Origin of the sequence: Allobosea sp. 2RAB26 (assembly GCF_052115465.1) — a bacterium.
Lineage (GTDB): Bacteria > Pseudomonadota > Alphaproteobacteria > Rhizobiales > Beijerinckiaceae > Allobosea.
In genome coordinates this window covers 113,231-485,923 of record NZ_JBFRGS010000004.1, presented here as the reverse complement: position 1 = coordinate 485,923, position 372,693 = coordinate 113,231, and the positions used below count along the sequence as shown (strand labels likewise).

At 64.1% G+C, this 372,693-nt stretch carries 369 protein-coding genes, 2 tRNA genes, 7 pseudogenes and 1 riboswitch (1 of these 379 running past the window's edge); of the genes and pseudogenes, 196 read left to right on the top strand and 182 right to left on the bottom strand.

Features of this window, described 5'->3' with window-relative positions; all coding sequences use genetic code 11:
* Positions 1-1,121 (bottom strand): acyltransferase family protein (locus AB4118_RS10430; RefSeq protein WP_441489644.1); only part of this gene is annotated, 1,121 nt, incomplete at its 3' end.
* A 45-nt stretch (positions 1,122-1,166) separates the two neighbouring features.
* Between AB4118_RS10430 and AB4118_RS10425 the strand changes: the two genes are divergently transcribed.
* The 13 genes and pseudogenes from AB4118_RS10425 to AB4118_RS10365 form a co-directional block, all read left to right on the top strand.
* Positions 1,167-1,655, top strand: coding sequence for a peptidoglycan-binding protein (locus AB4118_RS10425; protein ID WP_441489643.1), 489 nt, complete (start codon positions 1,167-1,169; stop codon positions 1,653-1,655).
* A 229-nt stretch (positions 1,656-1,884) separates the two neighbouring features.
* Positions 1,885-2,250: a hypothetical protein gene (locus AB4118_RS10420; RefSeq protein ID WP_441489642.1), complete on the top strand. Its 366-nt coding sequence runs from the start codon at positions 1,885-1,887 to the stop codon at positions 2,248-2,250.
* Between the two features lie 446 nt (positions 2,251-2,696).
* On the top strand, positions 2,697-3,524 hold the full coding sequence (locus tag AB4118_RS10415; RefSeq protein WP_441489641.1) for an ABC transporter permease: 828 nt from the start codon (positions 2,697-2,699) through the stop codon (positions 3,522-3,524).
* 4 nt (positions 3,525-3,528) lie between these two features.
* On the top strand, positions 3,529-4,977 hold the full coding sequence (locus tag AB4118_RS10410) for an ABC transporter ATP-binding protein (protein ID WP_441489640.1): 1,449 nt from the start codon (positions 3,529-3,531) through the stop codon (positions 4,975-4,977).
* 215 nt (positions 4,978-5,192) lie between these two features.
* Entirely contained in the window at positions 5,193-5,879 is a 687-nt protein-coding gene (locus AB4118_RS10405) for an FkbM family methyltransferase (RefSeq protein ID WP_441489639.1), read from the top strand.
* 72 nt (positions 5,880-5,951) lie between these two features.
* Positions 5,952-6,944, top strand: coding sequence for a class I SAM-dependent methyltransferase (locus AB4118_RS10400; RefSeq protein ID WP_441489638.1), 993 nt, complete (start codon positions 5,952-5,954; stop codon positions 6,942-6,944).
* A 46-nt stretch (positions 6,945-6,990) separates the two neighbouring features.
* Positions 6,991-7,911 carry a DUF268 domain-containing protein gene (locus tag AB4118_RS10395; protein ID WP_441489637.1) on the top strand — a complete coding sequence of 307 codons (921 nt, stop codon included), beginning with the start codon at positions 6,991-6,993 and terminating at the stop codon, positions 7,909-7,911.
* A 36-nt stretch (positions 7,912-7,947) separates the two neighbouring features.
* A complete protein-coding gene (locus AB4118_RS10390; RefSeq protein ID WP_441489636.1) occupies positions 7,948-8,859 on the top strand; it encodes an alpha-1,2-fucosyltransferase in 912 nt (303 codons plus the stop codon).
* Entirely contained in the window at positions 8,844-9,920 is a 1,077-nt protein-coding gene (locus tag AB4118_RS10385) for a glycosyltransferase family 2 protein (RefSeq protein ID WP_441489635.1), read from the top strand. Before AB4118_RS10390 ends, AB4118_RS10385 begins: the two co-directional genes overlap by 16 nt.
* A 3-nt stretch (positions 9,921-9,923) precedes the next feature.
* Positions 9,924-10,874, top strand: a complete 951-nt coding sequence (locus AB4118_RS10380; RefSeq protein ID WP_441489634.1) for a glycosyltransferase family 2 protein — start codon at positions 9,924-9,926, stop codon at positions 10,872-10,874.
* Positions 10,871-11,902, top strand: a complete 1,032-nt coding sequence (locus AB4118_RS10375; protein ID WP_441489633.1) for a glycosyltransferase family 2 protein — start codon at positions 10,871-10,873, stop codon at positions 11,900-11,902. Before AB4118_RS10380 ends, AB4118_RS10375 begins: the two co-directional genes overlap by 4 nt.
* A 130-nt stretch (positions 11,903-12,032) precedes the next feature.
* Positions 12,033-13,088 carry a dTDP-glucose 4,6-dehydratase gene (gene rfbB, locus AB4118_RS10370; RefSeq protein ID WP_441489632.1) on the top strand — a complete coding sequence of 352 codons (1,056 nt, stop codon included), beginning with the start codon at positions 12,033-12,035 and terminating at the stop codon, positions 13,086-13,088.
* Positions 13,089-13,109: 21 nt separating this feature from the next.
* A pseudogene (locus AB4118_RS10365) lies at positions 13,110-13,460 on the top strand (dTDP-4-dehydrorhamnose 3,5-epimerase family protein); the annotation flags it as partial.
* Here the strand turns inward: AB4118_RS10365 and AB4118_RS10360 are convergent.
* The 5 genes and pseudogenes from AB4118_RS10360 to AB4118_RS10340 all read right to left on the bottom strand — a co-directional run.
* Positions 13,423-13,689 (bottom strand): annotated as a pseudogene (locus AB4118_RS10360) (IS66 family transposase); the annotation flags it as partial. The pseudogenes AB4118_RS10365 and AB4118_RS10360 sit on opposite strands and share 38 nt — an antisense overlap.
* Before the next feature lie 14 nt (positions 13,690-13,703).
* Positions 13,704-14,729: an NAD-dependent epimerase gene (locus AB4118_RS10355; protein ID WP_441489656.1), complete on the bottom strand. Its 1,026-nt coding sequence runs from the start codon at positions 14,727-14,729 to the stop codon at positions 13,704-13,706.
* Between the two features lie 466 nt (positions 14,730-15,195).
* On the bottom strand, positions 15,196-16,593 hold the full coding sequence (locus tag AB4118_RS10350; protein ID WP_441489631.1) for a hypothetical protein: 1,398 nt from the start codon (positions 16,591-16,593) through the stop codon (positions 15,196-15,198).
* Between the two features lie 51 nt (positions 16,594-16,644).
* A complete protein-coding gene (locus AB4118_RS10345; protein ID WP_441489630.1) occupies positions 16,645-17,415 on the bottom strand; it encodes an FkbM family methyltransferase in 771 nt (256 codons plus the stop codon).
* A gap of 66 nt (positions 17,416-17,481) precedes the next feature.
* On the bottom strand, positions 17,482-19,929 hold the full coding sequence (locus AB4118_RS10340) for a flippase-like domain-containing protein (RefSeq protein WP_441489629.1): 2,448 nt from the start codon (positions 19,927-19,929) through the stop codon (positions 17,482-17,484).
* A gap of 780 nt (positions 19,930-20,709) precedes the next feature.
* Between AB4118_RS10340 and AB4118_RS10335 the strand changes: the two genes are divergently transcribed.
* The 4 genes and pseudogenes from AB4118_RS10335 to AB4118_RS10320 all read left to right on the top strand — a co-directional run bounded on the left by AB4118_RS10335 (position 20,710) and on the right by AB4118_RS10320 (position 22,032).
* Positions 20,710-20,943: a hypothetical protein gene (locus AB4118_RS10335; protein WP_441489628.1), complete on the top strand. Its 234-nt coding sequence runs from the start codon at positions 20,710-20,712 to the stop codon at positions 20,941-20,943.
* The gene (locus AB4118_RS10330; RefSeq protein WP_441489627.1) at positions 20,940-21,092 is read left to right on the top strand and encodes a hypothetical protein; all 153 of its coding nucleotides are present in this window, start codon (positions 20,940-20,942) and stop codon (positions 21,090-21,092) included. Before AB4118_RS10335 ends, AB4118_RS10330 begins: the two co-directional genes overlap by 4 nt.
* Positions 21,093-21,389: 297 nt before the next feature.
* Positions 21,390-21,626, top strand: a pseudogene (locus tag AB4118_RS10325) (recombinase family protein); the annotation flags it as partial.
* 22 nt (positions 21,627-21,648) lie between these two features.
* Positions 21,649-22,032 carry a hypothetical protein gene (locus AB4118_RS10320; RefSeq protein WP_441489658.1) on the top strand — a complete coding sequence of 128 codons (384 nt, stop codon included), beginning with the start codon at positions 21,649-21,651 and terminating at the stop codon, positions 22,030-22,032.
* A 446-nt stretch (positions 22,033-22,478) separates the two neighbouring features.
* On the opposite strand, the gene AB4118_RS10315 is transcribed toward AB4118_RS10320, so the two are convergent.
* Complete coding sequence (locus AB4118_RS10315) at positions 22,479-23,669, bottom strand: tyrosine-type recombinase/integrase (RefSeq protein ID WP_441489626.1); 1,191 nt, start codon at positions 23,667-23,669, stop codon at positions 22,479-22,481.
* Positions 23,670-23,903: 234 nt separating this feature from the next.
* Between AB4118_RS10315 and AB4118_RS10310 the strand changes: the two genes are divergently transcribed.
* The 17 genes and pseudogenes from AB4118_RS10310 to AB4118_RS10230 form a co-directional block, all read left to right on the top strand.
* Positions 23,904-24,125 (top strand): DNA-binding protein, encoded by a 222-nt coding sequence (locus AB4118_RS10310; protein WP_441489625.1) that lies wholly within the window; start codon positions 23,904-23,906, stop codon positions 24,123-24,125.
* Between the two features lie 340 nt (positions 24,126-24,465).
* Positions 24,466-25,989 (top strand): DUF3987 domain-containing protein, encoded by a 1,524-nt coding sequence (locus AB4118_RS10305; protein ID WP_441489624.1) that lies wholly within the window; start codon positions 24,466-24,468, stop codon positions 25,987-25,989.
* A 281-nt stretch (positions 25,990-26,270) separates the two neighbouring features.
* The gene (locus AB4118_RS10300) at positions 26,271-26,462 is read left to right on the top strand and encodes a hypothetical protein (protein ID WP_441489623.1); all 192 of its coding nucleotides are present in this window, start codon (positions 26,271-26,273) and stop codon (positions 26,460-26,462) included.
* 628 nt (positions 26,463-27,090) lie between these two features.
* Positions 27,091-27,903 carry a hypothetical protein gene (locus AB4118_RS10295; protein ID WP_441489622.1) on the top strand — a complete coding sequence of 271 codons (813 nt, stop codon included), beginning with the start codon at positions 27,091-27,093 and terminating at the stop codon, positions 27,901-27,903.
* A 142-nt stretch (positions 27,904-28,045) separates the two neighbouring features.
* Complete coding sequence (locus AB4118_RS10290) at positions 28,046-28,435, top strand: hypothetical protein (RefSeq protein ID WP_441489621.1); 390 nt, start codon at positions 28,046-28,048, stop codon at positions 28,433-28,435.
* 150 nt (positions 28,436-28,585) lie between these two features.
* On the top strand, positions 28,586-28,981 hold the full coding sequence (locus AB4118_RS10285; protein WP_441489620.1) for a hypothetical protein: 396 nt from the start codon (positions 28,586-28,588) through the stop codon (positions 28,979-28,981).
* Positions 28,965-30,914: a hypothetical protein gene (locus tag AB4118_RS10280; protein ID WP_441489619.1), complete on the top strand. Its 1,950-nt coding sequence runs from the start codon at positions 28,965-28,967 to the stop codon at positions 30,912-30,914. Before AB4118_RS10285 ends, AB4118_RS10280 begins: the two co-directional genes overlap by 17 nt.
* A gap of 1 nt (position 30,915) precedes the next feature.
* A complete protein-coding gene (locus tag AB4118_RS10275) occupies positions 30,916-31,359 on the top strand; it encodes a hypothetical protein (RefSeq protein WP_441489618.1) in 444 nt (147 codons plus the stop codon).
* Positions 31,360-31,570: 211 nt separating this feature from the next.
* Entirely contained in the window at positions 31,571-31,729 is a 159-nt protein-coding gene (locus AB4118_RS10270) for a hypothetical protein (RefSeq protein WP_441489617.1), read from the top strand.
* A gap of 137 nt (positions 31,730-31,866) precedes the next feature.
* Positions 31,867-32,121 (top strand): hypothetical protein, encoded by a 255-nt coding sequence (locus AB4118_RS10265; RefSeq protein ID WP_441489616.1) that lies wholly within the window; start codon positions 31,867-31,869, stop codon positions 32,119-32,121.
* Positions 32,122-32,303: 182 nt separating this feature from the next.
* On the top strand, positions 32,304-34,061 hold the full coding sequence (locus AB4118_RS10260) for a tape measure protein (protein WP_441489615.1): 1,758 nt from the start codon (positions 32,304-32,306) through the stop codon (positions 34,059-34,061).
* Positions 34,058-34,720 (top strand): hypothetical protein, encoded by a 663-nt coding sequence (locus AB4118_RS10255; protein WP_441489614.1) that lies wholly within the window; start codon positions 34,058-34,060, stop codon positions 34,718-34,720. Before AB4118_RS10260 ends, AB4118_RS10255 begins: the two co-directional genes overlap by 4 nt.
* Positions 34,721-35,028: 308 nt before the next feature.
* Complete coding sequence (locus AB4118_RS10250; RefSeq protein WP_441489613.1) at positions 35,029-35,529, top strand: Wzt carbohydrate-binding domain-containing protein; 501 nt, start codon at positions 35,029-35,031, stop codon at positions 35,527-35,529.
* 26 nt (positions 35,530-35,555) lie between these two features.
* Positions 35,556-36,929 carry an ABC transporter ATP-binding protein gene (locus AB4118_RS10245; protein WP_441489612.1) on the top strand — a complete coding sequence of 458 codons (1,374 nt, stop codon included), beginning with the start codon at positions 35,556-35,558 and terminating at the stop codon, positions 36,927-36,929.
* A 6-nt stretch (positions 36,930-36,935) separates the two neighbouring features.
* The gene (locus AB4118_RS10240) at positions 36,936-37,721 is read left to right on the top strand and encodes an ABC transporter permease (RefSeq protein WP_441489611.1); all 786 of its coding nucleotides are present in this window, start codon (positions 36,936-36,938) and stop codon (positions 37,719-37,721) included.
* Between the two features lie 42 nt (positions 37,722-37,763).
* Positions 37,764-38,027 carry a transposase gene (locus AB4118_RS10235; protein WP_441489657.1) on the top strand — a complete coding sequence of 88 codons (264 nt, stop codon included), beginning with the start codon at positions 37,764-37,766 and terminating at the stop codon, positions 38,025-38,027.
* A pseudogene (locus AB4118_RS10230) lies at positions 37,994-38,407 on the top strand (transposase); the annotation flags it as partial. The gene AB4118_RS10235 and the pseudogene AB4118_RS10230, both read left to right, overlap by 34 nt.
* 61 nt (positions 38,408-38,468) lie before the next feature.
* Here the strand turns inward: AB4118_RS10230 and AB4118_RS10225 are convergent.
* Complete coding sequence (locus AB4118_RS10225; RefSeq protein WP_441489610.1) at positions 38,469-39,191, bottom strand: class I SAM-dependent methyltransferase; 723 nt, start codon at positions 39,189-39,191, stop codon at positions 38,469-38,471.
* 131 nt (positions 39,192-39,322) lie between these two features.
* Here AB4118_RS10225 and AB4118_RS10220 point away from each other — a divergent pair, with 131 nt between their 5' ends.
* The gene (locus AB4118_RS10220; RefSeq protein WP_441489609.1) at positions 39,323-40,633 is read left to right on the top strand and encodes a glycosyltransferase family 2 protein; all 1,311 of its coding nucleotides are present in this window, start codon (positions 39,323-39,325) and stop codon (positions 40,631-40,633) included.
* Here the strand turns inward: AB4118_RS10220 and AB4118_RS10215 are convergent.
* The 6 genes from AB4118_RS10215 to AB4118_RS10190 form a co-directional block, all read right to left on the bottom strand.
* Positions 40,623-41,285, bottom strand: a complete 663-nt coding sequence (locus AB4118_RS10215) for a TylF/MycF/NovP-related O-methyltransferase (protein WP_441489608.1) — start codon at positions 41,283-41,285, stop codon at positions 40,623-40,625. The two genes, AB4118_RS10220 and AB4118_RS10215, sit on opposite strands and share 11 nt — an antisense overlap.
* On the bottom strand, positions 41,285-42,151 hold the full coding sequence (locus AB4118_RS10210) for a glycosyltransferase family 2 protein (RefSeq protein ID WP_441489607.1): 867 nt from the start codon (positions 42,149-42,151) through the stop codon (positions 41,285-41,287). The genes AB4118_RS10215 and AB4118_RS10210 overlap by 1 nt, the downstream gene beginning before the upstream one ends.
* Positions 42,151-44,280, bottom strand: coding sequence for a glycosyltransferase (locus AB4118_RS10205; protein ID WP_441489606.1), 2,130 nt, complete (start codon positions 44,278-44,280; stop codon positions 42,151-42,153). The genes AB4118_RS10210 and AB4118_RS10205 overlap by 1 nt, the downstream gene beginning before the upstream one ends.
* A gap of 149 nt (positions 44,281-44,429) precedes the next feature.
* Positions 44,430-45,284: a glycosyltransferase family 2 protein gene (locus AB4118_RS10200; RefSeq protein ID WP_441489605.1), complete on the bottom strand. Its 855-nt coding sequence runs from the start codon at positions 45,282-45,284 to the stop codon at positions 44,430-44,432.
* Entirely contained in the window at positions 45,281-46,483 is a 1,203-nt protein-coding gene (locus tag AB4118_RS10195) for a hypothetical protein (RefSeq protein WP_441489604.1), read from the bottom strand. Before AB4118_RS10195 ends, AB4118_RS10200 begins: the two co-directional genes overlap by 4 nt.
* Positions 46,480-47,334 carry a glycosyltransferase gene (locus AB4118_RS10190; RefSeq protein ID WP_441489655.1) on the bottom strand — a complete coding sequence of 285 codons (855 nt, stop codon included), beginning with the start codon at positions 47,332-47,334 and terminating at the stop codon, positions 46,480-46,482. The genes AB4118_RS10195 and AB4118_RS10190 overlap by 4 nt, the downstream gene beginning before the upstream one ends.
* A gap of 243 nt (positions 47,335-47,577) precedes the next feature.
* Here AB4118_RS10190 and AB4118_RS10185 point away from each other — a divergent pair, with 243 nt between their 5' ends.
* The gene (locus tag AB4118_RS10185; protein ID WP_441489603.1) at positions 47,578-48,618 is read left to right on the top strand and encodes a class I SAM-dependent methyltransferase; all 1,041 of its coding nucleotides are present in this window, start codon (positions 47,578-47,580) and stop codon (positions 48,616-48,618) included.
* A gap of 48 nt (positions 48,619-48,666) precedes the next feature.
* Here the strand turns inward: AB4118_RS10185 and AB4118_RS10180 are convergent, their stop codons facing one another.
* The 9 genes and pseudogenes from AB4118_RS10180 to AB4118_RS10140 all read right to left on the bottom strand — a co-directional run.
* Entirely contained in the window at positions 48,667-49,575 is a 909-nt protein-coding gene (locus tag AB4118_RS10180; protein WP_441489602.1) for a glycosyltransferase family 2 protein, read from the bottom strand.
* Entirely contained in the window at positions 49,575-50,861 is a 1,287-nt protein-coding gene (locus tag AB4118_RS10175; RefSeq protein ID WP_441489601.1) for an FkbM family methyltransferase, read from the bottom strand. Before AB4118_RS10175 ends, AB4118_RS10180 begins: the two co-directional genes overlap by 1 nt.
* Before the next feature lie 19 nt (positions 50,862-50,880).
* Positions 50,881-51,588 (bottom strand): FkbM family methyltransferase, encoded by a 708-nt coding sequence (locus AB4118_RS10170; RefSeq protein WP_441489600.1) that lies wholly within the window; start codon positions 51,586-51,588, stop codon positions 50,881-50,883.
* A 48-nt stretch (positions 51,589-51,636) separates the two neighbouring features.
* A complete protein-coding gene (locus AB4118_RS10165; protein WP_441489599.1) occupies positions 51,637-52,605 on the bottom strand; it encodes a TylF/MycF/NovP-related O-methyltransferase in 969 nt (322 codons plus the stop codon).
* 417 nt (positions 52,606-53,022) lie between these two features.
* Entirely contained in the window at positions 53,023-53,916 is an 894-nt protein-coding gene (locus AB4118_RS10160) for a glycosyltransferase (RefSeq protein ID WP_441489598.1), read from the bottom strand.
* Positions 53,917-53,935: 19 nt separating this feature from the next.
* Positions 53,936-54,913 carry a GDP-L-fucose synthase gene (fcl, locus tag AB4118_RS10155; RefSeq protein ID WP_441489597.1) on the bottom strand — a complete coding sequence of 326 codons (978 nt, stop codon included), beginning with the start codon at positions 54,911-54,913 and terminating at the stop codon, positions 53,936-53,938.
* Positions 54,910-55,998, bottom strand: a complete 1,089-nt coding sequence (gmd, locus tag AB4118_RS10150) for a GDP-mannose 4,6-dehydratase (RefSeq protein ID WP_441489596.1) — start codon at positions 55,996-55,998, stop codon at positions 54,910-54,912. Before gmd ends, fcl begins: the two co-directional genes overlap by 4 nt.
* A 214-nt stretch (positions 55,999-56,212) precedes the next feature.
* The gene (locus AB4118_RS10145) at positions 56,213-57,361 is read right to left on the bottom strand and encodes a radical SAM/SPASM domain-containing protein (RefSeq protein ID WP_441489595.1); all 1,149 of its coding nucleotides are present in this window, start codon (positions 57,359-57,361) and stop codon (positions 56,213-56,215) included.
* A 174-nt stretch (positions 57,362-57,535) separates the two neighbouring features.
* Positions 57,536-58,168, bottom strand: a pseudogene (locus AB4118_RS10140) (transposase family protein); the annotation flags it as partial.
* A 73-nt stretch (positions 58,169-58,241) separates the two neighbouring features.
* On the opposite strand from AB4118_RS10140, the gene AB4118_RS10135 reads away from it, so the two are divergent.
* A complete protein-coding gene (locus tag AB4118_RS10135; RefSeq protein ID WP_441489594.1) occupies positions 58,242-59,798 on the top strand; it encodes an MBOAT family O-acyltransferase in 1,557 nt (518 codons plus the stop codon).
* A 194-nt stretch (positions 59,799-59,992) separates the two neighbouring features.
* The gene (locus tag AB4118_RS10130) at positions 59,993-60,844 is read left to right on the top strand and encodes a hypothetical protein (RefSeq protein ID WP_441489593.1); all 852 of its coding nucleotides are present in this window, start codon (positions 59,993-59,995) and stop codon (positions 60,842-60,844) included.
* Positions 60,845-60,873: 29 nt separating this feature from the next.
* On the opposite strand, the pseudogene AB4118_RS10125 reads toward AB4118_RS10130, so the two are convergent.
* Together AB4118_RS10125 and AB4118_RS10120 are read right to left on the bottom strand one after the other, a co-directional pair.
* Positions 60,874-61,218 (bottom strand): annotated as a pseudogene (locus tag AB4118_RS10125) (hypothetical protein); the annotation flags it as partial.
* Between the two features lie 1,435 nt (positions 61,219-62,653).
* Complete coding sequence (locus tag AB4118_RS10120; protein ID WP_441489592.1) at positions 62,654-63,202, bottom strand: class I SAM-dependent methyltransferase; 549 nt, start codon at positions 63,200-63,202, stop codon at positions 62,654-62,656.
* A gap of 326 nt (positions 63,203-63,528) precedes the next feature.
* Between AB4118_RS10120 and AB4118_RS10115 the strand changes: the two genes are divergently transcribed.
* Positions 63,529-63,765 (top strand): hypothetical protein, encoded by a 237-nt coding sequence (locus tag AB4118_RS10115; protein ID WP_441489591.1) that lies wholly within the window; start codon positions 63,529-63,531, stop codon positions 63,763-63,765.
* 302 nt (positions 63,766-64,067) lie between these two features.
* A complete protein-coding gene (gene ligD, locus AB4118_RS10110) occupies positions 64,068-64,964 on the top strand; it encodes a non-homologous end-joining DNA ligase (protein ID WP_441489590.1) in 897 nt (298 codons plus the stop codon).
* Between the two features lie 464 nt (positions 64,965-65,428).
* Here ligD and AB4118_RS10105 read toward each other — a convergent pair whose 3' ends face one another.
* From AB4118_RS10105 to AB4118_RS10080, 6 genes are all read right to left on the bottom strand, one after another.
* Positions 65,429-65,857: a hypothetical protein gene (locus AB4118_RS10105; protein ID WP_441489589.1), complete on the bottom strand. Its 429-nt coding sequence runs from the start codon at positions 65,855-65,857 to the stop codon at positions 65,429-65,431.
* Positions 65,858-65,968: 111 nt separating this feature from the next.
* The gene (locus AB4118_RS10100; RefSeq protein ID WP_441489588.1) at positions 65,969-66,142 is read right to left on the bottom strand and encodes a hypothetical protein; all 174 of its coding nucleotides are present in this window, start codon (positions 66,140-66,142) and stop codon (positions 65,969-65,971) included.
* Positions 66,139-66,333: a hypothetical protein gene (locus tag AB4118_RS10095; protein WP_441489587.1), complete on the bottom strand. Its 195-nt coding sequence runs from the start codon at positions 66,331-66,333 to the stop codon at positions 66,139-66,141. Before AB4118_RS10095 ends, AB4118_RS10100 begins: the two co-directional genes overlap by 4 nt.
* A gap of 49 nt (positions 66,334-66,382) precedes the next feature.
* On the bottom strand, positions 66,383-66,751 hold the full coding sequence (locus tag AB4118_RS10090) for a hypothetical protein (RefSeq protein ID WP_441489586.1): 369 nt from the start codon (positions 66,749-66,751) through the stop codon (positions 66,383-66,385).
* Positions 66,752-66,759: 8 nt separating this feature from the next.
* Complete coding sequence (locus AB4118_RS10085) at positions 66,760-66,966, bottom strand: hypothetical protein (RefSeq protein WP_441489585.1); 207 nt, start codon at positions 66,964-66,966, stop codon at positions 66,760-66,762.
* Between the two features lie 36 nt (positions 66,967-67,002).
* Complete coding sequence (locus tag AB4118_RS10080; RefSeq protein ID WP_441489584.1) at positions 67,003-67,275, bottom strand: hypothetical protein; 273 nt, start codon at positions 67,273-67,275, stop codon at positions 67,003-67,005.
* A gap of 73 nt (positions 67,276-67,348) precedes the next feature.
* Here AB4118_RS10080 and AB4118_RS10075 point away from each other — a divergent pair, with 73 nt between their 5' ends.
* Together AB4118_RS10075 and AB4118_RS10070 are read left to right on the top strand one after the other, a co-directional pair.
* On the top strand, positions 67,349-67,732 hold the full coding sequence (locus AB4118_RS10075; protein ID WP_441489583.1) for a hypothetical protein: 384 nt from the start codon (positions 67,349-67,351) through the stop codon (positions 67,730-67,732).
* A 4-nt stretch (positions 67,733-67,736) separates the two neighbouring features.
* Positions 67,737-68,459 (top strand): SOS response-associated peptidase, encoded by a 723-nt coding sequence (locus AB4118_RS10070; RefSeq protein WP_441489582.1) that lies wholly within the window; start codon positions 67,737-67,739, stop codon positions 68,457-68,459.
* 854 nt (positions 68,460-69,313) lie between these two features.
* On the opposite strand, the gene AB4118_RS10065 is transcribed toward AB4118_RS10070, so the two are convergent.
* From AB4118_RS10065 to AB4118_RS10045, 5 genes are all read right to left on the bottom strand, one after another.
* Entirely contained in the window at positions 69,314-71,095 is a 1,782-nt protein-coding gene (locus tag AB4118_RS10065; protein WP_441489581.1) for a hypothetical protein, read from the bottom strand.
* 1,974 nt (positions 71,096-73,069) lie between these two features.
* Positions 73,070-74,197, bottom strand: coding sequence for a tyrosine-type recombinase/integrase (locus AB4118_RS10060; protein ID WP_441489654.1), 1,128 nt, complete (start codon positions 74,195-74,197; stop codon positions 73,070-73,072).
* Positions 74,089-75,465, bottom strand: coding sequence for a tyrosine-type recombinase/integrase (locus AB4118_RS10055; RefSeq protein ID WP_441489580.1), 1,377 nt, complete (start codon positions 75,463-75,465; stop codon positions 74,089-74,091). The genes AB4118_RS10060 and AB4118_RS10055 overlap by 109 nt, the downstream gene beginning before the upstream one ends.
* A gap of 120 nt (positions 75,466-75,585) precedes the next feature.
* On the bottom strand, positions 75,586-76,278 hold the full coding sequence (locus AB4118_RS10050) for a hypothetical protein (RefSeq protein ID WP_441489579.1): 693 nt from the start codon (positions 76,276-76,278) through the stop codon (positions 75,586-75,588).
* A 77-nt stretch (positions 76,279-76,355) separates the two neighbouring features.
* A complete protein-coding gene (locus tag AB4118_RS10045; RefSeq protein WP_441489578.1) occupies positions 76,356-76,610 on the bottom strand; it encodes a helix-turn-helix domain-containing protein in 255 nt (84 codons plus the stop codon).
* A 58-nt stretch (positions 76,611-76,668) separates the two neighbouring features.
* Between AB4118_RS10045 and AB4118_RS10040 the strand changes: the two genes are divergently transcribed.
* Positions 76,669-77,019 carry a hypothetical protein gene (locus tag AB4118_RS10040; protein ID WP_441489577.1) on the top strand — a complete coding sequence of 117 codons (351 nt, stop codon included), beginning with the start codon at positions 76,669-76,671 and terminating at the stop codon, positions 77,017-77,019.
* A gap of 331 nt (positions 77,020-77,350) precedes the next feature.
* On the opposite strand, the gene AB4118_RS10035 is transcribed toward AB4118_RS10040, so the two are convergent.
* Positions 77,351-77,427: transfer RNA gene (locus AB4118_RS10035), tRNA-Met, on the bottom strand.
* Positions 77,428-77,742: 315 nt separating this feature from the next.
* Here AB4118_RS10035 and AB4118_RS10030 point away from each other — a divergent pair.
* Positions 77,743-78,090 (top strand): hypothetical protein, encoded by a 348-nt coding sequence (locus tag AB4118_RS10030; protein ID WP_441489576.1) that lies wholly within the window; start codon positions 77,743-77,745, stop codon positions 78,088-78,090.
* A 37-nt stretch (positions 78,091-78,127) separates the two neighbouring features.
* On the opposite strand, the gene AB4118_RS10025 is transcribed toward AB4118_RS10030, so the two are convergent.
* Together AB4118_RS10025 and mnmA are read right to left on the bottom strand one after the other, a co-directional pair.
* Positions 78,128-78,766, bottom strand: coding sequence for a class I SAM-dependent methyltransferase (locus tag AB4118_RS10025; RefSeq protein WP_441489575.1), 639 nt, complete (start codon positions 78,764-78,766; stop codon positions 78,128-78,130).
* 52 nt (positions 78,767-78,818) lie between these two features.
* A complete protein-coding gene (gene mnmA, locus AB4118_RS10020; protein ID WP_441489574.1) occupies positions 78,819-80,003 on the bottom strand; it encodes a tRNA 2-thiouridine(34) synthase MnmA in 1,185 nt (394 codons plus the stop codon).
* 239 nt (positions 80,004-80,242) lie between these two features.
* Here mnmA and AB4118_RS10015 point away from each other — a divergent pair, with 239 nt between their 5' ends.
* From AB4118_RS10015 to sciP, 3 genes are all read left to right on the top strand, one after another.
* Positions 80,243-81,700 (top strand): flagellar hook-length control protein FliK, encoded by a 1,458-nt coding sequence (locus AB4118_RS10015; RefSeq protein ID WP_441489573.1) that lies wholly within the window; start codon positions 80,243-80,245, stop codon positions 81,698-81,700.
* Between the two features lie 11 nt (positions 81,701-81,711).
* Positions 81,712-82,377: a flagellar hook assembly protein FlgD gene (locus tag AB4118_RS10010; RefSeq protein WP_441489572.1), complete on the top strand. Its 666-nt coding sequence runs from the start codon at positions 81,712-81,714 to the stop codon at positions 82,375-82,377.
* A 105-nt stretch (positions 82,378-82,482) separates the two neighbouring features.
* Positions 82,483-82,758: a CtrA inhibitor SciP gene (gene sciP, locus AB4118_RS10005; RefSeq protein ID WP_038359348.1), complete on the top strand. Its 276-nt coding sequence runs from the start codon at positions 82,483-82,485 to the stop codon at positions 82,756-82,758.
* An 84-nt stretch (positions 82,759-82,842) separates the two neighbouring features.
* On the opposite strand, the gene AB4118_RS10000 is transcribed toward sciP, so the two are convergent.
* From AB4118_RS10000 to AB4118_RS09990, 3 genes are read right to left on the bottom strand one after another with little or no spacing between them, the layout of a single operon-like run.
* Positions 82,843-84,678: a carbamoyltransferase family protein gene (locus AB4118_RS10000; protein WP_441489571.1), complete on the bottom strand. Its 1,836-nt coding sequence runs from the start codon at positions 84,676-84,678 to the stop codon at positions 82,843-82,845.
* Positions 84,679-84,688: 10 nt separating this feature from the next.
* Positions 84,689-84,838, bottom strand: coding sequence for a DUF5989 family protein (locus tag AB4118_RS09995; protein WP_162835449.1), 150 nt, complete (start codon positions 84,836-84,838; stop codon positions 84,689-84,691).
* 13 nt (positions 84,839-84,851) lie between these two features.
* Positions 84,852-85,286 (bottom strand): SxtJ family membrane protein, encoded by a 435-nt coding sequence (locus AB4118_RS09990; RefSeq protein ID WP_441489570.1) that lies wholly within the window; start codon positions 85,284-85,286, stop codon positions 84,852-84,854.
* 252 nt (positions 85,287-85,538) lie between these two features.
* Here AB4118_RS09990 and fliF point away from each other — a divergent pair, with 252 nt between their 5' ends.
* The 5 genes from fliF to flbD all read left to right on the top strand — a co-directional run bounded on the left by fliF (position 85,539) and on the right by flbD (position 90,688).
* Positions 85,539-87,215 carry a flagellar basal-body MS-ring/collar protein FliF gene (gene fliF / locus AB4118_RS09985; protein WP_441489569.1) on the top strand — a complete coding sequence of 559 codons (1,677 nt, stop codon included), beginning with the start codon at positions 85,539-85,541 and terminating at the stop codon, positions 87,213-87,215.
* A gap of 98 nt (positions 87,216-87,313) precedes the next feature.
* On the top strand, positions 87,314-88,318 hold the full coding sequence (gene fliG, locus AB4118_RS09980) for a flagellar motor switch protein FliG (protein ID WP_441477659.1): 1,005 nt from the start codon (positions 87,314-87,316) through the stop codon (positions 88,316-88,318).
* A 2-nt stretch (positions 88,319-88,320) separates the two neighbouring features.
* A complete protein-coding gene (locus tag AB4118_RS09975) occupies positions 88,321-88,932 on the top strand; it encodes a FliH/SctL family protein (RefSeq protein WP_441489568.1) in 612 nt (203 codons plus the stop codon).
* On the top strand, positions 88,929-89,279 hold the full coding sequence (gene fliN / locus AB4118_RS09970) for a flagellar motor switch protein FliN (protein WP_113510893.1): 351 nt from the start codon (positions 88,929-88,931) through the stop codon (positions 89,277-89,279). Before AB4118_RS09975 ends, fliN begins: the two co-directional genes overlap by 4 nt.
* A gap of 44 nt (positions 89,280-89,323) precedes the next feature.
* On the top strand, positions 89,324-90,688 hold the full coding sequence (gene flbD / locus AB4118_RS09965) for a sigma-54-dependent transcriptional regulator FlbD (protein ID WP_441489567.1): 1,365 nt from the start codon (positions 89,324-89,326) through the stop codon (positions 90,686-90,688).
* 26 nt (positions 90,689-90,714) lie between these two features.
* Here the strand turns inward: flbD and AB4118_RS09960 are convergent, their stop codons facing one another.
* The 3 genes from AB4118_RS09960 to AB4118_RS09950 form a co-directional block, all read right to left on the bottom strand.
* Positions 90,715-91,041 (bottom strand): hypothetical protein, encoded by a 327-nt coding sequence (locus tag AB4118_RS09960; RefSeq protein ID WP_441489566.1) that lies wholly within the window; start codon positions 91,039-91,041, stop codon positions 90,715-90,717.
* 131 nt (positions 91,042-91,172) lie between these two features.
* On the bottom strand, positions 91,173-92,615 hold the full coding sequence (locus AB4118_RS09955) for an MFS transporter (protein WP_441489565.1): 1,443 nt from the start codon (positions 92,613-92,615) through the stop codon (positions 91,173-91,175).
* A gap of 94 nt (positions 92,616-92,709) precedes the next feature.
* Positions 92,710-93,039, bottom strand: coding sequence for a hypothetical protein (locus AB4118_RS09950; RefSeq protein WP_441489564.1), 330 nt, complete (start codon positions 93,037-93,039; stop codon positions 92,710-92,712).
* Positions 93,040-93,327: 288 nt separating this feature from the next.
* Here AB4118_RS09950 and flhA point away from each other — a divergent pair, with 288 nt between their 5' ends.
* Entirely contained in the window at positions 93,328-95,412 is a 2,085-nt protein-coding gene (flhA, locus tag AB4118_RS09945; protein WP_441489653.1) for a flagellar biosynthesis protein FlhA, read from the top strand.
* 7 nt (positions 95,413-95,419) lie between these two features.
* Here the strand turns inward: flhA and AB4118_RS09940 are convergent, their stop codons facing one another.
* The gene (locus AB4118_RS09940; protein ID WP_441489563.1) at positions 95,420-95,974 is read right to left on the bottom strand and encodes a helix-turn-helix domain-containing protein; all 555 of its coding nucleotides are present in this window, start codon (positions 95,972-95,974) and stop codon (positions 95,420-95,422) included.
* A gap of 153 nt (positions 95,975-96,127) precedes the next feature.
* On the opposite strand from AB4118_RS09940, the gene AB4118_RS09935 reads away from it, so the two are divergent.
* Positions 96,128-97,015, top strand: a complete 888-nt coding sequence (locus AB4118_RS09935) for a DMT family transporter (protein ID WP_441489562.1) — start codon at positions 96,128-96,130, stop codon at positions 97,013-97,015.
* A gap of 61 nt (positions 97,016-97,076) precedes the next feature.
* Here the strand turns inward: AB4118_RS09935 and AB4118_RS09930 are convergent, their stop codons facing one another.
* On the bottom strand, positions 97,077-98,114 hold the full coding sequence (locus AB4118_RS09930) for a lysylphosphatidylglycerol synthase transmembrane domain-containing protein (RefSeq protein ID WP_441489561.1): 1,038 nt from the start codon (positions 98,112-98,114) through the stop codon (positions 97,077-97,079).
* Between the two features lie 150 nt (positions 98,115-98,264).
* Positions 98,265-98,648: a CopM family metallochaperone gene (gene copM / locus AB4118_RS09925; protein ID WP_441489560.1), complete on the bottom strand. Its 384-nt coding sequence runs from the start codon at positions 98,646-98,648 to the stop codon at positions 98,265-98,267.
* A gap of 100 nt (positions 98,649-98,748) precedes the next feature.
* Here copM and AB4118_RS09920 point away from each other — a divergent pair, with 100 nt between their 5' ends.
* A complete protein-coding gene (locus AB4118_RS09920) occupies positions 98,749-99,444 on the top strand; it encodes a GNAT family N-acetyltransferase (RefSeq protein ID WP_441489559.1) in 696 nt (231 codons plus the stop codon).
* A 64-nt stretch (positions 99,445-99,508) separates the two neighbouring features.
* On the opposite strand, the gene fliJ is transcribed toward AB4118_RS09920, so the two are convergent.
* On the bottom strand, positions 99,509-99,913 hold the full coding sequence (gene fliJ / locus AB4118_RS09915; RefSeq protein WP_043237924.1) for a flagellar export protein FliJ: 405 nt from the start codon (positions 99,911-99,913) through the stop codon (positions 99,509-99,511).
* Positions 99,914-100,154: 241 nt separating this feature from the next.
* Between fliJ and AB4118_RS09910 the strand changes: the two genes are divergently transcribed.
* Complete coding sequence (locus AB4118_RS09910) at positions 100,155-101,360, top strand: MFS transporter (protein WP_441489558.1); 1,206 nt, start codon at positions 100,155-100,157, stop codon at positions 101,358-101,360.
* Here AB4118_RS09910 and fliI read toward each other — a convergent pair.
* Positions 101,347-102,687 (bottom strand): flagellar protein export ATPase FliI, encoded by a 1,341-nt coding sequence (gene fliI, locus AB4118_RS09905; RefSeq protein WP_441489557.1) that lies wholly within the window; start codon positions 102,685-102,687, stop codon positions 101,347-101,349. The genes AB4118_RS09910 and fliI overlap by 14 nt on opposite strands.
* 344 nt (positions 102,688-103,031) lie before the next feature.
* Here fliI and ctrA point away from each other — a divergent pair, with 344 nt between their 5' ends.
* Positions 103,032-103,733 (top strand): response regulator transcription factor CtrA, encoded by a 702-nt coding sequence (gene ctrA, locus AB4118_RS09900; protein WP_069882553.1) that lies wholly within the window; start codon positions 103,032-103,034, stop codon positions 103,731-103,733.
* Positions 103,734-103,952: 219 nt separating this feature from the next.
* On the opposite strand, the gene AB4118_RS09895 is transcribed toward ctrA, so the two are convergent.
* The 6 genes from AB4118_RS09895 to chpT all read right to left on the bottom strand — a co-directional run bounded on the left by AB4118_RS09895 (position 103,953) and on the right by chpT (position 110,318).
* Entirely contained in the window at positions 103,953-104,843 is an 891-nt protein-coding gene (locus tag AB4118_RS09895; protein WP_441489556.1) for a CheR family methyltransferase, read from the bottom strand.
* Positions 104,840-105,958: a chemotaxis-specific protein-glutamate methyltransferase CheB gene (gene cheB / locus AB4118_RS09890; protein WP_441489555.1), complete on the bottom strand. Its 1,119-nt coding sequence runs from the start codon at positions 105,956-105,958 to the stop codon at positions 104,840-104,842. The genes AB4118_RS09895 and cheB (AB4118_RS09890) overlap by 4 nt, the downstream gene beginning before the upstream one ends.
* Positions 105,959-106,061: 103 nt before the next feature.
* Positions 106,062-106,427, bottom strand: a complete 366-nt coding sequence (locus tag AB4118_RS09885; RefSeq protein WP_043237911.1) for a response regulator — start codon at positions 106,425-106,427, stop codon at positions 106,062-106,064.
* A 30-nt stretch (positions 106,428-106,457) separates the two neighbouring features.
* A complete protein-coding gene (locus tag AB4118_RS09880) occupies positions 106,458-106,952 on the bottom strand; it encodes a chemotaxis protein CheW (RefSeq protein WP_441489554.1) in 495 nt (164 codons plus the stop codon).
* Positions 106,949-109,561 (bottom strand): hybrid sensor histidine kinase/response regulator, encoded by a 2,613-nt coding sequence (locus tag AB4118_RS09875; RefSeq protein WP_441489553.1) that lies wholly within the window; start codon positions 109,559-109,561, stop codon positions 106,949-106,951. The genes AB4118_RS09880 and AB4118_RS09875 overlap by 4 nt, the downstream gene beginning before the upstream one ends.
* Before the next feature lie 115 nt (positions 109,562-109,676).
* A complete protein-coding gene (gene chpT, locus AB4118_RS09870; RefSeq protein ID WP_441489552.1) occupies positions 109,677-110,318 on the bottom strand; it encodes a histidine phosphotransferase ChpT in 642 nt (213 codons plus the stop codon).
* Positions 110,319-110,458: 140 nt separating this feature from the next.
* On the opposite strand from chpT, the gene AB4118_RS09865 reads away from it, so the two are divergent.
* Positions 110,459-111,322 (top strand): 3'(2'),5'-bisphosphate nucleotidase CysQ family protein, encoded by an 864-nt coding sequence (locus AB4118_RS09865; protein WP_441489551.1) that lies wholly within the window; start codon positions 110,459-110,461, stop codon positions 111,320-111,322.
* 92 nt (positions 111,323-111,414) lie between these two features.
* Here the strand turns inward: AB4118_RS09865 and AB4118_RS09860 are convergent, their stop codons facing one another.
* Positions 111,415-111,933 (bottom strand): YHS domain-containing (seleno)protein, encoded by a 519-nt coding sequence (locus tag AB4118_RS09860; protein ID WP_441489550.1) that lies wholly within the window; start codon positions 111,931-111,933, stop codon positions 111,415-111,417.
* Between the two features lie 177 nt (positions 111,934-112,110).
* On the opposite strand from AB4118_RS09860, the gene AB4118_RS09855 reads away from it, so the two are divergent.
* From AB4118_RS09855 to AB4118_RS09840, 4 genes are all read left to right on the top strand, one after another.
* The gene (locus tag AB4118_RS09855; protein ID WP_043237907.1) at positions 112,111-112,689 is read left to right on the top strand and encodes a DUF1134 domain-containing protein; all 579 of its coding nucleotides are present in this window, start codon (positions 112,111-112,113) and stop codon (positions 112,687-112,689) included.
* An 86-nt stretch (positions 112,690-112,775) separates the two neighbouring features.
* Complete coding sequence (locus AB4118_RS09850) at positions 112,776-114,038, top strand: coiled-coil domain-containing protein (protein ID WP_441489549.1); 1,263 nt, start codon at positions 112,776-112,778, stop codon at positions 114,036-114,038.
* Between the two features lie 103 nt (positions 114,039-114,141).
* Positions 114,142-115,080 (top strand): sugar kinase, encoded by a 939-nt coding sequence (locus AB4118_RS09845; protein WP_441489548.1) that lies wholly within the window; start codon positions 114,142-114,144, stop codon positions 115,078-115,080.
* 5 nt (positions 115,081-115,085) lie between these two features.
* Positions 115,086-115,946, top strand: a complete 861-nt coding sequence (locus AB4118_RS09840) for a TIGR01459 family HAD-type hydrolase (RefSeq protein WP_441489547.1) — start codon at positions 115,086-115,088, stop codon at positions 115,944-115,946.
* Positions 115,947-115,953: 7 nt separating this feature from the next.
* Here AB4118_RS09840 and AB4118_RS09835 read toward each other — a convergent pair whose 3' ends face one another.
* Both AB4118_RS09835 and ribA read right to left on the bottom strand, forming a co-directional pair.
* Entirely contained in the window at positions 115,954-118,320 is a 2,367-nt protein-coding gene (locus tag AB4118_RS09835; protein WP_441489546.1) for a glycosyltransferase family protein, read from the bottom strand.
* 31 nt (positions 118,321-118,351) lie between these two features.
* A complete protein-coding gene (ribA, locus tag AB4118_RS09830; protein ID WP_441489545.1) occupies positions 118,352-119,494 on the bottom strand; it encodes a GTP cyclohydrolase II RibA in 1,143 nt (380 codons plus the stop codon).
* A gap of 262 nt (positions 119,495-119,756) precedes the next feature.
* Between ribA and AB4118_RS09825 the strand changes: the two genes are divergently transcribed.
* Complete coding sequence (locus tag AB4118_RS09825) at positions 119,757-120,338, top strand: cytochrome b (RefSeq protein WP_441489544.1); 582 nt, start codon at positions 119,757-119,759, stop codon at positions 120,336-120,338.
* 10 nt (positions 120,339-120,348) lie between these two features.
* On the opposite strand, the gene AB4118_RS09820 is transcribed toward AB4118_RS09825, so the two are convergent.
* The 4 genes from AB4118_RS09820 to AB4118_RS09805 form a co-directional block, all read right to left on the bottom strand.
* Positions 120,349-121,188 carry an SAM-dependent methyltransferase gene (locus AB4118_RS09820; RefSeq protein ID WP_441489543.1) on the bottom strand — a complete coding sequence of 280 codons (840 nt, stop codon included), beginning with the start codon at positions 121,186-121,188 and terminating at the stop codon, positions 120,349-120,351.
* Entirely contained in the window at positions 121,185-122,237 is a 1,053-nt protein-coding gene (locus AB4118_RS09815; protein ID WP_441489542.1) for a glycosyltransferase family 4 protein, read from the bottom strand. Before AB4118_RS09815 ends, AB4118_RS09820 begins: the two co-directional genes overlap by 4 nt.
* Positions 122,234-122,635 (bottom strand): 6-pyruvoyl trahydropterin synthase family protein, encoded by a 402-nt coding sequence (locus AB4118_RS09810; protein ID WP_113510869.1) that lies wholly within the window; start codon positions 122,633-122,635, stop codon positions 122,234-122,236. The genes AB4118_RS09815 and AB4118_RS09810 overlap by 4 nt, the downstream gene beginning before the upstream one ends.
* 63 nt (positions 122,636-122,698) lie before the next feature.
* Positions 122,699-123,706, bottom strand: coding sequence for a zinc-dependent alcohol dehydrogenase (locus tag AB4118_RS09805; RefSeq protein WP_441489541.1), 1,008 nt, complete (start codon positions 123,704-123,706; stop codon positions 122,699-122,701).
* Positions 123,707-123,751: 45 nt separating this feature from the next.
* Here AB4118_RS09805 and mdoH point away from each other — a divergent pair, with 45 nt between their 5' ends.
* The 6 genes from mdoH (at position 123,752) to AB4118_RS09775 (ending at position 130,757) form a co-directional block, all read left to right on the top strand.
* Positions 123,752-125,572 (top strand): glucans biosynthesis glucosyltransferase MdoH, encoded by a 1,821-nt coding sequence (mdoH, locus tag AB4118_RS09800; RefSeq protein ID WP_441489540.1) that lies wholly within the window; start codon positions 123,752-123,754, stop codon positions 125,570-125,572.
* The gene (locus AB4118_RS09795) at positions 125,569-126,327 is read left to right on the top strand and encodes an FkbM family methyltransferase (protein WP_441489539.1); all 759 of its coding nucleotides are present in this window, start codon (positions 125,569-125,571) and stop codon (positions 126,325-126,327) included. The genes mdoH and AB4118_RS09795 overlap by 4 nt, the downstream gene beginning before the upstream one ends.
* A 369-nt stretch (positions 126,328-126,696) precedes the next feature.
* A complete protein-coding gene (locus AB4118_RS09790) occupies positions 126,697-127,677 on the top strand; it encodes a hypothetical protein (protein WP_441489538.1) in 981 nt (326 codons plus the stop codon).
* 174 nt (positions 127,678-127,851) lie between these two features.
* Positions 127,852-128,631, top strand: a complete 780-nt coding sequence (otnI, locus tag AB4118_RS09785; RefSeq protein WP_441489537.1) for a 2-oxo-tetronate isomerase — start codon at positions 127,852-127,854, stop codon at positions 128,629-128,631.
* A gap of 3 nt (positions 128,632-128,634) precedes the next feature.
* Positions 128,635-129,639 (top strand): glucokinase, encoded by a 1,005-nt coding sequence (locus AB4118_RS09780; RefSeq protein WP_441489536.1) that lies wholly within the window; start codon positions 128,635-128,637, stop codon positions 129,637-129,639.
* A 71-nt stretch (positions 129,640-129,710) separates the two neighbouring features.
* Complete coding sequence (locus AB4118_RS09775; protein WP_441489535.1) at positions 129,711-130,757, top strand: acyltransferase family protein; 1,047 nt, start codon at positions 129,711-129,713, stop codon at positions 130,755-130,757.
* Here AB4118_RS09775 and AB4118_RS09770 read toward each other — a convergent pair.
* Positions 130,754-131,122 (bottom strand): hypothetical protein, encoded by a 369-nt coding sequence (locus AB4118_RS09770; RefSeq protein ID WP_441489534.1) that lies wholly within the window; start codon positions 131,120-131,122, stop codon positions 130,754-130,756. The two genes, AB4118_RS09775 and AB4118_RS09770, sit on opposite strands and share 4 nt — an antisense overlap.
* Before the next feature lie 137 nt (positions 131,123-131,259).
* Here AB4118_RS09770 and AB4118_RS09765 point away from each other — a divergent pair, with 137 nt between their 5' ends.
* On the top strand, positions 131,260-133,065 hold the full coding sequence (locus tag AB4118_RS09765) for an ABC-F family ATP-binding cassette domain-containing protein (RefSeq protein ID WP_441489533.1): 1,806 nt from the start codon (positions 131,260-131,262) through the stop codon (positions 133,063-133,065).
* Positions 133,066-133,206: 141 nt separating this feature from the next.
* Positions 133,207-133,953, top strand: a complete 747-nt coding sequence (locus AB4118_RS09760) for a glucose 1-dehydrogenase (RefSeq protein ID WP_113510863.1) — start codon at positions 133,207-133,209, stop codon at positions 133,951-133,953.
* An 88-nt stretch (positions 133,954-134,041) separates the two neighbouring features.
* Here AB4118_RS09760 and AB4118_RS09755 read toward each other — a convergent pair whose 3' ends face one another.
* Complete coding sequence (locus tag AB4118_RS09755; protein WP_441489532.1) at positions 134,042-134,935, bottom strand: metallophosphoesterase family protein; 894 nt, start codon at positions 134,933-134,935, stop codon at positions 134,042-134,044.
* A gap of 471 nt (positions 134,936-135,406) precedes the next feature.
* Between AB4118_RS09755 and AB4118_RS09750 the strand changes: the two genes are divergently transcribed.
* Positions 135,407-135,808: an NUDIX domain-containing protein gene (locus tag AB4118_RS09750; protein ID WP_441489531.1), complete on the top strand. Its 402-nt coding sequence runs from the start codon at positions 135,407-135,409 to the stop codon at positions 135,806-135,808.
* 322 nt (positions 135,809-136,130) lie between these two features.
* Positions 136,131-136,643 (top strand): GNAT family N-acetyltransferase, encoded by a 513-nt coding sequence (locus AB4118_RS09745; RefSeq protein WP_441489530.1) that lies wholly within the window; start codon positions 136,131-136,133, stop codon positions 136,641-136,643.
* Here the strand turns inward: AB4118_RS09745 and AB4118_RS09740 are convergent.
* The 4 genes from AB4118_RS09740 to AB4118_RS09725 are packed head-to-tail and all read right to left on the bottom strand — an operon-like array spanning position 136,615 to position 143,511.
* On the bottom strand, positions 136,615-138,714 hold the full coding sequence (locus AB4118_RS09740) for a hypothetical protein (protein ID WP_441489529.1): 2,100 nt from the start codon (positions 138,712-138,714) through the stop codon (positions 136,615-136,617). The two genes, AB4118_RS09745 and AB4118_RS09740, sit on opposite strands and share 29 nt — an antisense overlap.
* Positions 138,715-138,717: 3 nt before the next feature.
* Positions 138,718-141,534, bottom strand: coding sequence for a DUF4159 domain-containing protein (locus tag AB4118_RS09735; RefSeq protein WP_441489528.1), 2,817 nt, complete (start codon positions 141,532-141,534; stop codon positions 138,718-138,720).
* 13 nt (positions 141,535-141,547) lie between these two features.
* Positions 141,548-142,465, bottom strand: a complete 918-nt coding sequence (locus AB4118_RS09730) for a DUF58 domain-containing protein (protein ID WP_441489527.1) — start codon at positions 142,463-142,465, stop codon at positions 141,548-141,550.
* Between the two features lie 11 nt (positions 142,466-142,476).
* Positions 142,477-143,511 carry an AAA family ATPase gene (locus AB4118_RS09725; RefSeq protein ID WP_441489526.1) on the bottom strand — a complete coding sequence of 345 codons (1,035 nt, stop codon included), beginning with the start codon at positions 143,509-143,511 and terminating at the stop codon, positions 142,477-142,479.
* A 206-nt stretch (positions 143,512-143,717) separates the two neighbouring features.
* Between AB4118_RS09725 and AB4118_RS09720 the strand changes: the two genes are divergently transcribed.
* The 4 genes from AB4118_RS09720 to AB4118_RS09705 are packed head-to-tail and all read left to right on the top strand — an operon-like array spanning position 143,718 to position 146,459.
* On the top strand, positions 143,718-144,299 hold the full coding sequence (locus AB4118_RS09720) for a DUF1285 domain-containing protein (RefSeq protein WP_441489525.1): 582 nt from the start codon (positions 143,718-143,720) through the stop codon (positions 144,297-144,299).
* Entirely contained in the window at positions 144,299-144,943 is a 645-nt protein-coding gene (locus AB4118_RS09715; protein ID WP_441489524.1) for a CoA pyrophosphatase, read from the top strand. Before AB4118_RS09720 ends, AB4118_RS09715 begins: the two co-directional genes overlap by 1 nt.
* 20 nt (positions 144,944-144,963) lie before the next feature.
* Entirely contained in the window at positions 144,964-145,221 is a 258-nt protein-coding gene (locus tag AB4118_RS09710) for a DUF6111 family protein (protein ID WP_441489523.1), read from the top strand.
* A complete protein-coding gene (locus AB4118_RS09705) occupies positions 145,218-146,459 on the top strand; it encodes a CCA tRNA nucleotidyltransferase (protein WP_441489522.1) in 1,242 nt (413 codons plus the stop codon). Before AB4118_RS09710 ends, AB4118_RS09705 begins: the two co-directional genes overlap by 4 nt.
* Before the next feature lie 6 nt (positions 146,460-146,465).
* On the opposite strand, the gene hemF is transcribed toward AB4118_RS09705, so the two are convergent.
* Positions 146,466-147,395: an oxygen-dependent coproporphyrinogen oxidase gene (gene hemF / locus AB4118_RS09700; RefSeq protein ID WP_441489521.1), complete on the bottom strand. Its 930-nt coding sequence runs from the start codon at positions 147,393-147,395 to the stop codon at positions 146,466-146,468.
* A gap of 62 nt (positions 147,396-147,457) precedes the next feature.
* Positions 147,458-147,919 carry a tRNA (cytidine(34)-2'-O)-methyltransferase gene (locus tag AB4118_RS09695; protein ID WP_441489520.1) on the bottom strand — a complete coding sequence of 154 codons (462 nt, stop codon included), beginning with the start codon at positions 147,917-147,919 and terminating at the stop codon, positions 147,458-147,460.
* Between the two features lie 118 nt (positions 147,920-148,037).
* Here AB4118_RS09695 and AB4118_RS09690 point away from each other — a divergent pair, with 118 nt between their 5' ends.
* The 8 genes from AB4118_RS09690 (at position 148,038) to AB4118_RS09655 (ending at position 156,275) form a co-directional block, all read left to right on the top strand.
* Positions 148,038-149,903 carry an ABC transporter ATP-binding protein gene (locus tag AB4118_RS09690; protein ID WP_441489519.1) on the top strand — a complete coding sequence of 622 codons (1,866 nt, stop codon included), beginning with the start codon at positions 148,038-148,040 and terminating at the stop codon, positions 149,901-149,903.
* Between the two features lie 189 nt (positions 149,904-150,092).
* Positions 150,093-150,638, top strand: coding sequence for a ubiquinol-cytochrome c reductase iron-sulfur subunit (gene petA, locus AB4118_RS09685; protein WP_441489518.1), 546 nt, complete (start codon positions 150,093-150,095; stop codon positions 150,636-150,638).
* Positions 150,639-150,694: 56 nt separating this feature from the next.
* Positions 150,695-151,978, top strand: coding sequence for a cytochrome b (locus AB4118_RS09680; protein ID WP_069879615.1), 1,284 nt, complete (start codon positions 150,695-150,697; stop codon positions 151,976-151,978).
* A 6-nt stretch (positions 151,979-151,984) separates the two neighbouring features.
* Positions 151,985-152,866: a cytochrome c1 gene (locus AB4118_RS09675; protein ID WP_441489517.1), complete on the top strand. Its 882-nt coding sequence runs from the start codon at positions 151,985-151,987 to the stop codon at positions 152,864-152,866.
* 136 nt (positions 152,867-153,002) lie between these two features.
* The gene (locus AB4118_RS09670) at positions 153,003-153,872 is read left to right on the top strand and encodes an S-methyl-5'-thioadenosine phosphorylase (RefSeq protein ID WP_441489516.1); all 870 of its coding nucleotides are present in this window, start codon (positions 153,003-153,005) and stop codon (positions 153,870-153,872) included.
* A gap of 102 nt (positions 153,873-153,974) precedes the next feature.
* Positions 153,975-154,520, top strand: coding sequence for an adenine phosphoribosyltransferase (locus AB4118_RS09665; protein ID WP_441489515.1), 546 nt, complete (start codon positions 153,975-153,977; stop codon positions 154,518-154,520).
* A 4-nt stretch (positions 154,521-154,524) separates the two neighbouring features.
* The gene (gene mtnA, locus AB4118_RS09660; protein ID WP_441489514.1) at positions 154,525-155,634 is read left to right on the top strand and encodes an S-methyl-5-thioribose-1-phosphate isomerase; all 1,110 of its coding nucleotides are present in this window, start codon (positions 154,525-154,527) and stop codon (positions 155,632-155,634) included.
* On the top strand, positions 155,631-156,275 hold the full coding sequence (locus tag AB4118_RS09655) for a class II aldolase/adducin family protein (protein ID WP_441489513.1): 645 nt from the start codon (positions 155,631-155,633) through the stop codon (positions 156,273-156,275). Before mtnA ends, AB4118_RS09655 begins: the two co-directional genes overlap by 4 nt.
* Positions 156,276-156,363: 88 nt before the next feature.
* On the opposite strand, the gene AB4118_RS09650 is transcribed toward AB4118_RS09655, so the two are convergent.
* Positions 156,364-157,374, bottom strand: coding sequence for a MaoC family dehydratase (locus AB4118_RS09650; protein ID WP_441489512.1), 1,011 nt, complete (start codon positions 157,372-157,374; stop codon positions 156,364-156,366).
* A gap of 19 nt (positions 157,375-157,393) precedes the next feature.
* The gene (gene ychF / locus AB4118_RS09645; protein ID WP_113510844.1) at positions 157,394-158,491 is read right to left on the bottom strand and encodes a redox-regulated ATPase YchF; all 1,098 of its coding nucleotides are present in this window, start codon (positions 158,489-158,491) and stop codon (positions 157,394-157,396) included.
* Positions 158,492-158,704: 213 nt separating this feature from the next.
* Here ychF and AB4118_RS09640 point away from each other — a divergent pair, with 213 nt between their 5' ends.
* Complete coding sequence (locus tag AB4118_RS09640; RefSeq protein WP_441489511.1) at positions 158,705-159,310, top strand: DUF5666 domain-containing protein; 606 nt, start codon at positions 158,705-158,707, stop codon at positions 159,308-159,310.
* Between the two features lie 105 nt (positions 159,311-159,415).
* Here the strand turns inward: AB4118_RS09640 and pth are convergent, their stop codons facing one another.
* From pth to AB4118_RS09605, 7 genes are all read right to left on the bottom strand, one after another.
* Positions 159,416-160,030 (bottom strand): aminoacyl-tRNA hydrolase, encoded by a 615-nt coding sequence (gene pth, locus AB4118_RS09635; RefSeq protein ID WP_441489510.1) that lies wholly within the window; start codon positions 160,028-160,030, stop codon positions 159,416-159,418.
* Between the two features lie 120 nt (positions 160,031-160,150).
* Positions 160,151-160,771: a 50S ribosomal protein L25/general stress protein Ctc gene (locus AB4118_RS09630; protein ID WP_441489509.1), complete on the bottom strand. Its 621-nt coding sequence runs from the start codon at positions 160,769-160,771 to the stop codon at positions 160,151-160,153.
* 151 nt (positions 160,772-160,922) lie between these two features.
* Positions 160,923-161,486: a VUT family protein gene (locus AB4118_RS09625; protein WP_441489508.1), complete on the bottom strand. Its 564-nt coding sequence runs from the start codon at positions 161,484-161,486 to the stop codon at positions 160,923-160,925.
* Positions 161,476-162,219 (bottom strand): 7-cyano-7-deazaguanine synthase QueC, encoded by a 744-nt coding sequence (gene queC, locus AB4118_RS09620; protein WP_441489507.1) that lies wholly within the window; start codon positions 162,217-162,219, stop codon positions 161,476-161,478. Before queC ends, AB4118_RS09625 begins: the two co-directional genes overlap by 11 nt.
* A 13-nt stretch (positions 162,220-162,232) precedes the next feature.
* Positions 162,233-163,177: a ribose-phosphate pyrophosphokinase gene (locus AB4118_RS09615; protein WP_069882563.1), complete on the bottom strand. Its 945-nt coding sequence runs from the start codon at positions 163,175-163,177 to the stop codon at positions 162,233-162,235.
* A gap of 157 nt (positions 163,178-163,334) precedes the next feature.
* Positions 163,335-163,895 (bottom strand): hypothetical protein, encoded by a 561-nt coding sequence (locus tag AB4118_RS09610; protein WP_441489506.1) that lies wholly within the window; start codon positions 163,893-163,895, stop codon positions 163,335-163,337.
* A 60-nt stretch (positions 163,896-163,955) separates the two neighbouring features.
* Positions 163,956-165,107, bottom strand: coding sequence for a M24 family metallopeptidase (locus AB4118_RS09605; protein ID WP_441489505.1), 1,152 nt, complete (start codon positions 165,105-165,107; stop codon positions 163,956-163,958).
* Between the two features lie 160 nt (positions 165,108-165,267).
* On the opposite strand from AB4118_RS09605, the gene AB4118_RS09600 reads away from it, so the two are divergent.
* The 6 genes from AB4118_RS09600 (at position 165,268) to AB4118_RS09575 (ending at position 170,504) form a co-directional block, all read left to right on the top strand.
* The gene (locus AB4118_RS09600; RefSeq protein ID WP_441489504.1) at positions 165,268-165,522 is read left to right on the top strand and encodes an accessory factor UbiK family protein; all 255 of its coding nucleotides are present in this window, start codon (positions 165,268-165,270) and stop codon (positions 165,520-165,522) included.
* A 283-nt stretch (positions 165,523-165,805) separates the two neighbouring features.
* Positions 165,806-166,312 carry a type III secretion system chaperone family protein gene (locus AB4118_RS09595; protein ID WP_043232643.1) on the top strand — a complete coding sequence of 169 codons (507 nt, stop codon included), beginning with the start codon at positions 165,806-165,808 and terminating at the stop codon, positions 166,310-166,312.
* Between the two features lie 115 nt (positions 166,313-166,427).
* A complete protein-coding gene (proC, locus tag AB4118_RS09590; protein WP_441489503.1) occupies positions 166,428-167,249 on the top strand; it encodes a pyrroline-5-carboxylate reductase in 822 nt (273 codons plus the stop codon).
* A gap of 143 nt (positions 167,250-167,392) precedes the next feature.
* Complete coding sequence (locus AB4118_RS09585; protein ID WP_441489502.1) at positions 167,393-168,064, top strand: TetR/AcrR family transcriptional regulator; 672 nt, start codon at positions 167,393-167,395, stop codon at positions 168,062-168,064.
* A 104-nt stretch (positions 168,065-168,168) separates the two neighbouring features.
* Positions 168,169-170,148, top strand: coding sequence for a methyl-accepting chemotaxis protein (locus tag AB4118_RS09580; protein WP_441489501.1), 1,980 nt, complete (start codon positions 168,169-168,171; stop codon positions 170,146-170,148).
* Positions 170,145-170,504, top strand: a complete 360-nt coding sequence (locus tag AB4118_RS09575) for a tRNA-binding protein (protein ID WP_441489500.1) — start codon at positions 170,145-170,147, stop codon at positions 170,502-170,504. The genes AB4118_RS09580 and AB4118_RS09575 overlap by 4 nt, the downstream gene beginning before the upstream one ends.
* Before the next feature lie 7 nt (positions 170,505-170,511).
* Here the strand turns inward: AB4118_RS09575 and AB4118_RS09570 are convergent, their stop codons facing one another.
* Both AB4118_RS09570 and AB4118_RS09565 read right to left on the bottom strand, forming a co-directional pair.
* A complete protein-coding gene (locus tag AB4118_RS09570; protein WP_441489499.1) occupies positions 170,512-171,444 on the bottom strand; it encodes a pyridoxamine 5'-phosphate oxidase family protein in 933 nt (310 codons plus the stop codon).
* A gap of 6 nt (positions 171,445-171,450) precedes the next feature.
* Entirely contained in the window at positions 171,451-172,074 is a 624-nt protein-coding gene (locus AB4118_RS09565; RefSeq protein ID WP_441489498.1) for a glutathione S-transferase, read from the bottom strand.
* 99 nt (positions 172,075-172,173) lie between these two features.
* On the opposite strand from AB4118_RS09565, the gene AB4118_RS09560 reads away from it, so the two are divergent.
* On the top strand, positions 172,174-173,082 hold the full coding sequence (locus AB4118_RS09560; RefSeq protein ID WP_441489497.1) for a LysR family transcriptional regulator: 909 nt from the start codon (positions 172,174-172,176) through the stop codon (positions 173,080-173,082).
* 73 nt (positions 173,083-173,155) lie between these two features.
* Here the strand turns inward: AB4118_RS09560 and AB4118_RS09555 are convergent, their stop codons facing one another.
* The 3 genes from AB4118_RS09555 to AB4118_RS09545 form a co-directional block, all read right to left on the bottom strand.
* Complete coding sequence (locus AB4118_RS09555; protein WP_441489652.1) at positions 173,156-174,502, bottom strand: ATP-binding protein; 1,347 nt, start codon at positions 174,500-174,502, stop codon at positions 173,156-173,158.
* 106 nt (positions 174,503-174,608) lie between these two features.
* Positions 174,609-175,337 carry a response regulator gene (locus AB4118_RS09550; RefSeq protein WP_069879638.1) on the bottom strand — a complete coding sequence of 243 codons (729 nt, stop codon included), beginning with the start codon at positions 175,335-175,337 and terminating at the stop codon, positions 174,609-174,611.
* Between the two features lie 110 nt (positions 175,338-175,447).
* On the bottom strand, positions 175,448-175,966 hold the full coding sequence (locus AB4118_RS09545) for a MarR family winged helix-turn-helix transcriptional regulator (RefSeq protein WP_441489496.1): 519 nt from the start codon (positions 175,964-175,966) through the stop codon (positions 175,448-175,450).
* Positions 175,967-176,138: 172 nt separating this feature from the next.
* On the opposite strand from AB4118_RS09545, the gene AB4118_RS09540 reads away from it, so the two are divergent.
* Positions 176,139-177,026 (top strand): branched-chain amino acid aminotransferase, encoded by an 888-nt coding sequence (locus AB4118_RS09540; protein ID WP_441489495.1) that lies wholly within the window; start codon positions 176,139-176,141, stop codon positions 177,024-177,026.
* Positions 177,027-177,066: 40 nt separating this feature from the next.
* Here AB4118_RS09540 and AB4118_RS09535 read toward each other — a convergent pair whose 3' ends face one another.
* From AB4118_RS09535 to uvrC, 5 genes are all read right to left on the bottom strand, one after another.
* Positions 177,067-178,155, bottom strand: a complete 1,089-nt coding sequence (locus tag AB4118_RS09535) for a DUF1176 domain-containing protein (protein WP_441489494.1) — start codon at positions 178,153-178,155, stop codon at positions 177,067-177,069.
* A 4-nt stretch (positions 178,156-178,159) separates the two neighbouring features.
* Positions 178,160-178,615: a molybdenum cofactor biosynthesis protein MoaE gene (locus AB4118_RS09530; protein ID WP_441489493.1), complete on the bottom strand. Its 456-nt coding sequence runs from the start codon at positions 178,613-178,615 to the stop codon at positions 178,160-178,162.
* 19 nt (positions 178,616-178,634) lie between these two features.
* On the bottom strand, positions 178,635-178,886 hold the full coding sequence (gene moaD, locus AB4118_RS09525) for a molybdopterin converting factor subunit 1 (protein WP_113512320.1): 252 nt from the start codon (positions 178,884-178,886) through the stop codon (positions 178,635-178,637).
* Positions 178,887-178,912: 26 nt separating this feature from the next.
* On the bottom strand, positions 178,913-179,524 hold the full coding sequence (pgsA, locus tag AB4118_RS09520; protein ID WP_043232683.1) for a CDP-diacylglycerol--glycerol-3-phosphate 3-phosphatidyltransferase: 612 nt from the start codon (positions 179,522-179,524) through the stop codon (positions 178,913-178,915).
* Positions 179,525-179,590: 66 nt separating this feature from the next.
* Positions 179,591-181,612 carry an excinuclease ABC subunit UvrC gene (gene uvrC, locus AB4118_RS09515; protein WP_441489492.1) on the bottom strand — a complete coding sequence of 674 codons (2,022 nt, stop codon included), beginning with the start codon at positions 181,610-181,612 and terminating at the stop codon, positions 179,591-179,593.
* A gap of 154 nt (positions 181,613-181,766) precedes the next feature.
* Between uvrC and AB4118_RS09510 the strand changes: the two genes are divergently transcribed.
* The 5 genes from AB4118_RS09510 (at position 181,767) to AB4118_RS09490 (ending at position 186,074) form a co-directional block, all read left to right on the top strand.
* Positions 181,767-182,783 carry an NADP-dependent oxidoreductase gene (locus AB4118_RS09510; RefSeq protein WP_441489491.1) on the top strand — a complete coding sequence of 339 codons (1,017 nt, stop codon included), beginning with the start codon at positions 181,767-181,769 and terminating at the stop codon, positions 182,781-182,783.
* A gap of 188 nt (positions 182,784-182,971) precedes the next feature.
* On the top strand, positions 182,972-183,811 hold the full coding sequence (lgt, locus tag AB4118_RS09505; RefSeq protein ID WP_441489490.1) for a prolipoprotein diacylglyceryl transferase: 840 nt from the start codon (positions 182,972-182,974) through the stop codon (positions 183,809-183,811).
* Complete coding sequence (locus AB4118_RS09500) at positions 183,808-184,902, top strand: class I SAM-dependent methyltransferase (protein WP_441489489.1); 1,095 nt, start codon at positions 183,808-183,810, stop codon at positions 184,900-184,902. Before lgt ends, AB4118_RS09500 begins: the two co-directional genes overlap by 4 nt.
* Positions 184,903-184,922: 20 nt before the next feature.
* Positions 184,923-185,696, top strand: a complete 774-nt coding sequence (gene pgeF / locus AB4118_RS09495; protein WP_441489488.1) for a peptidoglycan editing factor PgeF — start codon at positions 184,923-184,925, stop codon at positions 185,694-185,696.
* Between the two features lie 90 nt (positions 185,697-185,786).
* The gene (locus tag AB4118_RS09490; RefSeq protein WP_441489487.1) at positions 185,787-186,074 is read left to right on the top strand and encodes a hypothetical protein; all 288 of its coding nucleotides are present in this window, start codon (positions 185,787-185,789) and stop codon (positions 186,072-186,074) included.
* 109 nt (positions 186,075-186,183) lie between these two features.
* Here AB4118_RS09490 and AB4118_RS09485 read toward each other — a convergent pair whose 3' ends face one another.
* Entirely contained in the window at positions 186,184-186,930 is a 747-nt protein-coding gene (locus AB4118_RS09485) for an SDR family oxidoreductase (RefSeq protein WP_441489486.1), read from the bottom strand.
* The gene (locus AB4118_RS09480; protein WP_113512250.1) at positions 186,923-187,711 is read right to left on the bottom strand and encodes a glycosyltransferase family 2 protein; all 789 of its coding nucleotides are present in this window, start codon (positions 187,709-187,711) and stop codon (positions 186,923-186,925) included. Before AB4118_RS09480 ends, AB4118_RS09485 begins: the two co-directional genes overlap by 8 nt.
* Positions 187,712-188,086: 375 nt before the next feature.
* Between AB4118_RS09480 and AB4118_RS09475 the strand changes: the two genes are divergently transcribed.
* On the top strand, positions 188,087-188,782 hold the full coding sequence (locus tag AB4118_RS09475; RefSeq protein WP_441489485.1) for an outer membrane protein: 696 nt from the start codon (positions 188,087-188,089) through the stop codon (positions 188,780-188,782).
* 184 nt (positions 188,783-188,966) lie between these two features.
* Here the strand turns inward: AB4118_RS09475 and AB4118_RS09470 are convergent, their stop codons facing one another.
* The 6 genes from AB4118_RS09470 to AB4118_RS09445 form a co-directional block, all read right to left on the bottom strand.
* A complete protein-coding gene (locus tag AB4118_RS09470; protein ID WP_441489484.1) occupies positions 188,967-189,569 on the bottom strand; it encodes a glutathione S-transferase in 603 nt (200 codons plus the stop codon).
* 29 nt (positions 189,570-189,598) lie between these two features.
* Positions 189,599-190,450, bottom strand: a complete 852-nt coding sequence (locus AB4118_RS09465) for a 23S rRNA (adenine(2030)-N(6))-methyltransferase RlmJ (RefSeq protein WP_441489483.1) — start codon at positions 190,448-190,450, stop codon at positions 189,599-189,601.
* Positions 190,451-190,481: 31 nt separating this feature from the next.
* A complete protein-coding gene (locus tag AB4118_RS09460) occupies positions 190,482-191,147 on the bottom strand; it encodes a ribonuclease T2 family protein (RefSeq protein WP_441489651.1) in 666 nt (221 codons plus the stop codon).
* Positions 191,148-191,162: 15 nt separating this feature from the next.
* Entirely contained in the window at positions 191,163-191,636 is a 474-nt protein-coding gene (locus AB4118_RS09455) for a hypothetical protein (RefSeq protein ID WP_441489482.1), read from the bottom strand.
* A gap of 146 nt (positions 191,637-191,782) precedes the next feature.
* The gene (locus AB4118_RS09450; RefSeq protein ID WP_441489481.1) at positions 191,783-192,913 is read right to left on the bottom strand and encodes an iron-containing alcohol dehydrogenase; all 1,131 of its coding nucleotides are present in this window, start codon (positions 192,911-192,913) and stop codon (positions 191,783-191,785) included.
* 172 nt (positions 192,914-193,085) lie between these two features.
* On the bottom strand, positions 193,086-193,973 hold the full coding sequence (locus AB4118_RS09445) for a DMT family transporter (RefSeq protein ID WP_441489480.1): 888 nt from the start codon (positions 193,971-193,973) through the stop codon (positions 193,086-193,088).
* A gap of 159 nt (positions 193,974-194,132) precedes the next feature.
* Here AB4118_RS09445 and AB4118_RS09440 point away from each other — a divergent pair, with 159 nt between their 5' ends.
* Positions 194,133-194,459, top strand: a complete 327-nt coding sequence (locus AB4118_RS09440; protein ID WP_441489479.1) for an ArsR/SmtB family transcription factor — start codon at positions 194,133-194,135, stop codon at positions 194,457-194,459.
* A complete protein-coding gene (locus AB4118_RS09435; RefSeq protein ID WP_441489478.1) occupies positions 194,452-194,994 on the top strand; it encodes an SRPBCC family protein in 543 nt (180 codons plus the stop codon). The genes AB4118_RS09440 and AB4118_RS09435 overlap by 8 nt, the downstream gene beginning before the upstream one ends.
* 313 nt (positions 194,995-195,307) lie before the next feature.
* On the opposite strand, the gene AB4118_RS09430 is transcribed toward AB4118_RS09435, so the two are convergent.
* Positions 195,308-195,958, bottom strand: coding sequence for a TetR/AcrR family transcriptional regulator (locus AB4118_RS09430; protein WP_441489477.1), 651 nt, complete (start codon positions 195,956-195,958; stop codon positions 195,308-195,310).
* Between the two features lie 79 nt (positions 195,959-196,037).
* Between AB4118_RS09430 and AB4118_RS09425 the strand changes: the two genes are divergently transcribed.
* Complete coding sequence (locus AB4118_RS09425; protein WP_441489476.1) at positions 196,038-196,658, top strand: NAD(P)H-dependent oxidoreductase; 621 nt, start codon at positions 196,038-196,040, stop codon at positions 196,656-196,658.
* Positions 196,659-196,756: 98 nt separating this feature from the next.
* Here AB4118_RS09425 and AB4118_RS09420 read toward each other — a convergent pair whose 3' ends face one another.
* The 4 genes from AB4118_RS09420 to AB4118_RS09405 form a co-directional block, all read right to left on the bottom strand.
* Positions 196,757-197,314: a winged helix DNA-binding protein gene (locus AB4118_RS09420; protein ID WP_441489475.1), complete on the bottom strand. Its 558-nt coding sequence runs from the start codon at positions 197,312-197,314 to the stop codon at positions 196,757-196,759.
* A 96-nt stretch (positions 197,315-197,410) separates the two neighbouring features.
* Positions 197,411-198,406, bottom strand: coding sequence for a TRAP transporter substrate-binding protein (locus AB4118_RS09415; protein WP_441489474.1), 996 nt, complete (start codon positions 198,404-198,406; stop codon positions 197,411-197,413).
* A gap of 35 nt (positions 198,407-198,441) precedes the next feature.
* Positions 198,442-199,749: a TRAP transporter large permease gene (locus AB4118_RS09410; RefSeq protein WP_069879665.1), complete on the bottom strand. Its 1,308-nt coding sequence runs from the start codon at positions 199,747-199,749 to the stop codon at positions 198,442-198,444.
* Positions 199,750-199,752: 3 nt separating this feature from the next.
* Positions 199,753-200,301: a TRAP transporter small permease gene (locus tag AB4118_RS09405; protein WP_441489473.1), complete on the bottom strand. Its 549-nt coding sequence runs from the start codon at positions 200,299-200,301 to the stop codon at positions 199,753-199,755.
* 241 nt (positions 200,302-200,542) lie between these two features.
* On the opposite strand from AB4118_RS09405, the gene AB4118_RS09400 reads away from it, so the two are divergent.
* Both AB4118_RS09400 and AB4118_RS09395 read left to right on the top strand, forming a co-directional pair.
* Positions 200,543-204,142, top strand: coding sequence for a hydantoinase B/oxoprolinase family protein (locus AB4118_RS09400; RefSeq protein ID WP_441489472.1), 3,600 nt, complete (start codon positions 200,543-200,545; stop codon positions 204,140-204,142).
* 33 nt (positions 204,143-204,175) lie between these two features.
* Positions 204,176-204,871: an SDR family oxidoreductase gene (locus tag AB4118_RS09395; RefSeq protein WP_441489471.1), complete on the top strand. Its 696-nt coding sequence runs from the start codon at positions 204,176-204,178 to the stop codon at positions 204,869-204,871.
* Between the two features lie 16 nt (positions 204,872-204,887).
* Here AB4118_RS09395 and AB4118_RS09390 read toward each other — a convergent pair whose 3' ends face one another.
* Positions 204,888-205,502 carry a LysE family translocator gene (locus tag AB4118_RS09390; protein ID WP_441489470.1) on the bottom strand — a complete coding sequence of 205 codons (615 nt, stop codon included), beginning with the start codon at positions 205,500-205,502 and terminating at the stop codon, positions 204,888-204,890.
* 91 nt (positions 205,503-205,593) lie between these two features.
* On the opposite strand from AB4118_RS09390, the gene AB4118_RS09385 reads away from it, so the two are divergent.
* Positions 205,594-206,178 (top strand): GNAT family N-acetyltransferase, encoded by a 585-nt coding sequence (locus AB4118_RS09385; protein WP_441489469.1) that lies wholly within the window; start codon positions 205,594-205,596, stop codon positions 206,176-206,178.
* Between the two features lie 6 nt (positions 206,179-206,184).
* Here AB4118_RS09385 and AB4118_RS09380 read toward each other — a convergent pair whose 3' ends face one another.
* Positions 206,185-207,045: an alpha/beta fold hydrolase gene (locus AB4118_RS09380; RefSeq protein ID WP_441489468.1), complete on the bottom strand. Its 861-nt coding sequence runs from the start codon at positions 207,043-207,045 to the stop codon at positions 206,185-206,187.
* A gap of 92 nt (positions 207,046-207,137) precedes the next feature.
* Here AB4118_RS09380 and dapB point away from each other — a divergent pair, with 92 nt between their 5' ends.
* The 3 genes from dapB (at position 207,138) to AB4118_RS09365 (ending at position 210,952) form a co-directional block, all read left to right on the top strand.
* Positions 207,138-207,941, top strand: a complete 804-nt coding sequence (dapB, locus tag AB4118_RS09375; RefSeq protein WP_441489467.1) for a 4-hydroxy-tetrahydrodipicolinate reductase — start codon at positions 207,138-207,140, stop codon at positions 207,939-207,941.
* A gap of 162 nt (positions 207,942-208,103) precedes the next feature.
* Positions 208,104-209,780: a methyl-accepting chemotaxis protein gene (locus AB4118_RS09370; RefSeq protein ID WP_441489466.1), complete on the top strand. Its 1,677-nt coding sequence runs from the start codon at positions 208,104-208,106 to the stop codon at positions 209,778-209,780.
* Between the two features lie 80 nt (positions 209,781-209,860).
* The gene (locus tag AB4118_RS09365; RefSeq protein WP_441489465.1) at positions 209,861-210,952 is read left to right on the top strand and encodes an ATP-dependent DNA helicase; all 1,092 of its coding nucleotides are present in this window, start codon (positions 209,861-209,863) and stop codon (positions 210,950-210,952) included.
* Positions 210,953-210,970: 18 nt separating this feature from the next.
* Here the strand turns inward: AB4118_RS09365 and AB4118_RS09360 are convergent, their stop codons facing one another.
* Positions 210,971-211,747 carry an anti-sigma factor gene (locus AB4118_RS09360; RefSeq protein WP_441489464.1) on the bottom strand — a complete coding sequence of 259 codons (777 nt, stop codon included), beginning with the start codon at positions 211,745-211,747 and terminating at the stop codon, positions 210,971-210,973.
* Positions 211,744-212,307, bottom strand: coding sequence for a sigma-70 family RNA polymerase sigma factor (locus tag AB4118_RS09355; RefSeq protein WP_441489463.1), 564 nt, complete (start codon positions 212,305-212,307; stop codon positions 211,744-211,746). The genes AB4118_RS09360 and AB4118_RS09355 overlap by 4 nt, the downstream gene beginning before the upstream one ends.
* A gap of 201 nt (positions 212,308-212,508) precedes the next feature.
* Between AB4118_RS09355 and AB4118_RS09350 the strand changes: the two genes are divergently transcribed.
* From AB4118_RS09350 to AB4118_RS09340, 3 genes are all read left to right on the top strand, one after another.
* The gene (locus tag AB4118_RS09350; protein ID WP_441489462.1) at positions 212,509-213,312 is read left to right on the top strand and encodes a DUF4394 domain-containing protein; all 804 of its coding nucleotides are present in this window, start codon (positions 212,509-212,511) and stop codon (positions 213,310-213,312) included.
* A 156-nt stretch (positions 213,313-213,468) separates the two neighbouring features.
* On the top strand, positions 213,469-214,899 hold the full coding sequence (locus tag AB4118_RS09345) for a DUF1800 domain-containing protein (protein WP_441489461.1): 1,431 nt from the start codon (positions 213,469-213,471) through the stop codon (positions 214,897-214,899).
* A gap of 5 nt (positions 214,900-214,904) precedes the next feature.
* Positions 214,905-216,167: a DUF1501 domain-containing protein gene (locus AB4118_RS09340; RefSeq protein ID WP_441489460.1), complete on the top strand. Its 1,263-nt coding sequence runs from the start codon at positions 214,905-214,907 to the stop codon at positions 216,165-216,167.
* A gap of 6 nt (positions 216,168-216,173) precedes the next feature.
* On the opposite strand, the gene leuD is transcribed toward AB4118_RS09340, so the two are convergent.
* The 8 genes from leuD to AB4118_RS09300 all read right to left on the bottom strand — a co-directional run bounded on the left by leuD (position 216,174) and on the right by AB4118_RS09300 (position 220,926).
* Positions 216,174-216,776 (bottom strand): 3-isopropylmalate dehydratase small subunit, encoded by a 603-nt coding sequence (leuD, locus tag AB4118_RS09335; protein ID WP_043233564.1) that lies wholly within the window; start codon positions 216,774-216,776, stop codon positions 216,174-216,176.
* A 59-nt stretch (positions 216,777-216,835) separates the two neighbouring features.
* Positions 216,836-217,468, bottom strand: coding sequence for a LysE family translocator (locus AB4118_RS09330; protein WP_441489459.1), 633 nt, complete (start codon positions 217,466-217,468; stop codon positions 216,836-216,838).
* A gap of 3 nt (positions 217,469-217,471) precedes the next feature.
* A complete protein-coding gene (locus AB4118_RS09325) occupies positions 217,472-217,945 on the bottom strand; it encodes a metallopeptidase family protein (RefSeq protein ID WP_441489458.1) in 474 nt (157 codons plus the stop codon).
* Positions 217,945-218,190, bottom strand: coding sequence for a hypothetical protein (locus tag AB4118_RS09320; RefSeq protein WP_113512190.1), 246 nt, complete (start codon positions 218,188-218,190; stop codon positions 217,945-217,947). The genes AB4118_RS09325 and AB4118_RS09320 overlap by 1 nt, the downstream gene beginning before the upstream one ends.
* 22 nt (positions 218,191-218,212) lie before the next feature.
* A complete protein-coding gene (gene leuC / locus AB4118_RS09315) occupies positions 218,213-219,631 on the bottom strand; it encodes a 3-isopropylmalate dehydratase large subunit (RefSeq protein ID WP_441489457.1) in 1,419 nt (472 codons plus the stop codon).
* A gap of 93 nt (positions 219,632-219,724) precedes the next feature.
* Positions 219,725-219,901 carry a hypothetical protein gene (locus AB4118_RS09310; protein WP_162531536.1) on the bottom strand — a complete coding sequence of 59 codons (177 nt, stop codon included), beginning with the start codon at positions 219,899-219,901 and terminating at the stop codon, positions 219,725-219,727.
* A 115-nt stretch (positions 219,902-220,016) separates the two neighbouring features.
* The gene (rplS, locus tag AB4118_RS09305; protein ID WP_043233560.1) at positions 220,017-220,412 is read right to left on the bottom strand and encodes a 50S ribosomal protein L19; all 396 of its coding nucleotides are present in this window, start codon (positions 220,410-220,412) and stop codon (positions 220,017-220,019) included.
* A 127-nt stretch (positions 220,413-220,539) separates the two neighbouring features.
* On the bottom strand, positions 220,540-220,926 hold the full coding sequence (locus AB4118_RS09300) for a hypothetical protein (protein ID WP_441489456.1): 387 nt from the start codon (positions 220,924-220,926) through the stop codon (positions 220,540-220,542).
* Between the two features lie 454 nt (positions 220,927-221,380).
* On the opposite strand from AB4118_RS09300, the gene AB4118_RS09295 reads away from it, so the two are divergent.
* Positions 221,381-222,169, top strand: coding sequence for an SDR family NAD(P)-dependent oxidoreductase (locus tag AB4118_RS09295; protein WP_441489455.1), 789 nt, complete (start codon positions 221,381-221,383; stop codon positions 222,167-222,169).
* Positions 222,170-222,338: 169 nt separating this feature from the next.
* On the opposite strand, the gene AB4118_RS09290 is transcribed toward AB4118_RS09295, so the two are convergent.
* Positions 222,339-222,860, bottom strand: coding sequence for a putative quinol monooxygenase (locus tag AB4118_RS09290; protein ID WP_441489454.1), 522 nt, complete (start codon positions 222,858-222,860; stop codon positions 222,339-222,341).
* Positions 222,861-223,037: 177 nt separating this feature from the next.
* Between AB4118_RS09290 and AB4118_RS09285 the strand changes: the two genes are divergently transcribed.
* The 3 genes from AB4118_RS09285 to AB4118_RS09275 all read left to right on the top strand — a co-directional run bounded on the left by AB4118_RS09285 (position 223,038) and on the right by AB4118_RS09275 (position 228,205).
* Positions 223,038-225,116, top strand: coding sequence for an elongation factor G (locus AB4118_RS09285; RefSeq protein ID WP_441489453.1), 2,079 nt, complete (start codon positions 223,038-223,040; stop codon positions 225,114-225,116).
* A gap of 158 nt (positions 225,117-225,274) precedes the next feature.
* A complete protein-coding gene (locus AB4118_RS09280; RefSeq protein WP_441489452.1) occupies positions 225,275-226,990 on the top strand; it encodes an AMP-binding protein in 1,716 nt (571 codons plus the stop codon).
* A gap of 108 nt (positions 226,991-227,098) precedes the next feature.
* Positions 227,099-228,205, top strand: a complete 1,107-nt coding sequence (locus AB4118_RS09275; protein ID WP_441489451.1) for a sulfite oxidase — start codon at positions 227,099-227,101, stop codon at positions 228,203-228,205.
* A gap of 24 nt (positions 228,206-228,229) precedes the next feature.
* Here AB4118_RS09275 and mtaB read toward each other — a convergent pair whose 3' ends face one another.
* A complete protein-coding gene (mtaB, locus tag AB4118_RS09270) occupies positions 228,230-229,504 on the bottom strand; it encodes a tRNA (N(6)-L-threonylcarbamoyladenosine(37)-C(2))-methylthiotransferase MtaB (protein ID WP_441489450.1) in 1,275 nt (424 codons plus the stop codon).
* Positions 229,504-230,388: a diaminopimelate epimerase gene (gene dapF, locus AB4118_RS09265; protein WP_441489449.1), complete on the bottom strand. Its 885-nt coding sequence runs from the start codon at positions 230,386-230,388 to the stop codon at positions 229,504-229,506. Before dapF ends, mtaB begins: the two co-directional genes overlap by 1 nt.
* 139 nt (positions 230,389-230,527) lie before the next feature.
* On the opposite strand from dapF, the gene AB4118_RS09260 reads away from it, so the two are divergent.
* Entirely contained in the window at positions 230,528-231,457 is a 930-nt protein-coding gene (locus AB4118_RS09260) for a GyrI-like domain-containing protein (RefSeq protein ID WP_441489448.1), read from the top strand.
* Positions 231,458-231,532: 75 nt separating this feature from the next.
* Here AB4118_RS09260 and AB4118_RS09255 read toward each other — a convergent pair whose 3' ends face one another.
* The 5 genes from AB4118_RS09255 to AB4118_RS09235 all read right to left on the bottom strand — a co-directional run bounded on the left by AB4118_RS09255 (position 231,533) and on the right by AB4118_RS09235 (position 235,103).
* Positions 231,533-232,591 (bottom strand): MBL fold metallo-hydrolase, encoded by a 1,059-nt coding sequence (locus tag AB4118_RS09255; RefSeq protein ID WP_441489447.1) that lies wholly within the window; start codon positions 232,589-232,591, stop codon positions 231,533-231,535.
* An 87-nt stretch (positions 232,592-232,678) separates the two neighbouring features.
* A complete protein-coding gene (locus tag AB4118_RS09250) occupies positions 232,679-233,281 on the bottom strand; it encodes a class I SAM-dependent methyltransferase (RefSeq protein ID WP_441489446.1) in 603 nt (200 codons plus the stop codon).
* A 17-nt stretch (positions 233,282-233,298) separates the two neighbouring features.
* The gene (locus tag AB4118_RS09245; RefSeq protein WP_441489445.1) at positions 233,299-233,925 is read right to left on the bottom strand and encodes a LysE family translocator; all 627 of its coding nucleotides are present in this window, start codon (positions 233,923-233,925) and stop codon (positions 233,299-233,301) included.
* A 108-nt stretch (positions 233,926-234,033) separates the two neighbouring features.
* Positions 234,034-234,468, bottom strand: a complete 435-nt coding sequence (locus AB4118_RS09240) for a hypothetical protein (RefSeq protein WP_441489444.1) — start codon at positions 234,466-234,468, stop codon at positions 234,034-234,036.
* A 35-nt stretch (positions 234,469-234,503) separates the two neighbouring features.
* On the bottom strand, positions 234,504-235,103 hold the full coding sequence (locus AB4118_RS09235; RefSeq protein WP_441489443.1) for a CAP domain-containing protein: 600 nt from the start codon (positions 235,101-235,103) through the stop codon (positions 234,504-234,506).
* 295 nt (positions 235,104-235,398) lie between these two features.
* On the opposite strand from AB4118_RS09235, the gene ffh reads away from it, so the two are divergent.
* The 6 genes from ffh (at position 235,399) to trmD (ending at position 239,874) form a co-directional block, all read left to right on the top strand.
* Positions 235,399-236,973 (top strand): signal recognition particle protein, encoded by a 1,575-nt coding sequence (ffh, locus tag AB4118_RS09230; RefSeq protein WP_441489442.1) that lies wholly within the window; start codon positions 235,399-235,401, stop codon positions 236,971-236,973.
* On the top strand, positions 236,970-237,503 hold the full coding sequence (locus AB4118_RS09225; protein ID WP_441489441.1) for a GNAT family N-acetyltransferase: 534 nt from the start codon (positions 236,970-236,972) through the stop codon (positions 237,501-237,503). Before ffh ends, AB4118_RS09225 begins: the two co-directional genes overlap by 4 nt.
* Positions 237,504-237,515: 12 nt before the next feature.
* Positions 237,516-237,875 carry a 30S ribosomal protein S16 gene (rpsP, locus tag AB4118_RS09220; RefSeq protein WP_043233545.1) on the top strand — a complete coding sequence of 120 codons (360 nt, stop codon included), beginning with the start codon at positions 237,516-237,518 and terminating at the stop codon, positions 237,873-237,875.
* A gap of 112 nt (positions 237,876-237,987) precedes the next feature.
* Positions 237,988-238,512 carry a ribosome maturation factor RimM gene (gene rimM / locus AB4118_RS09215; RefSeq protein WP_441489440.1) on the top strand — a complete coding sequence of 175 codons (525 nt, stop codon included), beginning with the start codon at positions 237,988-237,990 and terminating at the stop codon, positions 238,510-238,512.
* Positions 238,496-239,179, top strand: a complete 684-nt coding sequence (locus AB4118_RS09210; RefSeq protein WP_441489439.1) for an HAD family hydrolase — start codon at positions 238,496-238,498, stop codon at positions 239,177-239,179. The genes rimM and AB4118_RS09210 overlap by 17 nt, the downstream gene beginning before the upstream one ends.
* Entirely contained in the window at positions 239,176-239,874 is a 699-nt protein-coding gene (trmD, locus tag AB4118_RS09205) for a tRNA (guanosine(37)-N1)-methyltransferase TrmD (RefSeq protein ID WP_441489438.1), read from the top strand. Before AB4118_RS09210 ends, trmD begins: the two co-directional genes overlap by 4 nt.
* Here the strand turns inward: trmD and AB4118_RS09200 are convergent.
* Both AB4118_RS09200 and AB4118_RS09195 read right to left on the bottom strand, forming a co-directional pair.
* Positions 239,865-240,287: a rhodanese-like domain-containing protein gene (locus tag AB4118_RS09200; protein WP_441489437.1), complete on the bottom strand. Its 423-nt coding sequence runs from the start codon at positions 240,285-240,287 to the stop codon at positions 239,865-239,867. The two genes, trmD and AB4118_RS09200, sit on opposite strands and share 10 nt — an antisense overlap.
* Positions 240,288-240,338: 51 nt before the next feature.
* A complete protein-coding gene (locus AB4118_RS09195; protein ID WP_441489436.1) occupies positions 240,339-241,541 on the bottom strand; it encodes a pyridoxal phosphate-dependent aminotransferase in 1,203 nt (400 codons plus the stop codon).
* A gap of 249 nt (positions 241,542-241,790) precedes the next feature.
* Here AB4118_RS09195 and AB4118_RS09190 point away from each other — a divergent pair, with 249 nt between their 5' ends.
* Positions 241,791-242,603: a transglutaminase-like domain-containing protein gene (locus tag AB4118_RS09190; protein ID WP_113519304.1), complete on the top strand. Its 813-nt coding sequence runs from the start codon at positions 241,791-241,793 to the stop codon at positions 242,601-242,603.
* A 291-nt stretch (positions 242,604-242,894) separates the two neighbouring features.
* Here the strand turns inward: AB4118_RS09190 and AB4118_RS09185 are convergent, their stop codons facing one another.
* The 4 genes from AB4118_RS09185 to AB4118_RS09170 all read right to left on the bottom strand — a co-directional run bounded on the left by AB4118_RS09185 (position 242,895) and on the right by AB4118_RS09170 (position 244,104).
* Positions 242,895-243,029 (bottom strand): hypothetical protein, encoded by a 135-nt coding sequence (locus AB4118_RS09185; protein WP_280114129.1) that lies wholly within the window; start codon positions 243,027-243,029, stop codon positions 242,895-242,897.
* A 199-nt stretch (positions 243,030-243,228) separates the two neighbouring features.
* On the bottom strand, positions 243,229-243,540 hold the full coding sequence (locus AB4118_RS09180; protein ID WP_441489435.1) for a hypothetical protein: 312 nt from the start codon (positions 243,538-243,540) through the stop codon (positions 243,229-243,231).
* A 137-nt stretch (positions 243,541-243,677) separates the two neighbouring features.
* Positions 243,678-243,908 (bottom strand): hypothetical protein, encoded by a 231-nt coding sequence (locus AB4118_RS09175; protein WP_441489434.1) that lies wholly within the window; start codon positions 243,906-243,908, stop codon positions 243,678-243,680.
* A 10-nt stretch (positions 243,909-243,918) separates the two neighbouring features.
* A complete protein-coding gene (locus tag AB4118_RS09170) occupies positions 243,919-244,104 on the bottom strand; it encodes a hypothetical protein (protein WP_441489433.1) in 186 nt (61 codons plus the stop codon).
* A 133-nt stretch (positions 244,105-244,237) separates the two neighbouring features.
* On the opposite strand from AB4118_RS09170, the gene AB4118_RS09165 reads away from it, so the two are divergent.
* Entirely contained in the window at positions 244,238-244,717 is a 480-nt protein-coding gene (locus tag AB4118_RS09165; RefSeq protein ID WP_441489432.1) for a YaiI/YqxD family protein, read from the top strand.
* Between the two features lie 60 nt (positions 244,718-244,777).
* On the opposite strand, the gene AB4118_RS09160 is transcribed toward AB4118_RS09165, so the two are convergent.
* Positions 244,778-245,590, bottom strand: a complete 813-nt coding sequence (locus tag AB4118_RS09160) for a crotonase/enoyl-CoA hydratase family protein (RefSeq protein WP_441489431.1) — start codon at positions 245,588-245,590, stop codon at positions 244,778-244,780.
* 141 nt (positions 245,591-245,731) lie between these two features.
* Here AB4118_RS09160 and AB4118_RS09155 point away from each other — a divergent pair, with 141 nt between their 5' ends.
* The 3 genes from AB4118_RS09155 to AB4118_RS09145 all read left to right on the top strand — a co-directional run bounded on the left by AB4118_RS09155 (position 245,732) and on the right by AB4118_RS09145 (position 249,359).
* Positions 245,732-246,706, top strand: a complete 975-nt coding sequence (locus AB4118_RS09155) for a Bug family tripartite tricarboxylate transporter substrate binding protein (RefSeq protein ID WP_113519311.1) — start codon at positions 245,732-245,734, stop codon at positions 246,704-246,706.
* Positions 246,707-246,871: 165 nt separating this feature from the next.
* Complete coding sequence (locus AB4118_RS09150; protein ID WP_441489430.1) at positions 246,872-248,176, top strand: NAD(P)H-dependent oxidoreductase; 1,305 nt, start codon at positions 246,872-246,874, stop codon at positions 248,174-248,176.
* 49 nt (positions 248,177-248,225) lie between these two features.
* Positions 248,226-249,359, top strand: coding sequence for a PQQ-dependent sugar dehydrogenase (locus AB4118_RS09145; RefSeq protein WP_441489429.1), 1,134 nt, complete (start codon positions 248,226-248,228; stop codon positions 249,357-249,359).
* A 17-nt stretch (positions 249,360-249,376) separates the two neighbouring features.
* Here AB4118_RS09145 and AB4118_RS09140 read toward each other — a convergent pair whose 3' ends face one another.
* From AB4118_RS09140 to AB4118_RS09125, 4 genes are all read right to left on the bottom strand, one after another.
* A complete protein-coding gene (locus tag AB4118_RS09140) occupies positions 249,377-249,679 on the bottom strand; it encodes a hypothetical protein (protein ID WP_069879702.1) in 303 nt (100 codons plus the stop codon).
* A 159-nt stretch (positions 249,680-249,838) separates the two neighbouring features.
* On the bottom strand, positions 249,839-250,600 hold the full coding sequence (locus AB4118_RS09135) for a class I SAM-dependent methyltransferase (RefSeq protein ID WP_441489428.1): 762 nt from the start codon (positions 250,598-250,600) through the stop codon (positions 249,839-249,841).
* Positions 250,601-250,605: 5 nt separating this feature from the next.
* A complete protein-coding gene (locus AB4118_RS09130) occupies positions 250,606-250,962 on the bottom strand; it encodes a DMT family protein (protein ID WP_441489427.1) in 357 nt (118 codons plus the stop codon).
* A 70-nt stretch (positions 250,963-251,032) separates the two neighbouring features.
* Positions 251,033-251,293: a SemiSWEET transporter gene (locus AB4118_RS09125; protein WP_441489426.1), complete on the bottom strand. Its 261-nt coding sequence runs from the start codon at positions 251,291-251,293 to the stop codon at positions 251,033-251,035.
* 137 nt (positions 251,294-251,430) lie between these two features.
* On the opposite strand from AB4118_RS09125, the gene AB4118_RS09120 reads away from it, so the two are divergent.
* Positions 251,431-252,609, top strand: coding sequence for a lytic murein transglycosylase (locus AB4118_RS09120; protein WP_441489425.1), 1,179 nt, complete (start codon positions 251,431-251,433; stop codon positions 252,607-252,609).
* Entirely contained in the window at positions 252,606-253,007 is a 402-nt protein-coding gene (locus AB4118_RS09115; RefSeq protein WP_441489424.1) for a RidA family protein, read from the top strand. Before AB4118_RS09120 ends, AB4118_RS09115 begins: the two co-directional genes overlap by 4 nt.
* A gap of 15 nt (positions 253,008-253,022) precedes the next feature.
* Here AB4118_RS09115 and AB4118_RS09110 read toward each other — a convergent pair whose 3' ends face one another.
* From AB4118_RS09110 to thiB, 3 genes are read right to left on the bottom strand one after another with little or no spacing between them, the layout of a single operon-like run.
* The gene (locus tag AB4118_RS09110; RefSeq protein ID WP_441489423.1) at positions 253,023-253,721 is read right to left on the bottom strand and encodes a thiamine ABC transporter ATP-binding protein; all 699 of its coding nucleotides are present in this window, start codon (positions 253,719-253,721) and stop codon (positions 253,023-253,025) included.
* Positions 253,714-255,255 carry an ABC transporter permease family protein gene (locus AB4118_RS09105; RefSeq protein ID WP_441489422.1) on the bottom strand — a complete coding sequence of 514 codons (1,542 nt, stop codon included), beginning with the start codon at positions 255,253-255,255 and terminating at the stop codon, positions 253,714-253,716. Before AB4118_RS09105 ends, AB4118_RS09110 begins: the two co-directional genes overlap by 8 nt.
* Before the next feature lie 4 nt (positions 255,256-255,259).
* Positions 255,260-256,279: a thiamine ABC transporter substrate binding subunit gene (thiB, locus tag AB4118_RS09100; protein ID WP_441489421.1), complete on the bottom strand. Its 1,020-nt coding sequence runs from the start codon at positions 256,277-256,279 to the stop codon at positions 255,260-255,262.
* A 66-nt stretch (positions 256,280-256,345) separates the two neighbouring features.
* A riboswitch (TPP riboswitch) is annotated at positions 256,346-256,457 on the bottom strand.
* Positions 256,458-256,613: 156 nt separating this feature from the next.
* Here thiB and AB4118_RS09095 point away from each other — a divergent pair.
* The 4 genes from AB4118_RS09095 to AB4118_RS09080 all read left to right on the top strand — a co-directional run bounded on the left by AB4118_RS09095 (position 256,614) and on the right by AB4118_RS09080 (position 261,311).
* Positions 256,614-258,203 (top strand): ABC transporter substrate-binding protein, encoded by a 1,590-nt coding sequence (locus AB4118_RS09095; protein ID WP_441489420.1) that lies wholly within the window; start codon positions 256,614-256,616, stop codon positions 258,201-258,203.
* Positions 258,204-258,485: 282 nt separating this feature from the next.
* Positions 258,486-259,595 carry a 3-isopropylmalate dehydrogenase gene (gene leuB / locus AB4118_RS09090; RefSeq protein ID WP_441489419.1) on the top strand — a complete coding sequence of 370 codons (1,110 nt, stop codon included), beginning with the start codon at positions 258,486-258,488 and terminating at the stop codon, positions 259,593-259,595.
* Positions 259,596-259,761: 166 nt separating this feature from the next.
* On the top strand, positions 259,762-260,718 hold the full coding sequence (gene msrP, locus AB4118_RS09085) for a protein-methionine-sulfoxide reductase catalytic subunit MsrP (RefSeq protein ID WP_441489418.1): 957 nt from the start codon (positions 259,762-259,764) through the stop codon (positions 260,716-260,718).
* A gap of 26 nt (positions 260,719-260,744) precedes the next feature.
* A complete protein-coding gene (locus tag AB4118_RS09080; protein WP_441489417.1) occupies positions 260,745-261,311 on the top strand; it encodes a methylated-DNA--[protein]-cysteine S-methyltransferase in 567 nt (188 codons plus the stop codon).
* 9 nt (positions 261,312-261,320) lie between these two features.
* Here AB4118_RS09080 and AB4118_RS09075 read toward each other — a convergent pair whose 3' ends face one another.
* Positions 261,321-261,665 carry a winged helix-turn-helix transcriptional regulator gene (locus AB4118_RS09075; protein WP_441489650.1) on the bottom strand — a complete coding sequence of 115 codons (345 nt, stop codon included), beginning with the start codon at positions 261,663-261,665 and terminating at the stop codon, positions 261,321-261,323.
* Between the two features lie 128 nt (positions 261,666-261,793).
* Between AB4118_RS09075 and AB4118_RS09070 the strand changes: the two genes are divergently transcribed.
* On the top strand, positions 261,794-262,354 hold the full coding sequence (locus tag AB4118_RS09070) for an NADPH-dependent FMN reductase (protein WP_441489416.1): 561 nt from the start codon (positions 261,794-261,796) through the stop codon (positions 262,352-262,354).
* 324 nt (positions 262,355-262,678) lie between these two features.
* Here the strand turns inward: AB4118_RS09070 and AB4118_RS09065 are convergent, their stop codons facing one another.
* The 3 genes from AB4118_RS09065 to AB4118_RS09055 form a co-directional block, all read right to left on the bottom strand.
* On the bottom strand, positions 262,679-263,569 hold the full coding sequence (locus tag AB4118_RS09065) for a LysR family transcriptional regulator (protein ID WP_043233503.1): 891 nt from the start codon (positions 263,567-263,569) through the stop codon (positions 262,679-262,681).
* Between the two features lie 143 nt (positions 263,570-263,712).
* A complete protein-coding gene (trxB, locus tag AB4118_RS09060; RefSeq protein WP_441489415.1) occupies positions 263,713-264,678 on the bottom strand; it encodes a thioredoxin-disulfide reductase in 966 nt (321 codons plus the stop codon).
* A 92-nt stretch (positions 264,679-264,770) separates the two neighbouring features.
* Positions 264,771-265,754, bottom strand: a complete 984-nt coding sequence (locus tag AB4118_RS09055; protein ID WP_441489414.1) for a mitochondrial fission ELM1 family protein — start codon at positions 265,752-265,754, stop codon at positions 264,771-264,773.
* 86 nt (positions 265,755-265,840) lie between these two features.
* Here AB4118_RS09055 and AB4118_RS09050 point away from each other — a divergent pair, with 86 nt between their 5' ends.
* On the top strand, positions 265,841-266,305 hold the full coding sequence (locus AB4118_RS09050; protein ID WP_441489413.1) for an Lrp/AsnC family transcriptional regulator: 465 nt from the start codon (positions 265,841-265,843) through the stop codon (positions 266,303-266,305).
* Positions 266,306-266,424: 119 nt separating this feature from the next.
* Positions 266,425-266,886: a GNAT family N-acetyltransferase gene (locus tag AB4118_RS09045; RefSeq protein ID WP_441489412.1), complete on the top strand. Its 462-nt coding sequence runs from the start codon at positions 266,425-266,427 to the stop codon at positions 266,884-266,886.
* On the opposite strand, the gene AB4118_RS09040 is transcribed toward AB4118_RS09045, so the two are convergent.
* The 5 genes from AB4118_RS09040 to AB4118_RS09020 form a co-directional block, all read right to left on the bottom strand.
* Positions 266,871-267,332, bottom strand: a complete 462-nt coding sequence (locus AB4118_RS09040; RefSeq protein ID WP_441489411.1) for a hypothetical protein — start codon at positions 267,330-267,332, stop codon at positions 266,871-266,873. The two genes, AB4118_RS09045 and AB4118_RS09040, sit on opposite strands and share 16 nt — an antisense overlap.
* Before the next feature lie 126 nt (positions 267,333-267,458).
* Positions 267,459-267,968 carry a hypothetical protein gene (locus tag AB4118_RS09035; protein ID WP_441489410.1) on the bottom strand — a complete coding sequence of 170 codons (510 nt, stop codon included), beginning with the start codon at positions 267,966-267,968 and terminating at the stop codon, positions 267,459-267,461.
* Between the two features lie 76 nt (positions 267,969-268,044).
* Positions 268,045-268,518 carry a transcription elongation factor GreA gene (gene greA, locus AB4118_RS09030; protein WP_113513985.1) on the bottom strand — a complete coding sequence of 158 codons (474 nt, stop codon included), beginning with the start codon at positions 268,516-268,518 and terminating at the stop codon, positions 268,045-268,047.
* Positions 268,519-268,620: 102 nt separating this feature from the next.
* Positions 268,621-271,953 (bottom strand): carbamoyl-phosphate synthase large subunit, encoded by a 3,333-nt coding sequence (gene carB / locus AB4118_RS09025; protein ID WP_441489409.1) that lies wholly within the window; start codon positions 271,951-271,953, stop codon positions 268,621-268,623.
* A 147-nt stretch (positions 271,954-272,100) separates the two neighbouring features.
* Complete coding sequence (locus tag AB4118_RS09020) at positions 272,101-273,312, bottom strand: MFS transporter (protein WP_441489408.1); 1,212 nt, start codon at positions 273,310-273,312, stop codon at positions 272,101-272,103.
* A 122-nt stretch (positions 273,313-273,434) separates the two neighbouring features.
* Here AB4118_RS09020 and AB4118_RS09015 point away from each other — a divergent pair, with 122 nt between their 5' ends.
* The 4 genes from AB4118_RS09015 to AB4118_RS09000 all read left to right on the top strand — a co-directional run bounded on the left by AB4118_RS09015 (position 273,435) and on the right by AB4118_RS09000 (position 277,049).
* Positions 273,435-273,791, top strand: coding sequence for an ArsR/SmtB family transcription factor (locus AB4118_RS09015; protein ID WP_441489407.1), 357 nt, complete (start codon positions 273,435-273,437; stop codon positions 273,789-273,791).
* A gap of 91 nt (positions 273,792-273,882) precedes the next feature.
* Positions 273,883-275,097 carry a zinc metallochaperone GTPase ZigA gene (zigA, locus tag AB4118_RS09010; RefSeq protein WP_441489406.1) on the top strand — a complete coding sequence of 405 codons (1,215 nt, stop codon included), beginning with the start codon at positions 273,883-273,885 and terminating at the stop codon, positions 275,095-275,097.
* 54 nt (positions 275,098-275,151) lie between these two features.
* Complete coding sequence (locus AB4118_RS09005; protein WP_441489405.1) at positions 275,152-276,453, top strand: hypothetical protein; 1,302 nt, start codon at positions 275,152-275,154, stop codon at positions 276,451-276,453.
* Positions 276,454-276,641: 188 nt separating this feature from the next.
* Positions 276,642-277,049, top strand: coding sequence for a GtrA family protein (locus AB4118_RS09000; RefSeq protein WP_441489404.1), 408 nt, complete (start codon positions 276,642-276,644; stop codon positions 277,047-277,049).
* A 108-nt stretch (positions 277,050-277,157) separates the two neighbouring features.
* On the opposite strand, the gene AB4118_RS08995 is transcribed toward AB4118_RS09000, so the two are convergent.
* On the bottom strand, positions 277,158-277,850 hold the full coding sequence (locus tag AB4118_RS08995; protein ID WP_441489403.1) for a methyltransferase domain-containing protein: 693 nt from the start codon (positions 277,848-277,850) through the stop codon (positions 277,158-277,160).
* A gap of 196 nt (positions 277,851-278,046) precedes the next feature.
* Between AB4118_RS08995 and AB4118_RS08990 the strand changes: the two genes are divergently transcribed.
* Entirely contained in the window at positions 278,047-279,303 is a 1,257-nt protein-coding gene (locus tag AB4118_RS08990) for a class I SAM-dependent methyltransferase (protein WP_441489402.1), read from the top strand.
* Positions 279,304-279,448: 145 nt separating this feature from the next.
* Here the strand turns inward: AB4118_RS08990 and AB4118_RS08985 are convergent, their stop codons facing one another.
* Positions 279,449-279,946, bottom strand: a complete 498-nt coding sequence (locus AB4118_RS08985; protein WP_441489401.1) for a GNAT family N-acetyltransferase — start codon at positions 279,944-279,946, stop codon at positions 279,449-279,451.
* Positions 279,947-280,081: 135 nt separating this feature from the next.
* Positions 280,082-280,975, bottom strand: a complete 894-nt coding sequence (locus AB4118_RS08980) for a DMT family transporter (protein WP_441489400.1) — start codon at positions 280,973-280,975, stop codon at positions 280,082-280,084.
* A gap of 88 nt (positions 280,976-281,063) precedes the next feature.
* Here AB4118_RS08980 and AB4118_RS08975 point away from each other — a divergent pair, with 88 nt between their 5' ends.
* Positions 281,064-281,996: a LysR family transcriptional regulator gene (locus AB4118_RS08975; protein WP_441489399.1), complete on the top strand. Its 933-nt coding sequence runs from the start codon at positions 281,064-281,066 to the stop codon at positions 281,994-281,996.
* Positions 281,997-282,145: 149 nt separating this feature from the next.
* On the opposite strand, the gene AB4118_RS08970 is transcribed toward AB4118_RS08975, so the two are convergent.
* The 5 genes from AB4118_RS08970 to carA all read right to left on the bottom strand — a co-directional run bounded on the left by AB4118_RS08970 (position 282,146) and on the right by carA (position 285,775).
* Positions 282,146-282,463, bottom strand: a complete 318-nt coding sequence (locus AB4118_RS08970) for a hypothetical protein (protein ID WP_441489398.1) — start codon at positions 282,461-282,463, stop codon at positions 282,146-282,148.
* Positions 282,464-282,681: 218 nt separating this feature from the next.
* Complete coding sequence (locus tag AB4118_RS08965; RefSeq protein ID WP_441489397.1) at positions 282,682-283,107, bottom strand: group III truncated hemoglobin; 426 nt, start codon at positions 283,105-283,107, stop codon at positions 282,682-282,684.
* A gap of 135 nt (positions 283,108-283,242) precedes the next feature.
* On the bottom strand, positions 283,243-284,055 hold the full coding sequence (locus AB4118_RS08960; protein WP_441489396.1) for a prephenate dehydrogenase/arogenate dehydrogenase family protein: 813 nt from the start codon (positions 284,053-284,055) through the stop codon (positions 283,243-283,245).
* Positions 284,056-284,230: 175 nt separating this feature from the next.
* On the bottom strand, positions 284,231-284,557 hold the full coding sequence (locus AB4118_RS08955; RefSeq protein WP_441489395.1) for an NIPSNAP family protein: 327 nt from the start codon (positions 284,555-284,557) through the stop codon (positions 284,231-284,233).
* A 9-nt stretch (positions 284,558-284,566) separates the two neighbouring features.
* On the bottom strand, positions 284,567-285,775 hold the full coding sequence (gene carA, locus AB4118_RS08950) for a glutamine-hydrolyzing carbamoyl-phosphate synthase small subunit (RefSeq protein ID WP_441489394.1): 1,209 nt from the start codon (positions 285,773-285,775) through the stop codon (positions 284,567-284,569).
* 156 nt (positions 285,776-285,931) lie between these two features.
* On the opposite strand from carA, the gene AB4118_RS08945 reads away from it, so the two are divergent.
* The 3 genes from AB4118_RS08945 (at position 285,932) to rpoD (ending at position 290,638) form a co-directional block, all read left to right on the top strand.
* Positions 285,932-286,393, top strand: a complete 462-nt coding sequence (locus tag AB4118_RS08945) for a GatB/YqeY domain-containing protein (RefSeq protein ID WP_441489393.1) — start codon at positions 285,932-285,934, stop codon at positions 286,391-286,393.
* 107 nt (positions 286,394-286,500) lie between these two features.
* Entirely contained in the window at positions 286,501-288,405 is a 1,905-nt protein-coding gene (gene dnaG, locus AB4118_RS08940; RefSeq protein ID WP_441489392.1) for a DNA primase, read from the top strand.
* 199 nt (positions 288,406-288,604) lie between these two features.
* A complete protein-coding gene (rpoD, locus tag AB4118_RS08935) occupies positions 288,605-290,638 on the top strand; it encodes an RNA polymerase sigma factor RpoD (protein WP_441489391.1) in 2,034 nt (677 codons plus the stop codon).
* Between the two features lie 61 nt (positions 290,639-290,699).
* Here rpoD and AB4118_RS08930 read toward each other — a convergent pair whose 3' ends face one another.
* From AB4118_RS08930 to AB4118_RS08915, 4 genes are all read right to left on the bottom strand, one after another.
* Complete coding sequence (locus tag AB4118_RS08930; RefSeq protein WP_441489390.1) at positions 290,700-290,969, bottom strand: DUF2798 domain-containing protein; 270 nt, start codon at positions 290,967-290,969, stop codon at positions 290,700-290,702.
* Between the two features lie 177 nt (positions 290,970-291,146).
* Entirely contained in the window at positions 291,147-291,464 is a 318-nt protein-coding gene (locus AB4118_RS08925; protein ID WP_441489389.1) for a hypothetical protein, read from the bottom strand.
* Positions 291,465-291,640: 176 nt separating this feature from the next.
* Positions 291,641-292,192 (bottom strand): TetR/AcrR family transcriptional regulator, encoded by a 552-nt coding sequence (locus AB4118_RS08920; protein ID WP_441489388.1) that lies wholly within the window; start codon positions 292,190-292,192, stop codon positions 291,641-291,643.
* The gene (locus AB4118_RS08915; protein WP_441489387.1) at positions 292,189-292,560 is read right to left on the bottom strand and encodes a hypothetical protein; all 372 of its coding nucleotides are present in this window, start codon (positions 292,558-292,560) and stop codon (positions 292,189-292,191) included. The genes AB4118_RS08920 and AB4118_RS08915 overlap by 4 nt, the downstream gene beginning before the upstream one ends.
* Before the next feature lie 205 nt (positions 292,561-292,765).
* Here AB4118_RS08915 and AB4118_RS08910 point away from each other — a divergent pair, with 205 nt between their 5' ends.
* Positions 292,766-293,053, top strand: coding sequence for an HlyU family transcriptional regulator (locus AB4118_RS08910; protein ID WP_069879743.1), 288 nt, complete (start codon positions 292,766-292,768; stop codon positions 293,051-293,053).
* Between the two features lie 362 nt (positions 293,054-293,415).
* Positions 293,416-295,125 (top strand): putative bifunctional diguanylate cyclase/phosphodiesterase, encoded by a 1,710-nt coding sequence (locus AB4118_RS08905; protein WP_441489386.1) that lies wholly within the window; start codon positions 293,416-293,418, stop codon positions 295,123-295,125.
* A gap of 28 nt (positions 295,126-295,153) precedes the next feature.
* On the opposite strand, the gene AB4118_RS08900 is transcribed toward AB4118_RS08905, so the two are convergent.
* The 3 genes from AB4118_RS08900 to AB4118_RS08890 are packed head-to-tail and all read right to left on the bottom strand — an operon-like array spanning position 295,154 to position 297,038.
* Positions 295,154-295,417 (bottom strand): ketopantoate reductase C-terminal domain-containing protein, encoded by a 264-nt coding sequence (locus AB4118_RS08900; protein WP_441489385.1) that lies wholly within the window; start codon positions 295,415-295,417, stop codon positions 295,154-295,156.
* On the bottom strand, positions 295,411-296,193 hold the full coding sequence (locus AB4118_RS08895; RefSeq protein WP_441489384.1) for a 2-dehydropantoate 2-reductase: 783 nt from the start codon (positions 296,191-296,193) through the stop codon (positions 295,411-295,413). The genes AB4118_RS08900 and AB4118_RS08895 overlap by 7 nt, the downstream gene beginning before the upstream one ends.
* Positions 296,194-296,243: 50 nt before the next feature.
* Entirely contained in the window at positions 296,244-297,038 is a 795-nt protein-coding gene (locus AB4118_RS08890; RefSeq protein WP_441489383.1) for a hypothetical protein, read from the bottom strand.
* A gap of 323 nt (positions 297,039-297,361) precedes the next feature.
* On the opposite strand from AB4118_RS08890, the gene AB4118_RS08885 reads away from it, so the two are divergent.
* From AB4118_RS08885 to AB4118_RS08875, 3 genes are all read left to right on the top strand, one after another.
* On the top strand, positions 297,362-299,017 hold the full coding sequence (locus AB4118_RS08885) for an acetolactate synthase large subunit (RefSeq protein ID WP_441489382.1): 1,656 nt from the start codon (positions 297,362-297,364) through the stop codon (positions 299,015-299,017).
* A complete protein-coding gene (locus AB4118_RS08880) occupies positions 298,914-300,413 on the top strand; it encodes an aldehyde dehydrogenase family protein (RefSeq protein ID WP_441489381.1) in 1,500 nt (499 codons plus the stop codon). Before AB4118_RS08885 ends, AB4118_RS08880 begins: the two co-directional genes overlap by 104 nt.
* 204 nt (positions 300,414-300,617) lie before the next feature.
* Positions 300,618-301,841 (top strand): MFS transporter, encoded by a 1,224-nt coding sequence (locus AB4118_RS08875; RefSeq protein ID WP_441489380.1) that lies wholly within the window; start codon positions 300,618-300,620, stop codon positions 301,839-301,841.
* Here the strand turns inward: AB4118_RS08875 and AB4118_RS08870 are convergent, their stop codons facing one another.
* The gene (locus AB4118_RS08870; protein ID WP_441489379.1) at positions 301,842-302,264 is read right to left on the bottom strand and encodes a VOC family protein; all 423 of its coding nucleotides are present in this window, start codon (positions 302,262-302,264) and stop codon (positions 301,842-301,844) included.
* Positions 302,265-302,520: 256 nt separating this feature from the next.
* On the opposite strand from AB4118_RS08870, the gene AB4118_RS08865 reads away from it, so the two are divergent.
* The 6 genes and pseudogenes from AB4118_RS08865 (at position 302,521) to AB4118_RS08840 (ending at position 309,091) form a co-directional block, all read left to right on the top strand.
* Positions 302,521-302,931 (top strand): acyl-CoA thioesterase, encoded by a 411-nt coding sequence (locus AB4118_RS08865; protein WP_441489378.1) that lies wholly within the window; start codon positions 302,521-302,523, stop codon positions 302,929-302,931.
* A 130-nt stretch (positions 302,932-303,061) separates the two neighbouring features.
* Positions 303,062-304,420: a TadE/TadG family type IV pilus assembly protein gene (locus AB4118_RS08860; protein WP_441489377.1), complete on the top strand. Its 1,359-nt coding sequence runs from the start codon at positions 303,062-303,064 to the stop codon at positions 304,418-304,420.
* Between the two features lie 269 nt (positions 304,421-304,689).
* Positions 304,690-307,095 carry a methyl-accepting chemotaxis protein gene (locus tag AB4118_RS08855; protein WP_441489376.1) on the top strand — a complete coding sequence of 802 codons (2,406 nt, stop codon included), beginning with the start codon at positions 304,690-304,692 and terminating at the stop codon, positions 307,093-307,095.
* Between the two features lie 121 nt (positions 307,096-307,216).
* Positions 307,217-307,292 (top strand) — tRNA-Ile (locus AB4118_RS08850).
* A gap of 129 nt (positions 307,293-307,421) precedes the next feature.
* On the top strand, positions 307,422-308,066 hold the full coding sequence (locus tag AB4118_RS08845) for a DUF47 domain-containing protein (RefSeq protein WP_441489375.1): 645 nt from the start codon (positions 307,422-307,424) through the stop codon (positions 308,064-308,066).
* A gap of 12 nt (positions 308,067-308,078) precedes the next feature.
* A pseudogene (locus AB4118_RS08840) lies at positions 308,079-309,091 on the top strand (inorganic phosphate transporter).
* A gap of 56 nt (positions 309,092-309,147) precedes the next feature.
* Here AB4118_RS08840 and AB4118_RS08835 read toward each other — a convergent pair.
* On the bottom strand, positions 309,148-309,582 hold the full coding sequence (locus tag AB4118_RS08835) for an NUDIX hydrolase (protein WP_441489374.1): 435 nt from the start codon (positions 309,580-309,582) through the stop codon (positions 309,148-309,150).
* A 289-nt stretch (positions 309,583-309,871) separates the two neighbouring features.
* Entirely contained in the window at positions 309,872-310,675 is an 804-nt protein-coding gene (locus AB4118_RS08830; protein WP_441489373.1) for an IclR family transcriptional regulator, read from the bottom strand.
* 229 nt (positions 310,676-310,904) lie between these two features.
* Between AB4118_RS08830 and AB4118_RS08825 the strand changes: the two genes are divergently transcribed.
* The 6 genes from AB4118_RS08825 to AB4118_RS08800 all read left to right on the top strand — a co-directional run bounded on the left by AB4118_RS08825 (position 310,905) and on the right by AB4118_RS08800 (position 318,478).
* Positions 310,905-312,461 carry an ABC transporter substrate-binding protein gene (locus AB4118_RS08825; protein WP_441489372.1) on the top strand — a complete coding sequence of 519 codons (1,557 nt, stop codon included), beginning with the start codon at positions 310,905-310,907 and terminating at the stop codon, positions 312,459-312,461.
* A 162-nt stretch (positions 312,462-312,623) separates the two neighbouring features.
* Positions 312,624-313,601, top strand: a complete 978-nt coding sequence (locus AB4118_RS08820; RefSeq protein WP_069879759.1) for an ABC transporter permease — start codon at positions 312,624-312,626, stop codon at positions 313,599-313,601.
* Positions 313,598-314,434, top strand: a complete 837-nt coding sequence (locus AB4118_RS08815) for an ABC transporter permease (protein ID WP_441489371.1) — start codon at positions 313,598-313,600, stop codon at positions 314,432-314,434. Before AB4118_RS08820 ends, AB4118_RS08815 begins: the two co-directional genes overlap by 4 nt.
* Positions 314,434-316,041 (top strand): ABC transporter ATP-binding protein, encoded by a 1,608-nt coding sequence (locus AB4118_RS08810; protein ID WP_441489370.1) that lies wholly within the window; start codon positions 314,434-314,436, stop codon positions 316,039-316,041. Before AB4118_RS08815 ends, AB4118_RS08810 begins: the two co-directional genes overlap by 1 nt.
* A gap of 157 nt (positions 316,042-316,198) precedes the next feature.
* Complete coding sequence (locus AB4118_RS08805) at positions 316,199-317,488, top strand: ArgE/DapE family deacylase (protein ID WP_441489369.1); 1,290 nt, start codon at positions 316,199-316,201, stop codon at positions 317,486-317,488.
* 90 nt (positions 317,489-317,578) lie between these two features.
* The gene (locus AB4118_RS08800) at positions 317,579-318,478 is read left to right on the top strand and encodes a DMT family transporter (protein ID WP_441489368.1); all 900 of its coding nucleotides are present in this window, start codon (positions 317,579-317,581) and stop codon (positions 318,476-318,478) included.
* On the opposite strand, the gene AB4118_RS08795 is transcribed toward AB4118_RS08800, so the two are convergent.
* The 3 genes from AB4118_RS08795 to AB4118_RS08785 form a co-directional block, all read right to left on the bottom strand.
* Entirely contained in the window at positions 318,470-320,248 is a 1,779-nt protein-coding gene (locus AB4118_RS08795) for an SLC13 family permease (RefSeq protein WP_441489367.1), read from the bottom strand. The genes AB4118_RS08800 and AB4118_RS08795 overlap by 9 nt on opposite strands.
* 84 nt (positions 320,249-320,332) lie before the next feature.
* A complete protein-coding gene (locus AB4118_RS08790; protein ID WP_201788634.1) occupies positions 320,333-321,040 on the bottom strand; it encodes a flavin reductase family protein in 708 nt (235 codons plus the stop codon).
* On the bottom strand, positions 321,037-321,747 hold the full coding sequence (locus AB4118_RS08785) for a GntR family transcriptional regulator (RefSeq protein ID WP_052513480.1): 711 nt from the start codon (positions 321,745-321,747) through the stop codon (positions 321,037-321,039). Before AB4118_RS08785 ends, AB4118_RS08790 begins: the two co-directional genes overlap by 4 nt.
* 251 nt (positions 321,748-321,998) lie before the next feature.
* Between AB4118_RS08785 and AB4118_RS08780 the strand changes: the two genes are divergently transcribed.
* The 19 genes from AB4118_RS08780 (at position 321,999) to AB4118_RS08690 (ending at position 341,784) form a co-directional block, all read left to right on the top strand.
* Positions 321,999-323,567: an ABC transporter substrate-binding protein gene (locus AB4118_RS08780; protein ID WP_441489366.1), complete on the top strand. Its 1,569-nt coding sequence runs from the start codon at positions 321,999-322,001 to the stop codon at positions 323,565-323,567.
* Between the two features lie 65 nt (positions 323,568-323,632).
* Complete coding sequence (locus AB4118_RS08775) at positions 323,633-324,625, top strand: ABC transporter permease (RefSeq protein ID WP_069879765.1); 993 nt, start codon at positions 323,633-323,635, stop codon at positions 324,623-324,625.
* Positions 324,615-325,550 (top strand): ABC transporter permease, encoded by a 936-nt coding sequence (locus AB4118_RS08770; protein ID WP_441489365.1) that lies wholly within the window; start codon positions 324,615-324,617, stop codon positions 325,548-325,550. The genes AB4118_RS08775 and AB4118_RS08770 overlap by 11 nt, the downstream gene beginning before the upstream one ends.
* A gap of 21 nt (positions 325,551-325,571) precedes the next feature.
* Complete coding sequence (locus AB4118_RS08765; RefSeq protein ID WP_441489364.1) at positions 325,572-326,771, top strand: amidohydrolase family protein; 1,200 nt, start codon at positions 325,572-325,574, stop codon at positions 326,769-326,771.
* Positions 326,771-328,273 carry an amidohydrolase family protein gene (locus AB4118_RS08760; RefSeq protein WP_441489363.1) on the top strand — a complete coding sequence of 501 codons (1,503 nt, stop codon included), beginning with the start codon at positions 326,771-326,773 and terminating at the stop codon, positions 328,271-328,273. Before AB4118_RS08765 ends, AB4118_RS08760 begins: the two co-directional genes overlap by 1 nt.
* A gap of 11 nt (positions 328,274-328,284) precedes the next feature.
* Positions 328,285-329,262, top strand: a complete 978-nt coding sequence (locus AB4118_RS08755) for an ABC transporter ATP-binding protein (RefSeq protein WP_201788703.1) — start codon at positions 328,285-328,287, stop codon at positions 329,260-329,262.
* Positions 329,255-330,223, top strand: a complete 969-nt coding sequence (locus AB4118_RS08750) for an ABC transporter ATP-binding protein (protein WP_441489362.1) — start codon at positions 329,255-329,257, stop codon at positions 330,221-330,223. The genes AB4118_RS08755 and AB4118_RS08750 overlap by 8 nt, the downstream gene beginning before the upstream one ends.
* A gap of 107 nt (positions 330,224-330,330) precedes the next feature.
* Positions 330,331-331,785, top strand: coding sequence for a methyl-accepting chemotaxis protein (locus tag AB4118_RS08745; RefSeq protein WP_441489361.1), 1,455 nt, complete (start codon positions 330,331-330,333; stop codon positions 331,783-331,785).
* 76 nt (positions 331,786-331,861) lie between these two features.
* Entirely contained in the window at positions 331,862-332,350 is a 489-nt protein-coding gene (locus AB4118_RS08740; RefSeq protein WP_162768079.1) for a response regulator, read from the top strand.
* A 96-nt stretch (positions 332,351-332,446) separates the two neighbouring features.
* Complete coding sequence (locus tag AB4118_RS08735; RefSeq protein WP_441489360.1) at positions 332,447-332,740, top strand: hypothetical protein; 294 nt, start codon at positions 332,447-332,449, stop codon at positions 332,738-332,740.
* A gap of 5 nt (positions 332,741-332,745) precedes the next feature.
* Positions 332,746-333,105 (top strand): response regulator, encoded by a 360-nt coding sequence (locus AB4118_RS08730; RefSeq protein ID WP_441476827.1) that lies wholly within the window; start codon positions 332,746-332,748, stop codon positions 333,103-333,105.
* A gap of 9 nt (positions 333,106-333,114) precedes the next feature.
* Complete coding sequence (locus tag AB4118_RS08725; protein ID WP_441489359.1) at positions 333,115-335,427, top strand: chemotaxis protein CheA; 2,313 nt, start codon at positions 333,115-333,117, stop codon at positions 335,425-335,427.
* Between the two features lie 2 nt (positions 335,428-335,429).
* Entirely contained in the window at positions 335,430-335,939 is a 510-nt protein-coding gene (locus AB4118_RS08720; RefSeq protein WP_069882586.1) for a chemotaxis protein CheW, read from the top strand.
* 76 nt (positions 335,940-336,015) lie between these two features.
* On the top strand, positions 336,016-338,016 hold the full coding sequence (locus tag AB4118_RS08715) for a methyl-accepting chemotaxis protein (RefSeq protein WP_441489358.1): 2,001 nt from the start codon (positions 336,016-336,018) through the stop codon (positions 338,014-338,016).
* 24 nt (positions 338,017-338,040) lie between these two features.
* Entirely contained in the window at positions 338,041-338,889 is an 849-nt protein-coding gene (locus AB4118_RS08710) for a CheR family methyltransferase (protein ID WP_441489357.1), read from the top strand.
* Positions 338,886-339,482, top strand: coding sequence for a chemoreceptor glutamine deamidase CheD (locus AB4118_RS08705; protein WP_441489356.1), 597 nt, complete (start codon positions 338,886-338,888; stop codon positions 339,480-339,482). The genes AB4118_RS08710 and AB4118_RS08705 overlap by 4 nt, the downstream gene beginning before the upstream one ends.
* Positions 339,479-340,594, top strand: coding sequence for a chemotaxis-specific protein-glutamate methyltransferase CheB (gene cheB, locus AB4118_RS08700; RefSeq protein ID WP_441489355.1), 1,116 nt, complete (start codon positions 339,479-339,481; stop codon positions 340,592-340,594). The genes AB4118_RS08705 and cheB (AB4118_RS08700) overlap by 4 nt, the downstream gene beginning before the upstream one ends.
* A gap of 10 nt (positions 340,595-340,604) precedes the next feature.
* Positions 340,605-340,988: a response regulator gene (locus AB4118_RS08695; protein ID WP_043233413.1), complete on the top strand. Its 384-nt coding sequence runs from the start codon at positions 340,605-340,607 to the stop codon at positions 340,986-340,988.
* Positions 340,989-341,214: 226 nt separating this feature from the next.
* Positions 341,215-341,784 carry a glutathione peroxidase gene (locus AB4118_RS08690; protein WP_441489354.1) on the top strand — a complete coding sequence of 190 codons (570 nt, stop codon included), beginning with the start codon at positions 341,215-341,217 and terminating at the stop codon, positions 341,782-341,784.
* An 8-nt stretch (positions 341,785-341,792) separates the two neighbouring features.
* Here the strand turns inward: AB4118_RS08690 and AB4118_RS08685 are convergent, their stop codons facing one another.
* From AB4118_RS08685 to fliK, 5 genes are all read right to left on the bottom strand, one after another.
* A complete protein-coding gene (locus AB4118_RS08685) occupies positions 341,793-343,211 on the bottom strand; it encodes a mannose-1-phosphate guanylyltransferase/mannose-6-phosphate isomerase (RefSeq protein WP_441489353.1) in 1,419 nt (472 codons plus the stop codon).
* 87 nt (positions 343,212-343,298) lie between these two features.
* Positions 343,299-343,844 (bottom strand): molybdopterin adenylyltransferase, encoded by a 546-nt coding sequence (gene mog / locus AB4118_RS08680; RefSeq protein WP_441489649.1) that lies wholly within the window; start codon positions 343,842-343,844, stop codon positions 343,299-343,301.
* Positions 343,845-344,014: 170 nt separating this feature from the next.
* Positions 344,015-345,157, bottom strand: a complete 1,143-nt coding sequence (locus tag AB4118_RS08675) for a GNAT family N-acetyltransferase (protein WP_441489352.1) — start codon at positions 345,155-345,157, stop codon at positions 344,015-344,017.
* Between the two features lie 46 nt (positions 345,158-345,203).
* Positions 345,204-345,497: an EscU/YscU/HrcU family type III secretion system export apparatus switch protein gene (locus tag AB4118_RS08670; RefSeq protein WP_441489351.1), complete on the bottom strand. Its 294-nt coding sequence runs from the start codon at positions 345,495-345,497 to the stop codon at positions 345,204-345,206.
* Positions 345,494-347,047, bottom strand: coding sequence for a flagellar hook-length control protein FliK (fliK, locus tag AB4118_RS08665; protein WP_441489350.1), 1,554 nt, complete (start codon positions 347,045-347,047; stop codon positions 345,494-345,496). The genes AB4118_RS08670 and fliK overlap by 4 nt, the downstream gene beginning before the upstream one ends.
* Positions 347,048-347,195: 148 nt before the next feature.
* Between fliK and AB4118_RS08660 the strand changes: the two genes are divergently transcribed.
* Both AB4118_RS08660 and AB4118_RS08655 read left to right on the top strand, forming a co-directional pair.
* Complete coding sequence (locus tag AB4118_RS08660; RefSeq protein WP_441489349.1) at positions 347,196-348,206, top strand: aldo/keto reductase; 1,011 nt, start codon at positions 347,196-347,198, stop codon at positions 348,204-348,206.
* Between the two features lie 105 nt (positions 348,207-348,311).
* Complete coding sequence (locus AB4118_RS08655) at positions 348,312-350,129, top strand: monovalent cation:proton antiporter-2 (CPA2) family protein (protein WP_441489348.1); 1,818 nt, start codon at positions 348,312-348,314, stop codon at positions 350,127-350,129.
* A gap of 1 nt (position 350,130) precedes the next feature.
* Here the strand turns inward: AB4118_RS08655 and AB4118_RS08650 are convergent, their stop codons facing one another.
* Entirely contained in the window at positions 350,131-350,736 is a 606-nt protein-coding gene (locus tag AB4118_RS08650) for a TetR/AcrR family transcriptional regulator (protein ID WP_441489347.1), read from the bottom strand.
* A gap of 103 nt (positions 350,737-350,839) precedes the next feature.
* Between AB4118_RS08650 and AB4118_RS08645 the strand changes: the two genes are divergently transcribed.
* Entirely contained in the window at positions 350,840-351,580 is a 741-nt protein-coding gene (locus tag AB4118_RS08645) for a 3-oxoacyl-ACP reductase family protein (protein ID WP_441489346.1), read from the top strand.
* Between the two features lie 19 nt (positions 351,581-351,599).
* Here AB4118_RS08645 and AB4118_RS08640 read toward each other — a convergent pair whose 3' ends face one another.
* Positions 351,600-351,926 carry a hypothetical protein gene (locus AB4118_RS08640; RefSeq protein WP_441489345.1) on the bottom strand — a complete coding sequence of 109 codons (327 nt, stop codon included), beginning with the start codon at positions 351,924-351,926 and terminating at the stop codon, positions 351,600-351,602.
* Positions 351,927-352,039: 113 nt separating this feature from the next.
* The gene (locus tag AB4118_RS08635) at positions 352,040-352,846 is read right to left on the bottom strand and encodes an MBL fold metallo-hydrolase (protein WP_441489344.1); all 807 of its coding nucleotides are present in this window, start codon (positions 352,844-352,846) and stop codon (positions 352,040-352,042) included.
* A 171-nt stretch (positions 352,847-353,017) separates the two neighbouring features.
* Here AB4118_RS08635 and AB4118_RS08630 point away from each other — a divergent pair, with 171 nt between their 5' ends.
* A complete protein-coding gene (locus AB4118_RS08630; RefSeq protein WP_441489343.1) occupies positions 353,018-353,665 on the top strand; it encodes a dihydrofolate reductase family protein in 648 nt (215 codons plus the stop codon).
* A gap of 25 nt (positions 353,666-353,690) precedes the next feature.
* Here the strand turns inward: AB4118_RS08630 and AB4118_RS08625 are convergent, their stop codons facing one another.
* Positions 353,691-354,125 (bottom strand): Lrp/AsnC family transcriptional regulator, encoded by a 435-nt coding sequence (locus tag AB4118_RS08625; RefSeq protein WP_043233394.1) that lies wholly within the window; start codon positions 354,123-354,125, stop codon positions 353,691-353,693.
* A 130-nt stretch (positions 354,126-354,255) separates the two neighbouring features.
* On the opposite strand from AB4118_RS08625, the gene AB4118_RS08620 reads away from it, so the two are divergent.
* On the top strand, positions 354,256-355,167 hold the full coding sequence (locus tag AB4118_RS08620) for a DMT family transporter (protein ID WP_441489342.1): 912 nt from the start codon (positions 354,256-354,258) through the stop codon (positions 355,165-355,167).
* Positions 355,168-355,250: 83 nt separating this feature from the next.
* Here the strand turns inward: AB4118_RS08620 and AB4118_RS08615 are convergent, their stop codons facing one another.
* A complete protein-coding gene (locus AB4118_RS08615; RefSeq protein WP_441489341.1) occupies positions 355,251-355,874 on the bottom strand; it encodes a TetR/AcrR family transcriptional regulator in 624 nt (207 codons plus the stop codon).
* 83 nt (positions 355,875-355,957) lie between these two features.
* Between AB4118_RS08615 and AB4118_RS08610 the strand changes: the two genes are divergently transcribed.
* Both AB4118_RS08610 and ettA read left to right on the top strand, forming a co-directional pair.
* Positions 355,958-356,881 carry an SDR family NAD(P)-dependent oxidoreductase gene (locus AB4118_RS08610; protein ID WP_441489340.1) on the top strand — a complete coding sequence of 308 codons (924 nt, stop codon included), beginning with the start codon at positions 355,958-355,960 and terminating at the stop codon, positions 356,879-356,881.
* 105 nt (positions 356,882-356,986) lie between these two features.
* Positions 356,987-358,639 (top strand): energy-dependent translational throttle protein EttA, encoded by a 1,653-nt coding sequence (gene ettA, locus AB4118_RS08605; RefSeq protein ID WP_069879792.1) that lies wholly within the window; start codon positions 356,987-356,989, stop codon positions 358,637-358,639.
* Between the two features lie 84 nt (positions 358,640-358,723).
* On the opposite strand, the gene AB4118_RS08600 is transcribed toward ettA, so the two are convergent.
* Both AB4118_RS08600 and AB4118_RS08595 read right to left on the bottom strand, forming a co-directional pair.
* A complete protein-coding gene (locus AB4118_RS08600; RefSeq protein ID WP_441489339.1) occupies positions 358,724-359,869 on the bottom strand; it encodes an alpha-hydroxy acid oxidase in 1,146 nt (381 codons plus the stop codon).
* Between the two features lie 69 nt (positions 359,870-359,938).
* Positions 359,939-360,565, bottom strand: a complete 627-nt coding sequence (locus AB4118_RS08595; RefSeq protein ID WP_441489338.1) for a YitT family protein — start codon at positions 360,563-360,565, stop codon at positions 359,939-359,941.
* A 122-nt stretch (positions 360,566-360,687) separates the two neighbouring features.
* Here AB4118_RS08595 and AB4118_RS08590 point away from each other — a divergent pair, with 122 nt between their 5' ends.
* Positions 360,688-362,886, top strand: coding sequence for a glycoside hydrolase family 3 N-terminal domain-containing protein (locus AB4118_RS08590; protein WP_441489337.1), 2,199 nt, complete (start codon positions 360,688-360,690; stop codon positions 362,884-362,886).
* Between the two features lie 130 nt (positions 362,887-363,016).
* The gene (locus tag AB4118_RS08585; protein ID WP_043233603.1) at positions 363,017-363,220 is read left to right on the top strand and encodes a cold-shock protein; all 204 of its coding nucleotides are present in this window, start codon (positions 363,017-363,019) and stop codon (positions 363,218-363,220) included.
* A gap of 146 nt (positions 363,221-363,366) precedes the next feature.
* Here AB4118_RS08585 and AB4118_RS08580 read toward each other — a convergent pair whose 3' ends face one another.
* Complete coding sequence (locus tag AB4118_RS08580; protein ID WP_441489336.1) at positions 363,367-364,230, bottom strand: DMT family transporter; 864 nt, start codon at positions 364,228-364,230, stop codon at positions 363,367-363,369.
* A gap of 159 nt (positions 364,231-364,389) precedes the next feature.
* Here AB4118_RS08580 and AB4118_RS08575 point away from each other — a divergent pair, with 159 nt between their 5' ends.
* From AB4118_RS08575 to AB4118_RS08555, 5 genes are all read left to right on the top strand, one after another.
* Positions 364,390-365,739 (top strand): aminotransferase-like domain-containing protein, encoded by a 1,350-nt coding sequence (locus AB4118_RS08575; protein ID WP_441489648.1) that lies wholly within the window; start codon positions 364,390-364,392, stop codon positions 365,737-365,739.
* A 124-nt stretch (positions 365,740-365,863) separates the two neighbouring features.
* On the top strand, positions 365,864-366,880 hold the full coding sequence (locus AB4118_RS08570) for an ArsR/SmtB family transcription factor (protein ID WP_441489335.1): 1,017 nt from the start codon (positions 365,864-365,866) through the stop codon (positions 366,878-366,880).
* Positions 366,880-367,791 (top strand): methylenetetrahydrofolate reductase [NAD(P)H], encoded by a 912-nt coding sequence (gene metF, locus AB4118_RS08565; RefSeq protein WP_441489334.1) that lies wholly within the window; start codon positions 366,880-366,882, stop codon positions 367,789-367,791. Before AB4118_RS08570 ends, metF begins: the two co-directional genes overlap by 1 nt.
* A gap of 129 nt (positions 367,792-367,920) precedes the next feature.
* Positions 367,921-371,676, top strand: coding sequence for a methionine synthase (gene metH / locus AB4118_RS08560; protein WP_441489647.1), 3,756 nt, complete (start codon positions 367,921-367,923; stop codon positions 371,674-371,676).
* Positions 371,676-372,098 carry a GNAT family N-acetyltransferase gene (locus tag AB4118_RS08555; RefSeq protein ID WP_441489333.1) on the top strand — a complete coding sequence of 141 codons (423 nt, stop codon included), beginning with the start codon at positions 371,676-371,678 and terminating at the stop codon, positions 372,096-372,098. The genes metH and AB4118_RS08555 overlap by 1 nt, the downstream gene beginning before the upstream one ends.
* Before the next feature lie 119 nt (positions 372,099-372,217).
* Here the strand turns inward: AB4118_RS08555 and AB4118_RS08550 are convergent, their stop codons facing one another.
* Both AB4118_RS08550 and gstA read right to left on the bottom strand, forming a co-directional pair.
* Positions 372,218-372,601, bottom strand: a complete 384-nt coding sequence (locus AB4118_RS08550; RefSeq protein WP_441489332.1) for a nuclear transport factor 2 family protein — start codon at positions 372,599-372,601, stop codon at positions 372,218-372,220.
* 14 nt (positions 372,602-372,615) lie between these two features.
* Positions 372,616-372,693: the end of a glutathione transferase GstA gene (gene gstA / locus AB4118_RS08545; protein WP_069879800.1), read on the bottom strand. Its footprint extends 531 nt past the window's final position; the window shows 78 of its 609 coding nt (coding positions 532-609); its start codon lies beyond the right edge, outside the window — the gene reads right to left on this strand; its stop codon occupies positions 372,616-372,618.

The window sequence follows — 372,693 nt, the reverse complement described above, 5'->3', positions numbered from 1 at the left end:
GATCTAGCCGCGGTGGGCAGGAGGCTCATCGAGCGTTTCCATTGCCCGAAACAGAGCCACGACGTGACCGGGTTCGTTCGCAAGACGGCGGATGCGGCAAGGCTCAGCGCGATTGGCGCGATGACAGGCGGGAAGACGCCCGGCGCGTACAAGTGGATTGCGTAGATATCGAGGGAGCGCGCGCCGATGTACGAGAGCGCCTGGGCAACCCACCGAGGAGCCCTATTGGCGACGACCCTAGCGAAATCGACGAAGGCAAACGTTCCCGCAAAGCCAACCAGATATTGATACGCGGTGTTCAAATTGTCCGGGTGCGTGACGGCCGGCAGAACCTCAACCAGGGGCGATAGATTCGACCGATGCCAGAAGGGCACGGCGAGAGCGAACACGAGGTAGGGAGCCCATCGGATTGCCGCCGGCAACCCCTTAGGGCGCCATATGTGGGACAGAGCACCCGCCAGGAAATAAATCAGATAGATCTTGGTCAGGTGAAGGCCTGACTCGTTCGGGGTGGCCTGGAAGAGTTTGCGGGTTGGGTAGGCCACGAGCAGAAGCAGGGCTACAACGTAAACGGGCCGGATAGCCTCCAGATTGATCGGCCGATAGCGCCGAAGCGCTGCGAAACTGGCGCCGATCAGTGCCAAAACGATCTGACACTGGAACAAGACCCATAGGAACCACAGGGCGTTGTCCGGGTTCGAGACGACCCTCAGCATCCACTGCGAGAGGTCATCAGTCGATGATTGCACCAGGTAAAAAGAGACCAGTGCCCAAGTGAAGAAGGGCAGCAGTAGACGCACCGAGCTCTTCACGAGACCGACGATGAAGCTACCCGGCGGCATATCTGCGAAGATTTTCTTCTTGAACCCAATCGACGCGACCATGCCGGACACGAAGATGAACATCGGCATGTGGAACGAGTATACGACCTTGAACGGCGTGTAGTCGTCAAAGCGAGGGCCGACGCCTTGGAATGTGTGCCCCAAGACAACGGTGATGATCGCCAGCCCCTTGAGGCAATCTAGGAACACGTCGCGGCCACGAGCGTCAGGCATCGCATCGATGTCGCCGAGGCTGTTCATCCGCCGAAATGGCCAGCAGGCCAGCCCGAAGTCAACCACCCCAGGGTCGCCCTAACCGGCGGCTTTTCCATTCCTGGAGACGTCATGGACACGACCGCCATACAGCGGGCGCTGGTCGCGCTCGGTTATGCTGTGACCGTCGATGGCGTTCCCGGGCCGAAGACCAAGACGGCGATCCAGGCTTTCCAGCGTGGGCGCGGCCTCGCAGCCGACGGTGTCGTAGGGCCGCAGACAATCAAGGCGCTTCAGGCGGCGGTCGCGCAGCGCACGGAGCCGAAGGCGGCCCCCGCCGCGCCTTCGCTGCCCGGGTTCGGCCAGCCGCGCGCGCCGCGCCGCGTCGATGAGATCATCATCCACTGCACGACGACGCCGGAGGGCAGGCCGGTCTCGGTCGAGACGATCCGGGGTTGGCATAAAGCCCAAGGCTGGAAAGACATCGGCTATCACTGGGTCGTTCTGCTCGCCGGCACCGTTGCGCCCGGCCGGCCTGAAGCCGAGATCGGGTCGCATGTCGCCGGCCACAACATCGGCACGCTCGGCGTCGTCTATGTCGGCGGGCTCGCGGCTGACTGAAAGACGCCGAAGGATACCCGCACCCCCGCCCAGAAGGCCGCTCTTCTCGCACACGTGAAGGCGCTGATCGCACGCTACCCGACCGTCAAAAAAGTCACCGGACGCAACCAATACGCCGCGAAGGCTTGCCCCAGTTTCGACGTCCGCAAGGACGAGCTCGGCCACTTAGTCTGAAGGCCTGCCCCCCGTAGCGGCCGGGTTCGCCGCCTTTCCACATCGGAGCATCATCATGAAGCGCCTCTTCGCGGCGGTTGCCGTCGCGTGCGCGCTGGCGCTTGCCGGCTGCCAGACGACCCAGACCTCCGCCACCGGCTGGAGCCAGATCGCGGCCGGTGTCGGCCAGGTGATCGGCAGCACCAAGGCCGATGGTCAGGTCGCCAAGGCCTCGGCGCAGCTCATCAAATATTGCGGGCAGATCGAATTGGCGGCCTTCGCCGTCGACATGTTCGCGCCGGAGAAGATCCAGCGCGCCACGGCGGACGCCCGGATCGTCTTCGCCACCGTCTGCGCCAAGCCGCCGCAAAGCGTCGTCGAGGCACTGGTCAGCGCCGCCGCCGCTTACGCCGCGATCGAAGCCGCCCGCGCCGGCCGCTGAACCGCTTTCCCCATCTGCCGGAGACACTGCCCACCAATACATCCGCATCGCGATCTACGGCCTGACCGGCGCGCTCGTGCAGCGCGGCTATCTGGCCGCTGATGTCGGCGACTGGATCGCCGCAACTGCTCTCGGCGGCGCGGCACTCGCCTGGACGCACTTCTGGAGCCGCAAGCGCGACGTGCCCGCGCCTCCCGTCCGAACGCAGCCAAGAACGGCGCCAGCCACCTCTGCAAATCCGATCCCATGGTCGGACACCTTCATGTCGACTATCCATGAATCACACAAAAGCTGCTGCCGGAATCCCGAAACCCTCCAGAGGCTGCAAATTCTGCCAGGTTGGTGCTGGTCGGGGTTGACCAGAAGCCCGGCACAGGTCGAAAAGCCTTGCCGCCGCTGACCGGTTTGGTTAAGGCGTTCGCAACGCCGAAGGACCAAGCTCTTTAATGGGTGAAAAAGTACACACAGTCATCACGCCGAAATCGCACTCCGACAGCTACTGGGGTGACGTTTGGCGACACCGGGAGTTGCTTGCGTTCCTGGCGTGGCGCGATCTTGTCGTGCGCTACAGGCAGACGGTCGTCGGCATTGCTTGGACTGTTATCAAGCCTCTGGCGACAGTTCTTGTTTATACTTTTATATTTGGCTACATTGCGCAGCTGCCCTCTAGTGGAATTCCTTACGTTCTCATCGTTCTGACCGGGTTGCTGCCGTGGCAGCTGTGCACGCTGGTGCTCACGGTGTCCAGCGAGAGTCTGATCGCCAACGCCTCGCTGGTCTCGAAGGTGTACTTCCCACGCATCATCATTCCGCTGAGTTCGGTCGTGGTGTGCGTCGTCGATCATCTCGTGGCGTTCGTGCTGATCGGGGTGCTGCTCGCCTGGCACGGGATCGCGCCCGGCTGGCAGATCGTGCTGCTGCCGTTCGTGACGGTGCTGGCCGTCCTCACCGCGCTCGGCCTCGGTCTGATGGCGGCGGGGCTCAACGCCCATTTCCGGGACTTCCGGCAGCTCATCCCGCTGGTCCTCCAGCTCGGCATCTTCGCCTCGCCGGTCGGCTACGCGACCGGCATCCTGCCGCAGAAGTGGCAGTACGTCTACGCGCTGAACCCTGCGGTGGGCATTATCGACGCGTTCCGCTGGTGCATTCTCGGTAAGCCCGAGCTGATCTTCGCGCCCAGCGTGCTGTGGTCGATTCTGTTTGCGATCGGCACGCTGATCTACGGAGTACGCGTGTTTCGCCGTCTCGAGGACACGTTCGCGGACGTGATGTGAGGTCATGAGTATCGCCATCCGTATTGAGGGCGTGGGCAAGCGCTACGACGTCAACCGCGGCGGCGATGCCAGTACGTCGATTCGCGAAGTGCTCGGGGGCTGGCTGGGCCAGCGCAAGAGCTGGGCGACGCCCGGCGAGGCGACGTCCGAGTCTAAGGCGGCGCGGGAGGAGGAGCTCGCACGCGAATACTGGGCGCTCAGGGACGTGACGTTCGACATCGAGGAGGGTGAGCGTGTCGGCATCATCGGCGCCAACGGGGCCGGCAAGTCGACGCTGCTCAAGATCCTTTCCCGTGTGACCGCGCCGACGGAAGGGCGCGTCGAGATCTTCGGCAAGGTCGGAAGCCTGCTGGAGGTCGGCGCCGGCTTCCACCCTGAGCTTTCGGGGCGCGAGAACGTTTTCTTGAACGGCGCGATCCTCGGCATGAGCAATATCGAGATCCGCCGCAAGTTCGACCAGATCGTCCACTTCTCCGGGGTGGAGAAGTTCATCGATACGCCGGTAAAGCACTATTCGAGCGGCATGTATGTGCGGCTTGCATTCTCTGTCTCGGCCTGGCTCGACCCCGACATCCTGATCGTTGACGAGGTGCTGGCCGTCGGCGACCAGGCTTTCCAGAAGAAGTGCATCGAGCGCATGCGGGAGCTGACGAAGGAAGGGCGCACGGTGCTGTTCGTCAGCCATTCCCTGGCGACGGTGAGCCAGATGTGCCGCAAGGCGCTCTATCTCGAGGCGGGGCGCATGGTGTCCTTCGGTCCTGTGGTGGAGGCGACGCGCGAGTACAACAGCAACGTGATCGAACAGATCGAGGCCGACGAGGCGGAGCGGTACGAACAGGAGCATGCGGACGTCCGGGGCCTTGCCGGAGCCGAGGGTGGAACCATCGCCTTGGCGTCAGGCAAGGACATGACTTCGGGCGCCGAACGACGGCGCCACTGGCGTTGGCATCGCGCGGAGTTCACGCTGCCCGATCCGACGGTCGAAGTTTGGTCGGACTATCCCGGCGCCGTGGAGTGTCTTGGCGGCTCCATTTCGACGGAGGAGGGCGGAATCGCAGACAAGTTGCCCATCCATCACGCCTTGCATGTCACGTCGCACTTCAATGTGACCGGCGACCTGGGAGTCGACCTTGTTCCGAGCGTCAATCTCTACGATGAGAACGGCGTTTTCCTGTTTGCCGCCATCGCTGACAAGCCAATTCCCGGCAAGGCCGGCAAGCATAGCGTAACCTGCATCCTGCCAGCTTTCCTGCTGAACATCGGACGTTTTACCGCCAATGTCAGTCTGAGCCACTTCAAGGCTGATCGTACAACTTATCTCACCACCGGTGCTGGTACCTTACGCTTTGAAATCGAGGAGGCCGATGGCGTCGACGACCGACGCCATGGTCACCAGTCGCCCCTTCCGGGATTTTTTCGGCCTCGGCTTCGATGGCAGCATGGCGTCGCGTAAGGCACAAATGGCCAATCGGTTCATGGCCGACCTGGATCGACGACGTGTCCATTCAACCAGAAAAGCATGCGGACCGTATTGTCCCATCCCATGCTTGCGCAAACATGAAGCTTTGAGTTGCAGATCAGACGGTCATGCCTTGAACCAATGATGCTTGAGGCAACAATCACCTGGGAAGCCGGCAACAGCTTACGACAGCTTGACGAGGATTTATCATGAGTACGCTGGCCCCCGAAAAGCACCTCGGCAAGGCAAGTTACGCACAGTCGGGTGAAGATCTGATCGCAAGATTCATACTCGATGTGCTGAGCATTCCTTGCCCGAATTACCTCGATCTCGGCGCATATGACGCAGTCCAATTGAGCAATACGTATCATTTTTATGAACAAGGCTCAACCGGTGTCTGCGTGGAGGCCGATCCGGAACTGGTGTCGCGGATCATTGGACAACGTCCGAAGGATCGAATCCTCAACGTTGCAGTGTCGGGACTGGACAAGGGAACCCGTGATTTCTTCTTGATGTCGTCACCAACACTGAACACGTTGAGCCGCGCTGAGGCGCATCGGCTGGAGCGCGAGGAAGCATGCCCCATTCGTGCCGTAACGACAGTTGACGTTGTGCCCGTGTCCGAGATTGTGGCCACGCATTTCCCGGAGCGTTCGTTGGATTTTCTGTCGATCGACGTCGAAGGTGGAGATGCTGACATCATCGCCGGTTTCGACTTCGACTTCGCGCGCCCGAAAGTCATCTGCGTCGAAACGCTGAGCTACAGCCGGACAGGCTTGCAGACGAAAAGCTCATCAGCTGCGGAGATCCTGTCAGCGAAGGGATACATGTTGTATGCGGATACATACATTAACACCATCTTCGTCGATTCAGCGGCGTGGAGCCGGCGCGGCTGAACGCGTGCATCGGAAGGCGCTTGACGTTGGCGCTGCGTGGAGGCACCGCGCAGCCTTTGTGGAATCGTGGACATGAAATCCCGCATCGACAAGCTGATGCGGCTGCTCAGGCAGCTGCGGCAGCCAGGTATTGCGCTGCACCGTCTCGAGACCTTCGAGGAGCACCATGATTTCGTGGTGCGGACCATCCAGTCGAAGGCTTTCGTCGAAGCCGTGCTGGACAAGCGCGGGCTCATGGAGTCCACGCTCGACAACGCGGACTTCGTGGAGCGCTCGCTTGCGGCGCGACTGAGGCCCTATATCGACGCCATCCTGGACGCGTCCGAGGAGGAGCGCGCCAAAATCCTGAGCCTCGACCAGGGGCAATATCAGGTCGGCACGACGAATTCCGCCACGCGAGATGCCTGGGTAGAGAAAGTGCTCAAGGAGCTGCCGGCCGGCGCACGGCTGCTAGATGCCGGCGCCGGCGAATGCCAATATAAGAAGCATTGCGGGCATCTGCGCTATGTCGCGCAGGATGTCGCAATCTACAACGGCAAGGGCGACGCTGGCCTGCACACCGGCAGTTGGACCTTCGCCGAGATCGACATCGTCAGCGACATCACCGCCATCCCCGAAGCCGATGGCGCGTTCGACGCGGTTCTATGCACCGAGGTGCTGGAGCATGTCGTCGATCCTGTCGCGGCGTTGAACGAGATGGCGCGCCTGCTCAAGCCGGGCGGCGTCCTGATTGTCACGGCGCCGTTCTGGAGTCTGACTCATTTCGCGCCGTTCCACTATGCAACAGGCTTCAATCGCTATTTTCACGAACATCATCTGGGACGTCTGGGCTTCGAGATCGTGGAGTTCGTGCCGAACGGCAACTTCTTCGAATGCATCGGGCAAGAGGTCAGGCGCATCCAGTTCATGGCGCAGCAGTTCTCCGGAAAGGTGGCCACACCACTCGAGAGCTACGCGACGCAGGCCGTCCTGGCGATGGCCGAACGCCTGTCCGCCGCAGATGGCGGCAGCACCGAAATGCTGCATTTCGGCTGCCACGTTCGGGCGGTCAAGTGCCGTGATTGACACCCGGCACATCGTGTGGCTTTCGTAATTTTGATAAGAAGAAAGTATGTTGATGGTGTCGGCACATTCCCGGTTGGCTGCTAAAAGCTTTCCGTTACGTCTCCTGGATTTGTTTCGGCACCTTGGCAGGATGGCGCTTGATCCACGTTTCGTTGCCAGAACGGCGCTGAAGCAGGATTTCTTGAAGGCAGTGCTGGCGAACGAGCCGGTGGTTCAGCTCGCCCTCACACCTCGGATAGCCGGGGATGGGCAGGTCGATGACCCGCGCCTTGTCAGATTCAAAGCCGAGTTCGATGAGTTCGCCGCGCAGGCGCGGTCGACAGGAGAGAGGCTTTCCGTCAATTGGACTGACCGCTATCCGTGCCTCGACGACCGCACGTCGACCACACCGTTCGATCGCCACTATCTTTATCACCCCGCCTGGGCGGCGCGCATCTTGGCGCGCACGCGCCCGGACAAGCATGTGGACATATCCTCGACCATTGCGTTCTGCTCGATCCTATCAGCGTTCGTGCCGACTGAGTTCTACGACTTCAGGCCGGCCGAGATCTCGCTCGACGGGCTGTATTGCGGGGCCGCCGACCTTACGCGGCTCCCGTTCGAGAACGACAGCGTCAGGTCGCTCAGCTGCATGCACGTGCTTGAGCATATAGGACTTGGCCGCTACGGAGACCCGCTCAACGTGGACGGCGACCTCAAGGCGATCGCGGAGCTGGTGCGCGTGGTCGCGCCGGGGGGCGACTTGCTGGTCGCGACGCCTGTCGGCAAGCCGCGTGTCCAGTTCAATGCTCACCGTGTCTACGATCACGAAGATTTTGCGCGTGCATTCCACCCGTTGGAGCTGGTCGAGTTCACCTTGATTGAAGAAGCGGGCAGCGACGGGCTGGTCGTCGCGCCATCGAGCGAACATGTCCGATCTCAGTCATATGCTTGCGGATGTTTTTGGCTTCGCAAGCCCCTCTCCTGACGACGTCGAAGCGCCCTTCTCGGCCCGGTGCACATCATGACCACAATCACCACTCGAGTGATCGGCGGGCTTGGGAATCAGATGTTCCAGTATGCGGCCGCGCGCGCCCTCGCGCTCAGGCGCGGCGCGAAGGTGCAGCTCGATCTGTCGGCTTTCGATACCTATACCCTCCGGAAATTCGAGCTCGGTAGCTTTCCCATCCAGGCGCTGCCGGCGCCCCCGGCAGAGACCCAACCATCCCGGTTGGAGCCACGCTCGGGCGCGCTGAGCCTCGGCGGCACACTAATCAGGAGCGCTCTGGCTGCGGTCTATCGTTTTTCCGGCAGAAGGGCTGCTGACGACACTCGTTACGCGGAGCCGCACTTTCACTTCGACAGAAAACTGGCTGAGCAAGCCCTGCCGCTCCACATGGTTGGATATTGGCAGTCTGAACGTTATTTTTCTGACGCTGCGGACATCATCCGGGCTGAGCTAACATCTGTCGTGCCCTTGGAAGTTGAGAACGCCGCCATCGCAGCCGAGATCAAACGGGTCGAATCGGTCTCCGTGCATGTGCGGCGTGGCGATTATGTCAATGATGCTACGACGAACGCAGTTCACGGTAGCTGTTCGTTGGATTATTACCGCCGGGCGATCGACTTCATGTGCGAGCGGCTGACCAGCCCGCATGTTTTTGTTTTTTCCGACGACCAAAAATGGGTCCAGGATAATCTGCGCTTCAATCTGCCGATTACCTATGTCAACGCAAACCCACCGGATCGAGGCTATCGGGACATGCAGTTGATGAGCCTTTGCCGGCACCATGTCATCGCCAACAGCTCGTTCAGCTGGTGGGGAGCCTGGCTCAATCCTAGCAAGGACAAGATCGTGGTGGCGCCAGAACGCTGGTTCGCCTCCGACGAGCTGGATACGCGCGACCTGCTGCCCGAACGATGGGTCCGGCTGTGATGGAGGCAAAACTGGCGCCGACCTTGAGTGTCGTCATGCCCACCTACAATGCGGCCCGCCATGTGCGGGAGGCGATTGGCAGCGTGCTGGCCCAGGATTTCGCGGATTTCGAGCTGCTGTTGGTGGACGACGGCTCGACCGACGACACGGCCATAGTGCTGCAGGAATTTGCCACCGATCCACGCGTGCGTGTGCTCCGCAATGAACGCAATCTAGGACTTATCACGACCCTGCACCGAGCCTACGGCGAATGCCGGGCGTCATTGATTGCGCGCATGGATGCTGACGACATTTGCGAGCCGTCGCGATTTCGAAAGCAGGTGGAGTTCCTTCGGGCCAACGCCGGGATCGATATCGTCGGCGGCGCCATCCGCTTCTTCGGGAACATCCCCGAGCCGAAGGTTTTTCAGTTTCCAACGAAGCATGATGACATTCGGCCAGCGATGCTATTCTTCTGTCCGCTAGCACATCCGGCGCTGATGTTCCGCCGCCGTCTCATTGATGAAGGCCAGATGCGTTACGATGAAGCTTTCAAACACGCGGAAGATTATCATCTCTGGAGCCAATTGCTCGAGCGCGTTCCCTCGGCAAACCTGCCTGATGTCGTGCTGAGCTACCGGCTTCATCCGCAGCAGGTAAGTTCCGACTCATCGTCGAAACAGCACGAAGCTTCGTTGCGCGTACGGCGGCGGATGCTTCAGGCTGCCGCGGTCGATTTCAGCGAGGACGACTTTGTTCTTCACGAAAGTGTCCTTCTTGAACGGCCGCTGCCGATGGCCAACTACCTGGCCCTGCTGGCAGGCTGGTTCGAGCGACTGGAGACGGCGAACGCTCGTTCGGGCTATTGGGACACATCAGCGCTGCATGCCGTTTTACGGTCTAAGTTCCAGGAGACCGCGCGACGGGTGGATGCGGACTTACGATATCTGGCACGCGATCCCGAAACCGGCCGATATATCTCGGCATCAGACGCTGGGCGTTCCGTGCCGATATATGCCGCGATCCTGAGCACTATGCGCCGCGCGAAAGCGCGGCTATGGCCATCGCCGTCGCAAGGCTGACCGATGGATAAATCAACTCCATTGGTATCGCTGGTCATGCGGACGTTGGGTGATCGCCCGCGTGAAATACGCCGTGCGCTCAACAGCGTCGCCGCAAATACATGGCAGCAGGTCGAAGTAATCATCGTCTACCAAGGCGCGGAAGGTCGAAAATGGGACGAGCTTCAGCGAATCGCGAAAGATCTATCGCCGCTGCCTGTCTCCTTGTTGCGAAACCCTAAATCTGGCGACCGCCGCGCCGAGAATCTCAATATAGGCTGGGATTTTGGCCGCGGGCGTTTCATCGGCTTCCTGGATGACGACGACACCCTCGAACCCGGCCACATACAACTTCTGGTCGAGGCGATGGCTGCCACTGGCCGCACATGGGCCTATTCACAAACGCTGCTTCGCAAAGAGGACGAGGAGTTTCGTGTTGTCAGCGAGACACGACCATTTCTACGTAAGCAATTTTCGCTTGCAGACATGTGGAACGAGAATTTTATACCGATTCATAGCCTGTTGATCGACCGTGACGGCCTGGTCCCGCAGCTGAAGCATCGCCCTTTTCTTGATGATCTCGTTCGCGCTGAGGACTGGGATTTCCTTCTCCGCATTTCATACTATCATGAACCGGCGGTCATTGAAAATTATACATGCGTATACTATGTCAGCACGGGAACGCGAAACACGAATATATCGCTCATGAATGAAGGCGTGAATGTCGAAGCGGAGCAGCGGAACCGCGAAGCTTGGGCGCGTTGTTCGGTTATCGTAGAGCAACGTAAATCCAACCTGGTGAAGCAAAACTGGTGGGCGCGAGAGTATTTCAAGCCAGCGCCTCCGCTGAGGCTCCCACCCGGCTCCACTGTTGCGGTCGGACCCCAGGCCGCAGCCAGCGAGCGCTCGACCTTTTCCCGCTTGCGTCGACGTGCTGCCCGCGTGCTGATCCGAATGCTGGAGCGAATGTTATGAAGGTTTCGATCTGCATTCCGGCGTATCGGCAGGTACAATACCTGCGCTCGACTCTGATTTCTCTCGTGCAGCAAGACTACCAGGATTTTGAACTCATCCTGTCAGACGACTCACCTGATCGACAAGTGCAAGATTTACTGAGTGAATTTACGTTCGGCGAACGCTGTCGTTACGTGCGCAACGCTCCTTCGCTCGGCTCGCCCGAGAACTGGAATGCCGCAGTGCGGATGGCGCGCGGCGACTACATCAAGATGTTGCATCATGACGACGGTTTCATCCGGCCTGACGCCTTGCGGCAGTTTGTCCATATGCTGGATGAGCATCCACACGCGGATTTCGCGTTCGCCGCTAGCCGGGTCGACCATGTGGACGCCGGGCGGCAACGAATTCATCGCGCGACACCAGAACAGGTTGAGCGGCTACGAACTGAACCGGCGACGCTGTTCCTCGGCAACTGCATTGGCGCGCCCAGCGCCACGATCGTGCGACGCGGGATAGGTCTGGATTATGACCGGCGCATGAAGTGGCTGGTTGATATAGACTTTTACTATCGCGTTCTCATGCAGAATGGCAATTTTGCTTGGACGCCTGAAGCGTTGATCAATACAACGGCCGATGCTCCCCATCAGGTGACGGAAGAATGCCACGATAACGCGCAGGTCGAGCTTGGCGAGGCCATGATGATGTTTGTCAAATTGACACCCGCGCAACGGGCCTTGCCTGAAATCCGGAGAAGGTGGCAGCAACTTTTCGATCAGTTTCGCATTCAATCGGTCGAGCAGCTACGGCGCCTGGGAATGCCCGACCCGATTGATCCAGCGATTGCGGAAATCCTGGAGGAAGCAAAAGCAAGGCGTGCGGCACTGACAATCGCGCATGTCGGGCAGGGTCCGCGGAGGATCTTGAACTCGATGGCCCTACGTACGAAAGCCCTCGCGCTAGGCCCTCTATATCGGGTCTATCCTTTCCTGCCGTCGAGTTCTCGTCGCCTCATCAAGCGGATTGTCGGGATTTTGGGTTTGCGCTGAGCGATCCGGTCCCGTTACCAGACGGCCGGAGGGGGGGGCGTTTCCGGCTCCGGCGCTGGCTTGACACAGTCGCCGGTGTCTGGTCGAGCAAATGCTTGGCGGTTGGCAACAGTCTTCGGAGCACTTTGACGTGGTTTCCAGATTTCTGGTGACCGGCGGAGCCGGTTTCATAGGGTCCGCTGTCGTACGGAAACTGATCTCAGGGACAGGGCATGAGGTCTGTGTCGTCGACAAGCTGACCTATGCCGGAAATCTCGCATCCCTCGCGCCCGTGGCGCAGGACAAGCGCTTTCGGTTCGAGCACGCCGACATTTGCGACGGCGTCCGCATGAAGGCGATCCTCGCCTCGTTCCAGCCGGACATCATCATGCATCTGGCGGCTGAGAGCCATGTCGACCGCTCCATCGATGGCCCGGGAGCCTTCATCGAAACCAATGTCATGGGCACGTTCACGCTGCTTCAGGAAGCGCTTCGGCATTTCCGCACGCTGCAGGGCGCAGGGCAGGCGGCGTTCCGGTTTCATCACATCTCGACGGACGAGGTGTTTGGTTCGCTCGGGGAAGAGGGGCTGTTCCGGGAGGATACGGCCTATCAGCCAAACTCCCCCTATTCGGCGTCGAAGGCGGCCTCGGACCATCTCGTCAGGGCCTGGCACCATACCTACGGTCTGCCGACCGTCATGACAAACTGCTCTAACAACTACGGGCCGTATCATTTTCCGGAGAAGCTGATCCCGCTGATGATCATCAACGCCCTCCAAGGACGTCCCTTGCCGGTCTACGGCAACGGGCTCAACATCCGTGACTGGCTGTATGTGGATGATCATGCCGACGCCCTTCTGACCGTCGCGACAACCGGCAATACGGGCGAGAGCTACAATGTCGGCGGCCACAACGAGAGGACCAACCTGGAGGTCGTGAAGGCGATCTGCGGTCTCCTTGATGAGTTGAGGCCTGACCCGGCCGGACCGCATGAAAGGCTGATCACCTATGTGACGGACCGGCCAGGGCATGACGCACGGTACGCCATCGACGCCAGCAAGATTGACCGTGAGCTGCGCTGGACGCCGAAGGAGACCTTTGAATCCGGCTTGCGCAAGACCGTCGAGTGGTACCTTGCCAATACCCGCTGGTGGGGCGACATCCTCGCCGGGGTTTACCATGGCGAGCGCCTCGGCGCCGCCTGACCCATTCAAGACCCTGGGACCATGTTGACCATCGAAGCGACCGCAATCCCGGCGGTGAAGCTGATCACGCCGAAGAAGTACGGCGATCATCGGGGTTTCTTCTCCGAGGTCTACAGCCGCTCCGACATGAAGCGGGCCGGCATCAACCTTGATTTTGTGCAGGACAACCATTCCTGCTCAGCCCAGGTCGGCACATTGCGTGGCCTGCACTTCCAGGTGGCGCCTCTCGCGCAGGACAAGTTAGTGCGTGTCACGCGCGGCCGCATTCGGGATGTGGCGGTCGATATCCGGGCGTCTTCGCCCACGTTCGGACGCCATGTCGCGGTCGAGCTCTCGGCAGAGAATTGGCGAGCTCGTAGAACTTGCGTCGGACGCGGCTCCAGCAGAACGCCAGGCTCACCGCGTTGCGCTCAGCCAGGACCTTGCAGACCGCATAACCATCGAACTGCAGCGTGCCCACGAAGCCCTGAAGATGCCGGATTGGCTGCTCGGCCTTGCGATCCGGCGCATAGTAATAGGCCATGCCAGGTGGATCCGATCCGCCCCAGGGCCTGTCGTAGCGGGCATAGGCGAAGAGCTGGCCGGTTTTGGTCCGGCCGCGCGACCTTCCCGCTGTCAGCCGTAAAAGGAGCGGTACCAATCGACGAAGCGCTGGATTCCGTCCTCGATGGGGGTGGTGGGGCTGAAGCCGACGCGGCCCGCGAGCGCACTGACATCGGCAAAGGTTGCGGGCACATCGCCGGGCTGCATCGGCAGATGGCGCTTGATCGCTTTCTTGCCGCAGGCAGTCTCGATCTCGGCAATGAAACGATCGAGCCGAACTGGCGTGTGATTGCCGACATTGTAGATGCGATAGGGGGCGGCGGCAGTCGCGGGATCGGGTAAGGCGGGGTTGAAATTCGGCGAGGATAGGGGCGGCTCGCCGGTCAGTCGCACGATCGCCTCGCTAACATCGTCGACGTAGGTGAAGTCACGGCTCATCTGGCTTTCAGCGTAGACGTCGATTGCTCGGCCTTCAAGGATCGCCTTTGTGAACTTGAAATAGGCCATGTCCGGCCGGCCCCAAGGGCCATAAACCGTAAAGAATCGCAGACCGGTGACCGGAATGCCGTAAAGGTGGGCATAGGAATGCGCCATCAATTCATTAGCGCGCTTAGTCGCGGCGTAGAGTGAGACGGGATGGTCGGCGCTATCATGCTCGCTGAACGGCACCTTGGCATTGGCACCATAGACTGAGCTCGACGAGGCATAGATCAGGTGTTCGACGGGGTGATGCCGGCAGGCCTCCAGCACCGACAGAAAACCGTCGAGATTGGCGCTGGCATAGGCGCGAGGGTTCTCGAGCGAATAGCGTACGCCGGCCTGCGCCGCGAGATGGATTACGGCGTCCGAGCGAAAGCGAGCCAAGGCGTTTTGAAACGCGTCGTAATCGGAAATATCGAACTGCTCGAATGAGAAGCCGTTGCGCGGTGTCAAGCGGGCGAGCCGCGCCTGCTTCAGCGCCGGGTCGTAATAGGGGCTGAGATTGTCGATCCCAAGGACCTCTACGCCCTGCGACAGGAGGGCCTCGGCGACATGGAAGCCGAGGAAGCCCGCGGCGCCCGTTAGCAGAACTCGTTGAGGTGAAGCTTTGATCGTCAAGGAATAGGCCCCCAGATCGACAAAGTGGTAGCGGGAGAGCGCGGTCGTTACAAGACACGCTCGCTGCGCTACAAGTTTCGTGCTTGGTAGGGAAGCCCCCACCGGCGCCCCTGTCGAGAAGGGGCGGGCTTGCCATTCCCCCTGTCGTTGGGGGCTCTTAATGGCGGCGCGGGTTGCGCAAACAAAGAGGCGCAATTCTGGATGGTCGAAGCCCTAGGTGTTTGATCCCGGGCTTTGATGGAGAAATCTCGACCCAGGAATCGAGGGAGGCGCTATGGGCCAGGTTCTTCACGCATCTTGAACGGCGCTAAACGCCGCAATGGAATCCCTTTAGAGTAATACCAGCGCGCCGATGATATAACATTACAAATTTATAGAAATTGGCTAAGCACTTCGTCGAAATAACGCAACGCGCGGTCAACAACGCGCGTCAATTCGTAGCGAAGACTATTTTCGCCGGCTTGAATTATTTACAAACGGTCCGTCCATAACGTGACAGGATAGCTGAGGCCCCTTCATAGCCCCAGCCAAAATGCGCGAAGTCGATGTTAGGCGAGCGATACACGCCCTCGAGCGGGATAAGCGGGACGCAGTCGGCGCTGGACGCGCGGAACTCGGAAATTCCGTGCTGGTTATGTTGCCGGATGTTGTCGCCAGTTGCAAGCTCAATGCCTTGCCAACCCAGCACACCGAGCAGCGCAAACCCGAAGACAGGGTCCAGCAAAGACCGCTGATTCTCGCGAACCAAAAGCCATACGGCCGTAACGGCCAACACCCCAAATGCGGGGCCGAAATAACGCGGATACGGACCCCAGGTTGACAGAAAAAATGCCGCGAACAGACCGAAACCAAACAGGAACACCAGGAGGAGAGCCGGGCTGCCGCGCTTGAGCGCGACAAGGATCTTCAACATGATGTAGGCCATCAACAGCAAGTGACACAAGATGAATGGTAACCGCAGGGAGGTCACCCGCCACAATGCATCCGAATCTTGCGAGGACCCGAACGCATGGAATTTAGGGATCAGTCCGAACAAGAGACCCCATCCCGACATCCACAGTTCCCGGTCAACGAGGATGCTCAGGCCGGAGCCCGCGACGAGCCCGATCACGGTTGCCGCAACCGCTGTCAGTCCCGCCGTTCGCGCGTTGGCATCTACCCGCCACAGAATTGGGCTAAGCGACAGCGCCACGAGCGTGCAAATGCAGGCAATGGCGAGCACCAAGGCCCATTCATTCTTTCCCAATGCCACCAGTGCTGCGGCGATCACCACGACTAGGTTCTGAACGTTCAGCAAGTTGCCCGGTTGGTAAGCTTTGGACTGGCCCGCATAGACCAGCAGAACGGCCATGGCGTAGGCGGCGGCTGTCAGGAAGCCCTGGAATGTGTCGATCTGAAACTCGTTGGTCGACTGTATAGCGATAGGCGAAATCGCCAGGCCGACAACGGCGGCATATCCCGCTATGCGGGCGACCAAGCCTACCGGAGCTCTGGACACCAACGCGAGGAGTGCGACCCAAAGCAAAAGATGGAAGCCGCTCACCATCGCCTTAATCATGGTGATGATGGCACCGTTTGACATAGCCTGGATATTTACGATCGCTCCAGCCATCTGTCCCAGCCACCCAATGAACGCATAGGGGGGCGCGGGATGACCAGTTGCCGGCATATAGATTGACTGTCCGTCCACGCGACCGAACAGCAGATAGTTCGGCCCAGGAGGCCCATGAACAAAGATGTCGGTGTCATGCCCACTGCCGTCGGTGCCGTCCCAGCCCAGCGAAAAAATCGGCAAGCGAATGGCGAAGAAAACAATCAATAGCAGCGCGAAAGCTAAAATAAACTCTCGACGTTGTCTCATCATAATTTTATCCTCAATACAATACTCTGTAAATTGCGCTAATATAGAAAAAATCTAGCACTTTCGAGCCAGGAATAGAAAATCAGCGTAACCAAGTCTGGTCAACATGTCCTGCAATTCGATTTTGCTCAGGGGAGAGCTTAAGCCCTCTTTTCCAATTGTGTGCGGATCATAGCCGTATTCCGCCAATTGATCGACAATACTGGACGCTGAAGAGCCATTAACGTTGAGCAAAACCTCGTCTAGTTCGATAAATATGGCTGGCTGTTGGCGTAGAATTTTCTTGGAGCCCTCAAGAACCGCCGCCTCATGACCTTGGACGTCGATTTTGATCAGTGAAACGCGGCGGCCGGCACAGGTGTCAGACAGGCTGTCCAAAGTGACCGATTTGACCGGAAGTCCGACCGCCGCCATGCGATGATCGGCCGGATTGCTTGCATTGACAGCAAGATGTGCCAGTCCGATCGCGTCGGAAGCAACCGCCTCGCAGATATCGACCCGCTGATTCAGCCGGTGGCGCGCCATCCGTCGGCGCAGGCTCTCAACATTTGCCGGCTCTGGTTCGATCGCAACAACGAGGCCTTCCGGTCCCACCCAGCGGGCAAACAGGATTGTGAAGTAGCCGATATTGGCTCCGACATCTATGACGACGCTTCCTGGCGTGGCCAACGTACGCAACAGCCTTGCATTCTTGGCCTCCCAGTAGCGCTTGTAGCGGAGATAAGCCCATTCGAAGGCAGCCCGACCCGCGCGGGTCGAAATTATGCCAGTGGCCTCCACCCTGCCATACAAGGCAATAAGGATATTCTGGACCCCGAACCCCATGTGCACGCTCCGCGTTGCTCCAATATGCACTGCTGATTGAACTGCAAGTGCGGCGCATACGGCTCCTCAAACAGCCCTCAGTTTAAACCAGCCAAAGATGACCATACGTATAAGCAGAAATCCGTCGCGGAACCTCGAAATTTGTGTCTCCCCGTATGTACGAGCCATGTAATGTACCGGGATCTCCACAATCTTCAGATTTTGCTTTGCCGCGCCGAATATTAGGTCGAAATCTCCGAATGGATCAAAATCACCGAAGTAGCTGCGTCCAGCTTCAATTTTATCATAGTCAGATTTCCGGAAAATCTTCGTTCCGCAGAGGGTATCAGTGAAGCGCTGATTCAGCAGATAGGAGAACAGAACCGCGAAGCCTCGATTTGCGATGAGATTCAGTGGGCGCATGGCATCGCTCTGCATCGGATAAATCAACCGGCTTCCGTTTACGAACTCGCCCTTGCCGGATGCAATCGCATCATAGAACCTTGGCAGCATCTCGGGTGGAACGGACAGATCGGCATCAAGGATCATCATGATGTCGCCGGTCGCAGTGGCGTAGCCCGTGCGCATGGCGTCGCCTTTGCCCTTACCCGCCTGCTGAACTGCCTTAATGTTTCGGTCAGGGTAAAGCGCCATGACCCGTAGGCATTCCTCATAAGTGTTGTCGCTCGAGTTGCCCTCGATGAAGATGATCTCTTGACGGCTTCCGAATTGCGGCAAGCGTGTCACCGCGCTTTCAACGTTACCTCGCTCGTTACGGCAAGGGATCAGGATACTCACGGATTGCTGGGTCGGCGTTGCCGCCTCGAGGCTGCGGGCGACGATGTATTTGCGCAGTCCCAGGCGTCGCAAAAGGGGCAGTGTGCCGATATAGCGATTGACTAGCGGTCCGATGCCGAAAAGGCTGAACGGAATAAGTTGTCGATGCTCGTCCCTGATGACCTCAAAGCTGGCGAGTTCAAGAATGTTGCTGAAGTCTCTCGAGGTGATGATGTTACTGTGAGGTGTGGCATGGCGGAGCCCGAGCCGGTCCGCCAGGTAGATCGCGGGCTCCCATATGTGGGAGTAGTGGGTGATGACCAGTCGCGTGTCGCGGGTGCACAAGGGATGAAGCGCCTTGAGCGCCATCTCGATATCGTCGAGCTGACCGATCGTGTCGGACAGAATGATATAGTCGAAGGGCCCGGTCAGCGTCGCCAACAGCGAGGGATCTTCGACGTCGCCGACGACAAACTCCAGATCGGGGTGCCTAATGCGGGCGCAGTCAATCATCCGCGCGGAGAGATCCACGCCAAGGCCGTGCGAGGGCTTGAGTGCCGCAAGCAGGGCGCCAGTGCCACATCCGAGATCTAGTACGCGCGAGCCTTCTGGAATGAGGTGGCGCAGGAAGCGGTAGTCTTCATCAAAATAGGCGTTATTCTTCTGGATCCAGGCGTCACGCGTCTCCGCGGTGGCCTCTGCATGTGCCTTGATCCGCTGTTTCCGTTCTGCCAGTTGGTCCGAGTAGGTCCGAGGTGCAACGGCTCCGCCTGCCTCGATTTGGGCAGGCCCCGATAACGCTACAGGTTGGACTTGCATGCTACTCGGCCCCATCTGATCAAACTGCGGGATACGTAAGCGGCCTTTGATTAGCCAAGAAAGTCCGCCTACCATCCCCACGGTCAGATTGGAAAGGCCTAGCAGGATCGAAACGGCCAGCGCCTCGTCTTGTGATGCGTAACCCATTGCGGGCAAGATCAGGACGGCCGCCCCTTCGCGAACGCCCCAGCCGCCGAATGACAAAGGCACGACAGTGGCGAGCATCATCGCCGGCAGCGTCTCCAGGGATCCAATAAAGCCGATTGGCACCCCGATGCTGCGGCCAAGCAAGTCGAAAGCGATAATCATAAGGACATGGCCAAGTATCGAGTACGCCATGGTCAACGTTGCGACCCGAGGCCGGCCAAGAACTTGAGCCATCCAGTCGGACAGGGTGTGGAGCGCCCACAGTGCTGATATTCTCCTAAACCAGATCCTCGGCATCGACAGGAGAGCGCCTCCGATGATTAAGCCTGCGCTCGCGATGCTAAGTGCAAGGCCGATCTGGCGCGACGGGATATGTTGGTAGAGAGCCAGTGCGCCGATCAGCGCTAAGGCGGCCAGCGCGATCAGTCCAAGTAGCCTGTCAATGAGAACGGCGATCGTTGCTAGCCCGGCGGACATACCAGACTTGACTGCGATGTAGATGCGCACGGCGTCGCCGCCAATTGTCGAAGGCACGACCTGATTGACGAAATTCGCCTTCAGGTAGGCATCGAAGGCGATAGGAAGTGGAAGCCGCGCTCCCATGACCCGTGAAACCAGACGCCAGCGGACTGCGGCCAGGAATTGCTGACCAAGAAGCAACAAGGTGGCGCCTGCGAACAGGACGAGATCGACCCGGCTCAGCAGCCGAAATGACTTTGTGAAATCGACATGGCGGGCCATCAGGATGCCAAGCCCAACAGCGGCCCCGAGTTGAACCGCCGGCTTTATCATCCGCCAGATGCCAGATTTGGCGTCGCTCAGTTCAGCCTCCCCACCCTTGCCCGCGTCTACCCGCGTGCCGCACGTGATTAGACGAACCTAAGCATTGAACAACAATAATCTGCGATGCCCAAAATAAAGCTTTATCGCAAGCGCTTACGTCCGTCGCCCGATAGCTTCGATCGGCCAATTTTGGGTTGAACTGAGTGACTTGCTGCGGACGAGCCGGGACAAATGCCGATTCCGCCATCGACCAAGCAATGAGTTCATGTCCGAAATGGGCCTTATCGCTCCTTGAACGCAAAAGGCCCCGCCAGCCGGAGCTGACGGAGCCAGTGATAGTCCGAGGAGTCTCGCTGATCGAACGCGACGAACGGCCCTCGGTTCCAATTGCCCGGATGATCCACCGCTGGGTTTTGGCGGTAGTATCGGGAGGGACGGAGGACCGTCGCGCCAGTGGCGCGCCCAGCGGATCAACGCGTCGCACACGGTCATGCCGGCCAGCCCAAGCGCGAAGCCGAGCGAGCCCTCGATATCGCCGGCTGGGTACTGCCAGAGGTCGAGCCACTTCCGCAGGATCGGCACGGCGAGGGGCGTGCCGTAGCCGGCGACGCCCGCACTCACCAGGGCTGAGACAATCCGCTGCGGCCAGGAGAAACGCGGCGAGGCCAGCCTGCGCACGCCACCCCCGACTAGGCCGGCAATGACATGCGGCGTCTTCACGCCAATGGCCTGTTGCAGCCAGTCATAGGGCGGCAGGTTGACCGGCTCGTCGTTCGGCAGGCCTTTCGGATGCTCGTCGGGTATCCCGACGTCGGCAGGATCGACGCGACTTCGTCCGGCTTCCTCGTCGTCGCCCTGAACAAGGTCTGCGCCGCGCTTAATTGCGACGACGCCGTGATGGCGGCCGAAACCTGCGACGCGCTGCGCCTGCCGCGCGGCAGCTCCTACGCGAACGGCGTCAATGTCGCCCGATTGGAGCGCACGCGTATCTCCCAACGGCTCATCGAAAGGTTCGCGGCATGAGCGGCAAGCGCAACATCGCGGCGATCCCGCTCGCCGACTTCGCGCCAGCGCCGGTGCCCACAGCGAAGCCCGAAGTCACATGGATCGACCCGCGCGAGCTGCTGGTCGACGAGGCCTATGGAACCTCTCCGAGCGCTCGCTCGCGCTGATCAAGCGCATCGCCACAGGCTGGGACCGGCGCCGCTTCAAGGCGCCATCCTGCTCGTGGACCGAAGACGGGCTTGAAGTGGTCGACGGCCAGCATACGGCCATCGGCGCCGCTTGCCGTGACGATATCCGCGAAACTCCCGTGCTGATCACAGCGTCGAAAGAGCAGGCCGAGCGCGCAGCCGCTTTCATCGGGCTGAACCGCGACCGTGTCGGGATCAAGAAGAAGCCACGCGCCGCAAGCCGTGGCCCAGCCAACCGGAGGTGCCTGCGCAATCGCCGCCGAAAAACGAGCCGATATGTCAACCGCCGGCTCGCGAGCCAGCCCTGCCCGACGACATCAAGATCGACACACGCTCGGCTGGGCCCCCGAGCTCTATGCCGGCCGCATCGCCTGGAACAAGGTCCGGGTGGTGAAGGACCCGGCCAATGGCCGGCGGGTCTCGCGCCCGAACGCTGAGAGCGAATGGCAGAGCGTCGATCGGCCGGATCTGGCCCTGGTCGACCGGGAGCTCTGGGACAAGGTGCAAGCGCGCAAGGCCGAGCGCTCGGTCGAGCATGCGCAAGGCAAACCGGCGCCGCGCTATTTGTTTTCTGGGCTGTTGCGCTGCGGCTCATGCGGATCCGGACTGGCGCGTTGCGGGGCCGACAAATCGGGCCGCACCCCGGATCCGCTGCTCGGCCGCGACCGAGAGCGGCATCTGTCCGGATCCGAAGACGTTCTATCTCGACGTGGTCGAGCGCGCGGCGCTCGCCGGCCTGCAGGGCGAGATGCGCGCGCCGGCGGTCATGGCCGAATATGTCCGCACCTATCACCAAGAGCGACAGCGCCTCGCCGGCGACGCGATCCTTCGTCGCGCCACGATCGAGCGGCAAATCGCCGAGAAGGAGAAGATCATCCGGCGCACCATGGACATGCTGATCAACGAATGGGGCGATTAGCAGAAGGCGAGCGACGACCAGAAGCGGGCAGCCAATGAGCTGCGTGCGTTGCAGGCCGAACTCGAAACAATCGCCGAGCCGCTGAAGACGGTGGCGCTGCATCCGCAGGTTCTTGAGCGCTACGAGCAGCAGCTCGGACAGATGCAGTCCGCACTCTCGGCAGGGTCAAGGCCGGCGACGGGGAGGGTATCGAGATCATCCGCAGCCTGATGGAAAGCGTCACGGTCTACCGCGACAAGACGAGAAGCGACGGCATCTCGATCACTATCACCGGCCGGCTCAACGATCTGCTCGGCGAAGCCGCCTATCCGAATGGAGTATGCTTTGGGATGGTAGCGGGAGAGGGACTCGAACCCCCGACACGCGGATTATGATTTTGCGTGCAGTTGTTGAATGTGCTTACAAATTTAAATTTGTGTTGCAGGTGTGTTGCATATCCCCATATTTCAGCCAATCAATTCCATTGCCGCGGATTCCATTTCGGCACCCGTATCAGCGCTGGGAAACAAGTGCCCGTAGGTGTCCAGCGTCACCATGATCGACGAATGGCCCATGCGTGCTTGGACGGTCTTCGGCGGCAGTTCCAGTCCGCCGTCGACCTTCCGGTTGATCAACCAGCTTGCGTAGAAATGCCTTAGCGAATGCATGCCCTCATATTTAGCCTGAGCGATCGGCTGGCCTTTTTCGTCAACAATTTCTGACGGCACCACAACACCGGCAAGCTCCCAAGCAGGAATGAGGCCGCGGCGGCGGATGTTGGCAAGCGACTCGACGTTGCCCGCGCCTGTCGGGAAGACGAGTCCTAGCTCACCCTTGGGGCACTGCTCTTTCCATGCCTTTAGAACATCGACTAGCGCGGGCGGGATTGGGATGGTGCGCCAGCCGCTTTCTGACTTCGGTGCGCCGATCTCGTTGTACCTGTCGGCGCGCTGCGACACGATCAATGTCCCTGCCGTCAAGTTGATATCCGACCAACGCAGCCCGCGAAGCTCGCTGGCCCGCAAGCCGCTGAACACCGCGGTTAGTAGGAGAGGGCGCCACCGCCCTTCCAGTGCGGCTATGAACGCCTTGATCTCCATTCGGGTAGGAATGTCGACGCCGATTTCCAGCTTGCCGGATTGCCGGCGCTCGGCGCGTCGCTCCTTGGCCTTGGACGTGGTGCGCCCGCGCTCGCGAATGACATTGCGGGTTGCCAGCCCGCGATCCATGGCGTCACCCAGGATTGCGCCAAGGCTGACGCGTACCTTTTTAACGAGGGCAGCAGACCGGCCTTCCTTGCGCAGATGGTCTTCCCAAGCGCGCACAGCCGCCACGGTCAGTTTTGAGACGGGCAGGGCGCCAATGAATGGTTTTATGTGCAGATCGACATGCTGTTTGTATTGAGCAGCCGTAGAGCGCTCGAGCCCGGCTGCGTCCGCGGTATCGAGCCACAGCTTGGCGATCTCGGATAATGTCGATGCCTGGCTGTCAGGAATATGGAGCCCTTCGCCGACCTCGTGCCGGGCTTTTACCATGAAAGCGTCGGCATCTTTCTTCAGGTCGAATTGCCTGGACCGACGCTTACCGGCGCTATCGCGATAATCTGCCTGCCAAACCTGATTGCCGGATGGGAGGGTGCGCTTGCGGATCTTGGCCATTCGCCATGGTTAGGCGACACGCGGATCCTATGCAACACGCGAAAACGATCTGCGCTGCCGGCTGTCTTATGAAGTGAGCGGAACTCGCGGTTGACTTCTGACGTCAAACACCGCCATAAAACGAGTCACGCAGACCACGAACAAGTGCGCGACGCTGAAACCATAATCTGATTGTCTACGCTTTTTCACGTGTTTGACGTCGCTGGTCAAGCACAAAATCGAGGAGTGCGACACTTGACCGCAGAAAATGATAACGTTGCTTCGGACATTCTCCGTGGCGCCGACGCAATTGCCGCTTTTCTGGGGCTGCCCCGGCGCGCTGTTTATCACGCCGCCTCCAAAGGCAGCCTGCCAGTTTTTCGCTTGGGAGAATGTATACTCGCCCGCAAAACCACGCTGCTGGCGTGGATTGTTGAGCAGGAACAGGTCGCCTGCAGCGCGCGGACCGCAGCCTGATCACCCGAATACTCACTAACCTCAGTCCGCCGGCAATCCCGTGCGGCGGCATCGCGCCCTTGTGCGCGAACCTCACAGAGATATCCCATGAGAGTTACGAAGATCGAACGCCTTCCAGACCGAGGAGGCGCCCCCCGCTCACGTACGCTGGCCCGCTTCCGCCTCGAAGTCGCTGACGGAGTCCGACTGCACGGCTTGACGCTTCTCAGGCGCCCGGACGGGTCGCACCACTTCCACTCTGCTCATATCGCTGGAGCTAACGTCTCGAGCTTCGCGCCGGATTACGCCGCCCAAGTCGTTCAGGCCGCAGTCGCGGCGTTTTACGGAGAGCCGGAAGCTCATGACCAAGCCAGCGCCTAAACTGACAGAGGAGCCCGAGTCGGTCACTCAGACTGCGCTAAAGGCCGAGTATTCCGCTGCACTCCGGGCCGGGGACCACGTGGCCGTGGATCGAATCCAGCGCCAGATATTTGCCAAGCCGGTGCGTGCACCAGAGGCCGCGAACGATAACATCGAGTTGCCTGCTGAGCCGTCGGACGGCCTGCCCGCGCATCTCTGCTACCCGCCAGGAGCGGTTGGCGACTTCGCTCGATTCATCGTTTCAGCCTCGCGCTTTCCTTCGCCTCCGCTGGCGCTGTGCGCGTCCCTTGCTCTGACCGCGGTCCTTGCCGGCCGCCGTTATAAGGGGCCGACAGGCCTTCGCACGAACGTCTATCTGGTCGGGCTAGCCGAGTCCGGCATGGGCAAGGACATCACGCTCCGCGCGCCGCGCATCATCGCGGGGGCCGGGTCTGATGGCGCTGGAATCGCGAACAAGTTTCTAGACGCCGACCCGGCCTCGCCGGAGGGGTTGGCGATGCGGCTGCGGGAGGACCCGTCTGTCCTGGCCGCTATCGATGAGTTCGGCAAATGGCTGTCAGAGCGGACATCGCGGACGGCTGCGGCGCACAAGGCCGGCATCGTCTCCGCAATGATGCGGTTGACGGGAGCAGCGTCCGGCGCTTGGGGCGGTGCAGAGAAGGCCGCAGGCAAACAGGCCACCATCCACGCGCCATGTTTTAGTATCCACGGCGTAACCACCCCCAGCACATTTTGGGCGGCTCTCGGCGCGGGCAACATCTCCGAGGGGCTTCTGGGGCGGCTCATCGTTATCGATGCCGGCACTCGCCTGCCTACTAAGGTACGTCGCCCCGCAGACACCGAGGACGTTCCAGTCGCACTCACTGCCCACGTCAAGGCGCTCGCCGGTAAAGAGGGCGGTCGGTCATTCTGCGCGGCTTACTCCACAGGGGAGAACCCTCCGAGCATGGTCGCCGCCGTCCCGTATGGTGACGACGCTGAGGATGAGTTCGAGGGCTTTGACGATCGTATCCGGGCCGAGGCTCCGTCGACCGATCCGGCGTTCCGGCCCGTGCTGATGCGCGTTGCGGAGAATGCCGGGCGGCTCGCGCTCATCGTCGCCGTCGGATGCAACCCCGGCGAGCCCGTCATCACCGTCGAAATCCAGCGTTGGGCGAATGACGTGGCGGAGGCCTCTTACCGGACTATGGTTCGCGGGGCGGCTGACAACATCGCAGACAACGACCGTCAGGCATCTTACCTGCGCGTGCGCAGTATGATCGCAAGGCGGCGACGCGAGGGGCTGGCGCAGGGCAAGCTAGTATCGAACCTTCGCGGATCAATCGACAGCCGCATGTTGGACGACATCCTTGGGCAGCTCTTCGAGAGCGGTGACTGCATCTACGGCGAAGCACGGGCCGGTAGTGGGCAGGCAACTCGTCGATGGTGGGCTACGGAGCACCGGCCGGAGGGCTTCATTCAGACCCTCCGGCCGCGGCCGGGAGATCCACAGATGAGACGCTGAAGCCCACCGCGAGGCCTCCCCAAGACGTGCGCAAGCGATCCGCAGATTTTTGCCTCAGACCCGTCTTGGGTGATTTTTGCGGATGGCTTGCGGAGGCCTTTACGTATGCCTTGCGGAGGCCTTCACACATGCCTTCATATAAAAAAATATAATAAAACCAATAAGATAAGGAGAGCCCTACGCAGCAGAGCCCAAGGACCTACCCCGACCCCTGTTTTTGACCCTCGTTTTGCGTGTGCATTCGCGCGCGCAAGAATTTCAGGACACCTTTGGAGCCTTCAATGTTCATCACCACCGCAGACGGCACGCGCATCAACCTCAGCCTGGTCAAATACTTTGATGTAGGAGACCTCAATCAATCTGGTTTCGTTGGTTGCAGATTTGAATTCAATGACGGAACCGGAAGTACCGGCGCGATCTCGCCAGAGACACTTGCCCTGATCGACGCGACCTTCACACACCATCGCAATTGAACAAGAGCGCCCCAGGCGCCATCACCTCGAATGGAGCGCGCCCATGACTGGACCTTGCCGGGCAGACTTATACGGCCAACACAGTCACAGGCTCCTCCAGGGGGGGCGTCCGAACTCTACCGCCCCCTCGGGCCCGGAACGGTCGACAAGGCGGGCGATAATCCAAACACAGTTTTTTGGCCTCGCGTGCGCGCAAGCGCGCGAGGGGCCGGGTGCCTCAAAAGTCCCGAGTCGGCCCCGCGGCGGACCGGCATAGGACTGGCGCGCGTTACGCCGCAGGTTTCGAGATTATTTTTATAGGGGGGCGCATCGATTTCTAGGGCGCAGACTAGTTCCCGCGCCCGCTGAGTTCTTACGCGCAACTAAAATTCAGATCTTTGATTTTCCGGGGAATCAAAATGGAGCATAGATGACGCACATCAGGCAATATCATCGATCAATTTCTTGACGCGCCACTAAGCTTGGGACTAGTTTTTCAGCAACCATTGCGGATGGCCCGTCAATATCGTCCACAAGCGGCCTGCAGCGGCCTTTAGATATCCTCCGCAACCCACATTCCCTTCATCAAGTTTCGCCGCCATCGGCCCGCTTTGGGCTGGCAAGGCGGCCTCTATGCCTGGGAGGGCACATGGATACTTTGCAGCATGGCAATCACAATCATTCCAGCACTCCAAATCGGGTCCGCAGAGCCTTGCGTGACGATGCAGTGAGGGCCGCGGAAGATTTTGCAGCTATGCCAACTGACCGGCGCACACCCACCGCTTACGCAGAGGCCCGAGAAAGGGCGCAGCCATACCTCGATTTCCTCGCTGTCGCCGATCTGCTTCGACCCGTCGACCTGTATGTCAACGATGCGGAGTTGGCGACCGAGAGCCATAACACCGGCTATGCCGTCGAGTTTCGCCATGACGTCAGACCATCGGGGGATGAGATGCTTGCGGCGTATTCTGACGGCATGCGCCCGTTTGTCAGGACATCCCCTCTGGGGAAGGTAGAGACGTTTGCGGGAGGCGTTCACTTCCATCCGGGCGACAACGCTATGACCATCGGTGGTCGTTCGAGCACCCGTCGATTCTACGGCCTCCATTTCGTCGGCGGTGCGCTTTTGTACTGGGGGCAGAATGGTAGGCGGGAACGGGTTGTTGACGAACAATCCGACGCCCGAGGGCCGGAAGCCGACAACGACAACTTCGAAGTCGTGCGGAAGACTACAGCGAGCGCTGGCGCTCCAGATGCGCTGCCGGAGATCGATCGAGCCCGTGAGGCGTCCGACCTATTGACCAGAATGGGCGAAAGCGGAGAGAGATTGCTGAAGGTGATTATGCAGGCCGACACGTTCGCGGAAGTAGCGGTCGCGGCCGGGCTGCCGCCGACGAGCCACAACGGTCGTCGGGCCACAATCAAAACGCTCGCGGAAGTAAAAAAATTGCTGGCGGCATAACAAGAACGACCGTTTCGACCTTGCCCGCGCGGAATATAATAGGAGGCGACTTCATTTCGCCTCTTATCCCCCCGGGAATACAGCGGCCTCGCTTCGGCGGGGCCGCTTCTTTTTGTCCTCACAACATTTTCAGAACTTTGCAATGAAGCGGCTCTTCACGCCGAAGGAAGCGGCGCGGGCAGTCGCACTCCCTCTAACGCATATTCAAGGATGGCTGCAGCGTAGCGTCTTCACGTTTGCCGCCCACCAAGGGCATCGGCGCCCTCGTTTCGATCTGCGCGGCCTCCGCATCCTGGCGCTAATGCGTGAACTCACGGCCCACGGCATCAGCCCGAACGTCGCCGCTGGCTGGGCTGCTACGGTCGTCGATCGCGCCCGAATGGGCGAGGCCATTGCGGGGATCTTCTCGCGCGATCCGAGCGTCAGTCCGGCGATCGTCCCGGTTGATGCTGTGACTGCCGCGATGCCTTTGATTGTCATACCAATCCAGGCACTTTTCGCCGAAATCGATAGGCGCGTTCAGGAGCTTTGAAGCCTTGCGTGACGGTAGTTCGCTACGACGCCTCCGGCTGGCCGTTGTAGCCCCCGGGGGGGCATCGCAATCGCTGGAATCGCCGCGACTTGCCGGAACGGTCGGGTCCCAACGCGCATGCATCTGCAATTCAGAATATGGGGGTAGCCCATGCCACGGCCGAGAACGCCGAAGGCCGTCGCGGCGGTAACTGGCCGCGACAAGATCAACCCGGCTCGCTTTTACGGGCGAAATGAACCGGAGATCGCTGAAAAGCTCGGCGATCCGCCGGAATGGCTGTTGGACACCGCCACCACAAAGCCGCGGGAGGCATGGGAGCAACTGCGCTCGAGCATCCCCTGGCTGAACCAGTCCCACCGCGGCATCACGGCGATTGCGGCGACTGTGATGGGCCGCATGATCTCCGGCCAGGAAGTCGGCACACAGTCGATGAACCTCCTGCGGCAGTGTCTCGGCCAGATGGGCGCCACCCCGGCGGATGCTAGCCGTGTTGGTTTGCCCGATGCGCCCGGCGAACCGGACCCGGCGGATGAGTTCTTCGATTGAAGCAAATTTACCCCAGTTCATTCCTTTTCAGCCGCCTTCGGGCGGCTTTTCTTTTTTGGATATCTCCATGAGCAATACGATTGCTGTCTTCCCCATATCGACAGCCGAGGATCTACGCTTTCAGCTAAAATTTGACGGACTGAATCTGAGCGGTCGCACGCTCGAGATAGAAGTGCGCGAGCGGTCGTCGAACGCGCTCAAGGCGACCCTGACGATCGGCGCGGGGCTTATCCTTGCAGGCACCAACGACCTGACTGCCTTGTACCCCAAGGCCAGCATGGCGGGCTGGGCGCGCAGCGAGTACCAGGCGGACCTCGTCGACAAGACAAGCGGCCAGGCTCTGCGCCTCATGGCCGTTCGGATCATTTACGACGAGCCCGGGAATCTCGTTTACGGCGTCCGCGGCAATCAGGCGACGGTGCGCTGGGGCGGCAATCAGGCCGTCGTAACGGCGATTGGCGGCGTCGGGCCTGCTGGTCCAGCGAATAGCCTAGCGGTTGGCACAGTTACGACCGGGGCTGCGGGCGCGCCAGCGGCAGCGTCAATTACGGGCGCAGCACCAAGTCAAACACTCAACCTGACCATTCCACGCGGTGATACCGGCGCCACTGGAGACGCGGCGACTGTTGCCGCCGGCACGACAACGACGGGGGCGGCCGGCTCAAATGCGTCCGTGACAAACAGCGGCACGTCCGCTGCGGCCGTATTCAACTTCGACATTCCGCGCGGCGATACGGGTGCTACCGGACCCGCGAATACGCTGACTATCGGCACGGTCACGACGAGCCCGCCCGCGGGGAGCGCGTCTGCGACGATCACGGGCACCGCACCGAATCAGACGTTGAACCTAACGCTTCCCCGTGGCGACCAAGGGCCGGCGGGGTCGGTGGTCGACGGGGACAAGGGGGACATTACCGTCTCCAGCGGCGGGACAGCCTGGACGGTCGACAACAACGCCGTTGATGATGCGAAGCTCCGCGATAGCGCCGCTCTTTCGGTTATCGGACGCTCGGCGAATTCCTCCGGCGATCCGGCGGACATTACGGCCGGAACTGACGGGCATGTTCTCCGGCGATCGGGCGCGTCTGTTGGGTTTGGCGATGTGGCAACTGCGGGCATTGCCGATAAGGCCGTCACGCTCGCAAAGCAGGCGGACGTTGCTACCTCTGTTCTGATGGGACGCGCGACTGCCGGCCCTGGTTCGCAAGAGGCAATGACCGGCGCGCAGGCGCTCGGGATCATCACCAGCAGTGCAGGTGCAGTTTCCGGCGTCCGCAACCTGCTGGTCAACGCGTCATTTCTGGTCAATCAGCGCGCCCATGCGGGCGGCGCCCTGACTTCGGGAAACTTTGGCTACGACCGGTGGAAGGCTGATACCGGCGGAGCGACATACAGCGTATCCGGCCGCGCGATGACCATCTCGGCCGGGACTGTCGTTCAGGTAATCGACGGCGCCGACATTCTCGTCAGCGGAACCTACGTCATCAATTGGACGGGGACCGCGACCTGCGCCATCGACGGCGTCGCAAAAACGAAGGGCGCGACGTTCACGCTGACGGCCGGCACGAACTGCACAGTGAAGTTCACGGGTGGAACGGTCTCTTATCCGCAGATCGAGCCAGGGAGCACCCCGACCTCCTTCGAAGCCCGTCCGGCCTCACTCGAATTTCTGCTCTGCCGTCGGTTCTGTCAGCTGGTGCAATGGCAGCTATCGACGGTAGCCACGGCGGCCAACCAAGATATCTACGGGACGGTCAATTTCCAGCCTATGCGAGCGGTGCCAACCGCGGCTCTGGCAGGCGGCACTTTCTCGAATTGCGGTCTGGTCAATTCTCCATCAGTGACGGCGTCGTTTATCGTCGATTTCGCCCGCAGCGCGGCGGCGGGGCCGATCTATGCCGGCTACGCCGTCTTTATTTCAGCGGATCTCTGACATGATCGAGCAAGTCACATCGACCGGGCCTGACGGAGCGGTGTCGATCGCCTACAGCGATGGCCGGGGGCCGGTCGCCACCAATATCAATCTCCCCGCCGATACGGCGGCGCGTATTGATCTGCATGCCTGGCTTGACGGTGGCGGAACGATCCAGCCACGCGCGACGCAGCCTGCAACATCGGACGATTACCGCTATGCTATCCAGGCGCATGTGGACGCAACGGCACAGCAGCGTAGTTACGATAGCGGAATCACCTGCGCCTCTTACGTCAACTCGACCGTTCCCGCTTGGGCATCTCAGGCCGCCATTTTCGTGGCCTGGCGCGACGCCGTGTGGGCTTACGCCTATTCAGAATTGGCGAAGGTCGAAGGCGGGCAACGCCCACAGCCGACTGTCGAGGCTATCGTTTCCGAACTGCCGCTGATCACCTGGCAGGCATAGCGGCTGGTCGAGTAAGCCGGCGCGCTCACCTCTTGGAGCTGCTGCCGGCTCGTGCCGCAGGCGGTCCCTTCCTAACGGCCAAGCCAATCTAGCGGCCGCGCTAGGCGGATTTATGGCCACCCGCGCCGCCGAACCCCGACCCGGTCGACAAACTCGTATCCTTCTTCAACGCGAACGAGGATGTCCGCGCGCTCATCCTCGAGGGAATGAAATGAACCAGATTACTGAGCCGTTCACCGTCACCATCCACGGCCCCAAAGCGGACGGCTTCGACCGCGTGTTGATCGTCAAAAATGACGATGATGCTTGCGACGAACTCGTCTCCGTCACCGAAGACTCTGCAACCGTTTTGGTCACGCCTGAACGGTAGCGACGAACCCCGCCCGCGCGACCGCGGATGTACCGGCACGCGGGCGGGACGTGACATTGACGGTGCTCCCTGTCATTCTGATATCATATAGATCGCCTATGCGGATGCTGACGGACTCTTGGCAAGGGATAATGCCCATGTCGGACCGGCTTACCGCGATAGCCCCGGACGTCGGACGCGCAGCCCACTACGCCGTCAACCTCGCGCTCGATGCCGATACGCTCAACGAGCAATTGTTCGGCGTCAGCATTTGGCTCGCCGAACGGCATATACCTCACCAAGCAAAAGTCAGCATGCAGCCCGCCCGGCATCGCATTCGCGTCAGTTTTTCTGAAGAGCGCCAGGCTCACGCGTTTCATTTGAAATTTGGCGGTGAGATCGCCGACGATTGAGTGTGGGCGGTCCTGCTGCACGGTAGTTTGCTCAGGCGGACCGAGCGAGCCGGCGCACTCATTTTGGGAGCGCTGCCGGCTTGAGCCGCAGGCGTTCCCTCCCCAGCGACAGGCGCAACATAGCGACCACGGGCCGGCTGGCCATTCACCTTTAGTAGCGCCGCACCGCGGCAGGAATCTCTATGTCAGTAGACGCCGAAAAACTCTCGCTCCTCCTCGAGGTGAGCGCCCAGCGCTTCGAGAACCAGCTCAAGCGGGCGAATGCACAGGCATCCCGCGTATTTAAAAGTTTAGAAGACCGGGCCTCGCAAATGGAGTCCAAGGTAGGCGCCAGCTTTGCGGCGCTTGGTCGTCGCGTTGCTGGCGCGTTAGGCGGAATCGCCGCTGGACTCGGCCTCAACGAGCTACGCAAGACCGCCGACGAGTACACCCGGATCGTCAACACACTGAAGGTTGCCGGGGTCAAAGACACTGCTGGCACCCTTGATCAGCTTTTCGCCTCGGCACAGCGCAACGCCGTGCCCCTCGAGGCGCTGGCGCAGCTTTATGGCCGCGTCAGCCAGGCCCAAACCACTCTAAAGGCAACCTCGGGCGATCTGCTCGGGTTGACCGATATCGTAGCGCAGTCCCTGCGCGTCTCCGGCACGTCGGCGACCGAAGCCTCGGGCGCGCTGCTGCAGCTTGGACAGTCGCTCTCCGGCGGCAAGGTCCAGGCCGAGGAGTACAATTCGCTTTTGGACGGCATGTACCCGCTGCTGCAGGCGGCGGCGGCTGGTCTGAAGGAAGCGGGCGGCGACGTATCCAAGCTGACCGCGCTGGTGAAGGACGGCAAGGTTTCTTCGGAGGCCTTTTTCCGCGCCATTCAGGCCGGAGCACCGCTCCTCGAAGATAAACTGGCAGGCGCCACGCTGACGACTGCGCAGGCCATGACAAAGCTCCAGAACGAGCTAACGCTGGCGGTTGGAGAATTCGACAAGGCGGTAGGTGTTACGCCGGCCCTTGCTTCTGGCCTCGACAAGGTCGCGGGCAGTGTTGGCGGAGTAGGTGAAGCCGCGGCTTCCGCCACGCTCAAGGTTCTGGGCCTGCTCAAGGCCGTCTCAGACTTGGCGGCCCAGTCTGGCTCGGCTCTGACTGGGGCGCTGTCATCAGCACAGGCTGATACGGCTCGACAGCAGCGAACCATTCTCGAAGCGAAGCTACGCGGCGCCATCGGACCGGAGCGCGCCGGTATCGAGGAGCAACTACGCCGGCTCGATCAGGGTGCGCAGAACCCCTCGGCCAAGGCCGCGCGGGATGCGGCGGAGCGCGAGCGCTTCATTCAGGCGGGACGCGATGCTGGGGACTTCGGCAACATCCCCGCCGGTATTGGGGCGCCGGGCACGCCGCAGCCACCGTCACGTCCGGCTGGGCTCGGCGGCCCGACGATCAAGCCCGTATCCCTCAAGGACTTCAAACTCGCGGGCGACGACAATGACGGCAAAGGCGGCGGCTCTTCCAAGGAAAAGCTCGACGCTTACGAGCGTGAACTAGCGGCGATCCAGAAGCGCACCGCTGCGCTGAACCTCGAAGCCGAGAGCGTCGGAAAATCTACGTTCGAGCGCACCAAAGCCCGGGCCGCGCTGGATCTCGAAACCGCAGCAAAAAAGGCCAACATCCCCGTCACGATCGAACTGAAAAAGAAGATCGACGAAGCGGCCACCGGCTACGCCAACGCCAAGGTCAAAGTCGAGGAGGTCACCAAGGCCTTTGAGGCGTCGCAGGACGCACAAAAGTACTTCGGGGACGCTGTCCTCGACGGCTTGGAAGACATCGTTTTCGAAGGCGGGAAGGCCGAAGACGTCATCAAGAATTTGGCCAAGAGCCTCGGAAAGGCTGCGCTCCAAGCGGCCTTGGTGGGGTCCGGTCCCATCGGAACAATTTATGGAGTTAAGCGCCCATGAGCGCCTGCAACATCATCAAGACTGACGACGCCATTCACATGTTTACGGACGCGGCGTCCTACTATGGCAACGGCACGCTCGGTGCGGTCGGGCAAAAGGTATCTATTCTCGCGCACTTGAACGGAGCGATTTCCTGCCGCGGGCCGGCGGGTTTCCTCGACGGGCTCGTACAGGGTTTGAACACTGCCTACGGCAGCTTCGATGAGTTGGCCGAATCCTTCGCGCTGGCCGTGTCGAACGTCTATTCACTCGATCAGGAGATATGGGCGCTTTGTGCCACTAGTCCGGAGGTTGAGGTCTTTCTAGCCGGCTGGTCTGTAAGTCGGGATAGACCCGAGAGCTATGTCGTCACTAGCCACAACCTGCACGGACCAGCCTGGACACTGATCCCCCTCGGTCCGGTGGCGATTGCACCATACGACGCAGCCTTGGACGAACGGCTGGCGCGTATCGAACCCGGCGAGACAATTGTTGAGATCGGCGTCGCTCTAATGGAGCAACAGCGCCGAGTGCGAGGTCCACATGCCGGCGTTGGGAAGTCTGTCGCGGGCGTGGGCGGCTTCTGCCAGATGACCACAATCCGGCGCGAGTCGATTCAGACGGCCGTCATAAAACGCTGGCCCGACCAGATCGGAGAGGTGTTGGGCTTGGCGGCGTAGCGCCCGTCAGACCGGCCGACATGGGTTCCGAGACGATGCCAAACTTCCTTAAATTGGTCCGTGGCGTATACCTTCGGCTGGAGCCAAAAGGAGACTTTGCCAACGGGGCTGCCCCTCTGATGGGCCGCGGTGACGTTGCCCCCAGATTTTATCCAGCGCTGAGTTCGTTCCGGCGAAGCGAAGCGGGCAGAGAGGCCCCATGAGAGCGCAGTCGAGCTGCGATCCACTTGTCTCCAGCGCCAAAACTGTTCAAACGAACCGGCTGCTTCCCCGCCCCGCGCGCGCGGGATCAAGACGTGGAGTATCTAGTGACGACGAGCATGCCGGCACGGAACCTGATTGAAGGCGTAGAAGGTTATGGCGAAGGCGCTCTGATTCTTGAGCACGTGTTTCTGAGCGACGAGCGTGGCGTCCACTGCACCACCCGGCACATTGGAGAGCGCCTCAATGTACAGATAGCCGCTGTAGCGAAGCGCTTGGTCCAGAGTCCGAATCTGGGATTTCTGCTCAATGACGTGCACGGCGCCCTGCTCTTCGGGACCAGCCTTAAGAACCTCGCCAATCTGCGGGGCGCCGTGATGGAAGGTGAGCGCCTCACGGCCCACTTCGTGATCAGCTGTGATATTGCCCCTGGCGACTACTGGCTCACAGTTGTTGCGGGTGACAATCACGGCTCCGTGAGCGACGACTCTGGCGTGCACCACGACACGCGGGAGAGGCTTGGGCCGCTGAGGATATTGAGTGGCACACAACCAATGGACTTCGCGGGCCGAATCCGACTTCCGCATCTTTTCGAAACCGTCGATTGATTGACCCTACTGATGAGCGGGCAGGAATGATCACAACAAGCGACGTTATGGGAGCCGCGCCGACACAAGCGATCGAGGTCGCGGTCTCCGTGCGTTCGCTCAGCAAAAGGTTTCGTCTCTATCAGCGAGTGCGCGACCGATTCGCCGACCTATTCTCAGCGAACCCTCATCGCGCCGAAGAAATCTGGGCGCTGCGCGACGTTTCATTCGAGATTGGCAAGGGTGAGTGCTTCGCCATCATTGGCGCCAACGGTTCGGGCAAGAGCACCCTTCTCAAGCTGCTTACGGGTACTTTGGTGCCGACCTCCGGAGAGATTCGGAAGCACGGACGCATCCTTGCTCTGCTCGAGCTCGGCGCAGGAATGAACCCGCAACTAACGGGCCGTGAGAATGTGATCGCGAGCGCCTCGCTTCTCGGCTTCCCCCCGGACTACGCGCGCTCACGCATGGCTGACATTGAGGCCTTCGCCGATGTCGGTGAGTTCTTCGACCGGCCTATGCGGATCTATTCGTCGGGCATGTTCGTGCGTGTGGCCTTCGCCACCTACATCTTCATGGAGCCCGACATCTTTATCGTCGACGAGGCGCTAAGCGTCGGGGACATCTTCTTCCAGCAGAAGTGCTATCGAGAGATCGAGCGCATCAAAGCCGCCGGAACAACGATTGTCTTCGTGTCGCACGATACTGGCGCCGTCCAAAGCTTATGCGACCGGGCACTGCTGCTCGAGGGCGGGCGGCAGCGTTATATCGGCAGGCCGGACGAGGTGGTCAATCGATACCACACCTCGCTTGGGCGCAAGGTTGCCTCCGATCGCGGGGACGACGCCCAGTGCGCGCAGAAGCCTGTTGAACAAATCGCGGACGAGCCCAGGCACAGCGGGTCATCCCGCGGTGCGCTCGTCGACCTGATCCAGGAAGGTAACGTGCTGCCGCACGGGCCGATCGACTCAGAAGATGGCGCGTTACGTCTGGTGGCTGCTCGCTGCGTCGGCTTGGGGGGGCAAGGGATCGCGGCGGCTCGCATCGGCGCGCGCGTAACCTTCGAGGCGATAATCGCCGCTGTCTCGGACGTGTCCGATCCTGACATTGCTCTTGCGATCTATAACCGGTTTGGCGAGCCTGTCTTCGGCTTCGGGGCGGCGCTGTCGGGCCGGCCACTGAAATCGCTTGCGGCGAGCGAAACGATCATCGTGCGCTTTCACGTCGATCTTGAGGTTGGCGTAGGGCAATACACCTTCGCGTTCGAACCGCGCAGACGCCACCAGGCCGCCCCCGAGAAGCCTCCTGCTGCGCCGATTATGCTGGGCCCCTTGTTCATTTTCTGGGACAAGCCAACAAGCCCGTTCTACGGCGTTGCCGGACTGCGGGTCACGCTAGCGGGCGAGCAGACGGGAGGTTGATGCCAAGTGATCAATCAGTTGAACCTCTGGCGAAGCTTCGTCTTCGGAAACGCGCTCATAGAAATGCGGCAGCGTTACGCCGGCACCGGCATGGGCGTGCTCTGGCACGTCATCCAGCCCCTAGGCCTCATACTGGTCTTCACCTTCGTCTTTTCTGAAATCATGCCGACGCGCGGGGCCGCGGGGCGCGGCGCGGCGAATTTCGCGATCATGCTTTCGGCCGGTCTCCTGCCCTGGCTCGCATTCACAGACGCGACCTCGCGGTGCACCATGGCACTGGTCGACAATGCCCACTATTTGCGCAAGATCGCATTGCCGGAATGGCTGTTCGTGGTGCGCAGCGGCATCGGCTCTGCTGTGGTCATGCTGATCTCGGTCGCACTTGTGCTCGCGGCGGCGCTCATGGCGGGTGTGGTTCCGAGCGTCACCTGGCTCGTGGTGCCAGTCGTGGCGATTCTGTTCTCCAGCCTTGGAATTGCGATCGGCCTGCTCCTGAGCCCGATCCATGTGTTCGTCCGCGATACCGGCCAAGTACTCGGACTGGTCCTGCAGTTCGCGATGTGGCTTTCGCCGGTCATTGTGCTTGAGGCGAGCATGCCGAAAAGGCTGCGCATTTTGCAGGACTTCAACCCTGCGGCCTGGTATCTGCGCTCGATCCGAGGCGCGCTCTTCGACGGTGTACTGCCGTCCTTCTGGATTTGGATCCTGATGGTCGCAGCCCCAATAGTCGTCCTGTTTCTTGGCCAGCGTTTCGTTCGCCGGGTGCGGTCGGATGTGCGCGACGTGATTTAAGGCGGCGGGGACTGTCAGGAATTTCGTGTGCGGGGGGCCATAATGGACCCGAAGGAGGTTCCCGATGGCACGACGCAAAGCTCGCCGCATTCCTGCGCACTCCTGGACCAGTTGCTGGCCGGCGCCGATCCCAAGACGGCCTCCGATGCGAATGGCCTGCTCGACGATCTGAAGAAGGCCTTGGCGGAGTGGGCCCTGAACGCCGAGATGGATCATCATCTGGCGGGCGAGGAAGGCGGCAACAGCCGCAACGGCTACGGCCGCAAAACGGTGACGACAAGCCCGTCGCCGCCGCGCTCAAGATGATCTACCGGGCCGTTGATGCGGAAGCCGGCGAAGCGGAACTACGCGCCTTCGAGGACGGTCTTTGGGGACGCCGATACCCAGCCATCGCCCAGAGCTGGCGGCGCGCCTGGAGCGAGGTCGTGCCGTTCTACGCCTTTCATTCCGACGTCCCCCGGATCTTGTACACAACGAACGCCATCGAGGCCGTGAACGCGAAACTGCGCCGCGCAGTCCGAGCCAGAGGTCACTTCCCGACCCACGGGGCTGTGATGAAGCTTCTCTTCCTCGTTTTGAACCGCTCCGAAAAGGAATGGAAGATGGGGCCGCGTGAATGGGTCATGGCAAAGGCTCAGTTTGCCGTCATCTTCGGCGAGCGCTTCACCAGGGCAATGGCCGCCTGATTCAACCCGCCGCCCGCACACGAAATTCCTGACAATCCCAGGCGGCGCGCGCTGAGCGAACTCAGCGTTCACCGATGACGAGGACCTCATGGCCGAAGAGCGGCTGCATGACGTAGGCGCGGTTCTGCGCCGCCAGTTCCCGGAAACGAGCTGTCTCCGGCACAGAGAGATCTTCCCTTGCAAAGGCCTCGAGAACCGATTGGTAGCGCTCGACATGCTCGGGGAAGGCGACGAAGAGCTTGCCTCCCGTGTAGCAAACGGGGCGCAGTTCGCCCGATGCTCCTTCGAAGAACAAACGATTGACGCCCTCGTTAACACCGAACGCGAGGGGATTGAGAAAGTCATCGATCGCGCAGATGCCATCACGCGCCATCGTGTCCCTCACAATCATCAAGTCGCGGTAGACCGCATTGGCTGCATGGTCACCATCGACGCTTACGAAGCGCGGCTTGCCTCCCGACATCGCCAGGAAAGCTGCGGCGTCCAGTCCGGTGCTGTCAGCCCGCACGAGGGAAACGGAACCCGTCGCGATGCCGACTGACTGTAGATTTTTGAGTACGGTCTCTTCGTCGATGTAGATGTAGATATCGATACCGATCGTCCGGTCGCCGGCAGCATTGGCCTGGTCGGCTAGGAGAGCCAGATAGCGTCCGCCGAACACACCGATCTCGACGACGGGGCCGCTGCGTCCCATTTGCGTCTGATACGCCAACAATGCAGTGGTAGCGTGACCTGCAACGTCATGGAGCCAGCCCGGAATCGACTTGACCTTCTCAATGAGCACTTACAATCTCCTCATAGTAAGGTCGGTCCTATATCCCACGTACGCCGTGCTCGCCAAGCACGGCGGGGATGTTGTTTGCCTTTTATGTAGGTTGCCTTTATGTCCGCTCCGTTGGAGACGAGGAGCGAAACTTGGGCGTCAAAGAACGCGGCGCATGCCCGAAATTCGCTGACTATATGGACACGAGACAGCGCGCCGTCCGGGGCAATCGCCATTCTATTCCTGACGCGGCTGCTCCGTTGGTCACTATCGTCACGGCGACGTTCAACTCTGAAAGAACGCTGCAGCGCACCATCGACTCGATCAACCTGCAGAAGTACCCAAACATCGAGTACATCATCGTCGACGGCGGATCGACCGACGGCACGCTCGATGTGATCGCGCGTAACTTGAATGCAGTTAGCGCTTGGATCAGCGAGCGCGACGGCGGAATTTATGAGGCCTTCAACAAGGGCGCAGCCCTTGCCAATGGCGACTATATTGCTTTCCTCAACAGCGACGATGCGTACTCCGACGACCAAGTGGAGACCGCTGTACACGCTCTGGAACGCAGCGGATCGCTATGGGTGTTCGGCAACATGACCATGCACGGTTTCCGCGGGCAGGACATCTATCTCCCCGGTGATGCCGACTATTCCTCGAAGATCCGCCTAACCATGCCGGCCCTCTTCCAAGTCACTGTGCTGGCGCACCGTTCGATCTTTGCGCATGTCGGCCTGTTCCGTACGGACTACCGTATCGCGTCGGACTATGACTGGTTCCTGCGTGTGGCGCTCGCCGGTATCCCCGGGGTGTACGCTCCGACCCTCCACGGCCACATGTGGGCGGGCGGAGCCTCGACCAACCGTCAGCGCCTGGCCTTGCGGGAAGGGTTCCTTATCAGCTTACGAAATGGCTGCCCCGCTACTGCGGCTGTGCCGCACTGGGGGCTGCGTTATTTGTTTCCCGATGGTGTTCCGTCGAGGGCTCAGGCGATGGCGGATCGATTCGCCCGTATCCTTCGTCTCGGAATACAGCCCCTCGTGGCAAAACCGATTGCTTCGGCGAAGCTCCCTCCAAGGGTTGCGTGGGAAGCGAAGCAGCGTATGGCTGCGTTCTTGGACGCTCAGGAGGCGGGGGACGCGCTTTCGGACCAGACGCTTATTGGAGTCATGGAAATGCTAGCTGGCGCCCCCGACAAATTTGCCGTGGTCGGCGATGGTCCGGGATTCAACCAGGTCGAAGCTCTAGTCTCAGGCCTTGGGCTCGCACCTTGTCCCGTCGAGGAAGCGTGGGTCGCCTTTGTTCTCGACAGGGACGCCCTGCACCGTGACCAAATCGGCGGGCGAATCATTGTGCAACTCGCCCCCGAGCCTAACCACGACCTAGTCGCACCCGGTACGGTGCCGATCGGCCAATTCGGCAGCGCGCTGGTGGTGCGCTCCGGGGCCGTTAGGGCTTGATAGCTAGCCGACCCGTATAGTCGGTACGATGAAGCAGCGGTCGTGGGCCATTGGCGGCGAAGTACTCGTCGACAGCCCGTCGACAACCCTCGAAATGACCGTAATCGTCGATAATGAGGGTTCCTCCCGACGACAGGCGCGGCCACAGATGCACCAGTTCGTGCAGCGTCGACTCATAGTAGTCGGTATCTAGATGAAGATGGGCTATCCGATTCGGCGCATGGGCTGGGATCGTGGCCTCCACCGGCCCTCGGACCAAATGGACACGTGCCATAGGGTAGCCTGTCTGCGCCACGTTTTGAGCTGTTATATGCTGGAAATCCCCTGTCACCCAGGCGTCTCTAGTCAGCACGTCGCCATTTATCGATACGTCGCGGATTCCTTCCGGGAAGCCCTGGAACGTGTCAAAGGCGTAGACGTCCCGATCAGTATCGCCGAATTGTACCAGTGCCTCCAGGACAAGGCAGAATCCCCCACCTCGATAAACTCCACAGTCCACGATTGCCCCGGGAATGTTTGCTGCAACGAGGTGCTTGGCGCTTTCGTAAAGGGCGTTCAACCGCTCAGGCGACAAGAGCGAATGAGAACTCCAGCGTTCGAACAGTTTCCAGAACAGTGGCTCCTGAAGGTCGGGATAGGACGGATTGAGCATCAGCAAACTCCGGAACTCGGGGTCTCTTCGTCGAGTAGGTGCCCCCACAACTCTCCGATGGGATAGCCCGCCCTAGTGGGTGCACCCGGACGCCGACGGCCTCGTCCCTCGACATAGAGGCGACTGCGTAGCTGTACATAGGCACTGAACATGCTACCGATCGTCTCCTGTCGCGCCGACACCTTGAGCCCAAAATCGGAGCGGATTTCTGCGATCTCGGCCTTGCCGATGGTCGCATGGTCGACAGTTGTCTTCGAGCCCTCATGAACCCGGAAGGCGCCGAGAAAGCGGTTCAACCGTACGAAACGCCCGGCACGCATGTAGCGGATGAAGAGATCATAATCGAGCGCGAATCGACGCCGGGCATCAATGTTACCAGCCTTTTCGAAGATCCTCCGCCTCCAGAAGCAGGTTTCCTGCGGGATCAGATCCCAGCGCATCATGAGGTAGTCCGAATGGGGCGGAAGGACCCAAACACCTGTCACTACATCGTCGGCATCAATGACTACCCGGTGACCGTAAACAGCGTCGATGTCTGGATGCTTGGCGAAGAAGGTCGCGGCTGCTTCGAGCGCCCCTGGCAGCAGCATGTCGTCGGAGTTGAGGAAGCCAAGGATTTCGCCGGTTGCTCTGCCAAGCCCATCGGCCACCGCAGCGGCATGCCCACCGTCCTTCTCAGAGCGCCAATAGGCGAGCCGATGCGCGTTCCGTTCAATGATTTCGCGCGAGCCGTCGGTCGATCCGCCGTCCATCACTATGTATTCGACGTGAGGATATCGTTGCGTCAGTACGCTCTTCATGGCCTTTCCCAGAAAAGGCGCCTGATTGAAGGATGGCGTAACGATGGAGATCAGAGGATAAGTCATCACATCTTCTCCGCGACGATGATCAAGTAGTCGCCCCGACCGAACGGATCGTGCAGATATTTCGACAGAGTGGCCAATTTGAGTGCCGACAGCCCGATTTCACGCGGCAGTGGCGTGTTGTGCGAGACGGCGCCATTAAGACCGAGTAAATGCTGCTGCACGGACAGGCAGGTCCAGTACGGATGCGAGGCGGTCCGAAGCCGACGAATCCTCAACTCCGCTGCGTCCATTAGATTGCGCGCGCCTCGGCGCGTGAATAGGTGGCGATGATAAGGCACGTGCCAATGCGCCCAGCTCGGGCCAAATAATCTGATCTGCCAGGAATCGAGATTTGGTGTTGTCATTACCAGAAGCCCGTTCGGCTCCAAAAGCATGCCCAGCCGTATCAGGGCCGCCCGCGGGTCGGTCAGGTGTTCGATCACTTGACCGAGGAAAATAATGTCGTAACGACGACCGAAATCCAACACATCAAGCGCACTCTCGGCACTCGCTCGCCAGACAGTGTGGCCCTTGCCTAAGGCGACGGCCGCCGCATTCTCGTTTAGTTCCAATCCGTCGAGTGACCATCGCGTCGTCGCTCGCAATTGGTCAAGCAGGTGGCCCTCAAAACAGCCCACGTCGAGAAACCTGACGTGAGGGTCGTCGCGGCGGAACCGATGTTCCACGGCGGCGAGGATTTCATCGGGCGTCCGGTCGACGAACTGGGGTACCGCATGCCGGAGAAAAGCCTGTTTGGACTTGACCGCCCAAGACTCCAGGCGCCCCACCTTTTCCCACGTCCGCGCCTTGCCGTGAGCCCTTGCGGCGTATGTACGGAGCTTGCGCAGTACACCTCTCCGCGAAGCGGGTGGCAGATCCGCGGAAAGGTGGGGCTCCACAGCCGCCTGCCGCGGTTTGTTCGGTTGCTCGACTGCTACGGATAAATGAGTGAGGGGAATCCCGGCCCAACGGCGCAGAAGCCGCGATGCGCCCCAGAACAGCAGGAAGGGCGAGACCTCGCCAGGCCGGGCGATCAGCACCGGCTTGGCGTTCGAGTAATGCTTCTCGTAAAGCGGCTTCAACGCATCGTTGTCGAGTCGGGGCCATGTCACGGCAATACCGGTCGCGTCGCAAAAATAAACTCGGTTGAGTTCGCGGTCTCCGAAACGGGTATCAGGGCTTGAGAACAAAAGGCGCCCGGCAATCTGCCCGGTGGCTGGGCAGATTGCGGCATCGGTGAGGCCTGGCATCGGGGAAATTGATGGCGACTGCTCCAGCCCGCCATAGAACGGAAAGAACAGCGGCAACTGCCGACGACGCAGCCGGCGAGAAGCCTCGCGCACCAACCGCATCTTCTCTTTCAGCCGGTTGCCCATAGCGCTCACCGGTAGAGCCGCGAGGAGAGCCTCGGCACTGTGCTTCTGCTCCGCGCGGTAGCCGTTCCAATCATCGCTGAGCTGGCCGTTGCGAATGCGGAAGACCGAGACATGGCCTTCCGCCTGGGCAAACCGGCCGTATCCGCGCAAGCGCGTAAAGAATTCCCAATCCCCGGCGAGCTTCAGGGAAGGATCGAAGCCACCGACCGCCCGGTACGCATCAGCAAGGAAGAAGACACCATCCTGAAAGAGGATGTGGCCATCGAGCATGTCGCGGTAGCTGACGCTGCGGTGCTGGGCTCGGTTCGCGAAGCGCCAGCCATTCACGTCAACTACATCTTCGAAATAGATCGCGACCGCGCCTCGGCCGCGCGCGAAAGCGTCTGCCACTCGAGCCAATGCCCGCGGCTCGAGCACGTCGTCGGCGTTCAAATATCCGAATATACGGCCGGTCGCCCCGTAGAAGCCCTTGTTTAAGGCATCGTACATACCGCGGTCCCGGCCGGTCACGACGCGGCTGATCCGGTCGCCGTAGCCTCGGACGATATCGATCGTTCCATCGGTGGAACCACCGTCGACGATTATGTACTCGAGGTCGGGATAATTCTGGGACAAAACGGAATCTATCGTCTCGGCGATGGTCGCCGCTCCGTTACGTACCGGTGTTACAATCGTAATTCGAGGAGGGGATGCAGCTGGCCGCCACCCTTCGAGGTAGCGCAGACCGACATACACACGCCGCGCCGCATTCCAAATCCTGGACTTCGGCGTCACCAGCCCCCGCCCCCTGTGTTCGGCCTTGCGCGTCGCCGCGATGGCACAGCATCAAATAGGCCATAAACTCGGTGTCGGCCGGGAGATCGAGATAGCGGCTCTGTCGCTGCAGCACAATACTCTCGCCAGCCAAACTTAAACGACCGCGGTTAGTTCTCGGTCCAGCGCCGTTCGACCCAGTCATACGTCAGCATCGGAGCATGTTCCGCCCAGCCGGCGGCGGTGAGGTTCGCACGTCCCGAAGGTAGCCGTCGTTGGGCAGCACGCCAAGCCGCTTTCTCGGGATCGGGGAAGTGGCCGCCATGGGTTAGCAGCACCTCGCGCGCCTCATCGACATAGGTGCCAAGCGCTGTCGAAGTCTTTTGGGCCTCATGGTAGCGATAGGTGCCGAGTGGTACGTCGACCGTGTGAAGGCGCGCAGCCTTGAAGAAACGGCACCATAAGTCGAAATCCGCCGCGAAACGTATGTCGGAGCGCACCTTACCACCAGCACGATCCCACAAACTGCGACGCCAAAAGGTCGACTCCTGCTGAATCCAGCCATCAGCTTCCCAACCAGCACCGGCGAGGTTCATGCCGTCAAAAAAGCTCTTGCGGTCGAACCCCTGAATGTCGCCCACCTTGATCATGGCACCATTGGCGTCGATCGCCGTCGGATAGCGCGTGGTGAGCCACTCAATGTGCGGGAACGAGTCGAAAAGGGCTGCGACCGTTTTCAGCGTCCAAGGGAAATACACATCGTCCGAATTGAGCCAAGCGAATACGTCGCCGGTGGCGCGTGCGAAGCCACGATTTATGGCGTCGTACTGTCCGCCGTCACGCTCAGTAACCCAGTAGGCGAGCGCATCCGCATGCTCTTGAATGACTTCAACACTGCCGTCGGTTGATCCGCCATCAATCACAATATGCTCGACTTCGGCCTTCTGGGCAGCCACGCTTGCCAGGCACTCGCGTAGGAAGATGCCTTGGTTGTAGGATGGCGTGACAATCGAAAAGCACGTCATTTAGCTTCGCCTCGGTCGATCGTGGAGTTCGCACTGGTGAAGGGGGGTGGAGGAGCGGCGCCAATTATGCGGCCGCCCGTGAAAATGCCGCGCGGAGGGCGTTTGAAGGTGCGCAGGTAATCCAAAAAATCGGACTTGTCCGCGCCTTCGTCTCGAATGACGCGGAGTTCGCGCTGCAGCGGTGCAATCTCTCCGAGCCCGCTGAGCACCGCCTTGGTGGAGAGGACGCAACTCGGCACACATCCATCCGTCGTCATCGGTAAACCAATCCCGACCGCCACGCCACGCGCTGCCTCCGGCAGGTGGTGGTCCCAGGCGAGGCCTCCCCAGAGCGAAAGTGTCGGATGGTCGAGATGGGCGATAAGATGCGCTAAGTCAGCGCGATTGGTAATCACGCCGGAGCTGCCATGAATGAGACAGGCTAGATCGGCAGCACCAAGGTCGCTGAATAAAACCGTGCGGGCATTGAGAGCGCCCGGTCCAAGACAGTCTAGATGGGTCCCGGCAATATGGTCGGTGAGCACTACGCAGTTAGTATTCTGCTCGATGAGTCGATCGGCAACTGCCCGGACAACCGCCCGTCCGTTCGCCGTCGCAAACTGACCAGCGTCGAAGGCCAGTACCATATAGCGGGAAGGAATCAGCTGAAAACGTTCAATTAGGTCTGCAATATGGCGGGTATGCTCTGCCTCAGTTCTCTCAGGGTGTTCTATGTATGCGGGGTCGACGTTGATCCCGTAAGCAACGGCAACGCTACGATAATTCGCCGGGCCGCTTGCTCGCAGCGATTGCGGAGTTCCAGCAGTCGCGAGTGGTATACCGTCTAGATCCTCGAGGATCACGTGCAGAACGCGCGAGCGCCTGAACGTGGCGATGACATGATCAATGAGCAGTCCGCCGCCGGCGTCGAGTACAAGGGCGCCTCGCGGCGGCCGGTCGGAGAATCCATTGAAAACAAGGCGCAGCGAAGTCGGCGACGGATCCGGGCGGGCCATATCGGCCGGTAGGGGCCTGAGCTCGACCGTGGGCGCAAGAAAGTGCAGTAATTCGTGATGGACCTCGTCGGTGGCGACGCAGACTTGGCCACCACTACGCTTCACTCCATCGGCGAGCCCCCGCACGAAGGGGAGCCAAGGCGCGATTGCGGCTGCATTTCCGGCCAGACAGACAAATTCGACATTGCTGATCGCCCGAATCATTCTTGATCCATTCCTAGTGCGTCGAACAAGCGCGCCCAACGCTCCGCGTGCGCCTCGACCGAAAAATCGCGCTCGACGATCTCGCGCGAACGCCGCCCGAATGCACGTCTCATGTCGCCATCTAGCGCCAGACGCGACACACCTTCGACCATCGCATCTATATCGCCATAGGAAACAAGGATCGCGTTCTCGTCCGCGCGGGCCACCTCGCCGCCGCCGCCGACACGCGTTGCCACGAGGGGCAGTCCGCATGCGGCCGCCTCCATCAAGGTCTGCCCAAAAGCCTCGTCCTTAGGAGCGTTAATCATTAGGTCGGCAGCATTAAATAGAATCGGCATCATTCGCTCATCGACGATGTTGCCGAAGCCCTTCACGCCAGTGATGTACTCGGAATTGTGACCGAATCCGATCACCGTAACTTTGCAGTCGCGGGCAAGCGCCTCCAGCACGCCGCGCAGCATCGGTCCGCCCTTGCGCTCTTCAGCAAGATTAACGGCGCCCACGATTGCGACGATCCCTTCCTCTGGCAAATTCAGGAGCGACCGCGCGAGGGACCGCGAAGAAGGTCGGTAGAGTTTTTCGTCTAGGCCGAGCGCCACCGTAGAGACCAGGGCACGGTCGTCGAAGGCCCGTCGGGCCACTTCGCTCGTCCAGTTGCTGTTTGTGGCAATCGGAATGCGTCCTTCGCCGGTGAAGACGCCGCGCCGCTCCGCCCAGGCATCGGAGATGAGCGCCGGGTCGAGCGAAGGGTATTCAGTAGGCGTTGGGCAGGCGGCGTCGCACCCCACGACATAGCGGCCGCAATCACCGAAATAGGCGCAGCGCCCGGTGGCCCAATGGCAGTCGTGCATATATGCCACGGTCGGAAACCCTGCGTCTCGCACGCGCAAGATTGTTCGCAAGGGCCATTTGGCCCAATGTAGATTACCAAACACGACTGTGTCAGGCTTCCGAGCCGCCACCTCCGCCAGCACTGCATCGGCAATGGCGTCGTCGTCGAGCCCATTGTCAGAGTGGATATTCGGGTGCTTCGAGACGCCAAGAAAGCTCCCGCGGGGCGTCCGGCTACGCAGCGGTAAGGGATCGGGAGCGGGATGGTCGAGCCAACAGACGACATCGACGTCATGGCCGATGTCAACAAGAGCCTGGACTTGCCTGCGCTGACCGATGCCGGCTCCTCCCACGAAGCCGCAATCGTTGACGAACGTTACTCGCATCGCTGCTACATACGCGGGCCGCACATCACGGGCAATACGCAGAACTTGTCAGTTATCGCTGCGCTCGTTTTACTGGTCCAACTCTATCTTGACGCTTCGTCCGGCGGCACTTATCGAAGCGGCGCCGGATCCGCCGGCCTCCGACAGGACACCGAGATGGACCGCGCAGCACTGCTCGCCCGGATGGCCGAGCTCAAATGGTACCACAAAATAGACGTCGGCGGCGGGGTGGTGACGCCCGGCTATGAGTGGGACGTTTTCTGGAACGAGATACTCGCCGAAATCAAGAAGGTCGACTATCACGGCAAGCGCGTACTGGATACTGGCACCTGGGATGGTCGTTGGGCTTTCGAAGCCGAACGCAACGGTGCCGCCGAGGTCATCGGCTCTGACATTTTATCGCTGCGACCGGTATTCGGTGAGGGGCCCGAGACTTTCCAGATTGCGAAGCAACTGCTCGACTCGAAGGCAACTTTCCGTGATGCATCGGTGTACAATTGCGACGAAATATTCGGAAAGGCGAGCTTCGACATCATCCAGTGTTTCGGGATCGTCTATCATCTTCGGTACCCAGAGTATGCATTCGCGAAGCTGCGGCGGACACTTAAGGACGGCGGCTTGCTGCTGATGGAGACGGCGGTCTTGCTCGACACTGACGCGGCCATCATCGAGCTCGATCATCGCAAAATCTATGCACTGGACCGCTCAACCTGGAATGCCTTCAGCATGCCGGCGCTTAGGATCGCACTTGAAACGAGCTATTTCGAGATCTTGTCCGAGCGCATCCTAATCCGGCAAGACGAGGAACTGAAGATCGGGAGGGGCTATTTTCTCGCCCGCGCCACGCGTGGCGTGAACGATCACCACTTCTTCCCCTATCCTGAACTTGAGGAATACTTTACGCCGATCGGGGCATGAGGCCACTGCGACGTGGATGCCCCCTTAGCAGGGATTTTAGCGGCAGTGTCAACGCCTACGGCTCAGCTGGTCTGTCTGCGACCAGTAGCGCTCGATCTGCAGACTCAACCTCGGGAAGATCGCCAAGGATCGAGCGACCTCCACTGCCGCCTTGATGCGCCGCCCGCTATGCCAGGCTACGGCGCCCCGCTCTAGGGCAAGATAAGCGCGCAGCCGGCGCAGCAGAGTCTTGCGCTGGCGAGGCGGAATGTCGGGGCGCGCAGCGAATTTGGCGAGAAGTCGCTCGCCCGCACTCTCGACCAAGTCTGCCGAATGTTCCCGAGCCGGCTTGATGTCCGCAGCGAGGCCCGGCCATACAGCGAGCCGCCCCCCCACGAGTGCAAAACGTAAGAACCAGTCGAGATCCTCGAGCCGGCGAAGTGAATCGTCTTGGGGTCCAACCGTGGCCAGCATGCGAGCCCGTGGCACAATTGCGGTGCTGCCGGGACAGAACCAGCAGCCTGAAGCAAACAGCCGCCAATCCGCCGAGCCATATGGGGCGCGCTCCCTGCGAGCATTGCCCTCAGCGTTGACATAACGAAAACCTGCCGCCCAAGCGACCAGCTCCCCTGGATTCAGCGCAGCAGCCTCGCGGGCTGCCGCGAGGCGGGGCCCAAGGCTGCCGGGAATCCAGACATCGTCGGAGTCGAGAAAAGCGACCCAGGTGCCGCGGGCCGATTCGAGCCCCGTGTTCCGCGCCGCCGCTGGCCCTTGGCTCAACGAATGCCTGAACATGCGCAGCTTCACGTAATCGGGCAAGTTGATGGGTGCCTCGATGGGAATGGTCGATCCGTCGTCGACGATCAACAGCTCGCAAGGAATTCCTTGGCTCGCGATTGATGCAACGGCATTGAGTAGTTCGGCATGTCTGTCTTTCACCGGCACAATGACGGACAGCTCGGGAAGCGTGACAGGCACTATAAACGCCTCAAGCTGAATTCGCCGCATCCGCCAGCGGGAGCAACCTCAAAGACGATCTGCTTCTGCGGTATCACATCGCCTGCGACGCTCACGACCAGGCTCGGACACTTGCCCTCCGAGTGGTCATCTCGGACAAACTCGAAGCGGTCTGCGAGGAAAGCTTCGAGGAGTGGTGGGATCGGCCCATGGGCGGTCACGCGCAACGCCTCCGACTCGCACTCGGCTACCGAATCGAAGACGAAGGCGGCAATCTCGCGGGCCGTCGGCGCATCGGCGCCCGGCGCAGTCCGGGCGCCCCTACGGATTGCTGCCGTTGCGGCCGCTTGGATCGCCTCGACGAGTGGCGCGGTCAGTTGGCGGTTCGTTGTCGGGTCGAGGATTAGCTCAGCGTCACTCCATTTGCGGTCGCCAATTGCCACTGCCATGATGGCGCGCAGGGACAGCCATGGAGGCGCGACTACCGCGTCGACATAGGTAATTGGGGTCAAGCCATAAGCCGCCTCTGCGCCGGGACCGAGGCGGCGCGCGTGGCGTGGGGAAATTGCAAGGACGTTCACCGACCCGCCGTCCGACAGGACGTCGTGCGCCGGATCGGCGCTGCGCTCGACGAAATCCGGACATTGCCACCACAACCGATAGCCGAGATCCATGAGACGGGCGAGAAGCTTCGCAGAGTTCGCTTTTTGCTCAAGCCCGAGATAGAACTGGTTCTCAACGTAGAGCATCGGCTGCAGGCCCAGAGTTGCCCGCGCGCCGTCGAGCACCTCGAACTCGAAACCTTCGACATCGATCTTGATGAGATCCATGCGCGTGAATTTAAAATCGTCGAGGGCTACAAGATCTACCGTCTCCGCTCCCTTTGCCCTTGCCAACAGCACGCCGCGCTCACCGAGATTGCGGCTCTCGATCGGGGACGAGCCTAGCGTGACGACGGCAGCACGCGCGCCCACCGCCGCCCAATGAGCATGGACGTTCTCGATCTCATTCGTCACCAGATTGGTGCAGAGCAGCTGGAAGAGGGTGCGCTGCGGCTCGAACGCATGTACCGCTCCGCTCTCGCCGACCTGCCGCGCAAGTGGCAACGTAATCATCCCAATGTGGGCGCCGATATCAGCCGCCACGTCGCCCGGCCGTAGGAGCGACGACAGCAGCGCCACTTCGCTTGGGCTGTATGCGCCAGAACGCACGAGCGCGGTCCGCACATAGAAATCGTCCGTGCGGACATAGATGGAGCCGGCCACCGTCTCGACCCTAAGTGTCGAAGGCAAGGTCGCTCCGGCCATCAAACGTCTCCAAGGTCGCTCAACGATAGGCGGTGTAGCGAAATTCGGGCCGCGTTAGCGGGACGAACATCAGGTCCATCTGCCACAAGCACTTGTCATGCTCGCGCCACAGCGGCTCTGCCATGTCGACGATACCGAAACCGCGTTCGTGCATCCAGGCGATCATCTCGTGAAAAACGAGACTGCCCGGCGCGATGCGAAAATTGTAGCACTCGATGACCAGCAGGCCTGTGTTTGGTAGAACGTGGGCGAGCGTGCCCTCCAAGATAGGCACCTCGAAGCCATGTGTGTCTAGCTTGACGAGATATGGCCCCGGCAGATTGCGCGTCAGGACCTCATGGTCGAGTGTGGTCTGCGGTACTCGGGTGCGAACCGACTCCGACCTCTCGGTCATAGCCAGACCACCCCATGGCGAGCTGTCGTCGAACCAGATTTCGCCTCGCTCTGCGCCGGCGGCGGCGAGGACAAACTCGGCGTTGTCGCGCGCGGAGCAGTAGGAAATAAGTGCTTCGCGATGATAGTCTTGCGCCTCAACGAGTAAGTATTGAGCCTTTGGAAAATGCCGCTCACACACCGCCGACCACATGCCGTTCGAGGCGCCGACGTCGAGCACGCTGCCGATCTGGATACCGCGCTCCGCGATCTTCTTTAGCGCGAGATCCGTGGACATCGCGTAAAAGGCCGCTGTCTCCGGCGGCAGGCTATCGAGAGAGGGGTGTTCGGACAAAGGAAATTCCTTCACCTAAGGAGATCGGCCGCACAACAAACAGCACCGTTAGGCGACCTTGTCGAGCACGACAAAATAACCGGCGCATGACAAGGGTTTAGTCAACTTCCAGCGTGGGGCAACCTCAGCCACAAACTCGTCAGTGGCGAGTTGCGCCCCTTCTGAGAAGAACCCGTAGTCGTCGACTACGATTGACGCACCCACCTCCATATGCGCGTCGAGGTAGCGAAGCGCGTCGCGGATCGGCTCGTAGAAATCGAAATCGACATAAGCGAACGCCACTTGCTTCGGCGCGTCCGGGCGCGCCAGCGTGTCCGACACCCACCCCTTCATGATGTGAGTGCGTTCGGTAGGGAAGCCGACGTCCGCGAGCTTCGTTAAGACTTCGATCTCCGGCGATCGCATGCTGCCGGTATAGGCCTCCATGGTCCCCAAATTAAAGATATCGTCGATCAGCCGATCCTTTTCGGTCGGCGGAGGCAAACCCTCAAACGAGTCAAACAAGTAATACTGCCGGTCTGTTGCCATGATCTCTTCGGCGATAAGCCGCGAGGTAGCGCCCTGCGCGACGCCGAACTCGCAAACCGCGCCGGGGACCTTGAGGCCACGGTGCAGGGCGTCGGTGACGTAAAGCGCTTCACTCACCGTGGTGCCGAGAAGGTTGGTTAGCGCATTCTCGCGTCCCTTGCGTTCCGGAAGTTTCGGCAACGCCAGGATGCGCAACATGCTTTCGATTTCTATGGCGTCGTGCTTGCGTATACGCCGGAAGGTCTGTTCCTCACTGAGTTGGGCCGCTATCCGCTGGTTCTCGGCCCTCAAGCTCTCGATGTCCGACTCATTCACGCTAGTCCCGGTAGCAGCCCCGTTCGCAAGCTGAAACGCGAGGAGCTGACGCTCAAGCTCAGCAACACGTCCCAACAGGCCGTTGATACGTGTGACCGAGTCGACCCTGTCAGAGGGAATGCGCCTAATCTCGACTCCAATAGAGCGTGCCAGGGACTTCACAAACCGCACCATCTCAAATCCCTTTACAACCCTAACTCGCTCCGCGAAGCCAGCTGATCGCTTGAAGACTTTGTCCCGGCAAGTCAAGCCGGTTCGACCTCTGGCGATCCGGCCGCGCCTTAGTGACGGTGAGCGCGTCGGGGATGCCGGATAGCCATCCTAGCTGAAGGATGTTCAACTTCACGTGGCAGAGTGCAGCACGCTCTGAGCGCGGGCGTCGCTAAAGCCGACGCGAGCCAAAACGCATGGCAGATCAGCACGTCCGCACGCACTATGCCTGAGCTAGCGCTACAATCGACTTGTGAAGGAGCCACACCGCGCACACGCGTATAAGGCCAACATGCCTACCATGTGCCGAGAACGGAGCACAGTGTGCGTGACGGCTGCTATCCATCTCGCAGGGCGTCGTACTCGCTTCCCCACATAGCCTCATCGCCGATCCCCCGTCATGAAGCGATCGACCCCCCCTCGCGCCAGCGCGGAGAGCGGATGGACTGTCGTGGCAGGATCACGCTTCAAAGCCATTGCCAGAGCGCCGACAGCGTCGCCCTTACGGCACCGAACAGCAATGCCGTGCGCGAGGCAGCGCCCTTCGAGCGCAAGCGCCTTCGCGCGTAACTCCCTCCCCCCGTGGGACCACTTCGCTACGTCGCGCGCAAGGCGAAGGAGTTCGGCGCGCAAGGCCTCGCCGTTCTCGGCGCCCGCCGAGAACGTTAACGAGCCGGAATGGCGGCGATACCGGTAAACGGTGGCGTTGACGATCGCCGTTGAAAGGCCAGCTGCGACGAAACGGGCGAGGAACGCGCGGTCCGCGATGGTGGCATATGCTGTGTCGAAACATCCAATCCGCGCGAATACACGGGCGCGGAAGGCTCGAGCATTGACGATTGAGGCGCCAACGAGAGCCGCATGGGCGTCGAGGCCGAGGTCCCGCGGATCGCAGATCATTTGTACGGCGCCGCCCACGTTGTCGAACAGTTCCGCGCGGCCACACACCGCATCGACATCCGGCCAATCGGCGAAGCCACGCCGCAATGATGCAATGGTCCCCGGCGGGAGCAAGTCATCCGACCCCAGGAGTAGGATTGCTTCTCCTGTTGCCGTTTCGATCCCTTGATTGATCGCGTCATAGAGGCCGCGGCGGCGATCATCCAACACGGTGATATCGCCGCGGGCCGCAAGCATCTCACGCGTGCCGTCGGTCGAGCCACCGTCGACTACGATCACTTCGAGGTCGCGATCCCCCTCCGCCGCTACGCTGTCCAGCGCCTCAGCGAGCATGTCCCGCCGGTCGAGCGTCGGAACGACGATTGAGAAGCGCATGGGTTTCATATGCCGGGAGCTATTCGCGCACGCTTTCTGCCGCGAGTTGGCCGAGATACCAGTCATAGGCATTAGGCAGGCCGATTTCGAGAGGGGTCGTCGCCCGCCAGCCCGCGTCTGCGAGACGCTGAACGTCCATGCGCTTCAGCATGCTCCCATCGGGCTTGGTGGCGTCCCACGTGATGGAGCCGGTGAAGCCGGTCACGCGCGCGACTAGTTCGGACAGTTCCTTGATGGTGACATCGGAGCCGGTGCCGACATTGACATGCTCCTCAGCAGAGTAGCGACGCAGCAGAAAAACGCAGGCATCTGCCAGATCGTCGACGTAAAGGAACTCGCGGCGCGGTGATCCGGTGCCCCAACAGGTCACGCTGTCAGACTTAGCCCGGCTGGCTTCGTGGAAACGGCGCAGCAGCGCGGGGATTACATGACTACGAGTGGGGTGGAAATAGTCATTTGGCCCGTAGAGGTTCGATGGCATTGCCGAGATGAAGTCCGCGCCATGTTGCCGCCGATAGGCTTGGCAGAGCTTGATGCCAGCGATCTTGGCAATCGCATACCACTCATTGGTGCGTTCGAGCGGCCCAGTCAGCAGCGATTTCTCGGCGATAGGTTGCGGTGCGTCGCGAGGGTAGATGCAGGACGAGCCTAGGAACAGCAGCTTCTCCACGCCAATCTGATGAGCGGCATGGATCAAATTCGCCTCGATCATCAGATTTTCATAGAGGAACTCAGCTGGAAAGGTGTCGTTGGCGAGGATGCCGCCCACCTTGGCTGCTGCGACCACCACGACCTGGGGCCTCGTGTCTGCCATCCAGCGCTCGACCAAGTCCTGCCGGCGCAAGTCGAGCGCGTCCCTGTCCGCAGTCAGCACCTCGCAGTTCTCGTCGCTAAGCCGACGCACGCAGGCCGAGCCCACCATGCCGCGGTGCCCGGCGACGAAGACTCGCTTGCCATCAAGCCGATAGTCGATGTCGAAGCGCAACTCGACGTTCATTCCGCGGCCTTGAGTACTTGCATAAGTTCACTCTCGCGCGGGCGCGCGCCCGCCATCACCGCGAGGTCGGAGGCGACCATCTCGCTGCACAGTTCTTCGAGACCGATTTTGTGGGACCACCCGAGCTTAGCACGCGCCTTTGCCGGATTGCCGATTAGGAGCTCAACCTCGGTCGGGCGAAAGTAGCGCGGATCAATCCGCACCAGCGTACGCCCGGTCCTGGTGCAGCGGCCGACTTCGTTGACGCCCTCGCCTTCCCAACCAATTGTGCTGTCTACTTCGCGGAAGGCCATCTCGATGAACTTGCGCACAGTGTGCGTCTCGCCGGTCGCCAGTACGTAGTCGTCCGGCTCGGGCTGCTGGACAATGCGCCACATCCCCTCGACATAGTCGCGCGCATGCCCCCAGTCGCGCTGGGCATCGATGTTGCCCATGTAAAGGCAATCCTGCTTGCCCAAATGGATCGCGGCTACCGCGCGTGATATCTTACGGGTAACGAAAGTTTCACCGCGGATCGGACTCTCGTGGTTGAACAACACACCATTTGAGGCGTGCATGTTGTAGGCCTCGCGGTAGTTGACAGTGATCCAGTAGGCGTAAAGCTTCGCCGCAGCGTAGGGCGAGCGGGGATAGAATGGGGTGGTCTCGTCCTGCGGAACTGCCTGCACCTTCCCGTAGAGTTCGGAAGTGGAAGCTTGGTAGAAGCGTGTCGTTTTTGACAGGCCGAGGATCCGGATGGCTTCAAGCAAGCGCAGTGTCCCGAGGGCGTCCGAATTTCCGGTGTACTCAGGCGTCTCAAAACTAACAGCCACATGGCTCTGGGCGCCGAGATTGTAGATCTCGTGCGGCTGGGTTTCTTGAATCACGCGGATCAGATTGGTGGCATCCGTCAGGTCACCATAATGTAGGTGGAAGCGTCCGCCGGAGTGCGGATCTTGGTAGATATGGTCGATTCGATTTGTATTGAAGCTCGATGAGCGACGCTTAATGCCGTGAACGACATAGCCCTTTGAAAGCAGAAGCTCCGACAGGTAAGCTCCGTCTTGCCCGGTGACGCCAGTGATAAGCGCAATTTTCTGTGTCATGTTTAGTCCCGCTTACACACTCATCAAGCGTCGATCTGTTTTCTATGGCGGATATACAATTCAGCTGAGAGTGAAGGCAAGCCGCACAGGCTCGGCCCGTTTTTTTTGGCATCGACCAGCATGTTGACGCGATTGTGAGCGTCAATCGGAACGCCGGCTCGCTGGCCGTATAAAGTCGGCGTCTCAAAGGGTGACGGCGGCCCTAAACCGAAGCCTATCGGGCTCTTAGAGCGCAGCCCGCGCAAGGCGCAGAAGCGGTTCGGACGATAGCGTCCTGCCGAAGAGCGCGCAGTGGCGATTGGTTGTAGACATCGAGAATATGCCCCTTCGATACATCGCCGATCGGCCATTTCCCTTCACCGTCCATGCAGCAATGGGAAACGGCGCCCGTGGCCGTGATCGACATCTCAAACCAGCGGTGGCAGCCGACATGCTGCGCAGAGTTGTCGAGGTTGACGTCGACCTGGCCGAGCCAGTTCTGCCGTTGGTAAACCTGCGGAGCGAACAAGGGGAAGGTCTTCTGTGACCACTCGATGTATTCGGCGTCGCCTGCCGTACCGTCTCCCACGCGAGTGATATGGATGGGAAACTTCAATTCCCCCGTCTCGGCCGCGTTATGGATGCCCCTCAATCGCGCCATGGTGCGATCATAGGGGATACTCATCGCCTTCTCGTAAGCTTCCTTTCGATGATCGGCGAAAGAGATCAGCAGATACCCCATCGACCTCACCTGGCTAAGTCGGTCGATGTTCTTGGCGGTCAAAGGTGTCGCGTTGGTCGTTATGATGACGCTCGCGTTTTCTAGGTTCGTGTCTATGAAATGAAGAACGTCAAACAGCCGGCTGTCGAGAAAGGGCTCATTGACCTTGAAAGGGCAAATTTCGAACGGAAGATCCGTGGGGATGTCCCGCATCTCGTTCAAGATTTTATAGAGCAGTTCATCCGGCATGCGTGTGCCGCGACGTTCCATCCCGATGTAGGGGCAGAAATTACAAGCTGCGTTACACTKGGCCGCAGTTTCCAGATGGAACTGCTTTGGAAAATCCATGTAGCGCGAATTTTGAAACCCCTCGAAGAAAGCTTGGTATCCCTTCAGGAAGGCTTGATCAGCCACGATCGGATCACTCAGGGAAGCGAGCTCAGATCGCACCATTGTGGCAGGGAGAGCTTGGTTCGCGTCGGACAGACGGGGAAGGTCGCGCGCGAGAAACGCCGGCAGGCCCATTTTCACCGCCTGCTTCAAACACAACTCAGCCTCATAGACCCGTCCGGCCTGCTTGAGCTTACCTGCCGCCTTGGTGAGTTGATGTGCCCTGCGAAGTTCAGTAGGCAGCGCCGACAGAGTGGAGATCAGATTGGGCATCCGCAGCCTCGGGATGTTGCGGCCAGCAGCCTGACCCAAGCATCGTCTTATGAGCGCGCACTAGGCGATGCGCAACATCAACTTGTAACCGCTCAATTGGCCTGCTGCCGGCTCTGCGGACGCGGAGTAAAGCTAATCCCCCCTTCCGTCGAACTCGGGCGGGCTGAGAGCGCCTCAAGTCGAGTGCCTGCACCGTCTACTAGAACCGCTCGATACAATCGAACACGCCAGCTCTGGCGGCATCTCGTGTCCGATAGATCTTGCCTCCGATCCGCTCGGTTTACAGCGAGGAAAGGAATCTCTCCATGGCAGCATTGTCTCAAACGTTCCTGGCTCTCCTCATCAAGCATCTCAGCCTCCATCGACCAACGCACGCCACGGCCCGAGAACAGGCCGATCACCGCCGTCACATAGAGCCGGATTTCCGCGATCCAGATGTAAGTGAAGTCTGCGATCCAGGGCTGGTTCGGCTGTGTCGCAGTGAACTGACGATCGAGCACATACGGCGCGACGACCGAGGTAAGACGGGCACCCTCGTCCTTCCGTAGGCCACGACGTCTGGGGCGCGCCCGCAGGGCCTGCGAACGTCAGGCGCTCGCTCCTGGGCAGACCGCGGGAGACGCCCTCTGCCAGTACGTCGCGCCATACATGTCGAGCACCATAGATCGGGTCGCTCGCCTTGAAGCTCACATAGAGCGTGGCGACGACCGTCTCGTCGTCCCGAGAGCGCTGGCTTAGCGAACGTGTCAGCCAGGCATGGAACCCGGAGCGCGAGACATCCTGCACTTCGCAAGCCGCCTCAGTGGGCGGTGAGTTGAATTGCGCTTGGTATAACTGCCGAGTACGTTCCGTGCGGCTTTACGCGGAGCGCTTCCGGAGCATGCTTTTTCAATCACAAGAATTCCTCGGGCAATTCCTGCCCGTGACACTGATCGCATTCCTTATAGTGGCATTCCTATACTGGCATACACGGAACAATCTATTCCGCTGGATAGCCGGGCTCTGGCTGATCTTATGTTCCGTCTATTTTTACGCGAAACACAACCCCGAGCACGCCGTTTTGCTCGCGGCTCTCATGCTCGCCAACTATGCGCTGGGCGAAGCTATCGCTCGCCATACCGGCGGCCGTCGACGTTTGTCCTTTGTCGCCGGGCTAGTTCTCAACGTAGGCGCGCTGGCGTGGTTTAAGTACGCTCAGTTTATCGTCAGCAATATTGAGGCTGCGTTTTCAATCACGCTGGCTTTCAGTGCGCCCGTGCTGCCGCTGGCAATTTCCTTCTTTACGTTCCAGAAGATCGCCTACCTCGCAGACCGATTTAGCGGTCGCGTTGGGCGTGTTCACATTCCGGAATTTATACTCTTCGTCGTCTTCTTCCCTCAATTGATCGCGGGACCAATCGTCCACTTTCGGGAAGTTGGGCGTCAGTTCCTGAGCAAATTCTGGCTTGACCGCGCCATCGTCGGGTTCCACGTCGGAGTAGTGGTCTTCAGTATCGGCTTAGCGAAGAAAACAGTAATTGCCGACACGATAGCTCAGGCGAGCGACCCCATCTTCCGATTTGCCCATGGGGGAGGTGTTATTGACCTCCTCCGTGGTTGGCATGCAGCTTTGGGCTACACCGCTCAGCTGTATTTCGACTTTTCCGGGTACAGCGATATGGCGATCGGCCTGGGCTTGATGCTCGGGATTCGCCTCCCGATCAATTTTCGATCCCCCTACAAGGCCCCCAGCATCATCGACTTCTGGCGCCGCTGGCACATTACCCTGTCCCGCTTTCTCACGGACTACCTGTATATCCCGCTAGGCGGCAATCGCCGGGGCATGTCACGCAGGTTCCTCAACCTGATGATTGTCATGCTGCTTGGCGGGCTTTGGCATGGCGCGCAGTGGACCTTTGTCGCCTGGGGCGCGCTCCATGGCTTCTATCTCATCGTCAACCACGCCTGGCGTTACGCCCGCGGCCCGCTTCCGGCGTCTTGGCTTGAGCGAGCGGCGGGATGGCTGCTCACGTTTTTGGCAGTGGTCGTTGCCTGGGTTCTCTTCAAATCGGACGATTTCCAAACCGCTCAGCGGGTATTTTTGGGCATGATGGGCGCCAACGGCCTTATCGATTTCCAATCATATTCACAGCAGGCCGTCATGAACCTCGCTGGCCAAGCTGAGGTCTACCTACTCGACTCGATCGTGGCCCTCGTCATCGTGATCGCCGCCCTGTGTCTCGCATTTTTTACGCCAACGACCCTTGAACTCGTGGGCTATAAGGAACCGTCGCACGATCAGGCGGCGGAAGGCGACACGCTCGGCGCGATGGATAATCAAGAAAAGGTCCCGCCGGTTTCTTGGACGGTCGCGCTTCTTGCTGGCGTCTCACTAGGTGCAGCCCTCTGGACCGTAGCCGCCGGCCGGCCCTCCGAGTTCATCTACTTCCGGTTCTGACCATGGCGGCGATGCGTACACTCCTAATCATAGCCGCCGCGGCCACGGCCATTCTGGGCCTCTCCGGGTTCGCGTTCTGGGCTTGGTCAACCCCGTCTCCGGATGTCTCGTGGGTGAGAGTGCTTTATCAGTACAAGCTCCCTGCCGCCGAGCGCGTCCAAGGGCCTAAGACGTTGCTTGTCGGAGGGTCCAGCGTGCACTTTGGCTACGACGCCAGAATCATCGAACAGATAACCGGCCGGCCGACCTACAACCTCGGTTCCCATGCGAGCCTTGGCCCGATGTTCCACCTCCACCAAGCCGACAAGCTCGCGAACCCCGGCGATCGGATCGTTCTCGCGATCGAGTACGAGAATTTTACGACAGACTGGAAAGTAACAAACCTCCTCAAGGATTATGTGAGATGGTTCGACCCATCATTCGATATCGGAGTGATGGGGTACTTTTCGACCCGCCTATTTGGGCACGCCCGCGAAATTCTTATCACGTCTGTAGGCGTGGAAAGGCTCGCCGCGATCCTCGACCCATTCCGGCCGCGCCCTGCAACCGCCACTCCAACGATGGCGGCGCCGCCAGTGATTGCCGCTATCCCCGCGGTGTCGGTCGCCCCGACCCCGCCACCCACGAACCCCTATGACAATGCCCTCATCGACCGTTGGGGGGATCAGCCGAATAAGTCCACGCAAGCCATCCCCACGGCTACTCGCGCAGCATTACAAGCAAGCGGCCCGTTCGCCATCGCGCCGTTGCGCAATCGGCTATTCACCGATCTCCACGACTTTGTGCAGCGGAGCAAAGCTCGCGGTGTCGAAGTCATCGCCACTTGGCCGGTGATCATGAAGCACGAAGCATATCAATCCGAGAAACACAGCGCCTTCTTTGTGGAGACCCGGCGGGCATTGGAGGAAGCGGGGGTCAAGGTCGTCGGAGCGCCGCATGACGTTATGGTCCCCTTCGAACAAACCCTAGACACACGGTACCACCTCAATGAAGCCGGGGCCGAAATCACCTCTCGCGCGCTGGGGCAGCAACTCAGTCAGCCCTAGTTCCAGTGTCGGCACCGCGAGGTCTTGCCTTAACCCGCCACTCGCACGGCGCACCCCAAACGACCGCCGGTTCGCCATCCTGTAATAACCTCTCGTCCTAATTTCGCGACGCTAGAAACGCAATTGAACCGCACCGGGTTTCCCGGAGGCCGTTTTTTGAGTCCCGCCGCCATGGCCGGCTCATCCAGCATCGTGTAGTGGCGCTCGTCGGCTTCAGCGGGCGGGATGTTGCCGATAGGCTCCAGCAGCCGTCGATTGTTGAACCAGTTGACCCACTCCAGCGTCGCGAACTCGACGGCCTCGAACGAGCGCCATGGTCCGCGCCGATGGATGACCTCGGCGTTGTAGAGTCCGTTGATCGTCTCGGCGAGAGCTCGGAGCGTTGGCTACGATCAGCCGCTTTGCTTGCTGCACCGCCTCCATGCATTCGGCCTCTCGACCAGCGCGATCCAACCCCCTAGCCCGATCGAGCGCAGCAGACGCTTCTGCCTTGTTCGCCGTACCCCGGCCGACCCTTCGCCTGCTCGGCAGCTGTGGATTGGCCTTCAGTCTGGCGACGGACATCTTCAGGCGGCGTTGCGTTACCTTGCGCTTCTTGGCTCATAATTGCCGCCGGCGGATGAGAGGGGCCGATGCATTGGTGGGAGCATGGCCAATGCGAAACGCGCACTTGAATTTGCCCCATGACGCCGATTCAGAAACGTGGACTGACACGTTTTATGCTGCGGCTGCCTGGTTTGCGTGCCCGCTTTGAGCAGGCGTCTGATGAGATCTTTCTCGATATCTGTGAGGCCTATGATCTGGCGTGGGTTGGACTCGATTTCTGGACTCGGTCGGAAGCGGCAGAACGCGCCGAGCGGATTATGGAATACGAGGGTGGCGGCCTCCTTGGAGTCGGAAGCGGTTGCAGCAGCTGCCGGGTAGTCTGCCACGACACCGAAAAGCTCCTAATAGCGATAGGTGACCGTGCGGTTCCCATATCCTGCGCAGTCACGGCCTAAGGGCCCGCGCTGCTGCTCCGGGAGTTGGCGGTCAGAACTGCCAGGCGGCCAATGCGTTGCCTTCGCGTGTTGGTGCTCTTAACCAGCCCCGACACGGCCTGGAGCCCCGCTGACCGCGACTCGGCGGGGTTCTCCCCGTCTTCTGGTGTGCGCGCGTCGCGTTTTGCGTGCCGGCCGTAACCCGGTCGCCCCAATCTCAGAGCATGCCGCCGAATAGAACTAACACCATGATCGTTGCGCCGACAGCGGCCCAGGCCAACCAGTCCAAATAATGGCGCGGGCGCTTCTGAGACATGCGGGGACCAGTAAAGACACACGAAGTAGTTTGGCGCCAGCATGCATACCCGCCTAGTCGGTCTGTAAGCACGGTCCTCGTGACCATGGAGTACCGGCACGCCGACGCCGCTCGGAACACGGCCCCTGACGCACGGAAGGATTGGTCCGCCCACCGGCGCGTTCTTGTTTCACACTCCGCTAGTAAACTGGCCCGGCGCCGAAAGGGGTGGCGGGCCTTTTTGCGTTTGGCGGGGAACCGCTGCTTTCCCAGCGCGTTTTTCCACCAGTTTTGGCCCGCAGTGGAGGACGCCGCGGGCCGTTCTTTTTTGATTCTCGTCCCGGGATGGGGCAAGGCGTGCGGAACCGTGGGGCGGCCCAGTCGTTTTTTTGCGGGCATGCAAAGCTCCATAGCTGCACGGCCTAGGGCCCCGTCGGACCCGCCGTCCGGCGGGGCTTTTTCCCTTGCGCTTGAACACCGGGAACATTTCCCGCCCCGAAATCGAGCGGCTGAAGACCGCAAAATCGGACGCGCCTAGGCCCATATTGTCCTGTGAGCTTCCATGACAGACTTAAGTTTGTCGTGGTCGCAATCTCTGCGCCGCACGAAAAACTTCAACTGGTGGGCGGAGCTGATTGGCCGCGCAAACTCCTCTATGAGGTGGTACTCAGGGCGAGCGGCATAGTCATGGATGCCGACAACTGCCCCTCGTGGGAGGTGACCTAGAGCCTGAAGAAAGCAGGCAACTCGGAAGCGCCCGTCTACGAGACACAAGTCAAAGTCTGATCGTCCGGAGTCCACGATCGCCCTGGAGTAATTGGAAAAAAGATGGGCGGCTTCCGCAGAGGCGGGCGTTCCCCAATCAAGCGTCCTGCCCACATCGATATGCCGTAGATTGATGTTCGCGCGCCCGCTGGTCTCCGACAGCACCTTTTCAATCCACGCTCTATCGGTATCGACCCCGTAAATAGCGCCCTTCACGATCTTGGCGGCGAGGCACGTGCTGCCGCCAGTTCCGAATTCGAAATAGTTCGTGGTTTCGGACAGGAAAGACTCGAAGAGCTCCACCTCTTTCGGGTGCATTACAATCTGCATAGATGCGGGCCATGGGGTAATCCGCTTTATAAATCGGCGGGTCGCCCTCCCAATGAGATGTGGCCATGCGAAGCGGGGGCGAGAACCAGCCATGGCAAATCTCCCTTCAGGGCAGTCTAGCTGGTTTCGCGCGAGGTGAAGCGCGAGGAACTGTCGCGGGGTCAACGCGTTCCCGTCGCGTGCTGGCCACCACTCTCCGCCGCCCGCACGGCCTCGGGCCCCGCCGCTGCCATACGGCGGGGCCTCCGGTCGGCCAATTCATCCTTGCGTTCCTTTGATGGATTATAAACTGTGAGCATCGCAGGGGGATTGCGATGCCGTTCCGTTCCATCGCCGCCACGCCAGAGGAACTCGCTCGGATCGCCGCGGCTTTTGATGAAGCTTGGAGCGAGATTGCAGCAAGGGTCGACCCGCCCAGCGAGCCCGCCCAACGCGAGCGTCTGGCCTCAATCATCGCCGAGTTGTGGAGGGCGGACCCGAGCGTCGATTTGGCAGTACTCGCTGTCCAACGTTTCGATGAGACCGCGTCGAAAGGACCGGGAGAATCTTGAGCGAGTGAAATAGTAGTCGCCGCCCGGAACTGCTGGTTTCGACAGGGGTTCGCTACTGCGTGGTGGCGTTGTTCACATCCGGCGCCGTCACGGCCTGGGGAGCCCCGCCGCTATTCCCCCCGGAACGGCGGGGCGAACCTCGTGCGTGCGTTGGAGTATCAGTTGTGTGCGCAGCGCGTCGCGTTTTGCGTGTCGGCCCTGGAGTCGCGACCGTCCGTGGGCCTGTCAGCAAGGCGCGTGATGCGCGCCAGCGCAAACTGCACTTTGACGCCATGCCGGAACGGGTTGAGCCCTGCCTGGCTATGCTGAAGTCAAAGCCCCCGGCCGGCGACGAATGGTCGTTCGAAGTGAAATGGGACGGCTATCGTCTCGCCATCCACATTGATAATCGCTCAGTTCGGGTCCTGACCCGCGGCGGGCATGACTGGACGAACCGGTTCCCAACGATCGCGGCTGATGCTCTGGATCTCGGGCTGGATAGCGCCATCTTCGACGGTGAGGCCGTCGTGCTCGACGAACGCGGCGCCTCCGACTTCAGCGCCCTGCAGCAAGCTCTTGGTGGCCGGGGCGGCAAGCGATCTGCCGCCGGAGCGCTCCTGTACGCTTTCGACCTGCTCTATCTCAATGGTCACGATCTTCGTCCGCTGGCGTGTGAGGAGCGGCGCGAGATCCTCGCCGGCATCATAAAGCCCCATACCTCGATCCTGTTCAGCGCGGACGTCGACGCCGAAGGCGACGCCTTCCTGGCGCTCGCCTGCAAGATGGGCCTCGAGGGCATCATCGCGAAGCGGCGCGACGCGCCATATCGCTCCGGCCGGCGCGGCGAATGGCTCAAGATCAAGTGCGTCCAGTCGGAAGGATTTTTCATCATCGGCTATGAGCCGTCGTCGGCGGCGTTGGGCGGTATCGGGCGGCTGCTGCTCGCGGCATGGAAGAGCAACCGGCTGACCTATGTCGGCGGCGTGGGGACCGGGTTCACCGATCGCTCAGCTACCACACTCCGGGAGCAGCTCGACGCGCTCCTGATCGATAAGCCCGCGCTGAAACTGACGAGAAAAGGGACGCGCTGGGTGACGCCATCATTGGTGGCTGAGATCGAATTCCGCGCCTGGACCACGGACGAGAAGCTGCGGCACGCATCGTATAAGGGGCTGCGCGACGTTGCCGATGCCGACGGCGTTCTTCGCCTTGACGAGTAGTGTTGGCTGTTCCCCATGCCGCTTGGCCGTAGCGTTATCAGCTGCGGCGCATGGCTTCAGCTTCCGCAATGACGAGCAGCCCACCGAGTACCGCCAAGACCATGAACGCCGATACATGGCGACTGCCGAGAAAAACTCCGCACAGCGCCGTCGCCGCGAGGACGCACCCGGATAACCGAGAGGTCGCTTTCATGCAGAGAGCGCCCATCACGAGAGTGGCATACGAGCAGAGCAGTCCGCCCCATTCGTCCAGAAATATGGCGTGAGCGGAGGGGGCGCCGAGGCTTACCCCAAATCCGTTTAGCCCGAGCATCACGAAGCCCGTGGCTAAGCCACTCGCCCCCGCGAAGAGCGCTATAACACCACCCGCTCTTCGCATGATTTATCCGGCGCATTGTTGAGCGCCTGTCTTATGCAGGGTCATCGCTTAGCCGGGCATTAATCTCGGCCCAGTGCGCCTTTAATTAGCTCGGACTGCAGGCGCCCAGCATGTTCTCGGGTTTATGTTTCTGGACCATCGCCGAGCAGACGATTGCTGGGGCGCGGATGGATATTCCAGCACCGGAAAGGCTTTTGGCCGTCCTGGCGATTTCGCCGCCGTCGATCCTGCCAAGCGGCGGGATCAGGAGACTGAATTGAATAAGGTCAAGGATTTCAGCGCTATTCGACCAGGTGCTTGCCGGAAGTGGAAGTTCGAACAGGACTTGGGTGACCACATTCTTGCGGTCACGCTTGATGTACAGCCAACGCTTTTCCGCTCCATCAGACATAGTGCAATATGCAGAATTGCAGCCACGGTCCCGAAGGCCAAGCTCGGGCCGCGCGATAACGCCGGCCACAAAATTTTCGACCGTCACCCCAAAATTAGAAGCGGCAGCTTGCTGTGTGACCAATAGTGCCCCGAGCAGTATAAACCCTCGCATTTCCGCCGCCCCCCATTTCGGGGAAGTGTGGGGCCTATAGGAGCTTTCGGAAAGCAGCCAGCGCGTGTCTATGGTCCGCCGCTACTCGCGGTAGGGATTTGCAGCGAGCCATTCCTCGAGCACCGCAACCAGCCGCCTCAACTCAGCTTCCTCGTCCGTGTCTTCAAGGCAGCCCGTGAGCTGCTCGACACGCTCGACTGCCCTGAAGACGTCCAGGGGATTGTGAAGCCGGCCGCTATCGTCATCCCCTGTCATTCGGCGCGCTCGACCTCCCGCGCCTCATAGGCGGCGACCGCGGCTTTGAGCATGTCCAGTTCGAGGGATTCGACCGTATCGGGCCGTGCATCTTCGATTTCGCCGATGCGCTGAAGCGCATAGCGGTAGTCTTCATGGCAGGTAATGCAGGCGGTCGGCGTTTCCGGTCTGAGTTCGGGAACCGCGGTCATCGGATCTCTCCTTCCGTGGCTGACGCCGGAAAAAATTATCGCGAGGCTCTTAATTTTCAAGGGGAGTTTTCGGCCGCCGGCCGTGCCGCTCTTGCCAGAATCGTGTTCGCTCATCCGCGTCGTGGTTCGCCTTCAGCTTGGCGTTGAACTGCTCAAGCGTGACGGCGTCGAAGGCAGGCAGCCAAGCGGCCCTGAAGGCTGCCTTTGCGGCCTCGAGCGAGATTTCATAATCGTTGAATTGGTTCGGCCAGGCATGGCCGATCTGGATGATCCAGCTCCAGCACTTCGGATCATTGCGGCTGGAGTCGCGGATGATGCGCCCGACGTTCTCCCCCATGAAAATCACCCGGTATTCCGGATCGCAATGGCCGGTGATCTCTCGCAGATGCAGCTCGGTTGAGCATTCATCGGGTGTCATCGGAATTCTCAGTACGGGATTTGGAGGCGGTTAAGCGGCGCCGGAAACGGCAAGAGTTCGAACATGAGCGGCGGCATGTGGTCCTCCTCCCAGCAGTAGGCCGCATAGTCGAGCTCCGCCCATTCGTCGGCCTCGGGGCTGCCAGGGCGCGCGTCTTCGATCTCGGTCATTCGCTGCCGAGCCGCCAACCATTCCAGGGTGTCGGTGATGACCATCGCGCCCCGCATTGTCAGTGCCGCGTCGCCTCGTTGTCATTGACCCCGACGCGCCTCGCCTCGCGGAGCCAGTGCCAACGATCGCCGGCGGATTGCTCGACAAAGCTGCGGCCTGCCCTCGCCCGGCAGGAAGAAGGCGTAGTCCTCGCCATTGGCCAGGCGATAGGGCGGATCGAACACGACGAGCTTTTGAACCTGGCCGATGTTCATTTGGACCCGGCTCAACTCGAAATTGCCGCCGCAGGCGATGATCTGCTCGGCCTCGCGGCGAGACAGGGCAGTTCCTGCGGGGGTAGGCGACGGCAGCATAGCTTGACTCCTTGGGGTGCTTGGATGTTCTAATTTTGTTCTCATTCGAGCACGAGTCAAATGTCATCTTCCGATGCCGATCCGGCCAACCATTCCGCCGACCCTGGAGACGGATCTCCGGCACTATCCGTGGATCGTGCTTCGCTTTCGCTGCGATTACTGCAAGCGCTGGGCAGACGGGGGACTGGCGGCCTGTGCGGAGAAATTCGGCGCCGGCACGACGCTGGGCGAACTGCTCGAGATGTTCAGGGGCCGGTGCGCCTGGCGGGCGGAGATCCGCAAACCGCAGAAATACGGGTTCAAGTGCGGGGGCTATTGCCTCGACATCGGCAAGACTCGGCCGCCTGATCTGCCGGCGACAATGTCGGGCTTGACCGTGATCGAGGGTGGAAAGGATGATCTGCTCCCTGCCGAGCCTCGCGAGATCGAGCGGCGGAAGCGGATAGGCGAGGAGTAGCGGGATGTGCGGTCGGTTTAGCCAGGCGTATTCGTGGGAAGAGATCGTCGCCTTCAGCCAGCCGCTGACGGTGCCGGCCGAGCGGCCGAACCTGCGGGCCCGCTACAACATCGCGCCGACGACCGAGGTCGATATCATCGTGCGCGACCAGGACGGCAACCGCGTGCTGCGGAAAGCGCGCTGGGGCCTGATTCCGGGGTGGTGGAAGAAGAAGGCGAATGAGTCCGGCGCGACCTTCAACGCCCGGATCGAGACGGTCGATTCCAGCGCCATGTTTCGGTCAGCCTATGTGAAGCGGCGCTGCATCATCCCTGCGAGCGGCTTCTACGAATGGACCGGCGAGAAGGGCGACAAGACCCCGCATTTTATCAACGCGGCCGATGGCGGCCTGCTCGGCTTCGCCGGCCTCTGGGAAGCCTGGACGAACCCGGAGACTGGCGAAGAGATCATCACCTGCACGATCATCACGCGCGACGCGAACAAATGGATGTCGGAGATTCACAACCGTATGCCGGCCACGTTGCTGCCGCGGGACTTCGAGCCCTGGCTTGATGGCTCGGGCGGCAAGGAATTGTTGATGCAGCCGCCGCAGGAACTGCGCGAATGGATCGTCTCGCAGCGGATGAACAGAACCGGCGTCGGTGATGACGACCCCGCCACGGGCGAGCCGGTGCCGCCCAGTGCGCCGGAGGAACCGGGGGAGTCGTTCAAAGAGACGCTGCTTTAGCGCCCCGCAAACAAAGGGGGCGCCCTTTCGGGCGCCCCAATCCAAGGTGGGATTCGAACCCACGACCCCCGGATTACGAATCCGGCGCTCTATCCCGCTGAGCTACCTGGCTAAACCCAGAATGCCACGCACTAACGATACGTCAAGGCGAATTCGTGCGGGACACTGCCATGAGCACAAGAGGCAGGCTACCTGCGCGCCCGTCTGGCAGTGAAGCTGTAGCAGAACTTGATTTGTTCTGCGGGGGGCGACCAACGATACGTGCAACGAATCGGGCGAAACGGCCTGAATGATGGGCTCCGCGAAGCGCGATAAATCCCACCCTATCCGCCAAAACAGCCTGGCCGTTGCCTATTTGCCTGTCACAGAATGTGGGCGGTGTAACACGGATATGGCAGCAGCGGCGGGCGCAAGTCCGGCTAATCACCTACGACTTGGTGCCGCCGTCACGATCGCGCCACGCGAATAGCGGGCGGTCGTCGAGGCTTGAGTGCGCCCAACAGACCCGCGGAGCTTATCTGCCAGGTGCATCGAACCCCAACCATGGCGGAGGCCGAGACCGTCGAAAGGGGCGGGTATCCGTTCACGCCAACAGTCAATCAGGGGGCGTCGGTGCTTAGGACGCTTGCTCGGTCCTCCCCTCCGTGACTGTTATCATCGTGAACTTTCTTGTCGGCTTCAGCCTCCGTCTGGCTGTTGCGATCCGGTCCGTTCCAGAGCCCATGGAAGGTGTCACAAGATGCCCACCAGATAATTTCGGGCTTAGGCGCTGGCGTTTCGGGCTTTTCTTTCTTTTCCACCATAACAACTCTCCTTAAGAAGGTATTCTAAACCGCTAAAATGGACCGATCGACTTAGAATAGCGTTTCAGTTTCTATGGCCTGGATCTTACCACCGCCAGCCTTCCATTTAGCACGATAGTACGGCACACGAAATCTACGCCCGGTACGATCCTCAATGTCAAACGCAGCAGTTCCAGAAAACTCTCCAACATGCTGGGCGAAAAACCGCCAGTTTGCGTCCTCCCAAGCGGGATAACCGCTTGAAGGCTCTTCAAACCACAGTAGACCAAAGTCTTTTGTACCTACCCAATCAGCAACCTTCTCCGTTCCGTCGGAATAAGCAAACACGGCGCGATACGCCACCAATCCTGGCGACCACGACGGCGATAGGATCGCTGCGATTCCGGATAATCCTGGCTGGAACGACTGCGCAACCGCTAATCTACGTCCTTTTACGGTATTCAATATAAGCGACGATTTTTGATGATCAAAACCGTACATATAGAATACTATAGTTGGAGGGCGGAGTATGTCTAAAAGGTAGTCCGTATCCAAAGAAACTGGACGAGGGATATCACACGCAACAGTGTTGAGATCAGCTTTGCATTTCTTGTGTGCATCCGCCAAATCATTTACGGATTGATTATTTGAATTCTCATATGAGATAAGTCTATCTACCTCTTTTTTATCAATGATTTTCAGAAGAAGAGATGAGCCGTTCTTTAGAGACTGGATGATTTCTTGGTCAACAACTGCCCGACGATACGTCGCAACAATTTCCCTGAGATTCCGCTCTTTTGCATCCGTCCAAGGATCAATTGAATTCGGATCCCACCCCCACAGACTCATGCTCGCCACATAGTATTCTACCGGCGAAGCGTTAGCCTCAGTAAACCCGTCTAGGAATCCGCTAAGCGATTTAAAAACTTGGCCTAACGGATCTTTTTCATCAAGATTTATTGCTTCGACCCCCGCCTTCAATCCTGAAAGTCCTGCGCCCCCGGTTGCTCCTACCTGAACTTCTGCGCGAGATTGTGCATTCGCGTAACGAAAGGCGGTGGAGAATTTCGTCCGAGCACTCGCCGATAGCTGTCCCCAGCCGCCACTGCCACCAAATTCCGACTCAAACGAGGCTTTGAGCTCGCTACTCATCGATCGGAGCGTGATCACGACTGACACGCTCGCGCCACGTCTCTCTGCGACAACGAAGCGTGTCCCACAAGTCTCCGCAAAACGTGCACCGTCAGCAAGTAACGCCTTCGCCGTTGCCGAAAGATCTGCATCGTTACCTAAACCCCATCGACCGTAATCAGAACTGCCAGTCATAACGACAGTAATGGAGTTAGAGTCGAAGGCGTAAGAGGTATCGAACGAGTATTTCGCACTCCCCTTGGCGGTCAAGAAAGCCGCATCAGCCTTTGCGTCTACGTGCATCGAGAAATTTAATTGATCTCTATTTTTTACGTATGTTATTTTTAGATCGCTTTTAACTGCGCCTGAATCGAGTTTAACTTTGGTATCAACAATGCACGGTATCTTGTATTTAGAAACGTCCCGCGGATCAAACCCCCGCGCCAGGGAAAGAGCTATGTTCTCACCATAGCCGTATACTTGAGGATCACCTGACGGGTCGGCGGAGTAAGTCTTACTCAACAAATTCTCGGCAACCACCCTAGGGTTCGCCTTACCGATAGTTAGCGGAGAAACCGCGACCTCACCGCCCCGTATGACTGAAGGACCTGTACTAGGCATCGTGACTTGCGCTTTGGCCAAGTTCACTGAAGCCAGTCCTACTCCGACACTTATCGCGGAAATCAAAATAGCCGCCATCGAAGGCGTTGGCACGAGACGCATAACTTGCTCCCTCGTAAAACCAAAAATACAGAAACTTAATGGATCACGTTGTCAGGCGCTTTGCAATCGCAATGTGCTTGCTTCGATCCGAAGAGGGCAAAGTCAACCTAAATCCCGCATCGCAGATTACTGGCGCGCGGCGGGGAAGTTATCTTGCCACAGGTAGCGTCGGTCGGCCGAACTTCTGCATCATCTACGGGCAGTATTCCGATACTCGGACGTCGGTCAGAGAGCCTCGGAAATGGGCTTCGTGGAAGTTGGACGACGCAGACATCTGTGTTTTCAGCCCTTCCGGGACCGCTGTTCTTAGTATACTTTCGGGTGTAACTGCAGCCAGTTGGGTCGCCGGTACTTGTCGGCTCATGAAGCGGGACAGGGATTCCGCCTAACCGGTCGTTAGACCTCAATCGCTCCGGTTCGGGCGAGAACTCCACCGCTAGCGGCGAAGTGCCCTGATCGCCTGAGACCTGAAGCCGAACCTGATTTGTTCCTCTGGGGGGGGCGGTATGAGTCGCTCTCCCGCTACCACCCCCCGGCCTTCCTGGTGGATGAGCCGTTTCCAGCCTTAGGTCGCACGTCCTCGCTTTGGGCCGTGGGAAACGTAAGCGCCGCGGCCGCATCGTCCGTCTCCTTGATCGACGGACTCTACTAAATCTGGAGGAAGATCAGGGTCTCAGGTCAGGCGAACCTCGGGAACATGCGGGCAACGGGAGTGGCTAACCCTTTTGCCAAGTCATTGAAAACGGCCAGTGTTTGCGGTCCCTTCCGGGACGCCCGCTAGGCTGTCAGGCGATACCGGATCGGGTGTGCTTTCCGACCACTACGCACTCCCGCTACTATGACCGGAAGAAAGATCCACCGGAGCCGCGGGCTGAGCCGCAGCAGGCCGCGCTGTATTGTCGAGCTTTCCCTTCCACCAACCCACGATCAGCGCCACGATGATCGCGGTCGCGGAGAGGACGTATCAGCGTTCGTTCGTCACGCGAGAAGCTCGAGCCTTAACCGGCGCTCACCTGATGAGTGGCAGCACGGTTGCTGCCGCGATTACAACGACGATCGCCGCCCGGATCAGCACCCCGTGACAACGGGTCATTGTCTCGTCGGACGATTTTGACTGCGCTTCCATGAGCAACTCCTCCACGCGACAAGGGCAGGCTTGCGCGAATGCAGAGGAGCAACAAGCGGAAACGCGTCTACCGGGCGCGAACGGTTAGGCTCCGTGGCTTAAACGGCACACTGTGGGATGTGGCCTTGTTCGACGCCGCTGGCGCTCCGCTTGACCCAGCGCGCCAGCGAAACCCGGCGCGTCCAAGGTCCGGCGGGCACGGTTCTGTGGTTCGAAATTCGGGCAGAATTCTAGCGGTCAGACTTCGGCATCCACAGCCTGTCGCCGAGCCATGGCCGACAACCCGCCAGTGGGACGCCGGACTGACGCACATGCGGGCGGGGTCTATTCTGACTTGTTGCTCGAGCGCAGATTCTCACGAAGATCGCGGCCACGATCGGTCAATATGTACGACCCCTCGGAAAGACACCGGACAAGGCCGCGGAAGCCCAGAACCGGCATCCGCCATGTGAATGCCCGTTCCCGAAGACTGCCAGGCTTAAGCCCAGCCGCGCGCGCTACGGCGAATGCGTTGACCATGGCGTCGGCCGCACATCGTATGCCGGAGTCGTCCGGATGCAAGCCAGCCAGCAATAGTTGCCGCTCAGCCCGCGACAGGCGCGTCATCTTAACTCGCGACTTGTGTCTGGTTGATCAAGAGTACCAAACGATGGTCGACCTGACGCAAGATGCGCTCTGCCTCGGAATAATCGTTCCTGTTTATCAGTCGATCCATCGCAAGGTGGATACCCTGCTTAATGGTCTCCAATTCTTCTTTTACAGGCTTCGTCGCAAGCGTCGTCGACATCTAGCCGCCCCCATTTCCGTTTGGGCACGCTGGCATGCCGGGGGAGGTGGGGCAAGGGCGTCTAGGAGCGCTTTCGATCCCGTCGCGCTTCCTGGCTGTTGACCAACTTGCCCGACCACACGAGCGGGGCCGCCAGCCATTCGACATTGGCCCAAATCTCCGGCACAGCAATCCCATTGATCGCGTCAATCAGGGGCTGCTGCGGCACGTTGGTATAGCGCCGGGACATGTCGGCGACCGCGTGCCCAAGAATCTGGTCCTTGACGTACGGGTGCACGCCGTTGACGACCAACTGCGTCGAGACCGTGTGCCTCGCGGTGTACGGGCTGATGTCTTTAATGCCGCTCCTGCGCCTAGCTCCCGCGATAGCGGAGTTAAGCTGGCCGCCGGCATTCTCAAGGATCGGGTATGGTTCGCCCTTGTGGGTGCGAAATACCTTGCCACCACGCTTGCAAAGCGACTCGAACATAGGCGCCAAGAAGTCATGAATCGGCACTCCTCGAGGCTCGCCGGTCTTGCTCCTACGGATAACCAGCCACCGCTTAGCCACATCAACGTCATCGGCTTCGAGCGCGATTAGCTCGATCGGGCGCATGCCCGTGAAAAATAGCGCCGTCATGACCATGGACGGGGCGGGGGACATTGCCGTCACGAAGGCGGCGGCATGCTCATAGCTTGTCGGCGCGTTGCCTACGCGCCGCGATGAGCCTGACGGAGTGTTCGTGCCTTTGAGCTTCGCCTTGGGCACCTCCCAGGTGCGCACTTCCGCCCAACCCTGGCGCGCCGCGTGGTTCCAGACCGCACGAAACGGCGCGTAGAGCTGCCGCAGTCGGGTCTTTGGCCCAGCGGTCGGATAAAGCTGCCCTGCGAGCTTATCGATGTCCGACTGTTTGATCGTGTGGAGGAGGCGGCCTCTGAGATGCACGGCCAAGCCCTTGGGCTGCCCGTCTGCGTTCAACTCAAAGAGAAAGCGGGCCGAGCCGCCGGCGGCAACGAAGGCTTCCGTGGCTTCAAGGAAGGTGATCGTGGATTGCCTGCCAAAGATCGACTGATTGAGTAAGCGCGCTTCAGTTTGGATTCTTAGTGTTTCGGCCGCTTCGGGGTCGCTCGTGCCAGTAGATTCGAAAATGCCTTTGCCTCGGACCGTGCCACGGAGGTAGAAATTTCCGACGCCTTTCCGTTGGACGATTTTGAGGGGCATCGCATCACCTCCCAAACTGCGCGAATGTCATCATCAGTCAGCCGAAGATCGCGCCCGAACACGGCGCCAATTCCATGGCGCCGTGCGACCCGAGCAATCATCTGTTTGGTCGTGCGGAGATGAGCCGCGGCCTCCGTGAGCGTGTGGATTTTGCCTAGCGGGCCTGTGACAGTCAGGGGAGCGGTAGTCTGTGCTTCCGACGGCTGCGTCGCCGTATTGGTGCCCCGTGCCGCAAGCCGCTGGTCGATGCGACTGCTGTATTTCATGACCATCTGCAGCGACATCCCGACCATCGCGGATATTCGCTGATGCGGGGTTCCATGGACGCGCTCGTCGCAAACCTTTGTTGCCCGAAGATCGTGCGGCGTGAACCCCTTTAGGGCCGCTCCTGCCTCCGTTTCCCGGTAGTCATTCCAAGCTCCACGCAATCTGTCCGCGCTGTATGCCTTTCCGCCCGGCGTATGAATAAAGGGCAGGCCGGTTGGTACTTTCCATGAATCGATAGCAGTGGCTTCTTCAGGGCTTAGCGGGCACCAATGTGCCAGGCCGCCAAGCTTGGTGATCGTGGTGTTGATTCCACCGGCGTCTCGATCGGTCGGACGCATACGGACTAGGTCCGAGATACGCTGTCCGGTCGCTCTCCCGAGAATTGCGAGGCGTGCCAATTCTGCTGGAACGTCATCTGACGTCAGGGCTCCCCAAGCGGCTTCAGATAGAGGTTTCGCGCCATCCCTCGTTATCGTCAGCTTATCGACCTCACGGGCGGGATTGTCGGTGCGTAGCCCCTTCTGAACGGCCAGCTTCATCAATTGGTTGATGAGCACCAACACGAGGTTGGCCATCGAAGGGCGATCGGCGTGCGATTCCAATAGTGCCAAAACGTGGGAGACAGAGATCGCCTTGGGGTGACGATGGCTCCATGCTGTCAAAATATGTCCTAGCGCCGCTTCATACGCGATGATGGTGTTTGGCCGATGAGCCTTCCAGGCAGGTTGCGCCTTGTAATCCGCGATCAGCGCGGAAACGGTTAGCTTTGCGGGCCGAGGTGATGAGCCCGCCGGTTTTGTTAGTCGGAGATACTCCGTGCGAAACTCAGGGGTTCCGAATTCCGGCAACCGAATTAGCGGCCCCTTGTCGGGCTTGCCGCGCCGTGCCTGAAAATACCAATAGGACTTACCCGCCGCCTTTCTGACGCGAAAGACGCCGGGGGGTAGGGCCACAAGGCCGCTCTGGCCTGAAACAGTGCCTCGACGCATGGGCTTCTCCGGCCCGACTCGGCGTTGGCATTCTAGCTCGCCCGGTCACTCATGCGAAGCGTGACGCCTCGCCTGGTCCTCGTTTCCAGCGTTCGTGACGGGGTGCCCCCTATTCGCCGATCAAGGACGCGCTTCATTAATCGCAAGCACACCTGCGGTGAACGCTCCCCAGTAAGATCGGGATAGTTGGCGGTAGATCCGGGCGTTCAGGCGGAAATCCGTATCATCTGCGTCGGCAGCGATCTCTGCGCGGTAGGTCAATCCGGCCGCAACTGAACAGAGCCGAAATAGTTCAGCGTAGGTTGGGTAAGCCGGTTGCCGGTCAAAAATCGAATGCGCGATCTCGTAATTTCGAAATGACTTCAGGTTTGCGAGGGCAGACTGATCGGACGGGCTTTCTTCCAAACGACGCCAACGCCTGAGAAACGAGGCGATCCTGTTTGAAATACGCTCCGAACGCGAATTGTGGCGGGACCGGCGCGCGAGTGCTTCCTGAACGTCGGCGCGACCGAGATAGTGAGCCAGAACTGGAAGTGAAGCCTTCGACTGACGGGCAATCGGCCTGCCTTCGTCTGCATCAAATATTCGAGCCAGCTCTATGGACAGCATAATCCGGTGTGCATTCTGGCTTTGCGCGTGGCCGTCCGCGGCCAGTGTCGCCACCTCGGCGAGGGCATCCAGAACCGGTTCATTACTCGCCTGCAGATAGGCACGGCTCGCAAGCGCGCGGCGCACATCCAAGGCAAGTCTCGGCACTATCAGGTCGACCCGTTCCAGCGCTTCTTCGATCGGGGCAATTTTTAGATCCTGCATGGTCCTGCCCTTCTTCTGAGCGCGGCTTCAGCAAGGCAAGCTCACTGCTCGATATCTCGCCCATCTCCGCGAACGGATCATGCTCGACTTTTTAGCTTCATAACGCCATCGCCGCGGCCGTCGGACACGAACTCGATGCCGGCTGCCTGAATAGCGTCGATGATTTTGACGGCGGTTTCGGTGCGCCCGCCCAACGCACCGCCCTCGGCAGCTTCGAGACGCTTGATTGTGGGCAGCGATACGCCGCAACGCTCCGCCATGGTTGCCTGCGACCACTCCAATAGGGCGCGGGCTGCTTTGATCTGTGGAATCGATACTTTTAGTATTGACATTGAGCTACTCGTGGCAACTGATGCCGTTAGTATCACATTTGAGCCAAGGAGCAACGCCATGACCATCCGTCCCGCCGACGTGCTTAACAGCCTCCTCCCCATCAGCCGCCAGGCGATTGAAGTCATCGACGCCACCTACGAGCCCGACGATGCGGATAGTTGCATGCTCTTGAAGTGCAAAGCGCAGGTTATCGGCGGCGAGTTCGACGGCCATCCGCTCGAAATTGAAATGACCTTGGAGGGCTGTGGCGAGATGGATGGCCAGCGCCATTTCGCGGCTTTGCGTCGGGCGATTGGAATCCCCAATCCGGAGACCACTGACGATCTGCGATTCACACCGTTCAACGTGCAGATCGGTGTCGCCCACGGGCGCAATGTGATTCGCGACTATGGCGATTGGGGAGCCTAGCCCGGTGGGGGGCCGACCGACAAAGATAGACGCCGGGCCATCTGGGCTGGGGGGCTTTGACTTCGGCCCGGCGTCCGCCGCCGCATCTCTGAGGCGGTGTCTCGTAATGCTGGGGCTGAATGGTGGAATTAGGGCAGCGGGCTTGGTTCAGCGGAGCGCCGCGCGACACGCGGAACTAGCGGGAATCCGTGTTGCAGCGTGTTGCATGGACTTAATTGCAACACTCGAAAACAGGCGGAATCGCCGGGAATCTGCAACGTGTCGCAAGTCATCCAAGGCGTCTGGTTTCGCCTCGTATTTCTCTAAGTCTTTGATTTTGCTTAGAGAAAGTTGGTAGCGGGAGAGGGACTCGAACCCCCGACACGCGGATTATGATTCCGCTGCTCTAACCAGCTGAGCTACCCCGCCCCAAGACCAGCGACAATGGCGCCGGCGGCTTGCGATGGCGCGGATATAGGGGGCGCAGCAGTGAGCCGTCAAGCCTGCTGGTGCATGCTTCACATCCTTTACACAGATGCGGGCGGCTTTCCCGGAGGCAGACATGGCAATTGTCCAGGGTCCGCCATGCATTCCTGCAATGACGGGACGCTTGATCCCGGCCAAGCCATGCCTAGCTCACATGAAAGGGGTACAAATGTTGGTCATCGCTGGCTGGGCTGCATGTTGCTGCCGTTGCCGCAGTGCGCTGTCGCTCGCGAGGCCATGATCCAGGAGTCCTCGCATATGAGCTCGCTCGTACAAGAACAGTTCAGCTTCTCGATGGGTTTGAAGCTGCTCGCCCGTAGGAGCCTGCTCGCTGCCGCAGCTGTGCTATCCTTGGTGACCGCGCCCTTCGTGATGATCGCTCCCGCCGCGGTGCAGGCTGCCGAACCCTGGCAGCAATCCTGCGCCTACAAAACCCAGTTCGGCGTGCTCGGCTCGGGCATGGGGATTGCCGCCGATTACTGCACGCGTCTGAGCTTCTGCCAGAGGATGGCTGAGCAGAACGATCCGAATATGGTGCAGAAGGGCTGCTTCGGCTTTGCGCCGCAAGCGGCGAACGCGCCGGCCTCCTCCAGCAAGTATCGCTGAGCGCAGGTTTCGCTGAGTAACTGCGCTCGGCCGGGCTTCAGGCCTTTGCCGGGCGCTTTCTCAGTCTGACGACCTTGAAGTAGCCCTTGCCGACATGGACGGTGTCGTAGCGGCCCGTCCGCGCGGCCCAATCCGTCAGCCGGCGGACCTTGAAATCCGTGCTCCAGCCGATCGCCTTGGCGATCGGTGCGAGCGCGGCCCAGAGCGGCGCTGTCAGCGCACTGTCGTCGACCAGCCGGCTTGAGATGATGATCTCGCCACCTGGCTTCAGGACGCGGTCCATTTCATCGAGTGCCTGTTCCGGGTTTGGCACAAGCGTGATGACGAACTGCGCCGTCACCGCATCGAAGCGCTCGTCGCCGAAGCCGAGGCGGCAGGCGTCCATTACCATCAACCCCTTCACATGCTTCAGTCCCTGACTGGCGACCTTGCGGTTGGCCACTTTCAGCATGTCGAGCGAGAGATCGGCGCCAAGCACACGGCGGTCCGGCGTGAAATAGGCAAGCGTCAGGCCGGTGCCGACGCCGATCTCGAGAATATCGGGGCCACAGGCACACGCGGCCGCAACGGCTTCGCGCTGGGCGCGGGCGAGCAGCCGCAAATAGACCTTGTCGTAGAACTTTGCCCAGGTGGCATAGACCCGCTTCTGGCCTTCGAGGTCATAGGTCACAGGCATAGGGCAGCTCGACTGGATCGGAGTGGCGTGGGCGGAGGAGGTGGAGCCGCAGTCACGAGGCTGCGAGGGCAAGCTCGAGCCGGGCAGCCGCAGCCTGGGCTGCAGGCGAGATGATGGTGCCGCCACCCAGGACACGCGCACCGGATCCGGCATGGTCGTAGATCACGCAGGCCTGGCCGGGAGAGACGCCTTCCTCCTCGCCCGCGAGCACGATGATGAGGCCGGAATCGTCACGCAGCAGCCGGGCTTCGCGCGGGGCGCGGGTCGAGCGGACACGCACCGCCACATCGAGGCCTTCAGGCGGCAGGGCGTCCAGTGCGACATCGCCGATCCAGTTGAGATCGCGCAGCCGGACTTCACGCACGCCGAGAGCCTCGCGCGGTCCGACGACGACGCGCGCCTGTTCGGCATCGAGCCTCAGCACATAGAGCGGTTCCGTCGTGCTGATCCCCAGCCCCTTGCGCTGTCCGACAGTGTAGCGAAGGACACCTTCATGGCGGCCCAGCACGCGTCCATCGAGATGGACGATGTCGCCGGGGCGCGCAGCACCGGGCTTTAGCCGTTCGATGACGTCGGCATAGCGGCCATTCGGCACGAAGCAGATGTCCTGGCTGTCTGGCTTGTCGGCGATGGCCAGGCCGAGTTCGGCGGCAAGGGCGCGGGTCTGAGCCTTGTCGATTTCGCCGAGCGGGAAACGCAGCAGGTCGAGCTGATCCTGCATCGTCGCATAAAGGAAATAGCTCTGGTCGCGGGCTTCGTCGGCGGCGCGAAAGAGGCCGCGATGGCCGTTGCCAAGGGCCCGGCTGACGACATAGTGTCCCGTCGCCAGCGCATCGGCGCCGAGCTCGCGGGCGAGCCCGAGCAGGTCGCGGAACTTGACGGTGCGATTGCACTCGACGCAGGGAATGGGCGTCTCGCCGGCGAGATAGCTCTCGGCAAAGCGCTCGATCACGGCGTCGCGGAAGCGGCTCTCATAATCGAGAACATAATGCGGGATGCCGATCGTCTCGGCGACGCGGCGGGCATCATGAATGTCCTGTCCCGCGCAGCAGGCCCCGGCCCGATGGACAGCGGCTCCGTGATCGTAGAGCTGCAGGGTCACGCCGACGACATCATAGCCTTCGCGCTTGAGCAGGGCGGCCACCACGGACGAGTCCACGCCTCCGGACATCGCCGCGACGACGCGCGTCGCCGCGGGCGGCTTGGCGATGTCGAGGGAGTTGAGGGGGGAGGTCATGGCGAGCGGGATCATCCTGGCGAAGGCGACTATGTGGCGGTTCTATACCGGCTTTGACAGGGGCGGGCCAGTGAGCGATCGGCAAATCCTGCCGCCTCATCGGAGAGGGCAAGGCGAATCTTGCCGCGAACGGTCGGGGCACGGCCGCTACCGCCTTGAAAACAAAGGAACGGCGTCCTGGCGCGAGACTTGCTGCTCGCGGCCTGGGCATGTTCCTGCCCGCGGTCCGGATTTACCTGATGTCTGCCGTCTCCTCCTCAGTCGCCTCGCCCAATGCCGAGCAGGCTGCGTCGCGCCGCCGTGCGCCAGAGCGCGGCTCCGACGGTGCGGCCGCGCCATTCAGCCTGCCTGAGGGCGGCGGCGACCAGGAGGTGCCGGCCGCGGCGAAGGACGACGCTGCGGCGACGAAGCCGGAGGCAGGCGGCAAGGCCAGTGCGACACAGGAGCAGAAGGCAGCCGCCTCGGCGCTAGTGACGGTGCAGCCCGCGGTGCTGCTCAAGGGGGCCACTGCGGTGGTGCCGGCGGCGGAGACCGCCGAAGCACCTCCGACCGCGACCCAGCCCAAGCCGGATATCGGCGCGCTCGTCGCCATTGCCGTCGCCGAACAGGCCGCCGCCGGCAAGACCGCCGTCGCTGCCAACCCTGGTGGCGAAGAAAAACCGACGGATTCCGAGCCGAAGGAAGCCGCCTCCGCTGACAAGCCTGTCGAGGCCGCTGTCGTGATGCCAATTCCCGCGCCGGCGGCTATCCCGGTTGTCGTCGCTCTGCCGTTGGTCGGTGGCGACATCGCTGCGGCAGGCATCGGCGATGAAGCCGTTCCAGGTGGGACGAAGGCGGCTCAGGGGATTCCCACCGGGATGGCGCAGGCAGCTATGCCGGCCCAGACCCTCGTGCCAGCCGCGCCGGCTGCCGAGGCGTCTGTCATGGCCGCTGCTTCCGCAACCGATGCCGCCGCGTCGACCTCCGAAGGCGACGAAGTCGGCAAGCCGGCGGAGAAACCGCATGCGGGACCGATGATCGCCGCATCGAAGGAAACTGCGACCGGCCCGGCCAATGCCACCGTCGCTGCGGGGCAGCCGCTCGCCGACCTGTTCAAGCCTGTCGAAGTGCAGCAGGCGCCGGTGCCGATCGAGCTGTCCGCGGCCGTGGCGTCGCATTCCGGCAAGCCGGAAGGCATTGCCGGTCTGCCTGATATCGACCTGGCCAAGGCGGCGCAGCAGCCTTCGGCCGGCATGCATCGCGGCATGGCTGACGGCCAGCCGACACCGCTCCATGTCGTCCCGATCGAGATCGGTCTGCGTGCCCTTGCCGGCAGCAAGCGCTTCGATATTCGGCTTGACCCGCCTGAACTTGGCCGCGTCGACGTTAATCTCGAGATCTCCGAGAAGGGCGAGGTCAGCGCAAAACTGGTCGTCGACCGTGTGGAGACCCTGCACCTGCTTCAGCGGGATGCGCGGACGCTTGAGCGTGCCTTCGAGCAGGCCGGTCTCAAACCCTCGGATAGCGGCGTCGACATCACATTGCGCGATCCGAACGATCAGCCCGGTTTCCGCCAGCAGCGGCAGGATGACGAGGCGCCGCGCCGTGCCCGCATCCAGCCTGATGCCGCCGAGCTCGGGGATGCCTCAGCCATTCCGGCGCAGCCCGCGCCCATCCGCCGCCTCGTCAGGCTCGGCGGCGTCGACCTCAGCATCTGAAGGGGCGGATCATGACCGTTTCCAACACCTCATCGAGTACCGGCACCGGCTCCGCCACCAATGTCAGCGGCGGCGGAAGCTCGATCGCCAATAATTTCGATCAGTTCCTGACGCTGCTGACGACCCAGCTCAAGAACCAAAGTCCGCTCGACCCGCTCGACACCAACCAGTTCACGGCGCAGCTCGTGCAGTTCGCCGGCGTCGAGCAGCAACTCAAGACCAACGAGACGTTGGGCTCGCTGCTCGGCCTCAGCGCCGCCAGTACGGCGACCAATGCGGTGGGCTTCATCGGCGCGACCATTACGGCCGAGGGCACGACGGCGCGGCTGAAGGACGGCGCCGCCTCATGGAAGATCAACGCCCCGAGGGGCGGTTCCGCGACCATCACCATCAAGAATTCCACCGGTAGCGTCGTCCAGACCTTGACCAGAAACCTCGATGCGGGTGACCAGACCTACAAGTGGGACGGCAAGACCTCGACCGGCGTGAATGCGCCTGAGGGCGATTACACCATCAGCATCGATGCCAAGGACACCACCGGGCAGGCGATGACCGCCAAGACCCAGATCAGCGGCGTGGTCGACGGCGTCGACTTCACCAGCTCGATCCCGATGCTCAAGATCGGCACCATCAGCGTTCCGATCGACAAGGTGAAGACCGTGGTGCGGGGGCAGTGAGCATTCGTGCCGATACCGAAATCCGGCGCTATCGCTTTAGGCAATTCTTAAAGCCGCGGTCTTAAGGTCAACACAACTAGGTCTGTTGAGTTGTGTGAGTGTATCATGACCGAGCCGTTGCGACCGCGGGTGAAGTATGTGATCGGCCCGGACGGAAGTCCGCTGACGATTGCCGATCTTCCGCCAATGAATACGCGCCGCTGGGTCATCCGGCGTAAGGCTGAGGTGGTTGCTGCCGTGCGCGGCGGCCTGCTCAGCCTTGAAGAGGCCTGCCAGCGCTATACCCTGACTGTCGACGAGTTCCTGAGCTGGCAGATGTCGATCGACCAGCACGGGCTCGCCGGGCTGCGCACCACGCGCATCCAGCATTATCGTCAGTAAACCGGTGGAGCGGAGCGCTCGCGCTTTGCTAGATCGGTCCTGTCCGGGCACAAAGGGCGCGCTGCGAGGCGCGCCTTTTGCGTTTCAGTCGAGCTCGAAGGCTTCCTTGTAATCGAGCTTGAGGCCGGGATCCTGCACCTCCTTGCGGAGGATGCAGTTGCCGGCGACGAGGACCTCGATCTCCGACCCCATGAAGCAGCGGAAGGCGTCGGTGGCGTTGCAGATGATGGGCTCGCCACGCACGTTGAAGCTCGTGTTGACCAGCACCGGGCAGCCGGTCAGGTCCTTGAAGCGGCTGAGCAACGCATGATAGCGCGGGTTGGTATCCTCATGCACCGTCTGGATGCGTGCGGAATAATCGACATGGGTCACGGCGGGAATGTCGGAGCGCGGCACGTTGAGCTTGTCGATGCCGAAGAGGGCCTTCTCGACTTCGGTCATGTCGCGGCGGCGCTCTTTGCGCACATCGGCGACGAGAAGCATATAGGGCGAGTCGGTATCGAGCTCGAACCAGGTCCCGACATCCTCGCGCAGCACCGATGGCGCGAAGGGGCGGAAGCTCTCGCGGTACTTGACCTTGAGATTCAGCGTCTTCTGCATCGCCGGCGAACGTGGATCACCGAGGATCGAGCGGCCACCGAGCGCGCGCGGACCGAATTCCATGCGGCCTTGCATCCAGCCGACCGCCTTGCCCTCGGCCAGCGCCTGCGCGGTGGCCTCGATCAGGGCGTCGTCACCGAGAACCTCGAAGCGCGCGCCGGCAGTCGTCAATTCGGCCTCGATCTCGGCTTGCGCGAAGCTAGGGCCGAGATAGCTGCCCAGCATTGAATCACCGCCGCCTGGATTGAGCCTTCGCGGGTGGCCACCGAAAAGATGATAGCCGGCAAGCGCTGCGCCAAGCGCCCCGCCAGCATCGCCGGCCGCCGGCTGGATCCAGAGGCCGTCGAAGACACCCTCACGCAGGAGCTTGCCATTGGCGACGCAGTTCAGTGCGACGCCACCCGCCAGGCACAGGTTCTTCTGGCCGGTTTCAGCCCGCACGGAGCGGGCGAGGCGCAGTACGATTTCCTCGGTCACCGCCTGGATCGAGGCAGCCATGTCCATGTGGAACTGGGTCAACAACTGTTCGGGCGCACGCACCGGCTGACCAAACAACGCGGCGAAGCGCTCGTTCGTCATGGTCAGGCCGGTGGCGTAGTTGAAATAGCTCTGATCGAGCTGGAAACTGCCGTCCGGCTTCAGATCCACCAGTTTTTCGAGCATCAGGGCGGCGTAGCGCGGCTCGCCATAGGGCGCGAGGCCCATGACCTTGTACTCGCCGGAATTGACCTTGAAGCCGATGTAATAGGTGATGGCCGAATAGAGCAGCCCGAGCGAATGCGGGAAGTGCAGCTCCTTATGGATCTTGAGATCGCTGCCCTTGCCGATGGCGAGCGTCATCGTCGCCCATTCGCCGACGCCATCCATGGTCAGGACGGCCGCGTCCTCGAAAGGTGAGGGGTAGAAGGCCGAGGCCGCGTGCGAGAGATGGTGCTCGGTGAAGAGCAGTTTCTCGGCATCGAAGCCGGGCGCGATCTTGCGCAGTTCCTTGCCGATGATGTGCTTCTGGAACAGCTTTTCACGCAGCCAGAGCGGCATCGCCATGCGGAACGAGCTGAAGCCGCGCGGGGCGAAAGCGAGATAGGTCTCTAGAAGTCGCTCGAACTTGATGAAGGGCTTGTCGTAGAAGACGACCGCGTCGAGTTCGTCCAATCCGCAGCCGGCAACCGAGAGGCAGTACTCGACCGCGCGATGCGGAAAATCGGCATCGTGCTTCTTGCGGGTGAAGCGCTCCTCCTGAGCGGCGGCCGCGATGGTGCCATCGACGACGAGCGCGGCGGCGCTGTCGTGATACAGGCCCGAGATCCCCAGAACGCGCATGCGGGCCCGATCAGAACAGGGTGTAGACGAAGGGCGCCACAGCGCTGCCATGCGTCAGCACGAGCAGGCCGCCGAACAACAGGCTGATCAGCAGGATCGGGATCAGCCAGAACTTCTTCCGGGCCTTCATGAAGCGGAAGAACTCTCTCAGAAACGACATCAGTGCTGTCCCATTAGAATTGATCTTTCATCGAGAGCGGCTCTGGTCCCGGCGGATCGCGGTGGACCCAGTAGCTCGCGACTTCAGGCTTGCGCCGAAGTCTCAGGAAATCCTTGCCGAGAAGCCGGGCCAGCAGGCCGATCGGCGTGAAGACGACGAAGAACAGAAGTCCGAGGACGATCGGGTTGACGACGCTGGCGAGCAGCAGTCCGAAGCGGGTCCACAGCTTGTTCAAAGGTGCGAGCAGCGAAGCGCGCACCAGCGTGATCCCGAGAAAGACCGCGGCGATTCCGGCGAGCCATGGCCACGCTCGGCCGTGGTGCCAGCCATTATAGAGGGCCAGCAGCGCAAACACGCCGGTGAAGACGAACCCGAACGAGCGATCGCTCGATCCCTCGACAGCCCCGTGTCCGGAGCGGAATTCGTGATGCTCGCCTTGGCCTGCCACTCGGTTCTCCTCCGACGTTGCGTGCTGTCTAGACGATAATCGGGGTCGGAGGAAACGGGATTTGCCCGGTCTGGGCTCCTGAACGCCGGCCTGCGAGGCGGGCGACGGCTGCCGAGACACAGGCCCATCAACAGCATTCTTTACAGCCCGCTCCCGGAAATTAACGGGTTGCTAACCATGCACTGGGAAAAACTTGCCTAGTGAGCGGCGTTGCGCGCGTTGCTCTGACGGGGTTGTGAAACGGATGACGGCGTGAACGGGATCGTCGAGCAGTTTACGAAATTCGGAGCGGCCCGGCTGGCGGCGATGCTGGCCGTCACGCTCGCACTCGTCGGCTTCTTCGGCTTCGTCATGCTGAAGATGTCTCAGCCCGCCATGAGCGTGCTGTTTTCGGATCTGTCGACCCAGGATGTGAACGCCATCCTGAAGGATCTCGATACCCGGGGCATCAAATACGAACTGCGCAGCGACGGTCAGACGGTGCTGGTCGCCAAGACGGATGTGCCGCGCCTGCGACTGGACCTTGCCGGCAAGGGCATCCCCTCCGGCGGCGGCGTCGGCTACGAGATCTTCGACAAGGGCGATGCCTTCTCGTCGACCAGCTTCGTCCAGAACATCAACCATCTGCGGGCGCTCGAGGGCGAGCTGTCGCGGACCATCCGCTCGATCGGCCGGGTGCAGGCGGCGCGCGTCCACCTCGTCATCCCGGAGAAGCGCCTGTTCGAACGCGATCGTGAACCGCCGCGCGCCTCGATCGCGCTCAAGCTCGCAGGCGAACTCGATCCGGCCCAGGTTCGTGCGGTTCGTCACCTCGTGGCCTCCGCCGTCGACGGCCTGAAGCCGGAGCGCGTCTCGATCGTCGACGAGCGCGGCCGACTGCTGGCCGATGGCGCTCAGGGCGAGCAGGGGCTGGCCGGGCTCGGGCTCGACGAGCGGCAGACTGCGATCGAGAAGCGGATCAAGACACAGATCGAGGACATCGTCGCCAGCATCGTCGGACAGGGGCGGGCGCGCGTGCAGGTTTCGGCCACGCTCGACAGCAATCGCATCGAGAGCCGGTCCGAGACCTTCGATCCCGAGAGCAAGGTCATCCGGTCCAGCCAGAATCGTACCGAGAATTCCGCCAGCAACGAGGCGCAGAACGGCGCCGTCACCGTCGGCAACGAGTTGCCCGGCGCGCAGCAGCAGGGGCAGAACGCCCAGAACCAGCGCGATGTCTCCGCCAAGAACGAAGAGGTGGTGAACTACGAGATTTCGCGCACGACTCGGACCGAGGTCCTCGAGGGGGGGAGGGTCAAGAAGCTCTCCGTCGCGGTGCTGGTTGATGGCAGCTATACCCGTGGCCAGGGCAGCGAGCTCGGCTATCAGCCGCGCAGCCCGGAAGAGCTCGAGCGCATCAACCAGCTGGTTCGTACCGCTGTCGGTTTCGATCAGGCTCGCGGCGACAAGGTCGAGGTCGTCAATCTGCGCTTTGCCGAGGCCCCTCCGGCCGTTGCCGACCTCACCGAGCAGACGATGATGCAACAGCTGATGTCCTTCACCCGGGAGGACGTCATTCGGCTCTTCGAGATGGGCGTCATCTCGCTGCTGACCCTCATCGTGCTGATGGTGGTGGTGCGTCCGCTGCTGAAGCAGGTGCTGGCAAGCGACAAGTCGGTGCGCCCGATCCCGACTTTCATGCGCAACGGCGTGGCAATGATCCAGGACGATGGGACAGGCGACCCTGCGAGCCCGCGGGTCATTGGCCCGAATGGAGAAGTGACGGCCGTAGAGGTCGAGGCGCCGTCCGAGCGGATGCTGGCGATCGCGCAGATCAAGGGCCAGCTCAAGGCGCAGTCGGTCGAGAAGATCGGGGCAATGGTCACGCAGAATCCCGCCGACACGGTCGCGGTGCTGCGCGGCTGGATTCACGAAAAAGCGCCGGCGTGACGGGGCTCTGAGGCATGGCAGCAACCCGATCCATCGCGACACGCAATTCCGGAAGCGACGGAGGCGATGCCTCCGACTACGATCCCGCGCCGGTGCCGATGAATTATGCGGGCATGAGCGGGCCGCAACGGGCTGCCGTCATTCTGCTGGTGCTCGGCGAGGATCACGGCCGACCCATCTGGCAGGAGTTCGACGACGAAGAGATCCGCATCATCACCCGCGCGATGGCCGAGCTCGGAACGGTCGATTCCGACATGGTCGAGCGGCTGATGCTGGATTTCGTCAGCAAGCTCTCGAGCGCGGGCGCGATCACCGGCTCCTTCGACCGCACCATTTCGCTGCTGGAGAAGATCCTGCCCTCCGATCAGGTTGCGCTGATCATGGAGGAGATCCGCGGTCCGGCCGGGCGAAACATGTGGCAGAAGCTCGGCAATATCGACGCTGTCGTGCTCGCGAACTTCCTGAAGAACGAGTACCCGCAAACCATCGCCGTGATCCTGTCGCGCATCCGGCCCGAGCACTCCGCCAATGTCCTGCGCAACCTTCCGAACGAACTTTCGATCGAAGTGGTCGCCCGCATGCTGCGGATGGAGTCGGTGCAGAAGGAAGCGCTCGACCACATCGAGAACACGCTGCGCTCGGAATTCGTCGCGACCCTGACGCAGACGCGCAGGCGTGATCCACACGAGATGATGGCCGAGATCTTCAATGGCTTCGACCGCCAGACCGAGATCCGTTTCATGTCGGCGCTTGACGAGTCCAACCAGGAATCAGCCACGCGTATCCGCGCCCTGATGTTCACCTTCGAGGATCTCGCCAAGCTTGACCAGGCCGGGCTGCAGACCCTGATGCGGCAGGTCGACAAGGATGTGCTGGCCCGGGCCCTGAAGGGCGCCAGCGAGGACATGCGCGCCTTCTTCTTCGGCGCCATGTCGCAGCGCGCCGCCAAGAACATGCAGGACGACATGCAAAGCCTCGGGCCGCTCCGGCTGAAGGAGGTCGATGAGGCCCAAACCAAGATGGTGACCCTGACGAAGGACCTTGCCGACAAGGGCGAGATCGTTCTGTCCAAGGGCAATTCCGAAGACGAGTTGGTCTACTGACGATGAGCACCGCCAAGAAATTCATGTTCGGAACCGATTTTCGCGAGGGCAACCGGCGTGCCGTCAGCGAAGCGGATCTGGCGGCGGCGCGCTCGGAAGGGTTTGCCGCCGGGCAGGAGCAGGGCCGGCGCGAGGCCGACGCGCAGCTGAACGGGCTGCTTGCCCATCTCGTGCGATCGGTCGAGCGCCTGCTCGTCGAGGAGGACAAGCGTGCCTTTGCCATCGAGGAACAGGCCGCCCAGGTCGCCATCGTGACGGCGCAGACCCTCGCCGGCGCGGCCTTGGCCGAGCGGCCGCTCGCGAGGATCGAAGCTGTGGTGCGCGAATGCCTGAGCCACGCCCGTCTCGCCCCGCATCTGGTGGTGCGTGTCCACGAGAGCGCGGTCGAGACGATGGAGAGCATGCTCGCGGGGCTCGCCCGCGAAACCGGCTTTGCCGGTCGCCTCGTCGTCCTGGGGCAATCCGATATCGGGCCGGGTGATGGCCGCATCGAATGGGCCGATGGCGGCATGGCCATCGACAGCGCCTTGATCGGGCAGAAGGTCGAAGAGGCCGTGCGCAGCATCTTCGGCCATATGCCCCAGTCCAACGCCACCCAGGGAGGATCGCTATGAGCCAGGAGAACGATCTGAACCTGCCGCCGCTGAGCCCGGCCGATCTCTCATTCGACCACAACGCGGCCTCTGTCGCTCGCTCCGGGCCCGTGCCGATCAAGACCGCCGAGGATCTCGAACAGGTCTTCGACGTTCCCGTCACGGTCTCTGCCGTGCTCGGCTCCTCGCGCATCGCGGTCGGCGATCTGCTTCAGATCGGCCCGGGGGCGGTGCTTGAGCTCGACCGGCGCGTCGGCGAGGCGATCGACATCTTCGTCAATGAGCGCCTGGTTGCGCGCGGCGAGGTCGTCGTCGTCGAGGATCGCCTGGGCGTCACGATGACCGAAATCATCAAGGCCGACCGGTGATGTTCGCCCGGCCTGTTACGCACTCATCCGGAAAGGCCTGAGCCATGCGCCTCATCATTGTCGGCGGTCTCAAGGGACAGATCATCGCTGCGGCCAAGATCGCCATCTCGCATGGCGCCGCCGTGACCCATACTGACGGCCTCGATCAGACCCTGGCGGTGTTGCGCGCCAAGGGCGCCGACCTGCTGATGATCGATGTCGCCCAGCCGATCGCGCAGTTTGTCGCGGCTTTGGAGAGCGAGCGCATCCGCACGCCGATCGTTGCCTGCGGTACCTCGACCGATGCCCGTGCGGCAGTTGCCGCGATCCAGGCCGGCGCGCGCGAATATGTGCCGCTGCCGCCTGATCCGGAGCTGATCGCGGCGGTGCTGGAAGCCGTCGCTGCCGACCAGTCCAGCCTGATCTGGCGTGATCCGGCCATGGAGCGCGTGGTGCAGCTCGCCGGCCAGATTGCGCGCTCGGAGGCGCCTGTTCTGGTGACCGGCGAGAGCGGCACCGGCAAGGAGGTCATTGCACGCCACCTGCATCAGAAGTCGCTGCGCAAGGACAAGCCCTTCGTTGCCGTGAATTGCGCGGCAATTCCCGACAATCTGCTGGAATCGGAACTGTTCGGCCATGAGAAGGGCGCCTTTACCGGTGCGATCGCACGGCGCATTGGAAAGTTCGAGGAGGCTCATGGCGGCACACTCCTGCTCGACGAGATTTCCGAGATGGATGTCCGCCTGCAGGCGAAACTGCTGCGCGCGCTTCAGGAACGGATGATCGACCGCGTCGGCGGCTCGCAGCCTGTGAAGGTCGATCTCCGGATCATCGCGACCTCGAACCGGAATCTCGGCGAAGCGGTTCGCGAAGGCTCCTTTCGCGAAGACCTGTTCTATCGCCTGAACGTCGTGCATCTGCGGCTTCCCGCCTTGCGCGAGCGGCCGGGCGATATCCTTGTGTTGGCGGATCATTTCGCCAAGAAATATGCCGAGATCAACGGTATGCCCCTGCGTCCGATCGCGGCCGATGCCCGCAAGGCACTGTTGGCCAATGGCTGGCGAGGCAATGTGCGGGAGCTCGAGAACACGGTTCACCGCGCGGTCCTGCTGGCCCAGGGCACGGAGATCGGACCTGATGCGATGGTGACCCCGGAAGGCGAGTCGCTGGGCCCGTCGTCAGGCCACGATGTTGCGAGCCGTGTCGTTCAGACCGCCGAGGCCGTGACGCGCGGCCTGGTGGGCCGGACCGTTGCTGATGTCGAGCGCGACCTCATCCTGGATACGCTGGACCACTGTCTAGGAAACCGCACGCATGCGGCCAAGATCCTCGGAATCTCGATCCGCACGCTCCGCAACAAGCTCGGCGAATATACCTCGGCCGGTATTGCGGTTGCCGAGCCGGGACAGGCGCGCGTCAGCGTCGCCTGACCCGGGGGGCAATCCCGAAGAGAGGGTCAGTAATAGTACCGACGGCGGTAATAGGGGCGATAATACCGCGGGCGGTAATAATACCGAGGGCGATAATACCGCGGTCGATAATAGTATCTCGGGCGGTAATAGGGGCGGCGATACCCATAATAGCGCCGCCTGTAATAATAACTGTACCCGGCGTCCGCCTTGTCCAGCGCTTCGCTGGCTTCGGCGGCAAGCTTGCCTTCATCCTCGGCCGGTTCAGGGGTGGGAATGAGCTTGGGCTCGGCCGCTGCGGCGCCAACCATCCCGCCAAGGCTGGCCATAGCCATGCCGCCGAACAGGGTCATCATGAACGAACGTCTATCCACGGCGTCCTCCAGACAGGGTTTCGGCCACCCTTTCGGCATCCCCGAAATGGTGCCAGATGATAACGCTTGTCGCAGCGCATTGTTCCAACCGATCGCGCTCCCTTCCGCCTCGGCCAGGTCGTCCGGCGGGCTCAATCCGCGGCATTCAAGGGCCGGGCGACGCTTTCCAGCGGTCGGCGTTCAGCCCTGACTGCGTAGAGCGCTGCAATGACGGCAGCAGCCAGCATCAGGGCCGCGCCAAACAGGTAGCCGCCGAAGACGCTTGCCCGCGATCCGGTGTCGATCAGTGCACCGAACAGCCAGGGGCCGGCAATGCCACCCGCGCCGGTGCCGATGGCGTAGAAGACCGCGATGGCAAGCGCGCGCATCTCGACGGGGAACGTCTCGCTGACCGTCAGATAGGCCGAACTTGCGGCGGCGGATGCGAAGAAGAACACGACGCTCCAGCACAGCGTGAGCTGGGAGGCCGTCACCAGATTACGCGCGAACAGATAGCCGGTGCCGGCCAGCAGAAGCGCTGACAGAGCATAGGTCGTCGCGATCATGGTGCGCCGGCCCAGCGTATCGAAGAGACGCCCGATCAGGAGCGGACCCAGGAAATTGCCGGCGGCGAAGGGCAGGATGAACCAACCGATCAGATGCGAAGGCACCTGGTAGAAATCGGTCAGGATCAACGCGTAGGTGAAGAAGATCGCATTGTAGAAGAAGGCCTGCGCGACCATCAGCGCCAGCCCGACGAGCGCTCGCTGGCGATGCGTCACGAAGAGGGAATGAAAGACCTCGCCAAGTGGCGTCGCCGGTCGTGGTCGCAGGCGGATCTGCGCCAGGCCTTCACTGGCGCTGTAGCTGACGCCGGCTTGCGTCTCGATGCGGGTCACGATCGCGGCCGCCTCCTCAGCGCGGCCATGGCTGATCAGCCAGCGCGGGCTTTCGGGGATCCAGCGCCGCAGGATGAGAATGATCAGGCCAAGCGCCGCGCCGATGAAGAAGGCGAGCCGCCAGCCGAGTTCGGGATTGATAGTGGCCGGGTCGAGCAGGACGATCGCTCCGATGGCGCCCAAGGCTGCGCCGACCCAGAACGAGCCGTTGATGACGAGATCGACCCATCCGCGCACGCGCGCCGGCACCAGCTCCTGAATGGTCGAGTTGATCGCGGTGTATTCACCGCCGATCCCCATACCGGTGAAGAAGCGGAAGATCAGGAAGCTCGTGACGCTCCATGAGAACGCCGTCGCGGCCGTGGCTGCGAGATAGACGAGGACGGTGATGCTGAAGAGGCGCTTGCGGCCGAGCCTGTCGGTCAACCAGCCGAAGAACAGGGCGCCGAATACGGCGCCGGCGATATAGGCGGCACCGGCAAGGCCGATTTCCGTATTGGTGAAGCGGAGCGCCGGACTTTCTTTCAGTGCCCCCGAGACCGAGCCGGCAAGGGTCACTTCCAGCCCATCCAGGATCCAGGTGATCCCGAGAGCCACCACGACCAGCGTGTGAAAGCGCGACCATGGCAGGCGATCGAGCCGGGCCGGGATATCCGTCGCGATGACCGCGGGCAGAGCCGCTTCGTGCGGCGACATGGCGATCCTCCCTCATCGTCTGGCGTGCCTCATGGCTTCGCCTCATACGAAGAAGGCGGCACCCTTCGGCACCGCCTTCCCCAAATCCTGCGTCTCAGCGCACGATCACATTCCGGCGCACCACCACGGGGCGGCGATAGCGCGGGGCGGCCCGGCGCACGACCACACGCTCGCGCACCACGACCGGACGCCGGTAGGCAGGACGAGGCCGCCGAACGACGGTGCGTTCGCGGACCACCACCTGATTGAAATCGGCATCGGCACGATCAAGCGCGGCCTTGGTTGCGGCATTCAATTCGTTGGCAGGCAATATCTCCGGCGTCGGGGTGGTCTTGCCCGTCGCTGCCTGGGCAATGGCGGTTCCGCCAAGGCCGGCCGCTGCGAGGCCACCGAAAAGGCTCAAAACAAAGGAACGTCTATCCACGAATATCTCCAATCAAGTCGGCCGGAAAAGCCAGTATGTCGACCCCGCCCGCGAGTTGTTCGGTCGAATGGGGCCAGAACGCGGCAGTTCAATAACGATCCATTCAGGAAGGGGTTCCACGGCCCGATTTTCTGGTCGGCTTAACCATTCATTCACCATGAACCCGGCAAGAATTGCCGGGTATCGTCGCGGAAGCTGGAGGGGCATGGTTGCCTGACGGCCGCGTCGCGACGGGGAGTGGACTGGTCGATGACGGATATGACGGCGGGCGCCGGTGGCGGTTTCAAGATGCCCAGTGGCGGTGCCATGGGGAATTTCCTCAACCGGCCCGACCTGTTTCTTGCCATCGGCGTCATGGGCATCCTCGTGGTGCTCATCTTCCCGCTGCCGGCACTGCTGCTCGACCTGCTCCTGGCCTTGTCGATCATCCTGTCCGTACTGGTGCTGATGACGGCGCTCTTCATCGAGGAGCCGCTGGAGTTCTCGGCTTTTCCGACAGTGCTGCTGATCGTCACGATGCTGCGGCTGGCGCTCAATCTCGCCTCGACGCGCCTGATCCTCGCTCACGGCCACGAAGGCAGTGCCGCCGCTGGCCACGTCATCGAAGCCTTCGGCAATTTCGTGATGAGCGGCAATTTCGTGATCGGGGTGATCGTCTTCACCATCCTGATCATCGTCAATTTCGTGGTCATTACCAAAGGTTCGGGCCGCATCGCCGAAGTTGCGGCGCGCTTCGCCCTGGATGCCATGCCCGGCAAGCAGATGGCGATCGACGCCGATCTCTCGGCCGGTCTCATCGATCAGGACGTCGCCAAGGAGCGCCGCAAGGCGTTGGAGGACGAGGCCAACTTCTTCGGTTCGATGGACGGTGCCTCGAAATTCGTGCGCGGCGACGCCATCGCCGGCTTGCTCATCACCTTCATCAACGTCCTCGGCGGCATCATCATCGGCGTCGCGCAGCAGGGCATGGGCTTCGGGGATGCGGCGCGCGCCTATACGCAGCTGACCGTCGGCGATGGCCTCGTCAGCCAGATTCCGGCCCTGATCGTCTCAACGGCGGCCGGCCTGCTGGTCTCCAAGTCAGGCGTGCGCGGCGCCGCCGACAAGGCGCTCGGCAGGCAGCTCTCAGGTTACCCGAAGGCGCTCGGCATGTCGGCGGCGGTAATGCTGCTGATCGCAATCCTGCCCGGTATCCCGATGCTGCCCTTCCTGCTGCTCGCCGGTGGTTCGGCCTGGCTCGCGCGCCATTTCGGTCAGATCGCCAAGGCACGGGAAGTTCAGGTGGCGGAGGCTGCGCAGGCTGCATCGCCGCTTGCCGCCGATGGCACGCCGAAGGAGGAGACGCTCAACGATCTGCTCAAGCTCGACGAACTCAAGATCGAGATCGGCTACGGGCTGCTGCCGCTTGTCAACGCGGCGGGCGGGCAGGATCGGCTGACCGATCAGGTCCGGGCACTGCGCCGCCAGCTCGCTGCCGAGCTCGGTTTCGTGATGCCGGCGGTGCGCATCGTCGACAACGTCCAGCTCGAAGCGAACCACTACTATATCAAGATCAAGGAGATCGATGCGGGGCACGGCATCGTCTATGCCGGCCAGTTCATGGCCATGGACCCGATGGGCGGCAGCGTGAACCTGCCCGGCCACAACGTGCTGGAGCCGACCTTCGGCCTGCCTGCCACCTGGATCGACGCGTCACTGCAGGATGAGGCGCAGCTGCGCGGCTTCACCGTGGTCGATGCCGCCACGGTGATCTCGACGCATCTGACCGAAGTGCTGAAGTCGCATATGCCGGAGCTGCTCTCGCATGGCGAAGTGCAGAAACTGCTGCGCGAATTGCCCAAGGACCATGCCGACCTCGTCAAGGAGATCGTGCCGAGCCAGATCTCGACCACGGGAATCCAGCGCGTGCTGCAGCTGCTGCTCGCGGAGCGCATCTCGATCCGCGATCTCCCCACCGTCGTCGAAGGCATCGCCGAAGTCGCCGGCGGCATCAAGAACCCGCGCGACATCGCCGAACATGTCCGGGTGCGGCTGGCCCGGCAGATCTGTGCCCAGTTCTCGAACCAGCAGGGGCATCTGCCGATCATCACGCTCTCGCCGGCCTGGGAAAGCATCTTTGCCGAGTCGATCGTCGGCCAGGGCGAGGACCGGCATCTGGCCATGCAGCCCTCGCGCCTGCAGGAATTCGTGCATCAGGTCCGCGACAAGTTCGAGGACGCGGCGCGTATCGGCGAGATGCCGGCGCTGGTCACCTCCGGCATGGCACGACCGTTCGTGCGCCAGATCATCGAGCGCTTCCGCCGCGAGACACCAGTGCTGTCGCAGGGGGAAATCCATCCCCGCGTCCGGCTGAAGACGGTTGGAAGCGTCTGAGCCGGCTTCAGCGGCGCACGACGACAACGAGATAGCGCACCGGTTCCGGTCCGGGATTGCAGAAGCTGCAATCTCTGGGCGGCCCGAGTTCAAGACAGTCACCGGCCTGCAGCCGCTTCATCGTCTCGCCTTCGCGAAAGTCGAGCATGCCGGACTGCACCCAGATCTGCTGCCTGATGAACGCGTAGGAGCTTGCGGGATACGAGATGCGCGCGCCGGGCGGCAACTCGGCATCGACCAGCTCGATGCCCGCTTCGCCAGCCGGCGAAATGGCGCGCCGGGTGAAGCCGGTTTCGGGATCGCGCCAGAATGGTTGATCCGCGCAGCGTCGGAGAAACTCGCTCGGCGTCTCGGCTCGCGCCAGAAGGTTCGACAAGGTCAACCCGAAGGCGCCGGAAAGCCGACCGAGGAGGACAGCGGTCGGGCTCGCTTCTCCCCGCTCGATCTTGCTGATCATCGCGCGGGACACCCCGGATTTGTCGGCGAGATCGCTCAGGCTCCAGCCGCGGCTTTCCCGCTCGATCCGCATGCGTTCGGCAAGCCTTGACGTCAAATCGTCCATTATCATAGCGTTGATTCTTCTATAGTGGATCGTTCAGAGTGCAACCCATGACTGACGGCGCGGAAGCGCAGGACGCCCGCTTGCGTCGCGCCCATGCAGCCGTCGCCAATCCGGCATTGGCCCTGCCGTTTCCGCATCGCTAAGGACCGGGGCATGTCGCGCAACGCCTTTTACTTCGCCCTGATGTGTCTGGTCTGGGGGCTGACCTTCCTGCCGGTCAAGATCGGCTCGGCCCATGTTCCACCGATCTTCCTTGCAGCGGCACGTTTCTCGATCGCTGGTGTCCTGATGCTGCTCTGGGCCGGGCGCGACGTTCTCGCCGTTCCCCCCGCAGCGCGGCGCCGCCTGCTGATCACCGCACTCCTAGTGAATACCGGCAATTACACCTTTCTGTTCTGGGGGACCGCGCATGCACCGTCGGGGCTCGCCGCCATCGTCAATCTCGCGACGATCCCGATCTATACGCTGATCGCGAGCCGCCTGATCGAGGGGCAGCGGATCACTGGACAGCGCATTGCGGCCATCGTGCTTGGGCTCATCGGGCTTTGTTTTCTGTTCGCGACGCGCGCCTCCAGCGGCTGGAGCGCGGCACATGGCGACCAGATGGAAATCTGGGGGCTGGCGGCCGTGGCCTTTGGCACGCTGCTCTACTGCTTTGGCGCCGTGCTGACGCGGCGGATCGCCGGCACCATGCCGACACTGACCTTGGCCGGCTGGCAGACGGTCATTGGTGCGCTCGGCCTTGCGGCCGTCTCGCTCGCTGTCGAGCCCGTCACACTCGCTGATATGCGCGCGCTCGGAGAGTGGCCGGTCTGGCCGGCCGTTGCCGTCCTGGTGATTGGCGGCTCGCTGATCGGCTTCACCATCTACATGCGGCTGCTGCGCGACTGGGGCGCCTTCCATGCCGGGCTGTACGCCTTCGTCAGCCCGGCCATCGCTGTCACAGCCGGAGTTGTCGTGCTGCACGAGCCATTCGGTCTGTCCGAGGCTATCGGCGCGGTGTTGATGTTCGGCGCAGCTGCGATCGCGCTCAGACGCTGAGGCCATGGTCCAGTGCCTGATGCCACCCGAAAGCCGGTTCCCGCCTTCGGCATCATGCTTGTCAGGGCGGGGGCGCGATGCGGGTGTTCTTCCTGAGCTGGCTGCGCTCGAAGGCCAGCACGATCGGCAGTGAAATCACCAGCGGCAGGATCAGGTAGAACAGCCGCCAGATCAGCAGGGCCGCAAAGACAGCCGGCGCCGGCACGCCCGGCATGACCGCGAGGAAGACCGCTTCCATCACGCCGACCCCGCCCGGTACCTGGCTGAGCAGCCCGGCCGAGAAGGAAAGGAGGAAGGCGCCGAGCACTATGAAGAAGCCGGGGTTTCCCTGATCGGGCAGCGCGAAATAGATGATGCCGGCGGCACCCATCAGTTCCAGAGGCGCAGCGAGATATTGCCGCGCAACGACCGGCAGCCGGGGATAGATCAACTCGAACTTGCCGATCTTGAGCGGCCTGAACTTCAGCCAGGAGCCGACCGTGTAGAGCCCGACGAAGGCGAGCAGCCCGAAGCCGATCAGCCGGGCAGTCGCATCGCCGAGGGTGAACCAGTGCGAGAGCCGACCGAGCGGGCGCAGGATCTGAGGCTCCCCGATCAGGACGAGCCCGAGCAGCAGAATGGTTCCGAAGGCGAAGGTAAAGGAACACAGGGCCACCAGAACAGCGACATCGGCCGTTGTCAGGCCCTTCGCGGTATAGGCGCGGAACCGGACCATGCCGCCCGAGAAGACCGAGGCGCCGATATTGTGCGAGAGCGCATAGGTCACGAAGGAACAAAGCGCGATATAGGGCCAAGAGATGCCCTTCTCCTTGCCGAGATGGATCAAGGCAATGCGGTCATACCAGGCCAGCGCAGCGTAAGCGACAAGCGTTGCGAGGGCTGCGTGCAGGAAGGCGTCCGGGGAGATCAAGGCGATCTTCTGGCCGATGCCGGCCGCAATGATCTTGATGTTCTGCCAGAGGGTTCCTTGCTCCAGCAATGCCTGGACGGCGGCATCCGTGCCGGCCTCGGCCTTGAGCTTGTCCCAGAGCAACTCGACCGACCAGACGACCGCGACGAGACCGATGAGCGGCCAGAGATAGTCGAGATAGCGTTTCATGAAACCGGCAGGCTGCGAGGAGGCGTCGAAGGCGGTGTCGCGGCGCGCAGGGGAAGGCCTGGATAGCCGGCCGGAGCGAACCTTCGCCTGTGTGCCAGCGAGGGAGGGCGAGGGCAAGCGGCGTTGCCCGCGCCAGGCCGCACGGACGGCCTATTTTCCGTTTTTCTTCAGCCAGTCCCGCATGAAGGCGATCTCCTTCTCCTGGGCGGAGATGACCTCAGTGGCCAGCTTCTTGATTTCCGGGTCCTTGCCATGCGCAAGCACGACCTTGGCCATGTCGATGGCGCCCTGATGATGCGGAATCATGCCACGCACGAAATCGGCATCGGCGTCGCCGGTGAAGGAGGTCGCCATGTCCTTGTGCATCTTGTCATTGACCGCCTTGTAGGCGGCCGTCGCCGGCGTGTCCGCGACGCCGGTCGCCGAGCCCTGCATGGCGCCGTGACCCTGGTGCTGCTGCGCAACGGCGACACCGCCCAGTGCCGCGATGCCGAAGAGAGCGGCGGCGAGCTTCAGCTTTACACGTCTGGTCATCGAAAAGAATCCTCATTCGTTTGAAGCGGCGCGCCACAGCTTCTCCTGATGGGAATGGGCCATGCACCGTACGAACTGATCTTTCACCCGGGATCATGTCATGATCGCGGCGATCTCCGGCAGCCTCGACGGCGCAAGCTTCGAGCGTCTGCCTCACGGCCAACGTACCGCAGACAGGACCATGAGCGACAGCATTCCCATCAGCCTGACCGGCATCACCGACCTTCCGCCCGGCAAGATCGCGGCGATCGTCACATCTCTCGAGATGTTTGCACCGCCGGCCAAGCGGGCCGATCCGCCTGGCCTTTCGGGCTTCTCCCTCGAGCCGATCGGGAGAGACGATGTCACGCGCTATCTCGCGATCTACCGCGTGCTCGGCGAGCGCTGGATGTGGTTCAGCCGGCTGATCAAGCCCGTGGCGGAGATCGAGGCGATCCTGGCGGATCCAGCCGTCGAGTTCTTCGCCGTTCGGGCCGATGGCCGCGACGTTGGATTGCTGGAGCTTGATTTCCGCGTGGCGGGAGAGGGAGAGCTCAGCTTTTTCGGGCTGGACGAAACCGTGCTGGGCCGCGGAGCCGGCCGCTGGTTGATGAATCGGGCGCTGGAACGGGCCTGGGCCCAGCCGATTTCGCGCTTCTGGGTACACACCTGCACGCTCGATCATCAGAGCGCGCCGGAATTCTATCAGCGCTCGGGGTTCACGGTCTTCAAGCGCAGCGTCGAGGTCGACGATGATCCGCGGCTGGCAGGGCATATGCCGCGCGGCTCCGTGCGGCATCATCCGGTGATCGAATGAAAAAGGGGCGGGAGGCCAACGGCCTCCCGCCCCTTTTTCGTGCAAGATCCCTGAAGCCAGACGGTCAGGCGCGTGAGCGCAGCCCGATCGAATCCATCATCGACTGGTCGCGCGCTGCTTCGGCGGCCCGCTCGGAAGCACGCTCGCGATCGTCGAGAATCTCGACCTTCTTCATGTCCTCGAAGGCTTCCTGAAGCTCGGCCTTGGCCTCGTCGAGCTGGCCCTTCAGATTATCCGCCGACTGCCGCAGGTTGTCGCGGCGCCCGAGCGCCGCCTTGGCATAGGTCGGGTAGGCGAAATGAGCAGGGTCGGAGATACCGGCCCGTGTCTCCTCGCTCTGGATCTCACGATCCAGATCGGTCGCCATGCGATGGAAATCCGCAATCATCATCTCAATCTGGCTTACCCGGCGACGCTTTTCGTCCACCTGGAAGCGTTTGAGACGCAAGAGGGTCTCTCGCGACTTCATGTCGTGTCCAACTCCTGGTTACGCATGGCGGCTCCCCGACCCCTCGGTTCGCCGCCGGAACTTGATCCGCGAGACGAAAAGGACAATGGCGCAAGGAGGTTGACCGTTTCTTACCGAGGCCGCCCGCTTTCGACGCATATTGAGCCCGCGTCGCTGCTGCTGCCGTGCCCTGTGTGTCCCCTATAGAGTCTGCGCAATTACCAGGGCGCTCGCCCGTCTTTCCCTCCCGGATCGCCTTCCCTTGCTCGCCTCATCACGCCTTCCGGAGCACTGGCCGCTGCTCTGCGGCCTCGCTCTCACCCGCATTATCGGCTGGGGATCGACCTATTACGCGCCATCGGTCCTTGCCGCCTATCTCGATCGAGATCTGGGGATGAGCGGGGAGATCGTCTTCGGAGGCATCACCATCCTGCTCGTGACCGGTGCGGTGGTCGCGCCGATGGTCGGGCGACATCTCGATCGTCGCGGAACGCGGCGTGCCATGTGTGTCGGGGCCATCATCTGCGCACTGGGCTTGGCCTTGCTCGCGGCGGCACAGGGGCCGATCAGCTATCTCGCGACCTGGTTCGTCATCGGTATCGGCCACTCGTTGACGCTCGCCAATGTCGGCAATGTCACGGTCGCGCAGCTGATGGGAGAGCGAACGCGTCGCGTCATCGGCGTGATGATGCTGGTCACCGGGCTTGCCTCAAGCGTGTTCTGGCCGCTTTCGGCAGCCCTTTGCGCTGCCTATGGCTGGCGCGCGGCCCTGCTGATCTTCGCCGCGATCCAGATCGTGATCGTGCTGCCGATTCATCTTGCCATCCCGGTGACAACGCCTCACGCTCCCGCTGCCGGCCCGACAGCGGCGGCTCCGCCTGCCGATGAGGGCAGGGTGCCTGCGCACGAGCGTCGCCCGATCCTCTGGCTGCTGGCGTTCGCCTTCTCGGCAAGCGGCTTGGTCTCCTGGGGGCTGCCGCTCCACCTCATCGGCCTGCTGGAGAATTCCGGACTGACCAGCGCCACGGCGGTCACGATCGCTTCGCTAGGCGGGCTTGCAACGCTTGTGGCCCGTCTGGTCGACGTCCTGGCCGGGGAACGCTTCGCTGTCGAGCGTGTGGCCTTGGTCGGCCTCGTGCTCGGGCCGCTCTCCTGCCTCTACATGGCGCTGGCGTCAGGAGCCGCGCTTTCGGCCATCGTCTTCGTCGCTGCCTTCAACGCTGCCATGGGCGTCATTGCTGTGGCTCGCGCCACCTTGCCGCTCTCGCTGTTCGGCCGGCGCGGCTTTGCGACCATGCTCGGGCGTCTGACGGTTCCGCAGAACCTGACTTTCGCAGCCGCGCCGCTGCTCTTTGCGGTGATGATCGAGCGCTTTGGCAGCAGCGCGACGCTGATGATCTCGGCGGTGATCCAGACCGGCGCGCTGGTGGCGATGCTGATCCTCGTGCGCCGCGTCAGCTCGCCATGATGGCTGCGAGCCTGGCGTAGCCTTCCCCCAATGACGTCGCCTCGTCCTTGGCCTGTTTCAGGAAGGCTTCGAGCTGCGGGTTGAGGCGGATGGCCTCGTCGACCTCTGCCGATGCGCCCTGGCGATAGGCGCCAAGCCGGATCAGCTCTTCCATGTCGGAATAGGTCGCGAGTGTCGCGCGGGCCTTCTGGACGACGGGATAGTAGGGGGGGTCGCAGGAGCGCGGCATGGTGCGCGACACGGATTTCAGCACGTTGATTGCCGGGTAGCGCCCACGCTCGGCAATGGAGCGTTCCATGACGATATGGCCGTCGAGAATGCCGCGCACCGCGTCGGCGACAGGTTCGTCATGGTCTCCACCATCGACCAGCACGGTGAACAGACCGGTGATGGCACCTTCGCCGATGCCAGGACCGGCGCGTTCGAGCAGGCGCGGCAACTCGGCGAAGACGGTCGGCGTATAGCCCTTGGTGGTTGGCGGCTCGCCGGCGGCAAGGCCGATCTCGCGCATCGCCATGGCAAAGCGCGTGACCGAGTCCATCAGGCACATCACCTGCGCGCCCTGGTCGCGGAAGTACTCGGCCAAGGTGAGGGTGGTGAGAGCGGCCTGCTTGCGCATCAGCGCCGGCTCGTCGGAGGTGGCGACCACGACCACGGAGCGCGCCAGGCCTTCCGGGCCGAGGTCGTCCTGCAGAAACTCCTGGACCTCGCGGCCGCGCTCGCCGACGAGCCCGATGATGTTGACATCGGCGCGTGCGTAGCGGGCCAGCATGGAAAGAAGAACCGATTTGCCGACGCCCGAGCCGGCGAAGATACCCATGCGCTGGCCAAGGCAGCAGGTCAGGAAGGCGTTGAGGGCGCGGACGCCGAGATCGAGCGGGGAGCCGACGCGGCGGCGTGCATGCGCGGGGGGCGGGTCGGCGCGGAAGGCGCAAAGATGTTCTCCCTGAGGCAGGGGCGGGCCGCCATCCACAGGTCTTCCGAGCGCATCGACAACCCGGCCGAGCCAGGCATGGGTCGGCCGGATGCCCGGGGCTGCCTTGTCCACATAGGCGGGGCAGCCGCGGCGGACTCCGTCTAGGCCGCCATAGGGCATCACCAGCGCCTTTTCGCCGGAAAAGCCGATCACTTCGCAGGGGACACGCGTTCCCGGCGCGATCTCGATCTCGATGCGTCCGCCAAGGCTCATGGCGCCGATCGGTCCGGAGACCTCGACCATCAGGCCACGCACGCCCGTCACCCGGCCGAATGTCGTTACCGCATCGAGGTTACCGATTGTGGCGGCGAGGTCGGATAACCTGTCTATACCGTGCTTTGCGCCGCTCATTCCCCGTCCCGTCAATCTTTCATTTACCTCTGTGATTAACACTGTGCATCGAGGCTGTGTCGTGTTGCAGGGGCTTTTTGTCCCTGTTCCTCGGAACAGTCCTCCGCGAAAGGCGATTTCGCGGGCGAAGGTCTCCCGATCCGTGTCAATTTCGACTCACCTCGACAAGGATCGTTCACTTTCTCCCTGGAAGCGCTTGCGCTCGGGAATCACGGTTTGTTAACCATTTTCCCAGTAGCGTGTCGCGTGGCGTTTCATCGGGCAAGCGCCTGGTCGTCCAGAGCCATGAGGGTTCGGATGAGAATGTGGTCGAGCTTGCCTCGGGGCGAAATTGGGGACGTGACATGCGGGTTCTGCTGATCGAGGACGATAGCGCAACCGCCCAGAGCATTGAGCTGATGCTCAAATCAGAGAGCTTCAACGTCTATACGACCGATCTGGGCGAAGAGGGTGTCGATCTCGGCAAGCTCTACGATTACGACATCATCCTCCTCGACCTGAACCTGCCGGACATGTCGGGCTATGAGGTGCTGCGCTCCCTTCGCGTCGCGAAGGTGAAGACGCCGATCCTGATCCTCTCCGGTCTTGCCGGCATCGAGGACAAGGTGAAGGGCCTCGGCTTCGGCGCCGACGACTATCTCACCAAGCCCTTCCACAAGGATGAGCTTGTCGCGCGCATCCACGCCATCGTGCGCCGCTCGAAGGGCCATGCGCAGTCGGTCATCACCACCGGCGATCTCGTCGTCAATCTCGACACCAAGACCGTCGAGGTCGATGCCGCCCGCGTGCACCTGACGGGCAAGGAATACCAGATGCTGGAGCTGCTTTCGCTCCGCAAGGGCACGACGCTGACCAAGGAGATGTTCCTGAACCATCTCTATGGCGGCATGGACGAGCCGGAACTCAAGATCATCGACGTTTTCATCTGCAAGCTCCGCAAGAAGCTCGCCAATGCGTCGGACGGAAAGAACTACATCGAAACCGTTTGGGGCCGCGGCTACGTGCTGCGCGAGCCGAACGATGTCGAGGAACGCATTCCGGCATGATCGGTGTCATCCGGTCGTCACGATCGGATGCGACAAGAGATACAGCCTGATCGTCGGATGTACACGACAGGTTGACGGGACCCCGCCGAGAGGCGGGGTTTTTGTTTATGGCGGCAGCGGCCTAAAGCATCGGTCCGAAAGTCGATTGCGGTTTTCGGGCAAGCCGATGCAAACACAGAAGGTTCGATCATCGACCGGATAAGGTATCCAGTCCGATGATCAGAGGCGGGAGCCGGCCGTGGGCAGCGGACGCGGCCGGTCGAAGGGGTAGCCGAGACCGAGCGACTGAGCCTTGCCGGAGCGGCCGTCGCGGTAGAGGCCGCGATGCTGCTTGTCCGGAACGATGCTGGTGGTGATCCCGATCACCGTCTCTGCGGCGCCAAGCAGGAAGGCTCCGTCCGGGGCGAGCCGCTGGGCCAGTGCGGCCATCACCCGCGCCTTGGTCGGAACGTCAAAATAGATCAGCACGTTGCGGCAGAGGATCACGTCGAAGAGGCCGAAATGACCGCTCGAATCGAGCAGGTTATGCTGCCGCAGCGCGACCATCGCGCGAATCTGCTCCGAGATGCGCCACTTGTCGCCTTCCTGCCGGAAGTGCTTCAGCAGGAGTTGGATCGGCAGGCCGCGCTGGATCTCGAACTGGGTGTAGAGCCCGCCACGGGCGCGCTCCAGGACTTCGGCGGAGATGTCGGTTCCGACGATCTCGATCCTCCAGCCCGCCAGCTGCGCCGCCATCTCATCCAGGATCATGGCAAGGGAATAGGCTTCCTGTCCGGTCGAAACTGCGGCGCACCAGATCCGCAGGGAGCGGTGGGCCGCATTCGCAGCGAGTTTCTCGGGGAGGATCACATTGCGGAACAGATCGAATGGGGTCCGGTCGCGGAAGAACAGCGTCTCGTTGGTGGTCATCGCCTCGACGACGGCATTCTCCAGGCCGCGGTCGCCTTCGAGCCTGAGGCGCTGCACAAGCGGACCGAGCCCCGCGATATTTCGCTTTCGGCAGAGGATGCCGAGCCGGCTCTCGACGAGGTAGCGCTTCTCGGTGCTGAGGGAGAGACCCGAGCGCAGGTGCAGCAGCGTGCGCAGGAAGTCGAAATCGGCCTCCGTCATGCCGAGGATCCTCCACGCACCAGCGCACGAATGGCGGGGCCGATGCCGTCGAGCGCGACAACGGTGCTGGCATGGCGAGCGCGCACGACGGAGCCTGGCATGCCCCAGATCGTGCTCGATATTTCATCCTGTGCGATTACGGCGGCGCCGGCGCGGCGCAACGCGCCCGCGCCATCCGTGCCGTCACTGCCCATCCCGGTCATCACCAGGCCGAGCGCGGCCGGACCGAGGTGATTGGCAGCTTCGCTGAAGAGCACATCGACGGCGGGTCTGCAGAAGCGTACCGGCGGCCCGTCGCCGATGCTCGCGACGATATGGCCAAGCCTGCGATCGATGCCGAGATGGCGTCCTCCCGGCGCGATATAGACCGTGCCCCTGCTCAGTCTTTCGCCATCGAAAGGCTCGCGTGCCCTGACACCGATCTGTCCGGAGAGCTGTTCCGCGAAGGACGCCGTAAAAAGCGGAGGCATATGCTGGACGACAAGCGTCGTCAGGTCCTGGAGGCCATCGCCAATATCGGTGAGGACCTTGGCCACGGCGCGGGGGCCGCCTGTCGAGGCGCCGATGACGAGGTAGCGCGGCATCATCGAGATCAGCGGCCTGAGATCCATAATGCCGCTCGGCAGACCCGGCTCAGGCGGGACTTCGCTGAAAGGCAGCAACGCCTCGTGCGAGGACTGTGCGATGCTGCTGAGCTTGAGCAGGAATTCGCTCCGGAAATCCAGCGACAGCGTCATGCCGGCGCGACTTTCGGGCTTGGGCAGCACGTCCATGGCGCCCATGGTCATGCCCTGCAGGGCGAGCCGGGCATTGCGTTCCGTCAGCGTCGTGGCCAGCAGGACGGCAGTCTTCGGGCTCTCCCTGACGATCTGGGGCAGTGCTGCAAGACCGTCGAGGCCGGGCATGTCGAGGTCGAGGACCATGATATCCGGGTGGTAGCGCGTGGCATGCTCCACGGCCATCTCACCGTCGCCTGCCACCGCGACGACGTGAAACTGGCCGCTCTCGCCGAGCCAGCGTGCGAACAGCCCGCGCACGACGACGGAGTCGTCGGCGATGACGACGGTCTTCGGACGTATGGCTGTTCTGCCATGGCTGGATGAGCGAGGGCTCATCATTCGGCACGACCCCTGTGCGTCGAGTGCAGGGCTGGCTGGGTGGGCCACCAATGACCCGCCGAGAAATAGGCCGCGACGGCACGGGCCGCGGCGCGACGTGTCAAAGCAGGCCGACCTGATGGAATTTGGAGGCGACGATCTCCTTGTCGAACGGCTTCATGATGTATTCGTCGGCGCCGGCGTGCATGGCGCGCGCGATATGGGCAATGTCGTTCTCGGTCGTGCAGAAGACGACCTTGGGCCGTTTGCCGCCTGGCATCTGCCGCAGGGTGCGCAGGAAATCATAGCCGTCCATGATCGGCATGTTCCAATCCAGCAGCACAGCGTCCGGCATCTCGCCCTTGCAGGCATCGATCGCCCGGGCGCCGTCCTCGGCTTCTGCGATTCGGAACTGGAGACCCTCGAGAATGCGGCGTGCGACCTTGCGGATCACCGCTGAGTCATCGACGACGAGGCAATATTTCATGGTCATTCTCCAGAATGGGCGGGCCGCGGCTCAGGCAGCCAAAGGCAGGTCGATCTTCAGCACTGCGTCGATGTCGAGCACGACGAGAAGGCGGTCTTCGAGGCGGTGAACGCCGGCTGCCAGGGAGGCCCAGGCGCGGTCGAGATGGACCGGCGCGGGCTCCAGCGTGGAGTGATCGAGACGGATCACCTCGCCGACCGCGTCGACGATCAGCGCGTAGGCCTCTCCACCATGATCGATCCCCACCGCAACCAACTCCGTGGCTACGCCCAAAAGGGGCTCCCGGCCGAGCCGCTTGCGCAGGCAGAGTGCGGTCACCACGCGCCCGCGCAGGTTGAGCAGGCCGATGATTTCGGGCGGGGCCAGCGGCACCGGCGTGATGCGGCTGGTATTGAAGACGTCCTGCACGCGGCCGATCGGGAGCCCGAGCAACTGCTCGCCAATGGTCACGGTGACGTAGTCGAGGGATTCCGTGAAGCCCGTCGCGTCAGGGGCGGGACGTCCGTTGCTCTGCTTTGAGTTCATGCCGCCTGCCTCAGTCTGGAGCGGTTGTCCGCCAGCTCGGCGAGCAAGGCACGGCGATCGAATTTCGCAACGATGGCGTCCATGCGCGCCTGCGTTGCGAGTGCATAGAGCTCCGGGGTGGCGAAGGTCGTCATGCCGAGGATCCGGAATGCATCGCCGTCTTCGCCGTCACGCAGTTCGGCCGCAAAGCCGAGCGCTGCTTCGGTGTAGCGGTCGAGGTCGATCAACACGCCGTTGAGCCCGCCGGCGACGACATGCTGGCGGGCGCTGGCGATATCGGCGGCCAGTGTGACGCGAAGTCCTGCGGCCTTCAGGACGGGGGCCAGCATTTCGCGCAGGAATTCGGAAGGCTCGACCATCAGGACATGCGCGCTGCTGGACACGCCTTCGCGGCGGCTGGCCCGCAACCAGTTCGGATCGCCCTTGGGCAGGTAGTGCGCCAGATCGAGGATCTCGGTGGCGCGCCCCCTGATGATCGCCGACCCGACGGCACCCTGGTCGAGCATGGCCTGCAACTCGACATCGAGAACCTCGTCAACGATGTCGACGATCGCGTCGACGGCGAGGCCCATGGTCAGCTCGCCTTCCGCGATGATGACGAGTGCCTGCAGGCCCTTGCTCTTCACCTGTGTTTCGCCGACGGGGATGATCGGCATCAGACGGCCGCGATAGTTCAACAGCACGCGCCCGCCGCTGATCTCGAACCGCTCTGCCTCGACCTCTTCCAGGCGTGTGACGAGCGAGAGCGGCACGGCTTTCAGGCTGTCGGCACCGGCGCGAAACACCAGCATGGTCGTTCGCTCACCGACAGGGGAGTGGCCGCTGGCCGCGTTCTGCTCGGGGGCATCGGCAGAGGTCGTCGCTCCGACGAGGCTGGCGACGCCATTGGGGTCGACGATCAACACGACCGCGCCATCGCCTAGGATGGTGTTGCCGGAGAAGATCGGGATGTGACGCAGCTTCGTCGACATCGGTTTGACGACGATTTCCTCGGTGTGGAACACGGTGTCGACCAGAATGCCGAACTGACGTTCGCCGATCTGTGTCACCACGATGAACCCGTCATCTGCTGCCGCGGGACCGGCGTTCAGCAATCCGGCAAGTGCGATGATCGGCAGCAATCGGCCACGCAGCCGCAGGACAGGTGTGCCGTTGATCTGCTCGATGCGGTGATCGGCCCCGGCCTTCACGCGGACGAGCTCGCGCACGACGATCTGGGGGATGGCGAAGCGCTGTTCGCCGCAGGCCACGATGAGGGCTGCGACGATAGCGAGGGTGAGCGGGATCTTGATGGTCAATGTGGTGCCGGCACCCACCGTGCTGGCGATGTCGATCAACCCACCAATGGCGTCGATATTAGACTTGACCACGTCCATGCCAACGCCGCGCCCGGAGATCGCGGTGACATTCTCCGCGGTCGAGAAACCGGGATGAAATATCAGGCGGCTGAGCTGCGCTTCGCTCATGCGCTCGATCTCGCCCTCATGGGCAAGACCTTGCTGCAGTGCCTTGCGGCGAATGCGCTCGAAGTCGAGGCCGCGCCCATCGTCCGAGATGGAGATGGTGACCGAGCCGCCCTCGTGATAGGCGGCGAGGCGAATGGTGCCGTGGGCCGGTTTGCCAGCGGCGACACGGTCGGCAGGTGGCTCGATCGCGTGATCGGCGCAGTTGCGCACCATATGGATCAAGGGGTCCTTGATCAGGTCGAGGATCTGCCGGTCGAGCTCGGTATCGGCGCCTTCGGTGACGAGCTCGATGCGCTTTCCGAGTTCGCCGCTGAGGTCGCGCACGATGCGCGGCAGCTTCGACCAGGCATTGCCGATCGGCTGCATGCGGGTCTTCATCACCCCGTCCTGCAGTTCGGCGGTGATCAGGGACAGACGCTGGAGCGGCGCCTTGAGCGCGGCGTCATCCTGGCGACGCGAGATTTCGAGCAACTGGTTGCGGGTCAGCACGAGCTCCGAGACCATCGTCATCAGATGCTCGATCGTGTCGACATTGACGCGAAGGCTCGCCGGACCCGCCGAGCGGCTCTCGCGGGGGGAGGTGTCTTCGGCGGCAGCGTCGTGGCGGGCCGCGCTTTCGATGCGCCCGTCCGGTCCGCGCTGCGGTCCGGGTGCGCTCTGGAAGACGAGGTCGAGGCCGTCATCGGTCGCGGACAGAGCGTGCCGGGCCAGGTAGGCGGCGACCGGATCCGATAGGTTGACCGAAGGGGACTGTGCCAGCTCCTTCTTGGCCTGGTCGGCCAGCGCCTGCAATTCGCGGATCAGGACCTCGTCGCTGCCGGTTGGCTCCTGGCCCTTGTCGGCCAGCTCCGCCATGATCTCCTTGATGCGGTCGATGGTTTCCAGAATCGCGGTCACCGCGATCGCGTTCACGGTTGCGCCGTCGCGGAACTGGCCCATCACGGATTCTGCCGCATGCGTCAGGGCTTCGAGGCGCGGCAGGCCAATGAACCCGCACGTGCCCTTCACGGTATGAACCAACCGGAAGATGTTGCGCAGGATATCGCGATTATTGGGTTCCTGCTCGAAGCGCACGAGCTCCCTGTCGACGGTGTCGAGATGCTCGCCAGTCTCGCCAAGGAACTCTTGGAGCAATTCGTCCATGCCGAAGACCATTACCCACGCAACAATGCAGCGCCCATCTATGCAGCGGAAGGGTTTATGATCGGTTGAGACAGGACTGAAAGCGCGATGTTCCTGCGCTCTCGGCCGAAATGGCTCAGTCCGCCTTGTCGGCCGTGATCGTCACGGTGTCGCCGTCGATGGCGAAAGCGACCCTCATATTGGCCGCGCGGGCGACCATGCCGGCGTAAAGCGGCTGCACGGCGTGGGCGTCGATCGTGCCTGTCTCGGAGCGGCCGGCGAGCAGTTCCTCGACATGGGCCGGAATGCGGGCATGGGAACCGGTGGCGGTGATATGGAAGCTGCCCTGTTCGCCCTCCAGGGTGGTGCGGGCGACGAGGCGTCCGCCGCGCGGCACCGCCTGCGTCGCGAGGATCAGCAGGTTGAGCACGAGCTTGACCTGATTCTTCGGCAGCAACGCGCGCGGGGCCTCCCAGTCGAGCGAGAGCTTGTCATCGTTCAGGAAGCCATTCGCGACCGTGCCGGCATCGCCGAGGTCGATCATCGCGCCTGCCGATCCCGCCGCGCCGAAGGCAAGCCGGGCGAATTGCAGGCGGGCGGACGCGCTGCGCGCGCTCTTCTTGATCAGCTCGAGTGCGAAATCGCGCATCGAGGGATCGTCTTCCTCCAAAACCTCGAGCGCGTTGACGATGGCGCCGACCGGGCTGATCACGTCATGGCAGACCCGGCTGCAAAGAAGCGCAGCCAGATCGAGCGGCTCGAGCGAGATGTCGGTCATGGCAGATGTCCTGGGAACAGCGTTTCGGGGCGCGCTCATGGCAAATGAAGCGCCGATACGATAAGGTATGAGGCGATCTTGGTTTGCATGTGGTTAACTGTGTTTTGGCCAGCAGAACAGCGAATGGGCGCCCAATCCGCATGATAGCGCCCGATGATCCGCTCCTTTCCGACCGCAATGCGCTGGCTGAGAAGCTGGCCGAGGCGGCGCGCCTCAGTGGCGCGGTGCTTTTGGCCATGCGCGCGGCAAGGGATGTGCGGAGCAAGGCGGACGGTTCGCCCGTCTGTTCCGCTGACCTCGCCGCCGATCACGCTGCGAAGGCGGCCCTCGCGCGGCTGCTGCCGGATTTCCCCGTGATCAGCGAAGAGAGTGTCGAATCCGCTCAGCCTGCCCCCGTTTTCATCCTGCTCGACCCGCTGGACGGCACGCGTGAATTCCTGGCGGCTGGTGGCAGCTACTGTGTCGCGATCGCCATCATCAGCGGCACGCGGCCGATCGCGGGGGCGATCGCCGCGCCGGAGATCGGGCGGCTCTGGTTTGCGGGGGAAGATGCTTTTGCGCAGGCCATCGCGCCGGATGGCTCAACGCTCGGTGCGGCGCAACGCATCGTCGCCCGCCCCACTCCGGCGACCGGTCCGGTCGTGCTGGTGAGCCGCTTTCACGGAGACGCGCTCAGCAGCAGCGTTCTCAGCGCGATGTGCAAGAGTGAACAGATGCCGATGTCCTCGGCGGTGAAATTCGGCCTGATCGCCAGTGGCGAGGCCGATCTTCATGTCCGCGGAGGAACAACGATGGAATGGGATATTGCCGCCGGCGACGCGATTTTGACCGCAGCTGGCGGTGTCGTCCGGCAGCTCGACGGCAATGTGCTGCGCTATGGCGGCGCCGAGCGGCACTATCGCAACCCGTCCTTCGTGGCGGCCAGCAATGAGGGATTGGCCGGGCGCGCGATCGCACTTGCGAAGGAACTGACGCCTGTCGGCCAGACGGGTACCGTAGGTTAGATCACAGGACCGGATAATCGTATCCGGTCTCCTAACCTTCCAGGGTGCATCGGCTTGTCCGAAAACCGCAATTCGTTTTTCGGGCCGACGCTTCAGCGAGCGATCTGCTGGCTGACGCGCTGCCAGTTGGATTCCGCAAGCTGGCGCAGGGAGGTTTCCTGGGTGAACCGGCGCCTGTTCTCTTCGCTTCGGAAGAGGAAGAGCCGCGAATCAATGATCGCGAAGCGACGCGGGTCGGTCTCGACGGCACGTCCATCGGCGACCGCGAGCGGGTCGAAACCTGCAAAGGCCGGCTCGTAGACATCGGGCGAATCACGAAAGGCTTCGAGGTTGCTGGCCGTGCTGAAGCGCCAGACTGCGCCGTCATAGATCAGCTCATAGTCCGGGCGACCGGAAACCGCGCGACCTTCTGCGTGATAGGCAACGGGGTCGTAGCCGCGCAATGCCAGCCCGGAACGGATCTCGCGCTGCATTTCCTCGCCAATTGCAGGCAATTCCGGAAGGCCATGGGGCAGCGCCGCCGGCTGGGCCAGCACCGGCTGGACCGCGATGGCAAGGGCGAGGACGCCGACCGCAATCGAAATCCAGCGCTGCCATTTTACGGCCTTCATCACAGATTCCTTTGCTGGGTGACGGCGGGGAAGCACCTTCGCGCAATCTTCACGGGTTGGATACTCTTGGGGCGTATCAAACTGGTTACTGAATTGTCGCGCATTCGCGTGATGCCGTGCCCCGCCACGCATCCGGCCACCCGGCCGGGATGCGACGCCTAGCCCGGAGTTTCCTCAATGGATCTCACTCGCCGTTCTCTTCTGGCCGGTGCGGTTGTCTCGGCCACCCTTGGCCTGAGCAGCCTGCCGGTCCTGGCACAGCGCCAGAATCCGCAGTCCTTTTCCCAGACCGAGCTCGTCAGCTCCGGTCATCAATTCTTTGGCAATGTCTCGCGCGGACTTGCGCTGACGATCGAGGAGGCGGTCCGGCGCTGGGGCGAACCCAATGGCTATGTTCTCGGCCAAGAGGCGTCCGGTGCCTTCGTCGGTGGCCTCCGCTTCGGCGAGGGCACGCTGTTCACGCGCAATGCCGGCGATCGTAAAGTGTTCTGGCAGGGCCCGTCCGTCGGCTTCGACTTCGGCGGAGAAGGCGCCCGCACCATGATGCTGGTCTACAACCTGCCGGTCGTCGATGCGCTCTATCAGCGCTTCGTCGGCATTGACGGCTCGGTCTACTTTGTCGGCGGCTTCGGCTTCACTGCAATGGCAGCGGAGGGCGTGACGCTGGTGCCGATCCGGACCGGCGTCGGCTGGCGGCTCGGCGTCAATCTCGGCTATCTCAAGTTCACGCCGCAGGCGACCTGGAACCCGTTCTGACCGGGAGGGCTCGTTTTGCTGGCCATGGCGCTGTTGTCATGGCAGGGTTTCGTTCTTGGAATCGTTCCTGATCGGAGCCCGGTGAATTGATCGAAGCCGTCATGCTCGTCACGCTCGGCTTCCTGACAGCCATTCTGCTGGCGCTGGCGGCATTGCCGGCGCTTGCCCGACGGGCCGACCGCCTGGCTCGCAGGCGGGCAGAGGCGGCGTTCCCGCTCTCGCTGGCGGAGATCGCAGCCGATCGAGACCATCTGCGGGCGGAACTGGCGATGCAGGCGCGGGCTCTCGAGCAACGGGCGGAAAGCGGGTTCGCTGCAAGGGCTGGGGCGATGGAAGAGCTCGGCCGCCGCGACATGGCGATCGGGCGGCTCGAACGGGAGCTCGGTGCCCGCGAAGAACGCATCAGCGGGCTCGAGGGCGATCTGGCGGCCACGCGCACCGATCTCTCCGAAACCCGCGACGCGCTGGCCAGGGAAATCGCAGCGGCGGCGCTGGCCAGTGGTACGATCGAACAGCGGATCCATGATCTAGGTGCATTGGAGCACAGCCTGAACGAGGCCAGGCTTGCGTTACGTGGCACTGGCTCCGATCTCGATGCACGCACCGGAGAGTTGGCAGAATTGCGCGCGACGCTCGAGCAGACCCAGACACTGCTTGCGGAGCGTGAGGCCGAGCTCGCGCAATCCCGCCAGGAAGGCGATGCTCATCGCGTTGCGCAGGTCGAAGGCCGCACGCGCATCATGGTAATCGAGGGAGAGCGCGGCGAACTCGCAGCCCAATTGGCGGCGAGCCGGCGCGCCGTCGATCAGGTGACGGCCGCGCTCAAGGCGATGACGACCGATCGGGATAGCGAAAGACTGCGCGCCGACGCCCTGGCCGCACGCGCGGTACAAGCCGAGGCAGGCCTTGCGGCGGCGGATTCCGGCGCAGTTGAGGTCGCTGCGGAGGCTGGTCGTCTCGCGGCGCTCGCCCGCAAGGTCGAGGAGGAGCGCGACCAGCAGGTGCGGATGAAGCAGGAACTCGAAGTGGAGTTGGCGCAGGAGAAATCCATGAACGCGTCCAGAAAACAGCGGGCCGCCGAAGAGGTCGCGCAGGCCCAGAACGAGTTGCGGGCTCGGGATGCCCGGTTTGAAACCGAGCATGCGGAAGCGCAGACCCTGCACGGGGCACTGGCTCAGGTGCGAGCCGAGCTTGCGCGCACCAAGCAGGAACTGTCCCAGTTGCGACGCGAGGCGAAGCCCGTCGATGATCCGGCTGCGCGGAGCGACAATGCCGCCCTGCGGCAGGAGATTGTGCGGATCGCCGATCAGCTCCTGGCGCCGCCGCCGAGCCGGGAAGCGGCGGAATAGCTCGCAATCCCGCGGAAAACCGTTTCCACCTTGGGCGCTTGATGCTTTAGGAAGGCGCGCAGGCTTTTCGCCGCGTCCAACAGCTCTGGCCTGAGACGGTGCCGTGACGGATAAGACACTCGATATTCTCTGCATCGGCGAGCCGCTGGGCGAGTTCAATGCGACCCGCGGCGAAGCCGGTTCGTTCCGCTTCGGACATGGCGGGGACACCTCGAATTGCGCGATCGCCGCGGCGCGGCAGGGTGCCAGCGTCGCCTATGCCGGCGCTTTGGGGGATGACAGCGCAGGCCGCTCCTTCCGTGAGCTCTGGGCCAGGGAAAACGTCGATGACAGCCATGTCACGACCCATCCGACCGCGCCGACCGGGCTCTATTTCGTCGATCACGGACCGAACGGGCACGTGTTCTCGTATCTGCGTGCGGGGTCGGCCGCGAGCCTCTGCGGACCGCGCGACCTGCCGCTCGACTTGGTTCGGTCGGCCAAGGTGGTGCAGGCATCGGGGATCAGCCAGGCGATTTCGGCAAGTGCCTGCGATGCGGTATTCGAGGCCTTTGCCGCGGCTCGTGCGAGCGGCGTCACCACGGCCTACGATACCAACCTGAGGCTGAAGCTCTGGCCGCTGACCCGGGCGCGAGCGATCATCCATGCGGCCTGCGCCATGGCCGATATCGTGCTGCCAGGCTTTGACGACGCGACCCAGTTGACCGGCCTGAGCGAGCCAGATGCGATCGCGGATTTCTATCTCGGCCTTGGCGCAAGGATTGTCGCGCTCACGCTGGGCCACGAGGGCTCGCTGGTTGCGACGCCGGAGCGGCGTCAGCGCTTCGTGCCGATCAAGGTCGACGCGATCGATGCGACCGGAGCCGGCGACTGCTATGACGGCGCCTTCCTCGCAGAATATGTGCGCACGGGCGATCCCTTTGTCGCTGCCGCCTACGCCAATGTCGCGGCGGCACTTTCCACGCTGGGTTATGGCGCAGTCGCGCCGCTGCCAAAGCGCGCCGATGTCGAGGCGCGGATGGCCGTTGAGGCAAGGGCTTGATTGAGATGAACGTTCCGATCCTGAGCCAGGCCGGCGATCTGCTCGCCGGCTATGACGTGCTCATCAGCGATGTCTGGGGCGTCGTGCATGACGGTGTCTGGGCCCTCGAACCCGCTTGCGATGCGTTGATCAAGTTCCGGCAGCGTGGCGGGGCAGTCGTGCTGCTCTCGAATGCGCCCGGTCCCTCTGAGCAGATTGCCGGCGTTCTCGACGACAAGCGCGTTCCGCGCGAGGTCTGGGATCGGCTGGTGACCTCCGGCGATGTGACCAAGGCGCTCATCGCAGCGAGCCCGACACGGAAGATCTATCATATCGGCTGGCAGGCGGACCGGGCCGTGTTTGCGGGCCTCGATGTCAGTCTCGTCGACGAAGCGGAGGCGGAGCTCGTCGTTGCGACGGAGCTGAACGACTATCAGCGCGAGACACCAGAGGATTACCGTCCGCTGCTGACGCGCTTGGCGGCGCGCAAACTTCCCTTCATTTGCGGCAATCCTGATCTCGTCGTGCATGTCGGCGAGGATCTGCTGCCCTGCGCCGGAGCGCTTGCGACGATTTACGAGGAACTTGGCGGTTCGGTCGCCTGGGCCGGCAAGCCGCATCGTCCGGCCTATGACCTGGCGCTTGCTGCGGCCCGGGAGGCTCGGGGCGGCCGGGCGATCGAAACCGACAAGGTTCTGGTGATCGGCGATGCGGTGCGGACCGATCTCGCTGGGGCTCGCATGATGGGCTTCGACAGCCTCTTCGTCGCCGGCGGCATCCATCGCGAAGAGACGATCCTGGATGGAGAGGTCGACCCGGCCGGTGTCACCCGCGTCCTGGCCGGGCAACCGGCCATGCCTGTCGCGGCCATGGCCGCGCTCGCCTGAGCGCGCTTCAGACCGGAGGCGCCCGCTGCGCCTTCAGCCAGGCTCCGATATCGGCGTAGAGTCCCTCGAAGGGGCGGAAGACGAAGCGGATCTTCGATCGGCCTGGCGGCACAGCGACCGCCCGGAACAGGACATTGGCGCGAAGCAGCTGAGCTGGTTTGCCGTCGATTTCGACCTGCCACCAGTGATGCCAGACATCATTGAGCACGACATAGCCGCCGCGCGGTGAATCCGCCTCGAGAGCGACTTCGGTGGTGCCGTAATCGACGATGCGGACCGAGCCGGGCTGAACCGGCCCGGCGGGCACGGGCGGCGGGGCCCTCTCCAGCAGGACCGTGGTTCTCGGGTCGAAACCTGCCGGCCATTGGCCGCTTGCCAGGATCGCGCCGAAATCGGCCCGCTCGGCCTTCTCGACAAGCAGCACGCGCGGCAAGGCGCGCGGGTTCTCGTAGACATAGGCATCACGCGTCCTGGCGATCTGAACGAGGTCGCCAGGCTTCAGGGTCTTGTCGATCTGTTCGACGGGGACGCCGGTCGCGATGAAACGCAGGCCGAGCATGTCGGCGAGCAGTGAGCGGTAACCCGGCATCAGCGGCGAGAACGTGCGTTGGTCCGGCAAGGCGACATGGTCGCCCGCGCCCGTGGCCTTGCTGTAGAGACCGAGCCTGAGGGGATTGTAGCCGAGCGTATTGTCGAGTTGATGGACGAGACTGGCGTTGGGCCAGTGGAAATCGATGCCCGCGAGCTCGATGCGGTCGCGGCGGTCCGGCGCGGCGGTGCGGGCCGTCTCACGCTTGAGCAGAGCAATCGTCTCGTTCGTGCTGTCGGCGCGCAGGACGTCATAATTCTGCGAGGGTAGGGCGGTGGATTCGCTCGGACCGTTGTTGACGGAGAGATCCACCGTCAGCGTCGCCGCCAGCAAGGCAGCGGCCGCCAGCGTTGCCCCTCTCAGCGCGAGCCCGCGTGCTGCAACCAACGCGCCCGTGCTCAAGAGGGCGCAGAGCAGCGCCGTGACGAGCGGGATCGTCGCGACACCGACACGTCCGACGGTCCAGGCGAGCCAGAGGGCAAGCCCAAGGGCGCCGGCCAGGAGCGCGGCCTCGACGAGCACCTGCCAGAGCCGCGTCCGTGGCGCCGTGTCGGTCATGACGAGATGGGTCAGATAGCCGCCGAGGATCGCAAGCAGCGCCCCCAGGATGAAGAGCGCGTCGGCAGGCCGCCGGTAGAAGCTCACGCCGGGCAGCGCCTCGAAGATCAGCCGGAAACCGGGTGTGTAGCGACCGAGTGCGTAGACCAGCACCAGCAGCGCTGCGATGGCGAGCGCGATGATCTCACGCCGCAGCAGCGCGCCACGCACCAGTCCGACGGTCAGGATCAGCAGCATCGGCAGGAAGCCGAGATAGAGCTCGCCCATGTTGCGGGCGAGATAGAGATCGAGCGGTCCGAACCGCTGTTCCCAGGCAGGACTCGGCGGCCCCCAGAAGTTCTCGAGCGGCCCTGCCGCGCCATAAAGATTGGCGATCAGCCCGGTGAGCAGGGATGCAGGGTGCAACGAACCCTTTCCGGCACCGATGAGATCGATGGCGGGACGGTTCGATTCCTGGGCCAGGAAGGCGGTGAGCAGGATCGGAACGGTCGCGACGAGGATGGCGCCGAGCGACCCGGCGAGGAGCGGGAGGATGCTTGCGCGCACGGCCCGCAGCGGTCTGTCGGCCATGGCAATGGCGGCGATCACCAGCCCGGCCAGGACATAGACGCCGAGCAATGCGACCTGATCGCGGCCAAGCACCATGAAGCCGGCCACGATGCCCGCTGCCAAGCCGTAGATCAGCGAGCTGCGTTCAAGCGCACGCGACAGCAGCAATAGCGTTATGGCGAAGTAGCCGAGACTGAGCACCTGCCCGATATGTTGGATGCGCCAGGCTGCCGAGGCGCCGAAGGCGAAGGCGAGAGCTGCAACGACGGCACCGGCCGGATGCCAGTTGCGATCTCGAAACAGCAGCACAACCGCGAGGGCGCCCGCCAGCAAGGTGCCGAGCACTGCGCCGTCGCTCCAGCGAAAGCTCGGCGCCGGATTGAAGATCGCGATCAGCGCGAAGGGGGGTGAAAAGATCAGGGATTGCGGGTCGGCGACCTGGGGCGATCCGGCAAAGACATAGGGCGTCCAGAACGGAGAAAGGCCGCGGTTCAGCGCCGTCGCCAGGAATTGCAGCTGTGGGTGAAAATGCGCTTTTGCATCCCAGGGAATGGTGACGATTCCCGAAAGCCAGGGCCAGGACAGGGCCAGCCAGGCGCAGAATACGATGCAGAACACGCTGGCCAGCGGCCAGCGTGTCGAGGGAACCGGAGGGGGGGCGGTGCCGGGCTCGGACATCAGTGAGCTCTGCCCGAAGCTGCAGCCTCGATCAATCCGTCGGGGCGGCGCGAGCCATCAACGCGTCCATGTCGATGAAGTGACCGGCACGGTCCCGCTTGGAGGCGAGATAGCGGACGTTGTGGACGTTCGGCCGGCCGAGGACGCGCTGGGTTGCGGCGACCTCGAGGCCCGCCGCCTTGATCGCGCCGATCTTGAGCGGGTTGTTGGTCAAGGCGGTGACGCTCGTCACGCCAAGCTGCTTCAGCATCGTGGCGGCAAAATCGAAATGGCGCTGGTCGAGGTCGAAGCCGAGCACTTCGTCTGCGTCATAGGTATCCCAGCCCTGACTCTGCAGGCGGTAGGCGCGCATCTTGTTGGAGATGCCGTTGCCACGGCCTTCCTGGTCCAGATAGAGCAGAATGCCACCCTCGTTCTCTGCCATCCACTGCACGGTCTCGCGCAACTGGTCGCCGCAGTCGCATTTCAGCGAACCGAAGAGATCGCCCGTCAGGCAGGCCGAATGCAGGCGCACGGGCACGGCCGCGTCGAGATCCGGCTTGCCGACGATGATCGCAACCTGATCGCGCAGGCCCTCGCCGCCGCGGAAGACGACGAACTCGGTCTCCGGCGCACCTTCCAGCGGCACCGGCGCCCGCCCGACGATCGCCAGCGATGCGACCTGCTCGCCCCGGTAGGCGTTGATCGCTTGAATGGTGACCTCGACCAGCGGCTCGCCGGCGATCTCGTCAGCTGCGACCGGAACAAGGATCGTCGCTGGCAAAACCAGCGAAAGCCTGGCGAGCTCGATCGCGGCTTCGTCGAGCGGACCGGCTGGCGCAACGGGCGCATCGACCTTGGCGTCGATCTTCAAGGCAAGGGTTTCGATCCGAGCAAGATCGAGCGTCGGCATCGCCAGGATGCCGGTCTCGCTCCGGCCCTTGGCTCCGAGCCTGCGCAAACGCGCTGCGCTGAGAATGAGGTGCGCTCGGCCGCGGGCAAGTTCGTCTAGACGCTGAGCCAGATCAGCGTCCGCGAGCTCCGCGGACAGGGCCAGAGCCATATTGACGCCATCGCGCAAGAGCACCGGTCGGGCGGCGCGGAATTCGGCGATCGCACGATCGACCGTCACGAGGCTGGTTTCTTGCGAGCGGCCGAAGAGCGTACGCGACCGAGACATCGGCGACTTGGGCATCGAACTGTCCGTCAGATTGCACCGGCGAGCGGCGGAGGAATGTTTATTCTACGATCAGGAAATCGCTAGGGATGCGCGACTGACCCCGGTTTCGAAACGTTCCCGGGGGCAGACGGTTCCCGTTGCCAAAACCCTCACGTCGGCTGAACTTAGCAGCCATCCAATCTGTTGCCGCCAGCTGTATAGGAAGGTGAGATTGAACGCGAGATGAATGGGCGAAGGTAGCAGCATACCCAATCACAGGAAGCCATGGGAGAGCAGGGTGATCAGTCACGACGCCAAGGCCGCCAAATCGGGCATGGGAGAGATCTACAGCCCGGTCGCGCGGGGTTTCCACTGGCTGATCGTTGCGCTCGTCCTCGTGATGATTCCGCTTGGCCTGGCGATGACCTATCGCGGCAAGACCCTCGATATCTGGGATGCACTGACCAACTCTCTCTACAGCGCGCATAAGCTGATCGGCTTCACGCTGCTCTGGCTGATGGCCGGGCGACTGGCTTATCGCCTGCTGCATGGCGCCCCGCCCGACGAGCCGACCCTGCTGTGGTGGCACAAGGCCGGTTCGCATCTGGTGCATTGGCTGCTCTACGGCCTGCTGCTCATCGTGCCGATCCTGGGCTGGATCGGTGTGTCGCTCTTTCCAGCGCTGACGATCTTCGATCTGTTCGATCTACCGGCACTTGCTGCGCCGAACGAGGATATGGCGAAGAAGGTGCTCAATATCCACGGGTGGCTGGCGCTCGGCATGGCCCTGCTGATCGCAGCGCATATCGCAGCCGTGATCTATCACCGTTTCATCCGTAAAGACGGCGTGTTGCGGCGGATGTGGCCGGAATCGCGCTAGCCGACCCGCTTCAGACGGGCCGGGCCCAGAGGTCCTGATGGCCGACGAGCCCGGACACGGTCGCGCGCTTGGCCTCCAGCCAGTCTGCGACCGTGGCGGGGTCGACATGGCCGGTTTCGGTGACCGCCTCGGCGATGCCCTTGGTCAGGGCCTCCGCCAATTCGCGCTGGCTCTCATCGATCAACCACGGACTTTCGCCGGTGGAAACCGCGAAGCCGGATTTGCGGAAAGCCTCGGCCATTGCCTCCGTAGCATCCGGTCCAGCGGCTGGACCAAAGCCCTTGTCGCTGTGCTGATGATGGTGGAAGGCCGCCAGGACCCTGGCGTCGGCGTCATGTTTCGGCTGCCACTGCTCGCGGCCGTCATAGGTCAGCACCGTGTAGAGCGGGACGTTCTGGCTCACGAGTGCGGCGACGAAGCGTTCGAGCCATCGCTTCGAGGTGAGGTCGAACAGGGCGGCGGCGGTCACCAGATCGGGCTGCCAGCCCAGGACCCATTCGAGATCCTTGTTCAGGTCCGCCTCGCGGGTATCGACGGTGATCGTCTTGCCGCCCTTGCTCAGAACGAGTTCCTCGCCCTGCTCGCGGACGTCATCGGCCCAGGCCGCGAGGCGCTCGCGAGCGACGCCAAGCAGGCGCTCATCGAAATCGACGAGCGTCCAGTGCTGACGGGCGGGGAGCGCGGAATAGGTACCGCGTAGGTTGGAGCCTGCGCCACAGCCGAGATCGACGATGGTGAGCGATGGGCGGCTGGAGAAATGGGCGCCAACGGCTGCAAGCAATTGCGGGTTGCGTGCCGCGTGATCGGCCGGCTCGCGCAGGGCCAGCCAGTCTGGAGAAAAGCCGCTCATGCAAACACCTTTCGGCAGGTCTCGGCGACGATCGTCGCGGTGTCTTGCCAGCGAGGCAATGTCTCGGCCGCGGCCCAGGAGGCATCGGCGAGGCGCTTTCTGCCAGTCGGTTGAGCCAGAAGCTCGCTCAACGCCCGGGTCAATGCGCCGGCATCGCCGGGAGCAACCTTGATGGCGGCGGCGTCCGGCACTGTTTCAGCTGCTGCGCCGCCGGTGGTGCACAGGATCGGCAGGCCTCGCGCCATCGCTTCGGTCAGCACCATGCCATATCCCTCGAAGAGGGAGGGCATCACGAAAGTGTCGGCCTTGTCATAAGCCTGCGCCAGCTCGGCCTCGCCGACGGCCCCCGCCAGCGTGATCCGGTCTTGAAGCCCGGAAGACGCGATCTGTGCCTTGAGCGCGAGCGTTGTCGCGGGTGCACGGTCGGCTGCGCCGATGATCGTGAGCCGCCAGGCAAGGCCCTGCAGCGGGCGCAAGGCCTCGACCAGGATGTCGTAGCCTTTGCGCGGGACGAGGGACCCGACCGCGAGCAGTTGCAGCGGCTCGTCCGGGCGCCCGCCGGCAGCACGCGGTGCCCGATCGACGCCGGGTTCCGCCACTGCGATGCGCCCGGTGGGGACTCCGAAATCGGAGACCAGAAGGCGCTTGGTCGCCGGACTCGTGACGATGATGGCGCTCGCATGACGCAGGGCGGCGGTTTCGCGCGCAATCAGCGCTCGGGCCTGCTCCGTTTCAAGTCCGGTTTCGAAGCCGAGGGGGTGGTGCACCAGCGCGACCACGCGACCGGCCAGGCCGGCTGCGATGTTTTCCGGAAAGGCTCCATAGGCCAATCCGTCGATCAGCAGGACGTGATCGGAAGGCTGTGACAGAAACAGCCGCCGGGTCTCGTCGAGATCCTGCGGCGTCGGGTTTGGGAAGGAACCGGGCAGGGGGAGATACCGCGCCGCGACGCCGTTCGCGCGCCATTCCCGCAGGAGGCGACGATCATAGCCGTAGCCGCCCGTAGGCAGGTCGATCTCGCCGGGGATCGCGAAGACGATCTCGCTCACGCGAGGGCGCCCTCATAGCTGGCGCGGGCGAGGTCGGTCTCATGTAAGGTGACGCGGATGCGGGACAGCCCGGCGCCGTCCTCGCCGAGGGCCCCCGACTTCGCGGCTCCAGCGATCGCGTCGAAGATGTATTTGCAGAGGAATTCTGTGGTGGTGAGCACGCCGGAAAACTGCGGCAGCGTATCGAGGTTCTGATAGTTCAACGGCTTCAGCGTCTTGTTCAGCACGTCGAGCGCGGCGCCGATATCGACCACGACATTCTGGCGCGTAAGCCGCTCGCGGAAGAAGGCGACATCGACCACGAAAGTTGCGCCGTGCATGTTCTGCGCCGGGCCGAAGAACGGATCGGGCAGCGAGTGGCCGATCATGATGCGGTCGCGGACTTCGACGGAAAACATGTGCAACTCCCTTGAGCCGGCGCGTCGGCAGGCTCCTGTCTTGGCCAACGCGCCTGTGTCAGGTCAATAGCGCAGCACTGCCGCAAGCCCGCGCCAATCTGCTGACAGCACGCCGGGAAGCTGCGCCGGAGCGTCGGCGAAGAGGATTTCCTGCGTGATCAGCCCGTCCAGACGTTCGTCGGCGAGGAGGGCCATCGCGGCCTGGGCGCGCCTGGCGTAGTCCCATCGGGAACGGCGCGAAGGTGAGACCTGCCCAACCTGCGAGGAGACGATCTGCAATCGCTTGGAATGGAAGGCGCCGCCGAGCGGGGCGGGCACAACGCCCTCGCCATACCAGCTCAGCTCGACGATGCGGGCCTCGAAACCGGCCGCTGCTATCGCCGTGGCAAGCCCTGGCGCCGAGGCGCTGGCATGGAAGACGAGATCGGCGTTCTCGGGGGCGGCGCCGGGCCGGGCGAAACCGAAGCCGAGCTGTTCCGCCAGCGTCGCGCGGCCGGGGTCGATATCGACCAGGGTCACATCGGCACCGGGCATCCGCGCCGCAATCCAGGCAACCAGCAGGCCGAGCACGCCGCCGCCGACGACGACGATGCGGTCGCTGGGACCTGATGCGGCATCCCAATGCGCGTTCAGCGCTGTTTCCATATTGGCGGCGAGCACCGCGCGGCGAGCAGGAACGGCATCGGGCACAACCGTTAGGCGTTCGCGCGGCGCCACGAAATGGCTCTGATGCGGATGGAGGCAGAACACCGTCTTGCCAATGATATCGGCCGGCCCGTCTTCAACCAGCCCGACGGCACAATAGCCATATCTGACCGGGAACGGGAACGCTCCTTCCTGGAAGGGCGCGCGCATGCGCTCGTGCTCGGACGGCGGCACGCGCCCCTCGAATACCAGGCGCTCGGTGCCACGGCTGATGCCGCTCCAGAGCGTGCGAACAAGGCAATCACCCGGTCCCACCGGGGGCACCGTAACGGTGTTCAGGGCGCATTCACGCGGCGCCACATACCAGAGGCCCATCGCCGTCGAACTTGCGCCGGCTGCGAATGCCGGCTTTAGCTCCTGCGCCATGTTGAGCAGACCCTCGCCTTGCACCATCGCATGACGGAAACCGCCATGAACCAGCGCCCCGCTCCGACCACGTTCCAGCCGGCGGCGCAAGAGGCAGGCGATGCGCTGCCGGGGCTAACCCCCGCCGGGCTGCAGACGATCGGCGTGCTGCGGGCCCGCCGACTGCTGGTTCTCGTGCTCAATCTCGTCACGCTCGCCGGCCTTCTCTTCGGGGTGTCGCGGGTGCTGGGAGCGGGCGGCTGGACGCTTGCCGATATGGTGATCTTCGTCGCCTTCCTGTTCGGCGCTCCCTGGACCGTGCTCGGCTTCTGGAATGCTGCAATCGGGCTCTGGCTGCTGCATGGCGTCGAGGACGGGCGCGAGCAGGTTGCGCCGTTCGCCGCTGACGGCGATGTCGCGACACCGTTGGCGGTTCGCACTGCAGTCTTGATGACCCTTCGCAACGAGGACCCCGCGCGGGCCTTCCGTCGCCTGCGCGTGGTCAAGCAAAGCCTTGACGCGACAGGGCAGGGCGGCTGGTACGACTATTTCGTGCTCTCCGACAGCAATGATCCTCGTGTCGCCGCTGCGGAGGAGGCGCTCGCCGAGGGGTGGGCGAGCGAGCTCGGCGAGAGCGGCCGGGTGACCTATCGCCGCCGGACCGACAATGCCGGCTTCAAGGCCGGCAATGTCCGTGAATTCTGCGAGCGCTGGGGCGATCGCTACGAGTTGATGCTGCCGCTCGACGCCGACAGCGTGATGTCGGGCGAGGCGATCGTCAGGCTGACCCGCATGATGCAGGCCCATCCGCGGCTCGGCATCGTGCAGAGCCTTGTCGTCGGCATGCCGAGCAGGTCGGCCTTCGCTCGGATCTTCCAATTCGGCATGCGTCACGGCATGCGCCCTTACACGATGGGCTCGGCCTGGTGGATCGGCGAGTGCGGGCCCTTCTGGGGGCACAACGCCATGGTGCGGATCGCGCCCTTCCGCGATGAATGCCATCTGCCCGTGCTGCCTGGCGGCCCGCCGCTGGGCGGGGCGGTGATGAGCCATGATCAGGTCGAGGCGACCCTGATGCGCCGCGCCGGCTATGAGGTGCGCGTGCTGCCGGAGGAGATGGGAAGCTGGGAGGAGAACCCCCCGACCATGCTCGAATTCGCCAAGCGCGATCTGCGCTGGTGCCTGGGCAACCTGCAATATCTCAAGCTGCTCGATCTGCCGGGCCTGAAGCCGATGAGCCGCTTCCAGCTCGTCTGGGCGATCCTGATGTTCCTCGGCCTGCCCGCCTGGACGCTGATGATCGCGTTACTGCCCTGGAAGGTGCTCGAGGATGGCAATATCGCCGGATACCCGGCGGGGCTCGCGGCTTTCCTCTACGTGATGTTCTTCACGATGTATCTCTCGCCCAAGCTGGCGGGCTTTGCCGATATCCTGCTGACCAGAGGAGGCACGAAGCGTTACGGCGGCACGGGCCGTTTCATCGCCTCGTCGCTGATCGAGATCGTCTTTGCCTTCCTGCAGGGAGCGGTCTCGACCTTCCGCACGACGCTGTTCATGATCGGCCTATCCTTCGGGCGAGCGAAGATCGGCTGGAACGGCCAGTCGCGCGACGCACACGCGTTGTCCTTTGCGACGGCATTCGCAGGTTTGTGGCCGCATCTGCTTTTCGGGCTCTATATCTTCGTTACGCTCGCCATCCTGTCGCCGACGGTACTGCTCTGGTCGCTGCCGCTGACTGCCGGCTATGTGCTGGCGATTCCCTTTGCCATGCTGACCGCCGCACCGGCGCTGGGCGAATGGTTCGTCGCCCGCGGCCTCTGCGGTATCCCTGAGGATTTCGATGCTCCGGCCGAACTTGTCGCCATCCAGGCGGAGACGCACGCGTGACGGGGGTGGCCTATCCCAAGGGTACGGCCAAGGCGATTGCGCGCTCGCTCAGGGTCTATCATCGTGATCGCCAACGCCACGCGGCAATGGATGCGCTCTATGCAAGTTTCCTGAAGCCCGGCGATCTCGCTTTCGATATCGGAGCCCATGTCGGCGACCGGATTTCCTCCTTCCGTCGGCTCGGTGCGCGGGTTGTTGCGCTGGAGCCGCAACCCGGCCCGGCGCGCGCCATTCGCCTCATTCACGGTCGGGATCCGAATGTCACTCTGGTACAGGCCGCCTGCGGCGACCGGGCCGGTACTGTGACGCTCAGGATCAACAGTGCGAATCCGACCGTCTCGACCGTCTCCGAGCAGTTCGTCGGTGCCGCCCGCGGCGCCGAGGGCTGGGCAGACCAGGTCTGGGATCGCCAGATCACGGTGCCTTGCACGACGCTCGATGCTCTGATCTCGCGCTATGGCGAGCCCGCCTTCATCAAGATCGATGTCGAGGGTTTCGAGGCCAATGTCCTTGCCGGGCTCTCGCGGCGGGTGCCGGTGATCTCGTTCGAGTTCACCACGATCCAGCGCGATGTCGCTGAGGGCTGCCTCGCGCTGCTCGAGACTATGGGGCCGTACCGCTTCAACGTTGCACTCGGTGAAAGCCAGTTCCTTGAACTCTCCGAGGAGGCCAGCGCCGAAGCAATGGGCGGCTACCTGCGTGATTTGCCGCATTCGGCGAACTCTGGCGATGTCTACGCTATCCTGCAGGGCTGAGCAGCGGGCATCGTCGCATTGCTCAAACTGCCGGCCCCCCGCCGGACCAGCACCGCTGCCGCAAGGAGACGAGCGGGCCCGGATGCCTGCCCTTCGTCGCCGCCAGGACGCCGAGGACGGAGTGGACCAGCCCGATGAGGAGCATCAGGGCTCCGGCCAGCAGAAGTTGTATTTCCACGCGTTCCCCGATGGCGCGAGTCAGCCGTGAACCACTGCCTGTCATCGGTTGAAACGACCGCCTGCTGAGCCTCCGTCTCTGCAGGCGCATGCTTTCATCGACTGCCCGCACGCCCTAAGAGGGAACCAGCCAGCTTGCATTCATCAGGCCTTCGCCATGCTGGCGTCGAAAGCCGTTTTCGAAGGATGGTCATGTTCAGCCTCGCCCGCCCAATCGCTCTCTCGCTCTCTCTCCTGCTTCTCGCCGCGCCGGTGCACGCTGCGGGCGATGTCGCTGTCGAGGTGAAGAACGAGTCGGAGCCGGTGCTTTGCGCCGAGAAGGACAACGTCACGATCAAGGCGATCTCGCCTGAAGTGCGGCGGTTCCAGATCGAGGCGGCACATCCGGCCTATATCGCCGGGCTGGTCCGCGATAACTGGGACGCAGACTGGACCGCCTGCGATATGACCGGCGACCCCGTCTTCACCGCGCCGACACCGCCGCGCCGGGTCACCTTCTACGAGAGCATCGATTATTGGCTCGTCGGTTACACCTTCCCGACCTTCTGGCGGCCGTCGGACACCACTTTCAAGGTTGGAGACCGGGTCGAGAAGGGCCTGCACCTCGTGCAGCTCTGGAAGCTCGGCAAGGACAAATCCTATGAAGTCCTCGTAGTCTATCCGCAGGACGGCTACTGGCGCGCCCGGCCGATGCCGCCGCAACATCTCGGCTTCTCCTCCTACGGCTCATCCTTCCTGTTCGGACCGATCGAACAGGATGGCGCACGGCCGGTGGTGAACATCAAGGAGATCGAGTTCGACCCGAAGACGACCTCCTTCAAGATGAACTTCAAGGATGGCTCGGCTGCGACGCTCAAGCTCGACAGCGTCGACGAGAACCGCATGGTGCTGGATGCCGTGCTCGACAAGCCGGTTACCGGCGGCAAGGCCTTTGTGGCGCTGCGCTCGATGTACGTCACCGAGTTCAACAACGACGTCGCCCGCATCGCCATACGCGAGCCCGGAGCCAAGGGCTGGCGCGAGGAACTGCTGATGCCCTTCAGCGGCGGCAAGGCGAGCGATATCTGGATGGGCCGCACGACCCACTCGCGTCACAATACCTCTTCGCCGGACATGGTCTTCCGCAATTTCTCCAGGGATCCGAACCCGCCGGTGGCGCCTGCCAAGAAATAGCAGCGCTCCCGCGCTCCCTCGCGATGTCGCCGAGGCTTGCTGGTCATCCGGGCTGACTTCGCGACGAGGAGGCTGATCTCCCATCGGAACGCAAAGCGCCTCTGTTGCGTTCTCACATGACGCAGGGCGTGCGGCCCGATAGGTTGGCGCGCGTATCGTTTGCCTGAGGATGCCATGCCGCGTTTTGCCGCCAATCTGTCGATGATGTTCAACGAGTGGGAGTTCCTCGACCGCTTCAAGGCGGCCGCGGAAGCTGGCTTCGAGGCCGTGGAGTTCCTGTTCCCCTATGAACACCCGGTCGAGCAGGTGAGCCTTGCGCTCGCGGGGGCTGAACTCGAGCAGGCGCTGTTCAATCTGCCGCCGGGCGACTGGGTCAAGGGCGAGCGCGGCATGGCCGCCATTCCGGGCCGGGAGGGGGAATTCCGCGCCTCCGTCGAAACCGCGTTGACCTATGCGCATGCCACCGGAGTCAAGCGCCTGCATATGATGGCGGGACATGCCGATCCCGGGGATCCCGCAGCCCAGGCGGCGTATCGTGTCTCGCTCGCCTATGCCGCTGACAAGCTCGCCGAGCATGGCATCGATCTGCTGCTCGAGCCGATCAACGGCAAGGATATGCCGGGCTATTTTCTCAATGATTTCGATGCGGCCGCGGCTTATGTCCGCGAGTCCGGGCGGCCCAATGTCAGGCTGCAGTTCGATATGTATCACTGTGAGCTGATCCACGGCGACGTCTCGGGCAAGCTCAAGGCGCTCTATCCGCTGGTCGGCCATGTCCAGATCGCCAGCGCCAATGGCCGCCATGAACCGGACGCGCTCGGCCCGGATTATCCGCGTTTGTTCGCTGAACTCGACGGTCTCGGCTATACTGGCTTTGTCGGCTGCGAGTACCGGCCAAGGGCCGGGACGCTCGAGGGGCTAGGCTGGTTCTCCGACTGGAAAAAGCAGGCCTGAGCGATGCGCGCCGAGCCCTTTGCCTACCCGGTCCTCGTTGCTGATATTGGCGGGACCAATTCCCGCCTTTCGCTCGTGCAGCACGCCGGCGCACGGCCTGAGCCGCTGGCGCGTATCCAGACTGGCAGTTATCCGACACCAGATGCAGCGCTGGCCTCGGTTCTGGCATCTCTCGATCCACGCCCTCGCTCGGCGGTTCTTGCGGTTGCAGGGCCGCTCGATGGACGTACTGCCCAGCTGACCAATGCCAATTGGCATTTCGACGGGCCTGGCATGGCCGCCGAGCTTGGGCTGGTGCAGGGGCTGCTGGTGAATGATTTCGAGGCGCTCGCCGCCTCGCTCGCTGTCTTGAAGCCGCAGGACATGGTCACCTTGGTGCCGGGGCAGCCCGAGGCGGAGGGAGTGCGCCTCGTGCTCGGACCCGGGACCGGCTTTGGTGCGGCAGCTCTGGTCAGCCGGAATGGCAGGGGCGCATTGATCCCGACCGAGGCCGGGCATATCGGCGTCGGGCCCGAGGATCAGGCGGAGGAGAAGATCTGGCCGGCGCTGGCGGCCGGTCTGCCGCGCGTCACGGTCGAGGCGCTCTTGAGCGGTGATGGCCTGGTGCGCCTGCATCGCGCCATCGCCAGCGAAACAGGCATGGAGGAGGCGCGGGTCAGCGCCGCTGATGTGACGACACTGGCGCTCGACGGCAACCCTGCCGCGCTGATGGCGGTCATCCGCTTCTGGCGCTTACTGGCGCGTGTTGCCGGCGATCTCGCCCTTATCTTCAAGGCGACCGGTGGCGTCTATATCGCCGGCGGAATCGTGCCGCGCCTCCTGCCGCTCGCGGGGAATGCCGCGCTTCATGCCATGTTCAATGGCAAGCCGCCGATGGAGGAACTTGCGGCGCGCTTCGCCCTGCACGTCATCACGGCACCGGACGCTGCCGAGCAGGGGCTTGCAGCCATTGCGGAATCTCCGGCCCGCTTTGGTCTCGACGACAAAGCCCGATTGTGGTTTCCGTGAACGGCGGGTAGCAGCTACGCTTCGCGATCAGCGCAGAGCGCCGCATTCTCTCGTCAGGGCTTTTCCGCTCCTTGTCCCAGCTCTATGGCATCCAGGTTCTGCGCGCCTTCGCGGCATTCATAGTCGCCGTGCATCACGTCCAGCCGGACGCGCTTGCTTTGGCCCAGCGCTCGGGTGCGAGTTTCACGCCCTCCCATCTCGTGCCCTGGATGGCTGGCGTCGATATCTTCTTCGTCGTCTCCGGCTTCATCATGGTGCATGCGTCCGGCGAGCTCTTTGGTCGCAAGGATGCGCCTCGCCTGTTCCTGACGCGCCGGCTTGCCCGCATCGTGCCGCTCTACTGGGCGGCGACGACGCTGTTCCTGCTGGCGGGATTGCTGCTCCCCGGTGCGCTCAATTCGGCTGCGCCCGATCTCGGGCAGATTCTGGCATCCTATCTGTTCTGGCCGGCCGTCTCATCTGCCGGTCTCGTCCAGCCCGTCTACTCGCTCGGCTGGACACTGAACTACGAGATGCTGTTCTACGTGCTGTTTGGCGCAGCGCTCCTCCTGCCGCGGGCCGCAGTCGTCCTGGTGGCGACGCTGGCGCTCGCGGTGCTGGTTGCGACCGAGGCTCTGTCTGGCCCCCTGCCATTGCCATTCGGCTTCTGGGGGCAGCCGATCGTGCTGGAATTCGCCGCCGGGATGGGGTTGGCCCTGTTGAGGCGGCAGGGCTTTCGGCTCTCGGGTGGGCCGCGCTGGCTCGTTGCTGTCCTGGGCGTCGCAATCCTGCTGCTGGCAGCCTGGCTTCCCGGGGCAGACACGCCCTGGATGTCCTTCCTGCTGCGGGGATCGGCTGCCATGCTCCTGGTCGCGGCGGCGTCATCCGGCAGCGGCAATTCGGCACCATCGGCTCTGGTTCGCGGCCTTGCCGGTCTCGGCGATGCATCCTACGCGCTCTATCTCGTTCACCCATTTGCGATCCGGGCGCTTCGCGAGATCTTTGCACGTGTGGCTCCCGGCTGGCCCGGCCTCTATGTCCTGACGGCACTCAGCGCCTCGGTGATCGCTTCGGTGCTGATCTATCGCTGGTTCGAGCGACCGGCGACGCGCTGGCTCAGGAAGCGGCTTGAGGCCTAATCGCGCTGCCGTTTCAGGCGCATTCCCTTCAAAGACTGGCCGACGATGCCGCCGGCCTTACGCCTCTCCTCGCGCTTGGCGACAATCGCCGTGACATCCTCCGACTGCGGAAAATAGCCCCGCTCCATGACTTCGAGCGTGTATTCCTCATAGGTCAGGCCGAGCTCCTCGGCCCGCTCCTGACGTCGCAAAGCGATAGCGGGCGGCTTCTTCCAGGCCTTGCGCGACGCAAAGCGCCAGTCGAAATAGCGTCCGATCTCGCCCTTGCCCCATTCCGGCTGGCGCTGGGCCGTGTCTTCGAGCGGCGGGCCGCCATTGTCGCCGATCCTGGCATTGCGGGCTCTGCGGGAAGGAGGGCGGGTCACGGCGCTCTTTCCATTAAGGGATACGTTTTGTATCCTATAATGGATATTGCATTGCGCAAGGGGCCGTGACGCCGTGGCGGAGTGACAGGCCGGGCGTGCCAGTCTATCCCGACCGCTCGACAATCAACGGGTATCGAATGGCTCCTCTGCTCCACCTGCGCGAAGTCGCCCTGACCTTTGGCGGCCAGCCCCTGCTCGAAAGCGCGGAGATCGCAGTATCCCCGGGCGAGCGGGTCTGCCTGGTCGGCCGAAACGGCTCGGGCAAGTCGACGCTGCTCAAGATCGCGGCCGGGCTGGTCGAGCCCGACAGCGCCGAGCGCTTCCTGCAGCCGGGGGCGACTGTCCGCTACCTGCCGCAGGAGCCGGATTTCACCGGCTACAGGACGTCGCTTGCTTATGTCGAGGCTGGCCTCGGCCCTGGCGACGATGCCTACCGCGCCCGTTATCTCGTCGAGGAGCTGGGCCTGACCGGAGATGAGGACCCGGCCACCATGTCGGGCGGCGAGTCTCGTCGTGCGGCGCTGGCGCGTGTGTTGGCGCCGGAGCCCGACATCCTGTTGCTCGACGAACCGACCAACCATCTCGACCTGCCGGTGATCGAGTGGCTTGAACAGGAGTTGAAGTCGCTGCGCTCCGCCATGGTCCTGATCAGCCACGACCGGCGCTTTCTGACCTCGCTTTCGCGCGCGACGATCTGGCTCGATCGCGGCCAGACGCGGCGCATGGATCGTGGTTTTGGCGAATTCGAGGCCTGGCGTGACGAGGTGCTGGCGCAGGAGGAACTCGACCGGCACAAGCTCGACCGCAAGATCGCGCGCGAGGAGGACTGGCTGCGCTACGGCGTCAGCGCACGTCGCACACGCAACCAGCGCCGCCTCGGCGATCTCCATGCGCTGCGCGACCAGCGCCGCACGGCGCGCGGTGCGGTCGGTTCGGTCCGGCTCGAGGCCAGCGAGGCCCAGATGTCGGGCAAGCTGGTGATCGAGGCGATCGACGTCGCCAAGGCCTATGACGACAATGTTGTGGTCAAGAATCTCTCGCTGCGCGTGGCGCGCGGAGACCGGATCGGCATCGTCGGACCGAATGGCGCTGGCAAGACCACGTTGATCAACCTGCTGACCGGAGCGCTGCAGCCGGATTCCGGCAAGATCAAGCTCGGCGTCTCACTCGAAATGGTGACGCTCGACCAACGCCGTGAAAGCCTCGACCCGGCGACGCCACTCGGCGATGCTCTGACTGGCGGCGGCTCCGACCAGGTCATGGTCGGCGGGCAGCCGCGCCATGTCATCAGCTACATGAAGGACTTCCTGTTCCAGCCGATCCAGCGCGGCACGCCGGTTGGAGCGCTCTCGGGGGGCGAGCGCGGGCGGCTGATGCTGGCACGGGCCCTGGCAAAGCCATCGAACCTGCTGGTCCTGGACGAGCCGACCAACGATCTCGATCTCGAAACGCTGGACCTGCTTCAGGAGTTGCTGGCGGACTACCAGGGGACGGTGTTGCTGGTCAGCCATGACCGCGACTTCATCGACCGTGTGGTTTCCGCGACGCTGATCTCGGATGGGGACGGAATCTGGACCGAGTTTGCGGGTGGCTATTCCGACATGCTCGCGCAGCGTGGCCGCGGCGTCGGCGCGAAGGCGCGTGCTGTGGCGGAGAAGGCCGTTGCTCCAGCCGCCAAACTGGCTGCTGCCGCGACGGTGGCATCCAGCAAGCGGAAGCTCTCCTTCAACGAGAAGCACGCACTGGAGACGCTGCCGAAGCGCATCGAGGCCCTTCAGGGGGAGGCCGCCAAGCTCAACACGGCTGTCTCCGGCGATCTTTACACGCGCGATCCCAAGCTCTTTGCCAAGGCAACGGCCCGGCTGGACGAGGTCACACGCGAGATCCACCAGGCCGAAGAGCGCTGGCTGGAGCTCGAGATGCTGCGTGAGGAGATCGGCTAGACCCAGGGTCCTCCGGCCTGTCTGTCGTGCGATCGGGCCGGCCATAGGATTTCGGTATCCGGGCAATCGCAAAAACGCATTTTTGGCCGGCCGCAAATCGTCCCAATGTCATCACCTCAAAGAAGATCACGAGGAAACAGCATGAGACTGAAGGGCAAGACCGCGCTGGTTACCGGCGCTGCGCAAGGGTTCGGCTTCGGCATCGCCGAAACCTTCGTGCGTGAGGGCGCGCGGGTGGCTGTACTCGATATCAATCGCGAGAAGGCGCAGGAGGCGGCAAAGGCGATCGGCCGCAAGGCATTTGCCGTCGCGTGCGATGTCGGCAAGGGAAAGAGCGTCGATGCGGCGGTCGCGAAGGTGATCACCCGGCTCGGCAGGCTGGATATCGTCGTCAACAATGCCGGCATCAGCCACCGTAACCAGCCAATGCTTGACGTCTCGGAAGCGGAGTTCGACCGCGTCTTCGACGTCAACGTGAAGTCGATCTACCTGATGGCCAAGGCGGTCGTGCCCCATTTCCGCGAGCATGGCGGCGGGGTGATCCTCAATATCGGATCGACTGCGGGCTTGCGTCCGCGCCCCGGGCTGACCTGGTACAACGGCTCCAAGGGGGCCGCGAACCTGCTCTCGAAGTCGATGGCCGTCGAACTCGCGCCTGACCGCATCCGTGTCAATGCGATCGCGCCTGTTGCCGGCGAGACGCCCCTGCTTGCGACCTTCATGGGGGAGGACACTCCCGAGAAGCGCAAGGCTTTCACCAGCACGATTCCCTGGGGCCGTTTCTCGACGCCGCAGGACATTGCCAACGCGGCGCTCTTCCTATGCTCCGACGAGTCGGAAATGGTGACGGGCAGCGTGCTTGCGGTGGATGGTGGCCGCTGCGTTTGAGCGGTTTCCTCTGCCAGACCTCTGAAGGGCGCCGCCATGCGGCGCCCTTTGTCATTGCGCCGCGGCTCTCTCCATGGAGAGCGGGGCGTCAAACCGGCTTGGCGTGAAGCGCAATTTCCTGACGCATCCTGACGGTGCCGTCGGGCTCGAAGCCACGTTGCTCGACGCTGATCGAAGGAGCCTTGGCATCGCCCTCGATCTTGATGAGATGCCAGCTCGCCATTTCGCCATGACCGAGCGGCCCGATCGAGGCCGAGGGCACGCCGACGATGGGGATATCGTGATCCGGCCCCGGCCGCCAGGCGAGTGAGAAGCGGTGGTTATGGCCGTGCAGGACGAGGTCGGCCCCCTTGCGTCTCAGCATCGACTCGAAAGCATCAGCATCGAGCAATTCGCGGGTGCGCCGCGCGCCGCCGAGATAGGGCGGATGATGGATGAGCACGACGCGGATCAACCCGGCCGCCTTGGCCCGGTCGAGGAGAATCTCCGCCTTGGCGATCTGCTCGCGCCCGACGCGGCCCGTCGCCATCAGAGGCAATGTCGGAATGCCGGTGTTCAACCCGATGAGCGCGACCGGCCCGCGCTCGCGATACCAGGGATACCCGATCGTGCCATCATCGCTGCTGGACCATGGGCCCAGCAGGGTCGCGAGTGGCTTTAGCGAGGAACGGGCATAGGCATCGTGATTGCCCGGCACGAAGCTGACATCGGTGCGCGGACCCAGCGTGTCGAGAAAGGTGACCGCGGTCTTGAATTCGTTGGGAAGGCCGATATGGGCGACATCGCCGGTGCAGGCGACATGATCCGGCGCCTGCGCGCGGATATCCGCGACGATCAGCGCCAGGATTTCCATGTCATGGGCGTGCCGGCGCTTGCGGCGCCAGTTGACATAGCCGGTCGCGCGCTTGCCGAGCAGCTGATGCAGTGAAAACTCGGCAAGCGGGCCGAGATGCGGGTCGGACAGGTGCGCGATCTTGAACACGCCCTGCGCTTGCCCTCAGAGCATGGCAGCCGTCAAGCGCATCCGCGCGTGGGCTCGCCTCAATCCGTTCCCGAACCCGATCAGGTTCGAGCCCAAGGACTCAGTTGAACGAGTCGGTGAGTTCCGAAACGATGCGCGGGTCGGTGAGGGTGAGGGCGGGCTTCCAGACGAAAGCGCGCTTGGCCCGGAGGCGAGCGGTGATGAAAGCGAGAAGCATTGTGGTAACCCCAGCGGTGATGGCGGTGGTTTCTACCTGCTTTGCGGCGCGTTTGTGACGTAACGGCAGTACAAACGGTGGTCTGTTATGCGTTATTTGCATAGGCAAATACGCGGTAGATGAGAGGAGCGCGAGGCGTGTCGCATGGGCCCGACCCCAAAACTGGCGGCGGAACAGGGCATGCCCGCGAGCCGCGCCCCATCTCGAGGCCCGTTCGCCGGCTGCTGCATCTGTATTTCTGGCTGACACGCGGCATGACGCTGGGCGTGCGCGCGGCAGTGCTCAGGGATGAGCGCGAGGTCCTGCTGGTGCGCCATACCTACACGCCGGGGTGGCATCTGCCGGGCGGCGGGGTGGAGACCGGCGAGACTTTGCGAGACGCGCTCGACAAGGAACTGCGTGAAGAGACGCTCGTCAGGCTGACCGGCCCGCCGCAACTTCATGGCGTCTTCTTCAACCGAACGGTGTCGCGCCGCGATCATGTCGCGATCTTCGTGGTACGGGAGTTTGTTGTGGACGGTATCAGGCAACCGGATCGCGAAATTGCCGAGGCCCGTTTCTTTCCGCTCGACGCGTTGCCGGACACCACCACAGCGGGAACCCGCCGCAGGCTCGACGAGATATTCGGCAGGCGTCAGCTTACTGCCGATTGGTGAGATCGGTTTCTGCGGGAGAGTGTGCGTGCTTAGGCTCGCCTCTCGCCAACCATGATCTCAACGCAAACAGTCCACGGCGTCGCCGATCCTCTCATCCGCCAGCGCTTCGCCCTGCCATCAGCGCTCGCGAAGCGAGACACGAAACACCCCGTCATTTCCAACATGGACGCCCGCCCGTGCCTCTGCTACAGGCGATTCATGGCTGACCGGCAAGACCTCTCCATCCTGCGACGACCGGCGCGCTGAGCGCGCCCTTCCGCTCGGCTGCTTCACGGCGCCTGAGCCTCTTGCCCCGCTGCCCGTTCGCAGGTTTGCCGACGCCATGACTTCGCTTCCCCTGACCATTCGCCACGAACTCCCCGCCGATCATGCCGCCATCGAGCGCCTGCACGAGCGCGCCTTCGGTCCCGGCCGCTTTGCCCGCACGGCATTTCGCCTGCGCGAGGGCGTGCCGCAGGACCCGGCGCTATCCTTCGCCTCGCATGTCGGAACCTTCCTGGTCGGTTCGGTGCGGGTGACCCGCGTCTCGGCGGGTGGGCAGCCGGCGCTGATGCTGGGGCCGCTTACCGTGGATCCTGCCTTCGAGGGACGCGGTATCGGCGCTGCCCTGATGAACGCTTCGATCGAAGCCTCGCGGGCGGCCGGACACGACCTCATCATGCTGGTGGGGGATGCGCCCTATTATGCCCGCTTCGGTTTCAAGCCGATCCCGCCGGGCCAGCTGACCTTACCGGGACCGGCCAATCCCGCCCGCTTCCTCGCGCTCGAACTGGTCGAGGGCGTGCTGGCCAGGCGCAGCGGGGCGGTCATGGCGTTGCGTCCGGGCTCCGCCTGAAGCGCCGGCCGGTCTCGCCGAGCCAGCCGGCCACCAGAGCGCCAAACAGCAGCGCGAGGCCGATCAGCCCGATGAACACAGGCGAAATCGAAACGCCGCGCACGATGCCGGAATCGCTGATGCGCAGGCCGATCCAGTCCGCACCAGCGAACTGACTGCCCGAACGGACCGGAACGATGCGCGGCACGGACACGCTCGAGCCGCTGTCCTGGCCGATCCGGCGGGAGGAACCGCCCGTCGCCTCGGCAAGCTGCTGAAGCTTCGCCGGGTCGCTGACGACCTCCATGAGTTCGCGCGGGTTCTCCGGGCCGACACTGGCAAAGGCCGTCAGATTATCCCCTGAGATGCGGTGCAGGCCGAATTCGGTGGTCGGGACGCGGGCGCTGAAGATGCCGGGCCGTCCGGCTTCCAGCTGAACCGTGCGCGACGTGCCATTGGGGTCGGTGACGACAATCGAGGAGGGGGCGTCGCCGAGCGTCTGGCGCTCGATCTCGATGGTGCGGCCGCGGGCGGTTGCGCGGAGCGCCTCCTCCTCGAGTTCGGGTTCCTTCATCAGCCAGTGGCCGAGGCGGCGCAGCAGGTCGAGATGCGGGCCGCCATCGCGGAAGCCCCGGGCCCAGAGCCAGGCATGATCGGAGAGGAAAAGCGCAACGCGGCCCTTCTGCTCACGGCTGAGCATGAGCAACGGTCTGTCACCCGGCCCGGTCATGATGGTCGAGCCTGTGCGGGCCCGGGCGCCGACCATGCGCAGCCACTCGCCCCAGCGCGGCGGCTCGACCTCCGAACCGGGGAGGTCGCGGGTGACCGGGTGGCGGCGGCCGGGTTCGCTGACGCGGGCGCGATAGGCCTCGTCGATGACGCTGCCATCGGGTAGCGCGGGCAGGATCTGGCCGAGCGGGGTCCGTGCAAGCGACTGCGAGCCGGAATATTCCGGACCGGCTGCGACCAGCAGGGCGCCACCCTCGCGCACATAGCGGACGATGTTGTCGAAGTAGAGCAGCGGCAGGATCGACTGGTTGGCGTAGCGGTCGAAGATGATCAGGTCGAATTCCTTGATCTTGACCTGGAACAGCTCGCGCGTTGGAAAGGCGATCAGCGAAAGCTCGTTGATCGGCGTGCCGTCCTGCTTCTCCGGTGGGCGCAGGATCGTGAAATGGACGAGGTCGACATTGGCGTCGGCCTTGAGCAGGTTGCGCCAGGTCCGTTCGCCGGGATGCGGCTCTCCGGAGACCAGCAGCACGCGCAGCTTGTCGCGCACGCCCTCGATCGTGATGACGGCGCGATTATTGGCAAGCGTGAGCTCGTTATCGAGCGGCGCCGCCTCGATCTCGACGACATTGGGCCCGCCGCGGTCGATCCGAACCGGCACCTGCACGATCTGACCCGAGGTGACCTCACGGCGAGCGACGATCTCGCCGTCGCGGCGGATCGTCAGCCCGGCGCGGCCGGGGCCGCCCTTGTCGATGACGCGCAGGCGAATGACCTGATCCTTGCCGACGATGCCGAAGCGCGGCGCATCGACAAGTACGATCCGGCGGTCGATCTCGGCGTTGCGGCCGGTCGTGAGAATGTGCAGCGGTGCCTTGAGACCCAGGGCCTCGGCATTGGGAGGCGCATCATGAGCGAGGCCGTCGGTGATGACGATGGCGCCGGCGACGCGCTCCGATGGGACATCCGCGATGCTTGCGGCCAACGCCTCGAAGAGTCGGGTCCCGTCTCCCGAGCCCTGCATGTCGGTGACGTCGACGATGCGTGGCTCGACGCCCGGAACGCCGCGCAATTGCCGTTCGACATCGGCCAGGGTGGCTTCGGTCTGCGCGGTCCGGTCGGCGAGGCGGTTCGAGCCGGAGCGATCGACCACCACCGAGACGACGTCCTTGACCGGTTCTCTGTCCTCGAAGACGAGTGACGGGTCGGCCAGCGTGAGCGTCAGCACGATCAGCGCGAGCGCGCGCAGGATGGCGCTGCGGCCGGCGAGGACGAGCGCGGCGCCGGCAGCGAGAGCAGCCAGCAACGCGAGCCCGATCAGCAGTGGCAGAGGCACGAGCGGGGCGAAGGAGAGGCTCCACATGGTCTATTGCCCCAGACGCTCGAGCAGGGCCGGCACATGGACCTGGTCGGCCTTGTAGTTGCCGGTGAGCGCGTACATCACGAGATTGACGCCGGCGCGGAGCGCCATTTCGCGCTGGCGGGGATCGGAGCCGGACACCGGTACCAGCCCTTCGCCGCGGCGATTTACGGCCCAGGCCGAGGCAAGATCGTTCGAGGTGATGACGATCGGCGAGACGCTGTCGCCGGCCCGCGCCGGCCGACGCCCGTCTTCGCCGGCGGGCGGCAGGATCTCGACCCAGGTCGTGCCGGTGTCATAGCGACCGACGAAACCGTCGAGGATGTAGAAGGTCTTGGTCAGCACGTGGTCGCGCGGGATCGGTTCGAGCTCGGGAATGTCCAGCGTCTGCAGCATCCGCTTGAGCTGATCGCCCTCGGGCGTGCTGCCCCCATCCGGGCGGGCGCTCATGGCATCGCGCGTATCGAAGATCACGAGCCCGCCGCCCTTCATATAGGCTTCGAGCTTGCGCAGGGTTTCGGGCGCCGGAATCGGGCGCCCGGCGACCACCGGCCAGTAGAGGATCGGGAAGAAGGCGAGCTCGTCGCGGGCTGGGTCGAGGCCGACCGCTTCGCCGGGTTCGAGTGCCGTGCGTGCGCCGAGCACGATATTGAGGCCTGCAAGCCCCGCCTTCGACATGTCATCGACCGCCTTGTCGCCGGTCAGGACATAGGCGAGGCGGGTGACCGCACCTGCGGCGAAAAGTTCGCGCGGGATCGGCGGGCGGGTGTCCTCCGGTGCCGCCGGGACAGGTTGGGCCAGGGCCGGCGCGGCCGAAAGGGCGGCGGCCAGCGCCAGCCCAAGCAGGAGCGCGGCGGCAGCAGCCTTGCCAGCGCGCGTCACGCGCAGTCGACCGCCGAGCCAGAGCGTCGCCAGCGTGTCGAGGATCAGCAGCAGCAGCGCGATGACCAGGAGCTGGGGCCGAATGTCCTGCGCGACCGGCTTGTCGATCGGCAGGATCGGCGCGCCGAGCGAGGCCAGATCGAGCGCGTGCAGCGTGTCGGCGGGAGCCAAGGCATTGACCGCGAGCGAACCGTCGGCCGGGCCGTAGATGCCGGGGGGGTGGGCCAGGGTGGCACGTCCGGTGAAGGTCCGCGGTACCGGTTGAGCCGTAGCCGGTGGTGCGCGGAAGGAGCCCTTGCCGTCCAGCACGCGGGTCGGCGAGAGCGTCTCGACCTTGGCATCCTCGGCCTGGGCCTCGGCCGGGCCCGTTCCGGCCAGCGCCACCACCTTGCGCAGCATCTCGACGAAGAGGCCCGACAGCGGCAGGTTCGACCAGGTGGTGTCGGCGGTGACATGCATCATGGCGATCACGCCATCGCCGCGGCGTTCGCCGGTGACCACAGGCGTGCCGTCTTCGAGCGCAGCCCAGGTCTTGCGTGCAAGATCCGCATCGGGCTCGGCCAGAATCTGGCGATTGACGCGGACGTCGTCGCTGATCTGCGTGCCGAAGAACGGACTCTCCCGGGTGAAGGGGGCGAGCTTGCGCGGAGTGTCCCATGAGAGGCCGCCGCCGAGCGTGCGCCCTCCGCGGCGCAGCCGCACGGGTGTCAGCTCGTCGGAGGCGGTGGCGAGGCGCACGCCGGCAAAGCGCAAGAGAACACCGCCTCGCTCGACGAAACTGCTGATCTTCGTCGCCGTCTCCGGGTCGAGGGCGCCGATATCCGCGAGAACGAGGACCGAGAGGTTTTGCGCGAGCAACTCGCCGACGGGGTCGTTCGAGCCGGGGCGCGGTTCGCGGATCTCTGCGAAGGGCGAGAGGGCGCGCGAGACGTAATAGGTTGGAGACAGCAAGGGCTGCGCCGTATCGGTGGTCGTTCCGGACACGATACCGACGCGGCGCCGTTTGGCGCGGTCGTCGAGCAGCGCCACTGCACCCGCGCTTGGTTCGCCCACGACCTCAAGCCGCGAAACGGCATTGCGCACCTCGATCGGAAGGGTGAGCCGGGCCACCGTCTGCGTTTCCGTTGGGCCAAAGCCGAATGGAGCATCCCCCAGTGGCAGGCCCTTCAGATCGAGTGCGCGAACCTGGCCGCTCGCGGGGGCGCTGGTGGCTGGCCGAAGCACCTTGACCGTCAGCGCGCCGGAGAGGTTCTCTGCTGCCGTCAGCGCGAGCTGGTCGGCGGGGATGGCGTGGATGGAAAGCCGACGTGCATCGGCTTCCTGCTTCAGGCGCGCCAGGAAGGCGCCTTCGTCGGTCAGGCCGAGCCCGTCGGAGACCCAGACGATTTCGGCGTCAGGCGTGGCGCGGAGAAAGGCCTCGATCCGGGGCAATTGAGTGGTGCGGTCGGGCGCGTGCGGCTGCAAGGCCAACGCACGCAGCTTGTCGAGCGCCGCGCGCGGCTCCGACAGCGTGACCTCGCCCGGCGTTTCCGCGAGCCCGACGATCGCCACCGCACGTCCCTCGCGGCCTGCAGCATTGACCCGCGACTCCGCCAGCGCCACACGCTCGGGCCAGTCGGTCGCCGCGCCGAAGCCGTTGTCGATCAGGAGCAGCACGGGCCCGCGCGTGGGCGCCGTTGCGACCGGTGGGTTCCAGACCGGGCCGGCAACGGCGATGATGGCGAGTGCCGCAATGGCCATCCGCAATGCCAACAACCACCAAGGTGTATGCGCCGGCATTTCACGCTTGGCGATCAGGTCGGCCATGATCTTGAGCGGTGGGAAATCGATGCGGCGCGGGCGTGGCGGCGTTACCCGCAGGATCAGCCAAAGCGCTGGCAGCAGCGCAAGCGCGGTCAGCGCGAGCGGGGCGGAGAAGGCGATGGGCAGCTGCGTCAGCATCGTTGGCGCCCTCCTAGCGGCCCTGGCCGCCGCGCGACGCGGCGATCAGGCTCGCAATCCGGAGTACGCCTTCGCTGGCGGGCCGGTCGGTCCGATGCAGGGTCAGCGTCCAGCCCGCCTTGCGGCAAGCCTCCCGAATAATCTCGCGATGGGCTTCGAGGCGCCGGCGATATTCCTCTCCCCAGGCCCCGGCATCGCCGACGCGCAGAGTGAGGCCGTCTTCGAGGTCGAAGAGCTCGGCCTGGCCGCTGAAGGGGAACGTTTCTTCGATCGGATCGGCGATCAGCAGGATATGGCCGCGCGCGCCGCTGCTCGCCATGGTCGCGATGCGCTTGGCCAGGGACTGCGCCGGCGAAAGTCCGTCGGTGATGATGATGGCGTCGGCCAGGCGTGGAAGCGGCGCGTCCGGCGGCAAATCGGCGGTCTCGCCCTTGCGGTCGATCACGAGCGCTTGTGCCAAGGTCTCGACGATACGTCGCGAGGCGAGCGCCCGCGTCAGGCCGAGATGCCCGACCCGCTCGCCGCCTTCGACCAGGGTTTCGGCCAGGGCGAAGCCGGCCACAAGCGCGCGGTCGACCTTGGAGGCCATGGCGAGCGACGAGGAAAAGCCCATCGAGGCCGAGCGGTCGATCCAGAGCCAGATCGCATGCGAGGCCTCCCATTCGCGCTCGCGGACGAAGAGATGGCCGTCGCGCGCCGAGCGGCGCCAGTCGATGCGTGACGCGGCCTCACCGGTCACCAGAGGGCGGTACTGCCAGAATGTCTCGCCGGGGCCGGCGCGCCTGCGGCCGTGGATGCCATGCACGCTGGCCGAGACGCGCCTGGCCTCGAGGATCAGGCGCGGCAGGCGCGCCGCGAGATCGAGGGAAGCCTTCAGGACCGGCGGGGCCGGCTGGCGTTCGGATGGGCCGAGGACGCGCGTGCGCAGCATCACTGAAGTCCCTATCCCAATCGTTCCACGAGCCTCGCGATGACGCTCTCCACCGTCTCGCCATCGGCGCGTGCAGCGAAGGTGAGCGCAATACGGTGCTTGAGTACGGGGGTGGCGAGCGCGACGACGTCATCCACGGACGGTGCGAGCCGGCCTTCGACGAGCGCGCGGGCGCGGGCGGCAAGCGTCAGGGCCTGGCTGGCGCGCGGGCCGGGGCCCCAGGCAAGCTTGCTGGTCAGCGCCGGATCGCCATCGCCGGGGCGAGCCGAGCGCACCAGATCGAGAATCGCATCGACGACGTTCTCGCCAACCGGCAGGCGACGTACGAGGCGCTGTGTCGACATCAGCGTCTCTGCCGTCATTGCCTGGACCGGCTTGTGCTCGGTGGCACCGGTGGTCTCGAGCAAGATGCGCCGCTCGGCCTCGCGGTCGGGGTAGCCGACGTCGATCTCGAGCAGGAAGCGGTCGAGCTGGGCTTCCGGCAGCGGATAGGTGCCTTCCTGCTCGATCGGGTTCTGGGTTGCCAGCACGTGGAAGGGCGCAGGCAGGTCGTAGCGTTCACCGGCGACGGTGACGTGATGCTCCTGCATCGCCTGCAGCAGCGCCGACTGCGTACGCGGGCTGGCGCGGTTGATCTCGTCGGCCATCAGCAGCTGGGCAAAGACCGGCCCCTTGATGAAGCGGAAATGGCGCTTGCCGTCGACGCTCTCGTCGAGCACCTCGGAGCCGAGAATGTCGGAGGGCATCAGGTCCGGCGTGAATTGCACGCGTCTCGCGCTCAGGCCGAGGACCGTACCCATCGCCTCGACCAGCTTGGTCTTGGCAAGGCCGGGCACGCCGACGAGCAGACCGTGGCCACCGGCGAGCAAGGTGATCAGCGAAAGGTCGACCACCTCCTGCTGCCCGAAAATGACCTGGCCGATCTCGCGGCGGGCGGCGCCGATGGCGCCGAGCGCAGCTTCGGCCGCTTCGACGATCCCGGTATCGAGATTGACGGGCTGACCGGCCTCGCTCTTGCCATCCGTCGCACGGACTTGCGCCACCATGTCGATCTCCTTCACCCTCGTCGTCGCGCCTTGCGCTGCTTCACGCCCCGCAAGCTTCCCGAACCGATGACTGTGGACGGGCTATCCAACCGGCTCAAGGGGCTACAGGCTCTGGTGCACAGAACTCGGCTTCACGATTATGTAGAGTTCAAGGCGAAACGGGTCATGCAACCAATATGCCGCGGGCGGCGATTTCAGGTAGTTCGATGAACCATTCAACGCAGGCGATGGAGCGATTGCTGGTCGCGCTGAAGGACAGTCGCACGCGAGCCTTGCCGCCCGTCGAACGCTGGAATCCACCCTATTGCGGCGATATCGACATGCGGATTGCGGGGGATGGCACGTGGTTTTATCTCGGAACTCCCATCGGCAGGCCGTCGCTGGTCAAGCTCTTCTCCTCCGTCCTGCGTCGCGACGGCCGCGATTATTTCCTGGTGACACCGGTCGAAAAGGTCGGGATCAAGGTCGACGACGCGCCGTTCCAGGCGGTCGAGATGACGGTCGAGGGGACAGGCGACGAGCGCGCCATCGCGTTCCGGACACTGGTTGACGATATCGTGAGCGTGGGCCCGGAGCATGCGATCCGCTTCGTCCGGGACACGCATGACGGGCTCAAGCCCTATGTCCATATTCGCCGGGATCTCTGGGCGAGGGTTACGCGGGCCCTGACCTATGACCTTCTGGCCCTTGGCGAGATCAGGCCGGTCGATGGCGTCGGCATGTTCGGGCTGGCCGTCGCCGGTGCATTCTATCCGGCCGTGCCATCCAGCGAAATCGAAGGACTCTGATGCAGGCTCTGAAGCTGACGGCGGCAGAGATCGTCGCCCTTGCCGGGGCGCGGCTGCGCCACGAACCGCCGGACCTAGGCGACCTGATCAGCAGGCCGCGCGGCGACCATGATCTCCAGCCGGAAGCGATCGAGCCGCCGGACGAGGCGGCCGCGATCCAGGCCGCGGTGCTGATCCCGATCGTGCTGCGCGAGGACGGGCCGACCGTATTGCTGACACAGCGCGCAGCGGCGTTGCGCAGCCATTCCGCCCAGGTCGCCTTTCCCGGCGGACGCGTCGATGCCGTCGACGGCTCGCCGGTGGTCACAGCGCTGCGCGAGACGGAGGAGGAGATCGGTCTCGCCCGCGAACATGTGCGCGTCGTCGGCTTTCTCGACGCCTATCTCACCGGCACCGGCTACAGGGTCGTGCCTGTCGTGGGGCTGATCGCGCCGCCATTCGAGCTGACGATCAATCCGCACGAGGTCGACGAGGCCTTTGAGACGCCGCTCGCCTTCCTGATGGATCCCGCCAATCATCGCCGCGAAGGCCGGGAATGGAAGGGGCGCTATCGTACCTACTATGCGATGCCCTTCGGAGATCACTATATCTGGGGTGCAACCGCCGGCATGATCCGTAACCTTTACGAGCGACTCTCCGGCTAGTCTGATTGGATGGCGCGCCCATGCTGCGTTCGGTGACCGAAGAGGTTCTGCTCTTCGTCCTGCCCTTTTGTATCTTCGCAAGCTATCTGATCGTCAGGCGGCGGAACCCCTTCGACGTCGAACACTGGGACGGGCACGTGTTCTGGCTGTCGGTCGTGGGGCTCGTGATCTCGATCGGCTTCGTCGCCTATACCGGTTGGATCGCTCCGCGCAGCCAGGGCGCTTATGTGCCGCCTCATATGGAGAACGGGCAGCTCGTCCCTGGCCAGTTCAGATGAACGAAGCGCAGCGAGCTCGGGTCGAGCGCTTTCTTCAGCGGCCGGGGGTGACGGAGGTGCTGGCTGCGTTCAATGGCGGGGGCGAGGAAACGCGCGTCATTGGCGGGGCTGTCCGCGACCTGCTGCTCGGAGAGCCGGTCGGCGATGTCGATCTGGCGACGACGGCATTACCGGAGGAGACGATCCGGCGCGCAGCGGCGGCGGGTTTCAAATCGGTTCCCACGGGAATCGAGCATGGCACGGTGACCATCGTCGCCCATGGCGTTCCCTTCGAGACCACGACGTTGCGTCGCGATGTCGAGACCGATGGTCGCCGCGCGAAGGTGGTCTTTGGGCGCGATTTCGCAGAGGACGCGATCAGGCGGGATTTTACGGTCAACGCGCTTGGGCTCGGGCGCGACGGCACCGTTCACGACTATTGCGACGGACTTGTCGACCTTGCGGCGCGTCGCATCCGCTTCATCGGCGATGCGAACCTGCGCATCCGCGAGGACTATCTGCGCATCCTGCGCTTCTTCCGGTTTCACGCGCGCTATGGCGAAGGAGCACTGGACGCGACGGGACTGGCGGCCTGCACGGCGGGCCGGGCCGGGCTCGACGGGCTTTCGCGTGAGCGGGTGCGCGCCGAGTTGCTGAAGCTGCTCGTTGCGCCGCGCGCGGCCGACGCATTGTCGGCGATGATGGGAGCGGGGCTTCTTGTACCGGTGATCGGCGGCGTGCCCCGGCTTTCGCGCTTCGCGGCGATTGCGGCAGGCGAGCCCGCGGGAACAGTCTATCCGGCTTTCCGGCTCGCAGCGCTGGCGGTTGGCGTGCGCGAGGATGCGCTGCGCCTGCGGGACGGGTTGCGGCTGTCGAACGAACAATTCGACGGGATCGAGCGTATCGCGCTCGCCCTTGAGGGGCTCTCGGGGCGTGCGACGGATTGTTCGATCGCCCTGCTGCGGCACCTGGCGCATCGCGTCGGCGCGGATGCGGTCGCCGGCGGCCTCGTTCTGCTCACGGCCAACGAGAGTTCTCCGGGGCGCTCCAAGGTGCAGGCTGCAATTGCCGAACTCGGGCAAACGCCGCCCTTCCTCCTCAGTGGTCGCGATGTGCTCAAACGCGGTGTCGCCGCCGGTCCGGATGTCGGGCGCGTGCTCGATCAGGCAAGGCGCGACTGGATCGAAGCGGGATGTCCCGGCGAGCGGACCCAGCAGTTTGCCTTTGTCGAAAGCGCAATCGCGCAACGCGAGCGCTGAGAGCGCTCAGGGCCAGCGTACGGTCGGCGGCAGCGAGGAGAGGATCGAGGCGACATTGCCGCCGGTCTTGAGGCCGAAGATCGTGCCGCGGTCATGGAGCAGGTTGAACTCGACATAGCGACCGCGCCTGACCTGCTGTTCGTAACGCTCGGCCTCGGTCCAGGGCGTGCCGATATTGGCGCGCATGATCCGCGGATAGATGTCGAGGAAGGCCTTGCCGACCGCCTGGGTGAAGGCGAGATCGGCCTCAGGCTCGCCGGACCAGACATAGTCGTAGAAGATGCCGCCGACGCCGCGTGGCTCACCGCGGTGCTTCAGGAAGAAATACTCGTCGCACCATTGCTTGAAGCGGGGGTAGTCGGCGACTGGGGCGAAGCTTTCGCAGGGCGCGCGCATCGCGGCGTGGAAGGCGATGGCGTCGGCGTCCTCCTGCGTGCGCCGATTGTCCAGCACGGGGGTCAGATCGGCTCCACCACCGAACCACGGCTTCGTCGTCACCACGAAGCGGGTGTTCATATGCACCGTCGGTGCGTGCGGATTCCAGGGATGGGCGATCAGCGAGATGCCCGTGGCATGGAAGCGCGGATCCTCGGCCGCGCCCGGGATCTGTCCCGCAAATTCGGACTGGAAGGTGCCGTAGACGGTCGAGACATGGACGCCGACCTTCTCGAAGACGCGGCCCTGCATCATCGACATGACGCCGCCACCGCCTTCGGCGCCATCGTGGTTGCGACGCTGCCAGGGCGTCCGCTCGAAGCGGCCCGGAGTGCTTGCCTCGGCTGGGAAGGGGCCGGTGGCTTCATCCTCCAGCGCCTCGAAGGCCGAGCAAATCTGGTCGCGCAGGGCCTCGAACCAGGCTGTCGCGCGCGGCTTCATGGCCTCCGCGAGTGCGAGGGGGGAGGTCGTGGAGGCGGGGTCAGTCGCTCGGGTGGTCATCGATCCGTTTCCGTTCCGCTCGCCGCGAGGGTCGTCATCCGCGGTGACGAGGGATTTCGCGCCTATCTCGGATAAGCGTCCAGCTGCCGCAAGGCCTCTCCCATAACCACGGCTGCGGCAATTGCGACATTGAGCGAACGCAAACCCGGGCGCATCGGCACATGGACGCTGCCGTCGACGGTTGAGTAGAGCTCGGCGGGGACGCCCGCCGATTCGCGTCCGACGAGCACGATGTCGCCGGGAGCGAAGGCAAAATCGGTATGGGCGGTGGCCCCATCCGTCTCCGCCAGGATCAGCCGGTGGCCGCCCGCAAGCCGCCATGCATCGAAGGCCTTGAACGAATCATGCCGGGTGATCGCGGCGCGCTCGAGATAGTCCATGCCGGAACGCCGGAAATGGCGGTCCGAGACGTCGAAGGCCGCGGGTTCGATGATGTCGACCGCGATGCCGAGGCAGACGGCCATGCGAATCATCGTGCCCGAATTCTGCGGGATATCCGGCTGGTAGAGGGCGAGGCGCAACATGCGCTGCTGTCATGCGGTGACGTCATGACATGCGTCAAGCCTCTGGCCGCGACCTGACTGCTGCCCCATATGTCGCCAAGATTTCGTCGTCATGCCGGTCCATGGAGGGCGGTACGCCATGTTCGCCTCCCTGTTCCGTTTTCTCGAAAGCCGCATCGACGTCTTCGCGCCCTTTGACGAGGGCCAGACGCCGCCCAAGGGCGTGTGGCCATTCATGTGGCACCACATCAAGGGCGTGAAGGGCTGGATGGCCCTGATCATGCTCACCGGCCTCGGTTTCAGCGGCATCGAAGCGGCGATGTACCTGATGGTCGGCTGGTTCGTGGATCTGTTGGCGACCCAGTCGCCCGAGACGATCTGGCGCGATCACGGCACGGTGCTGCTCGGCGCGGCCTTCCTGCTCGTCGTGGTCCGCCCGCTGATCTATTTCGCCAATCATGCGATCGTGGACCAGGTCGTGGTGCCGCAGATCACCAATCAGATCCGCTGGCGCAACCATGTCTATACGCTTGGCCATGCGCTCTCCTATTTCCAGAACGATTTCGCGGGACGGCTTTCGGCGCGCGTGATCCAGGCGGGGCAATCGATCCGTGGCGCGACGATCGAGGTCATCGACGATCTCTGGTACGCGCTGATCTTCGCATCGGTGGCGATCGGCTTCTTCGGCTCGACCAGCCTCTGGCTGGCACTTCCGGTCATCGTCTGGTTTGCAGCCTATGTCGTGCTGCTGATCTATTTCGTGCCGCGCGCGAAGAAGCGCTCCGAGGCGAACTCGCTGGGGCGTTCCTCGACGACCGGGCGCATCGTCGATTCCTATACCAATATCCTGACGGTCAAGCTCTTCGCCCGCGCCGATGCCGAGCGCTCGTCGGTCCGCGACTCGCTGTCGCGCTGGAACGCCTCCTTCCTGCATTTGTCGCGGCTGATCACCGGTGTCAGCGTCATCCTGCAGACCATGAACAGCCTGCTGGTCGTGACGACGGCGTGGATTTCGCTGCATCTCTGGAGCCAGGGCATCATGTCGCCCGGAGCGGTCGCGGCCGCGATCGGCCTCGTGCTGCGGCTGGTGCAGATGTCGAGCTGGCTGATCCATCTGGTGCGCGGAGTGTTCGAGAATATCGGCTCCGTGCAGGAGAGCATGGAGACGATCGCCAAGCCGCATGACCTGACCGACGTGCCGGATGCCAGGCCCTTGTCGGTCGGCGAGGGGGCGATCCGCTTCGAGCAGGTGCGCTTCAATTATGGCCGCACCGGCGGTCTGTTCGAGGGGCTCAACCTCGATATCCGACCGGGCGAGAAGATCGGCCTCGTCGGCCCGTCGGGCGCCGGGAAGTCGACGCTCGTCAACCTGCTCTTGCGACTCTATCCGCTGGAGGCCGGTCGCATCCTGATCGATGGGCAGGATATCGCCCGCGTGACGCAGGACTCGCTGCGCGCACAGATCGGCATGGTGACGCAGGATAACTCGCTGCTGCACCGCTCGATCGGCGATAATATCGGGTATGGCCGGATCGATGCGACCGAGGACGAGATCATCGAGGCGGCCAGGAGGGCATCGGCGCATGAGTTCGTCGCGACCCTCAGCGACCAGGATGGGCGCAAGGGGTTCGAATCGCGTGTCGGCGAGCGCGGCGTCAAGCTCTCGGGCGGCCAGCGCCAGCGCATCGCCATCGCCCGCGTGCTGCTCAAGGATGCGCCGATTCTGATCCTGGACGAGGCCACCTCGGCACTTGATTCAGAGGTCGAGGCGACGATCCAGGAGCAGCTCACGGCGCTCATGCAGGGCAAGACCGTGATCGCGATCGCGCACCGGCTCTCGACCATTGCGGCGCTGGATCGGCTGATCGTGCTCGACAAGGGGCGCATCGTCGATCAGGGCAGCCATGCCGAACTCGTCGCGCGTGGTGGCCTCTATGCCCGGCTCTGGGCGCGCCAGTCGGGTGGTTTCCTGGCCGTTGCCGACCCGGAGACAGTCTCGGCCTGAGTCCCGCTGAGGGCAGGCCGCGATGCACATTGCCGCCGCCCGGAACAGTAGACTTCGTCCAAAGTGCATGCCAAAGAGCGCGGCGGCGACGCGCCGCCGCATTGCGGCTGCGAAGGGGCGCACCTATGAGGGGCGTCAGACGATAATTTACAGCCGTTCCAGGCTGGGCGAAGAGCAGAGGAATCGATCGTGGCTCACGCGACCGAGACGACCCAAACCACCCGCCGCGACTTTCTGATGCTGGCGACCGGCGCTGCCGGTGCCGTCGGTCTCGGTGCTGTTGTTGTTCCGCTCGTGAGCCAGTTGGCTCCGGACGCGCAGACCATTGCTGCTGGTGCGCCGATGGATGTCGATCTCGGCCCGATCGCGGAAGGCCAGGCCATCAAGCTGTTCTGGCGCGGCAAGCTGATCTTCGTGCGTCACCGCACCAAGAAGGAGATCGACGAGGCGCGTGCGGTCAATGTCGCGACGCTGCCCGATCCTCAGACCGACCAGGCCCGCGTCAAGGAAGGCCACGAGCAGTTCCTCATCGTTTACGGCAATTGCACCCATCTTGGCTGCGTGCCGCTCGGCAATTCCCCCGGCGATCCGAAGGGCGACTACGACGGCTGGTTCTGCCCATGCCACGGTTCGCACTACGATTCGTCGGGCCGCATCCGCAAGGGGCCTGCGCCGCTCAACCTGCCGATCCCGCCCTATGCGTTCAACGCAGATACGAAGATCCGAATCGGCTGAGCTATGCGCTTCTCCATGATTTCCAATGATACCGAGAAAGCCTTGAGGCATTCGTCATGAGTGGTCATAGCACCTACGTTCCGAAGACCGGCTTTGAACGCTGGCTCGATGCCCGTCTGCCGATCGTTCGCCTCATGCACGATTCGGCCGTGTCCTACCCGGTCCCGCGCAACCTGAACTACCTTTGGACCTTCGGCGGCATCCTGGTGTTCATGCTCGTCGCGCAGATCGTGACAGGCGTCATCCTGGCGATGCACTACACGCCGCATGCGACCATGGCCTTCAACTCCGTCGAGCACATCATGCGCGACGTGAATTTCGGCTGGCTGCTGCGTTACCTGCACTCCAACGGCGCCTCGATGTTCTTCGTCGCCGTCTATGTCCACATCTTCCGCGGCCTCTATTACGGGTCGTACAAGGCTCCGCGCGAGGTGCTCTGGATCCTCGGCGTCGTCATCTTCCTGCTGATGATGGCCACCGCCTTCATGGGCTACGTGCTGCCCTGGGGGCAGATGTCCTTCTGGGGCGCCACCGTCATCACCAATCTGTTCTCGGCACTCCCGGTGGTTGGCGAGACGATCGTGACCTTCCTGTGGGGTGGCTATTCCGTCGACAACCCGACGCTGAACCGCTTCTTCTCGCTGCATTATCTGCTGCCGTTCATGATCTTCGGCGTCGTGATCCTGCACATCTGGGCGCTGCACGTCGTCGGACAGAACAACCCGACCGGCGTCGAGGTGAAGAACGTCCAGAAGGACACCGTGCCGTTCACGCCCTATGCGACCATCAAAGACATCTTCGGGATGGTCTGCTTCATCTTCGTGTTCGCCTATTTCGTGTTCTATCAGCCGAACTTCATGGGCCATGCCGACAACTACATTCCGGCCAACCCAGCGGTGACGCCGACGCATATCGTGCCTGAGTGGTACTTCCTGCCGTTCTACGCGATCCTACGCGCCATTCCCGACAAGCTCGGCGGCGTTCTGGCGATGTTCGCGGCAATCGCGGTGCTGGCCTTCCTGCCCTGGCTCGACACCTCCAAGGTGAAGTCGATGAGCTACCGGCCGGTCGCCCGGGTCCTGTTCTGGGCGTTCCTCGTGGTCTGCATCGTGCTCGGCTATCTCGGCGCCATGCCTGCCGAGGAGCCCTACGTGACCTACTCGCGGATCTTCACCGCGCTGTATTTCGGCTACTTCATCTCGCTTGTGCTGGTCGGCATCTTCGAGAAGCCGGCGAAGCTGCCGAACTCGATCGCGGACTCCGTGCTGGCCAATATCAAGGGTGGCTCGGGCGCGAGCCTTGCGGCTGCCACCGCCTCCGAACCGAACGCCAAGGGCTGACGAAAGATGAGCACCACCCCGTTTCGCCTTGCCCTGGCGGGGCTCAGCTTCGGCCTTGCCCTCACTGCCAACGCGCTGACGGCTCAGGCCGCCGGCGACCGTGTGATCCCGCCGCAGCAGAAGTGGTCATTCTCGGGTCCGGTCGGCAAGTTCGACCGTGCCCAGCTCCAGCGCGGCTTCAAGGTCGTCAAGGAGGTCTGCGCCAGCTGCCACGCGATGAGCCTGATCCCGATGCGGACGCTGTCGCAACCTGGTGGCCCGGAATTCACGCCCGGGCAGGTCACCGCGCTGGCGGCGACCTATCAGATCAAGGACGGCCCTAACGACCAGGGCGAGATGTTCGATCGTCCCGGCCGTCCGGCGGACCGTTTCCCGTCGCCGTTCCCGAACGAGCAGGCGGCGCGGGCCGCCAATGGCGGAGCCTACCCGCCGGATCTGTCGGTCCTGGCCAAGGCCCGCACCTATGAGCGCGGTTTCCCGCAGTTCATCATCGACATCTTCTCCCAGTATCAGGAGCAGGGGCCGGACTATATCGCGGCGCTGCTGGCCGGGTACAAGGAACCGCCGCAGGGCTTCCCGCCGCTGCTGCCGGGCCAGAACTACAACACCTATATGCCGGGCCACCTCATCGCGATGCCGCAGCCGCTCCAGGACGGGCAGGTCGAGTATCCGAAGGGGCCGGACGGCAAGTCGCCGGTTCCGGAGACCGTGGCGCAGTATGGCAAGGACGTCGCGGCCTTCATGGTCTGGATGGCTGAGCCGCATCTCGAGGCGCGCAAGCGCATCGGCATGCAGGTCATGCTGTTCCTCATCTTCTTTGGCGGTCTGCTCTATTACACCAAGAAGAAGGTGTGGTCGCGCATGCCGGATGGCTCCACCGCGCACTGACCACCACTGAGAATGGGAAAAGGCCCCGGAAACGGGGCCTTTTTCGTTTGGCCTTGCGCGGCTGCTGCTGTGCAGCGCCTTTGTACGGCCGTCACAGAAGCCTGCTCCTGTCCGGCCAAACTGAAAGGAAGCGATCATGAGCGAAGCTGTGCTCGGAATCATCGGTGGGTCGGGCATCTACGACCTGCCGGGCCTGACCGATCTGCGCGAAGAGCGTGTCACGAGCCCCTGGGGCGAACCCTCGGATATCCTGCGCATCGGCCGGATCGGCCAAACCAAGATCGTCTTCCTGCCGCGCCATGGTCGTGGTCACGTCCTGCCGCCCTCCGAGATCAATTACCGCGCCAATATCGACGTGATGAAGCGCGCGGGCGTCACCGATCTCGTCTCGCTCTCGGCCTGCGGGTCCTACAAATCCGAGCTCTATCCCGGCCTGTTCGTGCTGGTCGACCAGTTCATCGACCGCACCGTGCGTCGCGCCAGCTCCTTCTTCGGCAAGGGCTGCGTCGCGCATGTCCCGATGGCGCGCCCGGTCGGTCCGCTGCTGCAGGCACGGCTCGCCGATGCCGCTACGGCCGAGGAGCTGCCCTTCGTGCGCGGCGGTACTCTCGTCACCATGGAAGGCCCGCAATTCTCGACCTATGCGGAGTCGCTGACCTATAAGGCGCTCGGCTACGACCTGATCGGCATGACCGCGATGCCCGAGGCCAAGCTCGCGCGCGAGGCCGAGATCACCTATGCGACCGTCGCGATGGTGACGGATTTCGACTGCTGGCACCCTGAGCAGTCCTCGGTGGATGTCGCTTCCGTCGTCGCCGTGCTGAAGGACAACGCCGAGAAAGCGCGCCGGCTGGTTGCACGCCTCGCCGCGGATTTTCCTGCCGAGCGCGACCCATGCCCCGCCGGTTCCCATAACGCGCTGGACAGTGCCATTATCACGGCGCGCGAGTTCCGCGACCCGAGCCTGGTGGCAAAGCTCGACGCGGTTGCGGGCAGGGTCCTCTGACTGCTGCCTGACATTGGAGGGGGGCGCCGGCCCGGGGCTGGCGGTTCCCTTCGCGCGGCCACGGCGCTAAGAGAGCGCGTCGCCACAGCGAGCTGTTTCCGCATGGACCGTGATACCCTCCTCGACCTGAAGAACGCGATCCGCTCGATTCCGGATCACCCCAAGCCGGGCATCATCTTCCGGGACATCACCACCCTGCTCGGCGATGCCCGGGCCTTCCGACGTGCGGTCGACGAGCTCGTCCAGCCTTTCGCCGGGTTGAAGATCGCCAAGATCGCCGGCATCGAGGCGCGCGGCTTCATCCTCGGCGGGGCGGTGGCCCATCAGCTCTCGGCCGGCTTCATCCCGGTGCGCAAGAAGGGCAAGCTGCCGCACGAGACGGTCAGCATCAGCTATTCCCTGGAATACGGCACGGACGAGATCGAGGTCCACAAGGACGCGGTCTCACGGGGCGAGCGCGTCCTGCTGGTCGACGATCTGATCGCGACCGGCGGCACTGCGGAGGGGGCGGTCAACCTGCTGTCCTCGCTGGGCGCGGAGGTCGTGGCGGCCTGCTTCATCGTCGATCTGCCGGATCTCGGGGGGGCGGATCGGGTCCGCCGCCTCGGCGTTCCCGTGCGCACGCTCGTCTCCTTCAGCGGACACTGAGCCCATGAAGATCGGCGGCAAGGCCTACCGGACGATCTGGCTCGCGCAGGATGGCTGGCGCGTCAGCGTGATCGACCAGACCAAGCTGCCCTTCCGTTTCGAGACCGTAGCGCTTGGGAGTGCCGAGCAGGCCGCCGAGGCGATCTGCAGCATGGTTGTGCGCGGAGCACCGCTGATCGGCGCGACGGCCGCCTATGGCGTCGCCCTGGCCATGCGCGCGGACCCGTCCGACCAGGCGCTGGAGGCGGCTGTCGCGCTGCTTGGTGCGACCCGCCCGACGGCGGTGAACCTGCACTGGGCGCTGGAGCGGGTTAGCGCCAGGCTGGCAGGCCTGGGTCCAGCTTCGCGCATGGCAGCGGCCTATGACGAGGCTGCTGCGATCTGCGACGAGGATGTCGCGCTCTGCCGCGCGATCGGCGAGCACGGACTTGGCGTGATCCGCGGCCTTGCGGCGGGCAAGGCTCCGGGCGAGCGCCTCAATATCCTGACCCATTGCAATGCCGGCTGGCTTGCCACGGTTGACTGGGGCACGGCGCTGGCGCCGATCTATCTGGCGCATGATGCCGGCCTGCCCATCCATGTCTGGGTCGACGAGACGCGGCCGCGCAACCAGGGCGCGGCGCTGACGGCCTATGAGCTTGGCGCCCATGGCGTGCCGCATACCGTGGTCAGCGACAATGCCGGCGGGCATCTGATGCAGCGCGGGCAGGTCGACATGGTCATCGTCGGTACCGACCGGACGACCGCGACCGGAGATGTCGCCAACAAGATCGGCACCTATCTCAAGGCGCTGGCAGCGCATGACAACGGCGTGCCTTTCTATGTCGCTTTGCCGTCCCCGACGATCGACTGGCGGCTGTCGGACGGGCTCGGCGAGATCCCGATCGAGGAGCGTTCGGCACGCGAGGTCACCCATCTCGCAGGCCTGGGCGAGGATGGCGAGGTCGGCCAGTTCCGAGTGGTGGCGCCTGGCAGCCCCGCCGCCAATCCCGCCTTCGACGTCACCCCGGCGCGCCTTGTCACCGGTCTCATCACCGAACGTGGTGTGGCCCCTGCGAGCTCCGAGGGGCTTGCTGGTCTCTTTCCTGATCTGGCGCGCGGAGCTGCGACATGAGTGAAATGGCGCTTCGCGCAGAGATCGTCGCGGTCGCCCAGGCGATCGACAAGGCCGGGTTCTGCCCATCGAAATCCGGCAATGTCTCGGCCCGCTTCGAAGGCGGATTGCTGATCACCCCGTCCGGCCTGCCGTATGCGCAGACAAGGCCGGAGGATCTGATCCATCTCTCGCAGGACGGCACCATCCTGAATGGCTCACGCAAGCCTTCGTCCGAATGGCCGTTCCATGTCGAGATCTACAAGGCGCGCCCGGACGCCCAGGCGATCGTGCACACGCATTCGCCGCGTGCCACCGCGCTGTCGTCGGCAAGGCGCGGGATTCCGGCCTTCCATTACATGATTGCGCTATGCGGTGGGGCCGATGTGCGTTGCGCGGAATACGCGACCTTCGGCACACCCGAGCTTGCCGAGAACGCGGTGAAGGCGCTTGAGGGGCGCAAGGCGGTGCTGCTTGCCAATCACGGCGTCATCGCGCTTGGACAGACACTCGCGGGCGCGCACACGATCGTCGCCGAGGTCGAGAATCTCGCCGGGCAATATCTCGACCTGCTCGCCTCCGGCTTGGAGCCGGTCATTCTTGACGAGGCCGAGATGTCGCGCGTTTCCGCGAAGTTCGCCGGCTACGGCAAGGTCGGCTGAGGACCAGAGGCGTTCTGGGGGCGCGGCCCGGCATGGTCGGGCTTGGCCCCGGCCACATCGCCTGGGACGCTTCAGATCGCGCCGCGGATCAGGCCGGCCTGCGCTCGATGAAGACGCAGCCCTCGAAGCTGAAGACCTCCTCTCCATGCTGGTTCACACCGGCATTGCGATGGAAGAACAGGCCCCATTGCGGGCGGCTGGCGCTGGCGCGGGTTTGAATGACAGTCGAGCTATAGGTGATCCTGTCGCCGACAAAGACCGGTCTGGACCAGCGCAGATTCTTGAAGCCGGGGGAGGGGCCGAGGCGTGGCGCCTGTCCGGGCGTGGCCGCGAGCTGGCGTTTGCGGTGAGCGACCATCGTTGCCATCCAGACCGAGGCCGTATGCCAGCCCGAGGCGGCGAGGCGCCCGAAGGAACTGCTGCGCGCCGCAACATCGTCCATGTGGAAGGGCTGCGGATCGAAGGCACGGGCGAAGGCGACGATTTCCTCAGGTGTGAAGACGAAGCTGCCGAGTTCATGGCTCTCGCCGATCTCGATCTCCTCGAAGAAGGGCGCCGGCTGCGTCTCGCCAGCGGGAATTTCGAGCAGGCTCAGCGCTGCCGGCTGCACATAGCGGGGCGGGTGGGCCAGCCAGTCGCCCCTGGGTTGAGCAAAGCCCGAGCCCTTGCGACCGAACATGATCCAGTTGGTCTGCTCGAGGACCGGCTCGTCGCGCTGGTTCAGGAGCTCGAACCGGAACTTCACCAGGCCCATCTCGGGGCGTGAGCGCGATTCCTTGGTTTCAATCACGCTGCGCCGTGCGCTGAGGACATCCCCCGGCAGCACGGGCCGGAGCCATTTGACCTCTTCGATGCCGGGGGCCCCCATCGAGGCGGCCTCCAGGACGAAGTCCTCGGCGAGCAGCCGCATCAGTAGCGAGCAGCTATGCCAGCCGGACGCGATGAGCTGGCCGACGAAGCTCTGCCTCGCGGCCGCCGGATCGGTGTGGAAATCCTGCGCATCGTAGCGCGAGGCATAGGCGATGATGTCGTCCTGCGAAACGGCGACCCGGCCGCTCTGCTTCACCTCTCCGACGACGAAGTCCTCGAAATAGCGCATAGGTCGCTCGCGGTCCGGCTCAGTTGGCGAAGCGGAAATGCAGCACGTCGCCATCGGCGACGACATATTCCTTGCCTTCGAGCCGGAACTTGCCGGCTTCGCGCGCACCGCTCTCGCCCTTGTGGGCGATGTAGTCGTCATAGGCGATGGTTTCGGCCCGGATATAGCCCTTCTCGAAATCGGTATGGATCACGCCGGCGGCGGCGGGGCCCTTGGTGCCGTTCTCGATCGTCCAGGCGCGGGCTTCCTTCGGGCCGACGGTGAAATAGGTGACGAGGTTCAGGAGCGCATAGCCGGCGCGGATGACGCGGTTGAGACCCGGCTCGGCGAGGCCGACCGCGTCGAGATAGTCCTTCTGCTCTTCGGCCGGCAGGACGGCGATCTCGCTCTCGATCTTGGCCGAGACGACGACGGCGACAGCGCCTTCCTCGGCAGCGCGGGCCTTCACTTTCTCGGAGAAGCCATTGCCCTTGTCGGCGCTGGCTTCCTCGACATTGCAGACATAGAGCACCGGCTTGGACGAAAGCAGGCCGAGCATCTCGAAGGCCTTGCGTTCCTCGGCTGCGACCTGGACGAGGCGTGCCGGCTTGCCGTCGCGAAGCAGGACGAGGCAGCGGTTCATCAGGTCGGCCAGTTCCTTGGCCTCCTTGTCGCCCGACTTCGCCTTCTTCTCCAGCGGCTGCACGCGCTTCTCGAGGCTCTCGAGATCGGCGAGCATCAACTCGGTCTCGATGGTCTCGATATCGTCGATCGGCGAGATCTTGCCCTCGACATGGGTGATGTCACCATCCTCGAAGCAGCGCACGACATGGGCGATGGCGTCGCATTCGCGGATATTGGCGAGGAACTGGTTGCCGAGGCCTTCGCCCTTGGAGGCGCCGCGCACGAGCCCGGCGATATCGACGAAGGTCAGGCGCGTCGGAATGATCTCCTTCGAACCGGCAATGGCGGCCAGCTTCTCCAGCCGGTCATCGGGTACCGCGACGTCACCGACATTCGGCTCGATCGTGCAGAAGGGATAGTTCGCCGCCTGTGCCGCAGCCGTCTGCGTCAGTGCGTTGAACAGGGTCGACTTGCCGACATTCGGCAGGCCGACGATACCGCATTTGAAACCCATGATGGCTGGTCCGTTGCGTCGCCGCCGCAAAGGGGCGGTCGCGAGATGATGATTGGAATGTCCAGGGCCTTATTGGGGTCCGGGCGGCAAAAGACAAGATGGCAGGGGCCAGGGACGGCTCACGCGAACGTGCATGGCGAGGCGCTGCGCAGGAGCGCAGGACTTCGCGAGACGGCGATCTGTCTGCGCCGGTCCCTTCGACGGAGCTCTTCCATGCGCGCGCTCTCTGCCAGTCTCTTCGCCGCAGCTCTCGTCCTGACCAGCAGTGTCGTGGAGGCTCAGGCGCCGGCGACACGGGTGCGTGGCACGGTCGAGAAGCTCGAAGGCACTGCGCTGACCGTGAAGACGCCGAGCGGCGAGAACGTCGCGGTTGCCCTGGCCCCCGGCTACTCGGTTGGAGGGGTGGTCAAGGCCAGCCCAAACGACATCAAGAAGGGCAGCTTCGTCGGCGTCGGTGCGCGGCCGCAGGCTGACGGCACGCTTCTCGCCGTCCAGGTCCTGATCTTTCCCGAGGCGATGCGCGGGACGGGCGAAGGGCACAGGGCCTGGGGAGTCTTGCCCGACAGCACCATGACCAATGCGACCGTGGCCGAGACAGTTTCGCGCGTCGATGGCGCCAATCTCGTCCTGACCTATCCCGGTGGGGAGCAAAAGGTAACGATCACGCCCGAGGCCAATATCATCATGGCCGCACCCGCCGAAGCGTCCGAGCTGTCGCCGGGGGCACAGGTCGCGTTCACGGCGACGCGCCAGGCCGGCGGCGGTCTTCTTGCCAGCCGAGTCACGATCGCGAAACAGGGCGCCCAGTTGCCGCTCTGATCCATCGCCCGAAAAGTGGATTGCGGTTTCCGGGAAAGCCGATGCAAACACGGAGAGGCTCGTTCATCGGACCCGATACGAGATCCGGTCCGATGAACGAGCCTTTTAGTCCTCGGCCTTCTCGCCGAGGCGCTTCACCGCGGCATGGCCGCGCGCGTCCATGAAGAGATGCACCTTGTTCTGGAAGCCAGCATCATCGCCCGCGGCGAGCAGAGTGGCGTAATCGGCACAGGCCGTGCAGAGATCCTCGACCCAGGGCTGCTCAGCCTTGCCGAAATCGTTCAGCACATAGGCATGGACGAGGGCCTTGTCGCCGGGATGGCCGATGCCCATGCGGACGCGGCGGTAGTCGTTGCCGATCGCGGCCGTCATCGAGCGCAGCCCGTTATGGCCGGCATTGCCGCCTCCGAGCTTCACGCGCAGCTTGGCCGGAGCGAGATCGAGTTCGTCATGGAAAGCGATCACGTCGGCGGGGGCGATCTTGAAGAAGCGAGCCGCCTCGCCGACCGCGCGGCCGGATTCGTTCATATAGGTCTGCGGCTTGAGCAGGATGACCTTCTCGTTACCGATCGTCGCCTCGCAAGCCTCGCCCTGGAAGCGTGAGCGCCAGGGGGAGGCCCGGTATGTGCGGGCAATCGTCTCGACCGCCATGAAGCCGATATTGTGCCGGTTGCGGGCATAGCGCGCGCCGGGATTGCCGAGACCGGCAAAGATCAGCATGGCAGGTCACTCCGGCAGTCGGGAGGGGCTGGCGGTCCTGCGCCTCCCTCTAAAGCAAGACGGCCGGGAAACCCGGCCGTCCAAGTGGTCTCGCGAAGGCAGCGCCGAAGCGCGGCATCCTCAGGCCTTGGCGGCCTCGGTGCCTTCGGCTGCGCCCTCGGCAGCAGCATCCTCGATCACCGACGGCGCCACGATCGTGACCAGCGTCAGGTTCTCGCGGGTGGTCAGGCTGACGCCTGCCGGCAGCTTGATGTCGTTGACATGGATGGACGTGCCAACGCCCAGGCCAGCGACGGAGACGTCGAGGGACTCGGGGATGTTCTCAGGCGCGACGTCGATTTCGACGTTGTGCTCGACGATCTGCAGGGTGCCGCCGGACTTCAGGCCCGGGCAGGCCTCCTGATCGACGACGTGAACCGGAACCATGACCTTGATGGTCTGGCCGGCTGCGACGCGCAGGAAGTCGACGTGAATCGGGAAGTCCTTGACCGGGTCGAGCTGGTAGTCGCGCGGAATGACGCGCGTCTTCTTGCCGCCGACATTGATCTCGAAGATCGTGGTCAGGAAGTGGCCGCCATAGATCATCAGGCGGGTCTGGTTGGCGTTGAGCGCGATCGCCTGCGGGGCTTCGCCCGCACCATAGATCACGGCAGGAGTCTGGCCTTGACGACGAACTGCCCGGGCGGCCCCCTTGCCGACCTGGGTGCGCGCCGAAGCCTCGATTTGCTTCACGGCGGTCATGATGATGGTCCTCGTTTTCTTGATAAAGACACGGCCGCCCGATGGCGGCCGTCTTGGTCTCGCGCCCGTGCCTCCAAGGGTGTCAGTCGAGCGCGAGGAGGCTCATAGGCGAAAAAGCGGGAAAGCTCAACCCGGGGAAGGGCGGTTCCGCTCACGCGGCGACCAGTCCCAGCCGCTCGTCGCGCCGGCGCAGCAGGTGCATCAGCGGCAGCGCCAGCAGCACCATCCAGGCCTTGCCGATGATCTGGCCCGACAGGAAGTCGAGGCTGCCGAAGGCGAGCCAGAGGAAGACGATGCTGTCGATGACGAGGCCGACAAGGCTGGATGCGATCACGGCCGTGACGAAGCGGCGGCGCTGCAGCGGCGTGTAGACGGCGAAGTCCGCGAGCTCCGACAGAAGGAAGGCCGCGACCGAGGCGACGACGATCGCCGGCGGAGCAAGAAAGCCGGAGATCGCGGCGCCGACGAAGATCGCGCCCAGCCCGACCTTGGCACCGAGGCGGCGCTGGACGATGTCGCGCAGCACGAGTGCGAGGCCAATCATCAGCACGCCGCTCGGCGCCTTGATGCCCGGCGCGACCGGCACGAGGCAAGGACCGTTCGGCACGCAGACCGTGCCGACATTGCCGAGCATCCAGTTCGCGGCGGGGATGGTGAGCGTGAAAAGGACGAGGGCGACCAGCCCTTCGGTCCAGCGCTGCTGATCAGGAGTCATAGGATGGTCCAGTGTCGTCGGGTGAACAGAGAAAGCCAGCATAGCCCTTCGCCCGCAGCTCGCAGGCGGGGCAGGTTCCGCAGCCATAGCCCCAGGAATGGCGTGTCGTCCGGTTGCCGAGATAGCAGCTATGGCTGTCCTCGACCACCAGATCGAGCAAGGTCTCGCCGCCAAGCTCGCGGGCCAGCGCGAAGGTCTGCGCCTTGTCGCGCCACATCAGCGGCGTGTGCAGCACCAATCGCCGATCGAGCCCGAGATTGAGAGCGACCTGCATCGCCTTGATCGTGTCATCGCGGCAATCGGGATAGCCGGAATAATCGGTCTCGCAGACGCCAAGCACGATGTGCCTGCAGTTACGGCGATAGGCCAGCGCCGCGGCGAAGGTCAGGAAAATCAGGTTCCGTCCCGGCACGAAGGTCGTCGGCAACCCGGTATCGGCGAAGGCGATCTCGCTCTCTCGCGTCAGCGCGGTCTCGGAAATCGTGCCGAGCGCAGCGAGGTCGATGATGTGGTCCGGCCCGAGCCGCTCGGCATAGACCGAGGACAGGGTGGGCAGCTTATCGCGAATCACGAGCCGGCATTCCAGCTCGACGCGGTGGCGCTGGCCGTAATCGAAGCCGACGGTTTCGACCGAGCCGAAGCGTGCAAGGGCCCAGGCGAGCGTGACGGTCGAATCCTGCCCGCCCGAGAACAGGACGAGTGCGCGGCCTTCGCCGGTCGTGGCTGCCGTCATCATGCCATCCCGTTCAGTCGAACAGGCTGGAGACGCTCGATTCGCTCGCGGTGCGCTCGATCGCCTCGCCCATCAGGTTGGCAATGGAAATGACGCGGATGTTGCGTGCCACCTTCACGGCCTCGGTCGGCATGATCGAATCGGTGATCACCAACTCCTTGAGCTTGGAATTGGCGATGCGTGCGACTGCGCCGCCCGACAGCACGCCATGGGTGATGTAGGCGTAGACTTCCCTGGCGCCTTCCGCGAGCAGCGCTTCGGCGGCGTTGCAGAGCGTTCCGCCGGAATCGACGATATCGTCAAGCAGGATGCAGGAGCGGCCCTCGACCGAGCCGATGATGTTCATCACCTCGGATTCGCCCGGCCGGTCGCGGCGCTTGTCGACGATGGCGAGCGGAGCGTCGATGCGCTTGGCCAGTGCACGGGCACGGACCACGCCACCGACATCCGGTGAAACGACCATGGCGTTCTTGTAGTCGAGCCGTTCCTTGATATCGCGGGCCATCAATGGCGCGCCGAACAGGTTGTCGGTCGGGATGTCGAAGAAGCCCTGGATCTGTCCGGCATGGAGATCGAGCGTCAGAACGCGGTCGACGCCGGCATGGGTGATGAGATTGGCGACGAGCTTGGCCGAGATCGGCGTACGGCCCGAGGCACGGCGATCCTGCCGGGCATAGCCGAAATAGGGGATCACCGCGGTGATGCGCCGTGCCGAGGAACGGCGCAGGGCATCCGTGATGATCAACAGCTCCATCAGGTGGTCATTGGTGGGGAAGGAGGTCGATTGGATGACGAAGACGTCCTGCCCGCGAACATTCTCCTGGATCTCGACGAAGACCTCCATGTCGGCGAAACGCCGGACCTGGGCCTTGGCAAGGGGGATTTCGAGGGAGGCACAAATCGCTTCGGCGAGCGGCCGGTTGGAGTTTCCGGCGACGACTTTGAACGAAGAGGGCATGCCGTGGCGCACCGTGAGGACTGGCGGGGGCGGGAGTCGTGAGACCGGCTGAATTCGCAGCGCTCATAACAGCGCCATGACAATGAGTCGACCGCTGCACTGCAAAAACAGTGCGCGAATCACGCCTCACCCCACTGCGTTCAGCGGGATGCCTCGCTCAGGAGCGCTTGCCGCTGGTCGCAGCAGCCGTCTTGGTTTTCGCCTTGTCCTTATCCTTGGCGCTGTCCGCGGCAGGTTTGTCCGGCACCGGAGCGGTCACGAGGAAACTCGCGATCGCGTCCATCGAATCCGATGCTGCCTTGGCGACGATGGTCTGGTCGATGCTCGACCAGGGATCGCCGCCGCCGCCGCGCCTGCCGAGGCTCTCGCCCTGCACGCGCTGGGCGCGCTTCTTGCTCTCGTCATAGACGTCCCAGACGAAGGCCAGCGCAGTCTGGCCATCCTCTGTCGGCTGGGCGGTCAAATAGCCGCGAACCCGGAAGCGCGCGGGTGCGTTGCCGGCGACGATCTCCATCTTGCGTTCCGCCGCCGCCTCGCCGAGCAGGCTCGCAAAATTCGTAGTGACCTGGTCGGGCGCACCGGAGATGCTCTGGACCGAGACCGGGACGCCGGGCGCATCGACGCGCGGACGCGCGGCCGTGCTGGCGGTTTCCTGGCAGCCTGCGAGCGCCAGCGCGAGAGCTGGCCCCAGAACGAGGCCACTTAAACGACTAAACATGACGCCTCCCGCTTTTTGCGTACGGGTTTGCTGAGGATTCCCTGCGTGACTCTTGTAGGGTCAACGGATCGCGAGGTCCAGATCGGGCAAGTTCAGGTTTTCTGCGCCTTTATCGCCGACGAGATAGGTGCGGCCGAGGCACATCGCGGTCTCGCTCGCCGAATCCATCAGAATCATATGGGCGAACATCACCATGCCCGGAACGATCGGCCAGTCGTTGCTCTCGTAGAACATCGGCCAGTCCATCCAGCTCGGCGTGAACTTTGCGCCAAGCGAGTACCCGCAGGCATTGAGTCGGTGGCTGGAAAGACCGTGTTCGTCGAAAACCCGGGCATGGGCGGAGAAGACATCGCCTGCAGTCCGCCCCGGCTTCAGTTCAGCCTCGCAGGCAAGGAGCGCCGCCTTGGCGGCTCCGTGATAGCGGAGATGCAGCGGGCGGGGCTCTCCGACCACGACGGTTCGCATGATCGCAGCATGGTAGTGCCTGTCGACGCCCGCGAATTCGAGCGTGATCTGATCCTGCGCGTCGAGTGTCCGGCGGCCCGACTTGTAGCGGCAAAGCAGGGCGTCGCGGCCGGAGCCGATGATGAACTCGTTGGCCGGATAGTCGCCGCCACCCGCGAAGATCGCATTGTGCTGTGCGGCCAGAATCTCGCCCTCGTCGGCGCCGGCCCGGATCAGGTCGAGCGCCGCCCTGTCGGCGGCGTCCGAGAGAGCGGCCGCGCGCCGGACACGGGCAATCTCTGCCGCCGATTTCACGGCGCGCAGCCGTGTCACGATCGTAGAGCTCTCGACGAGAACGCTGATATCCGCGAAGGCCGCTTCCAGCTTGCGGCCGTTTGCCGCGACAAGGCCGTAGGATTCAAACTCCACGCCGATGCGCTTGCCGGCCAGGCCGAGATCCTGTGCCAGCATGAGCAGGTCACGCGCAGGATTCGCGCCGCGGCCATCCTTCCAGATGCGGATATCGGCCAGATTTGAGGTGTGCTCGGCCTGGCGCAGATCGGCAGAGCGGGTCAGCAACGCCATGCTGCCATCAGCCTTCACCACCAGGCACTGGAAGAAGCAGAAGCCGAAGGTGTCATAGCCGGTCAGCCAGAACATCGATTCCTGCTGGAACAGGAAGAGCGCATCGAGCCGATCGGCTTGCATGGCTAAGAGCAGGGCATCGCGCCGGCGTGCGAATTCGGCGGGTGAGAAGTGCAGGGCCATGGCTCGCGAATCCCCTGTGCTGACGTGGTCCTCATGTTTAGGCCGGGCTCGCTCGGGCTCAAAGGACGTGGACGATGTGCCGCTGCGATTGCGGGCGAGGCCTTCGTCGCCCATATCAGGCGTGCTATGGAGCGCCGGCATCCGGCCCTGGAGATTGATGATGGCCACGACCTCGAACCGCATACTCGACGATCTCGCTCGTCTGGTCACCGACGCCGCGGGAGCCGCCCAGGGTGTGCGCCGTGAGGTCGAGACGGTCGCCCGCACGCAGATCGACCGCCTCCTGCGCGAGATGGACGTCGTGACACGCGAGGAGTTCGAAGCCGTGCGCGAGATGGCGGTTCTGGCCCGTGAAGAGAATGACAAACTCGCCGCACGGCTGGCTGCACTCGAGGCTGGACGCGACAAGGGCTGAGCCGGCCCGTTTTCCGGCTGTGGACAGCAGCCGGTAGGGATTGAGCCCAACCCCCGAATCCGCCGAGCCTGCATCAGGTGTTGGGAGCGTCGTCGCGCCTGCGCTATCGTCGAAGGAGAGGTGATTCGCCGGTCGTATCCGCTTGGGGTGCGTTTGGCGGTCAGGAGGCCATGTAGCGGCTTCCGCAGTCTTGTTGCGTCCCGCGCTTCCCCGTCGCCGTGTTCCCGTTCTCGAACGAGCTGGACCCGCATTCCCGCGGGGAGCTGGCAGTTGGACCCTGGGCATGATGGACCTTGACCTGGACGCAGAAGCCGAACGGCCTGCCAATCCTCTCGACCTGATCGAGCGCCTCGCCGCACTCAATAACTGGACGTTCGACCGCGACAGCGATGACGAGCTCTCCGTCTCCGTCACCGGAGGCTGGTCGGACTATCATGTCGCGATCACCTGGCTCTCCGAAGTGGAGGCGCTCCACATCGCCTGTGCCTTCGATCTCAAGGTGCCGGAGCGGCGGCGCGGCGAGGTGTTGCAACTTGTCAGCCTCGTCAACGAGCAGCTCTGGCTCGGCCATTTCGACCTCTGGAGCTCGGAGAACGTGGTGATGTACCGCCACGCGCTCCTGCTTTCGGGCGGTGCGGAGCCGACCGACGAGCAGGCCGCCGCCCTGATCAAATCGGCGATCGACGCCTGCGAGCGCTATTTCCAGGCCTTCCACTTCGTGGTCTGGGCCGGCAAGAGCGCGCGCGAGGGGCTCGAGGGGGCGATGCTCGAAACAGTCGGGGAAGCCTGAGACCCTGCTTTCGTCATGCCCGGGCTTGACCCGGACATCCGTTGCCGCTTCTGGTCGTGCGATGCCCGGTTCCGGGCTGCGCAAGACGTCACATATCGTTCCTCGTGAGGCCTCCATGTCCCGTTCCTTGCCGCAAACCCTTGTCCTCATTGGTGCGGGCAAGATGGGTGGCGCCATGCTCGAGGGCTGGCTGCGCATCGGCATGGATCCGACCGGAATCACGCTGATCGACCCCAAACCCTCGGACGAGATCGCGACGCTGGCGGCCGAGAAGGGCATCGCGCTCAATCCTGAGCCGCGCTCGGTGCCGCCGACCGAGGTTCTCGTGCTCGCGACCAAGCCGCAGATGCTCGATACGGCAGCGCCCTCGGTCCAGGCGTTCATCCAGCCGCAGACCCTGCTGATTTCCATTCTGGCCGGCAAGACACTCGGCGATCTCTCGGCGCGTCTGCCCAATGCCACGGCGATCATTCGCGCGATGCCGAACCTGCCGGCTTCCGTACAGCGCGGCGTCACTGCGGCTGCCGCCGGCAGGGGCGTCAGTGCTGATCAACGGGCGATGGCGGATGCGCTGCTCGGGAGCATCGGAAAGGTCGAATGGCTTGCAACCGAAGATCTGATCGACGCGGTCACAGCCGTTTCGGGCTCCGGTCCCGCCTATGTCTTCCATCTCGTCGAGTGCCTGGCGGCAGCTGGCGTCGCAGCGGGACTTCCGGCCGAGACGGCCGAGCGCCTGGCGCGGGGCACCATCGAAGGAGCAGGGGAGATGCTCTATCAATCGCCGCTGTCGCCGGCGACCTTGCGCCAGAACGTGACCTCGCCTGCCGGAACGACGGCGGCAGCACTCGAAGTGCTGATGGCCGATAACGGACTTGCGCCGCTGATGCGCCGCGCGGTGGCTGCCGCCAAACGTCGCGCCGAAGAGCTTTCCGGCTGAACGGCCTTTCCTCGGCCGTGATCCAGACCTACTTTCCGTCATCGCTTTGCGAATGGAGAGGTCCGATGGCCCGCAAACCCGCTTCCCCCAAAGCTGAAAAGCCTGCTGCAGGCGCGCCGCCCGCCGACTCGCGGAAGGCGGTGGTGGACGCGCTTTTCAATCTTGCGGCCGCGCGGCCGTGGGACGAGATCGAGCTTGGCGATATCGCTGGCGAGGCCGGCGTCGCGCTTGCGACATTGCGCAACCTGTTTCCGTCCAAGCTCGCCATTCTCGGCGGGCTGACCCGTATCGTCGACGATGCGGTGCTCGCCGGCCAGTCCGATGACCTCGCAGACGAATCCTACCGCGAGCGGACGTTCGACCTGGTCATGCGCCGCCTCGATGCTCTTGCCCCTTACAAGGCCGGCCTGCGGCGCGTGATGCCGGCGCTGCGGCGCGATCCCCTGGCACTCGCGGCTCTCAATCGCGGTGCGGTCAATTCCTGGCGCTACATGCTCGCCTCGGCGGGGATACCGACGGAGGACGCGCTGGGAGGGGTGCGCGTGCAGGGCGCGGTGCTGCTGATGGCACGTGTCGCCGATGTCTGGCTCGACGATGACGAGCCCGAACTCTCCCGGACGATGGCCCGTCTCGATCGCGAACTGAAGACTGCGAGCTGGGTGATGTCGCGGGCCGAGGATATCCATCGGCTCACGGCTCCGTTGCGCGGACTCGCCCGTGCCTTCTGCGGAGCCCGTCCGCGGGTTCGCCGCCGGGAGCGTGGCGAGGATGGCCGCCGGGGCGAGGATAACGAGGATTTCGCTCCCGCCATCTAGCATCGCCGCGCGCCAGCAAAATGAGGCGAAAACGGGGCAGAATTAACAAGGCCTTAGTTGTTGCCCGGGGAGTGTGAAGAATCACACCTCGCGAGGCTCACTCGATGCCGTTTCTGAAGAAGCTTGCTGCCTTGTCCATCGGCCGTTCGTTCGGTCTCATCGCCATTCTCGCGGCCGTCCTCGCCATCGGTGGGGTGAGCTTCACGCTCGTCCAGGCCCGCAGCGAGATGATCGCCCTCAAGCGCGCCGAGATGAAGAACGCCGTCGAGGCGGCTGCATCGACGGTCAACAGCTTTCTGGCGCGGGCTGATAAGGGTGAGCTGAAGGAACCCGAGGCGAAGAAGATGGCGCTCGATGCCATTTCCGCAGCGCGCTTCGACAACGGAAACTACTATTTCGTCGTCAATTTCGACGGCATCAGCGTTCTGCATGCCAACAAGAAGATCGAGACGACGGACATGATGCCGTTGAAGGATGCGACCGGAAAGTTCTTCGTCAAGGAGATGGTCGAACTCGCCAAGGCAAAGGGCACCGGATTTCTCGACTATTTCTGGCTGAGGACGAGCGACAAGGAGCCTTCTCTCAAGATTTCCTATGTCGTCTCCGTGCCGAAATGGAACTGGGTCGTCGGTTCCGGGCTGCATGTCGACGATGTCGACGCGGCCTTCCGTGGCATGATGCTCGATGTGGCCAAGGTCCTGGTTCCGCTTGGCCTGCTCATGCTTGGTCTGGTCGTGTTCCTGAGCCGCCGCTCGTCGAGCATGCTGACCTCGCTTGCGGACACGATGAACGAACTTGCGACCGGCAATCTGCAAAACCCGATCGCGCATCAGGAGCGTGGCGACGAGATCGGCAGCATGGCGCGTGCTCTCGTCGTCTTCCGCGATGCGGCTCTGGCGAAGGAGGAGATCGAGGCCGACAAGCAGCGCGTCGAGGCGCAGGCGAGCGCGCATCGCGATGCCGCCGACCTGGATCGTCGCCGCAACGAAACCGAGCGGGCCCAGAGTTCCGCCCAGCAGGAAACGGTTGTCCGTGCGCTCGGGGCGGGTCTTGAACATCTCGCCGAGGGGGACCTGACCTACCGGATCGCGGATGTCTTTGCCGCCGACTACGTCAAGCTCAAGGACGACTTCAATGGCGCGATCGCCCGGCTGCAGGAGACGATGCGCCAGATTGCGACCAACACCGAAAGCATGAAGGCAGGCTCGGGCGAGATCAGCCAGGCGGCCGATGACCTCGCCAGCCGGACCGAGCAGCAGGCCTCATCGGTGGAGGAGACGGCAACCGCGCTCGACGAACTCACCGCCACCGTACGGCAGACCGCCGAAAGTGCGCGCCTCGCAAGCCAGGCGACCACTCAGGTCAAGACGGAGGCCGAGCAGTCGACCCAGATCGTGCGCGACGCAGTGTCGGCCATGGGCGGCATCGAGAAGTCTGCGGACGAGATCTCGCAGATCGTGGGTGTCATCGACGAGATTGCCTTCCAGACCAATCTGCTGGCACTGAATGCCAGCGTCGAGGCGGCGCGCGCGGGCGATGCCGGCAAGGGTTTCGCCGTCGTCGCGTCCGAGGTCCGGGCACTGGCGCAGCGTTCTGCCGAAGCGGCCAAGGAGATCAAGGGACTGATCACCGCTTCGACCGTCGAGGTCGACAAGGGCGTCGCACTGGTCGGCCAGACCGGCAATGCCCTGCAGCGGATGGCCGGCGAGATCACCCGCGTCACCGCGCTGGTTGCCGAGATTGCGTCGGCAGCCCAGGAGCAGGCTGCTGGACTCCAGGAGGTCAACAGCGCCGTCAACGAGATGGACCAGGCGACGCAGCAGAATGCCGCCATGGCGGAAGAGTCGACGGCCGCGGCGCATGCGCTGTCGCAGGAGGCTGATCGCCTCGCGGCTCAGGTCGCGCGCTTCAGGCTTGGCGGCGACGTTGCCGGCTTGCAGTATATGGCACGCAAGATGGCGAGCGTCGTCCCTCCCGCTCCTCGCGCAGCCGCCCCGAGCCGCAAGCCTGCCGCCCAGCACAGGGCGGCGCCCGTCCGCAAACTCGAGTCGAGCGCACATGATCGCGCCTGGGAGAAATTTTGAGTACGACGTCCGAACCGCCGGAGACGATCAGCTTCGACGATTTCCTCAAGGTCGACATTCGTGTCGGCACCATCGTCGAGGCACTGCCCTATCCCGAGGCACGCAAGCCGGCGTTCAAGCTGGTGATCGATTTCGGCGGTGAGATTGGTCTCAAGAAATCGTCGGCGCAGATCACCACGCACTATCGCTGCGAGGATCTTCCGGGCCGGCAGGTCCTCGCGGTGGTCAATTTCCCGCCGCGCCAGATCGGAAAATTCATGTCAGAGGTCCTGACGCTCGGCATGCCTGACCGTAACGGCGAGGTGGTGCTGATTGGGCCCAGCCTCGCTGTCCCTAATGGTGGCCGGCTCTTCTGACGAGGGCTCAGGCAGCGGAACGGTCTCGCTGCCACGTCCCGGTTTCCAGTGTGGTCGGCGCCGGTTCGGCTGCCGACCAGTTGAAGGGCAGTGCGCGCTTGCGCCGCCAGGCGCGTGCGATGCGAAAGCGCCAGAGCCGCTGCGAGCCGCTTAAGGTTCCGAGCTCCGGGCCGCTCCAGACGATCTCCGTTTCGCCCTGAAGCTGAATGATGTCGCCCATCGCGAAGTCGGGAATGAGCAGCGCGGCGCGCGGCTCCAGCAGCAGATTGCCGAGTGTGTTGAAGTAGCTGTTGCCGGTGAAATCCGGGATCGTCAGGACGTCGCCGTCGATCCGGACAAAGCCCGGCCGGCCGCCGCGATGCGAGATGTCGACACCCGCGGCTGATCCGCCCTGCGGCCCGGACGAACTGGCGATGAACAGGGTATCCACGGCTCCGATCACGGTCCGGGCAGCCGCGTCCAATCGGTTCAGTGGCTCCGCCACCTCCGGCGAGCGGGCAATAGCTGTCGGGACGCGGGTCTGGATGTACTTCGCACAGTTCCCGAAGCTCTGTGAGACCTCGACCGAGAGACCGTCTGGATCACGTGCGGCAATGATACCGTTGGCGCGGTTACGTCGCCTCGTCGTGAAGTCGAGGCCAAGCAGGCCGACGGGACGGTCCGTTTCCAGCGCTTCGGCGGCCGGATCGGCTGCCGAGGGCAGCGCAGCGATGCGCAGGCGGGTTGGTGCGGGGCTTTGCACGAAGCCGGCTTCTCCGCTCAGCACGGTTGCGATCGGCCAGCCATCGCGACCGAGCCCGCCGATGAAGAGATAGGGCAGGAGCGGGAAGAAGGTCCTGTGCTGATCCGGCATGAGGCTGCGGATGCCGGCTCCGCGCGAGAACAGGCCCGCGCGGGCCTGTGCATCGAGCTCACCTCGATGGAAGGGGGAATCGTCCATGGCGCATCATCCCTTGGCGGGAAGCGGGGAGGGCGGAATCGGCTTGAAGAAGGGCAGAGCCTCGATCCGCGCGGTCCAGGCTCTCACTGCCGGGTAGGGCTTGAGCGAGATGCCGCCTTCCGGAGCGTGCGCCACATAGGAATAGCAGGCAAGGTCGGCCAGCGTCGGCTGCTCCGCCGCGAGGAAGGCGCGCTCCGCCAGGTGACTTTCCATGAAGGTGAGCAGCCGCGAGGAGATCCGCTCGGCGCGGGCGGCATCGTCCTTCAGTCCAAACTGGGTGATCAACCGCGCAGTCGAGGGACCGTGCATGACCTCTCCGGCTGCGATCGAGAGCCAGCGCTGGACCTGGGCCGCGGCGAGCGGCTCGCTTGGCAGCCAGGCGCTGTCCGGAGCGTAGCGCTTCACCAGATAGACCATGATCGCGTTGCTGTCAGCCAGTACCAGCGCCCCGTCCTGAAGCACCGGGATCTGGCCGAGCGGATTGAGCGCGAGAAAGGCTTCACTCCTGCGCACATCAGCCGGAGCCGAAGCAAAGCGATAATCGAGTCCGAGTGCCAGCAGCAGCAGCTCGACGCGATGGCCATGGCCAGAGAGCGGCGTGCTGTGAAGGGTGATGCCGGTTTGTGACATGGGGTGACCTCACGAGATGAGGTCACAGTCTGTTTGTTTCAGTTACCGAGCGAAACACGCTATTCTTGAAAGTCAGAATTCCATAGATAGGAACATTGATTGGACCGCCTCGACGAATTGGCGATCTTCGTCGCCATCCTTGATACCGGCAGCCTCGCGGGTGCGGGCCGGCAGCTGCGCCGTTCGCGCCCGGCGGTGACGCGGGCTCTTGCCGGGCTCGAGGAACGCGTCGGCGCACGCTTGATTGCCCGTACCACGCGCCAACTCACTCCGACGGATGCCGGGCGTGCGCTCGCGACCTCCGCGAGACGGATGCTGGCCGACTACGAGTCGTCGATGTCGGGTGTCGCCGCGGCCCCGGTTCGTGGCCTGCTGCGGGTCACTGCCCCGCTGGCCTTCGGCCGGCGCCATGTCACGCCCTTGGTGACGGAGTTCCTGGACCTGCATCCCGAGGTACAGGTCGAACTCGTTCTGGCCGACCGCAATCTCGACATGATCGATGAAGGGCTCGACGTCGCAATCCGGATCGGTCCATTGCCGGATTCGCGGCTGGTCATACGCAAAGTCGGCGAGGTCAGACGCCTCCTGGTCGCGGCTCCATCCTATCTCGCAAGCCGTGGCATGCCGTCGCGCCCCTCGGACCTGCTGCAGCATGACACCATTGCCAGCGTGGCAGCAGGGCAGGGCATGCTCTGGCGTTTTGGCGGATCGGCGCGCGGGTCGAGCGTTGCCGTCGCGCCCCGGTTCATCGTCAACGAGATTGAATCGGGCCTGATTGCGGCCCGCGCCGGTCGCGGGCTGGCACGGCCGCTGTCCTACCAGGTGGCAGACGACATTGCCGCGGGAACATTGGTGCGGCTGCTGCGCGATTTCGAGCCGGCACCGCTGCCTGTGCACCTCGTTGTTCCGAGCGGGCAGCATCTGGCAGCGAAGGTAAGGGCCTTCCTTGATCAGGCGGCCGCGTATTTCCAGCGCCTCGGCGCGATCCGGCCCGAAGGCGTGTCGTGAGGTCCAGCGTAGCCCGCGATGGCCGAGACGACAGCGCTCCCCCGCGAGTCCGCGGGGCGTGATGTCGCGCAGATCAGACCGGAAGTCGGACGGTGGCGCGCAGGCCGCCCAGCGGCGAGTCCGCCAGGATGATGTCGCCGCCATGGGCCCGGGCGATGTCTCGGGCAATGGCAAGGCCGAGCCCCGTGCCGCCACTGTCGACATTGCGGGCCTCATCCAGCCGGAAGAACGGACGAAAAACATCCTCCCGCAAGCCGGCGGGGATGCCTGGGCCGTCATCGTCGATCATCACGATCAGGTAGCGGGCGTCGTGGGTAGCACGAATGGCGATGCGATCGCCGAAGCGCGCTGCGTTGGAGACGAGATTCGTCAGCAGGCGGCGGATCGCGTCCGGTCGAATCACGACCAGCGGGTCGCCGACGACTTCGAGCTCGGTCTGATGGCCTTGCCGTTCGGCATTGACCTTCAGATCTTCCAGAAGGGCGCGGATATCGGTCTCGACCGCAGCCTCGCCGACGTCGCCGCGGGCGAAGGCGAGATAGTCCTCGAGCATACGGCTCATCTCGTCGACATCCTTCTCCAGCGCGTCGATCTCCGAGGAGCGTTCGAGAAGTGCGAGTGAAAGCTTGAAGCGAGTCAGGATCGTGCGCAGGTCGTGGCTGACGCCGTTGAGCATGGTCGTGCGCTCGCCGACCGAGCGTTCCACGCGGCGCTTCATTTCTATGAAGGCGTTGCCGGCACGCCGGACCTCGCGCGCGCCGCGCGGCCGGAAATCGGAGTCGCGTCCCTTGCCAAATGCCTCCGCAGCGTCGGCCAGGCGCAGGATCGGCCTGATCTGGTTACGCAGGAACAGCACGGCGATGGTCAGCAGGATCAGCGATGTGCCGATCATCCAGATCAGGAAGATATGGCTGTTCGAGGCATAGGCCTGACTGCGCCGCGTCAGTACCCGCATCACGTTCGGCCCGAGCTTCACCCTGATCTCGATCAGGCTGGAGCGGCCGACCGTATCGAGCCAGAAGGGCCGTGCGACCTGCTGGCTCAGTTCCGTCGAGAGCGCACTGTCGAGCAGCGAGAAGAACGGGCGGGGGCCCGGTGGCGGCAGATCGGCGTCCGGGATGATGTCGACATCCAGGCCGAGGCGCTCCAGTGCGATGCGACTGAGCACGCTTGCCTGCGCATCCTGCGGATAGCTCTCATAGACGTCGATCAGCGCCGCGATGTCGGCAGAGACGGCCGAGGACAGGCGTTGCGTCACCGTCTGCCAGTGCCGCTCCATGAAGACATAGGCGATGACCGACTGCAGCAGCACGACCGGCGCAATGACGATGACGAGGGCGCGCGGATAGAGGCCCTTCGGCATGTAACGGCCGATCATCCGCAGCGGCCGGCCGCCGAGCTTGAGCACGGGCCTGAGCATGCGTGCGAGCCCGACCCGCACATGTCCCATCGCGGTCCCGACCCGCCGAAGGCCGAGGCCGACTGCCTGAGCCAAGCGCATGCCACGCGCGCCGACTTGCATCGATTCAGCCCCGATCCGTGACCAGCCGGTAGCCGACACCCCGAACGGTCTGGAGATAGAGCGGGTCTGCCGGGTCGCGCTCGATCTTGCGGCGCAGCCGGTTGATCTGGACGTCGATGGTGCGATCATTGGCCGCCGAGCCCTGCGCCGCGAGCTGTTCGCGCGGGACATGCTCACCCGCACGCTCGGCCAGGGCCGTCAGGATCTCGCGCTCGCGCTCGGTGAGCCGGATCGTTTCCTCGCCATGGCGCAATTCGCCGCGGGCGAGACCATAGATGAAGGGGCCGAAGCGGACGAAATCAGGATGGCTGCCCGATTGCGGGGCATCCACGACGATGGTTCGCTTGAGGATGTTGCCAAGTCTCAGGATGAGCTCGCGCGGCTCGAAAGGCTTGGTGAGATAGTCATCGACGCCGATTTCCAGCCCATTGATGCGGTCGGCGCTGTCGGCGCGCGCGGTCAGCATCAGGATCGGGGCGTTGGAGCCGCCGCGGAAACGACGGGCAAAGTCGAAGCCGTTCTCGCCGGGCATCATGATGTCGAGCACGATGGCGTCGAAGACGAGATGGGCAAGGCGCGAATCGGCCTCGGCCGCATTGGCGGCCGTGGTGACACGGTAGCCGTGATCGCCGAGAAAGCGCGCCAGCAGGTCGCGCAGGCGGCGGTCGTCATCGACCACGAGGATATGCGGGGCCTCGTCGGGGACCGGCTTCAGGGCCTTGGCTGCGGTCATCGGGCTTGGTCCTCTTCGTAGCCGGAGCGCGATCCCCGCCGCCGGGAGACCAGGATCCCCCGGTTTGGCGACGGTGCCATGTCCGGCTTGGATGCTCTTCGCCGCGCAGCTCACACCGGCGTAGCGAGAAAGCCCAGTACCTTCTTGCGTTCGGCGGGATCGATCAACCCCGCGAGATAGCGCGCCACCTGCTCGCCTGCCTCGGGGCCGACGGCGCTGAGCGCCGCATTGATCCGTTTGCCCTGGAGACGCGCCAGCCTCACGGCCAGCTCCTTGCCGGTCTCCGTCGGATAGAGGTTGCGCTGGCGCTTGTCCTGCGTGCCCATGCGGGACTCGACGAAGCCGGTCTCGACAAGCTCCTTCAGCACGCGGTTGAGGCTCTGCTTGGTGATCTGCAGGATGTCGAGCAGTTCGGCGATCGTCAGGCCCGGGCGCCTCTGCACGAAATGCAGCACGCGGTGATGCGCCCGGCCGAAGTCGTAATCCGCCAGGATGCGGTCGGGGTCGCTGACGAAATCGCGATAGGCGAAGAAGAAGAGCTCGATCAGGTCGTAGGGTACGTCCTCGGCGGGCGCGGGCCGGGGCGCATCGGTCGATCGGACTTGCGTGTCAGTCACGAGGCGCTCCATATTTTACGTCAGCCATGTTGACATATCTCAGACGGAAGATTACCGGTCAAGCATCCGGGGCGACTGATTATGTCGCTTTCGGTTGCTGCAGCGCAGTAATTGTTCAGTGATTGCGCGCCCTACGCCCTTGTGGCCCAGTTCGGCGCATGAAGACTCGCAGAGGAGTTGCCCCATGTCTGTCATTCCTTTCGACCAGCGCGACGGCGTGATCTGGTTCGACGGCAAGCTCGTGCCGTGGAAGGACGCCAAGGTGCACGTACTGACCCACGGGTTGCATTACGGCTCCTGTGTCTTCGAGGGCGAACGCTCCTATGACGGCGTCATCTACAAGTGCACCGAGCATTCGCAGCGCTTCCACAAGTCGGCCGAGATCATGGATTTCGCGATCCCCTATTCGGTCGCCGAGATCGACGCAGCCAAATATCTCTGCCTCAAGGAGAACGGCCTCAAGGATGCCTATCTCCGCCCGGTCGCCTGGCGCGGCTCGGAGATGATGGCTGTGTCCGGCATGAACAACAGCATCCATACCGCGATCGCGGTCTGGGAGTGGCCGAGCATGTTCGACATGGCCCAGAAACTGAAGGGCGTGCGTCTCGACGTTGCCGATTATCGCCGTCCCGACCCGGCCTGCGCGCCGGTCCATGCCAAGGCTGCCGGACTCTACATGATCTGCTCGCTCTCCAAGCACAAGGCGGAGCGGGCCGGCTATGCCGACGCGATGATGCTCGACTGGGAAGGCAATGTCGCCGAATGCACCGGCGCCAATATCTTCTTCATAAGGGATGGCGTGGTTCACACCCCGATCGCCGACAGGTTCCTGAATGGCATTACCCGCCAGTCCGTGATCGATCTGTGCCGGGCACGCGGTTTCGAAGTGGTCGAGCGGCGCATCCGCCCGGAGGAGCTCGAGGGCTTCTCGGAATGCTTTATCACCGGCTCGGCCGCCGAGGTGACGCTGGTCTCCGAAATCGGGCCCTACAAGTTCATCACCGGCAATATGGGCAAGGTGATCATGGAAGATTATTCCGCTGCGGTGAGGCCAGCCTCCAAGGCAGCGTGAGCGATCGAACAAAGGCCCGGTCGAGAGACCGGGCCTTTTGCTATTTGGCGAGCTTCACGTCGCTTCGATAGAGCGTCGGCCAGTCCTCCGGATCCACGCCGCGGCATTCCGGCATCTCGCTCAAGGCGGTCAGAACGAAGCCCGAGCCGGTCCAGGCATAGTTGCCGGCACTGCCGCAATCCCCGATGCCGCGCGCCTTGCCGAAGAAGCCGACCTGTCCGGTCGCTGGGTCGAAGCTGGCATTGATCAGGAGATTGTCGCTGTTGGCGCCGGGTTGAGGGAACATGACCTTCCTGGCCTTCGCGACATCACTGCCGGTCACGCTCCAGAAGCCGGTCGTGACATTGTAGGCGCCGCGCGAGCAGAGCAGGCCAACCAGCTTCGTGGAGGCGTCAAGCGACCAGACGCTGTCGGAATCCGAGTCCGCGTCGCCGCCGTCGTCGCAAAGGTCGGGGTCGTGTTGCTTGAGGTGCTTGCGCAGCGCAACCACCATGGCCTTCGTCGCCTTGGCGTCGGGCGCAGGAAACCCGGCAGTCGCCCGCGCGTCGATCACAGGCAGGGCCGGCGCCGCAGGCACGGTCGTGGCCGGGCCCTTGCGGATCAGTGCACTCGGGCCGCCAAGCCTGCCCTGTTGTTCGTCGATCCAGAGCATGGCGGCGACCGAACCCGCGAGCGAGATGTCGTAGGTCTTGCCGGCAAGTTTGGCCGTCAGCCGGGTCGCCTTTCGCGCTGCGGCGATGAGGGCCTCGGTATCGGCGTCGGACAGCAGAAGGGTTGCGCTGTCCTCACCGTCGCGACGGGCGGGCAGGCTCTTGCCTGCGGCGGGGAAGGGGGCGCCATCCAGAAGCAATTGTACGGAGAGCGGCGCCTTGAGCTGCTCGCCTCTGAGACGCAGGGAGAATGAGGCTGCACCGGCCGGTCCGGCCGAGCGCTCGAGCTTCAGGAAGCCGATATCGCTCGCTGCTTCCGCGGGCAGCGACAAGGCCGTGCAGCCCTTGAGATTGTCGCATCCGGCGATCCAGTCACGGAAGGTCTTGATGCCGGTTTCGGCGGCTTGGGCGTGGCCCAGGCCGAGCAGAGTGGCTACGCCGACTGCGGAGATCAGCGGGCTCTTCTGTTGGCCAGACATTCATTCAGTTCCAGCGTGCTGCGGCGGTATCATCGTCGGCCTTGGCTTCGACCCATCCGCCGATGGTGCCGTCGCTCAGGTGCTCGCGCTTCCAGAAGGGAGCCCGGGTCTTGAGATAGTCCATCAGGAATTCGGCTGCCTCGAAGGCGGCGCGGCGATGGCGTGATGCGGCGACCACCAGCACGATCTGTCCGCCCGGCCTGATCAGCCCGTAACGATGGATGGCGACCAGACCATTGAGCGGCCAGCGCTCGACTGCCTCCGCTGCCACGCGCCCGATCTCGGCCTCGGCCATGCCGGGATAATGCTCGAGCTCGAGCGCTGCCAGTTGGCCACCTTCATCGCGACAAAGCCCGGCGAAGGTGACGACGGCGCCGATATCGGTCCGGTCGCGGGTCAGCGCCGCGACCTCGGCGTTGAGGTCGAAATCCTCGCGCTGGATGCGGACGACCGGAGTCATGGCGTGGGCCCGGCTTGCCTCAGCCGCCCGTCATCGGCGGGAAGAAGGCGATCTCCCTGGCGCCTGCGAGGGAGGCTTCCGGCTTGACATGGACATGGTCGATGGCGGCGCGCACGATCGCGGCATTCTCGAAGGCCATCTCGTAGCCTTCGTCGCGCCCTCTCAGCCAATCCACCAAGTCAGCCACGGTCCGTGCCTCGTGGGGCACCTCCACGGTTTCTTCCGCAACGCCGATGCGTTCGCGGACCCAGGCGAAATAGACGAGCTTCAGGGTTCGGGTCTCGGCCAGACTGTCGATCATGATGCGCGCTCATCCTCATCCACCAGATGGCGGATTCCGGAGTTAAGATAATCCCACCCGGTATAGATGGTCAGGATTGCCGCCAGCCACAGCATGACGATGCCGATCTGCGTATTATACGGCAGAACCTTGTCGCCGGCGGGGCCGGCAACGAGGAAGCCGAGCGCCAGGAGTTGCGCCGTAGTCTTCCATTTCGCCACCTTGCTGACGGGAACGCTGACCTGCAGCTCGGCCAGGAACTCGCGCAAGCCCGATACCAGGATCTCGCGGCAGAGGATGACGATGGCCGCCCAGAGCGACCAGCCATAGATCGTGCCGTCTGCGACAAGCATCAGCAGCAGGGCACAGACCAGAAGCTTGTCGGCGATCGGATCGAGCATCCGGCCGATCGCCGAATGCTGGCTCCACGCCCGGGCGATCCACCCGTCGAGATAATCCGTCACAGCCGCCGCGACATAGATCGCCAACGCGATCCAGCGCATCCAGTCGTCGCGCGGCCAGAATAGCAGCGCCACCAGCGCCGGAATCGCTGCGATCCGGCCGTAGGTCAGCAAATTTGGCAGGGACCAAGGGCCCCGCCGCCTGATGGCATCTGGAAGAATCGTCACGGGAAACACCAAAGCAGCGCGCTTGTGACAGCGTCAACACGCAATCCCGCGAGGCGTGTACGAGCCCTACGCATCGTGAAAGAAATCGTGCACCGCCTTGGCGGTGGCGGCATTGACGCCGGGCGTGCGCATGAGGTCGTCGAGCTTGGCGCGCTGGATCGCCTTGACCGTGCCGAAATGCAGCAGAAGCGCCCGCTTTCGCGAAGGGCCAATGCCCGCAATCTCGTCGAGCGGGTTCTTGGTGATGTCGCGCTTGCGTCTGGCGCGATGCGTGCCGATGGCGAAACGATGCGCCTCGTCGCGCAGGCGCTGGATGAAATAGAGGCCGGGGTCGCGCGGTGGCAGCTTGAACGGCTCCTTGCCGGCCATGAAGAACGTCTCGCGCATGGCGTTGCGGTCGGCGCCCTTGGCGATGGCGACGAGCGGAATATCGGTGACTCCGCATTCGGCCATGATCAGGCGCGCGGCCTCGAACTGGCCCTTGCCACCATCGACGATGACGAGATCGGGGCGCGAGGGAAAGGCGGTTTCGTCCTGAGCCTCGGGGGGCGGGGCAGGAGATTCGGCCGCTGCGAGATCTACGGCGTCGCCGCCCTCCGCTGCCACGCTCTCCTTCGCCAATCGCGAGAACCGCCGCTTCAGCACCTCCCGCATCATGCCGAAATCGTCGCCGGCAATGGTGTCGGAGGAGATGTTGAAGGTGCGGTAATGGCTCTTCATGAAACCGTCCGGGCCGGCGACGATCATGCCGCCGACCGCATTCGTCCCCATGATGTGGGAGTTGTCGTAGACTTCGACGCGGCGCGGCGGCCTTGGCAGCCCGAAGGCTTCGCCGAGCGCGACAAGCAGACTCTGCTGCCCGGCATTGTCGGCGAGCTTGCGGGAGAGTGCCTCATGCGCGTTCTTCCGGGCGTGGGCGACGAGATCGAATTTCTCGCCACGCTTGGGCGCCGCGATCTCGACCTTGCGGCCGGCGCGAGCCGAGAGCGCTTCGCCGATCAGTTCGATCTCCTCGACCTCATGCGAGAGCAGCACGAGGCGTGGGGGCGGCTTGTCGTCGTAGAACTGGGTGACGACGGAGGCCAGGACTTCGGCGGGCGTGAGGCTTTTGTCGGCGCGGGGGAAAAGCGCCCGATTGCCCCAGTTCTGGTGGTTGCGGAAGAAGAAGATCTCGACGCAGAAATGCCCGGCCTGCTCATCGATGGCGAAGACATCCGCCTCCTCGACGCCCTGGGTGTTGATGTCCTGGCCGGCCTGGACCGCAGAGAGCGCCGCCAGCCGGTCGCGGTAGCGCGCCGCCTGCTCGAATTCGAGAGCCTCCGCCGCCGCCTGCATCCGCTCCGACAGCGTCCGCTTCACGGTCGAGGAGCGGCCTGACAGGAAATCGCGCGCCTGATCAGCCAGTGCCTGGTAATCGGCATGCGAGATTTCGCCCGTGCAAGGCGCGGCACAGCGCTTGATCTGGAAGAGCAGGCAGGGCCGCGTGCGGTTCTCGTAATAGCTGTCGGAGCAGGAGCGCAGCAGGAACGCCCTCTGCAGTGCGTCGATGGTGCGCTTCACCGCCTGGACCGATGCGAACGGCCCAAAATAATCGCCCTTGCGTTGGCGCGAGCCGCGATGCTTGGCGATCTGCGGGGCAGGGTGGTCGCCCGTCAGCAGGATATAGGGAAAGGATTTGTCGTCGCGAAGCAGGACATTGTAGCGCGGCCTGAGCTGCTTGATCAGGTTGGATTCGAGCAGCAGCGCCTCGGTTTCCGTCCCCGTGGTGACGAATTCCATGTTCGCCGTCTCGGAGATCATCCGGGCGACGGCGTTGGTATGGGCAAGCCCGCGCGCATAGGCCGTGACGCGATTCTTCAGGCTCTTGGCCTTGCCGACATAGAGCACCTCGCCGGCCCGATCGAACATACGGTAGACGCCGGGCTTGTTCGGCAGGTGCTTGGCGAAGCCGGCGATGACCTCGATGCCGTGCTTCAGTTCGGAGGGCGCGGTCTCGCCGGCATCGACGGTTGCGTCGGGGAGCGGGAGGCCATCCTCCTCGTCCTCGATCTCGTCTTCCGGCAAGTCGTCGGTGCGCTGGCGATTCATGAGCCCGATGTAAGATGCCCGAGGCGTTTCGTCATGTCAGGAGCGTGCGCCGCCCTGTGGCAAAATGCACGGGTGAGGTGGTGCTCCCGGAGCAACGTTGCTCCCATATGAATTGACCAATCCAAACGACGCGCTCGAGGGAGGACGGAACCCCATGCCCCAACAGGATAATCTCAGGATCGTTCTGGCCGCTCGCCCGGTCGGCCGGCCCCGCCCCAGCGATTTCAGGCTCGAGCACGCTGCGGTTCCGGAGGCTTCCGACGGCCAGGTGGTTGTGCGCATCCTCTATCTCTCGCTCGACCCCTATATGCGGGGGCGGATGAGCGATGAGAAATCCTATTCCGCTCCGGTGGCGATCGGTCAGGTGATGGAAGGCGGCACAGTTGCGGAGGTTCTGGAGAGCCGCCACCCCGACTTCAGGCCAGGCGATATCGTGCTTTCGCATTCCGGCTGGCAGTCCTACGCGGTGGCCGACGGGGGCCAACTGCGCAAGATCGATCCGGCCGCCGCGCCAATCACGACCGCGCTGGGCGTGCTCGGGATGCCAGGCTTCACCGCTTATGCCGGCCTGTTGACGATCGGCCAACCCAAGGCGGGGGAGACCGTGGTCGTGGCAGCCGCCAGCGGGCCTGTGGGATCGGCGGTGGGGCAGATCGCGCGGATCAAGGGCGCGCGCGCCGTCGGGATCGCGGGTGGCGAGACGAAATGCGCCTTCATCCGCGAGACCTTCGGATTCGATGCCGTCGTCGATCACAGCGCTCCCGATTTCGCCGACCAACTGGCGGCGGCCTGTCCGAATGGCATCGACGTCTATTTTGAGAATGTCGGCGGCAAGGTCTGGGACGCGGTGTTTCCGCTGCTGAACGGCTTTGCCCGGATTCCGGTCTGCGGGCTGATTGCGCAGTATAACAGCACGGGCGATTTCGAGGGCCCGGACCGGCTGCCCATCGTCATGCGCCAGGTCCTGACCAAGAGTCTGACGATCCGTGGTTTCATCCAGCGTGAGTTCGTCGCGCAGCGCCCGGCCTTCGAACGGGAGGCGTCCGGCTGGATCGCCGGAGGCGCCTTGAAATACAAGGAGGACATCGTGGAGGGCCTCGCCCAGGCGCCTGAGGCGTTCATCGGCCTGCTCGACGGGAAGAATTTCGGCAAGCTCATCATCAAGGTCTGAGCAGGGCAGGCGGGGTGCATACCGGCGCCCTTTTTGCTTGACCACTTCGCCTCCAGCCGGCCATGTCGCGGCAGGTTTTCCTTCGCGCAGTCCTCCCGAGCGTCCCTTCGGTCGCCCGGGATGACGTGTGATGGGCGGTGCGCAACCGCCTGAGCGAGACTGCGACTTCCGCCACCGGACCTTTGCCCATGCCCGTATTCGCCATCCCCTTCCCGGTGATCGACCCGGTCGCGCTGCAACTCGGACCGCTTTCGGTCAAATGGTATGGCCTCGCCTATGTCGTGGGGCTGATCGGGGGCTGGTGGTATGCACGCCGGTTGGTCTCGTCTCCTGCGCTGTGGGGGAGCTCGAAGCATCCCGCGGCAGAAGAGCTCGACGACATGCTGCTCTGGGTCGCGCTTGGCGTGGTGCTCGGCGGGCGCATCGGCTTCGTGCTGTTCTACGACCTTGAGCGCTATCTCGCCCGGCCGCAGGACATCATCGCGATCTGGCAGGGTGGTATGTCGTTCCATGGTGGGTTGCTGGGGGCGGCGACGGCGCTGTTCCTGTTTGCGCGCCGGCGCGGGCACCCGGCGCTGAGCGTCTTCGATCTCGCCGCCGCCGTCGTTCCGATCGGGCTCTTCCTTGGGCGCATCGCCAATTTCATCAATGCCGAGCTCTGGGGCCGGCCGGCACCGGGATTGCCCTTCGCCATGGTCTTTCCCAATGCCGGGCCGTTGCCGCGCCATCCGAGCCAGCTCTATGAGGCGCTGGGGGAGGGGATCCTGCTCTTCATCCTGCTCGCGCTCGTCGTCCGGGCTGGCGGCTTCAAGCGACCCGGCCTCGTCGCGGGTGTCTTCGGCATGGGTTATGCGGTCGCGCGCATCGTCTGCGAACTTTTCCGCGAGCCCGATCCGCAGCTCGGCTTCCTGTTCGGCGGAAGTGTCGATGCGCTGAGCGGGGGAATCACCATGGGCATGCTGTTGTCCGTGCCGCTCTTCTTCGCCGGGCTCTATCTGGCGCTGCGTGCCAGACGGGCTGGCGCTTGAATGCGCTCAAGGCGGAGATCATCCGCCTGATCCAGGACGAGGGCCCGCTCAGCGTCTCGCGCTATATGGCGCTCTGCCTCGGCCATCCCCGTCACGGCTACTACATGACCCGCGACCCTTTCGGTGCCGAGGGAGACTTCACGACGGCGCCCGAGATCAGCCAGATGTTCGGGGAACTGATCGGGCTGTGGGCCGGCGCGGTCTGGCGGATGATGGGCGAGCCTGCAAGCTTGCGCCTCGTCGAGCTTGGACCGGGCCGCGGCACGTTGATGGCCGATGTGTTGCGGGCCGCGCGGATCGTTCCGGGGTTCCGAGAGGCGGTTTCCGTGCATCTCGTCGAGATGAGCCCCGTGCTGCGGCAAGCCCAGGCTCGGACCTTGGCCTCCGCAACCGAGCCGGTCTGGCACGACAGCATCGGGACTGCGCTGAAGGGGCCGACGATCCTGCTCGCCAACGAGTTCCTCGACGCGCTGCCGCTCGATCAATTCGTGCGCGTCGGAGATGGCTGGCGCGAACGTTTGGTCGGAATCAATGCCGCACGCGAGCTGGCATTCGGGCTCGCCCATGCGCCAGAGCGTGCACTTGGGATTGCCGCCCCGGAGGGAAGCATCTTCGAACAGCCGACCGCAGCGCTTGATGTCGTGACGACGGTGGGCGGCCATCTCGCCGAGCAAGGCGGCGCTGCGCTGTTCATCGACTACGGTTCCGGGCGTTCAGGCTTCGGAGATACGCTTCAGGCGGTCCATCGGCATCGAATGGTTGATCCGCTTGCCGATACCGGTGAGGCCGACCTCACGGTTCATGTCGATTTCGAACGGATGGCGCAGGCTGCGTGGCGGGCCGGGGCTGCGGCGCATGGACCGGCGACGCAGCGCGATTTCCTGCTGGCGCTCGGGCTGGCGGAACGTGCGCAGGCGCTCTGCGGCAGAGCACGGCCGGAGCAGGCGGAGGCGATCCAGGCGGCTTTCGCACGGCTCACCGCCATTGGCGCGACCGAGATGGGTGAATTGTTCAAGGTTCTGGCATTATCGGATTCACGACTGCCGCTGCTGCCCGGATTTGACCTTCATCAGATGCCAGAGCAGGGCTGACGCCTGAGCCGGAACCCGCCATGTTCATCACTTCGCCCGATCTTTCCGCCGAACACGGCATTGCGCATGCCTTCTTCACCCGCGAGGGCGGTGTATCCTCGGGCATCTACGCCTCGCTCAATGGCGGCCTCGGCTCGGACGACGACAAGGCGCATGTTACCGAGAACCGGGCGCGGATGGCGGCTCACCTCGAGGTCGAGCCCACGCATCTCGTCAGTGTGCACCAGGTCCATTCCGCGGATGCAGCGCTCGTCACCGGCCCGTGGCTCGGGGAGAAGCCGAAGGCCGATGCCATGGTGACCACGGCTCACGGCGTGGCGCTCGGCGTTTCCACCGCTGATTGTGGACCCATCCTCTTCGCCGATAGCGAGGCGGGCGTCATCGGCGCCGCCCATTCCGGCTGGAAGGGGGCATTCACGGGGATTGTCGGCGTGACTGTGACCGCGATGGAAAAGCTCGGCGCGCGTCGCGAACGCATCCTGGCGGTGCTTGGGCCAACGATCAGCGCCAAGGCTTATGAGGTTGGGCCGGAATTCATCGAGCGCTTCAAGTCGGAGAATGCGACCTATGCGCGCTTCTTCCACGCCTCGGAGCATCCTGCGCGCGCCATGTTCGATCTGCCTGCCTTCATCGCTTTCAAGGCCCAGGAGGCCGGCATCGGCCGCTTCATCGACCTCGGCCTGTGCACCTATGGCGATGAACAGCGCTTCTTCAGCTATCGCCGCACGACGCATCGGCAGGAGCCGGATTACGGCCGGCTGATCTCGGCGATCACGTTGACGCGACCGAAATAGGCCGGCTTTCGGCCGGTTCAATCTCAGGTTGCTTCGAGAAACGGGCGGAGTCATCCTCCCAAGGCCATGCATCATGGCTTTGGGGGTCTCATGGAACAGCTTCTGATCAGCCTCGTCGCAGGCGCGCTGGGTGGCAATGCTGCGGGTAAAGCCTCGTCCAGCTTCGATCTCGGAACTCTCGGAAACACCATCGCCGGTCTGGTCGGCGGCGGCGTTCTTGGCCAGTTGGTACCCATCGTGTTGCCAGCCATCACGGCGGCGGCGGCGGGCGGCAATCTCAGTGTCGGCGGTATCCTGTCAAACCTGATCGCTGGCGGCGCTGGCGGCGCGATTCTGACCGCCATCATCGGCGCGATCAAGAACAAGGCCGCAGCCTGAGCGTTACAGTGGCGACGTCGCGCGCCTCGCGCGGCGTCGCCATCCTGCGTGACTGACGAGCCCGGCTGCCTGTCGGCTCAACGTCTTGCAGATGACGTGGAGTGGGGCGTCAGGTCACGATATCAGGGGTTCGCCAGGCCAGGTGCTGGCCGTTGTCGACGGCGATCATTTGCCCCGTGACCGATCGGGCGCGGGCGAGATAGAGCACCGCCCCGGCGATATCCGCCGCGTCGACCTTCCTTTGCAGCAGCGATCCCGCGGCCTCGCGTGCGAGCAAGGCCTCGCCGTCCTGCGGATTCGGAAAGGTCGGCCCTGGCCCGACGGCGTTCACGCGAATCCGCGGCGCGAGTGCCTGCGCCATCGTGGTCGTTGCCGTGAGAAGCGCCGATTTGGTCAAGGTATAGGAGTAATACTCCGGGGTCGGCTTCCAGACCCGCTGATCGATAATGTTGACGATGCAGCCTTCTCGATCCGCGGGAAGATGATTGGCCATCGCGCCGGAGAGCACAGAGGGCGCGCGCAGATTGGTCGAGAACTGCCGGTTCCAGGTCGGCACATCGATCGTGCGGATGTCATCGACCAGAAAACTCGAGGCGCTGTTGACCAGAAGGGTCACCGGCCCAAGCGCTGCTTCGGCGGCCGGAATGATGGTGTCGACCGCCGCGGGATCGGCCAGGTCGGCAGCGACGGTGATCGCCTTGCCGCCCCGACCGCGCACGTCCGCTGCGAGCGCTTCGGCCTCGACGTGCGATGTGCGGTAGTGGATCGCAACCGCGTAGCCCGCATCCGCAAGGTGCTCGACGATGGCGCGTCCAATCCGGCGTGCTCCACCGGTGACGAGCGCAACCTCAGCCATTGCGTGCATCTTTATCGGAGTGACGCTTGAGGCGCCGTTCCCAATGTTTGGCTGCGCGCAAATAGCGGTAGAAGGCGTAGTTCATCGCGGTCATGAAGCCATAGACGCCGCGCAGGGCGTGACGCCGGCCAATATAGGCCTTGACGAAATTGGCCGGGAACTCGGCGACCAGCCGAAATACCGAAAGGGTTTCGCCGCGCTTGTCGAGATCGTCGGCCTGTGCGTCGCTGTAGTTATTCAATTTCGCCATCTGCTCGCCGAGCGAACGCACGGAGTAATGATGCACCGTGCCCTTCAGCCTGCCGATGCGGGCATCCGGAGAGAGATCGACACGGTCGTGAACCGGCGAAGGCGAGTAGCGTCCCTTGTCCTTCCGGTAGAGCCGAACCGGCGACAAGGCATAGGTGAAACGATGCGGCGCGCGCTCGCCAGGGAATATCTCGGCGATGCGCGTCCTGTAGGCATCCGCAGGCGGATCGCCATGAGCGAAGAGCGCCGCTATCTCGACGGCCATCTCCCTGGGCACGACTTCGTCGGCATCCAGGTTGAGGAGCCAGTTATAGCGGCACTGGTCTTCCCCGAAGCGCTTTTGCTGACCGTAACCCGGCCACGCATTGAAGATCACGCGGGCACCGCATTGCTCGGCGATTGTCTGCGTGCCATCGGTCGAGCCTGAATCGATCACGACGATGTCATCGCTCAGCTCTCGCACGGCGGCGATGGTGCGGCCGATTCTGTCGGCTTCATCCCGAGCAATAATGAATATAGAAAGCGGCGGCACCGGCCTGGTCCATTCCGTGGAGTGTGCTGCAAGGCTTAAGCACGCGAGCCCGGAACGAGCAAGCGAAGGACCGTGACAGATTGTGGCCGCATTTTGTCTGGAACCTTAGGATATGTCGCGCGTTCCCTGCTTGCTTCCACTATATGGTCAACGCGTTGTTAGTATTCGGTTTACCATTCACAGTGGCTTAATAATAATTAACGCGTGTTGAACAATTGGTCTTAGTCATCCCCATTCGTGCCGCATTTCTGCCGCGGTCTGCAATGTACCTGTGCTTTAGCCGCAACAGACATCGACGCCGGCGCGGGCTATAAAGGCGTCATCGACATCACCGCCGGGCCACGCCGGCACCAGCGACGACTAAAGGAGTCTAAAATGAAGAAGTACCTGCTTACGAGCGTCGCGGCCCTCGGCCTCGTCGTTGCCGGCGCCGCCTCTGCTGCCGACCTGCCGTCCCGCAAGGGCCCGGTTGCCGCCCCGATCTACCTGCCGCCAGTGTTCACCTGGACCGGCTTCTACGTCGGCGTCAACGCTGGCTATGCTTGGGGCCAGATCGACTCGACCACGGGCGCTTTCACCAACAACCTCGGCAACTTCAGCGATCCCGATGGCTTCACCGGTGGTGGCCAGATCGGCTACAACTACCAGATCGGCCAGTGGGTCCTCGGCGCTGAAGCCGATTTCCAGGGCGCTGACCTGAAGTCGACGTCCGTCAACCTGGCTAACAACCTCCGCGCCTCGACCGAGGTCAACTGGTTCGGCACCGTTCGTGGCCGCGTCGGTTACTCCTTCGACCGGTTCCTGCCGTATGTCACCGGCGGTTTCGCTTACGGCAGCGTCAAGAACAAGGTCTCCAACGGCGTGTTCGCTGGCAGCAACGACAACACCCAGTACGGCTGGACCGTCGGTGCTGGTCTTGAGTACGCCTTCACCAACAACCTGACGGCGAAGCTCGAGTATCTCTACGTCGACCTCGACAAGGAGTCGTTCAACGTTCCCGGCGGCACCTTCACCTCGAACGTCGAGACCAAGTTCTCGGTCGTCCGCGCTGGCCTGAACTACAAGTTCTAGTCCGATCCCCTCACGGGGCTCAGAATGAACCCGGTGGCTTCGGCCACCGGGTTTTTTGTTGTGCGAGACAAGATCATCGGACCGGATATCGTATCCAGTCCGATGATCTAACCCTTTCCCTTTGCATCGGCTTTCCTGAAAACCGCAATCCACTTTTCGGGCCGATGCTTTAGCTCGGAGTCGGTCAGCCCTTGAATCGGGTGGTTTCGAAGGAGGGCACCTTCGCCGCGAAATCGTCGAGCCAGGCGACCAGCTTGGGGTGAGCTGCCCGCCACGTTCCGTCGAAACGCAGATCGAGATAGCCCAACGCGCAGGCCAGTGCGATTTCACCGATGCGGGGTTTGCCAGACCAGGCTGGCGGCGCTGCCTCAAGTGTAGCGAGCGCCCGCGCGACCTTGCCGGCCTGATTCTCGACCCAGGCGGCATTGCGCATCTCGGGCGTCCTGAACCGGCCTTCATAGACCTGAAGCAGGGCCGCATCACAGATGCCGTCTGCCAGCGCTTGCAGGCGCAACTGCGCAAAGCGCGCTTCGCCTGACGGAATCAGGCCGCCACCGGCGAGATGGTCGAGATACTCGGCGATGACGCGGGAATCGAACTGTGCCGAGCCGTCCTCGAGCACCAGCGCCGGAATCTTGCCGAGCGGGTTCTGGGCGCGCAACGTGTCCTTGGGATCGGTGGTATCCGCCGCGACGATCTCGATGCGGCCCAGGAGATCGAGCTCATGGGCGGCAATTTTGACCTTGCGGCCGAAGGGGGAGGCTGGGGAGGTGCGCAAGGTCAGCATCGGTCATATTCCGGTCAGTTCTGGAGATGTCAGCCGTCCGGGCGGATCGGCTCGCAACGGTAGCGCGGCCGCGGGCCTTGCGCGAGGCGTTCGCACAATGCCGGCAACAGAAGGAGAGCTTCCTCCGCCAGTTTCCAGGGCGGATTGACCACAAGCAGACCGGTGGCCCCGAGACCTCCCGCGGCTTCGGGGCGGTCGACATCGATCTCGAGCCTGAGCAGGCGACCGATGCCGGCATCCTCGATCGCATTCACGAGGCCGTCGGCGGCCCGGCGCTCCTTGACCGGATACCAGAGCGCGTAAATGCCGGTCGGCCATTTGCGGTGCGCGGCAATGAACTCGGCCGCCATCGTCGCGAACTCGTCCTTCTCCTCGAAGGGCGGGTCGATCAACACGAGTCCGCGTCGTTCCTTCGGCGGGACATTGGCGCGCAGCGCCGTCCAGCCGTCGATCGCCAGCGCCTTGCAGCGCGAATCGCGACCGAGCGTCGCGGCGAGCTTCTTGTAAGTGGTTGGATGCAGTTCGGCGGCGATAAGCCGGTCCTCCGCCCGCATGGCGTGTCGGCAGAGCCAGGGCGAGCCGGGATAGCTGCCGGCGCCATGGCTTTCCCGTGCGACCGCGACAGCTTCGCGCCATGGTGCCAGCAACGCCTCCACGCTGGAGGCGAGCGGCGACTGGTCGAGCCGAGCCACGCCGTCCTTCCATTCATGCGTGCGCAGCGCTTCCTCGGAGCCGAGATCGTAACGGCCGGCACCGGCATGGGTGTCGATGACGCGATAGGGCGTATCCTTGGCGCCGAGATGAGTCAGGATGCGCATCAGCACGACATGCTTGAGGATGTCGGCGAAATTTCCGGCGTGGAAGCTGTGATGATAATTCATGAAGCGGTCTTAGCCGCCTCGCAGCGCTCTGTCAGCGTTGAGCTTTCACGGTGATGTCGCGCGTGCGGCAGCCGGAACGGTCGACCTCCTGGCAGGTGCGGAAATTGCGCAGGTCCTTGCTGAAGCAGATCCTGACTTCCTGCAGCACACCGCGTTTGCAGGCGATCGACATCATGTCGCTGCGCAAGCCTGGATTCGCCGCAGCGAAGGCGCGCTCGAGATCGATCGCGGTCCAGCTCTGATCGCGATCCGCCTTCTGCAGCGCCGGAGGAATCGCGACCTTCTGGCGGGCGCGCCGGACATCCGAAAAATAGTCGTTCGGGCTCGAGCCCGAACAGGTGCCGTGCTTGCGCCATTCATAGCGGGCGAGCCCCTCGGACGGGAACAGGCCGTCGGCCTGGTCGAGGGCGATGCGAGAAGGCGTGCGGCCGGCCGGTCCGCAATCAGTGGGGTAGCCGCGCTCGTTCTGCGGCCAGAGGCCATGCACGACGAAGCCGAGATTGGCGCCGCTCTCGCATTGCTCGCGGGCGTGCCCGCGTCCGCCGTCCAGTTCGCAGAAGCCCGGCGACCATGACAGGGCGAGAACGTAGAAGTCGAAATCACCGGGAACGCCGCCGCGGCCATATTGCCCCTGCGCTTGCGCGCCCGGGGCCATAAGGCCAAGCAGCGCCAGCATCGAAAACCAGGCGCGCGGCAGTCTCACAGCCGGAGGTTACTTTTCGGGGCCGGGCCGGGCCATCTGGCAATTGGGTGCGTAGGAAAGACCCCGATCGAGGCCGTTGACGCACCAGTTGACGTTCCAGGTCAAGCCGAAGAGGCCGAGATTCTCGCGCACTGAGTAGTCGATGCGGTGCAGCGAGCCGTCATTCAACGCGATCCGCCCCGTGCAGAAGCGGCGCGGGATGAAATCGTCGCCCCAGGGTCGGAAGCCGATGGGGCGGATGCGATCATAGGCGACCGCCTGCAGCGGCCCCCAGAATTTGGCCTCTCGCGAATTGAACCAGCTTGTGATCTCGCTGAGGACGGCGGGATCCTCGCAGGCCGGCAGGTTGCCATACATCGGAATGATGCGTGCCTCGGCCCGATCCGCCGGGTCGACATAGCGGCGGCTCGTGGCCTCGACGCTGATGGTCGCAGCAAGGCAAGTCGCTGCGACGAGGGTGGTTTTCAGCAGGGCGCGGCGCATAGGGGCAAGCCTCGTGCAGGCTGGGTGAATCTGATGCCGCACGATGACGTTCGGACGGGGGAGGGTCAAGGTGATTGGCGCCAATGAAGGGCAACCGGACCGCGACTGTGTCATTTTCGATCCGGCTGCGTAGAGCGCGTTGCTGCTCAGAAGGAGGCCTCCAGCATTGCGACATAATCGGCGGCAGCCGCCGCGCGCGGGTTGCTTGCCGTAGAGTGATCCTTCACCGCAGCTTCGGCTATGGCCGGGACGACGCTGCGCGGGACGCCCATTTGCGTGAGGGAGGCCGGCATGCCGAGGCGCTGGCTCAGGTCGGCGATCCAGTTGGCGAGGTCGGTGTCGGGAGCGAGATCGAGCGCACGCCGGATCTCCACGTATTTCAGGCCGCATTCCGGCTCGTTGAAGCGCAGCACTGCCGGCAGCAATACGGCGTTCAGCGTGCCGTGGTGAAGCGAAATGTCCTTGAGGCCACCAAGCGGGTGGGAGAGCGCATGCACCGCGCCAAGGCCCTTCTGGAAGGTCAGGCCGCCCTGAAGGGCCGCCATCATCATCTCCTTGCGGGCTTCGCGATCGGATCCATCGGTCACGGCCCGCTCGATATGTGCGACTGCGCGCTTCAGCCCGTCGAGTGCGATCGCCTCGGCGGGCGGGTTCTCGCGCGGGCTGAGATAGGTCTCGATGCAATGGGTGATCGCATCCATGCCGGTTGCGGCGGTAAGCCAGGCAGGCAGGGCGAGCGTGAGCTCAGGGTCGCAGATCGCGAGCCTTGGAATCAGATGTGGCGAGATGAAGCCGAGCTTGCGCCCATCCTTCAGGGTGATCAGCGCGGCGCGCCCTACCTCGCTGCCGGTGCCCGAGGTGGTGGGGATCGCGATCACCGGCGCGACGGCTGCGGTCACTTTCGGAATGCCGCCGAGGATCGCCGCATAGGTTTCGAGTGGTCCATCATGACCTGCGAGCAGCGCCACGCCCTTGGCGAGATCGATTGGCGAGCCGCCGCCAATGGCGACAAGCCCGTCGCATCCGTTTTCGCGATACAGCGCCAGTGCTGCGAGCACGGCCTCCTCTGTCGGGTTGGTCGGCGTGGCATCGAAGATCGGGGCGGCCTGCAAGGCTGGAGAATGCGCCTGAACCGTGCCGACGAGACCGACAGCGACGACGCCCTTGTCCGCAATGATCAGTGGCTTGCGCATGCCCAGCGCGGTGAGATCGGCATCGATGCCGGCGACCTCGCCGAAGCCGAAACGGGTCGTGGTGAGATAGGTGATCAGGGCCATGGGCGTCCTCGTGGGGCTGGCCTCGTCTCGTCTAGCGGCTCGGCCTTATTGAGATGAGCTCTTGGTGTGGCATGGCCGCCGCCAGGCGTCGACTGCAGAGCCCGCGCGGGGAGGGCGAGGCGAATGCATGAGAATGTCCGGGCCTGCCTCGTCAGCGGGAGCGCGGCGCGCCTCAGGGCGGGTCGAGCATCTCAGTGGCCTTTCCCGCCCGCCGTTCGAGCACCATCAGGGCGAGGCCGGCAACCACGATGAGGCCCGAGCCGATCAGCATCGAGAGCGACGGCCAGTCGCCAAAGATGAACCAGCCGAAGATCAGGGCCCAGACGATCAGCGTATACTGGTACGGCACGACGACAGAGGCCTCCGCCAGCTTGAGCGAGCGTGTGACGCAGAGATGTGCGGCCATGGCGACGATACCGAGCAAGCCGAGCAGCCCGATATGGGCGACGCTCGGCGTCGTCCAGCCGAAGGGCAGCAGGATCAGCCCCATGACAAAGGCGCCCAGCGTTTGCCAGGCCACGAGCGTCACATCCGGCGTGCCGCGCAATTGGCGGCCCATGATCATCATGGCCGCGAAGGAGACGCTGCCGACGAGCGCGATGATGGCCGGAAGGGTCAGGCTCTGGCCAGACGGGTTCAATGCAACGGCGACACCGATGAAGCCGACGACGACGGCGAGCCAGCGCCCGGCATCGACCCGTTCTCCGAGCAGCAGCGCAGCCAGGATCACCGCCCAGACTGGAGCGGCGAGCCAGAGTGTCATGGTGTCGGCCAAAGGCAGGTAGGATACCGCCCAGTAGAACAGCGCGACTTCGCAGGAGCCAAGCGTCACGCGCAGCACCTGCAGCCACGGCCGCTCCGGGCGCAATGTGCGACCAATGCCCTGCTTCACCACGAACGGGGCGATCACGATCAGCGCCGCGACGCTGCGCAGCAGCACCACCTGGCCGATCGTATAGGTTGCGACCAGCCATTTCCCCAGCACGTCATTCACGGAGAACAGCAGGATGCCGAGCAGCATCATCGTGATGCCGGTCAAGGTGGCGTTTTTGGTGGGCATGGTGGTCTGCAGAAATACCTATCGGCTGGGCGTTTCCTGTCGCCTTTCGCGCTCCGCGAGGCAAGTGGTGCCACGCGCAGGGGTTGTGCGCGCAGGGCAGAGGGGGGAGGCGTTAATTTAATTATTGACTTAATTAAGCGAATGACTAATTAACGATGCATGGACCGCTTCATCGCTCTCGCCGACCCGACGCGCCGCCGCATCATCGAGATGCTCGGTGAAGGTGCCCTGGCGGCCGGTGAGATCACAGCGCGGTTCAGCATCAGCGCGCCGGCGATCTCGCAGCATCTGAAGGTGCTGAAGGAGGCTGGCCTCGTCAGGGTCGAAGTCAGCGGCCAGCGTCGCATCTACCGGCTCGATCCTGACGGGCTCGATACATTCGATCTCTGGGTGAAGAAGGTCCGCGGCTTCTGGGGCTCGCGACTCGACATATTGGGGCAGAAACTGGCGCAAGCCGACAGTCATGAGGGAGAGACGGATGAGTGAGTATGGCACTGTTCTTGAAAGTGGCGCGGTGCGGTTCGAGCGGCTCCTGCCGGGGCCGGTCGAACGCGTCTGGGCCTATCTGGCGGAGTCCGGCAAGCGCGGCACCTGGTTGGCCTCTGGTGATTTCGACCTGCGCGTCGGCGGTGAGACGAAGCTTCTGTTCAAGCATTCGGAGATCACCGATGAGCCGCCGCCCGAGCGCTATCGCGAGGTGAATGACAAGGGATTTCTCGCGACCGGGACGATCACCCGCTGCGAGCCGCCACATGCGCTTGCCTTCACCTGGGACGGGGACGGCAATCCCCTCTCGGAGATCACCTTCGAGCTCAGTCCGAGGGATGGCAAGGTGCTGCTGGTGCTGACCCATCGCAAGCTCGCCGACCAGGCTGCGATGACGAATGTCTCCGGCGGCTGGCACATGCATCTCGGCCTGCTCGAGGACCAGCTTGCGGGGCAGACGCCGCGTGGTTTCTGGTCCCGGCAGGCGAAGCTCGAGAGTGAGTACGCCGCACTCTTTGCGAGCCTGCCGGAGTAGGGCGGGGCCTCATGCGGCCGGCGTGCCGGGCACGGGCCGCTCTCGAGGCGGCGCGGCCCGCGTCGGGCAAGGACGCTGGCCGCGCCCGATCCGCTGCGCGGCGTGTGTTGGCGTACATTGCGAGCTTGATCGAGGTCCAGCGATCGTACTCGTCGCAAAGTGGGTTCCGCCTGCGGCTCGACGATGGCAGTCAGATCGACGGACTGGCGGTTGCCGGCTATCTCAGCCTATCCGGCGCCCCCCCAACCGCCTTGGCGGCCAGCTCCAGGCCAGGCTCAGCTTCTGAGACGCGGCGGGCGGTCGTTGCGCGGTTTCACATGCCGCCGGCGCCCGACGGAGAACCGCCGCGCGCGCTTCTGGCAACCATTGCGACGATCGTCTCGAAGAGCTCGTCCTGAGCCTGCGCGGCCGTGATGTCTCCCGCCGCGGCGGCAGAAGACAGGGCCTCGGCTGAACCGAGCAGCGCCCAGAGGCCCGCTGGAGCAATCGTACCGGAGCCGGCGAAGGGCGCGAGCGCGGCTCGGCACTTCCCCATGAAGATCGCTTCGTAATCGCGCTTGAGCTTTGCGAGCTCGGGCGCGCCGGCAAGCGCCGCGATCACGCCAGGGATCTCACGGCCCTGGAGGAGCACGCAGTCGACATAGGATGACGCGATGACCGCTGCCCTGCCTGCCAAGGTCGGTTCGCTCGCGTCGAGCGCGGCATCCATGAGTGCTGTCTGGCGCGCGTCGAACTCCTGGTAAAGCGCTGCCAGCAGCCCGCTGCGTGTGCCGAAATGGTCGTAGACGACGGGTTTTGTCACCCCTGACCGCTCGGCTAGCCGCCCCAGCGTCAGTGCCTCCGTTCCCTCCTCCCGGATCAGCCGCCACGCGACCTCCAGAAGCTGGCGATAGCGGTCTTCCCTCGCCAGGCGGCGACGCGGCGGCAGAGCTGGTGGGTGATCGTTCGGTCCGGGGCTTGACATATTTATATACCAAAAGTAACTTACTAAAAGTATATATCACTCGGGTTCCCCCCGCAATCACTCAGCCGGAGTTCTTGAAATGCACGCGCTCATTGTCGTCGCCCATCCTGATCGTGCGTCGCTCAGTCATGGCGTCGCTGCGCATGTCGGGGAGGGAGTGTCCCTGTCCGGGCCGGGCAATTCCTTCGAAATCGCCGATCTCGCGGCCGAAGGTTTCGACCCACGCTTCACCGAGGCCGATCTCGCAGTGCACCGTCGCGAGGTGCTGCCACCGGCCGACATTATCGCCGAGCAGGTGCGGATCGATCGCGCCGATGCCCTTGTCCTGGTCTATCCCGTCTATTGGTGGTCGATGCCGGCGCTTCTCAAGGGCTGGATCGATCGCGTCTTCGCCAATGGATGGGCCTATGACGAAGGCCCGGATACACCTATGGTGAAGAGGCTCGGCCATCTCCCGGTCCATCTGGTCGCCATCGGTGGCGCCAGCCTGCGAACCTATGCCCGACACGGCTATTTCGGCGCGATGAAGACCCAGATCGACCACGGAATCTTCGATTATTGCGGCGCCCCTGTCGTGACGTCCGAGCTCCTGCTTGGTTCGGGGCAGGATGATCGGGCCAAGCATCTGGCGGCGGCGCGCGCCATTGGCGGCACTCTCTTCAAAGCCTTCAGACCTACCGGGGCACAAGTTGCTGCGTGACGGCGTAGCAGGCTGCTGCCTGGCGATGATCTCCACCATTCGAGGGGCGTTCGCGGCTATTTCCCCCGACGAAATCCAGTATGAGGCTCGGCACGCGCCTACAAGCTGGCCGCGGCCCGCGCGGCCTGGTCGTACTGGCCTGACAGCGAGCGCATGGTCGCTGCGATCTCCGAGAGGCGCACCGGATCCATGCCGAGCGCCAGCACGGATTTGACCAGGAGCTGCTCGCGGATCTGGGCGTAGCGCCGGCAGGCATCCTCGCCCGCCGGGGTGATTGCGACGGTCTTTTCCTTGCCCTTGCGCCCGCTCTTGATCAGCTTGAGCCGCTCGAGCTTCTTGAGTGCGTAGTTCACGACATAGGTGTCCTCGATATTGAGGACGAGGCAGATATCGGCGAGGCGCTTCGGCTTGCCGCGGTGGTTGACGTTGTGCAGCACCAGCACATCCACCGGCGTGAGATCCGGAATGCCGGCCGAGGTCATGGCGCGGAGCATCCAGCGCTGGAAGGCGTGCACTGTCATGCTGAGCGCAAACTCGAACTCGGAGAGCGCCGGCATCGCGCCCGAGGCCAGGTGGCCGGACGAGACGATCGGGCCGAGCAGCGCGTCGGCCAGCTCAGCCGGTGGTTTCGGGGGCGGGGGGGCCGATGTGGACATCGTCTCTGGCGCTCTCATGCAAGGCAGCCGTCGTGGCGCCGGACGTGCGAACGGCCGCACGAAGCGGCCGTTCGTGAGGGATTGGGCCGGTCGGGCTCACATCCTCTTGTAGGCGTCGATCACGGCCTGGCCGTCGGCGCCGGCCTTCTTCAGCCAGTCGGAGGTCAGGGTTTCGCCGGCCTTCTTGAAGCCGGCGGCGAGTTCCGTGCTCGGCGCCTGCACCTTCATGCCCTTGGATTTGAGCTGGTCGAGATACCAGCCGGTCTTGGCCTCCCAGGCCTTCCAGCCGCGCTCCTCGGCCGCCGCAGACGCCTTGAGCAGCGCATCCTGCGTCGGCTTGTCGAGGGCGTCGAAGGCTGCCTTGTTGACGAAGGTCGCATCCTTCGGGATCCAGGCCTGCACGTCATAGAAATGTGTCAGCGATTCCCAGACCTTCGAGTCGAAGCCCGTGCCGCCAGACGACATGAAGGAGTTGACCACGCCGGTGGCGAGCGCCTGGGGCAGCTCTGCGGCCTGGATCGTCACCGACTGCATGCCGAGCATTTCGCCGAGCCGCGCCGTGCCGACATTGTAGGAGCGCCATTTCAGCCCCTTCATGTCGTCCGTCGAGTTCAGGTCCTTCTTGGCGTAGACGCCCTGCGGCGCCCAGGGGACCATGAAGAGGAGCTTGATGCCCTGGCTTGCGAGCTTCTTCTCGATCGCCGGCTTCGAGGCCGCGTAGAGCTTCTTCGATTCCGGGAAGCTGGTCGCCAGGAACGGTACGACGTCGATGCCGAAGATCGGATCCTCGTTCTCGTGGATCGACATCAGTACTTCGCCCATCTGGGCCTGGCCGGTCTGCACGGCGCGCTTGATCTCGGGCGCCTTGAACAGCGCGGCATTGGCATGGACCGTGATCGTCAGCTTGCCGCCGGTCGCCGTCTCGACATCCTTTGCAAAGGCGACGAGGTTTTCGGTGTGCGGGTTGTCTGTCGGGTAGGCGTTCGGGAGGTTCCATTTGGCCTGTGCCGAGACCGCTGTCGCGGAGAGCGCCAGAGCACCGGCTGCGACACCGGCCGCAAGAAAGCCCTTAATGAAGTCGCTTCGTTTCATGATGGTGTCTCCGTTCCCTTGTTGTTGACGCTGCATCATCCCGGAAAGGCCAGTTGCGGCAGGATCATCACGATTTGCGGGAAGATCGTAATGATCGCGACCGCCACGACCAGTAGAAAAAAGAAGGGTAGGGCGGCGAGCGCCACCGTATTGGAATCCTTGCCCGACATGGTCTGGAGCACGAAGAGGTTGAACCCGACCGGAGGCGAGACCTCCGCCATCTCGACGATGAGCACCAGGAAGATGCCGAACCAGACCAGGTCGAAACCGGCCTGCTTGATCATCGGAATGACGATGGCCGTGGTCAGCACGATCATCGAGATTCCATCAAGTGCCGCGCCGAGCACGATGTACATCACCGTCAACGCCGCGATCAGCGCGTAGGGCGAGAGATGCAGGCTGTCGACCCATTCCGCCAGGGCAGCCGGGATGCCGGTATAGGCCATCGAGGTCGACATGAAGGAAGCGCCGGCCAGGATCAGCATGATCATGCAGGTGATGCGGGTGGTGCCCATCACGCTGGCCCAGAAGGCTTCGCGGGTCAGAGACCCCGACCACCAGGCGACGCCGAAGGAGCCGAGAACGCCCCAGGCCGCACATTCGGTTGCTGTCGCCCAACCCATCAGCAGCGAGACGAAGACGAGCGCGATCAGCAGCATGCAGGGGATGAGATTGGCCGATTCCCGCAGCTTCTCGCGCAGGGGCATGCTCGGCTCCGGCGGCGGCGCCTTGTCCGGGTTCAGCATGTGCCAGACGATGATGTAGCCGGAGTAGAGTGCCATCACGAGCAGGCCCGGCAGGAAGCCGGCGAGGAAGACCTGGATGATCGAGACATTGGCCGCGACGGCATAGACGACCATGGTGATCGAGGGCGGGATCAGGATGCCCAGCGTGCCGGCGCCGGCGAGCGAGCCGAGGCTGACCGTCTCGTCATAGCCCCGCTTCTTCAGCTCCGGCAGGGCGATCTTGGCGACGGTGGCGCAGGTCGCGGCCGAGGAACCGGAGACCGAGCCGAAGATGCCGCAGGCCAGGACGTTGACATGCATCAGACGGCCAGGGAGCCAATTTAGCCACGGGGCGAGGCCGCGGAACATCTCTTCCGAAAGTTTCGTACGGTAAAGGATTTCGCCCATCCAGATGAAGAGCGGCAAGGCGGCAAGCGTCCAGGAAGCGCTGTTGCCCCAGATCGTCGTCGCGAGCACCGAGCCGGCGGGGATGCCGCCGCCGACGAATTGCATCGCGACCCAGCCGCAGGCCATCAGCGAGATGGCGATCCAGACGCCGCCGGCGAGGAAGACAGCCAGCAGGATGAGCAGCAGTCCAGAAATCTCGATCATCGCCATGGTTCAGACCCCGCTCTGCATCGCGCGCTCGACGACTTCTTCGTCGCTTTGCGGGGGCGGCTTCTCATAGCGGGGCTCGTTGCCACGCAGGACGACGTGAACGAACTCATCGACGAAGGCGATGAAGAGGATGACCAATCCGCCGGAGAAGCCGAGTTGCGGAATCCAGAGCGGCATCGGCACGACGCCGCCGGCAACATCGTTGAACTCATAGGATTGCCAGGTCATCACCACAGCGTGCCAGGCAAAGAAGCCGGTGAAGCCGAGACCAAGCACGAGCGAGAAGACCTCGAAGGCCCAGCGCGTGCGCCCCTTGAAACGATCGATCAGGAGGCCGACCCGGATCATCTCGCCGGATTTGAAAGTATGCGCGAGGCCGAGAAAAGCCAGCGCTGCCATGCTCCAGGACGCGAAATCATCGCCGGCAGGAATGTTGAAGCCGATTTCGCGTCCGATGGAGAGGCCCATCATCAGGACGAAGATGGCGACCAGGAAGAAACCCGCCGCGTAACCTGCAAAGAGATAGAGCTTGTCGAGGGCCGTGCGGATCATCGAGCGCCCCACGCCATAGGTGTCGGCCGCAGCGGGGCCGCCGCGCGGGACCGCCGGCGCGTGCCGAGTCCGATTGCCAGGGTCGATCCTGTCATCGCATCCTCCCTCGACCGGCCCGGCCCCTCAGCCATGTTCCGGTCACAATTGCGATCGTAGCCGCCGAATCCGCCTTGTCAATATTTCATCGACGATTTATCGATGAATTGTCGAAACGAATTCACGCCACGCTGGGGAGAGTGTCATGACGGCGAGCCATTGGGATTTCTGGATCGACCGCGGCGGCACCTTCACCGACGTGATCGGCCGCGATCCGGCAGGCAAGCTTCACGCCAGGAAGCTGCTCTCGGAGAATCCGGGCGCCTATCGCGACGCCGCCGTCCAGGGCATCCGCGACCATCTCGGCCTCAAGCCCGGCGAGATCATCCCCGCCGGACGCATCGGCGAGGTGCGCATGGGCACCACGGTTGCGACAAATGCCCTGCTCGAGCGCAAGGGCGACCGTACGCTGCTCGTCACCACGAAGGGTTTCCGCGATGCGCTCCGCATCGGCTACCAGGCGCGGCCCGACATCTTCGCCAAGGAGATCATCAAGCCCGAGCAGCTCTACGAGGCGGTGGTCGAGATCGCGGAACGCGTGCTGGCCGATGGCGCGGTCGAACGGGCTCCGGACGAGGCCGCGATCCGCACGGCCCTGCAGGAACAGTACGATGCCGGTTTCCGCGCCGTGGCGATCGCCTTCATCCACGCCTATCGCTATCCCCAACATGAGCAGGTGGCAGCGCGCATCGCCCGAGAGATCGGCTTTCCGCAGGTGTCGGTCAGCCACGAGGTCTCGCCGCTGATCAAGCTGGTCGGGCGTGGCGATACGGCTGTGGTTGATGCCTATCTCTCGCCGATTCTCGGGCGCTATGTCGCGCAGGTTTCCGAAGAGCTCGACATCGGGCGCACCGGCGCACGGCTGATGTTCATGATGTCGTCCGGTGGCCTCACCGCGGCAGAGCTGTTCCAGGGCAAGGATGCAATCTTGTCGGGCCCCGCCGGGGGCGTCGTCGGCCTGGCCGAGACCGGGCGTTCGGCCGGGTTCGACAAGGTGATCGGCTTCGACATGGGTGGCACCTCCACCGATGTCGCGCATTTCGATGGCGAGTATGAGCGCGCTTTCGAGACCGAGGTCGCCGGCGTGCGGATGCGCGCGCCGATGATGCTGATCCATACAGTTGCGGCTGGTGGCGGCTCGATCCTGCATTTCGACGGCGCGCGCTTCCGCGTCGGCCCGGATTCGGCCGGCGCCAATCCGGGGCCGGCCGCCTATCGACGCGGAGGCCCGCTCGCGGTCACCGACGCGAATGTCATGGTCGGCAAGCTGATCCCGGCCTATTTCCCGGCGATCTTTGGCGAGCAGCATGATCAACCGCTCGATGTGGACGCGGTCCGCGCCAAATTCGCGAAGCTTGCGGCTGAGGTCGGCGACGGCCGCAGCGCTGAAGAGGTCGCCGACGGCTTCATCCAGATTGCCGTCGCCAATATGGCCGAGGCGATCAAGAAGATCTCGGTGCAGCGTGGCTATGACATCACCCGCTATGCCTTGAACTCGTTTGGTGGTGCAGGCGGGCAGCACGCCTGCCTCGTCGCCGATGCGCTCGGCATCAAGACCGTGCTGCTGCACCCGTTCTCCGGCCTGCTCTCGGCCTATGGCATGGGGCTCGCCGAGATCCGCTCGACGCGGACGGCCGCGCTCGACGTACCGCTCGATGCCGAGGTCAAGGCCGCGATTGCGGAGGTGGCCGAGCGGCTGGGTGCCGAGACGCGCGCCGAGCTGATCGGGCAAGGCGTGCCGGATGGCGAGATCGCCATCCATATCCGAGCCCATATCCGCTATGCCGGCACCGATACGGCGATCGCGATTGCGTCCGGCAGCCGGGCCGAGATGCAGGAAGCTTTCCAGGTCGCGCATAAGGCGCGCTTCGGCTTCATGGACGAGACCAAGGCCTTGGTCGTCGAGGCGGTCGAGGTCGAGGCCGTTGGCGGGGGCGCCAGGTTCGAGGAGGCGGCGGCAGGCGAGCGGGCCGGTGAACCGGCGGTTGCCGAACGCACGCGCCTGTTCTCGAAGGGGCAGTGGCACGAAGCCGCGATCGTGCGGCGCGAAGCGATGGCTCCGGGGCAGAGCGTCGCGGGACCCGCCATCATCATCGAAGCGAACCAGACCGTCGTCGTTGAGGATGGCTGGAGTGCGAAGCTGACGGCCAAGGACCATCTCGTCCTGCATCGCAGCAAGGCGCTGGTGCAGAATGCCGCGATCGGCACCAAGGCCGATCCCGTCATGCTCGAGATCTTCAACAACCTGTTCATGTCGATCGCCGAGCAGATGGGCGTGACGCTGCAGAACACCGCCTATTCCGTGAACATCAAGGAGCGGCTCGACTTCTCCTGCGCCGTGTTCGACTCGACCGCGAGCCTCGTCGCCAACGCGCCGCATATGCCGGTGCATCTCGGCTCGATGGACAAGTCGGTCGAGACGGTGATCAGGAACAACCCCGTCATCCGGCCGGGTGACGTCTATTGCCTCAATGCGCCCTATAATGGCGGCACGCATCTGCCCGACATCACGGTCTGCACCCCGGTCTTCGATGCCGAGGACAGGAACATCCTGTTCTGGGTGGCGAGCCGTGGCCACCATGCCGATGTCGGTGGCGTGGCGCCCGGCTCGATGTCGCCGCTGGCGACGCATATCGAGGAAGAGGGCGTCTATATCGACAATTTCAAGATCGTCGATCAGGGCCGCTTCTGCGAGGAGGAGCTGGTCAAGCTGCTGACTGGGGCGCGCTATCCCGTCCGCAACGTCGTGCAGAACGTCAACGACCTCAAGGCGCAGATCGCCGCCAATGAGAAGGGCGTGGCGGAGCTGAAGAAGATGATCCGCTCCTTCGGCCTCGACGTGGTCCAGGCCTATATGGGCCATGTCCAGGACAATGCGGCCGAGAGCGTCGCACGGCTGCTCGCCAAGCTGCATGATTGCGAGTTCACTTATCCGATGGATCAGGGCTGCGCGATCAAGGTGAAGATCACGATCGATCGTTCGAGGCGCGAGGCGACGGTCGATTTCACCGGCACCTCGCCGCAGCGCGAGGACAATTTCAACGCGCCTGCGCCGGTGACCCGTGCGGCGGTGCTCTATGTCTTCCGCGTCATGGTCGATGACGCGATTCCCATGAACGCGGGCTGCCTGCGACCGATCAGGATCGTCGTGCCGGAAGGCTCGATGCTGGCGCCGCACTATCCGGCGGCCGTCGTTGCCGGCAATGTCGAGGTCAGCCAGGCTGTCACCAATACGCTGTTCGGTGCGCTCGAGGCGATGTCGGCCTCGCAGGGAACGATGAACAACCTGACCTTCGGCAATGATCAGTATCAGTACTACGAGACGATCTGCTCCGGCTCGCCGGCGGGGCCGGGCTTCAATGGAACCTCCGGCGTGCATGTCCACATGACCAATTCGCGCCTGACCGATCCGGAGATCCTGGAGACGCGTTTCCCCGTCGTGCTTGAGGATTTCCACATTCGCCCTGGCTCGGGCGGCAAGGGCGAATGGAATGCCGGCGATGGCACCAGCCGCACGATCCGCTTCCGCGAGCGGATGGACTGCGCGATCCTCGCCTCGCATCGCCGCGTGCGCCCCTTCGGCGTCAAGGGCGGTGAAGCGGGGCAGCTCGGCAAGACGATCGTCCGCCGGCTTTCCGGAGCCGTCGAGGAACTGAAGCCGAGCGACCAGACGCTGCTCGAGGCGGGCGAGGCCGTGACCGTGATCACGCCGACGGCGGGAGGCTATGGAAAAGCGAAGGGCTGACGCTTAGGTCCTGTCTCCACACGGGAGATGGATATGCCTCAGACCTGGATGATCACCGGCGCCAATCGCGGCATCGGCCTTGCTCTTGCTACCGCCCTGGTGGCGCGTGGCGACCATGTCATCGCCGCCGCGCGCGATCCGGCAAGTCCCGGCCTTGTGGCGCTGGTCGCCAAGCATGGCGGGCTCGTCACGCCGGTCACCCTCGATGTGACGTCCGATGCGAGCGTCGCCGCTGCCAAGGCTGCGCTCGCCGACCGACCGATCGATGTCCTGGTCAACAATGCAGGCGTCTACGGCCCGCGCGACAAGCAGGGCGCGCTCGACATGGATTTCGACGCCTGGCGCGACGTGTTCGAGGTCAATGTCTATGCGCCGCTGCGCGTGGCGCAGGCATTCCTGCCCAATGTCGAGGCCTCGCAAGGGCGCAAGATCGCGACGATCAGCAGCCGCATGGGCTCGATCGCCGGCAATCCCTCGGGGGCGCTCGCCTATCGCTCTTCGAAATCGGCCGTGAACATGGCCATGGTCGTGTTCGGCAACGCCGTGCGCGAGCGCGGCGTCAGCATCCTGCTGTTCCATCCGGGCTGGGTGCAGACCGACATGGGCGGTGGCGGAGCCGACATTCCGCCGACAGAAAGCGCCGCCGGCCTGATCGCAACGATCGACCGGTCCGGCATCTCCGACACCAACAGCTTCCGGACCTGGAAGGGCGAAGCGATCGCCTGGTGAGGCCTGAGGCGGCGGATCAACTGGCGCGCGACGAGCCCAGCCAGAGGCCGCCGCCAATCAGGAAGCCGCCGCTGACGCGCGAGAGCAGGCGCACGCGCTTCTGCGACAGCAGCCGTCCCGCCCGCCCCGAAAGCAGCGCATAGCCGCTGTCGCTGACCGCGGCGAAGAGCATCGCGGTCAGCCCCATGATCGCGATCTGCGTGACGTGATCGCGGGCGGGGTCGAGAAATTGCGGGAAGAAGGCACCAAAGAAGAGCAGTGTCTTCGGATTACTGAGCGCGACCAAGACGCCTTGCAGGAAGAACCCGCCGCGCGGTGCTCGGGCCTGCATGGCGCCATCCTCGACGCCGCCGGCCCGGACCATCTTCCAGCCGAGCCAGATCAGATAGGCGGCGCCGGCGAGCCGCACCCAGTCGAACCAGTGGCCCATCGCCGCGATGACCGAGCTCAGGCCGATGCCGACGATCGCGATCATGATCGCGAGGCCGAGCTGGGTTCCTGCCGCATTCAGGAGCCCGGCGCGGGCACCATGCTTCAGGCTGTTGGCGATGATCAGTGTTACGGTCGGGCCCGGCACGATGACGATGACGAAGCAGGCAACGAGATAAGCGGCAAAAAGCTCGAAGGACATGGCGGCAGTCTCCATCTCGATTGCTGAGTCATCTCAGCCTGGGGCCGATGAGTCGAGCCCCCTCGTGCCGCTGGCGAAAGGGACCAGGAGAATGTCGGCCTTTGCCTTCACTGTTCTGCCGCTGGCGCCCGAGCGCTGGCCGGATCTCGAGGATCTCTTCGGTCCGAAGGGGCCCTGCTATGGCTGCTGGTGCAACCATTTCCGCATGCCCCAGAAGCAGCGCCTGCCGCTATTGGGGGAGGGGGCCCGGCAATTGTTCGAGCAACGGGTTCGCGAGGGGCCGTCCCCTGGCGTCCTGGCCCATGATCACGAGACCTGTGTCGGCTGGCTCCAGGTCGGCCCTCGGCGCGACATTCCCGAATGGAACAATCCGCGGCGCGCCTCGACGCCGCTGCCGGATGCGCCGGCCGACGATGAGCGCGTCTGGGCGGCGTCCTGTTTCTTCGTCCGCAAGGCGTGGCGGGGCAGGGGCGTCACGGCGGCGCTGCTCGACGGCGGGATCATTTTCGCGCGCGAGAACGGGGCCCGCCTGCTCGAGGCTGCCCCCATGGACCATGAATTCACGCGTAGCAGCGAGGGCCTTTATGTTGGCGCCGAGCGGGTCTTCCTGCGAGCCGGCTTCGTCGAGGTCGCGCGGCAGAAGGAGGGGCGGCCGCTGATGCGGCTCGCACTCTGAGCGATATCACGCTTCATCGAGAATGAACTCGCGGATCGTCGCGAACGCGGCCTCTGGGTCGTCGCCGACGATGCCGTGGCCGCAACCAGCGAAACGCTTGAAACGAACCGATTCGGGCGGAAGGCACGCTGCAATCGTCTCGCTGAAGGCAATCGGCGTGATGGGGTCTTCCTCGCCCCCCATAACGAGGACTGGGCAATTCACGGCTCCCAGCGCGGCGCGAAAATCGAAGCGGCCCTGTTCGTTGTGCGGGCCATTGAACCAGACGCCTGTCTCGTTGCGCGAGATGAGCCTCTGTATCCAATCGGTCGAGCCGGTTCGCGGTCGCGCTGCGTAGAGCGGAAAGCAAATCTCAGTATAGGGCGCACGTGTCTCAGGCGCGGGCGCCGACCAGTAGTTTCGGGCCGCCTGACTGGCTCGTGGACCACCGACCCGTTCGAAGGCTGCGTAGACCGCCGGGAAATCGAACTTGGCGGCCGTGGAAATCAGGATCAGCTTGGCGGCATGCCCGGGATGGCGCGTCGCATAGGCCTGCGCGACAAAGCCCCCGAATGACGTGCCGAGGATGATCGGTCTTTCGATGCCGAGTGTGTCGCAGAGCACCTTCAGGTCATCGGCCCACTGGTCCAATGTCCAACTCTCACGCGGGCCGTCTTCGCTGCGGCCGCAGCCGCGATGATCGTAATAGACGATCTGGGCGATATCGCTAAGTCCGGAGAACCCGGGTTTGTAGATGCTGTGGTCGGCGCCTGGACCGCCATGAAGCAGGATCAGCGTTGGCTTTTCCCGCATGGCCGGGCCATCGGGCGCGAGCCCCGCACCTTCGATGTCGACATAGAGGCGCACTCCGTTGACAGTGACACGCATCGGTTCGATTCCCCCAGCCGCATCCAAGCCTCGAACTGTAAGGGGCGGATGATCGAACTCAATTGTTTCCAGCCTTATGTTGGGAGTTTCCGATGATCCGCATCACGCTTGCCGGCTGCACCGGCTGGGTCGGCAAGGCGCTTGTCGCTGCAATCGACTCCGCGTCCGACCTTGAGCTTGTTGCGGGTGTCTCGCGCAAGGCAGCAGGCAGCGATCTCGGCGAGGCGGCCGGGCAGCCAGCCAATGGCAAACCGGTCTTTGCGACCGTGGCGGAGGCGCTCGCCGTGCCGTCGGATGTCCTGATCGACTATACCAAGCCCGACAGCGTGAAGGACAATGTGCTGGCAGCCGTTGCGGCGGGGCGCCATGTCGTCGTCGGCGCGTCTGGCATGACCGGCGAGGATTATGCGGAGATCGAGGCCGCTGCGCTCAAGGCCGGCGTCGGCGTGCTTGCCGCGGGCAATTTCTCGATCACCGCGACGCTGCTGCGCCGCTTTGCCCGCGAAGCGGTGAAATATGTGCGGGATGTCGAGATCATCGACTACGCCTCCGCGTCGAAGCCGGACACGCCGTCCGGAACCGGGCGCGAACTCGCCGAGACGCTTGGTGCCGAGCGTATGGCTGGAACCGCGAAGCCGGTTGCGGAGCTCGGCGGCGCCCGCGAGACGCGTGGCGCCGCAATCGGTGCGCCGCATGCGGTACAGGTCCATTCGCTGCGGATGCCGGGCTTCGTCCTTTCCTGCGAAGCGGTCTTCGGCCTCCCGGACGAGCGGCTGGTGATCCGGCATGATGCCGGCACCTCTGCCGCGCCTTATGTCGGCGGCACCTTGCTGGCGGCGCGGCGGGTTGCGGATCAGATCGGGCTTCGGCGTGGCTTGGACAGCCTAATGGCCTGATCAACGGGCGTTGCCGTTATTTTTTGCACGCGCGGCGGCTTCGACAGCTCGGTCCGTATCCGGCTAACTTGTTGATTTTTATCACGTTCCTCCTGTCGTGTTAACCTAACGTTCGTTCGCATCTGCGAAGGGAAGGGCGCGCTACGACGAGGGGGCAACGCGATGCGGCAATTGGGGCTGACTGCGAAGATCACCATGCTGTTTGCGCTCATGGGGATTGCCGCTGGCCTCGGGTTGTTCAGCGCGGTTCGGGGCTTTGACGCGGTCCGCGAAATCGATCGCGATGCTTTCTCGAGCATGGCCTTGGTCAACCGCGCGGCGCTGCTCTCGAATCGCGTGGCGCAGGCCTCGCTGCTTAGCCGCTTCGATGACGCGGCCACGCCGCGTGCGATCGAGACCGCGCTCGATTCTCTTGATGGAGCTGTGGAGCTGGTCGATGCCGCACGAGCCAGTCTGATCTCTTCGTTGCCGCGCGAACTCCGCGACGCCAATCCGACCTTGGATGCCCGGATCAGGACGTTCATTTCATTCCAGCGCGACATCGTCACGATGGGGCGCGAGGTCTCGGCAAAGGCCGCGCTCATCGAGGCCTCGGCCGAGGCGGCGCGCGAGAATGTCCGCCAGATCATCCTCGTCACGTCGAAGCTCGCCGATGGCCTGGACAGGCGTGCGCAGCTCGGCGCTGCAGAGGCTGCGGGGCTAGCCCACGCGCTGCGCCTGCGGGTGATCGCGACGGCGGTTGGTCTCCCGCTCGCCTGCGCGCTGCTGGCGATGTACCTGCTCAGGACCCAGCTCACCCGCCCCCTGCGCGATCTGATGGCCGCTATCGCCACCGCGACGGCGACCTCTGCCGTCATCGCGGTGCCGCATGTCCGGCGTCGCGACGAGATTGGCCAGCTTGCCCGCACCGTGCGGGCGCTGAGCGAAGTGCGGGCGACCCTGGTCACCCGCGATGCCGAGGCCGACCGGGCTCTGTTCCACCAGAACCAGCGAACAGAGGAGCTCGGCCGCATCGCCGAGGAATTCGAACACCGGATTGGTGCCGTGCTTCACGATATCGCCGGGTTGAGCGAAGCTCTGCGCACCGCACAACAGGATTCTGCGGTGCGGGCACAGCAGGTCTCGCAGAGCACGGGCACTGCCGCTTCCGCCGTCGACGGGGCGGGGTTGGAGGCACGGCGCATCACCGAGGCAGCCCTGCGCCTGGAGCAGGTGATCGGCCAGATCAATGCGGAAGTGCACCGGGTTTCACAAACGGCGACGGTGGCGACGCAGGATGCCGCTGGCACCTCCGGCCTTGTCCTGCGTCTGACCGAGAATGCGGGGCAAATCCGCGATGTCGTCGACATCATCGAGACGATCGCTCGGCAAACCAATCTGCTTGCGCTGAACGCAACGATCGAGGCGGCGCGCGCCGGCGTGCATGGCCGGGGGTTTGCCGTCGTCGCGAGCGAGGTCAAGGCGCTGGCGGGCCAGACGGCCGACGCGACAGCGCAGATCGTGCGGCGCATTGCAGCGGTCAACGCGGCGCTGTCGCAGGCGGCGCAGGCGGTTTCAGGCATCGTCGCTAGCGTCGGTGCCGTCGAACAGGCCAGCACCGAGATTTCGACCATGGTCGCCTCGCATTCCGAGTTGATGGGCTCGCTCGGGGACACGGTCGCGCGTATTTCGGGTGTGACGGAAACGGCTGCGGGCGCAATGGCGGAGATCGCCGAGGCGAATGCGCAGACTGTCGAACAGGCTGGCAGGGGCGCGTTCGGGGCCCGCGACCTCGACGAGCGCATCGCAGCGCTGCAGGGCGAGGCGGAGGAATTCGTCAGGCGCCTGCGCGCCGCCTGATCCCGTTCTGTTCTTGCGCTTGCATTGCGCGAGCGACTCGCGCCTTTGTGCGGCATGGTCGCATATCGGATTCCTTCGCGATGAGCTGGTCGCCGCAACAGGATGCCGCGCTGAGCGCGGTCGCACGCTGGCTGCAGGCTGGTGAGCCTCAGGTTTTTCGGCTGTTCGGCTATGCCGGCACGGGCAAGACGACGCTCGCGCGCCATATTGCCGAGGGTGTCGATGGCACAGTCCTCTTCGCCGCCTTCACCGGCAAGGCGGCGCTGGTGCTGCGCAACAAGGGCTGCGATGGCGCCCAGACCATCCATTCATTGATCTACCGCTCGCGTGGCGTCGATGAGGAAAGCCCGACATTTGTGCTCAACCGCGAGAGCAACGCGGCCAAGGCCGGGCTGATCATCATCGACGAGTGCTCGATGGTCGACGAGGAGTTGGGCAAGGATCTGCTCTCCTTCGGTACGCCGGTCCTTGTGCTGGGGGACCCGGCGCAGTTGCCCCCGGTCAAGGGCGGCGGGTATTTCACCGAGACCGAGCCGGACGTGATGCTGACCGAGGTCCATCGCCAGGCTGCGGACAATCCCATCGTCAGGATGTCGATGATCGTCCGCGAGGGAGGGCGCCTCGATGTCGGCGACTACGGCGAGAGCCGGGTCATTCGCCGCGATGCGGTCAATTCCGAGCTGGTGTTGGGTGCCGATCAGGTCCTGGTCGGCATGAACAAGACGCGCCGGCTCTACAATGCGCGCATCCGGCAGCTCATGGGGCGCGATTCCACCGTGCCGGTCGCGGGTGAGAAGCTCGTCTGCCTGCGCAACGACAAGAGCAAGGGCCTGCTCAATGGCGGCTCCTGGATCGTGCAGGAACTCAAGACCTCGAAGAAGGGCCTGATCACGATGCGAGTCACGCCGGAGGATGATACCGGTGGAAAGCCGGTCAAGGTCTCCGTGATGCCCAATTTCTTCGACGGCACCGAGGAGGAGGTGCCGTGGGAGCTGCGCAAGCACACCGATGAATTCACCTTCGGCTACGCCCTGACAGTCCACAAGGCGCAGGGCTCGCAATGGGATGACATCGTCCTCTTCGACGAGGCCTTTGCCTTTCGCGAGCACCGGGCGCGCTGGCTCTATACCGGGCTGACGCGTGCGGCCGAGACGATCACGGTGGTGGTGTAGCGGCAGACCCCCTGGGATTCACAGGGCCTGCGCCGTGGTCCCCTTGGCAATGATGGGGCCGGTCGGCCTCCCTGTCGGCGAGCCTGTCGCGGGTTCCAGGGTGATCTCGAAGAGCTGATCCTTGCCAAGCGGCAGTTGGTCCAGCCTGAGATGGGTCGAGCGGGCACGCTCGATCAGCCCCACCGAGCGCGGGCCCACCGCGCGGTCCCACAGTGTCCAGATTTCGAGGGCCTTGCCTTCGGGAACATGGATCGCCTGCAGCGGCACCATCTCCACCCTGCCGTCGGCGAAGGTGTTGACGACCGCTGCAGCGACGCTGGCTTCGGTCATCAGCACGGCGACCATCACGGGCTGGCGCCTGGCCCGATCGAGGGCGTTCAGGAGACCTGCAGCGAGAACGATTATCGCCAGCGCTCCGGCGAGCGCTGCGCCGCGCCAGACGAAGAGGCTGTTCCACCAATCGGCCAGGCGGCTGGTTGCGGCCGCGGCGGGGCGCGACGCCTGAGCCGGTGCTGCACTGCTCATGCCTGCGGGAGCCGCCTGCTGCGCGACGGCCGCCAGCTCGGTCTCGATCCGGCTCCATAGCGCGGCTGGCGGCTCGATGGGCGCGGCGGTGGCATCGATGGCCGCGAAGTGAACGCGCCAGCGCTCGACCGCTGCAGCGAGATCAGGATCGGTCTCGAGCTGCTGGTCGAAGGCCGTGAGGTCGGCCCCCTCGATCAGGCCAAGCACATATTCGCCCGCCAGCGCGGTGCGCTCCTCCGGGCCGAGAGATCTGGTGGAGGAGGGGCTCATCCGAGGCACTCCTTGAGCGAGATCAGGGAGCGGCGAATCCAGGATTTGACGGTGCCGATCGGCATTTTGAGGCGACCGGCGATCTCGCCATGGGTCAACCCCTGGACGAAGGCAAGCAGCACGATGCCGCGCCGCTGCGGTGGCAGCGTCTCCAGGCAGGCGCGGAGTGCCTTGGCGTCGGACAGTTTCGACATCACCGTCTCAGGATCGTCCTCTTCGCTCGCGGTTTCCTCGGCGACAGGCATATCGGTGGTTTCCGTGCGCTTCTCATCCCGCAGGATCGAGAGCGAGCGGTTGCGCAGGATCGCGTAGATCCAGGTCAAGCCGGCACCGCGCTGCGGATCGAACCGCGTCGCATGTCGCCAGATCAGGACGAAGGTATCCTGCACTGCCTCCTCGGCCAGCGCGCGCCGCTTGAGCAGACGCTGGGCCACGCCGATCATACGCGCGGCCTCGGCGTCGTAGATGCGCTTGAGCGCAAGTTTATCTCCGGAGGCACAGTCGCGCAGCGCGGTTTCGATGTCCGTAGCCTTTGGCGGCACTACGGCGTTCATCGCCATCCCTGTCTCCTCCTCGGCGCAGCGCCTCAGCCTTGCGCGAATAGATGAATACGCGGCTCGGCCAGCTTCGGATGCGTCTCAGTTTTTTGTTTTTTCCGTCGCATCCGCTCCTGTGCCGCAAGCTTACCCAGATTGGGTGCCGCGCCAGGTCAGGCGGCGAACAGCCCTCGAAACAATGCGGCAGACGATTGGGAGGATAACATGCAGATTGCACGCGCCACACGCCTCGCGCTGATTGCTTCCACGATCCTGGGGGCTTCCTTCGCCGCGACCTTGGCAGCCCCCGCCGGAACCCTCGCCGCCCTGACGGGCGACGACACGCTGACAATGATCGATACGGCGACGCAGAAGGCCGGCAAGTCCATCAAGGTCACCGGCATGACCGGCAAGATCGCCGGCATCGATATTCGGCCCGCCGACGGAATGCTCTACGCGCTGTCGACCGACGGCACGATCTTCACGGTCGATATGACGAGCGGGAAAGCGACGATGAAGTCGAAGATGGATACCACGCTTGCCGCCGGCATGATGGCGACGGTCGATTTCAACCCGGCCGCCGACCGGTTGCGGGTCATCGGCGCCGACGGCACAAACCTTCGCGTCAATGTCGAGGACGGCAAGACCACGGTCGACGGCAAGTTGAAATTCGCCGAGACCGACATGCACAAGGGCGAGACGCCGATGGTCGTTGCCGGCGCCTATTCCAACTCGGTGAAGGGCACCAAGGAGACGGCGCTCTACGATATCGACGCCAAGATCGGCGGGTTGCTGAAACAGGCGCCGCCGAATGACGGCGTGCTGGGCGCTGTCGGCAAGCTCGGCGTCACAGGGAAGGCGATCGCCTTCGATATCGAGACCGATGCGTCAGGCGCCAATACCGGCTGGCTGCTGGCGGACGGCACCCTGCATAAAGTCGATCTGGCAACGGGCAAGGCTTCGATGGTGGGCAAGGTCACCGGGCTGAACGGGCCGGTGCGCGACGTCGCGGCGCTGCCGGCGATGTAGGCAAACGGGACCGAAACCGCCTCGGAGGGGCCGCCACGCCGCAGGGCGTGGCGGTCTTTCGATGTTCTATCTCGGCGCACCGCATCGGGGTATGCGATTTTTGCCATAGTTGGCCCGGATGCTCGGTTTTGCCTGCTCAAGGCGAGGGAGCCGTCGATGGCGCGCGATTCGCGGTTGAATATTCTCGGTTTGCAGCGCTTCGGCTTGGGGCTCCGACCTGGCGATCTCACGGCGATCGGCGGCGACGCCCGGGACCTCTTTCTCGATGAGGTCAAGCGCAGGAGCGTTCCCGTTCCGATTGGCCTCGAGCTCGTCGGGCAGGCGCAGATCGGATCGGCGTTCTATGCCTTCCAGGATAAGGAGAAGGCCGAGCGAGAGGCCCCGCGCCCGGCCATGCAGGCGGCGATGATCCCTGCCCCGGGCGGGATGAACGAAGGGCAGGGAGCGTCGGCGCCGCCAGCACCATCCGAGCCTCCTTTGCCGCAAAGGATCTATCGCGACGAGGTGGCAGCGCGGATGCGTGCCGGGCTGGAACCGCTCGCCGGTTTTGGCGAACGGCTGGCGCAGTTCTGGTCGAGCCATTTCTGCATCTCCGTCTCGCAAGGCAACTTCGTGCGGGTGTTGGCGGGAGCCTACGAGCGTGAGGCGATACGCCCCTATGTCTTTGGCCGGTTCGAAGACATGCTCCTGGCCGTCGAGAGCCATCCGGCCATGCTGATCTATCTCGATAATCAGCAATCGATCGGGCCGAACTCTCCGGCAGGCAAGCGCCGCGGCCGCGGGCTCAACGAGAACCTCGCCCGCGAGATCATGGAACTGCATACGCTGGGCGTCTCCGGCGGCTATTCGCAAGGCGATGTGACGAGTCTGGCTCGCATCATCACGGGCTGGACAGTTGCTGGCCGCGACGGCCGGCTCGGCTTCCCCGGCGCCTTTGCCTTCAATGCCGGCGTGCATGAGCCTGGCGTTCATCCGCTGCTCGGCAAGGATTACGAGGAGGCTGGGGCGGAGCAGGGCAGGCTCGCACTGCTCGACCTCGCGCATCATCCCGCGACAGCCCGGCATGTCGCGTTGAAGCTCGCGCGGCATTTCGTGGCGGATGATCCCCCGCCGGCGCTCGTTTCCCAGCTGGTGGAAACCTGGCGCCGTACGGAGGGCGATCTCGCCGCGGTATCGGCCGCGCTCATTCAGTCGAACGACGCATGGGGTGCGGAGGCCGCGAAGCTGCGCCAGCCGCAGGAGCTTTTGCTGGCGATGCTGCGGGCGCTTGGACGCAAGCCGGAGTTCGGTCCCATCGCAGGAGCGCTCGCGACGATGGGCCAACCACTCTGGCAGCCCTCGGGACCGAATGGCTTTCCCGGAAACAACGATGCGTGGGCGACACCGGAAGGCATCAAGACGCGGATCGACGTGGCGGCAGCGTGGGGGCGTCAGGCGGCTGGTACCGCCAGCGACCCACGGGCCCTGCTCGAGGCGGTGCTGGGCTCGCTCGCTTCAGCCGAGACCAAACAGGCGGTGGCCCGCGCCGAGAGCAAGCCGCAGGCGATCGCGCTCTTGCTGATGTCGCCCGAATTCCAGCGGAGGTGAGCCAGATGTCAGACGCGATCCGCGACGATGACGACGATTGCGAGGCGATGACACCATCACGCCGGTCCGTGCTGGGGGCGGCAAGCGCGCTCTTCGCCTGGTCATTCATGCCGAAATTCGCCCATGCGGCGGCCGGCAGTCGGGATGCGCGCTTCATCACCGTGGTGCTGCGCGGCGCACTCGACGGCCTCGCCGCCGTTCCGCCGATCGGCGACCCGAACTATGCCGATCTGCGTCAGGATATCGCGCTGCAGCGCGATGGAGCGGATGCGGCGTTGCCGCTCGATGGCTTCTTCCACCTCCACCCCGCCATGCCCAACCTCGCCCGGCTCTACGGCCAGGGGCATGCCGCGATCGTGCATGCGGCAGCGACGGGCTATCGCGAGCGCTCGCATTTCGATGGGCAGGATGTGCTGGAAAGCGGTCAGCAAGGCCCGGGACGCGTCGATAGCGGCTGGCTCAACCGCATGATCGCGGCGCTGCCGGCCGGTGAGACGATCGCGCGTCACGGGGTACTCGGGGTCGGTGTGGTGCCACCATTGATCGTCAGGGGCGAGGCCCCGGTGCTGGGCTGGGCGCCGCCGGTGATGCCGCGCGCCGGAGATGATCTGATCCAGCGACTGGGCGACCTTTACGGGCAGCGCGACCCCATGCTGGCAAACGTGCTTGCTCGGGCGATCGAGACCGAGACGATCGTGCTCGGCCAGGGCATGGGCGGCGACAGGATGCGATCACGCGGCGGCCCGGGCAATCCCCAGGGCATGATCCAGATCGCTGAGGGAGCGGCGCGGCTCGTTGGTGCCGATGACGGTCCTCGTATTGCGGCGCTGGCCTTCGAGGGCTGGGATACCCACGCCAATGAGGGCGGCGCCAAGGGGCGGCTCGCCGGGCTGCTCGGCGGGCTCGATGGTGCGTTCAATGCGTTCGAGACCGGGCTGAAGCGGGTCTGGAAGGACACGGTCGTGATGGTCGTCACGGAGTTCGGTCGAACCGCCAGGGTCAACGGCACGGTCGGAACCGATCACGGTACCGGTACTGTCGCGTTCCTGGTCGGCGGCGCGGTCAGGGGCGGTCGTGTGATCGCGGACTGGCCGGGGCTGAAACCGGAGCAGCTCTGGGAGCAGCGCGACCTGAAGCCGACCACGGATATCCGGGCGGTCGCAAAGGGGGTCGTGACCGATCTGTTCGGCCTGTCGGGACCGGTTCTGGCCGAGAAGGTATTTCCCGGCACCGGCGATATTGCGCCGATGCCGGGCTTGGTCGACTGATCCCGATCAGGCCCAGGCGCGCTTGGCGAGCTTGGCCTCGAAGGCGTCGATCTTCGGCGCCTTCTCCATGGTCAGGCCGATATCGTCGAGCCCGTTCAGCAGGCAGTGCTTGCGGAAGGGGTCGATGTCGAACGTCACCGTGCCGCCATCCGGACCCTTGATTTCCTGCTTTGCGAGATCGACCGTCAGCGTCGCGTTGGAGCCGCGATCGGCGTCGTCGAAGAGCTTCTCAAGGTCTTCGGGCGAGACCACGATCGGCAGGATGCCGTTCTTGAAGCAGTTATTGTAGAAGATGTCGGCAAACGAGGTCGAGATCACGCAGCGGATGCCGAAGTCGAGCAGGGCCCAGGGAGCATGCTCGCGCGACGAGCCGCAGCCGAAATTGTCCCCGGCAACCAGGATCTCCGACTTGCGGTAGGCCGGCTGGTTCAGCACGAAATCGGGGTTCTCAGCGCCATCCTCGTTGTAGCGCATCTCCGCGAACAGCGCGGTGCCCAGCCCGGTGCGCTTGATCGTCTTCAGGTACTGCTTGGGGATGATCATGTCGGTGTCGACATTGATCACCTTCAGCGGCGCCGGGGTGGAGGTCAGGGTGGTGAAGGGCTGCATGGCGAGGGCTCCAACAGGTCTTTCTGGCTAGGATATCGTGACGTGGCCGACAACGCGCTTCACAGCTGCGCGGTCAGGAGTTTGAAGCTGGCGAAGGTGAAGAAGGCGGCAAGGCAGGCCTCGGCACGACGGCGGATCTTGCGATAGCCCGCGATCATGGAGGGGGTCGAAAACAGCAGGGCATATCCCTGATTGATCAGAAGCGAGATCAGCAGGCAGCCGATGATGATGGCATGCACCACAACCACGGGTGTTTCCGGGCGCAGGCCGAGCGCGATGATCGCGGTCCAGCTCAAGATCGCCTTCGGGTTGGTCAGGTGCATGAGATAGCCGCGCAAATAGATGCGATGCCCCGAAACCGTGGCTTTCGGCGGGGGCATGTCCACTCGCATCGCTGAACGCGCCGAGCGCCAGGCGAGATAGAGCAGATAGACGCCGCCGACGATCTTGATGGCATAGAGCGCACCGGGATGGGCCACGATCACGGCCGAGACGCCGATGGCGGCCAGGATGCCCCAGGTCAGGGAGCCGGTCGTGACGCCGAGTGCGAGCGTCATTCCGGCGCGCCGACCACGCTCCATCGACGTCGCCATCACGGCAAGATTGCTCGGGCCCGGGCTGGCAACTGCAAGGAAGAACGCGGAATAGACCAGGGCCAGGCTCGGCAGATGCCGGATCAGATCGTCCATCATCGTCTATCGCTCCGCCCCGGCCTCGATCGCTTCCATGTCTTCGTCCGAAAAGCCGAAATGATGGCCGATCTCATGGACCAGGACATGGGTGACGATGGCGCCCAGGCCCTCGTCATGTTCGGACCAGTAGTCGAGGATCGGACGGCGATAGAGATGGATCATGTTGGGCATCTGGCCCGTTTGCGGGCCCGAGCCCTGCTGTGGCAGGCCGACACCGGTGAAGAGGCCGAGGATGTCGAAGGGGCTCTCGATCTCGAGTTCCTTCAGCACATCGTCCTCGGGGAACTCGGTGACGTTGATGATCAGGTCCGCGCAGAGCGCGCGGAACTCGTCCGGCAGGCGGTCATAGGCGGTCTGCGCGAGGCTTTCGAAATCAGCGGCGCTGGGCGCCTTGACCTCGTCCCAGGCAACAGCGGACGACACCTCGGCGGATGCCGAGGCGCTGGCGGATGCTTTGATCGAAGGCACGGTTCCCATCACCAGATCTTGAGCTGATGCCCCAGCCACCAGGCGAGCAGCACGACACCGACGAGCGACAGCGCGCGACCGATGCGTCTGCCCCAGAGTTCGACAGTGTCGCCTTCAGGTGCGTCGCGGCCGGAGAAGTGATCGGCGGCGCGGCCCATGGAGGAGCTCAGCAGCCCCTCCTCGTCGCGCTTGACGCGCTCCAGCACTGCCTTGGCTTCGGCTGCCCGGGCGGCTTCGCGGGGATCGCCGGTCATGACCTGTGTCCCCGCTCGCGCATCAGCCCATCTGCCTCACATCGACGAAATGACCGACGAGCGCAGCGGCTGCGGCCATTTGCGGCGAGACCAGATGAGTGCGGCCCTTGAAGCCCTGACGACCCTCGAAATTGCGGTTCGAGGTCGAGGCGGCGCGCTGGCCGGGCTTGAGCTGGTCGGGGTTCATGCCCAGGCACATCGAGCAGCCGGGCTCGCGCCATTCGAAGCCGGCGGCGAGGAAGATCTTGTCGAGACCTTCTTCCTCGGCCTGCTGCTTCACCAGGCCGGAGCCGGGGACGATCATGGCATAGTCGAGCGAGCCGGCGATCGTCTTACCCTCGACGATCTTGGCGACGGCGCGCAGATCCTCGATGCGGCCATTGGTGCAGGAACCGATCCAGATCACGTCGAGCGGGATCTCGGTCATCCTGGTGCCGGGCTTCAGGCCCATATAGTCGAGCGCGCGCCATTTCGACGAACGCTTGGTCTCATCGGCGATGTCATCCGGGTTCGGCACGCTTCCCGCGACCGAGATCACGTCCTCGGGGCTGGTGCCCCAGGAGACGATCGGCGGCAGGTTGGCGGCATCGAGCTTGACGATACGGTCGAAATGCGCGCCCTCGTCGGTGCGCAGCGTCTCCCAGTAGCGCAGGGCCTCATCCCAGGCTGCACCCTTCGGGGCCTTAGGCCGGCCGTTGAGATAGGCGAAGGCCTTCTCGTCCGGCGCGATCATGCCGGCACGTGCTCCGCCTTCGATCGACATGTTGCAGACCGTCATGCGGCCTTCCATCGAGAGGGAGCGAATGGCCTCGCCGGCATATTCGATGACCGAGCCGGTGCCGCCTGCCGTCCCGATCTCGCCGATGATGGCGAGGGTGACGTCCTTGGCGGTGACGCCCTTGGCCAGAGCGCCGTCCACCTGGACGAGCATGTTCTTGGCCTTCTTCTGGATCAGCGTCTGAGTGGCGAGCACATGCTCGACCTCCGATGTGCCGATGCCATGCGCAAGCGCGCCGAAGGCGCCATGGGTCGAGGTGTGGCTGTCGCCGCAGACGATCGTGGTGCCGGGCAGGGTGAAGCCCTGTTCGGGGCCGACGATGTGGACGATGCCCTGGCGGATATCGAGCTCGTTGAAATACTCGACGCCAAAGTCCTTGGCGTTCCTGGCCAGAGCCTCGACCTGGATGCGGCTCTCCTCCTCGGCGATGCCGGCCTTGCGGTCGGTCGTCGGGATATTGTGGTCGACGACGGCCAGCGTCTTCTCAGGCGCGCGCACCTTGCGGCCGGTCATGCGCAAGCCTTCGAAAGCCTGCGGGCTCGTGACCTCATGCACCAGATGCCTGTCGATATAGAGCAGGCAGGTGCCATCTTCCTGGCGGTCGACGATGTGGTCGTCGAAAATCTTGTCATAAAGCGTGCGGGGGGCGGTGGACGACGTCATGTCGATAAGCCTCAGTCGTGGAAATCTGTGATGCCGGCGCTCAAGGCCGGCTGGCGCAACGCAAACAGCCTGTCGCCGGCCAACGGGCCGGTCTCAGGCGCGCCTAAGGCCCGCTGCCGCCGAGGTCGTGAAACGACCGAAGAAGCGCCAGGGCAGGCGCGCATGGTCATGCAGCGCCGCAAAATCCTGCGTCGTCGGGATGCGGCGCAGGTTCGCCTCGCGGCGCACGATGCGGCAGCAGTCATCCTCACTGGGCAGGACAGTGTTCATGACGATGTTCTAGCAGTTCCAAACTGTGCCGGCAACGAAGCCGACGCCGGGCCGCCCAACGCAAAACGCGGCCCCGAGGGACCGCGTTCCGGTATTCACAACAGCGCAGTGGCGCTTACTTGGCAGCCGACTTGTCGCCCTTGGCAGGACGGGCTTCGACGCGCTCGGCGATACGGGCCGACTTGCCGCGACGATCGCGCAGATAATACAGCTTGGCGCGACGGACCTTGCCCTTGCGCACAACCTTGATCGAATCGATGTTCGGCGAATAGAGCGGGAAAACGCGCTCGACACCTTCGCCATAGGAAATCTTGCGGACGGTGAAGGCTTCGTTCAGGCCGCCGCCGTTGCGGGCGATCACGACGCCTTCATAGGCCTGAACGCGGCTGCGCTCGCCTTCCTTGACCTTGACGTTGACCTGCACGGTGTCGCCGGGCTGGAAATGCGGGATTTCCTTGCCTGCGCTCAGCTTGGCGATCTGTTCCTGGTCGATCTGCTCTATGATGTTCATGGGTCTCTCCATGGCCGTTGTCGCGTGTGTTCACGCGGGCGTTACGGCTCGCTGTTTTCAGTTGAGTGGCTGGCCATACAGGAGAGGTAGGGCCTTGTCGAGGGGAATGAGGCGCTGGTGTCGCGCGCTATTTCGCTGCCATGCCAGCTTGCCCCTGCCTGAAGACCAGCCAGCCGAACAAAGCCATGTCGACCAGCACCGTCAAGGCGCCCACGCCGGCAATCGGATCACCGGTCGCGTTTCCGGAATGAACCAGGGCCACTCCGACGGTCAGGACGAGCGTTCCGACGATCCAGATCCAGACCTGGATCACCGCACTTCTGGCGAGGTCCAAGGATGGATGCAGCCGATAGAAGATGCCGAACAGAAACAAGGAGACCCATCCCAAGAGATTGAGATGGGCATGCGCCGGCAACGCCGAATGATCTCGCGAGATTGCCATGACGATGCCCCATATCATGCCAGCGAGGGCGATGAGGACGGCGGCGCGGAAGCTCAGAGTCGATGCTTTCAAGGCAATCTCCCTCACAGGTCAGGGATCAGAATCCGGTCGGCCGGGCCGTCTTTGGTTCTATTGGGACAGGGATTTTCTGGTCAGGATAGAAAGAGGGCAGGTGGATCGCGTCATTTCAATGCAAACTCAATGAAATGGCGAGCAGCCTGGAGTGAGGATGTCCCGATCGAGGCAACAACACAAGTTCTGCTTACTTCGTATTGTGACCTCTGACCAAGCCGGTGCTATGCGACAGATCTCGGGGAGAACACAGACCGGGATCTGTCTGCGAGTCTGGCATCGCTCCATGGGCGCGCCAGGTGGTGTCGGGCGTAGCGGCTGATCGCAGGTCACTCCGTTCGCGATTTCCAATCGCATTCGGAATACCGTGCCCGCATTCACGCGCTTTGCTGGGGCGCTGCCAGGGCGCATAGCGTAGACGGACCCGTGTTCGTCTCTGTTTCGGATTGCTTCAATGCCTCAGGACATCGCCAAAGTCGCTCTCGTCACCGGCGCCGCGCGCGGCATCGGGTTGGCGACCACGAAACGCTTTCTGGCCGAGGGCTGGCAGGTCGCCTTGCTGGATATCGATGGGGCGACGCTGACATTGGCGATGGCGGAACTCAATGCACCGGACACGACGCTGGCGCTGACCTGCGACGTTGCCGAGGCTGCCGCGGTCGAAGCGGCCTTCAAGGAGCTGATGCAGCGCTTTGGCCGGCTCGATGCTCTCGTGAACAATGCAGGCACCGCCGTGTTCAAGCCGATCCTCGAGACGACGCTCGCGGAATGGCAGCGTGTGCTCGCGGTCAACCTCACCGGACCCTTTCTTTGTACACAGGTTGCGGCGCCGCTGATGGCCGATACGGGCGGCGGCGCGATCGTCAACATCACCTCGATCTCCGGCCTGCGCGCCTCGACCTTGCGTGTCGCCTACGGCACCAGCAAGGCGGCTCTCGCCCATCTCACCAAGCAGCAGGCGGCCGAACTCGCCAGCCTCGGAATCAGGGTCAATGCAGTCGCGCCGGGCCCGGTCGACACCGCAATGGCCAAGGCGGTGCATAGCCCGGAAATCCGGGCCGACTACCATGACGTCATCCCGCTCAACCGCTACGGGCGGGAAGACGAACTTGCCGAGGCGATCTTCTTCCTGTGCTGCGAGAAGGCCAGCTACATCACCGGACAGACGCTTGCGGTGGATGGCGGCTTTGATGCGGTCGGGATCGGTCTGACGACCTTGCGTGGCGAAAGGCGCAATCGCTGATGTCGTGACGGGGGGCGCCGAGGGCATGCTTGGGGACGCTCAGGAACACGGGGCCAGCGTGTGAGGGGGCGGGAAATATTCCCTCGTAGGCGGAGGGTTTCCCGCGCTTTCAATGAACGGACCGAGTCTTGGCGCTCCGGGCTCGATCCGTCGGTTCGCGCCTCAGCATCTAAACTCGCGCTGCAAATGGCTCCATCAGGATGTAGGTGCCATCTGCCCGTTGATGCTTGTCGATCAGGGGGACGAGCCGCACGAAATGCTCGGTGCGGCAATGTGCATCGAGGGCAGCGCGATCCGGCCACTCCTCGATGAAGATGAAGTGCCCAGGGTCCTTCTGATCGATGAAGAGATCATAGGAAATGCAACGCTCTTCAAGCCGGGTCTTTTCGACGAGCTCTTCATAGAGAGGCATGACGAGCCCGATGGCCTCGGTCTTGATGAAATCCTGGGCGATTACCTTCAGCACGAGCATTCCTCTTCGATTGTAGGCCCCGCGGAGCGGCTGCTGTTTGCAGACACCACCAGCGGACTTCCTCTCCTGCACCGCTCGCCCGTCTGAAAGGTGAGCCATTCGCAGGATGCCGTGGATATCGAGCGGCATCCGACACCGTTCAAGACTGTCCGGCAGCGCTGGCCTGGGTGCGAACCGAGAGATCGCGGCTGGAACATTCTGCTTGCGCTGCGCGGCCAACAGCGCGAACCTTTGCCTCGACATCCCTCTTCGACGGCCGCCCGACCCTGTCGGGCCTGAGCGACCGCCGCCTTTCCGGCGTGGGCGCTGTGACATCGTTCTCGTCGGTTCTTCGCCGCGTTGCGCCGGGCGTCTGCTCTGACGCTGTTGCGCGGCCAAAACCCGAAGGAGGACGCTATGGCTGCGACATCAGGCAATGGAGGTTCGGCCGCCGGCAAGAGAGCTTTGGGGCCGCGATGCATCGCCATCGTTGGTCCCTTTCAAAGCGGCAAGACGACCTTGCTCGAGAGCATTCTGGAGCGCTGCGGCGCGGTTTCACGGGCCGGCTCCGTCAAGGCGAAGAACAGTGCCGGCGATGCCTCCGCGGAGGCACGGGCTCACCAGATGAGCACCGAGCCGAATGTCGCGACCGTCGATTTCCTCGGGGAGAGCTACAGCTTCATCGATTGCCCCGGCTCGGTCGAGTTCCTGCACGAGATGCGTCACGTCCTGCCTGTCGTCGATGCCGCGGTGGTGGTATGCGAGGCTGACGACCGCAAGGCACCGGCGCTCGAACTCGTCCTGCGCGAGCTCGAGGAGGCGGATATTCCGCGTTTCCTGTTCCTCAACAAGATCGACACGGCGACGCGCCGGGTGCGCGAGACACTTGGCATCCTGCAGCGCGCCTCGCGTACGCCGCTGCTGCTGCGTCAGATCCCGATCTGGCAGAAGGGCATCGCCGTTGGTTTCATCGACCTCGCTCTCGAGCGGGCCTTCATCTACCGCGAGCATGCGCCGAGCGAGATCGTGCCCCTCGGGTCGGAGGAGGTCGGCCGCGAGAAGGAAGCGCGCTTCTCGATGCTGGAGAAGCTTGCGGACTATGATGATGAGCTGATGGAGGATCTGCTGGGCGACATGGAGCCGCCGCAGGATCGGATCTTCGACGATCTCGCGCGGGAGCTGCAGCACCGCCACGTCGTGCCGGTGCTGATTGGCGCGGCCGAGCGGGGCAATGGCGTCACGCGGCTGCTCAAGGCCCTGCGGCATGAAGCGCCTTCGCTTCCGGAAACCCGCGGGCGCATCGGCGTCGTCGAGGACGGCGCGCCGTTGGCGCAGGTGATGAAGACTTGGCATTCGAGCCAGGGCGGCAAGATCTCACTGGCCCGCGTATTGCGCGGGCGGCTCGCCGAGGGCGACGTCGTGACCTCGTCCAGCGGCGTCGAGACGCGCATCGGCGGTGTCATCGAGTTGAAGGGAGCCGAGCAGACGCGCAAGCCTGCCGCAGAAGAGGGACAGGTTGCCGCCTTTTCCCGGCTGGAAGGGGTGCGCACGGGGGATGCGCTGGCTGCTGGCAAGGTCCGTCCAGGCGTCGTGACGTCGGTTGCTCCGCCCGAGCCGGTCCATGCGCTCGGGATCAGCGTCAAGGATCGCAAGGATGACGTCCGGCTCACCGCTGCGCTCGGGCGCATCGCGGAGGAAGATCCCGCGCTGACCGTGTCGCACCTGCCGGAGTTCGGCGAGGTGCGGCTCTCGGGGCAGGGCGAGATGCATTTGCGCGTGACAATGGAGCGGTTGTCCGGGCGCTACGGCGTTTCGGCTCAGAATCATCCACCTGAGATCGGTTATCGCGAGACTATTCGCGGCAAGGCCAGCGCGCGTGGGCGGCATCGCAAGCAGAGCGGCGGGCATGGCCAGTATGGCGATGTGGTGCTCGAGGTGGCGCCGATCGAGCGCGGCGAGGGCATTCGGTTCGTCGACCGCATCACGGGCGGCGTCGTGCCGAGACAGTACATCTCTTCCGTCGAGGCCGGTGTGCGGGATTTCTGCCAGAACGGGCCGCTTGGCTTCCCGCTCGTCGATATCGAGGTGACGTTGACCGACGGCTCCTACCATACCGTCGATTCCTCCGACATGGCGTTCAGGCAGGCAGCGCGGCTGGCCATGGCGGACGCAATCCCGCAGGCCAGATCCGTGCTGCTCGAGCCGATCCTCGCCGTCGAGGTCGTCATTCCATCGGACGCGATGTCGCGGGCCTCGGCCATCGTTTCTGCAAGGCGCGGCCAGATCCTGGGCTACGACGCCCGGCCGGGATGGCGTGGCTGGGATCAGATCAACGCCCTGATCCCGGAAGCGGAAATGGGCGGTCTGATCGTGGAGCTGCGCTCGGCGACCTCGGGCGTCGGTTCCTTCAGCGTCAGGTTCGACCATCTTGCAGAACTCGCCGGCAAATCGGCCGATGCCGTCGTGGCGGCGCAGGCCCTGGCGCATGGGCGCTGAAACCCAGGTGTGACCTAAAAGGTTCATATATAAACCTTGTGGCAACGGCAGAGCGGCGGGCGCTTGCGCCCGCCGCTTTCGTTCCGCACTGTATGGTTACAACAAGGCAGAAACGCTCGCGTGAGTGGGAAAATGCCTGCGAGACGGGAGGAGCGACGATGAAGGTGACGAGCGCCGCACAGGCAGCAGCGGATCCGCGGCCCTGGCTGGCGCATTATCCGCCGGCGGTTCCGCCGGTGATCGATCAGGCCAAGGTCGGAACGCTCGCCGATCTGATCAGCCATGCCGTCACGACCTATGCCGCGCGCCCGGCCTTCGAGAGCTTCGGCAAGGCGATCAGTTTTGCGGAGGTCGGGAAAGCCGCCCGCGCCTTCACTGCCTGGCTGCAGGCCCGCGGCTTCAAGAAGGGCGACCGCATCGCGTTGATGATGCCCAACATCCTGGCCAATCCGGCCGCGATCTTCGGAACGCTGCTCGGCGGCTACACGGTGGTGAACGTCAATCCGCTCTATACGGCCCGTGAGCTGACCCATCAGCTCAACGACTCGGGCGCCCGCGTGCTCGTGGTGATCGAGAATTTTGCCCATGTCGTCGAGGAGGCCCGACCGAATCTCAAGCTCGACCAGATTGTCCTGGCGACGGCCGGCGACCTGATGGGCTTCAAGGGGGCCATCGTCAATTTCGTGGCCCGTAGGATCAAGAAGGTCGTCAAGCCGTTCAACCTGCCGGGCGCGGTCCCGCTGAAGACTATTCTCGCCGGCCCATCGACGATGACACCGGTCGTCGTCGTGCCCGAGGATGTCGCCTTCCTGCAGTATACCGGCGGTACGACCGGCGTCGCCAAGGGCGCGACTCTGACCCATCACAACGTCGCGTCCAATGTCGAGCAATGCGCGCTCTGGCTGGGCTGGGGGCTCGAGCCACCGCTCGGCCGCAGCGACTACCAGCATGTCATGGTCACGGCGCTGCCGCTCTATCATATCTTCGCGCTGACCTGCTGCTGCATGTTCATGCTGCGGATCGGCGCAAAGGGGCTCCTGATCGCCAATCCACGCGATATCGCGGGCTTCATCAAGATCCTGAAAACGAGCCGCTTCACGCTCTTCTCCGGTGTCAACACGCTCTACAATGCGTTGGCCAACCATCCAGAGATCGAGAATGTCGATTTCTCGGAATTGCGTTTTGCGGTGGCGGGCGGCATGGCGACGCAAGCGGTGGTCGCCAAGCGCTGGCGGGAGGTCACCGGGCGGCCGATCGTCGAGGGCTACGGTTTGTCCGAGACCTCGCCAGTCGCCTCGGCCAACCGGCCCGACATTGCCGAGTTCACCGGCACGATCGGGTATCCGCTGCCCTCGACCGATTTCGCGATCCGGGATGTCGACGGCAATGACATGCCGATGGGCGAGCCGGGCGAGGTCTGCATCCGCGGCCCGCAGGTCATGCGCGGCTATTGGCAGCGACCGGACGAGACCGCGAAGGTGATGACCCCGGACGGCTATTTCCGCTCGGGCGATATTGGTGTTCTGTTGCCCGACGGGCAGATCAAGATCGTCGACCGGATGAAGGACATGGTGCTGGTCTCCGGCTTTAACGTCTATCCTAATGAGGTCGAGGACGTCCTCGCCACCCATCCGGGCGTGCTCGAATCTGCCGTCATCGGCCTGCCCGACGAGCATTCCGGTGAGGCGGTGACGGCTTTCGTGGTCAAGAGGGACGCCAGCCTGACAGCCGACGAGTTGCGCAGCTTCTGCAAGGACAATCTCACCGGCTACAAGGTGCCGAAGCAGATCATCTTCCGTGACAGCCTGCCGAAGACCAATGTCGGCAAGGTGCTGCGCCGCGCCCTGCGCGAGGAGGTCACGGCCAAGGGCTGAACGGCACGACTTGATCGAGCGGGTGGGTTTGACTAGCGTTTGCACGGAATCCGGTGGCCGTGATCGTGCAGCGCCGACCTTCCCGCCCGCTCGGAACAAGGCAGCTATTTGCCCCGTCGACTCATCGAACTGCCGCTGCTGCGCCGCCTCAAGCCCGGGCTCTATGTCCATGACGAGGAGGCGCTGAATGCCGAGCCGGCGATCGGGCTGCTCGATACTCCGATCACACCGGTCGATGCTTTCTTCATTCGCAACAATGGCGCCTTGCCTGAGATTGCTGCCCCTGAAGCATGGACGCTGACGCTCGACGGGGAGGTCGAGCGGCCGGCGACCTGGACGCTTCAGGAACTGCAGCGCGAGTTCGAGACCGTCACCGTCACCGCCGTGCTCGAATGCGCCGGCAACGGGCGCGTGCAGTTCTCGCCCAGGACCGACGGGTTGCAATGGCGGCTCGGCGCGGTGGGCTGCGCGCGCTGGACCGGGGTTCGGCTCAAGGACCTGCTGGCTCATGCGGGTTTGCTGCCCAGCGCTGTCTATACGGCGCATTACAGCCCCGACCGTGCGATCAAGGACGAAACCAAGGACGCGCTCTCGCGTGGCCTGCCGATCGCCAAGGCGATGAGCGATGAGACGCTTGTCGCCTTCGCGATGAATGACGAGCCGTTGCCGCGTCTGCATGGCGGACCGCTGCGCATTGTCGCGCCCGGCTTTCCGGGCTCTGCCTGGCAGAAATGGCTGGACCGGATCACCATCCGCCCTCGCGAGCATGACGGCGAGAAAATGCGGGGCACCGATTATCGCATGCCGGTCGTGCCGATGCGCCCGGGTGAAGCGATAGACGAAAGCCTGTTCGCCGTGCTCACCGACATGCCTGTGAAGTCGCTGGTCACGGCGCCCCTTGAGGGCTTCACGGCTGTGGCCGGAACGCCATTCGCGGTTCGCGGCTTTGCCTGGAGCGGAGCGGTCCCGATAGCGGCGATGGACCTATCGTCCGATGGCGGCAAAACCTGGTGCGACGTCGCACTCGAGCCGGCGGAAGGCGCATTCGCCTGGCGCCGTTTCCAGACGATGCTGACCATTGCCGTGGCGGGGCCGGTGACGATCATGGCTCGCGCGCGGGATGTCGAAGGCCGGGTTCAGCCACTCGAGACGCCCTGGAATCCGCGCGGGTACTGCAACAATCAGGTCCACCGCGTAGCCGGAATGGTGCACTGATCGCGCCGTTCTGCGCCTTCGCCGTCAGGCTGCCAGCAGGGCATTGCCATTGGCGCCGGTGGCGCAGGCTTCGACGATCTCTCCGGCCGCCACATCGCGCGCGAAACGGAGCAGCGTGAAATCCTCGGCGCGGCCCGTATTGCCGCGTTCCGTCAGCACACTGAGCGGCCGGCCGATACGGGCCTGCAGATGGCGCGCATGGGCGGCTTGTGCCGCGGCGCGCAGGCGTGCGGCCCGGTCGCTGACGATCTCGCCGGGCAGTTGCGGCATTCGGGCGGCCGGGGTGCCGGGCCGGGCCGAATAGGGGAAGGCGTGAACATAGCTCAGGCCGCATTCGTCGATCAGCGAGAGCGAGCGGGCGAACATCGCCTCATCCTCGGTCGGAAACCCGGCAATGAGATCGGCGCCGAAGACGATGTCGGGGCGCAGCGCCCGCATCTCCGCGCAAAACCGGACGGCGTCTTCGCGGCAATGGCGCCGCTTCATCCGCTTCAGGATGAGGTCGTCGCCGGCCTGGAGCGAGAGATGCAGATGCGGCATCAGCCGCGGTTCGGTCGCAATGGCCTGGCGCAACGCATCGTCGACCTCGACCGCGTCGATCGAGGAGAGGCGCAGGCGCGGCAGGGCGGGCAGGGCGCGCAGGATGGTCTGCACGAGTTCGCCGAGCGTCGGGAGCTCCGGCAGGTCCCGGCCATAGCTCGTCAGGTCGACGCCGGTCAGCACGATTTCGCGGGCGCCATTCTCAACCAGCTTGCGGCACTGGCCGAGGACCGCTGCGACGCCGAGCGAGCGTGAGTTGCCCCGGCCATAAGGAATGACACAGAAGGTGCAGCGATGGTCGCAGCCGTTCTGGACCTGAACGAAGGCGCGGGTATGGGCTGCAAAGGCGTTCGGCGACAGCGTCTGCAGCGTGGTCTCGCGCATGATGTCGGAGACGGTCGTCTTGTCCTCGGGATTGACCTCGGCGTCCGAGACCAGGCTGTTCGAACGGGCGAGCGATATCCAGGTCTCGGCCCGCATCTTTTCGGCGTTGCCGAGGACGCGCGCGGTCTCCGGCATCGCCGCGAAGACGCCGGATTCGACCTGCGCGCCGCATCCGGTCACGATGACGGGCCTGTCAGGCTGTCCGCGCTTGAGACGCCGGACGGCCTGGCGTGCTTGCCGCATGGCCTCCGTCGTCACGGCACAGGAGTTGACGATCGCGACGTTGCCAAGGCCGGCTGCCTCCGCCTGCGTCCTGATTGCCTCGCTCTCGACGATATTGAGGCGACAGCCGAAGGTGACGACTTCGAGCGTCATCAAGCCGCGCTTTCGAACAGCGCCGGCTCGAGCACGCCCTCCCACTCGAACGCGACCGGGCCGGTCATCAGGACATGGTCGTCGCTTGCGCGCCATTCGATGATGAGATCGCCCCCCGGCAAGCTGACCACCGCCTTGCGCGCCGACAGTTCGCGCCGCACGGCGGCGACGAGCGCGGCACACGCGCCGGAGCCGCAAGCCTGGGTGATGCCGGCCCCGCGTTCCCAGACGCGCAGCACGATATGATCGGGAGCCTTCACCGCGGCCAACTCGATATTGGCCCGATCAGGGAAGATCGGGTGGTTTTCGAGCAGCGGGCCGATCTGCTCCAGGTTGAAGGCGTAGGGATCGTCCACAAAGAAGACGGCGTGGGGGTTGCCCATATTGACCGCGCAAGGCGTGTGCAGGATCGGCTCGTCGATCGGCCCGATCTGCAGCTCGAAGCGGCTGGTATCGTGGAACGGATCTGCCAGCGGGATCTCGTCCCAGGCCAGCTTCGGCCGACCCATGTCGACGGTGAAGACGAGATCGTCGATGCGCGAGGCGGGGAGCAGTCCCGACTTGGTTTCCAGCATCAGCTCGCTCCGGTTGCTGTCACCCATTCGGGGATCGGCCAGCATGGCCCAGGCGACGCAGCGCGTGCCATTGCCGCAAGCGCCGGCTTCCGAGCCGTCCGTGTTGTAGATGCGGATGAAGGCATCCGTGCCGGGCGTGCGCGCATCGTGCAGCACCATTAATTGGTCGAAATGCGCGCGCGGCTCCGCGGCGATGGCACGCGCCTCCGCTTCGCTGACTTTCAGCCTGGTGCCGCGCAGGTCGAGCACGGTGATCTGGTTGCCGAGCCCGTTCATTTTCAGGAACCGGCGATGCGCCAATGCGTTCATTTGGTCACAGGTCCAACAAAGAGCGGCTATATGAGGGAGCTGACGCGAAAAAGCCACCCTTCCAGCCGTTCCTGCGCGCTCACGGACATTCTATGCTGCGGCGCAAGGGCGCGAATCGCTCCTCTCTGTCAGGGCTAAGATGATGCGGCATTTCCGGGTTGGAATTCTGGCTGTCGCAGGCGTGTTCGCCGCCGGCTCCCTCGCCATCGCACAAACCCGGGTGGCTCCGCCCACGCCGGTGGAGGCTGCTCCCCTTGCGCCGCCGCCGGGCGCCGCATCGCCGAGCCCGGCTCCAGTCCAGGCGGTGCCCGTGCAGGCGCCGGCACAGGCCCCGGCGGACAGCCTGACGCCCCCGCCCGTGCCGCTGCCGGCACCGCCTGTGACGCCGCCGCCATCGGCGGGCCAGCCGGTGCCAAGCGGGCCGATACCGCAGGGCGCTGCGCCGCCACCTCCCGCGCCGCCTCCGCCTCCGGTCCCTGCCCCGGCCACGCCGGAGGCGCCGCCCGCTCCGCCGCTTCCCGCTCCACCGGTCGCACCGCAGCAGCGGCAGTCGACCGTTGTGCCCGATCCGAACGCGACGCTCGCGGGCAAACCGGGTGACCCGAGCGATGTCGACGAGGTGCAACTGGTGCCCAAGCCGGTGCTCGCGATCTCCGGCCAGTCGAGCTGGGATCAGGGCTTCCAGCGTTTGGTCGAGAGTTTCCGCATCCTGCGCGAGCAGGCCTCACGATCGGCGCTTTCGGTCGCCGGCCGGCCGCTGACGCTCTTCATCGAGACGGACGATAGCGGCTTCCGCTTCGAGGCGATGCTGCCTGTGGACCGGGCGCCGGACGGTGCGGTGCCGCTCGCCAATGGCGTGCGGTCGAGCACGAGCCCGGCCGGGCTCTCGCTGCGCTTCGTGCATACGGCGCCCTATGACGACATCGATTCCACCTATGAGACGATCACGGCCTATCTCGAGGCCAAGAACATCAAGGTGAAGGACGCCTTCCTCGAGGAATATGTCACCGATCTCAAGGACCCGGGCGATCCGAACCTCGAGATCAACGTCTACGTGCAACCGCAATAGGCTTCGGCTTTAGCGAGCACCTTGCTTCGGCCGGCAACTCTCAGTCGGTCGCGATCTGCCGCCAGCAGATTGTCCTCAGGCGTTCCAGCTCAGTCCGGGGCGCATCGGCCGAAAGCGCTCCTCGGGCAGGTTCGCTTGCGCAAGGGCGAGCTTCAGGGCTTCGGGCGGACGCTCGATGCCTTCGTCGGTCAGTTGGAATGTGCCCCAGTGGTGTCCGAGCGCCTGCTCGGCGCGTAGCGAGAGCATGACCCTGACGGCTTCTTCCGGATTCATGTGGTTGTCGCCCATGAACCAGCGCGGCTCGTAAGCGCCGATCGGCAGCACGGCCAGGCGGAACGGGCCATGCTCGGCACCGAGCCGCTCGTAGAGCGAGCCATCGTGATAGCCGGTATCGCCGATATGGAAGACCTTGCCCAGTGGGGTTTCGATGACGAAGGAGCACCAGAGCGCCATGCGGCGGTCGAGCGCGCCGCGCGCCGACCAGTGATAGGTCGGAACCAATGTCGCGGAGACGGCGTCAGACAGGGCGACCTTCGCTTTCCAGTCATAGGCCTCGGCGTGGATGGCGGGATTGCGGGCGCGGATGATCGTGTCGTTGCCGAGCGGCATGATCATGCGCGGCTTGTCGCGCCGGTGGAGCGCGTCGAGTGCCGCGAGGTCGAGATGGTCGTAATGATTATGCGTGATCAGCACGACATCGATCTTCGGCAGGTCGTCGAAGGCGACGCCCGGAGCGTTCACGCGTCGTGGGCCAGCGAAGGAGAAGGGGCTGGCGCGCTCGGAATAGACCGGGTCGACCAGCACATTGAGCCCGGCGATCTGGTAGAGGAACGAGGCGTGGCCGAGATGGACGATGCGCAGGCCCTCGACGCGCGCAGGTGGCTTGTCCTGCGTCGGGGCCGGGTAATGCGCCGGAAAGGCCTCGCGCTCGCGCTTCGAGGTCTGCCATCTCAGGACGTCGAGCAGGCCCTTGTTGACCGGCCGGCCATCGGTGAAGCGCAGTCCGTCGAAATTCTCGCTGACCGGCCCTTGGTAATAGGGGTTGCGCGAGCGTGAGAATGCGGCCCAGGCCATGCCAGTCGAGCTGAGCAAGGCGGAGACACCGAGAAGCGAGAGGAGTTTGCGGCGGTTCATGGCGGGAGAAGTGGGGCCTGTTGCGGCGGGGTCAAGCCCTGCGATCCTGCCCCGGAAAGAGGGCCCCGCCCACAGGAAACCGCATCGTCACGGCATCTTGAACGCTGTGACATGCAGCCAATCGGTCGGCTCGCGGTCATAGCCGCTCCCGGTTTCCTCGACGATGTCGAGCCTGGACCAGCGTCCGGTGCCGTAGGCGTCGCGCAGCCATTCGGGCGACGGATAGTTGAAATAGCGGCCGAAGCGGTCGCGGCCGTCCTGCTCTCCAGCCTTGAAGCTGGCATAGAAGACGCCATCAGGTTTCAGCGCGGCATGCACGCGTGCGATCATGGCAGGCAGGGCCGCACGGGGGACGTGGAGCAGGCAGGCATTGGCCCAGATTCCGTCAAAGGCCTCATGCTCGGCGAGGTCCTCGAACAGGAGGACAGCCACCGGACGACCGAGGCGGCGCTCTGCCTGTGCCGCGAGTTCTGGAGAGCCATCGGTCGGCAGGACGTCGAAGCCTTGCGCCAGCAGCGCCTCGCTGTCCTGTCCCGCGCCGCATCCAAGCTCGAGCACGCGTCCGCCGGGCGGCAGCAGCGACATGAAGCCCTGAAGCTTCGCGCGGCTCGCATCCTGGCCGCGCGACGCATAGGCTTCGGCCTCGCTCGCGTAGAAATCGAGCGTGTGGCTGTCCTTGCCGTCGCGCATGCTGGCTCTGCCCATTGTCAGTGGTTGCCCGAGCGCATCGCCACGGTCGCGATGCCGGCACCGATCAGGAGCGTTCCGCCGGCCTTGTTGAACAGGCCGATCGCACGCGGATTGCTGACCACCGAACGGGCACGCGAGGCGATCAGCGCGTAGCCCAGTGCATTGGCGAAGGCGAGCGTGATGAAGGTCGCCTCGAAGATCAGCATCTGTGTCCAGAAATCGGCTTTGGCGTCGAGGAACTGCGGCAGGAAGGCGACGAAGAAGGTGATGCTCTTCGGGTTGAGAGCTGTCACCAGCCAGGCATGGCCGAGCATCTTCAAGGCCGAGGCAGCATCCTTGCGGGGTTCGGCATTCAGGCTGCCGCCGGCGCGGAAGAGTTTCACGCCGAGATAGACGAGATAGGCTGCGCCAACCCATTTCAGCGCGGTGAACACAGTCGCCGAGGCTGCCAGCAAAGCGCCGACCCCGAGCATCGAGAGCGTCATTGCGGTGAAATCGCCGAGCGCGACGCCGACTGCCATCGGGAAGGCGGTGCGCCAGCCCTGGCCCAGGGCATAGGACATCACGAGTAGGATCGTGGGGCCCGGAATAACGAGCAGGACGGCGGTTGCGGCCGCGAAGGCGGCCCAGGCTTCGAAGGTCATGGCGAGGCTCCCGAGGTTGCAGCCCGAGCAATCCCGAGGCGCGAGACTTTGTAAAGAGGCCGCCGCAGCCTCAGCCGCCGCGGCCGCTACGAGGCGCGTAATGCGGCCTCAGCGACGAGCGCTCGAGATGAATTTGCACATCGCCGCGCGGGTGCCGCCTTCCTCCGCGATCTGTCCCGGCTGCACGGTGAAGACGATGTCGACCCGCGTACCCTTGCCGCTCGGGCGTGCGGTCACGCGAAGCGTTTGCGGGCGGCCGGATCCGGTCACTTCCTGGAGGGCGGAAATCGTGCCGAGTGATTTGTCGACCTGGATGCCGTCGAAGCCGTCGGCCGCCACGGCCCTGGCAAGCGCGGGCAGCACCACGGCCGGCGCCCGATTGGGGATGAGATCCCAGGTCCGGTAGGTGAGGGCGGTGAGCATCGGAACACCGGCCGATTTGAAGTTGCTGGCGCAGGGTTGGGCCTGAGCTTGAGCTTGGGACAGGCCGACAAACAGGGAGGCTGCCGCAAGGGCGATCGATTTCGGCGCAGCGTAAGGCATCTCGCAATCCGTATTCAAAAGGGGGGAGGCGACAACTACCGCCCTGCAATCTGCCTGTCACCTTCAGCGCGAACCCTGCGTAAACTTTCCACCGGAACGAGCGGCCCGGCATCTGCCGTCCTACGGGGCTGCGGATCAGCTGCGACAACCAGGGCCCAATAGGCGCGGTACTGAGTGCGTGGGTCCTTTGCCAGCGCAATGCCGAAGCGCGTCGCCTCGGGCATGCGCAAATTCGCGTCATGTCCCGACGATTGACGCCACCCCGCAAAAGCCTCCTCGGTTGAATAGTAGCCGCCTCCCAGATTCTCGGCTGCACGGCCCGTATTCAGCCCGGCCGCATGCACGCGGGCCGTGAAGTTGCCGCCGACATCGTGCGAGAGCGCGTTGCCGGCGACCATCGCGTCGGCCTGGCGCTGGGCCATCGCCGTCAACGCGGGGTCGAGCCGCACGGGGCCGAGGCCGAGACTGGCGCGGTAGTTGTTCAGGATTCGCGCTGCTGCGGCGCGGTCGACCTGTACCGCGGCCAGCTTCTCGGCGGATTTCGGATTGATGGGGCCCGTGCGCAGTGGTTCGGTGGCGCAGCCAGCAGCCAGGAGGGCGGTGGCGAGAAGGGCGGCAGCGGCGGTTCGGGTCATGCGATCAGGACGATTCTGTTGTTGATCGGGTCAGATCAGCTAGCGGTCAATCGCGGCGAGATTGCCACCATGCGTCCGCAATCTTGACTTTCACCACATTCTGACGCTTTAACCCCAGCATTCGTTTCGCCGACATCGACGAGACCGCATCCGCCGACCGGGCCGCTCGCATGAGCCATGAGAGCCCGGAGGTCAACGCCCGACAGCGCGTCTGCGCCCTCGGGCGCGAAACCGCTTGGGGGGTGATGTCCGTTCTGTTGGATGAAAGAGCCGTACAAAACCGACAAGGGGCCGCATGTTCGGCACATTGAGCGACAGACTCTCCGGCATCCTCTCGGGCCTGACCCGCAGGGGCTCGCTGACCGAGGACGACGTCAACGCAGCCCTGCGCGAGGTTCGCCGCGCGCTGCTGGAGGCGGATGTCGCGCTCGAGGTCGTGCGCAGTTTCACCGACAAGGTACGTGAGCGCGCGGTCGGCGCCGAGGTTCTGAAATCGGTCACGCCCGGCCAGCAGGTCATCAAGATCGTCAACGACGTCCTGATCGACACCCTTGGCGGCGAGGGCGAAGGCATCACGCTCGATTCGGTGCCGCCGGTGCCGATCCTGATGGTCGGCCTGCAGGGCTCGGGCAAGACGACCTCGACCGCCAAGATCGCCAAGCGCCTCAGCGACCGGCACAAGAAGCGGGTGCTGATGGCCTCGCTCGACACGCGCCGCCCCGCTGCCATGGAGCAGTTGGCTATCCTCGGCCAGCAGGTCGGTGTTGATACGCTGCCCATCGTCGCCGGCCAGTCGGCCGTCCAGATCGCGCGCCGCGCGATCGAGGCCGGCAAGCTCGGCGGTTTCGATGTCGTCATGCTCGACACCGCCGGTCGCGTCACGCTCGACGAGGCGCTGATGGCGGAAGTCGCCGATGTGAAGGCTGCGACGAACCCGCATGAGGTGCTGCTCGTCGCCGACGCGCTGACCGGCCAGGACGCGGTCAATACGGCGCGTGCCTTCGACGCGCGCGTTGGGCTCACCGGCATCGTGCTGACCCGTATGGATGGCGATTCGCGCGGTGGCGCGGCGCTCTCGATGCGTGCCGTCACCGGTAAGCCGATCAAGCTGGTCGGCACGGGCGAAAAGACCGATGCCCTCGAGGATTTCCATCCCTCGCGGGTCGCCAATCGTATCCTCGGCATGGGCGACATCGTTTCGCTCGTCGAGAAGGCGGCCGAGACGATCGATGCCGAGCAGGCGCAGGCCGTCGCCCAGCGCATGGCAAAGGGCAATTTCGATCTCTCCGACATGCGCACGCAGTTGCAGCAGATGGAGAAGATGGGCGGGCTCGGCGGCATCATGGGTATGCTGCCCGGGATGAAGCAGGCTCAGAGCCAGCTCGCCAGTTCTGGCGTGGGCGACCAGATGTTCAAGCGCATGATCGCGGCGATCGACTCGATGACGCCGGCCGAACGCAAGAACCCCGACCTTCTCAAGAACAGCCGCAAGAAGCGCATCGCGGCAGGGTCAGGTACCTCGGCAGAGTCGATCAACAAGTTGCTCAAGATGCACCGCGGTATGGCCGACGCAATGAAGGCGATGTCGAAGCAGAAGGGCGGCATGCTCGGCAAGCTTGGCCAGATGTTCGGCATGGGCGGCGGCGGATTGCCGCCGGGCATGCCTGATCCGTCCAAGATGGACCCGGCCCAGCTCGCGGATCTGCAGAAGCAGCTCGGCGCTGGCGGCGGGCTGCCTTCGCTGCCGCCGGGCGGTTTCCCCGGCCTGCCCAAGGGCGTGACGCCGCCCGCCGGCATGATGCCGAAACTGCCCGGATTGGGCGGCCTGCCTGGTCTCGGCGGCAATCCGTTCGGCGGGAAGAAGAAGTGATCCCCGTCCTCGAGACCGAGCGCCTGGTGATGCGCGGCTGGGCCAAGGGCGATTTCGATCGCGTGGCCGCGTTCCTGGGCGACGAGCAGCTGACCCGTTTCGTCGGTGGCGCCAGCGGGCGCGAGGATTCGTGGCGTCGCTTTGCCAGCATGGCTGGCCATTGGTCCCTGCTGGGTTTCGGTCTCTGGGCCCTCGAGGCCAAGGAAGACAGCCGGCTCGTCGGCTGGTGTGGGCTGCTCTCGCCGGAAGGCTGGCCCGAGCCGGAGATCGGCTGGAGCCTTTTCGCCGGTGAGCATGGGCGCGGCTACGCGACCGAAGCTGCTCTGCGCGCTCGTGACTATGCCTATCGTGACTTGGGTTGGACGACGCTGATGAGCTTCATCCACCCCGACAATCGACCCTCGATCCAGGTTGCCGAGCGTCTCGGCGCCAGATTCGAGAAACCCTTCGTGATCCGTGGCTGGGAGGTCGGCATCTACCGGCACCCGGCTGCCGAGCCTGCGAAACAGAAGCCTGCAAACCTGAACTGACTGGAGATTATCATGTCCCTGAAGATCCGCCTCACCCGCGGCGGCGCCAAGAAGCGCCCCTATTACCGCATCGTCGTCGCCGACGCCCGTTCGCCGCGCGATGGCCGCTTCATCGAGAAGATCGGCGCCTATGATCCGATGAAGGCGAAGGATTCGCCGGAGCGCGTCGTGCTCGACCTCGAGAAGGCCAAGGCCTGGCTCGCCAAGGGCGCCCAGCCGACCGATCGCGTCCTGCGTTTCCTCGACGCTGCTGGCCTGCTGAAGCGTCCGGCCCGCAACAACCCGGCGAAGGCCGTTCCCGGCGAGAAGGCCAAGGAGCGCGCCGAGAAGAAGGCCGAGAAGGCCGCTGCTCCGGCTGAAGCTGCTGAGTGAACCTTTTGAGGCGCGGCCGCCTTTSGGGGCGGCCGCGCCGATTTCTTCCTTTACTCCTTGGTGATTATGGGTTCCGGGCTGCTCGCCTCGCGGTGACCCGGAATGGCATTTGATGGCTGATAACGAACTCGTCCTGCTCGGCATCGTCGGGGCGCCGCATGGCGTCAAAGGCGAGGTGCGGATCAAGGCCTTCACGGCCGATCCGCTCGATATCGCGGCCTATGGCGCGCTGATCGACGATCACGGCCGCCGTTTCGAGATCGCGGAGATCAGGCCCGCCAAGGAAGTGGTCATTGCCCGCCTGAAGGGCGTGACCAGCCGCGAGGCGGCCGAAACCCTGACTGGGCTCAAGCTCCATACCGAGCGAGCAAACCTGCCGCCGGCCGATGATGAGGACGAGTTCCTCCAGGCCGATCTGGTCGGCTGTTCCGTGGTCGGGCCGCAAGGCGAGCCTCTCGGCGAGGTCACGTCCGTCGACAATTATGGCGCCGGCGACCTGCTTGACATCTGCACTCCGGATGGCCGCTCCGTGCTGATGCCGTTCACCAAGGCCTTCACACCCCGAATCGACATTGCGGCGCGACGGATCGAAGCGGACCCTCCGGCCGGATTGTTCGAGGATGTCGATGACAAGTGAGACCTCGATCCGCGCCCTGATCTTCGACATGGATGGCACCATCGTCGACAATATGCGCTTCCACGATGATGCCTGGGAGGCGTGGCACAAGACCGAGAACCTCGCCTTCGACCGGGCAAGCTTCTTCAGCCGCACCGCCGGCAAGGCCAATCTCGAAATCCTTTCTGCCTATTTCCCAGAGGCTGAGGATGCTGAGCTCGAAGCGCGCGGCCTGCGCAAGGAAGAACTCTATCGCGCGGCCTATCGCCCCCATGTCGCGGCGTTGTCGGGGCTGCTCGATCTGATGGCGCGAGCCGAGACTGCCGGGATTCCGATGGCGGTCGCTTCCGCTGCGCCGCCGGCCAATATCGACCTCGTGCTCGATACGCTTGGTCTGCGCTCGCGCTTCGCCACGATCGTCTCCCCATCGCAGGGGTTTCGGGGCAAGCCGCATCCCGACATGTTCCTGGCGGCCGCCGAGCGCATGGGCGTGGTTCCCGAAAGCTGCCTCGTCTTCGAGGACGCGCCGCTGGGCGTCGAGGCCGCGAAGCGTGCCGGCATGCGGGCCGTCGCGATCCTGACGATGCTCGAGGCGGGGGCCTTCTCCGGCTTCGACAATGTCATCGGCAGTGCCAGGGATTTCGCAGCGCTGGACGGGCATCCGTCGCTGCGCTTTGCTTCGGCATGAGCTTTCGCGCCTCGATCCTGACCCTCTATCCCGAGATGTTTCCCGGCCCGCTCGGTGCTTCCCTGGCGGGGGAGGGATTGCGCAAGGGATTGTGGCAGCTCGATACCCACCAGATCCGCGACCACGGCATCGGCCGTCATCGCAATGTCGACGACAACCCGGCTGGCGGCGGTGCTGGCATGGTGCTGCGCTGCGACGTGCTGGCAGCTGCGATCGATGCGGCGGTTCCGGTCGACGATCCAAGACCGCGCCTGCTGATGTCCCCGCGCGGGCGCAGGCTGGATCAGCGCCAGGTCCGCGATTGGGTGGCCGGCGATGGCGTCGTCATCGTCTGCGGGCGCTTCGAGGGCGTGGATGAACGGGTGATCGAGGGGCGCGGCCTGACCGAGGTCTCGATCGGCGACTACATCCTCTCCGGCGGCGAGATGGCGGCGATGGTGCTGCTGGATGCTTGCGTGCGCCTGATTCCCGGCGTGATGGGCAAGGAAGCCTCCGGTTCGGAGGAGAGTTTCGAGAACGGCCTGCTCGAATATCCGCACTATACGCGCCCGCGCGAGTGGGAGGGCAGGGGGCTGCCCGAGGCGCTGCTGTCGGGAGACCACGCTCGCATCGCCCGCTGGCGGCGCGAGCAGGCTGAGGCGATCACGCGCGAAAGGCGGCCGGACCTGCTTTCGGGCCGCAGATCTCAGGGATAGGCCGTCACCGGCAACTGCTCGGCCAGCCAACCCTTGTCGCCGGGATTGCCGAGCAGGCCGCCGCGGACATCGACAATGTCACGCCAGCCGCGGCCGGCGAGCTTGCGCTGCAGCGAGCTGCTGCGGTTTCCAGTACGGCAGATCAGCGCGATGGTCTTGCCGGGATTCTCGAGCCGTAGCGCGGCAAGCCGCGCCTCGAAGGCGCTGGCCTCCATATCCAACCTGATGGCGCCGACCGGCACGCCGGTATCGGCCCATTCCTCTGGTGTCCGGATATCGACGAGAATCAGCGTGCCGGCCTTGGCTCCGTCATAGGCCTGCCGCACGGAGAGCGACGGAGGCCCAGATTGCGCCACGGCCGCCCCCGCGAGGAGCGGGGCGGCCGTCAGGATCAGAAAGGAGCGGCGGTTCATGCCGCAAGCGCTAGCCGAGTGGCGCGCCCGCGGCAATTCACGATCGCTGGCTCAGCGCAGCTCGGCGCAGAAGCGCTGGATGCGGCGGCAGGCTTCTTCCAGCTTCTCGTCCGAGGTGGCGTAGGAGATGCGGAAATTGGGCCCAAGGCCGAAGGAGGAGCCGTGGACGGCCGCGACGGCTTCCGTCTCGAGCAGGCCCATGACGAGGTCTTCGTCGGTCTCGATCACCTTGCCGTTCGGCAGCTTCTTGCCAATCATCGCCGAGCAATCGGGATAGACGTAGAACGCGCCTTCCGGCGTCGGGCACTTGAGGCCGCGCGTCTGGTTCAGCATCGAGACCACGAGATCGCGGCGACGCTCGAAGGCCTTCCGGAAGACCGGAATGTGCTCCTGCGTACCGTCGAGCGCCTCGACCGCCGCCCATTGCGAAATCGCCGAGGTGCCGGAGGTCTGCTGGCCCTGGACGAGGTCCATGGCGTTCATCAGATGCTGCGGGCCGGCAGCGTAGCCGATGCGCCAGCCGGTCATGGCGTAGGATTTCGAGACGCCGTTCATGGTCAGCGTGCGCTCGTAGAGACCGGGTTCGACCTGAGCGGGCGTGACGAACTGGAAGTCGCCATAGACCAGGTGCTCGTACATGTCGTCGGTCAGCACCCAGACATGAGGATGGCGCATCAGGACATCCGTGAGCTTCTTCATCTCGGCATGGCTATAGGCGGCGCCCGACGGGTTCGAAGGCGAGTTCAGGATGACCCACTTGGTCCGGGGGGTGATCGCTTTCTCGAGATCCTCCGGCTGGAGCTTGAACTCGTTCTCGATGCGGGTCTCGGCGAAGGTCGGCGTGCCGCCGCAGAGCGCAACCATCTCGGGATAGCTGACCCAGTAGGGCGAGATGCAGACGACCTCGTCGCCGGGGTTCAGGGTGGCGAGGAGCGCGTTGTAGATGACATGCTTGCCGCCGGTGGAGACGATCGTCTGGCTCGGCTTGTAGTCGAGGCCGTTCTCGCGCTTCAGCTTGCGGGTAATCGCCTCGCGCAGCTGCGGAATGCCGGAGACCGGCGTGTACTTCGTCTCGCCGCGCCTGATCGCGGCGATGGCGGCTTCCTTGATATTATCGGGCGTGTCGAAGTCCGGCTCGCCGACCGAAAGCGAGATCACGTCCTTGCCCTGGGCTTTCAGATCGCGCGCCTTCTGCGTGATGGTGATGGTCGCGGACGGCTTCACGCGCTTCAGGGCATCGGCAAGAAAGGCCATGATCGATCTCCGGCGGAGCTTTCGGATAGCGCCACATGGCGCGCGCGTGGTTTAGGGCGCGCGAGCCGGCACCGCAAGCAAGAGTGCGTCATGGCTGGCAGCAGCAATGTGAATGATGCGCCTCGCACGGGCTGGCGAGGGAGGGCCACGCCCATCAGTGCCATCCCGGCCCGAAAGGTGCATGGTGCCGGACGCCCCTTTGGGGGCGCAACCAGTGACCAGCGCGGAGTGTCGCGCAGAAGGCATCACGTGAAACTCAGGATCGGCTACGAGCTCGATTACGACTTTCCGCAACCAACCCCCATGATCCTGATGCTGCATGTGCATTTCAGCCGGGTGTCCGAGCTGGACGAGCCTGACCACATGCGCCTGGATCCACCGGTCCGCGTCAGCGCTTATCGCGACGGTTTCGGTAATTGGTGCAGCCGGCTGGTGGCGCCGCAAGGGCGCGTGCGGATCTCGGCCGATGCCGTGATCAACGACAGCGGACTGCCTGAAACGGTCCGTCACGACGCAGGGCAGGTCCCGGTCGAGCTGTTGCCGGAGGAGTGCCTGGTCTTCCTGCTCGCCAGTCGCTTCTGCGACAGCGACCGCCTGCTCGATCTGGCCTGGCAGCTCTTCGGCCATGTTCTGCCGGGCGCGCCGCGTGTGCAGGCGATCTGCGACTTCGTGCACCAGCGCATCGCCTTCGACTACAATGATGCGAGCGTGACGCGGACGGCGTCGGAGGCCTATCGCGAGGGGCGTGGCGTTTGCCGCGACTATGCGCATCTCGCGATCGCGTTCTGCCGGGCGATGAACATCCCGGCGCGCTATTGCACGTGCTATCTCGGCGACGTCGGCACGCCTCCCCCGTTTCCGCCGGGCGATTTCGCAGCGTCCTTCGAGGCTTACCTGAGCAGTGGCTGGGAGATGTTCGACCCGCGCAACAACGTGCCGCGGATCGGCCGGGTGCTGATCGCGCGCGGTCGCGACGCGGCTGATGTCGCCATCACGACCACCTTCGGGCCGAACACGCTGGTCGGTTTCAGGGTCTGGACCGACGAGGTCATCGAGGCCTGACGAGCAGGTCCCCGGAGCTATTCGTCGAAGAGCCGGGCCGCGCCCTGCTTCTTCGCCCGGGCGGGCTTCTGCTGAGGCAGCTCCTGTGCCGCTGCCTCAGCACTGCTGGAGCCAGCCGCCAATGCCCCGGCCTTGGCTGATGCGGGCTGAGCGGAGGCTGCCGACGGCGCAGTGAGTTTCGCCGCCGCCTCCGGTTCGATCGTCCTGAAGCGTATCATCTGTGTCCTGTCGGCGGTGCGTTGCGGTCGGGAAAAGCCGGCCCTGCGAGGCAGGGCAGCGGCTGCCGGCGCCTCACTTCTTCTTTTGCGGGGCCGCGGCCTTTGCGACCACGGCAGCGAAGGTCGAAGGGGCCGCTGCCGAGACCTTCGGCTTGTCCTTCTTCGGCTTCTTGGCTTCGCGGTTGCCGCGTTGTTCACCCTTTGCCATCGTCTCATTCCTCGCTTCGAGGGGCGCGGGCTGCGCCCCTTCTCAGGTCAACGGGCATATCGGCAGTCCTGGTCGGATACCGACATGCTCGGAGTGGTTGCGCGAAAGCGGCGCTGTGCAGTGAAACTCGTGCTGTCTTCGGTCATTCTGCGGCCGGCTTTCGGCTGCCGCGGTCGGCCCGGGCGGTAGCCGGACTCTGTCACATCGAAGCAGAGTTCGAGCCTAGGCCAGCGCCGGCCGAAGTGCACGCGGTTTCTCGGGATATCTCGCGTCGCCCGGTTGATGCCTGGGCGACATCATCATGCGCCTCCGCCATGCGCTGGCGCCGCGTAATCGTTGCGACGCTTCCCATGCTCCAGCGCGGACGGCTCCAGCAGGGAAAGCCGCGACGATTCAGCCGCCGGGCGATATCGTCGGGATCGTCGATGCCGACCTCGACGAGTTGATCGATCAGCGCCCCGGCTGCTGCGAGGAAGATGGCGTAGAGTTCCCTTTCAAGCCGCCGGTCCATCGGCCGTTGCAGGTTCTTTCTGTCGGCCGCTTCAACGGTCGAGATGTGGTCCCAAAGGGAATGGCCGGTGTCATGAAGCAAGCGGCCGGGCTTGCGCCCGGCCGAAGCAGATACGGCATCGTCAGACTGGATCAGGATCAGCGTACTCCCATGCCGAAGCTGGGCTCGACCGCGTTGGGCGAGAGCATCACCGCGTTGGGATGGCCGCCCTCGAACATGGCGAAGCGGACCGCATCCTTCTTCTCGCGAAAAATGCCTTCAGACTGGCCTTCGAGGTCGCGGGCGACCCAGAAACCGTGCTTCGACTGCCCGACAAGGAAGAGATGGCTCGCTCCTTCGAGCGGCTGGACCGGCGTGGATTGTCCCATGTCGCAGCGCTCAATTCGGCAGGAACAGCCAGGCGCGCAGGCCGATGAAGCCGGCGGCCGCGAGCGCAAAGCAGGCCAGTGCAGCAAGCTCTGCCGCGAGCAGGCCGGTCGCCGGCCGCTTCTTCGCCACAGTGCGATAGACCGCGCGGGCGCGGCGCTGGTGAGAGGTATGGGCGTAGGCGGTATCAGTCGTCATCTCGACCTCCATCGATTGTCGAGATGTAGGTCCGCTCCCGCTAAGCTTGCGATGTGGAAGACGCGCTGCCGCATAAGGCCGGCATAAAGCCGTCCTTGCATGCCCTGCCGTTCCCTGCGATGCGCTGACCCCCATGGAACCAAGCCCCAGCACCATCGCGATCTATGTCGATGCCGACGCCTGTCCGGTGAAGCCGGAGGTGTATCGCGTGGCCGAGCGGCATGGGCTCAAGGTCTTCGTTGTCGCCAACAGCTTCATGATGGTGCCGCGGGAGAGCTGGATCGAACGGGTGATCGTATCCGACGGGTTCGATGCTGCCGATAACTGGATTGCCGAGCGGGTGGCGCGCGGTGCGATCGTCATCACCTCCGACATCCCGCTTGCCGATCGCTGCATCAAGGCCGGAGCCGATGTCATCGGGCCGACAGGCAAACCCTTCACCGAAGCCTCGATCGGCATGGCGCTGGCGACGCGCGACATGATGGAGGATCTGCGTGCCGCCGGGGCGGTGACCGGCGGGCCGAAACCCTTCTCGCAGAAGGACCGGTCAGCCTTCCTGCAGGCACTCGACGTCGCGGTGCAGCGGCTGAAGCGGGCGGGGTTCGGCGGGTAGGGCCTGGCGACCGAGCTGAAACCGCGTGCCATTCCGGCCCGGCCGAGACAGAGGCAGCCTTCAAATATCCTCGAAGTCGCCGCCACGCCCCTTGCCGCCGGAGAAGCGTCCGGCTCCGGCCGCACCTTCCTTGACGATGGTCTCGACGGCTCCAGCCCATTCCCGCGCCAGCGCCTCGCGGACGCCGAGGCCGTGCCCGGCAATCGCGTTGCGGCGGTCGGCCAGCATGGCGCCCTGTGGGAAGCGGACGATCTGCTGCGCCATTGCCTCGGCGGCGGCGCGGGCTTCTCCGCGCGGGACCACTGTCTCGCAGAGCCCGATCCGCAGGGCTTCGTCGGCTGCGACCTTGCGCCCGGTCATGATGATCTCGAGCGCACGGCCCTGGCCGACAAGGCGGGGCAGGCGCACCGTGCCGCCGTCGATCAACGGGATACCCCAGCGCCGACAATAGACGCCGAAGTAGGCGTCCTGGGCCATGATCCGGACATCGCACCAAAGTGCGAGTTCCATCCCGCCAGCGACGGCCGGGCCCTCGATGGCGGCAATCACGGGCTTGCCCATCTCCAGCCGCGAGGGGCCCATCGGGCCGCGTGGGGCCGGGCCACCGCCATGGGGAAAAGCCAGTCCCTCGACGATCTCCGTGCGGAAGCGCTCTGCATCGGTGAAGGCCTGCGCATATTTCAGGTCCCAGCCGGCGCAGAAGGCGCCGCCTTCGCCCCAGAACACGATCGCGCCGGTTTCAGGATCGGCGTCGAGTTCGCTGAAGGCGGCCGTCAGCGCTTCGGCGCTGTCGGGATCCATCGCGTTGCGGGCCTCGATGCGGCTGTGGATGACGGTCGCGACCTTGCCGTCGCGTTCGATGCGGATGGTCATGGGCGGCTCGTTCCCCGTTGCTCGCTGAGCGCAGGCTACAGCCTCCCGCGGCGCCGGCACCTGCCGCTGGACGCATGGCGCCTTTGCCCGTAATTCTCGCGGCAAGCCCAGTCTCCAAATCGGGCACCCCGGAGGACCTTCATGTCGCTGACCCGCCGCACCACGCTCGGCATCATTGCCGGTGCCGCCTTTGCTCCGGCCATCGTTCGGGCGCAGACGTTCCCGTCGAAGCCGATCACGCTGGTCGTTCCCTATCCGGCGGGTGGACCGACCGACGCCATTGCCCGCTTCGTCGCGCAGGATCTCTCGACCTCGATCGGCCAGAACGTGCTGGTCGACAACCGTGCCGGTGCGTCGGGGGCGGTTGGCACGCGCGCCGTGGCCAAGGCGGAACCGGACGGCTACACCTTCATCTTCGGCAACAACCAGACGCATGGGAACAACATGTTCCTGCTGAAGGAGCCCGGCTACGATGCGGTGAAGGATTTTGCGCCGCTCTGCGGCGTGGGCGCCTTCGAGCACGCCTTCGTCGTCCGCAACGACCTGCCGGCCAAGACCATTGCCGAGCTGATCGCGCTGGCCAAGGCGGATCCCGACAAGCTGAACTATGGCTCCACCGGCGTCGGCTCCGGCTCGCATCTGGCGATGGAACTGTTCATGCAGCGCACCGGCATCAAGATGACGCATGTGCCCTTCCGCGGCGCTGCGCCGCTGGTGCAGGAGATCATCGGCGGGCGCATCGACATCGCCAATTCGACGCTGCCGAGCGTGCTGGAGCAGATCAACGCCGGCAGCATGCGCGCGCTGGCTTTGGCGAGCCCGGAGCGCAATCCGCGCGCCAAGGATATCCCCACCCTGCGCGAGCAGGGGGTCAGCAATGCCGACGCCGATTCCTGGGCGGCATTCTTCGCTCCTGCCGCGGTTCCGCAACCGATCCTGGACACGCTCTCGAAGGCAGTCATGGCCTCGATCGCCAAGCCTGCCGTAACCGAGGCGATCCTCAAGCTCGGTTTCACGCTGAAGGTGCGCGATCCCGCCGCGTTCAAGCCCTATCACCTCCAGGAGATCGCGACCTGGAAGCAGATCATCGCCGATGCCGGCGTGAAGCCGGAATAGCAGGCGTTATCGTTCAGTCCGCCTCCGTCATTCCGGGCATGTGGCCTGGCCGCTCGAGCCCCGAATCCGTCGTGCATCCCCTGACGGATCCGGGCTGGCGGCGTCGCTGTTGCCGGCTCGACGCGCGTGACTCTGCCCGAGATCATTGAACACCGGAGCGTCGTCATGAACCTGATGCCACTTCTCGCCACCCGTCGCGACGCAGGAAGGCCCGTACGCGTCGCACTGATCGGGGCCGGAAAGTTCGGTTCGATGTTCCTGTCGCAGGTGCCCCATATTGCGGGGCTGGAGGTCGCTGTCATTGCCGATCTCGATCCCGAGCGGGCGAAGCGCGCGTGCCGGCAGGTCGGCTGGGACGAGGCCCGCATCGAGGCGACCCGCTATGTCGCGGATGGCGCCGAGGCGGCTGCGATGGACGGTATCGAGGTCGTCATCGAGGCAACCGGCCATCCGGCCGCCGGCGCACACCATGCACTGGCGGCGATCACCGCCGGCAAGCATGTGGTGATGGTCAATGTCGAGGCTGACGTGCTGGTCGGCCCGGTGCTCGCGACCCGGGCTCGGGCCGCGGGCGTGGTCTATTCCATGGCCTATGGCGACCAGCCGGCGCTTGTCTCGGAGATGGTCGACTGGGCGCGTGCGACCGGATTCACGGTTGCCGCGGCTGGCAAGGGCACGAAATATCTGCCGGCCTACCATCAGGTCACGCCGGACGATGTCTGGACCCATTACGGGCTGACGCCCGAGGCGGCCAAGGCGGCGGGCATGAACCCGCAAATGTTCAACTCCTTCCTCGATGGAACGAAGTCGGCGATAGAGATGGCGGCGATCGCCAATGCCTGCGGACTCGACGTGCCGGAGGCCGGCCTCGCGTTCCCGCCCGTCGGCGTCGACGACCTTGCCCATGTGCTGCGGCCGAAGGCGGTCGGGGGGCAACTCGATCGCGACGGCATGGTCGAAGTGGTGTCTTCGCTCGAGCGTGACGGGCGGCCTGTGTTTCGCGACCTGCGCTGGGGCGTCTATGTCGTGCTGAAGGCGCCGAACGACTACGCCGCGGCCTGCTTCAAGCAATACGGCCTGCCGACCGATTCCACCGGCCAATATGCGGCGATGTACAAGCCGTTCCACCTGATCGGGTTGGAGCTTTCGATGTCGGTCCTCAACGCGGCCCTGCGCGGCGAGCCGACCGGCAGCACCCGCGAGTGGCGCGGAGACGCTGCTGCGGTGGCCAAGCGTGACCTCAAGGCCGGCGAGATGCTGGACGGGGAGGGCGGATACACGGTCTATGGCCGCTTGATGCCGGCGCGGGCGAGCCGCGAAGTCCGCGCCCTGCCGATCGGGCTCGCGCATGGCGTCAAGCTCGAACGGGATGTCGCGGCCGGCCAGGCCGTGACCAGCGACGACGTCGCGCTCGACGAGACCCAGGCGATCGTTTCACTGCGGCGTGAGCTCGAAGCAACCGAGTGGTGATTCCGCGCGTTTTGCCTCACTGACGTTCCGCTACGACAGGGAGAGTTCCATGCGCCACAGCGTTCTTGCCGCCTGCTTCAGCGCCACGCTTTCAGTCCTGGCACTGTCGGCGACGGCCGATGCCCAGCAGCGCTTCCCATCGAGCGCGGGCGAGCTGGTCGTCGAGACGGTGGCGAGCGGTCTGGAGCATCCCTGGGGCCTCGCCTTCCTGCCTGACGGGCGCATGCTCGTGACCGAAAGGCCGGGCCGGTTGCGGCTGGTTTCCGCCGCGGGCGAGATTTCGCGGCCGATCGCGGGTGTGCCGAGCGTCATGGCACGCGGGCAGGGCGGGCTGCTCGATGTCGCGCTCGATCCGCAATTTGCCCATAACCGGCAGATCTATCTCTCCTTCGCGGAGCCGCGCGCCAATGGAAACGGCACCAGCGTCGCGCGCGGGCGTCTCAATGCGGGCGGCACCGCGCTCGAAGGGATGAGCGTGACCTTCCGGCAGATGCCGACGATCAACAGCAACATGCATTTCGGCTCGCGATTGGTCTTCGACCGGACGGGCGCGCTGTTCGTCACGGTGGGCGACCGCTTCAGCCAGCGCGATCAGGCGCAGAACCCGGGCAATCACCTTGGCAAGGTCCTGCGGATCAGCCCGGAGGGAAAGGCGGCGGCGGGCAATCCAAAAAAGGAGGGCTGGCAACCGGAGATCTGGTCGATCGGCCACCGCAACGTGCAGGGCGCGACGCTGCATCCAGAGACCGGGCAACTCTGGACCGCAGAGCACGGCGCGCGCGGCGGCGACGAGATCAACACGCCGAAGGCCGGGCTCAACTATGGCTGGCCGGTGATCACCTACGGGATCGACTATTCCGGCGCGAAGATCGGTGAGGGCACATCGAAACCCGGTATGGAGCAGCCGCTGTTCTACTGGGACCCGTCGATCGCGCCGTCCGGCGCGACCTTCTATACCGGGCAAATCTGGCCGGCCTGGAAAAACTCTCTCTTCGTTGGCGCCCTTGCCGGGCAGATGCTGATCCGCCTCTCGACACAGGGCGAGACGGTCACCGGCGAGGAGAGGCTGTTGACCACGCTCAGCGAGCGCATTCGTGACGTCAGGCAAGGCCCCGACGGTTATCTCTACCTGCTGAGCGATGATGCCAACGGCAAGATCCTGCGGGTCAGGCCGGCGCGGTAAGCGCCGGAGCGGGCGCGTCAGGGACCGCAATCCCATTCGTTCTCGATGACGAAGGCATTGCGCGTCGAGAGCTGACCGCGCGTGTCATAGAGATCCCCGACATAATAGGACGTACCGGCGTCGTCGCGGGCGTTGCGCTTGACCTGCAGCGACCAGCCGTAACCGACATGTTTTCCGCCGCGCCAGGTTGGGTGGACGTCGCCTGTGCTGGCGGAGGCGAGGATCCTGGCGCGGTCGTCGCTCGGGCTGCAGGTCGGGCCGGCGAGCGCCGGCGTCGAGAGGCTCAAGATGGATAGGGCGACGAGGATCGCTTTCTTCACGGCAGTCTTCCTAGGTGGTCGGGGTGATACGGTCATCCCGGCCGCAGCGAAGCTGAAGGCCGGAAACCATTCTTGAGCCCGGCACCGACCCGACGTGCCGGACGGCAGCGCTATGGCGGCGTGTCCGGAATGACATACGGCAGGCAGTGCGCCGGCAGCTCAGGTGATGTCCGCCAGCCGGGTGTCGAGCGACAGCACCAGGCACCAATGCGGTTCGAAGTCGGCGCCCAGCGGCCAGATCTGCTCCTTGAAGATATCGAGCATCCGAGCCTGATAGCGCTCGAACCAGTGCTGCTCGCAGAGCACGAATTTGGTGGCGCCGACAATCGTCTCACGGTCGATGATGCAGAGCGGCACAATCTGAGGGTGTGCATCGAGATAGGCCTGCACCGCGACCATCAACGTCGGGTAGCCGGGATGCAGCATGTCATCGAGAACGATCAGCCCGCCATCGGCCAGGCAGGCGGTGGCGAGTGCGAGATCTCTGGCGAGCGCCACGCGGGAATGCTCGCCGTCGATGTGGATGAGACGCAGCTTCGCGTCGCCGGTGTGCTTCAGCAGGTCGACTGGCGCCATCGCTCCCGCATCGCCCTTGATCGTGACGCGCCGCTCGGGGCCGATGCCGTGCTTCAGGCAATTCGCCTCGAAGCGTTGCTCAACCTCCGGATTCGGCCACTCGAAGATATCGATGCCGAGAGCGACCTCGCCCGGCTCGAGCGCATGGGCGAGAGCGATGAAGAAGCGTCCCTCGAAGGCGCCGATCTCGGCAACCGGGCCATGCAGCCCTTCCTCGGTTTGCAGGCGCAGCAGCCGCGCGCAGATCGCCGCGGCAAAGCGGGACGACATGCCGACGACTCCGTCATAGCCATTGGCGAGATAGGCGGAGACCGCGGGATGTCCGGGCGAAGGGAGATTAGCCATCCTGTTTACGCCTTGCCCTGGAAGATGAAGAAGGCACCGGCCGCAATCAGCGCGAAACCGATCGCATGGTTCCAGCCGAGCGGCTCCTTGAGCCAGAGCACGGAAAAGCCGGCGAAGACAGTGAGGGTGATGACCTCCTGCATCGTCTTCAGCTCGGCGGCGGAATAGACCGCATTGCCGATGCGGTTGGCAGGGACGGCGAGCATGTATTCCGGCAGTGCAATCATCCAGCTGGCGAGGATGGCGAGCCAGATCGCGGTGCCCTTGTAGCTGAGATGGCCATACCAGGCGAAGGTCATGAAGACGTTCGAGCCGATCAGCATGGCGATCGGCAGGAGATGGGCGGTGGAGAGGGCTGGCATGGGGATTGGCGATCCGAGGCTGTGTCTACAGAAAGCCTAACCAGCGCGCGGGGTTCCCGATAGAGCCGGTTCAGCCGTAGCGCAGCTTCATGGTCAGGATGGTGAGGACCAGCACCAATGTCACGGCATTGGCGCCGATCAGCGGCCAGGACATCAGCAGGAGCCCGTAGACCAGCCAGAGACTAATGCCGAGCGCGAAGAATATCTGCGTCCAGAGCGAAATCGCGCGTGTGTCCCGGGTCCGGATCGTGTGCCAGGCCTGGGGCAGCCAGCACAGGGTCGTCAGCGCGGCTGCGGTGAAGCCGAGGAGCTCGGTTGTGGCGACAGGCATGGGCGGCATCGCCTCGAATCAGGTCAGGCCCCTGCCATAGCCGTCCTTTGCGACTTTTGCGCGCAGTTCGCGCATGGTTAATCTCCTTTAACCATTCGGCCCTAGTTTTGCGTCATTCCTTGGGTTTCGGTGGGTTCATGCGCGCATTCAAACTGGCTTTTCCGCTCATCCTCTTCGCGTCCGGCGCCCAGGCGGACTTCCAGTCCTGCCTTGCCGGCCTGCGTTCGGAGGCTGCAGCGAAGGGCGTGTCCGGCGCCACCTTCGACCGGGCGATGGCGGGCGTCACGCCCGACATGAAGGTGATCGAGGCGATGAACAACCAGCCGGAGTTCAAGACTCCGATCTGGGATTATCTCGGCACGCTGGTCGATGAGGAGAAGGTGGCGGAGGGGCGCAACATGCTGCGCCAGCATGCCTCGACCCTCGCCGCGGCCGAGCAGCGTTTTGGCGTCGACCGCCATACCATCGTCGCGGTCTGGGGCGTCGAGAGCGATTTCGGCAAGGCGCGCGGAAAGATGCCCCTCGTCCAGGCGCTCTCGACCGGCGCCTGTCTCGCACCGCGTCGCAACGCGTTCTTCAAGGGTGAGCTGATCGCGACGCTGCAGATCATCCAGCGCGGCGATGTCCGGGCCGACCGCCTGATGGGTTCCTGGGCCGGTGCCTTCGGCCACACCCAGTTCATCCCCTCGACCTATATGCGTCTCGCCGTCGATGGCGATGGCGATGGACGGCGCGATCTCGTCGACTCGATTCCCGACGCACTGCATTCGACCGCCAACTTCATGGCCAAGGCCGGCTGGGTGACTGGCGCGACCTGGGGTTACGAGGTCCGCGTCCCCAACGGCTATTCCGGTCCGACCGGGCGCAATCCGAAGCAGCCGGTCTCATCCTGGGCTGCACGCGGGATCGTCAAATATGACGGCTCGGGACTGTCCGGCTCGGGCAATGCCGGATTGCTGATGCCGGCCGGCCGCAATGGTCCGGCTTTCCTGGTCTTCAAGAACTATGACGCGGCCTACAGCTATAACGGTGCGGATTCCTACGCACTTGCCATCTCGCTGCTCTCGGACCGCATCCGCGGCCGGCCGGGAATCCAGGCCGACTGGCCGACCGACGATCCGCCGCTCTCGCGCGAGCAGCGTCGCGAATTGCAGCGCCTGCTGAGCGCGCGGGGTTACAATGTCGGCGAGCCGGACGGTGCCGTCGGTTCGCTGACCAGGGCGGCCATCAAGGAAATCGAATCGCAGATCGGCATGCCGCAGACCGGCCGGCCGGGCGCCAAGGTGTTGCGCGCGCTCAAGGGTGGACGGGGATGACGATGCTGGATCCGAAGCGCCGGCTGATATCCACCGGTTCGCCGTTCGAGCTCGCCTTCGGCTATTCGCGCGCGGTGGTCGATGGCGACCTCGTCTTCGTCTCGGGCACGACGGGCTACGACTATGTCACCATGACGATGCCTGAGGATCCGGCGGAACAGGCGCGCAACATCTTCCGGACGCTGGACGCGGTCCTGACCGAAGCGGGCTCTGCACTCGCCAACGTCGTGCGCGCGCAGTATTTCGTCACGGATCGCAGCTATTGCGAACCGGTTCTCACCGTCTGCGGCGAAATCTTCGGGCAGATCCGGCCAGCGGCCGGCATATATGTCGTATCCGGGCTACTGAAGCCCGAGATGAAGATCGAGATCGAAATTACGGCCCGGCTGCGCGGTTAGTCGGGACGGCACGCTTCAGATGCCCAGGAAGCGCCTGACAGGCTCTGGTCCGTCCGACGCCGTCAGGCCCGTCCACGGGCCGGATGCTTCGACGCGGCCATTCCTAACGAAGGCAAAGAGGTCGGCATGGCCGGCCGCCTCTTCCGGCGTGTGCAGCGTCATCAGCACGGTGAGGCCGTGTTCGCGGCGCAGCGCATCGACGCGCTCGATCATCTCGCGGCGTAGCCCGGGGTCGAGTGCGCCGAACGGTTCGTCGAGCAACATCAGCGGTTTGCCGCGCAGGAGGGCGCGGGCGAGGGCGACGCGCTGACGCTGACCGCCCGAGAGTTCCGCCGGTCGGCGGGCTGCGAAGCCGGCAAGATCGACCGCGGCCAGCGCAGCTGCCACGCGCTCGCGCTCGGACGCGTCGAGCCGCAGGGACGGTTTCAGTCCAAGCGCGACGTTTTCAGCTGCCGTGAGGTGCGGGAAGAGATTGTGATCCTGGAACAGGATCGAGACCGGTCGTCTGGCTGGTGCGAGCGGCAGCAGATCTGCGCCGGCAAAGCGGAGGGTTCCGGCCGCAGGCTGTTCGAAGCCGGCGATGGCATGGAGCAGCGTGGTCTTGCCGCCGCCTGACGGGCCGATGACGGCGCAGAGCGCGCCCGCTGGAATGACGAGGTCGTAGCGCGCCTCGAATCCGGGATAGTTGAGGGACAGGCCCGCCAGCTCAAGCATGACGCGCACTCCAGTGCTCGGTCAGGTAGGCGAGCCCCCCGGCGGAAAGCACCAGCACGAGCGCCAGCGCTCCCGCTTCATCCATGCGATAGGCGCCGAGGCGGTTCGCCAGCAGATAGGGCAAGGTGGTGAGCTCGCCGCCACCGAACAGAGCAATGACGCCGAAATCACCGAGCGAGAGCGCCGTGGCAAAGGCGAAGGCGGCCGCCAGCGGTGCGCGCAGGGCTGGCCATTCGACGAGACGCAGCCGGGTCCAGCCGGCAATGCCGAGGCTCTCTGCCAGTCTTCCATGGCGCTCGGCGCTGGTCGCGAGTGGCGGTGCCAGCAGCCGATAGGCATAGGGCAGTGCCATCAGGGCGTTGACGAGCGGCACAAGCAGCAGACCGAGCATTGCGGGATCGGCGAGGTTGCGGGTCAGGACGTACAGTCCTGCCACGAAGGCGAAGGGCGGCAGGCCAAGCATGGTGAAGGCGGCAAGGTCGGGAAGTCCCGGGCGCGGCCGGCGTCCGCGCGCGGCGCTGGCGAGCAGTACGGCAAACAGGCAGGCGAGGAGGCCAGCGCCAAGCGCGATCGCCGCGCTCGTCGCGGCAGCCGATGCGAATTCGGCGGTCGCGAGCATCGGTACGGCTGCGAGGCCGCTTGCGATGCTGAGGAGAGGCGGTGCGATCCATGCCGTCGCCAGAATGAGAACAAGGCAGTCCAGCCGCCGCAGGCAAGGGGCGAGGATATCGGGGCGCATTGCATGGCGCTCGGCACTTGCCTCGTCGCGGGCCGCCGGCACGAGTGCGGCGAGCGCAGTTGCAAGTCCGAGGCAGAGCACAAGCTGGAGTCCGGCGAGAGCGGCAGCGCGGGCGAAATCGGCCTCGAAACGGACCGCTTCGTAGATCGCGACTTCCAGCGTCGCATTGGCAGGGCCGCCACCGAGCGAGAGCACGACGGCAAAGCTCGTGAAGCAGAGCAGAAAGACGAAGGTGGCAAGCGCCGGGGCCTCTCTTCGGATCACGGGCCAGTCGAGATGCCGGAAACAATAGGCGGCGGAGAAGCCGAGCGCCGAGGCCAGGCGCCTCCGCTCTCCAGGTTCGCGGCCGAAGGCCTGAAGCAGCGTGCGCGTCACCAGCGGCGTATTCATCAGCACATGCGCGATCAGGATACCATGGAGCCCGTAGATCGCCGGTGGTTCGGCGCCGACGGCGCGCGCCAAGTCGCCGAGCAGCCCGGAACGGCCATAGATCGCGATGACGCCGAAGACGATCACGATCGTCGGCGCGACGGCTGCGGCGGTCAGCACGGCGAGCAGGAGGTTGCGGCCTGGAAAGCGGCGGCGCAGCAAGGCAAGCGCCAGTGCCGTGCCCAGCAGGAGCGAGAGCAGCATCGACAGGCCCGCCTGGACGGTCGCTCCTGCGACGAGGCGAGCGAGATAGGGGCCGAGCGGCGACAGGGCCGCGACGTCGCCGCCGGCTCGCGCCAGCCCGGCGAGCGAGGCGCCGGCGAGCGCAAGGATGGCAAGCGCGGTGAGTGTGGCCGGGCGGAACAAGGCCTCAGCGGCTCGTTGCGGCGAGCCAGGCGTCGATGAAGGTTCGGCGCTGCGTGCGCACCTCGTCCGGCGTGAACAGCAAGGTCCGTTCCGGCTTGATGACATCGGCGAATGAAGCCGGCAGTCCACCTGTCGCTTGTTTCGCCGGCATCATCCAGTTGCCTTCCGGGATCAGCGATTGGAAGGCGTCCGAAAGCGTGAAGGTGAGGAAGCGTTTGGCGAGTTCCGGCTGCCGCGTCGTGCGCGTCATGCCGGCGAGTTCGACATGCAGATAGTGGCCTTCGCTGAAGGGGGCGGCCTTGTACTGCGTCTTCTTCTCGGCGCCGATGTGATAGGCCGGCGATGTCGCGTAGGAGAGCACCATGTCGGCCTCGCCCTTGAGGAAGAGTCCGTAGGCCTCCGACCAGCCCTTGGTGAAGGTGACGATGCGCGGCTTGAGCCTGGTCCAGGCGGCGTCGGCGCCATCGCCGTAGACGGATCGCATCCAGAGCAGGAAGCCAAGCCCGGGCGCGCTGGTGCGCGGGTCCTGCAGTACGAGCTTTGGCCCATTCGGATCGTCGACAAGCTGCTTCAGGCTGGTGGGCGGCGCGGCAAGTTTGGTTGAATCATAGACGAAGGCGAGATGCCCCCAATCGAAAGGCAGGAAGGTATCGTCAGTCCAGGCGATGGGCAAAGTGAGCGCGGCACGATCCTGGCCATGGGGCTGGAACAGTCCCGTCGCCTTGGCTTCTGCAGCAAGGTTCATGTCGAGGCCGAGCACGGCATCGGCCTTGGTCGCTTCACCCTCCAGCTTCAGGCGCGCGACGAGGGAGCCGGCATCATCGCTTGCGACCCAGTTCAGCGTGCAACTGCATTGCGCCTCGAAGGCCGCCTTCACTTTCGCGCCGGGACCGTATTTCCCGGTGAAGGAGGAATAAGTGTAGACCGTCAGTGCCGGTTTCTCCTGGGCCATGGACGGCGTCGCGAGCAGGAGCGCCGAGAGCGCGGCGGCGATCCGGGTCAACCGGTTGTTCAGAAAGCTCATGGCGTCACCCCGCATGCATTCGACGGCAGGCCATGACGGTCGAGAGGGAAGGCGGTCTCCGGTTGCGAGACGCCAATGCTCAATCCCTCCGCCGGCACGATCCGGATCAGGTTCGACGGGTTGAAAGCCCTGCGCTTCCCTCTCAGCCCGAAATCGCCGGGCACCCCGTTGAGACGGTCAAGGGAATAGCGAGCGGGCCGGGGCGAGTCCAGTTGATGCCGCCGGGCCATCGCAAGGGGCATTGCGTCTGGCCGCATGATCATGCTGGTATATCTCTTGCTTAACAGAAAGCAGGCGCGCCAGGCGCGAAAGCTCAAGAGCAAGGGGATGCCGCATGCGACTCAATCGCCGTCAGATTCTGGCCGGAAGTTCCGCTTTAACCGCTTCCAGCCTCGTTGGATTTCCGTCGCGCGCGCAGTCGCGCGCCAATACGCTGCGCTTCATTCCGTCGACGCCGTTGCCCTCGCTCGATCCGATCGTCGCCACGAGCTATGTCATCCGCAATCACGGCTATCTGATATATGATACCCTGTTTGCGACGGACGCGCAGTTCCGCATCCAGCCGCAAATGGTCGAGAGCTGGGAGACTGCGCCGGACGGGCTGCGCTGGACCTTCCATCTGCGCGACGGACTGATGTTCCATGACGAGCAGCCGGTCAGGGCGCAGGACTGCATCGCCTCGATCAAGCGCTGGTCGGCGCGCGATGCCTTCGGGCAGACTTTCGCGACATTCGTCGAGGGTTACGATGTCGTCGACCAGCGCACCTTCGCCATCCGCCTGAAGAAGCCCTTCCCGATGCTGCCGGACGCGCTCGGCAAGCTCTCCTCGAACGTGCCCTTCATCATGCCCGAGCGCGTGGCCATGATGGAGCCAACCAAGAACATCACGGAGGCGATCGGTTCCGGACCCTGGCGCTTCATGGACAAGCAATGGGTGCCGGGCCAGAACGCGATCTATGAGCGCTTCGCCAAGTACAGGCCACGAGAGGAGGCTCCGTCCTGGGCCGCTGGCGGCAAGGTCGCCAAGATCGACCGTATCGAATGGTTGCCGCTGACCGAGGTTTCAGCCGCAGTCGGCGCGCTGATGCAGGGCGAGGTCGACTGGTACGAACAGCCGCCGGTCGATCTCCTGCCCCTGCTCAAGAGCAATCCCGAGATCGCGATCGAGAACGTGCCGCTCGGGCTGATCCTGCTGATGCGTTTCAACCATCTGCAGCCGCCCTTCAACAATCCCGGCATCCGACGGGCGGTGATGATGGCAATCGATCAGACCGACTACATGGAGGCGGTCGTCGGCAGCAAGGACTACTACAAGGAGTGCAAGACCTTCTTCACGCCGGGCTCGCCGATGTCGACCGGAGCGGGCGGACAGGCTGCACTCGGCAACAATCTGGAGCGGGCCAAGGCCATGCTGCAGGAGGCCGGCTACAAGAACGAGAAGGTGCTGCTGCTGGCACCCGCCGACCAGCCGATCGCCTATAACCAGTGCCTGGTGACACAGGAACTGCTGAAGAAGCTCGGCATGACTGTCGATCTGGTCGCGACCGATTGGGCCAGCTTCATCGGCAGGCGCTCCAACCGCGGATTGCCGGACCAGGGCGGCTGGTCGGTGTTCCACACGCTCTGGTCGGGCGCCGACGTGCTCAATCCCGCGCTGCATCCGCTGTTGCGCAGCAATGGCCCTGCCGCCTGGTTCGGCTGGCCGGAGGATGCCACGCTGGAAGGTCTGCGCGATCAGTGGATTGCAACGCCTGAGGTGGCCAAGCAGAAGGAGCTGGCCGCCTCGATCGAGAAGCGCGCCTTCGAGACGGTGCCCTATGCGCCGGCGGGGCTGGTGCAGCAGCCAATGGCCTATCGCAAGAGCCTGACCGGCATGGTGCTCTCGCCCGTCCAGTTCTTCTGGAACATGGAGAAGAAGGCCTGAGGACGGAGCACCCGTTGCCGTCGGGATACTGGCTGATGCCAAAGGCACTGCGCTAGCGGCTCCGATCCGGAAACCATCGTCGCGCTCTGCGACGGCTTCCAGCTCTCCGCTTCACTCCGGCCGGAGTGAAGCGGTTCGATGCTGGTGCCGATCGTACAGCTTCTGCTTGCCGCGCAGGCGCGCTGCCCCGCGGCTGCGCTTGCGTCACTCCCGTTCCCCGCCTAATCAGCCCGGCAAGGCCGCTCTGGCCCCAGCAACATCCGACAAACGCGTGAGGCGACCATGGCGACCCACAAGCTCCTCCTCCTGCCGGGCGACGGCATCGGCCCCGAAGTGACCGGCCAGGTCGAGAAGATCGTCGGCTGGTTCGAGAGGCAGGGCCTCGCCTCCTTCGCCATCGAGCGCGGACTTGTGGGCGGCGCTGCCTATGACGCGCACAAGGCGGCGATCTCGGAAGGCGACATGAAGCTCGCCCAGGATGCCGATGCGGTGCTGTTCGGCGCTGTGGGCGGCCCGAAATGGGCGGATGTGCCCTATCAGCATCGCCCCGAAGCCGGCCTGCTGCGCTTGCGCAAGGATCTTGGCCTGTTTGCGAATCTGCGGCCTGCGATCTGCTATCCGGCGCTGGCTTCCGCCTCCTCGCTCAAGCCCGAGGTGGTCGAGGGGCTCGACATCCTGATCGTGCGTGAGCTCACCGGCGGCGTCTATTTCGGCGAGCCCAAGGAGATCGTCACGCTGGAGGACGGTTCCAAGCGCGGCGTCGATACCCAGCTCTACACCACGCCCGAAATCGAACGCATCGCGCGCGTCGCCTTCGAGCTGGCACGCACCCGCCGCAACAAGGTCTCCTCGGCCGAGAAGCACAACGTCATGAAGACCGGCGTGCTCTGGAAGCAGACGGTCACGGCCCTGCACGCCAAGGACTACCGGGATGTCGAACTCGAGCATGTGCTCGCCGACAATTGCGCCATGCAGCTCGTGCGCTGGCCGAAGCAGTACGACGTCATCGTCTGCGACAACCTGTTCGGCGATATTCTCTCCGACGTCGCGGCGATGCTGACCGGCTCGCTCGGCATGCTGCCCTCCGCTTCGCTTGGTGCTGAAGATCCGGCCACCGGCAAGCGCAAGGCGCTTTACGAGCCCGTCCACGGCTCGGCTCCCGACATTGCCGGCAAGGGCCTGGCGAATCCGATCGCGATGATCGGCTCCTTTGCGATGGCGCTGCGCTACTCCTTCGGCGCCATCGAGGCGGCCGACCGGCTCGAAGGCGCGATCGCCGATGTGCTTGGCGCCGGCACCCGCACCAAGGACATCGCCGCGCCGGGCGCCAATGCCGTCTCGACCGCCGAGATGGGCGATGCGATCGTCAAGGCGCTGGAAGCGCGCGGCTGACGCGTCCACTCCAAACACTCCGACGTCATCCCGGTCCTGCGCTTCGCTTGGGCCGGGATGCATGGAGCCATGCGGTGAGGGGCCCGATGCCTCTCCCCCTCGTGAATTGCACTTGAAGCTCATCTGTGGACTAAGCTTCGCTCTCTGAAACGGAGTATGTCCGTCGATGCTGATCAAACGCCGCCCTGGCTGGGAATTGCCCGAAAGCCAGGCCACTCCCGAACATATCGCCATGAACCGCCGGGCCTTTCTCGGCGGGAGCGCGGGGCTGATCGCCGGGAGTACATTGCCCCAGATCGCAGCCGCGCAAGGCGCGGATCCGACGCTCGATCTCTATCCTGCCAAGCGCAATGCGAGCTACACGCTCGACCGGCCGGTGACCGACGAGGAGCTGGCGGCGAACTACAATAATTTCTACGAATTCGGCATGTCCAAGGATGTCGTCAGTGCGGCGAAGAAGCTGCCGACGCGGCCCTGGAACATCGCGATCGACGGCATGGTCGAGAAGCCATTCGAGATCGGGTTCGACGATCTCGTCCGCAAGATGCCGCTTGAGGAGCGGCTCTATCGCTTCCGCTGCGTCGAGAGCTGGGCAATGGCCGTGCCCTGGACCGGCTTTCCGCTGAAGGCCCTGGTGGCGCTGGCGCAACCGCTCTCGAGTGCCAAATACGTCAAGTTCGAAACCTTCCTTAACCCGCGCGTCGCCTCCGGGCAGACGCAACGCTGGTATCCCTGGCCCTATACCGAGGGGCTGACCATGGCGGAGGCGAATAACGACCTGACGCTGATGGTGACGGGGATCTACGGCAAGCCACTGCCGAATCAGCATGGTGCGCCGGTTCGCCTGATCACGCCGTGGAAGTACGGCTTCAAATCGGTGAAGTCGATTGCGCGGATCAGCTTCGTCGCCGAGCGGCCCAAGACCTTCTGGGAGGCTCTGCAATCGTCGGAATACGGCTTCTGGGCCAATGTGAACCCGGAGGTGCCGCATCCACGCTGGAGCCAGGCCAGCGAGCAGGTTCTCGGTTCGCGCGAGCGTCGACCGACACTGCTCTTCAACGGCTATGGCGAGCAGGTCGCAGCGATGTACAAAGGGCTTGAAGGCGAGCGGCTCTACGTCTGAGGCCGCCGCTTCCGTCGGGAGGCGTGATGAGCCAGGGTTTCTGCCTGTTCGATACGGCAGTCGGCGCCTGCGCGCTGGTCTGGAATGCCGAACGCCTGATCGGTGCGCAACTGCCGGAGCAGGATGAGGCGCGAGCCCGCCAGCGGTTGGCTCGGCGCTATCCGGAGGCTGTCGAAAGCGCTGCTCCGCCGTTCGTGCAGGATGCGATTGGCGCGATCATGGCATTGCTGCGGGGAGAGAAGCGGGACCTTGCTCACCTGCCTATCGAGATGGACGGTCTCTCGGCCTTCAACCGAAAGGTCTATGCCGTTGCCCTGAGCATCCCGCCAGGCGAAACTTTGACCTATGGCGAAGTCGCGGCGCGGATCGGAGAGCCGGGCGCAGCGCGCGCTGTTGGCGTCGCGTTGGGAGAGAATCCCTTTCCCATCATCGTGCCCTGTCACCGCGTCCTGGCGGCCAACGGCAAGACCGGCGGCTTCTCAGCCGATGGCGGGGTGGAGACCAAGCTGCGCATGCTGACGATCGAGAAGGCGCGCACCAGCGATGTGCCGAGCCTGTTCGATTCGCTGCCGCTGGAAGCGCGGCGGCGCTGAGTTTTTCTCTCAGGCGAGTTTGAGAAGCTTGCGCTTCGGCTCCTGCGCTTCGTCGAAGCGGCTCCGCGCGGCCGTGATGTCGCGCCGGTTCGCGACGACCCAATCGCTGAGCGCCTTGACGGGATAGCGCAGTGAGTGCCCGAGTTCGGTCAACTCATAATCGACGCGTGGCGGAATCGTCTGGAACTGTGTGCGCGTGACGAGGCCGTCGCGCTCCAGATTGCGCAGCGTCAGCGTCAGCATGCGCTGCGAGATGCTGCCGAGCGCGCGCTTGATCTCGGTGAAGCGCTTCGGCCCTCCGCCGAGCAGGTCTACGACCAGCATCGTCCACTTGTCGCCGACGCGGGACAGCATCTCGCCAACGGCGCGGCACTCGTGAGGCACATGCAGGTTCTCTGGTGACAAAATTGTGCCTCCTTGCGTGGCTTTGACATAGGCATTTATTGAGCCTTGGTCTCTTTTTGTAACCAAGGAAATCTCCCATGGCAAAGTTGAAGCTCGCCGTCATCATTGGCAGCGCACGCAAGGATTCCATCAACGGCAAGCTCGCCGTCGCGCTGTCGCGACTCGGCTCCGGCGCCTTCGAGGCGAGCGTCATCACGATCGACGATCTGCCACTCTACAATCAGGATCTCGAGGCGAACTGGCCGGCAAGCGCGACGCGCCTCAAGAACGAGATCGCGGCTGCCGACGCCGTTCTCGTCGTTACACCTGAGCATAACCGTTCGATTCCCGCGCTGCTGAAGAATGCGATCGACTGGGCGGCGCGGCCCTATGGCAAGAGTTCCTGGCGGGGCAAGGTTGTCGCCATCGCCGGCACAAGCCCGGGAGCGATCGGTGCCGCGATAGCGCAGCAGCATCTGCGGGTGATTCTTGGCAATCTTGGTGCGCTGGTTATGGGCGGCGAGGCCTATATCGGCCTGAAGCCCAATCTGGTCGACGAGGCCGGCGATGTCCCCGATGAATCGACCCGCGCCTTCCTGCAGGCCTTCATCGACCAACTCGCCGAACTTGCGGGCCTGCTCGCGCGCCGGGCTGCATAACCACGCATGAAAAAAAGGCCAGCGTCCCGAGGGAGCTGGCCTTTGAAGTTTGAAACATCCGGCGTTACCGCCAAACATCTCAGAGGGGAACGGCTGGAACGAACTCAACGCCGGGAGGAGAATGCGGAGCCCGTTCCGAACAACCGTGATTGCTATATCGGGCAGCACGTGCCGTTTTGCAATGCAGCATAGCTTGGGGCCGCTATGCGGAAACTGCATGACCTATCATCATGTGCGACAAATCTTAGCCTAAATGGCTGAAAGCATGCGTCCGCCGCAGCGCGGGATACCCGCGCTGCGCGCATAGCCGGGGCATCCGGCCGTTTAGTAGGTCCAGCGCTGGGCCTTCTGGATCAGGAAGTCGCGGAATGCCTGCACCCTGGCCACCGACTTCATCTCTTCCGGGTAGACCAGATAGCTTTCGAGTTGCGGCATCTCAGTCTCGCGCATGAGCTGGACGAGGGGTGAGCCGGTCTCGATCAGATAGTCCGGCAGCACCGCGATGCCCGCGCCGCTGTCGACTGCCCGCTTCATCGCCGTGATGTTGTTCACGGTGAGATGGATCGGGCGTGGGTTGCGCTGTTCGCGGCCCAGGGTTCCGAGCCAGTGCACGGCGGTCAGATAGGACGGCGAGGTGCTGCCGAAGGACAGGAGCCGGTGATTGTCGAGATCCTCGTAGCTCTTCGGCTCACCGAAGCGCTTGATATAGGCCGGTGAGCCATAGACGTGGAAATGCACGGTGAAGAGCTTGCGCTGAATCAGGTCCGGCTGCTGCGGCTGGCGCAGGCGAATCGCGATATCGGCCTCGCGCATCGAGAGGTCGAGTTCCTCATCGGTGAGGATGAGGTCAACCTTGATGTCCGGGTAGAGATCGAGGAACTCCGCCAGCCTTGGGGTTAGCCAATGGCCGCCGAGACCGCGTGTCGCGGTGACCTTCAGCTCGCCCGATGGATGCTCGCGCGTCTCCGAAAGCTGGGCGCGCGTCCGCTCCAGGCGCTGCGTCATCTCGCGTGCCGCGCGCCAGAGCAATTCGCCCTGCTCGGTGAGAATGAGCCCGCGCGTATGGCGGTGAAACAGCGGTGCACGCAGCTCACGCTCAAGCGCGCCAATCTGCCGACTAACGGCGGATTGACTCAAACCAAGTACGTCGCCAGCCTTGGTAAAGCTGCCGGATTCTGCGACGGTATAAAAAATCCTGATGCGGTCCCAATCCACCGCGGTTCCCCCGTTATGCGTTTCGTGCATGTTGGGGGGTAAAACGCAGGAACGTCAACGATTGCTTTGCCGACGGGGCCTCTTTTCACACTGAATCTCGTGAGACAACCCATCAACAATCGTGATGGGTTGTCTTTTTCGGCCTATTCGGCCGCTTCACGCTGTTCCGTGACGTTGGCGGCAAGCCATCTTTCGGCATCGAGCGCGGCCATACAGCCCAGGCCGGCAGCCGTCACAGCCTGGCGGTAATGCTCATCGGTGACGTCACCTGCGGCAAAAACGCCGGGGATGTTGGTTTGCGTCGTGCCGGGCGTCACGTCGAGATACCCCGATTCACGCATGGCGAGCTGCCCGGTGAAGAGTTCGGTGGAGGGCTTGTGGCCGATGGCGATGAAGACACCGTCGGTCTTCAGGTCGCTCTCAGCGCCCGTCTTCAGGTTGCGGAGCTGCAGATGTGTGACTGACGGCGGCTGCGTGCCGCCGCAGATCTCGGCGATCTCGCTGTCCCAGACGACCTCGACCTTGGGATGCTTGAACAGGCGATCCTGCAACACCTTCTCGGCCCGCAGCGAATCGCGCCGGTGCACCAGCGTGACCTTCGCAGCAAGGTTGGCGAGATAGAGCGCTTCCTCGACCGCGGTATTGCCGCCGCCGACGACGGCCACTTCCTTGCCGCGGAAGAAAAAGCCGTCGCACGTGGCGCAGGCCGAGACGCCAAAGCCCTGGAAGGCCTGCTCCGAGGGGATACCCAGCCACTTCGCCTGGGCGCCGGTGGCCACGATCAGAGCATCGCAGCTATAGGTGGCGCCGCCATCACCCCAGAGCCGGAACGGGCGCTGTGACAGATCGACCTTCGAGATATGGTCGGAAACCATCTTGGTGCCCATGTGCTCGGCCTGGGCGCGCATCTGCTCCATCAGCCACGGCCCCTGAACTACGTCGGCAAAACCCGGATAGTTCTCGACATCGGTGGTGATCATCAGCTGGCCGCCAGGCTGGAAGCCCGAGATCATCACCGGTTCAAGCAGCGCGCGGGCCGCATAGATCGCGGCGGTATAGCCGGCGGGGCCCGAGCCGATGATCATTACGCGGGCATGGGTATGAGCCATGGTTTCGGTCCTTTTCGCGCAGCGTGGCGCTGCGTCCTCGTTCCGTCAGATACGGTCTCGTGCGGCGGACGCAAGCCCAGGCCCGCTCACGCTCAGGCGAGGCCGAGTTCGGCGCGGTGCCGCAACCAGCCCTGTCGCACCGCTTCCGCGATGACGCCGGTGGAGTCTATGGGGTCATAGCGGGTGCCATCAAGCCGTCCCTCGAAATGATGCACAACGCCTTGCCGCTTCAGCGCCTCGAGGAAGCGAGCGAATTTGCTGTGGCCGCCATGCGGCTCGAAGACGAGGAGGGGGGCGCCGGTGGCTGCAGCCTCGCCGACGATATTGGTCGAGTCGGCGGTGACGACCACGGTATCGGCATTGGCGAGCAGCGGCACATAGGGATTGGCGCCCGTGCCATCCCACCACCAGCCGCCATGGCGCGCGAAGACCTCGGCAATGGCCTTGTCGAGCGCATCCGGCGTACGTCGCGAGCGCGAGCCCATTAGCGCCACGCCCGAGCCCGCGAGCGCATCGAGTGCGTTCGCGAAACGGACGATGTCATGGGGCTGGAAGCTATGATGCCGGCTGTCGCCGCCGACCATGACCGCAGCGCGCGGTCGGGGCAGGGCGGCGATGGCCGGCGGCGGGCTCTGCCTGGCCTGAGCGAGCTGGCCGGGGGAGAGCCCGTGCGGCGATGTCACGGTGACGAGCACGTTTGGGCCACGCAGGCGATCATGCTCGGAGACCCAGATCAGGTCGGCTGCGCCCGTTCCGATTCTCGGATCCTTGAGAAAGACGGTGAAGGTCCTGCCCTTCGAGGCCTTCTTGATCGCACGCAAATAGGCGGCGGCGCGGCGGCCAGAAGCGACGACGATGTCGGGGAAGGGCGGGCGGATCGGGCTTTGAGGTCTGTGGGAGGCCTCGCGCGGATCAATCGGCCCGCGCGGCATCAGCCAGCTCCAGGGGCGACCGGGGGCGATGTGCCGGACCTCTGGGGTGATGCCGAGCCGTTCGGCGACGCCAAGGCACTGTATCTCGTCGCCAGCCTTGCCGTCGGTGAGGACCCAGATCGTCGGGATCGGTTCAGCTGGCAACTGCAGGCTCCGCGGCAGTGGTTGGGATGCCTTGTATCGCGTGGGAGCTGCGTCTACACCAGCGCGACTTTGCTCTGGGGATCTGTGTGCGTTCCAAACTCGACGAAATCGATCTGCGTATCCTGCGCGAATTACAGGCCGACGGGCGCATGACCAATGTCGAGTTGGCGAGCCGGGTCGGCATCTCGCCGCCGCCCTGCCTCCGGCGTGTCCGGGCTCTCGAGGAAGCGGGGCTGATCACCGGCTATCGGGCGCAACTCGATGAGCGCAAGCTCGGGATCGAGGTCGTCTGCTTTGCCTTCGTGCATCTCGCCAGCCAGGCCGAGGCCGATCTCGCGATATTCCAGGAGCGCATCCGCAAGTGGGGTGCCGTGCGCGAATGCTGGACGCTCTCGGGCGACATCGATTTCATCCTGAAATGCGTGGCGCCTGACCTGAAGGCGTTTCAGGACTTCGTCGGAGAGCTGACTGCGCTGCCGAATGTCCGCAATGTGCGCACGGCCCTGGCGCTTGACCGCGTTAAGGACGAGCCGATCGTACCGTTCGGCTAGAGCATGCTGCGAAAAAGTGGCAACGGCTTTTCGCATCACGCATGCTCTAAACTATGAGAATCGATCACGCTGCGTTTGGACGATTTCGTCCAAGCGCAGCGTGATCTAGCGGGGGCCGGATGCAGATCGCGATCCGCAAGGCGGGCATCGAGCATCTGCCGTCCATCCTGGCGCTCTATGCGCAATTGAATCGCGATGACCCGCGCCCGAATGCCGAAATGGCCGCCGAGACCTGGCACCGGATCCTGGGCAGCGACCTGATCACGGTTCACATCGCCGAATTGGGCGGAGCCGCCATCGCAAGTTGCGTGATCGTGGTCGTGCCGAATCTCACCCGGAACCTCAGCCCCTTTGCGCTGATCGAGAATGTCGTCGCGGACGCGCGGTTTCGGGGCCAGGGGCTTGGAAAGCGGGTCATCGGCGCCGCTGTCGAGCAGGCCTGGTCGGCAGGATGCTACAAGGTCATGCTGCAGACGGGGCGAAAGGACGAAGCGGTGCTCGGTTTCTACGAGGCCTGCGGGTTCTCGCGCAGCAAGACCGCCTTCGAGATCAGGCGGCCCGCGGCTCATTCGCCGACATAGCGTCTGATCCAGGCGGCGTTGGTCCGGACCAGGGCCGCGAGCCGGCGCTTGTCGAAGCCGGGCTCGAACCAGGCGCCTCCGGATGAGGCTGATGAAGACGAAACGATCGGGTAGCTTGCGATAACCCGTCCATCGGCAGCGATCAGCCGGGCTTCGGATTCCATTCCGTCCACAGTGCCGCCGGTTTCCTCCGCGTCGCCGCCCGAATAGCTCGGCATGTTGATGCGAAGCACCGAGACGACAAGCGTCGAGCCCGCGCGGCCGCTGCCGGCAAGTTCGCGTTCCAGCTCTGCCTTCACAAGGGCGGCGTTGGGACCCCAGCCCTGTTGAACAAGGTGGGAAACATCGACGCGCACGCCGCCTGCGGCCGCCTGGACCGAGACAGCGAACAAGGCAGAGGCAGTGCCGCCGAGTGCGGCGGCCAATACGGCGCGACGATTCAGCATGGCTCTCTCCTGTCAAACAGGGACATCGTACTGCATTCCGCAGGGGCGCAACTGAAGCAATGAACTACGCCGCCACCGAGTGCGGCGCCATACGCGGCAACGACAATCCCAGCCGTGTGAACGAGATCAGCCGGCCACGTAACGTTTGATCCAAGCGACGTTGTTCTGGATCAGGCTGACGATGCGGCGCTGATCGATATCCTGCAGATACCAGGGACCCGAATAGCTGGCGGAAATCGTCGAGAGCACCGGATAGGACGCAAGCACGCGATTGCCTGCGCCGACCAGGACCGCCTCACTGTCGAGATTGTCGTTGTTCTGGCCGCCGCCACCGCCCCAACGGCCGCCGCCATTGCCAGCGTAACTCGTCAGGTAAATGCCGCGGACCTTGACGACGAGAACCGGCCCTCCGCGCTGGATGGCGCCGGCAAAGGCGGTCCGAAGTTCCCGTTCCATGCCGGCTTTGATCGTGCCGGCATTGGCCCCCCAGCCTTGCTCGACGAGGCGGGAGACATCGACATGGATGCCGCCGATCGGACCTTGCGCCTGGGCAAGCGCCGATGCGGCTCCAAGCGGCGACGACGCGAGCGCCGTGGCCGCCAATGATGACATGAGAAACGCGCGACGGGTGGTCATGACTGTATCTCCCGATGCCAATGCATCACCGACGAGATAATCGTCCGGGGGCATCAATTCTATGCCCCCGGAGGCCTCAGCGGAAGCTGACGCTCACGACTTCGTAGGACTTGCCGCCGCCGGGGGTGTTGACCTGCACGGAATCGCCGACCTTCTTGCCGATCAGGGCGCGCGCGATCGGCGAGCCGATCGAGACCTTGCCGGAGCGGACGTCGGATTCCGGCTCGCCGACGATCTGATAGATCTTGGCTTCCTCGGTGTCGTCGTCGATCAGATGGACGGTCGCGCCGAATTTGATCGTGTCGCCGCCGAGCTTGGTGACATCGATGATGTCCGCCCGCCCAATCAGCGATTCCAGCTCCAGGATCCGACCCTCATTGAGGGACTGTGCCTCCTTGGCCGCATGATACTCGGCATTCTCGGAGAGATCGCCAAGTGCGCGCGCTTCCGAGATCGCAGCGATGATGCGTTGACGTTCGACCTGCTGGCGTTGCTTCAGCTCGACCTCGAGGGCGGCAAATCCGCCCACCGTCATAGGAACCTTATCCATCTTCTCGTCCCAATTCCGAAAGCCAGAACCCGCCGGCCGCGTCCCCCGCGGCCTGCGTTCAGCTTCCGATCGTTTTCAGAACTGCTTCGGCCGCGCGGCCGTTCAGGCGGCGCGGACGAAGTAGGATTGCAGCGATCGTACTTCGAGATCGCCGCTGCAATAGGCCTTGATGCCCTCGGCAGCCGCGATCGCTCCGGCCAAGGTGGTATAATAGGGCACCTTGTGCAAGAGGGCGGTGCGGCGCAACGAGCGTGAATCCGCGAGTGCCTGTGGGCCGTCCGTCGTGTTGAAGACGAGCTGGATCTCGCCGTTCTTGATTGCGTCGACGACGTGCGGCCGGCCTTCCAGAACCTTGTTGATCTTGGCGGCTGGAATGCCTTCCTCCTGCAACAGGCGCAGCGTTCCACCGGTGGCAAGGATGCGGAAGCCGAGATCGGACAGGATGCGCATGGAGGGCACGATGCGCGGCTTGTCCGCGTCGCGCACCGAGACGAACACAGTCCCCTTGATCGGTACCTTGGAACCTGCACCGAGCTGGCTCTTGGCGAAGGCGATGTCGAAGGAACGATCGAGGCCGATGACCTCGCCGGTCGAGCGCATCTCCGGACCGAGCAGCACGTCGACGCCGGGGAAGCGCGCGAAGGGGAAGACCGCTTCCTTGACGCCGACATGGGTCAGAGCAGCGGGCTTCAGCCCGAAGCTCGCGAGGCTCTCGCCGGCCATGATGCGCGCTGCGATCTTGGCGATCGGTTCGCCGATGACCTTGGCGACGAAGGGCACCGTGCGCGAGGCGCGCGGGTTGACCTCGAGGACGTAGATGACGCCGTCCTTGATGGCGTATTGCACGTTCATCAGCCCACCGACATCGAGCGCCAGCGCCATGGCCTTGGTCTGGCGCTCGAGCTCAGCGATGGTCGCCAGCGAGAGTGAACGGGGCGGCAGCGAGCAGGCCGAATCGCCCGAGTGGATACCGGCCTCCTCGATATGCTCCATGATGCCGGCGATGAAGGCGTCCTTGCCGTCGCTGAGGCAGTCGACATCGACCTCGATCGCGTCCGAGAGGTAGCGGTCGAACAGCAGTGGGTTCTTGCCGAGCACCGTGTTGATCTGGCCGGTCTTGTCGTTCGGGTATTTCGCCTTCACCTCGGACGGGATCAGGCTCGGAAGCGTGCCGAGCAGATAGTCCTCGAACTGCGGCTCGTCGCGGATGATCGCCATGGCACGACCGCCGAGCACATAGGACGGACGCACGACGAAGGGCAGGCCGAGCTCGGCGGCGATCATGCGCGCCTGTTCGACTGAATACGCGATGCCGTTCTTGGGCTGCTTCAGATGCAGCTTGTCGAGCAGGCGCTTGAAGCGGTCGCGGTCCTCGGCGAGGTCGATCATGTCGGGCGAGGTGCCCAGGATCGGGATGCCGGCCTCTTCGAGCGCATTCGCCAGTTTCAACGGGGTCTGGCCGCCGAACTGGACGATGACGCCATGCAGCGTGCCGCTGCGCTTCTCGGTCTCGAGGATCTCGAGCACGTCCTCGGCGGTCAACGGTTCGAAATAGAGTCGGTCGGAGGTGTCGTAGTCGGTCGAAACCGTCTCCGGGTTGCAGTTGACCATGATGGTCTCATAGCCGGCATCGCGCAGCGCGTAGCAGGCATGGCAGCAGCAATAGTCGAACTCGATGCCCTGGCCGATGCGGTTCGGGCCGCCGCCGAGGATGACCACCTTCTTGCGGTCGGACGGGTTGGCCTCGTCAGCCGGCATGCCGGCGAAGGGCATGGCATAGGTCGAGTACATATAGGCGGTCGGTGAGGCGAACTCGGCGGCGCAGGTGTCGATCCGCTTGAAGACCGGCCGCACTTCGAGCGCATGTCGGCGCTGGGTCACCTCGGCCTCGGTCAGGTTCGCGAGCGCAGCGAGGCGCTTGTCCGAGAAGCCCATCGCCTTGATCTGGCGGAAGGCGCCGGGCGTCGTCGGCAGGCCGTACTTGCGCACCTTGTCCTCGGTCTCGACCAGCCCACGCATCTGCTCGAGGAACCAAGGATCGATCTTGCAGCTTTCGTGGATCTGCTCGTCGGTGAAGCCGAAGCGCATCGCCTGGGCCACCTGCAGCAGACGGTCTGGCGTCGGCGAGGAGAGGGCGGCCTTGATCGCGTTCTTGTCGTCGCCCTGGCCCAGACCTTCGATTTCGATCTCATCGAGGCCGTCGAGTCCGGTCTCCAGCGAGCGCAGCGCCTTCTGCAGCGATTCCTGGAAGGTGCGGCCGATCGCCATCGCCTCGCCGACCGACTTCATTGCGGTCGTCAGGGTCGGCTCGGCGCCGGGGAATTTCTCGAAGGCGAAACGCGGGATCTTGGTGACGACATAGTCGATCGTCGGCTCGAACGAGGCCGGGGTCGCGCCGCCGGTAATGTCGTTCTCGATTTCGTCGAGCGTGTAACCGACGGCAAGGCGCGCGGCGACCTTGGCTATCGGGAAGCCGGTCGCCTTGGAGGCCAGTGCCGAGGAGCGCGAGACGCGCGGGTTCATCTCGATGACGATCATCCGGCCAGTGGCAGGATCGACCGCGAACTGCACGTTCGAGCCACCGGTCTCGACGCCGATCTCGCGCAGCACCGCCAGCGAGGCGTCGCGCATGATCTGATATTCCTTGTCGGTCAGCGTGAGCGCCGGGGCGATGGTGATCGAATCACCAGTATGGACGCCCATCGGATCGATGTTCTCGATCGAGCAGACGATGATGCAGTTGTCCGCCTTGTCGCGGACGACCTCCATCTCGTACTCCTTCCAGCCGAGCACGCTCTCTTCGATCAGCACTTCGCTGGTCGGCGAAGCGTCCATGCCGCGCTCGCAGATCTCGATGAATTCGCCCTTGTTGTAGGCGATGCCGCCGCCTGTTCCACCCATGGTGAAGGAGGGGCGGATGATTGCCGGCAGACCGATGTCGTCAAGCGCCTCGAGGGCCTGGCCGAGTGTCCTGACATGGTGCGAGCGCGGCGTATCGAGACCGATCTTGGTCATCGCCTCGCGGAACAGCTCGCGGTCCTCGGCCTTGTCGATGGCTTCGGCGGTGGCGCCGATCATCTCGATATCGAATTTCTCGAGTACGCCCATCTTCTTGAGCGAAAGCGCGCAGTTCAGTGCCGTCTGGCCGCCCATGGTCGGCAGCAGCGCAAAACCGCCGGGCAGGACGTTGCGCTCCTTCTCGATGATCTTGGCGACGATCTCGGGCGTGATCGGCTCGACATAGGTGGCATCCGCGAGGTCCGGATCCGTCATGATCGTGGCCGGATTCGAATTGACCAGGACGATGCGGTAGCCCTCGGCCTTCAGTGTCTTGCAGGCCTGGGTTCCGGAATAGTCGAACTCGCAGGCCTGGCCGATGATGATCGGGCCGGCGCCGATGATGAGGATCGTCTTGATGTCTGTGCGCTTGGGCATGGGTCCGGCCAGTGCTTGTGCGGGCGCGCGCCGGACGGATCCCCGTCCGCGAGGAAAGGGGAGTCAGCGAGCGCCTGAATGAATGCTAGGCGCTCGCTATAGAGGGAGGTTGCCGCGGAAGGAAGGGAAAAGCGCGCTTACCCCTCTTCAACGCACAGACGTCGCCACAGGGGCCCTGCCGATTTCCAGTTCGCGACGCGCGGTCCGGCGTCGCCGGATGGAGATCCAAAGCAGGGTAAGTGCACCGATCTCGCACATCGCGCCGACGAAACCGAGTTGCCATGAGGCGCCGTGGCGCAGGGTCTGCTGGCCCAATGCCGAGCCGGCGGCGATGCCTATATAGAGCGCCGATGCATTGAGCGAGAGCGCGACGACGGTCGCGTCGGGCGCCATCGCGGCGAGCCTCGACATCTGCGAGGGGTGCCCGGCCCAGCCGGCCATGCTCCATACGAAGAGGATCGCCGGAGCGACGAAGACGGCCGCCGCGGGGGGCAGCGTGATCGCCATGAGCGAGGCGGAGGCGAGCGCCAATGCGAGCACCGTGAGGACGAGGGTGAGGGTGCGCTCCGGGCCGAAGCGGTCGCTCGCCATTCCACCAGCCTGGTTGCCGATAGCCGAACCGATGCCGGAGACGATCAGAGCGGCGCTGAGCCAGGGGCCGCTGATGCCGGCATGGGTCGCGAGGAAGGGCGCGACATAGGTGTAGAGCGTGAAGGCGCCGGTGGTCCAAAGCGCGGTGGTGCCGAGCGCCAGCAGCACATCGGCGCGGCGAGCAACCTGCAGGCGCTCGCCGAGCGAATTGGTGCCGCGCGGCAGGTCGTCCGGCAGGTTCAGGAGCAGCCCGGCGACGCCAAGGGCGCCAATGAACGCGACCAGGAGGAAGGCGAGATGCCAGCCGCCATAGGAGGTGATGGCGGTGCCGAGCGGGACGCCGAGAATCAGCGAAACCGTCATGCCGCCGGTGACCAGCGCGATAGCCCGACCGCGCCGCTCCGGTGAGACCAGCGCGACCGCGACCGCGTTGGCCGACGGCATGAAGACGCCGGCCGCGAGCGCCATGGCGATGCGCGCGACCATCAGCCAGGCGAAGCTCGTCGCGAAAGCGGCAAGCAGATTGGCAAGGGCGAAGACGCTGAGCGAGCCGGCGAGGACCATCCGGCGGTCGACGTCGCCCAGCAGGGTGGAAAGGACCGGTGAGCCTAACGCATAGGCGACGGCGAAGATCGAGATCAGCAAGCCGGCCGTATCGATCGAGGTGCCGAAGGCGGCCGCCAGATTCGGCAAGATGCCAGTGATCATCAGGCTTCCCGTGCCGATGACGAAGGCGCCGCCGGCGAGCCAGACGAGACGCGTGTCCATTGGACATTCCTTCAAAATTTCAATGATCGTTGAATTTAAGATCCTGTTCGATCTGCCGTCAATCTTAATTTCAATGAACGTTGAATATTGTCAGGAGTGCCGCAATCTCCTATGTCCGGGGTATGAAGCCGATCTTTCATCCCGACATGGACGGCATTGACGCGGCGACGGTTTTTGGCGCGCTCGCCGATCCGACGCGGCTCGCCATCGTCCTGGCGCTGGCCGATTCCGAGGAGTTCGAGGCGCGCTGCGGAAGTTTTACGGATTTCGCCTCCCCCTCGCTGCTGGCCTATCATTTCGCCAAGCTTCGCGAGGCGGGCATCACCCGGGCGCGGGCGGAGGGCACGTCCCGCTTCATCAGCCTGCGACGCGGAGAACTCGACGGCCGCTTCCCCGGGCTGCTCGACAGCATCATTGCGACGGCGCGGCGCGATCCGTCTCTTCCCCGGTTTTCCGAAGACAGGCTGCTCGCTCGGTAGGGGGACATCACTCCATCTCGGTTGAAACCGGCTTGCCAATGTTTCGCATCGCTGTTTATGTTATGTTGTAACATAACATAATGGATGCCGAATGGATTCCCGCCTTCCAGTCACCGTGCTCTCCGGCTTTCTCGGGGCCGGCAAGACCACGCTCCTCAATCACGTCCTCAGCAATCGCGAAGGCCGCAAGGTTGCGGTCATCGTCAATGACATGAGCGAGGTGAATATCGACGCCGATCTGGTGCGGGAGGGCGGGGGCAAGCTCTCGCGCACCGACGAGAAGCTGGTCGAGATGAGCAATGGCTGCATCTGCTGCACCTTGCGTGATGACCTGCTCGCCGAAGTGCGTCGCCTCGCCGGGGAAGGGCGCTTCGACTACCTGCTGATCGAAGGCACCGGCATTGCCGAGCCCTTGCCGATCGCCGCGACCTTCGCCTTTCGCGAGGAGGATGGCGCCAGCCTCTCCGATCTCGCGCGACTCGATACGATGGTGACCGTCGTCGATGCCATCAACCTGATGAAGGATTATGGCTCGCGCGATTTCCTGCGCGAGCGCGGCGAGACGGCGGGCGAGGACGACGAGCGCACCCTGGTCGATCTCCTGGTCGAGCAGATCGAGTTCGCCGATGTCGTCGTCCTGAACAAGGTGTCGGATGTCGCGCCGGAAGAGCGCGATCTGGTGCGCAAGATCATCCGGGCGCTCAATCCCGATGCAAAGCTGGTCGAAACCGATTTCGGGCGTGCTCCGCTCGCAGCGATCCTCGATACGGGCCTGTTCGACCATGAGAAGGCGGAGCAGCATCCGCTCTGGTACAAGGAGCTCCATGGCCACCGGGATCATGTTCCGGAAACCGAGGAGTATGGCATCTCCTCCTTCGTCTACCGCGCCCGGCGGCCATTCCATCCGGAGCGGTTCAACGCCTTCCTGGCGCGCGACTGGGACGGCCTGATCCGTGCCAAGGGCCATTTCTGGCTGGCGACCCGGGCGGAATGGGTCGGCGAGATGAGCCTTGCTGGCAGCGTCTGCCGAACCGAGGCGATGGGGTTCTGGTGGGCGTCCGTGCCGCGCAGCCGCTGGCCCGACCATCCCGAATGGAACGCAATCCTGAACCGATACTGGCATTCGGTCTGGGGCGACCGGCGGCAGGAGCTGGTCTTCATTGGCTCGGGCATGGACCAGCAGGCCATCACCAGCGCGCTCGACGCCTGCCTGCTCGGCGAGACGCCGACCATCAGCTTCAAACCGGAACGCTACCGCGACCTGCCTGACCCATTTCCGGTCTGGCGCCGGGCCGCTGCGGCCTGAGAGATCCGGTCCGCATACCGGCGGACCTTTGCCCTTCGTTCACAGGAGACAACGATGCGTTTTCAGTTCGCAGCGGGAGCTGCGCTTACCCTTGTTCTCGCCGCAGCTGCGGCCTCTGCCCATGATCACGCCACCTTGCGTGGCCGGCTCGTCTTTGCAGATCACGAGAAGCCGGTCGTGCGCGTGCTCGACCTCGACTCCGGCGAGGTGACCCATAGCTTCGATGTGCCGAAACCCAACCCGTCCTTCGCCAGCGCCGAGGGCGGCCGTTTCATCGTCATCAAGACAGGCGACGAGGTTGGCACCATCCGCTTCCTCGATAGCGGACTGCGCTATGAATCTCATGGCGATCACGTCGATGTCGACAAGGGGCCGGTCAGGCTGCTCGACTTCGCCGTGAAGGGCGACCGCCCGGCCCATGTCGTTTCCAGGCATGGGCAGATTGCGCTGTTCTTCGACGGAGACAGGCCCTGGGAGCGCAAGAGCGAGCCGAAGGCGGTGCTGGTCGATCTCAAGAGCCTGGATGGCAAGTCTCCCGTCAGCAAGATATGGCCAAGCCCGGCGCCGCAGCACGGCATTGCCATTCCGCTCGGGCGCCGGCAGTGGCTGATGTCGGTGCCGAATGCGATCTACGCCAAGGGCGAGGACCGCAGCGCCTCGTCTCGGCCGGACGGCTTTGAAATCCTCGAGCGCGGCAAGGGCTGGAAGCGGGTCGCAAGCTTCAACGATCCTGCACGCACTGACGCCTCCTGCAAGCTCTTCCACGGTTATGCCGAGAGCAAGGGGCGCCACGTCTTCGGCTGCAATGACGGGGTGGATGGCGGCGTTCTCGTCCTCGCCCGGGATACGTCCGGGCGCTGGACTGCGCGCAAGATCGCCTATCCCGACGAGCGGCGCGTCAGTGCCATCAAGGCGCGCACGGGCGCGCGCTATGCCGTCGCCAATTACGGGCTGAAGGGGCCATACAATGCGCTTCTGCGGATCGACCCTGCCGCAACCTTGCTCTCGGTCGCGGATGTCCTGCCGGTGCCAGGCGGTCAGCCAGCCTGCCAGTTCGATCTCGACGCCGGTGGCGACCGCCTGGCGAACCTCACACCGGACGGCAAGCTCCGCGTCTATGAAATCGCGCCGGCCTGGCGAGAACTCGCCAGCTTCGACGCGGTACCCGCCTTCGATTGCCAGTACGGCGCGAAATCGCCGACGCCGAGCCTGGGCATCGTCGGGAACAGCGCCTTCGTCAGCGATCCCACGAGCGGTCGTATCAGGGAGTTTCATTTGGATACGCTGAAGCAGGGGCTCGACATGCCGGTCGGCGGGATGCCCGCCAATCTCGCCGGCGGTGGCGATGCCGGCTGAAGGGCTGCGCGGAGCGTTCCGGTCGGAATTCCGGAAGCCATCACGGCACACCGCGATCTGATGACTTCCGGACCTGCGCCGCCTCGCGCCTTGCCTGGGCTGCCTTGATTGAGTGTGCCATGCGGGGCTTGCGCGGGCCTTCACGCGAGCCGGTACTGGCCAGCAGGAAAATGCTGTAGAGGGCGGGGATGCCTCTCTCTCGTCTTCCCCGTCAGTCGCGCCAGATCGTGGCCTATGTTTTCTCCGGTGGCGTGACGGCGGTGGCGCATTATGCGCTGCTGATCGGACTGGTCGAGCTTGGCGGGGTCGCCCCGGTGCCGGCTACGCTTGCCGGTTTCACGCTCGGCGCGGTCGTGTCCTATACGCTGAATCGCTGGCTGACCTTTGACGCTACGCATAGCCACGCCCAAGCGACCTGGCGCTTTGCGCTGATCGCAGCGGGCGGCTTCGTGCTGACCGGCATCCTGATGCATCTCTTCGTGACGCGGGCCGGTCTGCCCTATCTGCCGATGCAGATCGTCACGACGCTGCTCGTGATGGTGTTCTCCTTCCTCGGCCATAAATTCTTCTCCTTCGCAGATCGCGAAGGCGTCTAAAGCATCGGCTCGAAATGTGGATTGCGGTTTTCGGGAAGGCCGATGCAAACACAAAGGGTTAGATCATCTGTCCGGATACGATTTCCGGACCGAGGATCTAGTGGCGGCTTAGCCCGGATTGCGGGCGCGGAAGGTCATGCGGTGCGGGTTGTGGCCGAAGTTCGGCTGGCGCTCGATCTCGTCGAACCCGCCCTCTCGGATCAAAGTGACGATGGCGGTATCGCTATAGGTCGAGAGCCCGTACTCGGCGCGCAGCTTCCGGTAGTCGGAGAACGCGGTGCGTACGAGCCCGCCGAGCGCGGCAATCAGGAAGCCGCCGCGCCAGGCGAAGGAGAGCAGTTGCGTGGCGTCGGTCAGCGCGCTGACATCGGGTGGAATGACGTCGGCGATGACGAGATGTCCGCCGGGCTTCAGCTTGCGCCGCCAGAGCAGGAGCAACTGCGCCAGCTCCTCGCGGCCGAGATACTGGATCAGCGAGTTGGCGACGACGAGATCGAGCGCGCCGTCGTCCAGTGCCTCGACCTCCTCCGGCGAGACGACGGTGATCGCCGGGATCGCGCCAAAGGTCGCGCGCAGCTTTTCACGCACGCTCGGGGCCGCCTCGCAGAGATAGAGCCTGGCGCAGGCTGCGGCGACGCGATCGGCGGCGAGGGCTTCGCCACAACCGTGATCCAGTACGACCGCCTCGGGCGCGGGGATATGGCGAATCAGGTCGGTGGCGATCTGGCGGTAGTGCAGCAGCTTGTGACGGGGCGAGACATAGATCGCGTGCTCGCTGTTCCAGAAATCGCGCCAGGACATCGTCTCGCCGTCATCCGCTCAGTGACGGACACACGCGCGCCCGTTTCGGCCTCAGGACTACGCTGTCGCCGCGGGTATCGGCAACCGCCGATATGGAGTTCGCGCAACACCTCGCCAGTTCCGCGTCCTTCTGCCGGCTTGGCATTTCCCTGCGCCGACCGCTCGGCTTAAGGTCGTGCAAGGCTGGGAGGCTTGCATGCTGCTGTTGCCGCGACTTCTGAAACGCTTCGTCAGGCAAGGGCGCCTGACGGTGATCACCCCGGACAACAAGCGCCATGTCTTCGGGCCGGGCCCAGGGGCGATCCTGTTCGCCGGTCAGAACAAGACGGCGCCGGCTGTCACCGTGCGCTTCTCGGACGACAAGATCGAGCGGGAGATCTTTCTGAATCCCGAACTGGCCCTGGCCGAAGGCTACATGGACGGGCGGGTGAATTTCGAGGACGGCTCGACGATCCATGACCTGCTCAGCCTGTTTTGGCTGCAGCGCAAGGAGATGCGCAAGCATCCGCTGCAAAAGGCGATCCGCAACATCCGCTTTCGCATCCGGCGCTTCCGCATGCACAACCCGCTCGGCGTGGCCGGCAAGAAGGTCAAGCACCACTACGATATCCCGACCGATTTCTACCGGCTCTGGCTCGACGAGACGATGACCTATTCCTGTGCCTATTGGCATAGTCCGGAGGTCGGGCTCGAAGCCGCGCAGAAGGCAAAACTCCGCCATATCGCGGCCAAGCTGAAGGTCGAACCCGGCATGACGGTTCTGGATATCGGTTCGGGCTGGGGCGAGCTCGCGATCTATCTCGCCAAGGCCTGTGGAGCCAAGGTGACCGGGCTGAATGTCTCGCCCGACCAGATGGCGGCGGCGCAGAAGCGGGCCGAAGCGGCCGGGGTCGGCGGCAGCGTCACTTTCATCAACAAGGACTATCGCGAACTGACCGGCAGCTTCGACCGCGTCGTCTCGGTCGGCATGATGGAGCATGTCGGCGTTGCGCATTATCTCGAATATTTCGAGAAGATCCGCGATCTGCTGACGCCGGACGGGATTGCGTTGGTGCACTGCATCGGCCGGGTCGGCCCTCCGGGCTTCACCGGACCGTTCTTCGACAAATACATCTTCCCGGGCGGGTACGCCCCGGCGATGTCGGAGGTATTCGCCGCGGTCGAGCAGACAGGGCTCTGGTCGTCGGACTGCGAGTTCTGGCGCCGGCATTACCACTGGACGCTGGCTGCCTGGCGACAGCGGTTTCTCGCCAAGCGCGAGGAGGTCGTCGGTATGATGGGCGAGCGTTTCGCGCGGATGTGGGAGTTCTACCTCTCGGCCTGCGAGATCTCGTTCGATATCGGGGGGGACATGGTTTTCCAGCTCCTGCTAGGGCCGCACAAGAGCGCTGTGCCGGTAATCCGCGACTACATCACCGAGAACGAGAAGGCTTTGGAGGCGCAGGGTTTCTGAGGCGGGCGACATGCCGTTCCGTAGGGCCTCGGATACGGGTTGGAACATCTCCGCCGGCGCTCAGGCATGGATCCCGGCTCTTCCCAACGGGCTGGCCGCGGTGAGTTCGCATCGTGCCTCGGCCGGCGCTCGTTGGGCTAGCGCCTCAAGCGTCGGTGGCTTGCGTGAAATCCAGCGCCAGAAGCGCTTCGTCATAGAACTGGCCGTTGACGTACAACGCCTTGGACTCGATGCCATAGGGGGCAAAGCCAAGCCGGGCGTAGAGCGAGTGCGCGGCACGGTTCGTCGTCACGACACAAGCTTGGAGCACCAGGACGTGGCGGGCGGCGTGTCCGATGACGGCATCGACGAGGGCGCGGCCGACGCCGTCCCCGCGCCAGCCGGCCACGACATAGACGCCCCAGAGCACGCCCTTGTGGCGCGACTTGGCGGAGGTCGTTGCACGGAAGCCAGCGATCCCGATCAGGTCACCGCTGTCGGAGAAGGCCCCGAAGACCCTGTTGGGTTCCTCGGCCGAGAGGCGCGAGCGGAAGAAGCTGTCCGGTTGGGCGGCCTCTTCGGAGTGGCTCGCGCCGAAGGCTTCCGGCGTGTCGGAAAGCGCAACCAAGCGCAGCGCGCGGAATGCGACCCAGTCTTCCCCCACCAATGCTCGTACGCGAACGCCAGCGGCCGACGGAGATGATTGAACGATACCGGGCTGATCACTGGTCATACGCATCCTCGCGGGGCAGGCGAGGAACAGTATCGCAGCGGGCGCCCGTGGGGGAAGCTGGTGCTCTCAGCGCTTCAGATTGACAATCACGACACCGCCCAGCGCCATGACCCCACCGAGGATGCCGAGCGCGGTCGGAGCCTCGCCGAGCCAGAGAAAGCCCATCAAGGTCGCGACCGGTGGCACGCAATACATGAAGTTGGAGGCGCGGCCCGCAGGCAGCCGCGCGAGCATCATCGTCCAGGTCGCATAGGCGAGCAGGCTTGGCACAATCCCGAGATAGACGACGGCAAAGAGAGCTTCGCTCGACGCAGAGGCCGACTGGCTGACGGCATGAGGCAGGAACGGGGAGAGGGCCAGTGCACCCACGACCATGTTCCAGGCCGAGACGGTGAGCGCCTTGTGCCGGGCGAAAAGCGGCTTCTGGACGATGGCGGTGACCGATTGGCAGAGTGCAGCGCCAAGGATGAAGAGGACGCCGGTGCTGAGCTCGATGCCCTGGCCTTCGCCCAATGCGATCAGGCCAATGCCGGCGAAGGAGATCGCGGTGCCGAGCCAGGCGAGCGGCCCGAAGCGTTCGCCGAGGATCAGCATCGCCAATCCGGCGGTGATGATCGGATTGACGTTGATGATGAAGCTCGCGGCGCCGGCAGATACGGTCTTCTCGCCGAAATTCAGCAGGGTCGTGTAGAGCGCGACATGAACCAACCCACCAAGAAGGAAGCGCCAGCCATCGGACCAGCCGGGCAGGGCAGGGCGCATAATGGCGAGAAAGATGGCGCTCGGGAAGGCCGCGATCGCGAAACGAGCGGCGCCGAGCTCGATCGGCCCTAACGCCGTCAGCCCGGCCCGGATCGCGGGAAAGGCGGAAGCCCAGGCGATCACGGTAAAGGCGACGACGGCGACGGTGGCCGGATCGAGGCTGCGCGGCGTGGAGACGGCTGGGTTGAGCGAGTTCATGTCGAGCCTCGGTGGTCAGGGGTCGACACGTGATAGATACCCGGGCGAGCTGATTGACAAACGAGTAATTCAAGCATGATCTGTGAGCATGGATCACAGCTCCGGATTGCCTCCGCTCGACACTCTGCGTGCCTTCGAGGCGGCGGCCCGCTCGGGAAGCTTCTCGGCGGCGGCCGAGACGCTCAACCTGACCCACGGCGCGATCAGTCGGCAGGTGGCCAAGCTCGAGCATTGGCTCGGTACACGGCTCTTCGCCCGCCAGGCGCGAGGCGTCGCGCTGACGCCAGAGGGCCAGCGATTGATGCAGCGCACGCAGGAGGCCTTCGCGCTGATCGCGGACACATCGGATCGCTGGACCGAGCCGCGCGGTGCCGCGGTCGTGCGCTTCAGCGCGATTCCTTCGGTGTGCAGCCTGTGGCTGATGCCCCGCATGAAATGGCTCGAGAGCGGCGATCCCGATCTGCGCATCGTGCTTCAGGTCGACCATCGCCGGGTCGATCTGGAGAGTGAGGGCATCGACCTCGCCATTCGCTGTGGACGCGGCGGGGCGCCGGGGCGGGTCTCGGTCCAGCTTTTCGAGGAATGGTGTTTTCCAATCGCTTCGCCGGAGCTTGTGCGGAGCATCGGTGCCGGCAAGGCCGCGCGGCTGCTCGACCAGCCGCTGATCCATGATTCCGATGCATCCGGCTGGCGGGCCTGGTTTGCGGCGCAGGGGCTGGATTACCGACCCCGTCCGCAGGATCGACGTTTCGAGGATTACAATCTCGTGCTCGATGCCGCCGCCTGCGGGCTGGGTGTGGCGCTTGCCCGTCCACCGCTGGCGCAGGCGCAGATCGAGGTAGGGCGCGTGGTGGCTGTTGATCCACGCACTGCGCTCAATCCGGTTTCCTACTGGCTCGACCGTCCGATCGGGCAGCCACGCCCCGCAGCCGCTGCACTGGCGACGCGGATCGCGCAAGAAGCGGGCTTGTCTGCGGCACGGCTGACTGCCTTCTTGAAAACGGAAGCAAAGGCAGCTTAGCGCGCCCGGCGTGACGCATCTGTATGCTGCGAAGGCGGTCGCGGGCATCCCAACGATGGGCCATTCCGCGGAAGGGGCGAGATCCGGTCTCGACCCATGCCTGCTTCGGCAGATCTACCCCTTGATGCGGGATCGAATCCGAACTCGGTTCAGTTGGCGATCTTGCGATCGACCAATTGGTAGAAGTCATCCTTGGCGGGATCCGCAGCCAGTTCCGTGGCCAATGGGTCGGAAGGGACGCGCAGGCCGCCCAGATTGACATGAAATGCGCGGGCGAACCTCTCATCTGAAAAACAGATCCGGATCGCCCCGTTGTCGCGCGGCACCGAGACGGCACGATAGGGAATTTCCCACTGGCTGAGCCACGCATCCATGGCATGGAGCCTGGACAGGAAATCGTCGCCCTCAACAGCGATCAGCACTTGATGTGCCCATGATCGCGTGCGTTCGCTTCCTCTACGTTCCATCGCAATGCTCCGGATCGTTCTCTCACGACAGCAGTTGGGAGCTTTTCAGCCGTGAGTTGTGTTGGATAGTAGGATATTGAGATAGGAGCAATGCAAAAAGAGCAAGTTGCTATTTGAACTGGGCGCATTTCCGCCGCGATGTCGTAAGGGAAAACCGCGACGTCGACTGAGAGCGCATAGGCGGATCGGCTCGCAGCAAGCCTCTCCGCCCTCGGTGATCACCTCGCGCTATGGCGTGGTATTCCGACTTCGCCGCGCTGCGACGCCCGCGCCATTTCGAAGCTATCGGCGATCCGGCGTGCCCGTATGATGAAGGCCTGGGCGATGGCAGGCGGACAGAGTTCCTGCGCTGTCGCCTCGAAAAGTTCGAGCCAGCGGTCGAAATGCCTGCCTTCCAGCGGCAGGATCAGGTGCGGTCGCATCGGCCGGCCGCCATAACGACCGGTGCGCAGCATCACGCTGCTCCAGAATTCGCTGATCTTGCCGATATGGTCATCCCAATCATCGACGGCGGCCTCGAAGACCGGTCCGATCACGTCGTCCAGCCGCGCCCGACTGTAGAATGTGCGGACGAGCAAGCCGATTGTCGCCTCGTCGAGGTCGGGATGGGCGATGGCCGGATCGGCAAGCGGATTTTCGGTCATTGTCTTCCTGCGGTCCAGCCGCCGCTCCGCGTCAGGATGTGCTGGCGGCTTGCGGCGAGATCTATGCGGCGTGGTCGATTGTTCAAGCTCACCTGCCATGCCTCGTCACTTGCCATGTCCAATCACCGGCCATGCCTAGACACTGCCCTCGGCTGCGGATCTCCGAGACAGGGTCAGTGTGGGCCGGGCGAGGTGATCGTCTTCCAGCAACTGCCGCATCTCCTCGGCAAGGGCAAAGAACCTGTCGCGGACTGCCCTGGCATGTGGATTGGCGCGCTCGATCGCCATGAAGACGTTCGGTGCATCATGCCGGACCATATCGGTCGCCTGCATCAGGAGATCGAAGCTGGCCGTCGTCATGCGGTGCGGCAGCGGCTCCATCCGTACCAGGATCTTGGCAATCAGATGCGTCAGGCCCTGAACCATGGCTGTTTCGCGGTCATGTGCGTCGGGCGTGGTCATGATCACCTTCAATCCGAGCACCTTGCGCAGGAAGGCGGCGACGCGCGGACCGCTGCGCCCGCGGACCGGGCACAGCGCAATCTTCAGTCCCTTGATGCCGTGACGTGCGCTTTGCGGACCAAACAGCGGGTGAGTGCCGAGAATGTCGACGTCTTCCGGCAGGTCGGCCTGCATGGCGCGCGCCGGGCCAATCTTGACCGAACCGACATCCAGCACCAGCGCACCCGCCCGCAGATGCGGCCGCAGGGCCGCAATCGCGGTCTGGATCCGATCGACCGGCACGGCGAGGATCACCACATCGCAGGCGCCGACTGCCTTCACATCCGATGGAACGAGGCCCTTGCCCGCTCTGTCGGCATCGGGCGGCCGCTCGGGATCGCAGACGAAGAGCGGAAAATGTGGCTGGAGGTGACGAGCCATGAGTCGGCCGAACGCGCCAAAGCCCATGATGCCGATAGACGAGACGGTTTTGCGGGAGGAGTGCATCGCGTTTTTCCTAATGGAGGCCGCGATGCCGGGTGACTGCGTGAATTCAACCGCCAGCGCGGCGGTTGAACATGGGAATGCCACCGCCTTATGAGGACGGAGCGTAATAGTTCCGCGCGAGGAGGCAGGACATTGTCATGGCGCGCTTAAACCGCGGGCCGGTCGGCCTGTCAACTCAGAGCCTGGGGGAATAGTCGGTCAGCACCATCAGGCGATCCTCGATGGCGCCGACGAGGTCGCCATGCTCGATCGCGGAGACGCGTTTGATCTCGGTCCATTCGGGATCGGCCATGAAGCTCGCCCAGCGCGCTGCCTTGGTCTCGGCGTCGGGCCAGGCAAGGATATAGGCGAATTCCGTTCGCGTTGCGCTCCGGGTTTCCCACATCCCCACGATCTCGAAGCCGCGGCGCGCCATGATGCGCGCCGCGTGGTCGCGGAAGCGCGCATGGAAAGCCGCTTTGTTGCGTTCGAAGATCTCGTAGATGCGCAACTGGTGGAGCATCGCGTCGCCTCAGGCTGCGGCCTTGGCCTTTTCGGTTTCCATCAGCTCCACGAAGCGGGCGAAGAGATAATGGCTGTCCTGCGGCCCGGGCGAGGCTTCGGGATGGTGCTGGACGCTGAAGGCCGGCCGATCGTCGAGGGCGATGCCGCAGTTCGAGCCGTCGAAGAGCGAGACGTGCGTCTCCTTCGCATTGGCCGGGAGCGTCGTGGGGTCGACCGCAAAGCCGTGGTTCATCGAGACGATCTCGACCTTGCCGGTGGTCTTGTCCTGTACCGGGTGGTTGGCGCCGTGGTGCCCCTGCTTCATCTTCATGGTTTGCCCGCCAATGGCGAGAGCGAGCATCTGGTGGCCGAGGCAGATGCCGAAAGTCGGAATCTTCCGGTCGAGAAGTTCGCGAATGACCGGCACGGCATATTCGCCGGTCGCGGCGGGGTCGCCAGGGCCGTTGGAGAGGAAAACACCGTCGGGGCTCAGCGCCAGGATGTCGGCGGCGCTGGTTGTCGAAGGCACTACGGTCACCTCGCAGCCGGCCTTTGCGAGCAGGCGCAGGATGTTGCGCTTCACGCCATAATCGATTGCGACGACCCTGTGTGCCGCGCTCTCGCGCTTGCCGTATCCGGCGGGCCATTGCCACGGCGTCTCGCTCCAGTCGTAACGCTGGGCGGCGGTGACTAGCGGCACAAGATCGAGGCCGGCCATGTCGGGCAGGGCGGCGGCCTGCTGCTTGAGACGGGGAAGATCGAAGATGCCGTCGGGATTATGGGCGAGGATCGCGTTCGGCATGCCGTTGTCGCGGATCAAGGCGGTCAGGGCGCGTGTATCGACGCCGGCGATGCCGACGATGTTGCGAGCCTTCAGCCAGGCGTCGAGATGCCGCGTGGCGCGCCAGTTCGAGGGTTCGGTGATGTCGGCATGGATCACGATGCCGCGCACGCCTGAGGACGCCGCGGCGTTCACCGTCTCGGTGTCCTCGTCGTTGACGCCGACATTGCCGATATGGGGGAAGGTGAAGGTAATGATCTGCCCGGCATAGGACGGGTCGGTCAGGATTTCCTGATAACCGGTCATCGCCGTGTTGAAACAGACCTCGCCCGGCGCTTCAGCGACGGCGCCGAGGCCGAAGCCTTCCAGCACGGTGCCGTCGGCCAGCACGAGGAGAGCGGTCGCGCGCGGTTCTGTCCAGCCGCCGGTGGCGGGGTTTCCTTCGGGAGCGGTCATGTCTATGTCTCGTCCAGGCCGCGACGAGGCGGCAATGTGTGGGGCGGGGCAGCGGCTTCGCGCTCCGCCGATCTGGAACGCGAGCCTTAAAGACGCCGGTCCACGTCGTCAATCGAGGCCTGCGCCGGCCTGATACAAGAAAAGGGAATGACGAACATGACGAGCCTGCGTGAGCGCTTCACCAGCGAGCTGAAAGAAGCGATGAAGGCCGGCGAGAAGGGCAAGGTCGGCGCGATCCGCCTGATCCAGGCCGCCTTGAAGGACAAGGACATCGAGGCGCGCGGCGCCGGCAAGGGCGAGGCCTCTCCCGACGAAATCCTCGCTCTGCTGCAGAAGATGATCAAGCAGCGCCAGGAATCGATCGCGATCTACGACGCCAATGGCCGTCCGGAGCTTGCTGCCGGCGAACGTGCCGAGGTCGACGTCATCTCCGCCTATCTGCCGAAGCAGATGGATGAGGACGAGGTGAAGGCGGCGATTGCGGCTGCAGTGACCGAGAGCGGCGCGGCCTCGGTCAAGGACATGGGCAAGGTCATTGCGATCCTGCGCGCGAATTACGCGGGCCAGATGGACTTCGCCAAGGCGAGCGGTCTGGTGAAGGCTGCGCTCGGCGGTTGATCGCAAGCGAGTGCCGGGGGCGCCGGTGCTGTGGATAGAGCCGATAAGCCGGTCCGCTTGCGGATCGGCGATTGGCTTCCTGTGCGCCAGGCCCCACATAGGAAGCCATGAAGTTCCCCCCATCCGTCCTTGAGGAGATCAAGGCGCGGCTGCCGGTTTCGGCGGTCGTGGGCAAACGCGTGCGCCTCGCCAAGGCCGGGCGGGAATGGAAGGGGCTTTCGCCCTTCAATGCCGAGAAGACACCGTCCTTCTTCGTCAATGACCAGAAGGGCTCCTTCTTCGATTTCTCCTCCGGCAAGAACGGCGACATCTTCAAGTTCGTGATGGAGACCGAAGGGCTCTCCTTCCCTGAAGCGGTCGAGAAGCTGGCCTCCCAGGCCGGCGTGATCCTGCCGACCGTGACGCATGAGGCGCAGGTCCAGGAGGAGAGGCGCAAGGGGCTCCACGAGGTCGTGGAGCTTGCGGCGTGCTTCTTCGAAGCCGAGTTGGCCGCCGAGCGTGGCGTCGCGGCGCGGCGCTATCTTTCGGGCCGCGGCCTCGACGGAGAGCCGAGGAGGCAGTTTCGCATCGGCTACGCGCCGCCAGATCGCTTCGCGCTGCGCGACCATCTGGCGGGCAAGGGGGTCGATGCCGCCTTGATGATGGAGGCCGGGCTGCTGATCCATGGCGATGAGATCGCCGTGCCCTATGATCGCTTCCGCGACCGGATCATGTTCCCGATCCACGATGCGCGCGGGCGGGTGATCGCCTTCGGCGGCCGGGCGATGAGTGCCGAGGTTTCCGCCAAATATCTGAATTCGCCGGAGACGCCGCTCTTCCACAAGGGCCGGCTGCTGTTCAACCACCACAATGCCCGCAAGGCTGCTCATGATGTCGGGCAGGTCATCGTGGTCGAAGGCTATGTCGACGTCATCGCCATGACGATGGCGGGCTTCCCGCAGGTCGTTGCCCCACTTGGCACGGCGCTGACCGAGGACCAGATCGGGCTGCTCTGGCGCATGGCCGACGAGCCTGTGATCTGCCTGGACGGCGACAAGGCCGGGCGCAAGGCCGCGAGCCGGGCGATCGATATCGGCTTGCCGCTGCTCGAGCCCGGGAAGTCGCTCGCCTTCGCCCTGTTGCCGGACGGGCAGGATCCGGACGATCTGGCACGCTCCGGCGGCAAGGTCGCGATCGCCGAGGTGCTCAAGGCGGCGCGGCCGCTGGTCGACATGCTCTGGAACCGCGAGGTCGAAGCCGGGTCGCTCGATACGCCCGAGCGCCGGGCGGCCTTCGAACGTCGGCTGAAGGAGGCGCTCGGACATATCCGCGACGAGGTGACGCGGCGCCATTATCGCATCGAGATGGAAGAGCGGCTGTCTCAACTCTTCACCAGTGCTGCTCCTGCCCGCGCCGAAAGGAATTTCGGTGGAGGCGGGCAGCAACGGGGGCGGGGCGGCGCCGGCAATCGCGGGCAGGGCGGTGGTGGCGGCGGTGCGAACCGCCAGGCCGTGCCGCTGAGGGCAAGCTCGCAGCTTTCGCGCTCGCGCATCGTGTCGCAAGGGCGCGGTGAGGATAAGCGCGAGGCCTTTATCCTGCTGGCGTTGGCGAGCCATTCCGGATTGATCCTGCGTTGCGCCGATGAATTGTCGGAGCTTTCGCTCGACGGCATGGCGGCCGAGCGTTTCAGGCAGGTTCTGCTCGATGCCGCCTTCGGCGACGGGCTGGATCAGGATGCCCTGGCGAATCGGCTCGACCAGCCGAGGGTCCAGGAAGCCAGGGCTGCGCTGATGGCCGTCACAGGTCCGGCCGAGCGGCTGAAACTCGCCCAAGCGGCTGATCCAGAATCAGTTTTTGAATCGATTCGTCAGGCAATCGTCTTGCATCATCGGGCGCGAACGTTACATAGCGAGTTGAAGGCAGCCGAGCGCGCACTGGCTGACGAAGCGACTGAAGCAAATTTCGCCTGGATCAAAGACGTCAAGGCCCGGCTCGAGAACCTCGAGGGCACCGAGGCCATGGCAGGTGATTGATCGGAACATAGCTTTCGCTGTCGTCGTCACTGTCGCACGGGGCATGGGTGGTTCACGATTCCTAAGGAGGATCGGGTCCATCTGGTCGAGATGATTTGGGTGGGGTGAGCGCGCCGGACCAGCGGCCGCGCCGCCCTTTTATGCGTCGACATGGGGCACTTCGCGCCCCCTGCCACGCGAGAGTGCGGAGCGCTGATTGATGGCGACTAAAGCGAGCGAACGGGAAAAGACCGATCAGGTCGCACCGGAAGCCCCCCCGACCACTGATGGGCCGCTGCTGGATCTGACGGATCAGGCCGTACGCCGGATGATCAAGCTCGCCAAGAAGCGCGGCTATGTCACCTATGACGAACTGAACGAAGTCCTGCCTTCCGAGGAATTCTCCTCGGAGCAGATCGAGGACGTGCTTGGCCAGCTCAGCGAGCAGGGCATCAACGTCGTCGACAACGAAGATCCCGAGGCCGCCGGCGAGGAACGCGCCCAGCGCGGCAAGGACGGTGGCGGCGACGACGAGGAAGGCGAGGGCGATCTCGTCGAGACCTCCCGTTCGGCGCTGCCGGTCGAGGTCAAGCGCAATCTCGAGCCGACCGAGCGCACGGACGATCCGGTCCGCATGTATCTGCGCGAGATGGGCTCGGTCGAGCTCCTGTCGCGCGAAGGTGAAATCGCGATCGCCAAGCGCATCGAGGCTGGCCGCGAGGCGATGATCGCCGGGCTCTGCGAAAGCCCGCTGACCTTCCAGGCCATCATCATCTGGCGGGACGAACTCGTCGACGGCAAGGTTCTGCTGCGCGACATCATCGATCTCGAAGCCACTTATGCCGGTCCCGACGGCAAGAATCCGGTGCAGTTGCCGGGTGAAGAGGGCGAAGAAGGCGAAGGCCAGCCGGCAGGCGGCCCCCCGGCCTTCGGTGGCGAGGGGGGCGAACCGCCGCCCGAGATGGATGACGACGACATCGAGAACAACGTTTCACTTTCGGCAATGGAAGCCGAGCTGAAGCCGCGCGTGCTCGAGACCTTCGATTCGATCGCCGACAACTACAAGAAGCTGCGGCGCCTGCAGGACCAGGATATCGCCAACCGGCTGGAGAACACCAAGCTCTCGCCGTCGCAGGATCGCAAGTACAAGAAGCTCAAGGACGACATCATCACCGCGGTGAAGTCGCTCTCGCTCAACAACAACCGCATCGAAGCGCTTGTCGAGCAGCTCTACGACATCAATAAGCGCCTGATCTCGCATGAGACGCGCCTGCTCCGCCTGGCCGAAACCTATGGCGTCGCGCGCGACGATTTCCTCAAGCAGCATGTCGGCGGCGAGCTCGACCCCAAATGGGTCCTGCGCGTCTCCAAGCTCGGTTCGCGCGGCTGGCGCGAATTCGTCGGGTCCGAGAAGGACCGGATCAAGGAGCTGCGCGAGGACATCCACACGCTTGCCTCCGAGACCGGCCTGGAGATCCAGGAATTCCGCAAGATCGTGCTGATGGTCCAGAAGGGCGAGCGCGAAGCCCGGCAGGCGAAGAAGGAGATGATCGAGGCCAATCTGCGTCTCGTGATCTCGATCGCCAAGAAATACACGAATCGCGGCCTGCAATTCCTCGACCTGATCCAGGAGGGGAATATCGGCCTGATGAAGGCGGTCGACAAGTTCGAGTATCGTCGCGGCTACAAGTTCTCGACCTACGCGACCTGGTGGATCCGGCAGGCGATCACCCGCTCGATCGCCGATCAGGCCCGCACCATCCGCATCCCGGTGCACATGATCGAGACGATCAACAAGATCGTCCGGACCTCGCGCCAGATGCTGCACGAGATCGGCCGCGAGCCGACGCCTGAGGAACTGGCCGAGAAGCTCGCCATGCCGCTCGAAAAGGTGCGCAAGGTGCTGAAGATCGCCAAGGAGCCGATCTCGCTGGAAACGCCGATCGGCGACGAGGAAGATTCGCATCTCGGCGACTTCATCGAAGACAAGAACGCGATCCTGCCGATCGATGCGGCGATCCAGTCAAACCTGCGCGAGACGACGACGCGGGTGCTGGCCTCGCTCACCCCGCGCGAGGAGCGTGTGCTGCGCATGCGCTTCGGCATCGGCATGAACACCGACCACACTCTCGAAGAGGTCGGCCAGCAGTTCTCGGTGACGCGCGAGCGTATCCGTCAGATCGAAGCCAAGGCGCTGCGCAAGCTCAAGCACCCGAGCCGGTCGCGGAAGCTGCGCAGCTTCCTCGACAACTGAACTCAGCACTCGGGATCAGCGAAGGGCGGCGCGAGCCGCCCTTTGCTTTTGAGGGGGACCTTCAGCCTTGGCTGGGCGTGGCGACGACAAGTGCCACGAGGCGTCGTACGAGGGGCAGCACGACAAGCAGAGTCGGGAAAGCGACCAGCCAGGACAGGCCCCAGGAGGCGGGCCAGGTCTTTAGCGCGGTCATGGAAGGACCGAGTGCCTTCAATGTCGAGATGCCTGAGACGATGAAGGTCATTACGATCGACAGGATGAAGGGCATGACGATGCCGGCATATCGTGCCGGCAGCTTGCGGCGCGGGCGTGAGACGTCAGTCGGAGACATGGAGAACGAGCTCTCAGGACAGGCGGTGTCGCTTGGGGAGGCGCTTTCGGCATCCATCGGCGCAACGCCGCGGTGGATGCGTTGTCTGACGTGAGACGCTTACGACCACTCCCTGGAGCGATGCGGCCTTCTAACCGCTGCCTGGCCTCCTGCCAAGCACCACATTCCCCTTCCGATTCAGCGGCCGGCGAAGATGTCGGGCCTTGGCAGCGGCTCCCATGAGTTGCCTGCCGAAATCAGGCAGCTCATGCCTTCGGGCGTGGTCGCAAAAACGGTCCAACTGCCGGCCGGGCCCGTAAAGAGCTCAAGCATATAGCCGCCCTCGGCGAGGCCGTTGCCGACAAGGTGTTCGCCGTAAATGTCGCGCAGATGTCCGACGACTTCGCTTCGCGCTGCGCAAGGCGGCCCTCGCGGCGCCTGTGCTTGCGCAGTACCCGCGTAACTCAGTGTGGCGAGTGCGAGCAGCAGGGACAACAGCGTCCTGATCCGTCTCATGGCCACCTCCCTATTCAGAGGCGCCGCGAGAGATGAACCTGGCGTCAAGGGGCACGACGGTCGCCCTGAACCCTTAAAACGTGGGATCCGGGTTGCCTGCTTTCAAGAAACGCCGAAAGTCGATGGGGGGATCACTGAACGGTGAGGTCAAGGTCCGGCCCTTCACCATGCGGTGGTCAGGTCCTGCCGGTGAGCTTGAGGAGCAGCCGATAACTCTCGGCCGCGCCCGCGTTGCCGGCGCCTGTGTCGATCTGCTGGAAGCCGATGAAGGCTGCGTATTCGAGACGAGCGAGAGCGAGCGCATTCTTGTCATCGAAGCGTCCGGAAGCCCGGTGCAGTCCGGCGAGATAGGCGATGCGTTCGCGGTCCACCTCGGTGCAAACGCGCATCACAGCGGTGTCGTTGGCGGCAAGCCGGCGCATGCCTTGCTCGACGCGGCTGTCGAGGCGCAGAGCCATCTGGTCGAGGAGGGAGAGCCTCGCGTCGGGCTGTTCGCCGGTATCGGCGGCTTCGACGAGCCGGCGGGTGTAAGCCTCGCGCCAATGCCCCGCGAGTGCGCTGAGATAGGCCTCGCTCGTCACGAAATGCGCGTAGAATGAGCCCTTGGTCTTGCCGCCGCGTCCGCAGAGCGCTTCGATCGTCACGCCGGCAGGGCCGGCTTCCGCAAGCGCCTCGAGGCCGAGGTCGAGCCAATCCTTCCGCGAGAAACGGCGGGCGGCCGCCTTCACCACCACAACCCCAGTGCGCCGCAGGCGGCCATGGGAATGAACAGGGCCCATTGCGGGAAATGAGTGGGCCTCAGCCGGAAGCGCCGGATCATGGCCAGGCTCCAGAGGGCGAAGAGTCCAGCGCACCCTGTCGCAAATGCCCCAAGGTCGCGGCTGCCTGCGTGCCAGGCAACGAGGCCGAAAGCGAGCGCGAGCCCCGCCAGCACGATCGTGACCAGGTGCCAGCAATAGTAATTGGTGAATTTGGGCACCTTGCCCAACCCGCCGGAGGCTAGGAGCGGCTGGGCAACTTCGCGCCCACCGAGCCAGACATGGATCACGCAGGTCAAGACTGCGATCGCTGCAGCGCCCAGGAACCAACCATTCATCCGAGTGCACTCGATGTTCGTTTAATACCATACAGTATGGTATTAAACGTCATGTGTGGCAAGGAGGCAAGGGGACGCGTGCGATGGCGAGTTGTACAATCGCTGAGGAGCGCCCGCGTCGCTCAATATATGTGAAGATGCACGAGGCTGGCTCCCTCTCGGGCTGTTTCTGCCCTATAGAGATCGAGATCGCGATGGAGGCCCCATGTCATTCCTGAAATCCCTGTTCGGCCTTGGTGAGAAGGCCGAGAAACCGGCCCCTGGACCGCTCAAGACCTTGGAGCACAGAGGCTTCACGATTCACGCCACGCCTTACCAGGAGGGCGGGCAGTATCAGCTTTGCGGCGTCATCGAGAAGGATGTCGGTGGTGACCTGAAGACGCATCGCTTCGTGCGGGCGGATCGTTTCCCTGGTGTGGCGGAGGCCGCCGACTTTACCTTGCTGAAGGGGCAGCAGCTCATCGATGAGCAGGGTGAAGCCATTTTCAAATAGAATTTCCACTGTCCCGAGGATTATTGCTCCTTACTTTGCGACATTCTTGCTTTTTATCTAACTTTTTTCTTATGGCATTCGTATAGATTTGAGATTATGTGATGTAATCCGCCGTAATAGACTCTCAAATTTGGATATTTTGGTCTATTTAGTTCTGTATGTCAGGTTTTCTCCATCCCAATTGATCGGGGGCTTAATATTTTATTGGCATCTCCGTGCTGTCATCGCTCAGTGACCACAGAATGAGGCGACACGGAATTCTCGATGCATCGAGCAGCTGCCGACCCAGAACCTCTTGATCACGCCTCGCAAACGCAGCGGGCGCCGTGATATCCGGGCTTGCGACTTTCGCCGGGAGCGACGTGGATCTCGCGCCCCTTGTTGCTGTAATGCCGCTGCTAGGCTCTCGCGCTGCAGATAACGCCTGGCTTGCGAGCGTCCTCGATCAGCTTCCCGCTGCTGTTTATGTCACGGATGCCGATGGGCGCCTGACCTACTTCAATCGCGCTGCTGCCGAGTTTGCCGGCCGCGAACCGCGCATTGGCGCGGATTCCTGGTGCATCTCCCACCGCTTGCTGACCAAGGACGGTGAGCATCTGCCGCATGACCAGTGCCCGATGGCGATTGCGCTGCGCGAGGGCCGGCCCATCCGGGGCGTCGAGGCGCAGGCCGAGCGGCCGGATGGGAGCTGCATCCCTTTCATGCCATTTCCGACGCCGCTCTTCGATGCCAGCGGCAGGCTCGTCGGTGGCTTCAATCTGCTGGTCGACATCAGCGAGCGAAAGTATGCCGAGAAGAAGATCGCCCATCTATCCCGCAACGACGCCCTGACGGGGCTCCCGAACCGTTTCGCCCTTCGCTCGTATCTGGCCGAGCGCATGGAACGCGCGAAGCATGAAGGCGAGAGCTTCCTTGTGATGCGGATCGATCCCGACCGCTTCAAGTGTTTCAACGAGGAGTATGGCCAGGTAACTGGGGACAGCCTCCTGATCGAACTCGCCAGGCGTCTGGGATCGATCGAGGGCAGCTTCGCGGCGCGAATCGGCAGCGACGAATTCGTCCTGGTGTCGCGACACTCCCCGGGTGGAGAGCATGGCCTCTTGCAGGCCGAACAGGTGCGCTTTGCCCTGGAAGCGGATTTCATCAACGGAACGGCCCGTCACGCGGTGAGCGTCAGCATGGGCTGCGCCCGCTTCCCCGAGGACAGCGACAGCGAAACCGGATTGCTCGACGCCGCCAATGCGGCCTTGCGTCTCGCCAAGACCGAAGGGCGCAGCCGCGTCCGGATGTTTGACTTTGCCGAGCAGGAGCGCGAGCGCGAACGTCTCGACCTGCGCGCTCATCTGCGCCAGGCCATCGAGACCGGGGCGATCCTGTTGCATTATCAGCCGCAGTTCCGGGCGGATGGCAGCGTCGTCGGGTTCGAGGCATTGGCACGCTGGCGCCATCCTTCACGTGGCGTCGTCTCACCCTCGTTGTTCATCCCAGCAGCGGAAGAGGGCGGCCTTATCGCCGCGCTTGGGGCTCACGTCCTTCGCGCCGCCTGCCGCGAAGCGGTGCGCTGGAAAGAGCCCCTCAGGATCTCCGTCAACATCTCGCCGCTCGAATTCGCGGCTGACGCGCTGCCCGGCCTCGTGGAGGAGGTGCTGAGGGAGACCGGCCTCGATCCGGAGCGGCTGGAACTCGAGATCACCGAAGGGGTGATGGTCACCGATGCCGACCGCGCCATGGCAACCCTGTCGCGCCTGCGCGCACTTGGGGTGCGGATCGCGCTCGATGATTTCGGCACCGGCTATTCGTCGCTGTCGTATCTTCATCGCTTTCCTCTGACGACGCTGAAGATCGACCGCAGCTTCGTCGCAACGCTCGGCGTCACGCTCGAAGCCGTTGCGATCACCCGCGCCATCATCCAGCTTGGGCATGCCCTGGGCATCGAGGTGGTGGCGGAAGGCGTCGAAACACCCGAACAGCTCGACTTCCTGATCTGCGAGGGTTGCGACTCAACGCAGGGTTATCTGCTCGGCCGGCCACTGGATGCCGCGGCCTATGCCCCGTTGACTGGCGGCGCCTGAGCGGCATCGCCTGCTTATCCGGGGGCGGCTATCGCCGTACGGCCCGCTGTTCGTGCGTGCCGGCCGCCTGCCGCAGTTCCGCAAACAAGGCTTCTCCGGACCAGTGCGGGCGCGTGGTGCTCCTCTCGGCCGCCTGCACCAATGCATGCAGCCGCTCGTTCACTGGCGCGCGTGTTCCATGCTGCTCGCCCAGGCGCAGCACCTCGCCGTTGATCCAGTCGATCTCGGTCGGGCGGCCAGCTGCAAGATCATCCGCCATCGAGGAGCGCGCGACCGGGGCGATCGTCAGCATCTTGCTCGCCAGCCTTGCAAATACCCAGTCAGGCGCATCGAGCAGCCGCGGAAGCCAGCTGGCAATGGCGTCAGCCGGGCCGGACGAATGCCTGAGCGTTCCAGCAGGGCGAGGGCCTCCGCTTGGGCCAGCGCAAGGCAGCGCCGGTAGGCGCGTCGCGACAGTTCTTCCTTCAGCGGGACGTTGGCGAGTGCGTTGATCGCGTTGTTGAGATTGAACAGCAGTTTTGCCCATTGAACCGGCACGATGTCCGGGTACTGGCTGAGCGGCAGCCCGGCGGCTGTGAAGGCTGCGAGATAGGGATCAAGCTCCGCATGCGCCTTGACCGCAAGCGCGCCTTGCGACGCCTGATGGAAGGTGCCTGGCCCCGACATCACCACATTGAACGGGACGATGCCCTCCAGCACAGTTCGGCCTGGCAAGGCGTTACGCAGACGGTCGGCATGGCCCAGGCCGTTCTGGAAGCTGATGACGATGGTCTTGGGGCAGAGAATCGTTGCGAGTTCGGCAGCGGCAGCACGTGTCGAAGCCGACTTCACGGTCACCAGTACCAGTCCAGCTGCCTTTGGAGCCCCGGCATCGGTCGAGAAGTCGATGGTCGATGGCGGGAGCTGCCAGCGTCCACCCTGGTAATGCGACAGTGCAAGGCCATGCCGGCGAATCTCGGAGGCGACGCGCTCACGCCCGACGAAGCTGATATCGGCGCCAGCCGCGAGCAGCCGCCCGCCGATATAACAGCCGACCGAACCGGCGCCGTATATGCAGATCCCCGCCATGGGCCCAACGCCTCCGTCCGCAGCAAGCCGGACGCCCGCGCGTTTCGCTCCTATTTCTCCGGGAGGAGGAAGGTCAGCGTGGCACGAACGCCCCAGCGCGGCCCTTCGGTAGGTCTGACCGCATAGTACTGGAAGCCTAGTCCGGCGCTCATCGCCTGATTGCCGAGCTTGAACACCTGGCCGACGCCGACATTGATCGGAACCGTCCATTGCCGGGCGATCCAGTCGTAACTTGCTTCCGTATTGAGGGAGAGGCTGAGGCCCCGGCCGAGGCTGTAAGAAAGGAAGGGCTGCAGGAACGTCGCGCTGACATCCTTGCGTCCTTCGGGGCCGGCATAGGACCAGATATGATTGGCCAGCCCGCCGACCGTCCATGCTCCGTCCTGAACCAGCATCAGGGCGGTCGGCCCCGCTCCCCATTTGCCCGAGCCGAAGCGGTCACTTGTTGCCGTCGGCCACATGAAGGCCGGCCCGATACCCCAGACGAAGCCGTTCTTCGGGTTCTTCGGCGTGAAGAAGAAGCTCTGGGTGGTGTCGCCGAGGCCCACACCATCGGCCGGGCCGTAACTTTCACGGTGTATGACGGGCAGGATTGTCCTGACGATCAGGTTCCAGTCCTGGTTCAGCGACACAGGGATGACCGGCTGGATGTTGCTGGTCGACGAAAAGCCATCCCGATCAGGCCCGCCACGGAACTGGAAATTGCTTTGGATCGGTACGCTGATCATGCTCGCGACCGGGTTCTGCAGCTGTTTCGAGAGCTCCTCGGCATCCTGCGCGCTTGCAGTGGCGATCGCGATCGGCGCGCTCGCTGCCATCAGGGCGAGCAAAAGTCCCCGGTTCATTGTCAGTTCTCCGGGGTAGGCCAGGCCAGCGAATCGGAAAGTGGGCGTGGCTATCCTAGAGACGCTGCGGCAACCCCTGCCAAGCCTGCGCGTTTGCCCGATCGTTTCCGTGCACCGGAATTGCGCGCCGCCGATGCTATTCGGCATCTGATCTTTGGGCATGAGCAGACGAGGGGCGACTGCCGGTGCGCCGGTTGGCTCTCCTGGCAAGGGATGTCCTCGCGACGAATACCGAGGCAGCGTGGCCGATGACGCTTTCCCTTCGCGCTGCGGCGCTCTAGCCTCTGCCCCCGGGGCAGTGCTCTTGTGAAAGGCAGCGAGTGATGAAGAAGGGGTCCGATCTCCTGGTAGCGGCGCTCGAGAATGAGGGCGTCGACTGCATCTTCGGTGTGCCGGGCGAGGAAAATCTCGATGTCGTCGAGTCCCTCCGCAATTCCGGTATCAAGCTCGTCCTGACGCGGCATGAGCAGGCTGCAGCCTTCATGGCGGCGACGCATGGTCGGCTGACGGGCCGACCGGGGGTCTGCATCGCGACGCTCGGACCGGGTGCCCTGAACTTTTCGACCGGCGCGGCCTATGCCCATCTCGGTGCCATGCCGATGATCATGATCACCGGCCAGAAGGCGATCATGACCGCCAAGCAGGCGCGTTTCCAGATCGTCGATGTCGTCGCCTCGATGAAGCCGCTGACCAAGATGACACGGCAGATCGTCAGCGCCGCCAGCATTCCGGCTGCTGTGCGCGACGCCTTCCGCGTCGCGATGGAAGAACGGCCGGGGCCGGTGCATCTCGAGTTGCCCGAGGATGTCGCTGCCGAGGAGATCGACGACATCCCCGTCATCCCGGTTCATCCGCTCGAGCGGCCGGTTGCGCAGACCGCGGCGCTCGACCGCGCGGCCGAGATGATCCTGGCGGCAAAGAGGCCGCTGGTCATGATCGGTGCTGCCGGCAACCGGCCGCGTCTCGTCGAGGCACTCTCGGCCTTTGTGCGGCGTACAAGGCTGCCCTTCTTCAACACCCAGATGGGCAAGGGCGCCGTCACCGGCGGCTCGAACCTCTATATGGGGACCGCTGCCCTCTCCGAACGAGACTATGTCCATGAGGCCGTGAACCGGGCCGACCTGATCATCTCGATCGGTCACGACACGGTCGAGAAACCGCCCTTCCTGATGCAGAGCGCTGGCGGTCCGAAGGTGATCCATATCGGCTATCAATCCGCCAATGTGGAGCAGGTCTACCACCCCGACGCCGAGGTGATCGGCGATATCGGCGCGACCGTGACGCAGCTTGCCGAACGGCTCGGCGGCAAGCTTGAACCCGATGTGTCGCTGCTCGATCTGCGCCAAAGGATCCTGGCGCGGATCAATGACCGTGCCGATGAGGACCGCTTTCCGATCACGCCCCAGCGCATCGTCCATGACGTACGCCAGGTGATGCCGGAGGATGGCATCGTCTGCCTCGACAACGGCATGTACAAGATCTGGTTCGCCCGAAACTACCGCACCCATGTCGCCAATACGCTGCTGCTCGACAATGCGCTCGCAACGATGGGGGCAGGGCTGCCCTCCGCGATGATGGCGGCGATGCTGTATCCTGAACGCCGCGTCGTGGCCGTCTGCGGCGATGGCGGCTTCATGATGAACTCGCAGGAGATGGAAACCGCCGTCCGGCTCGGCCTCAATCTCGTCGTCGTCATCCTCAACGACAATGCCTATGGCATGATCCGCTGGAAGCAGGCGGTCGATAATTTCCCGGATTTCGGCCTGACCTTCGGCAATCCGGATTTCGTCCGTTATGCCGAAGCCTATGGTGCCAAGGGGTCTCGCGTCGCCGCAGCGGAGGATCTTGCTCCAACGCTGGAAGCCGCATTCGCGGGTGGCGGTGTTCATCTCGTCGAGGTGCCGATCGACTATTCCGAGAACACGCGCGTTCTGGTGGACGAGTTGCGCAACCGTACGCCCGATATCGAGCTGGCCTGACGGGAGAGGGACGATGCTGCAGGTTGTTCAAGCCTTTGACCGCGCTCCTATCACTGAGATCGAGACCGATGACGCTGCTGCGCTCGAAGCCAAGCTGCAGTCGGCCGAACGTGTGTTCCGGGATCGGGATGGCTGGCTGAAGCCCTATGAGCGCATCGCCATTCTACGGCGACTGGCCGGTCTCATGGAGGCCCGACGCGATCATTTTGCCATGCAGATCGCGCGCGAGGGTGGCAAGCCGCTGCCGGACGCCATCGTCGAAACCACCCGCGCAATCGACGGCGTGCACAATGCCGCCGACGAGCTGCGGAATTTTGCCGGGCGCGAGATTCCGCTGGGCCTCTCGGCGGCGGGAGCGGGCCGCTGGGCCTTCACCACCAAGGAGCCGATCGGGATCGTCGCCGCGATCTCGGCCTTCAACCATCCGCTGAACCTGATCGTGCATCAGGTCGCTCCGGCGATCGCCGTCGGCTGTCCGGTGATCATCAAGCCGGCCGGCCCGACGCCGCTTTCCTGCCGCGACTTCGTGGCTCTCGTTCACGAAGCCGGCTTGCCGGAGGCCTGGTGCCAGAGCTTCATTCCTGAGAGCAATGCGCTTGCCGAGAAATTGGCGATAGACCGGCGCATCGGTTTCCTGAGCTTCATCGGCTCGGCGAAGGTCGGCTGGTATCTGCACAGCAAGCTTGCCCATGGCGCACGCTCGGCGCTGGAGCATGGCGGAGCGGCACCTGCGATCGTCGATCGCAGCGCCGATCTCGACCGTGTCATCGAGCCGATCGTCAAGGGCGGCTACTATCATGCAGGGCAGGTCTGCGTGTCGACGCAGCGCATCTTCGTGCATGAAGACATCGCTGCGGCATTCACCGAACGCTTGATCGCGCGGGTTGCGAAGCTGCGTGTCGGGGATCCGACGCTTGCCGATACCGAAGTCGGGCCGCTGATCCATCCCCGCGAGGCCGACCGGATCGCCTCGTGGGTCGAGGAGGCCGTGAGCGGTGGGGCGAAGCTCGCAGTCGGCGGCGGCCGCATCTCGGAAACGACCCTGCAACCGAGCGTGCTGCTTGACCCGTCCACTGAGGCAAAGGTCTCGCGCGAAGAGGTCTTCGGGCCTGTGACCTGCGTCTATCGCTACCGGCGGCTCGATGACGCGATCGCACAGGCGAATTCGCTCCCGGTCGCGTTCCAGGCCAGCGTCTTCGCGCAGGATATCGATGTCGCGATGCGGGCTGCCGACCGCCTCGATGCTTCCGCGGTGATGATCAACGACCCGACCGCCTTCCGGACCGACTGGATGCCTTTCGCGGGCCGGCGCGAGTCCGGCTACGGCATTGGCGGCATTCCCTTCACCATGCGTGAGATGGCGCAGGAGAAATTGATCATGATGCGGCGTCCGTAGCCTGGTCCGCGGGCGAACCGAGGTCTCGCGGGCCGAGGGATAGGCACCCCGCGCGCCGTCTGCCTTTTGGATGCCAGAACTGCCGCGTCGTGCTGCGGACGCCGTGCCCCACTGCGGCCGGAGCGCTTGCCGCGTGGGTTCGCGGTGCCTAATCATCGCCGCGTCATAAGAGAGCCGTTCTGCGAAATCGGCCGGCGAGGAAACATGTCTCTCCAGCACGAGCGCTACGCGCCTGATTCCTCCTATGCCTGGCTGCGGCTGGCGATGGCGCTGCTCGTCGGCACCGTCGCCTGCGTCGGCACCTGGTCGGTGGTCGTCGTGCTTCCCTCCGTTCAGGCTGAGTTCGGCACAGCGCGGGCGGGCGCTTCGCTGCCCTACACCGCCGTCATGCTCGGTTTCGGCGTCGGCAATATCCTGATGGGCCGGATCGCCGATCGTTACGGCATCGTCGTTCCGATCGTGATGGGTGGGGTCTTCCTCGGTGCGGGCTATGTGCTTGCGGGTCTTGCCGGCACGCTCTGGCAATTCGCGCTCGCCCACGGCCTGCTGATCGGGATCGGCGGCGCTGCGGGGTTCTCGCCTCTGATCGCCGATCTCTCGCACTGGTTCCGCAAGCATCGCGGGCTCGCCGTGGTCTTCGGCGCATCCGGCAGCTATCTCGCGGGCGTGATCTGGCCGCAGGTGATCACCTGGGGATTGCAGAACCATGGCTGGCGCGCCACGCATATCGGCATTGGCCTGACGGCGCTGGTCGTGCTTGTGCCGCTTTCCCTGTTCTTCCGCAGGCGCCCGGCCGCCGAAACGCTGGCAGCGGCCGAGGCTTCGAGTGCCGGGGCTCGCGGCGATCTCGGTCTTTCAGCGAACCAGCTGCAATTGCTGCTTTCGGTCGCCGGCTTCGCCTGCTGCGTCGCAATGGCGATGCCGCAGGTCCATATCGTCGCCTATTGCGGCGACCTTGGCTACGGCGTCGCGCGTGGCGCCGAAATGCTCTCGTTGATGCTGCTGCTCGGCATCGTCAGCCGCATCGGTTCCGGCTTCGTCTCCGACAGGATCGGCGGAGCGGCAACCCTGGCGCTTGGCTCTGTGATGCAGGGTGTTGCGCTCTTCCTCTACCTCTTTTTCGACGGGCTGACCTCGCTCTACATCGTCACCGGCATCTTTGGCCTGTTCCAGGGCGGGATCGTGCCGATGTATGCGGTGATCATCCGCGAATACCTGCCGGCCAAGGAGGCCGGGGTGCGGATCGGCATCGTGATGTCGGCGACGATTCTAGGCATGGCCTTCGGCGGCTATATCTCCGGGCTGATCTACGACCTCTTTGCCTCCTACAGGGTTGCCTTCCTGAACGGGCTGGCCTGGAACCTGATCAATCTCGCCTTGGTCTCCTGGCTGATGCTCCGGGCAAGGCCGCGGCTGCAGCCAGCCTGATCACCCCGCCATCGGTCCCGGCCGATAGGTGCCGAAGCACCAGACATGCCCCTCCGGATCCTTGCAGATGAAGTCGCGGCTGCGATAGGGCTGGTCGGTCGGTTCCATGCAGATGTCGGCACCGGCCTTGCGGGCGCGCTCGCACCGGGCATCGATATCGTCGGTTGCGATATAGGGCGAGGCTGTGGTGCCACCGAGCTCAGCCGGGCGTGAAACCAGCTTGCCGAAGGGATTGTTGTAGGCAGAGCCGAGCATCACGAAGCTCTCGCCCATGCGAAGCTCGCCATGGAGCAGCGTCTTGCCGTCGTCCGAGTAATAGGCGGCGTGCTTCTCGAAGCCGAGGGCCTCGATCAGCCAGTCATACATGCGCGAAGCATCCGCATAGCGCAGCGAAATGCAAATCATGGCCGGTGGCCTCGTCATGGCGTCCTCCTCAACGACTGATCATAGCGCAGGAGCGAGGACCGATGTCTCTACGATCCATGGATCGTCAGCGCCGCAGGGAGCCTCTCCAGCAGCGGCTGGTCTTCCCTTCTCAAGGGCGATGCCGGAAGGGGCTTCGCGGGCTCCTGCGCAATTGTCTCGAGGCCGTTCGTGGGGATTGCCACAGGCTTCGCGCTGGCGCCGATGCTGCGTCATGTGCTCCATTCCCTCCATGTCGGAGAGGAAGGGAGCAGAGATGATCGAGCCAGGCCTAAAGCCGGACGAGGAGCCGTTGGGCGATTTGACGGTTCGCACCATCGCCATGCCGGCCGATACCAATGCCAATGGCGACATCTTCGGCGGCTGGGTGATGTCTCGGATGGATTCGGCCGGTGGAATAGCCGGCGTCGATCGTGCACAGGGCAGGGTGGTGACGATCGCGGTCGAAGCCATGACTTTCATCCGCCCGGTCAAGGTCGGCGATGTCCTCAGCGTCTACACCCAAGTCGAATCCGTTGGCCGGACCTCGATGAAGATCCACGTCGAGGCCTGGGCGAAGCGCTTTCGGACGACCCTGCACGAGAAGGTCACCGATGCGACCTTCACCTTCGTCGCGATCGACGAGGAGGGGCGTCCGCGGCCGGTACCGCCGCTTTCGGGGGCATGAGCGCCTGATCGGTGCAAGAAATGGCGATTGCGCTAATGGATTCTTCACTGCTCCGTGAGGTCGCCCGAAACAATTAACGCTTGTGACAGGTGGGGATGGTTTGCTCCCTCAAACTCTGGGGCCCACCATCATGTCGCTTCGCTCGAACCGCCTTTACGCCGCGCTCAAGAAGCTCGTCCATCGTGAGGACGGTGGCGTTTTGATCATGTTCGGCCTGACCGCGCCGGTGCTGATTGGCCTGACTTTTGCGCTTATCGACTATAATCGTGCCTCGACGACCAGACTCGCCCTCCAGACGGGTCTGGATTCCGCCGCTCTGTATATCGCCCGCTCCGATGCGACGAGCGGGGCCGAAATTCAGCGACTCGGCATGGCGATGCTGCGCGCGAATATGGACAACGCAAAATACGGCAAACTGACATCTGCGAATTTTCGAATGGACGCGCAGCAGCGCGTAATAGCTACGGCGGAAGCGACGGTTCCTGTTTCAATCATGGCGCTGTTGGGGAAAGAGAACATTCCCGTCGGGGCCAAGGCCGAAGTGGTGCGGTCATCGAACAGCATTGAAGTTGGTCTGGCACTCGACGTGACCGGGTCGATGAAGGGGCAAGACCTCATCGATCTCAAGAGCGCGGCTAAGGATTTGATCGATCTCGTCGTAAAGGATCAGCAAACGCCCTATTACTCGAAGGTGGCTCTGGTTCCTTACTCCATGGCCGTGAATGTTGGTTCCTATGCGACTCAAGTTAGAGGGAGTTACAAGGCGGGGACTTCGACGACTCCTGGCTCTGATTATTACGAATTCAGGCGATATTCTGACAATAAACTTACGTCTCAAAGGATTAGCACGTGTGTTACAGAGAGGTCCGGAGGGTATGCGTATACTGACGCCTCTCCATCTGTAGCTTTGCTGGGCCGAAATTATCCCGGATCTGGAAATTCGTGTCTGGGCAGTACAATTCTGCCGCTCTCGTCGGACCGAACGATCCTGAAGGGCAAGATTGACAGCTACGTCGCCGAGGGATCCACGGCGGGGCACATTGGGCTGGCCTGGGCCTGGTATATGGTCTCTCCGAATTTCGGCGGCCTGTGGTCGGGGGCCAGCAAGCCGGCTGATTACGGCACGCGCGAGTTGCTGAAGGTTGTCGTCCTGATGACGGACGGAGCCTTTAACACGCCCTATTACAACGGAGTTATTGCGAAGGATGCAGGCACAGGGAGTGGCTCCGATGCAGAGAAGATCAATGCCAATGCCTCCAACGGCAGTTCTGTGAGCCAAGCAACCAAACTCTGCGAAAATATGAAAACGGCCGGCGTGATCGTCTATACCGTAGGCTTGGGTGTCGGTTCCGATGCTACCGCCAACAAGATGCTGACCGATTGCGCCACCAGCACCAAGCATGTCTATTTCCCGTCGAGCGGCACCACCTTGAAGGACGCCTTTCGTGCAATCGGGCAGGAAATCAACTCGCTGCGCATTGCGCGTTGAGTTTTCCTCGGCGCGGGCGAACTGCTTAACGATTTCTGAATCGCCCGTTCCATCGGGCGATTCAGAACAGGGCGCTCACTTAAGCGTTTTTTAAGCGCATGTCCCCGATCCTAGGGCTCAAGAAGCCTAACTCTAAGGGCTGACCTAAAGAGAGCTGGGGAACTGTTCATGCCTGATCAACGAGGCTCCTGCCGAGCCCCGCTGTCTGCGTCGCGGTTTCCTTCCTGAGGCCCCGCCGTCGCGCGCTGCATGCATCCCGGAGAACGACTATGAAGAAGGTCAAGAAGCCCACGCGGCAGCGCACGCCGCTGCGCGTCGGCATTGCCGCGCGCATCTATGCCGCGCTCGGCATTCTGACCGTACTGACGATCGTCGCATCCGCGGTCGCCTGGTTTTCCTATGGCCGGGTGAACCAGACGGTCAACGACATGATCGAGAACAAGATGCCGGTGGTCGAGCTGGCGCTCGAGCTCTCGCAGGCGGCGACGAAATCCACGGCACTCGCCGCGCGTTTCAGCGAAGTCCAGAATGCCAAGGAGCGGTCCGAGCTGACGGGAGAGCTCGATCTCATTGAAGCCAAGCAGTTCGAACTGCTGCGCAAGATCTCCGATCGCGGGCAGGACAAGGCAAAGGCCCAGAAGGCGATCGACGAACTTTCACGGCAGATCAACGATCTGAACGATCTGACGGGGCAGCGGTTGCGCAACTCCAGCGAGGCGCAGATCGCGATCGAGACCCTGGGAAAGGCCCGAGAGGACTTCGTCAGGGCTGTCGGAACCGAGGCTGAAGAGGCGAAGTTCAATCTTGCCTATGGCATCGAGAATGCGGCCAATCTGTCGGGCGACGAGCTGACCTCGGCTCTGAAATCGCTCGCCGGCCGCGATTTCACGGCCTTCGACCTGGCCAGAAGCCTACAGGCCGATGTCAGCGAGCTCGGCGGCATCCTGCGCGAGATCGCCCAGATCAGCGACAGCTCGCAGCTTGGAACCGCGCGCGAACGCTTCCAGGCCATTGCCAAGCTTGTCCGCACCGGCCTCGCCGACGCTGAGAAGATCGTGCCGAACCAGGGCCGCGTGCGCTCGGTCAATGCGATCCTCAACGTCGCCGAAGGAAGCAGCGGCCTTTTCGATGTGCGCGACCGCGACATCGTGACTCAGGGCGCAATCCGCGCCGGCCTGTCGGACCTCAATCGCGCGGCTGAAGTGGTGCGCCGCGAGGTCGAGACGCTGGTCAAGGCGGCTCGTGACGAGGCGCATTCCGCGGGCACGTCGACCGGCAACCTGATCGAGGACAGCAAGTGGTGGCTCGGCGCAATCGGCCTCGGCTCGCTGCTCGTCGCGCTGGCGCTCTCGCTCTTCTATGTCCGCCCGATGATCGTCGGCCGTCTCAACAAGCTGTGGACGGCGACACGGGCCATTGCCGATGGGCAGCTGGACGCAACCGTCGAGACCAAGGGCAATGACGAGATCTCGGACATTGCGCGCAGCGTGCTGCTGTTCCGCGACAATGCCTTGGCGCTGCGAGCCGCCGAAGCTGCGAAGATCGAGGACGAGGCCCTGGCGCAGCAGCGCCGTCGTGAGATGATGCAGGAGCTGGGGGAAGCCTTCGGCCAGGTGGTCGAGGCCGCGGCCGCCGGCGACTTCAGCCGCCGCGTCTCGGCAAGCTTCGCCGATGCGGAGCTCAACGCGCTTGCGGGTTCCGTCAATGCCCTGCTCGAAACCGTCCAGGCTGGGCTCTCGGAAACCTGCGAAGTGCTGGCCGAACTGTCGGCTGGCCAGCTCTCGACCCGGGTCGAGGGCAGCTATCACGGCGCTTTCGCCGAGCTCAAGGACGGCGCCAACGGCCTCGCCGAAGAGTTCGAAAGCACGCTCGCGCGTCTTTCGGATACGGTTTCGGCCGTGCGCAGTGCGACCAGCGAGATTCTCGACGGGGTCACCGACCTCGCCGAGCGTACGACGGAAGAAAGCAACGCTGTCTCGATGGCGACCAATCAGCTCGGCGCCTTCGCGGGCACCGTGAAGAAGACGGCCGACGAGGCCTCGCAGGCCATGGGCATGGCCGAGAGCGCCGAGCAGCGTGCCCAGCAGGGCGAAAAGGTTGTCGCCTCGGCGCTGGACGCGATGCGCCGCATCCGCGCGTCGTCGGACAAGATCTCGGAAGTCATCTCGATGATCGACGAGATCGCCTTCCAGACCAACCTGCTGGCGCTCAATGCGGCAGTGGAGGCGGCGCGCGCCGGCGACAGCGGTCGCGGTTTCGCGGTGGTCGCGGCCGAGGTGCGCAGTCTCGCCAAGCGTTCGGCGGATGCCTCGAATGACGTCAAGCGCCTGGTCGAGGCCGCGCATGGCGATGTCGCAGTCGGTGTCGGCCTCGTCGAGGAGACCTCGGCGATGTTCGAGAGCATTGTGTCCTCGGTCAACGATCTCTCCGGACTGATGAACGGCATCTCGCAAACGGCGCGGAGCCAGGCAAGCGACGTTTCCGCCATCAACAACGAGATCGACGGCATCGGCACGATGGCGCATCAGAATGCTGCGCTGGTCGAGGAGACGAACGCCGCGCTCGCGCTGACGGATGAGCAGACCCGCGCGCTGACCGAGCATATCGGGCGCTTCCAGTTCCGCGAGGGGCACGTCGCCGGGCACGGCGGGACGTCGGTCGCCCGGGCGGCCTGAGCGCTGCCCCCTTCATCCACCCTGGCAACGGCCCCGCTCGCGAGACGCAGTGGGGCCGTTTCCGTTTTCGGGCCGTGCTGGGGTCTTGCGGGACAGAAGGCGAGGGTGTTAGGCGAAGAGTGGGCCGGTAGCTCAACGGTTAGAGCTCGCTGCTCATAACAGCGCCGGTGCCGGTTCGAATCCGGCCCGGCCCACCATTTCCCTCTCAATCACCTAGCGACGGCCGCCCTCGGGATTAGGCCCCGTGCGATCGCGCATGCCGCTTTACAGCGATATACCAACCGCCTATCGCGATTGTGACGGATCGATGACATAACGAGGCGCCGATGCTCGGCTGGTTTCAGAAGCTCCTGCCCAAGGAGCCCAAGTTCTTCGACCTGTTCGAGAGCCATTCCAGGACATTGGTAGCAGGTGCCGCGGCCCTGAACGGCCTGCTCAGGGGCGAAACCCCGGTGGAGGCAGGTTGCACCGAGGTGCTTTTCCAGGAAAATCGCGCTGACGAGATCGCCGCGGAGGTGATGCTGGAAGTCGGCCGCACCTTCATCACGCCCTTCGACCGTGGCGATATCGAGGAGCTGATCGGTTCGATGGACGATGCCATCGACCAGATGCAGAAGACCGTAAAGGCGATCACGCTGTTCGAGGTTACGAGCTTCGAGCCCTGCATGAAGGAACTCGGGGCGGTCATCGTCCAGGCGTCCGAGCGCGTCGTCGTGCTGCTGCCGATGCTGCGCGACATCAAGAAACATGCGATTTCGATCGGCGCACTCGCCAAGGATATCCGGGCCATCGAGGAGCGATCCGACGAACTGCACGACCAGGGCCTGAAGGCGTTGTTCAAGGCGCACCAGACCTCGGACACGATGGGTTTCATCGTCGGCGCAGAGATCTACGATCATCTCGAGAAGGTGGTGGACCGTTTCGAGGATGTCGCCAAGCGCGTCAGCCGTATCGTCCTCGAACATCTCTAGGCGGTTGACCCGGTGGATTTCTCAAGCGTCGCCTTTGCCCTGGTCTTCCTGATCGCTGTCGCGCTTCTGTTCGATTTCCTGAACGGACTTCACGATGCGGCCAATTCGATCGCGACCATCGTCTCGACCAGGGTTCTGGCGCCGCGCTGGGCGGTGTTCTGGGCTGCCTTCTTCAATTTCATCGCGTTCCTGTTCTTCGGCCTGCATGTCGCCGAGACCGTCGGGTCCGGCATTGTCCAGACCGCCATCGTCGATGACCGTGTCATCTTCGGTGCCCTGACCGGCGCCATCGTCTGGAATGTCGTCACGTGGATTGCAGGCATTCCGTCGAGTTCGTCGCATGCACTGATCGGCGGACTGGTCGGGCCGGGCTGAGCAAGGCTGGCTTCTCGTCGATCGTCTGGTGGGGGCTCGGCAAGACCTTCGTCGCGATTTTCATGTCTCCGGCCATCGGCTTCGCCCTGGCGCTGGTCCTCGTCCTGATCGTCTCCTGGGTGTTCCTGCGCGTGGCCCCTATCAAGGTCGACAGCACCTTCCGGCTGCTGCAGTTCGTTTCGGCTTCGCTCTACTCGCTCGGACACGGGGCGAATGATGCGCAGAAGACGATGGGCATCATTGCGGTGCTGCTGTTCTCGCATGGCATGATGGGCGAGACGTTCTCGGTGCCGTTCTGGGTCGTCATCTCCTGCCAGGCGGCCATGGCATTCGGCACGCTCTGTGGAGGTTGGCGGATCGTTCACACCATGGGCTCGAAGATCACCCGGCTTTCACCCCAGCAAGGTTTCTGCGCGGAGACGGGTGGCGCGATCACGCTGTTCATGGCGACCTATCTCGGCATCCCCGTCTCGACGACGCATACGATCACAGGCGCGATCATCGGTGTCGGCGCCGCCCGGCGCGTGACGGCCGTGCGATGGGGGGTGGCTCGCGGCATCGTCTTCGCCTGGATCGTGACGATGCCGATGGCAGGACTGATCTCGGCTATCGCCTATTTTGTCTCCGGCCTGTTCCTGACCGGGCGGTGACCGGGATCAGGAGGCGCCGCCGAGGGGCGCTGAGTCTGCGCAACCCGCGGCGTCGGTCAATTCAACTTCAGCGCGCGGATCGCAGCCTTCAGGCCGGGCTCGTCGACAATCTCGGCAGCATCTTCAAGCGTGAACCAGTGCGAAAGCCGCTGATTGTGCTCGGCCCATTTTTCAAGCCGACGCTCGACGTCAAGAATATAGAGCGCCACCTTGCAGAGAACGAAGTGGTCGCTCATCCGCTTCCAATAGATGTAGCGCCCCGCGGGCTTCTTGTGGGCCTTGCCGATCACGCCGGCTTCTTCGCGCGCTTCGATCGCCGCAGCCTCATGGTTCTTCTTGCCCTTGATGGGCCAGCCCTTGGGAACGATCCATCGCCGTGTCGTGCGTGTCGTGACCAGGAGAAGCTCCGGCTCCCCCGTCGGCGATCGGCGGATGGGGAGCGCGGCGATCTGCGAGCGCGGCTTCCCCAATCCTGACTTCGCCTTCTTCATCGAAACCTGTGCCCTCCCATCCGTAAACAGAACCTATGTTAGAAAGCCGGCAAATCAATATCGAATAGCCGTCCAACGCCTTCAAGGCCGTGGATTGACCGCCTCAGCGGTGATGGCCATGCTTCATTGCAGCGAAATGAACGCTCGAAGCCCTTGAGAGCCCGAGCGTCGGCTCCAGTCGGCAAGCGCGCTCGCCGATTGGCGGGTTCGTCGCGCGCCTTGCGTCCCATACAGGAATCAGCTGCCTTTCCCTAGCCTGCTGCTTAGGCAGGCGTCGATCAGGCGTCGATCAGGCGGGGAGAAGGCGCGCCCCGATGCGCATGGCAGCGTCCTGCAAGGCATCGAGATGCGCTGGGCGCCCTTCAGGTGCGACGATCGAGGTCAGCGACGAGATGCTGAGTGCGCCGGCAAGCGCGCCGCTGCGGTCGAAGATCGGTACGCCGACGCCCGTCAAGCCGATGAAGAAGTCGTCGGCGGCCAGCTCCCAGCCTTGCGCGCGAATTCGATCAGCCTCGCGCCAGAGCAGGTCGGGGTCCGTCTGGCTTGCCGGCGCGCGCTTTGGCAGTTCCAGGGCCAGTGCCTGTCGCCGCTGCGCCTCGTCGAGATAGGCCAGGATCACCCGTGGGCCGCCGCCGCAGTTCAGCGGCGCCTGAGCACCGACCGCAAACCATGTCGCATCGACATGCGGCAGTGAGGCGCGCACGCGGTCCACGCAGAGTGCGCGGCCCGAGATATGAACCCATAGGAACGAGGTCGCGCCGGTTTTCTCGGCGATCTCGGTCAGATACGGGCCGGCCACGTCCCGAAGCTCGCGCCCGGTCGTGACGGCGCTGCCGAGTTCGATCAGCCCGACCGCCAATGCATAGGTCTGCGAGCGTTCGTCATGCTCGACCAGTTCGTTGAGCTGCAATGTCTGCAGCAGCCGCCGCGCGGTGCCTTTGTCGAGTCCGACCTGGCGAGCGAGCTCGCTCAGCCCGAGGCGCGGTTGCTCGGGGCGGAAGGCGCGGAGCAGGGCAATGGCCCGGTCGAGCGCCCTGACGATCGGCACGCCCGGCGGAAGTTTCGCGGTCCGGCTGTCGCCTGCGCTGTTCATAGGCCCTCTCGCAGCGCCAATAGCCTGAACTTTCATCGTGTCGTCTAATAACACGCCATGTCAGTCATTGACACGAATTTTGACTCTGGCTTTCAATGTCGCCGAGCTTGCTAATCGGCACATGTTCGGGTGCGATCCCGCTAGGCCGCGATGCCAGTCGAAAAGAGAGGCCGTACCCGGTGCGCTCACGCAGCTGCCGGAACCGGCACAGGGGAACGGGAGAACAACGATGACCGGATTGAGACTTGGCCTGGCGCTTGCCGCTTCAGTGCTCGCGCTCGGGGCAGCCACCGCGCAGGAGCCGAAGAAGGGGGGCACCGTGCATGTCGTGGTGCAGCCCGAGCCTCCGATGCTGATGCAGGGGCTGAACCAGAACGGCCCGACCAACATGGTCGCCGGCAATATCTACGAGTCGCTGCTGCGTTACGACGAGAAGCTCAATCCGCAGCCATCGCTCGCCAAGAGCTGGGAGATTTCTCCTGACGCGAAGGTCTACACCTTCAAGCTCCAGGAGGGCGTGACCTGGCATGACGGCAAGCCTTTCACGGCGGACGACGTCGTGTTCACCCTCGATAAGTTCCTGCGCGAGGTTCATCCGCGCTGGCGGCCGATCGTCAACGCTCAGGTCGAGAAAATCGAGAAGGTCGACGATCTCACGGTCAAGATCACACTGAAGCAGCCCTTCGGCCCGATGATCATGACCCAGGAAGTCGCTTCGGCGCCGATGATCCCGAAACACATCTATGACGGCACGGATTATCGGGCGAATCCGGCGAACAACACGCCAATCGGCACCGGCCCGTTCAAGCTGAAGGAGTGGAAGAAGGGCTCCTATATCCACCTCGTCAAGAACGAGAACTATTGGCTGAAGGGCAAGCCGAACCTCGACGAGATCTACTGGCAGATCATCCCGGATGCGGCGGCGCGCGCGGTGGCGTACGAGACCGGCAAGGTCGACGTGCTGACCGGGGGCTCCGTCGATGTCTACGACGTGGCGCGGCTCTCGAAGCTGCCCAATACCTGCATGACGACCAAGGGCTGGGAGATGTTCGCCCCGCATGCCTGGCTAACGCCGAATGTGCGCAACGGCATCCTCGGCAACAAGCAATTCCGCCAGGGCCTGATGTACGCGATCGATCGCGAATTCGGGAAGGATGTGGTCTGGGGCGGGCTCGGCAAGCTGCCGACAGGGCCGATCTCGTCGAAGACGCGCTTCTACTCGTCCGACGTGCCGACATATGCTTTTGATCCGGCGAAGGCGAAGGAGCTGATCAAGGCGTCCGGCTATAAGGGCGAGACGATCAAGTTGCTCAACCTGCCCTATGGCGAGACCTGGAGCCGCTGGTCCGAGGCGATCAAGCAGAATCTGGAGGATGTCGGGGTCAAGGTTCAGATCGAGAATACGGACGTCCCCGGCTGGACCCAGAAGGCCAGCAACTGGGACTTCGACCTGAATTTCAACTTCCTCTACCAGCTTGGCGATCCGGCGATGGGTGTGGCGCGCAGCTACATCTCGAGCAACATCGCCAAGGGAAATCCCTTCGCCAATGTCGGTGGGTATTCGAACCCGGAGGTCGACAAGCTCTTCGCCGAGGCGGCCATTGCGCCGACAGATGCGCAGCGCCAGGAGCTATACACCAAGGTGCAGAAGCTGCTGGCAGACGAGCTGCCGGTACTTTGGCTGCTCGAGATGGACTTCCCGACGATCTATCGCTGCAACGTCAAGAACCTCGTCACCACCGGCATTGGCGTGGATGACGGTTTCCGCGACGCCTGGAAGGAGTGAGGCCATTGCCGTCCCGGACGTCGCGTCGCGGCGATCCGGGACAACATGACGCCACTACTCTGTGACGCGCCTCTTCCTGAAGACCATCCCGGGTTTGAGCGTGCTCCTTTCGGGGAGACGCGGACCGGTCATCTTGCCCGTCCGTAGCGCCGAAGGATTTTGATGAACCTCGCTCAATTTCTCGCGGGCCGGCTGGTGAAGGGGATCGTCGTCCTCTTCGCCATCGCGATCCTGAATTTCTTCCTGATCCGCGCCGCACCGGGCGATCCCGCGCAGGTTCTCGCGGGAGAGGCCGGTGCGGCCGATGCGGTGCTGCTCGAGCAGTTGCGGGCGCGCTTTGGCCTCGACCAGCCGCTGATCCAACAGCTCTGGATCTATCTCAAAGGCTATGCCTCGCTCGATCTCGGTTTCAGTTATCGCCAGCAGAGGCCCGTGCTCGAGCTGATCCTGGACCGACTGCCCGCGACCCTGCTGCTGACCGGCGCAGCCTTTCTCGTCTCGCTGGGGTTGGGCGTCCTGATGGGCGCGCTTGCGGCGCGGCGTGCCGGGCGCTGGCAGGACAGCGTCATCACCACGCTTGCCCTCGTCTTCTACGCGACACCGCTCTTCTGGATCGCGCTGATGAGCCAGATCGTCTTCTCGCTGAAGCTCGGCCTCGTGCCGAATGTCGGCTTCGAGACGATCGGCGCGAACTATACCGGCCTCGCTCGGGCGCTCGATATCGCGCAGCATCTCTTCCTGCCGGCGCTGACGCTCGGATTGTTCTTCACGGCGCTCTACGCGCGAATGATGCGGGCCTCGATGCTGGAGATTGCCGGCGCCGATTTCGTCAAGACGGCGCGCGCGAAGGGGCTTTCACCCGGGGTCGTCTCGCGCCGGCATGTGGCGAGGAACGCCATCCTTCCGGTCGTGACGTTGGCTGGCCTGCAGGCCGGCCAACTCGTCGGTGGGGCGGTGCTGACCGAGACGGTCTTCGCCTGGCCCGGCATCGGCCGCTTGATGTTCGACGCCCTGGTGCAGCGCGATTACTCGGTGCTGCTTGGTGTCTTCTTCGTCTCGTCGGCCATGGTCGTCGGCTTCAATATCCTCACGGACCTGGTCTACCGGCTGGCCGATCCGCGCATCGAGGCGACATCATGAGCTTCCTCAAGCGTTTCGCGCGCAATCGCGGCGCGGTGGTCGGGTTGGTCATCCTGCTCATCGTCATCGTCTTCGCATTGCTGGCGCCGTCGCTCTTTCCGCAATCGCCATGGCGCACAGTCGGCCGTCCGTTCCTTGCACCCTTCGTCATGGAGCGCTTCCCGCTCGGCACAGATACGCTGGGGCGCAACATCGCTGCAGGGCTGGTGCATGGCGCGCGTGTCTCGTTGATGATCGGCGTGGTCTCGACGCTGGTCGCGCTGCTGATCGGCGTGCCGCTCGGCGCGGTTGCAGGCTATGCGGGCGGCTTCGTCGATGATGCGTTGATGCGCTTCACCGAGTTCTTCCAGACGATCCCGAGCTTCGCACTCGCCATCGTCATGGTCGCGATCCTGCAACCGCAGCTCGGTTCGATCGTGCTCGCGATCGGGGTGGTCAGTTGGCCGCCCGTGGCGCGACTGGTGCGTGGCGAGGTCCTGTCGCTGAAGACGCGCGAATATGTGCAGGCCGCCGTGACGATCGGCCAGTCGACGCCGCGCATCATCTTCAGCCAGGTGCTGCCCAACACCATCGCGCCGATCATCGTGATGGGCTCGCTGATGATCGGCTCGGCGATCCTGCTCGAATCCTCGCTCTCCTTCCTCGGGCTGGGCGACCCCAACCTGATGAGCTGGGGCTATATGGTCGGTGCCGGGCGCACTCGCCTGATCGATGCCTGGTGGATCAGCTTCTTCCCCGGCCTTGCGATCTTCCTCACGGTTCTTGCGCTCAATCTTGCCGGCGAGGGGCTGAACGACGCGCTGAACCCGCGTCTGGCGCGGGGGAGGGAGTGATGACGACGCCCGTCCTCGCGATCGAGGGATTGAAGCTAGCTCTCCCGGCACTCGCCGACCGCGCCTTCGCGGTCGAGGATGTCTCCTTGACCATCGCTCCCGGTGAAACGCTCTGCGTCGTCGGCGAATCCGGCTCCGGCAAGTCGATGATCGCGCATGCGGTGATGGGGCTGCTGCCGAAGGTGGTGAAGCCCGCTGCGGGCGCGATCCGCCTTGCGGGGCGTGATCTGCTGGCGCTTGACGAGGCTGCGATGCAGGACGTGCGCGGCCGTGAGGTCGGCATGATCTTCCAGGAGCCGATGACCTCGCTCAACCCGGTGATGCGGGTGGCCGACCAGATCGTCGAGACGTTCGAGGCGCATGGCCTGCACAGCAATGCCGAGCGCCGTGCCCGTGCGCTCGCGTTGCTGACCGAGGTCGGCCTGCCCGACCCCGAGCGTCTGGCGAAAGCCTATCCGCATGAGCTTTCCGGCGGCCAGCGTCAGCGCGTGATGATTGCGATGGCGCTCGCACTCGAGCCGAAGCTCCTGATCGCCGACGAGCCCACCACCGCGCTCGACGTGACCACGCAGGCGCAGATCCTGAAGCTGATCGACAATCTGCGCCGCAAGCATGGAACGGCGGTGCTCTTCATCACCCATGATTTCGGCGTCGTTGCCGAGATCGCCGATCGCATCGCCGTGCTGCAGCGGGGCAAACTCGTCGAGGAGGGAACGGCCGACGCCGTGCTGTCGCAACCGAGGCACGACTACACGAAGCGGCTGCTCGCGGCCGTGCCGTCGATGACGCCGCCGGAGCGCCCGCCGATCGCCGAGACCGTGCCCGTGCTGAGCGTCGAGAAACTCGGCAAGGTCTATCGCAAGCGCAGCTTCTTCCGGCCCGGGCGCGAGGTGAAGGCTGCCGACGATATCAGCTTCACCCTGGCTCGCGGCGAAACGCTTGGGCTGGTTGGCGAATCCGGGTCGGGCAAGTCGACGGTCGGGCGCTGCTGCCTCAGGCTGATCGAGCCCGATGGCGGGCGGATCGCACTGGGAGACCTCGTCCTGAGTGATCTCGGCCCGGCCGCGCTGCGCGAGCATCGCAAGCGCATCCAGATGGTGTTTCAGGACCCGTTCGCCTCGCTCAATCCGCGCCAGACGGTTGGGCGGATCATCTCGGACGGGCCGGTGGCCCATGGCACGCCGCGCGCGCAGGCGCTCGGGCGGGCAAGGGAGCTGCTCGAGCTCGTCGGCCTCTCGGCCAATGCGATAGACCGCTACCCGCATGAATTCTCGGGCGGGCAGCGCCAGCGCATCGGCATCGCCCGCGCGCTCGCGCTCGAGCCCGACGTGCTGGTCGCGGACGAGGCAGTCTCGGCGCTCGACGTCTCGGTCCAGGCTCAGATCCTGACGCTGATCAAGGATATCCAGCAGCGGCTCGGCCTGGCGATCCTGTTCGTCACGCATGACCTGCGCGTGGCTGCGCAGATCTGCGACCGCATCGCCGTGATGCAGCGCGGGCGTATCGTCGAGACCGGCCCGACGGCTGCGCTCTTCGCCAATCCGCAGCATGACTACACGCGCCAACTGCTCGCCGCCGTGCCCGGCGGCCGCCGCTTCGCGCTGTGACGCAGCCTTGCCGGCCATTGCCTCATCGTCCTGGTCGGGCCTGTCCCGACCATCCATGTCCACACCTGCCATCCGCGTCGCGAGGCGCGGATGCTCGGCACAAGGCCAGCGTGACGGCGAGCACCTGCTTGCCGCCTAACCGACCGGAGACCTGCCCATGCCTCTCGATCCCGCGCTTCGCGACCGCATCCTTGCCTCAGTGGAGGCCGGCTTTGCCGAGCAAATCGCCTTCACCCAGGAGATGATCCGCTTCGGCTCGCTGCGCGGGCAAGAACACGCGGTGCAGGATTTCGTCTTCCGGGCGCTGAAGGGGCGTGGCTTCACGATGGACCGCTTCGGAATGGATCGCGAGGCGATCGCGGCCCATCCCGGTGGTGCGCCGTTCTCCGATGAGCATTCGGATGCGCCGATCGTCGTCGGCATCCATCACCCGCGCGAGGAAAAGGGGCGCTCCCTGATCCTGCAGGCGCATGTCGATGTCGTGCCGACCGGGCCGGACACGTTTTGGACGCATCGGCCCTTCGACCCGGTGATCGAGGGAGATTGGCTCTATGGCCGTGGTGGCGCGGACATGAAGGCTGGCCATGCCGCCAACCTGTTCTGCCTCGACGCGCTCCGGCGCATCGGCCTGCAGCCGGCGGCCACGGTCTACGTGCAGTCGGTGGTCGAGGAGGAATCGACCGGTAACGGCGCGCTGATGACGCATCTGCGCGGCTACAAGGCCGATGCGGTGCTGATCCCCGAGCCAGAGGAGGAAATGCTGGTGCGCGCCAATACCGGTGTGCTCTGGTTCCAGATCGAGGTGCGTGGCGTGCCGATGCATGTGCGCGAGATGGGCGCGGGCGCGAACGCGATCGACGGGGCCTATCGCGTCATCGGGGCGCTGCGGAAGCTCGAGGAGGAACTCAACGCGGAGAAGGCCGGACGCGAGCATTTCGAGGACGTCGCCCATCCGATCAACCTGAATATCGGCAAGATCGAGGGCGGCGACTGGGCCTCCTCCGTGCCGTGCTGGTGCAGGATCGACTGCCGCATCGGACTCTATCCCGGGGTCAGCGCCGAGGAATTGGCGAAGCGGATCGAGGCCTGCGTGCTGACGCATGCGCGTGGCGATTCGTTCCTCGCCAACAATCCGCCGAGCGTGACCTTCAACGGCTTCTATTCGGAAGGCTATGTGCTCGAACCCGGCAGCGAGGCGGAGGCCGTGCTCGGCCGGGCGCATCAGGGCGCGACCGGCAAACCACTGAAGAGCTTCATGACGGCGGGCTATCTCGATACCCGCGTCTACGCGCTCTACGACAAGATGCCGGCGCTGTGCTATGGCCCGATCTCGGAGAACATCCACGCTTTCGACGAGCGGGTTAGCCTCGCCTCGCTGAAGCGCATCACCGGAACCATGGCCCTGTTCGTGGCCGAATGGTGCGGCGTCGAGAGCGTCCCGGAGTGACGCCGCGCGGCGGCCGGGGCGATAAACGTGCATCGGCTCCTGCGCGATTTGGCATGACAATGGCGCCGCCGGTTCGGCCATAGTCACGCCATGTCGCAAACCCCCGGCCGCTCGCTTCTGCTCGTTCCGTTGCTCGGTCTGCTCTGGGGCTTCAACTGGCCGGCTGTCCGCATCGCGCTGACCGAGATCGCGCCCTGGACGCTCCGGGCCGGCGGCATGAGCTTTGCGGGGCTGGCTCTGGTCGCCATAGGGCTCGCACGTGGGCAGTCTCTGGCGGTGCCCAGAGGCCAATGGCTGAGGCTGGCGATTGCCGGCTTCCTTTCGATTGCCGCCTTCAACGTATTGCTTGCCTTCGCACAGCTCGCCGCGCCGACCTCGCGGGCGGCGATCCTGACCTTCACCATGCCGATCTGGGCGACATTGCTCGCACGGTTCGTCCTTGCCGAGCCCTTTGACCGAAGGCGCCTGCTCGGCCTCGGCCTCGGCGCTGCGGGATTGCTGTGCCTCGGCCTGCCATTGCTCGCCAGCGGCTCGTTCTCCATCGGCCTGCTCTACGCGCTGATCGCCAGCGTGAGCTGGGCCCTGGGCACGATCGTCACCAAGCGCTGGCCGGTTTCGGCGCCGGCACTGACCATCGCCGCGTGGCAGCTGCTGATCGGCGGCGTTGTCGCCGGGATCGGCATGCTGGTCTTCGAGGGCCTGCCCGTTCCCAAGATGCTGGAGGCACGGACCTTCGCCGCGTTGACCTTCCATATCCTGGGAGCACAGGCGCTGGCCTATTTCCTGTGGTTCACGGTGATCGCGCGGCTGCCCGCGGGCATTGCCAGCCTTGGCACGCTGATGGTGCCGGCCGTCGGCGTTCTGGGTTCCGTGCTGTTGCTCGGCGAGCGACCGACGCCGAGCGACTGGCTCGGCCTCGTGCTGGTGGTCGCCGCATCCGGGACCATCATGCTGCCGCAGCGGCGGCGCGGGGCCAAAGCCCTATCGTAGCGGCCAGACCAGCATGATCAGCGGCACACCGAGCAGGATCACCAGCAGCGACAGCGGCGCGCCAAGCCGGGCGTAGTCGCCGAAGCGATACCCTCCCGGACCCATCACCAGCGTGTTGCACTGGTGGCCGATCGGCGTGAGGAAGTCGCAGGCCGCACCGATCGCCACCGCCATCAGGAAGGCATCGGGGCTGTAACCGAGGCTCTTCGCAAAGCTCGCGCCGATCGGGGCCATGACCAGCACTGTCGCAGCGTTGTTCAGGAAGGGCGTGACCGCCATGGCAGAGACGAGAATCAGCGCCACCGCGCCCCAGCCGGGAAGGTGCATGCCGACACTCGCGAGCCAGCCGGCGAGCAGATCCGTGGTTCCAGTCGAGCGCAAAGTGTCGCTGACCGGGATCAGGGCCGCCAGCATGACGAGGATGGGCCATTCGATCGAATCATAGGCGTCGCGCGGCGAGATCGCTCGGAAGGTGACGAGCAGCGCGGCTGCCGCAAAGAACGCGACCGAAACCGGGACGAGGTTGAAGGCGATCGCGATCACGGTCGCAAGCAGGATCGCGCCGGTAACCCAGCCCCTGCGGGCACTGCCGAGCGTCAGCGCGCGTTCCGCGAGCGGCATCAGGCCCAGTTCGCGCATTCGCTCCGGCAGGATTTTCTCGTCGCCCTGGAGGACGACGACATCGCCGGTGCGCAGGGTGATGTTGCGCAGGCGTTCCCGGAAGCGCTCGCCCGAGCGGCTCACCGCGAGCAGATTGACGCGATAGCGCTCGTGTAGCTCGATTTCGCCAACGGAGCGTCCCGTCAGTAATGAGACGGGGCCGACGATCGCCTCGCTCACGGTGATCTGATCGAGCGCGCCCGTACTATGGGTCGGGCGCTGGTCGGCATCGAGTTGGAGGCCGCCCTGCGCGACCACGCGCTCAAGCGCCTTGGGCTCGCCGCGCAGCAACAGGATATCGCCGGGACGCAGGCCGGCATCTGGGAACGGGGCGGACAGCCGCGTCTTGGAGCGCAGGATGGCGACGACATCGACCTCACCCTCCGCAATGGCCTTGAGCTCGGAGATGGTTTTGCCGGCAAGCGCCGAGCGCTGGGGAACTTGAACCTCGGTGACATAGTCGGAGATGTCGAGCGCCTGTTCGAGCGAGGCTGCGCCTTGCCGGTCGCGCGGCAGCAGGCGGTAGCCCACGCATAGAAACAGGCAGCCGGCGAGCGCGAGACCGAGGCCGACCGGCGCAAAGTCGAACATCTCGAAGGGGCGGCCGGTCAGTTCCTCGCGGACGCGGGCGACGATGATGTTCGGCGAGGTGCCGACCAGCGTGACGATGCCGCCGAGCAGCGAGGCGAAGGCCATCGGCATCAGGAAGATGGATGGCGATTTTCCACCCTTCCGGGCGAGCTGGTAGGCGATCGGCAGCATCATCGCGAGCGCACCGATATTCTTGATGATCGCCGACATCACCGCGACCGAGAACACGAGCAGCGAGATCTGCATCTGTGTCGAGCGGACATAGGGCGCAACATGGCTGAGTGCGCGCTCGATGATGCCGGAGCGCGCGACCGCTGCGCTGACCACGAGCGCGCTGCCGACAATGATGACGATATCGTCGGAAAAGCCCTTGAAGGCGTCCTTGGCCGGTACGAGGCCCAGAGCCAGCGCGGCGAGGAGTGCCAGCGCCGCGACGACATCATAGCGGAGGCGGCCCCAGACGAAGAGCGCCATCATCGTTGTGATGACGGCGATGGAGAGCGATTGATCGAGAGTCATGCAGTCCCTGGAGGCCGCGCCCGGGCCGGCGCCTTGTCCAACCTCCACTTCAGCGGATCGTTCCGCAAGCCTGCAATCGGACGTTCAGTCCTTCAGCGACGTGCGCCGGTTCGCCTCTTCCGGGCGCTGGGTCCAGGTGTCGACCGACATCGTGGGCAGGTCGAAATAGTCGCGGGTCGTGGCATAGCCATGACCGCCCATTCGGCCGATGGCGTCGAGCCCGACCGGGTCGACATGGAGCCGTTCGTCGACGATGTCGGCCCGGAAATGGGCGTAGACGACTTCGCCGAGGATGATCTCTCGGGAGTTGCCGATGCCGAGCGTGGTGTGGTGGCGACATTCGAAGGCGGCGGGTGCCTGACCGATCCAGGGGCAGGGCACTTTGACGCCCGGCAGGGCATCGAGCCCCGCTTCGCGCAATTCGTCGATGCCCGGCGCAAAAGGCACCGCGCAGACATTCATGCCGGCAATGAGCGCGTCAGAGACGATGTTCACGGTGAAGGCGAGGGTATCGCGGACATTGCGACCGGTATCCTTCTGGCCCCCTGTCGGGCGATACTCGACGCCAAGGGCCAGGATCGCGGGATCGGCCGAAAGGCAGTTGAAGAAGCTGAACGGCGCGGCGTTGACGACGCCCTGCGCATCGACCGTCGTCACCAGCGCGATCGGGCGTGGCACGACCGCGCCGATCAGGAGCTTGTAGCGCTCGCGTGGCGTGAGCGACGCGAAATCGAAGGTGACGATCGAGGGCTGGGTGTCGGACTTGGGCTGGACGCGCGGCTGAGCGGTCATGGGGGAGTCAGTCCTTCGCTCAATGCGTAGGGGGCGAGCAGGTCGCGGATGTCGCGCTCCGCCCGGGGAGTGAGCAGGGCGCGCGTGACCACGGCCTGCAGATGATGATCCATCAGCTCGGCGGCCTGCTTCGCATCGCCGCGCTTCAGCGCCTCGATCAGCTGCCTGTGCTCCGAGACGGCGCATTCCGACGAATGCGGACGGCCGTAGATCGCCAGAACCAGCGAGCAGCGCGAGCTCAGCTCCTGGATATAGCGCAGCAGCAGGACGTTGCCCGTCATCTCGGCGAGCCGGATGTGGAAATCGCCAGAGAGCCGGATCGATTCCGGCCCGTCCTGTCCATGTGCGGCTTCCTCCTGCCGGACATGGTGCTCAAGTTCGGTGATCTGCGCCGGGGTGAGCCGGCCGGCAAGGGTCTCGGCGACCAACCGTTCAAGGCTGCGGCGGACGTCGAAGACGTCGCGGGCTTCTTCCAGGGTGGGATAGGCGACCGAGGCGCCGCGATTGGGCTTGAGCTCGACCAGGCCCTCGACGGCGAGCCGCCCGAAGGCCTCGCGCACCAGCGTACGGCTGACACCGAGCTGTTCGCCGATCGAGTCTTCGGGAAGCTTCATGCCAGGCCGCAGGGCCTGCTCGATGATTGCGCGTCGCAGCGCCTTGTACACGGATTGCGCACGCAATCCATGAGGGCGGGGTTCCGTCGGCATGGTGCGTCTCCGCTCTGGCTCGGCCGTCTCAGCCTCACTCCATGTCACGGGATCCCGCTCCACTCCAGTTTCCCCTTGTCTGCGATAATCGTATACAATACGATATCTCTATCGTATGCAATATTGATTGTTGATTGCGCACGAGATGCTGCACAAAGTGCCAGGGTGGCGCGGGATTGGGCATTCACGAGGGGCACCGAGCCTGACCGAGCGCCAAAGATGCGCCGCAGGTTCATCGAGAGGAGAGATCGATGAAGAAGCACTGGTTGTTGGCGGCTGTCGCGGCTCTGGCGCTGAACGGCGCGGCTGAGGCGAAGACCCTGAAATGGGGCGCGTCGCGCGAGATCGCCTCGCTCGACCCCTATTCCTACGGCGAGACGTTCACGCTCTCCGTGCTCAATCATGTCTATGAGGGGCTGGTGCGCTACACTGGCGATCTCAAGATCGAGCCGGCCCTGGCGGAATCATGGGAGACGGTCTCCCCCACGGTCTGGCGCTTCAAGCTGCGTCAGGGTGTGAAGTTCCACAATGGCAACCCCTTCACCGCTGACGACGTGATCGCCTCGCTCGACCGCGTCACGCATGACACCTCGCCGCTCAAGGGCAATCTGCCGGCCTACAAGAGCGCCAAGAAGATCGACGACTATACCGTCGAGATCGAGGTCAACGGCCCGTACCCGCTGCTGCTGAACGACCTCACCAACATCTTCATCTTCGACAAGGAGTGGATGGAGGCGAACAACACCTCGCTCCCGACCGATTCCGGCAAGGGCATCAAGGGGTACGCAACCGACAACACCAACGGCACCGGCCCGTTCAAGGTCGAGAGCCGCCGCGCCGACGCCAAGACGATCTTCATCAAGAACCCGACCTGGTGGGACAAGCCGCAGCACAATATCGACGTCATCGAGTTCACGCCGATCACCTCGGCCTCGACCCGTGTCGCCGCGTTGCTCTCCGGCGAGATCGACTTCACCAATGTCGCGCCCTTGCAGGATCTGCCGCGGCTCGCGGCTTCGCCCGACGTCAAGGTCCTGCAGACCAACGAGCTGCGCTCGGTCTTCTTCGCCCTCAATCTGAAGGATGCGCTGTTCGAGAGCGATGTGAAGGACAAGAACCCCTTCAAGGATATCCGGGTCCGTGAGGCGCTCTATCGCGCGATCGACATCGATGCCGTCCAGAAGCGGGCCATGCGCGGCCTCTCGCGCAATACCGGCGCCCTGGTCGCTCCGGCGATCCCAGGCTACGAGCCGTCCCAGGATGAGCGCCTGCCCTTCGATCTCGAGGGGGCCAAGAAGCTGCTGGCGGCCGCCGGTTATCCCAACGGCTTCTCCTTCCAGTTCAATTGTCAGGCCGACAGCCTGGTCAACGAGGAGGAGTTCTGCCAGGCGGTCGCTTCGATGTGGTCGCGCGCCGGCCTGAAGCCCAATCTCAGCCTCGCCCCGCGCAGCCAGCAGACACCGAAACGCGTCAAGGGCGATTTCGACGTGATCTCCTTTGGCTGGGCCAATGAGCCGATGATCGACGCCTACTCGCTGCTGGTTCAGGTGCTGCGCTCGAAGAGCGGCACAGGCGGCGTGTTCAACTGGGGCAACTGGGGCGATCCGCGCATCGATGCGCTGATCGACAAGGCCGGCGTCGAACTCGACAACAGCAAGCGCATCCCGATGATGATGGAGGCGCTCAAGATCGCCAAGGCCGAGCATCTCTTCATTCCGCTGCATCAGCAGCCGATGGCCTGGGCAATGCGCAACACGGTGGCCTCGACGGTGCAGGCCTCCGACAACAAGCCGCGCCTGTGGCTGACCATGCTGAAGTGAGCTGAACCGCATCGACCGGCCGGGAGCGTTCAGGCGCTCCCGGTCCATTGTGACCGGAGGGGACGATGCCGGCTTTCCTGCTGAAACGACTGCTGAACGCGGCTGGCGTGATGCTCGCCGTCGCCTTCCTCGCCTTCCTGATCTTTCGCTTTGTCGGCGATCCCGTCGAGCTGATGCTGAACGAGCAGGCGAGCCAGGCGCAGCGCGACGAGTTGCGCGTGCGTCTCGGTCTCGACCGGGGCTTCGTCCTGCAATTTGCGACCTTTGTCGGCAACGCGGCGCGCGGCGATTTCGGCATCTCCTATCGCAATCAGCAGGATGTCTTCACGCTGATCACGGAGCGCTTCCCGGCCACTTTCGAACTGGTGCTGGTGGCGACCTTCCTGTCGCTCGCAGTCGGGATCCCACTCGGCGTCTACACGGCGATCAGACGTGACAGCCTGCTCGCCAAGTCGCTGCAATTCGTCTCTGTGCTCGGCGTCTCCCTGCCAAGCTTTGCGCTCGGCATCCTGTTCATCCTGCTCTTCTCGGTGACGCTGCAATGGCTGCCGGCCTTCGGCCGCGGCGAGGTGGTGCAGATCGGCTGGTGGAGCACAGGTTTCCTGACACCGTCCGGCCGCCGCGCGCTGATCCTGCCGGGCATCACGCTCTCGCTCTTCCAGATCACGCTGGTGATGCGGCTGGTGCGGGCCGAGATGCTGGAGACGATGCGCACCGACTTCATCCGCTTCGCCCGGGCGCGGGGCCTGCCGGCTCGCGCGGTGAATTTCCGCCATGCGCTGCGCAACTGCCTGATGCCGGTGATCACGGTCACCGGTCTGCAGATCGGCAACCTGATCGCCTTCGCGCTGGTGACCGAAACCGTCTTCCAATGGCCGGGCATGGGCATGCTCTTCGTCCAGGCCGTGACCTTCGTCGATATCCCGGTGATGGCGGCCTATCTGATCGTCGTCTCCTTCATCTTCGTGTCACTGAACGCACTGGTCGACCTGCTCTACGCCTATGTCGATCCGAGGCTGCGCGAAGATGCGATTTCGGGAGCCGCCAATGCCCGTTGATGCCACTGCCAAGCCCGGCCGCCTGCGCCGCTTCCTCGACAGCGATATCGGCTGGAGCTTCTGCCGCACTCCCGCGGCCTGGCTTTCGACGCTGGTGCTGGTGCTGCTGATCGCGACCGCGTTTCTCGCGCCCCTGATCGCGCCGCAGAACCCGCATGATCTCGCTCAGGTCTTCATCGACAAGGCCGAGATCCCGCCGATCTGGCAGGCCGGCGGGGAGTGGCCGTTTCTGCTTGGCACGGACCCGCAGGGACGCGATGTGTTGTCGGCCATTCTGTACGGCACGCGCGTCTCGCTGCTGATCGGCATCGCGGCGGTGATCGTCTCGATGGGGCTCGGCGTTACGGTCGGGCTGGTCTCGGGCTTCTATGGCGGCCGCATCGACAACCTCCTGATGCGCCTCGGCGACACCGTTCTCTCGATCCCGACCCTGCTGATGGCGATCCTGGTCAGCGCTATCTTCCGCGAGTTGCTGCCACCCGGCCTGCGTGAGCCTTTCGCTGCGGTGGTGCTGGTGGTCTCGATCTCGCTGACCAACTGGGTGCAGTATGCGCGCACCGTGCGCGCCTCCACCATGGTCGAACGGCGCAAGGAATACGTGCTCGCTGCGCGCATCATCAAGGTCGCGCCGGCGCGAATCATGCGCCGCCACATCCTGCCAAACACCCTGACGCCGGTGATGGTCGCCGCGACGCTCAATCTCGGTCTGGCAATCCTGTCGGAAGCGACCCTGTCCTTCCTGGGCGTCGGGATGCCGATCACCCAGCCTTCGCTCGGCACGCTGATCCGCATCGGCAACCAGTACCTGTTCTCCGGCTCCTGGTGGCTGGTCGTCTTCCCGTCACTGCAGCTCGGGCTGATCGTGCTCTCGGTCAACCTGCTCGGCGACTGGCTACGCGATGCGCTGAATCCGAAACTCCGCTGACAAGAAACTGACGAGGAAACGATGGCTACCGATCTTCTGCTGCGCAATATTCGCCCGCTTGGCGGCGAGGCGACCGATATCCTGATCGAGAAGGGGCGGATTGCCCGCCTCGGGACCGGGCTTGCCGCGCCGGCCGGTGTCGTGGTCGAGGATGGCCGCAACGAGATCCTGCTGCCCGGCCTGGTCGAGGCTCACACCCATCTCGACAAGAGCCTCTGGGGCCTGCCCTGGTACAAGAACGAAGTTGGCCCGAGACTTCTCGACAAGATCGACAATGAGCGCCTGAACAAGCGTCGGCTCGGCATCGATCCCTATCAGCAATCGGCCCGCCAGAGCATCCAGTCCTCGCTGATGGGCTCGACCCATATCCGCAGCCATATCGACATCGATACCGACCACGGCATGTGGGGCGTCGAGGGCGTGATGAAGATGCGCGACGATTATCGCGACATCATCGACGTCGAGATCGTCGCCTTCCCGCAGTCCGGCATGCTGCGCCGGCCCGGCACGCTGGAGCTGATGGACGAGGCCATGAAGCTCGGCGCGGAAGTGGTCGGCGGCCTCGATCCCTGCACGATCGACCGTGATCCCAAGGGCCATCTCGACGCCGTGTTTGCGCTCTGCCAGCGCTACGGCAAGCCGCTCGACATCCACCTGCATGAGCCGGGTGAGGTCGGCGCCTTCTCGATGGACATGATCATCGAGCGTACACGGGCACTCGGCATGAAGGGCAAGGTCACGATCAGCCATGCCTTCTGCCTCGGCACGCCGGACCCGGCGCTCATCGATCCGCTGATCGCCCAGCTCGCCGAGCTCGACATTGCCATCATGACGACGGCGCCGGCGAGCAGGCCGGCCCCGCCGGTGAAGCGGCTGATCGAGGCCGGCATCCGGGTCTGCTCCGGCTCAGACGGCATCCGCGACACCTGGGGGCCGTATGGCAATGCCGACATGCTGGAGCGCGCCATGTTCGTCGGCCTGCGCAACAACTTCCGGCGCGACGATGAACTCCGGATCGCGCTCGATGTCTGCACCATCGAGGGTGCCAAGGTGATGGAACTCGACGGCTACGGGCTGAGCCAGGGCTGTCGGGCCGATCTCGTGCTCGTGCCCGGCGAGACGCTGGCCGAGGCGATCGTGACCCGCTCGCCGAAGCGTCGCGTCGTCAAGGGCGGCAAGATCGTCGCGCGCGACGGCGTCTCGATCAAGAGCGCACCCTGATGCTGCAGGCCGCGCCGCACCCCAAGGGCAGGGTCCTGCTGACCGCGCGCTGGCTCGTCGGCCACCGCGACGGCCGGCATCGGCTCATCGAGAATGGCGAGATCGTCTTCGAGAATGGCGAAGTGGTCTTCATCGGCCATCGCTTCCCCGGCGAGGTCATGCGCCGGATCGATTACGGCAACGCGCTGATCGGACCCGGCTTCGTCGATCTCGACGCGCTTTCCGATCTCGACACCACCATCCTCGCCTATGACAACCAACCGGCCTGGAAGAAGGGGCGTGTCTGGCCGCGTTCCTATATCGAGGCCGGCCCGGTCGAGATGTATTCGCGGGAGGAGCTTGCCTTCCAGAAGCATCATGCCTTCGCGACGTTGATCCGCAATGGCATCACCACGGCGCTGCCGATCGCCTCGCTGTTCTACCGGCAATGGGGCGAGACGCCGGAAGAGTTCTCCGATGCGGCAGAAGCCGCGGCGAAACTCGGCCTGCGCGCCTATCTCGGCCCGGCCTACCGCACCGGGAACCAGGTGGTCGAGGCCGATGGCAGGATCACGACGGCTTATGACGAGCCTCGCGGCCTTGCCGAGCTCGCGGAGGCGATCGCCTTCTGCGAGCGCTTTGAGGGCGCCGCCGGCGGACTCGTCCGCACCATGCTCGCGCCGGACCGGATCGAGACCTCGACTGCCGAACTGCTTCGGCGCACGACGGAGGCCGGCCGGACGCTTGGCGTGCCGGTGCGGCTGCACTGCTGCCAGTCGAAGATCGAGTACGATCTCGTGCTGGCGCAGCACGGCATGAGCCCGCCGGAATGGCTGGAGAAGCTCGGCTTTCTGACCGAGCGGACGCTCCTGCCTCACGGAACCTATGTCTCCGGCAGCAGGCACATTTCCCGGCCTGGCCGCGATCTCGAGATCATCCGCGATGCCGGTTCGACCATCGTGCACTGTCCTCTGGTTTCCGGACGCCACGGCAATGCCATCGATCATTTCGGCCGCTATCGCGAGATGGGCCTGAATCTCGGCCTCGGCACCGATACCAGCCCACCGGACATGATCATGAACATGCAGGTCGGCATGATCCTCGCCCGCACCATGGCGGGCAGCTCGGCCAGCGTGCGCAGCGAGGACTATTACGACGCGGCGACCATTGGCGGTGCCGATGCGCTTGGCCGCCCGGATCTCGGCAGGCTCCAGCCCGGCGCACGGGCCGATATCACGGTCTTCGATCTCGACCGGCCACATCTCGGCCAGGTCATCGATCCGATCCAGACCATGCTGCTCGCCGGACACGGCCGCGACTTCGCGACGGTGATCATCGACGGCCGCTTCGTCATGGAGGACCGCGAGATCCCGGGCGTCGACGAAGCTGCGGACAAGCGGCGCGCGCAGAAACAGTTCGAAGGCGTGATGGCGCAGTACCCGCGCCGGACACATGGCCACCCGCCGGCTTCCGAGATCTTCTCGTCAAGCTATCCGGTCGAACGTGGGGAGGAGAGAACATGACCGCCATGGCCGTGCCCCAGTCGCTGCTCTCGGTGCGGGACCTCAAGGTCGTCTTCGACGGCCGACATGGCCCGCTGACGGCGCTCGACGGCGTTTCGCTCGAGATCGCGCCAGGCGAGATCCTTGGCGTTGTCGGCGAGTCGGGGGCGGGCAAATCCCTGACCGGTACGGCGGTGATCGGCCTGCTCGATCCGCCCGGCCGGGTTGCAGGCGGCAGCATCCATCTCAACGGCCGGCGCATCGACAATCTCCCAGCCGAGGCGATGCGCCTGGTGCGGGGCAAGGAGATCGGCGCGATCTTCCAGGATCCGCTGACCTCGCTCCATCCACTGCTCCGGGTTGGGGATCAGATCGTCGAGACGATCCTGGCGCATCTGCCGGTCAGCCGTGGCGAGGCGCGGGCACGGGCGCTCCACCTTCTCAAGGAAGTCGGCATTCCCGCCGCCGAAACGCGGATCGACCATTATCCGCATCAGTTCTCGGGCGGCATGCGCCAGCGTGTGGTGATCGCGCTGGCTCTCTGCGCCGAACCCAAGCTGATCATCGCGGACGAGCCGACGACGGCGCTCGACGTTTCGATCCAGGCGCAGATCATGAGCCTGCTCAAGCGGCTCTGCCGCGAGCATGGCACAGCGATCATGCTGGTGACACATGACATGGGCGTGATCGCCGAGACGGCAGACAGGGTCGCGGTGATGTATGCCGGACGGGTCGTCGAGGTCGGCCCTGTGAAGGATGTGACGCGCCACCCCAGCCATCCCTATACGGCCGGGCTGATGGCTTCGATCCCGAGCGTGCATGAGCGCCATCGCCATCTCAACCAGATCGACGGCGCCATGCCGCGACTGAACGCCATACCGAAGGGCTGCGCCTTCAATCCGCGGTGCGGTTCTTGCCGCGACCGCTGCCGCGACGAGCGGCCTTCGCTGGGCGCGGGGCTCCATATCGCCGCCTGCCATTTCCCCTTGCGCGAGCTGGTTCATGGCTGAAACCGAAACCATTCTCGAGGTGAAGGCGGCGTCGTGCCGCTTCGACGTCTCGGCGCCCTGGCTGTCCCGTCTGGCTTCGCATGAGCCGCGCCGTGTGTTGAGGGCGGTCGAGGATATCTCCTTCACGGTCCAGCGTGGCACCACTTTCAGCATCGTCGGCGAGTCCGGCTGCGGGAAGTCGACGCTGGCACGGATGATCGTCGGGCTGCAGCGCCCGACCGAGGGCAGCTTGCGCTTCGCCGATATCCGCCGCCTCGATGGCAGCTTCGGTCCGCCACGCGTTCAGATGATCTTCCAGGATCCCTACGCCAGCCTGAATCCGCGCTGGCGGGTCGGCGACATCATCGCCGAGCCGATCCGCGAGCTGAAGCTGCGCCGCGATGACGCCGAGGCGACGGAACGCGTCGGCGATCTGCTCGAGATCGTCGGTCTGTCCCGCGCCGACGCCCGGCGCTTCCCGCATGAATTCTCTGGCGGGCAGCGGCAGCGCATCTCGATCGCCCGTGCACTGGCGACCGAGGCCGATTTCCTGGTCTGCGACGAGCCGACCTCGGCACTCGACGTCTCCGTGCAGGCACAGATCCTCAATCTCATGGTGAGGCTGCAGGCCGAGTTCGGCCTGACCTATCTCTTCATCAGCCATAATCTCTCGGTGGTTCGGCACATGTCCGACCATCTGGCGATCATGTATCTCGGCCGCTTCGTCGAGGCCGGCCCCGCCGATGAGGTCTTCAACCTGCCGCGCCATCCCTATACGCGGCTGCTGCTCGAGACGATTCCCGATGTCGAGAGACCGAACCGGGAGCGCAAGCCGATGTCGGGCGAGGTGCCGAGCCCGATTGCGCCGCCGAGCGGCTGCGCGTTTCACCCGCGCTGTGCGAGTGCCGTCGAGCGCTGTTCGCAGCAACGCCCCCCGCTGCGCGATTTCGGCGATGTCCGCCTCGCCTGCGACAGAGCGTGATCGGTACGCGGAGGGATGGTTAACGGCCGAACTGGCCGTTAACGCGCGATTTACCGTGTTTTGCCTAGGGTAAGCGAGGCTTCCTCTGGTCGCGGATACATCTCGCCATGCAAGCACAGGCGCTCAAGCTGCCGGAGACGGCCAATGAGGATGTGCTCAATGGGACTGCGGCCGCCCGCGCCATTGGCGAGATCGCGGAGCGCTTCGGCAAGCTCGGGGTCGAGATCACGGATATTTCCGGCCGCATCGGCGATGTCACACGACAGCTCGAAGGCCAGGCCGAAGGGCTGCACCGCGTCGTTGCGTCCGTCGAGCAGGTTTCGCTCTCCAATCGCTCGATCCAGAGTTCGGCGGAAGACGCTCAGAAGGCGGCGTCTGTCGTCAAGAGTGGCCTGGAACGGGTCACGGGAGCGGTTCGGCAGGGGCTGAATGCTGCCCAGAGCGATATCGAGACGCTGAGCCAGGGGGCTGAATCGATTTCGGCTGCGCTTGCCGAGGCCGTCACCAATGCCCACAAGGTTCGCGAGGCGAGCGACGCCATCCAGACGATCACGCGCGAGATCCAACTGCTCTCGATCAATGCCGGTGTCGAGGCGGCGCGGAGTGGTTCGGCGGGGCGCGGGTTTGCGGTCATCGCTGCGGCCGTGAAGCAACTCTCCGAGCAGACGCGTGAGGCGACCGCACTCAGCACCCGACAGCTCGACGCGCTTGTGGAAACGGTCGATCAGCTTGCCCGCCGCAGTTTCGAGAATGCAGCGGTCGCCCGCCGCGCGAGCGAGGAGAGCAGGGGAATATCCCGGCAGGTCGGCGAACTCGACATTTTCGGTCGCTCGGTCGTCGGGCTGATCGGCGATATCGATGCGATCTCGAATCCGACGCGGGAGAATGCTATCGCCTTCGCCAAGGTCGGCGAGGATCTCAAGGCGCTGGTCGCCGGCGTCGACCAGTCGAGCGGCAATCTCGATCTCGCGTCGGGCCGGGCGGCTTCGCTCGTCTCGATCAGCGAGGCGATCCTCGGTTCGATTGCGGCTTCCGGCGTGCGCACCGCGCAATCGGAACTGATCGCCACCGCCATGGAGACGGCGCAAGCCATTTCCGGCCTCTTCGAGGACGCCGTGGCACAAGGCGAAGTCACGATGGCCGATCTCTTCGATGAGACCTATCGTCCGATCGGCGGCTCGGACCCCCTGCAGCATATGACGCGTTTCGTCGCGTTGACCGATCGTCTGCTGCCGCCGCTCCAGGAAAGGCTGCTGGCCGCAAACAAGCGCGTCGTTTTCTGCGCGGCCGTCGATCGCAACGGCTTTCTGCCGACCCATAACCGCAAGTACTCGCAGGCGCAGGGACGGGATCCGATCTGGAACAACGCGAATTGCCGGAACCGCCGCGTCTTCGCGGATCGCACCGGGTTGGCGGCTGCCCGCAACCAGAAACCCTTCCTGCTGCAGACCTATCGGCGCGACATGGGCGGCGGCCAGTTTCTCGTCATGGAGGACCTCTCCGCGCCGATCTGGGTCAAGGGGCGCCATTGGGGCGGAATTCGCTTCGGTCTCAGCGTTTGAGGCGACCGCATTAACGGCCTGTGAGCGTTCCTGCAGGCAAGACTACGCGTAGCGCCAGGATGGCGCGTCGGGTTGAGTGAGTGTCCGGTCCAGCGTCATGCATATCGCGCCGTCTTTTCCCAATCTCTCGGTCCTGCTGATCGATAGCAGCGCGCATTACCGGCGCATCGTCCGGACCATGCTCTACCAGGCGTCGCTCCACCGCATCTTCGAGGCCCCGGATTTGTCCTCGGCCGCAACGATGTTCATCCAGAAGCAGCCGAACATCGTGGTCCTGGACTGGGACCTGCCCGATTCCGGCAGTGTCAAATGCCTGGCGTCGATCCGTTCGTTCAAGACTTCGCCCTTCGCCAAGGCTCCGGTCCTGGTGATGATGGAACGCCCCGACCGCCGTTCGGTCGTGCAGGCGGCCAAGCTCGGGGCGCACGAGATCATCACCAAGCCGATCTCGCCCAACGCGCTCTGGCTGCACCTGTCCGGGATCATCAACATCCCGCGCAAGTACAAGGAGCAGAACGGCAGCATCTCGCTCGTTCCGCGTGCCATCAGCAATGCCATGTTCTGACCACATCTGCCTCGGAAACGCCCAAAGCGTTGATGCCGGGGTGCCGCCGATTAGCGAAATTTTTACCAATCTGGCGTGATCTTCCATCCGCCAATCATGGGTCCCGCCGCCGTGGTCATCACCGTCTCGCTTCCAGCCTTTCTCGGTCGTTCCGAGGCGGCAGCCTTCCGCAATCAGCTGCTTGTCGCGCTGGAGCAGAAGGAGAGCATCGCCGTCGAATGCGCTGAAGCTGGCCCCCTGCCCAGCCTCTGGATTCAGTTGCTCCATGCCGCCGCGACCAGTGCGCAGGCAAAGGGGCTCAGCGTCACTCTCAAGGCCTCGGAAGAGTGCCGCAAGTCCCTGCAGGCGATCGGCTTCGATCCTGCCCAAAGCGCTCTCGTCCTGGAGTGATATCGATGAGAATCCTGGCCATCGACGATACGAAGACCCTGCTCAGTCTGCTGAGCCTGACGCTTCGCAATGCCGGACATGAGGTGGCGGAAGCGGAGAACGGCGAGGACGGCCTCGTCAAGTTCGACCAGTTCCAGCCCGATCTGGTGATCACCGACCTCAACATGCCGTTGATGGACGGAATCGAGTTCACGCGCGCCTGCCGTGCCCGACCGGCCGGCCAGAATACGCCGATCATCGTGTTGACGACGGAAAACGGCGCCGAGATTAAGGCGGAGGGCCGGCGCGCCGGTGCCAGCGCCTGGATGGTCAAGCCGTTCGAGCCCAACACCCTGCTCGGCCTCGTTGCTCGCTATCAGAACTAAGGCTGGCCGATGGATCCGTTAGCGGAACTCAAACAAACGTTCTTCCAGGAATGCGAAGAGCTTCTCGGCGCTCTGGAGCAAAAGCTTCAGGCGCTTGATGAGGGCTCACGCGAGCCCGAGGACGTCAACGCCGCATTTCGCGCGATCCATTCGATCAAGGGCGGGGCAGGGGCCTTCGGTTGCACGGAGCTCGTCGCCTTCGCCCATGTCTTCGAGGCTTCGCTCGATCATTTGCGTTCGGGGCGTGTCGCGATCGAGGACGCTCCCTTCGGACTGTTCCTGCGCTGCTCGGATGCCGTTGCCGATCTGGTGTCGGCGGCGCGCAATGACGAACCGGCCCGCCCGCGTCCTGATCTGCTCGAGGCGCTGGAACGTGTCGGGCAGGCCGAACCCGTCGCAGCAGCTCCTGCCGCTGCCGCTTCCGCACCTCCAGTGCCATCGGCCTCCGCGCCTGCGAGCGACGACGCCCCGCCGGGTATCGCAGCGCTCGGCAATCTGCTTGCGATGGTCGAGGCGAAGTCCGCCGCGCCCGTGAAGCCGATCGATGACGGCTGGGACGACGAGCCAGTTGCCGCCGTCGCTCCGGCAGAGCCGGTGAAGGCCGGCAGCGAGATGTGCCTGCGCATCACGCCGGATCGCGACCTCTTCCGCCGTGTGATCGAACCCCGCGTCGTGCTGGCGGCTCTGCCGCCGGAGGATATCGTTTCCGTCTCCTGCGACCTGAGCCACGTGCCGTCGCTGGAGGAACTCGACGTCACCGATTGCTGGATGCGCTTTGCCGTGAACCTGCGCACGCAGTTGTCGGTCGAAGAGCTGCACGGCAAGTTCGATTTCACCCTCGCGACCGAGGAGTTCGAGATCGAGGCGATGCCCGAGCCGGCCAATGACGATGTGGCCTCGTTCGCGCCAGTCGCTGCCGTCGAAGCAGAGGTGCCGCAGTCGGTTGCTGCCGATCTCTCGGCAATCCTGGCGAAGCTCGGGCCTGCTCCGGCCGCTGCGCCGGAACCCGTTCCTGTGCCGGCTCCTGCGCCGGCCCCGGCCCCAGTCGAGGCGACGGCTCCGCCCGTGCCGCGTCCTGCGCTTCGTGCTCCTGCCAATGATGCTCCTGCGGCCCGCCAACGCCAGGCCGTCAGCGTTCGCGTCGACCTCGACCGCATCGACAAGCTGATGAATCTCGTCGGCGAGATCGTCATTACCCAGTCCATGCTGGTCGAATGCGTGCGCTCGCTGCCCTATGACGTCTATGCCAAGACCGCCGAGGGCATCCTGACGCTGTCGCGCCAGACACGCGAGCTGCAGGACCATGTCATGGCCGTGCGCGCGCAGCCGGTGAAGGCCGTGTTCCAGCGCATGCCGCGCCTCGTCCGCGAGCTTGCGCAGACCCTGGGCAAGGAAGTGCGCCTGGTGCTCGAAGGCGAAAATACCGAGGTCGACAAGACGATCATCGAAGAGCTTGCCGATCCGCTGACTCACATGATCCGCAATTCGATGGATCATGGCCTGGAGACGCCGGAGGAACGCCTGGCAGCAGGCAAGGGGCCGGAGGGCACGATCCAGCTCACCGCCGAACATCGGGCCGGGCGCATCGTGATTTCCGTCACCGATGACGGGCGCGGCATCAATCGCGAGAAGCTACTGGGCAAGGCCCGTTCGCGTGGTCTTGTCGGCCCCGATGAAAAGCTTGCACCCGAGGAGATCGACCAGTTGATCTTCGCCGCCGGGCTTTCGACCGCGGAGGCCGTCAGCGACATCTCGGGCCGCGGCGTCGGCATGGATGTGGTGCGGCGCAATGTCGAGTCGCTCGGCGGCCGCATCAGCGTCGATTCCGAGCCCGGCCGCGGTTGCAAGTTCACCCTGGCATTGCCGCTGACGCTCGCCGTGCTCGAGGGCATGGTGATCCGCTGCGGTGACGATCGCTACGTCATCCCGATCGCGAGTGTGATCGAGACCCAGCACCTCGCCAATACGCCGATCGAGCATCTCACCTTCGGCCAGGAAGTCCTGCGCTGGCGCGGTGAGGTCACACCGCTCTACCGGCTCGGCGCCGTGATGGGCTCGTCCGGGCAGCGCGACGAGAACATCATCATCATCGCCGAAACCGAGCGCGGCGGTAATGTCGGAATTGCGGTCGACGAGATCGTCGGCCAGCAGCAGGTCGTCGTGAAGAGCCTCGAGGCGAATTACGGCGCGGTCAACGGCGCATCCGCCGCGACCATCCTCGGCGACGGCCTCGTCGCCCTGATCCTCGATGTCGACTCGATGCTGAGGCTGGCCGCGACCGGCAGCCGGCAACCCGCTCCCGAACTGAAAATGGCTGGATGATCATGACCCTTCAACTCGGCGAAAAGCACTTCTCGTCGGCGCAGCCTGAATCAGCCGTGCGTCGTATCGTTACCTTCCGCGTCGGTGATCGGACTTTCGGCATCGATGTCGGCATGGTTCGTGAAATCAAGGGCTGGCAGGTGACCACGCCCCTGCCGCATGCGGCTCCGCATGTGCGCGGCGTGCTCAATCTGCGCGGCGTCATTCTCGCGGTCTACGACCTGCGCACCTCGATCGGCCTCGGTGTCACCGATGCCACGGCAACCCACGTCATCGTCGTCGTCGATGTCGAGGACAAGACCGCCGGCCTGCTGGTCGACTCGGTCTCCGACATCGTCGATGTTCCGGTCAGCGCGGTTCGCCCGGCGCCGGATCTGGAGCGTGACGAGCATGGCCTGATCGAAGGCCTCGTGTTGCTCGACACCGAGATCGTCGCCTTGCTCGACCTCGCGGCCGTGATCCGCGAAGGCGGGGCGGAAACCCCTCTCGCTCGGACCACCCGGGCGGCTTGATCATCATCTGACGCGGCAACGCGCCAGATGACTGAGCCGGGGAAGGCCAACGCGCCAAGAAAGACACGACAAGAACATGGGCAGCTTCGCCGGTTCCCTTTCGAGACTCTCGGTACGGCTGCCGCTGATGTTTCTCGGCGCGGCTTTCGTTTCGGGCGGCGCCATCGGCGCCGCCGCCTATCATGTCGCCTGGGGGCGGCTGAATGACCTCGCGCAGCTCGGGCTGAGCGCCGCCGATATCGACGGTGCCGTGCGATCGGCCATTCCGCAGATGCTGGGGATCAGCGCCGTTTCGCTGGTCGCGATCGCGGCCGTCGGCTGGTTTGCGGCGCGCTCGATCTACCGTCCCATCGTCGAGATGCGCGATGCGGTCGGCCTGTTGGCCCAGGGCGAGAACGCCGCGATCCCGGGCCTCGCCCGCGGCGACGAGATCGGCGACCTTGCCCGCGCCCTGAAGAGCATTCACGAGACAGGGGTCGAAGCTGCGCGTATCCGTGCCGCGCTCGATGACTGCCGCACCAATGTCATGGTCTGCGATCGGCAGAACCGCGTCGTCTACGTCAACAAGTCGCTGCTGAAGTTCTTTGCCGAGGCCCAGGAGGATTTTCGCACGGCCTTCCCGGGCTGCTCGGCCAAGGACATGCTTGGCCGGGTCATGGATGCCGTCTATGGCGACCCCGTGTTCGGGCGGCATGATGTCGGCGGGGCCCGCGCGATCCGCTATGCGCTCGGCCGGCGGACTATTTCGCTGTCTTTGAGCCCTGTCCTGCATGCCAATGGCGAGCGTCTCGGCACCGCCGTCGAATGGCTGGAACTGACCGACGAACTTGCCGCCGCCAACGAGGTTGCAGATGTCGTCTCGGCGGCCGTCGAGGGCGACTTCTCGCGTCGTATTCCGCTTGCGGGCAAGCCGGAGGCGATGGCTCGCATCGCCGAGGGCCTGAATCAGATCAATACGCTGGTCGAAGGCGCGGTCGGCGAATTTTCGAGCGTGCTCGGTGGACTGGCTGAGGGTGACCTGAGCCACCGCATGGAGGGGGACTATCGCGGCCGCCTCGCAGAGCTGAAGCGCAGCCTGAACGGAGCACTCGCCCATCTCGGCCAGACCGTCTCGACCATCCAACTGACGGCAGGCAATGTTTCGCGAGCCGCGATCGAGATCAATTCCGGCGCAGGCGACCTTGCCAGGCGGACTGAAGCGACAGCCGGCAATCTGGAGGAAACTGCCGCGACGACCGAGGAGCTGGCAGCCTCCGTCAAGCAGAGCGCGGCCCGCTCCCGCGAGGCGACCCAGCTGGCCGGAGAGGCCATGAATGTGGCCAATGACGGCAGGGTTGTCGTGTCCCAGGCGGTTGGCGCGATCGAACGGATCGAGACGTCCTCCGTCCGCATCTCGGAGATCGTCTCCGTGATCGACGGTATTGCCTTCCAGACCAATCTGCTGGCGCTCAATGCGGCGGTCGAGGCTGCGCGGGCCGGTGACGCGGGCAAGGGGTTTGCCGTTGTGGCCTCCGAAGTGCGCGCCCTGGCACAGCGTTCCGCTCAGGCTGCGCGGGATATCAAGGGTCTCATCGCGACCTCCAACGAGCAGGTCGGCGAGGGCGTGCGCTTCGTACGCAGCACCGGTGAAGCTCTGGAGCGGATCGTGGCCGCTGCGAGCAAGGTCTCTGCGACCGTCGCGGAGATCTCTTCCGCGACCGCCGAGCAGGCCCATGGCATCGAGGAGATGAGCCAGACCGTCGCCCATATGGACGAGATGACCCAGCAGAACTCGGCTTTGGCGGAGCAGAGTGCGTCATCGGCACATGAACTGATGGCGGAAATCGACAGGCTGAAACAGCTTGTTGCCGTCTTCCGCATCGAGGAAGGGTTTGCTGCGCCGTCGGTTCATGCTGCGCAGACCGAGCCCGCCCGGTTGCAGCGACTTGCGGCTGCAGCGCTCGTCGAGCAGGCGCGTGTCGCGCCGGCGGTCCGCCGCCCGGAGTCGCGTCGGCCGGAACTGACGAAAGCCCCGGCGGTCCGTCCCGCGCCGCGCCGCATCGCCAATGGGCGTGTCGATGATTGGGCCGAGTTCTAGTTCGATGTTGTCAGGTTCACAGTGATGCTCGCGCCTCAAGGTCTTCACGAAGCCACGCTGACGCGTGAGGACATGGGCTTCATATCGAAGCTCGTCTACGAGCATGCCGGCATCGTCATCCGCGAACACAAGGAAGCGATGACGCGAGGTCGCCTTTCCCGACGCGTCAAGGCGCTGGGAATGGGCTCGGTCGCGGAGTACTGCGCCTTCCTGAAGACGCCGGGCGCGCAGGACGAGATCCCCGAGCTGATCAACGCGGTCACCACCAACCACACCGCCTTCTTCCGCGAGCGGCATCATTTCGACCATTTGCGCCGCGATGTGCTGCCGAGGCTGGTTCAGGAACGCGGCGGCCGGCGCGGGCGTATCCGGATCTGGTCCTCTGCCTGCTCCTCCGGCGAGGAGCCCTACAGCATTGCGGCTGTCTCGCGCGACGTCATCGGCTCACGCAGCGATCTTGATTTCCGCATTCTGGCGACTGATATCGACACGGACATCCTCAACCGGGCGGAAGCGGGCATCTATCCGGCGGAGCTGTTCGAGCGTCTGCCCGTCGATGTCAGGCCGCTGCTGCGCCTGGACGGGCAGGTCGGGCGTGGAGAGGCGCGGATCAGCGATGATCTGCGCCGGCTGATCGCCTTCAAGCGGCTCAATCTCATCGAAAACTGGCCGATGCGTGGCCCATTCGATGCCATTTTCTGCAGAAACGTCTTCATCTATTTCGATACCCGGACCAAGGCCACGATCCTCGACCGCTTCGTCGATCTGCTTGCGCCGGGAGGTTTCCTCTATCTCGGTCATTCCGAGTCGCTCCCGCAACCTCACCCGCAGCTCAGGCTGATCGGCCGCACGATCTACGAGAGAACCCCATGAGTATCACGCGGTCCTCTCGGCGCTATTTCGACCCCCGTTTCGAGGCGACGATCATCACGGTCGCGCCAGGTGAGCACGAGATCACCTCGGCGAAGGACGAGATCGTCGCGACTGTGCTGGGCTCGTGCATCTCGGTCTGCATGCGCGATCCGCAGGCAGGGGTCGGTGGGCTGAACCATTTCCTGCTGCCGAAGAACAACAGTGGCAACGATGCCAGCGCCGGCGAGCGTTATGGCGACACCGCGATGGAAGTTCTCATCAACGGCCTGCTCAAGCGCGGCGGCAAACGAAATCATCTCGAAGCCAAGGTCTTCGGCGGGGCACGGGTCCTGTCGGGGGCGACCATGCTCGCCATAGGCGACGGCAACATTGCCTTCGTGCTCGACTTCCTCAACCGGGAAGGCATTCCCATCGTCTCCAAGGATGTCGGCGGCACACGCTCACGGCGAATCCACTATCAGCCTTCCACGGGACGGGCCTGGGTGCAGCATGTGCAGCCGAGCGTCCGCAGCAGCGAGCATGAGCAGGAAGTGGCCTATCTCAACCGACTTAAGACCCAGCCTGTCGCAGGTGATGTCGAGATCTTCACATGACCCTGAACCAAGCACCATCGGCCAAACCCGTCACTGTCCTTGTCGTCGACGATTCCGTCCTGATGCAGAAGCTCATGACGCAGATCATCGACTCCGCCCCCGGCTTCAAGGTGATCGGCGTCGCCGGCAGCGCGGAGGAGGGTTGGGACGCGATCCAGGAGCTGCGGCCAGACCTGCTGACGCTCGATCTCGAACTGCCGGGACGGCACGGCCTCAAATTGCTGGCGCGCGTGCTGAAGCAGGACCCGTTGCCGGTGCTGATCGTCTCAGCCTTCGGCGGCCCAGGCGCCGACAACACCATCCAGGCGCTGGAACTGGGGGCGATCGACTTCATCGAGAAGCCGGACGGCACGACGCATACGCTCGAAGGCTTCATGAAGCATCTGGTGGCTGCGCTTCACCGCGCCTCGGCCAGTCGAAAGATGCTTGCAGCCGCGCGCGCTCTGGCGCGCGAAGCCGCGCCGGCAAGGCCAGCTCCCGTTCGTGAGCCTGGGCGCGCTTCCGCCTCGCCCGGTGGGCGTACGTCGTTGATCGCCATCGGCGCCTCGACCGGCGGCGTACCGGCCGTGCAGGTGGTGATGCGGGACCTCGCCAATCTGCGCATCCCGATGGTCGTGGTTCAGCACATGCCCGCCGGCTACACGGCAAAATTCGCCGCACGCCTGGCGGCAGCCACCGGGCTTGACGTCCGCGAGGCGGCCGACGGGGACAAGCTGAAGCCCGGCATGGCGGTCGTCGCGCCAGGTGGCCTGCGCCATCTCGAGATCGAGGAGCGCCGTGGGGAACTGGTCTGTGTCCTGAAGGAAGGGCCGCTGGTCAGCGGTCATTCGCCATCGGTCGATGTCATGTTCCACTCGGTGGCGCGCAGCCTGGGTGCCCATGCGGTAGGCGTGCTGCTGACCGGGATGGGCCGGGACGGGGCAGACGGTTTGTTAGCCATGCGCAAAGCCGGTGCCGAGACGTTAATTCAAAGTGGCGAAACCTGTGTGGTAAACGGGATGCCGAAAGCAGCATTCGAGATCGGGGCCGCTGATCGCGTTGTGGCACTCGACCAGATTGGCGCCGCTATCGGCCACCTGATCGCAGAACGTCCGCATCAGCGCACCGCGTGAGGAGAGCGTGATGAAAGCCAGAAGTGACTACCGGATCCTCGTGGTCGACGACCAGAAGAGCATGCGCGGTCTTGCCACCTATTTCCTGAAGCAGATCGAGTTCCAGGACATCGATGAGGCGGAGAATGCGCGCGAAGCGCTGATGAAGATGCAGACCAAGCGCTATGATCTGCTTCTGCTCGACTGGAACATGGACGGAATGAGCGGCATCGATCTGCTGCGGGCGATCCGTTCCGTGCCGGAGCTCAACCAGATCAAGATCATCATGGCGACCTCCGAGCGCTCGGTGGACAAGATGGACGAGGCGACCAGCAACGGCGCAGACCACTATGTCGTGAAACCCTATGAGCTCCGCGATCTCGAGGTGCGGGTGAAGAAGGTTCTCGCCTGCTGAGCGCAGGCCGGCTCGAGGCTAAAGCATCGGCCCGAAGAGTGGATTGCGGTTTTTGGGAAAGCCGATGCAAAGACAAAGGGATAGATCATCGGACCGGATACGATTTCCTGTCCGATGATCTAATCTCACCATTGTGATCCAGCGCCTCGGGCCATCATGGCTGCGGGGCGCTCTCATTTGCGCCAGTATCTGCGCCGGATTATGAGGTTTCGCGGGAGGGCAGGCCATGCCGCTGCTTCGTCGTGACGTGTTGAGCCTGATCGGCGGGCTCGCTGCGAGCCCATCATTTGCCATATCGCCCGATACGCAGAGCGCACCCGACGCCTACCAGTTTGCGTTCGCCCGGCTCGAGGGCGGCCATATTCCGCTGGCGGCCTATCGCGGCAAGCCGATCCTGATCGTCAACACGGCTACCAATTGCGGCTACGCAGGGCAGTTCGCAACACTTGAGCAGCTGTGGCAACGCTATTCCGGCCGTGGCCTGATGTTGCTGGCGGTGCCGTGCAATGACTTCGGCGGGCAGGAGCCGCTGGAAGGTGTGGCTATCGCGGAAGCAGCGCGCCAGACCTATGGCGCGACTTACCCGTTCGCCGCGAAATCGAGCGTGCGTGGCCCGGACGCCCATCCATTCTATCGCTGGGCGGCGACACGGCGGCCGGCCGAAGTCCCGACCTGGAACTTCCATAAGTATCTGGTCGGGCGCGATGGCAGCCTCGTAGGCGGCTTTCCCGCGAGCTCGGACCCGGTCGGCTCACAGCTGATCCGGGCTATCGGTCAGGAGCTGCACGCCGCCTGAGCCCGCCTTCAGCTACGCGCGTAGATGTCTTCGATGCGGATGATGTCGTCCTCGCCGGTATAGGAGCCGACCTGTACCTCGATCAGCTCGAGGTCGATCCTGCCGGGATTGCGCAAGCGGTGGACGCAGCCGATCGGCAAGTACACCGATTCATTCTCATGCACGTGCGTGACCTTGGCATCGACCGTAACTTCGGCTGTTCCCGAAACCACGACCCAATGCTCGGCGCGATGAAAGTGCTTCTGCAGGCTGAGCAGCCCGCCTGGCTTGACGTTGATGCGCTTAACCTGGAAGCGCTGGCCGATATCGATGCGCTGATACCAGCCCCAGGGCCGGTAGACCCTCAGGTGCTCGCTCGCCTGCGGCCGGCCATCGGCCTTCATCAACTCGACGAGGTTCTTGACCTTGCCGGCGGCGGCCATTGACGAGACGAGCACGGCATCGCGCGTCGCAACCACGACGACATCGTCGAGGCCGAGAACCGTCGTCAACACGTCGTCGCTGCGGACATAGATGCCGTGGCTATCGAGCGCGACCACCTCGCCTTCGAGGACGTTGCGATCGGCGTCCTTCTGTTTGATCTCGTGGATCGAGTCCCAGGCGCCGATATCGGACCAGTCGAAGCTTGCCTGCACGACACCGGCCGCCCGCGTCCGCTCCATCACGGCGTAGTCGATCGAAATCTTGGTGGCCTGGGCAAACGCCTCCGGATCGAGGCGCAGGAAGTCGAGGTCGCGGGTCGCCTTGGCAATCGCTTCACGCGCGGCATTCAGCACGTCCGGAACGTGGCGTTCCATCTCGTCGCACATCGTCGCCGCGGCAAAGACGAAATTGCCGCTGTTCCAGAGATATCCTTCCTCGAGATAGCGCGTGGCGCGTTCCAGGTCGGGCTTCTCGACAAAACGCTGCAGACGTTTTGCGCGCTCGCCGGGCAGCGGCTCGCCGGGTGCGAGATAGCCATAGGCCGTCGAGGGATGCGTCGGGGGAATGCCGAGCGTCATGATCAGGCCGGACGCAGCGAGCTCGGCTGCGATCGCGCAATCGTCGCGGAATGCCGCAGTCGCCTGAATGACGTGATCGGCTGCAAAGGCCGCACAGATCGCGCCGGCCCTGCGCTGTTCTGCCAATAGCGAGCCGACTGCGACCGCTGCGGCGGAATCGCGTCGCTCCGGCTCCAGGACGATCTCGCCCTTGATGCCGATCGCGAGCATCTGTTCAGCAACGATAAAGCGAAAGTCATTGTTGGTGATGACGATCGGCGCATCGAAGCGCGGGTCATGCAGCCGCTGCAGGGTCGCCTGGAAGGTCGAGATCCCGTCTCCGAGCAGCGGAATGAACTGCTTGGGCAACGTATCGCGCGACAGCGGCCAAAGCCGGGTGCCGGCTCCGCCGGCCATGACGAGCGGAACGATTTTCGGGACTGACATCAAGCGCGCTCTTCTCAGGCAGGTCGTGACCCTGCTGCCTTACAGCAACGTCACTACCATTGGTTAAATGCAGGGTCGTGGAAAAATTCAGGCCTTGGCCTTCTGGCCCGGACGAAAGGCGACGATGACGGTCGGGTCGGTGTCCAGGTAGGGGCCCTCGATCAGGTCAATGCAGTAGGGTATGGCGGGCATCACGGCGTCGAGGCATTCGGCGATCGCGCGGGGCCGTCCCGGCAGGTTGACGATGAGCGAGCGACCACGGATGCCGGCGGTCTGGCGCGAGAGTATCGCGGTCGGCACCTTGGTGAGGCTGACCTGGCGCATCAGTTCGCCGAAGCCGGGCATCGGTTTCTCGACAACGTCGTCCGTGGCCTCGGGCGTGACGTCGCGGGGAGCGGGACCGGTGCCTCCCGTCGTGACGATGAGACAGCAGCCCTCGCGGTCGGCAAGTTCGATCAGGGTGTCGGCAATCGCCTTGCGGTCGTCCGGGATGACCCGCGCAACGGCCGTCCAGGGCGAAGCGAGCGCATTCTTCAGGTAGTCGCGAATGGCGGGGCCGCCCTCGTCGGCATAGATGCCGGCCGAGGCCCGGTCGGATATCGTGACGATTCCGATCTTGATATCGCTGGTCATGCCGTCGCACCGTTGCAGGATGATCCTGGCCGGTATCGGGCAGGTAGCGAGCCTGGTCAATCTCGTCATGGGCCGCCGCCTTCCGAGCCGGACGTCGGCTCGACAGGGCGGCGTCGCCGGAGTTGTTCTCAGCTGATGCGTGCGAGGTCGCCAGGCGAGCCGCGTGATCTCTATCGATGCTTTGCCGATTGATGACGATTCCGCAGGCGCCGCAGCCACATGCGGGCCAGGGCGGCGACCTGTGCCGGCCCCGGTATCGCGCTGCCGATCGCGATGATCGCATTCGCCATGGTCCTGCGCTCGCCCCAGACATAGGTTCCGGGATCGACGCCGTCGCCTGCGCCGCTGTCGAAGAAGACCGGCGGCGTCTCCGTGAAATCGGCTTGGAGCATCGCAATGGTCAGCGCTCGCCCTGGCGAATGGCGCGCCTGGGTCTCGTCATAGGCGATCTTCAGGAACTGGCGGGTATTTCCGCTTTCGACGAGCAGGCCCATCGCCATGGGCTTGCCATCGAGCAGCAGCGTGTCGAGCTGGAGCGCGTCCTGTTCGGCGAAGAGCTCGACGAGCCGGTGGAAATAGGCCGCGTCATCAGGCAGGCAGGCGATTGCGGTCGCGGCTTCCCCCTTCCAGCCTGCCGCTTCGAGCGCGAGGAAGGTCTCGAACGCCTCGCCTGCGGCCTGGCGACGCTTGCGCTGGAAGGAGACCACGCCGTTCCGTGCGATCGCCCGGAACTGCTGCATGCGCTTCTTGTAACTTGAGCCAAGGGCGCGACGGAGATAGCGCTCGGCATCGTCGCCGGGCTGAGCGATCATCACGGGACGCTGCCAGGTTTCGAATGTCGTCAGCCCGCTGCCGGTGACCCGGCAAGCCTCCTGGAGCGCACGAAAACCTGGCCCCTGCACGGGCAGGAGCGGCAGAGCCAGGGTTTTCGGCAGGTCGCGCGATGCGGCGAGGTGGCGCAGCAGAGCGAGCGCGATATCCTCGGCATTGTCGCGGTCCAGCACGGGGGCCGATGAAACCTCGTAGAGCGGCACGAGCGGAGCGGCGAGGATGGGGGTAAGGCCGCTGCGCCAGTCGCGCTGCCGACGCAACACCCAGATTCCGACGAGGCTCTCGGAACCGAGCGCTTCACTGCGCCAGGCCGTCAGGATGACGATGCGGTCATCTGGAACCAGGACCCGCGCAGCCGCGACAGTGGCTGGCGACATGGCGGGATTGGGCTCGACCGCTCGTTCCGCGAGTTCGGCGAAGGCTGCACCATAGCCGACATAATCGCCAAGCCGCGTGCGCCTGATGACGATCTCGGCGCTCATCCGACCCTCGTGCGGAGGCGGCAAGCAGGCTCTGGGCAGAACTGGATCAAGACTGGCCGCCGCCCTGCCTACCGAGGCGCATCTCGCCCCGTAACGATAGCACAAAGGCGATGACCTGCGCCGCAGCCCGGTAGAGTTCCTCGGGGATCTGATCGTCCAGCTCGACCGTGGAGAGAGCCTGCGCGAGCACAGCGTTCCGCTCGATGTCGACATCATGTTTGCGGGCGGTCTCGATGATGCGTTGAGCAAGCTCTCCGCGGCCCTTTGCTGTGACGCACGGGGCGCCATGGCCGTCATACTCGAGCGCGACCGCGAGCGGATCGGGAGAGGGAGGGCTCATGACAGACGGTCCAGGAACTGGCCGGCGGTCGCTCGCCTGGCTTGCGGCTGGCCGGTATGAATGTCGACGGTTCCGTCTTCAAATTTTGCATTGGCCAGCGCTGCCTGGAGATCAGGCGCAGCGCCGCGCAGGAACTGGCTCGTTCCTTCGCGTTCGGCCCAAAGCGAGACACTCACCGCGCGTCCCTGGAGCGTTACGACACCTTGCAGCGGACCCATCGGCTCGGCGTCGAGGGCAAAGCGCACGCGCCAGAGGGGCCCTTCGACACCAGAGGGGCTGCGTCGCGGCGGGTCCTTCTCGATATGCAGCGGCAGGATCGCGGTGCCCGCTTGGAAAGCGAGAGGGATCTCCGTCACCCAGCGTTGGCCTTGTGCGGCCTCGGGACGGTTGGGTTCTGGCGGCAGAGATGCGAACTGCGCGAGCTTGACGCGGTCGAGCGCGGCTTCGGTCTGGTCGAGCAGCGTGCGTGCGATGACGAGCGGCTTCTCTCCGGCCGACAGGGTGGGTTCGGCAATCGATTGAGGGGCGAGCGCGCCGTCGCGCCGTGGCGGGGACGGGCGGATATGCGCTTCCGCATCGCTCGTTGCCTGCTCTGCCGTCCTTGGTTCTGTTCCCGACGGTTTGAGCCCTGGAGCGGCGGCGTCCGGGGCGACAAGCGGCCGCAGCATGTCGCTGAGCGCGCGTAACCCCGCCTTCAGATCGCCGTGAGGAGAGGGGCGTGGTGCGGCTGCCTCCGGGCGGTCGCTTGCTCGCGAAGGCAGTCTTGCCTCCTGCGCATCCAGGAAAAGTCCGGAGCGTGCGACGGCCTGCTTCAAGCCCTGGCCGGTTACGGGTCTACGCTCGGCCGGCATGGCCTGAGCCAGGATCTGGTCGATCAGGCCCATCAGGGGCTTGGGCAGGATGAGGGAGATCGTACCGTTGGCAAGCACCTGCAGATTGGCGAAGAGCGGCGCGAGACTGTCCTGGCGAGCGAGAGCCTCGCCCATCAGCGGGCCGGCAAGTGCGCGCGGCGAGGGCGTCGCCTCGGACTGCAGCCGTTGGGTCGGCGCAGGGGCCACCGCGACGGTAGCGGGGATTGGCAAAGGTGCTGAAGAGCTCGCGCCGGCAAGACGCGACGAAGCCGGCAGGCCGGGGGTGGCGGCCTCCGGAGCCGACGGCTTGGCGCTGCGGCCCGTCTCCAGCGCAAGCGGTGCGAGCGCCGGCTCGCGCCGCGGACCGTCGATGGGCACCAACTGAGCCGGAGGAGTGAGAGCTTCGCCAGGGGGGCGAGCCGCAAGCAGCGTCGCCCGCACCCCCGTTCCACCGTCTTCCGGAGCCTCGATTTTGAGTGTGAGCGTTGTGCCGGGCTGCAGCGCAGCCTGTCGGACTTCCGGGCCGGCGAGAACGAGATCGATCTTCACGCCATCGACCAAAGCGGTCACGGTACCGTCCTTGCCCAGGGAGAGCAAGCGCGCTTCGACCGTCTTGCCGGGCTCGAGCCCGGCTCCGGGAGCCAAGGCTGCAAGCAAGGTGGCGAGGGTCTGGCTCTGGACGAGAGCGGCGAGATTCATGCGGGAGCGACCATTGACTGACTGTCGCAGCTTCCCATGAAATCTTAAGGAATCTCTTGCCCTTGCAAGGCATCTCTGCGTGCCTCGCTCTGGTGCGGGCGCAGGTGATGAGGCAGGTTTGCGCGCCAATGCATCAGGGACAACGCAGATGAACTATCGTCGGCTCGGCCGTTCCGGCCTGAAGGTTTCGCCGCTATGCCTGGGGACGATGATGTTCGGAGGTGCGACTGAGGAAGGCGATGCACGAGCCATCGTCGATCACGCGCGCGCGGCCGGGATCAATTTCATCGACACGGCCGACGTCTATAACGAGGGCCGCTCCGAAGAGGTGACCGGGCGGGCGATTGCCGCGAACCGGCATGACTGGGTTCTGGCCACCAAGGTCGCGAGCGTTATGGGGCCGGGGCCCTATCAGAGTGGCCTCTCCCGGAAATGGGTGATGCAGGCCTGCGAGGACAGCCTTCGGCGGCTCGGGACGGATTTCATCGATATCTACTATCTCCACAAGGAAGACCACACCGTGCCGCTTGGCGAGACGGTGCATGCGCTCGCCGATCTCGTGCGTCAGGGCAAGATCCGGCATTTCGGCGTTTCGAACTACCGCTCCTGGCGCGTCGCGGAAATCTGCCGGCTCTGCGATGAACTCGGCATCGACCGGCCCGTGGTCAGCCAGCCCTATTACAACGCGATGAACCGCATGCCCGAGGTCGAGCATTTGCCCGCCTGCGATTTCTACGGCCTGGGTGTCGCGTCCTATTCGCCTCTCGCCCGCGGCATTCTGACCGCGAAATACGAACCGGGTCAGGCACCGCCGGAGGGCACGCGGGCCGGCCGCGCGGACAAGCGGATCATGCAGACCGAATGGCGCGAGGAATCGCTGATCATCGCCCGCACGATCCGCGACCATGCGGCCGCGAAGGGGCTGACCCCGATCCAGTTCGCGGTGCAGTGGGTGCTGAACAATGCGCTGGTGACGGCGGCGATCGCCGGTCCGCGCACCCTCGAACAATGGCAGGCCTATCTCGCGGCGCTCGATGCCCGCTTCGACGCCGAGGATGAGGCCCTGGTCGATCGGCTCGTGCCTGCCGGCCATCCCTCGACGCCGGGTTACAGCGATCCAGCCTACCCGCTGGAGGGCCGGATCACGCGCAAGGCCTGAGGCCGGCCTCGCCGGCGTGGAGCTTGCTCTTTCCCGATGGGCTGCGCCAATAGGCGCTTGCGAGTGCCGCAGCCGGGCCGATGCCTGGCAGGAGCAGGAGGGCGCATGGCGGTCGAAGGCCTTACCGGTGATCTCGTCAAGGTCGTGGCGCTCCTGGGCGCGGGCGTCGTCGCGGTGCCGATCTTTCGTCGTCTCGGCCTTGGTTCCGTGCTCGGTTACTTCACCGCCGGTGTCGCCATCGGGCCATCGGGGCTCGGTCTCTTCGCCAACCCGGAGGCCGTGCTCCACGTCGCCGAGTTCGGCGTCGTCATGTTCCTGTTCATCATCGGCCTGGAGATGCAGCCCTCCCGGCTCTGGAAGCTGAAGGGTGAGATCTTCGGGCTGGGTGCCGCGCAGGTCTGCTTGTGCGGTGCGCTGCTGACCGGTGTCGGCCTGCTCGCGGGCCTGAGCCTTCCGGCCGCCTTCGTGGCCGGAATGGGCTTCGTCCTGTCCTCGACCGCCGTCGTCATGCAGATGCTGAACGAGCGTGGCGAGACCTCGACACTGCATGGGCAGCAGGCGGTGTCGATCCTCTTGCTCGAAGACCTTGCGATCGTGCCGCTGCTGGCGATCGTTGCTCTCCTTGCGCCGGCGAAGCCGGGGGATACCGGCGACTGGCTCCCGCTTCTGATCGCCGCCGGCTCCGTTATTGGTCTCGTGGTGGCGGGGCGCTGGTTGCTCAACCCGATGTTCCGGCTGCTTGCGGCTGCGCAAGCCCGCGAAGTCATGACCGCGGCTGCCTTGCTGGTCGTGCTCGGAGCAGCGCTCGCCATGCAGTTGAGTGGGCTCTCCATGGCGATGGGGGCCTTTCTCGCCGGCGTGTTGTTGTCGGAGTCGAGTTTTCGGCACCAGCTCGAAGCCGATATCGAGCCGTTCCGCGGGATCCTGCTCGGCCTGTTCTTCCTTGCCGTCGGCATGTCGCTCGAACTCGACCTGATCGCCCGTGAATGGCGTCTGGTCGCGTTGGCCGTGGTGGCGTTCATGGCGGTGAAGGCCAGTGGTATCTTCATCGTCGCCAAGCTGTTCGGCTCCAGGACCCGCGACGCCATCACGCGGGTGGCACTGTTCTCACAGGGCGGTGAATTCGCCTTCGTGCTCTATGCTGCTGCGGCAGCGGCGGGCATCTTCGGCGCTGAGGTCAACGCAGTGGCCAGCGCCACGGTCATCCTGTCGATGGCGCTTACCCCCTTGCTCGTATTGGCTCTCGATCGCTTCCTGCCACCGGAGCAGACCTCGCTGGACGGCGTCGAGATTGCCTCCGGCCTGCATGGCAGCGCGTTGATGATCGGCTTTGGGCGTTTCGGACAGGTTGCCAGCCAGACATTGCTGGCGCGGGGCTGCAGCGTCTCGATCATCGAAGTCGATGTCGAACTGATCCGTGCCGCGTCGAATTTCGGCTTCAAAGTCTATTACGGTGACGGCACGCGGCGCGAGATCCTGCATGCTGCCGGCGCCGAGCGGGCGCAGGTGATCCTGGTCTGTGTCGATAATCGCGTGACTGCCGACAGGATCGTCGCCATGGCGCAGGCCGAATTCCCGCACGCGAAGCTGTTCGTGCGAGCCTATGATCGCGGCCACGCGATGGACCTGATCCGCAGCAATGTCGAATACCAGATTCGTGAGACCTTCGAATCCGCCATGCTTTTCGGCGCAGCCGCACTGCGCAGCATGGGACTGTCGGAGGAGGAGGTCGCTGAGATTGCCGAGGATGTGCGTCGTCGCGACGATGAACGGCTGGATCTCCAGGTCGCGAGCGATATTCATGCGGGCAACGATCTCCTCCACGGCAATACACCGATACCGACCCCGCTGACCGCACCTAAGGCGCCCGGCAAGATTCTGGGCTCCGCCCCGGATGATTATGGCGATGTCGGCGGCCCCTAGACTAGCCGGCCGTCAACTGTTCCCAGCCCGCCATCGCGCCGCGGACAACCGCGTCCAGTTGCTGGCGGGAAGCACCGTCGCGCGCCTGGATCGACATACCCTGCTGAACGGTGACGTAATAGCTCGCGAGGGCTTCGGCATCGATACCAGGCGGGATCTCGCCGGCGTCGATCGCAGCGCGCAACCGCCGGGCGATGGTCGCGACGCTTCCGGCGCGCATATCACGCAGTTTGGTCGCGGTCTCGTCGCTGACGCCAACGGCATTCACCGCCGAGAGCACGATCATGCAGCCGGGCGGGCGCCCCGGCCGCGTGAATACGGCGGCGCTTGCAGCCAGGAACGCCGAGACCGCCTCTCGGGCGGTTGGCGCTGCTGTCAACGGGCCGGCGATCTCATCGCTTTCACTCGCTTCGAAGAAGTCGATGGCTTCGCAATAGAGTTCCTCCTTGCTGCCGAAGGCGGCATAGAGGCTCGGCGAGCCAATGCCCATCGCTCCCGTCAGATCGCTGAGGGAGGTGGCCTGATAGCCCTTTGCCCAGAAAATCAGCATCGCCTTCTTCAGGGCGTCGGATCGATCGAAGGCGCGGGGGCGGCCGCGTTCCGTCATTGCCATTCCTTTTCTGTATCGATCGGTAGATAATTATCTTGACGGTGGGAGGCAAGCGCTCCATCTGTTTCTGTATCAATCATCACAGAAATGGAACTGCCTGATGTCACGCTTCACTGGAAAGAAGGCCCTGGTCACGGGCGGCAGCCGCGGCATCGGTGCCGCGATCGCCCTGCGATTGGCTCGCGAGGGCGCCGATGTGGCGATCACCTTTGAGCACTCCGCCGACAAGGCAGGCGAGGTGGTCCGCGCCATCGAGGCCCTTGGCCGCAAGGGATTCGCACTTGCTGCCGACAGCGCGGATCCGGTGGCGGTCAAGGGGGCGGTCGACAAGGCCGCGGCCTCGCTGGGCGGGCTCGACATTCTGGTCAACAACGCCGGCATCTGGCGTGGAGGAGCGGTTGCCGAGTGGAGTCTAGCCGATATCGACGCGACACTTGCCGTCAACGTTCGCGCTGTCGTGCTCGCCTCACAGGCGGCCGCGGCGCATCTCGGCGTCGGCGGACGCATCATCTCGACCGGGTCCTGCCTCGCAGATCGCGTGGTCGAAGAGGGTGCGACGCTCTACGCGATGAGCAAGGCGGCGCTGATCGGCTTCACCAAGGGGCTCGCCCGCGACCTCGGCCCGCGCGGCATTACGGTCAATATCGTGCATCCCGGCTCAACCGACACAGACATGAATCCGGCGATCGGCCCGCAGGCCGATGAGCAGCGCGCCCGCATGGCGATCCCGCGCTACGGCAAGCCAGAGGATATCGCGGGGCTGGTGGCCTATCTGGCGAGCGAAGAAGCGCGTTTCGTCACCGGGGCGGGCTTTGCAATCGATGGGGGCGCCAACACCTGAAGATTGGCCTGGCGGCGGCTCAGTTCAGCATGCAGAAGCCGCCGACCACCACTTCGCTGCGGCACCAGATCCTTGGTTCCTCGGCGGTGCTGAGCCGCAGCATCGCTGGGGCCGCCGCGCTGGCCGTCGGGAAGGGAGGGCGCGACGGGGCGTCGCCCTTGGCCGCTTCCTGCTGTGAGGATCGGCCGACCCGCGGCGCGACCCCGACGGAGGTCCCGCTTCCTCCGCTGGAACTGGTCTGGGAGCTTCCATGCGACGAACGGCTTCCGCCGCGGAATTTCGCGGCTTCGGCACCCGCCGGCAGCAACAGGGCGGCAATGACGGCAGTCGTGAGAACCCGGATCATGCTGCACTCCCATGAGACGGGAACAGATTGCCGCTGCGGAACGGGAGGGCAAGAAAAGCCTCTCGCCAGGCTGAGCGAGGGGTTAATGCGCGCCTGAAAACCGGAGAGGCCGGTCAGTTTCCGGGCAGGACGATGATCGTCGGCTTGGGCGGCAGCATAGCCTTGCTGATCGTGATTTCGGCCTCGGCCCGGCGTTCGACGGGCCAGAGATCCTGGGAGCGCGCGAGGAAACGACTGAGGCTCGAGCCGCCGAAGAAATGCATCGGGATCATCACCTTGGCCTGCACCGATTTCAGCACCTCGATCATGCCTTCCTGATCGAGCGTATAGCTGCCATCGACCGGGAAGAGCACGACGTCGACGCGGCCGAGCGCGCGCAGATGGCCGGGTTCGAGCGGGTGGTGCAGATGCCCGAGATGGGCGATGCAGAGATCGCCGATCTCGAAGACGAACATCGAGTTGCCGTCGAAATCGGTCGATCCGGAATAGGAGCGGATATTGGTCGGCACATTGCGTACGCGCATGTCGCCGAGCGTGACGTCGTGCTTCGCGGCGCCCTTGCCGGCAGGGTCCCAGCCGGGCAGGACCTGCTTGATGGCGGGATCGGGATTGCGCGAATTGTGGGTCGAATGCGCCTTGTTCATCGTCGCGATATCCGGCGTTTCGCGCGGCCGGATGTAGTCGTTGTAGTCGGTGGCGGCCTTCACGCCGCCGGGCGTCTCGATCAGGAAGGTGGCGTGGCCGACGAAGGTCAGCCGGACCTCGTCCTTGGCGAGCGCCGCGCGCTGGATCGGCGGGCGGAGGCTTGCCATCTCCGGGCGGCAGCCGGGCTCGTCGGATTGGGCTTGCGCCGGCGCCAGGCACGCCAGCGTCGCGAGCAATCCGAAGACGGCTCGGCCTAGCGTCGTCGACAGTCTCATGAACTTCGCTCCCGCTGCGTTCCCGCAGCCAAGGTTTAGGCACAATTCCGGGCTGCGAAAGCCAGGCTGTCAGTTTCGTGACTATCGTCCGATTGGGATGACCGGTTGCATATCAGGATCGGTTATGGCAAGAATCCGATATCGTTTTGCAACTGGTTTGGAATGATCGCCATGACGAGACTGGTGGTTCGCGGGTTTTCGCTGTCGCTGGACGGTTACGGTGCCGGACCCAGCCAGGATGTCGACAATCCGCTCGGCGTGAACGGTGCGAAGCTGCATCGCTGGGCGTTCGGCACGCGCACTTTCCGAGAGATGTTCGGGCAAGAGGGCGGCGAAACCGGCGTCGATGACGATTTTGCCGCGCGCGGCTTTGCCAATATCGGCGCCTGGATCATGGGCCGGAACATGTTCGGGCCGATCCGGGGAGAATGGCCGGACGAGGCCTGGAAAGGCTGGTGGGGGGACAATCCGCCCTATCATGTTCCGGTCTTCGTACTGACCCATCATGCGCGCCCCCCGCTGGAGATGACGGGCGGCACGACATTTCACTTCGTCACCGATGGGCCGGAGGCGGCACTCCAACGCGCCAGTGAAGCCGCAGGTGGCAAGGACATCAGGCTCGGCGGTGGCGTTGCGACGATCCGGCACTATCTGCGCGCGGGGGCCGTCGACGAGATCCACCTCGCGGTCTCGCCGATCCTGCTCGGCACCGGCGAGAACCTCTTCATTGATCTCGACCTGCCCGCATTGGGCTATACCAGCACGCAGCACAGTGCGACGCCCGCCGCCACACATATTGTCGTGACCAGGCGAGCCTGATCAATCGCGGCGCGGAGCCTGCACCTCATAGCGGCGGCAGGCGCCGCTTCACCGGCTGGCTCTTCACGATGGCCGAACTGGTCTCCGCCTTGTCCGCGATCCGGTCGAGGATCTGGTCGAGCTGTTCGATGGAGCGCAGATGCAGCCGGCCGATGAAGCAGTCATCGCCGGTGACCTTGTCGCATTCCGAGAATTCCGGGATCTCCTCGATCAGCTGCTGGACCGCGTGTAGTTTGCCGGGGAGGGGGCGGATCCGGACGATCGCCTGCAATTGGTAGCCGATCGCATGGGGATCGATGTCGACGGTGAAGGCGCGGATTACGCCGCGCTCTTCCAGCCGTCGAAGCCGCTCGGAGACGCTGGGCGAAGACAGATTCACCCGCTGAGCCAGCTCCTTCAGGGAGATGCGGGCATCCCCGGCCAGAATGTCGATGATGTTCCGGTCCAGCTCGTCGATCATATGGTTATCAGGTCTCCTGAGGTTTGACCCTTACAATATGAGGCATTCTCTCTGATTTGTCTCATGTAATCCATAGAACGCGGGATTCCGTCATCCTATCATCCGGCTTCATTTCTGGGTGGAGGCGGTGATGACGGACCATAGGCGCGGCGTGGCCGAGATGACGGCCGCCATGATGATCTCAGGCACGATCGGCTGGTTCGTGGTTCGCTCCGGCCAGCCGGTGATGGATGTGGTGTTCTGGCGCTGCGTTTTCGGTGCCGCGACCCTGTTGATCGTCTGCGGAGCCCTGGGGCTGCTTCGGCGCGGCGCGATGACCGGTCGCCAGCTCGCGCTCGCCGCGATAGGCGGCGTTGCCGTCGTCCTGAACTGGCTGCTGCTGTTCTCGGCCTATTCGCGCGCTTCGATCTCGGTTGCGACGGTGGTCTACAACACCCAGCCCTTCATGCTCGTCGGGCTCGGCGCGCTGCTGTTTGCCGAACGACTGACCGTCACGAAGCTGTTCTGGCTCGCGATCTCCTTTACCGGCATGGTGCTGATCGTGCAGGCGAAGCCGGGCGCGGGGGCGGTTGGGACCGATTATCTCACGGGCATCGCCATGGCACTCGGCGCGGCCTTCTTCTACGCGCTGGCCGCTATCGTGGCGAAGGCGCTGAAGGGCGTTGCGCCCTATCTGATCGTGCTGGTCCAGGTCCTGGTCGGGATCGCGATGCTCACTCCCTTCGCCAGCCTGGCGCAGTTGCCCGCCGGCGCGGAGACCTGGGCGCTGCTTGGCACGCTCGGCGTCGTCCATACCGGGCTGATGTTCGTGCTGCTCTATATGGCGATCCAGCGGTTGCCGACGTCGCTGACCGGCGCGCTGTCCTTCATCTATCCGATCGTCGCGATCATCGTCGATCTGACGGCCTTCGGCCACCAGCCGCAGCTTCTCCAGATCATCGGAGCCGCTGCGATCCTGATCGCCGCGGCGGGCATGACGCTCGGCTGGGTGCCGTGGCGGCGGCCTGATGCGACCCCGATCGTACGACTTCCGGCCGAATAGACGCAGCAATCGTATCTGCGCGGCGCGAGCATGGCTGCCGCATGGAGCGTCTGTCCGACGGCCAAAACGGGGGGCGAGGAAAGCTACGCATCGCCTTGCCGTTCCCGATCCGGTCGGTACATGGCCAGCAGCTGCGGCAGCATGTCGTCGATGGCGGTCGCCACTGCTGCGGGACCGCCGAGTTTCCCGTCCAGGGCGAGATGGGCGAAGCCGTGCACGAGCGACCAGGCTCCCATGGCTGCAAGCGCTACCTGCGGCGAGGAGACATCACGGCCGAGGCAGGCGGCCATGGCGCGCTCCAGCTCATGGCGTGCCGTCTCACCGACCAGCAACAGGCGCTCATTGGCATCATCGAGACGGTCCTTGCGGAACATCAGGGCGAACCGGCCCGGGAATGCGACGGCGAAGCGGACGTAGCCGGTTCCCTGCCCGTGCAACCGGGCGAGCGGATCAGTGCCTCCTACCGCCTCGCCTGCTCTCAGGAAGGCGACCAGCTCCTCGAAACCGCGAATGGCGACTTCCGTCAGGAGGCCGGAGACGCTGCCGAAATGATGCGCGGGCGCGCCTGCCGAAACGCCTGCACGCCGTGCCGCCTCGCGCAGGCTGAACCCGTCAAGGCCGCGCTCGATCAGGATTCGGTCGGTGGCTGACACAAGCGCATCGCGCAGGTCGCCATGATGGTAGCCGCTCTTCGATGCCGGATTCATATCGCCTCTATCTTGACGGTGTTCAAATTATTGCCTACGCATCTGATCGCTGTTCAGATTAGCGAAATGCAAGAGGTTAGGCCATGGAAACCAGACACATCACGCGTCGGCTTGCAATCGCCGGCTCCGGATTGGGAATGGCCGTCGGTGCGGCCGCCGGCCTGGCCGGCGGCGCAATGCTCGGGGCCGCTGCGGCGGCACCGGCACCGGTCGTGCTGGATGGGCGCCGCCGCTTTGAAAACAAGGTCGTGCTCGTCACGGGAGGGACCTCCGGCATTGGCCGCGCGGCTGTGGAGGCCTTCGCTGCGGAAGGCGGAAAGGTCGCCTTCTGCGGTCGGCGCGAGGCGCTTGGCCAAGAGGTCGAGCGCGGAATCCGGGCGGCCGGCGGAGAGGCGCTCTATATCCGGGCCGATATCCGCAGGGAGGACGATGTCCGACGGTTCGTCGAGAGCTCCGTTACCCGATACGGCGGTTTGCACGTTGCCTTCAACAATGCCGGGATCACGCTTCAGAAGCCCCTGCATAGCTACGAGGCGGCGGAGTTCGACGACATTCTGAGCACCAATCTTCGCGGCGTGTTCCTGGCGATGAAGTACCAGATCCCGCACATGATGTCGGCGGGCGGCCAGATCGTCGTGACCTCGTCGACAGTGGCCACGACATGCCGCGAGAGCCAGTCCGCCTATGTCGCCAGCAAGGCGGCGTTGACGGGGCTCGTGCGCGCCGCGGCGCTCGACTATGTCAAGCACGGCATCAGGGTGAACGCCCTTCTGCCGGGTACGACCGATACCGAACTGGTCCGCGGCGTCGCCGGCATGATGGCTGCGCCCGACGCCGTCTGGCAGATCGGCGGAGCGCAATGGGCCAAGGACAATATCCCGACCATGGGCCGCATGGCGACGGCGCGGGAAATGGCCGCTGTCGCGCTCGACCTGGCGGCCGCGACCCACCCTTATCTGACGGGAGCTTCGATCGTCGTCGACGGCGCGATGACGCTGCGGGCCTGAGGGAGTTGACGACGGGCGGTTGCAGCAAGCGGCCAGCCTCGCTACATACGCGGCACTCTTCCCGAAAGCCCCGGCGCGATCAGTCCGAAGCGGAGCCGCACATCCATGTCCCGTCAGTTCATCTACCATATGCGCGGCCTGTCGAAGACCTATCCGGGCGGCAAGCAGGTGCTGAAGGACATCCATCTGTCGTTCTACCCGGACGCCAAGATCGGTGTGCTCGGCGTCAATGGCGCCGGCAAGTCGACCCTGCTCAAGATCATGGCAGGCTATGACAAGGAATGGACCGGCGAGGCCTGGGTGGCCGAGGGCGCTCGCGTCGGCTACCTGCCGCAGGAGCCCAAGCTCGATGAGAGCCTCAACGTGCGCGACAACGTGATGCTCGGCGTCGCGCCGCAGAAGGCGATCCTCGACCGCTACAACGAGCTCGCGATGAACTACTCGGACGAGACCGCGGACGAGATGACCAAGCTCCAGGACGAGATCGAGGCCAAGGGCCTGTGGGATCTCGATTCCAAGGTCGACCAGGCGATGGACGCGTTGCGCTGCCCGCCCGACGACTGGGAGGTCTCGAAGCTCTCGGGCGGCGAACGCCGCCGTGTCGCGCTCTGCAAGCTGCTGCTCGAGCAGCCGGAACTGCTGCTGCTCGACGAACCGACCAACCATCTCGACGCCGAAACCACCGCCTGGCTCGAAGGCCATTTGCGGACTTATCCGGGCGCGATCCTGATCGTCACCCACGATCGCTACTTCCTCGACAATGTCACGAGCTGGATTCTCGAGCTCGATCGCGGCCAGGGCATTCCCTACGAGGGGAACTACTCCGCCTGGTCGGTGCAGAAGCAGAAGCGCCTCGCCCAGGAGGGCCGGGAGGACGTCTCACGCCAGAAGACGCTGGAACGCGAGCAGGAATGGATTTCGGCTTCGCCCAAGGCGCGCCAGGCCAAGAGCAAGGCCCGCATCCAGCGCTATGACGAACTGGTGCAGAAGGCCTCGAACAAGGGGCCGGATACCGCGCAGATCGTCATCCCGATCGCCGAGCGCCTCGGCAACAATGTCGTCGATTTCGACAATCTGTCGAAGGGCTTCCAGGACAAGCTTCTGATCGACGGGCTGTCCTTCAAGCTGCCGCCGGGCGGCATCGTCGGCATCATCGGGCCGAACGGCGCCGGCAAGACCACGCTGTTCCGGATGATCACGGGACAGGAGAAGCCGGATTCCGGTTCGATCACCATCGGCGAGAGCGTCAAGCTCGGCTATGTCGACCAGAGCCGCGACTCGCTCGACGACAAGAAGAACGTCTGGGAGGAAATCTCAGGCGGCAACGACATCCTCTATCTCGGCAAGCGCGAGGTGAATTCGCGCGCCTATTGCTCGACATTCAACTTCAAGGGCGGCGACCAGCAGAAGAAGGTCGGATCGCTCTCGGGCGGTGAGCGCAACCGCGTCCATCTTGCCAAGATGCTGAAATCGGGCGCCAACGTCCTGCTGCTCGACGAGCCGACCAACGATCTCGACGTCGACACGCTGCGTGCGCTCGAAGAGGCGCTGGAGGATTACGCCGGCTGCGCCGTGATCATCAGCCACGATCGCTGGTTCCTCGACCGTATCGCGACCCATATCCTCGCCTTCGAGGGCGACAGCCATGTCGAATGGTTCGAGGGCAATTTTGCCGATTACGAGGAAGACAAGAAGCGCCGACTGGGGATCGATTCCACGATCCCGAAGCGGATTCAGTACAAGAAGTTCTCGCGCTGATCTTCTGAACCTCGAAGACAAAAGGCCCGCGCTCCTGAATGGGGGCGCGGGCCTTTCCATTGGGGCCGCCGATGCGGACGAGGCTCAGGCCTTGCCTTTCACCAGGATGTTCCCGTCGACCTGCTGGATGTCGCGCAGGCCGCAGAGCGCCATGGTGACGTCGAGCTCCTTGCGGATGATGTCGAGGCAGCGGGTCACGCCTTCCTCGCCCATGGCACCGAGGCCGTAAAGGAAGGCGCGGCCGATCATCACGCCGCGGGCGCCGAGCGCCACCGCCTTGATCACATCCTGTCCGGAGCGGATGCCGCCATCCATCAGGACTTCCATGCGGCCGCCGACCTGCTCGACGATGCCCGGCAGCGCCGCGATCGAAGAGACGGCGCCGTCGAGCTGGCGGCCGCCATGGTTCGAGACGATCAGAGCGTCGGCACCGCTCCTGGCAGCGAGCTCGGCATCCTCCGGATCGAGAATACCCTTCAGGATCAGTTTGCCGCCCCAGCGATCCTTGATCCACTTCACATCGTCCCAGCTCAGCGCGGGATCGAACTGTTCGGCCGTCCAGGAGGAGAGCGATGAGAGATCGCCGACGCCCTTGGCGTGGCCGACGATGTTTCCAAAGCTGCGGCGCTTGGTGCCGAGCATGCCAAGGCACCAGCGCGGCTTGGTCGCGAGGTTGATCAGATTGGCGATCGTCGGCTTCGGCGGGGCGGAGAGCCCGTTGCGGATATCCTTGTGGCGCTGGCCGAGGATCTGGAGGTCGAGCGTCAGGACCAGGGCCGAGCACTGCGCCGCCTTGGCACGATCGATCAGGCGAATGATGAAGTCGCGGTCCTTCATCACGTAGAGCTGGAACCAGAACGGTGCGTCGGTGTTCTCGGCGACATCCTCGATCGAGCAGATGCTCATGGTCGAGAGCGTGAAGGGGACGCCGGCCTTGGCTGCAGCGCGGGCGGCGAGGATTTCGCCGTCGGCGTGCTGCATTCCGGTGAGGCCGGTCGGGGCGAGTGCAACCGGCATCGTGGCGGCCTGGCCGGCCAGCGTGGTCGCCAGCGTGCGGTTGGTCATGTTGACGGCGACGCGCTGGCGCAGCTTGATGGCGGCGAAGTCGGCCTCGTTGGCGCGATAGGTGCCCTCGGTCCAGGCGCCGGAATCGGCGTAGTCGTAGAACATGCGCGGCACCCGGCGCTGGGCCAGGATGCGCAGGTCTTCGATGGTCAAGGGCTGGGACATGTCGGCTGGCTCCGCATTTTCGCTCCTGACCGCTCGGTCGCATGGAACCCTGCCGCAGGCAACCGCCCGCTACGTGACCCCGCTATACCGGCCGGGCTTATGATTGACTGCCAGGATCAGGTTGAGCACGGCAGCTCCCAGCAGCGAAATCAGCACTTTCTCCAGCGGCAGCATGAAGAGTGCACAGATGAGGATCAGCGCATCGCTGCCAAGCTGAAACCAGCCGGCGCGGATATCGTGCTTCTCCTGCAGGTAGAGTGCGAGAATGTTGACGCCACCCAGCCCGGTGCGATGGCGAAACAGCGCAAGCACACCAAGACCGATCAGGCTGCCGCCGGCGACCGCGGCATAAACCGGGTCCACGGTTGCGATCGCCATCCAGCCGGGCGTGAACCAGGTGAAGAGCGAGACGAGCCCGACCGCGATGAAGGTCCGTAACGCGAAGCGCCAGCCCATGCGACGGACCGCGAGCCAATAGAATGGGAGGTTGATGGCGAAGAAGAGCAGGCCGAAATTGATCCCGGTGGCAAGCTGGAACAGCAATGCCAGCCCTGCCGCCCCGCTCGTGAGCAGGGTCGCCTTGCTGTAGAGGCTGATGCCGATGCTGACGAGCAATGTGCCGAGCAGCATGGCGAAGACGTCTTCGTAGAAACGATGGCGCTCGGTCGGTGGGGCTGAGGTCGCCGCGTCGCTCATGATGGATATCCGGCTGGGTTGAAAGGGCTTTGGTCGTCGGGCGCGACGATGCAACGGTTGAGCCACGCCGGTTGATCCTGTAGGGCCGGATCATCCCTACCGCCACCCTGCGAGATTTCCTCATGATTCTGCGGCTCGCCGCTGCGCTCTGCCTGACGCTCCTTGCCCATGCCGCGCCGGCACAGGACACCGTTGCCTGGAAAACCGGGCGCGAGGCGAAGCTCATCGAGACGCGCATCGAGGCGTTGCTCAAGACGATGACGCTCGACGAGAAGGTCGGTCAGCTGCATCTCTCGGGTCGTGGCGAGGGGTTCAATGCCGCACGCATCCGCGAAGGCCGGATGGGCGGGGTGATGAACTTCGTCGTGCCGCAGGAGGTTGCGGATGTCCAGAAAGCTGCGCGCGAGTCCCGGCTGAAGATCCCGCTGATCATCGGTCTCGACGCCGTCCACGGCTTCTCGACCTATTTTCCGCTTCCGCTAGGTCAGGCTTCGACCTGGAACCCGGAGCTGATCGAGGAGGCGGCCTATTGGACGGGGCGTGAAGCGCGCGCCGCCGGCATCCAATGGACCTTCGCGCCGATGGTCGACATCTCGCGTGATCCGCGTTGGGGCCGCGTCCTCGAGGGGGCGGGGGAAGACGCCTATTTCGGCTCCATTGTCGCTGCAGCGCGCACGCATGGCTATCAGCGCGGCGGCGTGGCGACGACCGTCAAGCATTTCGTCGGTTACGGTGCGGGCGAAGCCGGGCGTGACTACAACTCGACCTGGATCCCGACCAGCCAGCTCTTTGATCTCTACCTGCCGCCATTCAAGGCCTCGTTCGAGGCCGGTTCGATGACCGCTATGGCGGCGTTCAATGCGCTGAACGGCGTCCCGACCACCGCGCATGGCGGGCTGCTGACCGGGCTGCTGCGCCAGAACTGGGGATTCAAGGGTTTCGTTGTCTCGGATTTCGGCTCGATCACCGAACTCAGACTGCATGGCATTGCCAAGGACGATGCCGAGGCTGCGCGCAAGGCGCTGCTGGCCGGCATCGACATGGACATGATGGGTGACGTCTATGACAAGCACCTGGCGGCCGAGGTGAAGGCTGGTCGGGTCTCGGTGAAGATGCTCGACGAGGCGGTGCGCCGCGTGTTGCGCGTCAAATTCCACCTGGGCCTGTTCGAGCGGCCCGATGTCGACCCGGCCGCTGCCCCGGCTCTGATGCAGACGCAGGAGGCGCGCGAGGTCGCACTGCGCGTGGCGCGCGAAGGCATCATCCTGCTCAAGAACGCCAACGAAACCCTGCCTGTTGCGTCTTCCGTCAAGCGGCTTGCGGTGATCGGCGCCATGGCCGTGCCGGAGGCCGAGCGGGTCTGGACCGATCCGGCCGGGCTCGGACGGCGCGCCATCCAGTCCTTGCCCGACGCGTTGAAGGAGCGCGTCCAGGCCGGGGTCGAGGTCGTCTACGAGCCGGCCTTCACAAGGAACTGCGGCACCGAATTCGCGGACAAGGAGGCCGCGTTCCGCGCGGCCGCGGCGAGTGATCTCGTCATCGCCATGCTCGGCGAGGATTGCGAGTTCATCGGGGAGGGCGCCTCGCGCGCGAATCTCGGCCTGCCCGGCGTGCAGCAGGAACTGCTCGAGGCACTCGTCGCGACGGGCAAGCCCGTCGTGCTGGTGCTGGCCACTGGCCGCCCGCTGGTCCTCTCCTGGGCCGACGCCCATGTCGCCGCGATCGTGCAGACCTTCCACGGCGGCACCGAGGGGCGCACGGCGATCGCCGAGGTCCTGACTGGAGCAGCGAATCCGGCGGGCCGCACGCCGATGAGCTATCCGCGCTCAGTCGGGCAGATCCCGATCTACTACAACCATCTCCCGACGGGGCGACCGCAGAAGATCCGGCAGCGCTACGAGTCGATCTACATGGATGAGAAGAACGAGCCGCTTTATCCCTTCGGCTTCGGTCTTTCCTACTCTCGCTTCACCTATGCCAATCCGCGTGTCGACCGCTCGCGCATCCCGATCAATGGCATCGCAGAGATCTCGGTCGATGTGACCAATTCCGGCTCGCGCGACGGCCAGGAAGTGACGCAGCTTTATATCCGCCAGCCGGTCGCGACCCGGTCCCGACCGGTCCGCGAACTCAAGGGCTTCAACAAGCTCGCTATCAAGGCGGGCGAGACCAGGACCGTCAGTTTCAAGCTGGAGGCCCAGAAGCTGGGATACCACGACGACACCGGACGTTATGTTGTCGAGCCGGGTCTGTTCGAGGTTTATCTTGGCGGTTCCGCGTTGGCGGAGGCGAAGACACAGTTTGAGGTGATTAAGCCATAGTCATCGCCAGACGCTCCTGCTTGACGATTGGCCTCGACATCTTTGCATTTTCGGTCAATCCTCCTCTGGTCGGGCATTCGGATGCATGCATCCGAAGATCCGCAAGAAGCTGGCTTCAGGGGATGCGGCTATGGCGACCGGAACCGTGAAATGGTTCAATACTGAGAAGGGCTTCGGATTCATTCAGCCTTCAGATGGCGGCAAGGATGTGTTCGTACACATCACAGCCGTGAAAGAAGCGGGCCTGATGACTCTGACGGAAGGACAGAAAGTCTCGTTCGATCTGAAAACCGAACGCGGCAAAACGGCGGCAGGCTCGCTCCAGCTGCTCTGACCTCTCGGGCCTCGCGCGCTCATAGCGACCCTTGAAACGGCCGCTATGATGGGCGGTCGCGCGCGGCCCATTCACTGACGGGATGTGGGGCTGGCTCCAGATCTCGCAAGTGTCGGGGTGCATGGCACGGATGGCCGTGCGTGCGCTTACCGTGCGAAGTGCTTGGCGCCTGCCACGCAAAGTGCCACGCCGGCGCTAACGGCGACCATGGGCCAGCTCACGGCCTCATGCAGCAACAGAGCGGCGAGCATCAGCCCGAAGAAGGGCTGCAGCAATTGCAGCTGTCCGACGGCGGCGATACCGCCCTGTGCCAGGCCGCGATACCAGAACACGAACCCCACCAGCATGCTGAACACCGAGACATAGGCCAGGCCGATCCAGGCCGGCCGGCCGACATCGGCAAACGAGGCCGGAAGGGTCAACGCGCTGAGCGTGACCATGACCGGCAGGGAGAGCACCAGCGCCCAGGAAATCACCTGCCAGCCTCCGAGCTTTCGCGACAGTCGCGCTCCCTCGGCGTAACCGAGGCCGCAGATGATGACCGCGGCGAGCATCAGCAGATCTCCGACCGGGGAGGCGACAAAGCCCTGGGTCATCGCAAATCCGGCGACAAGAGCGCTGCCCAGGCAGGAGAACAGCCAGAAGACCGGGCGGGGACGTTCGCCGCCGCGCAGGACGCCGAAGCTCGCCGTTGCCAGCGGCAGAAGGCCAATGAAGACGATCGAGTGAGCCGAGCTGACATGTTTCAGCGCCAGCGCCGTCAGGAGCGGAAAGCCGACGACAACACTCAGCGCGACCACAATCAGCGGGAGAAGGTCGCTCCGTTGCGGTCGCGTTTGCCGGAAGGCGAGAAGCAGGCACAGGCCCAGCAGGCCGGCGATTGCGGCGCGTGCTGCGGTCAGGAAAACGGGGTCGAGATCGACCACGGCAACACGTGTTGCTGGCAGCGAAGCGCTGAAGATCAGCACGCCGAGAAAGCCGTTGATCCAACCGCTCATGCTCTTGTCCATCAGGAAGTCTCCGTTCGCGGCCTGCATTCGCCGGGATCTGCATCCTTTGCCAGAGACGGTGCATGACAGTTGGTGCAAACTGTCATGCTGCAAGAGGCAATACAATTAGGTGATTGCGTGACACTCCTGGACGATGACGGCACGCTTGTCGGGCGTGTCATGCAGGCTGTTCGCCAGCACATGGCGGGGCGGGTGCTGGCTCCGGGGGCCAGGCTGCCCTCGATCCGCGCCTTTGCCGAAACGATGGGCGTCTCGAAGTCGACGGTGGTCGAGGCCTATGACCGGCTTGCCGCAGAGGGGGCGATCCGCTCGCGCCGCGGCTCGGGCTTCTATGTCGCGGGGCATCTGCCACCCCTGTCGCTGGCGGAGATCGGGCCGCGTCTCGACCGTGCAGTCGATCCGCTCTGGGTCTCGCGACAATCGCTGGAGGCCGGCGAGGATTTCCTGAAGCCCGGCTGCGGCTGGCTTCCCGCATCATGGCTGCCGGAGGAAAGCCTGCGCAGAACGCTGCGATCGCTCTCACGCGCCGATGCCTCCACGTTGGCCGATTATGGCACGCCGCTCGGGCTGTTGCCGTTGCGCCATCTACTCGCCCGGCGCATGGCGGAGCATGGCATCGAGGCCGGGCCGGACCAGATCGTGCTGACCGAGTCCGGAACCCAGGCTATCGATCTGATCTGTCGCTTCCTGATCGAACCGGGTGATACGGTGGTGGTCGACGACCCCTGCTACTTCAACTTCCAGGCCCTGCTGCGGGCTCATCGAGCCAAGGTCGTCAGCGTTCCCTATACGCCGAACGGCCCCGATATCGTGCGCTTCGAAGAGGTGCTCGCCGCGCATCGGCCACGGCTCTACGTCACCAATTCCGCGTTGCACAATCCAACGGGAGCCGTGCTGTCTCCCGTGATTGCGCATCGGCTGCTCAAATTGGCTGAGCAGTCAGGGTTGACGATCATCGAGGACGATATCTTTGCCGATTTCGAGTTGGAACCGGCGCCGCGGCTTGCCGCCTTCGATGGCCTCGATCGGGTCGTGCATATCGGCAGCTTCTCCAAGACGCTGTCGGCCTCGTTGCGATGTGGCTTCATCGCGGCGCGACGCGACTGGATCGAGGGGCTGACCGATCTCAAGATCGCCACGTCCTTCGGAGCCAGTCGGGTCTCGGCGGAGTTTTTACTGGGCGCCTTGAAGGATGGTACCTATCGCAAGCATATGGACGGGCTGCGTGGGCGGTTGGGGCGCGCCATGACGGAGACTTGCGCGCGGTTGAAGGCTATCGGAATCGAGCCGTGGATCGAGCCGCGTGCAGGCATGTTCCTGTGGTGTCGCCTGCCGGACGGGCTGGATGCCGCCGAGATCGCGCAGCGCGTGCTGGCGGAGAATATCGTCCTGGCCCCCGGAAATGCCTTCAGCGTGTCGCTAACGGCGGGACGATTCCTGCGCTTCAACGTCTCGCAATCGTCTGACCCGCGCATCTACACAGCGCTTGAAGCGGCGATGCGGCGCTGAGTGGTGCCAACATTGGCTGACAGGGGGGCGGGATCTCGCTGGCGCGAGGAAGGTGCTTGCTCTTTCTCCTCTTTTGACATAAAGATATCTTTATATGTTTTTCTGAATTTCGAAGGCTGATCCTTTGCGCCAACCCACGACGCTGTCCTCGTCATCCTTGCTTGCGGGCCTGCGCGCGGCCGGCGAGGAGACACGGCTGCGCATCCTGGCTCTGTTGGCGGAGGGCGAGCTCTCCGTTTCGGATCTGACCGATATTCTGGGGCAGTCTCAGCCCCGCATTTCCCGCCATCTCAAGCTCCTGGCCGAGGCCGGGCTGGTTCGTCGCTATCGTGAGGGGGCATGGGCCTTCTTCCGGCTCGACGAAGCGGGAGCGGGCGGCGCCTTCGCGGCCTCCCTGGCTGCGTGGCTCGATCGGGCGGATCCTGAACTCGCCGCGGACCGCGAGAGGCTCGCTGCCGTTCGCTCCACGCGCGCCGAGGCGGCGCAGTCCTATTTCGCCAGCGTGGCTCGGGACTGGGACCGGCTGCGGTCGCTGCATGTCCCCGACGATGCTGTCGAGGCGGCCGTCGAGGCGGCTGCCGGGGAGGGCTCTTCCGGCGCGATGCTCGACCTCGGCACGGGGACGGGCCGGATGCTGGAGCGGATCGCCCCAAAATTCGGCCGTGCCATCGGTGTCGATGCCAGCCATGCCATGCTCGCCGTGGCGCGTGCCAATCTCGAGAAGGCTGGGCTGTCCCGGGTTGAGCTGCGACAGGGCGACATTCACGCCTTGCCTTTCGCGCGCGGGGCCTTCGATCTCGTCATCATCCACCAGGTTCTGCATTTCCTCGATGACCCCGGCCGCGCACTGCGCGAGGCGGCCGCGATGCTCGGCCCCGGCGGCCGGCTGATCGTGGTCGATTTCGCGCCGCATGAGATGGAGTTCCTGCGGACCGAGCACGCGCACCGCCGGCTCGGTTTCTCACGGGCCCAGATCGCCGGCTGGTTCGCGGAGGCAGGATTGAGCTGCGATCTCTCCGAAGAGGTGACCTCGGCCGAGGGGGCGTCCGGCCAGCTCTCCGTGATGCTCTGGCGTGGACGTGACCGGCGCGTGCAGGGGGATTTCCCGCTGCGCCAGAATTCCAGTTTCGAGGTGGCCTGATGAATGCGTTTCGCCCCAGCCGGCACGGCACCCGCCGGCCCAGCGTCTCTTTCGAGTTCTTTCCTCCGAAGACACCGGAGATGGAGACGACACTCTGGGAGAGCGTGCACCGTCTCGAGCCGCTTGGACCCACCTTCGTGTCGGTGACCTATGGTGCCGGCGGTTCGACGCGCGAACGCACCCACAACACCGTCAAGCGCATGGTTGACGAGACCCGGTTGAAGCCGGCGGCGCACCTGACCTGCGTTTCCGCCACCTGCGCCGAGGTCGACGACGTGATCCGCTCCTATTGGGCGGCCGGCGTGCGCCATATCGTGGCGCTGCGCGGTGACCCGGCCGGTGGACTGGGAACGGTCTACGAGCCGCACCCGCAGGGCTATCACCAGACCTCTGATCTGGTCGCCGGGATTCGGCGCGTCGCCGATTTCGAGGTGACAGTCTCGGCCTATCCCGAAAAGCACCCGGAAGCGGCCTCGCTCGATGCCGATATCGATGCCTTGAAGAAGAAGGTCGATGCCGGTGCGACCCGGGCGATCACGCAGTTCTTCTTCGATAACGACGTCTATTTCCGCTATCTCGACAAGGTCAGGGCTCGGGGGATCGACATCCCGATCCTGCCTGGCATCGTTCCCGTCCTGAATTTCAAGCAGACGGCGAGCTTCGCCACCAAGACCGGCGCGAGCGTGCCGCAATGGCTGGCGGATCGGTTCGAGGGCCTGGAAGACGACGCGGCGACGCGCCGGCTCGTGGCGGCCGCGGTTTGCGCCGAGCAGGTGCTCGACCTGATCGACCGTGGCGTCTCCGACCTGCATTTCTACACGATGAACAAGGCCGACCTGGTCTATGCGATCTGCCATCTTGTCGGCTTGAAGCCCGACAGGGCCGCGCCGCAGCAGGCGGCCGCGGAGTAGCGTGCCAGCCGTCATTGGGAGCAAAGCGATCCGGCCTGTCTTCAGTGGCCTCTGGATTGCTTCGTCGCTTTGCTCCTCGCAATGACGGGAAGACCATACGAGCAGAGTTTCATGACGAAGGCGTTCGCGATGTCAGACTACAATCCCAGCCAGGTCGATGGCATCGAGATCGAGCGCGCGCTTCGCCAGTCCGCGTCCGAGCGCATCCTCGTGCTCGACGGTGCGATGGGGACGCAGATCCAGAACCTGAAGCTCTCGGAAGCAGAGTTTCGCGGCGAGCGCTTCAAGGGCTGGAACCACGATCTCAAGGGCAATAACGACCTGCTGGTCCTGACCCAGCCGGACGCCATTCGCGAAATCCACCTCGCCTATTTCCAGGCGGGTGCCGATATCGTCGAAACCAACACGTTTTCGTCGACGCAGATCGCCCAGGCCGATTACGGCATGGAGGCGCTGGCCTATGAGCTGAACGTCGCCTCGGCGAAGCTCGCGCGCGAAGCGGCCGCTCTCGCTCAAAGGGCCGATGGGCGCCGTCGCTTCGTTGCCGGCGCGATTGGGCCGACGAACCGTACGCTTTCGATCTCGCCAGATGTGAACAATCCGGGTTTCCGCGCCGTGACCTTCGATCAGGTGCGCGAATCCTATGCCGAACAGGTGCGTGGCCTGATCGATGGAGGTTCCGAGCTGATATTGGTCGAAACCATTTTCGACACGCTCAATGCCAAGGCTGCGATCGTTGCGATCGAGGAGGTCTATCGCGAGAAGGGCCTGCGCCTGCCGGTGATGATCTCCGGCACGATCACCGACCTTTCGGGGCGCACGCTCTCGGGCCAGACCACGGAGGCGTTCTGGAATGCGATCCGCCATGCCGCGCCGCTGACGGTTGGTCTCAACTGTGCGCTCGGCGCGCGCGAGATGCGGGCGCATATCAAGGATCTGTCGCGCGTTGCCGATACGCTGATCTGCGCCTATCCGAATGCCGGCCTGCCCAATGAATTCGGCATGTACGACGAAAGCCCCGAAGCGACGGCCGGAATGCTCGCTGAGTTCGCCGATGCCGGGCTCGTCAATGTCGTCGGCGGCTGCTGCGGCACGACGCCCGGCCATATCCGCGCGATTGCGGAAGCCGTCGCGGGCAAGCCGCCGCGCGCCGTGCCGGAGATCAAGCGCTATCTGCGGCTGGCTGGGCTCGAGCCTTTCACACTCGACGAGACCATTCCCTTCGTCAATGTCGGCGAGCGCACCAACGTCACCGGCTCGGCCCGCTTCCGCAAGCTGGTCAAGGAAGGCGACTTCGCCGCAGCGTTGGATGTGGCACGCGACCAGGTCGCCAATGGCGCGCAGGTCATCGACATCAACATGGACGAAGGCCTGCTCGATTCCGAGAAGGCCATGACCGAGTTCTGCAATCTGATCGCTTCGGAGCCGGACATCTCCCGCGTGCCGATCATGGTCGACTCGTCGAAGTTCCACGTCATCGAAGCCGGCCTGAAGACGATCCAGGGCAAGCCGATCGTCAATTCGATCTCGATGAAGGAAGGCGAGGAGGCTTTCCTCGATCACGCCCGTATCTGCCGCAACTACGGCGCGGCGGTGGTGGTGATGGCCTTCGACGAGACCGGCCAGGCCGACACCTTCGAACGCAAGATCGAGATCTGTACGCGGGCCTACAAGCTCTTGACCGAGCAGATCGGCTTCCCGCCCGAGGATATCATCTTCGATCCCAATATCTTTGCCGTCGCGACCGGCATCGAGGAGCACGACAACTACGGCAACGACTTCATCGAGGCGACCAGGGCGATCCGCGAGACCCTGCCGCATGCCCATATCTCGGGCGGCGTCTCGAACCTGTCCTTCTCGTTCCGCGGCAACGAGAAGGTCCGCGAAGCGATGCATTCGGTGTTCCTGTACCATTGCATCAAGGCCGGCATGGACATGGGCATCGTCAATGCGGGCCAGCTCGGCTCCTATGACGACCTTGATCCCGAACTGCGCGAGCTCTGCGAGGATGTCGTCCTCAACCGTCGCAAGGATTCGACCGAGCGACTGCTCGATGCCGCCCCGCGCTTCAAGGGCGACGGTTCGGTTTCGATTTCCGGCAAGGACATGGCCTGGCGCGATAACCCGGTCGCAAAGCGGCTGGAATACGCGCTGGTCAACGGCATCACCGCCTTCATCGACACCGATGTCGAGGAGGCCCGCGCCGCAGCCGAGAAGCCGCTCCATGTCATCGAAGGGCCGCTGATGGCCGGCATGAACGTGGTCGGTGACCTGTTCGGCGCCGGCAAGATGTTCCTGCCGCAGGTGGTGAAATCGGCCCGCGTGATGAAGCAGGCGGTGGCCTATCTCATGCCCTATATGGAGGAGGAGAAGCGCCTGAACGGTGGTTCCGAGCGTTCGGCCGCCGGCAAGGTGTTGATGGCGACGGTGAAGGGCGATGTCCATGACATCGGCAAGAACATCGTCGGCGTCGTGCTCCAGTGCAATAACTACGAGGTCATCGACCTCGGCGTGATGGTGCCGACGCAGAAGATCCTCGATGTCGCGCGCAAGGAGAAGGTCGACATCATCGGCCTCTCGGGCCTGATCACGCCTTCCCTCGACGAGATGGTCACCGTCGCCTCCGAGATGGAGCGCGAGGGTTTCGACATTCCGCTCCTGATCGGCGGCGCAACGACCAGCCGCGTGCATACGGCGGTGAAGATCCACCCGGCCTATAGCCAGGGGCAGACGGTCTATGTCACCGACGCATCGCGCGCCGTCGGCGTCGTCTCGAGCCTGCTCTCGCAGGACCAAAAGCCGGCTTATATCGAGGGCGTCAGGGGCGAGTACGCCAAGGTCGCCGCCGCCCATCGCCGCTCCGAGGCCGACAAGCAGCGCCTGCCGCTGGTGAAGGCGCGGACGAATGCCTTCAAGGCGGATTGGGCGAACTACACCCCACCAAAGCCGAGCTTCCTCGGCACGCGCGTGTTCCGGACCTATGACATCGCCGATCTCGTGCCGGTGATCGACTGGACGCCGTTCTTCCAGACCTGGGAGATGAAGGGACGCTTCCCTGCGATCTTGCAGGACGAGAAGCAGGGCGAGGCGGCACGCGCGCTCTGGGACGATGCGCAGGCGATGCTGAAGCGCATCGTCCCAGAGCGCTGGTTCAATCCCAAGGCGGTGATCGGCTTCTGGCCTGCCAACGCCGTCGGGGACGATATCCGGCTCTATACCGGGGAGAGCCGCCAGGACACGCTGGCGACCTTCCACGGCTTGCGTCAGCAGCTTTCGAAGCGCGACGGCAAGCCCAACATGTGCATTTCGGACTTCGTCGCGCCCGAGGGCATCGAGCGGCCTGACTATATCGGCGCCTTTGTGGTGACCGCGGGAGCGGAGGAGGAACGCATCTCCGAGAAATTCGCCCGCGACAACGACGATTACCGCTCGATCATGGTCAAGGCGCTGGCCGACCGCTTCGCCGAGGCGATGGCCGAACGCATGCACCAGCTCGTTCGCACGCAGTTCTGGGGATATGCCCCCGACGAGAATCTCGCCAATGAGGATTTGATCCGCGAGGAATATCGCGGCATCCGGCCGGCGCCGGGGTATCCGGCCCAGCCCGATCACACCGAGAAGGAAACGCTGTTCGAGTTGCTGCAGGCCGAGCGGCGGGTCGGCGTGAAGCTGACCGAGAGCTTTGCGATGTGGCCGGGCTCCTCGGTTTCAGGACTGTATCTGTCGCACCCGGACGCCTATTATTTCGGTGTCGCCAAGGTCGAGCGCGACCAGGTCGAGGATTACGCGGCGCGCAAGGGCATGGCGATACAAGAGGTCGAGCGCTGGCTTGCGCCGATCCTCAACTACGAGCCCAGCGCCTATCGGCTCGAGGCCGCCGAGTGATGCTGCGGGCGGCTATCCCGGCCGATCTGCCGCGCATCGGCGTGATCCGGCAGGCCGTGAAGGAGAATGTGCTCCGCGACCCTTCCAAGGTCAGCGATGAGGAGGTCGCCTGGTATATGGAGCAGGCCATCTTCCTCGTCAGCGAGGAGGGCGGCGAGGTTGTCGGCTTCACCTGCGCCAACCACCAGACGGCTCTCATCTGGGCGCTCTTCATCGCTCCCGATCACGAAGGGCACGGCCATGGTCGCGCACTCCTGGATGCGGCGCTGGAGCGGCTTGCGGAGAAGGGGCACCGGCAAGCATACCTGACGACAGGCGCGACGACCCGTGCTGCGCGTTTCTACCGCCAGCATGGCTGGCGCGACATGGGCCTTGCGCTCGACGGCCAGGCCGTCTTCGTCAAGCCACTCGGACCGGTCTAGGCTTGCTTCGCTCCGGCGCTAACGTGGTTGCGTCGGCGCTTTAACCCGAGGCGGCCGAACTTGGTGACGGGAGCGCCGCCGATCGCCAGCCCCCGATCGCTACCTCGCGGACCGCATGGTCAGGGAGACGACGCCGCCAGATCGACGTGAAAAACCTTGGCGATGATCTGCCAACGCCCGTCGAGCCGGACGACGCTGAGCAGGTCGGTGAAGGATTTTGGCCCGATGGCGCATGCGACGCGGGCGAGCGCGGTCACTGGCCCGGCAAATTCGATGGAAAGGATGCGGTCCTGCCGCGCCTCGCCCCGGCTGGCCGGGGAGGGGCGCTTTGCGACCATGGGCAGATAGGCGTCCATGGTCAGATGGATGAGACTGCCATTGCTGGCGCAGGCATAGATCGCCTGCGGATGGAAGACCCCGGCGAGCTTGCCGGCATCGCTGTGATAGAGGCCATCGAAATAGCGCGTCAGGACCTCGACGATTTCGGCAAAGCGGGCATCCATCGCAGGCGCCTCCTTCAGATCAGGCCTTCGGCCTGCATCGCCTGGCGCACGGTGTTGCGGCCGGTCAGACGCTGCATGAAGGCCTGGAGTTT

Coding starts and splice junctions, on each gene's coding strand:
- AB4118_RS10425 (WP_441489643.1), top strand. CDS start 1,167: ATGGACACGACCGCCATACAGCGGGCGCTGGTCGCGCTCGGTTATGCT.
- AB4118_RS10420 (WP_441489642.1), top strand. CDS start 1,885: ATGAAGCGCCTCTTCGCGGCGGTTGCCGTCGCGTGCGCGCTGGCGCTT.
- AB4118_RS10415 (WP_441489641.1), top strand. CDS start 2,697: ATGGGTGAAAAAGTACACACAGTCATCACGCCGAAATCGCACTCCGAC.
- AB4118_RS10410 (WP_441489640.1), top strand. CDS start 3,529: ATGAGTATCGCCATCCGTATTGAGGGCGTGGGCAAGCGCTACGACGTC.
- AB4118_RS10405 (WP_441489639.1), top strand. CDS start 5,193: ATGAGTACGCTGGCCCCCGAAAAGCACCTCGGCAAGGCAAGTTACGCA.
- AB4118_RS10400 (WP_441489638.1), top strand. CDS start 5,952: ATGAAATCCCGCATCGACAAGCTGATGCGGCTGCTCAGGCAGCTGCGG.
- AB4118_RS10395 (WP_441489637.1), top strand. CDS start 6,991: ATGTTGATGGTGTCGGCACATTCCCGGTTGGCTGCTAAAAGCTTTCCG.
- AB4118_RS10390 (WP_441489636.1), top strand. CDS start 7,948: ATGACCACAATCACCACTCGAGTGATCGGCGGGCTTGGGAATCAGATG.
- AB4118_RS10385 (WP_441489635.1), top strand. CDS start 8,844: ATGGGTCCGGCTGTGATGGAGGCAAAACTGGCGCCGACCTTGAGTGTC.
- AB4118_RS10380 (WP_441489634.1), top strand. CDS start 9,924: ATGGATAAATCAACTCCATTGGTATCGCTGGTCATGCGGACGTTGGGT.
- AB4118_RS10375 (WP_441489633.1), top strand. CDS start 10,871: ATGAAGGTTTCGATCTGCATTCCGGCGTATCGGCAGGTACAATACCTG.
- AB4118_RS10350 (WP_441489631.1), bottom strand. CDS start 16,593: ATGATGAGACAACGTCGAGAGTTTATTTTAGCTTTCGCGCTGCTATTG.
- AB4118_RS10345 (WP_441489630.1), bottom strand. CDS start 17,415: ATGGGGTTCGGGGTCCAGAATATCCTTATTGCCTTGTATGGCAGGGTG.
- AB4118_RS10340 (WP_441489629.1), bottom strand. CDS start 19,929: ATGATAAAGCCGGCGGTTCAACTCGGGGCCGCTGTTGGGCTTGGCATC.
- AB4118_RS10335 (WP_441489628.1), top strand. CDS start 20,710: ATGCTCGTCGGGTATCCCGACGTCGGCAGGATCGACGCGACTTCGTCC.
- AB4118_RS10330 (WP_441489627.1), top strand. CDS start 20,940: ATGAGCGGCAAGCGCAACATCGCGGCGATCCCGCTCGCCGACTTCGCG.
- AB4118_RS10320 (WP_441489658.1), top strand. CDS start 21,649: ATGCGCAAGGCAAACCGGCGCCGCGCTATTTGTTTTCTGGGCTGTTGC.
- AB4118_RS10315 (WP_441489626.1), bottom strand. CDS start 23,669: ATGGCCAAGATCCGCAAGCGCACCCTCCCATCCGGCAATCAGGTTTGG.
- AB4118_RS10305 (WP_441489624.1), top strand. CDS start 24,466: ATGACCAAGCCAGCGCCTAAACTGACAGAGGAGCCCGAGTCGGTCACT.
- AB4118_RS10300 (WP_441489623.1), top strand. CDS start 26,271: ATGTTCATCACCACCGCAGACGGCACGCGCATCAACCTCAGCCTGGTC.
- AB4118_RS10295 (WP_441489622.1), top strand. CDS start 27,091: ATGGATACTTTGCAGCATGGCAATCACAATCATTCCAGCACTCCAAAT.
- AB4118_RS10290 (WP_441489621.1), top strand. CDS start 28,046: ATGAAGCGGCTCTTCACGCCGAAGGAAGCGGCGCGGGCAGTCGCACTC.
- AB4118_RS10285 (WP_441489620.1), top strand. CDS start 28,586: ATGCCACGGCCGAGAACGCCGAAGGCCGTCGCGGCGGTAACTGGCCGC.
- AB4118_RS10280 (WP_441489619.1), top strand. CDS start 28,965: ATGAGTTCTTCGATTGAAGCAAATTTACCCCAGTTCATTCCTTTTCAG.
- AB4118_RS10275 (WP_441489618.1), top strand. CDS start 30,916: ATGATCGAGCAAGTCACATCGACCGGGCCTGACGGAGCGGTGTCGATC.
- AB4118_RS10270 (WP_441489617.1), top strand. CDS start 31,571: ATGAACCAGATTACTGAGCCGTTCACCGTCACCATCCACGGCCCCAAA.
- AB4118_RS10265 (WP_441489616.1), top strand. CDS start 31,867: ATGTCGGACCGGCTTACCGCGATAGCCCCGGACGTCGGACGCGCAGCC.
- AB4118_RS10260 (WP_441489615.1), top strand. CDS start 32,304: ATGTCAGTAGACGCCGAAAAACTCTCGCTCCTCCTCGAGGTGAGCGCC.
- AB4118_RS10255 (WP_441489614.1), top strand. CDS start 34,058: ATGAGCGCCTGCAACATCATCAAGACTGACGACGCCATTCACATGTTT.
- AB4118_RS10245 (WP_441489612.1), top strand. CDS start 35,556: ATGATCACAACAAGCGACGTTATGGGAGCCGCGCCGACACAAGCGATC.
- AB4118_RS10235 (WP_441489657.1), top strand. CDS start 37,764: ATGGACCCGAAGGAGGTTCCCGATGGCACGACGCAAAGCTCGCCGCAT.
- AB4118_RS10215 (WP_441489608.1), bottom strand. CDS start 41,285: ATGCTCAATCCGTCCTATCCCGACCTTCAGGAGCCACTGTTCTGGAAA.
- AB4118_RS10210 (WP_441489607.1), bottom strand. CDS start 42,151: ATGACTTATCCTCTGATCTCCATCGTTACGCCATCCTTCAATCAGGCG.
- AB4118_RS10200 (WP_441489605.1), bottom strand. CDS start 45,284: ATGACGTGCTTTTCGATTGTCACGCCATCCTACAACCAAGGCATCTTC.
- AB4118_RS10195 (WP_441489604.1), bottom strand. CDS start 46,483: ATGATTCGGGCGATCAGCAATGTCGAATTTGTCTGTCTGGCCGGAAAT.
- AB4118_RS10190 (WP_441489655.1), bottom strand. CDS start 47,334: ATGCACGACTGCCATTGGGCCACCGGGCGCTGCGCCTATTTCGGTGAT.
- AB4118_RS10185 (WP_441489603.1), top strand. CDS start 47,578: ATGGTCGAGCCAACAGACGACATCGACGTCATGGCCGATGTCAACAAG.
- AB4118_RS10175 (WP_441489601.1), bottom strand. CDS start 50,861: ATGGCCGGAGCGACCTTGCCTTCGACACTTAGGGTCGAGACGGTGGCC.
- AB4118_RS10165 (WP_441489599.1), bottom strand. CDS start 52,605: ATGGTGCGGTTTGTGAAGTCCCTGGCACGCTCTATTGGAGTCGAGATT.
- AB4118_RS10160 (WP_441489598.1), bottom strand. CDS start 53,916: ATGCGCTTCTCAATCGTCGTTCCGACGCTCGACCGGCGGGACATGCTC.
- fcl (WP_441489597.1), bottom strand. CDS start 54,913: ATGAACGTCGAGTTGCGCTTCGACATCGACTATCGGCTTGATGGCAAG.
- gmd (WP_441489596.1), bottom strand. CDS start 55,998: ATGACACAGAAAATTGCGCTTATCACTGGCGTCACCGGGCAAGACGGA.
- AB4118_RS10135 (WP_441489594.1), top strand. CDS start 58,242: ATGCTTTTTCAATCACAAGAATTCCTCGGGCAATTCCTGCCCGTGACA.
- AB4118_RS10120 (WP_441489592.1), bottom strand. CDS start 63,202: ATGCACCCGAAAGAGGTGGAGCTCTTCGAGTCTTTCCTGTCCGAAACC.
- AB4118_RS10115 (WP_441489591.1), top strand. CDS start 63,529: ATGCCGTTCCGTTCCATCGCCGCCACGCCAGAGGAACTCGCTCGGATC.
- ligD (WP_441489590.1), top strand. CDS start 64,068: ATGCTGAAGTCAAAGCCCCCGGCCGGCGACGAATGGTCGTTCGAAGTG.
- AB4118_RS10100 (WP_441489588.1), bottom strand. CDS start 66,142: ATGACAGGGGATGACGATAGCGGCCGGCTTCACAATCCCCTGGACGTC.
- AB4118_RS10095 (WP_441489587.1), bottom strand. CDS start 66,333: ATGACCGCGGTTCCCGAACTCAGACCGGAAACGCCGACCGCCTGCATT.
- AB4118_RS10090 (WP_441489586.1), bottom strand. CDS start 66,751: ATGACACCCGATGAATGCTCAACCGAGCTGCATCTGCGAGAGATCACC.
- AB4118_RS10085 (WP_441489585.1), bottom strand. CDS start 66,966: ATGGTCATCACCGACACCCTGGAATGGTTGGCGGCTCGGCAGCGAATG.
- AB4118_RS10080 (WP_441489584.1), bottom strand. CDS start 67,275: ATGCTGCCGTCGCCTACCCCCGCAGGAACTGCCCTGTCTCGCCGCGAG.
- AB4118_RS10075 (WP_441489583.1), top strand. CDS start 67,349: ATGCCGATCCGGCCAACCATTCCGCCGACCCTGGAGACGGATCTCCGG.
- AB4118_RS10070 (WP_441489582.1), top strand. CDS start 67,737: ATGTGCGGTCGGTTTAGCCAGGCGTATTCGTGGGAAGAGATCGTCGCC.
- AB4118_RS10065 (WP_441489581.1), bottom strand. CDS start 71,095: ATGCGTCTCGTGCCAACGCCTTCGATGGCGGCTATTTTGATTTCCGCG.
- AB4118_RS10055 (WP_441489580.1), bottom strand. CDS start 75,465: ATGCGTCGAGGCACTGTTTCAGGCCAGAGCGGCCTTGTGGCCCTACCC.
- AB4118_RS10050 (WP_441489579.1), bottom strand. CDS start 76,278: ATGCAGGATCTAAAAATTGCCCCGATCGAAGAAGCGCTGGAACGGGTC.
- AB4118_RS10045 (WP_441489578.1), bottom strand. CDS start 76,610: ATGTCAATACTAAAAGTATCGATTCCACAGATCAAAGCAGCCCGCGCC.
- AB4118_RS10040 (WP_441489577.1), top strand. CDS start 76,669: ATGACCATCCGTCCCGCCGACGTGCTTAACAGCCTCCTCCCCATCAGC.
- AB4118_RS10030 (WP_441489576.1), top strand. CDS start 77,743: ATGAGCTCGCTCGTACAAGAACAGTTCAGCTTCTCGATGGGTTTGAAG.
- AB4118_RS10025 (WP_441489575.1), bottom strand. CDS start 78,766: ATGCCTGTGACCTATGACCTCGAAGGCCAGAAGCGGGTCTATGCCACC.
- mnmA (WP_441489574.1), bottom strand. CDS start 80,003: ATGACCTCCCCCCTCAACTCCCTCGACATCGCCAAGCCGCCCGCGGCG.
- AB4118_RS10015 (WP_441489573.1), top strand. CDS start 80,243: ATGTCTGCCGTCTCCTCCTCAGTCGCCTCGCCCAATGCCGAGCAGGCT.
- AB4118_RS10010 (WP_441489572.1), top strand. CDS start 81,712: ATGACCGTTTCCAACACCTCATCGAGTACCGGCACCGGCTCCGCCACC.
- sciP (WP_038359348.1), top strand. CDS start 82,483: ATGACCGAGCCGTTGCGACCGCGGGTGAAGTATGTGATCGGCCCGGAC.
- AB4118_RS10000 (WP_441489571.1), bottom strand. CDS start 84,678: ATGCGCGTTCTGGGGATCTCGGGCCTGTATCACGACAGCGCCGCCGCG.
- AB4118_RS09995 (WP_162835449.1), bottom strand. CDS start 84,838: ATGTCGTTTCTGAGAGAGTTCTTCCGCTTCATGAAGGCCCGGAAGAAG.
- fliG (WP_441477659.1), top strand. CDS start 87,314: ATGAATTATGCGGGCATGAGCGGGCCGCAACGGGCTGCCGTCATTCTG.
- AB4118_RS09975 (WP_441489568.1), top strand. CDS start 88,321: ATGAGCACCGCCAAGAAATTCATGTTCGGAACCGATTTTCGCGAGGGC.
- fliN (WP_113510893.1), top strand. CDS start 88,929: ATGAGCCAGGAGAACGATCTGAACCTGCCGCCGCTGAGCCCGGCCGAT.
- flbD (WP_441489567.1), top strand. CDS start 89,324: ATGCGCCTCATCATTGTCGGCGGTCTCAAGGGACAGATCATCGCTGCG.
- AB4118_RS09955 (WP_441489565.1), bottom strand. CDS start 92,615: ATGTCGCCGCACGAAGCGGCTCTGCCCGCGGTCATCGCGACGGATATC.
- flhA (WP_441489653.1), top strand. CDS start 93,328: ATGCCCAGTGGCGGTGCCATGGGGAATTTCCTCAACCGGCCCGACCTG.
- AB4118_RS09940 (WP_441489563.1), bottom strand. CDS start 95,974: ATGGACGATTTGACGTCAAGGCTTGCCGAACGCATGCGGATCGAGCGG.
- AB4118_RS09935 (WP_441489562.1), top strand. CDS start 96,128: ATGTCGCGCAACGCCTTTTACTTCGCCCTGATGTGTCTGGTCTGGGGG.
- AB4118_RS09930 (WP_441489561.1), bottom strand. CDS start 98,114: ATGAAACGCTATCTCGACTATCTCTGGCCGCTCATCGGTCTCGTCGCG.
- copM (WP_441489560.1), bottom strand. CDS start 98,648: ATGACCAGACGTGTAAAGCTGAAGCTCGCCGCCGCTCTCTTCGGCATC.
- AB4118_RS09920 (WP_441489559.1), top strand. CDS start 98,749: ATGATCGCGGCGATCTCCGGCAGCCTCGACGGCGCAAGCTTCGAGCGT.
- fliJ (WP_043237924.1), bottom strand. CDS start 99,913: ATGAAGTCGCGAGAGACCCTCTTGCGTCTCAAACGCTTCCAGGTGGAC.
- fliI (WP_441489557.1), bottom strand. CDS start 102,687: ATGAGCGGCGCAAAGCACGGTATAGACAGGTTATCCGACCTCGCCGCC.
- ctrA (WP_069882553.1), top strand. CDS start 103,032: ATGCGGGTTCTGCTGATCGAGGACGATAGCGCAACCGCCCAGAGCATT.
- AB4118_RS09895 (WP_441489556.1), bottom strand. CDS start 104,843: ATGACGGAGGCCGATTTCGACTTCCTGCGCACGCTGCTGCACCTGCGC.
- cheB (WP_441489555.1), bottom strand. CDS start 105,958: ATGAGCCCTCGCTCATCCAGCCATGGCAGAACAGCCATACGTCCGAAG.
- AB4118_RS09885 (WP_043237911.1), bottom strand. CDS start 106,427: ATGAAATATTGCCTCGTCGTCGATGACTCAGCGGTGATCCGCAAGGTC.
- AB4118_RS09880 (WP_441489554.1), bottom strand. CDS start 106,952: ATGAACTCAAAGCAGAGCAACGGACGTCCCGCCCCTGACGCGACGGGC.
- AB4118_RS09875 (WP_441489553.1), bottom strand. CDS start 109,561: ATGGACGAATTGCTCCAAGAGTTCCTTGGCGAGACTGGCGAGCATCTC.
- chpT (WP_441489552.1), bottom strand. CDS start 110,318: ATGACCGACATCTCGCTCGAGCCGCTCGATCTGGCTGCGCTTCTTTGC.
- AB4118_RS09865 (WP_441489551.1), top strand. CDS start 110,459: ATGATAGCGCCCGATGATCCGCTCCTTTCCGACCGCAATGCGCTGGCT.
- AB4118_RS09860 (WP_441489550.1), bottom strand. CDS start 111,933: ATGAAGGCCGTAAAATGGCAGCGCTGGATTTCGATTGCGGTCGGCGTC.
- AB4118_RS09855 (WP_043237907.1), top strand. CDS start 112,111: ATGGATCTCACTCGCCGTTCTCTTCTGGCCGGTGCGGTTGTCTCGGCC.
- AB4118_RS09840 (WP_441489547.1), top strand. CDS start 115,086: ATGAACGTTCCGATCCTGAGCCAGGCCGGCGATCTGCTCGCCGGCTAT.
- AB4118_RS09835 (WP_441489546.1), bottom strand. CDS start 118,320: ATGTCCGAGCCCGGCACCGCCCCCCCTCCGGTTCCCTCGACACGCTGG.
- ribA (WP_441489545.1), bottom strand. CDS start 119,494: ATGCCCAAGTCGCCGATGTCTCGGTCGCGTACGCTCTTCGGCCGCTCG.
- AB4118_RS09820 (WP_441489543.1), bottom strand. CDS start 121,188: ATGAGCGGCTTTTCTCCAGACTGGCTGGCCCTGCGCGAGCCGGCCGAT.
- AB4118_RS09810 (WP_113510869.1), bottom strand. CDS start 122,635: ATGTTTTCCGTCGAAGTCCGCGACCGCATCATGATCGGCCACTCGCTG.
- AB4118_RS09805 (WP_441489541.1), bottom strand. CDS start 123,706: ATGGCGCAGGAGCTAAAGCCGGCATTCGCAGCCGGCGCAAGTTCGACG.
- mdoH (WP_441489540.1), top strand. CDS start 123,752: ATGAACCAGCGCCCCGCTCCGACCACGTTCCAGCCGGCGGCGCAAGAG.
- AB4118_RS09790 (WP_441489538.1), top strand. CDS start 126,697: ATGTTCAGCCTCGCCCGCCCAATCGCTCTCTCGCTCTCTCTCCTGCTT.
- otnI (WP_441489537.1), top strand. CDS start 127,852: ATGCCGCGTTTTGCCGCCAATCTGTCGATGATGTTCAACGAGTGGGAG.
- AB4118_RS09780 (WP_441489536.1), top strand. CDS start 128,635: ATGCGCGCCGAGCCCTTTGCCTACCCGGTCCTCGTTGCTGATATTGGC.
- AB4118_RS09765 (WP_441489533.1), top strand. CDS start 131,260: ATGGCTCCTCTGCTCCACCTGCGCGAAGTCGCCCTGACCTTTGGCGGC.
- AB4118_RS09760 (WP_113510863.1), top strand. CDS start 133,207: ATGAGACTGAAGGGCAAGACCGCGCTGGTTACCGGCGCTGCGCAAGGG.
- AB4118_RS09750 (WP_441489531.1), top strand. CDS start 135,407: ATGACGCTGGGCGTGCGCGCGGCAGTGCTCAGGGATGAGCGCGAGGTC.
- AB4118_RS09745 (WP_441489530.1), top strand. CDS start 136,131: ATGACTTCGCTTCCCCTGACCATTCGCCACGAACTCCCCGCCGATCAT.
- AB4118_RS09740 (WP_441489529.1), bottom strand. CDS start 138,714: ATGTGGAGCCTCTCCTTCGCCCCGCTCGTGCCTCTGCCACTGCTGATC.
- AB4118_RS09735 (WP_441489528.1), bottom strand. CDS start 141,534: ATGCTGACGCAGCTGCCCATCGCCTTCTCCGCCCCGCTCGCGCTGACC.
- AB4118_RS09730 (WP_441489527.1), bottom strand. CDS start 142,465: ATGCTGCGCACGCGCGTCCTCGGCCCATCCGAACGCCAGCCGGCCCCG.
- AB4118_RS09725 (WP_441489526.1), bottom strand. CDS start 143,511: ATGGTGGCGCAAGTCCGTGCGACGGATGGCAAGAGCGAGGCCGGTCAG.
- AB4118_RS09720 (WP_441489525.1), top strand. CDS start 143,718: ATGAACCATTCAACGCAGGCGATGGAGCGATTGCTGGTCGCGCTGAAG.
- AB4118_RS09715 (WP_441489524.1), top strand. CDS start 144,299: ATGCAGGCTCTGAAGCTGACGGCGGCAGAGATCGTCGCCCTTGCCGGG.
- AB4118_RS09710 (WP_441489523.1), top strand. CDS start 144,964: ATGCTGCGTTCGGTGACCGAAGAGGTTCTGCTCTTCGTCCTGCCCTTT.
- AB4118_RS09705 (WP_441489522.1), top strand. CDS start 145,218: ATGAACGAAGCGCAGCGAGCTCGGGTCGAGCGCTTTCTTCAGCGGCCG.
- hemF (WP_441489521.1), bottom strand. CDS start 147,395: ATGACCACCCGAGCGACTGACCCCGCCTCCACGACCTCCCCCCTCGCA.
- AB4118_RS09695 (WP_441489520.1), bottom strand. CDS start 147,919: ATGTTGCGCCTCGCCCTCTACCAGCCGGATATCCCGCAGAATTCGGGC.
- AB4118_RS09690 (WP_441489519.1), top strand. CDS start 148,038: ATGTTCGCCTCCCTGTTCCGTTTTCTCGAAAGCCGCATCGACGTCTTC.
- AB4118_RS09680 (WP_069879615.1), top strand. CDS start 150,695: ATGAGTGGTCATAGCACCTACGTTCCGAAGACCGGCTTTGAACGCTGG.
- AB4118_RS09675 (WP_441489517.1), top strand. CDS start 151,985: ATGAGCACCACCCCGTTTCGCCTTGCCCTGGCGGGGCTCAGCTTCGGC.
- AB4118_RS09670 (WP_441489516.1), top strand. CDS start 153,003: ATGAGCGAAGCTGTGCTCGGAATCATCGGTGGGTCGGGCATCTACGAC.
- AB4118_RS09665 (WP_441489515.1), top strand. CDS start 153,975: ATGGACCGTGATACCCTCCTCGACCTGAAGAACGCGATCCGCTCGATT.
- mtnA (WP_441489514.1), top strand. CDS start 154,525: ATGAAGATCGGCGGCAAGGCCTACCGGACGATCTGGCTCGCGCAGGAT.
- AB4118_RS09655 (WP_441489513.1), top strand. CDS start 155,631: ATGAGTGAAATGGCGCTTCGCGCAGAGATCGTCGCGGTCGCCCAGGCG.
- AB4118_RS09650 (WP_441489512.1), bottom strand. CDS start 157,374: ATGCGCTATTTCGAGGACTTCGTCGTCGGAGAGGTGAAGCAGAGCGGC.
- ychF (WP_113510844.1), bottom strand. CDS start 158,491: ATGGGTTTCAAATGCGGTATCGTCGGCCTGCCGAATGTCGGCAAGTCG.
- AB4118_RS09640 (WP_441489511.1), top strand. CDS start 158,705: ATGCGCGCGCTCTCTGCCAGTCTCTTCGCCGCAGCTCTCGTCCTGACC.
- pth (WP_441489510.1), bottom strand. CDS start 160,030: ATGCTGATCTTTGCCGGTCTCGGCAATCCCGGCGCGCGCTATGCCCGC.
- AB4118_RS09630 (WP_441489509.1), bottom strand. CDS start 160,771: ATGACCGCCGTGAAGCAAATCGAGGCTTCGGCGCGCACCCAGGTCGGC.
- AB4118_RS09625 (WP_441489508.1), bottom strand. CDS start 161,486: ATGACTCCTGATCAGCAGCGCTGGACCGAAGGGCTGGTCGCCCTCGTC.
- queC (WP_441489507.1), bottom strand. CDS start 162,219: ATGACGGCAGCCACGACCGGCGAAGGCCGCGCACTCGTCCTGTTCTCG.
- AB4118_RS09615 (WP_069882563.1), bottom strand. CDS start 163,177: ATGCCCTCTTCGTTCAAAGTCGTCGCCGGAAACTCCAACCGGCCGCTC.
- AB4118_RS09610 (WP_441489506.1), bottom strand. CDS start 163,895: ATGTTTAGTCGTTTAAGTGGCCTCGTTCTGGGGCCAGCTCTCGCGCTG.
- AB4118_RS09605 (WP_441489505.1), bottom strand. CDS start 165,107: ATGGCCCTGCACTTCTCACCCGCCGAATTCGCACGCCGGCGCGATGCC.
- AB4118_RS09600 (WP_441489504.1), top strand. CDS start 165,268: ATGGCCACGACCTCGAACCGCATACTCGACGATCTCGCTCGTCTGGTC.
- AB4118_RS09595 (WP_043232643.1), top strand. CDS start 165,806: ATGATGGACCTTGACCTGGACGCAGAAGCCGAACGGCCTGCCAATCCT.
- proC (WP_441489503.1), top strand. CDS start 166,428: ATGTCCCGTTCCTTGCCGCAAACCCTTGTCCTCATTGGTGCGGGCAAG.
- AB4118_RS09580 (WP_441489501.1), top strand. CDS start 168,169: ATGCCGTTTCTGAAGAAGCTTGCTGCCTTGTCCATCGGCCGTTCGTTC.
- AB4118_RS09570 (WP_441489499.1), bottom strand. CDS start 171,444: ATGGACGATTCCCCCTTCCATCGAGGTGAGCTCGATGCACAGGCCCGC.
- AB4118_RS09565 (WP_441489498.1), bottom strand. CDS start 172,074: ATGTCACAAACCGGCATCACCCTTCACAGCACGCCGCTCTCTGGCCAT.
- AB4118_RS09555 (WP_441489652.1), bottom strand. CDS start 174,502: ATGCTCAGGCCCGTGCTCAAGCTCGGCGGCCGGCCGCTGCGGATGATC.
- AB4118_RS09550 (WP_069879638.1), bottom strand. CDS start 175,337: ATGACCGCAGCCAAGGCCCTGAAGCCGGTCCCCGACGAGGCCCCGCAT.
- AB4118_RS09545 (WP_441489496.1), bottom strand. CDS start 175,966: ATGGAGCGCCTCGTGACTGACACGCAAGTCCGATCGACCGATGCGCCC.
- AB4118_RS09540 (WP_441489495.1), top strand. CDS start 176,139: ATGTCTGTCATTCCTTTCGACCAGCGCGACGGCGTGATCTGGTTCGAC.
- AB4118_RS09535 (WP_441489494.1), bottom strand. CDS start 178,155: ATGTCTGGCCAACAGAAGAGCCCGCTGATCTCCGCAGTCGGCGTAGCC.
- AB4118_RS09530 (WP_441489493.1), bottom strand. CDS start 178,615: ATGACTCCGGTCGTCCGCATCCAGCGCGAGGATTTCGACCTCAACGCC.
- uvrC (WP_441489492.1), bottom strand. CDS start 181,612: ATGAATCGCCAGCGCACCGACGACTTGCCGGAAGACGAGATCGAGGAC.
- AB4118_RS09510 (WP_441489491.1), top strand. CDS start 181,767: ATGCCCCAACAGGATAATCTCAGGATCGTTCTGGCCGCTCGCCCGGTC.
- lgt (WP_441489490.1), top strand. CDS start 182,972: ATGCCCGTATTCGCCATCCCCTTCCCGGTGATCGACCCGGTCGCGCTG.
- pgeF (WP_441489488.1), top strand. CDS start 184,923: ATGTTCATCACTTCGCCCGATCTTTCCGCCGAACACGGCATTGCGCAT.
- AB4118_RS09490 (WP_441489487.1), top strand. CDS start 185,787: ATGGAACAGCTTCTGATCAGCCTCGTCGCAGGCGCGCTGGGTGGCAAT.
- AB4118_RS09485 (WP_441489486.1), bottom strand. CDS start 186,930: ATGGCTGAGGTTGCGCTCGTCACCGGTGGAGCACGCCGGATTGGACGC.
- AB4118_RS09475 (WP_441489485.1), top strand. CDS start 188,087: ATGAAGAAGTACCTGCTTACGAGCGTCGCGGCCCTCGGCCTCGTCGTT.
- AB4118_RS09470 (WP_441489484.1), bottom strand. CDS start 189,569: ATGCTGACCTTGCGCACCTCCCCAGCCTCCCCCTTCGGCCGCAAGGTC.
- AB4118_RS09465 (WP_441489483.1), bottom strand. CDS start 190,450: ATGAATTATCATCACAGCTTCCACGCCGGAAATTTCGCCGACATCCTC.
- AB4118_RS09455 (WP_441489482.1), bottom strand. CDS start 191,636: ATGCGCCGCGCCCTGCTGAAAACCACCCTCGTCGCAGCGACTTGCCTT.
- AB4118_RS09450 (WP_441489481.1), bottom strand. CDS start 192,913: ATGGCCCTGATCACCTATCTCACCACGACCCGTTTCGGCTTCGGCGAG.
- AB4118_RS09445 (WP_441489480.1), bottom strand. CDS start 193,973: ATGCCCACCAAAAACGCCACCTTGACCGGCATCACGATGATGCTGCTC.
- AB4118_RS09440 (WP_441489479.1), top strand. CDS start 194,133: ATGGACCGCTTCATCGCTCTCGCCGACCCGACGCGCCGCCGCATCATC.
- AB4118_RS09435 (WP_441489478.1), top strand. CDS start 194,452: ATGAGTGAGTATGGCACTGTTCTTGAAAGTGGCGCGGTGCGGTTCGAG.
- AB4118_RS09430 (WP_441489477.1), bottom strand. CDS start 195,958: ATGTCAAGCCCCGGACCGAACGATCACCCACCAGCTCTGCCGCCGCGT.
- AB4118_RS09425 (WP_441489476.1), top strand. CDS start 196,038: ATGCACGCGCTCATTGTCGTCGCCCATCCTGATCGTGCGTCGCTCAGT.
- AB4118_RS09420 (WP_441489475.1), bottom strand. CDS start 197,314: ATGTCCACATCGGCCCCCCCGCCCCCGAAACCACCGGCTGAGCTGGCC.
- AB4118_RS09415 (WP_441489474.1), bottom strand. CDS start 198,406: ATGAAACGAAGCGACTTCATTAAGGGCTTTCTTGCGGCCGGTGTCGCA.
- AB4118_RS09410 (WP_069879665.1), bottom strand. CDS start 199,749: ATGGCGATGATCGAGATTTCTGGACTGCTGCTCATCCTGCTGGCTGTC.
- AB4118_RS09405 (WP_441489473.1), bottom strand. CDS start 200,301: ATGATCCGCACGGCCCTCGACAAGCTCTATCTCTTTGCAGGTTACGCG.
- AB4118_RS09400 (WP_441489472.1), top strand. CDS start 200,543: ATGACGGCGAGCCATTGGGATTTCTGGATCGACCGCGGCGGCACCTTC.
- AB4118_RS09395 (WP_441489471.1), top strand. CDS start 204,176: ATGCCTCAGACCTGGATGATCACCGGCGCCAATCGCGGCATCGGCCTT.
- AB4118_RS09390 (WP_441489470.1), bottom strand. CDS start 205,502: ATGTCCTTCGAGCTTTTTGCCGCTTATCTCGTTGCCTGCTTCGTCATC.
- AB4118_RS09385 (WP_441489469.1), top strand. CDS start 205,594: ATGTCGGCCTTTGCCTTCACTGTTCTGCCGCTGGCGCCCGAGCGCTGG.
- AB4118_RS09380 (WP_441489468.1), bottom strand. CDS start 207,045: ATGCGTGTCACTGTCAACGGAGTGCGCCTCTATGTCGACATCGAAGGT.
- dapB (WP_441489467.1), top strand. CDS start 207,138: ATGATCCGCATCACGCTTGCCGGCTGCACCGGCTGGGTCGGCAAGGCG.
- AB4118_RS09370 (WP_441489466.1), top strand. CDS start 208,104: ATGCGGCAATTGGGGCTGACTGCGAAGATCACCATGCTGTTTGCGCTC.
- AB4118_RS09365 (WP_441489465.1), top strand. CDS start 209,861: ATGAGCTGGTCGCCGCAACAGGATGCCGCGCTGAGCGCGGTCGCACGC.
- AB4118_RS09360 (WP_441489464.1), bottom strand. CDS start 211,747: ATGAGCCCCTCCTCCACCAGATCTCTCGGCCCGGAGGAGCGCACCGCG.
- AB4118_RS09355 (WP_441489463.1), bottom strand. CDS start 212,307: ATGGCGATGAACGCCGTAGTGCCGCCAAAGGCTACGGACATCGAAACC.
- AB4118_RS09350 (WP_441489462.1), top strand. CDS start 212,509: ATGCAGATTGCACGCGCCACACGCCTCGCGCTGATTGCTTCCACGATC.
- AB4118_RS09345 (WP_441489461.1), top strand. CDS start 213,469: ATGGCGCGCGATTCGCGGTTGAATATTCTCGGTTTGCAGCGCTTCGGC.
- AB4118_RS09340 (WP_441489460.1), top strand. CDS start 214,905: ATGTCAGACGCGATCCGCGACGATGACGACGATTGCGAGGCGATGACA.
- leuD (WP_043233564.1), bottom strand. CDS start 216,776: ATGCAGCCCTTCACCACCCTGACCTCCACCCCGGCGCCGCTGAAGGTG.
- AB4118_RS09330 (WP_441489459.1), bottom strand. CDS start 217,468: ATGATGGACGATCTGATCCGGCATCTGCCGAGCCTGGCCCTGGTCTAT.
- AB4118_RS09325 (WP_441489458.1), bottom strand. CDS start 217,945: ATGGGAACCGTGCCTTCGATCAAAGCATCCGCCAGCGCCTCGGCATCC.
- AB4118_RS09320 (WP_113512190.1), bottom strand. CDS start 218,190: ATGACCGGCGATCCCCGCGAAGCCGCCCGGGCAGCCGAAGCCAAGGCA.
- leuC (WP_441489457.1), bottom strand. CDS start 219,631: ATGACGTCGTCCACCGCCCCCCGCACGCTTTATGACAAGATTTTCGAC.
- AB4118_RS09310 (WP_162531536.1), bottom strand. CDS start 219,901: ATGAACACTGTCCTGCCCAGTGAGGATGACTGCTGCCGCATCGTGCGC.
- rplS (WP_043233560.1), bottom strand. CDS start 220,412: ATGAACATCATAGAGCAGATCGACCAGGAACAGATCGCCAAGCTGAGC.
- AB4118_RS09295 (WP_441489455.1), top strand. CDS start 221,381: ATGCCTCAGGACATCGCCAAAGTCGCTCTCGTCACCGGCGCCGCGCGC.
- AB4118_RS09285 (WP_441489453.1), top strand. CDS start 223,038: ATGGCTGCGACATCAGGCAATGGAGGTTCGGCCGCCGGCAAGAGAGCT.
- AB4118_RS09280 (WP_441489452.1), top strand. CDS start 225,275: ATGAAGGTGACGAGCGCCGCACAGGCAGCAGCGGATCCGCGGCCCTGG.
- mtaB (WP_441489450.1), bottom strand. CDS start 229,504: ATGACGCTCGAAGTCGTCACCTTCGGCTGTCGCCTCAATATCGTCGAG.
- dapF (WP_441489449.1), bottom strand. CDS start 230,388: ATGAACGCATTGGCGCATCGCCGGTTCCTGAAAATGAACGGGCTCGGC.
- AB4118_RS09260 (WP_441489448.1), top strand. CDS start 230,528: ATGATGCGGCATTTCCGGGTTGGAATTCTGGCTGTCGCAGGCGTGTTC.
- AB4118_RS09255 (WP_441489447.1), bottom strand. CDS start 232,591: ATGAACCGCCGCAAACTCCTCTCGCTTCTCGGTGTCTCCGCCTTGCTC.
- AB4118_RS09250 (WP_441489446.1), bottom strand. CDS start 233,281: ATGCGCGACGGCAAGGACAGCCACACGCTCGATTTCTACGCGAGCGAG.
- AB4118_RS09245 (WP_441489445.1), bottom strand. CDS start 233,925: ATGACCTTCGAAGCCTGGGCCGCCTTCGCGGCCGCAACCGCCGTCCTG.
- AB4118_RS09240 (WP_441489444.1), bottom strand. CDS start 234,468: ATGCCTTACGCTGCGCCGAAATCGATCGCCCTTGCGGCAGCCTCCCTG.
- AB4118_RS09235 (WP_441489443.1), bottom strand. CDS start 235,103: ATGACCCGAACCGCCGCTGCCGCCCTTCTCGCCACCGCCCTCCTGGCT.
- ffh (WP_441489442.1), top strand. CDS start 235,399: ATGTTCGGCACATTGAGCGACAGACTCTCCGGCATCCTCTCGGGCCTG.
- rpsP (WP_043233545.1), top strand. CDS start 237,516: ATGTCCCTGAAGATCCGCCTCACCCGCGGCGGCGCCAAGAAGCGCCCC.
- rimM (WP_441489440.1), top strand. CDS start 237,988: ATGGCTGATAACGAACTCGTCCTGCTCGGCATCGTCGGGGCGCCGCAT.
- AB4118_RS09210 (WP_441489439.1), top strand. CDS start 238,496: ATGTCGATGACAAGTGAGACCTCGATCCGCGCCCTGATCTTCGACATG.
- trmD (WP_441489438.1), top strand. CDS start 239,176: ATGAGCTTTCGCGCCTCGATCCTGACCCTCTATCCCGAGATGTTTCCC.
- AB4118_RS09200 (WP_441489437.1), bottom strand. CDS start 240,287: ATGAACCGCCGCTCCTTTCTGATCCTGACGGCCGCCCCGCTCCTCGCG.
- AB4118_RS09195 (WP_441489436.1), bottom strand. CDS start 241,541: ATGGCCTTTCTTGCCGATGCCCTGAAGCGCGTGAAGCCGTCCGCGACC.
- AB4118_RS09185 (WP_280114129.1), bottom strand. CDS start 243,029: ATGGCAAAGGGTGAACAACGCGGCAACCGCGAAGCCAAGAAGCCGAAG.
- AB4118_RS09180 (WP_441489435.1), bottom strand. CDS start 243,540: ATGGACCGGCGGCTTGAAAGGGAACTCTACGCCATCTTCCTCGCAGCA.
- AB4118_RS09175 (WP_441489434.1), bottom strand. CDS start 243,908: ATGGGACAATCCACGCCGGTCCAGCCGCTCGAAGGAGCGAGCCATCTC.
- AB4118_RS09170 (WP_441489433.1), bottom strand. CDS start 244,104: ATGACGACTGATACCGCCTACGCCCATACCTCTCACCAGCGCCGCGCC.
- AB4118_RS09165 (WP_441489432.1), top strand. CDS start 244,238: ATGGAACCAAGCCCCAGCACCATCGCGATCTATGTCGATGCCGACGCC.
- AB4118_RS09160 (WP_441489431.1), bottom strand. CDS start 245,590: ATGACCATCCGCATCGAACGCGACGGCAAGGTCGCGACCGTCATCCAC.
- AB4118_RS09155 (WP_113519311.1), top strand. CDS start 245,732: ATGTCGCTGACCCGCCGCACCACGCTCGGCATCATTGCCGGTGCCGCC.
- AB4118_RS09150 (WP_441489430.1), top strand. CDS start 246,872: ATGAACCTGATGCCACTTCTCGCCACCCGTCGCGACGCAGGAAGGCCC.
- AB4118_RS09145 (WP_441489429.1), top strand. CDS start 248,226: ATGCGCCACAGCGTTCTTGCCGCCTGCTTCAGCGCCACGCTTTCAGTC.
- AB4118_RS09135 (WP_441489428.1), bottom strand. CDS start 250,600: ATGGCTAATCTCCCTTCGCCCGGACATCCCGCGGTCTCCGCCTATCTC.
- AB4118_RS09130 (WP_441489427.1), bottom strand. CDS start 250,962: ATGCCAGCCCTCTCCACCGCCCATCTCCTGCCGATCGCCATGCTGATC.
- AB4118_RS09125 (WP_441489426.1), bottom strand. CDS start 251,293: ATGCCTGTCGCCACAACCGAGCTCCTCGGCTTCACCGCAGCCGCGCTG.
- AB4118_RS09120 (WP_441489425.1), top strand. CDS start 251,431: ATGCGCGCATTCAAACTGGCTTTTCCGCTCATCCTCTTCGCGTCCGGC.
- AB4118_RS09115 (WP_441489424.1), top strand. CDS start 252,606: ATGACGATGCTGGATCCGAAGCGCCGGCTGATATCCACCGGTTCGCCG.
- AB4118_RS09110 (WP_441489423.1), bottom strand. CDS start 253,721: ATGCTTGAGCTGGCGGGCCTGTCCCTCAACTATCCCGGATTCGAGGCG.
- thiB (WP_441489421.1), bottom strand. CDS start 256,279: ATGAGCTTTCTGAACAACCGGTTGACCCGGATCGCCGCCGCGCTCTCG.
- AB4118_RS09095 (WP_441489420.1), top strand. CDS start 256,614: ATGCGACTCAATCGCCGTCAGATTCTGGCCGGAAGTTCCGCTTTAACC.
- leuB (WP_441489419.1), top strand. CDS start 258,486: ATGGCGACCCACAAGCTCCTCCTCCTGCCGGGCGACGGCATCGGCCCC.
- msrP (WP_441489418.1), top strand. CDS start 259,762: ATGCTGATCAAACGCCGCCCTGGCTGGGAATTGCCCGAAAGCCAGGCC.
- AB4118_RS09080 (WP_441489417.1), top strand. CDS start 260,745: ATGAGCCAGGGTTTCTGCCTGTTCGATACGGCAGTCGGCGCCTGCGCG.
- AB4118_RS09075 (WP_441489650.1), bottom strand. CDS start 261,665: ATGCTGTCCCGCGTCGGCGACAAGTGGACGATGCTGGTCGTAGACCTG.
- AB4118_RS09070 (WP_441489416.1), top strand. CDS start 261,794: ATGGCAAAGTTGAAGCTCGCCGTCATCATTGGCAGCGCACGCAAGGAT.
- trxB (WP_441489415.1), bottom strand. CDS start 264,678: ATGGCTCATACCCATGCCCGCGTAATGATCATCGGCTCGGGCCCCGCC.
- AB4118_RS09045 (WP_441489412.1), top strand. CDS start 266,425: ATGCAGATCGCGATCCGCAAGGCGGGCATCGAGCATCTGCCGTCCATC.
- AB4118_RS09040 (WP_441489411.1), bottom strand. CDS start 267,332: ATGCTGAATCGTCGCGCCGTATTGGCCGCCGCACTCGGCGGCACTGCC.
- AB4118_RS09035 (WP_441489410.1), bottom strand. CDS start 267,968: ATGACCACCCGTCGCGCGTTTCTCATGTCATCATTGGCGGCCACGGCG.
- greA (WP_113513985.1), bottom strand. CDS start 268,518: ATGGATAAGGTTCCTATGACGGTGGGCGGATTTGCCGCCCTCGAGGTC.
- carB (WP_441489409.1), bottom strand. CDS start 271,953: ATGCCCAAGCGCACAGACATCAAGACGATCCTCATCATCGGCGCCGGC.
- AB4118_RS09020 (WP_441489408.1), bottom strand. CDS start 273,312: ATGGACACGCGTCTCGTCTGGCTCGCCGGCGGCGCCTTCGTCATCGGC.
- AB4118_RS09015 (WP_441489407.1), top strand. CDS start 273,435: ATGAAGCCGATCTTTCATCCCGACATGGACGGCATTGACGCGGCGACG.
- zigA (WP_441489406.1), top strand. CDS start 273,883: ATGGATTCCCGCCTTCCAGTCACCGTGCTCTCCGGCTTTCTCGGGGCC.
- AB4118_RS09005 (WP_441489405.1), top strand. CDS start 275,152: ATGCGTTTTCAGTTCGCAGCGGGAGCTGCGCTTACCCTTGTTCTCGCC.
- AB4118_RS09000 (WP_441489404.1), top strand. CDS start 276,642: ATGCCTCTCTCTCGTCTTCCCCGTCAGTCGCGCCAGATCGTGGCCTAT.
- AB4118_RS08995 (WP_441489403.1), bottom strand. CDS start 277,850: ATGTCCTGGCGCGATTTCTGGAACAGCGAGCACGCGATCTATGTCTCG.
- AB4118_RS08990 (WP_441489402.1), top strand. CDS start 278,047: ATGCTGCTGTTGCCGCGACTTCTGAAACGCTTCGTCAGGCAAGGGCGC.
- AB4118_RS08980 (WP_441489400.1), bottom strand. CDS start 280,975: ATGAACTCGCTCAACCCAGCCGTCTCCACGCCGCGCAGCCTCGATCCG.
- AB4118_RS08975 (WP_441489399.1), top strand. CDS start 281,064: ATGGATCACAGCTCCGGATTGCCTCCGCTCGACACTCTGCGTGCCTTC.
- AB4118_RS08970 (WP_441489398.1), bottom strand. CDS start 282,463: ATGGAACGTAGAGGAAGCGAACGCACGCGATCATGGGCACATCAAGTG.
- AB4118_RS08965 (WP_441489397.1), bottom strand. CDS start 283,107: ATGACCGAAAATCCGCTTGCCGATCCGGCCATCGCCCATCCCGACCTC.
- AB4118_RS08960 (WP_441489396.1), bottom strand. CDS start 284,055: ATGCACTCCTCCCGCAAAACCGTCTCGTCTATCGGCATCATGGGCTTT.
- AB4118_RS08955 (WP_441489395.1), bottom strand. CDS start 284,557: ATGCTCCACCAGTTGCGCATCTACGAGATCTTCGAACGCAACAAAGCG.
- carA (WP_441489394.1), bottom strand. CDS start 285,775: ATGACCGCTCCCGAAGGAAACCCCGCCACCGGCGGCTGGACAGAACCG.
- AB4118_RS08945 (WP_441489393.1), top strand. CDS start 285,932: ATGACGAGCCTGCGTGAGCGCTTCACCAGCGAGCTGAAAGAAGCGATG.
- dnaG (WP_441489392.1), top strand. CDS start 286,501: ATGAAGTTCCCCCCATCCGTCCTTGAGGAGATCAAGGCGCGGCTGCCG.
- rpoD (WP_441489391.1), top strand. CDS start 288,605: ATGGCGACTAAAGCGAGCGAACGGGAAAAGACCGATCAGGTCGCACCG.
- AB4118_RS08930 (WP_441489390.1), bottom strand. CDS start 290,969: ATGTCTCCGACTGACGTCTCACGCCCGCGCCGCAAGCTGCCGGCACGA.
- AB4118_RS08925 (WP_441489389.1), bottom strand. CDS start 291,464: ATGAGACGGATCAGGACGCTGTTGTCCCTGCTGCTCGCACTCGCCACA.
- AB4118_RS08915 (WP_441489387.1), bottom strand. CDS start 292,560: ATGAATGGTTGGTTCCTGGGCGCTGCAGCGATCGCAGTCTTGACCTGC.
- AB4118_RS08910 (WP_069879743.1), top strand. CDS start 292,766: ATGTCATTCCTGAAATCCCTGTTCGGCCTTGGTGAGAAGGCCGAGAAA.
- AB4118_RS08900 (WP_441489385.1), bottom strand. CDS start 295,417: ATGCTGACGATCGCCCCGGTCGCGCGCTCCTCGATGGCGGATGATCTT.
- AB4118_RS08895 (WP_441489384.1), bottom strand. CDS start 296,193: ATGGCGGGGATCTGCATATACGGCGCCGGTTCGGTCGGCTGTTATATC.
- AB4118_RS08890 (WP_441489383.1), bottom strand. CDS start 297,038: ATGAACCGGGGACTTTTGCTCGCCCTGATGGCAGCGAGCGCGCCGATC.
- AB4118_RS08885 (WP_441489382.1), top strand. CDS start 297,362: ATGAAGAAGGGGTCCGATCTCCTGGTAGCGGCGCTCGAGAATGAGGGC.
- AB4118_RS08875 (WP_441489380.1), top strand. CDS start 300,618: ATGTCTCTCCAGCACGAGCGCTACGCGCCTGATTCCTCCTATGCCTGG.
- AB4118_RS08870 (WP_441489379.1), bottom strand. CDS start 302,264: ATGACGAGGCCACCGGCCATGATTTGCATTTCGCTGCGCTATGCGGAT.
- AB4118_RS08865 (WP_441489378.1), top strand. CDS start 302,521: ATGATCGAGCCAGGCCTAAAGCCGGACGAGGAGCCGTTGGGCGATTTG.
- AB4118_RS08860 (WP_441489377.1), top strand. CDS start 303,062: ATGTCGCTTCGCTCGAACCGCCTTTACGCCGCGCTCAAGAAGCTCGTC.
- AB4118_RS08855 (WP_441489376.1), top strand. CDS start 304,690: ATGAAGAAGGTCAAGAAGCCCACGCGGCAGCGCACGCCGCTGCGCGTC.
- AB4118_RS08845 (WP_441489375.1), top strand. CDS start 307,422: ATGCTCGGCTGGTTTCAGAAGCTCCTGCCCAAGGAGCCCAAGTTCTTC.
- AB4118_RS08835 (WP_441489374.1), bottom strand. CDS start 309,582: ATGAAGAAGGCGAAGTCAGGATTGGGGAAGCCGCGCTCGCAGATCGCC.
- AB4118_RS08830 (WP_441489373.1), bottom strand. CDS start 310,675: ATGAACAGCGCAGGCGACAGCCGGACCGCGAAACTTCCGCCGGGCGTG.
- AB4118_RS08825 (WP_441489372.1), top strand. CDS start 310,905: ATGACCGGATTGAGACTTGGCCTGGCGCTTGCCGCTTCAGTGCTCGCG.
- AB4118_RS08820 (WP_069879759.1), top strand. CDS start 312,624: ATGAACCTCGCTCAATTTCTCGCGGGCCGGCTGGTGAAGGGGATCGTC.
- AB4118_RS08815 (WP_441489371.1), top strand. CDS start 313,598: ATGAGCTTCCTCAAGCGTTTCGCGCGCAATCGCGGCGCGGTGGTCGGG.
- AB4118_RS08810 (WP_441489370.1), top strand. CDS start 314,434: ATGACGACGCCCGTCCTCGCGATCGAGGGATTGAAGCTAGCTCTCCCG.
- AB4118_RS08805 (WP_441489369.1), top strand. CDS start 316,199: ATGCCTCTCGATCCCGCGCTTCGCGACCGCATCCTTGCCTCAGTGGAG.
- AB4118_RS08800 (WP_441489368.1), top strand. CDS start 317,579: ATGTCGCAAACCCCCGGCCGCTCGCTTCTGCTCGTTCCGTTGCTCGGT.
- AB4118_RS08795 (WP_441489367.1), bottom strand. CDS start 320,248: ATGACTCTCGATCAATCGCTCTCCATCGCCGTCATCACAACGATGATG.
- AB4118_RS08790 (WP_201788634.1), bottom strand. CDS start 321,040: ATGACCGCTCAGCCGCGCGTCCAGCCCAAGTCCGACACCCAGCCCTCG.
- AB4118_RS08785 (WP_052513480.1), bottom strand. CDS start 321,747: ATGCCGACGGAACCCCGCCCTCATGGATTGCGTGCGCAATCCGTGTAC.
- AB4118_RS08780 (WP_441489366.1), top strand. CDS start 321,999: ATGAAGAAGCACTGGTTGTTGGCGGCTGTCGCGGCTCTGGCGCTGAAC.
- AB4118_RS08775 (WP_069879765.1), top strand. CDS start 323,633: ATGCCGGCTTTCCTGCTGAAACGACTGCTGAACGCGGCTGGCGTGATG.
- AB4118_RS08770 (WP_441489365.1), top strand. CDS start 324,615: ATGCCCGTTGATGCCACTGCCAAGCCCGGCCGCCTGCGCCGCTTCCTC.
- AB4118_RS08765 (WP_441489364.1), top strand. CDS start 325,572: ATGGCTACCGATCTTCTGCTGCGCAATATTCGCCCGCTTGGCGGCGAG.
- AB4118_RS08760 (WP_441489363.1), top strand. CDS start 326,771: ATGCTGCAGGCCGCGCCGCACCCCAAGGGCAGGGTCCTGCTGACCGCG.
- AB4118_RS08750 (WP_441489362.1), top strand. CDS start 329,255: ATGGCTGAAACCGAAACCATTCTCGAGGTGAAGGCGGCGTCGTGCCGC.
- AB4118_RS08745 (WP_441489361.1), top strand. CDS start 330,331: ATGCAAGCACAGGCGCTCAAGCTGCCGGAGACGGCCAATGAGGATGTG.
- AB4118_RS08735 (WP_441489360.1), top strand. CDS start 332,447: ATGGGTCCCGCCGCCGTGGTCATCACCGTCTCGCTTCCAGCCTTTCTC.
- AB4118_RS08730 (WP_441476827.1), top strand. CDS start 332,746: ATGAGAATCCTGGCCATCGACGATACGAAGACCCTGCTCAGTCTGCTG.
- AB4118_RS08725 (WP_441489359.1), top strand. CDS start 333,115: ATGGATCCGTTAGCGGAACTCAAACAAACGTTCTTCCAGGAATGCGAA.
- AB4118_RS08720 (WP_069882586.1), top strand. CDS start 335,430: ATGACCCTTCAACTCGGCGAAAAGCACTTCTCGTCGGCGCAGCCTGAA.
- AB4118_RS08715 (WP_441489358.1), top strand. CDS start 336,016: ATGGGCAGCTTCGCCGGTTCCCTTTCGAGACTCTCGGTACGGCTGCCG.
- AB4118_RS08710 (WP_441489357.1), top strand. CDS start 338,041: ATGCTCGCGCCTCAAGGTCTTCACGAAGCCACGCTGACGCGTGAGGAC.
- AB4118_RS08705 (WP_441489356.1), top strand. CDS start 338,886: ATGAGTATCACGCGGTCCTCTCGGCGCTATTTCGACCCCCGTTTCGAG.
- cheB (WP_441489355.1), top strand. CDS start 339,479: ATGACCCTGAACCAAGCACCATCGGCCAAACCCGTCACTGTCCTTGTC.
- AB4118_RS08695 (WP_043233413.1), top strand. CDS start 340,605: ATGAAAGCCAGAAGTGACTACCGGATCCTCGTGGTCGACGACCAGAAG.
- AB4118_RS08690 (WP_441489354.1), top strand. CDS start 341,215: ATGCCGCTGCTTCGTCGTGACGTGTTGAGCCTGATCGGCGGGCTCGCT.
- AB4118_RS08685 (WP_441489353.1), bottom strand. CDS start 343,211: ATGTCAGTCCCGAAAATCGTTCCGCTCGTCATGGCCGGCGGAGCCGGC.
- mog (WP_441489649.1), bottom strand. CDS start 343,844: ATGACCAGCGATATCAAGATCGGAATCGTCACGATATCCGACCGGGCC.
- AB4118_RS08675 (WP_441489352.1), bottom strand. CDS start 345,157: ATGAGCGCCGAGATCGTCATCAGGCGCACGCGGCTTGGCGATTATGTC.
- AB4118_RS08670 (WP_441489351.1), bottom strand. CDS start 345,497: ATGAGCCCTCCCTCTCCCGATCCGCTCGCGGTCGCGCTCGAGTATGAC.
- fliK (WP_441489350.1), bottom strand. CDS start 347,047: ATGAATCTCGCCGCTCTCGTCCAGAGCCAGACCCTCGCCACCTTGCTT.
- AB4118_RS08660 (WP_441489349.1), top strand. CDS start 347,196: ATGAACTATCGTCGGCTCGGCCGTTCCGGCCTGAAGGTTTCGCCGCTA.
- AB4118_RS08655 (WP_441489348.1), top strand. CDS start 348,312: ATGGCGGTCGAAGGCCTTACCGGTGATCTCGTCAAGGTCGTGGCGCTC.
- AB4118_RS08650 (WP_441489347.1), bottom strand. CDS start 350,736: ATGACGGAACGCGGCCGCCCCCGCGCCTTCGATCGATCCGACGCCCTG.
- AB4118_RS08645 (WP_441489346.1), top strand. CDS start 350,840: ATGTCACGCTTCACTGGAAAGAAGGCCCTGGTCACGGGCGGCAGCCGC.
- AB4118_RS08640 (WP_441489345.1), bottom strand. CDS start 351,926: ATGATCCGGGTTCTCACGACTGCCGTCATTGCCGCCCTGTTGCTGCCG.
- AB4118_RS08635 (WP_441489344.1), bottom strand. CDS start 352,846: ATGAGACTGTCGACGACGCTAGGCCGAGCCGTCTTCGGATTGCTCGCG.
- AB4118_RS08630 (WP_441489343.1), top strand. CDS start 353,018: ATGACGAGACTGGTGGTTCGCGGGTTTTCGCTGTCGCTGGACGGTTAC.
- AB4118_RS08625 (WP_043233394.1), bottom strand. CDS start 354,125: ATGATCGACGAGCTGGACCGGAACATCATCGACATTCTGGCCGGGGAT.
- AB4118_RS08620 (WP_441489342.1), top strand. CDS start 354,256: ATGACGGACCATAGGCGCGGCGTGGCCGAGATGACGGCCGCCATGATG.
- AB4118_RS08615 (WP_441489341.1), bottom strand. CDS start 355,874: ATGAATCCGGCATCGAAGAGCGGCTACCATCATGGCGACCTGCGCGAT.
- AB4118_RS08610 (WP_441489340.1), top strand. CDS start 355,958: ATGGAAACCAGACACATCACGCGTCGGCTTGCAATCGCCGGCTCCGGA.
- ettA (WP_069879792.1), top strand. CDS start 356,987: ATGTCCCGTCAGTTCATCTACCATATGCGCGGCCTGTCGAAGACCTAT.
- AB4118_RS08600 (WP_441489339.1), bottom strand. CDS start 359,869: ATGTCCCAGCCCTTGACCATCGAAGACCTGCGCATCCTGGCCCAGCGC.
- AB4118_RS08595 (WP_441489338.1), bottom strand. CDS start 360,565: ATGAGCGACGCGGCGACCTCAGCCCCACCGACCGAGCGCCATCGTTTC.
- AB4118_RS08590 (WP_441489337.1), top strand. CDS start 360,688: ATGATTCTGCGGCTCGCCGCTGCGCTCTGCCTGACGCTCCTTGCCCAT.
- AB4118_RS08585 (WP_043233603.1), top strand. CDS start 363,017: ATGGCGACCGGAACCGTGAAATGGTTCAATACTGAGAAGGGCTTCGGA.
- AB4118_RS08580 (WP_441489336.1), bottom strand. CDS start 364,230: ATGGACAAGAGCATGAGCGGTTGGATCAACGGCTTTCTCGGCGTGCTG.
- AB4118_RS08575 (WP_441489648.1), top strand. CDS start 364,390: ATGCAGGCTGTTCGCCAGCACATGGCGGGGCGGGTGCTGGCTCCGGGG.
- metF (WP_441489334.1), top strand. CDS start 366,880: ATGAATGCGTTTCGCCCCAGCCGGCACGGCACCCGCCGGCCCAGCGTC.
- metH (WP_441489647.1), top strand. CDS start 367,921: ATGTCAGACTACAATCCCAGCCAGGTCGATGGCATCGAGATCGAGCGC.
- AB4118_RS08555 (WP_441489333.1), top strand. CDS start 371,676: ATGCTGCGGGCGGCTATCCCGGCCGATCTGCCGCGCATCGGCGTGATC.
- AB4118_RS08550 (WP_441489332.1), bottom strand. CDS start 372,601: ATGGATGCCCGCTTTGCCGAAATCGTCGAGGTCCTGACGCGCTATTTC.